General features: G+C 29.4%; 338 protein-coding genes, 15 tRNA genes, 2 other RNA genes, 2 pseudogenes and 2 riboswitches (1 of these 359 only partly in view). Of the genes and pseudogenes, 297 read left to right on the top strand and 60 right to left on the bottom strand.

The window, feature by feature from the left end; genetic code table 4:
- The first annotated feature begins 326 nt into the window (after window positions 1-326).
- From SERIO_RS06620 to SERIO_RS06185, 8 genes are all read left to right on the top strand, one after another.
- Entirely contained in the window at window positions 327-908 is a 582-nt protein-coding gene (locus SERIO_RS06620; protein WP_047791963.1) for a lipoprotein, read from the top strand.
- Window positions 909-911: 3 nt separating this feature from the next.
- Window positions 912-1,009: riboswitch (purine riboswitch) on the top strand.
- Between the two features lie 69 nt (window positions 1,010-1,078).
- Entirely contained in the window at window positions 1,079-2,524 is a 1,446-nt protein-coding gene (gene guaB, locus SERIO_RS06210) for an IMP dehydrogenase (RefSeq protein WP_079450813.1), read from the top strand.
- Between the two features lie 129 nt (window positions 2,525-2,653).
- Entirely contained in the window at window positions 2,654-2,824 is a 171-nt protein-coding gene (locus SERIO_RS06605) for a hypothetical protein (protein WP_158500498.1), read from the top strand.
- Window positions 2,825-2,836: 12 nt separating this feature from the next.
- Window positions 2,837-3,565 carry a hypothetical protein gene (locus SERIO_RS06205; protein ID WP_047791961.1) on the top strand — a complete coding sequence of 243 codons (729 nt, stop codon included), beginning with the start codon at window positions 2,837-2,839 and terminating at the stop codon, window positions 3,563-3,565.
- Between the two features lie 398 nt (window positions 3,566-3,963).
- Window positions 3,964-4,098, top strand: a complete 135-nt coding sequence (gene rpmH, locus SERIO_RS06200; protein ID WP_047791960.1) for a 50S ribosomal protein L34 — start codon at window positions 3,964-3,966, stop codon at window positions 4,096-4,098.
- Between the two features lie 37 nt (window positions 4,099-4,135).
- A complete protein-coding gene (gene rnpA, locus SERIO_RS06195) occupies window positions 4,136-4,453 on the top strand; it encodes a ribonuclease P protein component (RefSeq protein ID WP_047791959.1) in 318 nt (105 codons plus the stop codon).
- A 16-nt stretch (window positions 4,454-4,469) separates the two neighbouring features.
- Window positions 4,470-5,744: a membrane protein insertase YidC gene (gene yidC, locus SERIO_RS06190; RefSeq protein WP_047791958.1), complete on the top strand. Its 1,275-nt coding sequence runs from the start codon at window positions 4,470-4,472 to the stop codon at window positions 5,742-5,744.
- Between the two features lie 2 nt (window positions 5,745-5,746).
- Window positions 5,747-6,331, top strand: a complete 585-nt coding sequence (locus SERIO_RS06185; RefSeq protein ID WP_047791957.1) for a R3H domain-containing nucleic acid-binding protein — start codon at window positions 5,747-5,749, stop codon at window positions 6,329-6,331.
- Between the two features lie 29 nt (window positions 6,332-6,360).
- Here SERIO_RS06185 and SERIO_RS06180 read toward each other — a convergent pair whose 3' ends face one another.
- A complete protein-coding gene (locus SERIO_RS06180; protein WP_047791956.1) occupies window positions 6,361-6,699 on the bottom strand; it encodes a lipoprotein in 339 nt (112 codons plus the stop codon).
- A 143-nt stretch (window positions 6,700-6,842) separates the two neighbouring features.
- Between SERIO_RS06180 and mnmE the strand changes: the two genes are divergently transcribed.
- Window positions 6,843-8,189, top strand: coding sequence for a tRNA uridine-5-carboxymethylaminomethyl(34) synthesis GTPase MnmE (gene mnmE, locus SERIO_RS06175; protein WP_047791955.1), 1,347 nt, complete (start codon window positions 6,843-6,845; stop codon window positions 8,187-8,189).
- Window positions 8,190-8,201: 12 nt separating this feature from the next.
- Window positions 8,202-8,975, top strand: coding sequence for a TatD family hydrolase (locus SERIO_RS06170; protein WP_047791954.1), 774 nt, complete (start codon window positions 8,202-8,204; stop codon window positions 8,973-8,975).
- A 68-nt stretch (window positions 8,976-9,043) separates the two neighbouring features.
- Here the strand turns inward: SERIO_RS06170 and SERIO_RS06165 are convergent, their stop codons facing one another.
- The 6 genes from SERIO_RS06165 to SERIO_RS06140 all read right to left on the bottom strand — a co-directional run bounded on the left by SERIO_RS06165 (window position 9,044) and on the right by SERIO_RS06140 (window position 14,536).
- Complete coding sequence (locus SERIO_RS06165; protein WP_047791953.1) at window positions 9,044-10,096, bottom strand: rod shape-determining protein; 1,053 nt, start codon at window positions 10,094-10,096, stop codon at window positions 9,044-9,046.
- Window positions 10,097-10,190: 94 nt separating this feature from the next.
- A complete protein-coding gene (locus tag SERIO_RS06160) occupies window positions 10,191-11,240 on the bottom strand; it encodes a rod shape-determining protein (RefSeq protein ID WP_047792066.1) in 1,050 nt (349 codons plus the stop codon).
- Between the two features lie 319 nt (window positions 11,241-11,559).
- Window positions 11,560-12,294 (bottom strand): hypothetical protein, encoded by a 735-nt coding sequence (locus SERIO_RS06155; protein ID WP_047791952.1) that lies wholly within the window; start codon window positions 12,292-12,294, stop codon window positions 11,560-11,562.
- A gap of 76 nt (window positions 12,295-12,370) precedes the next feature.
- Complete coding sequence (locus tag SERIO_RS06150; protein ID WP_047791951.1) at window positions 12,371-13,429, bottom strand: rod shape-determining protein; 1,059 nt, start codon at window positions 13,427-13,429, stop codon at window positions 12,371-12,373.
- Between the two features lie 245 nt (window positions 13,430-13,674).
- Window positions 13,675-14,172: a methylated-DNA--[protein]-cysteine S-methyltransferase gene (locus SERIO_RS06145; protein WP_053040870.1), complete on the bottom strand. Its 498-nt coding sequence runs from the start codon at window positions 14,170-14,172 to the stop codon at window positions 13,675-13,677.
- Window positions 14,156-14,536: an Ada metal-binding domain-containing protein gene (locus tag SERIO_RS06140; RefSeq protein ID WP_053040869.1), complete on the bottom strand. Its 381-nt coding sequence runs from the start codon at window positions 14,534-14,536 to the stop codon at window positions 14,156-14,158. Before SERIO_RS06140 ends, SERIO_RS06145 begins: the two co-directional genes overlap by 17 nt.
- 119 nt (window positions 14,537-14,655) lie before the next feature.
- Between SERIO_RS06140 and SERIO_RS06135 the strand changes: the two genes are divergently transcribed.
- Window positions 14,656-15,543 (top strand): DNA-3-methyladenine glycosylase family protein, encoded by an 888-nt coding sequence (locus SERIO_RS06135; RefSeq protein ID WP_047791950.1) that lies wholly within the window; start codon window positions 14,656-14,658, stop codon window positions 15,541-15,543.
- 39 nt (window positions 15,544-15,582) lie between these two features.
- Here the strand turns inward: SERIO_RS06135 and SERIO_RS06130 are convergent, their stop codons facing one another.
- Window positions 15,583-16,629 carry a rod shape-determining protein gene (locus tag SERIO_RS06130; protein WP_047791949.1) on the bottom strand — a complete coding sequence of 349 codons (1,047 nt, stop codon included), beginning with the start codon at window positions 16,627-16,629 and terminating at the stop codon, window positions 15,583-15,585.
- A gap of 131 nt (window positions 16,630-16,760) precedes the next feature.
- Here SERIO_RS06130 and rnmV point away from each other — a divergent pair, with 131 nt between their 5' ends.
- From rnmV to SERIO_RS06105, 5 genes are all read left to right on the top strand, one after another.
- Window positions 16,761-17,306: a ribonuclease M5 gene (rnmV, locus tag SERIO_RS06125; protein WP_047791948.1), complete on the top strand. Its 546-nt coding sequence runs from the start codon at window positions 16,761-16,763 to the stop codon at window positions 17,304-17,306.
- Entirely contained in the window at window positions 17,287-18,135 is an 849-nt protein-coding gene (gene rsmA / locus SERIO_RS06120) for a 16S rRNA (adenine(1518)-N(6)/adenine(1519)-N(6))-dimethyltransferase RsmA (protein WP_236682146.1), read from the top strand. The genes rnmV and rsmA overlap by 20 nt, the downstream gene beginning before the upstream one ends.
- Before the next feature lie 3 nt (window positions 18,136-18,138).
- Complete coding sequence (locus SERIO_RS06115; RefSeq protein ID WP_047791946.1) at window positions 18,139-18,888, top strand: GHMP family kinase ATP-binding protein; 750 nt, start codon at window positions 18,139-18,141, stop codon at window positions 18,886-18,888.
- Window positions 18,889-18,943: 55 nt separating this feature from the next.
- Window positions 18,944-21,553: a DNA polymerase I gene (gene polA / locus SERIO_RS06110; RefSeq protein ID WP_047791945.1), complete on the top strand. Its 2,610-nt coding sequence runs from the start codon at window positions 18,944-18,946 to the stop codon at window positions 21,551-21,553.
- Between the two features lie 122 nt (window positions 21,554-21,675).
- Window positions 21,676-22,761: an SLAC1 family transporter gene (locus SERIO_RS06105; RefSeq protein WP_047791944.1), complete on the top strand. Its 1,086-nt coding sequence runs from the start codon at window positions 21,676-21,678 to the stop codon at window positions 22,759-22,761.
- 27 nt (window positions 22,762-22,788) lie between these two features.
- Here the strand turns inward: SERIO_RS06105 and SERIO_RS06100 are convergent, their stop codons facing one another.
- Window positions 22,789-23,637, bottom strand: coding sequence for a hypothetical protein (locus SERIO_RS06100; protein ID WP_047791943.1), 849 nt, complete (start codon window positions 23,635-23,637; stop codon window positions 22,789-22,791).
- A gap of 149 nt (window positions 23,638-23,786) precedes the next feature.
- Between SERIO_RS06100 and mutM the strand changes: the two genes are divergently transcribed.
- The 21 genes from mutM (at window position 23,787) to SERIO_RS05995 (ending at window position 58,154) form a co-directional block, all read left to right on the top strand.
- On the top strand, window positions 23,787-24,617 hold the full coding sequence (gene mutM / locus SERIO_RS06095; protein ID WP_047791942.1) for a DNA-formamidopyrimidine glycosylase: 831 nt from the start codon (window positions 23,787-23,789) through the stop codon (window positions 24,615-24,617).
- A gap of 184 nt (window positions 24,618-24,801) precedes the next feature.
- Window positions 24,802-25,212, top strand: coding sequence for a hypothetical protein (locus SERIO_RS06090; RefSeq protein WP_047791941.1), 411 nt, complete (start codon window positions 24,802-24,804; stop codon window positions 25,210-25,212).
- 112 nt (window positions 25,213-25,324) lie between these two features.
- Window positions 25,325-29,470: an ABC transporter permease gene (locus SERIO_RS06085; RefSeq protein WP_047791940.1), complete on the top strand. Its 4,146-nt coding sequence runs from the start codon at window positions 25,325-25,327 to the stop codon at window positions 29,468-29,470.
- Window positions 29,471-30,120: 650 nt separating this feature from the next.
- On the top strand, window positions 30,121-31,011 hold the full coding sequence (gene fba / locus SERIO_RS06080) for a class II fructose-1,6-bisphosphate aldolase (protein WP_047791939.1): 891 nt from the start codon (window positions 30,121-30,123) through the stop codon (window positions 31,009-31,011).
- Window positions 31,012-31,168: 157 nt separating this feature from the next.
- On the top strand, window positions 31,169-32,836 hold the full coding sequence (gene alsS / locus SERIO_RS06075; protein WP_047791938.1) for an acetolactate synthase AlsS: 1,668 nt from the start codon (window positions 31,169-31,171) through the stop codon (window positions 32,834-32,836).
- Complete coding sequence (gene budA / locus SERIO_RS06070) at window positions 32,836-33,561, top strand: acetolactate decarboxylase (RefSeq protein ID WP_047791937.1); 726 nt, start codon at window positions 32,836-32,838, stop codon at window positions 33,559-33,561. The genes alsS and budA overlap by 1 nt, the downstream gene beginning before the upstream one ends.
- A 101-nt stretch (window positions 33,562-33,662) precedes the next feature.
- Window positions 33,663-34,781: a DUF2130 domain-containing protein gene (locus SERIO_RS06065; RefSeq protein ID WP_047791936.1), complete on the top strand. Its 1,119-nt coding sequence runs from the start codon at window positions 33,663-33,665 to the stop codon at window positions 34,779-34,781.
- Between the two features lie 22 nt (window positions 34,782-34,803).
- Entirely contained in the window at window positions 34,804-37,461 is a 2,658-nt protein-coding gene (locus SERIO_RS06060) for a cation-translocating P-type ATPase (RefSeq protein ID WP_047791935.1), read from the top strand.
- Window positions 37,462-37,625: 164 nt separating this feature from the next.
- Window positions 37,626-38,492: a MurR/RpiR family transcriptional regulator gene (locus tag SERIO_RS06055; RefSeq protein ID WP_047791934.1), complete on the top strand. Its 867-nt coding sequence runs from the start codon at window positions 37,626-37,628 to the stop codon at window positions 38,490-38,492.
- A gap of 188 nt (window positions 38,493-38,680) precedes the next feature.
- Window positions 38,681-39,004: a hypothetical protein gene (locus tag SERIO_RS06050; RefSeq protein WP_236682145.1), complete on the top strand. Its 324-nt coding sequence runs from the start codon at window positions 38,681-38,683 to the stop codon at window positions 39,002-39,004.
- 60 nt (window positions 39,005-39,064) lie between these two features.
- Window positions 39,065-40,990 (top strand): PTS transporter subunit EIIC, encoded by a 1,926-nt coding sequence (locus tag SERIO_RS06045; protein ID WP_047791933.1) that lies wholly within the window; start codon window positions 39,065-39,067, stop codon window positions 40,988-40,990.
- Window positions 40,991-41,094: 104 nt separating this feature from the next.
- On the top strand, window positions 41,095-41,475 hold the full coding sequence (locus tag SERIO_RS06040) for a winged helix-turn-helix transcriptional regulator (protein ID WP_047791932.1): 381 nt from the start codon (window positions 41,095-41,097) through the stop codon (window positions 41,473-41,475).
- 131 nt (window positions 41,476-41,606) lie between these two features.
- Complete coding sequence (locus tag SERIO_RS06035; protein WP_047791931.1) at window positions 41,607-45,107, top strand: ABC transporter permease; 3,501 nt, start codon at window positions 41,607-41,609, stop codon at window positions 45,105-45,107.
- A gap of 184 nt (window positions 45,108-45,291) precedes the next feature.
- Window positions 45,292-45,843 (top strand): hypothetical protein, encoded by a 552-nt coding sequence (locus SERIO_RS06030; protein WP_047791930.1) that lies wholly within the window; start codon window positions 45,292-45,294, stop codon window positions 45,841-45,843.
- Window positions 45,844-45,964: 121 nt separating this feature from the next.
- Window positions 45,965-50,230 carry an ABC transporter permease gene (locus SERIO_RS06025; RefSeq protein ID WP_047791929.1) on the top strand — a complete coding sequence of 1,422 codons (4,266 nt, stop codon included), beginning with the start codon at window positions 45,965-45,967 and terminating at the stop codon, window positions 50,228-50,230.
- A 142-nt stretch (window positions 50,231-50,372) separates the two neighbouring features.
- Window positions 50,373-51,215, top strand: a complete 843-nt coding sequence (locus SERIO_RS06020; protein WP_047791928.1) for a hypothetical protein — start codon at window positions 50,373-50,375, stop codon at window positions 51,213-51,215.
- 89 nt (window positions 51,216-51,304) lie between these two features.
- Window positions 51,305-53,614, top strand: a complete 2,310-nt coding sequence (locus SERIO_RS06015; RefSeq protein WP_047791927.1) for a hypothetical protein — start codon at window positions 51,305-51,307, stop codon at window positions 53,612-53,614.
- Window positions 53,615-54,338: 724 nt separating this feature from the next.
- Window positions 54,339-55,334, top strand: a complete 996-nt coding sequence (locus SERIO_RS06010; RefSeq protein WP_047791926.1) for a hypothetical protein — start codon at window positions 54,339-54,341, stop codon at window positions 55,332-55,334.
- 280 nt (window positions 55,335-55,614) lie between these two features.
- Window positions 55,615-56,106, top strand: coding sequence for a 50S ribosomal protein L10 (rplJ, locus tag SERIO_RS06005; protein ID WP_025317883.1), 492 nt, complete (start codon window positions 55,615-55,617; stop codon window positions 56,104-56,106).
- 51 nt (window positions 56,107-56,157) lie between these two features.
- Window positions 56,158-56,526 carry a 50S ribosomal protein L7/L12 gene (gene rplL / locus SERIO_RS06000; RefSeq protein ID WP_047791925.1) on the top strand — a complete coding sequence of 123 codons (369 nt, stop codon included), beginning with the start codon at window positions 56,158-56,160 and terminating at the stop codon, window positions 56,524-56,526.
- 215 nt (window positions 56,527-56,741) lie between these two features.
- Window positions 56,742-58,154, top strand: a complete 1,413-nt coding sequence (locus SERIO_RS05995) for an MATE family efflux transporter (RefSeq protein ID WP_047791924.1) — start codon at window positions 56,742-56,744, stop codon at window positions 58,152-58,154.
- A 6-nt stretch (window positions 58,155-58,160) separates the two neighbouring features.
- Here the strand turns inward: SERIO_RS05995 and SERIO_RS05990 are convergent, their stop codons facing one another.
- On the bottom strand, window positions 58,161-58,808 hold the full coding sequence (locus SERIO_RS05990; protein WP_047791923.1) for an MBL fold metallo-hydrolase: 648 nt from the start codon (window positions 58,806-58,808) through the stop codon (window positions 58,161-58,163).
- 253 nt (window positions 58,809-59,061) lie between these two features.
- Here SERIO_RS05990 and SERIO_RS05985 point away from each other — a divergent pair, with 253 nt between their 5' ends.
- The 7 genes from SERIO_RS05985 (at window position 59,062) to trmB (ending at window position 66,535) form a co-directional block, all read left to right on the top strand.
- Window positions 59,062-59,934 carry a hypothetical protein gene (locus SERIO_RS05985; RefSeq protein ID WP_047791922.1) on the top strand — a complete coding sequence of 291 codons (873 nt, stop codon included), beginning with the start codon at window positions 59,062-59,064 and terminating at the stop codon, window positions 59,932-59,934.
- 6 nt (window positions 59,935-59,940) lie between these two features.
- The gene (locus SERIO_RS05980; RefSeq protein ID WP_148553487.1) at window positions 59,941-60,681 is read left to right on the top strand and encodes a hypothetical protein; all 741 of its coding nucleotides are present in this window, start codon (window positions 59,941-59,943) and stop codon (window positions 60,679-60,681) included.
- A gap of 100 nt (window positions 60,682-60,781) precedes the next feature.
- Window positions 60,782-61,663 carry a hypothetical protein gene (locus tag SERIO_RS05975; RefSeq protein ID WP_047791920.1) on the top strand — a complete coding sequence of 294 codons (882 nt, stop codon included), beginning with the start codon at window positions 60,782-60,784 and terminating at the stop codon, window positions 61,661-61,663.
- A 49-nt stretch (window positions 61,664-61,712) separates the two neighbouring features.
- On the top strand, window positions 61,713-63,266 hold the full coding sequence (locus SERIO_RS05970; RefSeq protein WP_047791919.1) for a hypothetical protein: 1,554 nt from the start codon (window positions 61,713-61,715) through the stop codon (window positions 63,264-63,266).
- 103 nt (window positions 63,267-63,369) lie between these two features.
- Window positions 63,370-63,792: a transfer-messenger RNA gene (ssrA, locus tag SERIO_RS06420) on the top strand.
- 78 nt (window positions 63,793-63,870) lie between these two features.
- A complete protein-coding gene (locus tag SERIO_RS05965) occupies window positions 63,871-65,892 on the top strand; it encodes an EAL domain-containing protein (protein WP_047791918.1) in 2,022 nt (673 codons plus the stop codon).
- On the top strand, window positions 65,876-66,535 hold the full coding sequence (gene trmB / locus SERIO_RS05960; protein ID WP_047791917.1) for a tRNA (guanosine(46)-N7)-methyltransferase TrmB: 660 nt from the start codon (window positions 65,876-65,878) through the stop codon (window positions 66,533-66,535). The genes SERIO_RS05965 and trmB overlap by 17 nt, the downstream gene beginning before the upstream one ends.
- On the opposite strand, the gene SERIO_RS05955 is transcribed toward trmB, so the two are convergent.
- The gene (locus tag SERIO_RS05955) at window positions 66,507-67,094 is read right to left on the bottom strand and encodes an IMPACT family protein (protein WP_047791916.1); all 588 of its coding nucleotides are present in this window, start codon (window positions 67,092-67,094) and stop codon (window positions 66,507-66,509) included. The two genes, trmB and SERIO_RS05955, sit on opposite strands and share 29 nt — an antisense overlap.
- A 75-nt stretch (window positions 67,095-67,169) precedes the next feature.
- Here SERIO_RS05955 and SERIO_RS05950 point away from each other — a divergent pair, with 75 nt between their 5' ends.
- The 21 genes from SERIO_RS05950 to SERIO_RS05850 all read left to right on the top strand — a co-directional run bounded on the left by SERIO_RS05950 (window position 67,170) and on the right by SERIO_RS05850 (window position 93,551).
- Window positions 67,170-67,832, top strand: a complete 663-nt coding sequence (locus SERIO_RS05950) for a uracil-DNA glycosylase (protein ID WP_047791915.1) — start codon at window positions 67,170-67,172, stop codon at window positions 67,830-67,832.
- Between the two features lie 71 nt (window positions 67,833-67,903).
- Complete coding sequence (locus SERIO_RS05945; protein WP_047791914.1) at window positions 67,904-68,887, top strand: hypothetical protein; 984 nt, start codon at window positions 67,904-67,906, stop codon at window positions 68,885-68,887.
- Between the two features lie 157 nt (window positions 68,888-69,044).
- On the top strand, window positions 69,045-71,183 hold the full coding sequence (locus tag SERIO_RS05940) for a PTS fructose transporter subunit IIABC (protein WP_047792062.1): 2,139 nt from the start codon (window positions 69,045-69,047) through the stop codon (window positions 71,181-71,183).
- A 63-nt stretch (window positions 71,184-71,246) separates the two neighbouring features.
- The gene (locus tag SERIO_RS05935) at window positions 71,247-71,588 is read left to right on the top strand and encodes a hypothetical protein (protein WP_047791913.1); all 342 of its coding nucleotides are present in this window, start codon (window positions 71,247-71,249) and stop codon (window positions 71,586-71,588) included.
- 4 nt (window positions 71,589-71,592) lie between these two features.
- Window positions 71,593-71,829, top strand: coding sequence for a hypothetical protein (locus tag SERIO_RS05930; RefSeq protein WP_047791912.1), 237 nt, complete (start codon window positions 71,593-71,595; stop codon window positions 71,827-71,829).
- A 99-nt stretch (window positions 71,830-71,928) separates the two neighbouring features.
- Window positions 71,929-73,245 carry an MATE family efflux transporter gene (locus tag SERIO_RS05925; RefSeq protein WP_047791911.1) on the top strand — a complete coding sequence of 439 codons (1,317 nt, stop codon included), beginning with the start codon at window positions 71,929-71,931 and terminating at the stop codon, window positions 73,243-73,245.
- A 335-nt stretch (window positions 73,246-73,580) separates the two neighbouring features.
- Window positions 73,581-74,528 (top strand): hypothetical protein, encoded by a 948-nt coding sequence (locus tag SERIO_RS05920; protein ID WP_047791910.1) that lies wholly within the window; start codon window positions 73,581-73,583, stop codon window positions 74,526-74,528.
- A gap of 65 nt (window positions 74,529-74,593) precedes the next feature.
- The gene (gene glyA / locus SERIO_RS05915) at window positions 74,594-75,835 is read left to right on the top strand and encodes a serine hydroxymethyltransferase (protein WP_047791909.1); all 1,242 of its coding nucleotides are present in this window, start codon (window positions 74,594-74,596) and stop codon (window positions 75,833-75,835) included.
- Between the two features lie 178 nt (window positions 75,836-76,013).
- Window positions 76,014-77,768: a hypothetical protein gene (locus SERIO_RS05910; protein ID WP_047791908.1), complete on the top strand. Its 1,755-nt coding sequence runs from the start codon at window positions 76,014-76,016 to the stop codon at window positions 77,766-77,768.
- Between the two features lie 111 nt (window positions 77,769-77,879).
- Window positions 77,880-78,320, top strand: a complete 441-nt coding sequence (gene rplM, locus SERIO_RS05905) for a 50S ribosomal protein L13 (protein WP_047791907.1) — start codon at window positions 77,880-77,882, stop codon at window positions 78,318-78,320.
- A gap of 11 nt (window positions 78,321-78,331) precedes the next feature.
- Entirely contained in the window at window positions 78,332-78,733 is a 402-nt protein-coding gene (gene rpsI / locus SERIO_RS05900; RefSeq protein WP_047791906.1) for a 30S ribosomal protein S9, read from the top strand.
- 118 nt (window positions 78,734-78,851) lie between these two features.
- Window positions 78,852-82,742: an AAA domain-containing protein gene (locus tag SERIO_RS05895; protein WP_047791905.1), complete on the top strand. Its 3,891-nt coding sequence runs from the start codon at window positions 78,852-78,854 to the stop codon at window positions 82,740-82,742.
- Window positions 82,743-82,758: 16 nt separating this feature from the next.
- A complete protein-coding gene (locus tag SERIO_RS05890; protein ID WP_047791904.1) occupies window positions 82,759-85,134 on the top strand; it encodes a hypothetical protein in 2,376 nt (791 codons plus the stop codon).
- On the top strand, window positions 85,134-86,237 hold the full coding sequence (locus SERIO_RS05885; protein WP_047791903.1) for a hypothetical protein: 1,104 nt from the start codon (window positions 85,134-85,136) through the stop codon (window positions 86,235-86,237). The genes SERIO_RS05890 and SERIO_RS05885 overlap by 1 nt, the downstream gene beginning before the upstream one ends.
- Window positions 86,238-86,362: 125 nt before the next feature.
- The gene (locus SERIO_RS05880; RefSeq protein WP_047791902.1) at window positions 86,363-87,115 is read left to right on the top strand and encodes a DeoR/GlpR family DNA-binding transcription regulator; all 753 of its coding nucleotides are present in this window, start codon (window positions 86,363-86,365) and stop codon (window positions 87,113-87,115) included.
- Between the two features lie 19 nt (window positions 87,116-87,134).
- Window positions 87,135-88,280 carry an N-acetylglucosamine-6-phosphate deacetylase gene (gene nagA / locus SERIO_RS05875; protein WP_047791901.1) on the top strand — a complete coding sequence of 382 codons (1,146 nt, stop codon included), beginning with the start codon at window positions 87,135-87,137 and terminating at the stop codon, window positions 88,278-88,280.
- Window positions 88,281-88,444: 164 nt separating this feature from the next.
- Window positions 88,445-89,566, top strand: coding sequence for a spiralin repeat-containing protein (locus SERIO_RS06790; protein WP_073797524.1), 1,122 nt, complete (start codon window positions 88,445-88,447; stop codon window positions 89,564-89,566).
- Between the two features lie 162 nt (window positions 89,567-89,728).
- Window positions 89,729-91,555 carry an AAA family ATPase gene (locus SERIO_RS05865; RefSeq protein WP_047791900.1) on the top strand — a complete coding sequence of 609 codons (1,827 nt, stop codon included), beginning with the start codon at window positions 89,729-89,731 and terminating at the stop codon, window positions 91,553-91,555.
- Window positions 91,555-92,145 carry a 4Fe-4S single cluster domain-containing protein gene (locus tag SERIO_RS06785; protein WP_257787433.1) on the top strand — a complete coding sequence of 197 codons (591 nt, stop codon included), beginning with the start codon at window positions 91,555-91,557 and terminating at the stop codon, window positions 92,143-92,145. The genes SERIO_RS05865 and SERIO_RS06785 overlap by 1 nt, the downstream gene beginning before the upstream one ends.
- Before the next feature lie 3 nt (window positions 92,146-92,148).
- Entirely contained in the window at window positions 92,149-92,649 is a 501-nt protein-coding gene (gene tpx / locus SERIO_RS06780) for a thiol peroxidase (RefSeq protein WP_047791898.1), read from the top strand.
- A gap of 410 nt (window positions 92,650-93,059) precedes the next feature.
- On the top strand, window positions 93,060-93,551 hold the full coding sequence (locus SERIO_RS05850; protein ID WP_047791897.1) for a hypothetical protein: 492 nt from the start codon (window positions 93,060-93,062) through the stop codon (window positions 93,549-93,551).
- A gap of 29 nt (window positions 93,552-93,580) precedes the next feature.
- Here SERIO_RS05850 and SERIO_RS05845 read toward each other — a convergent pair whose 3' ends face one another.
- The 3 genes from SERIO_RS05845 to SERIO_RS05835 form a co-directional block, all read right to left on the bottom strand.
- Window positions 93,581-93,994 (bottom strand): HIT family protein, encoded by a 414-nt coding sequence (locus tag SERIO_RS05845; RefSeq protein ID WP_047791896.1) that lies wholly within the window; start codon window positions 93,992-93,994, stop codon window positions 93,581-93,583.
- Between the two features lie 83 nt (window positions 93,995-94,077).
- Entirely contained in the window at window positions 94,078-95,793 is a 1,716-nt protein-coding gene (locus tag SERIO_RS05840) for a lipoprotein (protein WP_047791895.1), read from the bottom strand.
- A gap of 18 nt (window positions 95,794-95,811) precedes the next feature.
- Window positions 95,812-97,977 carry a Vmc-like lipoprotein signal peptide domain-containing protein gene (locus SERIO_RS05835; protein WP_053040868.1) on the bottom strand — a complete coding sequence of 722 codons (2,166 nt, stop codon included), beginning with the start codon at window positions 97,975-97,977 and terminating at the stop codon, window positions 95,812-95,814.
- A 186-nt stretch (window positions 97,978-98,163) separates the two neighbouring features.
- Here SERIO_RS05835 and sufC point away from each other — a divergent pair, with 186 nt between their 5' ends.
- The 7 genes from sufC (at window position 98,164) to SERIO_RS05800 (ending at window position 103,871) form a co-directional block, all read left to right on the top strand.
- Window positions 98,164-98,979 carry a Fe-S cluster assembly ATPase SufC gene (gene sufC, locus SERIO_RS05830; protein WP_047791894.1) on the top strand — a complete coding sequence of 272 codons (816 nt, stop codon included), beginning with the start codon at window positions 98,164-98,166 and terminating at the stop codon, window positions 98,977-98,979.
- A complete protein-coding gene (locus SERIO_RS05825) occupies window positions 98,979-99,812 on the top strand; it encodes a SufB/SufD family protein (RefSeq protein WP_047791893.1) in 834 nt (277 codons plus the stop codon). The genes sufC and SERIO_RS05825 overlap by 1 nt, the downstream gene beginning before the upstream one ends.
- A gap of 4 nt (window positions 99,813-99,816) precedes the next feature.
- Window positions 99,817-101,046 (top strand): aminotransferase class V-fold PLP-dependent enzyme, encoded by a 1,230-nt coding sequence (locus SERIO_RS05820; protein WP_047791892.1) that lies wholly within the window; start codon window positions 99,817-99,819, stop codon window positions 101,044-101,046.
- Entirely contained in the window at window positions 101,047-101,496 is a 450-nt protein-coding gene (locus SERIO_RS05815; protein WP_047791891.1) for an iron-sulfur cluster assembly scaffold protein, read from the top strand.
- A 14-nt stretch (window positions 101,497-101,510) separates the two neighbouring features.
- Complete coding sequence (gene sufB, locus SERIO_RS05810) at window positions 101,511-102,923, top strand: Fe-S cluster assembly protein SufB (protein WP_047791890.1); 1,413 nt, start codon at window positions 101,511-101,513, stop codon at window positions 102,921-102,923.
- Between the two features lie 3 nt (window positions 102,924-102,926).
- Window positions 102,927-103,472, top strand: coding sequence for a 5-formyltetrahydrofolate cyclo-ligase (locus tag SERIO_RS05805; protein ID WP_047791889.1), 546 nt, complete (start codon window positions 102,927-102,929; stop codon window positions 103,470-103,472).
- A 114-nt stretch (window positions 103,473-103,586) separates the two neighbouring features.
- Entirely contained in the window at window positions 103,587-103,871 is a 285-nt protein-coding gene (locus SERIO_RS05800; protein WP_047791888.1) for a hypothetical protein, read from the top strand.
- A gap of 44 nt (window positions 103,872-103,915) precedes the next feature.
- Here SERIO_RS05800 and SERIO_RS05795 read toward each other — a convergent pair whose 3' ends face one another.
- Window positions 103,916-104,353: a hypothetical protein gene (locus tag SERIO_RS05795; protein WP_047791887.1), complete on the bottom strand. Its 438-nt coding sequence runs from the start codon at window positions 104,351-104,353 to the stop codon at window positions 103,916-103,918.
- A gap of 26 nt (window positions 104,354-104,379) precedes the next feature.
- Complete coding sequence (locus SERIO_RS05790) at window positions 104,380-105,057, bottom strand: hypothetical protein (RefSeq protein ID WP_047791886.1); 678 nt, start codon at window positions 105,055-105,057, stop codon at window positions 104,380-104,382.
- A 360-nt stretch (window positions 105,058-105,417) separates the two neighbouring features.
- Between SERIO_RS05790 and mgtA (SERIO_RS06890) the strand changes: the two are divergent.
- Both mgtA (SERIO_RS06890) and SERIO_RS05780 read left to right on the top strand, forming a co-directional pair.
- Window positions 105,418-108,132 (top strand): annotated as a pseudogene (gene mgtA, locus SERIO_RS06890) (magnesium-translocating P-type ATPase).
- Window positions 108,133-108,215: 83 nt separating this feature from the next.
- Window positions 108,216-109,142, top strand: a complete 927-nt coding sequence (locus SERIO_RS05780; RefSeq protein ID WP_047791885.1) for an alpha/beta fold hydrolase — start codon at window positions 108,216-108,218, stop codon at window positions 109,140-109,142.
- A gap of 57 nt (window positions 109,143-109,199) precedes the next feature.
- Here the strand turns inward: SERIO_RS05780 and SERIO_RS05775 are convergent, their stop codons facing one another.
- Window positions 109,200-109,487, bottom strand: a complete 288-nt coding sequence (locus tag SERIO_RS05775) for a hypothetical protein (RefSeq protein ID WP_047791884.1) — start codon at window positions 109,485-109,487, stop codon at window positions 109,200-109,202.
- A gap of 202 nt (window positions 109,488-109,689) precedes the next feature.
- Between SERIO_RS05775 and SERIO_RS05770 the strand changes: the two genes are divergently transcribed.
- The 4 genes from SERIO_RS05770 to rplA all read left to right on the top strand — a co-directional run bounded on the left by SERIO_RS05770 (window position 109,690) and on the right by rplA (window position 112,791).
- Window positions 109,690-110,547 carry an ETX/MTX2 family pore-forming toxin gene (locus tag SERIO_RS05770; RefSeq protein ID WP_047791883.1) on the top strand — a complete coding sequence of 286 codons (858 nt, stop codon included), beginning with the start codon at window positions 109,690-109,692 and terminating at the stop codon, window positions 110,545-110,547.
- Window positions 110,548-110,565: 18 nt separating this feature from the next.
- A complete protein-coding gene (locus tag SERIO_RS05765) occupies window positions 110,566-111,444 on the top strand; it encodes an ETX/MTX2 family pore-forming toxin (protein ID WP_047791882.1) in 879 nt (292 codons plus the stop codon).
- 223 nt (window positions 111,445-111,667) lie between these two features.
- Complete coding sequence (gene rplK / locus SERIO_RS05760; protein WP_047791881.1) at window positions 111,668-112,105, top strand: 50S ribosomal protein L11; 438 nt, start codon at window positions 111,668-111,670, stop codon at window positions 112,103-112,105.
- On the top strand, window positions 112,105-112,791 hold the full coding sequence (rplA, locus tag SERIO_RS05755) for a 50S ribosomal protein L1 (RefSeq protein ID WP_047791880.1): 687 nt from the start codon (window positions 112,105-112,107) through the stop codon (window positions 112,789-112,791). Before rplK ends, rplA begins: the two co-directional genes overlap by 1 nt.
- Before the next feature lie 31 nt (window positions 112,792-112,822).
- Here rplA and aguA read toward each other — a convergent pair whose 3' ends face one another.
- The 4 genes from aguA to SERIO_RS05735 all read right to left on the bottom strand — a co-directional run bounded on the left by aguA (window position 112,823) and on the right by SERIO_RS05735 (window position 117,167).
- Window positions 112,823-113,920, bottom strand: a complete 1,098-nt coding sequence (gene aguA, locus SERIO_RS05750) for an agmatine deiminase (RefSeq protein ID WP_047791879.1) — start codon at window positions 113,918-113,920, stop codon at window positions 112,823-112,825.
- The gene (locus tag SERIO_RS05745) at window positions 113,892-115,346 is read right to left on the bottom strand and encodes an APC family permease (protein WP_047791878.1); all 1,455 of its coding nucleotides are present in this window, start codon (window positions 115,344-115,346) and stop codon (window positions 113,892-113,894) included. The genes aguA and SERIO_RS05745 overlap by 29 nt, the downstream gene beginning before the upstream one ends.
- Before the next feature lie 18 nt (window positions 115,347-115,364).
- The gene (gene ptcA / locus SERIO_RS05740) at window positions 115,365-116,456 is read right to left on the bottom strand and encodes a putrescine carbamoyltransferase (protein WP_047791877.1); all 1,092 of its coding nucleotides are present in this window, start codon (window positions 116,454-116,456) and stop codon (window positions 115,365-115,367) included.
- 231 nt (window positions 116,457-116,687) lie between these two features.
- Window positions 116,688-117,167: an Lrp/AsnC family transcriptional regulator gene (locus SERIO_RS05735; protein WP_047791876.1), complete on the bottom strand. Its 480-nt coding sequence runs from the start codon at window positions 117,165-117,167 to the stop codon at window positions 116,688-116,690.
- A gap of 214 nt (window positions 117,168-117,381) precedes the next feature.
- Between SERIO_RS05735 and SERIO_RS05730 the strand changes: the two genes are divergently transcribed.
- The 13 genes from SERIO_RS05730 (at window position 117,382) to SERIO_RS05670 (ending at window position 132,040) form a co-directional block, all read left to right on the top strand.
- Window positions 117,382-117,597, top strand: a complete 216-nt coding sequence (locus tag SERIO_RS05730; protein ID WP_047791875.1) for a cation transporter — start codon at window positions 117,382-117,384, stop codon at window positions 117,595-117,597.
- 21 nt (window positions 117,598-117,618) lie between these two features.
- Window positions 117,619-119,592: a heavy metal translocating P-type ATPase gene (locus SERIO_RS05725; protein WP_047791874.1), complete on the top strand. Its 1,974-nt coding sequence runs from the start codon at window positions 117,619-117,621 to the stop codon at window positions 119,590-119,592.
- A 167-nt stretch (window positions 119,593-119,759) separates the two neighbouring features.
- Window positions 119,760-120,962: an AEC family transporter gene (locus SERIO_RS05720; RefSeq protein ID WP_047791873.1), complete on the top strand. Its 1,203-nt coding sequence runs from the start codon at window positions 119,760-119,762 to the stop codon at window positions 120,960-120,962.
- 17 nt (window positions 120,963-120,979) lie between these two features.
- Window positions 120,980-121,987, top strand: a complete 1,008-nt coding sequence (locus tag SERIO_RS05715) for an NAD(P)-dependent oxidoreductase (RefSeq protein WP_047791872.1) — start codon at window positions 120,980-120,982, stop codon at window positions 121,985-121,987.
- Between the two features lie 1,184 nt (window positions 121,988-123,171).
- Entirely contained in the window at window positions 123,172-123,894 is a 723-nt protein-coding gene (locus tag SERIO_RS05710) for a lipoprotein (RefSeq protein ID WP_047791871.1), read from the top strand.
- The gene (locus SERIO_RS05705; protein WP_047791870.1) at window positions 123,864-124,154 is read left to right on the top strand and encodes a hypothetical protein; all 291 of its coding nucleotides are present in this window, start codon (window positions 123,864-123,866) and stop codon (window positions 124,152-124,154) included. Before SERIO_RS05710 ends, SERIO_RS05705 begins: the two co-directional genes overlap by 31 nt.
- 563 nt (window positions 124,155-124,717) lie before the next feature.
- Window positions 124,718-124,939, top strand: a complete 222-nt coding sequence (locus tag SERIO_RS05700) for a hypothetical protein (protein ID WP_047791869.1) — start codon at window positions 124,718-124,720, stop codon at window positions 124,937-124,939.
- Between the two features lie 92 nt (window positions 124,940-125,031).
- The gene (locus SERIO_RS05695; RefSeq protein ID WP_047791868.1) at window positions 125,032-126,720 is read left to right on the top strand and encodes an ABC transporter permease; all 1,689 of its coding nucleotides are present in this window, start codon (window positions 125,032-125,034) and stop codon (window positions 126,718-126,720) included.
- 77 nt (window positions 126,721-126,797) lie between these two features.
- The gene (locus SERIO_RS05690; RefSeq protein ID WP_047791867.1) at window positions 126,798-127,760 is read left to right on the top strand and encodes an ABC transporter ATP-binding protein; all 963 of its coding nucleotides are present in this window, start codon (window positions 126,798-126,800) and stop codon (window positions 127,758-127,760) included.
- 159 nt (window positions 127,761-127,919) lie between these two features.
- Entirely contained in the window at window positions 127,920-128,765 is an 846-nt protein-coding gene (locus SERIO_RS05685; RefSeq protein ID WP_047791866.1) for a P-type ATPase actuator domain-containing protein, read from the top strand.
- A gap of 202 nt (window positions 128,766-128,967) precedes the next feature.
- Complete coding sequence (locus tag SERIO_RS05680) at window positions 128,968-129,834, top strand: hypothetical protein (RefSeq protein WP_047791865.1); 867 nt, start codon at window positions 128,968-128,970, stop codon at window positions 129,832-129,834.
- A 96-nt stretch (window positions 129,835-129,930) separates the two neighbouring features.
- Entirely contained in the window at window positions 129,931-131,661 is a 1,731-nt protein-coding gene (gene ptsP / locus SERIO_RS05675; protein ID WP_047791864.1) for a phosphoenolpyruvate--protein phosphotransferase, read from the top strand.
- A 142-nt stretch (window positions 131,662-131,803) separates the two neighbouring features.
- Window positions 131,804-132,040 (top strand): hypothetical protein, encoded by a 237-nt coding sequence (locus tag SERIO_RS05670; RefSeq protein WP_047791863.1) that lies wholly within the window; start codon window positions 131,804-131,806, stop codon window positions 132,038-132,040.
- 225 nt (window positions 132,041-132,265) lie between these two features.
- On the opposite strand, the gene SERIO_RS05665 is transcribed toward SERIO_RS05670, so the two are convergent.
- The 9 genes from SERIO_RS05665 to SERIO_RS05620 all read right to left on the bottom strand — a co-directional run bounded on the left by SERIO_RS05665 (window position 132,266) and on the right by SERIO_RS05620 (window position 142,346).
- Entirely contained in the window at window positions 132,266-133,549 is a 1,284-nt protein-coding gene (locus SERIO_RS05665; protein ID WP_047791862.1) for a hypothetical protein, read from the bottom strand.
- 209 nt (window positions 133,550-133,758) lie between these two features.
- Window positions 133,759-133,941, bottom strand: a complete 183-nt coding sequence (locus SERIO_RS06600) for a hypothetical protein (RefSeq protein ID WP_047791861.1) — start codon at window positions 133,939-133,941, stop codon at window positions 133,759-133,761.
- Window positions 133,942-134,932: 991 nt separating this feature from the next.
- Window positions 134,933-135,214: a hypothetical protein gene (locus tag SERIO_RS05650; protein WP_047791859.1), complete on the bottom strand. Its 282-nt coding sequence runs from the start codon at window positions 135,212-135,214 to the stop codon at window positions 134,933-134,935.
- A 52-nt stretch (window positions 135,215-135,266) separates the two neighbouring features.
- On the bottom strand, window positions 135,267-137,279 hold the full coding sequence (locus SERIO_RS05645) for a hypothetical protein (protein ID WP_047791858.1): 2,013 nt from the start codon (window positions 137,277-137,279) through the stop codon (window positions 135,267-135,269).
- An 11-nt stretch (window positions 137,280-137,290) separates the two neighbouring features.
- On the bottom strand, window positions 137,291-138,475 hold the full coding sequence (locus tag SERIO_RS05640; RefSeq protein WP_047791857.1) for a phage portal protein: 1,185 nt from the start codon (window positions 138,473-138,475) through the stop codon (window positions 137,291-137,293).
- Window positions 138,433-139,905, bottom strand: coding sequence for a hypothetical protein (locus SERIO_RS05635; protein ID WP_047791856.1), 1,473 nt, complete (start codon window positions 139,903-139,905; stop codon window positions 138,433-138,435). The genes SERIO_RS05640 and SERIO_RS05635 overlap by 43 nt, the downstream gene beginning before the upstream one ends.
- A gap of 60 nt (window positions 139,906-139,965) precedes the next feature.
- Window positions 139,966-140,193: a hypothetical protein gene (locus SERIO_RS05630; RefSeq protein ID WP_047791855.1), complete on the bottom strand. Its 228-nt coding sequence runs from the start codon at window positions 140,191-140,193 to the stop codon at window positions 139,966-139,968.
- Window positions 140,194-140,418: 225 nt separating this feature from the next.
- Window positions 140,419-141,336: an endonuclease gene (locus SERIO_RS05625; RefSeq protein WP_053040867.1), complete on the bottom strand. Its 918-nt coding sequence runs from the start codon at window positions 141,334-141,336 to the stop codon at window positions 140,419-140,421.
- A gap of 212 nt (window positions 141,337-141,548) precedes the next feature.
- Window positions 141,549-142,346: a hypothetical protein gene (locus tag SERIO_RS05620; protein ID WP_148553483.1), complete on the bottom strand. Its 798-nt coding sequence runs from the start codon at window positions 142,344-142,346 to the stop codon at window positions 141,549-141,551.
- A 1,167-nt stretch (window positions 142,347-143,513) separates the two neighbouring features.
- Between SERIO_RS05620 and SERIO_RS05615 the strand changes: the two genes are divergently transcribed.
- The 8 genes from SERIO_RS05615 (at window position 143,514) to SERIO_RS05580 (ending at window position 153,581) form a co-directional block, all read left to right on the top strand.
- Entirely contained in the window at window positions 143,514-143,993 is a 480-nt protein-coding gene (locus SERIO_RS05615; protein WP_047791853.1) for a PTS sugar transporter subunit IIA, read from the top strand.
- 93 nt (window positions 143,994-144,086) lie between these two features.
- Window positions 144,087-145,721 (top strand): hypothetical protein, encoded by a 1,635-nt coding sequence (locus SERIO_RS05610; protein WP_047791852.1) that lies wholly within the window; start codon window positions 144,087-144,089, stop codon window positions 145,719-145,721.
- Between the two features lie 9 nt (window positions 145,722-145,730).
- On the top strand, window positions 145,731-147,728 hold the full coding sequence (ligA, locus tag SERIO_RS05605) for an NAD-dependent DNA ligase LigA (protein WP_047791851.1): 1,998 nt from the start codon (window positions 145,731-145,733) through the stop codon (window positions 147,726-147,728).
- A gap of 17 nt (window positions 147,729-147,745) precedes the next feature.
- Window positions 147,746-148,039: an Asp-tRNA(Asn)/Glu-tRNA(Gln) amidotransferase subunit GatC gene (gene gatC, locus SERIO_RS05600; RefSeq protein ID WP_047791850.1), complete on the top strand. Its 294-nt coding sequence runs from the start codon at window positions 147,746-147,748 to the stop codon at window positions 148,037-148,039.
- A 3-nt stretch (window positions 148,040-148,042) separates the two neighbouring features.
- Window positions 148,043-149,515, top strand: a complete 1,473-nt coding sequence (locus tag SERIO_RS05595) for an amidase family protein (protein ID WP_047791849.1) — start codon at window positions 148,043-148,045, stop codon at window positions 149,513-149,515.
- The gene (gatB, locus tag SERIO_RS05590; RefSeq protein ID WP_047791848.1) at window positions 149,515-150,957 is read left to right on the top strand and encodes an Asp-tRNA(Asn)/Glu-tRNA(Gln) amidotransferase subunit GatB; all 1,443 of its coding nucleotides are present in this window, start codon (window positions 149,515-149,517) and stop codon (window positions 150,955-150,957) included. The genes SERIO_RS05595 and gatB overlap by 1 nt, the downstream gene beginning before the upstream one ends.
- Window positions 150,958-151,261: 304 nt before the next feature.
- The gene (locus tag SERIO_RS05585) at window positions 151,262-152,710 is read left to right on the top strand and encodes a hypothetical protein (RefSeq protein ID WP_047791847.1); all 1,449 of its coding nucleotides are present in this window, start codon (window positions 151,262-151,264) and stop codon (window positions 152,708-152,710) included.
- A 196-nt stretch (window positions 152,711-152,906) separates the two neighbouring features.
- The gene (locus SERIO_RS05580) at window positions 152,907-153,581 is read left to right on the top strand and encodes a hypothetical protein (protein WP_047791846.1); all 675 of its coding nucleotides are present in this window, start codon (window positions 152,907-152,909) and stop codon (window positions 153,579-153,581) included.
- 287 nt (window positions 153,582-153,868) lie between these two features.
- Here SERIO_RS05580 and SERIO_RS05575 read toward each other — a convergent pair whose 3' ends face one another.
- Window positions 153,869-154,567, bottom strand: coding sequence for a potassium channel family protein (locus SERIO_RS05575; protein WP_047791845.1), 699 nt, complete (start codon window positions 154,565-154,567; stop codon window positions 153,869-153,871).
- 118 nt (window positions 154,568-154,685) lie between these two features.
- Between SERIO_RS05575 and SERIO_RS05570 the strand changes: the two genes are divergently transcribed.
- The 14 genes from SERIO_RS05570 (at window position 154,686) to SERIO_RS05505 (ending at window position 166,341) form a co-directional block, all read left to right on the top strand.
- Window positions 154,686-156,290, top strand: coding sequence for a TrkH family potassium uptake protein (locus SERIO_RS05570; protein ID WP_047791844.1), 1,605 nt, complete (start codon window positions 154,686-154,688; stop codon window positions 156,288-156,290).
- Between the two features lie 211 nt (window positions 156,291-156,501).
- Window positions 156,502-157,668, top strand: a complete 1,167-nt coding sequence (locus tag SERIO_RS06350; RefSeq protein ID WP_053040866.1) for an aminotransferase class I/II-fold pyridoxal phosphate-dependent enzyme — start codon at window positions 156,502-156,504, stop codon at window positions 157,666-157,668.
- Between the two features lie 297 nt (window positions 157,669-157,965).
- Window positions 157,966-159,237, top strand: a complete 1,272-nt coding sequence (locus SERIO_RS05560; protein WP_047791843.1) for a hypothetical protein — start codon at window positions 157,966-157,968, stop codon at window positions 159,235-159,237.
- Between the two features lie 95 nt (window positions 159,238-159,332).
- Window positions 159,333-159,423, top strand: a tRNA-Ser gene (locus SERIO_RS05555).
- Between the two features lie 93 nt (window positions 159,424-159,516).
- The gene (gene cls / locus SERIO_RS05550; protein ID WP_047791842.1) at window positions 159,517-161,055 is read left to right on the top strand and encodes a cardiolipin synthase; all 1,539 of its coding nucleotides are present in this window, start codon (window positions 159,517-159,519) and stop codon (window positions 161,053-161,055) included.
- A 61-nt stretch (window positions 161,056-161,116) separates the two neighbouring features.
- Window positions 161,117-161,809 (top strand): hypothetical protein, encoded by a 693-nt coding sequence (locus SERIO_RS05545; RefSeq protein ID WP_047791841.1) that lies wholly within the window; start codon window positions 161,117-161,119, stop codon window positions 161,807-161,809.
- A 3-nt stretch (window positions 161,810-161,812) separates the two neighbouring features.
- Window positions 161,813-163,237 (top strand): proline--tRNA ligase, encoded by a 1,425-nt coding sequence (proS, locus tag SERIO_RS05540; RefSeq protein ID WP_047791840.1) that lies wholly within the window; start codon window positions 161,813-161,815, stop codon window positions 163,235-163,237.
- A gap of 56 nt (window positions 163,238-163,293) precedes the next feature.
- The gene (locus SERIO_RS05535; RefSeq protein ID WP_047791839.1) at window positions 163,294-164,586 is read left to right on the top strand and encodes a hypothetical protein; all 1,293 of its coding nucleotides are present in this window, start codon (window positions 163,294-163,296) and stop codon (window positions 164,584-164,586) included.
- Window positions 164,587-164,617: 31 nt separating this feature from the next.
- On the top strand, window positions 164,618-165,091 hold the full coding sequence (locus SERIO_RS06345) for a hypothetical protein (protein ID WP_152023415.1): 474 nt from the start codon (window positions 164,618-164,620) through the stop codon (window positions 165,089-165,091).
- An 88-nt stretch (window positions 165,092-165,179) separates the two neighbouring features.
- Window positions 165,180-165,404 carry an acyl carrier protein gene (locus tag SERIO_RS05525; RefSeq protein ID WP_047791838.1) on the top strand — a complete coding sequence of 75 codons (225 nt, stop codon included), beginning with the start codon at window positions 165,180-165,182 and terminating at the stop codon, window positions 165,402-165,404.
- Window positions 165,405-165,413: 9 nt separating this feature from the next.
- On the top strand, window positions 165,414-165,890 hold the full coding sequence (locus tag SERIO_RS05520) for a Fur family transcriptional regulator (RefSeq protein WP_047791837.1): 477 nt from the start codon (window positions 165,414-165,416) through the stop codon (window positions 165,888-165,890).
- A 106-nt stretch (window positions 165,891-165,996) separates the two neighbouring features.
- A tRNA-Trp gene (locus tag SERIO_RS05515) sits at window positions 165,997-166,072 on the top strand.
- Window positions 166,073-166,155: 83 nt separating this feature from the next.
- Window positions 166,156-166,230, top strand: a tRNA-Trp gene (locus SERIO_RS05510).
- An 18-nt stretch (window positions 166,231-166,248) separates the two neighbouring features.
- Window positions 166,249-166,341, top strand: a tRNA-Ser gene (locus SERIO_RS05505).
- Between the two features lie 61 nt (window positions 166,342-166,402).
- Here SERIO_RS05505 and SERIO_RS05500 read toward each other — a convergent pair.
- Both SERIO_RS05500 and SERIO_RS05495 read right to left on the bottom strand, forming a co-directional pair.
- Window positions 166,403-167,263, bottom strand: a complete 861-nt coding sequence (locus SERIO_RS05500; RefSeq protein WP_047791836.1) for a DegV family protein — start codon at window positions 167,261-167,263, stop codon at window positions 166,403-166,405.
- A gap of 12 nt (window positions 167,264-167,275) precedes the next feature.
- Window positions 167,276-168,118 carry a DegV family protein gene (locus SERIO_RS05495; RefSeq protein WP_047791835.1) on the bottom strand — a complete coding sequence of 281 codons (843 nt, stop codon included), beginning with the start codon at window positions 168,116-168,118 and terminating at the stop codon, window positions 167,276-167,278.
- Window positions 168,119-168,225: 107 nt separating this feature from the next.
- On the opposite strand from SERIO_RS05495, the gene SERIO_RS05490 reads away from it, so the two are divergent.
- The 8 genes from SERIO_RS05490 (at window position 168,226) to tyrS (ending at window position 174,830) form a co-directional block, all read left to right on the top strand.
- On the top strand, window positions 168,226-169,332 hold the full coding sequence (locus SERIO_RS05490) for a M42 family metallopeptidase (protein ID WP_047791834.1): 1,107 nt from the start codon (window positions 168,226-168,228) through the stop codon (window positions 169,330-169,332).
- Window positions 169,322-169,948, top strand: coding sequence for a YtpR family tRNA-binding protein (gene ytpR / locus SERIO_RS05485; protein WP_047791833.1), 627 nt, complete (start codon window positions 169,322-169,324; stop codon window positions 169,946-169,948). The genes SERIO_RS05490 and ytpR overlap by 11 nt, the downstream gene beginning before the upstream one ends.
- A complete protein-coding gene (locus tag SERIO_RS05480) occupies window positions 169,941-170,963 on the top strand; it encodes a nicotinate phosphoribosyltransferase (protein ID WP_047791832.1) in 1,023 nt (340 codons plus the stop codon). The genes ytpR and SERIO_RS05480 overlap by 8 nt, the downstream gene beginning before the upstream one ends.
- Window positions 170,964-171,017: 54 nt before the next feature.
- Entirely contained in the window at window positions 171,018-172,034 is a 1,017-nt protein-coding gene (locus tag SERIO_RS06340; RefSeq protein ID WP_053040864.1) for a hypothetical protein, read from the top strand.
- Complete coding sequence (locus tag SERIO_RS05470) at window positions 172,021-172,599, top strand: hypothetical protein (protein WP_148553479.1); 579 nt, start codon at window positions 172,021-172,023, stop codon at window positions 172,597-172,599. Before SERIO_RS06340 ends, SERIO_RS05470 begins: the two co-directional genes overlap by 14 nt.
- Before the next feature lie 75 nt (window positions 172,600-172,674).
- A complete protein-coding gene (locus SERIO_RS05465) occupies window positions 172,675-173,028 on the top strand; it encodes a hypothetical protein (RefSeq protein WP_047791830.1) in 354 nt (117 codons plus the stop codon).
- A 2-nt stretch (window positions 173,029-173,030) separates the two neighbouring features.
- The gene (locus SERIO_RS05460; protein ID WP_047791829.1) at window positions 173,031-173,537 is read left to right on the top strand and encodes a YtxH domain-containing protein; all 507 of its coding nucleotides are present in this window, start codon (window positions 173,031-173,033) and stop codon (window positions 173,535-173,537) included.
- A gap of 54 nt (window positions 173,538-173,591) precedes the next feature.
- Window positions 173,592-174,830 carry a tyrosine--tRNA ligase gene (tyrS, locus tag SERIO_RS05455; protein WP_047791828.1) on the top strand — a complete coding sequence of 413 codons (1,239 nt, stop codon included), beginning with the start codon at window positions 173,592-173,594 and terminating at the stop codon, window positions 174,828-174,830.
- A 66-nt stretch (window positions 174,831-174,896) separates the two neighbouring features.
- Here tyrS and SERIO_RS05450 read toward each other — a convergent pair whose 3' ends face one another.
- Window positions 174,897-175,238 (bottom strand): hypothetical protein, encoded by a 342-nt coding sequence (locus SERIO_RS05450; protein WP_025317780.1) that lies wholly within the window; start codon window positions 175,236-175,238, stop codon window positions 174,897-174,899.
- Between the two features lie 191 nt (window positions 175,239-175,429).
- Here SERIO_RS05450 and SERIO_RS05445 point away from each other — a divergent pair, with 191 nt between their 5' ends.
- The 4 genes from SERIO_RS05445 to mgtA (SERIO_RS05430) all read left to right on the top strand — a co-directional run bounded on the left by SERIO_RS05445 (window position 175,430) and on the right by mgtA (SERIO_RS05430) (window position 181,066).
- Window positions 175,430-175,726, top strand: a complete 297-nt coding sequence (locus SERIO_RS05445) for a PTS sugar transporter subunit IIB (RefSeq protein WP_047791827.1) — start codon at window positions 175,430-175,432, stop codon at window positions 175,724-175,726.
- A gap of 143 nt (window positions 175,727-175,869) precedes the next feature.
- Complete coding sequence (locus tag SERIO_RS05440; RefSeq protein ID WP_047791826.1) at window positions 175,870-176,958, top strand: alkaline phosphatase family protein; 1,089 nt, start codon at window positions 175,870-175,872, stop codon at window positions 176,956-176,958.
- Window positions 176,942-178,120 carry a hypothetical protein gene (locus SERIO_RS05435; RefSeq protein ID WP_047791825.1) on the top strand — a complete coding sequence of 393 codons (1,179 nt, stop codon included), beginning with the start codon at window positions 176,942-176,944 and terminating at the stop codon, window positions 178,118-178,120. The genes SERIO_RS05440 and SERIO_RS05435 overlap by 17 nt, the downstream gene beginning before the upstream one ends.
- Before the next feature lie 246 nt (window positions 178,121-178,366).
- Window positions 178,367-181,066: a magnesium-translocating P-type ATPase gene (mgtA, locus tag SERIO_RS05430; protein ID WP_047791824.1), complete on the top strand. Its 2,700-nt coding sequence runs from the start codon at window positions 178,367-178,369 to the stop codon at window positions 181,064-181,066.
- Window positions 181,067-181,113: 47 nt separating this feature from the next.
- Here the strand turns inward: mgtA (SERIO_RS05430) and SERIO_RS05425 are convergent, their stop codons facing one another.
- Complete coding sequence (locus SERIO_RS05425; protein WP_236682186.1) at window positions 181,114-181,581, bottom strand: MurR/RpiR family transcriptional regulator; 468 nt, start codon at window positions 181,579-181,581, stop codon at window positions 181,114-181,116.
- A 20-nt stretch (window positions 181,582-181,601) separates the two neighbouring features.
- Window positions 181,602-181,949 (bottom strand): hypothetical protein, encoded by a 348-nt coding sequence (locus SERIO_RS06765; RefSeq protein ID WP_073797519.1) that lies wholly within the window; start codon window positions 181,947-181,949, stop codon window positions 181,602-181,604.
- Window positions 181,950-182,066: 117 nt separating this feature from the next.
- Between SERIO_RS06765 and SERIO_RS05420 the strand changes: the two genes are divergently transcribed.
- The 7 genes from SERIO_RS05420 (at window position 182,067) to SERIO_RS05390 (ending at window position 189,380) form a co-directional block, all read left to right on the top strand.
- On the top strand, window positions 182,067-182,768 hold the full coding sequence (locus tag SERIO_RS05420) for an N-acetylmannosamine-6-phosphate 2-epimerase (RefSeq protein ID WP_047791822.1): 702 nt from the start codon (window positions 182,067-182,069) through the stop codon (window positions 182,766-182,768).
- 2 nt (window positions 182,769-182,770) lie between these two features.
- Entirely contained in the window at window positions 182,771-184,534 is a 1,764-nt protein-coding gene (locus tag SERIO_RS06875) for a PTS transporter subunit EIIC (protein ID WP_047791821.1), read from the top strand.
- Window positions 184,535-184,690: 156 nt separating this feature from the next.
- Window positions 184,691-186,013, top strand: coding sequence for a hypothetical protein (locus SERIO_RS05410; protein WP_053040863.1), 1,323 nt, complete (start codon window positions 184,691-184,693; stop codon window positions 186,011-186,013).
- A 98-nt stretch (window positions 186,014-186,111) separates the two neighbouring features.
- Window positions 186,112-186,399, top strand: coding sequence for a hypothetical protein (locus tag SERIO_RS05405; protein ID WP_047791820.1), 288 nt, complete (start codon window positions 186,112-186,114; stop codon window positions 186,397-186,399).
- 75 nt (window positions 186,400-186,474) lie between these two features.
- Window positions 186,475-187,326, top strand: coding sequence for a hypothetical protein (locus SERIO_RS05400; RefSeq protein WP_047791819.1), 852 nt, complete (start codon window positions 186,475-186,477; stop codon window positions 187,324-187,326).
- Window positions 187,327-187,394: 68 nt separating this feature from the next.
- Window positions 187,395-187,826 (top strand): ribose 5-phosphate isomerase B, encoded by a 432-nt coding sequence (gene rpiB, locus SERIO_RS05395; protein WP_047791818.1) that lies wholly within the window; start codon window positions 187,395-187,397, stop codon window positions 187,824-187,826.
- A 63-nt stretch (window positions 187,827-187,889) separates the two neighbouring features.
- Complete coding sequence (locus SERIO_RS05390; protein WP_047791817.1) at window positions 187,890-189,380, top strand: MFS transporter; 1,491 nt, start codon at window positions 187,890-187,892, stop codon at window positions 189,378-189,380.
- A gap of 15 nt (window positions 189,381-189,395) precedes the next feature.
- On the opposite strand, the gene SERIO_RS05385 is transcribed toward SERIO_RS05390, so the two are convergent.
- A complete protein-coding gene (locus tag SERIO_RS05385) occupies window positions 189,396-189,626 on the bottom strand; it encodes a NifU family protein (RefSeq protein ID WP_236682142.1) in 231 nt (76 codons plus the stop codon).
- Window positions 189,627-189,765: 139 nt separating this feature from the next.
- On the opposite strand from SERIO_RS05385, the gene SERIO_RS05380 reads away from it, so the two are divergent.
- Complete coding sequence (locus SERIO_RS05380; RefSeq protein ID WP_047791815.1) at window positions 189,766-190,788, top strand: ribose-phosphate diphosphokinase; 1,023 nt, start codon at window positions 189,766-189,768, stop codon at window positions 190,786-190,788.
- 36 nt (window positions 190,789-190,824) lie between these two features.
- Here the strand turns inward: SERIO_RS05380 and SERIO_RS05375 are convergent, their stop codons facing one another.
- On the bottom strand, window positions 190,825-191,568 hold the full coding sequence (locus tag SERIO_RS05375) for a hypothetical protein (protein ID WP_047791814.1): 744 nt from the start codon (window positions 191,566-191,568) through the stop codon (window positions 190,825-190,827).
- Between the two features lie 336 nt (window positions 191,569-191,904).
- Here SERIO_RS05375 and SERIO_RS05370 point away from each other — a divergent pair, with 336 nt between their 5' ends.
- The 16 genes from SERIO_RS05370 (at window position 191,905) to whiA (ending at window position 213,041) form a co-directional block, all read left to right on the top strand.
- Window positions 191,905-192,717, top strand: a complete 813-nt coding sequence (locus SERIO_RS05370; RefSeq protein ID WP_047791813.1) for an SPE_1075/MLC_0560 family membrane protein — start codon at window positions 191,905-191,907, stop codon at window positions 192,715-192,717.
- A gap of 103 nt (window positions 192,718-192,820) precedes the next feature.
- Complete coding sequence (locus SERIO_RS05365; protein WP_047791812.1) at window positions 192,821-194,155, top strand: type 1 periplasmic-binding domain-containing protein; 1,335 nt, start codon at window positions 192,821-192,823, stop codon at window positions 194,153-194,155.
- A 177-nt stretch (window positions 194,156-194,332) separates the two neighbouring features.
- Window positions 194,333-194,920 carry a YhgE/Pip domain-containing protein gene (locus tag SERIO_RS06535; RefSeq protein WP_148553475.1) on the top strand — a complete coding sequence of 196 codons (588 nt, stop codon included), beginning with the start codon at window positions 194,333-194,335 and terminating at the stop codon, window positions 194,918-194,920.
- Between the two features lie 51 nt (window positions 194,921-194,971).
- Window positions 194,972-195,595: a hypothetical protein gene (locus tag SERIO_RS06530; RefSeq protein ID WP_148553473.1), complete on the top strand. Its 624-nt coding sequence runs from the start codon at window positions 194,972-194,974 to the stop codon at window positions 195,593-195,595.
- A complete protein-coding gene (locus SERIO_RS06525; RefSeq protein WP_148553471.1) occupies window positions 195,564-197,387 on the top strand; it encodes an ABC transporter permease in 1,824 nt (607 codons plus the stop codon). Before SERIO_RS06530 ends, SERIO_RS06525 begins: the two co-directional genes overlap by 32 nt.
- A gap of 20 nt (window positions 197,388-197,407) precedes the next feature.
- On the top strand, window positions 197,408-199,606 hold the full coding sequence (locus SERIO_RS05355; protein WP_047791811.1) for an ABC transporter permease: 2,199 nt from the start codon (window positions 197,408-197,410) through the stop codon (window positions 199,604-199,606).
- Window positions 199,607-199,619: 13 nt separating this feature from the next.
- Window positions 199,620-200,297, top strand: a complete 678-nt coding sequence (locus SERIO_RS05350; RefSeq protein ID WP_053040862.1) for a hypothetical protein — start codon at window positions 199,620-199,622, stop codon at window positions 200,295-200,297.
- A 99-nt stretch (window positions 200,298-200,396) separates the two neighbouring features.
- Entirely contained in the window at window positions 200,397-202,361 is a 1,965-nt protein-coding gene (gene uvrB, locus SERIO_RS05345; RefSeq protein WP_047791810.1) for an excinuclease ABC subunit UvrB, read from the top strand.
- Window positions 202,362-202,466: 105 nt separating this feature from the next.
- On the top strand, window positions 202,467-203,393 hold the full coding sequence (hprK, locus tag SERIO_RS05340; protein ID WP_047791809.1) for an HPr(Ser) kinase/phosphatase: 927 nt from the start codon (window positions 202,467-202,469) through the stop codon (window positions 203,391-203,393).
- Between the two features lie 20 nt (window positions 203,394-203,413).
- Window positions 203,414-204,625 carry a prolipoprotein diacylglyceryl transferase gene (locus tag SERIO_RS05335; protein ID WP_047791808.1) on the top strand — a complete coding sequence of 404 codons (1,212 nt, stop codon included), beginning with the start codon at window positions 203,414-203,416 and terminating at the stop codon, window positions 204,623-204,625.
- Entirely contained in the window at window positions 204,609-205,556 is a 948-nt protein-coding gene (gene trxB, locus SERIO_RS05330) for a thioredoxin-disulfide reductase (protein WP_047791807.1), read from the top strand. The genes SERIO_RS05335 and trxB overlap by 17 nt, the downstream gene beginning before the upstream one ends.
- Before the next feature lie 63 nt (window positions 205,557-205,619).
- A complete protein-coding gene (locus SERIO_RS05325; protein WP_047791806.1) occupies window positions 205,620-206,855 on the top strand; it encodes a phosphoglycerate kinase in 1,236 nt (411 codons plus the stop codon).
- A gap of 154 nt (window positions 206,856-207,009) precedes the next feature.
- Window positions 207,010-208,914 carry an ABC transporter ATP-binding protein gene (locus SERIO_RS05320; RefSeq protein WP_047791805.1) on the top strand — a complete coding sequence of 635 codons (1,905 nt, stop codon included), beginning with the start codon at window positions 207,010-207,012 and terminating at the stop codon, window positions 208,912-208,914.
- A 118-nt stretch (window positions 208,915-209,032) separates the two neighbouring features.
- Window positions 209,033-209,530: a hypothetical protein gene (locus SERIO_RS05315; protein WP_047791804.1), complete on the top strand. Its 498-nt coding sequence runs from the start codon at window positions 209,033-209,035 to the stop codon at window positions 209,528-209,530.
- A gap of 154 nt (window positions 209,531-209,684) precedes the next feature.
- Window positions 209,685-212,075 (top strand): preprotein translocase subunit SecA, encoded by a 2,391-nt coding sequence (gene secA / locus SERIO_RS05310; protein WP_047791803.1) that lies wholly within the window; start codon window positions 209,685-209,687, stop codon window positions 212,073-212,075.
- Window positions 212,076-212,105: 30 nt separating this feature from the next.
- A complete protein-coding gene (gene whiA / locus SERIO_RS05305; protein ID WP_047791802.1) occupies window positions 212,106-213,041 on the top strand; it encodes a DNA-binding protein WhiA in 936 nt (311 codons plus the stop codon).
- Here whiA and SERIO_RS05300 read toward each other — a convergent pair whose 3' ends face one another.
- Window positions 213,042-213,398, bottom strand: coding sequence for a rhodanese-like domain-containing protein (locus SERIO_RS05300; protein WP_047791801.1), 357 nt, complete (start codon window positions 213,396-213,398; stop codon window positions 213,042-213,044).
- Between the two features lie 148 nt (window positions 213,399-213,546).
- Between SERIO_RS05300 and tpiA the strand changes: the two genes are divergently transcribed.
- The 32 genes from tpiA (at window position 213,547) to SERIO_RS05140 (ending at window position 248,392) form a co-directional block, all read left to right on the top strand.
- Window positions 213,547-214,284: a triose-phosphate isomerase gene (gene tpiA, locus SERIO_RS05295; RefSeq protein ID WP_047791800.1), complete on the top strand. Its 738-nt coding sequence runs from the start codon at window positions 213,547-213,549 to the stop codon at window positions 214,282-214,284.
- Between the two features lie 90 nt (window positions 214,285-214,374).
- Complete coding sequence (locus SERIO_RS05290; protein ID WP_047791799.1) at window positions 214,375-215,028, top strand: hypothetical protein; 654 nt, start codon at window positions 214,375-214,377, stop codon at window positions 215,026-215,028.
- 54 nt (window positions 215,029-215,082) lie between these two features.
- Window positions 215,083-215,406 (top strand): hypothetical protein, encoded by a 324-nt coding sequence (locus SERIO_RS05285; RefSeq protein WP_025317745.1) that lies wholly within the window; start codon window positions 215,083-215,085, stop codon window positions 215,404-215,406.
- A gap of 134 nt (window positions 215,407-215,540) precedes the next feature.
- Entirely contained in the window at window positions 215,541-218,381 is a 2,841-nt protein-coding gene (gene uvrA, locus SERIO_RS05280) for an excinuclease ABC subunit UvrA (RefSeq protein WP_047791798.1), read from the top strand.
- 8 nt (window positions 218,382-218,389) lie between these two features.
- Window positions 218,390-219,520, top strand: coding sequence for a bifunctional folylpolyglutamate synthase/dihydrofolate synthase (locus SERIO_RS05275; protein WP_047791797.1), 1,131 nt, complete (start codon window positions 218,390-218,392; stop codon window positions 219,518-219,520).
- On the top strand, window positions 219,520-220,218 hold the full coding sequence (locus SERIO_RS05270) for a folate family ECF transporter S component (protein ID WP_047791796.1): 699 nt from the start codon (window positions 219,520-219,522) through the stop codon (window positions 220,216-220,218). The genes SERIO_RS05275 and SERIO_RS05270 overlap by 1 nt, the downstream gene beginning before the upstream one ends.
- A 224-nt stretch (window positions 220,219-220,442) precedes the next feature.
- Entirely contained in the window at window positions 220,443-221,702 is a 1,260-nt protein-coding gene (locus tag SERIO_RS05265) for a DnaD domain protein (protein ID WP_047791795.1), read from the top strand.
- Between the two features lie 18 nt (window positions 221,703-221,720).
- Entirely contained in the window at window positions 221,721-222,611 is an 891-nt protein-coding gene (locus SERIO_RS05260) for an ATP-binding protein (RefSeq protein ID WP_047791794.1), read from the top strand.
- Window positions 222,612-223,244 carry a hypothetical protein gene (locus SERIO_RS05255; protein WP_047791793.1) on the top strand — a complete coding sequence of 211 codons (633 nt, stop codon included), beginning with the start codon at window positions 222,612-222,614 and terminating at the stop codon, window positions 223,242-223,244. It abuts the gene before it with no gap.
- A gap of 432 nt (window positions 223,245-223,676) precedes the next feature.
- Entirely contained in the window at window positions 223,677-224,675 is a 999-nt protein-coding gene (gap, locus tag SERIO_RS05250; protein WP_047791792.1) for a type I glyceraldehyde-3-phosphate dehydrogenase, read from the top strand.
- Window positions 224,676-224,901: 226 nt separating this feature from the next.
- Window positions 224,902-225,360 (top strand): hypothetical protein, encoded by a 459-nt coding sequence (locus SERIO_RS06335; protein ID WP_053040861.1) that lies wholly within the window; start codon window positions 224,902-224,904, stop codon window positions 225,358-225,360.
- A 199-nt stretch (window positions 225,361-225,559) separates the two neighbouring features.
- Complete coding sequence (rpsP, locus tag SERIO_RS05240; protein WP_047791791.1) at window positions 225,560-225,862, top strand: 30S ribosomal protein S16; 303 nt, start codon at window positions 225,560-225,562, stop codon at window positions 225,860-225,862.
- A 16-nt stretch (window positions 225,863-225,878) separates the two neighbouring features.
- Entirely contained in the window at window positions 225,879-226,130 is a 252-nt protein-coding gene (locus SERIO_RS05235) for a KH domain-containing protein (RefSeq protein WP_047791790.1), read from the top strand.
- Window positions 226,131-226,132: 2 nt separating this feature from the next.
- Window positions 226,133-226,627, top strand: a complete 495-nt coding sequence (gene rimM, locus SERIO_RS05230; protein WP_047791789.1) for a ribosome maturation factor RimM — start codon at window positions 226,133-226,135, stop codon at window positions 226,625-226,627.
- Complete coding sequence (gene trmD, locus SERIO_RS05225) at window positions 226,628-227,359, top strand: tRNA (guanosine(37)-N1)-methyltransferase TrmD (protein ID WP_047791788.1); 732 nt, start codon at window positions 226,628-226,630, stop codon at window positions 227,357-227,359.
- A gap of 93 nt (window positions 227,360-227,452) precedes the next feature.
- Window positions 227,453-227,806: a 50S ribosomal protein L19 gene (gene rplS, locus SERIO_RS05220; protein ID WP_047791787.1), complete on the top strand. Its 354-nt coding sequence runs from the start codon at window positions 227,453-227,455 to the stop codon at window positions 227,804-227,806.
- Window positions 227,807-227,855: 49 nt separating this feature from the next.
- Window positions 227,856-228,731: a P-loop NTPase family protein gene (locus SERIO_RS05215; protein WP_047791786.1), complete on the top strand. Its 876-nt coding sequence runs from the start codon at window positions 227,856-227,858 to the stop codon at window positions 228,729-228,731.
- Window positions 228,732-228,810: 79 nt separating this feature from the next.
- Window positions 228,811-229,689 (top strand): ribosome biogenesis GTPase YlqF, encoded by an 879-nt coding sequence (gene ylqF / locus SERIO_RS05210; protein ID WP_047791785.1) that lies wholly within the window; start codon window positions 228,811-228,813, stop codon window positions 229,687-229,689.
- Between the two features lie 3 nt (window positions 229,690-229,692).
- Window positions 229,693-230,298, top strand: a complete 606-nt coding sequence (gene rnhB, locus SERIO_RS05205) for a ribonuclease HII (protein WP_047791784.1) — start codon at window positions 229,693-229,695, stop codon at window positions 230,296-230,298.
- Between the two features lie 87 nt (window positions 230,299-230,385).
- A complete protein-coding gene (locus SERIO_RS05200) occupies window positions 230,386-231,051 on the top strand; it encodes an MmcQ/YjbR family DNA-binding protein (RefSeq protein WP_047791783.1) in 666 nt (221 codons plus the stop codon).
- Between the two features lie 76 nt (window positions 231,052-231,127).
- Window positions 231,128-231,886 (top strand): DNA-processing protein DprA, encoded by a 759-nt coding sequence (locus SERIO_RS06330; protein ID WP_053040860.1) that lies wholly within the window; start codon window positions 231,128-231,130, stop codon window positions 231,884-231,886.
- 246 nt (window positions 231,887-232,132) lie between these two features.
- Window positions 232,133-233,236 (top strand): hypothetical protein, encoded by a 1,104-nt coding sequence (locus tag SERIO_RS05190; protein ID WP_047791782.1) that lies wholly within the window; start codon window positions 232,133-232,135, stop codon window positions 233,234-233,236.
- A gap of 120 nt (window positions 233,237-233,356) precedes the next feature.
- A riboswitch (purine riboswitch) is annotated at window positions 233,357-233,454 on the top strand.
- Between the two features lie 79 nt (window positions 233,455-233,533).
- Window positions 233,534-234,058, top strand: a complete 525-nt coding sequence (locus SERIO_RS05185) for a phosphoribosyltransferase (protein ID WP_047791781.1) — start codon at window positions 233,534-233,536, stop codon at window positions 234,056-234,058.
- A gap of 1 nt (window position 234,059) precedes the next feature.
- Complete coding sequence (guaA, locus tag SERIO_RS05180) at window positions 234,060-235,595, top strand: glutamine-hydrolyzing GMP synthase (protein WP_201773609.1); 1,536 nt, start codon at window positions 234,060-234,062, stop codon at window positions 235,593-235,595.
- A 126-nt stretch (window positions 235,596-235,721) separates the two neighbouring features.
- The gene (locus SERIO_RS05175) at window positions 235,722-238,676 is read left to right on the top strand and encodes a chromosome segregation protein SMC (protein WP_047791779.1); all 2,955 of its coding nucleotides are present in this window, start codon (window positions 235,722-235,724) and stop codon (window positions 238,674-238,676) included.
- A gap of 91 nt (window positions 238,677-238,767) precedes the next feature.
- On the top strand, window positions 238,768-240,063 hold the full coding sequence (ptsS, locus tag SERIO_RS05170) for a phosphate ABC transporter substrate-binding protein (RefSeq protein ID WP_047791778.1): 1,296 nt from the start codon (window positions 238,768-238,770) through the stop codon (window positions 240,061-240,063).
- Window positions 240,063-242,144 carry a phosphate ABC transporter permease PstA gene (gene pstA / locus SERIO_RS05165; RefSeq protein ID WP_047791777.1) on the top strand — a complete coding sequence of 694 codons (2,082 nt, stop codon included), beginning with the start codon at window positions 240,063-240,065 and terminating at the stop codon, window positions 242,142-242,144. Before ptsS ends, pstA begins: the two co-directional genes overlap by 1 nt.
- Before the next feature lie 3 nt (window positions 242,145-242,147).
- Window positions 242,148-242,957: a phosphate ABC transporter ATP-binding protein PstB gene (pstB, locus tag SERIO_RS05160; RefSeq protein ID WP_047791776.1), complete on the top strand. Its 810-nt coding sequence runs from the start codon at window positions 242,148-242,150 to the stop codon at window positions 242,955-242,957.
- 15 nt (window positions 242,958-242,972) lie between these two features.
- Window positions 242,973-243,632, top strand: coding sequence for a phosphate signaling complex protein PhoU (gene phoU, locus SERIO_RS05155; RefSeq protein ID WP_047791775.1), 660 nt, complete (start codon window positions 242,973-242,975; stop codon window positions 243,630-243,632).
- Window positions 243,633-243,769: 137 nt separating this feature from the next.
- Window positions 243,770-245,443 carry a phospho-sugar mutase gene (locus SERIO_RS05150; protein WP_047791774.1) on the top strand — a complete coding sequence of 558 codons (1,674 nt, stop codon included), beginning with the start codon at window positions 243,770-243,772 and terminating at the stop codon, window positions 245,441-245,443.
- A gap of 117 nt (window positions 245,444-245,560) precedes the next feature.
- A complete protein-coding gene (locus SERIO_RS05145; protein WP_047791773.1) occupies window positions 245,561-247,390 on the top strand; it encodes a 2-oxo acid dehydrogenase subunit E2 in 1,830 nt (609 codons plus the stop codon).
- Between the two features lie 57 nt (window positions 247,391-247,447).
- Window positions 247,448-248,392: a 3'-5' exoribonuclease YhaM family protein gene (locus SERIO_RS05140; protein ID WP_047791772.1), complete on the top strand. Its 945-nt coding sequence runs from the start codon at window positions 247,448-247,450 to the stop codon at window positions 248,390-248,392.
- A gap of 19 nt (window positions 248,393-248,411) precedes the next feature.
- Here SERIO_RS05140 and SERIO_RS06325 read toward each other — a convergent pair whose 3' ends face one another.
- On the bottom strand, window positions 248,412-248,846 hold the full coding sequence (locus SERIO_RS06325) for a protein-tyrosine phosphatase family protein (protein WP_158500497.1): 435 nt from the start codon (window positions 248,844-248,846) through the stop codon (window positions 248,412-248,414).
- A gap of 227 nt (window positions 248,847-249,073) precedes the next feature.
- Here SERIO_RS06325 and SERIO_RS05130 point away from each other — a divergent pair, with 227 nt between their 5' ends.
- From SERIO_RS05130 to SERIO_RS05095, 8 genes are all read left to right on the top strand, one after another.
- Complete coding sequence (locus SERIO_RS05130) at window positions 249,074-249,826, top strand: MIP/aquaporin family protein (RefSeq protein WP_047791771.1); 753 nt, start codon at window positions 249,074-249,076, stop codon at window positions 249,824-249,826.
- A gap of 132 nt (window positions 249,827-249,958) precedes the next feature.
- Window positions 249,959-250,705 carry a class I SAM-dependent methyltransferase gene (locus SERIO_RS05125; protein WP_047791770.1) on the top strand — a complete coding sequence of 249 codons (747 nt, stop codon included), beginning with the start codon at window positions 249,959-249,961 and terminating at the stop codon, window positions 250,703-250,705.
- Between the two features lie 364 nt (window positions 250,706-251,069).
- A complete protein-coding gene (gene rimP, locus SERIO_RS05120) occupies window positions 251,070-251,558 on the top strand; it encodes a ribosome maturation factor RimP (RefSeq protein WP_047791769.1) in 489 nt (162 codons plus the stop codon).
- Window positions 251,559-251,577: 19 nt separating this feature from the next.
- The gene (gene nusA / locus SERIO_RS05115; protein ID WP_047791768.1) at window positions 251,578-253,005 is read left to right on the top strand and encodes a transcription termination factor NusA; all 1,428 of its coding nucleotides are present in this window, start codon (window positions 251,578-251,580) and stop codon (window positions 253,003-253,005) included.
- A 23-nt stretch (window positions 253,006-253,028) separates the two neighbouring features.
- Window positions 253,029-253,304, top strand: a complete 276-nt coding sequence (gene rnpM / locus SERIO_RS05110) for an RNase P modulator RnpM (protein WP_047791767.1) — start codon at window positions 253,029-253,031, stop codon at window positions 253,302-253,304.
- Window positions 253,305-253,604, top strand: coding sequence for a L7Ae/L30e/S12e/Gadd45 family ribosomal protein (locus SERIO_RS05105; RefSeq protein ID WP_047791766.1), 300 nt, complete (start codon window positions 253,305-253,307; stop codon window positions 253,602-253,604).
- 21 nt (window positions 253,605-253,625) lie between these two features.
- Window positions 253,626-255,479, top strand: coding sequence for a translation initiation factor IF-2 (gene infB / locus SERIO_RS05100; protein WP_047791765.1), 1,854 nt, complete (start codon window positions 253,626-253,628; stop codon window positions 255,477-255,479).
- A 152-nt stretch (window positions 255,480-255,631) separates the two neighbouring features.
- Window positions 255,632-256,354 carry an ABC transporter ATP-binding protein gene (locus SERIO_RS05095; protein WP_047791764.1) on the top strand — a complete coding sequence of 241 codons (723 nt, stop codon included), beginning with the start codon at window positions 255,632-255,634 and terminating at the stop codon, window positions 256,352-256,354.
- A gap of 149 nt (window positions 256,355-256,503) precedes the next feature.
- On the opposite strand, the gene SERIO_RS05090 is transcribed toward SERIO_RS05095, so the two are convergent.
- Window positions 256,504-257,343, bottom strand: coding sequence for a MurR/RpiR family transcriptional regulator (locus tag SERIO_RS05090; protein WP_047791763.1), 840 nt, complete (start codon window positions 257,341-257,343; stop codon window positions 256,504-256,506).
- Between the two features lie 433 nt (window positions 257,344-257,776).
- On the opposite strand from SERIO_RS05090, the gene SERIO_RS06520 reads away from it, so the two are divergent.
- The 10 genes from SERIO_RS06520 to SERIO_RS05045 all read left to right on the top strand — a co-directional run bounded on the left by SERIO_RS06520 (window position 257,777) and on the right by SERIO_RS05045 (window position 268,987).
- Window positions 257,777-258,007: a hypothetical protein gene (locus SERIO_RS06520; RefSeq protein WP_079450807.1), complete on the top strand. Its 231-nt coding sequence runs from the start codon at window positions 257,777-257,779 to the stop codon at window positions 258,005-258,007.
- A 48-nt stretch (window positions 258,008-258,055) separates the two neighbouring features.
- Entirely contained in the window at window positions 258,056-260,155 is a 2,100-nt protein-coding gene (locus SERIO_RS05085; protein WP_047791762.1) for a PTS transporter subunit EIIC, read from the top strand.
- 154 nt (window positions 260,156-260,309) lie between these two features.
- A complete protein-coding gene (gene rlmN, locus SERIO_RS05080) occupies window positions 260,310-261,347 on the top strand; it encodes a dual-specificity RNA methyltransferase RlmN (RefSeq protein WP_047791761.1) in 1,038 nt (345 codons plus the stop codon).
- 5 nt (window positions 261,348-261,352) lie between these two features.
- On the top strand, window positions 261,353-262,111 hold the full coding sequence (locus SERIO_RS05075; RefSeq protein WP_047791760.1) for a PP2C family protein-serine/threonine phosphatase: 759 nt from the start codon (window positions 261,353-261,355) through the stop codon (window positions 262,109-262,111).
- 264 nt (window positions 262,112-262,375) lie between these two features.
- The gene (locus tag SERIO_RS05070) at window positions 262,376-262,963 is read left to right on the top strand and encodes a hypothetical protein (protein WP_047791759.1); all 588 of its coding nucleotides are present in this window, start codon (window positions 262,376-262,378) and stop codon (window positions 262,961-262,963) included.
- Between the two features lie 351 nt (window positions 262,964-263,314).
- A complete protein-coding gene (locus tag SERIO_RS05065) occupies window positions 263,315-265,690 on the top strand; it encodes a heavy metal translocating P-type ATPase (RefSeq protein WP_236682141.1) in 2,376 nt (791 codons plus the stop codon).
- 103 nt (window positions 265,691-265,793) lie between these two features.
- A complete protein-coding gene (locus SERIO_RS05060) occupies window positions 265,794-266,804 on the top strand; it encodes a serine/threonine-protein kinase (protein ID WP_047791758.1) in 1,011 nt (336 codons plus the stop codon).
- Window positions 266,805-266,809: 5 nt separating this feature from the next.
- Window positions 266,810-267,691, top strand: a complete 882-nt coding sequence (gene rsgA / locus SERIO_RS05055) for a ribosome small subunit-dependent GTPase A (RefSeq protein WP_047791757.1) — start codon at window positions 266,810-266,812, stop codon at window positions 267,689-267,691.
- 4 nt (window positions 267,692-267,695) lie between these two features.
- Window positions 267,696-268,367, top strand: a complete 672-nt coding sequence (rpe, locus tag SERIO_RS05050) for a ribulose-phosphate 3-epimerase (RefSeq protein ID WP_047791756.1) — start codon at window positions 267,696-267,698, stop codon at window positions 268,365-268,367.
- Entirely contained in the window at window positions 268,367-268,987 is a 621-nt protein-coding gene (locus SERIO_RS05045; RefSeq protein ID WP_047791755.1) for a thiamine diphosphokinase, read from the top strand. The genes rpe and SERIO_RS05045 overlap by 1 nt, the downstream gene beginning before the upstream one ends.
- 58 nt (window positions 268,988-269,045) lie before the next feature.
- Here SERIO_RS05045 and SERIO_RS05040 read toward each other — a convergent pair.
- The 3 genes from SERIO_RS05040 to SERIO_RS05030 form a co-directional block, all read right to left on the bottom strand.
- Window positions 269,046-269,130: transfer RNA gene (locus tag SERIO_RS05040), tRNA-Leu, on the bottom strand.
- 87 nt (window positions 269,131-269,217) lie between these two features.
- A complete protein-coding gene (gene rpmB, locus SERIO_RS05035) occupies window positions 269,218-269,415 on the bottom strand; it encodes a 50S ribosomal protein L28 (RefSeq protein WP_047791754.1) in 198 nt (65 codons plus the stop codon).
- Window positions 269,416-269,527: 112 nt separating this feature from the next.
- Window positions 269,528-270,280 (bottom strand): DeoR/GlpR family DNA-binding transcription regulator, encoded by a 753-nt coding sequence (locus SERIO_RS05030; RefSeq protein ID WP_047791753.1) that lies wholly within the window; start codon window positions 270,278-270,280, stop codon window positions 269,528-269,530.
- 213 nt (window positions 270,281-270,493) lie between these two features.
- On the opposite strand from SERIO_RS05030, the gene SERIO_RS05025 reads away from it, so the two are divergent.
- Entirely contained in the window at window positions 270,494-271,660 is a 1,167-nt protein-coding gene (locus tag SERIO_RS05025) for an SIS domain-containing protein (protein ID WP_047791752.1), read from the top strand.
- 22 nt (window positions 271,661-271,682) lie between these two features.
- Here SERIO_RS05025 and SERIO_RS05020 read toward each other — a convergent pair whose 3' ends face one another.
- Window positions 271,683-271,976, bottom strand: a complete 294-nt coding sequence (locus SERIO_RS05020; protein WP_047791751.1) for a hypothetical protein — start codon at window positions 271,974-271,976, stop codon at window positions 271,683-271,685.
- 296 nt (window positions 271,977-272,272) lie between these two features.
- Here SERIO_RS05020 and SERIO_RS06855 point away from each other — a divergent pair.
- The 19 genes and pseudogenes from SERIO_RS06855 to nagB form a co-directional block, all read left to right on the top strand.
- A pseudogene (locus SERIO_RS06855) lies at window positions 272,273-272,962 on the top strand (PTS transporter subunit EIIC); the annotation flags it as partial.
- Between the two features lie 59 nt (window positions 272,963-273,021).
- Complete coding sequence (locus SERIO_RS06850; RefSeq protein WP_250638037.1) at window positions 273,022-274,191, top strand: PTS transporter subunit EIIC; 1,170 nt, start codon at window positions 273,022-273,024, stop codon at window positions 274,189-274,191.
- A 26-nt stretch (window positions 274,192-274,217) separates the two neighbouring features.
- Entirely contained in the window at window positions 274,218-274,487 is a 270-nt protein-coding gene (locus SERIO_RS05010) for a hypothetical protein (RefSeq protein ID WP_047791750.1), read from the top strand.
- 18 nt (window positions 274,488-274,505) lie between these two features.
- A complete protein-coding gene (locus SERIO_RS05005; protein WP_047791749.1) occupies window positions 274,506-275,309 on the top strand; it encodes a lipoprotein in 804 nt (267 codons plus the stop codon).
- A 352-nt stretch (window positions 275,310-275,661) separates the two neighbouring features.
- Complete coding sequence (locus SERIO_RS05000; protein WP_047792049.1) at window positions 275,662-275,991, top strand: Asp23/Gls24 family envelope stress response protein; 330 nt, start codon at window positions 275,662-275,664, stop codon at window positions 275,989-275,991.
- 98 nt (window positions 275,992-276,089) lie between these two features.
- Window positions 276,090-277,709 carry a DAK2 domain-containing protein gene (locus tag SERIO_RS04995; RefSeq protein WP_047791748.1) on the top strand — a complete coding sequence of 540 codons (1,620 nt, stop codon included), beginning with the start codon at window positions 276,090-276,092 and terminating at the stop codon, window positions 277,707-277,709.
- Between the two features lie 120 nt (window positions 277,710-277,829).
- A tRNA-Cys gene (locus SERIO_RS04990) sits at window positions 277,830-277,905 on the top strand.
- Between the two features lie 71 nt (window positions 277,906-277,976).
- Window positions 277,977-278,053, top strand: a tRNA-Arg gene (locus SERIO_RS04985).
- A 28-nt stretch (window positions 278,054-278,081) separates the two neighbouring features.
- Window positions 278,082-278,158, top strand: a tRNA-Pro gene (locus SERIO_RS04980).
- A 15-nt stretch (window positions 278,159-278,173) separates the two neighbouring features.
- Window positions 278,174-278,249, top strand: a tRNA-Ala gene (locus SERIO_RS04975).
- 30 nt (window positions 278,250-278,279) lie between these two features.
- Window positions 278,280-278,356, top strand: a tRNA-Met gene (locus tag SERIO_RS04970).
- A gap of 1 nt (window position 278,357) precedes the next feature.
- A tRNA-Ile gene (locus SERIO_RS04965) sits at window positions 278,358-278,434 on the top strand.
- A 20-nt stretch (window positions 278,435-278,454) separates the two neighbouring features.
- Window positions 278,455-278,547, top strand: a tRNA-Ser gene (locus SERIO_RS04960).
- A 61-nt stretch (window positions 278,548-278,608) separates the two neighbouring features.
- Window positions 278,609-278,685, top strand: a tRNA-Met gene (locus SERIO_RS04955).
- Between the two features lie 3 nt (window positions 278,686-278,688).
- Window positions 278,689-278,764, top strand: a tRNA-Asp gene (locus SERIO_RS04950).
- A 7-nt stretch (window positions 278,765-278,771) separates the two neighbouring features.
- Window positions 278,772-278,847, top strand: a tRNA-Phe gene (locus tag SERIO_RS04945).
- 280 nt (window positions 278,848-279,127) lie between these two features.
- Complete coding sequence (locus SERIO_RS04940) at window positions 279,128-280,279, top strand: hypothetical protein (protein ID WP_047791747.1); 1,152 nt, start codon at window positions 279,128-279,130, stop codon at window positions 280,277-280,279.
- Between the two features lie 63 nt (window positions 280,280-280,342).
- The gene (locus tag SERIO_RS04935) at window positions 280,343-281,050 is read left to right on the top strand and encodes a hypothetical protein (RefSeq protein ID WP_047791746.1); all 708 of its coding nucleotides are present in this window, start codon (window positions 280,343-280,345) and stop codon (window positions 281,048-281,050) included.
- Window positions 281,051-281,131: 81 nt separating this feature from the next.
- On the top strand, window positions 281,132-281,887 hold the full coding sequence (gene nagB / locus SERIO_RS04930; RefSeq protein ID WP_047791745.1) for a glucosamine-6-phosphate deaminase: 756 nt from the start codon (window positions 281,132-281,134) through the stop codon (window positions 281,885-281,887).
- Window positions 281,888-281,927: 40 nt separating this feature from the next.
- Here the strand turns inward: nagB and rpsD are convergent, their stop codons facing one another.
- Window positions 281,928-282,542: a 30S ribosomal protein S4 gene (gene rpsD / locus SERIO_RS04925; protein ID WP_047791744.1), complete on the bottom strand. Its 615-nt coding sequence runs from the start codon at window positions 282,540-282,542 to the stop codon at window positions 281,928-281,930.
- Window positions 282,543-282,840: 298 nt separating this feature from the next.
- On the opposite strand from rpsD, the gene SERIO_RS04920 reads away from it, so the two are divergent.
- Genes SERIO_RS04920 through SERIO_RS04900 form a run of 5 tightly spaced genes read left to right on the top strand, consistent with a single transcriptional unit; the run spans window position 282,841 to window position 289,816 of the window.
- On the top strand, window positions 282,841-284,568 hold the full coding sequence (locus tag SERIO_RS04920; protein ID WP_047791743.1) for a septation ring formation regulator EzrA: 1,728 nt from the start codon (window positions 282,841-282,843) through the stop codon (window positions 284,566-284,568).
- Window positions 284,569-284,584: 16 nt separating this feature from the next.
- On the top strand, window positions 284,585-285,784 hold the full coding sequence (gene thiI, locus SERIO_RS04915; protein ID WP_047791742.1) for a tRNA uracil 4-sulfurtransferase ThiI: 1,200 nt from the start codon (window positions 284,585-284,587) through the stop codon (window positions 285,782-285,784).
- The gene (locus SERIO_RS04910) at window positions 285,771-286,127 is read left to right on the top strand and encodes a hypothetical protein (protein WP_047791741.1); all 357 of its coding nucleotides are present in this window, start codon (window positions 285,771-285,773) and stop codon (window positions 286,125-286,127) included. Before thiI ends, SERIO_RS04910 begins: the two co-directional genes overlap by 14 nt.
- Before the next feature lie 14 nt (window positions 286,128-286,141).
- The gene (locus SERIO_RS04905; RefSeq protein WP_047791740.1) at window positions 286,142-289,186 is read left to right on the top strand and encodes a DNA polymerase III subunit alpha; all 3,045 of its coding nucleotides are present in this window, start codon (window positions 286,142-286,144) and stop codon (window positions 289,184-289,186) included.
- A complete protein-coding gene (locus SERIO_RS04900) occupies window positions 289,187-289,816 on the top strand; it encodes a copper homeostasis protein CutC (RefSeq protein ID WP_047791739.1) in 630 nt (209 codons plus the stop codon). It begins immediately after the preceding gene.
- 40 nt (window positions 289,817-289,856) lie between these two features.
- Here the strand turns inward: SERIO_RS04900 and SERIO_RS04895 are convergent, their stop codons facing one another.
- Window positions 289,857-290,585 carry an SDR family oxidoreductase gene (locus SERIO_RS04895; RefSeq protein WP_047791738.1) on the bottom strand — a complete coding sequence of 243 codons (729 nt, stop codon included), beginning with the start codon at window positions 290,583-290,585 and terminating at the stop codon, window positions 289,857-289,859.
- A 130-nt stretch (window positions 290,586-290,715) separates the two neighbouring features.
- On the opposite strand from SERIO_RS04895, the gene pta reads away from it, so the two are divergent.
- The 4 genes from pta to SERIO_RS04875 all read left to right on the top strand — a co-directional run bounded on the left by pta (window position 290,716) and on the right by SERIO_RS04875 (window position 294,727).
- Window positions 290,716-291,687 (top strand): phosphate acetyltransferase, encoded by a 972-nt coding sequence (gene pta, locus SERIO_RS04890; RefSeq protein ID WP_047791737.1) that lies wholly within the window; start codon window positions 290,716-290,718, stop codon window positions 291,685-291,687.
- A gap of 18 nt (window positions 291,688-291,705) precedes the next feature.
- Entirely contained in the window at window positions 291,706-292,896 is a 1,191-nt protein-coding gene (locus SERIO_RS04885) for an acetate kinase (RefSeq protein ID WP_047791736.1), read from the top strand.
- A gap of 70 nt (window positions 292,897-292,966) precedes the next feature.
- A complete protein-coding gene (locus SERIO_RS04880; protein ID WP_047791735.1) occupies window positions 292,967-293,791 on the top strand; it encodes an aldo/keto reductase in 825 nt (274 codons plus the stop codon).
- A 57-nt stretch (window positions 293,792-293,848) separates the two neighbouring features.
- Window positions 293,849-294,727: a lipoprotein gene (locus tag SERIO_RS04875; RefSeq protein ID WP_047791734.1), complete on the top strand. Its 879-nt coding sequence runs from the start codon at window positions 293,849-293,851 to the stop codon at window positions 294,725-294,727.
- On the opposite strand, the gene SERIO_RS04870 is transcribed toward SERIO_RS04875, so the two are convergent.
- Window positions 294,728-295,570: a MurR/RpiR family transcriptional regulator gene (locus SERIO_RS04870; protein WP_047791733.1), complete on the bottom strand. Its 843-nt coding sequence runs from the start codon at window positions 295,568-295,570 to the stop codon at window positions 294,728-294,730.
- Between the two features lie 161 nt (window positions 295,571-295,731).
- On the opposite strand from SERIO_RS04870, the gene SERIO_RS04865 reads away from it, so the two are divergent.
- From SERIO_RS04865 to SERIO_RS04855, 3 genes are read left to right on the top strand one after another with little or no spacing between them, the layout of a single operon-like run.
- Complete coding sequence (locus tag SERIO_RS04865) at window positions 295,732-296,181, top strand: PTS sugar transporter subunit IIA (protein ID WP_236682140.1); 450 nt, start codon at window positions 295,732-295,734, stop codon at window positions 296,179-296,181.
- Between the two features lie 14 nt (window positions 296,182-296,195).
- Window positions 296,196-298,070, top strand: coding sequence for a PTS ascorbate transporter subunit IIC (ulaA, locus tag SERIO_RS04860; RefSeq protein WP_047791732.1), 1,875 nt, complete (start codon window positions 296,196-296,198; stop codon window positions 298,068-298,070).
- The gene (locus SERIO_RS04855; RefSeq protein ID WP_047791731.1) at window positions 298,060-298,722 is read left to right on the top strand and encodes a ribulose-phosphate 3-epimerase; all 663 of its coding nucleotides are present in this window, start codon (window positions 298,060-298,062) and stop codon (window positions 298,720-298,722) included. Before ulaA ends, SERIO_RS04855 begins: the two co-directional genes overlap by 11 nt.
- Before the next feature lie 47 nt (window positions 298,723-298,769).
- On the opposite strand, the gene trpS is transcribed toward SERIO_RS04855, so the two are convergent.
- Window positions 298,770-299,792, bottom strand: a complete 1,023-nt coding sequence (gene trpS / locus SERIO_RS04850) for a tryptophan--tRNA ligase (protein WP_047791730.1) — start codon at window positions 299,790-299,792, stop codon at window positions 298,770-298,772.
- A 202-nt stretch (window positions 299,793-299,994) separates the two neighbouring features.
- On the opposite strand from trpS, the gene SERIO_RS04845 reads away from it, so the two are divergent.
- Window positions 299,995-301,170, top strand: a complete 1,176-nt coding sequence (locus tag SERIO_RS04845; RefSeq protein ID WP_047791729.1) for a sodium:calcium antiporter — start codon at window positions 299,995-299,997, stop codon at window positions 301,168-301,170.
- 226 nt (window positions 301,171-301,396) lie between these two features.
- Window positions 301,397-301,684: an ATP synthase F0 subunit C gene (gene atpE, locus SERIO_RS04840; protein ID WP_047791728.1), complete on the top strand. Its 288-nt coding sequence runs from the start codon at window positions 301,397-301,399 to the stop codon at window positions 301,682-301,684.
- 34 nt (window positions 301,685-301,718) lie between these two features.
- Here atpE and SERIO_RS04835 read toward each other — a convergent pair whose 3' ends face one another.
- Window positions 301,719-303,743, bottom strand: coding sequence for a TcdA/TcdB catalytic glycosyltransferase domain-containing protein (locus tag SERIO_RS04835; RefSeq protein ID WP_047791727.1), 2,025 nt, complete (start codon window positions 303,741-303,743; stop codon window positions 301,719-301,721).
- 316 nt (window positions 303,744-304,059) lie between these two features.
- On the opposite strand from SERIO_RS04835, the gene eno reads away from it, so the two are divergent.
- From eno to SERIO_RS04765, 14 genes are all read left to right on the top strand, one after another.
- On the top strand, window positions 304,060-305,433 hold the full coding sequence (gene eno / locus SERIO_RS04830) for a phosphopyruvate hydratase (protein WP_047791726.1): 1,374 nt from the start codon (window positions 304,060-304,062) through the stop codon (window positions 305,431-305,433).
- A gap of 153 nt (window positions 305,434-305,586) precedes the next feature.
- Complete coding sequence (gene hpt, locus SERIO_RS04825; RefSeq protein WP_047791725.1) at window positions 305,587-306,162, top strand: hypoxanthine phosphoribosyltransferase; 576 nt, start codon at window positions 305,587-305,589, stop codon at window positions 306,160-306,162.
- A 22-nt stretch (window positions 306,163-306,184) separates the two neighbouring features.
- The gene (locus SERIO_RS04820) at window positions 306,185-306,835 is read left to right on the top strand and encodes a hypothetical protein (RefSeq protein ID WP_047791724.1); all 651 of its coding nucleotides are present in this window, start codon (window positions 306,185-306,187) and stop codon (window positions 306,833-306,835) included.
- Window positions 306,836-306,858: 23 nt separating this feature from the next.
- On the top strand, window positions 306,859-307,218 hold the full coding sequence (locus SERIO_RS04815; protein WP_053040857.1) for a hypothetical protein: 360 nt from the start codon (window positions 306,859-306,861) through the stop codon (window positions 307,216-307,218).
- Window positions 307,219-307,271: 53 nt separating this feature from the next.
- Entirely contained in the window at window positions 307,272-307,961 is a 690-nt protein-coding gene (locus SERIO_RS04810) for an SGNH/GDSL hydrolase family protein (protein ID WP_047791722.1), read from the top strand.
- Between the two features lie 56 nt (window positions 307,962-308,017).
- Window positions 308,018-308,593, top strand: a complete 576-nt coding sequence (gene coaE / locus SERIO_RS04805) for a dephospho-CoA kinase (RefSeq protein ID WP_047791721.1) — start codon at window positions 308,018-308,020, stop codon at window positions 308,591-308,593.
- Window positions 308,594-308,600: 7 nt separating this feature from the next.
- On the top strand, window positions 308,601-309,320 hold the full coding sequence (locus SERIO_RS04800; protein WP_047791720.1) for an RsmE family RNA methyltransferase: 720 nt from the start codon (window positions 308,601-308,603) through the stop codon (window positions 309,318-309,320).
- A gap of 14 nt (window positions 309,321-309,334) precedes the next feature.
- Complete coding sequence (locus SERIO_RS04795) at window positions 309,335-309,916, top strand: hypothetical protein (protein ID WP_047791719.1); 582 nt, start codon at window positions 309,335-309,337, stop codon at window positions 309,914-309,916.
- A gap of 61 nt (window positions 309,917-309,977) precedes the next feature.
- On the top strand, window positions 309,978-310,658 hold the full coding sequence (locus SERIO_RS04790) for a lipoprotein (protein WP_047791718.1): 681 nt from the start codon (window positions 309,978-309,980) through the stop codon (window positions 310,656-310,658).
- Window positions 310,659-310,783: 125 nt separating this feature from the next.
- Complete coding sequence (locus SERIO_RS04785; RefSeq protein ID WP_047791717.1) at window positions 310,784-311,746, top strand: Gfo/Idh/MocA family protein; 963 nt, start codon at window positions 310,784-310,786, stop codon at window positions 311,744-311,746.
- A 17-nt stretch (window positions 311,747-311,763) separates the two neighbouring features.
- The gene (gene deoC / locus SERIO_RS04780) at window positions 311,764-312,426 is read left to right on the top strand and encodes a deoxyribose-phosphate aldolase (RefSeq protein WP_047791716.1); all 663 of its coding nucleotides are present in this window, start codon (window positions 311,764-311,766) and stop codon (window positions 312,424-312,426) included.
- 71 nt (window positions 312,427-312,497) lie between these two features.
- Complete coding sequence (locus SERIO_RS04775) at window positions 312,498-313,337, top strand: aldose epimerase family protein (RefSeq protein ID WP_047791715.1); 840 nt, start codon at window positions 312,498-312,500, stop codon at window positions 313,335-313,337.
- A gap of 155 nt (window positions 313,338-313,492) precedes the next feature.
- Complete coding sequence (locus SERIO_RS04770; RefSeq protein WP_025317657.1) at window positions 313,493-313,765, top strand: HU family DNA-binding protein; 273 nt, start codon at window positions 313,493-313,495, stop codon at window positions 313,763-313,765.
- 25 nt (window positions 313,766-313,790) lie between these two features.
- Window positions 313,791-314,351 carry a DnaD family protein gene (locus SERIO_RS04765; protein WP_047791714.1) on the top strand — a complete coding sequence of 187 codons (561 nt, stop codon included), beginning with the start codon at window positions 313,791-313,793 and terminating at the stop codon, window positions 314,349-314,351.
- Here SERIO_RS04765 and SERIO_RS04760 read toward each other — a convergent pair.
- Window positions 314,326-314,835 (bottom strand): Holliday junction resolvase RecU, encoded by a 510-nt coding sequence (locus SERIO_RS04760; protein WP_047791713.1) that lies wholly within the window; start codon window positions 314,833-314,835, stop codon window positions 314,326-314,328. The genes SERIO_RS04765 and SERIO_RS04760 overlap by 26 nt on opposite strands.
- Before the next feature lie 71 nt (window positions 314,836-314,906).
- Here SERIO_RS04760 and SERIO_RS04755 point away from each other — a divergent pair, with 71 nt between their 5' ends.
- The 3 genes from SERIO_RS04755 (at window position 314,907) to SERIO_RS04745 (ending at window position 316,670) form a co-directional block, all read left to right on the top strand.
- Window positions 314,907-315,233: a DivIVA domain-containing protein gene (locus SERIO_RS04755; protein ID WP_047791712.1), complete on the top strand. Its 327-nt coding sequence runs from the start codon at window positions 314,907-314,909 to the stop codon at window positions 315,231-315,233.
- Between the two features lie 224 nt (window positions 315,234-315,457).
- The gene (locus tag SERIO_RS04750) at window positions 315,458-316,249 is read left to right on the top strand and encodes a hypothetical protein (RefSeq protein WP_047791711.1); all 792 of its coding nucleotides are present in this window, start codon (window positions 315,458-315,460) and stop codon (window positions 316,247-316,249) included.
- Between the two features lie 139 nt (window positions 316,250-316,388).
- Window positions 316,389-316,670, top strand: a complete 282-nt coding sequence (locus SERIO_RS04745) for a hypothetical protein (RefSeq protein ID WP_047791710.1) — start codon at window positions 316,389-316,391, stop codon at window positions 316,668-316,670.
- 22 nt (window positions 316,671-316,692) lie between these two features.
- On the opposite strand, the gene SERIO_RS04740 is transcribed toward SERIO_RS04745, so the two are convergent.
- Entirely contained in the window at window positions 316,693-317,199 is a 507-nt protein-coding gene (locus SERIO_RS04740; RefSeq protein WP_053040855.1) for a TIR domain-containing protein, read from the bottom strand.
- A 98-nt stretch (window positions 317,200-317,297) separates the two neighbouring features.
- On the opposite strand from SERIO_RS04740, the gene rnpB reads away from it, so the two are divergent.
- The 6 genes from rnpB (at window position 317,298) to SERIO_RS04715 (ending at window position 325,335) form a co-directional block, all read left to right on the top strand.
- Window positions 317,298-317,667, top strand: an RNA gene (rnpB, locus tag SERIO_RS06400) — RNase P RNA component class B.
- A 123-nt stretch (window positions 317,668-317,790) separates the two neighbouring features.
- On the top strand, window positions 317,791-318,603 hold the full coding sequence (locus tag SERIO_RS04735) for a hypothetical protein (protein WP_047791709.1): 813 nt from the start codon (window positions 317,791-317,793) through the stop codon (window positions 318,601-318,603).
- A 330-nt stretch (window positions 318,604-318,933) separates the two neighbouring features.
- Entirely contained in the window at window positions 318,934-319,719 is a 786-nt protein-coding gene (locus SERIO_RS04730; protein WP_047791708.1) for a TMEM164 family acyltransferase, read from the top strand.
- Window positions 319,688-320,860: a phosphatase PAP2 family protein gene (locus SERIO_RS04725; protein ID WP_047791707.1), complete on the top strand. Its 1,173-nt coding sequence runs from the start codon at window positions 319,688-319,690 to the stop codon at window positions 320,858-320,860. The genes SERIO_RS04730 and SERIO_RS04725 overlap by 32 nt, the downstream gene beginning before the upstream one ends.
- Before the next feature lie 155 nt (window positions 320,861-321,015).
- A complete protein-coding gene (locus SERIO_RS04720) occupies window positions 321,016-323,076 on the top strand; it encodes a ligand-binding sensor domain-containing protein (protein ID WP_047791706.1) in 2,061 nt (686 codons plus the stop codon).
- 159 nt (window positions 323,077-323,235) lie between these two features.
- Window positions 323,236-325,335: a PQQ-binding-like beta-propeller repeat protein gene (locus SERIO_RS04715; protein ID WP_047791705.1), complete on the top strand. Its 2,100-nt coding sequence runs from the start codon at window positions 323,236-323,238 to the stop codon at window positions 325,333-325,335.
- A 29-nt stretch (window positions 325,336-325,364) separates the two neighbouring features.
- Here the strand turns inward: SERIO_RS04715 and SERIO_RS04710 are convergent, their stop codons facing one another.
- On the bottom strand, window positions 325,365-326,168 hold the full coding sequence (locus tag SERIO_RS04710; RefSeq protein ID WP_047791704.1) for an SDR family NAD(P)-dependent oxidoreductase: 804 nt from the start codon (window positions 326,166-326,168) through the stop codon (window positions 325,365-325,367).
- Window positions 326,155-326,868, bottom strand: coding sequence for a CDP-diacylglycerol--glycerol-3-phosphate 3-phosphatidyltransferase (pgsA, locus tag SERIO_RS04705; RefSeq protein ID WP_047791703.1), 714 nt, complete (start codon window positions 326,866-326,868; stop codon window positions 326,155-326,157). The genes SERIO_RS04710 and pgsA overlap by 14 nt, the downstream gene beginning before the upstream one ends.
- 95 nt (window positions 326,869-326,963) lie before the next feature.
- On the opposite strand from pgsA, the gene SERIO_RS04700 reads away from it, so the two are divergent.
- The gene (locus tag SERIO_RS04700; RefSeq protein WP_047791702.1) at window positions 326,964-327,446 is read left to right on the top strand and encodes a CinA family protein; all 483 of its coding nucleotides are present in this window, start codon (window positions 326,964-326,966) and stop codon (window positions 327,444-327,446) included.
- Between the two features lie 38 nt (window positions 327,447-327,484).
- Window positions 327,485-328,516 (top strand): recombinase RecA, encoded by a 1,032-nt coding sequence (gene recA, locus SERIO_RS04695; RefSeq protein ID WP_047791701.1) that lies wholly within the window; start codon window positions 327,485-327,487, stop codon window positions 328,514-328,516.
- Window positions 328,517-328,622: 106 nt separating this feature from the next.
- Here the strand turns inward: recA and SERIO_RS04690 are convergent, their stop codons facing one another.
- Window positions 328,623-329,099, bottom strand: a complete 477-nt coding sequence (locus tag SERIO_RS04690; RefSeq protein ID WP_047791700.1) for a hypothetical protein — start codon at window positions 329,097-329,099, stop codon at window positions 328,623-328,625.
- Between the two features lie 327 nt (window positions 329,100-329,426).
- Between SERIO_RS04690 and SERIO_RS06595 the strand changes: the two genes are divergently transcribed.
- The 18 genes from SERIO_RS06595 (at window position 329,427) to gpmI (ending at window position 355,420) form a co-directional block, all read left to right on the top strand.
- On the top strand, window positions 329,427-329,594 hold the full coding sequence (locus SERIO_RS06595) for a lipoprotein (protein WP_158500496.1): 168 nt from the start codon (window positions 329,427-329,429) through the stop codon (window positions 329,592-329,594).
- Between the two features lie 63 nt (window positions 329,595-329,657).
- Window positions 329,658-331,508 carry a hypothetical protein gene (locus SERIO_RS04685; RefSeq protein ID WP_047791699.1) on the top strand — a complete coding sequence of 617 codons (1,851 nt, stop codon included), beginning with the start codon at window positions 329,658-329,660 and terminating at the stop codon, window positions 331,506-331,508.
- Between the two features lie 60 nt (window positions 331,509-331,568).
- A complete protein-coding gene (locus SERIO_RS04680; protein WP_047791698.1) occupies window positions 331,569-332,390 on the top strand; it encodes a hypothetical protein in 822 nt (273 codons plus the stop codon).
- A complete protein-coding gene (locus SERIO_RS04675) occupies window positions 332,380-335,928 on the top strand; it encodes an ABC transporter permease (protein ID WP_047791697.1) in 3,549 nt (1,182 codons plus the stop codon). Before SERIO_RS04680 ends, SERIO_RS04675 begins: the two co-directional genes overlap by 11 nt.
- Before the next feature lie 157 nt (window positions 335,929-336,085).
- Window positions 336,086-336,619: a hypothetical protein gene (locus tag SERIO_RS04670; RefSeq protein WP_047791696.1), complete on the top strand. Its 534-nt coding sequence runs from the start codon at window positions 336,086-336,088 to the stop codon at window positions 336,617-336,619.
- Window positions 336,620-336,777: 158 nt separating this feature from the next.
- Window positions 336,778-337,215, top strand: coding sequence for a hypothetical protein (locus SERIO_RS04665; RefSeq protein WP_047791695.1), 438 nt, complete (start codon window positions 336,778-336,780; stop codon window positions 337,213-337,215).
- Window positions 337,216-337,630: 415 nt separating this feature from the next.
- Window positions 337,631-340,024 carry a hypothetical protein gene (locus SERIO_RS04660; RefSeq protein ID WP_047791694.1) on the top strand — a complete coding sequence of 798 codons (2,394 nt, stop codon included), beginning with the start codon at window positions 337,631-337,633 and terminating at the stop codon, window positions 340,022-340,024.
- 29 nt (window positions 340,025-340,053) lie between these two features.
- Entirely contained in the window at window positions 340,054-341,865 is a 1,812-nt protein-coding gene (locus SERIO_RS04655; protein WP_047791693.1) for a TcdA/TcdB catalytic glycosyltransferase domain-containing protein, read from the top strand.
- Between the two features lie 30 nt (window positions 341,866-341,895).
- Window positions 341,896-344,646 carry a hypothetical protein gene (locus SERIO_RS04650; protein WP_047791692.1) on the top strand — a complete coding sequence of 917 codons (2,751 nt, stop codon included), beginning with the start codon at window positions 341,896-341,898 and terminating at the stop codon, window positions 344,644-344,646.
- Between the two features lie 226 nt (window positions 344,647-344,872).
- The gene (locus SERIO_RS04645; RefSeq protein ID WP_148553469.1) at window positions 344,873-345,877 is read left to right on the top strand and encodes a hypothetical protein; all 1,005 of its coding nucleotides are present in this window, start codon (window positions 344,873-344,875) and stop codon (window positions 345,875-345,877) included.
- Between the two features lie 14 nt (window positions 345,878-345,891).
- Window positions 345,892-346,236: a hypothetical protein gene (locus SERIO_RS04640; RefSeq protein ID WP_047791690.1), complete on the top strand. Its 345-nt coding sequence runs from the start codon at window positions 345,892-345,894 to the stop codon at window positions 346,234-346,236.
- Window positions 346,218-346,907: a hypothetical protein gene (locus SERIO_RS04635; protein WP_047791689.1), complete on the top strand. Its 690-nt coding sequence runs from the start codon at window positions 346,218-346,220 to the stop codon at window positions 346,905-346,907. The genes SERIO_RS04640 and SERIO_RS04635 overlap by 19 nt, the downstream gene beginning before the upstream one ends.
- A complete protein-coding gene (locus SERIO_RS04630) occupies window positions 346,891-349,452 on the top strand; it encodes a Z1 domain-containing protein (RefSeq protein ID WP_047791688.1) in 2,562 nt (853 codons plus the stop codon). Before SERIO_RS04635 ends, SERIO_RS04630 begins: the two co-directional genes overlap by 17 nt.
- Window positions 349,453-349,586: 134 nt before the next feature.
- The gene (locus SERIO_RS04625) at window positions 349,587-349,931 is read left to right on the top strand and encodes a nucleotide pyrophosphohydrolase (RefSeq protein WP_047791687.1); all 345 of its coding nucleotides are present in this window, start codon (window positions 349,587-349,589) and stop codon (window positions 349,929-349,931) included.
- Between the two features lie 2 nt (window positions 349,932-349,933).
- Window positions 349,934-351,814 carry a DUF2075 domain-containing protein gene (locus tag SERIO_RS04620; RefSeq protein ID WP_047791686.1) on the top strand — a complete coding sequence of 627 codons (1,881 nt, stop codon included), beginning with the start codon at window positions 349,934-349,936 and terminating at the stop codon, window positions 351,812-351,814.
- A 52-nt stretch (window positions 351,815-351,866) separates the two neighbouring features.
- Window positions 351,867-352,805, top strand: a complete 939-nt coding sequence (locus SERIO_RS04615; RefSeq protein WP_047791685.1) for a hypothetical protein — start codon at window positions 351,867-351,869, stop codon at window positions 352,803-352,805.
- 177 nt (window positions 352,806-352,982) lie between these two features.
- Window positions 352,983-353,789, top strand: coding sequence for a Cof-type HAD-IIB family hydrolase (locus tag SERIO_RS04610; RefSeq protein ID WP_047791684.1), 807 nt, complete (start codon window positions 352,983-352,985; stop codon window positions 353,787-353,789).
- A gap of 53 nt (window positions 353,790-353,842) precedes the next feature.
- Window positions 353,843-355,420 (top strand): 2,3-bisphosphoglycerate-independent phosphoglycerate mutase, encoded by a 1,578-nt coding sequence (gpmI, locus tag SERIO_RS04605; protein ID WP_047791683.1) that lies wholly within the window; start codon window positions 353,843-353,845, stop codon window positions 355,418-355,420.
- Between the two features lie 15 nt (window positions 355,421-355,435).
- Here gpmI and SERIO_RS04600 read toward each other — a convergent pair whose 3' ends face one another.
- A complete protein-coding gene (locus tag SERIO_RS04600; RefSeq protein ID WP_079450805.1) occupies window positions 355,436-356,008 on the bottom strand; it encodes a ribosome-inactivating family protein in 573 nt (190 codons plus the stop codon).
- Complete coding sequence (locus SERIO_RS04595) at window positions 355,983-356,177, bottom strand: hypothetical protein (RefSeq protein WP_047791681.1); 195 nt, start codon at window positions 356,175-356,177, stop codon at window positions 355,983-355,985. Before SERIO_RS04595 ends, SERIO_RS04600 begins: the two co-directional genes overlap by 26 nt.
- 196 nt (window positions 356,178-356,373) lie before the next feature.
- Here SERIO_RS04595 and SERIO_RS04590 point away from each other — a divergent pair, with 196 nt between their 5' ends.
- From SERIO_RS04590 to SERIO_RS04580, 3 genes are read left to right on the top strand one after another with little or no spacing between them, the layout of a single operon-like run.
- Window positions 356,374-357,351: a CPBP family intramembrane glutamic endopeptidase gene (locus SERIO_RS04590; RefSeq protein WP_047791680.1), complete on the top strand. Its 978-nt coding sequence runs from the start codon at window positions 356,374-356,376 to the stop codon at window positions 357,349-357,351.
- Window positions 357,352-357,353: 2 nt separating this feature from the next.
- On the top strand, window positions 357,354-358,289 hold the full coding sequence (locus SERIO_RS04585) for a pseudouridine synthase (protein ID WP_047791679.1): 936 nt from the start codon (window positions 357,354-357,356) through the stop codon (window positions 358,287-358,289).
- 25 nt (window positions 358,290-358,314) lie between these two features.
- Window positions 358,315-360,195: a transporter gene (locus SERIO_RS04580; RefSeq protein ID WP_079450804.1), complete on the top strand. Its 1,881-nt coding sequence runs from the start codon at window positions 358,315-358,317 to the stop codon at window positions 360,193-360,195.
- Window positions 360,196-360,219: 24 nt separating this feature from the next.
- Here SERIO_RS04580 and SERIO_RS04575 read toward each other — a convergent pair whose 3' ends face one another.
- Window positions 360,220-361,206 (bottom strand): NAD(P)/FAD-dependent oxidoreductase, encoded by a 987-nt coding sequence (locus tag SERIO_RS04575; protein WP_047791678.1) that lies wholly within the window; start codon window positions 361,204-361,206, stop codon window positions 360,220-360,222.
- Between the two features lie 114 nt (window positions 361,207-361,320).
- On the opposite strand from SERIO_RS04575, the gene tsaE reads away from it, so the two are divergent.
- From tsaE to SERIO_RS04560, 3 genes are read left to right on the top strand one after another with little or no spacing between them, the layout of a single operon-like run.
- Window positions 361,321-361,785, top strand: a complete 465-nt coding sequence (gene tsaE, locus SERIO_RS04570) for a tRNA (adenosine(37)-N6)-threonylcarbamoyltransferase complex ATPase subunit type 1 TsaE (RefSeq protein ID WP_047791677.1) — start codon at window positions 361,321-361,323, stop codon at window positions 361,783-361,785.
- A gap of 2 nt (window positions 361,786-361,787) precedes the next feature.
- Window positions 361,788-362,369 (top strand): tRNA (adenosine(37)-N6)-threonylcarbamoyltransferase complex dimerization subunit type 1 TsaB, encoded by a 582-nt coding sequence (gene tsaB, locus SERIO_RS04565; protein ID WP_047791676.1) that lies wholly within the window; start codon window positions 361,788-361,790, stop codon window positions 362,367-362,369.
- Window position 362,370: 1 nt separating this feature from the next.
- Window positions 362,371-362,799 carry a GNAT family N-acetyltransferase gene (locus SERIO_RS04560; RefSeq protein WP_047791675.1) on the top strand — a complete coding sequence of 143 codons (429 nt, stop codon included), beginning with the start codon at window positions 362,371-362,373 and terminating at the stop codon, window positions 362,797-362,799.
- Between the two features lie 38 nt (window positions 362,800-362,837).
- Here the strand turns inward: SERIO_RS04560 and SERIO_RS04555 are convergent, their stop codons facing one another.
- A complete protein-coding gene (locus SERIO_RS04555; RefSeq protein ID WP_047791674.1) occupies window positions 362,838-364,604 on the bottom strand; it encodes a ribonuclease J in 1,767 nt (588 codons plus the stop codon).
- Between the two features lie 2,003 nt (window positions 364,605-366,607).
- On the opposite strand from SERIO_RS04555, the gene SERIO_RS04540 reads away from it, so the two are divergent.
- Both SERIO_RS04540 and SERIO_RS04535 read left to right on the top strand, forming a co-directional pair.
- Window positions 366,608-367,747, top strand: a complete 1,140-nt coding sequence (locus SERIO_RS04540; protein WP_047791671.1) for a hypothetical protein — start codon at window positions 366,608-366,610, stop codon at window positions 367,745-367,747.
- Complete coding sequence (locus tag SERIO_RS04535; RefSeq protein ID WP_047791670.1) at window positions 367,675-368,289, top strand: hypothetical protein; 615 nt, start codon at window positions 367,675-367,677, stop codon at window positions 368,287-368,289. Before SERIO_RS04540 ends, SERIO_RS04535 begins: the two co-directional genes overlap by 73 nt.
- Window positions 368,290-368,454: 165 nt before the next feature.
- Here SERIO_RS04535 and def read toward each other — a convergent pair whose 3' ends face one another.
- Window positions 368,455-369,036: a peptide deformylase gene (gene def, locus SERIO_RS04530; protein ID WP_047791669.1), complete on the bottom strand. Its 582-nt coding sequence runs from the start codon at window positions 369,034-369,036 to the stop codon at window positions 368,455-368,457.
- Here def and rsmD point away from each other — a divergent pair.
- The 13 genes from rsmD to hemW form a co-directional block, all read left to right on the top strand.
- The gene (rsmD, locus tag SERIO_RS04525) at window positions 368,978-369,694 is read left to right on the top strand and encodes a 16S rRNA (guanine(966)-N(2))-methyltransferase RsmD (RefSeq protein WP_148553467.1); all 717 of its coding nucleotides are present in this window, start codon (window positions 368,978-368,980) and stop codon (window positions 369,692-369,694) included. The genes def and rsmD overlap by 59 nt on opposite strands.
- Complete coding sequence (gene gmk, locus SERIO_RS04520) at window positions 369,687-370,280, top strand: guanylate kinase (RefSeq protein ID WP_047791667.1); 594 nt, start codon at window positions 369,687-369,689, stop codon at window positions 370,278-370,280. The genes rsmD and gmk overlap by 8 nt, the downstream gene beginning before the upstream one ends.
- A gap of 2 nt (window positions 370,281-370,282) precedes the next feature.
- A complete protein-coding gene (rsmB, locus tag SERIO_RS04515) occupies window positions 370,283-371,551 on the top strand; it encodes a 16S rRNA (cytosine(967)-C(5))-methyltransferase RsmB (RefSeq protein ID WP_047791666.1) in 1,269 nt (422 codons plus the stop codon).
- Window positions 371,552-371,706: 155 nt separating this feature from the next.
- On the top strand, window positions 371,707-373,380 hold the full coding sequence (gene argS / locus SERIO_RS04510) for an arginine--tRNA ligase (protein ID WP_047791665.1): 1,674 nt from the start codon (window positions 371,707-371,709) through the stop codon (window positions 373,378-373,380).
- A gap of 117 nt (window positions 373,381-373,497) precedes the next feature.
- On the top strand, window positions 373,498-375,297 hold the full coding sequence (locus SERIO_RS04505; protein ID WP_053040854.1) for an ABC transporter permease: 1,800 nt from the start codon (window positions 373,498-373,500) through the stop codon (window positions 375,295-375,297).
- Window positions 375,298-375,313: 16 nt separating this feature from the next.
- The gene (locus tag SERIO_RS04500; protein WP_047791664.1) at window positions 375,314-376,246 is read left to right on the top strand and encodes an ABC transporter ATP-binding protein; all 933 of its coding nucleotides are present in this window, start codon (window positions 375,314-375,316) and stop codon (window positions 376,244-376,246) included.
- Window positions 376,247-376,390: 144 nt separating this feature from the next.
- Window positions 376,391-378,025, top strand: coding sequence for a hypothetical protein (locus SERIO_RS04495; protein WP_148553465.1), 1,635 nt, complete (start codon window positions 376,391-376,393; stop codon window positions 378,023-378,025).
- Window positions 378,026-378,027: 2 nt separating this feature from the next.
- A complete protein-coding gene (locus SERIO_RS04490) occupies window positions 378,028-379,815 on the top strand; it encodes an ABC transporter permease (RefSeq protein WP_047791662.1) in 1,788 nt (595 codons plus the stop codon).
- Between the two features lie 83 nt (window positions 379,816-379,898).
- The gene (locus SERIO_RS04485) at window positions 379,899-381,395 is read left to right on the top strand and encodes a hypothetical protein (RefSeq protein WP_047791661.1); all 1,497 of its coding nucleotides are present in this window, start codon (window positions 379,899-379,901) and stop codon (window positions 381,393-381,395) included.
- Window positions 381,396-381,631: 236 nt separating this feature from the next.
- Window positions 381,632-382,696, top strand: a complete 1,065-nt coding sequence (locus tag SERIO_RS04480) for an oxidoreductase (RefSeq protein ID WP_053040853.1) — start codon at window positions 381,632-381,634, stop codon at window positions 382,694-382,696.
- Window positions 382,697-382,820: 124 nt separating this feature from the next.
- Window positions 382,821-383,081, top strand: coding sequence for a hypothetical protein (locus tag SERIO_RS04475; protein ID WP_047791660.1), 261 nt, complete (start codon window positions 382,821-382,823; stop codon window positions 383,079-383,081).
- Window positions 383,082-383,140: 59 nt separating this feature from the next.
- Window positions 383,141-384,874, top strand: coding sequence for an MSC_0882 family membrane protein (locus tag SERIO_RS04470; RefSeq protein ID WP_047791659.1), 1,734 nt, complete (start codon window positions 383,141-383,143; stop codon window positions 384,872-384,874).
- 64 nt (window positions 384,875-384,938) lie between these two features.
- Window positions 384,939-385,299 carry the start of a radical SAM family heme chaperone HemW gene (gene hemW, locus SERIO_RS04465; protein WP_047791658.1) on the top strand. 734 nt of this gene lie beyond the right edge of the window, so only the first 361 of its 1,095 coding nucleotides appear in the window; its start codon is at window positions 384,939-384,941; its stop codon lies beyond the right edge, outside the window.

Raw genomic sequence — 385,299 nt, 5'->3', positions numbered from 1 at the left:
TGTTTCTAATTCACTCCAATTATTTATTCCAATATTTATTATAAATAAATATGTGGAAAAGTCATAGTCTTTTTTAATCATCGCTTTAATTTTTAAGTTTTCCACAGGTAATTAATAATTTAAAATTATGATAATTTTAATAATTATTGGCTATTTATATTCTTATTAACAATATTAACATATTTAAGATATGTTTATAACAATTGTGGAAAACTAAATTTATTTTTAATAAAGTTGCAATTTATTATTTTTTTCTTTACAATTATGCTTAAGAAAATAAGAAAGATATATATTTTTATTTTATAAAAACAAAAGGAGAAAAATCAATGAAAAAGCTTTTAGCAATTCTAGGAGCTGTTGGTTTAACAGCAACTGGTGCTTCATCAGTTGTTGCATGTAATGGGGAAAAGTCATCAGAAAAAAATCCATCAACTTTAGATGGTAAAACATTTCAAACAAGTTTAGCAGAATTAAAGAAAATTACAAAAGATAATTCAGCTAGCTGAGGTTCAGACAAAGATGTTTTAGGTTATTTAATTAGTACATTAGATTCAATTAATAACAAATCAGCAATTGCTGATGGGTATAATATTCAAAATACAAAAGTAGCTGAATATTTACACCAAGGTGAAAGTGTTAAATGAGAAATACCAGTTACTATCAAGGATAAAGAAGGTAAGGATGTAACTTTAGATAGTACTGATACTAATAAAACACCTTTACAAGAAGGATATTTAATTAAAATGACTTTAACAGTTTTAACTTATAAAAAAATGACCAAGGAAAAACTGTTGTTGATAAGACTTTTAACCCAATTATTACAATGACAATCACAGCGTAATTTGACTTTAAAATTAGTAATGCGAATTACTAATTTTTTATTTTATTTATTTTTTATTTTGTTATAATTTACCTAATTTAATATTGGATCCTATATAAGCTAGTAATATGGTCTAGTGTTTCTACAATTAACCGTAAATTAATTACTATGGTAAAATTATGTAATTTTTATTTTACATGTAATTTTTTAGTCTTATAATGGGTAGTTTTAAATAAAAAAAGAAAGGTGATGTGTAAAATGAAAATTAGAAAAACTTATACATTCGATGATTTACTTCTTGTCCCCCAAAAATCAGATGTCTTACCAAACCAAGTAAATTTAGCTACTAAATTAACAAAGAATATTATGTTAAATATTCCTTTTTTATCAGCAGCAATGGATACCGTGACCGAATCCAAAATGGCAATTGCCCTTGCTCGTGAAGGAGGGATTGGAATTATTCATAAAAATTTAACAATTCAACAACAAGTAGAAGAAGTTGAAAAAGTAAAACGCAATGAATCAGGCTTTATTATTGATCCCATTACGTTATCTCCAACAGCTAATATTAACGAAGCTGAAAAAATTATGGCCCAATACCGTATTTCTGGATTACCAGTTGTTGATGAAAATAAAAAATTATTAGGAATTATTACTAACCGTGATATTAGAGCTTGCCAAGATTTTAATGAACCCGTTGCTAATTATATGACTTCTCAAAATTTAGTAACAACCAAAGAAAATATTAGTTTAGAAGCAGCGAAAGAAATTTTGTTAAAAAACCGAATTGAAAAATTACCAATTATTAATGATGATAATGTTTTAACCGGGTTAATTACTATTAAGGATATTAATAATAAAGAAGAATATCCTTTTGCTTGTAAAGATGACCAAGGACGATTAAGAGTTGGCGCTGCGGTAGGGGTTGGCCCAGAAACTTTAGAACGTGTTGATGCCCTGGTTGCTAGTCATGTGGATGTTATTGTGGTAGACTCTGCACATGGGCATAGTAATGGTATTATTGCAATGGTTCAGAAAATTCGCACTAAGTATCCACAGTTAGATATTATTGCGGGAAATATTGTGACCAAACAAGCAGCCTTAGATTTAATTAATGTTGGTGCTAGTGCTCTAAAAGTGGGGGTTGGTCCCGGTAGTATTTGTACAACCCGGGTTGTAGCCGGCGTTGGGGTGCCCCAAATTAGTGCAATTAATGATGTTTATGAAGTTGCAAAAGAAAAAGGGATTCCTGTTATTGCGGATGGGGGTATTAAATATTCTGGTGATGTTGTTAAAGCTTTAGCAGCCGGTGCTAATGCGGTTATGATGGGTTCAATTTTTGCTTCAAGTGATGAAGCATCTGGTGAAGAGTTAATAATTGATGGGAAAAAGTACAAAATATATATGGGGATGGGATCACTAGCAGCAATGAAGCGTGGAAGTGCTGATCGCTATTTCCAAAACAAAGATAAAAAACTAGTTCCCGAAGGAGTCGAAGGACGCGTTCTTTTAAAAGGAAAAGTTAGTGATATTCTCTTCCAATTTGTTGGTGGTTTACGGAGTGGTTTTGGTTATTGTGGAGCCCAAGACATTCCTACTTTACAAGCAACTGCTGAATTTGTTGAAATTTCAAACAATGGTCTAAAAGAATCACATCCGCACGATATTACAATTGTTAAACAACTGCCAAATTATACAAAATAAAAATTTATGATTCATTTTTAAGTTAAACTAAAGATGAATTTTTTCTTTTTTTTGTAAAAAATATCTTAGTTTATTAATAAAAATTAGATTTATTTTAGGTGTATTATATAAGCAAAATAAGGAGTTTTTATGAAAAACTTATTTAAAATCTTAACTTCATTATGTTTAACTACAACTTTAATCTTACCTGTTATTAGTTGTCATTCACAAAGACCAAAGTTTGCTAACAATCAGGGTCCTTCTGAACAAGAAATCATTGCGGAAAAATATTATCAAGAAAAATCTTTGCAACTAGAATAAGACATTCAAGAAATGTCACAAATAGTATATTTCAATGATAAAGATATTTTTGATTCTTGGAATGGTAGTATTATAATTGATTTACCTTATAACCCAGATACTATTATTGATTATACATATAATAAATATACTTATGTTCCACTTTATTTTGAAAATCCAGTGGATGGTTATTTTGATAATGCTAATTTACGTTTAACATATTATTTTACCGACCAAATTTTAAATATTTTAGATAACAAAACAAAGGGTGCTTTTAGTAATTATCTTAATGATTTTGATCTTTATAAACAATATCCTGACTATATTAAATATCATCATTGAATGTGAAATTGAGCAGGCTGAGCCCAGTATGATGAAAATAAGCAAAGAGCTTACTGAGTATCTGATAAATTTGAAAACCAAAGAATTGGGTTTTGATATGAAATTGAATCTTTTGAGGGATGACCGGATAATACATATGTTGGAACATCTAATTTTTATACGGATGTTTTTGCAGCTCGCAGAGTTAGAACAGGAACTTATTTTTCGCCATGAGCAATTCGTGAAGGAATTATTGATGAAGGTTTAATTGAACCAAATCGATATATTTTAAAAAAAGGTACAAAATTAATGGAAGATGCAATTAAATTATTTACAAAGTATTTTCATAGTTCTAATTTTGTTAAGCGTTGAGCAGGGGAAATGATAATTCCATTATTTTATAATTTAATTCCTGACAAAACAATAAAATATGACTCATAAAATATTATGAGTCATATTTTATTGTTTTTATTTACATTAGAATACAATAGCAAGGTTATCGTCACTCACTATAATTATATATTTTATGGAAATTGTTATTTGAATTTCATCATACTACCAGAAACAATAATTTTGTGGAGGATTGTTTTTATATAATATTGTCAGTAGTGTCCTAATTATACTAATATGCAGGCATTTAACTTAATTTTTATTCTATAATACTGAGAATATTTTATAAAATCATTTTTTATAGAATATTTTTTAATAACAAAAAATAATTCAAACGTATCGTATTTTTTAAATAATTTTTAGACAAAACATAATATTTTCGTTGATATTTTTCAACAATTATTATATTATTTATATGATGTCTTAATGTATTAAGGAGGTGCTTATTTATGAAAAGAACATGACAACCAAGTAAAATTAAACATAAAAGAACTCATGGTTTTAGAGCTAGAATGCAATCAGAATCAGGAAGAAAAGTATTAAGTAGAAGAAGAGCAAAAGGAAGAAAAGTATTATCAGCCTAATGCTTTTTGGCTACTTTATTTTTGTGGTTTTACAATAGTGAAAAAAAAATTTACTGTTAAGAAAAATCATGAATTTCAAAATATTATTAATAAGGGTTCTCTTTTAAAAACAAACGGATATTTTATTTATTATAAAAAGAATAACTTAACTTATCATCGATTCGGAATCTCGGTTGGTAAAAAATTAGGTAATGCGGTTATAAGAAATAAAATAAAAAGGCAAATTCGCAGTATGTTAAATATAGATTATAGCACCTCTCATGGTTATGATTATATAATTATTGTTCGAAAGAATTATTTTAATAATAGTTATGAAGATAATAAGAACATACTTTTAAATAGTATTATTAAATAGAAAAGGAGGGGACTTTGTGAACTACCGAGATTATATCTTTGCTGGTGGGAAGAAAAACCGTAAGCCTTGATACTCAATCACTTGAAAGTGAACGAAGCTAATTTTATATTTATTTTTATTACTTTCAATGCTATGAGGTTGTGGACAGATGATGGTAAGTAAATTTAATGTGTGACAAATTACTGATGTTACTGGCCAGTCGGTTTATAAACCTGGGGTTTTCTTTGAAATCTTAGTGGGAACAGTTAATGTAGGGAAAGAACATTTCTTCCATATTGTTGATGGAAAAATCTATGAATATTCATATTTAGGAATTCAAACATGAGCTGAAGCCTTTACAAAGACCCAGTCTCCTTTCTATGGCTGTTTCGTATTCCCGGTTGCCTGGGTGATGGTTAAAATTATTGATGGTTTTGGTGGTTTATCAAACGGAGCTGGAATTATTGGGGCAATCTTTATTACCTCATTAATGGTACGGTTAATTACCCTAATGTTTAGTTGAAAAGCACAGAAAAACCAAGATAAAATGCAATTATTACAAATTAAACAAGCGGAAATTCAAGCAAAATATAAGGGTTCAAAAGATCCCGCGGCGAAACAAAAGCAACAAATGGAAATGATGCAACTTTATCGGAAGGAAGGGGTTTCCCCGTTATCAACAATCGGATCATCCTTCTTATCAATTCCATTCTTGATTGCGATGTATACCGTGGTTAAATCAGCACGGGACTTAAAAATGGCAACCATTGGTCAAGTTTCGTTAATTGAAAAACCGTGAGATATGATTACAAGTGGTCATTACATTTATTTAGTTATTTTATTTGTATATTTACCAATTCAGATTGTATCAATGTTATTACCAACCATTTTAAACCTAAAGAAAACCAAAGTTATTTCCAAAGAGCAAAAAAAAGCCCGCAAGAAACAATTTATTATGCAAGGGGTAATGATTATTGTCTTCTTCATTGTTACAATTAGTATTGCAGCCGGGGTTGCGATCTACTGGATTTTCTCAGCGTTTATTCAAATTTTACAAACCCTTGGGTTCCATTACCTACGGGTTCGTAAGCGTAAAAAAGGTAAAGATAAAAACATGGTTTTCCAAAAAATTAAAGGGTTGTTTAAAAAGAAAAATGTTTACCAAACTACAAGTGGGGAAACAATTCATGTTACTCCAACGAAAAAAACCAAAACGGGTGATCAGGTTTCTTATAATCCGATTGCTCCAAAAAATAAGAATAAAACAAAATTTTCTTTACATAATAAGAATAAAAAAAGAGACAAAAAATAACGATGATGATTAAAATATTTAAAAACTATGAAGAAATTAAAAAATATTTAAATACTTTATCTGATAAGCATTATTATAATGTTGAAAATACAGTTAAAAAATTTTTTGGTAAAAAAATTATCGTATTAATTTATCAGATGCAAGATGTCAGTGCCACTGTTCACCAATGGTTGCAAGACATTTTCCAAAACATTTTACTAATTAACAATAGTGAAATGTTTTTTTCCATTAAAAGCCGAACTATTAACATTCGGATTTTATTTTGTCAGCAGAATAATAGTTATGACAATCTAGTTGAAATTTTAACTAATTTAATGCATGTTTATATTAGTCGTAAATTTAAAAATAATTTTTATTTAAACATTCAATTGCAAAATATTGAAAATGAGTTTTTACTTTTAATTAATAAATGAGCTAATGAAGTGGTCCAAACTAAAAATGAACTAATTCTTCCTGCTTTGCCACTTGAAAAACGTAAAATAATTCACCAGGTGATCAGTCGTTTTCCCCAGTTAACTTCAAAGTCAATTAAGATTAATAATAGTGATAATAAAAAAATTATTATTAAATATAAAATAACTAAGTAAGCGATTTCGTTTGCAAAAGTGTTAGGATCCTAACCTTGTTGAAAAAGAACAATAATTTCATTTCCAGTTGCTAATTGGTGATAAATTTTTGAATTTCCTTTGACGTGTACTCGGGCAAACTCTTTGACACTTGAATCAAGGGATACAAAAATTTCAGTAATAACTACTTTTGGATTTTTCGCTTTAATATATATTAAAACAACATCGGGAGTTATGGTTGGGATTTTTCCTAAATCAGTTACTGTTAACACATCTTCTAAGTTTATTAAATTATTACTTGTCTCCGGGTTTTTACAAGATATTACATTTGTAGTTCCAGTTGTTATAAAAGTTATTGCTCCGATTAAACCTAAGATTTTTTTCATCATGTTAAATTTTCGCTTTCTATTCTATGAATAAATAATTTATTTGTATTTTTATTTTATCAATAAAATTAGGTTTTATTTAAATAATTGCACCGAATTTATTCTTTATTTTTGGTATAATTTGTTATGTTAAAAGGGTGATTAAGATGATTAATGATACAATTGTTGCACCAACAACAAGTATGATGAACCAAGCAATTTCAATAATCCGACTGTCGGGACCAGACGCTTTTCCGATTATTAATAAGATTTTTTCAAAAGTAGTTAAACCTCATAAAAATGAAATTCATTATGGTTTTATTAAGGATGGAGCAGAAACATTAGACCAAGTTTTATTAATGTGTTTTGAAAATCCTAATTCTTTTACCGGCGAAGATGTCATTGAAATAAATTGCCACGGGGGAGTCTATATTACTAATAAAATTTTAAAGTTATTACTAAAAAATGGTGCTCGTTTAGCTAATCGAGGGGAATTTTCCCAACGAGCTTTTTTAAATGGCAAAATTAACTTAATTCAAGCCGAGGCTATTAATGATCTGGTTCATGCCACAAATGACCAGAGTGCTAAAATTGCGATTAGTAATTTACAAAATAAAAATATTAGTGTTATTAATAATTTTCGCAATGATTTGCTAGATATTATCGCTAATATTGAGGTAAATATTGATTATCCGGAATATGATGGGGTTGGGAATTTAACTGTTGGTGAACTTCATGAAAAATTGAAGGTTTTATCAAATAGAATTGCGGAAATTATTGCTTTAAGTAAAATTGGTAAAGTAATAAATGACGGGGTTAATTTAGTAATCTTAGGACAACCTAATGTTGGTAAATCTTCGCTTTTAAATGCATTACTAAATGAAGATAAAGCAATCGTTTCTGATACTCCTGGAACAACCCGGGATATTGTTGAAGGTCGGGTAAATATTGGAAACTTAACTTTAAATCTTATTGATACAGCAGGAATTCGGACAACTGATAATGAAATTGAACGAATTGGGATTAATAAAGCGAAAGAACAAATTACTTTAGCTGATTTAGTATTACTAGTATTTGATAGTACCCGTTCTTTATCTGTTGAAGAACAAGAATTATTAGAGTTAACAAAAAATAAAAAACGAATTATTATTATTAATAAAATTGATTTAAATCCTCATCATCAATATCGCTTCTCAGCGGATCACCAAATTGAAATGGCGGCAATTAACCGGGATATTAAATCGTTAATTAATAAGATTAATGAATTATTTAGTACTGATCAGTTATTTAAGGATGATACTATTATTTTGAGTAATATAAAACAAATTTCTATCCTTGAGAATGTAGAAAAATCTTTGAAAAATGCATATAATAATAGTACAGATGGATTTCCTGTTGATATTGTTAATGTTGATTTACATGAATCATGAAATCTACTGGGAGAATTGTTAGGAGAAAGTTACGATGATAATTTGCTAGACACAATGTTTAGTAAATATTGTCTTGGAAAGTAAGAGGAAAAATATATGGCTGGGATCTTTGATACACATTGTCATTTAATGTCAGAAGAATATAATGTTGATGAAACATCAGAAACTATTGAAGAGGCAAGAATTAGTGGGGTTGTATTATTAAATAATGTTGGCTATGATATTGAATCAAGCGAAGCGGCAGTTCGCCAAGCTTTACAGTATGATAGTGTTTATGCAACGGTCGGGATTCATCCTACTGATGTTGCTCGTCATTCTTCAGCAGATATTCAACGGTTAAATGAATTAAGCAATGCCAGTAAAGTTATAGCAATTGGGGAAATTGGCTTAGATTATTACCATAAAAATGTTTCACCCGAGTTACAAAAAGAATGATTTCGTAAACAAATCAAAATTGCAAAAGCCCATGATTTACCAGTGGTAATTCATTGTCGTGATGCTTACGAAGATTGTTTTAAAATTTTATTAGAAGAAAAAGTAACTAAAGGTGAGATGCATTGTTATGGTGGGGATATTGTCATGGCCCAAAAATTCTTAGATTTAGGATTTTATATTTCATTTGCCGGAAATATTACTTTTAAAAATGCTGAAAATTTACGGGAAGTGGCCCGTTTAATTCCATTAAATAAATTATTAGTGGAAACTGATGCACCATATTTAACACCAGATCCTTATCGTGGTGAAAAAAATTACCCCCGTTTTATTACTTATACGGTTAAAAAATTAGCCGAATTAAAAAAAATTCCAGTTGAAGAAATGATTAGAGTTACTTCACGGAATGGGAAAAAAGTATTTGGCATCCAAGAATAACGGATTAAGAATTAATATTAAAAAAAACATTAGGTTAACCTAATGTTTTTTTTAATTTATCTTGTTAATTATTTTTTCTTCCCAATGCCAGCTAATAATCCTTTGTCATTGAAGTTATAGTAACCGTTTTCAATACGTTTTCTAATAACTTTTTCAAACGCTCTTGTTCCTTCAATAACACACATTAGCGGATCAGAAGCAGTTCTTGTTGGTAATTGGAAGATATCAAAGAAGTATTTATCAATATTTCTAATTAATGCTCCCCCACCACAAATTGTGATACCATTACGCATGATATCTCCTGCTAATTCCGGAGGTGTATTTTCCAGTAATTCAATTACTAAGTCAGTAATTTTAGAAAAGGCATTTAGTAAAACGTTTCTAATTTCATCAGAACTAATTTTAGCTTCTTTTGGTAATCCTGAAACAATGTCTCTTCCATAAATTTGCATTGCACGTTCATTATGGTATTTAACTAATGAACCGATGTATTTTTTAACATCTTCTGCAGTTTTTTGTCCAATTGCAATGTTATATTCTGAACGAATATATTTACGGATATCATCATCAAAGTGGTTTCCGGCAACTTTAATACTTCTCGCAACTACAATATCTCCTGATGAAATAATTGCTAAGTCAGTTGTTCCTCCTCCAATATCAATGATTAAGTTCCCTTGTGGTAAGTCAATGTTGATTCCTGCTCCAATTGCTGCCATTTTAGCTTCTTCTTCAATAATAACTAAGTCAGCTCCCATATCTTGGGCAACGTTTTTTAAAGCTTCTCTTTCTAATTCAGTAACTCCACTTGGACATGCTAGTAAAACTACCGCATTTTTTCAAATATTCATCATTTTCATTCTTGAGAAAACGTGTTTTAATAAATCTTGTGCAGCTTCCATATCTGCGATAACTCCATCAACTAGCGGAGTCACCATTCTAATTTGGTCGTGTGTCTTTCCAATCATATCATAAGCTTCTTTCCCTAAAGCAATTAATTTATTGGTTTTAGTATCGTAAGCCATTAATGATGGTTCATTATAGATAATCCCTTGACCAGAAACGTAAGCTAACACGTTAGCTGTTCCCAAGTCAAGTGAGATAAATGGTCTTTCTGGTTTCACGTTAATTTCCTCCTTAATATATTCTCTAAATATTATATCAAGAAAAAACCTCTATATTTTTAATTAAAGCGAATTTCTCTAAATATATTCTTTTTTAGTAATCTAATTCTTTAGTATGCATTTGTTCTTGACGTAAGATGTCATAGATATCAGATTCGAATTTTTTAGTACCATTAATAACCGCTAGTAATGGTTGTTCACCAACTTTTGATGGTAATTGTAATGTATCTGTGAAGTAACGATCAATTCCCTTAATTAATGCTCCTCCTCCATAAATTGTGATTCCATTTTTGAAGATATCTCCTGCCAATTCTGGTGGTGTTTCTTCTAATACTTGGACTGTTAAGTCGATAATTCTTGATACCGGTACTTTTAATACCTCTCTAACTTCTTCTGGTGTAACTTCGATTTCTCTTGGTAATCCTGAAACGACGTCACGTCCATAAACTTTCATTTTTCTTTCGTCTGGGTATTTTGCTAATGAACCAATTTCAATTTTAATTTGTTCAGCTGTTTTTGATCCTACTTCTAATCCATATTGTGAACGAATGAATTTTTGCATTTCATCGTTTAGATAGTTTCCAGCAACTTTTACTGATTTCGATAATACGATATCTCCTGAGGCAATAACAGCAATATCTGTTGTTCCCCCTCCCATATCAACAACTAAGTTACCAGTAGGTTTGTAGATATCTACTCCTCCACCTAAGGCAGCCATTTTAACTTCTTCTTCAACGAAAACTTTAGTTGCCCCTAAGTTCATCGCGATTTTTTTCAACGCTGCTTTTTCTAATTCAGTAATAACACTTGGACATGCTAATAACATGATTGAGTGTTTTAGTTGTTTTGAGATTCGTAATTTTCCGAAGATATATCTTAATTGAGCTTCAGTTGCTCTAATATCAGTAATAACTCCGTCAACCATTGGTCTTACAATACGAATTGATTTGTTACCTTTTCCGATCATTTTATAAGCTTCGATCCCTACAGCAATAATTCTATTTTCTTTTATTCTGTAAGCTACGATTGATGGTTCGTTATAAACTACTCCTGAACCTGAAACATACACTAGTGTGTTTGCAGTTCCTAAGTCCATTGAAACGAAAGTTGGTCTTTTACTTTTGCCGCTATTAAATCCTGCCATTGTAAAAATTCCTCCCTTTTTTCTTTTTCAATGTGTATAAACATAAACAATATCTAACATTAAAAAATTTTCCTATTAATGTCAGTAAAAAATGGATTGCAAGACTCTAATACATTGATATTAGAGTATACAATACTAAGTAATTATAACATAAATTTTAAGAAAAAGGAATCTTCTTCGCAAGAGAACTTCTAGAAGAATTTAATTTAAATTATTATAACAAAAATTATTTTAAAAGTGAGATGTTACTAGCATTTTAGTTGATAAAGAGTTTTATAGTTGAATAAAAAAATTAATGACTTCTTGAAATTAGCAATAGTTAAATTGGATTAATAGTAGTGTTAATATTTAACGCAATGTTAAAATTTGGGGATAATACTACTTCAACATGAATTAAGGAGTCTACTAACGTATTAATTGTTTGATTAGCTGTTGATAAATCTAAAATGTATGTTTTTAATACCGGATATAAATTTATTATTTGTTTATAATAATTTTCATAATCTGTTTTTATTTTACTTTTGTATGCTTCAATTGCGCTATTGGTTGAAATTTTATATTCAATTTTAATTGAACTATGTTCTTTTGAATAAGTATTAGTTAGTAATCCACCTTGTAAAATGATTGGATTATAAATGGTTAAATAAGTGTAAATTAATTTAAAATCATTCTTATTTAAGGGATCAGTTTCTCGTTCTAAACTATCAATTACTCTTGGATATCATGTTGGCGCAATATTATGAATACTAATTGTTCCAGGGTCTAAGGATTTTCAATCACCACTTAAAACTAGTTGGTACATTGTTTTATCAATTAAATTAAATTGGGAGGCAATTAATAGTTGTTGAATAAACCAATAGTAATAATAATACCAATTAGGATCTTTATTAATTCGAAAAACTGAACCATAAATTGGGGCATCAGTTTTGGCATTAAAAGTTCAACTAGTAAAAGCCTGTTTGATTCGATTATCTAAGGTTAAACAACTAGTAACATTACTTGCTAAGCTACTCGTCAGGGTTAAACTAGTTAAGAGTACTAAGATCTTTTTCATTTATTAATCATCCTTTATTGATAATTATTTTATATTAATTATTATATCGTGAAATAAAAAAATCACATGAAGTGATTTATTTATTTTTTTTATTTTCTTCAATTAAGCGATCTCTAATTTCTTTTTCATAAGCGATACATCCATCAATAACAGCAGTTTGTGGATTTTTAGCAATTTTAACTGGGATTTGGAAGTAACTTTCTAAAAATTCTTTTAATCCACTAATTTGTGCACATCCACCGCTGACTAGTAACCCGTTCATTACTGCATCACCGGCTAATTCAGCTGGTGTTGATTCTAAAATATCAGTAACTAATTGAGTAATTGAAGAAAAAATACTAATTAATAATTTTCTAATTTCAGAGTCTAAGATTTCGGTTTCTTTTGGCATTCCAGTAACTACATCACGACCAAAGATTACCATTTTTTTTGTTTCTTTGCCTTTGTATAAAGAACCAATTTGTTTTTTGATTTGTTCAGCAGTTACTACTCCAATTGAGATAGTATGTTTTGCCCGAATATATTTTAAAATTTCCTCGTCGATATAATTTCCTGCAATTTTAATTGATTTACTTACAACAATTCCCCCAGCAGAGATAATTCCCGCACTGGTTTTACCCCCACCAATGTCTAAAATAAAAGTTCCTTTTGGAGCGAAAATGTTGGCCCCAGCTCCTAACGCAGCCATTAGGGTATCTTCTTCAACTTGAACAAGATCAGCGCCTAAATGTTTACACATTTCAACCATTGCGCGACGTTCTAATTCGGTAACACTTTTTGGACATGCAATTAAGACAATTGAGCCTTTTCAAACATCTTGAACTTTGGCACGGTTTCCAATATGTTGAATAAATTCTTCGGCAATTCTTAAATCAGTAATTGCACCGTTTCTTAAGGGAGTATAAATTTCAATTTTATCATGTGTTTTTCCTATTAATTTACGAGCATCTTCTCCTAGGGCAACTAGTTTTTTAGTTCCTGTTTCATAAGCCATCACTGATGCTTCATTATAAATAATTCCTCTTCCTCCAATGTAAGCAATTGAATTTGTTGTCCCTAAGTCAATTGCAATAAATTTACGAGGTGGTTTAGGAGAAATATTAAATGTATTTTTTAATACGTCTGTTATAGTCATCTATGATTGTCTCCTTTCATATTGCCTCATTCTATTTTAAAAATAAAATTTCAATATAAATATCTTGTAACTTCTTATATATTCTCTTTATTCCTTAGATATCAAATAATATTTTTCTTACTATCAATACCAAGTAATTTTATTATACATATTATAATCTGTTTTACAAATACTTTTTTAAATAAAAACTTTTTTTTAAACATTTATTTCTATTTGGTAATTTTTGAAAATTAAAACAATAAGTTTTAGTTATTATTTTCAAAATTTAGAAGTTGCTTTTTAATTTCTCCGCCGGAACGAAATTTATAAAGGTTATTATTTTTACCAATAACCCGGTGGCAAGGAATTAATAATAAAATGGGGTTTTTTCCAACGGCGCTAGCGACCGCGCGGGCTGCTGTTGGGTGATTAATTTTTTGGGCAAGATCACTATAAGTAATTGTTTCGCCAGCTTTAATTTTAATTAATTCATTTCAAACTTTTTTTTGAAATTCACTGCCAGTTAAATAAAAATTATCTAAAGTTAGCTGTAATGGTTTTTTAGCAAAAAAATCATCTAGTAATTGAGTAATTTCACTTGGGAGTAGGCTAGGTTGGTGTTCTAAAATAAATTTATGATTATCAAACCATGTCGTAATTTCATCATTTTGTAAACCAAGATAGCAAATTTTGTCATTAAAAGTCCCAATTGTTAGAGTTAAACCATTTTTTTCTGTATTTCAATACTTAATTATTGATTTCATTTTTAAGATACTCCTTAAATTTAATCCCGTGTTGGGCAAGATTTCTTGATAAATAACTAGTATTATAACCTAGTGCTTTTGCACATTGCTCAAGAGTTATTTTTGTTTGACAATTTTTAAGATAGTTTTTAAACTTATCAATTATATTAGTGGGTTGAGGGTTTAGCGGTTCACAACGTTTACAAGGACGAAAATTAGCTAGATTTTTAGAATTTTTTGCAAAAATTAAAATATTATTAAGATTTGGGGCCTTTGATTTACAACTAAAACGACAAAATATTTTTGTGGTTTTAACTGCGTAATAGTAATCATCATTTTCTTGACAATTAATAATTGCTTGGTACTGGTTCATTGTTGGTTTCATTCTATTCGCCATCCTTTAGTTATATTTTACACAATAATAAATGCAAAAGAAGTTTTCTTGAATTAGAAGTAAAGTTTTTTCGGTTAATTTGAGATATAGTTAAAGAAGAGGTGATTTGAATGAAAACGAGAATTATGACTAACTATCATTATGATTGAGATAGCAACGAAAAAACTTTCTTTGTTTATCAAGATGATATTTGTTTTCATTATGATCAACAACACCAAACTTTAGTGCTAGCGCTCCCATTTAAAAATGAAATTTTTGTTTTAGAAATTTTTAGTTTAGATAATTTGGTAATTGATGTTTACCATTCCCTACCATTAGGACAAGACCAGAAGGATAATATTTTAAATTACGTTATTGAATTATTAGATTTAAATTATGACTTACCAGGTTTTTATTTATTTAGTGCCCAGGATCCGATTTTAAAGTTAATTTATCAAGATCATCTTGGCTTTCGTGCGTATAGTTATTTAAATTTATATGAAGCATTTATGTGAACAATTATTGGTCAACAAATTAATATGAAATTTGCTTATAGTATTAAAAGTGAGCTTGTTAAAAAATATGGGCGAGCAATTAAACACAAAGATTTAACATTATTTGTTTTTCCGACTCCCAAAGTATTAGAAACAGTAAGTTTTGAAGATTTTCAAAAATTAAGGTTATCTAAAAATAAAATTAATACTATTAAGTTAGTGACAACAATGTTTGTTAACCATGAAATTAGTCAGGAAGTATTTAATAGTTTTTCCACCGCCGCGGAAAAGATTAAATTTATTACTAGTATTAAAGGTTTAGGGATTTGGTCTGCAAACTATATTTTGATTCGATCATTAAAACAAAATGATGTTATCTTATTTAAAGATGTAGGATTAAATAATTGTTTAAAAACCTTACTCAATTTAGAAAAAATTGAAGATAGTTTTTTACTAGCCTTACAAGAACGTTATCAACAGTGGTGTCGTTATGCTGTTTTTTATTTATGAAGAGTGTTGTATTAATTTAAAATAAAAAAGGATTACTCATCCTTTAACTCTAATTTAAATTTTATATTCTTTTGCTTCTAATAATTCGATTCTTTCAATAACTGCGCCTAAATTTTTTTCATAAGTTTTTGCCCCATCAATCACACACATTAGGGGATCTTGAGCGGCTCTAACTTTTAATTGGAAAATTGATTCAAAATATTTAACAATTCCCCGAATTAAGGCACCACCTCCACAAATGGTGATTCCATTACGAATAACATCTCCTGCTAATTCTGGTGGTGTTTCTTCTAAAACTTCCACTAATAAATCAGTAATTCTTGAGAATGGTGCTAATAACACATTTTTAATTTCTTCTGGCTTGATCATAACTTCTCGTGGCAAACCAGTAATAATATCACGACCAAAAGCACGAATTGGTTTTTCATTAACAATTTTAACCAATGCTCCAATATCTTTTTTGATTTGTTCAGCGGTTCTGATTCCAATTAAAACATTGTATTCTGCCCGAATATATTTTTGGATTTCTTGATCAAAGTGTTTTCCTGCCACTTTTACTGATTTCGACTTAACAATATCCCCAGCTGATAAGATGGCAATATCTGTTGTTCCTCCCCCAATATCGATAACTAAATTACCTTGGGCAAGTCCAATATTAATACCGGCTCCTAATGCGGCTAGTTTAACTTCTTCTTCAACTAAAACATAACTAGCTCCCATATCCTTAGCAATTGCTTTTAAAGCACTGCGTTCTAATTCAGTAACACCACTAGGACAAGCTAGGATTACTAATGAATTTTTTCAGATACCAGTCATTTTTAATCTACCAAAAATATGTTTTAATAAGTCTTGTGCAGCATCCATGTCCGAAATAACTCCGTCCACTAAAGGAGTTACCATTTTAATATGATCATGAGTTTTCCCAATCATTTTATAAGCTTCTTCTCCTAATGCTACTAATGAATTACTTAAGGTGTCATATGCCATCATTGATGGTTCATTATAGACAATTCCTTGGCCAGCGACATACGCGACAGTATTTGCAGTTCCTAAATCTAATGCTAAAAATGAATATTCTTTTCCAAATTTATAATTAGCCATCTTTTCTTTGCCTCCTACTCTTATATATAAATAAAATATTTATTTTAATATAATAGTCTAATGTAATTATACTATAAAAATGGTATAAATAAAAAGAAAATATATTGCAACTAGTTTTAGTGAGGGAGAATATGTGAGATAATATTATAATTATTGTTGAAGGTAAAACAGATACCAATAAAATTCAGAGTATTTACCCAAATTTGACTTGTGTTGAAACAAATGGCAGTGCAATTGATGGGTCTATTTTACAACGCATCAAACAGTTAAGCTTAACTCATCAAATTATAATTTTTACTGACCCTGATTATCCTGGCCAAAAAATTCGACAAATAGTAAGTGACTATCTAGATAATAAATGTTCGCATGCTTTTATTGATAAGAATCTAGCAATTAAAAATAATAAGGTTGGGATTGCCCAAGCAGTTCCAGAAACAATTAAAAAAGCCCTGGCAAGTGTTGTTCATTTTAATTCTAACCAAGAACCGAGTCTTTCTTGGCACGATTATATTATATTAGTAGATAGCAAACCAAAACGCGATTATCTTAGTCAAAATTTACACTTTACAAAAGTTAATAATAAAACTTTGTATAAATGATTAAATTTAATGGGGGTTAATAAAACAAAAGTTCAAGAAATTTTAAAGGAGCAAATTAATGATGGCACAACAAAATAAAGAAATGATAACACATAATATTTATGCCAAAAAAAGATTTGGTCAAAATTTTTTGACTAATAAACATATTATTAATTTAATTATTGATAGTGTTCTTGGTGATTCTGACCAGGGAATTATTGAAATTGGTCCGGGAATGGGAGCTTTAACGGCGGAAATTATTTATAAAGCTGCCAAAACTGTTGCTATTGAAATTGATGATAATTTAATTGATTTTCTTATTAATAAATATCAAACCGTTAAAAATTTTAAGGTAATCCACCAAGATATTTTAAAAACAAATTTAGACCAGTTGGTGGCTGAAGAATTTTCTAATCTTCAAGAAGTTAATATTATTTCTAACATTCCATACTATATTACTTCACCAATTATTTTTAAATTATTAAAAATAACAAATCCAAAGGTAAAATCTTTTGTGTTGATGATGCAAAAAGAAGTGGGAGAACGAATTTTAGCTCAACCAAATACAAAGAGTTATAATAATTTATCGATTGTTTGCCAATTTTATTGTGACATTGAGAAGGTTACTTTAGTTGGCAAAAATAATTTTGTTCCGGTCCCAAAAGTTGATAGTATTGTTTTAAAATTTACTTTTAATAAAAAATACCATGATATAAAAAATGAAGGATCATTTCTAGAATTTATTCGTTCAATGTTTAGTACAAAACGAAAAACAATTTTAAATAATTTAGGTAATTATTTAAAAAATAAAAGACAAGCAGAAACTATTTTAACTAGTTTAAAATATAGTCATAATTTACGTTCTGAAAATTTAACTTTAAATGACTTCTATCTGTTATATAATAAAATTAATGAAGAGGAGTCTTAATAGATGGAAATCAAATCATATGGGAAAGTTAATTTAACTTTAAAAGTTTATAAAAATAATCGAAAACGAAACTTGCATAAAATTAATTCGATTATGTTTCCCTATCAAGAACTATTTGATATTATTATTGTTAAAAAAAATAGTACACAGCAATTTAAGTTTGAGTGTAATCTTTTGGAATTAAATAATAATGAAAATACAATTGTTAAAGCCTACCAAGCTTTTTTACGAGAGTTTCCTGAATTTAATGCAATTGGGATTGATATTTTTTTAGATAAAAAAACACCAGTTGGTTCTGGGCTAGGTTATTCAAGTAGTAACCAGGTCGCAACCATTAAATTGTTATGTCGGATTTTTAAAATTGATTTTAATAGTAAAAAAATTTTAAATTTAATTAAAAGTTTATCTTGTGATGCCTTATTTTTTTATTATCAAAAACCAGCTCGTATTTTGGGTTATGGTAATCAGATTCGGTTATTATCTAAACACCAAATTACAAAGTATCAGCTTCCAAATTGAAAGGTTATTATTAGTAACATTCCTTCAATCACAAAGGATGTTTATGCTGAATTTGATTTGGATTATTCATATTATAAAAAAAGAAATCGGGTTTTTCCCGAAAAATATTTCAACATGTTAGAAAAACCAGCGTTAAAGATTAACCAAAAATTAAAAGAATTCCATCATAATTTAACAAAACAATATAGCCATGTTTTATTAGCTGGCAGTGGTGGGTCATTTTTAGTTTGATAATCACAACTATTTTGAAAGATATCCGCTATAATTAATTTTAAAGGAGAGTGGCGAAGTGAATAAAGTTTTATTAATTGATGGGAACTCGTTAGTGTTCCGAGCTTTTTATGCAACGGCATATGGGGGAGAAATGTTGAAAAGTATGGATGGGACACCTACCAATGCTGTGTATGCTTTTGCCAATATGCTAAATAAAATCTTAAAAGAAAATAACTATTATTCAGTAGTTGTTGCGTTTGATAAAAATAAAAAGAATTTTCGCCATGATTTACTAGCTAATTATAAGGAGGGACGTAGTAAAACCCCTCAGGAATTAATAACCCAGTTCCCAATTGTTAAAGAATATCTGGATAATTATAATATTCCTTATTTAGAACAGGACGGTTATGAAGCGGATGATTTAATTGGGTGTTTATCAAAATTAGCCGAAACTGAGAATTATTATGTTGACATTTTATCCAGCGATAAGGACCTTTTCCAATTAATTTCTCCCAAAACTAATGTATTAGTAACTAAGCAGGGAATTTCTAATATTGAAATTATTGATGAAAAAGCTTTGCACGAAAAATGAGGAATTACTCCGAACCAAGTTCCCGATTTAAAAGGTTTGATGGGTGATCCTTCTGATAATTTAAAAGGAGTACCTGGTGTTGGTGAAAAAACCGCAATTAAATTAGTTAAAGAATATGGGAGCTTAGAAAATTTATATCAACATATTGATGAAATTAAGGGAAGTTTACATAATAATTTAGCTATGGCAAAAGATGATGCTTTATTATGTAAACAGGTAGCAACAATAGTTTGTGATGTTGCTTTAACTAATTTTAGTTTTGCACCTATTAATCCTGACCATAACAAATTAATTGATTTTTATTTAAAATATAATATGAATTCGTTTGTAAGTAAATTATTTAATGGTAAAGAAGAAAAGATTAATGATCAGCTTAAAGTTAACATTATTGAAGAATGAAAGAAAGAGTATCAAGCTAACCACAATGTTGTTTATTTAGAACTTTTTGATGAAAACTACCATTTATCTGAAATCATTGCCTTTGCAATTATTAATAGCCAGGGTATTTTTTACTATGATTTTAACATTGCTAAATTTGACCAAGCATTTTTAGAATTTTTAACCGATTCGCAATTCGAAAAATGAACATATAATGCAAAAAGTTTAATTGTTAGTTTACACCGTTCAAATATTAGTATTAATAACATTACTTATGACATGATGCTTGCTGGTTATGTTTATAATTCTAATATTAAGAATTCCTTTGATTCTTATATTAAGTTATTTTCTAATAAACAAATTTTAAGTGACGAGTTATTTTATGGGAAAGGGGTTAAAAAAGAAATTCCAAATGATTTAACGCGATTAAGTCATTTTATTTGTGAAAAAGCTAATTATATTTATACTCTGCATGACCAAATTATTAATTTATTAAAAACAAACGAACAATATGAGTTATATTATGATATTGAATTACCAACCGCTTTTGCATTGGCTCAAATGGAAATTAACGGGGTTAAAGTTGACCGTGAAGAATTACAACGCCAAACCTTACGAATTGAACAAATTGTTAATAATTTGAACGAAGAAATTAATACAATGAGTAATCGCGAAATTAACCCTAATTCGCCAAAACAGGTTTCTGAATTATTATTTAAAGATTTAGCTTTACCAGATTATAAAAAAGGATCAACTGCTCAAGAAGTTTTGGAAGGAATTAAGTTAGCCCATCCAATTGTGGCAAAAATATTAGATTATCGGAAATATCAAAAACTATATTCAACATACTTAAAAGGAATGGAAAAATACATTTTTAAAGATGGTAAAGTCCATACAATTTATAAACAAACATTAACAAACACCGGACGGTTATCTTCTGTTGAACCTAATATGCAAAATATTAGTATTCGTGATGAAGTTCAACGAGAAGTCCGCAAAATTTTTACTGTTTCTAACAATAATAATATTTTATTATCTTGTGATTATTCGCAAATTGAATTACGAATTCTAGCTCATATGTCAAAAGATGCTGATTTAATTGCTGCCTTTAACCGGGGTGAAGATATTCATACCAACACAGCGATGAAAATTTTTAATTTACCAAAAGAACAAATTACTCCAAATATTCGGCGTAGTGCTAAGGCCTTTAATTTTGGAATTATCTATGGTATTAGTGATTTTGGGTTAGCGAATGATTTAAATATCTCGGTGACTAAGGCAAAAGAAATTATTGCTAATTACTATAGTCAGTTTCCGACTATTAAGAAATTTATTGATGCCCAGGTTGAATTTTGTAAAAAAAATGGGTATGTCACAACAATTTTTAACCGGAAACGTTATGTTCCAGAGATTAATGACCATAATTATATGCAACGAGAATTCGGGAAACGTGTCGCAATGAACATGCCTATTCAAGGAAGCGCAGCAGATATTATTAAAATTGCTTTAAAAAATATTGATCAAAAATTTAAAGAATTACATTTGCAATCAAAAATAATTGCTCAAATTCACGATGAATTAATTTTTGAAGTTGTTAAAGATGAACTAACCCAAGTGCAAACTATTGTTAAAGAACTGATGGAAAATTCAACGAAACTAGATGTTAAACTAATCGTTGATATGAAAACTGGTTATAGTTGATATGAGTTAAAATAACAAGATTTATTAATTAGGATAGATAAATAATGAAAAATCTTGTTATTTTTTAACAAAAATAATTTAAAAATTATATAATTATTTTTGTTGTTATTTTATTATAAAGATAGAAAAGGAGATTTATGCAAACAAAAAAGAATATCGTTAGTCCAATTCCATTTGCAATTGTTGGTGTCGCACTAGGTTTAACTACCTTAGGAACTGGTTGAACATTATTTGCTAATCAGGGTGGGGGCTTTAGTTTTGAAGCAAATTGAGTACCCAAATTAACAATGACCCTTGCATGTTTATTTGTATTACTAGGAATTATTAAAATGCTGGGTGATCCAAAGTGAACATGAAATCATTTGTTGAAAGATGCCATTGCTTCTTCTCATTTTGCAGTTTTTCCAATGGTAATTATTTCAATTGGAGCATTTATTTTAGGATACCAAGATAAATCCGCAACTGGTACTTACTTACATTCTGGAGGAGTATATTACTTTGGATTAATTGTGTGGTACCTGGGGTTAATTATTCAGCTTTCACATTTTCTATTTTGATTTATTTTAAAATGTTGAACATTTAAATGAGCTGATGTTGATGCCTCATGGTATGTACCACCTGTCGGAATTGCGGCAGCCAATGTAATTCCTGCCCAACAATTAGGTGATCATTATACATTATTTTTACAAGTATTGTGATACATTGTTTTTGCAATGTATATTATTGCTACTCCGATTATTTGATACCGTTATTTATTTATTAAAGGACATGATAGTGAACTACCATCAATGGGAATTTTAACATCTGTGCATTCGCTAATGTTAGTATCTTATTTCTTCGATTTTAATGATACTCCCCAAGAACATCCGAGCTTTATGATTATTTTAGGATCATTCTCACTAGTTATGACTTTAATTATTTATATTACAATGTTTAAAACATTCCGCACCAAATGGTTTAATCCGGGATTATCGGGATACTCATTCCCATTAGCGGTGTCAGCTGTTGGTCGAATTATTTTTGGTGAGTATTTAGCAAAATTAGTAACAAATCCAACAATGCAAAACGAGTTATTAACTACTTTTAAATACTGAGCATTAATTGAATTAATTATTGCCACTGGGGTCTTTATTTATTTAATTGCCGGATTTAGTTATTTATTAGTAACTGATTATATGAATTATTTTAAAAACAACAAACAAGCAACAAAAGCAAAGGCTTAAAAAAAGTATCTATTGAATAGATACTTTTTATTTTAACAATTCTTTAATTTTTTCTTGGTTTAAATGTTGATCAAAAATCTTATCATAATCCACCCGATATTTGTGGGCAATCTGTTTAATTTTACTTTTTGCTTCATCATCAGTCATTGTATCCCCAATATTTGGGTATAAATCAATAATTCGATCAGCTAATTGCACAAAATCTTTTTCTAAGCTATTGAAAACAATTTCTTGAAAGCGGGTGCTAATCGCCGTTGTAATATTAATATAATATTTTTCAACATCCTTAGTTTTAATTAATTCTAAACAATTTTGGTAAATAATTGGTAGATAATAATCACAAATAAAGCGGATGGTATGTTCACGAAAACTTAGGACTCATTTTGCATAATATTCATCTGAAAGATCATTGGTAATTTCTCGTTCTTCATTTAGTTTTTCAAAATTAGGAATAATGAATTGGTTTGTAATTTGGGAAAAAATTGTTGTTAAAAGTAAGTTAAGATTAGTATCTAGTAAGTATTGGTATAATTCACGATATTTTTGATCACTATTTTGCACTAGTAAGTTAATAATATCTTGGTAGTCTGATTCTATAATATCAAGGTTAAAAACAACTTTACTATTTAATTCTTTAACTGGGTAAGTTAATGGCAATTTTTCAAAATATTTTTTATAAAATGGTCGATTAATTGCTTTTTCTAATAATAAATGTTGATGATTATCCGTTATTTTATCAACAGTTATTTTACGGTTTAGTGTTCTTTGACGTTTATATTTTTGATTCCGAATTCTTGTCATTAAGGGTTTGTATAGGGCAATTGTAAAAAGAATTAATGCGACAATTACCAACACTGCAATTCCTCAATCGGGCATAAGTTCACTTCCTAACTATAATTAATATATTAATTATATCTTAATATTTTTCAAACATTATAATTTCTCTTTTTTTCTTTTTGGACAAATAGATAGTTTAATATTTTTTTTACTATAATATAATTAAAGTAGAAAGTGAGTATTACATTATGCCAGAATTACCAGAAGTCGAGACAGTTAAACGAATTTTATTAAAAAATATTAAGGGGATGACAATTACTGATTGTTTAATTTTTACTAATAAAATTATTAAATACCCCACTGTTGACGAATTTAGTCAGCAAATTATTGGCCAAACTATTAACAATATTGAACGGAAAGGTAAGCATTTGCTTTTTATTTTAGATGATTATGTTTTAATTAGTCATTTAAGAATGGAAGGAAAATATTATTTTGTTGATAAAAATAGTGATGGGGATTGAAAACACATTATGGTGGCTTTTGAGTTAAATCACCAATACCAATTACGCTACCATGATACTCGTAAATTTGGAACAATGCATTTGTATCCTAAAAATATCTATTTAACTACCCCACCACTAAATAAACTAGGATTAGAACCATTTGACCCTAATCTAACAGTTGAATATTTACAATCTCGCTGAATGAAAAAAACGCAGCCTATTAAAACAACATTATTGGAACAAGATACAATTGTGGGAATCGGTAATATTTATGCGAATGAAATCTTATTTGAATCACGAATTCATCCAGGCGAAAAAACAAAAAATTTAACAACAACTGATTATCAAAATATTATTGATCATACCCGGAAAGTTTTAACAACGGCAATTAACGAAGGGGGCACAACTATTGCGACCTACCATCCTGAGCCGGGTGTTGATGGGAAGTTTTTACAACATTTAAAAGTTCATGGCCGTGCTAACCAACCGTGCTATGTTTGTCAAACTTTAATTACTAAAGATTTTATTAATGGGCGGGGAACATATTATTGCAGTACTTGCCAAAAGTTAAAATAAATTACTAAGAAAATTAAAAAAAATTATTAAATTTGATCTTTTTAAGGTAATATTTATGTGAGGTTTATTAAAATAACTATTATATTTAACAAGTCAATTACTATTTAGTAGGAAACAGATATTAATACTTTAGGTAATGGTTAGTAAACATAGTTTATTGGACATGCAAAGAAGGTAGAAATTTATGGGCGGTAATTTTGAATTATCATTTATTTGAGGTTATTATTTTTTATCAGCATTAAGAGTTAATGCTCTTTTTTCGCAGATCATTATTAATCGTAATTCTGATTTAAAATTAACAGAGTTTCGCCCGCAAACATTTTCAGAGTTTATTAACCAAGCTTTTTTATATAATTTTTTAGTTATTTTATTATTTTCAAATAATTGGGTAATGCTGTTTTGAGAAATGATTAATGATATTGCCGAAACAATTGAAAAATGTAATTTTAACGAGGGACCGTTGTTCTTTAGCAAGGATAATTATAAAGAAGAAAGCCAATTATATTGTCGCAAAATTACTAATTTTAATTTTTTAAATTTTATGCAATTTAAACTAATTAATGCCCAAGAGAATGATCTGGTGTTACTAATTTAATAATTGCTATTTTAAAATAAGTTACTATTATTTTATTTTTCATAATGTGAAAAATATCTTTTTAAGTATGTTTTTAAAATATTATAGTTATTAAACTAGGGGGAATATTACAATGAAGATTAATAAAAAAAGTCATCGGCCAAATTTCATGCGGGGAGTTAATTTATTATTTAAAAATGTTTTTAAAGATGTTTTTAAAAATTGAATCCAAGTTATTATTTTAACTTTTTTAATTATTATTAGTGCAGTGGGGTTTACTGTTTTACAAACAACAACAACCCGTATGAAAGGTGAATACAATATCGCGATAAAAGAAGGACGCTTACATAGTGCTATTTTTGAAGCCGAGTTTGCTAGCAAAACTTCTGATCCTAATAATCCATTAGGTCCTGATGTTTTTAATGATTACGGTGTCAAGGGAAATTATAACCAACGGGTAATGTATGAAATCCAAGAAAATTTTAATAGTTTATACCCAAGCGTTTATAATACTTTTGACTATATTCGCCGGGAAACACGATTATTTGATAAAAAAATTGCTAATGAAAACTATTTATTTAAAACAATTGCGTATGGAAACAAAAGTAACCTGACTCCCAATGGAAAAATTCCTTTTACTCCAACAGTTGATAATTTAATTATTACTGCAAGGGGAACCTATATGAATGGTCAACAATATGATGGCCACCTTTATGGGGGAATGAATATTGATAGTACTGGAGTGGCAACAAGAGCAGCAGAAGACGATGTTGTGGTTGACCCTATTTTTGCGAGACAAAATAACCTTGTCTTAGGAGACTATCTATGTCCCCAATTAGATGACGGAAAGCTAACTTGTGATCCTACTAAAATTGATCCTAAAACAACTGTTCCTCTGAGAATTGTTGCCTTTGGTTATACTCCTGATTTTACTTATCCAATGGTTGACCCAACTACTGTTTTACCAGATACGAAAAAAGATGCCTTAATTTATGTTAACCCACAAATGTTTGGATTAGTATGAAGTGATGCCGATCCAACCAATGATTATCCGATGGAATATTGAAAACAATATCCTACAAATGATATGATGGCGTTATCGTCAATTGCAGATAAAGAAACATATTATTCAATTAAAATAAATGATTCTCGCCTTACTCCGGAAGTTTTAAATAAGCAAATGGACTATTATATGACACTTGCTGCTGGAAATAAAGGAAAATATATTTACCGGATCTATGATCAAAATTATCGTTTTAGTCCCCGAACTTCAATGATGAATGATATGACAACGTTATATACAACAGCATTAACAATTGGGTTAGTTATTATTTTAATTATTGCCTTCTTTATTATTGTATTGCTAATTAGAAAACAAATTGCCTTTGCACGTCAACGAATTGCAACATTAAAATCATTAGGTTATGATAAACTAACAGTAATTGGGGCATATAGTGCTTATCCGTTAACTATTGGGATTATTGGCGGTTTAATTGGGTGGTTCATTGGAACAGCTATTCAAAATTTACCAGTAAATGCTTTTCAAAAATTCTTTGCGATGCCATTTGCTGGCTTCAATTGGAGCGGGGGGGCTTTTGCAATTTCTGCCATTCTAATTACTGCGGTGCTTGTTTTAATTACTTTCTTTACTGGATGATTTACAATTAGTGGTGATGTTTTAAAATTATATGCTGAACAAAAACAAACCAAATTAGTATCAACAATCCAACGAACATTAACAAAAATTAATCCGCGTCGTAATTTCCATGTCCGGTTCCAAATTGCAATTTTTACAAAATCACTGGGAAGAATGATGATAACCTTTATTGCCTTAATTATTGGGAGTGCGTTAATCACTGCCGCTATTTTTGCTCCCAAATCATTAACAACCATGATTGATAAAACTTATAAAAATAAGGATTACCAAGGGGTTTCCCATTATGAATTACCAATTTGAAACTCACCATTATCAACTTATCGAACATATGATTTATCAGTTGGGAACCATGATGACAATCCGTTTTTAGGACAAGATGCTATTAATGGAAAAATTGCTCCTTATAACTTATTACCAGTGCATATTGATCCGTATATTGTTAATAGCAATTTAGAATTGGCTAAAAAGAATGTGCTAATGTCAGTTATTGGGTCAGGACAATTGCAGAATTCAAATTGATTGCTTTATAATAAAGACTACATTCAATCAATGATTACTGCTGAAAATGCTGGATTATATAGTGACCCAAGTGTGGCACCATTTGCTTATATTACTTGTTCAATTGCTCTTCCCGATTATTCAAGTGTGATTGCAGGGACGATGTCAACTTATGAGTTTGCTTTAAAATATGCTCAGCCTGATCCGAATGAACCAGGGAAAATTATTTGGTACCAAATAGTTGATACTAATGGAATTCCCCAAAAAATTACCGACCGTGATGGGAAAGAAATCCCAATTCCTTCTGATGTTAACTTAAAACCAATGTCAGCAGGAGTATGTAGTTATGAAGGAGTTTTAACCCGATCGCCATGATTTGTGCGGGAAAGATTATCAAGTCCGGACTTAAACCTTCAATATGGAATTGGGTTTGGTGCTATTCCTTATAATCCTAATACTGATCAATCAGCGATTTATTTCAACCCTGTTATTAAAAAGATTAACAACCATAATAATATGGATGGAAACAAAGATAGTATTGATGGATATGGAATTAACCCTTATAACTATTATGTTGATAACAATGGTGATCCTCATTATCTAAATTTAACTAATTTATATGATGAACATGGTCATAATTTAATTAATAATTTAGAAAATTACGAAGTTGATTTAAGTAATCCTAGTGCTGTATTACCTGTGGTAATCAACCAAGCACTAGCTAAAAAACTAAATATAAAAAATGGTGATGTTTTAACAATTTCCCCAAATAATGATACTTTACAATATTACAATGGAACACGGGTTAGAAACTATGAGCCATTTAATGTCAACGGAACCAACACCTCTGATTTAGATTACACAAGTATTCAAAAAGGATTTGGTGGTAATTCAATGACCCAACAGTTACGAGATGCCTTTTGACCAAATCAAAGTACTGTTAAAGTTGGTAGTGATACTTTTGATTTAGCAATTCAACCATATATGGACAGTGTGCAATCATCAAAAGGTAGTGATTTAGCATATAAAGGTGAACACCGGCTATATTATTCAAATAATGCTCAGAACCAAACAACAATGGGTCATTTGATTTATGAAAATAAAGTGTTTACTAGTGCCGTTACCAAAGAACAACAAGTACAAGTGGTTGGCATTGATGAAGACTATGGTAATGGTAAAATGTATACTTTAAATGAACAAACCCGTTTTAAAAATTTAGAAAATATTAAAGATGGGAATGGTGATTTGATTGGTCCGAAATTATATGCTGAAAGAATTTTAAACTTTGATAAGTTACGTGATTATTTAGTTCCTATTTTTAACCTAAGTAATTTAAATGCGTCAACATTAAATTATACAGCAGGGTTATATAATAGCTATCTTTATGGCAAAGCATATGATGCCATCACCCAAACAATTGATTTTAAAATTGTTAATAGTTGATCTACTTCAGAAAAACTTGAATTTTATAATCATCTCCGTCTATTTGATTCCTTATATCCAGTTTGAAACGCCAAATTTACGACTTCTACAGCCCTTGATGATGTGCAAAGTAGTATTGGACTCCATCAAAATGAGGGAGACTATACAAGATTAACACTTGGTGGTGGACAAGAATTTGGACCTGGTGCGGATTTAACAACAATGTATCCGCAATATGGTTATGCGGGATTAACTTTTGATGCTTTATTATCACAACAATTACATGTTATTGAAAGTTTTGTTAATTTAATTACAATTGCGTTATATTTCTTTTTAGCAATCGCAATTGCAATCTGTTTTATCATTATTGTCTTTACTGCTAATATGATTATTACAGAAAATAAACGATTAATTTCAACAATGAAAGTGGTAGGTTATCGAAATCGTGAAATTACCAAAGCAATTTTAGGAATGTATTTCCCAGTTATTGTCGTTGGCTTAGGTTTAGGAATCTTAGCTGGTTGATTCATTTATGCGGCAGTCATCGGAGCGTTAGTTGGTTGATTTGTATTACCAATTATTAAAACATGGTTATTATTTGTAATTATTATTATAATTGTATTAATAACCTATATTATTTCATTACTTGGTGGTTATATTTCATTAAAACGTACTCGCGTCTTAGATGCTTTACAAGAATAAAATTAAAAACCCAACTTGAGATCAAGTTGGGTTTTTAATTATCTTTAATTATTATTGTTAAAAATAAAAATAACCTCAAGCGCTAACTTGAGGTCTAGAAAAAACTATGAAAAAACTATTTACGAACGGAAACTCATTATTTAACCAGGTAAAGGAGGCCCTTCCAAACCCTGGAACAAATTTCTATCCACTATATGTTACCATATAGCATTTTTATAATAGCATAGTAAATTCTAAAATAAATAGATTTCACAAATATGAAAAAAATTAATTTAATAAATTAAAAACTCTATATTTGTTGAATTTTTTAAGTTAGTAGATATTTAAAATCTTAAAAAACAAAACAAATTTGAAAAAACAAAAAACACAGTAATACTGTGTTTAGAAAAAATTATGAAAAACTATTTTGAACGGAAACATATTGTTTGGTTAAGATTTTATCTTAACCTGTCTTTATGATAACATATTTTGTAAAAGTGTGTAATTTTTCCCCAAAAAAGCAATAATTTTTTAATTTTATTTGGAAAGTTTTGAAAAATATGTGATATTTTTTAAAACTTTGTTAATTCTTATTTTTTCCCGAGATTTATTAGGCAAAAGGTTTATAATATTAATGTTAAAGTTAAATATATAGAAGGAGAAAAAACAATATGGCAAGAAAATATCATGCAAGATTAGTAAATGCTAAAGGAATGGTTGACAAAGCTCATCAAAATAAATATGCTGTTGGTCATTTTAACATTAATAATCTAGAATGAACAAAAGCATTATTAGAAGTGGCCCAAGCAACTAACACTCCAATTATTTTAGGGGTATCAGAAGGTGCAAACAAATATATGGGAGGATTTAAAGTTGTTGAAGCAATGGTAACTAATTTATTAGATTCTTTAAACATAACTGTTCCTGTTGCATTACACTTAGATCATGGTCAATCAGTCGAAAGCTGTAAAGCAGCGATTGACGCGGGATTTTCGTCAGTAATGTATGATGGAAGTCATCATCCATTTGAAGAAAACTATAAAAATACCCAAGAAGTTATTGCCTATGCGAATGCTCATGAAGTTTCAGTGGAAGCTGAAATTGGAACAATTGGCGGTGAAGAAGACGGGGTTATTGGAGCCGGTGAAATTGGTGATCCAGCCGAAGCTAAAAAAATGGTCGATTTAGGAGTTAGTTTTTTAGCCGCTGGAATTGGAAACATTCATGGACCTTATCCTAAAGGATGAAAAGGATTGAATTTTGATGCACTAGAAAAAATTCAAGCGGCAGCTCAAATTGGAATGGTATTACATGGGGGTAGTGGAATTCCCCAAGACCAAGTGATGAAAGCAATTTCATTAGGAATTAGTAAAGTCAATGTTAATACTGAATTACAAATTGCTTTTGCGGCAGCCACAAGAAAATATATTGAAGAAGGTAAAGATAAACCAGAAAATGGTAAAGGATTTGACCCTCGTAAATTATTACATCCCGGTGTTGAAGCAATTAAAGAAACTTTTAGTGAATTAACTGGTTGATTTGGTTGCAAAGGTAAAGCTTAGGAATTAAATTTTAGCGGAGGCATTTTTACTAAAATAATTTTGGTAAAAATGTTTTCTTTTCGTTAATTATTTTTATTTTAAAATTATAAACCATAAAGTTTAAAGTAAAAATAATTAAGACTATAATTAAAATTAAATTAGAAGAAGGAGGAATAATATGGAAAATAAAAAAATTACCGGTGCCGATATTGTTGTTGATACCTTAATTAACCAAAATGTTGAATATATTTTTGGTATCCCTGGTGCCAAAATTGATAAAGTTTTTGATGTCTTATTAGATCGGGGACCAAAATTAATCTTAACTCGTCATGAACAAAATGCTGCTTTTATTGCCGGCGGAATTGGAAGAATTACTGGGAAGCCAGGAGTTGTTTTGGTAACCAGTGGACCAGGTGCTTCTAATTTAGCAACTGGCTTAGTTACTGCGAATGCGGAAGGAGACCCAATCGTTGCGATTGCCGGGAATGTTTCCCGAGCTGATAGTTTAAAAAGAACCCATCAATCAATGGATAATGCGGCATTATTTGCCCCAATTACTAAATATAGTAAAGAAGTAGTGCACCCCGATAATATTTCAGAAGCCTTGGTTAACGCCTTTCGGGAAGCAACGTCACCACGGAAAGGAGCCACTTTTGTTTCTTTGCCCCAAGATATTGTTAATGCGACTGATTTAAAAGAAACCGCAATTCTGCCTTTTAATAAGCATGATTTAGGACCAGCTGAGGAATCAAAAATTGACCAGTTAATAGTAGAAATTAAAAAAGCAAAATTGCCAGTTTTATTGTTAGGAATGCGTTCGTCAAGTCGAGAAGTAACAACAGTAATTCGTAAATTATTAACAAAAACAAAAATTCCAGTTGTGGAAACTTTCCAAGCAGCCGGAGTAATTTCCCGAGAATTAGAAACTTGTTTTTATGGTCGTGTTGGTTTATTTAAAAACCAACCAGGAGATATTTTATTAGACCAATCAGATTTAGTAATTGCGGTTGGTTATGATCCGATTGAATATGATCCTGTTGTATGAAATCATGATAAAAAATCAAAAATTATTCATATTGATGAAGTAATTGCGGATATTGATAATTATTACCAACCAGAATTAGAGTTAATAGGAGATTTACCAGCTACTCTAAATAAATTTATTGATAAATTTGAAGGATTAACATTAAACCCAACAGAAGATAAAATATTAAATGATTTACACACTAGATTAATGGCTAGCCAAAATGTTAAGAGTACGAGTGATAGTAACTTAACTCATCCTTTACATATTATCAATACTCTCCGTGCTTTAATTGATGATAAGGTTACAGTAGCCGTTGACGTTGGTTCAATTTATATTTGAATGGCTCGTCACTTCCGTTCATATGAACCACGAAGATTGTTATTTAGTAATGGAATGCAAACATTAGGAGTAGCTTTACCATGAGGGATTGCTGCTTGTTTAGTTCGTCCGGGAGAAAAAGTAGTTTCAATGTCAGGAGATGGAGGATTCTTATTTTCGGCAATGGAGTTAGAAACTGCTGTGCGATTAAATTTACCACTAGTCCACTTAATTTGAAATGATGGTTATTTTGATATGGTGGCCTTCCAACAAAACATGAAATACAACCGTACTTCTGCAGTAGAACTGGGACCAGTTGATTTTGTTAAATATGCTGAAAGTTTCGGAGCTATCGGTTTGCGTGTTAATCACCCCAGTGAACTGCAAAGCGTGTTAGAACAAGCATTAGCTGCTAACAAACCAGTTATTGTTGATATTCCGGTTGATTATAAAGATAATATTTTACTAGCTAAAACATTACTTGATAAGGAAATTTACTAATGAAAAAAAATTATTCTCAATTATATCAATATTCAACAATTGCTAGTTTATTTGCGGGAAACTATGATGGTTCAATTACTTTCAAAGAATTATTAAAACATGGAGATTTTGGGTTAGGAACTTTTGACCATTTAGATGGGGAATTAATTGTTTTAGATGGAAAAGCCTATCAATTAAAAGCCGATGGTAGTGTGCATAATGTTAAACCTGATTGAACTTCATCTTTTGCTTCGTTAAGTTTTTTCAAAACGGATAAAACATTTACCTTGGAAAAAACAGTTACTCTAGAAGAGTTAGAAGCAATTATTAGTGAACATTTTCCTAGTAAAAACATCTTTTATGCTTTAAAAGTTAATGGTTATTTTGAAGAAATTTCAACAAGAACAGTGGCATATCAAGAAAAACCATATCCAACTTTAATTAATGCAACTAAAGATCAGGGAGTTGCTAAATTTGAAAACTTGCAGGGTACCTTAGCTGGTTTTTGAACTCCTGAATTTGCTAACACAATTGGGGTTCATAACTACCATTTACATTTTTTAGATGATAGTAAAACTAAAGGTGGACATGTTTTCAATTTTCAATTAGTAAATCCCACTGTTGAAATTTCTTATTTAACGACAACACTTTTAGTGTTACCAACCAATGAAGAATATTTATCTGCGGATTTAGAAAATGAAAATTTACAAGCAGAAATTCATGCTTCTGAACGGCACCGAGGATAAAAAAACAATGTTTTAGAACATTGTTTTTTTATTTATTTGTTATTAAGATATAATTTATATAATAGATGTGATGTGGGAGTTAGCAAAGGAGAATTAAAATTGTGGATTACAAAATAACTTGTCCTCATTGTGGAAAAACAATTGATTTACAAAAATTGGATTTAGCAAAAGATGAACATATTAAAGCTTTTATTAATCAAGAAGTAAAAGAAAAGTTAGAAGCTAGTCAATTAAAATTAAAAGCTGAATACAATGATTTATTAATTATTAAAGCTAAAGAACAAGAGGAAAACTTACGCTTAAAAATCACAAATGAATTTCATGAAAAAGAAAAAGAATTCCATAAACAGTTAAGTGCTTTAAGCCAACTTAATATTCATTTTCAAGAAACGCAAAAAACTCACCAGGCAGATTTAGCAAATGAGAGAAAGAATTATACCGAATTGATGCAAACATTTAATAACTTAAAAGATACTTTGACAGATTCCCTTCAAAAAAATTTTGACTACCGTTATGAACAAGCTACCAAAGAATATCACGATAAAGTTAATCAGTTGAATGAACAGATCCGGATTTTAACAAATGTCAAAAATAAAGGAAACCAATCAGAAAAAGATTTTGCAGATTTTTTAACTAATCAATTTGAGCAATATGGTGATGTTATTGAGCGTGTTAATCCGGGTAAAAACGGGGCGGATATTGTTCACCAAGTAAAAATTAGTAATCATAAATTTGAAGAAATTTATTATGAAATTAAGGATGTTGATACTTTCCAAACCAACTATATTACCAAGTTTATTCAGGATATCAACAATCGTAATTTACAATTTGGAGCTATTATTGCTCGTAATATTCCTGCGGAGTGAAGAAACAATGGTGAATATATCAAAGAAATTGATAACAATCCGGGATTATTTGTCTGTACTTTCGAAGCAGCACGTGTATTATTTATTCTCTTACGAAAACTAGTTTTAGAAACTGAAAAAATAAAAATTACTAATCAGCAAGAATATGATTTAAAAACTGAAATTTACCAAAAAATTAATTCCCCTGAATTTCGTGCACTTTTTAAAAAGATTAATGAATTACTAACGGATGCTAATAAAAAATTAACCACTTTAAATAATACTTTTATCAAAACTTATGGTGAATTATTGGCTATTAATAGTGATATTGAAAGTAATATTTTAAACTTAATTGCTAGTTTAAAACTAAATTAAAAGGAGAGGGGCGATATAAAAAATGTGATTTAACAAAACAGAAGAAGAATTAGAACAAGAGTTAGAAACAAGTATTGAACAGGGGCTAACAACCGAACAGGCCCAAGCAAAATTAAAGAAAAATGGTAAGAATGAATTAGTAAAGACTAAAAATCGCCATTGAAGTTTAATTTTTTTACTAGCGTTAATTGAACCATTATCATTAATTTTAATTGTTGCCGGAGTGATCTCAATTGTTGTTGAGCGCATTATTAATCAACACATTGATTTTATTGATTTTATTGTGATTATGGCAATTGTTATTATCAATGCTTTAATTCAAACAATTCAGCAAATGAAGGCGCGCAAATCTTTAGAAGCACTCCAGCAATTAACAATTCCCATGGCGGTTGTGAAACGGGATGGTGAAATTGTTGAAATCCTAGCTATTGAATTAGTAGTTGGGGATGTTGTTATTTTAGAGGCAGGTAAATACATCCCGGCTGATATCCGTCTTGTTGAAGCAAGTAATTTACAAATTGATGAATCAGCTTTAACCGGAGAGTCAGTTCCTGTTGAAAAAAATAGTAAAATTATTAATAAAGATAAATTAGTGTTAGCTGAGCAACATAACATTGCTTTTATGTCAACTTTTATTACCAATGGTCGAGCAATTGGGGTTGTGGTGGCTAATGCTGTTGATAGTGAAATTGGGAAAATTGCTAAAAGTGTTTCGGAAACAAAACAAAATAAAACACCACTGCAACTACGGTTAGCAAAATTAACAAAATGAGTTTCAGCGTTTGCTGTTATTTTAGCAATTGCGGTTTTCGTTTTCTTCTTTTTTATGGATGAAAATGATTGACCAGTTAACATGATGACTTCGGTTACTATTGCAATTGCAGTTATTCCTGAGTCGTTGATGGTGATTGTTTCTGTTATCTTGTCATTGTCAACTAAAAGAATGTCAAATGTTAATGTTATTGTTAAAAAATTAGATGCGGTGGAAACTTTGGGATCTGTCAATATTATTTGTTCGGATAAAACCGGAACGTTAACCCAAAATAAAATGACGGTGAAAGAAGTTATTATTGATAATAATATCTTAAAAGCAAATGCTTATAAACATCATAAAGAAAGCCCCCACCACCAGCATTTTATTAATTGTTTAACATTGTGTAACGATGCTATTAATGAGAAAAAAGAAAAAATTGGTGATCCCACTGAAATTGCCTTAGTTGACTTTACAAGAGCAATTACGATTCGTGAAACCGAATGAAGAAAAAAATATAAACGGGTGGATGAAATCCCCTTTGATTCTGACCGTAAATTAATGACAACTGTTAATAAAGTTAATAATAAAAAAATTGTTTACACCAAAGGGGCAATCGACCAACTATTAGAACGCTGTACAAAAATATATTTAGATGAAAAAATCATTCCGTTAACAGCAGAACTTAAAAAAATCGTTCATTCGGAAGCAATGAAATTATCCCATGAAGCGTTACGGGTATTAGCATTTGCGTTCAAAGAACAAGATGACTCTCCGCTGGAAAGTGATTTGATTTTCTTAGGTGCGGTTGGTATGATTGATCCACCCCGCCCCGAAGCAATTGTCGCAATTGAAAAAGCCCACCATGCGGGGATTAGAGTGGTAATGATTACTGGTGATCATAAAGTTACAGCCTTTGCAATTGCACAACAATTAAAAATTGTTGATTCCGAAGAAAATGTAATGAATGGTCATCAAATTGATAGTATTGATAATGATCAGTTAAAAGAAAAGTTAAAAACTGTAAATGTATTTGCTCGGGTTAACCCTGAACATAAAACCCGAATTGTCGAGTGCTTACAAGAACTAAATTATGTAGTTTCAATGACTGGTGATGGTGTTAATGATGCACCAAGTTTAAGTAAAGCTGATATTGGCGTTGCGATGGGAATTACTGGTACTGATGTGTCAAAAGAAGCGGCCAATATTATTTTACAAGATGATAACTTTTCAACTATTATTAAAGGGGTTGAAGAAGGCCGTAATGTTTATCAAAAAATTAAACGGGCAATCATTTTTGTTATTTCTGCTAATATTGCCCAGGTGCTAGCATTTTTATTGATTTCAATTATCACAACCATTAAACCTTTTGAATCAGTAAATATTCTATGGTTTAACTTAATTATTGAAACTTTATTAGCGATTCCAATTGGTCTTGACCATAATGATGGTAGTTTAATGCTCGATAAGCCGCGAAATAAAAAAGAATCATTCTTCTCCCATGAACTGCTAACATTATTCTTTATTAGTTTCATTACAGCAGCTAGTGTTATTGCAACCTTCTTTATTGGGCGCGAAGTGTTTGATAGTAATGCCGATGCCAAAATAGCAGCGGTGCTAGTAATGACTTGTGCTCCGGCGATTTATGTATATGCAATACGTTTACCAAATTACAAAATAAAATATCATCAAAAACATAAATTAAATTATTACTTACTAGGTTCAATATTTTTGACCTTAATTTTAAACTTTATGATTGTTTACATTCCTGGTTTAAATCAAATTTTCTTAAATGATCCAACTGGTGTGATTTATTCTACACCACCAACGTTGTCGTGACAGATGAGTTTAGTTTCCTTAGCGATGATGTGTGTTCCTTTAGTCGGAATTATCTTATATGGACAAATTCGTCATTTAATTAAAAAATAATTAATAATTAATCAAGTTTCCATTATTGGTAACTTGATTTTTAATTTGTTTTTAAGTTTATTAAATTTAATAGTAGGCGGGCAGATTGCTTTTTTTTTTTTTTTTAATTACAATAAAATAAGTAGTTAACCCTTAAACAAAGTTAGTAAAAAGGAAGAATCAAGATGGTAAACAATAACAATAAAATGAAGCAATTCAATATTTTAGAATTTGATCGAACTAAATTAACAAATGTTGAAAACGCAATTTTTAATTTTATTAATGAAAATCCTAATTACTTTACAACGCATACAATTAATGAAATTGCTATCAAAGCAAATGTTTCTGTATCTGGGATTACCCGTTTTGTTAAAAAAGTTGGTTATCATTCCTTAAAATTATTACAGCAATATATTTATGAACGTAATAATTTTATTAAATATAATTATTCTTTATCCTTAAATAATGAACTAGTTGGTGATATTAATAATAACCGGATTTATTATATTTATGCAATTAACCAGACAGTTGATTCACTTGACCATGAGCGAATTAATAAAGTTGTTGATGATATTATTAAAAGCCGGAAAGTTTTATTATTTGGGGTTGGTTCATCTTGAATTCCTTGCTTTGAATTAGCCTCAAACTTAAATAAAATTGGCATTCCGGCAATTTTAAGCCAGGATATTCATGTCCATATTGCAAATATGTCAGCCTTAACCAGAGAGGATCTTATTATTTTAATTTCAACATCTGGAACAACAAATGAAATTCGGGAAATTATTCGGGTAAGTTTAGCTAATTATTTACGGGTTATTTTAATTACTGCTAATGAGCATAGTGAATTTAAAAATATTATTGATAATATTATCCAGTTCAAAACTTATGATGGTGATTATAAATTTAACACAATGTCAGCAAAAGTTTCCGAATTACTAATTGTTGATATTATTTATTCACAATTATTAAAAAAATATCCTGGGGCTGAACGTGCAGTCGCCAGAGCTGGTGAAATGGTTAAACCTTGGCGGAAACTGGATAAAAAATCTTAAAAATAATTTTTTAAAATTCTAAAAAATTATAAAATTTTTGAAATTCATTTTCAAAGATACCTAAAAAAATATGGAATTATTTTCTATATGCGATTATTTTGAAATTTAATTTTACCGAAGTAGTTGTATCATATAGGTAGATTTCTTTAATGAAATATATTTTTTACAGTGAGGGGTAAGTAACAAAAGTGCAACGATTTATCAGTATTCTGTTTTTGTTAGCTGAAAATAACAGTAGTAATGATACATCCAATAATGTTGATCATCATACCCAAATGGTAATTTGAGGATGAGTTATTGGGGTTTCTTTTGTCATTGCTGTTATTTTGATATTGCTTCATTTTTTTTGGTGAAAAAATCACATCCGCTTTCAACGTGATCAAACCATGAAAATAGCAAGAGAACGAGGAATCCTTGCTGAAATTAAAGGTAATATTTTTTTAATCTTAGCATCGTTATTTGCCATTGCCTTTGTTGTAGGAATAGTTACTATTATTAAGTTAGCCACTTAATTTAGTCTTTTTTGATTAAAGAAATTATTTGTTAAAAGTTATGAAAGGAGAAAAGTAAAAATGCAATATTTGCAAAAATTAGGAAAAGCCTTGCAATTCCCAATTGTTGTATTGCCGATTGCTGCTTTAATGTTGCGGATTGGTGGAATTATGACTGACTCAAGTATTAATTCCGCATTGACCCAAAATGGTAACTTATCAGGGTTATGATACATTGGATCAATTCTATCCGCCATTGGGAATGCTGCAGTTGGTAATTTAGCACCCTTATTCGCAGTTGGGCTAGGATTTGGGATGTCAAAAGACTTCCGGGGTGAAGCAGCGTTAGTTGCTTTATTTGGTTGATTTGCGCTAACTGGCTTAATGGGCGTTATTCCCCAATGATACTATAACAATGTATTATTAGGAAATGCTCCAATTGGGAACTTTGGAAATGGTGAACAATGAGCAGTGCAACACTCACGGATTTTATATGTCTTTGACTTTAGTCAAAAACTACCTGGTGGTTATGGGGCTAAATATAACATTGACATGGGAGTCTTTGGTGGTATTTTATCAGGTTGTTGTGTAGCGTTAATTTATAACCGTTACCAAGATGTTAAATTACCAGCTGCTTTAGGGTTCTTTTCAGGAAGAAGATTTGTACCAATGGTAACAGCCTTATTCTTCTTAGGGGGATCATTTGTTGTAGCCGCAATTTGACCATGATTCCAATTAGTTCTTCAATATTTAGGATATGGTTTAGGAGCGATTCCACCTCTGGGAGCGTTCTTCTATGGAATTTTTAACCGTTTATTAATTCCATTTGGATTACACCAAGTTTTAAACACATACTTATGGTTCCAACAACCAATTTCAGGGCACTTAATGACTTTAGAAGGATTTGCCTTATGAAGAATTGTAGATGGAACATTGCAATGAGCACAATATACCTTAACACCTGATGGTCACTTAGCAGCAATTACTGGTTGAAATGACACAGGTATTACAACAACTATTAATGGGGATATTAATGCCTTTTTAGGAAAAATGTATGCTAACTCGGAATTTGGATTAGCGGGGGGAAGTGGTATCTTCCAAGCAGGATTCTTCCCAATGATGATGTTTGGTTTACCAGCAGCCTGTGCGGCAATGATTTTATCAATTGAAAATAAAACTAAACGTGCCGAAATTGCCGGAATTTTAGGTTCAGCGGCCGGAGTTTCATTCTTAACGGGGGTTACTGAACCAATTGAATTCTCATTTATTTTCTTAGCACCATTATTATTAGGAATTCACGCCTTTTTAACAGGGGCATTCGCAGCGTTAACAGTTGGAATGGGAATTCGTTCAGGATTTGGATTTAGTGCCGGATTTGTTGACTGAGCAATTTCAATTAAAACATCATGAGATATGTCAACAATTTCAGGAGCACTTCAAAACAGTGCCTATAAAGTAATTGGTAACCCATTAATGATTTTACCAATTGGAATTATCCAAGGGGCTGCTTACTTCTTTAGTTTCAAATACTTAATTAAAAAATTAAACTTAGTTACTCCAGGACGTGAAGACGAAGCGGCTGAAATTGCTAAAAAATTAGGCAAAGTTGTGAAAACACATGCTGAAAAAAAATTAGCAAAACAAGAAGCTAAAATGGCAACTGCGACAGTTGGCAGTCAAGCCGCATCAGTATCAGCCGGAACAGCGCCAGTTAATGCTAGCGGAGAAATTACTCGTATTGACTTAGCAAAAGATCCGCAAGGTTCTACAAAAATGGCCCAAATTATTTATGATGCAATTGGACATGATAATTTAGTTAAAGTGGATAACTGTATGACAAGATTACGTTTAACTGTTGAAGATAATACGAAAGTTGATGTTGATACAATTAAAAAAACCGGAGTTCCAGGGGTTGTTTTAACTGCTAAAAATAAAGGTCTCCATGTTATTGTGGGGGTTTATGTTGAATCAGTTTCAAAAGAACTATCAAGAATTTCAGGTAAATAATACTAAGTTATAATTAGGAATTACCAAGAGTAATTCCTTTTTATTTTAAAAACTTTTATGTTATAGTTAAGATGTAAACAATCTAGTAAAGTGGGGATGATAAAATGTTAGAGCGGTGTGAAATTAACACAAAAACTTGTTGTGCGCTAGTTTGTAATTGTGATTTTAATTGTTGTGATGAAGATATTACAACCATTAATAATTTTATCAATATTATTAAGCAAAAATGAGCCATTAAAATTATCAATGTTTTAAATAAACAACAAACAGGTTTTAATGAATTGCATAATATTTTAAAAGATTGTACAAAAAAAGTTTTGACCGAATCTTTAAATAATTTAATTGCTCAAAATGTTGTTGAAAAACGAGTGATTATTAAAAATAATGTCCATTATTCTGAGTATAATCTTACCCAAGCGGGATCAGAATTAGTTAATTTATTATTTGATATTAAAAAATTTAGTTGTGCTTATTTAAACAAATAATAGTTGTGGGGAAAATCTAGCAACTATTTTTGATTTTTGCGAGAAATTTATTATTTTGTTAAGATAAATGAGTATAATATATTTATAAAGATTAGGGAAAACAAAAGATAATTTAGAAAGATAGTTACCAAATGAAGAATTTATTTCGTGAAGCAACCCGGGGTTTTCTTAAAAAAATAACCCAGTTTATTGGTTTAATATTTTTTGTTATTGCAGCAATGTTAACCTTTACTGCATTATTTTCTTCTGTTTTTCAAGTTAAAAATGGGGTAAAAGATCTAGCTCGTTATAGTGGCACATACCAATATGAGGTAAAAGCGGATGGGTTATTTATTGATAATAATATTTTTTCAACGGGAGAATATAATAAACTCAACCGAAAATTTTTGAGTGAGTTTTATGATGAAAGTAAAATTGATGCTAATAAGTTAACATTTAATACAATTAAATCTGATTTAAGTAATTTACAATGTACCAATGATAATCAATTATGTACTTGAACAACTTCCCCACCATATTTAAACCCAACTACTGGAACAGCTTCTTTTACAAGTTTACATAAAAACTATAATGAGAACTTGCAAGCGGCCTTTCTAAACTATATTATTTTACATCCTCATGACAGTGGTTTAGATAAAATTATTAATAATCCTGATATTCAATTAGATATTAGCTACTCTTTAAATTATCTATTTACTTTTAAAAGTTTAATTAACAGTGAAGTTCAGTATTATAATATCTCGGCGGTCTATAAAAATCCTGCTCAGTTATTTTATGATGGGGATAGTTGGCGAAGTGATAATGTTTTTCGAGCACCCTTTAATACTGTTTATGATGCTGATAAAAATAAATTAATTCAAACAATTGACCAGGGCTCAATTTATATTTCCCGTCAATATGGTGATTATAATGGCATTCCAATCGGGGGTAATTTAAACTTATCTTCCCAAAATGCGGGTAGTGAAAATATGATTTACAAAGTCAACGGGTGAGCAACTAAATATAGTGATATTTATCCGGTTTTGGCTAATATGGCAACCCTTGTTCAAAGTAGCACTACAATTGATTTTAAAAACGGTGCATTATTATATGGGAATGCTAATGATTTTAAAAATATTGAAGCAGTTTTTCCAAACGGTTCGGAAACTTTAACTGCTTATATTAATATTAGTGGTGGGTTAACCGGAGCAAGTCGTATTAAGCTCTTGAGTGACGCTTTAAATAATTATTTTGTGTCCGCCGATGATACAATTACTAGTTTTTCGAATTCATTTCCTGGCCAAGTGGTAATGCTAACAGATGCTAGTTTCATTATTGATGGTTCAATTGCGATTGCTTGTTCAATTATTATTGCAATTATTATTGGTTTCTTTATCAAAAAAGATATTGAGAATCAAAAACGGCAAATTGGTGTTTTAAAAGCATTAGGATATCAGAAATATAAATTAGCTTTTATCTTTACTTGCAACATTGTTTTTACAATGATTATTGGTTGTGTGTTGGGATGAGCATTAAGTATTCCAATGCAAATGTACTTTACTAGTTCAAACATTTATTCAATTGGGTTACCATTAACAATGTTTTATTTTAACCCCTTAATTTTTACCAGCGCAATTATTTTTGCCCCCGTTGCTTTTATTATTTTGGCTTTTACAATTGCCTTTATTTTATTAAATCGCAGTGCACTTGATTTAATCTATGATTTAAAAAGTAATAATTTAAGTTTTAAAACTCGCAAAGTTAAAAAACAACATAAAAAAATTTGACATTTAGGATTATCTTTTAACATTCACTTATCGTTTACTTTTGCTCTAAAATCATTAGGAAAATGAATAATGGTAATGGTTGTTTTAACATTTGCTTCATTTTTATTAATGTTCCAGCTTGACGCAGGCGTAATGGCAAAGAATGTTGTTAAAAATTCTTTCCGCTATTTTAAAGATGATGTGAAATCATATTTAATAACAAGTTATGACCAAGAAGATGTTACTACTGAAACAAAAGGTGGGACGACTTATCAGTGGTTATCAACCCAAGATGAAGCAGTAAAATTTCATCCGGCAAAAATTTTAAATAATGGAACGACTTTTAATTTTCCTAATCCGCTGTTATGTTTTCCGGCCTTAGCTACCCCGGCTACTTATCCGATTGCTCCTTCAGTATGTGGGGACTTCTTAAATATTATTGGTGATCCAAATGATTCCACTCCAAAAAGTAAAATTAGTATTGAAAATGGTAAGTATCCATTATTAGATTCGGAAACTTTGAAAGCAATTGTTAATTATAAAGTGATTGCCAATGGGACCGAAGTTAATGGATGAGATTATTTACTAAATTTATTATCAAGTCCGTGAATCCAAGCTATTTTAGAAAAACAAGGGGTAACTCCTGACCAAATTAAAGAAATTAGTCAAATTTTAATTACAATCCGAAATCTAAGTAGTTTGACTGGAGGATTGTATCCAAAAGTATATTTTGGTCCTTACATGGTTTATAATCCGCAGTTTGATATGCCCTATACTTCAAAACCAGCACGGTGAGGACCTTATGATAATAAAAATGCTGATAACCCCGTTAGTGATTTGTTTGCAGTAGGATTACCATCCCAACAAGAATTCCGTGATAGTTACTTTAATTTTGAATCTCGGCATTTAAGTTTACAAGATGTGCAGAATAAGGTTTTTGGTTATACAATTTCTTCTACGCCTGTTGGTAATGATCCCCAAAAAGCAATTAACGAACCAATTCCGACTGTCCTCGCGAAACGGGTTTATGAATCATCGCATGTGAACCCCGGGGATGTAATTACCGTTAATGTTCGTGTAACTAATATGATTGGTTATGTGCCAGTTAATTTTAAAGTAATTGGTAGTGATGATGCTGATATTAGTTCTGGTAATTTATATACCAATGAGAATTCTTTACAAATTGTAATGAACCAGTGAATAAATTTATTGGGGAAAGGTGTTCCGTTTCCCACAATCCCTTATCATAATTCAATTGCGACAAAGATTGATAATAACGGAGGAACATTACAACCATATCGAATTTTATCGGCCTTTTCACTAAAAGATGATTATGATTTTACTTTATGAGATACTAGTGGGGGAACTCCTAAAATTGATATTGGGAAGGCCGCAGCATTAAGAGCAAATACCAAGTTAATTAATGGGTTCAATAAAATCTGACCATTTGACACCTTACGGGAAATTTTTGGGAAGGGAATGGAAACGGTTAATGATGTCTTAACAGTTTTGGAAAGCTTAACAGTTATTATTGTAGCCTTGATTCTGGCGGTGCTAATTAGTATGGTGTTAGATGAAAATAAACGGATTATTCTAACTTTAAAAGTTTTAGGATATAAAGTTCGTGAAATTGTCTTTATGGTGCTAGGATTTTATTTATTAGCAGTTATAATTGGTTATTTATTAAGTTATGTTGTTTCCGAACTAGCATGAGAAATTATTATTAATGTCTTGTTCCAAAGAAGTGGAATGCTCTTGGGCTTACCATTTGATTTATCTGTAGTTGGAATTACTATTGCCGTTATCTTAATTATTTTAGGTGTCGCAATAAGCTTAGGATTATGAAGAATTAAAAATAACCGGTTAACAAATATTACCATTGCGTAATTAAAAATTATTTGTTTCACACTAAAATTTTGTTTGAAATACAAATAATTTTTTTATTTTTTTAGGTTTTATCTATTGTTAATAAAACTAGATTTCGTTATTATATTGGTAAGAAAAACTATCAAAGAACTAGCAATAATGAAGGGTTAAGATTACTTAACTAAAATTACAAAGGAGACCTTAAATGAATAAGTTTAAAATTTCTGTTTTTTCTTTTACAATTATTTTTGTGTTTGTAACATTAATTTTTAGTATTATTACCTTTGCAACAACAAATAATGCAATTTTAAAAGATACTTCCTGAAATAATTCACAGTGAATTAAAAACTATTTTGATGATAATCATCATATCAACTGGTCACATTCCGAACCATTATTTTTATTGTTAACATTTTTATTTGGACTCTTAACTTTGCTTAGTTATCTTACTTATGGGATTATTAGTTACTTTAATAATGATTCATTAATAGAATATTTACCAATTGCCATTGGGGGGACAGTTTTAATGGCAATAGTATTTAGTTTAATTACGGTTAATTTTGCTGGTCTTTTTGAGTATAGTTCTTACTTAAAAGGAGCAGCATTAGGAGATAATAATCCTTGAAAATTTAATTATACCTTATCATCTTTTGTCGGAATTAAAGCCGGAGTTAACGAAGCAATTGCCATCACTTTTAGTGGTCTTAGCTTTACGGGCACAATAGGGTATGCAATTTTTAGTTATTTTTATTTTTAAATTATCAAGAAATAGCATATAATTAATTAGTATAATATTTAAACAAAACCAAAATGTTTAAGTTCGCACCCAGTAGGAATTATTTTCCTAATAACTATTGGTAAAGAAAAGGAGAAAATGTATGTTATTGTTTTGACAAACATTTAAGAATATGTTGAAGGAAAAAACTCAAATTTTAATATTTGTAATTTTAGTTATTCTTTCAACATTGTTATTATCTGTTTCTTGAATTGTCAATGAACGGTTAACAGATGCTTATCGTTTTATGGGGCAAGGAACTTTTAACTATGACTATCTTTTAAATTATAATAGTAAGAAAAAAAATACTCATAATGTTGAAACAATTACTCCTTGGTTTGCTTTTGATAATGAGTACCATATGATTACGGATAAGGCGGGCGAAACAAAAACCTTACCCTTTTTAGGTTTGGGAGACAACCACGCCTTGAAAAAAATTAATCCCGATAATATTAAAATTATTATTAGTGGTGGACAAGTTAGTAGTATTGAAATTAATGATCCCACTAACCCTTTAAAATTTACCAATAATGGTTTGTATAATTTTAATGTTGATAATGATAATTTTCGTAAATCATTAATTGGTAGTTTTTATAATCCTAATACAAAACAATTTTCTAATAGTGATGTTATTACTTATTTTATGGAAAATTTTGTCAAGAGTGATATTTCAAAAAATACTATTAATTTATTAGTGACTTATGCTAACCATGTGGGAATTACTAATGATGATAGTGCAAATCGTCAAAAAATTGCTGATTTTATTAATCCAACGACCGGAAATGTTTGGTTGAAAGATATTAATTATAGTAAAGGAACTCCCCCTCAAGATATTCCTAACCAAGCTGATATTTTAAATGAGATCTATGCTAAAGGTTTAGATGGTAATTTTAGTATGTTATATAAAACTGATAATTCGCAATTATTAAATTCAGTTAAAATGTATTATTCACCAACAATTACTAATAATTCAGAACCAGGTTTTAACTACAATATTAATAATGCTACTTTTACTGTTAATGATTTTTATAATTCAAAAAATACGAATGCTGATTTTAAAAATAATCTATGGAATGGAAAGGAATATGGACCTTATGCTTTTACAAGTAGTTATTATCAGTTAGTTGGAGATGCGACAAATTTTGCAATTCAAATGCGTGAGCAATATGAATATTGAGATTTAGCTTCAAATGTTAAATTTAAAGTTATTAATTGGCAACAATTATTAGATTATGGGCAATTAAAAATTATTAGTAAATATAGTAAATTTGATATTAATGATCCAACTAATTCAGTATATGTTATTATTACTCCTCAGTATGCTAAAAACCATAATTTAAGTTTAGGAGATCAGTTAACAATTGGACAAAATACTGGTTTTTTTGTGGGGGCCATCGGGGGAGATGTGGCCAATATTTATCCAACAATTTATAATACTGATGTTTTTCCTGATTCAGAAACAGATTCTGTGGTATATGTTTCACCACAAGTATTTCGTTTGCAAAATAATATTGCTCCTGATCTAGACATTGAAGAAGATAGTACAGCGTTTTTATCTTATCAAGGTCCAAACCAAAAATTAGCTGATTTAGAACGCTTTAAAACATATTTGGCAAGTGATTATTTATCATTAAACACCCCAACTAATAAAAATGCCCCTATTTTAAACCGTGATGATACAAAATTAATTTATGTTCGTTACTCATTACTAGGAACTTCAATTAAAATTTATCGTGCGGTAAGTATTACTTTAGTTGTTATTTTCTTACTAATTTTAATTTTTACGCTAGTTATTTTAATTAAAAAAATTATTAACCAGGAAAAAGTTGAGAATGGAATTTTAAAAGCCAATGGTTATACCGGAATGCATATTGCTGGTTCTTATTTAGTATATTCAATTTTTGTTACCCTAGTCGGAGTACCATTAGGATGATTAATTGGAGTCGCGTTACAGTATCCTATTATGGTAGTTTTTAATAAATATTTTGTCATCCCAAGTGTGTTTTCTTTTAATCCAATTCCATTAGCAATTTGCTTTGGCTTAATTTTAATCGTGACTGTCAGTGCAATTTTCTTTACTGCTGCTCGGCAATTATCAATTAGTCCGTTAGATTTATTAAATCCAAATAAGAACATTCATCCTAACAAATGAATTGAAAAAATTACTAGCCGCGTTCATTTTAAACATTTTAATAATAAATTCCGTTTTATTATTATGGCAATTTCCTTGAAAAAAATTGGGTGGTTCTTTTTAACTTTCTTTGTTGCTAGTTTATCACTAACTTTTGCGATTTTAATTCCGACTTCAATTAATAAGGTGAGTGATGATTATTATCGGAATTTAGCTTATGAAAATGAGTATGGTTATAATAATGTTGTTGGAAATATTCCGTTTTCTCGTTATCAATTATATGATTGGAATGGTCCACAAGCTTCACAAGATCCAATCTATCCATTGGAAAATAATTCATTAATTACAAAATACTTTTATAAAAGTGGTAATTGATTAACAACCAATGATGTGTTAGCTACTAATCCGGGAAAATATGCAATTGATATTAATAATATGATAGTATTTAACTTTATGGCCGGAAAGGGAGCTAGTTTATCAATTGGAGCCTTTTATGATCTATACCAGCGCTCAGGGCAAAACCGGGATATTGAAAATCAAATCAATACATTAGTATGTACGACCTTACCAATGGCTTTTGGGAAACAACCAATTACCCCAACTGATCCAAATGTCATTGACCGTTGAACTTATTGTGTGCAGCATGCTACTGATGGGATGCTACCTGGTAAAATTAAAAATATGTGATTAAAAAATGAATTAGCAAAAGAACAGTTTAATTTTACTTTTGGTACTTCAACTTATAATCACCAGGATGAAGATTTATATACTGGCTTCAATTCACAAATTAAAAATAATATTGATTTATTTACTTATGGAATTAATGCTAATAATAAAACTATTGTGTTTCCTAACCAGAGTTTAAAACGCCAATTAGCAGAAAGTGCTACATTAAATATTAATAAAAATAAGGATGCCTTAATTCCGATGGTAATTAATGAAGTTGTCCAAAAAAAATATGGTATTAAACCAGGTGATATTTTTCCCGCTAATGTCGAAAGTAATACGTTGCAATTTTGTTATACTCCTAATACATGTGTTCCAGTTAATCAATTAGCTTGGAGCTATGAGCCTCCGAGTGGTTTTAATAATAATCAAACTGATCCTTTTAAAATGAATTTAACAAAATTAACTGTTGGTTCTAGTTCAATTAACCGTTTTGGTTTTAGTGATCAGTCAGGAACTCCACAAGATTACTATAATTTAGCTAATTTTACTTTAAGATTACCAAAACCACCAACTGGTGTATTTATGGCTCCAAGTGTTAGTGAAACAACGGGTAAAAAATTGCCAGGTTTATTAGATACTAACCCCGATCCTGCAATTTACCCCGACCAAAAAGTTGTTGAAGATGATGGTGCTTATATTAAAATTCATCCGTTTGCCTCTCGTTATGACCGTGAAATTAATGGACTTGGTGATTTAACAACCGGTTTTCCGACAAATTGATATCGCGAAGCATTTAAACAGGGACTATTAAAAATTGGTGTTACTAAAAAACAAGTATTTTATAATGTTATTGGTTTACAAGAATCATATGATATTCCTCGGGCATATATTAATCAACAGGTAGCAAATCAAATTCTTGGTTATCCAACAACAACTGCTAATTTATATCCTCAAGATCAAAAAAATAATCCGTTATCATGATTTAATGGAAAATTTAGTAAATATCCCGATCAAGTTGACCAGACTGGACGATATAATTTATCATCTTCAAATAGTGCCTATTCAATGATTGATTTTATGAATGGTTCAATGGGAGCGGCAATTGGAAAAACAGATTATCTAATTATTAAAAATCAAGTTATTGAAAAATTAGCTGTTATTTCAACAATTCTTTCAGCCTTATTTGTGGTAATTACCATTATGGCAGCCATTATTATTATTTATATTATGACTGAATCATTTGTTAATAGTTTCTTGAAATTTATAGCGGTAATGAAGTCATTAGGATACTCTAACTGAGAAGTTAATAGTTTGACGCTAGGAATTTTCACACCATTTGTAGCGATTGCTTGGGGAGTCGGGGTTGGAATTATGTGATTAATTGTTAAGTTAGGAATGTATGGTTTTTCAATGACAAGTTCAGTTATTATTCCCCTAGGGTTCCCATGGTTAATTATTCCAATTACATTCTTCTTTATAGTTGCTATTTATGCTGTGACTTATTGAATTTCAACTTATAAAATTAAACATATGAGTATTCAAGAACAAATTAATGCTAACGAAATATAAATCTAAATAAATCTTATTTAGATTTTTTTAAACTAATTTACTTCGGAAAAAAGATTTTTAGATTTAAACTTCAATTTTAATCTAATTGCAAGTATTTTTGAAAAGTATATAATTAAATTACGAAGAAAAAGCAGGTGATTCAATGAATTTCTTTAATGAAAAAACTGTCTTTATTAATGAAGTGGTAAATACAATTTTTAAATCATCATTTTTTTGATTGCTTTTTATTTTTATTTTAGTGATGCACTCTTATACAATTTTTTATAATATTCGCTATAGTTTCAAAAAAACTAAGAAAAATAATTTAATGCAGTTTTTCTTATCCCTAGCCTTAGGGGGCATCATTATTTATTCCTTTAATTTATTATTAATTTATATATTAGCAATTTATCATCCTAGTCTAATGTTTTGAGTTAATTTAATTTTAGGTTTAATTTTTTTAACAACGGCAATTGTTGTTTATAAATACCATAATATTGGGGCCGAATTTTATAAATTATTTAGTATTATTTTTATGATTATTTTAAGTGTAACTTTATTTAAACTTTTTATTTACTTTACAAAAACAACAATGACTTTAAAAATAATTATGATAACTTGCGGAATTTTAATTGGAACAGGATTAATTTATTTATTAATGTTACGTGTTAATAATAATGCAATGCTAACTTTAGTAAAAAAATTTATGGGATGGTTTTTTGTTATTCGTTTTTTAACCTTATGTAATATTTATATTACAACTAGCGATCAAAATTTACAATTTAAAGATTTTCTCCAAGATTTCTTTTTAGAAAGTATTATTGAATTATTTGCAATTTTTACTTTCTTTATTTACCAGAAAAAACAAGAAACCAAAGAAAGCGAAGAAGTTTTAGATCAAGAATCATTGCTATTTAAAATTAAGCATAATAATTTAAAATATAATACTTGGTTAAAAAATACTGATACGTTTATTAATGGCTACCGCCAGGTGTTAATTAACTAGATTATCTTATTTTCATTAATTTAATTTATCAAACTTTATTTTAATAATTAATAACAATATTAGTTTACATATGATAGGAGATGAAAATAATGAAAAAATTAATTTCAATTTTAGGAGTATCAACTTTAGTAATGTCTTCCACATTAGCATTAACAGCTTGTCGTGGTAAAAATGGTGGGGGTGTTGATAATAGTTATTTTGATAGTGAACTAGACAAAGTTGATCCCACAATTCGTAACCAAGTTAAATACACAAGTAGCATTGCAAAAATTCTAATTGCCGCTCGTCATGAGAATATGAATACTTACGCGTTTCCTGCTTTACAATATTTCTTAAATAATGTGGGAACAAATTTAGACGGAACCTTTAAGACTAAATCAGGGCAAGAAGTTAAAATTAAAGATTATATTGATGGATACAAAAAATTAAATAATATGACATGAAATACAAGATCAGCTGGGGATAGTAATTATAATGGTGAAGTTAATAAATATGACATTATGAATACAATGGTTGAAATGAATAATTTCAACAAGTGAAATGTTGAAAGTGGTCGCCCCACTGATAATGACTTTGAAGTTAATCCCAATACTGCGTGAGCATTTTATGACACCGGAGCAATGGTTAATAGTATTTCACAAAAAGCTGATTCAGTGTTAGATTATGTTAATAAAACTTCAGGTTGATGGCCATACTACCAAAGCCAATCTGGACAACCAGGGGCATCTAATATTATTTATAATAATTTTATTGGAACTTCGCCAACAACTTCACAGTTGGGTTACACAACTAATGGTGGTAAGCAAACAATTAACTATGGGAGCAAAATTGCTAACCAGGCCTCTAATTTATTTAACCTATACGGAACTAAATACTTTAACTTAGCAATTAGTTCGTTAGCTAATTTTGGGCCAGGTATGGAAATGCCAACAATTCAAGCATTAACAAAAATTTTCCCAGTAGCAGCAACTGATGAAGCTGGTGAAGCAACCATGGGAGTTTTATTGGCAGCGCCAATGGCAATTATGGCAGTTCAAGCATACTCAGATTGGTTTGAGAGTAATAATACTATCAAAGATGGTACTCCCTTATTACAAATTTTTAGTAAAGATACTTTAAATAATTTAAAAGTAAAATTTAAAGATGATAAAGGGGATGCCCAAGATTTAAATCTTGGAGGAATTCTTCAAAAAATTAATCCCGAAATTATGTCATATTTAATTCAAGGAGCAAATGAAAAACAATATTTAGATTTAACAAACCCTGATCATAAAAACCGCTTTTTAAAATGGTATGCAATTTTAAGCGACTGGTTTAAAAAAGCAATCGCCAAAGAAGAAGCAGCGACTGGGCAAAAATTTGATACTGTTAAGTTTAACCAAGTGATGCCAACAGCAATTTATGAAGAAATAAAAAAATTACAAGATGTGCTTTTAAAATATGTTACGATGGCTACTGATGCTGCGGTATTGCTTCGAACAGTTACAGAGATGTTTTCTCAACCTGGCTTTGATTTATTTAATTTATTACAAGGAATTGGGGGATTAGCTAGTTGGTTCTACCAATGAGATTCAACCCAAGAGGACTTTGTTGTTAATACCACAAATGTAGAACATATTAGAAAGGTATATAATGATGGACCAAAAGCCAGTGGTTATAATGCAAATCTAACTAATGTTGATCCAAAAAGTGATTATGGACAAATGCTATTAAAAGAATTTGGTTTAGATAGTAGTAATAATACTTATACTAAAGGTTCATTATTTGACATGATTAATACTTGAGCCCATGGTAGTGATGGTTCAAACCCTGATAATGAGGCAATGCACCAATTTATTCTTAATGCCCTAGATTCAAAAAATGGTTACTTAGGAAAATTATTGAATAATGTTGATCAAGCAATGGCTAATGATTGATTTGATAATATTTTCTTAAATCGTAAATGATATATTAGTGCTGATGGAACCGGGGTTGATGGAAGCAAATTGGGAAAAGTAGTAAAAGATGGGCAAATTGTGGGAGTCCGCTACCAATTAGACTATTATGGACCAAAAGATGCTTCAACTAAATTAGAATATCATACTTCGCCATTAGGCTATACTGACCCAACCACTGGAAAAGTTCCGTCTTGAGCACCAGATCCAAATCCTAAGCCTGCTGATAAACACAATATTGCTCCTCAAAATGGAGGAACTTGAGATGACAGTGACTGAAAAGGATATGATGGTGATGGCAATACTTATTTAGCAAATAGTGAACAAGTTAAATATAGCTATGTTGTTGAATTTGATGATGAAGCTCGCCTAATTAATGCCTTCACTGGTCAAGGTGATTTAAATCAACAATCTTATAAATTATCAGATTTTGCTTGATATTATAACGGTAATCGCTACTATTAAAATTTAAAAAATATTTAAAAAACACATTTATTAAATGTGTTTTTTATTTTAATAATTTTAATTGAACTAGAATTTTTAAAAAAATAAAGTAACTTTTATATTTATTAGTTATGTTAAAATAGTGGTGAGAGTAAAACCACTTCCATAACTTCAAAAAGAAATGGGGGTGGTTACCGTGAGGAAACTTTTAGTTTTTCTCCAGGTAATAACCACCACATTGCAGTTCATAATTTTAGTTTTAAGCCTAATTAATTAGGCATTAAAAAAAGTCCTACTAACCTCAGAAATTTGTAGGACTAAATAAAACTACAATGGGAGTGGTTAACTCTCACTTTTTATAACCATTTTTATCTTAGCATAAAAACTATTATTTGTAAATGTTTTCTTTTTCTAAGGATTATATAGTGTGACTTTCAAATTAGTTATTGTTTTTTTGAAAAATTATTTATAATAACTATATGTAAATTGAGTACTAAAAGTACCTAAAAAATTATTTTTTAGGTACTTTTTTATTTTTTTAAGTATTCTTTTACATAAATTTAATGGTTTATTTTTTTGAAATTAATTTAATTTTCATTAAAATTCCAATATTAATTTAAAAAATTAATATGAATTTAAAAAGAAAAAAATTTGACATAACGTTTGAACATAAACTTTTATTCAAAAATTATGAACGCTATTTAAACAAATATATTTTTAATTTTTAAAGAAAGGATTTGATTGAATGTTTAATTGATGAAAAAAAAGAACGGAAGTAGAAATTTCTAAGCAAAAGCGGAGATTAAAATTTTATAAGAAAAAAAGTTATTTTCGATGATTCTTTTGTTTTTTATTTAATATAACTTTTAAAAAATATGAACAAGAATTTGAAAATGAAGAGCAACAATTAGCCCAAGCAAGTGCTAATGTGGCAAATCGGCAACCAGAAAATGCTAATGAGGAACCACTTAGTTTTGACCAACAGCAGCAACAAACAAGAGAGAAAATTGAAGAAGTAAAAGAACTTATGGCGGAAGCTAAAAATTTAATGCGGGAAAATAACCAAAAATTTCCCCAGGTAATTGCTTTAAAATTATTAATGCAAAATTTTATTAGTTTAAGTAATCACCCCCATTTATTAAATAAAGAGAAGGAACATAAAAATTATAAGAAAGAAAAATATGAAGAAATTTTTCAATGCAAACAAGAAACTCTCGCATATTTTAAAGAAATTGAAAAAAACTTAGATAATATCTCAAGAAAAGATATTAACCCGATATTTTTAGAATCAATTGCAAAAGTTAATAAATTTTATGATCTGTTTTTAAAAAAGGTAGAGTACAAAGCTACAACAATTTCAGGATCATTGGGTAAAAAAATAAATAGAGCTTCAGATCCTAAATATTATAATAAATTATTAGCCCAATTAAAAGAACTTCAAGCTCTTAATGCTAGTGAAATTCTTAGCATAATTGATGATAGTTCATATAATCATTTAGCAGCAAATTTAAATTTAACAGCAATTAGAAAATCAGATCCGATTGGTAGGTTACGAGAAATAGTTAATCCCTCGTTATCTTCATCGAAACCTGATCCCAAACCTAGTACTAGTTCATCAAAAACACGAACTCTAGCAAAAGTTGAATCATTAGTTAAGAAAAAGTTAAAAAATTTAGAAAAAGCAAAAGAAAATAAGAAAAAACAAAGGTCAACAAAATCAGATCAAATAACAAGAGATTAAAATCCCATTGTATTGCATAATTTTGCAATACAATTTTATTTAAATACTTAGAAACTCATTGACATGAACTCTTAAATATAATAATATATATCTTGGTATTGTACCAATAGTCATCTAAAATACCATAGACAGCAACGGATTATTTATATAATCTTAATAATGTTGCCGAGGCATTATGACATGTAATTAAATATTTATATGTTTATTTTTATAATGTTTCTGGCAATTAATAGTTATTATTAATTGCTTTTATTTTATTAATAGTTATAGGAGGCAAAGAATGAAGCCAGCATTACAAAAGAAAACAGCTGTTGTTAAAGAAATTGTTGATAATTTAAAAACTGCTAATTCAGCGGTTATTGTTGAATATCAAAAATTAACAGTAGCAGAGTTTACAGAGTTAAGAAGAACATTAACTGAAAAAAGTGTTAGCATTAAAGTTTATAAAAATAATTTAGTAAGCTTGGCGGCTAAAGAAGCAGGATTTGGAGAATTAGATCAATTCTTAACAGGTCCTAATGCATTTGCTTTTGGTACAGGTGAAGAGATGGCAGCAGCAAAAACTTTAGCAAAATTTGCAAAAAAACACCCAGCATTAAAATTAAAAGCGGGAATTTATGAAGGTAAAGTGTTGGATACTAAAGCAATTACTGAAATTGCATTACTACCAACCAAAGATGAATTACTTTCAATGTTTGCATCAAGTTTATTATACCCCTTACGAATGTTTGCAATTGCAGTTAAAGAAATTGCAAAAACTCGTAGCGAATAATTTAATTATTTAAAATTAAAAAATACCAAATTAACAGGAGGATTAGAAATTATGGCAATGTCAAAAGACGATATTATTAAAGCGCTAGAAGATATGAAACTAGCTGAATTAAATGAATTAGTAAAAGCAATCGAAGATCACTTTGGAGTAGTAGCAGCGGCAACCATCGCAGCCCCTGCTGCTGATGGTGGAGCGGCAACGGGAGCACCAACTGAAGTTGATGTTGTGTTAACTGACGCTGGACAAAGTAAAGTTGCAGTTATTAAATTAGTTGGGCAACTAACAGGAAAAGGATTAATGGATGCCAAAGCAGTTGTTGAAAAATTACCAGCTGTTATTAAAGCAAAAGTTAAACCTGAAGAAGGAGAAGAAATTAAAGGTCAATTAGTTGCGGCTGGAGCAACAATTGAGTTAAAATAATTTAATTATTATTCCATAACAAAAGCAATGGGGATTACCATTGCTTTTTCTTACTAAATCAATTTCAAACCAAGAAAAGTCAAAATTTTATGATAATATTAAGATACTAATAAATTTATTTATTTTAGAAATGATCGCGATATTTTAATCTAGGAACTTAATGGGCATTAAAATATTTTTTTATATGGAATAAAGAGTAAAGAAGAGGTGACAAAATGCAAAGCCAAAAAACGACAGAATCAATTTGAGTTTTTTACCGAAATGCCTGGTTATTTATGATTCCAATTTGTGTTCAAGCATTGGTTGAAACATTATTAGGATTAATGAATAATTTTATTGTTGGTCAATTTGGTGATACTGATACAGTCGCTGGAGTTGCTTCTTCTAGTAATATTTATGATTTAGTATGGTACATCTTTTTTGCTATTATTGCTGCTGGCAATATTTTTACTGCCCAATATTTAGGAAGTAAAGACGATCATAAGGTTCAAGAAACAACAAATATTAAATTATTTTATACTTTAATTTTTTCCGTGTTGTTTATCATTATTTTAGAATTATTTAGTAAAGAAATCTTAGGATTAATTTTAGGGACAACTGATCAACACCATCAAAAAGCGAGTGAAATTGGAACACATTATAGTCAACTAACGGCCTGGAATTATCCCTTATTAGGATTTGCTTATGTAATGTCATTAACAATGAATACTTGTGGTAATGTGAAAGTCCCATTTTTTACTGCCTTATCATCTTTATGCTTAAATACTTTTTTGGTGTGTATATTATCATTGCCATATCATAATTCGCCTAACCTAGGAATTGTTGGGATGGCAATTAGTTTAATTGTAGCCAGAATAGTTGAATGTTTAATTTTTTTAGGTTATTTAATTATTAAAAAACCAATTTATCGGCCAAATTTAAATATTTTTAAAATTAGTCGTGATATGCATAAGAAATATATTAAAGCATTTTTACCATTATGAATTAGTAACATGTTATTTGGTGCTTCTATCGTGGTTCAAACTTCGTTATATTCTTATTATGGTGATACCAGTGTAGTAGCAGCTGCCCAAATTACTGGTAGTGCAATTGCAATTTTTTATTCAACTTTCCGGGGTTATAATGCCTTAGTTAGTTTATATGTTGGGAAAAATTTGGGGGCTGGCGAATTGGATTTAGCCAAAGAGAATGCCGCAAAAATTTTAAAGTTAAGTTTTATTAACTCGTTAATTATTGTAAGTTGTGCCTTTTGAGTACCTAAAACACTATTCCCTAATTTAACTGCTGAAGCATTATACTTAACAACTTGGTTTATGGCCTTTAGTGCTTTTACTTATTTTTGTATTAATATGCTCCAACCTTTATTTAACTTCTTATATTCAGGGGGTTATACCTTAATTGTTAGTGTTTTTGACTTATTTTTGATCTGAATCGTTGATATTTTTGTAACCTTTGCCCTATTACGCTGAGCTCACATTGATATTAAATGAATTATGATGATTTCTTGTTTAAGTAAAATTATTGATTTTATCACTTCTTATCTTTTATATAAAATTGTACCCTGAAATAAAAAAATTGTTGGAGAATCTCATGAACAACATGGCGAGATTATTACCCAACAACCTTAGCATAATTTATTTAACTTGTAGAAACTCATTTAACTCATCATTATTTTTAATTGCTTCTTTCAAAGAAAAACTTTCATAGTGGCCAGGATAAACCAGAAGTTCATCATCTAGCATCATAATTTGGATTAATGAATTTTTAAAATATTCAATATCACAATATGGAATATCATGAAAGTCAATTTTGTCTTTAAAAATAGTATCACCAATAAAAATTGTTTGTAACTCTTTAATTAAAATATATTGACTGCCAGGGGTATGCCCCGGAATATGTTTTAATTGAATTTCATAACCAATTTCACAAATATTTTTCGAACCCTGAATGGGGATTAAATTATTAATTGGTTCAGTAACAGTAAAATTAATTTGGCGGTATTTCGATAAATTGTGCTCTGTTGAAGTTAAACAAATTTTATCTCATTCATTAATATAGACCTTAACATCCGGAAATTTTGTCAGCAAAGTGTTTATACCAATTAAATGATCCCAATGGCCATGAGTAATAATTAGTGCATGAAGATTAAGATTATTATCCAAAATATATTGAATCGCTTCTTCAACACTGGTAGAAGCATCAATCATAATCGCATTGTTATTGTTGGAAACTACATAAGTGTTTTGGCTATTTAAATTTTTATCAGTAAATTGTTTTATCATTAGTTTTTCTCCTTTTCTTAATAATTAATATATCACTTTTAAATAAAATAATTATTAAAAATATTAGAAAATTAAGAATAAATTAAAACTTAAGATTTAAACAAATTAAATGTTTAAAATAATTGCTTGCTTTTCATTTTTAATTTTCTTTTTTCTTATATAATTAAGTTAATAAATAATGATAGAGCATTTAAAATGCCATAAGAGTCTTTGATTTTTATGGCATTTTTTATTTAAAGAAAGGACCGTTTATATGAGTATCAACACCAAAGCCCCTGCCAGCTTATTTATCTTGGAAGAAATAAAACTTAAGTTAGAGGAAGAAACTAAGTTATTTTTAAATGAATTAATTTCGTTAGAAATTCTTGACCAACAGTCTTTCAAAACTTTTGCTGATTTTAAAATGGGACTTTTAAAAGAATTGTCACAAATTAGTACCATCAATGCGAATGAAATCGTACAGTTTTTTAACCAAAAAGAAAATTTAGTATTTATTGAAAAAAATGAGTATTTTAAATTTAAAGCAAGTATTTTTAACATGCTTGCCAATGCAACGCCTCAAGAAGTTAGCGATATTTCTTTAATATTTGAGTCTTTTGAGCATCAACGAAAAGAACATGTATCTCATAATTCATTTTTTATTGAATGAATGTTAATTCAAAAAAAAATATTGCAAGAGTTAAAAGGCAAATTTAATACCCTTGATTCAATAACACAGTCAGTTTTTCAAAATGATTCGCTAATAGAACCGACAAAAGATTTAATGGAAATTAAGAGCATTAGGAATATAATTAATTTGCTAAATGATGTTAAAAATGCTTTATATTCATATTACAATAATAAAATTGAAAATTATTCAAAATTTAAAAATACTGTTTTTCCTGTTTTTGATTTTGAAATTTTAAAAGAAGATATTAATAATGAAATGTTATTGGCAGAAATTCAGAGATTATTTAAAGATTATCACGAAAAGTTGCGGACTGAGCAAAAAGATCATGAACTAGATTTTTCAAAACAAATTTTACAAAATAGAAATGAAATTATATTATCAGCTATTGGGGTTTTTAATGAAAAAGTCAATTTAATTAAGAAAAATAAAAACAATATTGATAATAATACACGCTAGGTGAAGATGATGGAATCTGAAAAAATTTTGGATATTTTCCACTATAAAAAAATAACGGAATTAGATCTAAAACTGCACAAATTAAAAACACAAGAAATTAATTTAAATAAAAGTATTAATATTAAAAATAGCAAAGTTAATATTAATTTAAGATATGATTTAGATCAAATTAAAATGCAATATTATGTTTTTAAAAGTACTAAAAATAAGTTAGCAATATTATTAACAAATTCAAACATTTATAAAGCGATTCAAGCGACAAAGGATTGAAACTTAAAAATAGCGTTAGCGAATAAATATTGGCAAATTAAACAGGAATATCTTACTTTTAATTTAAAAAATTATTTTAAAGATACTTCAAATGTTCTTAAATTACAAATAAAATTAGATAAAAATCAACAATTAGTCAAAAATTTAAATTATAATCTTAATAATTTAGATCTTGAAATTAATAAATTAGAGTTATTAAATAATTCTCAAACAAGAGCAACAAATTCCCTAGATCATAATATTTCTTTGAATAAAACATATTTAATTATTTTACTAACCTTAAAAATAAAATTTCTTCATCAAAAACAAATTTTGTTAAATCAGTTAATTTTAATTATTCCAAAATTAAGAAATTTTATTAATAAATATCAAAAATTTTATAATGATATCATTAAAAAATTTATTGAAGAAATTAAAATTGCAATTAATAGTATTACTAATCTTTTCAAGCAAATCAATTATCCTTATGAAGGATAATTTTGTTAAAAAATTTTTATTATTTTTTTAATTTAACAGATATAATTAACTTATAAAATATGAAAAAACAAAATTCTAAAATAAGAGGGGTTTGAAAAAAATGGCTAATGGATTAGTTAATTTTAACTTATATGCTTTATTTTTCTTATTGTTAGTTAAAATTATTTTAATAAGTTATATTTTTGGTTATTTTCGTTTGTTATTTTCAATAATTTCAAAAAAACGCCATGGTGAAACAATTAGCGAAGATTTCTACTACCGTCCTTTTGTTTTTCATTTATTGCATTTTATAATTTTATTAATTTTATATCTACTAATTAATCATTTATCCTATTATGATACTATTTTAATTTTTAATTTGGAAGTTAATATTCAAGCATTTTTTGCAATTTCGGTTTTATATACAACAATGGTGTATTGATTTGTGCGGAATCACAAGGAACGTTATTTACTTTTATTCTGTTTTATTTTATTTGTTATTATTAATTTTATTTATAAATTAATAATTTATTTTATCCTACAGTTACCTGCTTCTTTTATGCGCGATGGAATGTTTTTAGGGATTATTTATTTAGTTATTGGCGGGTTAGTATTATTTAATTTTAATAATAAGATTAGATTATATTTTCAAGTGTCCATATTAAAATTAATAATGTGGCTAATTTCTTATCGACCACAAGGCCATTATTTAGTTATTCGCCAAAAAATACAGTTAATTTTTTTAACAGATGGGATTCAGATTCTTTTTCAGGTTTTATTTGATGTTAATAGTCTAAAATGAGAAATGCTATTAGAGCAATATCATCAAGAGTTTTTACAGAGATGAAAGATTACGGATGAGAACATCTGATTATTGATTTATGTTTTAATGCTTCTTAATAATGACAGTTGTTTAAAAAAAGAATCGCCAATTACAGCTGATAATCCTCTTAAATTAAAATGACTTTATAAAAAGGGCTGATTTCAGGTAATGTTAAATTAATTTTTCCTTATTTTTAAATAAAAGTTTAATTAATAAGGAGGAATATACAATGAAAAAACTTTTAGCCTGCTTAGGGGCATTAACTATTACAACTAGTAGTGCTTCAACAATTTTAGCATGTAACCCCGGTTCAACAAGCAACAAAACCAAAAAGGACCCGGTGGTTAATCCAATTATTGATAAAGATCGCAAAATTATTAAAAAATTTACAAAATGAACAGTTGACAGCCCGCTATTATTTAATTCGGCCAATTATCAAAGTTTAAAAGTAGAAGATCTTAAGCAAATAATTACTAACCAGTTACCGATGGATAAAAATTATGAGGTTGTTTTAGATAATGAAACTTACCAGCCAATTAATGTGAAGGGTACAGAAGTTAATAATGGTAGTATTGATGTTTCGATCTTACATAAGGGAATGGCAATTGCGGACCGTGAAACAAAGCAATCAGTTTTTACAGTTAATTTTTTAACTAAAGAAATTAATGATGCTAAAAACTTTTGAAGAGACCTTAATGAAAAAACCCCAGGTTCAGTTTCGCGATTAACAGATTTTAAATTAAATTTTAATGGGGCAAAAATGTCATTAAAAACAATTTTGGGATTAATTCCCAGCTTGGTTAGCCTTGGCAAATTACCTACAACAATCCCCAACTCATTTGCAAGTGAGGATCCTAATCAAAAACAATGAACAGAATTTACTAACCAATTAACTAGACTTCCTGCCATTGGCAATATTATGAAGATTACTTTTGATGAAACTTTTGAAGTTGCTTCCCGAGTAAAAATTAAAATTAGTGGAAATGTTGGGGATATTATTAATGCCCTGGCTCCTGATTTAATTCATTTCCATAATTTCTTACTATCTCAAAAATCTGAAAACCACAATAATCTTATTTTGTCACTAATGCAGTATCTATTTAAAAAACCAACTGATATTAATAATGATGGTTTTACTAAAATTAATTCCCAAGTAAAACACCCAATAACTACTAATCTTGATAGCATTATTCATAATTTATTTCAATCTTGACAGACAACAACTGGTGAAAGCTCAAAGATTACTGAACCATTTAAATTAGCTGCCATGATAAAAATACCAATATGAGGATGAGAAACCTATCAAATCAAGTGAGATCGTGGTGATATTGATTTAGGGAATAAAAATATTAATAAAATGGGAAAAGATCTTTTTAGCCAACTTCTCAACCATGATCTGACGAAAGATGTTTCTTTAAAGATTGATTTAGGAAGCATCATTCCTACAATTCCAGTCTCAATTCCGTTAACTAAATTAGTTAATTCATTAATACCAGAGCTATTAGTGCAACCAGACTTCAATAATGATGAAATTACTAATAATAATTTAACAATTTTATCAGGAAAAAGTGTTTTTGAAATTACTAAGGATGGTAAAAACTGAGAGGCTGCAAATAATATTGGTGATATTTTAAATGAAGCAGTTAAGGATGTGCGTCTTAAAATTGAAAATTTAAAATTAAAAGTAACATCGAAAAATGATTCAACAGTTTCTTTTGAAACAAATGATAATATGACAACAACAGTAATGTTAGATATTGATTTGAATAGTATCTTAAAATAATATTTGGAAAAGAATTTTTAACTTGTCAGTTAAAAATTCTTTTTATTTACGACCATCATAACCATCTTGAAAAATTAATTAATTTTAAGTATACTATAAGTACGGGGATGTCTTGGCTTCGACAGGAATGGTAGAATTTCATCGGCAGTAGTTTGGCAGACTATAATGCTTCTAGGTTTGAAGAAACGCAAACAAAAAAGAAAAACAAGACAAAATTGCAATGCCAGCATTTATGATGAACAATCAATTTGCTGGGGCAATGTTAGCCGCTTAGTACTCGCTGTTAGAGTTTTGGCTAATCGTTAGTGTTATTAATTGTAGATTATTAATGAGCTAATGTAGAAGAAGTTTAATCTAATCGGGATTATAATTGATAATGCTATAATCTTTAAAAAGAATTATCTAGTTATAAGGTTAGTTGTTTTATCCTATTATCTTATAATGAACCAAAACTGATAAAACTAAACTGTAGAAGATGATTGGAAACTGTTTGTGGACGCGGGTTCAATTCCCGCCATCTCCACCATTTTTTTATTTTGGACCCCTTTTTCAAAAAGATTCTTGATATAATAATAACGTTAGAAATAACTGAGGTGGTAATAAAATGGGTAATATACTAAATACAATATTTGTTTACTTATTTTTTATTGGAATTTTTTCTATTATCTATATGTTTACCTGAGGGTTGGTTCGAAATTATTTTACGCGGTTTGCTTTATATTATAAGTTAATTATTGGGGGATTGTTTGGAATTTTAGTTGTTCTTGCCCAAGGTTTAATTCCGTATTTTGTGAAAGATATTGATAAAAATATTGCAACGATTTATTTACCTGTTTTATTAGGGTGAATTATTAGTGTTTTTATTTCATGAATTTCAATTATTTTATATTTAACCATTATATTACTGGGAAATTTTGTTTTAATTCCGGCAACTAATATTGAATTTGTCCAATTATCAGGGACCGCTAGTATTTTAATTTATTTTGTGCTATTTATTATTGCCATTATTGTCACAATTATTGGATCATATTTAAAATGAACACAGTGAACAATGTGATCATTAATTACTTTAATCTCATTTATTCTAGTTTCAATTGTAACATTAACTATCCATCAAAGTGATTCTTTTACCAAGGGTTTAGTCGAAGAATTAAATGTTTTAATTTGAATTGCCTTTAGTTATCTTGGTTATGGGATTGAATGAATTATTGAAATAATTTATGAACATGCGATTAAATTACAAAATATTATTGAATATGATCGGACAACTTATATTCGTGAAGCATTAGCGCATGAGGCAATTTATGATTTAATTAACCGCCAAAAAATTCAACGGGGAGTGTACTTTACCTTTGAAATTAATAATTTTAATAAACTAGATAAAATTGTTAGTGGAAATATCAAAAATAAAATTATTGATGTTGTTGCACGGCAAGTTTTTAACCAGTGACAAAATGATGATGTTTTATTTTTTAAAGCTAGTTTAAATCATTTTGGGATTTTTTTACCTTTTGATAAGAATTTAAAAGTAGAAATTAATACTTTGCTAGAAAATAACCGGTTTAAACAGCGTCCTGCTGATGATGTTTTAAAAAAATTTGAAATCCTTTTACAAAAAGTTAACACAACTTTTGCTTTACATAATTATAAAATTAGTATTAAATTACAAGGTTATGCATCAATCTATGGAATTCAATCAAATAATTTGGAAAAGCTAAAAGAGTATAATATTACCACTGCCGATAATCGTAATAATATTGAATATGAAAACCAAGTAATTTTTGCGGATATTGCTGAAATTCGTGAGATTAAAACGCAAAAAAGAAATATTTTAGCTTTAAATGAATCAACTAATCTTGAAAAAATTATTAGTTTATTTTATCCCGTTATTAATGTTGAAGAAAACTACCAAGTTGAATTTAACTATACTAGCAATCTTGTGAATGGGTCAACATTGGAATCATTTTATGATAATGATTTAAAAAATGTTTTCTTAAAAACTGAGCAACATATTTTATCCCGTTTTAATGCTGCTTTAAATATTAAGAATTTTAAAAAATTAGATGATTATCTAGAGCGAAAAGTCTTTATATCTTATTCTGCAAACTTTATTGCCAGTGAAATGTTTAACTTAAAAAAATTTGCCACTAAATTAATTGAATTAAAAATTAAACCATCGAATTTAATCTTAACTTTTGATTTAAAAGAACCAAGTTTTAATACTAAATTATTTACTAAAAATTTGGCGCTAATCCGCAAGTTAGGAATTAGTATTGCGGTTAAAAATTTAGGAAGTGATAATACAGATGTTACTAGTTTATACTACTATCAACCAGAATTTGGGTTAATTGCACCCGAAGTCATCCGGGAAATGTTTATCCACTTACATAATCAAGAATTAATTAAAGACTTAATTTTATTAGCAAAGAAATTAGGAATTAATTTAGTTGCTTCCCAAGTAAATAGTTATTTAACTTATAAAAAACTTAATGAATTTGGGATTAATTATATGTTAGGAAACTTGTTTGGTTATTTTGAAGAACCACAGACCACAATTAATAATGAAGTCCGTTATTTATTATTAAAAAATCTTACGAAAGGAGACAAAAATGCGCTTAAGAAATAAACCATGAGCAAATGAATATCTTAATGAACATCCTGAATTTTGCATTCTGCACCCGGAACAATACCAGGGGCATTGAACTTCGGAAGTTTTTAAAAATAACAAACCCTTAAATATTGAAATTGGAACTGGTAAGGGTGATTTTATTATTAATTTAGCAAAGGCTAATCCTGATCAAAATTATGTGGGTATTGAAAAATATCCGTCTGTTTTAGTTATTGCCTTAAAAAAACTAGTAGCTGAAAATTTAGATAATTTAAAATTATTATCATATGATGCGATTAAATTAAAGGATATATTTGGTAAAAATGAGGTCCAAAAAATATATTTAAATTTCTCTGATCCGTGACCGAAAAAACGCCATCAAAATCGGCGTTTAACAAGTAAACCATTTTTAGCTTTATATCAAGATATTTTACAAAACAATGGTGAAATCCATTTTAAAACTGATAATGATCATCTGTTTGCCTTTTCATTAACTACCTTACAAGAGAATCACTGAAATATTATTGATTATACTAATGATTTATATAATAGTAAGTATTTAAATAATAATATTCCCACTGAATATGAAAAACGGTTTGTAGCAATGAATAAAAATATTAATTATTTATATGCTAAGAAAAGTGATAAGATAATTGGTTAAGATTTAAGGTTTTTGCTAGCTCATCCTTATTCTTTTCATCCACAATGCCGGTTAGTTCAACGTTATCAGAATGATAACTTTTTTTAATATTAGTAATTAAATAATTCCGACAAATTTCATCCACCAGTTTACTATTTGAAAGGTGAAAATTAATTGTTAAAGAAATTTGTTGGTAATATTCACCAATGGCTGCTTGTTTTAGAGTTTCACTAACACTATGAGCATAAGCTCTAATTAATCCGCCGGCTCCTAATTTAATTCCGCCAAAATAACGGATAGTTAAGCATACAATATTTGTTAAGTTATGATGATTTAATACTTCTAACATTGGTTTACTAGCGGTATTAGTTGGTTCACCATCATCATCTTTGCGGATGATATCCTTATTTTTACCAATAATATAAACATAACAGTTATGGGTTGCGCTAAGATCCTGATGGGCTGCTAAAAAATCACGGGCTTTAGCTTCTGTATCCACCGCTTTTAGTAAACAAATAAATTTTGATTTTTTAATAATTGTTTGGGATGTTAAGATATTAGGGTTTTTAATAATATTCATCGGAAACCTCATTATTTTTACTTTCTTTGATTATAATAATTATATAATAAAGGTAGACAGATAAGGAGAAATAAAATGTGACTTAAATATTTGTCAGAATGAAAACCATTCTTTGAACAAGAAAGTAAAAAACCTTATTTTATTAAATTAGTTAGTACAATTCAAAAAGAATACCAAACTAAAACGTGCTATCCAGCCCAAGAAAATATTTTAGCATTGTTTAATACGATTACTCCGAGCAAGATTAAAGTGGTAATCATTGGGCAAGATCCTTATCATAATAAAGGACAAGCAAATGGACTATCTTTTAGTGTTAATGATGGTGTTAAATTACCACCTAGTTTGGTTAATATTTTTAAAGAATTACAAAAAGATTTAAATATTGATCATTTTCAAAGTGGTAATTTAATTGGTTGGGTAAAACAAGGTGTTTTTTTATACAATACAATTTGTACGGTTGTTGAAAAATCACCGCTAAGTCACAAGGATATTGGTTGGTTAGAATTTAGTACTAATTTATTAATTTATTTAAATGAAATTCGTGATGACATTATTTATGTTTTATGAGGTAGTTATGCGCAAAGTTTTGCTCCATATATCAAAAATAAAGATAATATTATTAAGGGAGCTCATCCTTCACCATTTAGTTATCACTTATTTAAAGATCAACATTTTTTTCAACAAATTAATGAGCTATTAATAAAAAACAAAAAAAAGTCTATTGATTGAAAAATGTAAGGTATAATAATTACATGAATTATTCAGGATTATTATGCGATTGATAAAGAATAAAGGATTGAGAGGCGACTATGAGCTTATTAGCGAGTTTTAGTGACATATCAAAAATATTATATAGTAACAAGATGGCTTACTTTGCTAGTGCAGTAGTCGGAGTCCTTTTTTTAGTTTATTGTGTATATAATGGATTGTATTTTTTAATTAATCCGAAAAAATACCATGGGATTCGGTTTACAACTAAAAATATTGCTTATATCACAATGCTATCAGCAGTTTCAGCAACTGTCACAATTATAATTTCAGTAACCGTGCCAATTACGGTGTTTCCACCGATTAGGATTGCTTTTGAGGGATTAATGGTCAAGATTAGTGGTTTTATTTTTGGCCCAATTGTCGGATTATTATCGGGAGTAGTTACCGATATGATTGTGATGTTATTTGTCCCTTCTTATGTCCATGTAGCGTACATTATTGTAATTGCTTCGTTTGGGTTTATTTCTGGTTGTGTTTCTTCTTTAAACCGTGCAGTTGGACAACGGAAATGAATTTTGTTTTTATTAACTAATATTTTTATTATTGTTTTTGGAACTTTTGCTAGTTTAATGACATGATATTCACCGGTTGATACAATTGAATTATTTGCTGGTTTAAAAACTAATAAGGATGTCTTAGTTTATATTATTGCGATTGGAACGGGTGCCTCATTAGTAATTATTTGAATTATTATGTTTGTATACCGTTATTTTGATAAAAATAAACAACACTATTGAGACTTAGTAGCAGTTATTATGTTAGCTGTTATTAACGAATATTGAGTAACCACGCTAATCTCCGCCTGGGGAGATATTGCCTTCCTAACCGTGTCCCAGAATAAGAATTCGGGAACTGATGGTTATGGAGTAACAATGATCTCCCGTTTAGCGATGGCTCCAGTTAAAATTCTCTTTAACTCGGCAATTATTTATATTACATACCGGGCAATTTCACCGTTAATTCATAAGGATACTAATGAAGTTTTGCAAGATAAAGTTAAAGTAAAACCAATGTTAAAATAAGTTTTACTTTTTTATTTGCTTAAAAATAAGAAAAAAATTAGTAAATATTAAAATTTAAAAATAATATATTTTTTTCCAATTTAATATAATTAACCAAAAAAAGTATTGCAAAAAAAAAAAAAAAAGCGCATAATTCACTTGAAAGGAGAAATACAGAATGGAAATAGATCATAAATTATTTAATAAATCGCATAGTGTTTTAGAATCAAAGGTAAAAAGTCAACAAGAAGCTTTCCAAGAATTGGGAGAATTAGCTTTTAAATTAGGCTATGTTACTAGTGTTGAAGCTCTGATTGCTGGATTTACAAAACGGGAAAGTGAATCATCAACTGGGTTTGAAGATGGTTTTGCCATTCCACATGCTTTAATTCCGGAAGTTACAAAACCAGCAATTTTGTTCTTACGAATGACAAATGGAGTTTATTGAAAATCAATGGATGGTAAACCAACAAAAATTGCCATCGCAATTATTATTCCTGGTGATAAGGCAACAGAACTTCACTTAGATGTGTTAAGTTCAATTTCAGTTAAATTAGTGGATAAAAGTTTTCGGGATAATTTAAAACATGCCAAAACACCACAAGAAGTTTTAACATTAATGGGTAGTGATGTTAAACAAACCAAAAAAGTTGTCCCAACTGGTAAAACAATTGTGGGGGTCTCAGCTTGTACAACTGGGGTTGTTCATACATATATGTGTAAGGAACTACTAGAACAAGCTGGTGCAAAAATGGGATATAATATCCACATTGAATGTCAAGGGCAAAAAGGATTAGAATATGAAATTCCGAAAAAAATGCTTGATGAAGCAGAAGTTGTTATTTTGGCAAATGATGTGGGAATTGATATGGACCGTTTTATTGGGAAAAAAGTTTATCCCTGTGGAACTGCCCCCGTTGTTAAAGATGCCGAAAAAGTAATTAAGGATGCTTTAGCAAAAGGTTACATTTACGGAGAAAGCAATGATAATTCTGACTTTATTGCTAACTCTGGACGGGGGAAACCAGCCATCTTAAAACACTTATTAAGTGGGGTTTCTTACATGATTCCGTTTGTTGTGTTTTCGGGATTATGTTTTGCGATTATGTCAGGAATCGCGAAGGGAACTTATGGTGATGGCTTTGGCTTTGGCTCATCATGAAATATTGGTCAAACTGCGGCAGATGGTCACATCATTACTTTAGCAGATTGGGGAACAACAAAAAACTTTAATTTATTACAAATGGCGCATGTGTTAATGATTATTAACAATATTGCGAATATTGGTTTTGGTTTAATGATCCCAATTATGGGAGGTTATATTGCCTTCTCAATTGCGGGAAGACCAGGAATTGCCCCAGCAATGATTGTCACTTATATGTTAGTTAATCCTGGATCAGGATTATGGTGAGACTTTAACGGGGCGTTAAACTTGAATGGAGGAGTTATTGACGCTCATCAACCATTCCAAGGAAACGCTAATAACTCATGAACATTATTTGGGGCCATCTATGCTGGATTAATTTGTGGATACTTAGTAAAATATGTTAATTCATGAAAAGTGCCAAAATGATTAGCACCAATTATGCCAATTATTATTATTCCATTATTCTGTACTGCAATCGTGGCAATTCCAACAGCATTCTTATTAGCTGCTCCCTTTGGATATGTCATGGGTGGTTTAGATTATGGTTTAAGTTGAATGGGAATTCACCCTAACATTTGATTCTTAGTTGGTTTAATCTTAGGAGCCATGGTTGGTTTTGACATGGGAGGACCAATCAATAAAATTGCGGTGTTAGTAGCAACTTCAATGATGGTGCAAGACCATGGTCGTTTAATGGGGCCAGTTGCTGCCGCGATCCCAATCGCCCCATTAGGATGTGCATTAACATCAACTGTTTTGGGAAGAAAATTATTTACCGCACAAGAAAAATCATTAGGTTGAAATGCTTGACTATTAGGATTTATGGGAATTTCAGAATCAGCAATTCCGTTTGCAGCTCGTGATACATGACGAACAATTGTTGCAAATGTTGTTGGTTCAGCTGTTGCCGGAGCGTTAGCCTTTGCCTTCAATGTTGCTGAACACGTTGGAGCATGAGGTTCATTCATTATTGCCCTATTTGGCGGGGTAACTGATACTTCGGGTAACTATATTGGAATTCTTTGATACATTATTGCAATGTTAATCGGAACTGTAGTACAATCATTAATATATACTTCATTACTATTGCAAAAAGAAGGTTTATACAAAAAAACCGTACTTGCTATTTTTGGAAAATTACATAAAGAAAAAAATAGTATTCAAAAATAACAATAATTAAATAGCAAGTATTTAAAATACTTGCTATTTTTATTAAATAAAGGACTGGTTTAAATGAAAAAGTGACATTGATGATTTGAAAGTGAATATGGGAAAGCGTTTGTTAATATTGAAGATGATACCCTTGTTATTAAAAACCGGGGCGTTGTTACTTTTGGACTACATAAAAAACGGGATGTTAAAATTAAAATAAGTTATATTAAAGAAATTATTATTCAAAAACCAAAATTATTTCAAAGTGGTTATCTTTATTTTGTCCTAACAGATGAAATTCCAGAAACTGAACAAACTAAAATTGTATTATTAAATAATAGTGTTAATATTAAATGGAAAGACGAATTAGTGTATGCTGGTGAAATTAAAGCAGCAATTGAGGGGAAAAACCAAGGAGCGTAACTGCATGAAACTAGAAGTTTTGATATCGTTAATTATTTTAATTGTTTTTACAATTATTGGGGTAGTTTGTACAATTTTCCATATTTATTCTAAAAACAAACGGATTAATGCTGGTTTTGTTGCGGAAAGTAATTTAAGTTTAGCGAATCGCATTAAGCGTAATTTGTGATTATTTTTTGCTTGTTTATCAGCTGCGATTGCCTTAGCCGCGTTGATATATTTAATCCAATCAGTTACTTAATTTTTATTTTTTTTGTTGAAAATTAAGGTGATTTCCTATTAATTTTTTAGAAAAAAGATAAAATATTCTTAGTAATTATTAGAGTAGGATTTATAGATTGTGAATGCGTTTGAACAACAAGAACCAAAATTGTCAGGGAAAGACAAAAATCTTTTTTTTGCCAAATTAAAAATTAAAGATGCCAAACTTATTTGGAAGTTAACATTTCCAATCTTTTTGCAATTTACCCCCAGTTTAATTGCCTCGGGAACCTTAATTGTTTGTGGTAATTTAATTGGCCAGCAACGGGAAAATGAATTATCAGATGTAATTGTGTCAGGCTTGGTCGTTAACTTTTTAATTTGTACTTGTTTAGCATTTATTATGTTTATGATTGCTCCGTTTTTATTATCTGCTTTAAGTGCTCAGGATGCTAATATTCCGGGTACTAACATTAATGAGCTCCAATTTGCAATTCAGTATTATCGGTTTTTATTATTAAGAATGATCGTTATGAGTATTACTCAGGTTTTCATTAGTGGTCTACAAGCTTGTAAACATAATCGTCATGTCATGATTGGTGCGATTATTTCTAATATTATTGATATTATTATTGTTACTTTAATGTTATTTGTTTTTAAAATTAATATTTTATATACAGCATTTACTATTGTGATTGCTGGAGTTTTTCAATTATTTTATATGTTAGGTTTTAACTTAAAATATATTAATTATCATAATGGTCATCATTTTTTTCAAAAGATTAATTTAAAATTTATTAAAGAAACTGTTTTTTTAGGGGTTCCGATTGCCGCAGAAATGGGGATTTGAAATGTTGCTAATTTAATTAATCAAATGGCAATTGCTAAACTGGGGGATGAATTATTAAGTCTTAACCGAGCGGTGAGCACTGTTATTCAGTATGCCACTGTTTTTACCCAGGCGTTAGCAACAGTTTGTTCTGTTTTAGTTGCTAATAAAATTGGTGAAGATGATAAAGAAGGAGCTTATCAATACGGGATTCAATGTTGAAAATTTGCCACCTATGTTTCTTTTGTTGGCAGTTTAATTATTCTGGCTTTAACTTATCCTTTATTAAAAATTTTTAATATGCCAACAACCTTAATCAATAGTTGTGGGTATTATTTATTTTTAATTCTTGTTTTTAAAATGACTTGTGACACGGTTAATTTAACAATTTTACGAGCGCTCTGAGCCGCCAATGATGTGTGATTTCCCTTAATTGTTTCAATTTTTTCAATGTTTATTTGACAAGATGCCTTTGCTTTTATGATCATTAGTGGTTTTAAAGTAACTGGTACTTTAGGATTAATATTAATCTATTTAGGAACAACTGGTGATCCAATTACCCGCTCATTAATTTATGCACGACGATGAGTGAAACGAACTTGATATAAATATGCGAAAAAATTATAGGGTTTTCTTTAATTGCTTTTATATTTATCTTATGTTTTAATTAAAATAGTTTTATTTATAAAAGTGAGAGATTAAATAGAACTATATTGACAGTATTTTAAATTAATAAACTCAGAATAAAAATTAATGCCATAAAAACACAAGAGTACTTTAATAGAATTTATTGAATGCAAAAGTAAGCACGGTTAGGAAAAATTCAATTTTAAAATTAACATAGTTTGTTAACTATTATTTTAATGTCGAAATTATGAATTTTTTAAAATAAATTTTGTTAAAAGTATTATTTATTAAATAAATAATACTTTTTTGTTGTTTAGAAGAAAGGAAATAACTAAATGTTGAAACGGAGATTTAAATATTTTATTTTATCATGAACAATAATATTATTTTTAATAATTTTAGGATTAGGTTTAGGACTATCTGCTTATGGATTAGGGATGCAATCTCGTAATTTTGCTTATAGTATTAAAGACTATATTGATGAAATTTTACCAAAAGGTAAATATACTGTTGATACTGATATAATAAGTCAGTTTGCTCTAAAAAATAAAATTGGGATTAATCCGGCGACTGGGACATATTATGATGATCCCAATACGGTGGCGACAGATTTATTATTAGATGAAAGTTATTCTTCCCTAGATTTAGGACCATCTGCTTTTTATGAGAGTGGACTAGCTTGGTTGGGAGAGCACCAAGCAATTAGCAACTTATTAGCCCCTAATTATCAACAAACAGATTTTTATTTAGGGACTGGAAAATGAGATTTATCACAAAAGTTTCAGTGAATAACTCATTCAAATTTCTTTCCTTATAATGCTAAAGGAAGTCAAAAAGAATTAAAATGTGAAGAAGCGTTGGTAAAAAAGGGAACTTGTCGAGTGGTTGATGGCAAAATTCAACTTTGACAAGCTAGTGATTATCAGGGAATTGCATATTGGGATGCTGTTAAAGCTCAAGAAAAATCAGATACTTTTAACCAATATTTAGGTGAATTTGCAATAATTTTAGTTCACGCTAAAGTTGATACAAATGGGAAGTTAATTCCGAAACTAGATGACAAAGGCCATACAATTAAGTTAACTGCAGAAGAAAAAACCCGTTTGACATCAACAACTCCAGTTAACTTTTACCATTTAAACTATGCCAAAGCATTCTATCAAACCCGGATTGGAACTATCTTTTTAATAATTTTAACTCCTATTATTGGAATCCTTGGAATTACTGGCGTAGTTAGTATTTTCCGTTGTTTTCCAAATGGATTAAATAATTCTACAAAATAGTAAATAAATCTTTACTATTTTTTCTTTTTTAATTTACAATATTAGAAAAGAGAAAGAGGTGTGAAATGACTAAAATAATAAATCCCAAGATTAAAAACTTAATGAATTTAGAATTAAAACGTCAGCAAGATCATGTCGAATTAATTGCTTCCGAAAATTATGTTTCCGAGGCTGTTTTAGCAACAGTTGGCTCAGTGTTGACTAATAAATATTGTGAAGGTTATCCACATAAAAGATATTATGGGGGATGCGAATATATTGATGAAATTGAACAATTAGCAATTGACACAATTAAGAAAATTTTTGGGGCCGACCATGCGAATGTACAACCGCATTCTGGAAGCCAAGCTAACGCCGCCGCTTATTTCGCTTTATTAAACCCAGGTGATTCTGTATTAGCAATGGATTTATCAGCAGGTGGTCACTTAACACATGGTCACAAAGTTAATTTTTCGGGTAAATTATATAATTTTCATGGCTATGGAGTTAATCCAGAAACCGAAATGTTAGATTATGATGCAATTGAAAAACAAGCACTTGATTTAAAACCAAAATTAATAGTGGCGGGAGCAAGTGCTTATTCTCGTGAAATTAATTTTAAACGGTTTAAAGAAATTGCTGATAAAGTAGGAGCTTATTTTATGGTTGATATTGCCCACATTGCTGGTTTAATTGCTGCTGGATTACATCCTAGTCCTATTCCGTATGCGGATGTTGTTACTTCTACGACCCATAAAACTTTACGTGGACCACGAGGGGGATTAATTCTTTGCAAGGAACAATGAGCTAAAAAAATTAATAGTGCTGTTTTTCCTGGTAATCAAGGTGGACCACTAGAACATGTGATCGCGGGCAAGGCCCAATCTTTTTTAGAAGCCCTAGAACCTGATTTTAAAATCTACCAACAACAAATAATTAATAATGCCAAAACTTTAGCCCAAGTATTTATTGATAATAATTGCAAAGTAATTTCTAACGGAACTGATAATCATTTACTAATGATTGATGTTAGAACTAGTTTTAATTTAACTGGTGCCCAAGCCGAAGAAATTCTACAAAAAATTGGAATTATTTCTAATAAAAATATGATTCCCTTTGACCAAGAAACTCCAGTAGTTACTAGTGGCATTCGGTTAGGAACTCCCGCGATGACAACCAGAGGCTTTAAAGAGCAAGAATTCTTAGAACTAGGTAAAATTATTATTAGTGTATTAACAAATTATAGTGACCACAATCTAGTTCTTAACCAAACCAAAGTTCGTGATTTATTAGCAAGATTCCCAATTTATCAAGATATTAAATACTAAATGAATGCTTAATTAATTTTTTAAGAATGAAAAAAAGTTTATTATTTATTATTAGTAATATGAACATTATAGTTTAATAGCGGTTATAATTAAGACATAGTTAGTTGAGTACGGAAAGTGCCAAAAATATTTTTGGCACTTTTTATATTTTTTAATTAAAAATAAAAGGAAACAAATTATGGAAGAAATATTATACGATGATGAAAAATTACTAACATTATGAAATGATTTTAATCAAAAATACGATGAATTAATAAAAATAAATATTAAATTTGCTGATTTAAAAGATAAGATGAGTAAGTTTACAAGTCAATGATTAAAAAATAAAGAAACTCTATGACTTAATTTTAATCAACAAAATGAGCATTTTATAATTGTTCAGAAAAGAATGGCGGTTTGTTTAGATTATTTTTTTAAAAAAATGTCAGTTAAAGATATTTTAAGCATTTTAAATTTGACAGATATTAAAAAAATGTATAAAATTCGCAATAATTTGAGTAATTTATGGGATAGTATTACTAGTAAAGAAAATGAAGTTGGACAATTACGAGCCCTTGTGGTGGATTATCAAGATTCATATTTATTTTTTACAAACTATTATTCTAATTTAAAAAACCAATTTAATAAATTGATTGGTTTAAATGGTGAAAAGGAAATCAAAATTAAAACTACAATTGGTAAAATGCTAACAATTTCAGAGAAAAACATTCACATAATGAATGAAAATATTAAAAAGTATCATTATTCAATTAATAAACCTAGTAGTATTTTATCAGAAGTTAAAGAATTTTTAAGAAAATACTATGATGATAAAAATGATGATTTTATAGGATACCCTTTTGATAATCCATTAAATTTACCAACAGAAGAAATGATGTTTAAACAATTAAATTATATTTTTCAATGAGTAACAAAGCAAAAAAATAAAATATTACTTCATGAATTGGATATAAAAAATGATTTAGGTATAGTATTTAATTATTTAGAAAAAACATGAACAGAAATTCAAAAATTAGTGGATGATTTTGAAAAAAATGTTCTTAATTATCTAATGTTGCCATTTAATTTAGAATATATATGGCTAAGTTTACATGATTCAAACTTTCCTTGGTTTGATAGTAAAGATTATGTTAATTTGCCTCAGGAATTTCCTAATCAAGAAATAAGAAAAACTGTTAATATTTTACAACAAGATATCAATTTTTGTCTTAAAAAAATATTATTAATTGAAGAATTTCTAGATTATAACTTAAGTCCTGGATTATACCAAATAGAATCACCAAGCGTATCTGAATTTTCAGATTTCAAGAAAAAAATATTAAATATAAAGACAATTAAAGCTTTAACAATTAAAAAATTCAAAAAATGAAATAATAATTGAAACTTGAAAATTAAAAATGAACATTTACTATTAGGAGAAATTGATAAAATTTTAGAAGGGTATAAAATTTTAGATGAAAAATATCCAAAAGAGAAGTCTTCTAGTTGAATATCAGAAGATCCAACTTTTGGAGATAATAAATTCCTTAACCAATTAATTTATGATTCATCATATTTAAAATTTTTTCGAAATAATACCGAAGGAGCTTGATGGCTTCTTTATAGAATTAATGATTGTTTAAATAATTATTTTTATGTTGGTGACGTGGATTGGCAAGAAAAATTAATAAAATTAAAAGAAATGTACATAGAAGAATTAAGTCCAAAGATATGGGACAAATGATCAATATTACGTAAAGATAAAATTGAAAAATTTACCAATGATATTTATATTAATAAAAATCGGATTAAATATTATTCTGCGTTGGGCGTAAAAAACCAATTTATCGGTTTTCGTCAAGAGCAAATTACTTACAGACTTAAAGAAATTGAATGTCAAAAACAACTAATTAACGAAAAAGAACAAATCTCGGATAGTGAAAATAATAAATAAAAATATCAGATATTACCTAGAATTGATTGAATCACTGCTAGTTTTTATATATAATATATTTGCTTTATACATTAAACCCTGGTACGGAATGATGTAAGGAGGCAAGAGCCAATGAGACAAACAACTATCTTAAATTCAGCGAAAGTTGAAAAAAAATGATATGTTATTGATGCTCAAGGTCTAGTTTTAGGGAGATTAGCAAGTAAAGTTGCGATGATCTTAAAAGGAAAAAATAAACCAGCTTATACACCCCATGTTGATTGTGGAGATAATGTTATTATTATTAATGCTGATAAAATAGCATTAACAGGTAATAAATTAAAAGGTAAAATCTATTATCACCATTCACAACATCCTGGAGGGTTGAAAAAAACAGCTGCAAAAGATATGTTAGTTAAAAAACCAATTTATCCAGTTGAACATGCAATTAAAGGAATGTTACCAAAGAATAAATTAGGAGCTCAATTATTCCGTAATTTATTTGTGTATGCTGGTAATGACCATCCACATCAAGCACAACAACCAATAAAGTTAGAATTAACTACTAAATAAAGGAGTCGAATATGGCAAAAAAACAAGAAGTTATATATCGTGGAACTGGGCGTCGAAAATCATCAATCGCTCAAGTTGTTTTAACTCCTGGTAAAGGTAATGTGATTGTGAATGGAAAACCAGCTTTGGAATTCTTTCCATATGCTACTTTGGTACAAGACTTAGAACAACCTTTAGAAATTACAGGAGTAAAATCTGACTTTGATATTAATGTTAAAGTTTCTGGTGGAGGATTTACTGGACAAGCAGGAGCTACTAGACTAGGGATCGCAAGAGCCTTAATTGAAGCTTCACAAGATTATAAAACCCTTTTAAGACATGCTGGGATGCTAACTCGCGATGCTCGGATTAAAGAACGTAAAAAATATGGTTTACGAGGAGCTAGAAGAGCACCACAATACTCAAAAAGATAGATGCTTATGAGAAAAGTACACTTTGTGTACTTTTTATTTATTCTATTTTTTGCGATATTTTAATAATTTAGTATAATTAAAGAAGTATGAATTAGTGGGAGCATAAAGTAGGTGAAGTATGGTGGACAATGAGTTTTTAATTAAAGGTGATCGGTTTAACGGGAAAAATCTTTTATTAAATTGATACTTTCTTACCAACAGTAAAAGTAAGTTTAACGATGAGGATGTTAAAAACTTACATTTAAAAAATATTAATACTGTTAATGAACTATATAATTTTTTTAAAACGCATACTTGTATTGCTGATTTTTTTATTTGTTTAATTAATGATAAAGCTAAAATTAAAAAGGATAAAAAAGGCAGTGAAAAAGAACTCTTTGATATTTTAGTACGTTTTAAATCAATTACTTTTGTTGATGATTTATTAGATCCTAATTTATCGTTAACAATTTTAGGAGATATTAACCCGGAAATTGGAGTTATTAATGTAAAAAATATTTTTTTAACTGCGATGGAAAAAACTAAACAAGACTTTGAAACTCCCGGAGAAGGAGTTGTCTTAGAAATTGCTGATAATTTTAATCTTAACGAAGCAAAAACTCGTACCATTCTTGATTCAAATGTAATGGCTAATATGAAATTTTTAATTTCAACTTTTCAAGAAGAAAAAACTGAATGGTTGCAATATTTACAATTTCAGACCCAAGATTTAGAATATAAGCGAAGTAATTCTTGTCTATATCTTGATAGTAAATTAATGGAATATGTTAAGATTCCCAAAACAGTGCCTAATTTTGAAAAATACCATGATGCAAAGTTTAGTGCTAATAACTTTTGATATGTTCCAAAAAATATTTTTATAAAAAATAATATTAAATTAAACCCAAATAATTATGAAGAAATTATTATTGCAAATTTAACCTTGTTTGTCGCTGATCAAGAAAAATATCGTTGTTTAAAATCATTACAAAATTTAAGTGTCGCTCCGCTCAATTTAAACCGTTCTTATAAAAAAGACAACCCATTAACTTTGATGGAATTTAGTTATAATGATAGTTTTGCCCAAGATTCAAATGATATTATTGATTTAGGTTTTAATATCAATACAACGCAACATATTAATGATAGTTTAACTCCTGCACTTATTTTAGAAAAATTATGAAATATTTATCTTAATGAAAATAATATTGATAAACCAAATGGTGAACAGCAGGAAATTTCTCAATTATTAAAAACGCATTTAAAAGATTATCAGCCAATTAATGCATATTATGAATTACAAAACGAAGAAGAATTATCGCTCCCGGAACTCAATAACCAATTTCCCCAGTATGGTTATTTAACATATGTTGGGAAAGGTGACTCAACATTAATTCGCCGGAGTTCTGTAATTTTAGAAAAAATTAGTAAAAATGATGTGGCTAATCCTTATCTAATTAATTATATTTTTAATATTGAAGATGTTAAAATTAAAAATCAAAATCATTTATTAACAATTAATGATTTAACTTTTGCTTCGAATAATTTAAATGAAGAACAAAAATTAGCAATTGTTAAAACCCTAAATTCCCAAGATATCTTTTTATTACAAGGTCCACCGGGAACTGGAAAAACTGAATTTATTGCGGAATTAGTTTATCAATATGCAATGTTAGGAAAAAAAATATTAGTATCCTCACAAAACCATACTGCTATTGATAATGTTTTAATGCGATTGTATAAAACACCCCAAATTGCTCCGCTCCGGCTAACGGGAGAAGAAGTTCGTAAGAAAAATAAATTTACTGATTTTAATCCGGATAAATTAATTTTTAACCACTATCGTTTTATTTATACTCATTTATTACAAAAGTATCTAGCAAAATGAAATGCGCTTGATTATGATTATGAAAATCAAAAATTAGAATTACAAAAATTAAAAACAAATGCCAAAATGTTAACACAAGAAATTGCTGAAGCCGAGAAATTAAAAGTTAAGTTAGCAGAATTAACAAAATTAAGGGACGACATAATTAATAATGAATTAATTACAAAAAATAAAAATAAGAAACTTATTATTGAAATAAATAATATCAATAATATTTTTGAGATGTTAAATGATTATAACTGGTCAGGAGTTATTAATCCAAATTCAGAAGTTGGTGAATTATTTAAAAAACATTTTGGTGTAATTATCCAGGAGAAACTAGGAACGGAATTTGATTCTTCATTTTCAATTCAGAGCACATATCAAAAAATCATTCAAACTACAAATAGTAATAATAAATTAATTACAATTAAAGAGCAAGAACTTTTTGAGTTAAAAAATATTAACAAAGAAAATCGCGATGATGATTGACTAGTTAAATTTACGACAGTATACCAAGAACTAAATGATTTAAAGGCAGTTGATCATAAACAAGAAGTTGATATCACACAATATGAATATGCAATTAGTGCTTTTCAAAATGATTTAGAAATGCTAAAAGTAATTTATGAAAACCGCTTGCATAATTTACAAGAATCAAATAATGGTACTACAATTGCTCAATATGATCAGGAGATTTCTTATTTAGCTGATGAAGTTAAAGTATTAGACCAAAAAGTGGTAGGTTTAAAAATTGAAATTGAAAATCTAGTGCAAAGTATTAACAATATTTTTAATATGCAGTTAACTATTAAAGACATTGCAGCAACTATTAGTGACATTGACCAAGCAATTAATGAAATTGATCTTAACATTAAAAATATTGTTAATGAAAAAAATCAAAAAAATAATTTTGTGAATAATTTAATTAATTTTTTAGATAATAATTATCGAATTGGCGAGTTTTTAGATCAGGAAAATATTAACAGTAACAAATTTACTTCTTTTATGGAACGAGACACAGTTTCATATGCTAACCAATTTTTGCAAAATAATGTTAATGTGGTTGCAATGACAGCAACGGCTAACCAATCTTATGCCCAAAGTAAAAATAAAGTTTTACAAGATTATAATATTAGTGATATTGATATTAAAAAATTTGCATTTGATGTTGTAATTATTGATGAAGTAAGTAAGTTAACCCCGATGGAAGTTTTTATGCCCTTAGTGTATGGTAAGGCAGTTGTCTTAGTTGGCGACTATCGCCAGTTACCTCCAATTATGCCTTATCGTGAAGAAGACATTGCAAAAATAAATACTGTTTATCAAGAACATTATAGTTATCATGATTTTAATGAGTTATTAACTAATTCAATGTTTAAAAAATTAGTTGCTAAGTGTGATGATTCTGTAAAAGGAATTTTAACAAAACAATATCGTAGTCATGAGGATATTATGCGAGTGGTCAATGTCTTTTATGAAAATCAATTACAATTAGGTGACTCCGAAAATCAAAATAATTTAAAACAACATTATATTAAAGTTAACAATAAAAAAGGGTTAACTATTTTTGAACCGCGCAAAGCAGTGTATTGAATTGATTCAACAAAAGATGCAACTAATACTAACATAGTTTACGAACAAGGTGAATCAGGAAGTACTAGTTTATTCAATTGGTTAGAAATTGAACTAACCGTAAAAACTTTATTATTAATTGAAGAAGGCTATAATAACCAAGAAATAAAGTTAGCTAAAAAACCTAAAGTAGCTGTTATTAGTTTTTATGGTCTCCATGTTAAAAAATTACGTCGTGCAATTAGTAATTTAAAATTTAAAAATATTATTGTTGAGGTTTCAACAGTTGATGATTACCAAGGGCGCGAAACCGAAATTGTGATTGTTAATACTGTTCGTAATCCGAAAAACCAAGAAAAAGCGAATAAAGAATTTATTAAAAAATATGAGCGGTTAAATGTTGCTTTTTCGCGGGCAAAAAATATGTTAGTAATTATTGGAGCCATTAATTTCTTTGCTCATATTGAAGTGGAAATCCCAACCATTGCAAATCCTGAAATTACCAAAATGGTAAAAGCATACTATGAAATTATCAAAATCATTGATGAATATGGAACAGTTTTCAACGCGAATGACATCTTAGATTAACAGAAAGGGTGATTATATGAAATTAGGAACAATTAGCTTATATAAAAAATGACTTAAATTAAAAACTATTGTTGGTTATCAAACTCCTAAGAAACCATCATTCTTTCAGTATCTAATTTTAAATACAATTGCCACTTACCCTAATAAAAAGAAAACCTTAGCAGAAGTTTTACGCACAGAGCTAAAAATTAATGATTTAACAATTTATGCTGATTGTTTAAAAGATTTAATTGAACGCGAAAATATTATTACCATTGATACTAATAGTTCTCTTCAATATGTTAGTACTAGTTATAACAATGAATGAATTGATTGTGCCTTAGGTGTTTTTGCCATTTCACGAGAAGCGCTTGTTGCACTTGAGCGTGGAACTTTATTAAGTAAACATAACAACCGGGAAGCGTTGATTGATTTTGTTTTTGACCAGTTTACTGATATGTTATTAGTTAATAATAGTACTGTTAACTTGACAGATAAAATTACTGAGGATGATTTAGTTATTAATGCCCCCACTGCTGTTGATCTGACAGGGAGTGATCTTTTTAATTATTTAAATGAATATAAAAAAAATGAATTAAAAACTAACCAGTTTAATAAAGATACTACTTTTAGTTTTATTAAATCTAATAATACAAAAATTGAAATGACTTCTGACAAAATTACTAATTTATTTAATCCCACTTATGAACCAGTTCAAATTAATTTAGCGCTGACAACTTTCAAAGATATTAAGTTAAAAGTGGAGAATGATAAAAATTTACAAAATATTTTAGATAATAATGATGCTATTAAAGGAACAGTTGTTGATTACTTTTTAAATAAAATGACCAATGAATTAAAAGAATATTTTAATTTAAATTTTTCACGTTTAAATATTAATTTATTTGAAAGTGATTATTTACAAGATCCCCGTTATATTACCACAACATTAGCTAACCCGCGGATTTTAATTGTTAACAGTGCTTATGTAAATGAAAATGCAGTTATTAATAAAAAATATTATCAAAATAATAATTTAGAGTTAGTAATTTTTGTAAATGCTAGCCAAGATACTAATTTAGAGGATCTACGGACAGAGTTGCCATTTTTCCGAATTAGTAAAGACCTAGTAACATTTGACCATAATTTTATTACGTTATTTATAAATAATAAATTAGAAGCGGAGGCTTATGCCATTCAAGAAACTGAAATTATTAGTTTAGGGAAGAAAATTTTAGTGGCAAATAAATATAAGGATAACTACAGTAAAAATATTTTAAAAGAAATAATGCAATATTTAAATCAAAAATTAATAAAATACCAAGCTCAATTACGAGAACTAATTAGTAGTAAAAAAGAAACTAATTTATTTATCCATTTTTATTTGTTAGATTTAATAAATAATAATGATCATGCTTTCCAAACTTTTATGGAAAACCAAGCAACCGAACATTTTAATAATAAAACTGATTTATACTTACACTGAGAAGAAATTTGTGATTATTTAGTTTTAAAGCCTAACTATAAAAATACTATTCATAATACTTTAGTGGCAGATATTAAACAGTTAGCACATGAACAAAAAACAATTGTTCGAAGTTACAGTGTTTTATATAATGGTGAAATCCTTTCCAACAAAGATATTCTAAATACTTTGCAAGAATTATATGATGAGGATAACACCACAATGGGAGAATTATATGAATTAACGAAGATTGCTAGTCCAAGTATTGTTGAAAAAATTTGAAACCAAAATTTATTTAATATTGTAACTAAATTTATTAGGCTAATTAACCAAAATATTGCAAAAGAAATTATCGATCGCGATGATGATTTTGATGTTAACACTAAAAACACAGTCTTTTTAACTAACTTATATTCTTATGCAAAAGATTATGAAACATATCGTCAACAAATGGATTACCAATCAGAAACAAATGTTTTACAACGAAATTGAAAAATACTCTGGGAAAAAATAAATTTAATTAAAGCCCGCTTAACTAGTTTTCAAAATTCCTCGGAGTTAATTATTCAATTACTCCATTCTTTATCAGTTTTAGAATTAAAATTCCGTCAACTTAAACATGGGGAAGTATTTAATTCAGAAGTTAAGTTTAATGATTATATGAACTTATGCGAGTTTGGAAAAGCGAGTGTCTATGTTCTGAACAAGTGAGAAGGATATGTTGATGAAATATTAATTGTTGATGATTATGATGTTAATTATCTAAATGAAAAAATCTTTCTTTTAAAACCTAATTTTGAAAAAAGTAAATACAAAAAATTAAATGATTGATATAATGAATTAAAATTATATGTTTATTGTGAAGAATATCGTAATGAACAAAATGCTAATAAGAACCGTGAACAAATCAAAAAAATATTGGAAGGAATTGAAGAGGTGTTTGCATAATGAGTATGAGTGTTGAGCAGGTAATGTATAATTATCAAAAGAAAATTGAACAGTTAAAAATTAATATTAACTTTGTTCGTGAAAATTTAACAATTTTATTGCAGCAATTAAAAGCAATTGATGCTAGTGGTCTTAATTGCCAACAAACTGAAAAATATTTAAAAGAATTAGATGCAATTATTGCGGAGATTGAAAATAATGAATTAGTTAAAACTTTTTCAAAACAAGATCATGTTGAATTAGAACAAGCTAAGCAAGTAAATTTTTATTTAGAGCAAAAAAAATTACGGTTAGCAGAAATCCAACAAGAGGTAGAATTATTAAAAATACAAGTTATTGAAGATGAAACTAAGCAACGAGTTGCCAATTTAAAAAATCGTCTTAATTTAAACCATAATCAATTAGAACAAGAGTTATTGGCAATGTTTGATGATAAACAATCACAAGCAATTATTCTAAGTTTTTTTAAAGAAAATAAAAGTAAATTAGTTAATTTAAGTCCAACTGAAATTGCTGACATTGTTAAAGAAGAAATTAATAATTACCGAACAACAACTGACTTTGTTAAAAACCAATACCTTACTAGTTTTAAAGAACAAGTTAGTCGTGATAAGTTTGTACAAGCAGAGTTAGCAACTGATTTAGAACAATTTAGTAAGTTAGATCTAGAAAGTTCCCAAGAACTTAATAAAAAAGCATTAGCTTTACAAAACAAAATTATTACTAAGCAGTTAGATGAATCAGCTCGTAAACATGCTATTAGTTCAATTTTACAATCAATTCAAAAACGAGGGTTTATTGTGAATAATAATGACATTCGATTGGTAAAAGAAAATGAGGATAGTGTTGTTATTGTGTATGCTAAAAAAGTAACTGGTGAAGAAGCAATTTTTAAAGTTTATTTAGATGGTAGATTTACTTATAAATTTGAAGGATATGAAGGGCATGCACATGATACTGACGAACAGCCATTTATTAATGATCTATCTATGTATGATGTTTCCTTATCCAAAGAACAGAAAAAAACATATTTAAATCCTGACCGCTTAATGAATAAAGCAAAAATGAATGTTAATAATAATACAAATAAAAATAAAAAATAGTGTTAATCATAACACTATTTTTTTATAAAAAACCTTATAATCATTCTAATTTTTTGGTTTTCTAATTTTTCTTGATATATAATTAAAATGATGGAAGTAGTTTGAGAGAGGATAGAGGTAAAAAAATGCATAAGTTAGAAAGAAAAAATATGTTATTAGATTTTTTACAAGCAAAACCATTTCACAATATGGCGGAAATTAATGAGTATGTTGAATCATTAGGAATCGCATATGTTACTGTCCGTCGAGATTTAAAAGAATTGCAGAATGAAGGTTTAGTTAGTCTATCTTATGGTGGGGTTAAAACTAATGAAAAATCGGATAATAGTACAATTAAACATTTTAATCAATTAAATTTAAATCTTAAAGCTAAACAACAAATTGCTAAACTAGCTCAGAAATTAATTAACCAAGGTGATGTTCTTTATTTGGGAGCTGGAACAACCTGTGAGGAATTTGCTAAACAAATTAAAACTGAAGTTAAGGTGATAACTAATTCTTGATTTGTTTACCAAATTCTCTTAAAAAATTCTTATATTATTGAGCCAATTCTAGTTGGCGGCAAATATCGAGAACCTTCGGGGGTCTTTATTGGTTCGTTTGCAGAAAAAGCATTAGAAATTGAACCATTCTATAAAACATTTGTTTCAGTTACGAATATTGATTATGATGGTAATCTCTATAATAACAATGAGGGTGAGTCACACCTCGAAGCAATTATTTTAGCAAAAGCCAAATATAAATATATTCTTGCTGATAGTTCAAAATTCAATTCAATAGGTTATGAACATTTCTGTAATATTAAAGATATTGATGGAATTATAACTGATCGGGTTGTGGAAATTAACCCAGAGTATTTAGCAAAAATAATTAACTAGAGAAAGAAGGAGTTAAAACATGATTTTAAAAAACGCAAAAATAGTATTAATCAATGAAATTATTGAAAAAGGATGAATTGAAGTTGACGGTAACTTAATTAAATCAGTCAATAAAGGAGAAACTAACCAAGATGGCTATGACTTACAAGGACTAATTGTGATGCCTGGATTTATTGAATGTCATGTCCACGGTGGTTATGGTCATGATTTTGAAGAAGGCACAATTGCTGGATTTAATGAGTTTGCCAAAAAAATTGCACAAGAAGGAGTAACAAAGTTTTGCCAAGGAACAGTTACCGGGTCTGTTGAAAAAGTAACTAAGTTAATGGAAGTCTATGGTGAATATATGACTAAGCATAATAAAGGGGCAAAAGCATTGCAAATTGGTGCTCACCTGGAAGGTCCTTTTATTTCACATGAATTTAAGGGAGCACATGAAGAGGCACTATTAATTAAACCAGATATTAAAGTGATGCAACAATTTATTGATGCTTCAAAAAATAACATTCGGATTGTTACTTATGCTCCTGAATTACAAGATGGATCATTCACTACTTTCCTTCTGAAAAATAAAATTATTCCTTCAATGGGACATTCTGCTGCTAGTTTTGAGCAAGTAACAACCGAAGTTGGGCGGGGTGCTAACCATTTTACTCATCTTCATAATGGAATGAGTCGTTATGAACATCGTAAACCTGGAATGATAAATGCAGGTCTATTCTATGATGAAATTTTGTGTGAACTAATTACGGATGGAATTCATAATCATCCTGATACTATCCGGGAAGCTTACAAAATTAAGGGGGCTGATCACTTATGTATTATTACAGATGCGATGATTGCAAAGGGGTTAGCTGATGGCCCATATAAATTGGGTAATTTGGATGTTATTAAAAAAGGTCAAACTGTGACCTTATTAAATGGAACGTTAGCTGGTGCAGCGGCAACTTATGATTTTAGCGTTCGTAATATGTATAATTTTACTAAATGTTCACTAATTGATTTAATTAAAATGACAAGTATTAATGTCGCAAAGCAATTGGGGATTTATGACCAAACAGGATCAATTCAACCAAATAAATTGGCGGATCTTGTTGTGGTGGATAATGATTTAAATGTCAAAATGACCATTTCCGAAGGTGAAATTGCTTATAATAATCTTTAATAACTTCTTGGAAACTATCTATCAAAGATAGTTTTTAATTTGCAATTTTACTTTCTTCAGGGAATTAATATGTTAAAATTAAAAATAAGGGACAGAATATAATATAAAAATTATTAAAATTCATTAACTAAATTTACTTACCAAAGAAAGAAGGAAATTAAGTAATGAAAAAACTTTTAAGTATTTTAGGTGCCATTAGTTTAACAGCAACCGGTGCAAGTTCTGTTGTTGCTTGTCATAACAAAAGTGCTGAACCAAATGATAATACCAAAATTAATCTTAGTGAAATTAAAATTCCAAAGATGACCAATTCATTAGCAATTACAGTTAATGATGAAAAAAATGTTACATCAGATGAATTAAATGCTATTAATTTTAATGATACCTTATTAGAATATGTTACAACCCAAATTAATAATATTCTTAAAGATGGTAATAAAATAACAAAATCTGATTTTAATATTACTAATAATGCAAAAGCAGGTAATTATGAACAAGCCCAACCGATTAACATTACCATTAATGCCCAAGCTCAATCTAAAATTATTATGGGGAAAACAACTTTAACAATTCAAATTATTGCGATTGCCGGAAGAATTAATATTTCCGTGTTAACTTTTGAACCCAAAAATCCAGTATTAAATATTCAGGTTAAAAATCCTGCCAGTGTGACACAAGATGAATTAGATACTATTAATAAAAATTTAACATTCAAAGGTGAGATTTGAGGTTTTATTCGCACCCAGCTCCCAGAAGCAAAAAGAACAGGCTTTAAAGTTAATGACTTTATTTTAACCAATAATGCCACAACTGGTGATTATCAAACTGCTAAAGATATTACCGTAACAGTACAGGCTCAGCCTAATTCAAAAATTATTGAAGGTAGTTTTCAATTTAGTATTAAAATAATGGGAATTAAACAAGCAGTTGATATTAGTTCAATTAATAAAATCAGCGATAATCCTGTGGGAATTACGGCAATTCAAAGTGGTGGTAATTTTGGATTTATCTTTGAATCAGATATTCTAACAAGTTTAGATAGTCTTGTTTTAAAAGCTGTGCAAAATCTTGATGCAACCCTAACAAGTTATGATGTTAGTTATGCGATAACTAATTTTGAGACAGTTAAAGCCGGAAATACCTATTTTCACCATTCAGGATGATCAGATCTTCCATATGTTGACTTAACAAATGGGAAAACAGTTGTTTTAAATTTAACATTAACTGGACATAACGCTGCTGTGGGAACGGCCAAAGTTAGTGTCGCAATTAAAAGTGCTAACTAGAAATTTAAAAAATTAAATAAACTCTGTTAAGTAGAGTTTATTTTTTTATTTTTGGAAAAATATAATAATCAGAAAACTAAATCAGATTTAATAGTATTCTTCGCTAAAAACATTTATAATTAATAGTAATCATTAGTAACAAGCATATGAAGGGGGAACAATATGAGTGTTAAAAATAACTTAGATAAATTAAAAAACCAAATTGGAATTAAACGTTGTATTATTGTTGAAGGAAATATCAATGACATTTATGAAAATAATAATGGTTATGTTAGTTTAAAAGAACGGATTAAAACATTGCTAAAAGAAAAAGGCTTTCATGATATTTTTACTTGGGATCGCATTGATGGATTAGCCGGAGGAAATGTGAAAAGTCTAACATTAGTTGAAGATGAGAAAAAGGACCATTCGCAAGAAGGCGAAGCATATGAGTTTGGTAAAGAATTAATTAATAACCAAAATGAACAAACAAATCAACAAACAGGACAATTTACTTCTTTAGCGGAATTTTTTGCAATTGTGCGGAAAAATATGCTTGGGAATAGCCCTAAAAAAGTTGCTTTTATTGCTGATAGTTCAGATTATTTATTTTCAAATGAGCAAAGTTTAAGTGAAGATGAACGGGTTAACTTAATTTCCCTAAGCAAAGCTTTTAAAGATAAGAAGTTTGATCAGTCAGAAATCATTGATTTTGATACTTCGCTAATTTTTATTACAAATAATATTGGAAAACTACCAACATCGTTTTATCTTCATAATCCGGATGTTAGTACCATTACATTAGCAAAACCAAATCGCGAAGAGCGTGAAAAGTTTATTTTAACTAATAAAAATTTCTTTAAAATTAGTGAAGATTTAAACCAAGATATCTTAAAATTACAAGATATTTACGATACAATGGAAGGGTGAACTCTGAAAGAAGTTTACCAACTGATTAAATACTCAAATAATATCAATGAACGGTTGCCGTTTGAAAAGTTATTAAATTCTTATCAATATGGGGATAAAGTTTCACCGTGAGAAGAAATGAACTATCAAAAATTAGCAACAATTGAAGATGAACTACGGAAAAGAGTTATTGGTCAGGACCATGCGATTGAAAAAGTTAAAAAAGTTGTTTATAAAGCATTTACCGGTTTATCGGGTGTGCAATATTCAGCGAAACGAACTAAACCCAAGGGAACTTTATTCTTTGTCGGGCCAACAGGAGTTGGGAAAACAGAATTAGCAAAAGCGTTAGCAAAATTTCTCTTTGGGGATGAAAAAAATTGTATTCGCTTTGATATGTCAGAATATAACCAGGAAGCAAGTGACCAAAAATTAATTGGGGCCCCACCAGGTTATGTTGGTTATGAAGAAGGGGGACAATTAACAAATGCTATTAAAGAAAAGCCATTTAGTGTTCTTTTATTTGATGAAATTGAAAAAGCTCATCCCCGAATTTTAGATAAATTTTTACAAATTTTAGAAGATGGGCGGTTAACGGATAATAAAGGCCAAACTGTTAGTTTTTCTGATTCATTTATAATTTTTACTTCTAACATTGGGGCTAGTGAAGTTGATGACCACCAACCATTTGATCAGATTCAAAAAGAATTTATTCAAAAGGTTTCTGATCATTTTCGTACCGAATTGAAACGCCCAGAATTATTAGGAAGAATTGGTAATAACATTGTACCGTTTAACTTTATTAAAGACACTGCTTTCAAAGCAAAATTAATTGCCCATAAATTAAAACCAATTCAATTAGCTGTTAAAGAAAAATATAAAGTTAATTTAGAATTTGGAGAATTAGAAAAAATCTTAACCATTATCATGAGTGATGCTGATGATAAAAAAGGTGGTCGGGATTTATTAAACAGTATTGAAAAACATATTGTTGATGGCTTAAGTGAATTTATTTTTACTAACCAAGCGAATTTTCGAGTAAACCAAACAATTATTGCTGAGCCACAAGGATCAGTAATTAACTACACAATTAAAAATTAATGTCTAAAAATCTTATTAATTTTAATCGCTTTGTTTCATTCACTACCATTGAAGGTCCCGGCAATAGATTTGCTTTATGAATGCAAGGATGCATTCTTAATTGTAAGGGGTGTAGCAATCAAGAAATGATTCCCTTGATTAATAAAAATGTAATGGAAGTAAAGGAATTGTTTAAAGCAGTTCTTGATGCTAAAATTAGATTCAATATTGAAGGAATTACGATTCTTGGTGGTGAACCATTTATTCAACCCCGTGCCTTATTAGAATTAGTGCAATTGTGTAAAGCTCATAACTTAACAGTAATTATTTTTTCTGGTTATGTCTATGAAGTTTTACAAAAAAAATACCCGGCGATTTTGGAATTTGTGGATATTTTAATTGATGGACCATTTTTAATTAATAAACTAGATAAAAAAAGAAGATTAATTGGTTCAACTAACCAACGGGTGTTAAAATTATCGCCGGTTTATGCAGATGATAATTATTTTGAACAAAATATTATTGAAGCCGAATTCACTGTTCAGGAAAATAGTTTAATTATTAATGGTGATGGCGCGCACTTAGTAAATGATAATATAGAGGAGGAATAGCCAATGGGAGCATTCAAATTAGAAGGTAATGTGTTTGACCACATTAAACAAGATATTATTAAAGTTGATGACAAATTAGAATTCAAAGCAACAAATGGTGATATGACAGATTTTAATATTAACGATGTAAAAAGTGACTACAAAGTAATTTCTGTTATTCCAAGTATTGACACAAGTGTTTGTTATACGCAAACAGTAAAATTTAATAAGGATATCAAAGATTATCCCCACGCCCGATTAATTACAATTTCACGGGACTTACCATTTGCTCAAGAAAGAAGTTGTGAATCATTCCGTGATAAAGATCATTGTTTAGTATCAGATTACAATTATCGTGATTTTGGGAACAAAACAGGGTTAGTCTTTAATGCTACGCAAATCTTGCCCCGGGCAGTATTAATTTTAGACAAAGATAATATTGTTCAATACATTGAGGTTGTTAACCCGGTTGGTAACGAGCCAGACTATAACAAAGTATATGAATTCTTAAAAAACCATGCCTAAAAAGTATTATTATAAATAATACTTTTTATTTTTAACATTTTTTTTGTTTGTAATTGATAATTTAATTTGTGTTTTGACAATTGTAAGAATTTATAATTTTAGTAAAATATTATATGGAGAAGAGAATAAATTATTACCTTATTATAATATTAATAAAACGAAAAAACTATTATTAAATATTAACTATTACGAATTTCCACTAATGTTTACCCGTGAAAAATTATAAATATATTAAGTATTATAAAAATACACGCCAGTAAGTCAACACGAAATATTTTATATTTCTATTGAGGTGCATTTGTGTAATCTAAATTATTAAGTTGTTTATTTTTTAATAAATAATTTTTAATTTTGAGTTTTTATCAATTATCTAATTTTAAACCTAATAAGAATGGAGCGAATAAGAACTAGTGATACATCCAGATAACAATTTATTTTATCAAATAATAACTGAAATCAATCAAGCTATTGAAATTGAATCCGCTTATAATCATATTAACCCTTTAATGTCCTTAAAAATTGAATTGTATTCCCTAAAAAAAATAAAACCCACTAAAATTAAAAATACCCTTATTGATCGTTATTTAACTGTTCTTAACAAACGAGAAGAATCTTTAAATAATAGTATTATGACTTTGATTGATGAATATTGTTACTTATCTTTAAAACATTATCAACAAAAACGTTCTCCCCAAGCAGTTTGTGATGATTTAAATATTAAGATTTCAAAACAGTTTAATTTTATTAATAACAATATTAAATTATATTATCTTCATAATTTTTTAGGTAGTTTTCTAATGTGAAAACAATTAAAATTAGAGTTAGAAAATTTAAGAACTGGTATTAAAAAATATAAACTAAACTACTTGTATAATAATAAATTAATAGTTAATGAAAAATAAAAAAACAATTCGTCCCCTGAATTGTTTTTTTATTTGATGGCAATTTTATTTTTAATTTCATCTAAACTAGTTAAATCATCATTGGGATTAATATTGAAATTATATCCTTCCTGGCGATGATACTTGGGAATCACATGCATATGATAGTGGAAAACTTGTTGAAAAGCTTCTTCTTTTTCATTAATAATATAGTTAATTCCTTTTGGTTTTAAAGTATCATAAATGCGATTAGCAATTAATTTCGAAGCTTTGGCAACTTCTGCTAAATACAAATCTTCGGTGTCGCTAAAGTAATCCGAATGTGATTTAGGGATTACCAAAGTATGACCGTCGCTATTTGGAAAAATGTCTAAAAATGCATAAACATATTCATTTTCATAAACTTTACTACTAGGAACCTCCCCGTTAATAATTCGACAGAACAAACAATCTTTTTTTAACATTTTTATGTGCCTCCTTGTTTACTCCATAATTATATTATAACAAAAAAAGCAAAAAGCCATCTTTTCGGATGACTTTTTCTTTTTTAATCACGACTAATAATATATGTTCCAATTGCATCATATAAAGTTTGCGAATAGATGTTTTTAGGATCATTATTAAAGGCTAATGAATATAATCTTGTTTTTCCTGATTTTTGTAAATCAGTATTTTGGGCCATGGTATATTCAATTCATTTTAGAATATTACCTTTATAATTATCAACACTTGTTGGTGAACCATCAAGATTATATAAAGGAGCTCCGGTGTTATCATATGAACCTAGGTAACCATCACTATTATATAACCATTTAACTGATAATCCTTGGACTAACCAATTAGCATTTAAGTCGGTTGGTTGACCGCCAGAACCGTAAAATTTCATTTCTAATTTATTAGCATCAGTAATTGGTTTATCTTGATAATTTAAAGTCATATTATTCATTAAATCAATTGTATAAATTGGTAACACAAAGACTAATGAAGCATTCCGTTTGTTGGCATCAACAAATTCATAAGTTGAAACTTGGTCAGTTGGTCCGTTATTAGCTCGCATAATCCCAGCGGTTAGGACATTTCCTAAATTGTTTTTATATAAGTCAGCATTGTTAATAGTTGTAAAAATTGAATTATCACTTTTCTTGAATCCAACAAATCCTTTAAAGCCCGGAACATTAAAGATTGGGTCAATTCCGTCTTTAATTTGGTTCGTAGTATCAGGAGCGGCGGGATCAACTGCAAAATCTTTTTGCAATAAATCTAGAATTGCTTTCTTGTCACTACCATTTGCTGCGTTATTAATTTTTTCAATTTCTGAATAAGGGAATTTTTTCTCTAATTCAGTTTTTGACATTTTAACTTCTCACACCATTTTAATGTATGATTTTCATGTTGTGCGCGAAGAAGGATTATCTTCTCATGATTGGATATTATTGAATAGAGCCCCGTTTTTATTAATGTATAAATGTGAATCATTTCCGGCTCCGTATTTACGAATTTGATTTTGGTGTAAATAGGTAGTTGCTAAAATTTGGTCAACAACACTTGGAATTTCAACATGGTTATAATAGTCATTAAAACGAACTTGTAAAGCTACTTTTTTAGCGTCTTCACTTAATTTATTAAAATCATCATAACTAGACTGGTCTACTAATTTTTGATCAATTTTAAATTTATAACCAGGATTTTTTTCTAATTCAACTCGTGATTTAGCATAATAAGCAATTAGGAAATCAGCCCCCCCACTACCAGTTTTGTCGTAGAAGTATGATTTAACTCCTAAAACAAATCAATTGTCAGTTTGGTAATCAGGCGCATACCCTTGACTAGCCATTTTATATTCTAATGGTGAGTTATTACTAATTCCGGCTAAATATTCAGTATATAGTTTATCAAGCGCAACTTGTTTAACAAAGTTAACAATTTGACGGGCAATAATGTTATCTGGTTGCGAAGTGTCAATTGTAACTCCGGTATAACGTGCACGGGTTGCTTCTTCTGCTGAATAATAGAATTTTGAAATATTAGAATCTAATAAACGAATTGCTAATGTTTTTAAGTCAGCACTGTTAAAAATTTGGTTGAAAGAATATTGGACATAGTCAGCATTACCATTAATTTCGGCAATAATTCATTTTTTAATTTCATCGGCAATTGCAGGGGTATCAAAACGTTCAAACTTATCACTTTTACAAGCAACAACTGCGGAAGAGGTTGAAGCTAAAATTGAAATTGTTCCTAAGATACTTAATAATCGTTTCATTTATATTCGCCCTCCTTTTTAGTATTCAGCAATTGTCCAGAATTTACCATTTGTTGTTGTAATGTTAGCTAAAATAGCACTAACATCAAATGTTAAATCTGGTCAACCAACTGCATATCCTTGAATTGTGGTATTTTCAGTTTGCACGTTTGAAATAAAGGTTCCAATTGCTGATCCGGTTAAGTTACTTGCCGCTGAATTAATAACGTTTGTAAACCATGTGGTATCTGCTTCACTACCTGATTGTGTTTTAAAAGTTAAGAAACGTTTATACCAATCATCTGGGGTTGCAATCTTAACAATATTTTTTTCAACATTATTAAAGAAATCAAAGATTCAGAATCATCATAAATTACTTGTTGTTCCGTCAGTTGAAGAATCTAATTTGGCATATTTTTTAACTTCATCTAAGACATTAAATGTTGTACGACTTCCAGCAATAGTATTGGCATTACTTTGGTTAACTAAATATTGTAAATATTTAGCATTTTTAAATTGGGTGTTCATTTTACTATTAACACTTACATCATCTGTTTTGTTATGATCAGCTGCTTCAAAAGTATTGTGGGCATAACTTAATGAGTAAAATTGTCAATTATTAGTATAGTTATTGTAATCATCTGTTGTGGTTGGATCTAAGTATTGACCACCATCAATATGAACAATATGTAAACCATCAGTATCAATGAAGGCAATTACTGAATCATCTTTTAGCCCTGAACCATCACTAACTTGACCAATTTTTCAAACTTGGCTCATATGAGTTGCAGTATCACTAGAATTACGGCTTAATGTTTTAATTGCAGCATCAGCATCTGCTGGAAGAGTATCATATTTAGTATTACCAACATTTCCGTAAATATTTGCTTTTATAACATTTGATTTAAAAATATCATCACCATTATTTAGGGTTAATAAACTTTTTGAACTAGCAGCAGTCCCGTTATTATTACGGTAGAAAGTTTCTCAATCTTCAGGAGAACTTCCAGCTAATTTGCCAAGATCAGTAGTAATGTTTGCTAACACACCTTTATCAAAATCATCACTAGTAATGCCATCTTTAAACGCATTGGCGGCGTCTTTAAAAGCATAAGTAACTTGTGAAATTGCTAATGGTTTTTGATTAGTAAATCAACGTTCTAAAGAATATTTTTGGAATAATGATAATTGTCCAGCTTGGTAAATGTTTGAGTTTAACATTAAAGATCCTAACTTATCATTAGTTGTTCCATCAAAAATAGGGGCGTCTACCATTGGATGTTCTTGAAGATATTGTTCAGGTGATTTGGTTTCTAAATCGGTAGCAATTTTTTTTAAGGTTGCTGAAATATCAAAATCTGGGTAAGTAAAACTTCATACATTGGTTGTATAATTCCATTGGAATGCTACTGCTAAATCACGGCGGGCACTAATATTATCTTTATTTCAATCATCAGCTGATTTTTTTTGAACTACGGTAAAATCATAAAAATTATATAAATAATTAGTTAAGATTTGGTTACTACTTGTTTGGTAACTACGCATATTATTGTTTAATAATACGTTAGTTAACATTGTTGTAGCACTTGTACCGTTATCAGCCCCAGTTGCCATAATTGCCGCTTTATAATTGTTTTCTTCAATTTCATATTTCTTTGAACCAGAAGCACCAGTAATATCTGGATAGTTTTTATCTAACCATTTATGATATTCATCTTCTCATTTTTTTTGGTAGTCGTTTTTAAATGATTGTTTTTTATTTTCAACTTGTTGATTGGTGTTAGAAACTAATAATTTTCATTGTTGACTTAAAATTACTTGTAAATCTTGGTAGTCAGCAACAGCAGGCATTTTTTCACTCTGTCCACTATCAACTAACTTATTACTATTAGCTAAGATTGAAACACTTAGAATTTGCATTAATTGTACGGTCATTTTAATTCTAGTTGTTCCATCCCATTCATTAGGGTCATTACTTCATTTATCTCCCCCAATATTGGTAAACGGATCTTTTAGTTCATTTCAAACATCAGCGGAAGTTACATTTTTTCCTCCCCCAATTCCGGGCAATCATGCTCACACACTATTTCCGGCGCTGTTTTTATGCTGATCCTTTGTATTGTCTTTATTACTACATGCTGCTAACGTTCCAACTGGGGCCCCAGTGATTACGAAACTAGCTAGTAATGACAAAAGTTTCTTCATTAATATTCCATCCTTCCTTGAGTTATTAACTTGGCTGAACTTTTCCTTATTAAAATGTAAAGAATTACATTTAATTTTTATACAAAGTCTACTTTTATTGTACAATAAAAGTAGACTTTATTATAAAAAAATTGAGATATTTTTAATATAAAAAGCCTGATAATTATAGGAAAATGAGGTGGAAAAATGCAGCAAATTGAAATTAAAAATTTACATGTTTCAACTGATGGTGAGATGATTTTAAAAGGGTTGGATTTAGTTATTAAACAAAACGAAATTCATGCGCTAATGGGACCTAATGGTAATGGTAAATCAACTTTATTATCAACTATTATGGGTCATCCCAATTATAAGGTTGAACAAGGTGACATTTTATTTGATGGTGAATCTATTTTGGACAAAACAGTTGATGAAAGAAGTAAATTAGGCATCTTTTTTGCGATGCAATCACCAGTTGAAATCCCTGGTGTTTTAAACTTAGATTTTTTAAAAACAATTATTAATGCTCATCGCGAAACCCCAATTAAATTACCAGATTTATATAAAACAATTAATGAAAATACTAAGAATTTAAAAATTGAAGAATCAATGATTCAAAGATATTTAAATAGTGGTTTTTCAGGTGGAGAAAAAAAGAAAAACGAGATTTTACAGTTAAATGTTTTAACTCCTAGTTTTGCTTTAATTGATGAAATTGATTCGGGACTAGATGTGGATGCTTTAAATGTTGTTAGCGGAGAACTTAATAAAAGAATTGGGAAAGATTTTGCAGCTTTAATTGTTTCTCATTATGATCGTTTTTTCAACTTGGTAAAACCAACCCATGCCCATGTAATTATCAAGGGAAAAATTGTTAAAAGTGGTGATTATCAATTAGTAGAAAAAATTAACCAGGAGGGTTATGAATGATTGATGCGCGAATTAAAGATTGATAATGTTAAAAATGAAGATCAAAAGCGAATGAATACTGCGGTTGGTTGTGCCGCTAAAAATGCAAAATAATGAGTGTTTTATTAAATAACACGGTTGTTAATAATCAGTTTAATATTATTGATAATTCGCAGCATCAAACAGTAAAGATTGAGAATACTAAAGATGGGGAAAATTTTGAATTTAATATTACTGATAATATTAAAAACTTAACCTTATTAGTTTTTCTTCATCTAAATAATACTGTTAATCTTAAATTCAATATTGCTAATAATACTAATGTTAATATTGTTAATATTTACAAAAATAAAGATAACCACCAGAATATTAATTTAGAATATAATGTTTTGGCAAATAGTACTTTAAATTTATACCATTTAAATATTGTAGATAGTAATATCAACGAAAATGTTACTTTTAATTTATTAGAAAAAAGAAGTAAAGTAATTTATTATTTAGCAAGTTTATCAACTAGTGATAAACAAAAAAATGAAATTATTTATGCCCATCATCAAGCACCGCAAACGTTTAGTGAAATTAAAACTTATTCAATTGCAAAAGATGCTTCATTACAAACAGTTAAGTGTACTAGTCATATTGAAAAAACGATGGCTAAATCAGAAGCACATCAAGAATTACGCTTATTAGTCTTTGATAAAACTTCGCGGGCAATTTCAGATCCGATTTTACTAATTGATGAAAATGATATTAAAGCTAGCCATGCCAATGCATTAGGGATGCTAGACCCTGAACAAGTCTTTTATTTGCAAGCTCGAGGACTAACAGTCAACCAAGCACGTAAATTAATTTGTATGGGATATTTTAAACATGTAATTGAAGCAATTGATGATGAAAAAATTCAAACTGAAATTATTAATGAAATTGATCGGGAAATTGGAGAGTAAGAATATGGTTGATGAAAAGAATATTAAAAAGTTGTTTCCTTTTTTTACAAATAATCCCAATGAGATTTATTTTGATTCTGCGGCAACTACTTTAAAACCGCAAGTTGTAATTGATGGTATTATTGAATATTATAGTAAATATGGGACTAATCCCCATAATACTGATAGTGACTTAGCATATGAAACATACCAAAAATTCAACCAGGTGCGGACAAAAGTGCAGAAATTTATTAATGCAAAGGATAGTAACGAAATTGTTTTTACATCCGGAACAACTTTTGCATTAAATCAAATTGCTTTTGGTCTGGAAGATACTATTCAACCGGGAGATGAGATCCTAATTACTTACCAAGAACACGGGTCTAACATTTTACCATGATATCGTTTGGCAAAAAATAAAGCAGCAACTGTTAATTTTATTCCGTTAAAAAATCATACCCTTGATTTAGTGGCTTTAAGCAAAATGATTAGCGAGAAAACAAAGGTAATTAGCTTTGCGAACATTTCTAATATTTTAGGTTATGAAATTGATGTTGTTGCGGTAAGTCAAAAAATTCGGGCTTTAAATCCTAATATTATAATAGTAATTGATTGTGCCCAAGGAATTTTACATACTAAAACGGATGTCCAAAAATGGGATGTGGATTTTATTTGTTTTTCAGCACATAAGATGTTTGGACCAACTGGGGTTGGGGTTTTATGAGGTAAAATTAACCATTTAAAAGCATTGCCCCCCTTGATTGTTGGTGGAGATATGAATGCTCGCATTAGTAGCGATGAGTTGTCATATCTTTTAAAAGAAGTTCCCTTTTGTTTTGAAGGAGGAACCCAGAATATTGCTGGTATTTTGGGGTTTGCGAAAGCAATTGATTTTATTAACGAAATAGGTTTAGATGATATTATTGCTTATGAACAACAATTAAAACAATATGCTGTTGAACAATTTAATTTAAAATTAAAAGATAAGATAGTTGTTTATAATCCTGATGCCAAAACAGGGTTATTAGTATTTAATGTTAAAGATAAATTTGCCCAAGATGTTGCAACCCACTTAGGAACAATTAATCACATTACCGTTCGGAGCGGAGAACATTGTTCAAAATTAATTAACCAAGTTATTGGAGAAAGCAATACGGTGCGAGTTAGTTTTTCAATATATAATAATAAAGAAGAAATCGATAAGTTAGTGCTAGCATTAGTTAATGAACAAGATTTTTTAGGAAGGTTGGTGTAAATGAGAATGGAAAATAAAGATCCGATATTTTTACGGCAAATAATTATGGAACACTATGCAAACCCTACCCAAAAGGGTCTTTTAAAAAAACCAAATAGTCTCTATGTTCATCAAGCTTCGGATTCTTGTATTGATGATATGCACCTTGAACTGGAAATTGCTGATAATAAAATTACGAGTGCAAAATTTGATCGGATTGGGTGTGCAATTTCTACCGCTGCCACAGATATTATGGCTGGTGAAATTGTTGAGAAACCAGTTGCAATGGCAATTAAAATTATTGATAATTATTTAAATATGTTATTTGAAAGAACATACGATGAAACAATGTTAAATGAATTAATTGCTTTCATTAATGTTCCCAAACAACCCAACAGAATCAAATGCGCAAGTATTGGGGTTAATGGTTTCTTAAAGTTATTGCAAGAATATGAAAAAACACAAAAATAAAGGTGGTGAATTAAATGCCAAAGTTAAAACAAGAAAAAGAAATTAAAGATCTTTCAACATATAAATATGGTTTTAGTGATGGTGATATTTCTTATTTTCATACTGACCAGGGAATTAATGAAGAAGTAATTCGAAAAATTTCAAATTATAAAAATGAACCAGCATGAATGTTAGAGTATCGCTTAAAGTCATACCATAATTTTATGAAAATTAATAATCCTAAATGGGGCCCTGATTTATCTTTTATTAATTTTGATGAATATATTTATTATTCAAAATCAACTGATAAAATTGCCAAAACTTGGGATGATGTTCCTGAAAAAATCAAAAATACTTTTGACCGCTTAGGAATCCCCGAAGCTGAAAAAGAATTTTTAGCCGGAGTCAAAGCACAATATGATAGTGAACCAGTTTATGGTAGCATGTTAAAAGAAGTTGCCGAAAAGGATGTTATTTTTTTAGACTGTGATACCGCGTTAAAAGAACAACCAGAATTATTTAAAAAATATTTTGGTACTTTAGTTCCTAATAGTGATAATAAATATGCAGCACTAAACGGTGCAGTATGGTCTGGAGGTTCCTTCATTTATGTGCCAAAGGGTGTTAAATTAGATAAACCATTGCAAGCATATTTCCGGATTAATTATCAAAATAGTGGCCAATTTGAGCGAACTTTGATAATTGTTGATGATGATGCCGAACTCCATTATATTGAAGGATGTACGGCACCAATTTATTCCGAGGATTCATTACATGCGGCAGTGGTTGAAATTTTTGTTGGGAAAAATGCCAAAATGCGTTATACTACAATTCAAAATTGAAGTGATAATGTCTTAAATCTAGTAACTAAAAGAGCAATTGTTGAAGAAAATGGTCAAATGGAATGAATTGATGGAAATATTGGTTCAAAAATTAATATGAAATATCCTAGTTGTATTTTAAAAGGCCGAAATGCCAAGGGCCAATGTATCTCAATTGCGGTTGCCAAAGAAGGTGTTATTCAAGATGCTGGAGCAAAAATGATTCACTTAGGAAAAAATACTTCTTCTAAAATTATTTCAAAATCAATGACCTTTAATGGTGGTTCAGCAAATTACCGGGGTTTAGTGCAAATTGGCCCAAATGCTCAATATTCAAAAGCTCGGGTAGAATGTGATACTTTAATTTTAGATGGGAAGTCACATTCCGATACCATTCCTCAAAATAAAGTTTTTAATAATGAATCGCAAATTGAACACGAAGCAACCGTTAGCAAAGTTTCAGAAGAACAATTATTTTATTTAATGAGTCGGGGTTTAACTGAGCAGCAAGCATTAGAAATGATTGTAATGGGTTTTTTAGAACCATTTACCAAAGAAATTCCAATGGAGTATGCAATTGAATTAAACCAATTAATTAAAATGAATATGGAAGGTAGCGTTGGTTAAGCAATGGCGAAATCAAAAGATGAAATTCGTGCCGAAAAATTATTTTACCGGCAAAACCTTGATAAGAAATACTATCAAAAAAGTAACCGGATTATTCGGAAAAAACTATTAAAGTTGCCCGCTTTCCAATTGGCAAAAACAATCGGGATTTATTATTCAGTTAATAAAGAAGTTGACACGCTAAAAATTATTAAATATTTATTAAAACATAAATATAATGTTGTGTTACCACGAACAGTTGGTGCTGCTTTGCAATTTCACCAAATTAATAATTTACAAACTGATTTAAGATATAATGCAAAGTATAAACTATATGAACCAGATAATAAATTGCCAATTTATGCTCCCCAGCTGATTGATGTAATGATTATTCCCTTATTATCCTATGATCTTGACCATCATCGTTTAGGATATGGGAAAGGTTTTTATGACCGTTATTTAAAAGACTTCAGGGGAACTAAGATTGGTTTAGGTTATCACTTTCAATTTGTTGAAAAATTGCCTTGTGAACTCCACGATATTCCCCTTGATATAGTTGTTACTAATTAGTACTTTAATAAATTAGAAAAAAGTTTGCCGCTCGGTTCAGAGTTTCTCTTGATATAATCTTTTTAGTATTAAATTATTACATTAAGATTCAGTTAAAAGAAGAGGAGAATGCTAATGGCACAGCACGCAGCGATGGCAAAACATGCTCCTTCTTCAACACATAATAATTCATCTAATAAAAAAGGACTTCGTCAAGCAGGTTATATCTTTATGGTTATTAACACTGTCTTTTTAGCTTTTGCAATTATTCCAATGATCTGATGTATTCCAATGACAATGGCCGCTAAAAAGAAAATTAAGAATTTAAATGAATCTGCAATCTGCTTAGGTATTTTTGCCTTTTTATTTGTTAGTTTTATTGGGGGAATTTTATTATTGTGTGGAGGAAGTGCCGAATAAAATAGGGTTAACCTATTTTTTTATTGAAAAAAAATGTAGGTGACCTACATTTTCTTATTATTAATATTTTCTTGCACTGATTTTTGATAAGCTTGTTGACCTTTGATCATTAAACACAACGGAATAATTCCAATAAAGCCCATTAGCACAACAAAACCACAAGCAATATAATTAAAAATTATTTTTATTTTAAATCGCTGTGGATTTTTAGTTTGAATTGCTAATAACGCTGTAGTATTCTGAAATGAACTGTGCGAATGCTTCTTTTTTTCTTGGTAGTATTTGCAAAGAAAACTTACTTCAAAATATAATAGTGTTCCAAAAAAGATTAGCGGTATTATTTGAATGACAGGTGGGATTCACTGGCCATGAATTAACGAAATTATTGCTCTTGTAAAAATTGAAATTGTTAAGGCGGCATCTAAGATTGCAATAAAAATGATGCTACCAAAATAATAATTGATTTTTTTATCAATTGCCATTATGAAACTCCTTTCTAAATTTAATCTTATAAATTTAGAAAGATAACATTATTTTTAACCTCCAAAATTATTTTCAGTCTTTTTAAATATAGGGATTTTTTAAAATTAACAACATAATTAATAATTATCCGAATTTTTAGAAAAATTACAAACATTCTTTTTAACCAAGGATAATATATTTTATTTTTAATTAGTTGAAAATGAAAATATAAAAACTTAATAAGATTATTAATTCCCAATTTAGTAAGATGCTTAACCCGGTTAAAAATATATTTAACTTTAAATTTAAATCAAAAAACTAAGCAAGTAAAAACAATTAAAATAATTGCGCCAAAGCTAATTAAACTGGCAATTATTAATGAATAAGGAATTAATAGTATTCTATTATTTAAATTAAAGTTAGCATTTAAAACCACATTGATTCCTTGTCATAATAATAAGATTGGCAAAAGATTATAGAAGAGTGGTTGCAGTTCTGTAACATTGTTTTTATTTTTATATCATTTGTAAGTTTGTAAATTTTTAGAAATTTCAATAGTTCTTTTTAAAAATTTAACAATTCAAAAAACAGCAAACCAAGTAATAATAATTAGCATAGTGATATTACTTATTATAAAAAATGGTAAGGCAAAAGGAGAAAGCAAACCAAAGCTTAAAAACAAGAAAAATATTGATAATGGTCTTAATAGCAAAATTTTCTTCATCTGATGATCTCCTTATTTTTGAATAAATTATAACATATCTTACCAACACCCTTCAGTGACAAAATAAAAAGATAAAATCGGCAATAAAATATTTTATGTTAAAATATAAATGTATTATATTTAATGTTAAGAAAGGCGGTGGTTATCCATGGAATCCAGACTGGAATGTCCGATATCCGGCATTAAATTACATAATCTACAGGGTATTAGTTTTAAATTTAATACATTATTTTGTAATATTTCTAAACCACAAATGGATAACTGCAGCAATGATGATCAATAATAATAAATAATTTTTCATTTTTTTGGTTGCTTCTTATCTTATTTTGTTGTGTTTAGAAAAAGAAAGGAAGCCCAAAAATGTTCAGAAAATATAGAGAAAAATTAGCTCTTAAAAAGAAGCTAAATTTTAATGATAGAAAATTAAAACTTTGTGCATCTTTAGACCAACCGGAATTATTAAAAGAAATGAAACAAGACGAGTTTGGAATTAAAGATCACCAAGTGGAAGAATTACAAAAAGAACATGGTTATAATGCAGTTGATCCATCAAAATTTAATTGAGGGTTGAATTTCCTAAAATCTTTTTTTGGACCTTTCAACTTAGCTTTGCTGGCAATTTGTATTTATAACTTTTATAACTACTTTAGTACCGCTGTTAGTGATCGTAGTTTAGGAGATATTTTATCACCTTGTATCGTCGCTTTAATGATTCTAGCTAGTGGGACTGTGGTATATGTCCAAACTATTAAAGCACATTTTGTAACTAAAAAACTAATTGGCATTGTTAGTAATAAAGCAACGGTCATTCGTAATTTAGAAAATTATCAAACAATCAATCAAGATAATATGTTTGAATTAGTAAAAAAAGCACACGATCTTGATGTAAAGGAATTAGTTTCCGGTGATTTAATTTATTTATCAAGTGGGGATATGGTTCCGGCTGATGTTCGTGTTTTAGTTAGTAAAGACTTATTTATTAACCAAGCTGCCTTAACAGGTGAATCAGTGCCAGCTGAAAAACATGCGACAACTACTAATACTAATTTATTAGAATTAGAAAATATTTGTTTAGCTGGAACAAGTGTAATTTCAGGTAGTGCAATTTGCTTAGTTGTGCGGACTGGTAAACAAACATATTTCTCATCAATTTCAGATGTCTTAAAAGAACGCCGACCATTAACAAGTTTTCAAAGCGGAGTTAAACGTGTGACATTCTTATTAATTATGTTTATTTTAATTATGGCCCCAATTATTTACTTAATTTATTCAGGAACAAAAAGTGACTGGGTGGGAGGAGTTGCATGGTCAGCTGCTGCTGTTGTCGGAATTATTCCTGAAATGCTACCAATGATTGTTACTTCTAACCTAGCACGGGGAGCTTATAAATTAAGTAAGAATAAAGTGGTAATCAAAAATTTAGGTTCAATTCAAGATCTGGGAGCCATTGATGTTTTATGTACTGATAAAACGGGAACCCTAACCAATGATAAAATTGAACTAATTGATTTCTTAACCTTGGATAATAAAAAAGAACCAGAATTATTAAAATTATTATATTTGAATAGTTATTTTTAAACTGGAATTAAAAATCCGCTAGATAATGCAGTGCTTAGTTTTGTAAAAGAAAATGAATATCGTTTCAATATTAATAATTTTCATAAAGTTGATGAAATTCCCTTTGATTTTGAACGTCGCCGTTTAACAATAGTTGTCAATAATGATAATGGGACTAAATTAATTACTAAGGGAGCCATTGAAGAAGTTTTAAAAATTAGTACTAAAATTTACTACCAAGATAAAATTGTTGACTTAGATGATAATTTACGAAGACAAATTAAAGCGCAACTTGAACGCTTAAACAACCGTGGTTTTCGTGCGTTAGGACTAGCATATAAAAATGTTAGTGCTGATAAAAAAGCATTTAATATTGAAGATGAAAATGAACTAATCTTCTATGGTTATGCTAGTTTCTTAGATATTCCAAAACCTTCTGCTCATAAAATGGTTAAAATTTTAGCTTCACGGGGAGTAGAATTAAAAATTTTAACAGGAGATAATGAAGCTGTTACACGTTCAATTTGTGAACGAGTAGGAATGAATATTAAAGGAATTATCTCGGGGGAAGAATTAGATGGTCTAGCTGACTATGAATTAAAACGAGTAGTTGAAAAAAATAATGTTTTTGTAAAATTGAATCCCCTTGAAAAAGCACGGATCATTAATATTTTAAAATTAAATGATCATGTCGTTGGCTTTATGGGTGATGGAATCAATGATGCTCCCGTGTTACGCCAAAGTGACATTGCCATTTCAGTTGATAATGCCACTGATATTGCTAAAGAAGCTTCAGATATTATTTTGTTAGAAAAATCATTAGATGTTTTAGAAAGTGGAATTGAACAAGGAAGATTAACTTTTGGAAATATTCTAAAATATATTAAAATAACAATTGCTTCGCAATTTGGAAATGTTTTTACTTTACTTATTGTTGCTGCTTGAATCCCTTTTGAACCAATGATGCCCGTACAAATGTTATTACAAAATTTAATTTATGATTTCTCACAATTTGCAATCGCATTTGATCGTGTTGACCCCGACTTCTTATTAACCCCACAGCGCTGGAAAACCAAAGGGTTCTTACCATTTGCTCTAGTTAATGGTCCAATTAGTAGTGTCTTTGATGTAATTACTTTTGCCATCTTTGGTTATGGATTTGGTGTTTTAGCAGCATATCATGCTGACCCAACTTCAGCCAATGCTGCTCATCATGTGGCAATGTTCCAATCAGGATGATTTATTGAAGGATTAATTACCCAAACTGTTGTTATGCAAATGTTTCGTACTAAAAAAATTCCCTTCTTCCAATCATATGCAACATGACCTGTTAATATGACAACAACAATTGTGATCTGTTTAGGATTCTTAATTCCTTATGCCTTCAATAATGTGTTCAGTATGACACCACCACCAGTAATCTATATTCCAATTGCCCTTGCGGTAATTGCCGGCTACTGTTTGGTCGCCCAGTTTTCAAAAGTTGCTTATATTCGAGTTGCCAAAAATTGACTTTAATAACCAAAAACGTTTATTTAATTAAACGTTTTTTTATACTATAATATAAAGGTAGAGATAATTTATGGAGAGTGAGATTAACTATGGAAAAAGTAAAAGAGTTTGAATTAAAACTACGCGATGGTAAAGATTTACATATGTATGAATGACTAAACGTCGAAAACCCAAAAGGAGTTTTACAATTAGTACATGGGTCATGTGAGCATGCCTTACGTTACCAAGACTTTGCTAATTTTTTAAATAAAAATGGTTATTTAGTAATTGCTAATGATCATCGTGGGCATGGGAAAACTGTTAAAAATAAAGAAGATTTTGGTTATTTTGCCGATGAAAATGGATGGCAAATTTTAGTGGATGATTTATATGAAGTAAATAAATATATTCAAGAAAAGTATCCGCACTTACCGATTGTGATGTTTGGACATAGCATGGGTTCTTTTTTAGCTCGCCATTATGCAATTGAACATGGTGATACGTTAAAAGCTGTTGTTTTTTGTGGGACTGCTCATTATGGAACTTCAACTTTAAAATTTGCCCGTCGAGTTGCTGCTCGTCATCAAAAAAAATATGGGCCAAAAGTATTAGACAAGTTTATTCATAAACATTCTTATGCTCCCTTAAATAAAAAATTTAGAAAAGAGGGCAACACCGGTGCCGAATGAATTTCAAGTGATAAAGATGTCCAACAAGGATTTTTAAAAGATCCATTAACTTTTCCAGTATTTACAACAAGTGGTTATAAAGATTTATTTAGTGGGTTAATGTATATTGAAAACAAGGATAATATTCAAAAAACTCCAAAGCAGTTACCAATTTTATTTTTATCGGGTAAAAATGACCCAGTTGGAAAATTTGGAAAAATGGTTATTAAAACACATAAAAATTATTTAAAATATGGTTATCGAGCAGATATTAAATTATATAATGAAATGCGCCATGAAATTTTAAATGAAAAAAACAAAGGTGAAGTTTATCAGGACATTTTAGCGTTTTATAATAGTAATATTTAGTAGATTAAAAAATGTGAATTTTAAGTTGTTTAAAATTCACATTTTTTCTTTTCTATGTTAATCTTCGTAATTAATTTGCTTTTTATTTTTAAATAATGATCACATAAAGAAAAGAATACTTATTCCTCCCATAATTGGGGTTAGAATAACAGTAAAAATAATCCCCGTTTTTAACAAAGGCAATTCTGAGCTCTTTAAAATTTGACGAGGAGTCGTAAATTTTAAAAATTCAAAACCATTAACCTCATTTCCTAAGAAAACTATTTTTTGACTACTAATTAAAATTAAACCAAGAACCATAAAAATTAAGGTTATGATTATTAAAATTAAAGTTGTTTTTTTCATTAAACCTATCCTTTTTATCAATTATTTATATATTTTTATAATTCATGCTATTCCTTACGTTTATCTTAACGAAAAAAATAAAAAAGTAAATCTTTTTAAATAAAGATTAATAAAAGTAATATAATTTATTATGGATAAGATATACTAGAATATTTTACTTGTTTAGACATAATAAAATAATTTAATAGAAAGGACATGAAATATGAAAAAGTTAATTTCAATTTTTAATGTGGGGATTTTATCAACAACCCCTTGCTTCTCAATTTTGGGTTCCAGTGCTAATGATGTGCTACCTCCAAGTAATATTGAAAATCTCGCCACCGATGTTGACAATCTTGCGAGACAATATTACTCGGTTGATCATTTCATTAATAACAATTCAACTAGTACCAAATACATTGCTTCACTTTTGCAAAGCACAACAGGTTATGTGGAAGCTTACTACACAAAAGCATTAAATTCAAATGTTATTGAAACATTTGATGACACATATACTAACAATACAAATAATAATCAAAAAATAAAAACCCAATCATATTCAAAAACAATAACTAATACTACTTCATGAAGTATTACAGGGGGTACGAAAACTAAAATTACTGAAAAAGTTGATTTTATTTTATTTGAAGGAAAAATTAGTGCAGAAGTAGATATGTCAGGAGGCTATACTAATACAACAACAGAAACCGAAACAGTTGAGGCTCCCGAACAAGAATTTATTTTACCAGCTAATAAAACAGGGGTGGTTACTTATATTATTGAAGAGGGAACTTATCAAAGTGATGGGTGAATAAGATTTTTTGTTTCTCCTGATACTTTAATTTGAACATCAACATGAGAAAACTCAGATGGGGTGCAATATTCAGCGCCTTTTAATCTTCGATGATTAGTTGAATATTTTAAATCACTTGGTTATGGTAAATATTTTTTAAATAATTACCAAGGTGATTCTGTAATTACTGTCGATAATCTTGACAACCCTCAAAAAATTTCGTTAAATTTACCAATTTCATGAGTTTCAAAAGGTGAAAAAATTAGTGTAGAGTATAAGGTTAAATAATAGAAAGGAAAATTATTAATGAAAAAATTATTATCGTTATTTGCAAGTGGTATTATAATAGGTGCATCTTGCACTTCTTCTTTGTTAGAAACTAATAAATTTTTTAATCTTAAAAATAATGAAACAGTACCACCGACTACTTTAGAAAACTTAATGCAAGATATTAATGAAAAGTATTTACGATATAATCCTGGTGTTTATCCAACCGAATCGTTATCTGATGCTACAACCGATTTAGCTAATCGTTTTATTGCTAACAAAACAGGGATTGTTTCCGTTTATGATTTTCATCCAATTAATTCAAATGTTGTTGAAACTTTTAGCAGTAGTTTTTCTAATACTTCTGATTTGTCACAAACATTTAAAACCCAGTCCTATTCAAAATCTGTTACAAATACCATTTCATATTATATTGAAGTTGGAGTAAAAATTAGTGGTTCTTTTAATCTTTCAGTATTTTGAACAACCACTTCGGTAGATGTGGAAGTTGATTTATCAGGTAAATATAGCCATACCACAACCACAACCGAAAAAGTAACAGCACCTAGTCAAACGGTTACTGTTAATCCCCATTCTAATTTGGACGTTACTTATATTATTGAGCAGGGATCGTACGGAGCTAATGGTAGAATTAAATTCTACTTACCATTAGATACAACTTTTTATGGTTCATGAATGAGTGATGGATATGCCCATGGTTATAATATAAAAAATCTAGTCCACATATTAGCTTATGAAGATGGCTATGGTAAATATTTACAAGAAGATTACAATGGGGATTCTGCACTAACAGTTGATGACATTGCTAACCCTAAACATGTATCTTTAAACTTACCAATTTCATGAACATCACAAGGTGGGGCATTTACTATTTCATATAATGAAACAAGGATCTAATTTTAAGGTAATTTATTTAAAATAGCTAATTATTTAGCTATTTTTTAAAAGTTAAGATCAAATTGAGAATTCTATTGTTTTTTAAATAATTTATGCTATATTTATATAGGCACTTATTTTAGATAAGTAAAATTACTGAATAAAATGTGCTTAAATGTGGTAGAAATAAAATTATTTCGTTTGGACCACAGCGAGAATTAATATATATAAGGAGGAATTGCTCGTGGCAAAAATTACAAGAATTGCTAAATTAGAATTTCCAGCTGGACAAGCAAAACCAGGGCCAGAGTTAGCATCATTAGGGATTAATATGCCCCAATTTACTACACAATTTAATGAAGCAACCAAAGACCGAATGGGAGATATTGTCCCAGTTGTTATTACTGCTTTTGATGACAAGTCATTTAAATTTGAATTAAAAACAACACCGGCTGCTATTTTATTAAAAAAAGCGGCTAATATTCAAAAAGGTTCACCAAAAGCAAAAGAACAAAAAGTAGCGACAATTAGTGTCGATCAAGTTCGTAAAATTGCTGAATATAAATTACCAGATTTAAATGCTAATGATGTTGAAGCAGCAATGCGAATTATTGCCGGAACTGCTAAGAATATGGGAATCGTTATTGAAGGAATGGAATCTTCGAAGGAAGGTAAAAACTAATGGCTAAATTTGGAAAAAAATATAATAAAGTTGTCGAATTAGTTGATAAAAATAAATTTTACCCCATTTCAGAAGCAATTGAATTAGCCAAAAAAACTACAACCACAAAATTTGATTCAACAGTTGAAGTTGCTTTTAACTTAAATGTTGATCCTCGTCATGCTGACCAACAAATTAGAGGGGCAGTTGTTTTACCAAAAGGAACTGGAAAAACGCAAAAAATCTTAGTGTTAACTAATACCAAAGAAACTGAGGCCAAAGAAGCGGGTGCTGATTTTGTGGGCGGAAAAGATATGATTGAAAAAATCCAAAAAGAAAATTGATTTGGATTTGATGTTATTATTGCAACTCCTGATATTATGGCAGAATTAGGAAAAATTGGGAAGTTACTAGGACCAAAAGGTTTAATGCCAAACCCAAAAACAGGAACAGTAACTCCGGATGTAAAAAAAGCCGTTGAAGAAGTTAAAAAAGGAAAAGTTGAGTACCGTGTTGATAAAAATGGTAATATTCATGCAATCTTAGGAAAAGTATCATTTAAAGCCGAAGACTTAAAAGCTAATTATGATGTTATCTTTGACACAATTCGTAAAGCAAAACCATCCGCTGTTAAGGGAGCATATATTAAAAATATTGCTGTCACAACAACAATGGGTCCGGGAATTAAAGTTTTAATTGAATTATAAAATAAAAAGTTATCTTAATTAAGATAACTTTTTATTTACTACTAGTTGGTTGTTGTTGAGTAATACAATGAATATTACCCCCACCAAGGAGAATCTCACGGGCCATAATTGGTTCAATTTTATGGTTTGGGAAAACTGTTTGTAATGTTGTAATCGCCAAATCATCATATTTATCACCAAAAATTGGGAGAATAATTGCTTGATTAGCAATATAAAAGTTAGCATAACTAGCTGGCATTCGTAATCCTTCTGCTCTTGCCATTGTGTTGGAAAGGTCAATATCGTCAGCTTCAACTGGTTCAATAAATAATGGCCCTGGTTGGTGCAATTTTGTAACTTTAATTTCCCGCCCTTTAGCATCCAAAGTAGTTGTTAAAATTTGGTAAGCTGCTTGCGAACGTTCATACTGAGGATCATCTTTATCTTCGGTTCATGTTAATAAGACATGGCCCGGAGCAACGACATGTAACATGTTATCAACATGGCCATTAGTTTCATCATTATATACTCCAAAGGGCAACCAAATTACTTTATCAACCCCACAAAAAGATTTTAAATTTTCTTCAATTTGTTCTTTCGTAAGATGAGGATTGCGGTTTTTATTTAAGAGACATTCTTCTGTTGTGAATAATGTTCTCTCCCCATCAGTATGGATACTACCACCTTCAAGAACAAAATCAGGGCGGTAATAATCAATATTAAGAATCTCACAAGTTTTTTGGGCAATTGCATCATCTTTATCCCACGGAAAGTAAAGCCCGCCTAGTAATCCTCCTCAGGCGTTAAAAATTCAGTCAACTCCCCGAATTTGGCCATTCTTATTTTTGACAATTGTTGGACCGACATCTCGCATTCAAGCATCATCATTTGAACATTCAATCACCCGAACATTTTCACCCAGGAGGTTACGAGCATGTTCAAATTGTTGATAAGAAACGAGCATTGTTACTTTTTCATATTTAGCAATTGTATTAGCAAAAGTCGCATAAGCTCGTTGGGCTGGCTTTCCTCCTTGTCGTCAATTATCTGTTCGTTCTGGTCAAATCATTCAGCATTGGTCATGTGGTTCTCATTCTGCAGGCATTCAAAAACCATCGTTTTTAGGAGTTGATGTTAGTTGTTTGCTCATAATTGTTATCTCCTTTCATTAAATTAATTTTTTTAGTTTGATGATGTGCTCATCATATTAAAAGTTCACCAATAATAATACAAATCATAGTTCCGATTAAGGCAAAGGCAATAAACTGCCCACCATCATTTCATGCCCAAGTTTGTTGGTGGATAATAATTTTACCAAATAAGAATAAAATAATACTTAAACATAAAATGAGCATTGGAATAATAACCACAATTCATTGGAATCATTGTGGTCCGGGAATTTTAAATGGCCGTTTTAAATTTGGATACTTATAACGGATAATAAGAAAACTTGGAAAGATTAATAAATAGGGGAGTAAGAAAATAATTGACGAAAAGGCATATAGTTGTCAAAAAATATCCGAAATCTCTCCCGAAGGGGACATTACACCCGCAATAATTAATAAAATTGTACAGATAATTCCGGTAATAATGGTTGATCAAAAGGGTGAATTATTTTTTAGAACTGTGGCAAAGGTCTTTGGAAATTCTCCGTCACCGGCTGCTTCTTGAATTGCTTTATTAGCACCGGTACTTGAGGTAATCATATTTCCAAAAAAAGTAAATAATAAAAACACCCCTAAAATTTTTGTTAACCATTCCGGGAAAACTTTCCCGATTGTTTGAATAATTCCATTGGAGATATCTAGTGTTTTAATATCAGTCACAATATTAACAGCAATTGTTCCAATTAGATAACAAATTACGATTGTTACCCCTGCTAAAATAGTGGATAAGGGAATATCGCGTTTCGGGTTTTTCATACTACTAGTAGTATTTGACCCTAATTCAAAACCGGACAGATTATAAATAATCACCGGGAGAAAGACAATCCCTTGGGTTCAGGATGGAACAATTCCATACTGAGGGTCATTAACTTTTGTCGCAATTGGATTACCAGTTGCCAATCAAGTAATTGCTGCTGCGATTAACCCCACGGTTACAACTAATTTTGAAATAGTTGAAAAATTTGGCAACCATTTAATATAATTAAAATTAAGTAAACCAACTAGCACCGTTAGTCAAGTAATAGCAATTGCAATGCCAATTTGAACTCATAAGGATAAGGGGTGAGTTGGAAAAAATATTTTTGACAAACTTGATGAGAAGGCAATGTAAACTGATGACATTCATAAACCTACATTTAATCAATAAAATCAGTTTGTTCGGGCTGCTCACCGGTTACCACAGGCTTTTTTAACTCAGGTGTAAATTCCACCATCATCGCTATAAGCAGCTCCTAATTCAGCTGTTATTAAACCATATGGTAAAAAATAAAAGATTGATAAAATAATTCAATAGATAATTGATTGTCAACCAATTGCTGCTGCTGAAGCAAAGGAATCTAAGACAAATACAGCGCTAAAGGTAAAAGCAATAATATCAAATAACTTTAACCCTTTTTTTGCTTTAGCCATGGTTATTCTTGCGGAATGTTATTTTTTTGTTTCAGCATAATCATTATTATAGGTATAACGTTGTTTTCAAGAACGATCTTGGTGTTCCATAAAACTTTCAAGTTTACCTTGATAATAATCTTTAACAGCATTTGATGATTTATCAATTTGGGGATACATATAATACACTAACAAAGCCATTTGGGCTGTTAACCGATTTTCTGCTTGGTTGAAAACAATTGATTGGGAAGAATCAATTACCTCATCATATACTTCCACATTTCGCGAAGCAGGTAAACAATGCATAAAGAAGGCTTGGTCTCCTGCTTGTTTCATTAATTCTGGTGAAACTTGGTAATTTGGTTTAAAAGCCTGGACTCTTTCTGCTGCCTCATCTTCTTGGTCAACTCATCACCATAAATCAGTATAGATAATATTAGCATTTTTTACTTCTGCCAAATCATCGGTTATTAATACTGATCCACTTTTAACTTGGGCAATATTTTCTTGGGCAATAGTAACCCATTCCGGTGGGCTTTGATATTTTGTCGGAGAAATGTGGACAAAATTCATTCCTAATTTTGTCGTAATATGCATTAGTGATGAACAAACATTTGTACGATCACCAATAAAGACAACTTTAATTTCGTTAAAATTAATATTTTCATAATCAAGATTTTTGGTAGTTGGTAAATGTTCTAACATTGTAAAAACATCACAAATTGCTTGGGTAGGATGGTTATAATCTGTTAACCCATTAAAAACAGGAACATCCGCATATTTTGCTAAATTTAAAACTGTTTGATGTTTTAACGCACGACACATAATGCCATCACACATATGTGATAAGACTTTTGTTGTGTCATATAAACTTTCCCGAGCACCTAGATGAATTTCTCCGGGTTTTAAATATTGGGCATGTCCTCCTAATAAGGTCATTGCTGCTTCAAAAGAAACACGGGTTCTTGTTGAGGGTTCTTCAAAAATCATTGCTAAAGTTTTATTTTTTAATAGTTCAGGAACGGCACCATTGTAGCGTGCTTCCTTTAACATTTTCATCAGTTTAAATATCTCAAAAATTTCTTTTTGACTTAATTCTTGGATATCTATAAAATGTCTAACTTTATTCATATGTTATCTTCCTTTCTATAATTTGATTATAATTTTCTAAAATATTAATTCAAATCCGAAAATTTAATTTTAAATTACTAAAAAGGGTAATTAACATACTATTTATTTACTTGTAAAAACTAAATTAATTACTCAAAAGTTAAAAAACAAACAGATAATATTATATTTTACGATAGTAAACTTCTATTTTTGGAAGTTATTAGTTCATTTATTAACTACAATTTTTTTTAATTATTTATTACTAAAATCATTCTCACTGGGAATCCAAGAGTCATTATCAAAAAAAACTTTTGGAATGATACTATATTTAATTCTTTCAACATTTTCAAGAGCTCTAATTTCTTCTAAGAAAATTGTTAGTTCATTAAAGGTTTTAAATTTTGTTTGTAAACTAATCGTTTCATTTGACCAGTGTTTTGAAAAGTAAACCACATTGGAAGAATTAGTACAAAGTTCTTTGATTTCATCATTAATAACTTGTTTCTTCGTTCAAATAAAAACATCGACAATAATGTTGTAACCAAAGAATTCAGAGTTGACAATGGCCACGGGACGAATAACTTTATTTTTAATTAGTCAATCAACATGCGCTTTAATTGTTTTTTGGCTGACATTTAGTTCTTTTGCAATTTGGTTATTACTTGTTAAAGCATTTTTATTAAGATGTTTAATAATTTGATAGTCGATTTTGGTAAGAACTTTTTGTTTCATAAATTATCTCCTTTCATTTTTATATGCTATATAGTTAAATTTTATAGTTAAAAATAATAATTTTAATTTTTTTAAAGTTAAAATTTTATAATTTTAAGAAAAATATTATCATCAAAAAATTATAATTCAGTTAATATGGGTAGTTACATTAAAGTAACTTCTTTTTTTATTTTTAATTTGTTTTACAATGAAATTAAGAAAAGAGGTGTTTAAAATGGAAACCGTAAAATTATATTTTCCAGAATTAAGTTGTAGTAGTTGTTTAAGTTCAATTGAAAAAAAATTAAACACAATTAACGACATTAAATATCAAACAAATTTAGTGGGGAAATCAATTACAATTGATTATGATCCAACAAAAATTACTAAAAAAGAAATGCTAAAACAAATTAAGAAAGCTGGTTTTGAATACGACGAAGTTCCTGCTTAATTTGAAGTAAGGAGAGAGAAAATGCAAAGGAGTCAGCAACAGGTTAAGATTAACTTAGTAAAAACAAAATTAACAAAACGTGAAAAACGACAACTAGGAGAAATGATTATTGCAATAATTTTAACAATTCCCTTGCTATTATCAATGATCCCAGTTTTTCCTTTTACCTATTTAACAAACCCATGATTACAATTAGTTTTAGCTACTATTGTAATAGTTTACCCTGGGCGGGGATATTATAAAAATATGTATAACGAAATTTTTCGTTGACACCAATTAGAAATGAATACTCTGATTGGCTTGGGAACTTTATTAGCTTATGGTTATAGTATTTATTTAATTATTACTCCACAACATTATCATTTATTTTTTGAAACCGCAGCAACAATTATTACGATTTTACTAATTGGTAATTTTGTTAGTAACCGAATTCAAAAGAAGGTTAGCCAAGGAATTGAGCAAATTGTTACCTTAAAAGCAGATGAAGCAAATTTAGTTGATAAAAATAAAAATATTAAGGTAATTAACACCAATGATGTTCAAGTTAATGATCAGTTATTAGTTCGCAAGGGTGAAAAAATTCCAGTCGATGGAGTTATTATTGAAGGAATTGGTTATTTAAATGAGGCCATGCTAACTGGTGAAACAAAATTAATTGAAAAACAACTTGGTGATGAAATAATTGGTGGGACAGTTAATGCTGGAGAAGCATTTTATATGGAAGCGAAAAAAGTTGGTAGTGAAACAGTGCTGGCTAATATTTTAAAGAAAGTGCAGGAAATTCAAAGTCAAAAACCAAAATTACAACGGATTGCCGATCGGATTGCAAAATGATTTACCCCCTTTATTTTATTAGTAGCAGTTATTGCCTTTGTGGTTCAGTATTTTCATTTTTATCCAAATGATTTATCCCATGCTATTAATATTGCAATTGCTGTAATTGTGATCGCCTGTCCATGTGCATTAGGAATTGCAACACCCTTAGCAGTGGCGATTGGTACTAATAAAGCGGTTAAGGAGGGAGTTCTTTTTAACAATGCGGAAGTTTTTGAAAAAATTACTAAATTAGATGCCATTGCTTTTGATAAAACAGGAACTATTACCACTGGGGAATTAACCATTAAAAGAATTTTGGGCCCGGTTGATAATTATCCGTATATTTATAATTTAGAAAAATTATCTTCGCATCCAATTGCCAAAAGTATTATTCGTTATTTTAGCACACCCTTACCAGAAATTAAATTTAGTAATGTTTCTGAAACCGCTGGGTTAGGAATTAGTGGTCAGTATGATAACCAAGAGTATTTATTAACTTCTTATAAAAAAACCTTAACAACATATTATATTGATCCGTCATTAAAAGCTGAAGTTGAGCGGTTAGCAACCGATAGTCCAATCTTAATTGCCTTAGTTGTTAATAATACTATTAGCAATGTATTATTTTTAGCGGATACTATCCGCGAAGATGCTAAACAAACAATTGCTAATTTTAAAAAACATGGGATTGGTGTGTATATGATTAGTGGGGATAATTTAGCAACCACTGCCCGAATTGCTAAGGAAGTCGGAATTACTAATTACTATGCAAATGTTAGTCCGATTGATAAAGCCAATATTATTAAAGAAATTCAAAGTAATAATAAAACAGTTGGTTATGTGGGTGATGGTATTAATGACATTGTGGCGCTTGAACAATCAGATTTTGGAATTTCAATGGGCCAAGGTAGTGAGGTTGCGATCCAGGCTAGCGATATTACTATTATTAAACCAGATATTTTCAATATTTATAAAGCATTAGTAGCAACGAAATTAACCAGAAAAATTATTTGGTGAAATTTCTTTTGAGCCTTTGGTTATAATTTAGTAACGATTCCCTTAGCAATTGTTGGATTTATTCCGCCGATTGTCGGAGCGATTGTGATGGGAGTTAGTGATATTACTGTTTTAACAAATTCCTTAATTTTTTATCTTCGTAAAGTTAATTTTGATAAGTAAAATATCCTGCTGAGTGAGGATATTTTTTTATCAGAAATTATTATTTACAACTTATCTTTATAATAGTAATATTAATTAGTAAAACTAAAAAACTAGTATTAATTTAAGGGTGTTAATAAATTAATAAATTAACTTATTATTAGTTTTTTTGACAGAAAGGGGAAAAAATGAGTTTATATTTACAAGCAGATGTTGGCCAAGCAGTCGTTGCTACTTTAAAAGCTTGAAAGTTTTGAAGTGCCATCTTGGCAACAATCTTTGTAATCTTTTTGGGGTGGGCCTTAACTAAAAAAGGTACCTTTAAAAAAGATTGAGAAGGAGTTTTAATTAAAGTAGTGATGGTTGTTGGGTTACCATCATTAGCTTTTAATGGATTTATGGCTAATATTACGATTGATAACTTAAAAACACAGTTAGCAATTTTATTAGTTGGATTTTTATTCTATATTATTATGGGGATTGTGGCAAAGTACTTTTATATTAAGTATGAAAAAGATGTCCAAGATACCTTAGCAATGTGTACAGTTTTTGCATCAACTACTTTCTTTGGAATTCCAGTAGTTACCGCATTATATGATAATTCAACATTGCCAGCTAATATCTTTAACATCCCATATCGAATTTTCTTATACTCATTAGGGTTTATTGTGATGAGTAAACCAGTGACAACTTTAGCAACCGCCGAACAAACAGTGAGTGAAAAAGTTGTTGATATTAAAACCGATCCCAACGGTTATGCCCAAATTAAAACTGAGATGCGAGCTAAAAGAATGGCAACAATTAAGAAAAATTTAAAAACAATCTTTTTAAATCCAATCTTAATTGCCACAATTGTTGGGTTTATTTTCTGAGTAACCCAGTTAATTCCAGGAATTGAAGTTGTTCCCGATCAAATGAAAAATAACAGTGGGTTAAAATATTCACCACTCCGATTAGATAACACGTTCCCACCATTCTTTAAAGTTACTTCCACTTTAGCAGCGGTATGTACACCATTAGCGTGATTAGCAATTGGGATGACATTAGCCAAAGGAGACTTTAAAGCTGCTAGTCAAGACAAAAAAGTATGGTATGGAATGGTGATGAAAGTTGTTGCTGCGCCAATTGTCGGGTTGATTTTAGCTGTGATTTTTGCGGAAATTGGAAAAGCTTCAGGAGCATGAACACTTGACACAACTGGTTTAGGAGTAATTGTGATTATGTTAGCCGCCCCCCCCGCCTCAGTAATCGTTGCTTATTCAATTGGTTACAAAAAACAACCATTATTAACAAGTAACTTAACATTGGTGTCAACCTTGTTCTCAGTTATTTCATTACCATTCTGAGTAATTATTACAACGGCAATTGGGGCCACACCATTATTTAACTAAAAGTGAGGGAAAACAATATGAATTTACAAGATATTAAAATGGTTTGTTATGGGGTTCGGAAAACTGAACGAGTTTTCTTTGAAAACTTAAATAAAGATTATGGATATCAACTAACATTAATTGAAGAATATTTAACAAAGGACAACATTGATACTGTAAAAGGTCATAATGCTGTAATGGTTCGGGCAAATTGTGATTGTGGAGCCGAAAATTTATTAAAAATGAAAGAATATGGAGTGAAATACTTACTAACTAGAACAGTAGGTTATAATCATATTGATTTACCAAAAGCCCACGAGTTAGGTTTTGAAATGGCAAATGTGCCAAGTTATTCACCAAATGCTGTTAGTGAACTAGCAGTTAGCATGGGGAATGCCTTGCTAAGAAATTTATTTTATATGGCTGACCGTGAACGCCAAACTAACTTTAAAGTAGATGACTTTATGTTTGCCAAAGAAATTCGTAATTCAACAATTGGGATTGTGGGAACCGGACGGATTGGTTTTGAAGCAGCGAAGGCTTGAAAAGGAATGGGCGCTCGTGTCTTAGGATATGACTTATATCCAAATGATAAAGTTCGCGAAACCTTAGAATATGTTGATTTAGATACCTTAGTTAAGGAATCAGATTTAATTTCATTCCATTGTCCATATATTAAAGAACAAAATCATCATATGATCAACAAAGAATTTATTAGTAAAATGAAAAAAGGGGCCGTGTTAATTAATGCCGCGCGGGGACCATTAATGGATAGCGCGGCAGTTTATGAAGCTGTTAAAACAAACCATTTAAAAGGTGTTGGTCTGGATGTCTTAGAAAATGAAGGATCAGTTTTCTTTAAAGATTTTAATGGTGATAAAACTGGAGATGATATGACAAATAAATTATTAGAATTATATCCCCGTGTAATTATTACCCCCCATGTTGGTTCATATACTGATGAAGCGGTTAAAAATATGATTGAAACTACTTATGAAAATTTAAAAATCATTTTAACAGGACAAGAATTAAAAAACCGAATTTAAAAAAAGGTCACATTTGGCAAAAATTGCCAAATGTTTTTTTTACTTTGAAATTCCGTAGTTATTTTTATCTTGACTATTTGGCAATTTATGATAAATAATAATTATTATAAAAAAGGTGGTGATGTTATGTCCAAAACGATCTCCAATTCTCGAAAAAAACTATGTGAAAACTGAATATTGAACAACAATGGCTTTGACAAAACTATTCTTGGATATAACTTCCCAGTAAAATTTTTGGTGAGATAATATTCAAAATAATTTAATAAGCTTAAAAGTTATTTAACTAATAATAATTAATTTTTAGTGTGCGTATTTTAACCCCATAAATTAAAATGCCACATATTTAAGGTCCAATTCAGGCAGATCATTTCTTGAGAAGAGGAATTGATTTTGGCAAAGAAGAAAATAAGGAAAAATAAGAAAAACAAATTAACTAAGTTTTGTTTTATAATTCAACAAAATAATTTAGTGCATTTAATCTTATCCAAATTTATTATGTCTACGATCTTAGTTATATTTGTTAAGGAAAAAATCGGGTATGACAAAAAGTAACCCCATTCATTTAAGAATATTTAATATTTAACTTATGATATGGCTATAAATTTCCAAATCTAACTATCTTGTTTATCATAAGTTTACTTAAGTACCATCTTAATAATTGGCAGGATTACTAAAATTACTAATTGTAATTAGTTGTTATTAAAAAATTATAGATATTTGCATAAAAGGATGGCAATATTTTTAGTGTTTTAATAGCTGTTCATGTTACTAACTACCCCATATATACATTCTAATTTTTACTATAATTTACAATTTAATATTAACCATTTTAAACCTACTGAATTTATGGTGATTATCATATTTTGCTGTTCCTTATAAATTTAATAAATTTTAATAATTAATCTCTCTTATTTTATATTTCTAATAAATTCATAATATTAATCACCATCAAATTTGTGTTACGAATGTTTAAATGCTGATATTAAAGTACTTTTATTGCATAATCATATGGCTGTTGGAACACGGAATTTGCTATTCCTTTTTATGCAAATTAATAATTATTAAAATCACAAGTAATTTATTGTTAGATAACTTTCATTAGATTTATTTAAAAAAGTAATAAGTTTAATGTCATTTTTGTGTTATTGTGATTATTTATTAATATTTTTCAAAGGAGGTTAATAATGAAAAAATTATTAAGTATTTTAGGATCAGTTACGTTAATTGGTTCTTCAACCCCGGCGTTAGCTAGTTGTGCGGGTAATCATCATTCAAATATTCCCCCCGAGCCTGATACCATTGACCAAGTTATTAATGATGTTATTAAAAAAGTTCGTGGTGAATTTCTAATTGGAGGTCAAAATAAGTATTTAAACGCTGGTGATATTAAAGAGGGAGATAGTATTTTACAATTACTAGACCAAAATTATGGTAAAAAACAAGAAATTTTGTTAACAGACCAGAAAATTACTACTGCTTTTAATACTGTTGTTCAAAATGTTTTAAGAGCAATTAGCCAAAACTTATTAAAAGATAGTATTTTTAAATCATATTTTACAAGTATTCCCGTTGATAAAATTTTAGTTTTTAATCCCGCGAAAACAGTATACAAACAAGAACCTTTATTATGAAAACCGGGGGGAGATCAAACTTTTGGGATCCCCAAAGATCAGTATCAAAAAATTTTACAAGATTCTAATATTACAAGTTTAGACAAAATATGAACAAATGTTTCTTTTAGTTTGAATATTAAAGATTTACGAACTGGGAAAATTATTCAACATACAAGTGATACCAATACCAACTTTTTATTAGCAAATCAAGGGGCTGATATTGCAAACTTAATTTCTGAATCAGGTAAAAAATTGCTGGAGAATTGAAAAAAACCGATATTGTCGCTAGATTAAATAATTTTTCAGCCGATGATGTCCAACAGTTTGCCCAATTTAAAACATTAGCAAAATCTTATTTAGAAGATTATTTAAATAAAAAATTCCCTAGTTCAAAAATTCAAATTAATGAGTTTGAAAGTAATTCTAATCAAACAAATGACTTTGCTAGCTGAGGAATTAATGGCAGTCAGCAGAGTTTTCTAGATAAATATGAGTCAGGAAACGTAGTTACCTTTCAACCAAAATTTTCAACTGAGGAGATGAAAAAAATTTAACTGCTGACTATAAAAAAAGTGACCAAGAATTTAGTTCGGCATTAGATAAACAAATTGATTCTTGAGAAAAAGACGGCTGGACTTTTACTGATCCTAATAATCCGATTCCTGATCATAATAAGATTTTTAACTATGGTGCAATTACTTTAAGCAATTGAACAATCGATGGATTAAATTTAGCTCCAATTAGTGTACCATATTTTATTACCCATGATGGAACTCTAAACCGTCTTGATACTTATGTTGATCAAGTTACCCCAGTTATTGCTAATATTTTTTCAACTAGTTCAACACTCTTTAACGATAATATCGGAAATAACAAAATTTTAACTTTAAGAAATTTTAATTCTATCATTAAGTGTAATATCTTTGCAGTTGTTTATAAAAGTCAGGATGTTTTAAATCATTATTCAGGGGTACCTTTTACTGACACGTTTGATTTATTAACTAGTGATGCAATTGATCTTGCAAAAAAAGACAGTGCCGTTACTAAAGAAGCATTAAATAATATTATTGGATTTAAAACTAATAATAATCAGCAATATAGTTTCCGTGGTGATTCAATGACAAATTTCTTAAATTATTTTTTGTATGCTTATCAGTTATTAAAAACATTTGATAAAGGTGATTTTGAAAAATGGCCTGATTTAACCGGAGCATTTGCTAATTATTTACACCCTGCAGCAACTCCTTATTTTGAAATTCTAGGTACTAAAATTAGTTTTTGAAATACTAGCGAGGCTAGTCTTAGCTTCATTGCTGGAGCAACTCCACCGACTAGTTAGTAATTCATAATAGTTTAACTAACTATGTCGACAGGTAAGTTTATATCACAACTGCTTGACTGCATTAGTAATAAACAAAAGGAGGAAATGGTTTGAAAAGAGGGCTAATAATCTTAAAATTAAATAAGTATATTTTTGCCAAAATTTTTCGTTCCTATGCTATTGGAATTATATTTCTTTTATCATTATTGCTTAGTCTCCTTTTTTCGCTAATCTTATTCTTATATTTTAAGAATGATGGAACTGCTTTTGTTAAAAATTTTCAATTTTATGTTTTAATTTTCTATTGTATTTTATTATTTTTATATATTTTAATAATTATTGTTAAGTTGTTTAGTCAGCAAATCGAGGATAATTCACTATTGCTAATTATCACGAAACCAGTCAGTCGGATGCAAATTTTTATTTCCCAAACAATTGTTTCGTTTTTATCAATTATTATGTTTATTATTAGTAATATTTTAATTTTATTTATTGTAGAGATAGTGCTGAATTCTTTTAATGATTACCCATATTATCATTTTTATGTCCAGATGATTCTCAAGTTAATTATCTTTACTTTTATTTTTTCTTTTACCTTATTATCTGGGATCATATTTTTATCAATGTTTTTTAATTCCCATGTCATCTTTCTAATTTTTGCGGTGCTATGTAGTTTATTTATTTTGGGGGGCTTACCCAGTCAAATTTTAGATTTAGAACTTAATAATATTGCAATCAGTTTTGACAATGGTGGAGCACCAATTAATATGAGTGACATTAAGACCGATCTATTATTCAAAAAATATTTAAACCAGGGTTTACTTCGTTATCAAAACTTAACGACAACACTCTACCAATTTTTTGATAAATTTGATCAGAATGATTTAGTTAATTTTGGAACTAGTAACGATCCCACAATTGATACAACTTTAGCAAAAAGATATGACTTTTACGACCAGCTTCGTTTAGAAAATGATGGTCGGGTTGATACCTCAATGAAAATTAGAACCTGAGCTGATGATGAAAAAGGAATTTTTACGAACCAAGAAGTTATTATCTCAATTAATTTTTTGCATAATATTATTAGTTATGACCAATTGCAAGCCGATGTAGAAACAAAAGCGAATGATCAACAAACTTATTTGTTTAAAGTTGATTTATTAAATTTTATTAATGATTATATTAAAATATATGGTAGCAGGGATGCATTAATTAGTTATTGAGAAAATGACTTTCCCAATCTATTGTCTTTTGTGGAAGGAGACCCTAAGACAAATCCAGAAGCTTCTTATATTTTAGTCAAAAGTACTCAGCAAAAATATTCATTAACATCGAAAGATATTGTTGGTGCCTATAAAAATACAGAATCAACTTATAATTTTGATCCGGCTGATGCTTATACTAAAATCTTTAATAATCCGGTTTACTTTGCTTTACGAATTGTGGAAAATGAAATTGAAAATATTGTTTATCAAAATAAAGTAATTGCTAATGCAAAAGTAAATGATAGTCTCCAAAGTCCACAATGGGATAAGTATAATAATTTTGTTAATAAATATTGATGAATTAATAAATTTAATATCTTTGAACACTTTAATCAACTTTGAACGTCAATGCTTGGTAGTTATGGTAATTTTTGATTTAATCCATTTGTTACTTCTGAAATTAAACTAGATGGTGAACAAAATGAATTCTTTAGTTATCCAAATTTATTTTTACAATTAAATAATGATAATACTATTAATTTAAAAATAGTAAAAATATTCAAAATAGTCAGGATGTCCTGATTGGCTATCTAACTTTAGCAGTTGTCTTATTTATTAGTGCGGCTTTTGTTTGAAAAAATCGCAGAATTGCCCAGTAGGAGGATACTAAGATGGAAAATGTCATTATTGTTAATAAATTTGCAAAGAAACTCCAAAATTTTAAAATTGAAAAAATATCCTTTAAAGTTAAAAAGGGCAGTTTACATGCGTTGATTGGTGAGAGCGGGAGTGGTAAATCAGCAATGTTAAAATCAATTATTGGTGCGCTAACCCGCTATCGGGGCATAATTAAAGTCAATGGTTATGCGCCCAGAAAATACCAGTCAAAATTAAAAATGGGGTATGCCACTAATCTTGAAGAATTTCCGTTAGGAATAACTGGCTATAACTTCTTAAAATTAGTTGGTAATTTAACGCCCTTGAAGAAAAAGACCTTAGTTAATAATATTGATAATTTATTAAAAATGTTTAATTTATATCAACATAAAGATAAAGTAATTTCATCTTATTCGTCCGGGATGAAAAACCGCTTAATGTTAATCCATTCGTTAATGAATGATCCTGATTTAATTATCTTAGATGAACCGGGGGCGAACTTGGACTATCCTAGTCGGGTAAATTTCTATCGTATTTTAATGAAGTACAAAAAAGAGGGGAAAACAGTTTTATTAACAACCCACATGATTGATGAGATTGAACCATTAATCGATGATTGTACCATTTTATTAAATGGAAAGATGCTTTATAGTGGTAGTTATGCACCCTTTAAAGCAAAAATGAACTACCGGTTAAGATCAGACAATAATTTAAAAGTCATTGAATATTTAAAAATTCGAAACATTCCCTACCGGTTTGTACAAAAATTCAATGAGTTAATTATTACAATTTCTTTTCCGATTAATATGGACCAAATTTTTAAATATACACTACAAAATAATGTGCACATCTACTATTTTAAAGAAATGAAAAATGATATTTCGCAATTGCGGTTAAAATTAGGAGAGTTGCAGAAAACTAATGAACAATTAGTTCCTCAGAAAGGGGGTGAGAGTAATGGCACCAGAACCAAGTAGTTATTCCTCTAAACTTAAAAAACAAGATGAACAATTTAACATAATGTTTCTAACTAGTAAGGGTGTTATTACTTTCCCCCGAATTTTAATATCATAGCGGGAATTCTCTTTAATAACTTTCTTACTGTGTTAAGAAACCAACAAGAAAGGAAGGATATTATGACAAGAGTTTTTCGTCATGAAAGAATTAATATTTATTTAAAAGAAAAGTTTTTTAATGAAAATAAAACAAAGTTAATTGAATACGCGAAACTAGACCAACCAAACTTATTAAATAAACTAGAATTAGCTAGTTTTGGATTAACAAAAGAAGAATATCAGAAACGTAAAATTGAGTTTGGGGAAAATATTTTAACAAACAATAAAATGCACTGAGGATGAGAATTTTTAAATGCATTCTGTGGTCCTTTTAAACTAATTTTTTGAGCAATAATTATTGGTAATTTAGTTGTTTATTTTACCAATCGTACTCTTTCCCCATATTTTTTGGTAGGACCAATTTTATTTAGTATGATTTTAATTATTAGTGGAATGATCAGTTTTACCAAAGTAATTCGTAGAAATTTGATTACTAAAAAAATTGGTCAGCTTCCGCAAAGTACTGCCAAAGTAATTCGTAACGCCAACAATCAAATTTTGCAAATTAACGAAATTGACATTCCTGAATTAATCCAAAAAATGACAGTCATTAATTTAACTGATATTGTGCCAGGGGATTTAGTTTTCTTAGAAACAGGAGATTTTGTTCCCTCAGATTTACGAATTTTAATTAGTCACGACTTATATGTTAACCAAGCTAATATTACTGGTAATAACTGACCAGTTAAAAAAGAGTATTATAATAATGATAATATTGAGAGTAGTTTATTAAAAATACCCAACATTTGTTTAATGGGTTCAACGGTGGTATCAGGGTTTGCCATTGGAATTGTTACAGCAACCGGATGCAATACTTATTTAGCAGCAATTACTAATAGTATTATTGAAAAACATTCTTTTAATTAAAAAAACCCGTATAATTTTCAAGTAATTTTAAAATGAAAAAACTATATTGTTAGCAATATAGTTTTTTATTTAACAAAATTTAAATAAAAATATGTTATAATCCTATTGAAAAATAAAAAACGAGTACGAAAAGTACCTAAAAAATATTAAATTATTTTTTAGGTTTTTTTATTTTTAACTAACAACGAAAGGAAAAAACCATATGCCAGGACATATTTTTGGTCGCTTAGATTCAGCGACAACCGAAGAACAATTTAAAACAAAATATAATGATTTTTTTCAAGACTATTTTATTAGAAACCGAGAAAAAGTCGATGATTTTTCTCTTTACTTTTTAAATTTTTGTTTTAATTATTATATAAATAATTGCTTTTTAAATTTTAAGGAAGACATTGTTGAATTCACAAAATCTGATGGGGTGCCATTTTTATTCACATTTGAAACTAATGAACAATTGATGGGCCAAAACGAATCTGAACAACAATTTCAGGAATTATTAAGTGAAAATAGTTTTTTAGGTATTTTTGAATTAGAAGAGATTAAAAATTTAATTAAAATTAAAATCTTACCAGTCATTGGAACAAAATTAAATTTAATTCAGGGGCCAATTAAAAGAAAGTTTCTTGATTTTGCAAAAGCATTATCTAATAATAAACAGCTTAGTGACAATAGTTTAGTTGTAAAGTATAAAGAATTTTTTAATACTAGGTTTGCAACATTAAAAAATTATTTAAAAACTAATTTAGCAAATAACTTTTTGTCTTTTTCAACTTTGTTTGTTGAGTATGCAGCAATGTGTTTTGAAAAAAGAAATTTACTGCTAGCTAATTTAAGAATACACTTTGAAATAGTCGCTAATCACTATCTTGAAAATTTTAACCCGCAAGTAATTAATCGGAATATTGCGCAAGACCTTCTCCAAGTTATGGAAGAAATTAATAAATTAATTCAGCAATTCTGTGAAGAAAATAGTGAGTTTATTAATGAAAAAATGAAAATTTTTAAAGAAGATTTAGATTTAATAGATAAATCATTAAAATTTGAAGATGATGAAGAATATATTAGATAACTAATTATCTAATATTTTTTTGTTTTATCTTATCACAATATTTTAATTGGTATATAATTAAAATAGTTTGGATAGATAGAAAAAGGAGATATAAAGATGTCAAATAAAATTAAAGGAATTGGTTCTAGTAATGGAATTGCGATTGCAAAAGTTTTTAAATTAGAAGAACCACGATTGAATATTGAAAAGACAACAATTGACAATGTTGATGATGAAATCAAATTATTGGACCAAGCGATTATCAAAGCAAAAGGGGATATTGAAAAATTACAAAAAATTGCCTTAGAAAAATTAGGGGCTGAAAAAGCGGCAATTTTTGAAGCACATGGTCAAATCTTACAAGACCCAGTAATGTTAGATGAAGCCAAAGGAATAATTAATAATGAAAAATTAAATGCTGCTTATGCCATTGATAATGTGGCTAAAAAATATATTGCGATGTTTTCGGAAATGGATGATCCCTATTTTAAAGAAAGAGCTAGTGATATTAAAGATGTTACTGATCGGTTAGTTAAATATATTTTAGATGTGCCAGTGTTGGATTTAGCAACTATTAATGAAGAAGTTATTATAGTTGCTAATGACTTAACGCCATCACAAACAGCCCAATTGGATCCGCAATATGCGAAAGGATTTGCTTGTGATATGGGGGGGCGAACTAGTCACGCTGCGATTATGGCCCGTAGTTTAGAAATTCCGGCTGTATTAGGACTAAAAAATATTACAACCTTAGCTCACCATGGTGATGACATTATTATTGATGGAACAACTGGGGAAGTTATTCTAAAACCAGAACCTAATGAAATTAAAGAATGAACTGATAAAAAAGCTGCTTTCATTAAAAAACAACAAGAACTATTAACTTTTAAAGATAAACCAACAGTTTCTAAAGATGGTTTTAAAGGCTTTACCTTAGAAGGAAATATTGGTTCCCCAAAAGATGTTCAAGGAGTATTAGACAATGGTGGAGAAGGAGTAGGTTTATTCCGAAGTGAATTTTTATACATGGATAATGATCACTTCCCAACTGAAGATGAACAATTTGTTGCATATAAAGCAGCCTTAGAAGGGATGCAAGGACGCCCGGTTATTATTAGAACATTAGATATTGGGGGAGACAAAAAATTATCATATTTTGAATTCCCCGAAGAAATGAATCCGTTCTTAGGGTACCGTGCCATTCGTTTATGTTTAGATCGCGAAGATGTTTTCCGTACTCAGTTAAGAGCGTTATTAAGAGCAAGTGCCTTTGGAAAATTAGGAATTATGTTCCCAATGATTGCCACTATTGATGAATTTAAAAAGGCAAAAGCAATTACCTTAGAAGAAAAAGCTAATTTATTAAAAGAGGGACATAAAGTTGCCGATAATGTCGAAATTGGAATGATGATGGAAGTTCCTGCGGCCGCTGTTTTAGCAGACCAATTTGCTAAACATGCTGATTTCTTCTCAATTGGAACTAATGATTTAATTCAATATACCATGGCTGCTGATCGAATGAGTCAATTTGTTTCATATCTGTACCAACCATACAACCCATCAATTCTTCGTTTATTAAAAACTATTATTGATGGTGCTCATAAAGAAGGCAAATGAGTAGGAATGTGTGGGGAAATGGCCGGCGAACCATTAGCGATTCCAATTTTAATGGGAATGAAATTAGATTACTTCTCAATGTCGGCCACAAGTATTTTACGTGCACGTAGTATTATTAGTAAATTGGATACTAATGAAATGGCCAAATTAGCAGAAACAGTTTTAAGTTGTGAAACTAGTGAAGAAGTTATTAATTTAGTTGAAAAAGCAACCGGAGATGTTTTAAAATAATTGATTTTCATTTAAAATAACACTATTAAATAAAATAGTGTTATTTTTATTTTGCTGCTATTACGAAAGGTTGGTTTAATGATGATTAACTTCTTAACTAATATTGGGATCATCATAATATGTCCCAGTCGCCATTAGCCTAGTGGTTATTTTTGGTGTGTTAGCAATTGTTTTTGGAATCTTATACTGAAAGTTAGAATACCAATCCCGGAAAAAGCACCGTCAACATAATGCTTTTGAACAACAAACACATAAACCAACTGTCTGGGAAGCTTTTAAAAATAATAAATATTTTATTATATTTGCAATTGTAACAGTTTGTTTTATTGCCTCGTTGCTAGTATTGTTACATAATGTGGTTGAGAGCCCATTGTTGTAAGAAATAAAATTTATATATCTTAGAATAATATTAATTAATTTAGTTAAAAGTATATTAAAAATCTAAGTCATATAGTTAAATAGTATATATTAAATTTTATTTTTATAATTAGTTTTTGAATTTTTTGTTTCTGAATTATGTAATGTTATTCAACCATAGCTACTAAATAGCAGAAAATATAATGTTTCTAATAATAATTTCAGCTGATTATGGTATAGTAGTTACCTAAAAAGGAATATCGTTTCCTTTATATTTATATACAGATTTAATCTTAATTAAATCTCATTGTGAGTCTTCTATGTCAATTCTAAATACTTTATCAGAATCATCTCATTTAATACTTGCTTCATAACTTTTTGTTTGGAAAGGAAGGAACATTTTTAAAACTGATGAGGAATATATTGATGCTCAATTAAGTTTAGTTTTTATAAAATTTACATTAAAAATTCATTTAACATCTCAGTTTTCAAGACCTGTTGGGACAACAATAAATTTTAAATATATGGGAACTAAATCTTCAACTCATGGGATACCCACTTCATTTTTAACTTCTTCCCATAATTCATTATTAAATAATAGTCTATTTTCTAAATGTATTAAATTATTATTAATAACTTTTAAATTATTGGATAAATTAGTAACATTATTATTTAATAAGTTAATATCTTGCTCGCGATTTTTAGCTCATAAAGCAGAAATAGCATGTATCCCTCCACTTTCATCGGAAGTTTGTCCCTGTTGAACAATGTCACCATCAATGTGTCCTATTTCATTAAAGATGTCAAATACAGCTGTTTCTGTATTAAGATCATATCCAGTAGCGACAGGTCCCTTAATTACTAAATTTGTGATAGGTCCTTTGTAATTTTTTACTTCTGAATCTTCTGATGATATTACATCATTATAAAGTTTTAATTGTTTTTGTAAAATAGTTGTTGTTAATTTTTCTTCATTTTCTTTTCTTTCGTTTTTTTCTAAACTTATTAATTGATCTGTTTCACTCTTAGTGTAATAAAATTCTAAATCAATTTGTGATAAATCAATTTCGTTTGGGTTTTCATTATATGTTTCAAATAACTTTTTCAGCGAAGTTAATTCTCCATAAATTTTCATGCGACTAGGATGTAATCCTTGTAAGTTTAGAATATTATTTGAACTAGCTTCAAAATTATTCCCATTTTTAGATCTATTGTTAGCAGTAACAATAAATTCAATGGGAATTCTGTTAAAACACCAATGTTCAATCATAATGTAAATCATTTTTCGAATAATTTCTTTAATTCTTTGGTCTCTAAAAGTATGATAGGGGAATTTATAAAAAATAAAATTTAAATAAGCATTGATATCATCTTGTGCTTGGATCGCAAAAGTGGTAAATCATTCTTCAACATTTGAATATAATTTATTGTATTTTAATGGTACTTCCTTGATTGGACCAGTTAAACGATAAGATTCATTATATTCTTGTAAACTTACTCCTTCTCATAATTCAGGTTTAATTATTGACATGTAGTTTCATCTCCTTTTTAAAATAAATTGTCCGGATTTATTTAAAAAATGTTAATATATAACAAGATTTTGTTCATATGTGAACACTTTAATTTTAAAATAGCAATATTTTAAATGATTAGGATAAAAATTTAAAATAAAAAAATGATGTAAATAATCTTACATCATTTAGGAAAAGAAATTAAATAACAATTAAGACCAATGATAATTTAAACAAATGAATCATTTATTATACCATCATCTAAGAGATCACCAGCTGTTTTAATTTTTGCTTGTAATTTATTAATTTGTTTAATTAATAAATTAACTATTTTTGGTAATCCTATCATAATGATATTTAAAAAATAATAAAGCAGTTTTAAAGTTAATAATTTTAACTTAGTTTTATTCATTGTTACCTTTAGGATGGGTCAAATTATCAATAAGAAATTCTATCTTATTATTTAGTTTATATAATTGTTTTTTAATTTTTTTAATTTCTTTAGGAATTATTAAGGTTTTACTATCCTTCTTTTTATTAACTATTTTTGCACTACCATAACCACTACTAATACCTAATAAAATATTTAATATTATAATAAGTATTTCTGCTCATCAAGGCATAGCCATCGATTAAAAATGGTAGTTTTATAAGAAATATTCTGCAAGTTGTTGGTTATTTACTTGCAGAATCCTCTTGTTCCATAATAGCCGCTTAAAAATAGTAGTCATTTTTTTATCTCCTTAATTTTAAAAATAAAAATGTCCGTATTTATTTTAATCATGGGGGACCCTTACTTGAATACTAATTTTTTACTCATATGTGAACACTTTAATTTTAACGGATATTAATAAAAAATGATTATAATTATTAGATTTTTTATAGAATTTTAACTAAATAAAAAAATTAATATAATTATATAAATTATATTAATTAATAAATAATGTTTTTAAACATCAAAATAACCCTCTGGATATTTTCCATTTCATTTAACATCCCCTGATTATGGGTTATTTCTACAACTTAGAGACATATGAGAATCAGAATAATAAGCTCAGATTGTTGAACCACAAAATATTACTTTCCCATCTCTTTCCATATATGTCTGATAATTAGCAACTCCGGATTTATTAATTTTTGAAAGTGAAATTCCTCCAATAATAATTGCTACTAAACTAAGAATACCAATAAAAATTCCGAATCAAAGATACTTTTTATTCCTAATAATTTCCTTCCTATTTTCAAGGCCATTATAACAAAATAATATAAAAATTTATCTATACATAAAGAAATTAATTTAATATTCTTAATAAATGCTTTTATATTTTCTAACTTAACTTAAATTATATTTTTAAATTTTTAGGAATTTGGTAGTTATATTATATTAATTTATTTTTTAATAATTAGTCAAAATATTTATCAGGGTAAACTCCATCTCATAAAACATCACTAGCATCAGTTTTATCTACACTACAATATAATGAAACTCCACTAGGAGTTGAACTTCCTGTATGTTTTCATATGTTAGCATTGCAAAAGACAACGGAATGATCTCAGTTTTCAAAAGTTTTATAGTCACTAATTTTAGATTTATTTATTTTTGATAATGAAATTCCTCCAATTATTATTGCTACTAAACTAAGAATAGCAATAAAAATTCCGAATCAAAGATATTTTTTATTCATAATAATTTCCTTCCTATTTTCAACAACATTATAACAAAATAAATTTTTATTTTTATAAATTTATATTAATTAATGATAATAATTCATTATTACTAGTAAATAAATCAATTTCTTTAATAATAATTGAACTATTTTTTGTTTTTAATTCAATATCGTATTTCCCACTACCATCAATGGATGATATATTAATTAAATTTAACTTAGTAATATTTTTTTGTAATGTAAATTCTATTATTTCATTAGTTCCTAAATTTGATATTTTATTTATTCAACTTATTTTATTATATAAATTATTTTCACTACCATATAGTTTTAGGGCCTCATTTAACTTATTTTTGGGGATAATTAAATTTGTAAAATATTTTCCATATTCTCCGGAAGCCAATGTTATATCGCGTGGAATTAAAGAAGGAATGTCATTTGTTTCTAAAAAATTAGAAATAGAAATTCAACTAAATTCATTATTAGTTAATTTAAAAATTTTATTAGTAGATAAATTATTAACTTTAAATTTAATATTTTCAGGATCAGTAAAATCAAAATACTCACTTTTTAAAATTACTATACAATCTTTAAATTCATAATAATTATCATCTTTTTTTTCAGGCTTTGATACAAGTTCAAAATAATACGGACTTAATAATTTAACATCATCATTTAGTCCCTTATTAATTGATTCGTTTGAATAGATATAATTTGAAAGTAACAAAATAATTTGCTGTAAAATTAGTATTTCTTTAATATTAATATAATTAGGGTTTTCTAGTTTTCAGTGTTCTAAAATATTGGAGATAACATTTTCTGGTTTTTGTCCTTCAAATTTTGCTTTCAATTTTGCAATAGCATTTTGGGGACTTCCATTTTGATAATCTGCGCCGTCAAAATTTTTTTTATAATTATATGTATAAGTTAACATGTCAAGCAAAACTTGCTGCAAAGATGTAATAACAGGGGCATCTTTTAATTCTAACTCTACGCCATCATAAGTATCTGGACTAGTATATTCAGAATTCATTCTACATTCTCCATGGTCTAAGGAAGTTGTATTTAAACCTATGATATTTTTTGTTTCATTATGAGGATTTAAAGTCTGACATCCTCAACGATCACCTTTCCAATATTGACCTGAATAATTAATTCTAACATTCGCTTTTGTAATGCGAGTTTTATCTAAAAATAATTTAGTAGTTTTTTCTGTTTGTTTACCTAAGTTAATTAAGCTTAAACATGATTTTTCTACTAAAAATTCTTTAGCTAATTCTCAAGGCAAAATTTGGTGGGAAAGTCATTGTTGCAAAATTTTTAATTTAGGTTCAGTTTCAATTGGCATTGATAATAACGGGAAGGGGATTTTATCTTTAATAGCAAGCTCGGGATAACCATATTCTCCGTCTACATTCCCTCAACATTTAATATTTCCTCATTTAATTGCTTTGGGTGCTTTAATTTTAATTCCAGTGATTTCCGTATCAGGGGGTAATGGTTTTTGAATTTTAACAATAACTGCATTTCCATCAATTGTTTTAAAGTCTTTTAACAAGGTTAAATTAGCTAATTTGGTAATTGTTGCTCCGTTACTTCATGGCTGGTTATATTGGTCAATAATGTATAATTTGTCAAGATTGTTGTTATTAACCGGTTCATCAATGGAAACTACTCGAATGTCATAAGTACTAATTGTAGCGGGGTTTTGGAAGACCATTACTTTAGTATCAATTTCACTATATTTAGTTGCTTGTTTTTGGGGATTATTAATGGGGATTTCTTTTAAATCAATTTGAAAGTCATTAATTTCATAAGCATCAGTAATAATAACATCATCGGGGTTAATAAATCTAATTTGAACAATGTTAGGACCAAATTCTAAACTTGGTTTTTCACTATTATCAAATAGACGTTTTAAAGAATAAATATATAATTTATTTTTCCGGTCTGGACCATAAATTAATGATAAGTCAGCATCACTTTTACTTTCTGCGAGATTAGCAAAGTCTAATGGGGTTTGGTCGATATAAAAATCTTTTCCGAGTGGTTCTTTATTATTTTTATCGTTAATATTTTTCATTGTGGTAGTTATTAAGATAATGGTGATGAACCAACCGAATTAATTTTTAGTTGCACCAAGATTTTTAGACTATCAGTATTATCTTTCAGAGCAAATGTTTTTGCTTTTAGAATATCTTTATCAAAAGTTAATAACAAACTAATGAAGGCCGCTAATCCTTGTGCACGTAATGCTAATTTAGTTTGGTTAGTTAAATTTACTAAACCATTATGATTAGTAATTGTGATGGTATGATCTTTAATTATTTTTTCTTCGGGTAATTCTAAATTAAAATTTGTTAATAATTGGTTTTGTGTTTTTAAATATAAATTAGTCAATGGTTTTGGATTAAAAGTTCCCATAATAGCACTAATTGGATCAGGATTATGATCAGGGTCATTTTCCATTACTAAGATATTATTTTTAATAAATTTATGAATCATATTATTTACTTGTTCTTGGGTATTTCCAATAATACCATTAGTGTTTAAGAAGAACTTGGTACTGTTTAAAATTGTTCCTAAAATAATTTGTTCATAAATTAAATCTAATGTTTTAATTTTTTCAATTTGGTATTCGCAATCTTTTGCTCCATTAGGAGTATTTTTAAAAATAATAATTGGTAAATAATTAATTTTTAAAGTTTCAGTTTTCCCAAAACTTTGGTCAAAGTTATGTTGATCATAATCTAATGGGGTTGATGATAAACTTCCTTCTTCATCAAGTTGATAAATTTTTCTAGTAACTTCGACATGGTCAGTTACTAATTGATAAGTGGCATGCATTATTAGTGTAGTGTTATTTTCATCTTGCCATTGGTGAAATAAAATTGTACAGGTAGTTAATTGGTTAATGATATTTTCAGTACTATTAATAACTTTGACAGTTTTAAAATGTAAACTATCATTATGTTGATATACTAAGTAAGCAGCACGGCCACATTGCGACAGTCTTTTTTCATTTAACCAATTTTGTTGATAAAAATTATTTGTTGTTAAATAATTTTTAATTTTAGTAACTAATTCATCTTGAGAATCAATTGTTAAATTTAAGTCCGTAGAATTAAATTTATTAGCTTGTTGATCACTAACATAGTTAGTTAGCATTTGAAGATGATCAAAATTATTAATATCATAATTTTGTAAAATAGTTTTGGATGTGGTTAATTTATTTTTTAAAAGGTTTTGCTTTTGGGTATTCGAAAGAAATTTTGCCATTGTTTCTCATCCTTTCTTTGTAAAGTGTAATATTCTTGGCAAGCATAATATTTATTTAATTTTCAAAGAATTAGTTGGTAATTACTAATAATCTTTTTAATTTCTTGCTGTGACTTTAAATCATAAGTCTTAATTAATTTTTGTAATTGTTGTTTTAATTGGTAAGGTTTTGTAATCTTATTAACATTATTAATTGGTAAATTAGGAATTTGCTGAATAAGGGGGAAATTATTAAAATATTTTAATGAAGATAAATTAATTTCAGTAGTTTTTTGTAAATTAAGAATCTTTTTGAATTTAATAGGTTTAACTAAAGAATGAACTTCTTGATTTATTAAAGTTAAATCACCACTATTTTTATTTAAAAAACTATTAATTAAAGTTAATAACTTAGTTTGATCAGTTTTTAATTCTCATCCTAATTGATCAATTATTAAACTTAATTTTTCAGTTTCATCATTTAATTCCGCAAACAGGTTTTTAATTCCAGCTGAATTATTTAATAGCCTTTTTGAAAAGTTAAATTTACTAGTTAACCCTAATGTTAATTTTTCCTGGGTTAGATAACGTGTTCTTAGTAAACTAATGTTGGCAATATCTTGTGGTTTAACATTTTTTTGAATTAATTCATTGATTATTGTTAACCAGGATGCAAAATCGAGGACAATAATTTGTGACCAAGTCTTGTTAAGAGGATTTAAAATATTATTAACATAATTAATATCATCCATCCTAATTTTAAAATTATTAGGAACTTGTTTTCATTGTTGATTAGTAATTAAGTTAGTAACTTTTCTTTTAATTAAAGTAATTTGTTGATAATTAAAGTAATCTAATTGACTAAGTTGTTTTGTTTGATAACCTAATTTTTGGTTAATATTTTTTTGTAAATTAATAGGATTAGTAAAATGATAAGGGATGGGATTATTTTGCTTAGCATGTTGGTTTAAATAATCCTTAATCATTTTTGTTAAATCATAACTAAGTTTTCCTTCGGTAATAATTTTTGATCATAACTGGCGTTTCTTAATGGTTGTTTTAGAAAGACCTTTTCAAAGACCATTTTTTTTGATTGCTTTGGCAACTTTACTTTCACCCAAGGGTAATAATAAATTTAGTAATGAATTACTAGCACTAACATCATTATTAATCACATCATATAATTCATTGATTAAAAAATCAGTTCCAACTTCTCCAATTATAGTTAACACTTCGGTAGTTGTTGTTGATAATGCTAAACTAGTTCCGAGTGCGCCAAAAATCGCGCCACCGATCGGAACTAGGATAATTCCTAAAATAGTAGTAATAATTGTACCAAAGATTAGGCCAAACAAATCATTACTTTTTTGTTTTTCTTCCCGGGGTAATCTTGTAACGGGTAGATGTTTAACATCAAAAAGTAAAGCAGTATTACGGGTTCCAATTGGCATTGTTAGCACTTCCTTTGTCAGGGTAATTTATTAAAAATGTTCACATATGAATAATGGATGTTATTTTTTATATTTATATATTTTTCATTTATAATGACTAGTTTGGTTGTAGAGGTTATTATGACGAAAGATATAGTTAAAAATTACTTGGCAGTTATTTTTGAACTTGGGATGTTCTTTTGTAATGCCAAATTGTTCAGCAATTAAATCTTCCACACTTTCATAAACATTAACAAATTCATCATTGACAGTATAAATAGCATAAAAGAAGTTTGATTTTCTTGCCATGTTCTATCACCTCAATTATATTTTGATACAGATAAATCATAGAATTCATGTAAGAGATATCAAAGGAATTAAATAAATACGGACAGATTCATTCTAATTGACATAGTTTTAAAATGATTAGAATAGTAAAAATTATTTTAATTATTTTCAATTTTTTTTCTATAAGTTTTCTTATTAAAAATTTAAAAATCTTCAAATCATTATTTGAAGATTTTATTAATTAACTTAGTTTTTAGTTCTTTTTTCAATTAAATGGAGCTGCTCATTTTGAAACGCGGGATCTCAAATTAAACTTGTTAAAATTGGTAAATCAACGAAGGGATTTCGATTATGTTGGTATTTACTAATAATATTATTGCTATAAATTTCAAATTCTTGAGGATGATAATTATTAGCTCAATTTAAATAAGTGGTTAAATAATGTTCATTAATGAAAGGGTAACTATGTTTGATTCATCCTCAATTATTAGGAATTTGATTATAGTAACGGATTGCAAAGTATAAATATGAACGAGCTACTATTCCTTTAAAGTCATTTGTGGGTTCAAAAACAGTTTCACCATTTGCATTTGTTCCATATTTACTGCCATTTTTACTTCGGAAAGTAGCAGTTACTACAACATCATGGGGATAATCTGCTCGCTTATTATTTACAAAAGCATCACTAGGGAGGATATGGTAGGCATCAGCCACCATAGGCATTCGTTTTTTAAAAAGGGACTGGGGGATAATATGTTCCCGGTTATAACAAGTTCCTTCGCCACTAACAGGTTGACCATGGCATTGATCTTTTTGTGGTTGGTATGTGTAAGGGGATTCACCATGAAAAACTGTGGAGTAGACATCAATAATTGAGTTATCCTTTTTATAAAATTTGTCTTGATAAGCTGCATTAAAGACAGTTCAAACTTCTTTATATGTTATTGGGTGTTGGGTTGTAGTAATTAAATTTGCTAAAGTTTTAATTAATGATGAACCACCCAAATTATTAATGGGGGTATAATATTGATACAAATATGGGTCCAATTCCACATTAATAGTACTCTTATCATCGTGGTTAATTGTTGGATAGCAACTAATAATATTTAGTGGAATTGGGGTTGCTATTGTGAAAGAAAATAATAATTTTAAAATACTTTTCATAATAAAATTCCTTTTTCATTAATTTTTTAATATAATTAATTTTATCAATTCTTATTGGCTATAAAATTGTGATTATTAAATTTAAATTTTGTTTAATTTTTTCAATAATTTTACATATTTTAATTAATTTTGTGAAAATAAAAATAATGATTAATATTTACTAGTTAAATAGTTATTGAAAAGGTAGTTATGAAACTAACTAAGTTAATATTTTAGCGAGAAAAACTGTATGGGATATTTTTATCAGAATTAATCATAGTATCTATTGATTTCATTTTATTTTTTTGTTCCACTTTTTTAATTAGTATTTTTTTAAGTTTATTTAAATTTTTTAATTCTGGATGTTGTTCACTTATTTGCTCTAAAATTTTGGTTTCTAGAAATTTATAAATTATAATTTTTTCAAATCTTTCTACACCAGTATTATTAGGATGATAACCAAAAATTTCTTTTAAATCCCTTAACATATTAAATTCATCTGGACAGTAGATTTTTAAATTATTTCTTATTTTTACACTCGCTAAACAACTTTGTAAATTTTTTCAATTTCATTTTTCTAATTGAGGTTTTGAAGAAACATTAATTAATTCATTAATATCAATCCTAATTGAAGAGTACGTACTTAAAAAATTGACTGTATTTATCAATGTTGTTCTCATATCTTTTTTATTAGCACATTTTCAAAGGAATAATTTTTCTTGTTCCAGAGGAATTAATTCTTTTCCTGTAAGAAAATATGGGCAGATTTCATCATAATCTAATTCCCTAAATTTAATATAATTATTAATAATATTTTTTCACTCCTTAAATAATTCTAATATTTTTTCACTAATATTGTTGTTAAAAATATTAAAGTTATTTAGGAGCGATTGGTGGTCTACTGCTAATAATCCTTGAATTTCCCTTCATTCATTATTTAATATTAGATTTTCAATTTCGTTGTGTTCATTAAAAGTTGCTAAAATTTTTTTATAAAAATTCCAAAATATGCCGCTAATAAACTTCAACATTATGAAATCAGGATTTTGTGAATAATTTAAATTCTTAAAATAAATTATAAATTGTGATTGAATATTTAAGAGCAAATTATTTTTTTCTTCTATTGTATAGTTGCTTTTTATAATGGAATGAATATTATCAGATAAATACTCATTAAAACTACAAAGCTCTTCAAAAACTATGAATAAATTTTTAAAATTTTCAAAAATTAGTTCTTGGAGATTATCTATCTCATTTGTCACAAAGTTATGTGAGGATTTTATTCCCACAAAATAAGTATCTGTTAAAATATTTAGAGAATTTTTATTTAAATAAAAATTATTTAAAATTTCTTGATAATGACTATTATCTCATTCATCACCTTTCGGTATGTCAACAGTATTGTAGTCCTTAATTTTTTGGAAGAAAAGATCTAAGTTGTTAAGACATTCATTGTAAGTAAATAATAAATTCGATAAACTACTTCTGTTATTATCATCAATTATTGAAGTAATATAAACACCTAAATTAAACGTATAATATTTTAAAATTTCATTTAAATATTATTTAAAAAAATAAAATAAAGTTTCTTTTTTAGATTTTAATTTTTGTTTTGTTTTTATCTTCTTTCCAAATTTTTTATTTCTATATTTAAAAAAATTGTCAATTTGCTCAATATTCATAAGTTATCCGCTCCTTTATAACGATAGTTTTTCAAAATAAAAACCTGATTATTATTAACTATAAATGGATAGTTAAGGGTAAAATCAGGCATTATATATACTCTATTGAAATATTTAGTTATGTTATGAATAATTTTCTTATTCATTTTAATTATAGTTATTTAAATAAATTTAAAATAAAAAAATAAATTTATTTTTGGACATTTAATTAGTTTATAATCATTAATTAAAATTATACTAAAAATTAAAATAGTTCATATTTTTAATGATTTAAATTTATTGATGAAAATAAAAAAGATCAATATCTAAAAAAAATAATTTATTAAACATGATTTAATTAAACATTTTCACGAAATTAATTTAAGATATTTAATTTTAAAAAATATTAATTTTCCAAAAATAACATAAAATGTACAATTTTGACATTTTTAGTGGGAAAGTCTAGCATTTTTCTTTTATTTGGTAGTATACTTAATGTAGTTATATATTCAAAGTACATTAGAGGAGGGAATTTTTATGGGATTATTCGGACATAAAAATAAAGAAATTCAAATTATCGCACCCGTTGATGGTGAAGTTATTGCAATTGAAGAAGTAACAGATGAAATTTTTTCACAAAAAATGTTAGGAGATGGTTTAGGAATTAAACCAGCGAAAGGAAATTTTGTGGCTCCAATGGAAGGTAAATTAATGACAGTTTTCCCGACTGGCCATGCTTATGGAATTAAGCATAAATCAGGAGTTGAAATGTTATTGCATGTTGGGATGGACACTGTTTCTTTAAATGGTGAAGGGTTTGATATTAAAGTTAAACAAGATCAAGCAGTTAGTCAAGGTGATTTATTATGTAATGTTGACTTAGATAAAATTAAAGACAAAGTACCTAGTTTAGATACTCCAATGGTTTTCACTCCTGATTCAATGAATGGGAAAACAATTGAAGTTGTTAAAAAAGGAAAAGTTAGCCAAGGAGATGTAATTGCGATTATTAAATAAGACTTGTCAAAGATAATTTAATGCCAATTCACAAGAATGATAAAAATTATCATTCTTTTTTTTGTTATAATCTAAGAGAAAGGTGAGAAATTAATGACAAAGCTAATTTTAATTGCAATTGTATTTTTCTTATATTATTATTGAGTTTTCTCTTCGACGGGAACAATTTTGGCTGACTTGTTAAAAATTAGAACTCGTAATATTTATTTAAGTATGATTATGGGTTTTTTCTTTTATTTTGCCACAATTGCTTTTTTATTAATTCCCTTGGAGTTTATTGGTAATTTAAAATATATTGTTTTAGTTTATTATTTATTAGCAATTAATATTTTATACGCAGTTATTTTATTGTTATTTGTGCGCTTTTGATTTAATTATCGCTTATTAGACTGGAACCACTTATTATTTGTGTTGGTTTTTACAATGTTTATCTTTTTATACTACTTAAAAAATTTATTTATTACTCCTTCTGGACAAAATTTGAGTAATAGTTTTGTATTAACCTTCTATAATTTTAATTTTGATAACGGAAGGGTTATTTTTAATTTAAATTCAGAGGTTACTTTAAGTGCGAATTCTACCTTATCAGCCGTACCATGGTTTACGAATGTTTCAATGTGATTTGCAATGACAAAATTAAATCCAATTGATATTACTACTAATTTATTGGATATTTTTGATGCCTTATTATTTGCTTCTATTTTTATTACCTTACTAAATAATTTTTCAAAAAAAAATAGTAATAAAATTATTATTGGTTCATTATCCCTGGTTACTTTATTAGCTTCGAAACTATTAATTTATTATTTTGGTTATGATGCTTGACACCCCGAAAATATGTTAACTAATTTATTTTTTGTGTTATTTATCCTTATTAGTATTTACACCAACCGGGAATATCGCAGCCGTAATATGCCTTGAATTATTGGATTTATTTTTGCGAGTTACATAACTTTTGACTGAGATGCTAGTTATATTATTTTATTTACTATTTATGTAACAACTTGAATTAGTATTTTACGATTTCGGACAAATTTCTTAAAAGATTTTGTAAAATTTAGTGCTGTATCAAGTATTTGTTTTATTGTTTATAATGCCCGATTAAAAAACTTGTTATTAATCTTTATTTTTTTAGCATTACTATTATTAATGCTATTCATCGCCTTTTTATTGTACCGAAATTACACAAGAATTCGCGAAATTGAGTTTGCAATTTATGAACGTCGGAGAGGATTTATTTTTGTCATTCCCACTATTTTTACCATTATTTCGGTGGTGATTGTTTTAGCGACAAATCAGATTAATTTGGATTTTTGAACCCTTGAAAAAATTGCCCAGCCGTTATTTGTGCAGTTAGAATTAGGAAGATGACGCGAAATTACGGATACTGTTTTTATTTCAATTTCTTTCTTCTTTTTAGGTTTTGCTTTAATTTGGATTTTATTTATGGAGAGAATTCCCAACTTTGTCGCTAAAACCCAAATTACGATGCTATCAATATTAACAGTTTCTTTTTTCAACCCTTTAGTGGGACGATTCTTAATTTGGATTTTCAATAGTCAAGCGTTATTAAATAATGCAACAGTTTTCATTGTCGCCTTGTTAGTTGCCATTAATACAACAGTTTATGCAATTAAAACAAAACCGTTTAATTTTAAGCTAAGCCGATTTTTTCCACCCCCTAAGAAACTAACTTTTAAGCATAAAGCAAAGACAACTAGAAAATAGGAGGACTCTATGAATTTTAATGAAGCACAAAAACGAGTGGAATTTTTAAAAGAACAAATCAACAAATGAAATTATGAATATTATGTTTTAGATAATCCAAGTGTTAGTGACCAGGAATACGACCGGGCTATGCAAGAATTAATGGCGTTAGAAACTGAACATCGTGAATTAATTACTTTTGATTCACCGACCCAACGAGTATCAGGAGAAGTAAGCGATAAATTTAATAAATATGAGCACCAAAGCCCAATGCTAAGTTTGGCTAATGCTTTTAACTTGGAGGATCTCCACCATTTTGATGACCAAATTAAGGAACTAACAGGATTAAGTGAAATTGAATACACTTGTGAGTTAAAGATTGATGGGTTATCAATATCATTAATTTATGAAAATCATTTATTAAAAATTGGAGCGACCCGCGGGGATGGTACAACGGGAGAAGATGTAACTGTTAATATTAAAAAGATTAGATCAGTTCCGTTAAAAATTGACCAGGAAAATTTAACTGTCCGTGGCGAAGTTTATTTATCAAAAAATGATTTTGAAAAAATTAATAAAGAACGCGAAGCAAATGAAGAGCCATTATTTGCTAATCCTCGCAATGCTGCTGCCGGAACATTACGTCAGTTAGATTCAAGTATTATTGCAAAACGAAATTTAAGTGCTTTTTTATATTACTATGTTAATGCTACTAATGATGGGATTAAAACCCAAAGTGAAGCTTTACAACGCTTAGCTGCTTTAAAGTTTAAAATTAATAAGGAGTTTCGTGTTTGTAAAAATATTGATGAAGTATGAGACTATGTTCAAACATACCAGGCAAAACGTGAAGATTTAGAATATGAAATTGATGGAATTGTTATTAAAGTCAATGATTTAAGTTTATATAACCGAATTGGGTATACAGCTAAAAACCCTAAATGAGCAATTGCCTATAAATTCCCAGCCGAAATTGTCATTACCAAAATTCTAAATATCTTTCCATCTGTTGGAAGAACTGGGCGGATCACTTATAATGCGCAGTTAGAACCTGTGCGGATTGCCGGAACCATTGTTAAAGCTGCAACATTACATAATGCTTCTTTTATTATTGATAAAGATATTCGTATTGGTGATGATGTCAAAGTTAAAAAAGCGGGTGATATTATTCCAGAAGTAATCAGTTATTTACCAGAAAAAAGAAGTAAAAATGCTAAAAAGTGACAAGAAGCCACCCATTGCCCGGTATGTCATTCATTATTAGAACGGACAGCAGGAGAAGTTGATCAGTACTGTATTAATTCTTTATGTAGTAAAAAAATCACCAGATCATTAGAACATTTTTGCTCACGCAATGCGATGAATATTGAGGGAATTAGTGAAAAAATTATTGAAAAATTATTTAATTTAAATTATTTAAAAAGTTTTAGTAACTTGTATGAATTAGAAAAATACCACCAAGAAATAGTGGAGTTAGAGAACTTTGGTGAAAAATCATATCAAAATATGATTAATTCAATTAATAATTCAAAAACTAATTCCTTGGAGAAATTATTATTTGGGTTAGGGATTCGTCATGTGGGGCAAAAAACCGCCAAATTAATTGCGCGAAAATTTTTAACAATGGAAATGATTGCATCAGCTACTTTTGAAGAGTTGGCAACTATTAATGATGTTGGTCCGATTGTGGCAACTAGTGTTGTTGATTATTTCAAAATTGCAGAAAATATTAACGAAGTAAAAAAACTAGCGCAGTTAGGAATTAATATGACATATCAACCAAGTACTAATAATAATTCTAATAAATTTGAAAATTATCGTTTTGTAATTACTGGTACTTTATCAAAACCCCGTGAATATTTCAAAGATTTGATTGAAAGTATGGGAGGGGCAACTTCAGATAGTGTAAGTAGTAAAACAACTTTTGTGTTAGCAGGAACTGATCCAGGAAGTAAAATTACCAAAGCAGCGAAATTAAATGTTAAAATAATAAGTGAAGAGGATTTTAATAAATTATTAAATTCATAGCAGAAAGGAAATTTAAAATGGCAAGAATTGATAAAGAAAAGTTGCGCCAGTTAGCGCATAATATTATGCTTGATTTATCAGAACAAGAATTAGAAAAGTTAAGTAATGAATTTGATGTTATTTTGAAACAAATGGATTTAGTGCAAAAAATTGATACAACAAATGTTCATTCAATGCACTTTCCTTTTGAAATTACAGTAACAGGTTTACGCGATGATGAGGAAATTGAACAAGTTCCCCAAGCAGAATTATTAGCAAATGCCCCAGTTGTTGAAGATGATTATATTGTGATTAATAAGGTGGTTAAGTAAAAAATGAATTATTATACAATTAAAGAATTACATGAATTATTATTGCAAGGAAAAATAACTCCCACCGAAATTATCACAACTGCTTTTCAAGCGTTAGAAAGTCATCAGAATTTAAATGCAACAGTAACAATTCTAAAAACTGAGGCTTTAAAAGTTGCCAAAGAATTAGAAGCACTAGAAATTAAAGCAGATGATTATCTTTTTGCAATTCCATATTTTGCCAAAGATAATTTTGCAACAAAAAATATCCGTACCACAGCTAGTTCCCACATTTTAGATAATTTCATCCCTCCTTATGATGCTGAAGTTGTTAAAATTTTGGCTGATAACAATGCCATCTTGTTAGGAAAGACAGCTCTTGATGAATTAGGAATGGGAGGCCATGGGTTATATGCTCATACTGGGGAAGTTTTAAACCCTTGGGATAAAACTAGAATTACAGGGGGATCTTCTTCGGGGTCTGCTGCATTAGTTGCCGCGGGGGTTGTTCCCTTTACCCTTGGTTCTGATACTGGTGATTCAATTCGAAAACCAGCTAGTTATACAGGAATTGTTGGTTTAAAACCAACTTATGGGATTTTATCGCGCTTTGGTTTATTTCCTTATGCACCATCGCTAGATACGGTTGGGTATTTTACCAGAACAGTTGAAGACTGTGCAATTGTTTTAGATTATTTAGCAAAACAAGATGATAAGGATGCGACTTCATTACCAAGTGATCAGCAAAATTATTATCAAAACTTAACAAGTGATATTAAGCACTATCAATTTGCATATATTAAACAAATTCATCAGCAGTTACCTGCACCGATTAAAGCAATTTATGAAGATTTATATCAGAAGTTAACTGCTCATAATATTAGTTTAACAGCAATTGATTTTCCTGAAGATCTCTTGAAAGCATTATTACCAGTTTATATGATTATTTCCTTTGCTGAAGCAGTAAGTAGTCATTCAAATTTAGATGGAATTAATTTTGGAGTCCGCCAAGAAGGTAATAGTTATGAAGAAGTAATGATGAATTCGCGGGGAAAAGGTTTTGGCGATGTTGTCAAAAGAAGAGATGTTATTGGTTCATATGCTTTAACTCGAAAAAACCAAACATTATTATTTTTGAAAGCAAAAAGAGTTCGCCGGTTAATAGTTAGCGAACTCGAAAAAATCTTTCGTCAGTATGACATTTTATTGTTGCCTTCGGCTAGTGACGTTGCCCCTAAAATTGCTGATATTAAACAACAAGTTTTAAAAGAGGAAGATGTTGAGCATTATATTGATGATGTTTTAGTATTAGCTAACTTTATGGGAAACCCATCTTTAACAATTCCACTAGCTTTAATTAATGAGTTGCCAATTGGGATTAATATTAATGCCAAACCATTTAATGACCAAGCAGTTTTAAATGCAGGTTATTTATTAGAAGATATTATTGGTTTAAAAAATCTTGTGGTGCCAAGCAAGAAAGGGGGCATTAAATAATGCATAATTTTGAAGTTGTTATTGGTATTGAAAACCATGTGGAATTAAAAACCAAAACAAAAATGTTTTCAAAAGGGCCAGTTAGTTATGATGCTCCTGCTAACACGATGGTAAATATCATGGATATGGGTTATCCAGGGGCGATGCCAACGGTTAATAAGCAAGGGGTAGCTTTAGCCTTATTAGCTTGTCAAGCGTTAAATTTAGAAATTGATCCAATTGTTCAGTTTGACCGTAAGAACTATTACTATCCGGATTTAGCCAAGGGTTTTCAAATTACCCAACAATATTTTCCAATTGGGAAAAATGGTTTTTTAACTATAATAAATGAAAATAATCAACCCTCAAATATAGAAATTGAACGTTTACATATTGAAGAAGATACGGCAAAACAATTACATTTAGCTGATAAAACATTATTAGACTATAACCGGGCAGGAATTGGATTGATTGAGATTGTAACTCGCCCAGTTTTACGCAGTGCTTATCAAGCAAAAAAATATGTTGAAGCCTTACGCGAAATTCTATTATATTTAAATGTTAGTGATGCCAAAATGAATGAAGGTTCTTTGCGTTGTGATGTTAATATTTCCTTACGCCCATCGGGAAGCAATCAATTAGGGAACAAAGTAGAAATTAAAAACTTAAATTCAATTAATAATGTTGAAAAAGCAATTGAATTTGAAATTAAACGCCAAACCCAAATTATTCTGAGTGGTGGGGTTGTGGAACAAGAAACACGCCGATTCGATGAAAAAACTAAAGAAACAGTTTTAATGCGAAAAAAAACAGATGCCACCGATTATAAATATTTTTCTGAACCTAATATTTTTCCGATCAAACTAGATGAAACATGAATTACCAAAATTTTGGCCTCGGCCCCAGAATTACCTAATCAAAAACGTCAACGCTATCGAGAAGAATACCATTTAAAAGAGAGCGACATTGAAGTGCTCTTACAGGATTATGATTTAATGAACTTTTTTGAAGCAAGTGTAAAAAATAATTCTAATTATGAAATGGTCGCCAATTATTTAATTGGTGATATTTCGGCCTATTTAAATGCCAAAAATATTACTATTAAGGAAACAAAATTAACACCTGCTAATTTAAGTGAAATGATTGATTTAATTGTTAAAAATATCATTTCGACTAAACAAGCAAAAACCGTGTTAACCCATATTTTAACGACGGATGTTAAACCAGAAATTTTAGTTGCTAAATTAGGATTAAAACAAATTACTGATCCCCAAGAAATTATTAATATTATTACTCCAGTAATTGAAAACAACCTAGCAATTTTAACACAATATGATGAACGTCCTGAACGGGTGATTAAATTTTTTATGGGTGAGTTAATGAAATTAACCAAAGGACAAGTAGCACCTGAAATTGGTCAACAAGTTGTTCTTGAGTTAATTACGAAGAAAAAAAACACATAGCTAATTTAATGATAACTACAAGGAAAGAATTGAATCATTTTTAAGAAAGATTCAATTTTTTAATTCTGAACATAATCTTAATTAATGATTGTAAACTAATTAAATGTCCAAAAATAAATTTATTTTTTTATTTTAAATTTATTTAAATAACTATAATTAAAATGAATAATAAAATTATTCACTATTTAATTAAATATCTCAATAGAGTATACATAATGCCTGATTTAATTCTTAACTATCCATTTATAGTTAATAATAATCAGGTTTTTTTGAAAAACTATCGTTATAAAGGAGCGGATAACTTATGAATATTGAGCAAATTGACAATTTTTTTAAATATAGAAATAAAAAATTTGGAAAGAAGATAAAAACAGAACAAGAATTAAAATCTAAAAAAGAAACTTTATTTTATTTTTTTAAAGAATATTTAAATGAAATTTTAAAATATTATACGTTTAATTTAGGTGTTTATATTACTTCAATAATTGATGATAATAACAGAAGTAGTTTATCGAATTTATTATTTACTTACAATGAATGTCTTAACAACTTAGATCTTTTCTTCCAAAAAATTAAGGACTACAATACTGTTGACATACCGAAAGGTGATGAATGAGATAATAGTCATTATCAAGAAATTTTAAATAATTTTTATTTAAATAAAAATTCTCTAAATATTTTAACAGATACTTATTTTGTGGGAATAAAATCCTCACATAACTTTGTGACAAATGAGATAGATAATCTCCAAGAACTAATTTTTGAAAATTTTAAAAATTTATTCATAGTTTTTGAAGAGCTTTGTAGTTTTAATGAGTATTTATCTGATAATATTCATTCCATTATAAAAAGCAACTATACAATAGAAGAAAAAAATAATTTGCTCTTAAATATTCAATCACAATTTATAATTTATTTTAAGAATTTAAATTATTCACAAAATCCTGATTTCATAATGTTGAAGTTTATTAGCGGCATATTTTGGAATTTTTATAAAAAAATTTTAGCAACTTTTAATGAACACAACGAAATTGAAAATCTAATATTAAATAATGAATGAAGGGAAATTCAAGGATTATTAGCAGTAGACCACCAATCGCTCCTAAATAACTTTAATATTTTTAACAACAATATTAGTGAAAAAATATTAGAATTATTTAAGGAGTGAAAAAATATTATTAATAATTATATTAAATTTAGGGAATTAGATTATGATGAAATCTGCCCATATTTTCTTACAGGAAAAGAATTAATTCCTCTGGAACAAGAAAAATTATTCCTTTGAAAATGTGCTAATAAAAAAGATATGAGAACAACATTGATAAATACAGTAAATTTTTTAAGTACGTACTCTTCAATTAGGATTGATATTAATGAATTAATTAATGTTTCTTCAAAACCTCAATTAGAAAAATGAAATTGAAAAAATTTACAAAGTTGTTTAGCGAGTGTAAAAATAAGAAATAATTTAAAAATCTACTGTCCAGATGAATTTAATATGTTAAGGGATTTAAAAGAAATTTTTGGTTATCATCCTAATAATACTGGTGTAGAAAGATTTGAAAAAATTATAATTTATAAATTTCTAGAAACCAAAATTTTAGAGCAAATAAGTGAACAACATCCAGAATTAAAAAATTTAAATAAACTTAAAAAAATACTAATTAAAAAAGTGGAACAAAAAAATAAAATGAAATCAATAGATACTACAATTAATCTTAATCAAAATCTTCCTGGCAGTTCTTCTCGCTAAAATATTAACTTAGTTAGTTTTATAACTATTACCTCAATAGTTGTTTAACTAATGAATATTGATTTCCCTTTTTATTTTCACGAAATTAATTAAAAATATGATTTTTATTAAAATCTTATTCTAATCGCTGATATAAAGTGCTATATTTAATATGTAAAAATACTGAAAAATAGAAAGACCATAGGAAACTTTAGAAATGAGAAGTGAGACATATTATAAAAAAGTAATCTGCGCAATTATTTTCTTTGCGTTATTTTCAATTAGTACTTTTGCTGTTTTTGCGGCGGCGATTGGTTACATTATTGACAATACAATGATTAATCCAAACTTACCAGCAGAAGAAAAAGACAAATTATTTGTACTCTTATATCAACCAGTGCAAGCAAAAGTTGCTTTTATTTTTATCATTCCTGCTATTTTAGGATTAATCATAATTTTCCGGAGTTTTAAATTATGGGCAAAATTAAACCAGAATGGTGAACCAAGTCCCAATGATTTGAAATGACTATTTAGTTTTACGATTGTGTTAGGTTTTTATTCATTCTTTATTTTATTCACAAGTTTAATTAACCATCAAACAGACATGGCGGGGGCAACTGCAATTATTCCCTCGGGTGCTAGTAATTCTGAAATTTTGGCTAAACCAGGCTTTAATTTTTTAGAATGAACAACAAAATTAGAAGTTTATGATATTTTATTGTGGATTTGTTTGGGAACATATTTAATTTTACTAGTACCTATTAGTATAGAACTAGCAACCTTAAAAAAACTACCAAATGTTCCGAAAGAACCAACATTAGCAACGCCAGAAGAAGTTAATCTTGCTAGTGATAATTCCCATCAACCCACAAAATTTCAGACCAGGAATTAGATCTCTTAGAGCGGATTTATAATACTTTAAATTCAGTTAAACATACAGCATGAGTAGGCAAATCTAACAAGTATTTATATATTGATTTTGCTGAAAACGCCGGGGGTGTCCAAGATATTATTAAGGGTTTAATTATTAAATATGGGGCGCAAACTGCGGTTGATGATGAAAATCCCCATTTATTAATTGTGGAAAATAAGTCTAAAATGCTTCGTGATGCTTTAGTCCATTATAAAAAAATTAACCACCAGTAAGATAACTTATTGGTGGTTATTTTTTTAAGATAATTATTTATCTGCTTCGGTTGGTTCTTCAACAGCTTGTAATTTGGTTGTTAAATCATTAATTGCATTAATTTTAGCAATAAATAATAATTCATCCCCAAGTTTTAAACTGTCAACATCCCCCGGCAAGATAACTTTTCCTTTTCTTTTAATATGGACAATGTTGTAATCTTTGTTATTAATTAACCGTAAGTCTAACAATGAACTACCATCAATTGATGGTTCGGTTACTTTAATCACAACTGAAGCATAGTTTTCATCAACTGTTTGCATTTCAATTGCAACATCAAACATTGCTTTGGCGGCAATAATGTTTCCGGCAATAAGATCAGGTTGGACAATATTAGTAATTCCTAAGGCTTTTAAAATTCGGGCATGACGCGAATCTTTTGACTTCGCAATGATGTTATTAACCCCAATGTCTTGTAAACTAATAATTGTTAAAACACTAGCTTCAATATTGGTAGCCATTGTTACAATAACAGTATCGTATTGGTCTACGCCTTGTTCAATTAAATTGGCTTTAATGGTTGAGTCTAAGGCTACCCCATCAATTTGTTCATAACTGGCAATCATGTTATTAACTTTTGCTTGGTCAGCGTCAAACACCATGACATGTTGTTTTTTAGCAACTAAGGTATCAATAACCGCTTTTCCGAAGTTACTTAATCCAATTATTGCAAAACTTTTTTTACGAGCCATCCTATCACTCTCCTTATCACGCTTAATTATACTATTTTTAAAATTATAAGCAATCTTTGGTACTTTATAGAGAATGTTGGTATAATATTAATATTATATTTGAATAGAGGTATAGTCTATGAGAGTTTATCAGCCTTTTTTTAAAAATATCTTTAAAAAAAGAAAAGAACTTTTAAATCAACGCAATGAAGACGATATCGCTGCACCAATTAAAAAAAGGAGAATTCATTTTATTCCCTTTTCAAAAGTAGCAGGGAAACTATTTTTAATTTATGTTTTAGTAGTTTTAATTTCCGGATTCTTATTATGTATTCCGGGGGTTGTCTATAATGGTGCCCGGGACATTACCGATGGGAGTGGAACTCCCCTAGGGCAATATGATTTTCGCTGAAATTTCTTAATTGGATTGTTTACTGCCTCGAGTGCTTTTTCTGACACTGGACTAACAATTCCAGTTACTGCTGCTGATTATACCTTTTTTGGCCAATTAATTATTATTATTTTAATTCAGTTTGGTGGTTTTGGGGTTTTAACCTTTAAAATTATGATCTTAGTTTTATTAGGTCGTAAAATTTCAATTAAAGACCGGATGTTAGTACAAGGTGAGCGGGGAAATAATAGTTTTGGTCACACCTTAGATTTAATTAAAAGTAGTTTTTACTTTCTAATTATTGTTGAAGTAATTGCGGCCATTTTACTGTTTTTTAACTTTTACTTTTCACCCGGAAGTACGGCGGGAAAATTTATGATTGATAATGTCACATACCACCGGTTTTGAGCCAGTTTATGAAGTGGTGTTTTCCATTCAATTTCGGCCATTAACAATGCGGGGTTTGATATTGTTGGAAATTCTTCTTTAATGCCTTATAATACTAATTACTTTTTACAATTTATTTTTATGATTGAATTTGTAATGGGAGGAATTGGTTTTCCAACCTTTTATGATATTAAAAGAAAAATTGCGGCTTGAAAACGAAAAGAAAAAGTAAAATTTAGTTTATTCACCAAAATTAACTTTATATCTTATTCGTTAGTATCCATTGTCGGAGTATTCTTAGTTTGGTTAGTGGAATATGTTAATTTAAATATGACAACAATGGATGCTTTTGGAAATACTGTTTATATTGAAACAATTTTACGGGATGCACCAACTAAATGGAACGGGTTTATGAATATTTTATTCAATACCATGTCAACACGGAATGCTGGTTTTTCAACAATTGATTGTACTAAATTATTACCAGGGTCACGAGCAATTATGTCAATTATGATGTTTATTGGATCAGCGCCTTCTTCAACAGCTGGGGGAATTCGGACAACTACCTTTGCAATTGTCCTAATTACCATTTGGTCCATTATGCGGAATAATAATAGTGTCAATGCGTTCAAACGGAAAATTCCGAATGAAACTGTTAAGCGAGCCTTAGTAGTAACCATTATTTCCGTAATGCTGGTCGGTGGAACAGTTTTAGGAATTAGTATTGAAAACCCAACCTTAGATTATTTAAATATTTTATTTGTGGTATGTAGTGCTTTTGGGACAACGGGTCTAAATACCTTTAATTTTTTACAAACCTATGGCTTGGGCGCCTTTAGTTTATTATTATTAATTGCCAACATGTTTATTGGACAGTTGGGAATTTCTTCAACCTTATTAGTTTCAATTAAAGGAACAGGGGACAAAGAATACAGTTATGTTGAAGAAGATGTTACAATTGGATAACCCTGCGGGGATAATAATTTTTAAAAATAAGTGTTGAACATTTTAATTATATAAAGGATATTCAACAGAAATTTATCAACAGAAGCGCTTTTAGCGCTTCTTTTTTGTTTTAAGATGCCAGTCTAAAATTAGATATTTTTTTATATTAACACAATAAAGTTGTAATAATTTTACAGAAAAATTAAAATTAAGGCGGGAGGTTTATTTATAAATGAAAGAAATAAATAGAAAAAATTCAAATGACCGGCGATGGAACTTAAAATATTTAAAAGAAAAATATGGAAGTGATGAAAGTTTTATTGCCAGTCAACTTACTGATTTAGATTTTCCAACACCGAATTTTATCTTTAGCCAAATCATTAGACGATGCCGGTTTAAGTCACTTAGTTATATTGTTCTAGATGATGAATATTACCAGAGTATTATTAAATGATATAAAATTCGAAAAAATGTGGAATTAAAACAAGAGTGGATTAATTATTGTTATGGTGAATTGTTGGGGATTGTAGCTATTATTCGCCAGATTAGTCATGTGGGAGCTAAGTTTGTAATTACAAGTCCAGTGCGCTCAGCACTGCCAAAAATTTGTACTTTTAATTATCGAGAAGTTATTTTTAATGAATTACAAATTAAAAATAATAAATTTGAATTTGATTTTAATGCTTTGAATGAACAGTTGCGTGATCCGATGGTAAAAGCATTTTTGCTTTGTAACCCGATGAATCCCGGGGGAAAGTTATGGACAGTTGAGGAGTTAACAAAAATTGCTAATATCTGTTATCAAAATAATGTTATTTTAATATCTGATGAAAGTGGGGGAGATTTATTAACTAATGCCCAAGGTTTTAATTCAGTTCTTAATCTTAGTGATCAAAAATTATTTAATAATGTAATTGTATGTACCACTCCCAGCAAGGGTTTTAACATCGGGGGGTTAGCAACTGGCTATTTTATTTGCCCTAACCAAGAACTACGGCAAAAAATTTATCAGTATTATCAAAAAAATTGGTTATACGAAGGTGATATTTTTGGAACCGAAGTTACAAAAGCTGTTTATTCAGCAAAAGGGGCAAAATGAATTGATAAATTACATTTAATCTTTCAAGAAAACTATAAAATTATTGAATGTTTTATTCGGGAAAACCATTTACCACTAACAATAATGGCAATGCCAAGCAGTTTTGCCACTGTTATTTTAATTAATGATGATAAAAAAACATTAGCATTTTATAAAAAACGCTTTTTTCAAGAGAAACTTTTAGTAAAATTTAATGATGATTTTTATGATTTAAAAAATAAATGGTTTCGGTTAGTTCTGAGTTGTTCAAATAAAACAATTAATGAATTTTTAATTCGATTAAAACGAATCTTTAAATAAAAATCTATTTTTTAAAATTTATTTAATAAGAATTTATTTTATTAAATAATTATTGTTTTCTGTTTTTATAGTGATAAAATGATAACGTACTTTTCTAAAACGAAAAGTTAATAATTATCAATTTTAACGAGTGTCAAGAACACCTAATAAAGTTTATTTTATTAGGTGTTTTTTGTTTAAAATTATTTTTTATTATTTTTTAGTGATGCAACTAAAATATTTTTAATATCTAATTTTAAGTTTGAAAGCTTAAAATGCTTTTTTATACTTAATTTATTATATGAAAGGAAAACAACTATGCCAAAATCACACAATAATTCAATTGAAAATTTATCAACCCCTAATGATCTGTCTAAAAATGATTCTGATTTAGATAGCAAAACTTTTTCAGCATCGAATGAAATTTCTGAAGCAGACGAAGTTATTATCCCCGAGTTCCTTTTCCGTGAGGAATCTCCTTTACCACCAGTCTCAGACCCATCTGAACTAATAAATTCTTCAGAAAGAAATGAACCCACAGAAAGTAACCCACCAGAGTCACCTATTTCCTCAGCAGGAAGTAGCACTATCTTAGAAGTTGGTGTTGAACCTAATCATTCATTAAATGCGGAAACTGCTGATTTTATTGTCGAAATTGATGAAATTCTTAACGAGCACATTTCTGAACCAGATGTTCGATCATTTTTTATGCATGTCAAAGCAATTGCTCAAAACGGGTTTAAAAAAGAAGAACTTTTAGATACCTTTCTAAATTTTTTAGAATCGACAAGTATTTGTGTGGCAAAATACACAATGCCTAATTTTAATTTATGAAAACCAGAGGGATTATATTTTTATTACTATGATATTGTTTATTTATCAATGAAACCATTAGTTGAAAAATATCTTGATAATGAAAAGCACAACTTGACTAAATATGCCCAAAAAGTTCTGGCCACTAGTATTTACTTATCAGTGGGTTGCAATATTTTAATGCAATTAGTTCACACTTATGAAACTACTTATGAAACTTATGAACATGATGGTGGTTTTGAACTATTTAAAGAAATTTATTTCAAGGGAACTAACTTCTGATCAACAATGGCCCAGGGAATGGAAATGGTCAACTTGATTGCCACAATTTGTGCAGAAAAAGAAAGTTTGGGGGTGCAAGTTATTAATAACATTACTGGAGTCCTATCACCAGGTTTAAATTTAATGACTTATGGTGTTTTAACAAGAAATTTGATTACGAACCAAGGATTAACAAATTCTTTGAAAACAATTCTAGAAGCTGTATTACCAGCAGCATTTTCTTCAATTGTTGATAGCACCCGCGGTGCTTTTAGTATTGTTAAAAAAATTACCAATTTAATAACCGCGTATTGAAATCGCCCCCAAGAAATTAATGAAAATACTCCACTTTTAAATAATGACTCCGTATCATCCAACAACCAACAAAGACTACTTGCTAATCATCGTAAGCAAAATCTTCAAAGACAGCAACAAAACCTTGCCCAACAAGCCCAATTATCACCAGATAATACTTCAGTTAATGATGATTTAGTAGAAGTTCATAGTATAAAATAAAACGAATTTTAAATTCGTTTTTTAAATTAATTATTAAAAATACTTGTTATATTAAGGTGATTTTGTATATAATATAGGAGTGGAAAATACCAATTGGAACAGTACTCAAGTTGGTGAAGAGGGCACCCTGCTAAGGTGTTAGGTCGGGCAACCGGCGCGAGAGTTCGAGTCTCTCCTGTTCCGCCATTAATTTAAAAGAAAAACTTAGTTATATGTAGTAATATAACTTTTTTTATTGGTAAAATAATATTATAGTTAAAACAACGAAAGGGAAAATTAATGAAAAATTGATTAAAAATAATTTTATCAATGATGTTTTTATTCGGGCTAGCAGTAGCAGCAGTCGTAGTTGTGGCAATCATTTTTAATATTGCTTTTATTTGAATTTTTGTTTCAATCTTGATTATTGACTTTTTAATGGCATTTTGAATATTTTTTTCAAAAAGAAGATACGAGGTTAAGCTATCATGAATAATTTTTGTTATTTTTATTCCCTTTATTGGTCTTTGCTCATACATTTTTTTTGGTCGAAAATATCATTTTTCCAATAAAAGAACAATTTACTACGAAGCAATTAATAAAAATGAATACCAACAGTTTCAAGAAGATAATCTTGCAAACTTAACAAAGATTAATACATTAAGTCCTCATTTTACAAGAACTTTTGAACTCCTTAATCATAAAGCAGAAAAACCAGTCTATGGTAATAGTGCTGTTGAAATTTTGCCAAACGGGACAATTGCTTTTTATCGGATTCTTTCTGATTTACAAAAAGCCAAAAAATATATTCTCTTAACTTATTTTATTATTGCGGATGGTGAGTTATTTGAGGCATTTGCCGAAATTATTAAAGAACTTTTGAAAGCTGGGGTGAAAGTTTATTTAATTTATGATCACGTGGGAAGTTATTTTAAAATTAGTGAAAAGAGTCTGCGCAAACTAAAAAAAATTGGGGTTAAAATGTATAAATTTTTACCAATTATTACACCATTTTTAAATGGGAATGCTAATTATCGTAACCATCGTAAAGATGTTGTTATTGATGGGAAAATTGGCTATACCGGCGGAATTAATTTATCTGATTTATATGTTAACCAATCGCCAAAATTTGGTCTTTTTCATGATGTCCAATTACGAATTGAAGGTGATGGGGTTCGCGCCTTAGAAGTTATTTTTGCTGATGATTGATATTTTGCTAGCAAACAACGTGAGCGAATTAGTGAATTAGAAAATGATATCTTTACCAAAAAAGATCATCACCAAACAAATAATACATTAGTGCAAATTTTTAATGACTATCCTAGTTTTTCAGAGTCGTTAAATCGGGATGCTTATATTTCATTAATTAATAATGCAAAAAAAAGAATTTGGTTATCAACACCTTATTTCATAGCCCCTGGGGAATTAATTTTAGCACTTAAAACAGCAGCGCAAGCGGGGATTGATGTGCGATTAACGATTCCCGGATTAACTGATAAAATTTTTGTATTAGATATTACTAAAACTTATTGTAAAGAATTACTAGCGGTTGGTGTTAAGATTTATGAAATGAATAATGTCTTTTGTCATAATAAAATAGCTATTTTTGATGATGAAATTGCGATTGTTGGCACATGTAATTTAGATTATCGCAGTTTTTTTTCAGATCATCAAACAACTGCCATTATTTATGATAAGGAAGTTGTAAAAACATTTTTAACCCGCTGAGAATGAGATTATAACCATGCAATTTTATGACGTGAATGACCAATTAAATATAAACCGTTAAAATACCGGGTGGGACTTCAATGCCTAAAATTAGTTAGTCCAATTTTATAATATCTTTTAAAAATCAAGTATAATAATGGTATATTTAAGTGGTAAAAGATGAGGTGAAGGAATGTTATTTAATAAATTAAAAAATAAAACTCCGGAAGAAGAAGATAAAAAACAAAAACCAGGCAAACATAATTTATTACAAGATGAAAAAAAAGCAAAACCACAGGATTCAGAACCGAGTAATTTTTTTGATGACGAAGAAGACAGCAAAGATATTAAAACTGGTTTTAGTTTTAAAAGACGAAAAACCCATAAAATTATTAAGAATTTAAATGCTCAAAAAATTCGTACGCTATTATTTTATACAGATGTAAGCAATGTTCTACGTCAGTTAGAGTTTGGAATCCAACCCATTAAAAATATTCACCTCGTTAAAGATAGTGAATATATTGTATGAACATACCTAGAAAAACCTGATCACATTGAATTTGAATTAGATAATTCAACCCGCCACTATTTTTGAAGTTGGATTGCTGAGCAAAAAGTTGATCCTAATCAAATTGCTGTGATTGCAATTGATATTAAAAAATTATTTGAAAATACAAAAACTGATTGGTATTATGAAGAAACGACCCGTCGTGTTCACTTATTTGAAGATGTAAAACCAGAGTGTATTAAATGAATTTTAATGAAAAATAATGAATATTTAAACCGGATTCAGAATTATGTTAAAAGCACTAATTTAAAAATTAAAGTTTTTCAAGGTGAAAAAGGAAATATTGAAGAAGTTGCTAATAAAAATAGAAAGAAGTAAGTTATGAGTAGAAAATTAGAGAAGATTACTCCTCGTGATGAGGATTTTGCCCAATGATATACCGATATTGTTGTTAATGCTGATTTAATTAGTTATGGACCAGTGAAGGGAACAATGATTTTCAAACCGTATGGTTATGCGATTTGAGAAAATATTCAAAAATATTTAGACCAAAAATTTAAGGAATTAAAAGTAACTAATGTTTACTTTCCCTTATTAATTCCTAAATCATTATTTGATAAAGAAAAAGAACATATTGAAGGATTTTCGCCCGAAATTGCAACGGTCACTAAAGTTGGGGACAAAAAATTAGAAGAAGAATTATATATTCGCCCCACTTCGGAAGTATTATTCGGAACTTTTTTTGCGAAAGAAATTCAAGGTTATCGCGACTTACCATTGTTATATAACCAATGGGTAAATGTTTTGCGATGAGAAAAAACAACCCGTCCATTTTTACGTACTAGTGAATTTTTATGACAAGAAGGGCACACTATTCATGCAAATGCCCAAGAAGCAAAAGATTTTACCTTAAAAATTCTGGATGTGTATAGTAAATTTGCCGAAGAAGCTTTATTATTACCAGTTATTCGTGGACAAAAAACAGAACGCGAAAAATTTGCGGGAGCATTAGAAACATATACCATTGAATCTTTAATGTATGATGGGCAAGCTCTACAATGCGGAACAAGCCATTATTTTGGTCAAAACTTTGCAAAACCATTTGATATTAAATTTTCAAACCAAGATAACCAGTTAGAATATGCCTACTCAACTTCGTGAGGTGTATCAACTCGTACAATTGGGGCAATTATTATGACCCATGGTGATGATCACGGGTTAGTATTACCACCAATGATTGCTCCAACGCAAATAATGATTGTTCCTGTTAAAAATGATGAGACATTATTAACAGTTGCTGAACAAATTAAAAAACAGTTAGGAGATTTCCGAGTGGCTATTGATGAATCGGAGAAATCATTTGGCTATAAATTAGCAAATGCGGAAATTAAAGGGATCCCTGTCCGTATTGAAATTGGTCCGCGGGATTTAGAGCAAGAAAGTGTAACAATCACTCGCCGTGATACTTTTGAAAAAGTTCAAGTCAAAATTCCGGAAGTTTTGCCAACAATTAATAAATTATTTACGGAAATTAGTGCTAATCTTTTCAACCGAGCACTTGTAAATCGTCAACAACGAACTATTAAAGTTAATACTTATGAAGAATATAAAGAAATTTTAAAACAAAAAAATGCATTATTTTTAGTGCCATTTTGTGGGGCGATTGCTTGTGAGAATATTATTAAAGAAGAAACCCAAACCGTTTCTCGTTGTATCCCGTTTGATATTTTTCAAGATGTCTCGGGACAGTGTTTCCGTTGTGATAATCCTGCCCAGTATTTAGTATATTTTGCCCGCGCTTATTAAAAAATAAAGGAAACCTTCCTTTAATTAGGTAAATCTTAATTGAAGGAGGTTTTTTTATGTTGAGCACTAATTTATTTACAGATTCATTATATGTTGAAAATTCCCGTGAATTTTTAGCAACTAATAAAATTAATTTAGCCCTTGATTTTGCAAGTTCTGTTTATCCTTTTGCTAACGGGGATAATAAATTTGCCATTCCGTTTTATTTTCGTCCTAACATTGGTAACTTAGCAGCTTGGTTTGATGATAATGGCAATCCCACAAGTAAGTATTATAGTATTCATAATCACCGTTCGCATTTTGAGTATGATTGGTTATTTGATGAGTATCCTAATTTAAATTTTAATTTTAATCATATGAGAGTAAGTTTTAATTTTAATAACAAAAAAGGATGCTTGTTGAATAGTGACTTATTAGCAACTAATTCTGAAACTTTATTAGCTACCAAAAATCACCAATTAAGTTATGGTAATTGAGCAAAAGAGGTTATTCCAACCACTTGCTTAAATAATGATAATTGAAACCAAATTGCAGTTGTGGTTAGTCTAGATTATAATGATAATAATGCATTAGTTGCCAAAAATTCATACCAAGAAATTTATTGAAATCTTACCCCTCAGCTAGTTGATACTCCTAATTTGGTCATTAATGCTCTTTTTAAATATAAGAATTTTAACGAAAATAATCAGCAATTTGACTATCAAAAAAGTTTACTAAAAGATGAGCTAACGTTTACTTATTATAATAAAATTACTGATCCCAGTATTCCCAGTCTCTTTTACTTTGATAATAATTTTAACTATAATTTAGAAGATTGCAAAAAATACCCTAATGATATTATTACAAAGATTGATAAACTCCGTACCAAATTACCAAACCCAAATTTAACTTTATCAGTTACAACTTATATTTTAAGTAGTACCACTAAATATAATTTTAACAAAATAACCGGTTATTTAAAATATTATAATCAGCATTTTTACCACTATTTTAGTAATAATACCATCTATAACTCTCAAAAACAGCGAGTTGAAATTACGGAAAATATGGTAACTAACAATAGTTTATTAATAGACCCCTTTCTAGCCCATGAGGAATTACTTTTACAAACGGTTATTCCCACATTAGGAATTATTATTAACCAAAAAATAGTTTTTGATAATCATAATTTTCATAACTTGGTTACTATTAGCGTTCCGTTTCAGAAAAAATCTTTTTTTAATAATTTTATCAACCCTCCGGCAACTATATTTTTAATTAATAATGATCGACTTGCTTATTATTATAACCAACCTTTTGATGATAACCAATATGCTAACTTTGTTCAAGATTTTTATTTCCAAAATTAAATCTTTTTTGAAACCAAAAGATAATAAGCAAATGGAAGTTACTTATGACAAGAAAAGCGTTACCAAGTTTAAACAATGAAAATTTAAGCGTCAGATTATTATCGGTTTTTTTATTGCTGTTATTTTAGTTTTTCTAACTTGTCTTGGAGTTTTAATTTACCAAAATGTTATTATTAAGCAACACCAACCATCACCCCAAGTTATTAACAACTCTCCGCCTTCGCCCCAACCCTCAAGAAATGATGATTCTTATGAACTAACTTTAGCTAGCTATCAATTCAATGATACTATTGTCTTTCAACATAATGACTATTTTTTCTTAAATTTAAGCGTTAAAAAAATCTTTTTAGCGCAGTGAATTAATGTTTTTCCAACTATTAATAATGAAGATAGTTATTTAGTTTTTGATTGTAGTAATGAACATTATGGGTTATCAAAAATAATCACAATTGTTCATTATACCTTAGCTAATATAATAATTAATTCTTGGCGTATTAAAATTTAAGATTGCATTTAAAAAATGGAAAAGATTTATTTTTAATTTTATTTGTTATAATTATAAATATAGTAATAAATAGAGGTGAAATTGCATTATGAATATTATGGAAGAACTAAAGAAAGTTTTAAAACAACGGGGGATTAGTAAAACAGTTGATTTGAATACTAATTTTAAAGATCTTGGTCTTGATTCATTAGATTTAATGGATTTGGTTATTTTAGCTGAAGAAAAATTGTCAATTCGAATTCCAGATGATAAGTTAACAGAAATTAAAACAGTAAATGACTTAGTTAAAATTATTGATGATTTAAAGAAATAAGGAATTTTTATGGCTTTATCGTACGATAAGATTGTTCAGATTTTAAAAGATAAAAATTATCGGTTAACAGATATTCGCTTATCAATTATTAAAATTTTAACTGATGAAAAACACTTAACTTTGTCCGCAATTGTTGAAGATTTAGAAAAAGAATACCAAAATGTCAATTTAATGTCTGTATATAACACTATTGATATGCTCTTAAAAGAACATATCCTTTTTAGCAATACTTTTGATGGTAAGCAAATTTGATATGATCTCGCTGAAAACCCTTCGTTTCATGCCATTTGTGATTCATGTAAGAAAGTTCTTCATATTAAAGATGAAGCAATTTTAAAAGCAATTGATATTGTTAGTTTAGGAAAAGTTTTAGAAAAAATTCACTGAAAACCAATTCATTTTAAAATTGAAGGACATGGTTTGTGTGAAGAATGTCAACGATTAAACCGCACGGAGCATACCCATTTTGATGATGACTTAGATTAGTTTAAGATTTTTTGTGTTTTAAAAAATATAAATTTAAGATTTAATTATTTAATTTTAAGAATTTATTTGTTAAAATAAATAAGTGTTAATTTAGCACAATAAAATTAGGGGTGTAGTTCAAGTGGTAGAACATCGGACTTCAAATCCGAGTGTTGTGGGTTCAAGTCCTGTCACCCCTGCCATATTTTAAAAGTAGTATTTTGAAAAATACTTTTTTATTTTTACCCAAGATTTTATTTTTTTATGTTATTATTTTAAAGAAACTAGGGGTGTAGTTCAATGGTAGAACAACGGTCTCCAAAACCGTATGCTGTGGGTTCAAGTCCTGTCACCCCTGCCATAACAAAATAAAAAATAAGGAAGTATACCCAAGTCTGGTTGAAGGGGGCGGTCTCGAAAACCGTTAGGTGATGAAAGTCACGCAAGAGTTCGAATCTCTTTACTTCCGCCATATTTTTTTAAGTTTTACATCAAAAAAAGAAAATCCATTTTATTAAGAATGGATTTTTATTTTATTTATTAAGTTCTGGAATTGTTACAAAAGCAACTGTATCTAATCCCGCATGAGCAACAAATACATTTGGTAATTTTTCAACATGATAATTAATTTTATGTTCATTTAGAACACCGACAATTGCATCTCAAACTTTTGCTGAACATTCTGAAGTTTTTAAAACAAATAACTCATATTTTAACTTAACTTTCTTAGTGAAGTTTTTTAATAGATCAATAAAACTTTCGACTAATGAGTTTATTGTTCGTGACGAGGCAACTTTTTTGGGATTTTCTCCCCATTGTAATAAGATTTTAATTTTTAATAAATTAATTAAGGAAAGTAAAACTTTTTTAACTCTTCCCCCGCTTGATAAACGATCAAGGCTCCCAGGAATCATAGCCATTAGGGTTGAATTTTCAAATTTTGTTGTTTCAGCAATGATATCTTTGCTATCCATCCCTTTATCTGCCAAATCCTTTGCTAAAATTACTAGTTGTTTTAAAGAATAAGCCGCTGTATGATTTCGAACAACATTAACTTTTTCTTTAAATTCATCATCTTGAGCAATCATATAAGCTGTTGAATATTGACTAGATAATTTTTCAGCAATTGGATAATGAATTATTTCATCATGGGTTTTTAGTAATTCTTGATACATATTAATAACTTCTCCGGTTGATGCTTGACTAGTTTTGGTAATTCCAGTTCTAACAACTTCATAGAAATTATTAGCTGCAACTTCTTGTTCATTATCTAAAATATCTGTTTCACCATTTAAAATAATGTGTAGTGGCAAAACATGAATTTGATATTTTTTAATTTCTTCCTCTGTAAATCCTGCTGATGAATCAGTTAAGATTGCAATTTTTTTGCTCATTTTTTTCACCTCTTATTTTTCTCAACATACTAGAACAACAGTATTAGGTCCGGTATGGGCTGCTATGACATTGGCTAAAATTACTGTTTTTTTAATTTCACAACCATAGTCAGTAATGATTTTTTTAACATCATTTAATGTTTCTTCATCTGTTTTCGAATGAATTAAAATAATTTCTTTTCAATTTTTACGCTCTTTTTTAATTTGATGTAATGTTAATTCAATTGCTTTTTTAAAAGTTCTTGTTTTTTCAAATTTATCAATTTTTCCATCATATCTTAAAATCGGTGTGATCTTCAAAAGCGAAGCAAGAGCGGCTGCAGCGGGGGTAATCCTTCCGCCCCGTTTTAAAGTTTCTAAACTTTTTGGAATAATAAAAGCAGAGAATTGTTTTTTTAATTCATCAACTTTTGCTTGGATTTCTTCCGGGACTACTCCTTCGTTTAATCACTGATAAATATGGTCAATCATATGTTTTAATACTTCGCTAACACCATCAGTATCGATAACAAAAACACGATCTTTATATTCATCTTGCTGTGAAAGCATATAAATATTTTCATGTTGACCAGATAAACCTTTTGATAAACCAACGAAAACAATTTTTTCGTAAGTTTTTAACAGTTCATCTCACTTGTTAATCATTTTTCCCATTGGGATTTGGCTTGTCTTAACAACTTTCTGCGCCAAAATATCATAAAATTCATTGAATGAAATAATATCATCATCGTCATCAACTTCACTACCATCGGGGAAAGTTAATAGTAATGGCATTCAATACATGTCATCATATTTTTCTAAGTCTTTTCTTTTGATTCCTGATGAGGAGTCAACTATTATTGCTACTTTTTTCATATTTATCCCTCGTTTAATTCTACAAATTTAATAAAATTGTTAATTTGTTAACAATAAATTAATTATAAACTTTGATATAATATTTTCAAGAACGAGTAGGTGTTATTATGAAAATTAATCCAGAAAAATTTAAAATCTATGAATCAATTTTGCAAGAGTTTGGACCAAGTGGTTGTGAATTTCGGGTTATTGATCTGATGAAGAAATATTATCAGCAATATACTAATGAAATTATTCAAGATAATTTAGGTAGTTGCTTTGCTGTTATTAGAAATAAAAAAAATATTGCTAACCCTCAAAAAGTAATGTTGATGGCTCATGGTGATGAAGTTGGTTTTATGGTCCGTCAAATCAATCCGAAGGGTTTGGTTAAAATAAATCCCCTGGGTGGAATTTGAGAACAAACTTTATTAGCGAACCGGGTAAAACTTTTAAAAGATGATGGAACTTTTATTAAAGGAACAATTTCAGCGATTTCACCACACTTATTATCACCAGAAGCTCGTAATAAACCAACCCAAATTGATACAATGCTAGTTGATTTTGGCTTTACTTCTGAAGCAGATGCCTATGCTAATGGGATTCGCCCGGGTAATTTTTTAGTTTGCGAGGGAGAAACGGTCTTATTAAATGAAAGACGCCTATTATCAAAAGCAATTGATAACCGAATGGGAGTTATTTTAGGATTGGAAGTTTTAGAAAATATTAAAGATTTAGCATTGGACTTTGATTTATATATTGGTTTTAGTGTTCAAGAAGAAGTTGGAACCCGAGGGGCTGTTACAGCAACTAATTTAATTAAACCTGATTTTGCGATTGTTACCGATGTTTCTCCGGGCCAAGATTATTATTCAAATAGTGAATTTGGTCAGCTTGGGAATGGTGTTATGTTAAGAGGAATGGACCGTGAATATATTACAAGATATGATTTAATTCAATATCAAATTGCATTAATGAAAAAATATAACATTAAAAATCAGTTTTATATTTCACCAGGGGGAACAGATGCCGGCGCTGTTCATTTACATGATTATGGGGTACCTACCATTCAGGCTTGTTTGATTGCTCGAAATCTCCACACAACCAGTGGGGTGATTGATTTAGATGATTTCAATGAAACTATTAAACTAGTGACGACGATCATCAAGGATTTAAATGATGAAAAAATCCGCCAGTTTAATTTTATTAATAAGGAGAATAAGAATGAAAAATAATACAATGGGCTTATTTTATAATGAAAATTTTGATACATTATTTGGTTATTTACAAGTTATTAATAATCCCACACGGATAATTCACGATAACTTAGTTTTCTTCCATGATGATAAGCGACAGTTAGTTGGTTTTAATATTTTAAATGCTAAAACGATGCTTAAAAATAAGTTAACTAGCGGCATTAATAGTGATAATAAAGATTTAATTGCGGAAATAATCATTTTATTCCACCAGTATGGTTATGATTTGACCGATATTAATTCAACAATCCAATTTATAGTCGGAGAAGTCGTAACTGTTCAAAAACATCCAAATTCAGATAAGTTAAACATTTGTGAAGTTAATCTTGGTGATGAACAGCGACAAATAATTTGTGGGGCCACAAATGTTGACTATCACCAACGAGTTGTTGTTGCTAATATAGGTGCTTGGATGCCCAACTTATTACAAATTATTCCCTCAGAATTACGGGGTGAAAAATCGGATGGGATGATTTGTTCTGAACGTGAGTTGGGTTTACCAATTACTCAAGCGGGCAAAGTAATTATGGTGTTAACGGATAATAAATATCAAATTGGAGATAGCTTTTGAAAGGACTACTATAAAGATGAATAAAATAAAAGAAGGTTACTATAGTGCGATTTATTTCTTAAAAACAGCCACCATTTTAAAAAATGAACGGCCAGATGATGTTATTACTATTCAATTTTTTCAAAGAGAAAATAATGTCAAATTAGCAGGGGTTAATGAATGTGTTGAATTAATTAAAGCGGAAGCAATTGATGCGGCAAGTTTGGAAATTTATGCCTTAACAGATGGTGATCTTATTAATGCTTTTGAACCAGTTCTAAAAATTACTGGTCATTATTACCAATTTGGTTATTTAGAAGGTATTATTGATGGAATTCTTGCTCGTCAAACAAGCATTGCAACTAATTGTTATCGTTTAATCCAAGTTGCTAATAATAAGCCCATTATTTATATGAATGATCGTAATGATTATTATTATACCCAGGAAAATGATGGTTATGCTGCTAGTGTGGGGAGGATTAGTAATTTTGTAACACAAGCACAGTTATCAAAGGTTAACCCTAATGCGGATCCAATTGGAACTGTTCCCCATGCGCTAATTCAAGCATTTAATGGTGATTTAATTGCGGCGTTACATGCTTACGAAAAACATTTTCCAACGGAAAAATTAGTTGCTCTAGTCGATTATAATAATGATGTTATTAATGATACTTTAAAAGTTGCTAAGGAATTTCCTGATTTATTTGCTGTTCGCATTGACACTTCAAAAGCTTTAGTTGATAAATATTTTATTGGAAAAGAAGAAAAGTTTAAAGGCGAAGACATCCATGGGGTTAATAAACATTTAATCAAAGCCTTACGGCAAGAACTAGATCGCCATCATTTTACTAATGTTAAGATTATTGTTTCTTCTGGTTTTACAGCAAAAATTATTGAAGATTTTGAAAAAGAAAATATTCCCGTTGATTTTTATGGGGTTGGTCAAAGTTTAGCAAAGTTAACAATTGGTTTTACCGGGGATGCGGTTTTAATCAACGGCCAACCACAGGCCAAGTATGGACGCCATAACATCGAGTCAACCCGATTACAAAAAAAATAAGTTAACAACAAATAATTTAGGTATAATTAAGATATATTTGGAGGAGAATTAGTTATGGATAGCAAAGATAATCAAAAAATTCCGTCTTATTATAATCACCAAGGCACTTTTTTTGAAAATAATAATTCAAAACAAAATACTTCTGAAAAAAATGAACCAGTTGCTGCTGGTGCACCAACAAGTTCTGAGAAACAAGTTGTAAAATTAACAGAAGTAATCTCGCCATTATTTGGAAAAGATCTTAATTCTGCCCATTCTCAAACAACAATTAATTATACTAGTGATGATACTTCTCCAATTGCTGAAATAGTTGAAGCAGAAATTAAACAAAAGATTGGGGATAATGGGGGTGAAGAAAAAATAGCACCAACACCAGAAACTTATCAGCCAATTTATAAAAAATATAATTCGCAACAAGATGAGCAAATGATTAAATCAATGGTTAAAAAACCAGTGAAATTATCTGAACAAGCTGAAAAAACCCAAGCTTTTTTATTCAAACCCCGCAAAAATGGTGAGAATATTTTTGGTGATCGTACCGAAGAATTAACAGTCGAGTTAGAACAATTAAAAGAAAAAATTAAAAAAACTGATCCGCGTAAAAACTTATATGATATTTATGAACAAACAACAATGTTTGAAGGAATTGAAGAACAAAAAGAAGTTAATAGTAAATTTCGGAATATTATTCGTAAGACTTATCAAATCAATACAGATTTTCCAACTGATATGTCGTTACTTGATCGGAAAAAACAAATTATGCATAATTCAATTGCCGCCGGTTCAACACGTTATAAAATCGCTCGCGAATTAAAAGAAAATAATCTTGATCGTCAATTTCTTCGTAGACCAAAACCAATTATTCAAGGTTCCTCGGAACATCAACAAATGATGGAAAATTTAAAAAATGCCAACGATGATCCGGCCAAAAAGCAAGTTGTTGATTTTTACACGAGTCGAAATCCTTATTGTATGCGGAAATTAAATCTTGAAGAAGAAAATCTTAAAGAAGCAGATGAAAATCGCCGTGAACGAATTAAAAATGAATTAAATAATAATGAAGAAAAATAAGATGCCAGGTTCGTTTATCAAAGATGATATTTTTGCTTTAGAAGATAATTTATTTATAAGGTTGTCAGCAAGCCATCCGTCATTGACAAAATTAACTTCTACAATTAATTTTTGTAATCAACAATTATTCCTAACCCATTTTTTAGCGACGGCAACGAACCCTCCAACTGTTGAACGTTATGATCTTAGTTTTGATGAGTTAGTACTAAGTTTTTCGGACTTCCAAGCAATAATTATGGTTGGTTTCCATGAAAACTGCTCTTTTGCTAATTTAATCAATAATTTTAAAACCCATTCTTTAAAAGAACAGTTTAGTTCAACCGAAGTTACGATTAAAAATGACTTTTTTAGTGAAAAAGGTAAATTATTAACATTAAAATTTAGGAAAAAATATTATAATAAAATAGAATCTTATCAAATTAAATATCAAAAATATTTAATTTCAGCCCAAAAATTAATTAGTTATTTATTAGTTTTTGTTAGTTTACTAAGATATCAAGGGATGAAAAAATTACTACCAGTTAATTTTTACCAATATTTTATAAAAGATCTTTTAAATATCTAAAATATCATTAATATATTTAAGAGATAAGTTATAATATGAGAGTAGTATAAAAAATTGAGTTAAGTGGGTGAAAAAATGAATTTATACTTATTAGCTAGTGACAATAATCTTTTAATCTCAGAAACAATTTTAATTATTATTTTATTATGTTTAGCAATTATTTTTTGTTCATATGGAATTATTGCGGCGCGAAAAGTTGCGATTGCGGCAAAAAAATTTGATTATTTTATTGAAGACTTAACATATAAATCAGAAATGCTAAACTCAACAGTTGATACAGTGGTAAAAATATCAAACTATGTTGATGTTTTTGAAGCATTTACAAAACGAAATGTTAAAGCTTGAATTAAAGTGATTTCAAGAAACAAGGATGTTGCTTATCGATTAGTTGATAAACTAAAAGATTTTGCTAATTCTGAGGATGATTAATTATGGCTTTTAAATTATTAAAAACAGTAGCAATTATGGTTGCTGGAATGTTAATTGCCCCCAAAAAAGGTTCTGAATTACGCGCTGATTTTGTTAAAATGGTTAAAAAATATAACCCGCAGTTAAAAGAAATGGTTAATAAAATTGAAATTGTTTGGGAGAAATCACAAGGAATTGAGTCTGATGAAATTGCTGCTGATATTGAAGTCAAAATTAAAAATGTTAAGGGAGCAGTTGATATTTTAGATTCTGCTTCAACCAAAGAAATGGCTTATAAAGCCTTGAAAAAACTTGACCAAGGTGCTGTTAAACTAATCAAAGCAGCGGCAAAATCTCCAAATGTTCGGGCAGTGGCTAAAGATTTAGCAAAAATTACTGTTTCTGCTATTGATGCTGGAATTAAGGTTAGTGATGATTTGAAAAAAACCTCTGCCTCAATTTCAGAAAAAATCATTGAAGAAGGGCACTCCACACCCACTAAAAAAATCTCACACCAAAATAAAAAATAAACTCTATTTACTTAGAGTTTTTTCAATAATATGATTAATAGAAAGGAAGTTACAATGAATATTATTAAAGAATTGAGTTGAAGAGGACTATTAAAACAGGTAACAAACGAAGAAAAACTATTAAAATCACAAGAATTACAAAAAGGAGTATATTGTGGTTTTGACCCGACAGGAGATTCTTTACATGTTGGTCATTTAATTCAAATTATTTTGCTAGAACGTTTTGCCAAATGTGGTTTTAAACCAATTGCAATTATTGGGGGCGGAACCGGAATGATTGGTGATCCTAGTGGGAAGAAAGCAGAACGGATATTGTTAAATAATGCAATAGTATTACATAATGTTGAAAGGATCAAACAACAAGTCGAAAAACTAATTCCGAATGTCCAAATTGTTAATAATGGTGAATGACTAAATAAGATTTCATTAATTGATTTTTTACGCGATGTGGGAAAAGATTTTAATATTAGTTATTTACTAAATAAAGAAAATATCGCTTCGCGAATTGAAAGCGGGCTATCATATACTGAGTTTTCATATACTTTATTACAAGCTTATGATTTTTACCGGTTATATGAAAAATATGATTGTACAGTTCAAACCGGGGGTAGTGATCAATGAGGAAACATTACTTCAGGAACAGATTATATTCGTAAGCAACTGGGCGAAGATAATTTAGCTTGTGGGTTAACCATGAATTTATTAACTAAGGCTGATGGGACCAAATTCGGAAAAACTGAATCGGGAGCTGTCTGGTTAGATCCTGAGAAAACTTCCCCATATGAGTTTTATCAATTCTTTTATAATCAAGAAGACATTGAAACTTTTAAACTATTAAAATTCTTAACTTTTTTATCGGAAGCAGAAATTAAGCAATTAGAACAAGATCATTTAAAAGAACCATTTAAAAGACTAGGACAAAAAAAATTAGCTGCAGAATTAACATTATTTGTTCATGGGAAAGATGAGTTAGCCCGCGCAATTAAAATTTCGGGTGCTTTATTCAATGGCAATTTACATGAATTATCATTATCAGAATTGGAAAGTATTCAACATAGTCTTCCCCACTATCAATTAGAGTCACTAAATCTTAATTTGCTAGATTTATTAGTTGCGAGTGAAGTTGTTAGTTCAAAGCGTGAGGGTCGTGAATTTTTAAGCCAAAATGCGATTACAATTAATGGTCAAGTTGTTAATGACGAAACTAAAGTTTTAGCATCGGCGGACTTTTTACACAACAAATTTTTAATTATTCGCCGCGGTAAGCGAAAATACCATATTATTTACTTATAATATAATAAAAGAAAAAAGGGTTTGAATAATATTATTTAAACCCTTTTCATCTATACTTGGCCTTATTTAATTGATATTTGATTTTTTATTTTGTTCATACTCAGCTTTTGCTTTTTCGTATACTTCCACAATTGCCTTATGTCTTAAGTATTCTTCTTCGGAGATGTTTTGAATTACGCGTTCTTTGATTTCATCTTCAATGAATAATGAAATTTTCTTATTAATCGTATTAATTGCGTGTTCAATTTCATCATCTTGTGCTACATAGTCATTTATTAACTCAAATTTTTCTTCTCATGATAATGTATTAATAAATTCTAGAATAAATCTGGGATTTTCTTTAATATATTCTGACAATGGTTTGTCAACATGGTCCTCAATAAAAGAATCAATTTTTTCTGGTAACATGCTTATCCTCCTAAATTCAAGTTATATGTAATTTGTTGAACTATCTTAAAAATAATTGAACAAATTCTTTTATAATTATATCATTTATTGCAAAATTATGCTAAAATAATCCTGCGAAATTATTGCGTTATTACTATTTTATTAGTATAATTTATACCTACATATTTCGATATGACCAATGGAGGGAAAAAATGAAAAAAATTTGTTTAGTATGTTCTGCAGGAATTAGCGCAAAAACAATCGTTGAAAAAATTAATAATGTTTTGGCCCAAGACAACAAAGAATGAAAATTTGAAGCTGTAACAGTAAATAATTTAAATACCAATGATTATGATATTGTGTTATTAACACCACAAGTTGAATACTTAAAAAATAAAATTATTGGCATGCTACCAGAAAATAAAGATATTAAAGTGGAAGTACTGCCATCAGACTTGTATGTTAAAAATGATGCGAATGCAATCATTGATTTTACCACAAATATTTAATTAATTAATAAAGGCAACAAATAATTAATTGAAAAATTTTAAAAATTTATCTATTTTTAGATAAATTTTTTTGACTTTTAGTACTTTTTAACATACACTATAATTTGTAAGTAAACTTAGAAGAAAGAAAATGAGGGTCTAAGATGCGAAAATTACATGCTAGTTTTTTATTAACCGGAGCAGTTTCGATCGCTGTTTTGGAACTTGCAGCAATTGCAGGATACCAATCGTATCAACAAAAATACATTGAATATGTTTCTTATGAAAATAAACTTACTCATCATCCCAAACATGTGGTTATGTTAGCAATTGATGGGTTAGCAGCTTATGCGTTACAAAAAGCCACTATTCCAAATATTCGCTATATGATGGAGCATGGGGCTTATAAATTAGATGTCCGTAGTGAATTGCCAAATTCTTCTGCTGGAAATTGGGCAACGATTTTATTGGGAACCGGTCCGGAAAACCATGGGATTGTTGATCAACCATTAACTAATATTCACCATTCTGTTTATATTGATGAGGCAAAGTTAGCGAAGCAAACTTCAATTTTTGGTTTAATTCACCAAAGTAATCTTGACGCAGGATGATTAGCAACGCACGAAAAAATTCAAACAGCGTTTGTTTCCTTATTAGGTGTCCAATCAACTGCTTTAAGTCCTGATTTTAAAGCATATGGCCAGAATTTTATTGATTATTACTATCAAACAAATACCAAAGAAGATTCAATTGAACGCTATTTAGATGTGTTAGAACACCAAATTGATCCTGCCAAACCTAGTTTCTCATGGATGTATTTTTTAGATCCTGATGATACTGGGCATTCTCGTGAATATAATTCCGAAGAATATTACCAAGCTTTAACAAAAACTGATCAGCAAATTGGGATGATTATTAATAAGCTAAAAGCTAAACAAATGTATGATGACACGTTATTTATTATTAATAGTGACCATGGAGGTTTATCACAATATCATGGGCGACCAAACATCCCGGAAATGACGGTTCCCTGAATTGTTTATAGTAAAAAAGATATTTTGCAATCGGGTGTTATTCCGGATGGAATTAAAGTATATGATAGTGCGCCAACAATTGCTTATTTAATGGATCTTAAAGATTATTGAGCACGCACGACAAGTGGTGATAAAAAATGACAAGGTAAACCAATCGTATCACCATTTTTCCCAAAACCAGAGAAAGAAGGTTATCCAATTGATGGTAAAAATATCTAAGGATCAAATTAATAAAAATTTTAAGTGATTATTAATTATTAGTGTTATTTTATTGTCATTTTATAACACCCAAATTTTTACTTTAATTAATACCCCAATTTTCAATGAAATTATTAGTTATTTATGCAGTCCACTTCCGTTTGTGGTGGCAATTTGCTTAGGTTATTTAGCCATTAGCGAACAATACAATTGGAAGTTCTTAGGGAAGTTTATTTTATATTTAATTCCATTATTCTTTTTATCTGGATTATTTGCCGTTGATTTCTTTAATGTTAAAGAATATGGTTTTGATATTAAATTATTAATTACTGATTTTATTAAGTCGTTCTTTTGGTATGAAGGACGATGAATTATTACCACCACAATTGTACTAATTGTTCTTTATAAATGCTTATTATATTGACCATGGTTTCAACAAGAAAAAAACCAGTTAATTATTTGAATAGTTCTTACCGCATTGTTTTTTAGTTTTGTCTTTGCTGTAACAATTGCTTTTAATGTTTTATTAAATAAGCAAGATTATGTTAATTTTAATTATGCTCTGATCTCCGTAACCTTTCGGGTTCCCAATTTTTCGAAAGCTATCCTGGCAATTTTAGCATTCTTATTAGGAGTTAGTTTTAATTATGATTGACTAGTTAGTAAAATTAACAATTTATTAGTATGATTAGCAATGGCAGTCATTGGTTATTTTAGTTTAACAATACTACGATTATTTACCCATTTATCAATGTTTCATTGAGATATTCTAGTTATCATTAGTGCCTTTTTATTCTGCGTACCATTTGTAACAATGCACATTAAATTTAATGATAAATGGTTAAAATGATATTATGCAAGTTTAGTGCTATTAATTTTCCATAATTCGTTTAATAAACTCTATGGAGTTGAATTTATTTTGGGAATGTTCCTCCGTCTAATCTTTGGTTGATGAACAAACGGGGTAACAACATATTGAAATATTCTAAACTTTGTAACAGCAAACATTTGAGTTGCGTTAGTTTATTCACTTCTTAAATATCTTGCAATTTACTTTACTTGTTTTGGAATTGCAGTTGGTTATAATAAATTATGGAAAAAACAATTTAAGCTAATGCTGAATTTACCAACAGTTGATCCCCAAGTTCTTACTGAACCAGTAGTAAAACCGGTTAATAACTAAAAGTTATTAACTTTTTTTTGTTATGCTTGTGTTAGCGCTTGTTATACGATATTATTTAAATAAATGAGATTAATTAAAAAATAAAAGGAGTGGTTAAAGTGTCCGAGCAGATGTGCCAACTGAACAATCTAGTTAACAGAATGAATATTTTAGCCAGCAATTTTAGTTAAAAATTAATTTTAATAGTGTTTGCCTGGTTTCAAAATTTTGTTCTTAATTAATATTAAATTAAGAGGAGGCTAATGAATGCAGGTAAAAAAAAGAAAAGGTAAAAAAGAAATTGGGTTTGCTAAAACTGATGAAATTAAAAGAATTGCTCAACTTGGACAGGTGGGGATTTTAGATCATTTTCATCTTCCAAAATTTGGGTTAGATTTTGACCAAGCAAAAGAAATTGCCAAAGAATATGGTGATAATACTTTAAAAGAAGTTAAGTTTCATTGATTTTTAGAATTATTAAAAGTATTTTTAAATCCATTTAACATTGTGCTGGGGTGTATTGCCCTATATAATCTTTTAAGTTATTTTTTTATGAACGGTGATAGTTTTGAACTAGTCGGAACAGTTATTGTTTTAGTAATGATTTTTATTAGCACAACGGTGTCTTATATTCAAGAAGTCCGTAGCTATTTAGTAACGAAAAAATTAACTAATTTAGTTAGCAACACTATTACGGTGATTCGACTAACAGAGGATGAAAAAGTTGATGAAGTTGTCGCAAGTAATAATACTGAATTAATAAAAGAAGCCAAAGAATTAGAAATTCATGAATTAGTGCAGGGCGATTTAATTTATTTATCAAGTGGGGATATGGTTCCCGCTGATGTTCGCATTCTCTGAAGCAATGATTTATTTATTAATCAGTCTTCATTAACGGGAGAGTCATTGCCCGTTGAAAAACATGCTAGTTATAATAAAGAAAAATCAAATTTATTAGAATTACAAAATATTTGTTATACTGGGACAAGCGTGGTGTCAGGTAGTGCAATTGCGATTGTAATTGGGGTTGGAGAGAATACTTATTATGCAACAATTTCAAAAACAATTACTGAAAAAAGACCACAAAATAGTTTTAACAAGGGAATTAAAAGAACAACTTGGTTATTATTATGTTTTATGTTTGTAATGGTGCCAATTGTTTTTGTTATTAATGGTGTTACCAAAAATGATTGGATTGGGGCGCTCTTATTTGCAATTTCAGTAGCGGTTGGACTAACACCCGAAATGTTGCCAATGATTGTTACTTCTAATTTAGCGCGCGGGGCTAGCAAAATGAGCAAGGCCAAAGTTGTTGTTAAAAAATTAGAAGCAATTCAAAATTTAGGAGCGATTGATGTGTTATGTACGGATAAGACCGGGACACTAACAAATGATAATATTGAGTTAATTGACTATACATTATTAAATAATAAGCAAGATGAAAAATTATTAAATTATGTTTATTTAAATAGCCTTTATCAGACTGGTTTAAAAAATCCGATGGATAAGGCAATTATTAAATATGTTGAACAACATAACTTAAAATTAATGGCAAATGATTATGTAAAAATTGATGAAATTCCGTTTGACTTTAACCGCCGGAAATTAACAGTTGTTGTCAAAGGTGAAGATAACCACCATACTTTAATTTGCAAAGGGGCAATTGAAGAAATTGTTAAAAATTGTAACCGCATTGAATATGATGGGAAAGTAGTTCCCCTTGGTGATGATCATCTAAGAATGATTAATGCAACAACTAATCGTTTAAATACTGAAGGATTGCGTGTAATTGGTGTGGCTTACTCACGTGGACATGAAAAAAATGATTATTATACAACAAGTGATGAAAATGATTTAATTTTTTTAGGGTTTATTTCCTTTTTAGATAAGCCCAAACCATCTGCTGCGAAAATGATTAAGTTATTAAAACAAAATGGGGTTGAATTAAAAATTTTAACTGGGGATAATGAGCAAGTAACTAGAGCAATTTGTAATCGGGTAAACCTCAATGTTAAGGGATTAGTAAGTGGCGAAGATTTAGAAAAATTAAGTGAGTATGAATTACGGGATGTGGTGGAACGAAATAATATCTTTGTAAAATTAAACCCGTTACAAAAAGCCAAAATTATTGATGCATTAAAAGCTAATGATCATGCGGTTGGTTTTATGGGCGATGGAATCAATGATGCGCCGGTGTTACGCCAAAGTGATGTCGCAATTTCAGTTGATAATGCAACTGATATTGCCAAAGAAGCTTCTGATATTATTTTATTAGAAAAGTCCTTATTAGTTTTAGAAAAAGGAATTATTCAGGGGCGCAATATTTTTGGGAATATTTTAAAATATATTAAAATTACAATTTCATCAAATTTTGGAAATGTTTTAAGTGTTTTAATTGCCTCGGCATGGCTACCTTTTGTCCCGTTAGCGCCGATTCAATTATTATTTCAAAATTTATTATATGACATGTCGCAATTTGCTGTGGCTTTTGATAAAGTAGACGCTGATTTTTTAGCAAAACCGCAAACTTGGACAACTAAAGATATTATTCCGTTTGTTTTTATTAACGGACCAGTCTCCTCAATTTTTGATAGTATTACCTTTGCAATAATGGGTTATTATTTTGGGGTGTTATCACAAGGAAACCCAACCCCTGAACAAATCAGTTTATTCCATACGGGTTGATTTGTTGAAGGATTGCTAACCCAAACCTTAGTGGTACAAATGTACCGTACTCGTCGGATTCCATTTATCCAATCACGTGCTGCTTGGCAACTAAATGTTGCTACCTTAGCAGTTAGTACCATTGGAATTGTAATTCCCTTTACGATTATTGGGACCGAATTGGGTATGCGTCCGTTACCAGGAATTTATTTTGCATTCTTGGTGATGATTATTATATCCTATTGCTTGCTGAGTCAGCTGACAAAGTTTATTTACATCAAAATTTATCACCGGTGACTATAAAAATAATAAAACTCAGATTATTAGAATCTGAGTTTTATTATTTTTAATTATTTAGTATTATTTCAAGTTTTGACAATTTTAGTTCCATTTATAATGTAATTTTTATAATTACTATTTTTTTCAATAATCTGATTAAAAACAATATCTACAAATAATAACTGGATAATTTTCGAAGAAACAGCAGAATAGCGTGAGATTTGTTTAAGCGTTCGGAAGAGAATTTTATTATGTAAATATTTTTCATATTCACAATTTACATTTGAAGTAATTAAAGTAACTGGAATTTTATAGTTAAAAGCTATTTTAAGAATTTCTAAGATTTCTCTAGTGCGCCCAGATTTTGAAAATAAAATAATTTGGTCATTAGCTGTTAAACCAGGGATTGTTAGTAATTGGGTATGAAAATCTTTATTACAAGCTATATTAACTCCAATTTTTTGCAAATTATTTGCTAATTCCTCACAAGCAATTCAGGATGAACCAACACCAAAAATGAGAATGCGGTTTGCTTGCATAATATCATTCACAAGAACTGCTAATTGTTGGTGTTGAATATTTTGGACTGTTTCATTAATTGCATAGATATTATATGTAGTAATGTTATTAATGCTGTCTTGGAGTTGGGTTCCGGTTGATAATTGATAATGTTTTTTTGCCATTCGTTTTTTTCATAGACATACTGTTGAAGTTTTCGAAAGGTTTGAAATCCATTTTTATTAGCAAAACGACTAATTGAAGCTGTTGAAACATAGCATTTTTGGGCAATCTTCTGGATATTATTATTAATAAAATACTCTGTTTCAGCATTAATAAAATCAATGATTGTTAAATCACTATGAGTATTTTGCGGATTATCAATTTCTAAAATTTTAAATTGTCCCATCTTGTCACCTCTTGCAAATTATTATAACTCTTTTTATGTAAAAAATTTTCATAATTATAAAATTTATTTGTAAAAAAGTAAAGATTACAATATATTTATCAAAGGGGAGGAGATAATATTAGTTTTACAAGTAAAATTAGGAAAAAACTTATAGTATCATGTCAAGCAGTTGATGATGAAATTTTAAATGATAGTTATGTGTTGCAAAAAATTGCTTTAGCATGTGTCCAAGGCGGGGCGGAAGTGCTTCGGTTAAGCCAAGTTGAACATATCAAAGCAATTAAAGAAGTAGTTAAGGTTCCAATTATTGGACTAATTAAAAAACATTATGAAAATAGTGAAGTATTTATTACCCCGACTTTAGCAGAAGTCAAACAATTAGTTGCGTTACAAGTGGATGTTATCGCTTTAGATGCCACTTTTCGTAATCGTCCCTGCGAAAGTTTAGAAGAAATTGTCGAATATTTACGAGCAAATCATCTCCACCAGTTAATTATGGCTGATTGTTCGGAAATTAGTGATATTGAAAATGCTGAACGATTAGGATTTGATTTTATTGGAACAACTTTACGCGGTTATACTTCCCAAACAGTAGGATTAGGAAATTTAGATAATAATTATCAATTTGTTAAAGAATTAAAGCCAGTTATTAATAAAAGCCATCTAATTATTGAAGGTGGTATTTGATATCCAGAACAAGTTAAAGATTTATTAGATTTTGATCATGTTTGAGCAGTAGTCGTGGGAAGCGCGATTACGCGTCCGCAAGTAATTACCGAACATTTTATGAAAATATTACCAAAGAATGAAGGTGAATAATATTGAACAAAGAGTATCAAGCAGATAATAAAGATAGTTTTTCCTTTGTAAAAGAATGATGGAAACAACGTAGAAATAAATGATCAGCTAATTTGCAAAAATTTGCCCGTGGTTTAATGTTGCCGATTTCCGTATTACCCTTTGCCGGATTACTATTAGGAATTGGTGGGGCAATCGGGGCTAATGATCATAGTACGAGTGGAGTTATTGCCGCAAACATTTTTAAAGGAATGAGTGAAATTATTTTTGCTAACTTTGCTATTATGTTTTGTGTGGCTGTGGCAATTACTTTTACTAGTGAGTCAGGTGCCGCTGCTTTTATTGCAATAATATCTTATTTAGTTTTTTCTTCTTCCCAAATTCCATTCATTCATTTTGAAGGAAATACTTTAAAAGACATTATGTGGTTTCATAGCGGTGAGGGCTTAAATAGCTTAATTACGAATAATTTAGGAATTAGGTCCTTACAAACATCTATTTTTGGTGGGATTATTATTGGAGCGGTTACTGCCTATGTTTATAATCGTTTACACCTCTTAAAATTACCATCAGCAATTAGTTTTTTTAGTGGCGTACGGTTCTTACCGTTTGTAATGATTCCGTTAAGCTTTATAATTGCCATTATCTTCTTAGTTTTTTGACCATGGGTTGGGCAAGCAATTAATATTATTGGCGAAAATATTGCCAAAGCACCCGCTGGGGTTGATGGTTTAGCATATGGAATTTTTACCAGAGCATTAATGCCATTTGGTTTACACCAAATTGTGATTGCGGTCGCATTTACTACTCCATTTGGTGGGGTATTGTCAACTGAGATCTTTATGAATGCCATTCAACAAGCGAATGTTGATGCTACAAATGAACAAATTAAGCATATTTTAGACCTTTTAAAAGATAATCCAATTAATGGTGACCAATCAATTTGAAACTTCATTAATGGATTGCCTTATAATAGTCTGCCAATTAATAGTGGTGGGGGCTCAGTTCCAATTTTTGAATGATTTACAAAGTATGCGCATATTCATGCGGGAAGATTTACCCAAGACTATCCAACTTATTTAGGTGTGTGTATGGGAATTGGAATTGCCTTTATTTTAACCGCTAATAAATCAAATCGCCGTAATACTATTTCAGTAATTGGTTCAGCAATGGTAGTTGCTTTTCTAACCGGGATTACTGAACCATTAGAATTTACCTTCTTATTTATAGCCCCCTATTTATATTATTTAATTTATGTACCGTTATCAGGTTTTTCATATATGTTTATGCAATTAGTAGGTGCTCATGTTGGGGTTGGGTTTGCCCGTGGTTTTATTGATTTAATGATCTATGGGGCCTTACCAGTGATGAAGGGAACTAAGTTCTATTATGCCTTTCCTTTTGCCATCGGGGAGGGTATCATCGCTTTTTGTGCCTTCTACTTTGCAATTAAACATTGAGATTTACCAACTCCTGGCCGTGGAAACAATGAAGTGAGATTACTAAGTAAAAAAGATTTTAGCTTAAAAAAAACATCTCTTGCAACTAATGATGCGGACCAACGAATTCTTAATATTATTAAAGGATTTGGTGGCAAAGAAAATATTATTTCTGTCACATCTTGTGCAACCAGACTCCGAGTAACAGTCAAAGACGCAACAAAAATAGATCCTCAAGTATTTCGGAACGAAGGAGCAGCTGGTTCAATTATCAAAGGTGATAATATTCAAGTTGTCTTTGGCGGAGAAGTTGTTGTTTTAAGCGCACAAATTAATAAATTATTATAAAAATATTAACTAAGGGATTCAGAATAAAATGGAACATGTTTAGTGATTAAAAATAACCTAAACATGTTTTTTCTTCTCATTTTTTAGGATACAATAAAATTAAGAAATGAATAAACTATGCTGTGGAAAATTAGTTAGAAAGTTGGCAGGTGAATAATGCGTTTAATTACAAGAAATTTAGTTACATTAGTTTTTATTGTGTTAGCTTATTTTGCCTATTCAAGTTGGGTAAATTGATTAACTGATAACCAAGGGAACAGTAACTTAGTACAAATTTTAAGTCCGTTTAAGTTAATTATTTTAGGGATGTTATTTGCAATGATTATTCCGACTTTTAAATCAATTTTTATGTCGACAATCATTGGAATGCGTCAGTATAAAAAAACAAAATCAGATTTTTTATTGTATAATTATGATAAATTACACACTATTTTAGAAAATATGAAAATTAACATTTTAAAAAATAACATGTCAGGAATTAAAAAGGATTTATTATTATATGAAAAATCTCCGGTTAAACCAGAATTTGTTAATACCCTAGTGCGAGATTTACGAAAAACTGCATTGATCGAAGGTGATTTTACCCGTTATAAAGAAGTTATTGATAAGGTTCTTGGTGCTTTAACAGAAATTTACCAAAAAGAGCGCCAGGTTATTTTAACTGCTAATAAAAAAGAGGCATTCTTTGATTTTAAAAGAGGTTATGAAATGGCTTCGCAAGGTTCAAAATATAATGTGGATTATTACCAAACTTTATATAATAATGTAAAAAACCGCGTAGCCTTAGGGTGAAAAATCTTTTCTTTAAGTATGTTTCGCTTTTACTTTTATTTATTAGGATATGGTTTAGGAATTACAACTATTTTGGCAATTGTTGTTTTTTCTCTTCTTAACATTTACAGTAATATCAATTTAGAAAAATGGGGCGCTATTATTTTTGTTATTTGTTGTGTGACAATTGCGTTAATTGTTCATTTAATAAAGACCTTACAAAATAAAAACCTTAATAATAAGAATTACTTAATTATTCCCGCTCTGGTTTACTATTCGTTAATTGCCTTAATTACCTTAAACATTTGTTTGACAATTAGTATTATGCCAAGTATCACTGATCCGGTTCCAAATGTTGGGGAAAGTATTTTAGCAATTGGTCCTTTACCATATTTACTATCGCTAGCTTATTTAGTCTTATCAACAGCTTTATTACTATATGTAATTGCTACTTTAATGGATAGTTTTAAAGCCGATGGGTTATCGTTAGAGTTAATTATAGAAGGGTTAGTGGTTCCGTTTGCATTGTGACTAGGGGTAACAATTGCGAAGTTTACAACGAATAGTTTAAGTAATCACCATCAGATTAGTGCCCAATTAAATAATACAATTACCGGTTATATTGCGATTATCTTGTTTATTTACTGAATTATTAACTGGATTACTGGTAGTTTTATGTCTGTCGTAGTTAAAAAGCAAAAAAAATAGTGATAATAACCAAAAAAATTCTAAAAAAGATAAAAATTATTTTTTTATTTGTTAATATATAATTACAATGGATATAAAGAGTAAGTGAGGTTTTTAACATGGGCTATTATTATCAACATAACTTTAATTTTTCATATCATGGTTTGCAACGAATTAAAGAACGCATTGCTGATTTTAAAGCAATGGATGAATGAATTATTAAGGAAAAGATTATTAAAATGATTGATAATTCGACTGATCGAATTGAAACCACACGAAATTTTTATATTAAATTAGATGACTTTAAAAATAATCTATATGTAGTTATTAATAAGTATAATAATTTAATTGTAACTGTAACACCAATGAGTCCTCAAAAATTACTAGAGATATTAAATGAAAAATAATATTTTTTATTTCTAAGAATAATATAAATGAGAAATTTATGAAAATAAGATAGATATTTTAATGGAGTTAAGAAAATGGAAAAGAAAAAAATTATTGATTCAATTTTAGCAATGACAAAAAATTGAAAGCCAATTGTGATCAAAATTAAGCACACTTATAAAACTTTTATTCGCAAAAATATTATTGATCGGTTTTTAGAAGAGATTCACCAATATCCGGAATTATCAAAATATATGAAATTATTTAGAATTTTAACAGTTCCCAAGGTAAAGGGTAGCTTATATTCGGATGCCTGAATTATTAATAAGCAAATGAAATATTTTGACTTTGATTTTGCGTTGCAAATTAGTTGTAATAATGACGTTTATCGTGATGATCGAACTTTATTAAATTTTGCCAAGGTTTTAAGGCAATTAATTATTAACAAGTTAAAACATTATTTAACAATTATTTTACATAATACCCACCGGTGAGTGTTACCAAAATCAATTGATGATGATATCTTAATTAATAATATTAAAACTTATTTGCAATTTGTGGAAAAAACAGAAATCCCCATTGAATTTATTAATTTACAAGATCAAGAAGTTATTAAAACGATTTTTAACCAATATATTGGCAATCCGATTATTGCGGAATTTAATTTGAAAACGCAAGATAAAAAGAATGTTTATGATCGTTTAATTTCATATATGTATGATGCCCAAAAAAACCGGGCGCTAAGTAATTTAAAACTAATTGTGAAGTTTAATTTTATTATTCAATGTTTAAAATTATGATATATTAAAAATGAACAATATATTCATTTTAAAATGAGTGAACACCAAATTTATAATCAGTGTGCGGATTTATTATTACAGTATGCTGATCAAAAACTAACTCGTGTTGAATATGCTACAATTATTTTAAATAATTTTTGTGATTAATTAAGGTTAGGTTTTTAATTTTAAAAAGAAAGTATGTTATAGTTAAAACATAAGGAAGGTGAAGAAACATGAAAATTGCCATTGGAAATGACCATACTGGGGTGGAGATGAAAAATGTAATTGTTGAATATTTAGAAGATAATGGTTATGAAGTAATTAACATTGGAACTGATACTTCTGAGTCAGTTGACTATCCAGATTATGGTTTCAAAGTTGGGGAATTAGTAGTTAATAAAGCTGCGGATTTGGGAATTGTTATTTGTGGAACGGGAGTTGGAATTTCAATTGCTGCTAATAAAGTTAAAGGAATTCGAGCAGCATTGTGTAATGAAACAACTGTTGCGAAACTAGTTCGGGAACATAATAATGCGAATGTGCTAGCCTTAGGAGCTCGTTTACTTGCAAACCATAAGGCAATATGAATTGTCCAAGAGTTCCTTGATGCCCAATTTGATGCTGGCCGTCATGCCAAACGAGTTGCCAAATTAGATAATTATTAAAATCTCGGATAATTTTGGAATAATTATCATATAATTATTAAAGAATTATAAAGTGGGGTAATTATGCAAGATTGAGATAGTTTGATTTTATATCCATTGTTAACTATTGTTGTAATTGTTTTATATGTGCTCTTATTAGTCAAAAGACATTTTAAAACTAAAAAACAATGGTTTTTTATTATTCAACATTTCTTTTTTTGATTAACATTATCTGCAATTTTAAATTTAAATTATAATTTCATTTTATTTACTGCTAATATTAATTGAAAAAACTTAGGAATTTTAGTCGGAGTTAGTGCAAGTTTCTATGCAACAATCTTTTTTATTCCTGCTTCGTGGATTACTGGTTTATTAACTCGACGTTTTTGGTTTTGACTATCATATTTCACAATTATCCTCGGCATTATTTTAGCGCTTGCCATTCCCCACAACCAAACTATTTTTATTATTTGTGCGTTATGTTTTGGGATTGGCATTGCTTCAAATTCAATTTGATACTTATGTTTTAATGAAGTTTATTTATACCGGACTAATTCATTTTTAACAGTCGCATTATTATTTCCGGTGGTAATTATTGCTAATTTTACTGGGTTAAATATTTTGAACTTTTTAAAGAGTGTTAACAAAAATTATGAAGTGGATTATTATATTTTGTTTGGTTTAATTTTAGGGTTTATTCTAATTTCTTTTGTTTGTTGTTTTAAACTAAAGGAACGGAAAGAATATATTGGAGCATTTAATAGCCAACAATTAAAATTAGCTAGTAAGTTTTCCTGGTGAAAAGTTAGTGGTATTTTGGTAATTTTATTTTTTGTGGGGGTAATGCGAGAATTTGCCCAGGGTGATTTTTACAATTTCTTATTAGCTCAACAAACTTGAGAAATTTATCAGAATCTTACCTATATAAATAAATATTTACATTTAACCCAGGAATTCTGGTGAATTCCCCAAATTATCGCCGGGATCCTCCTTTATCCAGTTATTGTTAAAAAATGAGGGATTCGTAATACAATTTTCGGAGCTTTTACTATTTGAATAATATATTTTTTAGTAGTTGCTTTTACGAAGATTCCTGAATTATGAATTACTTGCCAATTATTAAGTGTCTTGGCGTTTGGTATTATTTTTGTAATTTTATTTTCATTATCAATGGTTTGAAACTACCGGGTTAGTCGCCGTCCGGTAACCGGTTGTTTTTCAGCTTTAAATGCATTAACTACATTTGGGGCACAATTTGTGCAACGGGCAATTAGTAATGCCCAAGTAGGACCGTTTAAAAATATCACTCTTAATTGAAATTTACCAGTGGTAACAAATGATTCTTATGATCTTAGTCACCTCCATAATTTAGTGATGATTATTTTTGCTGTTTGCGCCGGAGTATGTTTATTATTAATGGTTTTTGTATTCTTTACCATTAAACATATTAGTGGGGAATATTTTAGTCGGCAAAATTATAATTTTGCTCGGCAAATCTTAGCAGCAAACTTAACCGAGCAAGAATATGATCAGGATGTTAGTTTAACTGAATGATTAAGAAAAGATGCTACTTAGCAAAATAAAAAGAAGTTACATAATAACTTCTACGGCTTCAATTTCTTTGAGTTCTTCTTTGACAATTTGTTCAACTCCATCTTTAATGGTACTGTCAATTAAACCACAGCCAATACATGCGCCAGCTAGGCGAACATAGACAATATTATTCTTCACTTCAACAAATTCAATATCCCCGCCATCTTGATTAATATAAGGACGAAGATTTTGAATTATTTCTTTTGCTTTTTCATTTAGATCCATCATACCACCCCATTTTTTTAATTATAACATTATTTAAGTATTTAAAAAACATTGTTTACTATTTAGGAATATTATTTATAATATAATTATAAAACACATTATGTTAGATGGATATAATAAGGAATAGAAAGAAGAAATGATAATGGAAGAAAAAAACTATAGTATTTATGGATTAACAGCCGGGGATAAACTAGCCGATGAAATTTGTAAGTTATTAGGTATTAAAAAAGAAGAAATGGAAATTAACCGCTTTGCGGACGGGGAAATTTTAACAAGGGCTGTTAACTCAGTACGGGGGAAAGATGTTTATATCATTCAGTCAACATCCAATCCGGTTAATGAAAATTTGATGGAATTATTAATTGCCATTGATGCGTTAAAAAGAGGAAGTGCCCAAACTATTAATGTTATTATTCCATATTTTGGTTATGCGCGTCAAGATCGGAAAGCCCGTGGTCGCCAACCAATCACTTGTAAATTAGTAGCTAACTTAATTACAACAGCCGGTGCCAACCGAGTAATGACTGTTGATTTACATTCTCCCCAATCAATGGGGTTCTTTGATGTCCCAGTTGATGATTTACGTACGACCCAAGAAATGGCGCGTACCATTATTCGTAAAATTCAAGAAGATAATATTAAAGAAGAAATTACAATTGTGTCACCAGACCACGGGGGATTAGTACGTGCCCGTGAAATTGCTGATCGTCTTGGTAATTTGGCAACCAATATTGCGGTTATTGACAAGCGAAGACCAAAACCTAATGTTAGTGAAGTGCAGTTTGTCTTAGGGGATGTTAAAGATAAGGTTTGTTTTATTGTTGATGATATGATCGACACAGCGGGCACAATTTGCAATGCTGCGAAAGCACTAAAACAACATGGGGCAAAAGATGTCTATTTATTAGCTTGCCATGGGGTTTTTTCAAACCCTGCGCGAGATCGCTTAACTGAATTAATTAAAGAAGGATATGCGAAAAAAGTTATTGTAACTAATACTATTGATATTCCTGAAGAGCACCGTTTTGAGGGCTTAGAAATTATTACAATTGCCGAATTAATTTCATGAATGATTGGGGCAATGGTGGCTAAAAAAAGTTTATCGGATGTTTACCAAGCTTTTAACGAAAAAATTAAAACTTTAATTAAAAAAATTAGTAAATAATATTAATAAAAAGTCAATTAATAATAAATTGACTTTTTATTTTATTTTATTTCATGTTTTATAATTAGTTTTAACAAATCAGTTTAAACTAAAGCGATTTTCTTTCGTAAAAGAAGGTAAGAAACTAGCAGAGTTAATTAAAGTATCATTTTTGTTAACAACCGCAATTGTGTCTTGGTTATAATTTTTAATTTCTCGCAATTTTAAATTAAGTTCATTGTCATCTAAATGATAGATATTAATTGTTTTATGAGTTACTGTGGAAGTTTTAATTTTAAGAATTTTTGTCTCCGAATTATTTGGTTCTACTTTTAGTTTATCTCACCGGCTGGGAGCTACTTTCTGATTAGTATTAGTGGTTTTTGGTTTTTTAGTTAAAGGGATTGTTTGCTTTGTAATATTTTCTGTTTTAACGATTGGTTCTGGGTTTTGCTTGCTTACCGGTGTTTTTTGTTGAAAAGTAGGTTTTGGATTATCCTTGCGCACTGGTTTTTTGGCCGATGGTTTTATTAACTCTTTTTTTGTTGGTACACTTTCCTGTTCTGCAAGAATTAGCGGTAATTCTTTTGTTGGGGAATTACTGTATTCTTTAGTAATATGTAAGATTAATTTTTTTTGTTCCCATGATAAGCCCTTTTTAAATCTTAATAACCGTTCAATTGTCGCAAAGTTTAATTTTAGGGTAATCAATTCATTAAGAATTTTTTTGGTTTTTTCATCTGTGATATTTTTAGATAAACTTACTAATTTTTCATTACTTCATTCTTCGATTTTTGTCATATAGTTTATCCTTTTACTCAATATTTAATATTCTTTATATAGTTTTATCATATTTTTAATTATTTTTTTAAAATTGTTGATATAATATAATGATTAGATTTAGAAAGCAGGGAGAAAATGACCATTATCGTGAGTAAAGAGCATAGAAATATTATGCATTATTTCCATTTTATTTTTCTTTTTGCGACTGTTGCAATTTCTTATTTTTCACAATTATTAAAATAATTATTTAGTTTTACTTTTTGATATTTTTTAGCAAATATTTAATATTTGTCTTTTTTGTTTTTGAATCAAAAGGTTAGCTATTTTCTAAAAACAATGGAAAGGTGAGATATTATGTTAGTCAATTTAAAACAACAAATAAGTTGAAAAAAAATTAGTATTAAAATTTTCCTATTCCTGATTGGATTATATCTTTTTACAATTGGGTTAAGTTTATATTTACCAACAGCGGTTGGGGTAATGCACCTTGACTTTACCATTTATTCAGTTTTAATGGTTTGAAAAGGAATTTACACGGATGGAACCTTGGATACGACAGTTTCTAATGGAACAGTCCATTGAATTGTGTTAGGATGTTATTTTTTTATCCTAATGTTGTTTTCAATTGGATTTGCTAGTGTTAGTGCTTATCGTAAATATCAAGTTACTAAAAATAAACATGAATTTAATATTTTGTGGTGGGTATTAATGATGGATCTTGTTATTGTCTTGTTAGAACCATTTATGTTACAAATGCATGAATTATATATCACTCCAGCGCTTGCTAATAAAATTAAAAATAGTGATTATACAATTCGAATGTGAATTTTCTTTGGGGGATTTTTATTAAATGCTCTTGGGGATGCCATTTGATTAAAATCAAATATTTTTTTAGGTCCTTATAATTCAATTTGTTCTAACTTTCAAAAAATGAGTAAGTGAAAATATATTAATGCGCGAATTTTCTTAGACTTTTGTATTTTAATTCCAGGGGTTATCATTACCTTGGTAACAACAACTATTAGTTGGGATTTAAAAGGAAAGTTCTTTTTGAACTATATTAACTTAGGAACAATGGCGTTCATTTTTGCCTTTGGTCCGATTGTTCATTTACTAGGGACTTCTTTAGATAAATTAGGACTAAAATTTCAAAAATGGTTAAAATAAAGGATAATAATGGAGCTATTTTTTTGTTAATGAGAAACTTAAAAATGTGGTATAATTTTTTGGACTGTATTAAAAATTAATTTGAACAAGGTGGAACATATAGATGAGGAAATTAATTAGTTTTTTTTGTGTACTAAATTTAGCAAGTTTACCAATTGCAACAACTATTGCTTGTGATAACAGCAACCAAAAAACTTCAAAAGTTTGGGTCGTAACTGACGGAGGAACGGTGAATGATCATTCATTTAATCAATCGGCATTAGAAGGTGCGGATGATTTTGCAAGAAATGCCTTTAATCGTAAAGCATCTTTTATTGAAACAAAAAATACGAGTGGAGGAGTTGACCCTTTAACGGATGACTTTAAACAAGCATATCAAGTAGCTTTAAGTTCGGGTGCTGAATATATTGCCATTGCTGGATTTAAACATGCCGCAACGGCCGGATGGTTAAATCATCAGGCCCAAAATTATTCAAATTTTAAAGGAATTGTTTTCTTAGATAGTGCCGCAGAAGCAGTTAAGAATGAAGATGGCGGTTATAGTAAAATTGCAGGGACAACTTTTGATAGTCAAAACTCAGGATTTTATGCTGGCTTAGCAGTCGGGATTTATTTGAATGCTTTTAAAAAACAAGGTGATGTTAATGGCGATGGAAAATTATCGGCGGCTACTTTTGGTGGTTTTGATTTTGCTGGTTCAGTTACTAATTATATGTGAGGATTTTTAGCAGGGTTGAAAACTTTTAATAAAATTGTGGACCCGGCTAATAAAGACTTACAACTAGTAAAACCATCGCTATATAATATTGAGAATTATATGAAAATTATCACGGGACAAGATCAAAAATTAGAAAAAATTGAATTTGCCCAAACAACACCACCTGCAGTCGGAACGAATGGTAAAGATGATAGTGCATGATTTACAAGTAGTTTTAGTAAGGGCGATGGGGTTACCTTAGCAAAAAGTTTAGCTAGTAAAGCGGATGTTATTTTCCCGGTGGCAGGACCCCAAACATTGGATGTTTTAGAAAATACCAATGCTTATGTGGTGGGAGTTGATGTTGACCAAGCAAAATTATATGAAAAGTATCACCAGCGTTTTATTACGAGTGCTCTAAAAACTATTCGTAAGGCAGCCTTTGAAATTTTAAACATGATTCGTAATAATCCGACTTATGCATTAGGAAAAACATGGGGGACATCTGATGATACACCCTATCATAAAGACTGAGCAGGGATTAGCATTATTAATGGAACACCGTTAAATTTTGCAGCTCGCTTAATGGAAGATTTTAAAAAAAAAAAAAAAACTGAAATTCAGACTCAATATCGCGGATTATTAAAACAAAATGGTGCAGCTACCAAATTTGCTATTAGTTACGCCGGACTAGAAGATGTTGTTGACAAGTTATTAGGAATTAAGTCATCAAAATCATAGTGAATACTATGATTTTTTTATTATCTTTTTTACAATATTATGGCAAAAATTTAGGATTTTTTAAAAAAATAATTTTAATTTTGTTGCTTTTTATATTTTTTAATGTAGAATATTTAATCTAAATTTTATATATGATATACTTTAAAAGTAGCATTTTTGATGGGAGTTAATTAAAATATGGACAACAAAAATAAAGATGACTTTAGTGTGCCCAATGAGGATAAGGCAGCTAGCACTGAAGTTCAAAAATATACCCGACTAACCTTCGGGACTGTTTTAAAGACGGAATTATTTAATTCGATTGCTAAAAGTAAAAAACACTTACTAAGATTTTTCTTAATTTGTTTTATGTCTTTTATTTATGGAATTATTTGTATTACGGGAGTATGAGATCCAATTTCCCGAATTGACCAAGTACCAGTGGCAATTGTTAATCGTGATGCCCCTAGTTGTTTTGCGTATATTAGTACTATTAAGGGTGGAAATGAGTTTATTGATGATGCAAAAGAAGTATCATATTTTGATAATGCCAAAAATTCTTCGGAATGTGGTGGTTTAGCTAAGCAATGGTTTGAAACAGGAGGTTTTGATAAAACCGTTTATGAATTAAATTATCGTTATGCTTCTTTAGTTGATGATATTATGACCAATGGTTCTGCTTATAATCCAGCAACTAAACAAATTACTAAAAGTGTTGGGGATATTAGTACTAATATCAATTATTTAAGTGGTAATGATGCTTATTTTTCACCACAATCAAAATAATGAGTACAATTAAACATTCCGCAAAACTATACGTTAAATACTTATAAATTAATGCGTGGTTTAAGTTTAATTGGAACTTCAATTTTTGCTGCTAATGAAGAGGATAATCTTTATAAGGCAATGGATTTCTTTAAGGATAATAAGATAAATTTATGAGCTACTTATGAACATAGTTTTATGATTGGAAATATTATGAACATGTTAAAAAGTACGTTTGGGGGAATTGCAACGAGTGTGTTAACCACAATTTCACCCGAAGCATTATTTTGATTAAGTGCCCGCCAAGATCAGGGTCAACACTTTGGAGAGTATTATATTATTCCTTATAATATTCAAAACTTTATTATGAATATAGTTAATGGTATTAATAGTTATGATTGTGATGGTACTAATAATACGACAGTTTGTCAAGATGCTAGTGGTCAACCAATTTCAACAAACTTATACAATGCTTTGCAAAAGTTAAAAAAAGATAATGAAGAATTATATAACTCAGTAGTGTTAATGTTCCATCATATTAAATACGATGAATTTGTTAAATTTGAGTCCGTAGGAATCAACAAAAGTATGACTTTTGTTGAATTATTACCAAAGGCTTTTGAAATTATGTTGCCTAATTTAGGACCAATTCCGGACAAAAAAGATGTTGAAAAAAGTTTATTGATCAGATTATAAATCTAAACTATTGTCAGTAACTAATTATTTTATTTCGGATGCCCAAGCTTCCCAGAAAATTAATACTCATATTCAAGGAAAAGAATTTGGAACTTATGGATATGGATTAGGTTTATATTTTATTTCAATTTCTTTATGAGTTGGAGCAATGTTACAAACATTTATTTATAGTAAAAAAAGTTACACTAAGAATGCAAAATGACATCAATATTATTTAGCAAAATGAGTAACTATGATTATGACTTCTTATGCCCAGGTCTTGTTGTTATTTATTGGTTTATTAGCAGTTGGTTATGGTAATTTAGGTTCACCAATTCTTTACATGCTAATGTGGATGGTTATTACCGCCACGGTGCTAACAACCATCACCCAGGCACTCTGGTATTGTTTACCAGATGTTAATAGTGGGCGGTTCTTGTGTATTATGTATACTGTTTTCAATTTAGCAGCCGGGGGGGGAAGTTTCCCAGCTATCTTACAGAATAAATTCTTTGAAGGAATTAGTTATATCGTACCGTTTACTTACACAATTCGAGGGTTAAGTAACATTGTGTATGGGGTGGCTTCTAACGAGGGAATTATAAGTAATTATAATGACCAAATTCTTTCATCATTTGGAATTATTTGTTTATTCTTTGCCTTTTTCTTAGCACTAGGATTAGCAACATCATATGTTTATCGTCGGATTGACATTTATGGAACCTTTAAGTTAAAAGAAATTTATTTAGCAATGAACAATATTAACGAAACAGAAAACTTTGCCCAAAGTCGTCGTGTTATTAATAACTTAGATATTAAATATACAACCTTAATTAAAGAGTATATTGATAAAATTAACCGGAACAAGAAAATTAAATTATTAGAAGATAAGATTAGTAATTTATATAAAGATCCCGCGGTTGTTCGAATTAAGAAGTTAGAATCAAATTTAGTGACTCTCCGTGATCGTTTTGAAATTATTAACCAACGCTATAATATTTTAAGCCAAAAAGTAGAGATTACTAATTCGGCCCATGATCAGAAAAAAGTAACAAAATTAAAACGAAAAATTAATAAGTTAGTGGAGAAAATTAAAAAAGACCGCCAAGAAATTATGGAATTAAAAGCAAATCCCAATATTGAAAGAATTCGTAGTTTAACTGCTAAATATAATACGATGAAAACAGAGTATGATACTTTAGCAAGTGGGAATACAAGTGACTGAAAAGTTAAGGTAAAAGGGATTAAGTTAAAACAAGAATTGATCTATACGAAAAAGAAAATTGCTGATTTAACTGCTTCAACAACAAAAACTTTATTTGATAGTCCAAATGAAGTAAAAATCAATAAGTTAATTATTGAATATAATATTATTAAAGAACAATTAAATGATTTGCAAAGAAATAATAAAGCAACTGAACATCTTACTAAAAAATATGAAAATAAATTATTAAAAATAAAAGACCAAGTAACTGCGTTAAAAGAATCAAGTTTAATTATTAACCGTTTTATTGAAGAAAAAATCATTAAATTAAATAAACAATTAGAAACAATCAATATTGAGAAAGCAAAAAATCAAAAATTAGCTTCATTAATGAAAGATGATAACTATAACATTAAAGTTAAAAAAGCAAACCATAAAATTAGCGAAATTGTAAATGAAATTCAAGTTTTAGAAGAAGAACTAAAATCAATTGTTGAGCATCAAAAAGACCGTATTAAAAATAAATATAAATACAATAAGTATTTAATGAATTTAACACGGATTAAAAGTAATTATGTTTATGATGATGCCCGCGAAGGGATAGCATAGAAAGGAAGGAGAACTTAATTATGAAAAATGAAGAATATAAAACTAAATTACGAAATGAAGGAAAACCTAAATTTCGAACAATTTTAAAAGATGAACTCCGTGCCTTTTTTGTGGAAAAACCGTTTAACCGGGTGATAGCTATCATTGGGTGTTTCATTACCTTTATTTATGGGTTCTTCTATATTTGAGCCTTCTTTGATCCATATTCAAATTTACAACGAATTCCGATGGCAATTATCAACCAAGATGATAATGTTTGTATGATTTATAAAAATGATAATGATCCAAATGGCAGCGGGCCCCACACAACATCGTTGTTAAATGCCCAAAGTATTGACTACGATTATACTGCCTATACTCAAGAAGACTGTCGTGCATCAGCCCAAATGGTTGGGAAAAATGGTTATTATACTAGTGTCACAGATGAGGCAATTACAAAGTTAAACTTTTATAATCCAAATACTAATCGTTTTAAATATGATTTAAAAGTTGGCCAAGTTGAAGGTGACTATGTCCGTTATCGCGGGAATCCCGAAGAATTAGATAACAAATATTGAGTACAGATTAGAATTCCCCGCGGATTTACTCAGCACTTAACATCATTGTTAATTAATATGAATAAAGCAAATTTTACTTGTTTTGATGGTTTTGATAGTAGTGGCATTTGTAACGATAAAAATCCTGAACATACGTTAGATCCCAAGTTACTATCGGGAAAAATTATTCAAGAACTAAAATGATATAAAACTAATAAAATTAGTTTATGGGGAACTTTTCGTCATAACTTTGCGAGTGGAATGATTACGGATTTTTATCAGAACATTTCTTCAACCTTAGCAGCGACAATTGCACCCCAACTTTTATCAACAACTTTATTTACTTTATTTAGTTATTATGAACAAAATTTTGATGGTAGCTGAACTAGAACTGTTGAAGAATCTGATATTAACCGTTTCTTTTTAGAATTTTTAGACTCGAGGTTAATTCCTCCGGTCACTTATAAAGGTGTTATTGTTCAACTACAAACAGTTTTTCCTCGTGCTGAAGCTTTAAAAAGAATTTTAGATTTAACAGTATCAGATGGATTGATTAGTCCAACTATTTCTGATGAAATTTACCGTTTATTTACCGGGATTTTACCAATTTCTATTCCGCCAATTATTAACAATTTATTTCATTCAAATAGTTTATCAGGGACAAAAATACCGCCTCCATATGTATGAAAAATTAACCCGGTTACACAAAAAATAACAAGCATAGATTATACTACTGCGATAATGAACTATAATGATTTTGTTAATGCAATGGGTAATTTTATTGATAATGGAAAAACCCTTGGTGGTATCTTTGATATGCCATTCGAACTAGTTGGAAAACAATATAGTGAGTATGGAATCGGACTTGGACAAGCATTCATTTTAATTGCTACTTATATTGGTATTTTTGCTTCCACTGTTATTTATAATCGTCGATCGCGTACGCCAAATACAAGGTTTTACCAATATTATTTATCAAAATTATTAATATTCCAAGTTAACACTTTTATTCAAATAACAATTCTAATGTTGATGTTGTTAGCAATTGGTTTCACCACTTTAGGCTCTTCATTTTGATTATTATACCTATTTGTAATCTTTATGGGATTTATCTTAACCTTTATTGTCACGGGAATTTGATTTGCCATTCCTGATGAGGTTGGCTCGCGGGTTGCAAACTTAGTCTTCTTAATGCTTAACTTTGCTTGTGGATGAATCTTATTCCCAGCCTTTATGGCTAATGATTTCTATAATGGGTTATCAAATATTATGCCATTTACTTACGGAATGCATAGTATGGGTGAAATTATTTATGGAATTGGGGCTGGAGTTGGACAAATCCATTACTACCAGGTCGATATTATTATTAATTGTTTAATTTTATTAGCAATTGCTACTTTCTTTATTATTTTAGCCCTTACCGTGCTACATGTACGATTCTTGCATGCCCGTTATGGAACTCGAAGAATTGGGATTATCTTTGATGCGATGGGCCAAGTGGAATCAACGCAAGAATATGCTCGCAAACGAAGTGTTCTTCTGATTTTAAAAGAAGAGCAAAAACAACAAATTAAAGCTAAAGTAAAAGAAATTTTAAATAAAACCCATAACGAAAAATATTCATATACAAAATTATCAAAACGACAACTACGAAAATTAGAGCGGAATGCAATTGAGGATTAGAGGAGGAGTGTCAATGAAAAGAATTTTATTATCATTAATGAGTTTAAGTATTGTTGCTACTAGTGCAACTAGTTTAGTTGCTTGTAAACAGACAGAACAATTTAATTTTCCTGGTAATAATCAATTTGTGAAAACTGCTTCTCCCGTTGTCATTGCGAAAGTAAATAATTTTTTACAATATAGTTTTGTATATACCGAAAAAGATGGGAAGTTTATCTTTGAATATAATTATCAAGATAATCCAACCGACCCGGATCAACCAAAACCAAACCAATGACCAAAGTATGATTCAATGGAAAAACTAAATCCATGGGGAAACGATGACTTTGGAACGACCGCGGCTAATACAATTGCCGTAGCAGTATATGCTGCAACAACAATTGGTAATACTAAACATGAAGAGGCCGGAGTTCAGGGATGCTTCGCCCGAATTATGCCTAACCCGGAGGGTGAGCTATTGCAGTTAAAACAAGCAAGTTTACCAACTAATGAATTTATGAACGAAAGTATGATTGCCAAAGCCAAAGCAAATGCCGATATGAAAAAGATTTTACAAGGTTATTACTTAGTGACAAGTAAAGTCCCAATTTTAGTCAAAGGTGGCGATAAAGCAAACCCTGATGACTATGCTAATTTCTTTTGGTCAGCAGCAATTTTACCGATTAGTAATATTAATTCGAATATTTTATAAGTTTAAAGATGTTTTCATAAGCATCTTTTTTATCTTTTTAAAGGAAGAGATAATTTTTTATAATTGGTATAAAATAATATTAAGAAACAGGTGAGAAAAATGTTTAAATTAGTATCAGATTATAAACCATCTGGTGACCAACCAGTTGCAATTAAGGAAATTACTGCAGGAGTGCTTACGAATAAACGCCATCAAGTTTTATTAGGAGCAACGGGAACGGGAAAAACTTTTACGATGGCTAATGTTATTAATCAAGTTAATAAACCAACTTTAGTAATGGCCCATAATAAAACGTTAGCAATGCAATTATATGTCGAACTAAAAGAGTTGTTTCCCGATAACCGCGTGGAGTATTTTGTTAGTAATTTTGATTTTTACCAGCCAGAAGCTTATGTTCCTAGTAAGGATTTGTATATCGATAAAGATGCTAAACAAAATATGGAATTAGATATGATGCGCTTAAGCGCCTTAAATGCCCTTTCAACAACGAAAGATGTTATTGTGGTTGCTTCAGTCGCGGCAATTTATGGGGCCCAAGATCCTCGTGAGTATCGTAAATCATTCTTTGAATTAAAACGGAACCAAGTTTTAAGTAAAAAAGAATTAGCAGCTTATTTAGTCGGTTCTGGATATACACGAAATGATATTGAATTAATTCCCGGAACGTTTAGTGCTAAAGGAGATGTTATTAAGATTGTGCCGGGATGAAATATGAAAAATTTTATTCGGTTAGATTTGTTTGGTGATGAAATTGATGATATTTCAGTTGTTGATGGGTTAACTGGAGATGTTATTCAAAAATTGACAAACTTAACAATTTTTCCCGCGCAAGATTATATTACTAGTCCCGAACGGATGAAAATTGCTATTGAAAATATTGAAAAAGAACTTCAAGAACGATTAGCAGAGTTACGGAGCGAGGGAAAAATATTGGAAGCCACTAGACTAGAACAACGTACGGAATATGATTTAGATGCTTTACGTGAAACCGGAATTTGTTCAGGAATTGAAAACTATTCACGTCATTTAGATTTACGTCAACCAGGTGAACCACCATATACTTTAATTGATTATTTTGGTCCTGACTTTTTAACAATCATTGATGAATCCCACATGACCCTTCCACAAATTAGAGCGATGTATAATACTGATCGTAGTCGGAAAGAAACCTTAGTTAATTATGGTTTTCGTCTACCAAGTGCTTTGGATAATCGCCCGTTAAACTTTGATGAGTTTAACCAAAAGTTAAAAAATATTGTATATATTTCGGCAACCCCGGGTGATTATGAATTAGAATTAGTAAATAACCAAGTAACCCAACAAATTATTCGCCCAACGGGTTTATTAGACCCCACTGTCGAAGTTAAACCAACTGCCGGGCAAATTGATGATATTATTGCCCAAATTAAGTTACGAAGAGAAAAAAATGAGCGGGTATTTATTACAACTTTAACAATTCGGATGTCAGAGGATTTAACAAGTTATTTACAAGAACAAAATATTAAAGTAGCTTATCTGCACAGTGAATTAAAAACATTAGAACGCAGTCAAATTTTACTAGAACTTCGTAAGGGAGTTTATGATTGTATTGTTGGAGTTAACTTAATTCGGGAAGGGATTGATATTCCAGAAGTTTCGTTAATTTGTATTTTAGACGCGGATAAACAAGGATTTTTAAGAAATGAACGAAGTTTAATTCAAACAATTGGGCGGGCTGCACGGAATGCTAATGGGCATGTTATTTTATATGCCGATCGGATTTCGGATGCGATGGAAAAAGCAATGAAAGAAACTCTTCGTCGTCGTAGCATTCAAAATGACTACAATATTATGAATGAAATTAAACCGCAAACTATTATTAAACCAATTCGTGACTATACTAGCATCAAAATTCGTGATAATAAATTACATAAAATTAAAAATAAAAATTCCAAAGAATACAAAACAGCGAAAGAAGCCTTATTGAATGATTTACGAAAAGAAATGTACCAGGCTAGTGAAAAATTAGATTTTGAAAAAGCAGCTGAGTTGCGTGATATTATTATTGAAATTGAAGCCCAATAAAATAAGTTTGATAACTTATTTTTTTCTTTAAAACTATTTTTAAAAAGCGAAATTATTAATATTGAATATGTTATTATTAATTAAAGGACATCGGAGGAATTAAAAATGCGTAAATTAGTGGTTAAAGATATTATTAAGAATTTTAATTATCAAGTTTTAGCTGGTGAAAATAGTTTAGAACGTGAGATTAAAGTGTATGGAATTAACCGGGCTGGCTTAGAACTTTCTGGGTTTGACCCTGAAAAGGATAATACTAATCGCCGAGTAATTTTATTATCGCATAAAGAATATTTATATATTTCCACATTAGACCAGCCAACAAGAATTCAACGTTATGAGTTTATTTTAAATGAGCATATCCCAATGATTATTTTAACTGATAAGTTTAATGATGATTTATTAATTAAAATTGCCAATGAACATCAATGTCCTGTGGTAAGGGCTCCGAACATGCCAACTAGTCGGATTTATCAATTATTATTAGAATTTTTTGATGAATATTTTGCCCCCGTTACCGAAGAACATGCTTCTTTAGTAAATGTTTTTGGGAAAGGTGTCTTACTAAAAGGAAAGTCGGGAATTGGTAAATCAGAGATGACCTTAGAACTTGTTAAAAAAAACCACTTATTTGTTGGTGATGATCGCATTCTGTTGATGCAAAAAAATAATAAGATTTATGGCCGTTCCCATGAAATATTAAAAAATTTAATTGAAGTGCGGGGATTGGGGATCATTGATTTAAGTAAAATTTATGGACTCCAAGTTTTATTAGAAGAAACCAGAATTGACCTAATTGTTGAACTAATCCATCTTGATGATGAAGAATATAAATCAATTGATCGATTAGGTTCTGAATATCAATTTATTAAAATCTTTGATAGTTTAGTGCCAACCATCACCATCCCCGTTACTTATGGACGGAATGTTAGTGAACTTGTTGAAACAGCCGTTGCGAAGTTAAAATTAGAAGAAGCGGGGATTTCTTCGACCAAAATCCTGCAGAATCGTTTACACGATAATCTAACAAAATAAATTTAAGGAGGAGTTAGCTTTTGAATTTAAGCACATGAATTGCTCGCGATACATATGCTAATTGATTTCGACCATATTGATTTTTAATATTCTGTGGTTTTGTAATTGTAATTTTAATAACATGGTGAAAATTTCACCAACGGAAAATCCCAACCCAGGGGTTATATATTGGAATTTTTATTTTAGTCCCCTTATCCTTATTTGGAGCTAGTATTTTTGGAAAATTAGATCCGGATCATCCAGTGCCGTTTTATGAGTTATTAGAATTTTGATTGCCCGGAATGAGCATTCATGGGGGATTATTATTTGGTCTCTTTGCTGGTTGAGGTTGGTTTTATTATGAGTCACGACGCACAAATATCTCAATTTGAGTCTATGCTGACTTAATTATTCCCCATATTTTATTAGCACAATCCTTAGGAAGATGAGGGAATTTTTTTAACCACGAAGTAATGGGCGCTCCAACTTCGCGCGAAAGTTTAATGTGGTTACCAGCCTTTATTCGTGATAATATGTTTAAGTGGTATGTTCCAAACCCAATTCCAGATCCGTTTTATCCAACGAAAGCTGTTGGGATTCCAGGTTTTGACTTGGGAGTAGACCCAACCGATTTTGCCCACGTGCAATATTTTCAACCAATTTTCTTATATGAATCATTTGCTAATGTTATTTTATGATTAATTATTGTAGTGGCGGCACCGTTAATTTTTAAATATAGTTATTATCAAAAATTTAAAAAAGAAGAACCAGCATTTACAACATTATCATATAAGGGTGTTTGGGATAAATGATATTATGATCTTAAGATTGACCCAATGGTTGTTAAAAATTTAGGTAACGAAGTTAACTTAAAAAAAATTTATTTTAAAAATAAAAGTCGAATGACAAAAAAAGAACTTGTCATTAATTATTTTAAATATAAGTGAGCACGATTGCAGCAAATTATTAAAGCTGACCATCGGGAGTTAGAAAAAGTTGAAAACCCGCACCGGTTAATTATTTTACGGTGTGGTGTCCAGGCTGGTTTATATGTTGCGGGTTATAATTTAATTCGGATTATTCTTGAAACCCAGCGAACTGGTGATGATCTCTTTCTAACTAATATGCCAGTGTTAGATTTTATTGTAATTGGATTTTTTATTCTATTTGGAATTTTATTAATTATTTTTGCTCAATATATTTCTGTTTATAAATGACGACAAGGAGGATGATTGTATGAAAAACAATACTAATGATATTTATGATATTCTAATTATAGGTGCTGGACCGGGAGGAATGACAGCTGCCATTTATGGAGCCCGCGCAATGGCTAAAATTGCCATGATTGAAAAAGGGGCCCCCGGGGGAAAAATGACCAAAACAAGTGAAATTGAAAATTATCCTGGGTTTGATAGTATACAAGGACCGGAGTTATCAATGAAAATGTTTATGCAAACCCAAAACTTAAATATTCCTTATCTTGGGGACCGGGTTGTAAATATAACTAAACAAATTGATTCTAATTTATTTGAATTAAAATTATTTTCAGGCAAAATTTTATTAAGTAAGGTTGTAATTATTGCCACTGGAACAGTTGAAAGAAAAATTGGTGTTCCTGGTGAGTTAGAATTATATGGGCGTGGTGTATCTTACTGTGCTGTTTGTGATGGGGCTTTATTTAAAAATAAAGATATTCTCGTTGTTGGTGGGGGCTATGCTGCTTTAGAAGAAGCTCTATACTTAACTAAATTTGTTAATAAAGTTTATTTAGTTCATCGTCGCCAAGAGTTTCGTGCGGATGATAATTTACTAGCCAAAGCGAAGAAAAATCCGAAGATAGAATTTATCTTAGATAGTGTCGTTACCAAAATTAATGATCCAAAAGCAAACAAAGTAACAAGTGTTATGATCAAAAATGTCAAAGATAATACTGAACAAGAATTAGTAGTCAGTGCTGTCTTCCCATATATTGGATCAATTCCCATCACTGATTTTGTAAAAGATTTAAATGTGCTAGATGAGAATGGTTATGTTATTACCAATAGTCGTTGTGAAACAAAAGTACCAGGATTATTTGCCGCGGGTGATGTAACAAATACTACCCTTCGCCAAATTGCAACAGCAGTTAGTGATGGGGCAAAAGCAGCCCAGTTTGCAATTGAATATATTGATAATTTAAAATAAAATTATTGATTTTGTTGTAAAATATATATGTTGATATAACATTAGAAAGAAGAGGAAAACTTTATGGCAAAAAAAGAATTAAAAGATGTTGAAGTTGGCTCAAAAAAGGTTTTAGTTAGAGTTGATTTTAATGTGCCAATGAAAGATGGTGTAATTACTGATGATAATAGAATAGTTGCTGCATTACCAACAATTAAATATTTAATTGATCATAATGCAAAAGTTATTTTATTTTCACATTTAGGAAAAGTAAAAACAGAGGCAGATCTAAAAAAACGAGACATTGCTCCAGTGGCAAAGGCGCTTAGCGATAAATTAGGAATGCCCGTTAAATTTGTTAATGCTTTTGAGGGACCAGAATTAGAGGCAGCTATCGCTGGAATGAAGGATAAAGATATTATCTTATTCCAAAATACTCGTTTTGCTGATATTTTGGATGCCAACGGAAAACTAAAAGTTGATGAAAATGGCAACGCCAAGGCAAAACGCGAAAGTAAAAATGATCCGGCCCTAGGAAAATACTGAGCTAGTCTTGGTGATGTTTTTGTTAATGATGCGTTTGGAACTGCACACCGTGCCCATGCTTCAAATGTTGGAATTGCTTCAAACATTGGCGTATCATGTTTAGGGTTCTTAGTGGAAAAAGAAGTTAAAATGTTAGCGCAGGGGGTTGATAATCCAGTGAAACCTTTTGTGGCAATTATTGGGGGTGCAAAAGTTTCTGATAAAATTGGAGTTATTGATCACTTATTAACTAAAGCTGACAAAATTATTATCGGAGGTGGAATGGCATATACATTCTTTGCCGCCCAAGGTCATAAAATTGGAAACTCATTATTAGAAGAAGATAAAATTGGAATTGCTAAAGAATTCTTGGCAAAAGCAAACGGTAAAATTATCTTACCTGTTGATGCTTTAGAAGCACCGGAGTTTGCAGATGTTCCTGCCAAAGTAACCGATGGTGTTGACATTGATGAAGGTTATATGGGATTAGACATCGGACCAAAAACAATTGAATTGTTTAAAAAAGAATTAGCTGGTGCGAAAACTGTCGCATGAAATGGACCAATGGGAGTTTTTGAATTTAGTCATTATAGCAACGGAACCAAAGCAGTGTGTGAAGCAATTGCTCAATTACCAGATGCCTTTACTTTAATTGGTGGTGGTGATTCAGCCGCTGCTGCTATTCAATTAGGATATAAAGATAAATTTACCCACATTTCAACTGGCGGAGGTGCTAGTTTAGAATATATGGAAGGTAAAACTTTACCCGGAATTGAAGCAGTCCAAGATAAATAACCTGATAAAAAACCACGCAAGTGGTTTTTTTATTATTTGATTGTAATTAATAATCCTAAGCAAGAAATTAAAACATAAATTTTTTCGTGTTGTTATTTAGTTTTTATTGATATAATGAAAGAGAGAAAAACATGAGGAAACAAGGAGGCTATTTATGAATAAAAAAAATGAAATAATTGATATTAATGCTTTAGAACATAAATTGTCTGCGGATGCCAACGAGCCCAAACGAGTAAAACCAAAATACCAAACCCCGTTAGAAATGATGAAGGGAATTAAAAAACCAGAGATTGGCTTTTTTAAATTAGTAGCGATTTATTATAAAAGATATTTACTACGATCATTCACAATTATATTAGCCTTGGTAATTTCAGCTGTGGCAATAGTAGCGATTACCTACTTAATTGGTAAACTAATGGATGAAATTTTATTTTATTTTGGTAACGATCCAAACTTACAGAGCACGGGGATTAGTTGATGAGTATGACTAATTATTATAGTAGATTTAATTGTTGCCTTAATTTCAACTAATGTTCGTGAGCGAGTTGGCGGAATGTTGGGACGAACTATTGAAATTGATATTCGAAATGCAGTTTTAAATAACTTAGTCAATTTAAATATCGGTTACTATTCTGATAAAAAAATTGGTGAAACAATTACCAAGTTAATTAATGATACCCAAACAATTGGTGATGAGTCCCAGTTAACACCAGCCAATTTAATTAGCATTCCGATTATTTTCTTTGGAAGTGCAATTTCATTGTTAAACATTGATTGAAAATTAGCATTAATTTGTTTGGGATCAACTTTAGTATTTATGACTGCTATTGCGGTAACTTTCCGTTCACAAGCAGTTGAATCAGAAAATGTTAAAGCAACCATTACAGATGTTAATGGGGATGTTACTGACCGAATTGGGGCGGTGGCCTTAATTAAAGCAACGGGAACCGAAGAATATGAACGAGTTCGTTTTGAAACAATTCATAAGGAATATTACCGCGTTAATAAAAAATTAAACCGGATTCAAGCGCGGATGACCACAATTATTATTATTTGTGCCTTAGCTTTAACTGTTATTGTTTTGGTTGCTAGTATTGGATTATATGGAGGAAAAGGAAAAGAAAGTACTGACCATATGATTCGTATTTTACCTTCGTTTATTACTGGTGTTAATACTTTGGCCTTTCCCATTTGAACATTAGTAGGGCTAGTACCCGGGTTAGCACGAGCAACAGCATCAACAAAACGGGTAATGCGGTTAATTCGAGTTTCTTCAACAATTAATCCTAACTTAGATGCTCCTAAAATAGAAAGTATTGAAGGAGATATTGTTTTAAAAGATATCACCTTTGAATATCCTGAAAAACCAGGAGTTACCATTTTACCCAAAACAAATCTTGTTTTTGAAGCTGGTAAAAGTTATGCCTTTGTGGGGGAGACCGGTAGTGGGAAGTCAACAATTTCAAAATTATTATTACGTTTTTATGACCCAACGACTGGAGAAGTCCTAGTTAATAATACTGATTTAAAAACTTTGAATTTACCAAGTTATTTAACACATATTGGCTATGTTGAACAAGAACCAAAAATTTTATACGGTGATGTTATTTATAATGTTAAATATGGAAAATTTGATGCCACTGAAGAAGAAGTTATTGCTGCATGTAAAAAAGCGGAGTTACATGATTTAGTAATGGGATGAAGAGATGGTTATCAAACAATTTTAGGAGAACGGGGATTTATGCTTTCTGGTGGTCAAAAACAACGGTTAGTAATTGCCCGGATGATTTTAAAAAATCCGCAAGTTTTAATTCTTGATGAGGCAACCAGTGCATTAGATAATATTGTTGAAAAAGAAATTCAAGCCGAGTTAGAAAAATTAATGGTTGGTAAAACAACAATTTCAATTGCTCACCGATTAAGTACTATTAAAAATGCAGATCAAATTTTTGTGTTAGGAAAAGGAACTGGAATTATTCAACAAGGAACCTTTAAAGAATTAATTAGTAAAGAAGAACCATTTTTACAATTATACAAAGCTGGTAATCAAACCGAATAACTGTCGCAATTTTATCAAAAATTACCAAATTTTATTTTAGAAATTTTATAAATAAAATGAGAGCATTGTTTCTTTTCTGAATAATTATTAAAATTTTAATTAGATAAGGAGGAAATTTATGAAAAAAATGCTTTCATTTTTTGCGTTAGCAAGTATTATTACCGGACCAAGTGGACTGCTCGTGAGTTGTCATAACCCCCAACCACTAAGCAAGATTACTAATGAAATTGTTGCTATTAATGATGGTTTTCGTGAATTGCGTTATGATCCAGCGAACCAAATTTTTGTTTCATTAAACTTTAGTGAAATAATTCCTTTACATGACAATGATAAGATGTTAGATTTTATAACAGGTAGGTTAGGAATTAATGTGCAAGAAGATAAAATTGATGATATCATTCCGTTTCCCACCCAAAAAGATTTGTATGTGACAACAAATCCCCAAGAATTATTTTTCCCTGAACATCCATTAATTCAAGATGTTTTTAAAGGTTTAAAAAAACAAATTACAGTTAAAAATATTGCTTTTAATGTTAGCCACTTTACAATTAAAACAATTGATAATAACCAAATAACTTTCTTTTGAAATTATTTATATTTAAATGCTACAAGATAGTTATTATTTAGCAAAGAAATTATTCTTTGCTTTTTATTTGTCAATAATGTTTCCTTGATTTCTCACCGATAAGTATATTAATTCTAATGGTCTGGAAAAATTATGATAGAATAAATATGAATGTTTTATTTAAAAAGGAAAAAGGAGAAATACAATGGCGGCAAGTGATAAAAGAATTGTCAAAAAACATGGTAAAAAAGCTGATCGGATTATGGCAATGGATAGTGCCATGCAAGCATTGCCAGATGAACAATTAAAAGCTAAAACAACAGAGTTTAAAAAAAGATTATCAGAAGGTGAAACATTAGATGATTTATTAATTGAAGCTTTTGCAGTTGCTCGGGAAGCAGCGCGCCGAATCTTAGGTTTACACGCGTATCGAGTGCAATTAATCGGAGGAATTGTTCTCCACGAGGGTGATGTTGGTGAGATGAAAACCGGGGAAGGGAAAACTTTAACGGCTTTAATGCCAACCTATTTAAATGCGTTAGATGGTAAAGGAGTCCATGTTATTACTGTTAATGAGTACTTATCAAAACGGGACTCGGAAATTAATGGCCAAGTTTTAAATTTCTTAGGTTTAACCGTTGGATTAAACTTACGTAGTGGTAATAAGAATGAAAAACGTGCTGCTTATAGTTGTGATGTTACTTATACAACTAATGCTGAATTAGGATTTGATTATTTACGTGATAATATGGTAAAAGAATACGGCGATAAAGTTCAACGAGGCCTAAATTTTGCAATTATTGATGAAGCTGACTCTATTTTAATTGATGAATCCCGAACACCATTGATTATTTCAGGGGGAAGAAAAAACCGTACTCCCCAGTATATGGCCGCTGATCAATTTGCTAAATCATTAAAAAAAGATGACGATGTGGAAATTGATTTAGAAACTAAACAAGTTTATTTGACACCTGAGGGAATTACAAAAGCTGAAAAAATGTTTTCTATTAATTCATTATTTGATATTCAAAATACTGAATTATATCACTTAATTTTAAATGCGTTAAAAGCTAATTTTGTCTTTAAAAATGGGGTAGAATATGTTGTTCAAAATGGTGAAATTGTGTTAGTTGATCAATTTACGGGACGGTTAATGCCTGGAAGAGCATATAGTGATGGGTTACACCAAGCTATTCAAGCAAAAGAAAATGTTAATATTGAACAAGAAACTGTGACAATGGCAACCATTACTTACCAAAATTTTTTCCGATTATATAATAAATTGAGTGGGATGACAGGGACTGCGAAAACAGAAGAAGAAGAATTTATTAAAATCTATAATATGCGAGTTGTTCAGATTCCAACTAATAAACCAGTAATTCGGAAAGATGAACCAGATTATATGTTTGCTAACCGTGATGCTAAAATGAAAGCGTTAATGGCAGAAATTTTGGCGTTGCATGAAAAGGGGCAACCAATTTTAATTGGGACAACTTCTGTAGAATCTTCTGAAATTGTTTCCCACTATTTAAAAAATGCTAATTTAAAATTTGAAATGTTAAATGCTAAAAATCATGAGCGTGAAGCAGACATTATTGCTAAGGCTGGTGCCAAAGGGGCAATTACCTTAGCTACCAATATGGCCGGACGGGGAACTGATATTAAACTTGGCGATGGTGTTGTAGAGTTAGGCGGATTAGCTGTTTTTGGTGTTGAACGAAATGAAGCTCGAAGAATTGATAACCAGTTACGGGGACGTTCAGGTCGGCAAGGAGATCCTGGTTTTTCAAGATTTTATGTTGCGATGGATGATGAATTGATGTTACGTTTTGGCGGCGAACGGCTAAGAAAAATTTTTGGGCGTTTAGGTAGTGATTTCATTCAATCACGGATGTTAACAAGAGCAATTTCAAATGCCCAAAAAAAAGTAGAAGGAATGAACTTTGATCAACGAAAGAATATTTTAGATTATGATAATGTTTTAGCCCAACACCGCGAAGCTATGTATGCACGAAGAGACCAAATTTTAACTGCTAGTGATTTAAAACCAATCATCAAAAAAATGCAATATTCTGCTGCGTATGATTTAACCAGAATGTTTGGGAATGAATCACATGGTGAGTGGTTTATCCGTTATGATGATTTAATTAAAGGAATTAATGGGAAGGTTGTTGTTGAAAATTCAATTACCAAAGCAGATTTAGAAAAATTAAACCGTCAAGAAATTGCTAAGTTAATTAGTGAAAAAATGTATGAGTTTTATTTAAAAAGAACAGAAGATGTACCTGCTGATGTAATGACCCAAATTGAACGGGGAGCAATTATTATGGCTTTTGATGAATATTGAACCCAACATATTGACCAAGCTTCAAAATTACGAAGCGGAATTTATTTACGTAGTTATGCCCAAACTAACCCATTACATGCTTATGTTGAAGAAGCAGCTAAATTATTTGAACATATGCAATTAACAATTGCCCATGATGTTGTTATTAAGTTAGCAAATGTTGTTATTCGCAGAGTTGAAAATCAAGCGCAAGTAGAACCGTTAAATGATTCAGAACAAGAAGTGCGCGAATTTAAACAAAAAGGTTAAAATCAAGATTATTGTAAAGGGGTGGTGAAAATGAGTTTTGCTCTAAGTGTTAAAGAGGAAGTTGTTAAAAAATCATTTGCGCCTTGCTGTCAGAAAGCTTTTCTGGGAGGTTTCACTAAATATAATATGAAATTAAATATTAGTGACCATTATTTTAATTTTGAAGTTAGTTCAATTAGCAATCCCGTTATTCGAGCAATATATACTTTTTTTCGTCACTCTTTTGATGCGGAAATTGAAACAATTATAGTTCAATCTAATAAATTAAAAAAACATAAAACATTTATTTTAAAAATTAAAAAAAATGCACGTTATATTTTAGAAGCATTACATGTTTATGACTTAGCTCACCACCAAAAAATTATTGAAATTCCTGATGAATGAGAAGAACATTGCCAACGGGCTTATATCGCCGGAATCTTTGTTGCTTGTGGGAGTGTTAATTCACCGGACACTAGTAACTACCATTTAGAAGTTCAGTTCAGTGAAGAACCATCGGCGTTATATTTTAAAAAGTTATTAAGTAAATACCGTTTTTTATTTAAAATTACTAAACGTTATGATAAATATGTCTGCTATATTAAGAAATCTTTTCTGGTTTCTGATTTTTTAAAGTTAATTGATGCAATTAATAGTGTGCTAGCATTTGAAGACACTAGAATTTCGCGTGATATGACTAATAGTATTAATCGCCTAAATAATATTGAAATTTCTAATCAGCAAAAATCAACGAAGGCAGGAATTGAACAAGTGATGATGATTAATTATTTAGTTGACCATAATCTTTTTGATGAACTTAACGAAAATACCAAAAAATTAGCGTATCAACGGCTTGCTAATCCAGAATCATCTTTGCAAGAATTATCTGATCTTTTATATGATAAATATAATTTAGAATTATCAAAATCAGGAGTAAACCATTTATCCCGCGAAATTAAAAAAATATATTATGAAAATTTAAAATAATTAGTCAATGGGAGAATAAGTAAGATATTCATCATACTCAGGAGTTTCGTGTAATTTTTTTCAGCCTCCATCAAGAATATAAACTTTAAAATTATGTTTTCGTAACAATTTATATAAATCTAAGTGACTACGCCCCCCTTGTGAAATAAACAAGATTTTTTTATTTTTATCAATTTTTTTATGATAAAGTAATTTAAATAAATGATGAGGGACATTGATGCTGTTAATAACGTGGCTTTCTTTTCAATCTTCTTTTGGCCGCACATCAACTACTAGTCATTTTGGGGAAGTAATAATTTTGGGCAATTTTTTTAATTGTTTAGTATTATATTTCATCTGAAAAGAACTAAAAAACATCAAGGTGTCCTCCATTTCTAATTAATATTATTATAGCATTTAGAATTAATAAAAAAGGGAATAATAAATTTAGTTATTTACTTTAATAATATTATAAGTATATAATTAAAATGTTATTTAAAAATAATATAGAAAGAGATGGTAAACAATGAGAAAACCAATTATTATTGGAAATTGAAAAATGCATAAAACAGTGGGAGAAACTGCTGATTTTATTCAAGCAGTTGATAAAGAAGTTGCCGAAATTGCGGTGGAAGCCGGGGTGGGAGTACCCTTTACTAGTTTAGCGGTTGCTAAGGAAAACGCAAAAAATTTAATTATTGCTGCGCAAAACTGTCATTTTGAAAGTCAAGGAGCCTTTACCGGGGAAATTTCAGTGGAAATGCTACAAGATTTAAACATTACGCATGTTATTATTGGTCACTCTGAACGTCGTGAAATGTTTAACGAGACTGATGAAACTGTTAATAAAAAAGCAAAAAAACTATTAGCCAAGGGAATGGTACCAATTATTTGTTGTGGGGAAACCATAGCACAGTATGAAAAAAAACAAACAAATGAAGTTGTTACTCGTCAAATTGAAAAAGCCTTAGCAGGTATTAATGAAGAAGATGTTAAAACAATTGTTATTGCTTATGAGCCAATTTGAGCAATTGGAACTGGAAAAACTGCCACCGCGCAAATTGCCCAAGATGTTTGTCGTGTAATTCGTGATAAAATAGCTAGCTTATATGATGATGTCGTTGCTAATGATGTTCGGATTCAATATGGGGGTAGTGTTAAACCAGATAATATTAAAGAATTATTAAGTCAAACTGATATTGATGGTGCTTTAGTTGGTGGTGCTAGTTTAGAACCAAGTTCGTTTTTAAGTTTAGTAAAATAATAAGTCAACTAATAAAATTGCTATTGAAAAATAGCAATTTTATTTTGTTTAAAATATGATAAAATTAAACTAATATAGGTGGTCACAGTAATGGAAACTATTAAAGTATCATTTTTAATTGATGAATTAACTAATATTTATAATACGTATAAAATCCCGAGTTTACAAAATAATATTATGATTTGTTTGGATATTTTAAAGTATTATGATTTTAATGATGATAATAACCGCAAATTTGCAGGTTATGTTTTAAGAATGATGTATGTTCTGAAAGCAAAATTAGAAGATAATATTGATTTAACAACAGATTTATCTAACCTAGTGGGGAAAGGCTATGCCAGTGGGGATAAAAGAAGTGTTTTTCATCGCCGTGAAGAAAAAGACCCCATAGAATTTGAAAGTGAACTTGAAGAATTTATTACCCGGAATTATTTTGATGAAGAATATGAACGTTTAAACCGTACAATTATTAAAAATAAAACAAAATTAGTTGGTTCAGAAAATAATTCAGTTGTTGGTTATAACTATCAAAAGTTATTAATTCATACCATTACGCTGCTTGATTCTACCGAATTGGTTTTACGGTTACAATTAATTGTTTTACAATTGATCAAAACATTAAACACGAACAAAGAAGTTTACCAGGATAAAATTATGGTACTCAATAATCAGGTTGAAACTACAATTACCAGTCGTGATAACTATTTAGAAAGATATAATCAATTAAACAAGACAAATTTCTAAAAGTATAGTAAAATTAAATATATATCATATTTAGAAAATACGGAGGGATATATAATGAAACCAGAATTAATCCAATTATTACAAGAAATTAAGTTAAAAATGAACGATGAGAAATTGTTTGATTCATTTTTAGGTGAAATTCTTAATGAAGCAAATTATAATAACTATTATGAACAATCAGTTGCTAATGAAGAAATTGCCGAGCAACTAGTAGAAATTTATTTTATTGAAATTTATAAAGATGATGAAGAATTGACTGATTTAGAAGATAAAATCATGAAAATTCTATTTTACTTAGAAGGTGATGAAAAACTGGTAAGTAGTTATAGTCAATACATTGATACCAAAGTATCAGAAATGAAAAAAGAATTAAAATAAAATAACAAAAAAGAGTGTTCAGTTGATAACTCTTTTTTCTTTTCAGATTTTTATTTTTAAAAAATATTTATTAAATTAACTTTCTATATTACAATATTAAATAGAATGAGTTTACAAGAGGAGAACTATCAAAAATGAGCAAAGATAAAATAATTGTTAAAGGGGCCCGGGAAAATAATTTAAAAAACATTAATGTTGAGATTCCCAAAAATAAATTAGTTGTTTTTACTGGATTATCAGGAAGTGGGAAATCTTCCTTAGCATTTAATACAATTTATGCAGAAGGACGACGAAGATATATTGAAAGCTTATCTAGTTATGCCCGCCAGTTTTTGGGAGGCAATGAAAAACCAGATGTTGATGCAATTGAGGGCCTATCACCCGCCATTTCGATTGACCAAAAAACGACTAGTCATAATCCCCGTAGTACCGTGGGGACTGTGACAGAAATTTATGATTACTTAAGATTATTATATGCCCGGGTAGGAACCCCTTATTGTATTAATGGTCACGGAGTTATTAAATCAGTGACAATCAAAGAAATTATTAATAATTTAAAACAACAAGTAAAAGTAGAAGATAAATTAATGATTTTATCCCCCATTGTCCGTGACAAAAAGGGAAGTTTTAAAGATCTTTTTTTACGATTAAAACAAGAAAGCTTTTTACGGGTAAAGGTTAATGATGAAATTAAATCCTTAGATGATGAAATTGAACTAGATAAAAATAAACGTCAAAATATTGACATTGTCATTGATCGGATTGTTTTTCGTGATAATGAAGATATGATTAGCCGGATTCATGATGCAATTGAAATTGCTTTAAAATATGGTGATTCGTTAGTTAAAATTGATTTGCTTGATCATAACAAAGAATTATTATTTTCAACAAATTATTCATGCAGTATTTGTGGTTTTGTAATTCCTGAGCTAGAACCGCGATTATTTTCATTTAACTCCCCAACGGGTGCTTGTTATGAATGTAAAGGATTAGGAGTTAAATTAGAAGTCGATGAAGAGTTATTAATTCCTAATCGTCGCTTAACAATTTTACAAGGAGGAATTGTTTATTTAAAAAATATTGTTAATACAACTAATATTGAATGACAAAAATTTAAAGTATTAGCTAATCACTATCATATTCCTTTAGACCAGCCAATTGAAGATTTACCCCGCGAACAATTACAATATTTAATTCGTGGTAGTGATGAACCAATTGAATATAACATTCGCACTGCTAGTGGAAATACAATGCGGGGATATGATTATATTGAAGGTATTGGTCAGTTAATTGAACGCCGTTATACCGAAACAACTAGTGAATCAGCCCGAGAATATTATAAACAATTTATGGCGGACAAAAAATGTACTACTTGTCAAGGCAAACGATTAAATGAATTGCCCCTAGCGGTTAAAATCAATAATTTAAATATTGCTGATTTTACTGATTTATCAGTTGAAGATGAGCTACAATTTGTTTTAAACCTAAGTTTAACCGAAACACAACAAGAAATTGCCCGGCTAATTATTAATGAATTAGTTAACCGTCTTGATTTCTTGAACCGTGTTGGACTTAGCTATTTAACATTATCAAGAAATGCCCAAACTTTATCGGGAGGAGAAGCCCAACGAATTCGTTTAGCAACCCAAATTGGAAGTCAACTAACGGGAGTTTTATATGTATTGGATGAGCCTTCAATTGGTTTACACCAACGTGATAATGATATGCTAATTGATACTTTAAAAAGTCTACGTGATTTAGGAAATACATTAATTGTCGTTGAACATGATGAAGATACTATCATGGCTAGTGACTATATTGTTGATATTGGTCCCGCGGCCGGAATTAATGGTGGGGAAGTAGTTGCTATTGGAACCGTCGATGATATTATGGCTAATCCTCAATCAATTACTGGGAAATATTTAAAAGGGGAAGAAACCATTGAAGTTCCGAAAACCCGTCGTGGGGGGAATGGCTTAACTTTGGAAATTAAAGGAGCCCGGGAAAATAATTTAAAAAATATTAATGTGATAATTCCTTTAAATAAATTTATTTGTTTAACTGGTGTCTCGGGAAGCGGGAAATCAACCTTAATGAATGAAATTTTATGAAAAGGAATTAAAAAGAACCTTGGTAATTTAACTGAACGCCCAGGTGCCCATGATAAAATTGTAGGAATTGATAATATTGATAAAGTTATTAATATTTCGCAAGATCCAATTGGGAAAACCCCCCGTAGTAACCCGGCCACTTATACTTCTGTTTTTGATGATATTCGGGATTTATTTGCCGGGACACCGGAAGCCAAAGCCCGTGGTTATTTAAAAGGACGATTTTCATTTAATGTTCCCGGTGGTCGTTGTGAAAATTGCCAAGGGGATGGTATTATTAAAATTTCAATGCATTTTTTACCGACAGTTTTTGTTCAATGTGAAGTTTGTGAAGGAAAACGTTACAATGATGAAACTTTAATGGTAAAATACAAAGAAAAAAATATTTATGATGTGTTGGAAATGACCGTTGACCAAGCATGTGTCTTTTTTGAAAAGCAACCAAAAATTAAACAAAAATTAACCACAATGCAAGAAGTTGGTTTAGGGTATATTAAATTAGGTCAATCAGCAACAGAATTATCCGGAGGGGAAGCCCAGCGGGTAAAATTATCAACCTTTTTATTAAAAAGAGCAACTGGAAAAACATTATTTCTATTAGATGAACCAACTACTGGTTTACATATTGATGATGTTAAAAGATTATTAAAAGTTTTAAACCGAATTGTCGATAATGGTGATACGGTTATTACGATTGAACATAATTTAGATGTTATTAAAGTTGCTGATTATATTATTGATTTAGGACCAAACGGCGGGGTCGGGGGTGGCCAAATTGTGGCCACTGGAACACCCGAACAATTTGCCAAAAAAACTGATGTTAGTTATACCGCGAAGTATTTGAAAAAAATGTTGGAGAAGTAAGAGAGAAAATGAAAGTACAGAAGAAAATTGTTAAAGCGCAACCGTTTCAAGATGAATACCAGCTCAGTAAGTTACTATCTGAAAAATATGATAATATTCAAAATAAAATTAAGGTAATTAATGTAGTTGGAACCAATGGAAAGGGTTCTACTTCGAATTATTTACAAAAGCAACTAATTCCTCATTATGAACAAGTGGGTCTTTTCACATCCCCTGCGTTTTTAAATCATAATGAGCGAATTAAAGTTAATAATGATTATATTAGTGATGATGATTTAAAAAGATTACTAAAAAAGATTCACCCCGATGTTCAAGCATACCACTTAACTTTTTTTGAAATTTGAACATTATTGGCAATTCTTTATTTTATTGAAAAAGATGTTAAAATTGCGATTATTGAAGCAGGCATTGGTGGGGTCCGTGATGCTACAAATGTGTTTGCGAACCAATTATTAGTGGCGTTAACATCAATTGGTTTTGACCATACCGAAGTATTAGGAACCACGCTTGAAGAAATTATTACTAATAAAGTTAAAATTGTTAAAAATAATAACCCCTTAATTATTTCTAATAGTTGTAAAAAATATTTAAAAACTATTAGTAAATATGTTAATAAGGAACAAATTATTATTAGTGATAAATATTTGAAAGCAATTAATTACTATCAACAATATAATGTTGGGCTAGTCATTAAAATTATGGAGTTTCTAAAATTAACAATTAATTATGAAATTTTTAAAATTATTCCGTTATTAGGACGGTTTACAATCTTAAATAAAAATCCTTATTTTATTATTGATGGTGCACATAATCCGGAGGGAATTAACGCCTTAATTCAAACATTTGATATTTTAGATATTGATAATGATAAAGAAACGCTTGTTTTATTTGCTTCTTCTAGTAAAAAAAATTATCTTGAAAATTTAAAATTACTAAAAAACCACTTTAATAGTAAACTATATATTACAACATTTAAGCATCCGTTGGCCTGAAATCTTAAAGATGTTAATTTTAATAATAAAGTTTATAATTGAAAAAAATTTATTATTCAAAATCAGGATAAAAATATTTTGGTTTGTGGATCATTATATTTTATTCCGCTTGTTTATAGTTTTTATTTAGAAAGGACGTGAAAATAATGTTTTATATTTTAACAAGTTTTGGGTCGGGAGTTTTGATTGCTACTTTTTTAGGCCTTGCTAGTTGATTAGATCGTAAAAATATTCGGAAAATTAATATTTTAATAATTACCGTAAGTAGTATGCTAGTAGCGTTATCAACAGTATTAACTAATTTTATTGGGTATAATATTTCAATTGCCGGAGTGGGGGTTATTAAATTAGCACTTGGTAACTTTTTAATTTTTGTAATTGGAATGTTATTTGGTCCTTTTATGGGGGTTTTATCAGGAATTGCTGCCGATTTAATTGGATCATTAATTAATATTGCGGGAAGTTTTCATTTAGGATTTACTTTTAATGTTGTTTTATATGGCTTTATGGGTAGTTTAGTGTTTATTTTCCGTAGTAATAAAGCATGATATTGAAAAGCAGTTATTTTATATATTTTAACTTTTAGTTTAATTTCATTTGGATTAAATACCTTATGATTATATGCAATTGGTTGAACTCAAATTATTTCCTGACCAATTTTCCAAGCGAAATTAATTAAAATGCCAATTGAAATGGTAATTTACTTACCAATTACCTTATCATCATTTGTGGTAATGTACAAACTAATTATGCTTCGTCATAACTTAGATTTATGGGTGATTCGGACAGGAGAACTTAATTTAAACTACTTTAATTTCCGAAAACAAAAGTTAAATCAACAATAGTTAAAAATTGTTGATATGTGTAAAACTTAAAAATATCTCATAAATACTCATAATATTCTTTTTTTAGATGTGGATAAGTCACAAATAAAATAAAATTGTTAATTTAATGTTTACACTTTTTTAATTAATTTGTAAGATTAGAATGGATTGTGAATTAATTTATAAAATGTGTCATTAAAATATTAAATAAGTGAAATTAACAGAATAGTGGAGAATTTAAGAGTATGAAGATAGAATCAGAAGTTACGTATTTAGTAAAACGAGACTATGACTTAACAAATTATGATCGTTTAATTGTATTATATTTGTATCGTCCAATTATTGGGCACCAGGCTCATGCCCTGTATTTAATGTTAGTATATGATGACATTGAATTAGATATCAACACTAAGTATGGCTCAGAACATTTCTTAGCAATCTTACAAATGACATATGATGAATTAATTAAAGCAAAACATCAATTGGAAACAATTGGCTTATTGAAAGTTTTAAAGCGGGAAAAGGGAACCCATTATATTTTAAAACCCCAGCTTCCGATTACCCCTGATGCTTTCTTTTCAAATCCGGTATTATGTAGTTATTTATCGGATAAATTAGGACATCAGAATTTCTTATTAATTAAGGATAAGTTTTTAAAAAATGATAAATATATTGATATTACTAGTGAATCAACAGTCTTGCAAAATCCTAATCTTTTGTTAAACATTGATTTTATTTATATTGATAAGTATTTAGCTGGTAAAAACGCCAATAGTAAATTATATTTGCCTTACAAAGACAAGATTGTCCAATTAGTAAATTATTATCATATTTTAACAAAAGATATTGCTAATTTTATTTATCAAGCAATCAGTGTTGAAAATAAAACAAGAATTTTTAGTTATCATAAATTCCAAATGTTATTATCAGATTTTTATCAAAAAGAAACTTTGAAAAAACAAGTTAACGGCGAACAGTTAAACTTAATTATTGATGAAGAAAATGTTGTTAGCCCATCAAGTATGAAAGAAGCTAAAATCAAGGAAATGGCCACAATTGATCCAATTGAATATTTAACATTATTACGAGATAATGTTCGACCAACACCGATTGAAATTGATATTATTCGGGATTTAATTTTGAATTATCAATTAAAAAATGGTGTTGTTAATTGCTTAATTGAATATGTCTGATTTAAGAATAATAAACGAATTGAACGAAGTTATTGTGAAAAAATTGCAAATACCTTTAACCAGTTAAAAATTACAACGGTTAAAAAAGCAATGGATCATTTGAAAGAAGCATATGTTAAAAGTCAACGGGCAAAAACAACCAAAAATGCGATTAAAACAAATAGTCAAGTAACCCGTAGTTTTAACCAAGATTTAAAGGCAAGTGAGATCAAAAATTTAGAATATGTACAATTATATGAACAATCAAAACCAGATTTTTCAGGGGAAAAAATTGATGATAAGCAATTAATTGAGGAATTAAAAAATTTATAGGAATTAGGTTAGGGAATCATGGGACAAGCAGGATTATTAGCAAAAATTAGAGCAAATGCAGAGTTAATTCAAAATTTAAAAGATATTAACTTTGACCAAAAACACTGACAACAGTTTCAAGAACTTTTTATTGAATATCTTGATAACTACCACCTTTGTGAATATAATCCCAATTTAGCACTTTGCCCTCAGTCCTTTCAAGGTTATAAATATTATTTTATTTATGAAAATAATATGCTAGTTTTAACCCGGGTTGAATGTAACCACCGGATTGCTTATAATGAACTCCACCGGGTAAAAAATAACTATCTAGTTTATGACTTTAGTGATGAATTATTTAAATTACGATTGAACGATGTTGACCAGGATCTTAATTTTAAAAATCTAAAAAAAATTGTTGAGCAAATGATTAAATTTGTAAAAGGAACCCGTAAAAAGGGATTATATATTTATGGTAATCCAGGGGTTGGTAAAACTTATTTGGCAATTCGTTTGGCAAATACGCTTGCTAATAATGGTAAAAAAATTGCTTTTATTTCAGTTATTAATTTAATTAATAAAGTCAAAGCATCCTTTAATTTATCTGTCAATGATTCTTCTCTAGTCGAGAAGTTGTTAAGCTCTGATGTTTTATTTTTAGATGACATTGGTGGTGAAAGTGTCTCAGCTTGAGTGCGTGATGATTTATTATTTCGGATTTTAAATGATCGGATTAGTCAGAATAAACCGGTGTTTTTTACATCAAACTTTAATTTAACAAAATTAATATTATTATATGGTAATATTAAAAATGATTTACATGATAGTGCCACGAACCAAATTAAAGCTTTACGGATTGTTGATCGAATTCGGGGCTTAGCTAGTGAAATTGAATTATTGGGAAATAGTAGAAGAGGAATGGAAGAATAAATGCTAACTTATGATTTTAATAAATATCAAGTAAAATGTTTTAATCAAAATAACCAGTTTTGTGAAATTAAATACTTAGATATTCTAAAATATTGGTATCAAAAAGGTCAGGGAATTAAGTTTACTGCTCGTGACCATCAAGAATATTTAATTAAAAATTATTGATTCGATTATGATAAACCAGATCCCGATGATAAGTTTAAATTTGAATGTTTTGAACGAGATTTACACCGGATCTTGTTTTTAAATGAATGAACAACTGATAAGGATGCGTTTATTCAAAAACACTATATTTCCGAAGAAAAATTTCAGGAAATTAAACAACAAAAACAAGATGTATTAGATGAGTTTTTAAAAGCAAATGGTCCCGGGGCAAAAAATAGTTTAGAATATCGTAGTTTATTATCATCGTTTAGTTTATTACAACATAAATCATTGCCAGTGTTAACTAACGAACTGAATGAAATGGCCCAGGAATATTTGGCGGAAATGCCCTTGTTTGATAAACTGACTCAAGCCCAGTCATTAATAAGTTTTGAAACAATTGCCTTAGATTTATATGGGGATCCCATTATGTATGAAGAGAGTATTCCCGTTGACCAAGACACTTTTATAAATGTTGATAACGATTAACCATGTCAATCTTGCTATTAATTCGTAGAGCCTTATGAATTAAGAACAAGATTTTTTATAATTAATTTTAATGTCCAGATAATTAATTTGACAAAGGGAACTTTTTGAAATCAAAGATTAATTAGCTAACAATTAGCCCTACAAAAGAATAACATTATTTCAATTATGTTAAGGTGCTACCTATTTTATTTTAGTTAGTTATTGTTTATTTATACTTAATTTATCAATAGGTAGTAGCAAAAATTTAAACTAAAAAAATGATTAAGATTATTAATTATTTTGAAATATTTATTGTAAAATAGTAAGGGTGGTGTAAAATAAATTTAAGGATGTATTCAGAATTTAGCGTTATTTTATAGTGCAAGAATAAAGGATGAATAACAGACTAGATATTATTTATTACTAGGAAATAGAATAGAGGAGAGACAAATTATGACAAAAATCGCAATTAATGGATTTGGACGTATTGGACGTTTGGCTTTTAGAAAATTATTTGAAGAAAAAAATGTTGAAATTGTAGCTATTAATGACTTAACAAATGCTAAAACATTAGCAACATTATTAGAATTTGACTCAGCACATGGTAAATGAATGAGTGGAAAAATCTCAGCTGAAGAAGGAGCCATCATTGTTGATGGTAAAAAAATCATTGTATGTGTTGAAAAAGACCCTAAAGCATTACCATGAGGAAAATTAGGTGTTGATGTTGTTATTGAATCAACAGGAAGATTTGCTGATAAAGCAGGTGCTTCATTACACTTAGAAGCCGGAGCAAAAAAAGTTATGATTTCAGCCCCAGCTAAAGGTGAAGGAATTAAAACAATCGTTTATAATGTAAACCACAAAGATTTAACTAAAGATGACACAATTATTTCAGGAGCAAGTTGTACAACTAACTGTTTAGCACCTGTGGCTAAAGTTTTAGATGAAAAATTTGGAATTGAAAAAGGATACATGACAACAGTGCATGCAGTTACAAATGATCAAAGATTATTAGACTTAGCTCATGATGATGTTCGTAGAGCTCGTGCTGCTTTTGCTAACATTGTGCCAACTAAAACAGGAGCTGCTGCTGCTGTGGCCTTAGTTTTACCACAATTAAAAGGTAAATTAGATGGAATGGCATTACGTGTGCCAACAATTACAGGGTCAATCGTTGACTTAGCTGTTGAATTGAAAAAAAATGTAACAATTGATGAAATTAATAATGCTATGAAAGCTGCTGCTTCAGAAACATTAGGATACAACACACAACCAATTGTTTCAACAGATATTATTGGAGAATCACATGGTTCAATCTTTGATGCAACATTAACAAAAATTGTTGAAGTTGATGGAAAACAATTAGTAAAAGTATACTCATGATATGATAATGAAATGTCATATGTATCACAAATGGTAAGAACAGTAGTTTACTTTGGATCATTATAATTCTTAAATTAAGAAAATACTAAGGATAACCTTAGTATTTTTTATTTGTTGGTTTTTATTATTAAGGGTTTATCTTTTTTAAATCTTTTTTATATCCAAACAATGGTAAAAATTATCTATAATAAGAAAATATTACGCAAAAAAATACTTTGTTAATAAATAAAATGTATTATAATTAAACTATGATAATTTATAGCAATTTTCGTAGAAAGTAGGTAGCAATCATATGAAAACAATGAGCATTGATTTGCACTATAATAAAATCAAAAATCAGTTGGAAACAGTAGTCCAAACTGAAAAAATTATTGATAGTACCAATCCCATTTATATGTTATTAACAGATTTAAAAATAATTCGGAATAGCCCCGTTGTGTTATCAGAAGATGGATTCTTGGAACGACTAAATCTTCTGTTAGCTGATATGTATAAAATTTTAGTTTTAAGATGTGAAACGTTATGAGCAGAATATCGTGAAGAATATTATCATCATTTTCGAAAAAATTTAAATCTAAAACAAGAAAAAGAAAAGTTTTTAATTGCAGCTGAACGTCAGCTCGTTGAAAATTATGGCAATAGATTAGCAGACATTGATTTTATTTATATTCAATATTTAATTTATAAATTATTAACCAATGAAATTCAAGAAATTTCGCGTCGTAAAATCCAAGCAATTAACTTTAGTTAGTTTTCATAAAAACCCTTTTTACAAAGGGTTTTTATTAATTTTATCAAAAAGGGTTTGCTAAATAATAAAATTAATAAATTAATTTAAATCAACGCCGGTGTTAAGTTATTTTACTTGACATATTTTTATAATGGTATATGATATTTAAGGTGTTAAGTTATATTGTTTAACAACTAGAAAAATAGAAAGGAATATAAGAATGGTTAAATTACGTTTAAAACGAACAGGAAGAAAAAAAGCAGCATTTTATCGAATTGTCGCAACTGATGCCAGAGTCAAACGTGATGGTGAATACATTGAATTAATTGGAACTTATAATCCAATTAATGGGGAAGTAAACATTGATAATGAAATTGCTTATAAATGATTACAAACAGGAGCACAACCAACTGATACTGTTCGTGACATCTTAAGTAAAGAAGGATTAATGACTAGATTACACAATGACAAACAAACTGCTAAAAAAGCTAATGCTAAACCTCCCAAAAGTCCTAAAAAATAGGGAAGATTAAAGTGCAATGTATATTGATGAGTTAACAAAACTAATTGAGCCGTTAATTAATAAGGAAGATAGCATTTTATTTTATGAAATTCGTCAACTTCCTTCGTTAGAACAAGACATTGTTAATTTACTAGTAATGTGCCACCACGAAATCTTTGGCCATGTGGTTGGTAAAAACGGACAAGTTGCTAATAGCTTACGAAAATTAATTAATTTACGTTCTGCAATTGATCATAAAAAAGTTAATTTAACATTTGAATTATTATAATTATGAATGAGTTAATTAAAGTTTTTAAAATTAATAAACCGCATGCTATTAAAGGTGAAGTTAAGGCAACAATGTTAATTCTTTTAGGAGATTTGGAAATGTTAGTTAATAAGGTATTCTTTTTTGAGCAGCAAGGTGTTTATCAACCATTAACAATTAAGAATTTGAAAAAAACTAATAGTCAATATATTATTAAATTTAAAGAATTTAGTAGTATTAACGAAGTTATTCAACTCCGAGGAACAGTGCTTTACTTACCAGAAAAAGAATTACCAACCGGGTTATTAACAATTATTGAAGATCTTGTTGATTATAAGGTGATGCATAATGACCACGAAATCGGAATTCTCAAAAATACTTTTACCACCAAAGCTCATACAATTTTTGAAGTTTTTTTACATCATAATAACCAAATTATGTTAATTCCCTATGTTGATGAATATGTAAAAAAAATTGATCAAAAAAATAAAATAATCATATTAGATAAGGTGATTTAAATGCAAAAAAATTTTACTATTTTAACTTTATTTCCTGATATGTTTAATGATTTTATGGGGACATCAATTATTAAAAGAGCCCTTGAGAAAAAGATTATTACAATTAAAATTGTGGATATTAGAGCTTATAGTGAATTAAAACATCACCAAGTTGATGATTATCAATATGGTGGCGGGGAAGGAATGGTCCTAATGGCCCCACCCGTGATTAAAGCAATTCAAGCAAATAAAACGGCGGGGATGACCGTGATTTTATTAACTCCGCAAGGTCAAACCTTAAAACAATCACTATCTCAATCTTTAGCAAGTAATAACAATGATTTAATGTTAATTTGCGGGCATTATGAGGGATTTGATGAACGAATTCGTGACTATGTTGATTTAGAACTATCAATCGGAGATTATGTCTTAACTGGTGGTGAATTAGCTAGTATGGTTATTATTGATAGTGTAACAAGACTTTGTACGGATGTTATTAATGAAAATTCTCATCAAAATGATTCGTTTTCTAACCAACTGTTAGATTACCCTGTGTATACAAAACCACTTAGTTTTGATGGAAAAAAAGTTCCTGATGTTTTATTAAGCGGGCATCATCAAAACATTACCGATTGGAGAAGATACCAAGCTTTGAAAAGAACTTATCTTCGTCGTCCCGACTTGTTAGAAAATTTAGTTTTAACAAAGCAAGAGGAAGATTGGTTAGCAGAAATTAAAAAAAATGACAAATAACATGGTTCCGCTAGGCTACTTCGTTAGTTGCTATGAACCATTGTCCAACCCAACAACATAGATTAATTATTTAATAGAAAGGATAACAATAACATGAACATGCGTTTAGTAGAAGAAGTTGTCGAAAATCAACTTCGTAATGATCACCCTGAATTCTCATCAGGAGATACAATTAAAGTCCATGCTAAAATTCAAGAAGGGAACAAATCACGGATCCAAATTTTTGAAGGTGTCGTAATTAAACTACAAGGTAGTGGTATTAGCCAGTCAGTGACAATTAGAAAAGTTAGCAATGGAGCTGGGGTAGAAAGAAACTTCCCGTTACATTCACCTTTAATTGATAAAATTGAAGTTGTTAAATACGGAAAAGTGCGTCGAGCAAGAATTTATTATATGCGAGATCGTCATGGTAAAGCAGCTCGTATTAAAGAAGTTATTAAAAAGTAAATCAGTTAGATAGTCTTTTAATATCTTATCAATAGGAGGTGTGTAGACTATGCAAGATGAGAGAGAAGAAATTATTGTTTCGGTTCCTCCTGAATTTGTTAAAGCAAACCAAAATGTTTTTGATTTAGCAAAAGATGCTGATTTAATTATTGAGGTAACTGATGCGCGGATTCCGGCGTCAGGAACTAATTTATTAAATTATGAGGATCCCGAATTAAAAGACAAACAGCGAATGATTATTCTTACTCATTGTTTACAAGCAGATGAAAGCAAAACTGTTGAATGAACATCTTATTTTGAAAGTAAAGGAATCATCTGTCTTTTAATGGCATTAACTCTTGAAGAAGCAAATGATCAACAAAATCTTAGCTTCTGAGAAAAATGCGATGCTTATCTAAAGAACTTTGAAGGTAAAAAAATTATTGTAATTGGGATGCCAAAATCAGGGAAAACTGCTTTTGTGGACCGGTTATTCTTTGGTGCCACGGAGGGTACTAAAAAAGGCGGCACCGGATTATTTGGCCGCCAGCGAGTATCAAAATATAATAACAATATTGAAATTATTGATACTCCCGCAATTACTGGTGTTAATTTTACCAATTTAAAAGTATATTGACATACCCAAATGCTAGGAATTTTTGATATTAAAGATAATGTGGAAATTGTTGCAATTAAAGCATTTAAACTTTTATTAAAAAAATATAAAGATAAACTTGAAGAAAAATATAGTCTTAAACTAACTGTTAATATGACTGTTGATGATATTATTAGTCAATTTTTAAAAATTATGGCGGTCAAGGGTTTGCTAAATCCTGATGAAGAAGTGCCCGATTTAACTTTAGCGTGTGAAACATTTTTAGATGATATTAAAAATGATAAGATCACCAATATTACTTTAGAATGAGTTGAGGACTATAATTTATAAAATTAAAACAATCTTTATTAATACAATAAAGATTGTTTTTCTTATATAATAATGAAAGAGAGAAACAGGAGGAACAAACATGACAACCAATATTAATTGATTTCCTGGGCATATGGCCAAAGCAATTCGGCAAATTGATGAAAAAATTAAATTAATTGATTTAGTTATTGAAGTTGTTGATTGTCGGATTCCGTTTTCCTCAGCTAATCCAGTTGTCGCAAAACTAAGCCACAATAAACCGCGTTTAATAATTTTGAATAAAAAAGATCTAGCTGATCCAAAAATTACGGAAATGTGAATTAATTATTATCAAAATCACCAAATCCCAGTTATTATGGTTGATAGTAAACACTTTAAAATTTCTAAAATTATTGTTCCGAAAATTTTAGAAACTTTAAAAGATAAGTTAGATCGGGACTATAAAAAAGGCATTAAAAATCCCCAGTTAAAAGTCATGATTTTGGGAATTCCGAATGTTGGAAAATCAACTATTATTAATTCATTAATCAATAAAAGTTCAGCAAAAGTTGGCAATAAACCAGGGGTTACCAAGGGTCAACAATGATTGAAACTTAATGATCAGATTGCATTGCTAGACACCCCTGGAATTTTATGGCCAAAAATTGAAAATCCGCAAGTTGCTCTGCGTCTTGTTTTTACACGGTCAATTAAAGAAGATATTTTACCAAAAGAAGAAATATGCTTAGCAGCAATTAAATGAATTTATGAGCATTATTTCAATGTGTTAGTGAGTAACTACCAAATCCCTAGTGATTATAAAATCACAACTGATACCCCTAGTGCCTGGTTTGATTTATTATTATTAATGCAAAAAAATCGTTTTCAAATTGTTAATGTCGATAATGTTGATAATATTGTCCAAGATTTTTTAAATAAATTATGAAATAATGAATTTGGTTTGCTTTCGTTTGAAACTCCTGGGGAGGAAACAAGATAAGTTATGAATCAGTTTGAACAAGATTTATTAAAACAATATCCTCAAGTTAAAATCTTTTCTGGTAGTGATGAAGCAGGGCGGGGGTGTTTAGCTGGACCATTGGTTGCTGCAACCGTTGTTTTACCATCGGATTATTTTAATCCGGCGATTAAAGATAGTAAAAAACTAACAACTTACCAACGCGAGCAATTATTTGTTGAAATTACTAAAGTGGCCCTTGATTATGCAATTTACACGGTTTCGGTTGAACAAGTTGAAGAAATGAATCCTAAACAGGCAAGTATTTTTGGAATGGAACAAACAATTCAAATGCTAAAAATAAAACCTGATTTAAATTTAACTGACGCGGAAAAATTATCATCATATTTTAATTATCAAAATATTATTGATGGTGATAATTTATCCCAATCAATTGGGGCCGCTTCAATTCTTGCCAAAGTAACAAGGGATTTAATGATGGTTGATTATCATAAACGTTATCCGGTTTATAATTTCAAAAATAATAAAGGTTATGGAACAAAAGAGCATTTAATGGCGTTACAAAAGTATGGCTTGTGTCCGTTACACCGAAAAACTTATGCTCCGGTCAAAAAACTTCTTAAAAAATAAATTATGATGATGTTATTAAACATCATTTTTTAGTTTGCAAGAATAATCGTAATTATATATATGTATAATTAAAAGAGAGGTGATTAAATGGAATTAACATTATCAAATCTGTACCCTAGTCAGGAAAGACTTTCCCAATATGGGTTTAACAATAATCAAAATGGTTTAATTTTAGTCGAGGCATTAGGAAATAACTTAAATGTTATAATAAAAATTGATAAGGATTTTACAAAAATTAAGGTAGATGTTTTAGATTCAGAAACAGTAGAACTGTACCAACCCTTTTATACAAAAATGGTTACTAATTATTCAACCCACATTAAAACGAAAGTTAATGATTTAGTCAATGAAATATTAGAAACATGTTTTATTAAAATTAATCTCCAAGAAACATTACTTAAATATTGTCAGGAAGCATTTCCAACAGTTATCGAAAAACCGTGGGAAAAATGGCCAGAATATCAAACGGTTAAAGCAACTTACAATAACAAATGATATGCTTTATTTATGAAAGTTCCATATCATAAATGACAGCCAAATAGTGCCAATACTAGTCTGGTTGAAATCTTAAATCTAAAACTAGATCCCAAAGTCATCACAAACCTTATTGATAATGAAATTTATTTTAAAGGGTACCATATGAATCACAAAACTTGAATAAGTATTTTATTAAATAAGCAAACCGATTTAAACAAAGTTAAAGAATTAATTAATGAAAGTTATCATCATGTAACTAAGCAAAAAATAAATTAATGCCTCCTAAGCATTAATTTTTATTATTTTTATGCGTTAATGATATATTAAAAATATTAGAAAGGAGGAAAATTTAATGAATAAAGTTTTATTATATTTTGCATTAAAATATGATGGTGACTGGGACCAGATCTATCAAGCTTTAGAACATAAAGAAAAAATTTCTTTTGAAGTCTTAGATACTTTCGTAGCCAAGATTAAGTGTCAATACATTACTATTTTAGATCCCCAATATCCTCCATCTTTAAAATCAATTTACAAACCACCATTTGTATTATTTTATTATGGTGATTTTAACTTGCTAAAAAATTATGATCAGAATTTATTGCTATTTATTAGTCCTAAACCAAGTCAGTATGGTTTTCAACAGACACTAAAATTTATTAAAGAGTTAATTAACCATCAAAAAAGAATTTTAATGTTTTATGATGAACCAATAACAGCAAAAATATTAGCAGCATTGCCACCAACCGTTGTCGGCAAGATTGTCTTCTTTTTACATAAAAATACAATTAGTGATTTCTATCTAAATAACCCTAATCTAAAATTTAACCAGTGTTTAGTAATTTCAGAAAGTTATAATCAAAAACCAATTAATCTCAAAAATCATATTCGAAGAATTGTTATTGCTCTTGCATTTCGAATTTTATTTATTCAAACTAATAAATATGATGATAGTGAAAAATTATTTAATTATATAATTGATTATCAAAAGAAACTTTTTTGTTTGCCTGATCAAATCACTAAAGATAATAAAAATAATCGATATCTTAAGTTAGGAGCAATGCTGGTTGAAAATGTTGGAGACATTATCCAATGTTGAGCAAAAGACTAAACTTGGAGTAAAAGTTTTTCATTTTTTTCTTAAAAAATAAGATATGCAAACAAAATAAAAGTATTAAAATTTAATAATTTAATTTTTAAATATTTAAATTATCCAAAACTACTAATTGCTATTTTATTTTTTTTGCAAGAAAATATAATTATCAAATTAAAAATGATTATAAATAATTTCTGTAATAAAATTAATTTTTTTAATTAAAGGTTAATATTTATAAATCACTTGAAAGGAAATAAAAAAATGAATATTGAAGAATTGCCAAAATTTTTAGAACCTCTAGTGCTTGATGCTATTGAATATAAAAATAAATTAGAAGAAATATTAGTCTTTCAAAACAAAGTTAGAAATGAAGTTAAGATCCTTGAAAACTGATCTCATAAATTAATGGGGAAAATACCGGCTAAAATTACCGAGGCAAACATTCTAGAGTATGCAAACAAGATTAATAATTTAACTGACTTACAAAAAGAATTAGACCATTATATTGAAGTTGAATGGTATTTGTATGAACCATTGATAAATAAAATACAAAATATTAGTAAAGATAATTTTAATTGTGATGATGTTTTTAAAGAACCTCAGTATAATGAATTTTTAAAAAATACCAATTTTTATAAAGTTTTTTGTATTGAGTGCCAAGAATTAGTTAATAAATTAAAAATGACTCAAATTTCAGGTGAAATTGCTGATTTAACTTCCAGTTTTTCTTCATTAGAAAATCTGATGGAAGATAGAAAACAACTAATGACACGAATTATTAGTTTAGATCAAGAATTTCAGGAACTATATTTTAAGTTGTATGTGGTGATAAAACGAACTGGAAATGATGTAGAAAACTTATTGTGTTACAGGAAGGATACGAATAAATGTACTGAAATTATACAAGAAATTAAGGAACTTCAAAGACAGCAAAGACTTCACCACAAAATATTTGAAGTTTTACATTCTGCTAAGTTAAAGGAAGATCCTTCACATCCACCAATATTTTTTGAAAATAAGCAACAAGTTAATTTACTAGAAGAATCTATTAAAACTAAAAAAGAAAAGAACTTTAACAGTATTAAAAAACTTTTGGCAGAGTCCCACTCGACTAATAAAAAGCCTATGAGTTTAGATTCCCTTATTTTTAATGCTCGCAATTCTAAAAAAAATGTTGCAAAAGTTAAGATTAATGATATTCTAAATGTGAAAAAAGAATCAGGTAAAAATTGGGCCCAAGAAATTGCTGAATTAGAAAAAAGAAATAAAAAATTATTAGAACAAAAAGATGAACATCGTCAAAAAGAAGAGGCACTTGCAAAATTAAAAAAACCTAAATTAACCCAGTTAGATGAAGGAAGGTAAAAAAATATAATTTTTTAGATTTTATTGTAAGGAAAAATCCTATTATACTAGGATTTTATTTTGTTTTTAAATTTATTGTTGCAAAACAAACAATATTAAGATATATTCTATATGTAGATAAATATAAAAAATATTAAGACTTATATATGCTAGTAATATGGGCTAGCGTTTCTACGTCTTTCCGTAAAAGAGACACTATGAGTTGATGATTATTTTATTGTAATTCATTAAATTTCATCAGCATAAACTTTTGCAAGTTTATGTTTTTATATTTTAGATTTAATAGGAGAATAAGGGATGAATACTGATAAATTAGAATTATACATTTCAGAAGCAGAAATTCAGGAAAAAATTAAAGAATACGCCCAAAAATTAAATGCTATTTACCAAGGAAAAACATTACATTGTGTTGGCATTATGAACGGGGCCTTGTTTTTTATGAGTGATTTATTAAGAAACTTAGATACTTTTATTGTGTTGGATACTATTAGCGTTTCTAGTTATTTAGATGGTAAGTCAACCGATGAAATTGTTTTTAACAAACACATTGCCAAGACAATTACTGGACAAGATGTTTTATTAATTGAAGATATTATTGATACAGGAAAAACATTGGATGTGGTAGTTGAAGAATTAAAAAAAATGAAACCAGCTAGTTTGCGTATTGTTTGTTTAGCTGATAAACCAGATTGTCATCCAAAACCCCGTTTTGAATATGACTATTTATTTGCCCTTAAAAATGAGTTTGTGGTGGGTTATGGTTTTGATTATAATGACAAGTATCGCCAATTAAAAAGCATTTACATATATAAAGGAGAATAACATCGTGAATAATAAAATTATTATTTTAGATTTTGGTTCGCAATATACCCAGCTAATTGCCCGCCGGATTCGTGAGTTGGAAGTATACTGTGAAGTTTGACCATTTAACACGGATTATGAAAAAATTAAGCAAGCCAATTGTAAGGGGATTATTTTATCTGGGGGACCAGCATCTGTTTATGCGAATGATGCTCCACAGATTAACCGAGCCTTATTTGATTTAAATATTCCTGTGTTAGGAATTTGCTATGGAATGCAATTAATTTGTGATTTATTTGGGGGAACAGTAAGCAAAGCTGAGCGTCAGGAATTTGGTTTTGCGGAATTAATTATTGATGTTTTCCAAGATTTGTTTGTAAATATTCCTAATAATTCCCAAGTTTGAATGAGCCATGCTGATCATATTGAAAAAATGCCACCAAATTTTATTCAATTAGCTCATAGTGTAAATTCAATTAGTGCAATTAAACATCATAATTTACCAATTTATGGTTTACAGTTTCATCCCGAGGTAACCCATACTTTAATTGGAATGCAATTATTAACTAACTTTATTTTTAATATTTGTCATTGTCAAAAAGAATGAAAAATAAGTAATTTTATTGACCAATCGATTCTTCATATTAAAAACCAAATTGGAACTGACCATGTTGTGTTAGCAATGTCGGGTGGTGTTGATTCTAGTGTTTGTGCGGTTTTATTAAATAAAGCAATTGGTCACCAATTGACTTGTATTTTTGTTGACACGGGATTATTACGTCAGGACAGTGGTTGAGAAGAATTACAACAATTTCAAAAAAAATTTAGGTTAAATATTATTCGGGTTAATGCCCAAGAACGTTTTTTTACTGCTCTTGCGAATGTTACAAGTCCCGAGGAAAAGCGAAAAATCATTGGAAGGTTATTCATTGAAATTTTTAATGAAGAAGCAAAAAAAATTCCTAATGTTAAATGATTAGGACAAGGGACAATTTATCCAGATGTTATTGAATCAGTTTCGGTAAAAGGCCCTTCCGCAACAATTAAATCACACCATAATGTTGGAGGGTTACCAACTAATTTACCATTTAAATTAATTGAACCATTACGTGAACTTTTCAAAGATGAAGTACGTAAAACTGGCGAGTTGTTAGGGATTCCACATGATTTTGTTTATAAACATCCATTTCCAGGACCAGGACTAGCAGTACGGATTGTTGGTGAAATTACAAAGGAGAAAGTTATGTTGTTACAGGCGGCGGATAAAATTTTTATTGACGAATTATCCGCTAGTGGTTGGTATCATAAAGTATCACAGTCCTTTGCCGTATTATTACCTGTCCAATCAGTTGGTGTTATGGGAGATGTTCGTACCTATGGTTATACTTTAGTGTTGCGTAGTGTTAACACTACTGATTTTATGACCGCCGAATGAAGTCAACTTCCGTATGAATTATTAGCAAAAGTTTCTTTAAAAATTGTTAGTGAAGTAACCGGCATTAATCGAGTAGTTTACGACATTACTTCAAAACCGCCAGCTACAATCGAATGAGAATAACAGTTAAAAACTAAAAAGTTTGCTTTTTATCTTGCAAATATTAGGAATTTATAGAATAATTATTAAGAATTATTATTAAATTAATAAAAACTAATTATTGATTTATTGTCAAGGACGTGTTTAGCAGTGTTATTTTTAAAAAAATTAGAAGCATTTGGTTTTAAATCGTTTGCTGAACCATTAAGTATTAATTTTGAGCATGAAATGATTGGAATTGTTGGACCCAATGGAAGTGGAAAATCAAATATTAATGATGCCATCCGTTGATGTTTAGGGGAACAATCAATGAAATCACTACGGGGTAATAGTGTTGAAGATGTTATTTTTAACGGTTCAGGTTCAAAACCACCATTAAATATGGCAGAAGTAAAAGTTACCTTTGACAATTCCCACCGTTTTTTTGACCTTGATTATGATGAAATTGAAGTAACCCGTCGAACTTTTCGGGGAAGCGGTGAAAATGAGTATTTTATTAATAAACAGCGAGTTCGTCTAAAAGATGTTCAGGATTTTGCGATGGATAGTGGAATTACAAAATCATCCTTAGCTATTATTTCACAAGGAAATGTTAATTCCTTTGCGGAAGCAAAACCATTAGAACGCCGGGCATTATTTGAAGAAGCAGCCGGAGTTGCAAAATATAAAAAACGAAAATTGGAATCACTAAAAAAATTAGAACGGTCAAACGAAAATTTAGCGCGAATTAAAGACATTATTAATGAAATTGAACGAAAATTGCCAAGTTTAAAACGACAAAGTGAAAAAGCCTTAAAATATAAAGCTAAAAAAGATAAGTTAAATGAAATTGAGCTTGCGATCTTAGTTAAAGATGTTACTTTCTTTAACCAAAAGTTAAGTGAACTAAAAGAACAACAAAAAGTAATTACCTTTGAAAAACAGGAGGCCGAACGAGAAATTACTTTAAAAGAAAATGAGTATAATAGTTTAAGTAAAGAAAATTATAGTTTGGATAATAAAATTACTTCTTTATCAAAACAATTTCAAGTATTAGTTAATGAAATTAGTGATTTAAAAGTTCAAAAGATTGAATTGGATAATAAAGAAAATGCTTTAAAAATGTCAAATAGTGATATTACTGTTAGTAATATGCTTCATGATTTTAATGAACTAAAAATTGCTTTGGATAATGAACAAGAAAAGTTAGCACTTTTAAATAATCAACAAACCGAAAATAAAGCAATTCGAAATAACTATTTAAAAGAGCAGACTAAATATAGTGAAGAACTAGGAGCTCTTAATAAAACTATCTTTCGGTTAGAAAATGATCTTGACCGTTTACAACGAAGTTTTGAAAATAATGATAACTTACACGAAGGGGTCCGCAATATTATTAATAATAAGAATGTTTTACCCGGAATTATTGGACTGGTTCAAGAGTTAATTACGGTTGACACTCAGTATGAACAAGCAATTGGAATTGCCTTGAGTGGACGCTTACAAGATATTGTGGTAAAAAATGTTGATAGTGCCAAAAAAGCAATTGGTTATTTAAAACAAAATAAGGCTGGTCATGCCACTTTTATTCCGTTGGATATTATTACTCCCCGGTATCTGCGCGATGATGAAGAATTTATTATTCAATCAGTGAAAGGCTATTTAGGAATTGCTCATAAATTAGTAAAAACTAGCAAAGAATACCAACCAGCAATTGACTATTTATTAAGTCGTTATCTTGTTTCTCAAAATTTTGATAGCGCCCAAGAAGTAGCAAAATTAATTTCTTATAAATATAATGTTTTGACTTTAGAGGGAGAACTAATTCGTCCCCAGGGGGCTATTTCGGGGGGGAATCGGAAAACTAAACAAATTCTAATTAATCCCGAAAAAGAAGTTGAAACTTTAAAACACCAAATTAATGAAAAATTAAAAAAATATGATGAGCTAAATCAAACCTTGAACCAATTAAATAATAAGTTAGATGAAATTAATGAAATTATTAATGAAAATCAAAGTTCAATTGGTGCAAGCAAACGCCAAATCGAAATTCTTGATCAGGATAAAAGTAAATTAAAAAATGAATATCAGTTATTAACTTCAAAAAATATTGATGAAAATGAAGTTGTGGAGAGTAAAAATGTTGTTGGAATTCTTGACCAAATAAACCACAAAGAAATTCTTAAAACCGAAGTTGAACAACAATTAAATGTTGCACGGAGTTTAAAAGAAAAACAACTAACTCATTTGAATGAGTTAAACAATGTAATTTCGGAAAAAAGACATTACACGGCAGTTTTATTAGAAAAAGTTGGAAAATTAAATACCGATATTACAATGTTAAATTCAAAAATCCAACAAGATTTAAGTCGTTTAACTGAGGAATATCATATGACATACGATCATGCTAAAACATTAGAATTAAAATCAATTGAAAATGAAGATGAAATTCGTGAAGAAATTAAAGAATTACGAAGTGAATTAGCAACGATTGGAAATGTTAATCTTGATGCCATTCAAGAGTATCAAGAAGAGTATGAACGTTATAGTTTTATGAAAAACGAGTATGATGATATTAATAATGCTGTTAAAAATCTTTTAACTTCAATTGATGAAATGGATAGTTTAATGGAAGATCAATTTGATAAAACAATCAAAGAAGTTAACCAGGCGTTACCTTCAACTTTTGAAGTATTATTTGGTGGGGGGACTGCAAAAATTATTTATACTGAACCGGATAATATTTTAGAAACGGGAATTGATATCAAAATATCTCCCCCCGGAAAAAATATTAATAATTTAAACTTATTATCCGGCGGCGAAAAATCCTTAGTCGCATTGTCAGTTTTATTTGCGATTCTAAAAGTACGCCCGATTCCATTAGTTATTTTAGATGAAGCAGAGGCTCCGTTAGACCCCGCAAATGTTGAAAGATTTGCAAAATATATTCGAACTTTTGTTAATACGACGCAGTTTATTATTGTAACCCACCGGTTAGGAACTATGGAACACTGTGATGTCTTATATGGAGCAACTATGCAGCAAAAAGGGGTTACGAAAATTGTCGGAATTAAATTAAAACAAGCAGAAGAGATGATCGCTCAAATAAAAAATAAAAAAACATAAAACTATATGTTTTTTTATTTTTTTTGATACAATTAAGGCAAACATTTATATTGTATTGAGACCATCGGATATAAGGAGACTAATAGACGGGATGTCAAAAAAAGGCGCGCACGATAAAAGTACCAAAAAGTGTGAAATATGAAAAAAACTATGGGAAGAAATTACTAACCATCGAATGATGACAATTATTGTTTTTATTTTAATTCTAGTTGTTGCGATTGTAATTTGAACTGTATCAACAGCAAGTAATGTTATTGTGGCGGGTGGAAGTACCTCAGTGACTCCTATTATGAATGATATTACAGAACAATATAAAAAAAATCGTGGTGAGGATATTGTTTATAATGCCCTAGGAAGTGCGGCTGCCTTGGTAGGGGTCCAAAATGGAAGTTACGCTTTTGGGTTTTTATCAAAGGATGTTAATTCAACACCAAAAGCGGGTGATAACGGAGCGAACGCCCAGAATTTATGAAATAATAAGCATGTTTTACGTTTTGTATTTGCGCGAGATTACATTTTGCTAACCTATCATTTGCCAAATGGGTGTAGTTTAAAAACAGATCCCCTAACAAATAAACCAATCCCGCTTAATTTTTCGGCATTTTTTGGTGGAGATGGAACCAAGTTAATTCAAAAAATTTATGACCATAATATTACCTGAGGAGCAGCTTTTAAAGATCAGTTAGTTTGTTCACCAGCCGGTGGGAATAGTGGCTTTTATACATTAACTAGAGAAGCTGGAAGTGGAACACGAGATTTCTTTGAAAGTAGTGTTATTAAAACAAAAAGTTATAGTACTGACCAAGTTGCTTCTTCTAACGGAGCGATGTACCAAACCTTAGCAACAACGCCGGGTTCAATTGGTTATTTATCATTTTCTTTTATTGAACGAGTGGCAAGTGATCCGGAATTAGGAATCCAAGCAGTTGCTAGTGTTACGGGAGTGAGTGATCCCAAATCAGAACTACCATATGTCTATGAAGATAGTACCAAAACATATGATTTTAATCCGGATTACTCATTGGTCCGCCCCTTCACCGGAATAGTCAATACGGACGGAAAACATTTTAACAAAGCGCTAGAATTTATTGCTTGAATGCTAGATCCCAAACCATATGATGATTTTAAAAAACGTGGCATCCCGCTAACACCAAATGCTGCTGCCTACTGGTATATCCATGAAGGGGACCAACCCTTAACCCATGATGATATTTACTTTTTAAAGTATAATAATAATACTAACTTTGCAATTAATGGGAATGGAACACTTCCCGGTTGAGGAATGAACAAAAAATATTTAAGTATTTGGGATTATATTATTCGTCAAAATCCCCATTATGATCATAATTATCCAGTTTATAAGGGAACAGATGAGGTAAGTAACTAATGAAAAATAACGAAGTAGCAAATAAAAGGAATTTTAAAACTTGATTGAGTGACTTAAAATATAAGTTTTTAAATAACTTTAAAGGTCGCAAGCAATTAACTGATTTTGGTTCAAAATTGTTAATTTACTTTTTTGGAATTTTAACAGTTATTATTTTATTAGTTTTAGTGGGGTTCATTATTTATAAATCAGTTTATTTCTTTCAAAATTATGCTGGTGGTTTTTGAGGATTTTTAAGTGGTGGCTCATGAATTGCAAATAATAATGACTTTGGAATTTGAAAAATTATTATCTCAACCTTCTTTGTTTTATTATTTTCTTTAGCAATTGCAATTCCATTAACCATTTTTTCTTCCCTATTTATTTGTGAATATTTATCCCCAAAATGGAAACGTCGTGTAATTGGAATTGTCCAGTTATTAGCTGGAATACCATCAGTTGTGTTTGGACTATTTGCTTTATCAATCTTAGGGCCATTATTTATGCTATTAGGAGCTCCTGCCGAAGCTAATTTATTAGTTACTTCAATTACGCTAGCTTTTATGAGTTTACCAATCATGATTTCATTGAGTATCAATGCTATTGATAATGTTCCGGAGGCTTATCGTTTTGGTTCTTTAGCATTAGGGTTAAGTAAAACAAATACTACTTATCGAATTGTTTTTCGCTCGGCATATTTCAAAATTATTACAGCCGTAATGATGGGAATGGCCCGTATTATTGGGGAAACAATGGCCGTGATGATGATTTGTGGAAATGCCCCTGATGGGTTAAAATTAAATAGTGGCTTCTTAAACTTTATTTTTTCTTCAATTGCTACCTTAGCTTCTACAATTGGATTAGAAATGTTAGAAAACTCCGGACCAATGCATGAATCTGCTTTATATGCGATTGGGTTAATTTTATTTATGATTGTTTGTGTAATTAACATTATTGTTGTATCTTCGCAAGCATCACGCAAACGTAAAATGACTCGTCACACAAAACGACCAGGCAAACCACTAGTCTTAAGTAAAGCGTACAGTCCGGAAAAAATTAATGGTATCTTTTATGAAAAAATTGAAAAAAAACGTCGGTGGTCAAAAGTTGGTGATGGAATTGGAATATTCTTTATGATCTCATCAACTGTTATTGTGGTTGCCTTTACTTTAACAATTATTATTAGTATTATTGTAAAGGGACTCTTTGGAATGGTCTGACATGATTTAATTTCGACATCAACTTATAATGAAGGGGCCGGAATTTTAGCAACATTTCTGGTAACATTGTTGTTAGTTATTTGTTCAATGATTTTTGCAATTCCCTTGAGTATGTTTGTGGCAATCTATCTAAATGAATATGCCCAACCCACAAGTTTTTTAACAAAAGCAGTCCGGTTTGCAATTGATGTTTTAGCATCAACGCCAAGTATTATTTACGGAACCTTTGGGTTAGCATTCTTTATTGGGGTTTGTCATTTACCCTTGTCAATTTTAGCAGCCGGCTTAACCTTAACAATTGTAATTCTTCCAATTATGATTAGGAGTATTGAAGATTCACTATCCGGAGTTGATAATGCTCTTCGCCAAGCGTCCTTAGCATTAGGAGCTTCTAAAACAGCGACAACCGTTAAAGTTGTTATTCCGAATGCGCTACCAGGAATTATGACCGCGATTATTTTAGCAATGGGAAGAATTATTGGTGAATCGGCCCCAGTTTATTTAACATTAGGAACAGCAGTACGCTTACCAATTGCCGGATTTATGTCACCAGGAGCTAGTATGACAACCGAAATTTTAATGTTATGAAAAGAAGGAGCAACCGCTGATGCAATGCGGGTAATGTATGAACTAGCCTTTGTTATTATGGTATTAATCTTAATTATTAATGGCTGTGCTAGTTTAATTTCTAAAAAATTTGCGCCAGGTTATCATCGAATTCCCTTGAAAGAAAAATGGAAACTACGAATTAAATTGATTAAAAACTTTAATTATAAAGAATATTGTTTGAAAAAGATTGATAATTTAAATTATTATTGAAAAAAAATCACCGCTAAATTTAGCAGAAGAAAAAATAAAAAAGACCAAGATCGGGGGGAATAAATTATGGATCCAAATATTATTATTAATAAACCAACCTTTGATTCATCAGATAGTAATCCTGATTTAATCCAAGTTGTTAATGTTGATTTCTTTTATAAAACAAATAAACAAGCATTATATAACATTTCGATGAACATTAAAGAGCATGCGGTAACGGCTTTAATTGGTCCATCGGGATGTGGTAAATCAACTTTATTACGTTTGTTTAACCGGATGAATGATTTAATTCCAAAAACTGTTTTTAAAGGTCAAATTTTAGTAAATGGAAAAAACATTTACGGACCCGAAACAGATATTGTTAAATTAAGAACAGATATTGGAATGGTGTTTCAAAAACCAGCACCTTTTCCAATGTCAATTTATGATAATGTGGCTTATGGACCCCGCAGTCAGGGCATTAAAGATAAAAAAATCCTAAATAGTTTAGTTGTTGATAGTTTAAAAAAGGCTGCGTTGTGAGATGAAGTTAAAGATAATTTAAAAGATTCGGCGTTAGCCTTATCCGGGGGACAACAACAACGGTTAAGTATTGCGAGAGCAATCGCTATGAAACCAAAAATTTTATTAATGGATGAACCAACAAGCGCACTTGATCCAATTTCCACTTCAAAAATTGAGGAATTAATCCAAGAATTAAAAAAAGATTTCACAATTATTTTAGTTACGCACCAGATGCAACAAGCAGCGCGGGTTGCTGATTATACGGCATTTTTCTTAAAAGGAGAATTAATAGAGTATAATAAATCAAAAATTATTTTTTCGCATCCAAAAGATAAACGAACTGAAAATTATATTACTGGTAGATTTGAATAGAAGGAGGTAGTCTTTATGGGAGTAAGAATTGAAAACGATTTAGCCCAAACAAAACAAATGGTGATTGACATGATTTCAATGACCCGTAATCAGTATGATGATATGTTTCAATGTCTAAAAAATGATGATCCAGAAATGGCAAAGCAAGTAATTGAAAATGACCAGTCAATTAATAAAATGCAAGAAGCTTTTGTTGAAGTTTCGCTTTGAAAAATTGCTAAACAACAAATGGTAGCGGGTGATTTGCGCCGTGCTGTTGGTTTTATTTCTATTGTCCATGATGTTGAACGAATTGCTGACTATGCCAAAAATATTTGTCGCTATTATTTAAAATACAAACCATCCAATAAATTAGTTGGTTATTTGCAAAAATTGCTTGAAAAAGTAATTGAAATGTTAACTGAAATATCAAAAATTTTTGAAGAAGAAAAAATTTCATTAGCTTATAATATGCCGAAATATGATGTTGATTTGGACAAAATTTATCGTTCTGAAAATGATGAATTAATTGAAAAAATTAGAGAAGCAAAAACTAAAGATGAAATTAAATTAATTACTTCAACAATGCAACAATTAAAATATATTGAAAGAGCTGGAGACCATGTTATTAATATTGCGGAATCGTTAATTTATATTATTGAAGGACGTACTTATGATTTTGACAAACCAGTTTAAAATAATTATTTCTAAGTGCTTTTAATAAGCATTTTTATTTTGGTAATTTCTTAATATTTTATTGCTTATTATTTACTCAATTTCGAGAATGGTATAAAATAGGAGTGTTGTTATCGAAAAATTAAGGAGTGGAAGAAATGTCTTACCAAGATAATTTAAACTTATGAAAAAATGCTCATAATTTAGATTCTAAATTAAAAGCAGAATTTGAAAAAATGAATGAAACTGAACTACAAGAAGCTTTTGCGAATGATCTTGAATTTGGAACCGCTGGATTACGTGGAATTATTGGGGCCGGAACTGGTAGAATGAACCTTTATACAATTCGTCGTGCGACTTTAGCATTTATGCAATTTTTACAAACACAACATTCATCAATTGATTTAAAAACAAAAGGAGTGGTAATTGGCCATGACAATCGCCATTTTTCAACTGAGTTTGCCCAAGAAGTTGCTAATATTTTAGCAACTAATAATATTAAAGCGATTTTATTTGATAAAAATGAATTACGCCCAACCCCAGTGGTTTCCTATTCAATTCGTAAAATTAAGGCCTTAGCTGGAATTATTATTACTGCTAGTCATAATTCTCGTGAATACAATGGTTATAAAATTTATGATGAATTTGGTTGTCAATTTTTACCTGTTGCAACTGATGTGATTGGGGAATACTATTTAAATATTAAAAATGAGGTTTTTGATTTAGCATTAAACCCAGATCCTAATTTAATTGCATATGTTCCGCACCAAATTGAACAAAATTATATTGACGATGTAAAAGCAATGCAATTTTATCCAAACCAACCACGAAACATTAAAATTGTTTTTTCTAATTTGCACGGAACAAGTAAAGATTGGACCCCAAAAATTTTACGTGAATGTGGGTATGAAGTTATTATTGTTGAAGAACAATATCCAAATGACCCTGATTTTACTTATGCGCCTAATCCAAATCCTGAATTGCCAGAATGTTATGATTTAGCAATTAAATATGCGAAAAAACATGATGCGGATATTATTATTTTAAATGACCCGGATGCTGACCGTCTTGGAATTGCAGTGAAAACAGCAACTAATGATTACTATTTAATGACAGGAAATGAAACTGCCCCGGTTCTTATTGAATATCTATTTTCACACTACAAAAAAAATAATACCTTACCATCCAATGGGGTAATGTACAATACTTTTGTAACTGGTAATTTATCCGATAAGGTGGCAGAAAGTTATGGAGTTAAAGTTATTAAAACATTAACCGGATTTAAATGAATTGGTGCTCAAATGCGCTTAGAACCTGAACGCAATTTAAAATTCTTATTTGGATTTGAAGAGGCATATGGTTATGTTTTAAAAGATATTACCCGTGATAAAGATGGGATTCAATCATCAATGGTTATTGCCGAAGCTTGTTGATACTATCACCAACAAGGGAAAAGTCTTTATGACGTTTTAAATGATATTTACCAACAATTTGGTTACTATTATTGCTACACTGTAAACTTAGTTAAAAAAGGTGTTGAGGGTAAACAGATTATAAAAAATATGTTAAAAACATTGCGAAATGAAGAAATTAAACAATTAAATAACATTAAATGTGTTAATAAAGAAGACTACTTAAATGGTTTGTATAATATGCCCGGCCAAGATTTATTAAAATTTTATTTTGAAGATGGTAGTTGGTTTGCAGTACGAGCAAGTGGAACCGAGCCTAAAATTAAATTCTATTTTGTTTGTGTTGATAACTCAACACCAAAGGCTAAAGCAAAAATGGAAGCCATGTTTAAAGATCTAGAAGCTAATTATTTAAGTTAGGTTTAAAAATAAGAATTTTATTTTAAATAAAATTCTTATTTAATATTTTTAGGTTAGTTTAAATCAAATGTAAAATATGTTATGATTGATGCGTATAGTAGGAAGGATTTTTTCAAGATGGGAAAAATTATATTTGAAGCAGATGATAATCGTAAAGGGATTATTGATAAACTTTTTGTTAATAATGATCAAGAAGTGAAGGCAAATGATAAATTAGCAAGTGTGGTTACGCAAAGCAAGATTTATGAAATTAAAGCACCAAGCGCCGGAATTGTTAAGAATATTTTAGTGTATGAAAATAAGGTTATTAATAGTGGCGATGTTTTATTAGAAATCCAGGACGCAGATAGTTCCCACGTGTCAAATAATGAAACAGCACCTGCCCAGGGAACTTATGGAGGTTATAATCAACCTAGTGCCAATAATCGTTATAATAATGAACATAACCCATATCAACAAAATGATAATAAAAAATCCGAAACAGAGCTATTCCGGGAAGAATTAATTGAAACATTATTGTCTCGTGAAGTTGCTAGTGATAAGAGTGCGGATGAATGGGGAACAACAGTTGAGTTAAGCAATGAAAATTTAAACCAAAATGAAATGACAAAAATGACATTTGAAAATTCTGACCGCCCAGTCCCAAGTCAAGATTTAACTTCTGAGTTATTGACTGATATTATTGATAACGAAGAGTTGGCCGCGGAATTAGAATCATTTGAGTTTAATTTAGATAATGTTAAAAATAGTTTATCAAATGTTGAAAATGAACTTAATAATAAAGTTAGCCAACAAGAAATTATTACTGATATTGCTAACCTAGCACCAGAACCATCTGTTGAAAAAAACTATCCATTGAACGACCAAATTTCTGATACAACTATTCATCGTGTTTACGAAATCATTCAAAATGAATTGAATAAGGAAAGTAATGAACAAGAAATTATTGGTGATACTTCTCCCGATGAAAATCTTCATGTGGACCAAACAATCTATTTTGATGAAGAATTAGCTGCCCAAGACCCAACCGTTAATTTTGAACCCCAAGAGTTGGCAGATGATTTATCCCCAACTAATCATTCCGAAGGTTCAAACAAGGCTGAAATTAGCCAAGACAATAATGACGTTATAACATCAACTGCTAATTTAAATGACGATACAGATTCTGATCAGGGGAATCAAATTTTAGCAGATGTTACTGAAAATGTGGCTCCGGAGTTACCAACTTCACCTCATGGGGAAGAGGAAAATTCCCAAATTAATGCAGTAAAATTAACAGATGAATCTATTAATAAACAACAACAAATTATGAACAGTAAACGGAACATTGCGCATGGTTTTATTGATGTGGAAGTTGATGTTAGTGAACTTGTTAATTTATTAGCAATTATGCGAGAACCATATTTACAACAAAACATTGATTTAACTTTAATGCCATTTTATGTGAAAGCTGTTCATGATGGGTTAAAAAAATTCCCATTATTTAATGCTCGCTACGATCGTGAAACCAATGCGGTAGTCTTTAAATGATTTTATAACATTGCGGTTAGTGTTGATAATAGCAACACGATGAAAATGCCGATTTTACATAATATTACTGATGAATCGGTAAAAGAAATTGCTATTAAATTATCTGATTTAATTGACCGAACAGTTAATGAAAACACTAGTGGCAATGAATACCAGGATTCAACTTTTTCAATTGTCAACTTTGGTGAATATGGAATTACTCGCGGGACAGTTACCATTCCGGAAAGTCAAATTGCCAGCATTGGGATGGGAATAATTTTTAAAAAACCAGTAGTTGTTGAAAAGAATGACATTGCAATCCGCGATATTATGATGATTACTTTAGGTTATGATGAATCAGTGATCGATATTACTGAGGCAAGCAAATTTATTCATTATGTTGCTTATTTATTATCAAATCCAGGGTTATTATTATAAAATAAAAGGGTGATAATGTTTCACCACTTTTTCTTTTTAGAAAGGACCAACTTAAATATGAACATAAAAGACTTAACAACAGAAGCTAATAATATTACTTTAATTGCCATTGCGGATAAGGTCTCACAAGCTGTGGCGAGTAATGGTAATACTTATTTAACAATTTTACTAAAAGATAAAACTGGAACAATTGAAGCACGATTATGAGACGCTAAACCCCATGATTTGGAAAATTGAGTTAAAGGGAATTTTTATAAAGTAAATATTAATGTGATTGAATACCGTAAGGTTTTACAAGCAAAAATTAATAGTTATGATGTTGTTGATAATGAAACAGTTAACTTAGAAGATTTCATTCCCATTGCTCCTCTTGATAAAGAACTTATGTACCATGAAATTTTAGAGACAATAAATAATTTAGCCAATAGCGATTATCAAAACATTATGCGGTTAATTTTAGAAAAATATGGCGAACGTTTCAAAATTTGACCAGCCGCAATTCGTAATCACCATGAAATTCAGTCGGGACTACTATGGCATAGTTTAACAATGCTCCAAATGGCAAAGGCTGTTGGGAATGTTTACCATGATCGTTTAATTAATTTAGATTTATTATATTGTGGAATTATTCTACATGATTTAGGAAAAGTAGTTGAAATTACCACCGGGACAAGTAGTGACTTTTCATTAGAAGGTAAGTTATTAGGGCATATTTCAATTATGGCTAATGAGTTACATACAATTGCTAAAAAACATAATTTATATAATGATAATATTATTTTATTAGAACATATGATTTTAGCTAGCCATGGGCGGCTAGAGTATGGTTCCCCAGTTGAACCCCATATTTTAGAAGCTGAGATTTTATCATTTTTAGATAATTTAGATGCCAGAATTTATCGAATTGATAAAGAACTAGAAAAAGTTGAATTAAATGGGCAGACCCCACGGTTATTGCCAGTCGAAAACCGTTGATTTATTAAACATTTTAATAAAAAATAAAAATTTGGTAAGTTAATCATTAACTTACCAAATTTTTGTATGGAAAATGTTTTTTTAGAAATAATTCTCATCCGGGGGTTGGTTCAATTTCAGGATAAATTGTTTTGAATGCATTAAATGCTGTTTCAAAGTTATTATTATCAACAATATTATTGATGACACAAAACATAAAAGCAACACTAGCACTGCGATTAATTCCCTGAACACAGTGCAAATAAACATTTTCATCTTTAAGGTTAATGTAATAATCAAGGAGTTTTAAAATTTCCTTAATTTGTTGGATATTTATTTTTTGATCAGTAAAGATAAAATCCGGAAAGGGAAAACTAAAATATTGGACATTTTCTTCAGTTTTAATAGGATTCATAAATAGTTTTTGTTGGCTAAGTTCACTGCTTTGATCTAATTCTTCAGCAGCATTAATATCAATCAATGAATCACTATTTCTTGACATATAATCTCCTAAATAAAGATTTTTAGTAATTTTTCGATACATAGTTTTTCACCCATTTATATTATTACTTATTTTTAGAAAAATTCAATTCCTCTTTTTAAATATTTTATTCATATTTAATAATTATTTTAAAAATTTTGATAAAGTAAGTATTTTTTAGTGGTTTTTTATCAATACTTTATAGTACAATTTATGGGTAGACAAGACTAGTTGGGAAGGGAATAGCTATGAATGATGTTCAATTATTTTTTACGCATTTTGCTCTTGAATTATTTGGCACCGCTATTTTAATTGTGATTGGTAATGGTGCTGTTGCTAATATGGTTTTAAAAAATACGAAAGGTACTGGTGGCGGTTATATGGCAATTGCCGCCGGCTGAGGATGTGGAGTTCTTCTAGGCGCAATGATTTCAACTGCTCTACATGGAGTTGCCCATTTAAATCCAGCCATTACGTTGTCTTTTATTATTCAAAAAACATGGTTTAATTTACATGGATGATTTTTAGTTCCTGCGCTCTTACTTGGCCAAATTCTCGGGGCACTTATTGGTCAAATTTTTGTTGATATTATTTATTGAAAACACCTTTATCAAACAATCAACACAGAACCTAATAATTTAGTGTTATCAATGCACGCTACTACTCCCCAAAATCGAACTTTATTTCTCAATATTTTTGCTGAATTTATTGGAACATTTGTTTTAGTTGCAAGTGTATTAGCAATTAATCGTTTTAGTAATTCTAATTTAGCAATTATAAATCCATTTTTTATGGGGTTAGTAGTTTTTGGGATTGGTCTGGGATTAGGAGGAACAACTGGTTATGCAATTAATCCTGTGCGAGATTTAATACCGCGGCTAGTTTATTTTTGCTTACCAATTAAGAACAAACCGTCAGCTGATTGAAAATATTCCTTAGTCCCAAGTTTAACCCCACTCGTTAGTGCAAGTGTTTGCTCAGCAATTTTCTTAGTTATTTAAAAGAATAATAATTTTATTATTCAAAACTTGATAAGATAGTTGTTTTAAAAATATTATTTTAATCATTTTAGATCAATAATATTTTAATTTTAGTGATAAAATATCACAGGAACATAACTATGAGGTGAAAAAATGAAACAAAATAAATATGATAATCCTGAATTTTTTAATAAATATCAAGAGATGGAACGATCACAATTAGGATTAGTTGGAGCTGGGGAATGACATGAATTTGAAAAAATGATGCCCAACTTTAAGGATAAAACAGTTTTAGATTTAGGTTGTGGTTTTGGATGACATTGTTTATACGCCGCTGAACATGGGGCAAAAAGTGTGATTGGGGTTGATATTTCGGAAAAAATGTTAGCGGAAGCTAATAAGAAAAATAACTATCCAAATATTATTAAATATATTAACTCTCCAATTGAAGATATTGAATTTCCTCAAGAATCTTTTGATGTGGTGTTAAGTTCATTAACTTTTCATTATTTAAATTCATTTTCTGATATTTGTGCAAAAGTAAATAATTACTTAACAAAAAATGGGGAGTTTATTTTTTCTGTTGAACACCCAGTTTTTACGGCCGAGGGTTCAGAAAATTGATTTTATAATGACCAAGGTCAAATTTTACACTGACCAGTGGACAATTATTTTAGTGAAGGTGTTCGAGAAACAAATTTTTTAGGTGAAAAAGTTTTTAAATATCATCGAACATTAACAACATATATTAGTGAATTGATTAACCATGGCTTTGAAATTACCAATCTTGTTGAACCAAAACCAGATAGTAAATTATTAGCAACAGTTTCAGGAATGGAAGATGAATTACGAAGACCAATGATGCTATTAATTGCTGCTAAAAAAGTAAACCACAAATAAATAATTAATAAGGCTCTTTTACTAAAAGAGTTTTTATTTTGCTATATTTTAATATTCAAAATATTGAATATTAAAATATAAGTGCTACTCAAAAGGGATTGTTTAGTTGTTAATAAAGATAATCATAAAATTCAAAGGCTGGATAAATTGCTGAGGAAGTTATTAGGGGAAAAGGATTCTTTTTATTAAAAGAAAAATTTAAATTTTATTAATTATTAGTAAACTTTTTACTACTTTTACTTGTAATTTATAATTTTTTGTATTATTATTTAAATGTAATTGAATGCATTGAAGGAGAGAGCACAATAGTGCTCTTTCTTTAATGCGGATCAAATTATATATTTATAAATGAGGTTGGGTGTTAATGAAAAATTGAGAACAAATTAAATTGACAATTATTGAACAATTAAAATCTTATTTAGAAGAACAAAACTTAGAATTATTCGATATTGAATATTTAAAAGAATTTAATAGTAATGTTTTACGAATTTTAATTGAGCGAAAAGATGGAAAAATAATTGATTTGGATTATTTAGTTGAGATTAGTGAAGGAATTAACCCACTAATTGATAAGCTTGATTTGATATTAGAAGAATACTTATTGGAAATCTCAACCCCAGGAGCTGAAAAACCACTCCGGAATTTTGCCGAACTTGCCCGTCAGCTTAACCAGTACCTTTATCTGGAACTAAAACAACCAGTAAATGGTTTAACTGAAATTACCGGAACCTTACAAGCAGTTGACAACAACACTCAAAATATCACCTTCCAATATTTTATTAAAGGTGTTAAAAAACAATTAGAAACAAATTATCAAAATATAAATTTTGCTAGATGTGCAGTTAAATTTTAAGAAAGGAAATTTTATAACCATGATTGATAGAGCAAAGTTACTAAGTACAATTGATGAAATTGTAAAAGAAAAACAAATTAACCGAACAATAATTTTAGAATCAATTAAAGAAGGAATCAAAAAAGCTTATGAAAAGCATTTTGATCCCGAAGCAACAATTATTGTTAATATTGATAACCAAACCGGACAAATTACTGTTCAAAAAGAATTAAAAGTTGTTAAAAAAGTTGAAGATGATTTATTAGAAATTGGTCTTAATGAAGCAAAAAAAGAATATGGTGAAAATGTTACAATTGGTGATACTGTTTATGAACCAATTAATTCTGAAGAATTCTCACGGTTAGCAATTATTCAAGTTGGACAAATTATTAAACAACAAATTAAAGAAGCAGAAAAAGATTCAATTTTTGATGAATATATTAATGAAAAGGGAAACTTAATGAGCGGGGTTGTGATTGCTGCTGAAGAACGCTATTTATTAATTGAAGTTGACCGAACATTTGCTTATATGCCGCGTAAAAATTTAATTTTTTCTGACCATTATGATGTTGGTGATCAAATTTTGTTTTTAGCGGAAGATGTTAATAAATCAAAAAATGCTGGTCAAATTACTGCGTCTCGAACAAGCAATGATTTTTTAGCAAAATTAATGGAACGAGAAGTCCCAGAAATCTTTGAAAAAGTTATTGAAATTAAAGCCATTGCTCGAGATCCGGGCCGTCGTAGTAAGATTGCTGTTTTTAGTCACAATGAAAACATTGATCCGATTGGGGCTTGTGTCGGAACAAAAGGAAGCCGTATTAATAAGGTGACTGAAGAGTTAAATGATGAAAAAATTGATATTTGTATTTATAGTCCAAATAATAAAGAATTTATTATTAACTCATTATCACCAGTTAAAGTAATTTCAATTGTAACTAATGATAAAAATAAGGAAGCGGATGTTGTGGTTCCTGATGAACAATTATCATTAGCAATTGGGAAGGGTGGGAGCGCTGCCAAATTAGTTGCTAAATTAACAAAATGAAAATTAAATATTATTAACTATTCAGAAGCCTTGGCTAATAAAACTAATATTTTATGAAATGGGAATATTAATGAAGAAGAATTAGCGGAGTTAAAAATTAAGTTAAAAGATAAGGTTAAAGAAAAACAAACTAAATTTGAAGAAAAACAACGTGTCGCCCCTCCAGAATTACCAGAAGTTGAAACTTTTGAAATTATTGAGGAACACTTAGTTGAAGATAACAATGGTTATTTAGATAATGAAGAAAATTACCACGTGGAAAGTTTAGTTGAAGAAAATGATGTTGATATTCAACAAGAATTACAAAAAGAAATTGCTACAATAGAAGATACGTTATCTTTCTTTGAGGAAAATAATCCTGATAAAGATGATGAAGAAATTAATTATGATGAATATGATGATTATTACGCAGATAAATAGTTAAATAAAATGAGGTGAATAAAATGCAAACTAAAAAGAAAATTCCCCTTCGCAAGTGTGTTGTTTCTAACCAAATGTTCCCGAAAAAAGAACTAATTCGGGTTGTTAAAACAACAAATGATGAAGTTTTAATTGATCCCACGGGCAAATTAAATGGAAGAGGAGCATATCTTCGCCCCACATTAGCTATTTGAGAACAGGCCAAAAAAAATCGTGCTCTGGAACGTGCTTTGCATTTAAAACTATCCGATGAGTTTTATGAAGAACTAAAAAAAGAAATTATTGAAGGATGAGATTAAGTGGAAAGCCAAATTTATAGTTTGCTTGGGCTCAGTCAAAAAGCCCGCAAAATAATCACTGGGCAATTGTTAATAACCGCCATTAAGGCCCAAAAAGTTTTTCTGGTCATCACCACAGTGCAAATCGGAACTAGCCAAGAAAAAATGTTTAATCAGAAATGTTATTATTATAAAATTCCGTATTTTAACCGTTTAGATACTGAAACATTATCAACCGCCATTGGAAAACAAAATTGTAAAGCAATTGGGATATCTGATCAACAATTAGCAACAAGAATTATTGAGTTATTGACTAATTAAGAAAGAAAAGGAGGATGCTGTATGGAAAATCGTAAAAATAAACCAATGAAAAAAACATTGGCTAAAAACCAAAGAAATCGAATTCAATCGCAATTAAAAACAGTGGAAGCACATGTCGAAAAAGGGGTTTTTGTTTATTCCGAAGCAATTTCAATTGCCGAATTTGCTAATAAAATCAATAAACCAGTCAGCGAAGTGATTAAATATTTCTTTATGAAAGGAATTATGTTAAACCAAAATACTATTTTAACTGAAGAGCAATTGGGAGAGTTAAGTTTAGAATTTGGATTAGATTTTAAAAAAGAGCGTTCAGTTACACATGAAAATTTATTAGAAAATTTTGAGGTTAATGATAATCCTGACACGTTAGAACAACGTCCCCCAATTGTTACAATTATGGGTCATGTTGACCATGGGAAAACAACCTTATTAGATACAATCCGCAATTCAAATATTGTTGGTGGTGAATATGGGGGAATTACCCAACATATTGGAGCCTATCAAATTTTAACAAAATCAAATCAAAAAATTACTTTTGTTGATACTCCAGGGCATGAAGCCTTTACCCAAATGCGTGCGCGTGGTAGTGCCGTAACTGACATTGTTGTTTTAGTTGTCGCTGCTGATGATGGGGTGATGCCCCAAACTAAAGAGGCGATTGACCATGCCAAAGCGGCCCAAGTACCAATTATTGTTTTTGTTAATAAAATGGATAAACCGGAAGCCAATATTGACAATGTTATGATGCAATTATCCCAAGAAGACTTAACAAGTGAAGAATGGGGTGGCCAAACACCATTTGTAAAAGGGAGTGCGAAATCACGTGTTGGAATTGATGAATTATTAGAAACAATTTTATTAATTGCAGAATTAAATGAATTAAGAACAAATCCAAACCGGTTTGCCATTGGAACTGTCATTGAATCGCATTTAGATAAGGGAGTCGGTCCCGTTGCCACTTTATTAGTTCAGTCAGGAACATTAAAACTAAAAGATGCCCTGGTAGCGGGTTATACTTTTGGTTATGTTCGTGATTTAACTGATGAAACCGGCAAAAAAATTAAGCAGGCTGGTCCCTCAACCCCAGTTATTATGCATGGATTAAATGAAGTTCCTAATGCCGGTGATAAATTTATGGTGTTCCGGGATGAAAAATTAGCACGGGAAGTTGCCTTAAAACGAAAAACTAAGGATATTATTAAAAAACGACATAAATCACAAGCCTTTTCATTAGAAGCGCTATCCGATCAAATTAAAGATGGACAGTTAAAACAAATTAATTTAATTTTAAAAGCTGACACCCAGGGAACAGTTGAAGCTTTGCAAGCAAGTTTACAAAAGATTAAAATTCCCGGGGTTAAAGTTAATATTATTCGTGCAACAGTGGGGGGGATTTCCAATAGTGATGTAACCTTGGGGCTAGCTAGTCAGGCCTTAATTATTGGTTTCAATGTACGGCCAACTGCCCAAGTGCGAAAAAAAGCTGATGAAGATGGGGTTGAAATTCGCTTATACAATGTTATTTATAAAGTTACCGAAGATATTGAAGCGGCGGCCAAAGGAATGCTTGACCCAGTAATTGAAGAAGTAGTAACCGGACAAGCTGAAGTTCGTCAATTATTTAAACACTCAGCAGTGGGGACAATTGCCGGTTGTCATGTTATTGATGGGGTTATTCCCCGCAAATCAAAAGTTCGGATTTTAAGAGATGGTGTTGTTGTTTACCAAGGTGAATTGTCTTCGCTAAAGCACTTAAAAGATGATATTAAAGAAGCAAAAGAAGGCAGTGATTGTGGTTTAACTATCAAAAACTATAATGATCTTAAAGAAGGCGATATTGTGGAAGCTTATGAAGAGAAAATTGTTAAAAACTAATTAATACCTAAGATTAATCTTGGGTTTTTCTTTTGCTCCATTTATTTATTACCATTTTTGCAAAGAGTTTCCTTTTTAAACTTTTCAGTTTTCAAGAAGTTAAAAAATAGGTATACTTATTACAAGGAATAAACAAGGAGAATTGAGTGTTAATGTCAGCAGAAATTGTCAAAGTTCATAATTTAACAAAGAAATACCAAGCCAAGGCCGCCATTAAAGATCTTTCTTTTGTAATCCATGCTGGAGAACGAATTGGAATTATTGGGGCCAATGGGAGTGGAAAATCAACCCTGAGTGAAATTATTGCGGGAATCCGCACTCCAACACGTGGGGAAATAATTAAAAGCCCAAATTTACGAATTGGTATTCAGTTCCAAGATTCTAAATACCCAATGGGAATTACCGTGATGGATATGGTTCGTTATTATTGTGATACTTTTAAGATTAAATACCACAAGGATGAACTACTGAATTTACTAGCAACTTATCAATTAACTAATTTAGCGAAAAAAAACATTAATAGTTTATCAGGTGGTCAACAACAACGCTTAAATATTTTATTAGCAGTAATTCACCAACCAGATTTAGTTATTTTAGATGAAGTTTCATCTGGGCTAGATATTGAAGTGAAAGAAATTATTTTTACTTTTTTAGAAACCAATATTATTGCCAATAACCGCGCCATGTTATTGGTATCCCATAATATGGAAGAAATTGAACGCTTTTGTGAGCGGATTTTATATTTACATGCCGGAGAACTTAAAGCCGATACGACTGTAAAAGCTGTTGTTAAGGAGTATGGTAGTGTTTTTAATTATACCAAAGCAATGTTTGATTATTATAAAAAGCACGAGTCCGCTGATATTCAAAACTAGCTAGCCCAAATTAAAAGAACATCTTAAACGCTAATAATAGTGTGGTTAAGATGTTCAAGTTAATAAGTAATTAATGATTAATATAAGATCACATTTGATCTGTTGTATTGATAATTGTTTATAATTAATAATTGTTCATCCCATTTTACTTAAAAATTTTCATCATTTCAATTTTTAGTTAAGTTATTAGCCCGAATAATTTTATCTTCTAAATCAGGTTGTTTAATTTTAATTAACGCACGAAAAATAATATCGGCAATTAAAATTTGAACAACCTTCGCCGATAAGGATGGAAACCCTTCGTTTTCTTGGGAATGTAATTCAAATAATAATAAATGTTTTATTTGATACAATTTATTAAGTTCTTTGTTATTGGTAATTAACGCAACCTCAATATTAAACTTATTAGCTAAATTGATGATTGAAACAATTTCTTTTGTTACACCAGATTTGCTGAAGATAATTAATAAATCTTCTGGTCTCATATTTTGCATCATAACTATTAAACTATGAACATCTTCGGTGGCAAAACAATTATGACCAATCATATTCAGATTACTACTTAAGACACGACAGGGTAAGAAACTAGTCCCTATCCCAAACGTAAAAATTCTTTTTTTAATAACTAAATCATTAATTAAACCATCTAAGACTGGTAAATCTAAGTTGTCAATTGTTTCGTGAATACTATAAGAATAATATACTCGAATATTATTAACAATGTCTTCTAAGGCCAATGTGTCATTAATATAATAATTTTTTGATAAGAAATTTAAACGCTCATAAACATGCATTTGGAGTCTTTTAATATTTTCATAACCTAAATGTTTCGCCATTCTGGTGATTGTTGACTCGGAAACATAGTAATTTTTGGCTAATTCGGTAATTGTTTTATTAGTAAAAAACTTTGGATCTTCAATGATTTTTTCAATAATTGAAATTTCTGTATCAGTCAAATTTGCTTTATCATACTCAAGTACTTTTAACATAACCTTGTATACCCTCTTCTATTGTGAAAATAATTTGCTGAATCCCTGTAATAATTTTACATTAAACTTTTATAAAATTTCAAATGAAAATGTCGAATAATTCTTGGAAATTATATAATTTTTTATTTTATTTTAAATTTATTTCTGAAAAATTTAACAATAAAAGGTAAAATTCATTTTTTTTTTTTTTTTTATAGTAAAATATCAGTAGAATAACAAGAAAATTTCTTATTGTTCTACGGTTCAGGAAAATTCCTAAAAGTGCTAACTTTTTTCATATTTCTAAAAAGTTTAAAAATTTTTAGGAATTATCCTTGCACTATTTAAGTTTAGGGGTTATAAATATTTTAGTGTAAATAAAATTAATTAGAAATAAATTTTAATAGATAGGTTTGGTAAATTAATAATGCAAATAGAATCCAGTTAAATCAAAATGACTAGTCAAAATATTACTTATTTATCAATTTTTATTGTCGGATTAGTAGTTGGCTGTTTTTTCTTGTGGCTATGATTTTTCATTCGCCACCGGTTAGCAAAAACCGAAGATTACTATAGTAAGCGGAATTTAAATTTATGAGATTATTTTAAGCGCAATATCTCATTATTTGCCGCGATGTTTTTCTTTGTTATTGCCTTATCAGCCCTGTTTATTTGAATAACATAATAATTAATTTATTTATATGTATTAATTAGCAGAAAGGAAAACTTGACGATGAGTGAAGTCAAACAAAAAAAGTTAAAACCATTTGTGTCGCGTGCTTGGTGAAAACAATCAAACCAGCGGACAATGGGGACCCTAAGTAAATTAAGTAAAGCCTTTTTACTACCGATTGCGCTCTTGCCAATTGCCGGGATTTTTCTTGGTGTTGGGGCAACCATTACTTCGAAAGTTGATGCCAATAGTGGTGCATGATATTTTGGTAACTTTTTAAACCAAATGGGTAACATTGCTTTTGGTAACTTACCAGTCTTATTTGCGATTTCAGTAGCGATGGCCTATACTGAAGACGCCGGAGTTGCCGCCTTGACAGCGGTGATTGGATTTTTAGTTTTTAATGCTATTCAATTTGCTTTCTTGCACAATGAATATTCCCATTATCAATATACTGTTGATATCATTGGGGCTGACGGTAAAGCAATCTTCTCGGGATTGATTGTTAATACCGATTCCTTACGTAATCCATCCTTAATGGATCCTACCCAGTTATTAGACTGGATGCGCAACAGTTCTTCTTATGATCAATTAGTTAAAAATGCTGATCATTTAGTTATTCATGCAAGTAGTACTCAAGTTGATTCATACGGATTATTATTCTATTATGGTTCAACTTGAGCGGTTCAAAATAAATTAACAACCGCTAATTTAGGGATTAATTCATTAAACACTGGGGTGTTTGGAGGAATTTTTGTGGGGGCGGTTGCTGCTTGAGCATATAATCATTTCCACAAAACCCAATTACCTTCCGCTTTAAGTTTCTTTAGTGGATCAAAATTAGTTCCAATTATTACTTTTATGGCGGTTATCCCGCTGGCCTTTATTTTTATGTTTATCTGGCCGTTAATTGGAACCGCCTTAGCTTGATTTGGTAACAACTCTGGAAAATTACCAGTGAGGTTAGACTCATTAATTTTTGAGATTTTTGAACGTTCATTAGTACCTTTTGGACTACACCACGTGTTCTATTCACCATTATGGTGAACCCAAGCTGGTGGTTCAATGCCGGATTTAATTAATAATGTTATGAATAATCCATTGGATTATAAAGAATTCTTAGCCCAAATCAATGGGTTAACAGTGGGGGGGGTACAACTTCCTAAATTTGATATGAGTACTATTACAAATGATCAAGCCCACATTTTAGTTGCCGCCTGAGTATCACATTTAAATCCAAATACGATTGCGGCAGTTGGAGATCAAACAATTATGTATAAAATTATTGCTGATCCCTGGGTAACCTTTACCCAAATTCAAGATTTAGGATTAAACCTTGGTCGTTTCCAATCTGGTAAATTCCCATTCATGATGTTTGGATTACCTGCTGCTGCTGCTGCAATGTGGTTTGCCGTTCCGAAAGAAAACCGGAAAAAAGTGATGGGGATTTATTTCTCAGCGGCCTTTACGTGTTTCTTAACCGGAATTACTGAACCAATTGAATTTACCTTCTTATTTGTTGCACCATGGTTATTCTATGGTGTCCACATGCCATTATGTGCCATCTCATTTATGCTAATGGGATTACTACATGTCCACACCTCAATGACGGTGTCAGGAGGATTCATTGACTTTATTGTCTTTGGAATTATTCCATTTATTAGTGGAAAAGGAACTAACTTCTACCATATATTATGAGTGGGAGCGATCTTTATCCCAGTTTACTTCTTTGCCTTCTACTTTGCAATTAAATATGGAAAAATTGCCTTGCCAGGTCGCGAAGGAGCAGTTGATAAATTATATACCAAAGCAGACTTTAAAGCAAAACAAGCCGGAAAAGATAAAGATGCTCAAGTTGTGTTAGCTGCTGCCGGAAAAGGTGATGATGCTAAACGCGAAAAAGCTCGTAAAATTATTGAATTTTTAGGGGGAGAAGCTAATATCACCGGTGTTGATTCATGTGCTTCGCGTTTACGATTAACAGTTGTTGATAATACAAAAGTTGATCCCAAAGGAATCGAAGCATTAGGTGGTTGTGCCGGAGTTTTAATTCGTGGAACTTCAGTTCAATGTGTATATGGGGGGGAACAAGAAGTTATTAAACCATATATGCAAGAATTATTAAAAGAAATGCGCGAACAAAAACCACAACCTAAATAATTTCTGTAAATAACAGTAAATATTCATTCTGTCTTGGCAGAATGAATATTTTTTTGTTAAAATAAAAGAGTTGAAAAACTATTTGCATAACCTTCGCATTAAATAATAGATTAAAATATGATAAAATAAAAGATAGATAATTGGAGTGGCATTGATGGAATCAATTTTTAATTTTACAGAGCAACAGTTACAAGATGATTTAGTTGAAAAGGGTTTTAAAAAATATTTAGCTCGGCAGTTATATGATTGAATATATGGAAAAAACATTTATTCTTTTGACGAAATGACAAATATTTCAAAAAGTGACCGGGATAAATTAAAAACAATTTATCAAATTAATTTTTTTGAAATTGTAACCCAACAAGTTTCAAAAGACGGAACAGTGAAGTTTTTATTTAAATTACCCGATGGTTTTAAAATCGAAACGGTTTTAATGCGCCAAAGTTATGGAAATTCAGTTTGTGTCACAACCCAAGTTGGATGTAATATGGGGTGTGGTTTTTGTGCTTCGGGTTTATTGAAAAAAACTCGTAATTTAACTACCGCGGAAATTGTGACCCAAGTGGTGATGGTTAATAATTATTTACAAGCTTCGCATGAACGGGTAAGCCACTTAGTAGTAATGGGAATCGGTGAACCCTTTGATAATTTTGAAAATGTTATTAATTTTGTTAATATTGTGAATGAACCAAAAGGTTATCAAATTGGAGCTCGTCATATTACAATTTCTACCTGTGGGTTAGTTCCTAAAATTATGGCGTTTGCGAATTTACAAACCCAAGTTAACTTAGCAATTTCGTTACATGCTCCAAATGATGAAATCCGTAATCAATTAATGCCAATTAATAAGGCCTTTCCAATTGCCAAATTGATGGAAGCTGTTAAATATTATTTAGCAAAAACTAACCGCCGGGTTACTTTTGAATATATTTTAATAAATGATGTTAATGACAGTGTTGAAAATGCTAAAGAGTTAGCTAATTTAATCAAGGGAATGAACGCCTATGTTAATTTAATTCCTTATAATAAAGTAGAAGAAAACCCTTATGAACGTAGTACTCATATTAATGAATTTTTTGATACTTTACAAAAACAGAAAATTAATTGTATTGTTCGGCGAGAATTTGGCCATGATATTGATGCCGCTTGTGGGCAATTACGAGCTAAAAACGAAGGGATTATAAGACGGTAATTATTATGAATATTAGATTTGGTTATAAAACAGATGTTGGTTCTTATCGAAGCAACAACCAGGATTATTTTGAGTTTGTCACAAATAATTATAATAATTATTTAGCAGTGGTATGTGATGGGATGGGTGGTCACTTGCATGGTGAAGTTGCCAGCCAACTTGTTGTTAATAGCTTAGTTAATCATTTCCAAAATGTTAATTTTTCTGGATGAGATGACGAAGAAGTTAACCAGTGGTTACGAAAAACTGTGATTAGTATTCAAGAAGAAATGGTTAACTATGCTAAAATTAATCCGGATACTAGTGATATGGGGACTACTTTAGTAGCCGCCTTAATTGCCAACCAAAAAGTCTATGTGGTTAATGTTGGTGATTCACGTTTATACAAATTACACCATAATAAAATTTATCAAATTACAACCGACCAAAACATGTGGAATTCAACTGAATTAAAAGATAAACAAGAATTAGAATTTCAAGGTCAATATAAAAAGCAATATAATACTAATACTTTTTGAAAGGTTTTAACGAGTGCCTTAGGTCCAACCAAAACTTTAAAAATTGATACATATGTTATTGAAGATATTATGGGAACTTATATCTTAACAACCGATGGCATCCATGACTATGTTGATGAATATGATTTTATTGATGCGTTAACTTCAAATAATAAATTAAATGATAAAGTTAAAATTTTAATTGATCGCGCCTTAGAAAATTTGTCAACCGATAATTTAACGGGGTTGATTTTTGAAATTAGTTAGATTTATTCTAAAATAGGTTTTATAGGAATAATTGTAAATAAATCTTAGTTTTTTACTTACTATTTTAAATTAATTTAAATTAATTTTATATTTTTAAATGGAAAAATTTTTAAAAATTTTAAATTTTTTTATTTATTTAGTGTAAAATGAAATTGGATAGTTTTTAAATTACATTTAAAAACTATTAATTATACGGGAACATTTATATTTATTTTATTGTGTTAAGGGTTTTTACGGTGGGAAGCAGAAACGAGAGGAAAACTTATGAAAATTTTATTAAGTATTTTAGGAGCAGTAGGCTTTGGAGCAACCCCAGCTGCAGTATCAACAAATTTATTGAGTCATCAAGAAAATATTAATAATACTAACTTAGAAGTATCTGCTCAGGGTAATTTGCATTCAATCGCAAAAATGAAAGCTTTCGGGGTGCCTGTAGATACCAAATCAAGCCTATCAGAAGTATTTACAATTTCTTGAGATAGATTAGGAATGAGTTATGATTACTTTATTAATCATTATTCAACTGTAAAATTAGATTTTGGTCTATGTTATTTGTATTATAAATATGGATCTGATGACTCATCATTTAAAAACGATAGTGTTAAATCATTCAGTTTAGATTCAAAATCAGCATTTAAATCATCAAGTGAATGAACTAAAAATTATATCTTAGCACGTGATTATGGTAAAACAAGTTTTGGACAAGTAGCGGCTGAAGATTTAATATATACAAAAGCATCTTTTGATGGTCTTAGTTTTCAAACTGAAGCTTGAGTTGAAGCTGGGGGAGTATCATATAGTGGCGCATATGTTTTAGCTGAAATTAATATTTATACTATTACAATTATGTAATATATATTAATTAAGAATAGTTAATTCAAAATATGAGATATACTAAAAATAATTACAAAATATAACCTTATATGACTAAAAAAAACATACAATGGAATATTTTATATAACTTTGTATGTTTTTTTTTTTTTTTTGCATATAATAACAAGGTCCGCAATTTAAATCATTTTTTGATTACTATTTAGGTAGTATAATTAAAATTATAAAATATTTAAAGTTAATTTTTATATATTACAAATAACCGCCAAATGTTATATTGCGAAACTTTCTTATTTCTCATATAATAAAAATATATGTTTTTTATTAAAAATTTAAAATATTTTTAATAAGAATTAGTAAAAGGAGATTAATATGAAAAACAAAAAAGAGCAAACTAACCATCATTCTAAAGAAGGACATTCTCCTTTAAATCATGAAAAGACGATGAATAAGTTGAATGATGATCCTTTAATGGTAAATGACCATCGTCATCATCATTCACCAACAGGAGAGCATCAGCATCTTCATAATAGTTCAGAAGAACATCACCACAATAGGGTTCACCAACATGATAACCCGATGGTTGATTCTCATTCAGAGCATATGATGATGGATAAAACAGAACCAAACCAGCATCATCAACATGAAGAACACCGTGGGCATAATCATCACCATGATGATGCAATGTCTGGTTTGCATTCAGGACATATGATGATGGCCAATTCTGATGGTGAACATCAACACCATGACCACCATGAACATCATAACCATTTAATGCATATGCAAGATTTTTATATTCCTGCGAAAGTTAAAGATTGAAATAAAAGATCAGTCGCTAATTTAATTAAATTGTTAGTTGGCTGTGTAATTACCTGTGCTTTAATGCTAGGAATGATCAATGTTTATCCGTTAACTTATTTAAGTAATAAATGGTTTCAATGAGTAGGCACAACAGTGGTGCTAGTTTATCCAGGTTTTTATTATTATAAAAGTATGTTTAATGAGTTATTTCGCTGAAGAACAATTGGAATGTATACTTTAATTGGAATTGGTTCATTAATTGCTTATGCTTATAGTATTTATTTAGTTTTTGATAATCCAAATCATTATCACTTGTTTTTTGAAACCGCCGCGGCCATTATTACAATTTTATTAATTGGTGATACCATTAATGCTTCGGTTCAACATAAAGTAACATCGGGAATGAAAGATATTTTGTCATTACAAGTAATGACAGCCAATTTAGTAACTAATAATTATCAAACTGTTAAAGAAGTTAATATTAAAGATATTAATATTGGTGATCTTCTTCTTGTTAAAAAAGGGGACAAGATTCCTGTTGACGGGAAGGTTAATCAAGGAGTTGCTTATATTAATGAAGTTATGTTAACTGGAGAAAGCAATATTATTGAAAAAACGGTGAATGATCCTGTAATTGGGGGAACTATTAATGAAGGAAATCCCTTTTACATGGAAGCATTAAAAGTAGGAAATGATACTGTGTTAGCTAATATTTTAGATAAAGTAGCAGCGATTCAAGCCCAAAAACCCCGGGTACAAAAAATTGCAGATAAAATTTCGCAATGGTTTACCCCTTCAGTTTTTATTTTAGCAGTCATTGCCTTCTTAATTCAGTATTTTTATGTGGATGTTAATAATGTTTCGCATGCGATTAATATTGCCATTGCGGTAATTATTATTGCTTGTCCGTGTGCGTTAGGAATTGCTACCCCCTTAGCAACGGCAATCGGAACTAGTAAAGCAGTAAAAGAGGGGATTATCTTTAATAATGCCCAGGTATTTGAAAAAATTACAAAAATTGATGCCATTGCATTTGATAAAACTGGGACAATTACCACTGGTGAATTAACAGTAAGTAAGATTTTAGGGGATAGTAAAAATTATTCCTATATTTATAATTTAGAATTATTATCAAACCACCCAATTGCCAAAAGTATTATTAAAGTAATTTCAGATCAACAGCCAAATTTAAAATTGACTAATTTTTCAGAACAACCAGGAAAAGGAGTTAGTGCTATTTTTGAAAATAAAGAATTAACTTTAATTTCTTATCAAAAAGCAATTCAAAAATTTAAGATTGCTGATGAATTAAAAAATGAACTAACAGCGTATCCACATGAATCAGCAACATTAATTGCCTTAGTGATTAATAATACCATTGAAAATATTATTATTTTAACTGACACAATTCGTTTAAATGCTAAATCAACAATTGCGAAGTTTAAAAAAATGAACATTGCTGTTTATATGATTAGTGGGGATGACATTGTGGCAACCAAAAGAATTGCTGATGAAGTGGGAATTGAAAATTACCATGCCAATGTTAGTCCGCTTGACAAAGCAAAAATTATTGAAGAAATTCAACACCAAAATAAAGTGGTTGCTTATGTGGGGGATGGAATTAATGATGTTGTTGCGTTAAAACAATCGGATTTTGCCATTTCAATGAGTCAGGGTAGTGAAGTAGCAATTCAGGCTAGTGACATTACCATTATTAAACCAGATATTTTAAATATTTATAAAGCATTTACTAGTACCAAAGTAACGCGTAAAATAATTTGGTCAAACTTTGCTTGAGCGTTTGGTTATAATATTATTATGTTGCCCTTAGCAATGGCGGGAATTATTCCCCCAATGATTAGTGCAATTACAATGGGAGCAAGTAACCTAACTGTGCTTTTAAATTCATTAGTATTTAATCTTGTGAAAATTGATTATGCTAAATAAAAATAAAGTTTTAATTAGTTGTTAATTAAAACTTTATTTTTCTTATTTTTATTATATGTTATGATATTTATGAGTTTAAATTATTAATTTAAAGGGTGAGGTAATGGAACAAATTACAAGTGGAACAATTTTACATAATCGTTATGAAATTATTGGCAAGATTGCCGATGGGGGAATGGCCGAAGTTTTTGAAGCGTATGATAATATTTTAAAACGCAACGTGGCAATTAAAATAATGTCGGTTAGTTTGTCAAAAAATAAAGAAGCTGTTTATCGCTTTAACAAAGAATATAATTCAATTGCCCAATTTTCCCACAATAATGTTGTGAAGGTTTATGGAACATTTGAAGTTTATGATCGTCAGTGTATTGTTTTAGAGTTAGTCAAGGGTTACACTTTAAAAGATCGTTTATTAACCTTAGGACCTTGTACTTTCCACGAATTAATCTATTTTTTTCAGGATATTAATTTAGCAATCATCGAAGCCCACCGCAATGATATTATTCACCGCGATATTAAGCCAGAAAATATTTTAATTTCTTATGATGGTAAGATTAAAGTTGCTGATTTTGGGGTTGCCATCTTAGACAATAATAGTGAAGATTTAGAAAATAATAAAATTATTGGAACCTCAAAATATATGGCTCCGGAAATTGTGCAGTCCAAACCAGCCACCAAAAAAAGTGATATTTATGCGCTAGGGATTATGTTATATGAACTAGCAATTGGAACCGCTCCGTTTGTGGGGAAAAGTCCAACTTTAGTAGCAGTTAAACATGTCAAAGAACTACCGTTACCACCGCGATTAATTGATCCACAAATACCCCAAAGTTTAGAAAATGTTATTTTAAAAGCCATTGCCAAAGATCCCCATGAGCGCTACCAAACAGTTGAGCAGTTTAACCTTGACCTAACTGCGATTTTGACTCCTGCCCACCAAGCAGATAAACCATTACATTTTCGAAATGTTATTGAAATTAAAGGAAAACGAGTTAAGGTTCGCGACCGCTATCTAGCGATTCCAAAAGTTTTAAATACCAACTTAATTATTACTTTTGCGATTATTGGGTTATTATTGCTAATTATTGGTTTATTACTATCATTTCTTTTATAGTTACAATGCAAAAACAAGGTATTATTGTTAAATTAATTAGTGAATTTTGTTATGTAAAGGTTAAAAATGATAGTGTAATTTATGAGTGCAAAGCTAAGGGCATTTTTCGTCACCAAAAGTTAGTTCCGATTGTTGGTGATAAGGTTAAAATTGAAATTCAACCAAATGAAAAGGGAGTTATTACTGAAATTATTGACCGGAAAAATGAATTGTACCGGCCAAAAATTGCTAATATTGACCAGGTTATTATTATTTGTTCGATTAAAGAACCTGACTTTAATTCTTATTTACTAGATAAATATTTAGCCTTAATTGAATATAAGGACTTAACCCCAATTATTGTTTTTACCAAAAAAGATTTGGTATCATTAACTGATCCCATTTATGAATCATACCTTAATTGGTATGCCAAATTAGGTTACCAAACTTGTTTTATTAGTAATAAAGTTGTTGACCCCGTTGCATGAGCTGGCTTTGAAAAGTTACTTACTAATAAAATTTCGGTTTTTACTGGTCAAACCGGAAGTGGTAAATCTTCCACTTTAAATAGTTTGTTTAATGAGGATGTTATCAAGACCCAATTAATTTCAAAAGCTTTAGGTCGGGGGAAACATACCACTACCACAACGGAATTATATGATGTGTTAGGAGGAATGATTGCTGATAGTCCCGGATTTTCTTCGTTTGATATTAAAGGTTTTACCAAAAAAGATTTAGCAATTTCCTATCAAAACTTTGCTAAGTATAGTAGTGAATGTAAATTTCGGGGGTGCTTACATAATCAAGAACCTGGTTGTAAAATTAAAGAACTAGTTGAAAACTACTACATTCCAATGTTTTTTTACCAAGATTATTTAAAAATTTTAGGAGAATTAGAAAGAGGTTAAAAGAATGCCAAAAGAATACATTATTGCACCAAGCGTTTTGAGCGCTAATTATCTAGATTTAAAAAGTGATTTAACCGCGATTGCTAGGGCGGGAGCAAAATGAATCCATTTTGATGTAATGGATGGTGATTTTGTGCCCAATTTAACATTTGGACCCAAAATTTTAAGTGATATTACTAGTTATAGTGATTTATTTATTGATTGTCATTTAATGGTTAAGATTAAAAATTCATCTGTGGAAGAATATTTACTACCATTCATCAAAGCAAAAGCTAATTCGATAACATTACATTATGAAGCATTAACTGCTGAACAATTAGCCGAATTTTTAAGTTTAAAAAATAAATATCCCATTAAAATAGGGTTAGCCATTAAACCAGGCACTCCAAGTGCTGAAATTTTAAAATTTTTACCCGACCTTGATGTTATTTTAGTAATGACAGTTGAACCCGGGTTTGGTGGGCAATCATTTATGGTGGATAGTGCTTATAAAATTAAGGAATTACGCGATTATCTTGATGCTCATCACTTGCCAACTTTAATTGAAGTTGATGGGGGAATTAATGAACAAACCGCAAAAATTTGTAAAGATTATGGGGTTGATGTGCTAGTAGCAGGTAGTTATTTATTTGGCCATTCTGATTTACAAACAAGATTACAAGGACTATTAAAATAATGAGTGACCAGCAAGTTAAAGTTCTAATTGTTTGTTCACAAACCAACCTTGATTTAACCCAGTATGTTGATTATTACCACATTGGGGTAGAACGGGGTTGCTTGGCCCTTTTAAATCATAAGTTAAGCATTGATTTAGCCTGTGGGGATTTTGATTCATTGTCCCCGGCAGAATACCAAACAGTTATAAAAAATACTAATAAATTAGTCAAAGTGTCAGCTATTAAGAATGAAATTGATGCTGAATTAGCAATTACTGAGGCCTTAGCATTACAACCAACAGAAATTATTTTAATTACCCAGGGACCTCGCGTTGATATGCAATTAGCATCTTTTGGTTTTATTGCTCAATATAATGTTAAATGGTTAAACGATGATAATTATTGTTATTTATTAAAACCGCACCAAGTAAATGTGGTTGCACCCCAACTGGGGTATCGCTACTTATCCCTAATTAGTTTAACCCCCGCGAAAGTTAACATTACTAAGATGAAATATAATGTCCAAGACTTTGAACTAACAACATTATCCGCCAATGCTATTAGTAATGAATTTATTTATGATCAACCAGGAGAAATTGAAGTATTATCAGGAACGGTAATTGTTATTTATACTAAATAAAAAGGTTATTTATTGAAATAATAAATAACCTTTTTTTGTTAACAAATTAAATTTTTAATGGTACCCATGATCGGGGTCGAACCGATACGAATTTCTTCGGTAGATTTTGAGTCTACTGCGTCTGCCAATTCCGCCACATGGGCAAGTTACCATAGTTATTTTACCTTATTTTTAAAATAAAAAAAATAATTAACACAAAAAAACTCTTAATTTAATTAAGAGAATTATAATTATTGTGCAATTTGCCCTTTACGTTTTAATGTTTTTAAAGTTCTTGCTGAGACACGTAATGTTTTTAATTCTCCATCAACAACAATTCTTACTTTTTGTAAGTTTACATTTCATTTACGACGAGAAGCATTCATTGCGTGTGATCTTTTATTTCCTGATAATGCTCTTGTTCCTGAGATATCACATTTTCTTGACATTTTATCACCTCTTCATACTATAAAATAATAAACAAAAATGAAAATAAAAGCAAGTATATTTTAGGAACTTTTAAGTGATTTAACTGGTTTGCTCACATTTCTTTTGTTAAATTTAAATAATAAACTTACTTTTAAATTCCGCACTAATTTCGGGGAGTTTTTCACAAACAAAATAATCAATATCTTTTGCATGATAAAAATCAAAAAATCCAATTGAATTAAATTTACTACTATCTGAAATAATATAAGAAATACTAGCCATATCTAATACTTTTGTTTCTAAACTAGCTTCAGTTTCGTTATTATTATATAATTTTCCCTCCATATCAACATTTGTTACCGAAATGAAGGCTTTATAAAAAGTTTCAATTTCTAAGGCTTTTTCGGTGAAAGTTCCAATAAAAGCACCTGATCGTTCACGCAAACGACCACCTAATAAAACGGCATCAGCAATGTTCTTATTTTTAAGGGCTTCTTCATAAACAAATTTAGAATTAGTAATAATTTTAACATATTTAGTAATTTGACGAACAAACTCTTCACAAGTAGTGCCGGCACCAACAAAAATAACATCTTTATCATCAATTAATTGTTGGGCAGTTTTGGCAATTATTTTCTTTGCCTCGTAATTAATATTTAATTTTTCCAAGCGGGAAGTATCTTCAATGGTAACTTTATTGTTTCATTTTACAACTCCATAAGATAATGTAATATAATTCTTGGCTGCCAATTCTTGTAAATCTCGTCGCAATAAAACATATTTAATATGGTAAGGTTTTACAAATTCCATAATTTCATTCATATTAAACATCTCTTTTGTTTGTAAAAAATTTAATAATAACTTTTGACGCTCAACTTTATACATTGTAATCCCTCTTTTTTTCTTCTAATGTCATTATATAATATATCAAATTAAGATCTATTGTTAATCTTGATATTTTATAAATTATTAATCGGTGATATTATTCATAATTTATTACCTTATAATTTTAATATAAATTATTATAAATTATAAAAAAATATACAAAAATATATATTTTGATATATAATATTTATTAGTTATAAAGGAGGGATTATTATGTTAGGTTTTACAAGGGATGAAATTAATAATTTAAAAGCAGAATTTACTATTAATGAAATTGCTCAACAACCAAAAATGTGACGCGAAGTTTTAAAATTATATAATGGTTTATCTGCTCAAATTAAAACTTTTCAAGCCCAATTGCAAAATAAGCCATATAAGTATATTTTAGTGGGTGCTGGAACAAGTGAATTTGTTGGTAATGTTTTATTTGAATATTTAAAAACACAGGGTCTTAATGTGGTCAGCATTTCAACTACCGATATTGTTTCAAACCCAGGGTTATATTTTCAAAGCGACCAGCCAACAGTATTAATTTCATTTGCACGATCTGGTAACTCACCAGAATCCCAAGCAACCGTTGAATATGCTAAACAATTAATCAATGATTTAGTTCAAATTATTATTATATGTAACAAAGAAGGCCAATTGGCAGTTAAAAATCATGATGATCACAAAGCTTTGGTGTTATTATTACCCGATGCGACAAATGATAAATCGTTTGCGATGACTTCAAGTTTTACTTCGATGTTATTATATTGTTTAGTAGCCTTAACTAAGGAGGAAAATCACAGCCAACTTGAGCAAGAAATTAATAATATCATTAACATTGTAGACAATATTATTAATAATGATTATCAAGCAATTAAAAAAATTGCCCATGAAGATCATCGTCGAATTATCTTTTTAGGGTCAAATATTTTAAAAGGATATGCCCAAGAAGCCCATTTAAAAGTTTTAGAGTTATCAGCTGGGGAAGTAACAACCTTTTTTAATTCAAGTCTTGGTTTTCGCCATGGTCCTAAATCAGTGGTTAATAACAAGAGTTTAATTGTCTTTTTTTTAAGTCAAAATGCTTATACTCGCCAATATGACTTAGATTTATTGAAAGAGATTGCACATGACCAGGTTGCTAAAACAATTGTGGTGATTGATCATTTAAATGATAAGAATGTTGCTAAATATTGCCATCACTATTTAACAAATGATAGTTCATCAGAAACTAATGATATTGTTGCGGGTTTAAGCTATATTGTACGGGCCCAAATTTATGCCGTTTATAAGGCGATTTGGTTAAACAAAACCCCTGATAATCCGTGCCCAACTGGTGAGGTTAACCGGGTTGTTAAAGGAGTCACCATCTATCCATATCAAAATAAATAATAGCGAAAAAATATTTTCGCTATTATTTTTTATCATCATCTTTTTTATGGTTTTGCTTTTTTTCTTTTCATTTGGCCAAATCTTTTTGGTAAGGTTCAATTAAGCCAGTGTAGAGTTCTTTTTTCAAATCATTTTTCTTAATTTTTAAGAATAAATAAGTTAAATAAAAGACAAAATATAGCGAACTTAACCCCACAAAGAGCGCAAAAATATCAACGCGTTCTCGACCGCACACTAAATAAACCACAACGCCACTAATAAACATTGCGATAAAAAATGTTAGGAAGCTATATTCAATGATTTTTTTCTTTTTCATTTTAAAAACCTCATTTTATTATCTTAAGATTATTATCGCATATTCTAGAAAAAATATATTAAAATATATTAAATATATATAAAATTATACTTTTATATAGATAATTATATAAAAAAGTAGTATAAATAAGGTGAGATTATAAAATCTCACCAACAGAAGTTTAATGAGAAGTTTTCCATTCTTGTTTAAGCAAATAGGTTAATTAGCAAGATTAAGTATCTTAATGTTAAGGGTATATAAGTTTATTTATATGTAAGATTATTTGCCACTAAACTAATGGGAAGGAGGGTAGTAAAATGCCTTCGATACTTTGAAAACAAGGATCTGGACAAGTCACGAAGTCGAAAAATGGTTTCAAGACAAGGTTCAATTCTAAAATTAAACAATCAGGAGTGGCATTGCAACGACTAGGAAAATCTTTAATGTTTCCGATTGCTGTATTGCCGATTGCTGCATTGATGAATCGGATTGGAACGTTATTATCTGATCCAACAATTGGAATCGTTAAAGATTCCTGAATTTGATGAATTGGTCAATTCATCATGGCACCCGGAGCGGCTGTTTTTAACAATATTGCTATTATTTTTGGAATTGGGGTTGCATTTGGCCTTGCCAAAGATTACCGGGGTGAAGCCGCGTTATGTGGGGGGATTTCTTATTTTATCTTAGTCATGATGACTGGGGAAAATATGATTCCGTCCTTATTTTACCAAAATGTGTTAACATTTCATGGGTTTGCCAGCCCAACGGCTGATCCCAATGCCTTGGTACCCCATAATTTTAGCCAGTTATTATATATTCCATCGCCCTTTCAAGATCCCCGTTCTTCAAATCCTGGTGATTTGGTTAACAGTGGAAGCTATGTTCTTGATACGGGAGTTGTGGGAGGAATTACCTGTGGAGCATTAGCTGCTTTTTGATATAATCGCTTTAAAGATATTCAATTGCCTCAAGCGTTAGCATTCTTTGGGGGTCGAAGATTTGTACCGATGGTAGCGGTCGTGTCTTCATTCTTTTTAGCATTTATTTTTGCGGCAGTTTGGCCATGAATCCAATATGTCTTAATTATTATTGGGAAAGCAATTTCCTCAGGAAATGCGGCTTCCGCGGGGGGGCATTTGTTTATGCTTTTATTAACCGGTTATTACAACCATTTGGTGGCCATCATATTATTAACACTTTCCTATGGTTCCAATTACCAATTGAAGGTCCATTATTGCCGGGAATTAATCCCGATAATATTGCCAATATTATTAATTTAGGTAATGGCAATTATATTGTCTTTGGTGATATTAATGCTTATAGTGCTGGAATTGAAACATCGGGAATTTTCCAATCAGGATTCTTTCCGGTATTCTTTGGAGGAATTCCCGCCACTGGGTTAGCAATGATTATGACTGCGCATAAATCACGTCGCCGGGAAGTTGCTACCTTTATTGGTGGTGTTGCGCTTGTTTCGTTCTTAACAGGAATTGATGAACCACTAGTGTTTATCTGGATCTTTTTATCACCATTATTATTAGTAATTCATGCGGTTTTAACAGCTATTTTTGCCGCGGTGGTGGTTGGAATGGGAATTCGATTAGGATTTGGTTTTAGTGCTGGGCTAATTGATTACTTAATTTCAGTTCCCAAATCATGAATTATGTCGTTGCAACATGATAGTGTAGGAGCACGAATTGCGGCCAACCCGTTATGGGTCTTTCCAATTTCAATGGTAATGGGAGTTATTTATTATTTTATTTGATATTGATTAATTAAAAAAATGAATATTCCTACTCCTGGTCGAGATTTGAACGACAATAGAACTGGTCAACCAGCTGGAACTAGTGGTGGTGACATGAATGTTAGCCAAGCAACGACAATCCAAGCTGAAAACCAAGCTGATTTACAAATGATTGCCCAAACCCAAGTTCAAGTTGGAGCTAAATTAAAAGGAAAAGCTAAACGAACTGAACTGGCTAATAAATATCAACAAATGGCCCAAACAATTGTTGATGTTGTTGGTAAAGATAATTTTAAAATCATTGAAAACTGTGCGACAAGATTGCGGTTAATTGTGAAGGATAATAAAACTAATATTGATGATGCAAAATTAAAAGCATCGGGAATTTTTGGGATTATTCGAATTGGGAATGAAGGTTTACAACTAGTTATTGGAACTGATGTGGAACATGTTGCTAATCGGGTTCGGGATTTAGTCGGACCATTATAGAATAAAATTTAGAGAGGAACGAGACAATGATTCAGAACCTATTATTATTTAGTGAAACTAATTTAACAAACCAAGTTTTAGAATATTCTTATATTGGAATTGGTGTTTTTGGCGTGATGTTAATGCTTTTTGTGGGGTTACATATTTGGTGAAATCGTAAACAAAAGAAAAAATTAGAATACGTTGGTCATGAATCAATTTTTCGCTTTCTAAAAATAAATGTTTTTGCGATTTTTGCAACAATTTGAGCATGTGATCTTTTTAGTGCCATCATCGCTTTAATTAAAATGCATTAGTAGGAAGGAAGATTCATAATGAAACGACTTTTAGCTTTATTTAGTGCGTTAACTTTAACAGCAACCACAACTAGTAGCATTATTGCTTGTAATGAAAAAAGTAGTGCCGTTGATTTAACGTCGTACACCCAAGCAATGTTTGAACAAAAAATTAACTCGCAACACCCAACCGATAAGTTTAGCGTAGTTTCATTTAATAACTTAGTGGATTTTTTATGAAATGTAATTTCCAATAATAAATTAAATAAAAAAATTCGCGATGAAAAATGAGTGGAAACTTTATTTTATAGTAGTAATAAAGGAACTACGGATTATGAAAACTTACTTGATAAACCGTCTATTTTAAAAAATATTGATAATGGCATAAGTTTTTATACAAAATTACGTGTCAATAGTGATAAAGCCCATTTATTATCCGATTTAGTAACGGGTGAAACACCTTTTTTACAAATTACACCAAGTGTCAAAGCAATTGACTTGGCTAACACCACAGTTTCTTTAAGTGATACTTTATTTTATGGGCAAGTCTATGATGATACTAAAATTGCTAGTTTAGTTACTAGTGTCCAACAACAATTAGTTCCGATGATTAATGAATTAGGTCAAACCTATCCACCAGAATTTACTATTAAATTGTACCGTGATCAAGAACATCACCACGAATTAACCGCGCAGGATTTAACCCTTGCGGCAAAACAACTAGGGGATAATACAACCATCTATGTTAGTGCTAGTTATACTGGAACCAACCAAAAATATTTAAAAACATCAACTGGTAATTTTGAACTCAAATTAACAACAGTTGCACCAACTGTTAACTAATTTAAAAATAATTAAAAATTCTTTTTATGCTAATTAACTTATTAAACTTTCAATTAATTACTTCCAATTTTTAAAACCATTAATAAACTAAATTTAATTATAAAAGGCTATATTTTATAGTCTTTTATTTTTATGATATACTTTTACTAGTACCAAATAATGTACTATGAAATTACATTTTAAAAAAGTTAAGATTTTAATATAAAACTAATGAATTATTTGATAAAATAGTAGCAAGATTTTTGGGCAGATATATTGCAGCCCTTGTCGAAACATATTAATTTAGATATTGCTTTAATATTTTTTAGCGATATAATTAATAATGTTGATTAATTTTGTAGGTTATTTAATTATGGGAAAAGTTAGTATTGAACAAATTGCAGATATTGCTTACGCATCAGTTATTACAGTACCAGGAGTTGCTGGTTTTGCAAAAATTGATGATTTTAGTAGTGAAAAAGAAAATGTCACAATGTTAACAAAAAATTACTCAGAGTCAATCACGTTAAAACAAGATGGTAAAAATTATGTTATTGAAATTTACTTAATTTTATTAGAAGAAGTTAATATTCGTGATGTTAGTCAAGAAGTTCAAATTCGCATTAAGTATGAATTAGAAAAATTAGATATTTTTCCGGGTAACTTTACTGTCAATGTCAATGTGTTAGATTTATTAATCTAAAAATGTATTAAAGCAAAAGAGATATTTAAAAAACTAGATTGCAAATTATTATACTTAAGATAAGCGGTTATAAATAAGTTTGTAAGGTGATGAAAAAAATGGAATTTAACGCAAAGTCTTTTAAAGAGGCATTAATTAGTGGATATAATAATTTATATAATTTTTATCCTGAAATTGATAAATTAAATGTGTTCCCAGTCCCTGATGGGGATACCGGAACCAATATGAATCTAACAATGACCAATGCGGTCAAAGAAATTAATGAAGTTGATTCAACTTCAATTAGTAAAATTGCCGATGTATTTGCTAGAGGATTAATTATGGGGGCTCGTGGGAATTCCGGAGTTATTCTTTCGCAAATTTTTAGAGGATTTGCTAATGGTTTAAAAGGTGTTGATTTATTAACATCCGATGCTATTAAAGCCGCAATGATGCAAGCTAAAGAAGTTGCTTATAAAGCAGTGATGAAACCCGTTGAAGGGACAATTTTAACCGTTATACGGGAAACTGCTGAAAATATTAATTCAGTATCAGATGATATGAATGTCCCTAATGTTTTTGGAAAAATTGTTGAGTTTTCAACAGCTTCCTTAAATAATACCCCAGAATTATTGCCAGTTTTAAAAGAAGTTGGGGTAGTTGATTCTGGTGGTTTTGGTTTGGTAAAAATCTTTGAAGGAATGACCGAATATTTTTCAACTGGAAAAGTAGTTCCCCAGTTTAAAAAGAAACATGATAAATCAGAAAACAATATTATTATGGATAATTTAGAAGAAGAATTTGGTTATTGTACCGAAACTATTGTAATGTTAAATGATAGTTATATTAATAAAATTGATGTTACCAAAATTCGTCAAACATTAGCGGAACAAGGTGGAAAGTCAATTGTAGCGGTTGTTGATCAAGATATTTTAAAAACCCATGTCCATACTTTAATGCCTGGGACTGTTATTACTTTTCTGCAACAATTTGGGGAATTTCGTAATATTAAAGTTGATAACATGACTTTACAAGCCAAAAAACATGTTAAAACAATTAAAGTTGAACGTAAATTAAAAAATAAAGAAGCAATTATTGTTGTTTCTCCGGCAAGTGGAATTTCTAAATTTTTTAAAAATGAATTAAATGTTCAAGCGGTTGTTAATGGGGGGCAGTCAATGAACCCTTCGACAGATGATTATTTAAAAGCAATTGATGCTGTTGATGCTGTTGATGTCTTTATTTTACCAAATAATAGTAATGCTATTTTAGCAGCACAACAAGCAGCTAAGTTAGAAAAAAAATCAAATGTTTATGTTGTTCCGACAACTTCAGTTCAGGAGGGAATGGTTGCTGCGTTATCATTTGAACATGGTGAACATGCCAAAAAGAACTTTTCAACTTTAAGAAATGCTATTAAAAATGTTACTAGTTTATCAATTTCCCAATCCGCAAAAAATACTTCAATTAATGGGGTTAAAATTAATAAAAATGATTATATGGGAATTGTTAATAAAAAAATTATGTTTTCGAAGCCAAACATTGGCGAAGTTATTAAAAACTTGTTTGATAAGACAATTACCAAATCAACCGAAATTATCACAATTTTTATTGGTGAAAATGCTGAAGCTAAAGACATTAATATGATTAAGAAATACTTAGATGAAAACTTTGATGTTGAATATGAAATTGTAAATGGTGAGCAACAGTTATATCCATATTTAATTGCTGTTGAATAACTTGCCCGGGCGGGATTTTAAAGAATTTAATAATAAATTATTTAAAATCCTATTTTTTCTTCATAATTTCTTGAAAACATTTAATAATATGATAATATAAAAAAGGTTTAAATAATACACGGCACTATAGCCAAGTTGGCCAAGGCATGGGACTGCAACTCCCCGACCGTCGGTTCGAGTCCGACTAGTGCCTCCATTTTAACCACAAAATTATAAGAAAATATTGTTAATAATAAAATATTATTATATAATAAATATGTTTGACATGCGCCCATAGATCAATTGGATAGATCGTTTGACTACGGATCAAAAGGTTGTGGGTTCGAATCCTACTGGGCGTGCCATTTTTTTTAAATTAAATAACTTAATTATCGGAAAGTAGCTTAGCTTGGTAGAGCACTCGGTTTGGGACCGAGGGGTCGCAGGTTCGAATCCTGTCTTTCCGACCATTTATTGTCAAAATTGGGCCCGTAGCTCAGCTGGGAGAGCACCTGCCTTGCACGCAGGGGGTCGACGGTTCGATCCCGTTCGGGTCCACCAAAAATAAATAACATAACAACAAATCCATGTGGCGGGATAGCTCAGCTGGTTAGAGCGCTCGGCTCATACCCGGGAGGTCAAGAGTTCAAGTCTCTTTCCCGCTACCATGGACCCTTAGCTCAGTTGGTTAGAGCATCCGGCTCATAACCGGATGGTCACTGGTTCAAGTCCAGTAGGGTCCACCATCTGTTTATTAAAAATATGTGGAGAATTACCCAAGTCTGGTTGAAGGGAGCGGTCTTGAAAACCGCCAGGTGGTGAAAGCCACGCGGGGGTTCGAATCCCTCATTCTCCGCCATTTTAAAAATTACTTGAAATTAGCCTCCAAATTATGATAGTATTATTCTTGGAGAATTTATCGCGGGGTGGAGCAGTCTGGTAGCTCGTCGGGCTCATAACCCGAAGGTCGTAGGTTCAAATCCTGCCCCCGCAACCAAATGGTCTTGTAGTGAAGTGGTTATCATGCCTCTCTGTCACAGAGGAGATCGCGGGTTCGAGTCCCGTCAAGACCGCCATTTTAACGGTTCGGTAGCTCAGTTGGTAGAGCATTTGACTGAAGCTCAAAGTGTCGGCGGTTCAATTCCGTCCCGAACCACCATTAACAAATTCAATCTTATCTTAATATTACGAGGGAAAATACTAAGAGAGGGTTGAATTTTTATTAACATTTTTTTTGTTTAAAAATCACAAGATAATTTTGATAAAACCCACTAGTTATTTGCTATTATTTAGGTGGTATAAAATAACTAAATGAATTAGAAAAACGCTATTTTGAGTGTAGATAACACCAGCAATATTGATTAATATTGGTGGTGTTTTTATATTTATTAAGGTTTTATACTATTTGAAACGAAAACATAAAAGGAGAACACACAATTATGCCAATTGACCAAAAAGATTTGCAAGCAGCATATATAGATTTTAGATATGGTCTTACTTTAAAATGAATTTTAGATTTTGACTTAAAAAACTTACAATATTATGAAATAAATCGTGATGTGAAACCTTTTTACACAACACGAAATGCTATAATAAAAAAAGATATTAATGACTATTTATTTAAGTGCTATGAAACTTTTATAAAAGAAAACTTTACCCCTGATTTTCCCTTTCAACTAGAAAATTCATTTGAAAATTTAAAAGAAACAGTTATTAATAATATAACAAATAAAATTGATGAAGAATCAGACGATAAGACAATATTATCAGAACGCGAATATATTGAAGATCAGTTAATTTGGTTAATGGATGAATCTATTAGTCGAATTGAAGAACAGTTTTGTAAAATATACAATAATGAAAGTTATGAAGCCAAAGGTAAAGAAGCTCTTGAAGTAGCAAAGGAAGCTATTAAAAGAAAAATAAATAGAATTTATTCAGAATATTATGCTGGATTTGATTCAGTAGAATTTGCAGCAGCTACCGAAAAATTTTTAATGGCTAAACAACAAAAATATAATCACGTTGAAAGTATTGCAGAAGTATTGCAAAAGGTAGCAGCACAGAATTTGTTAGCTTTTAAATATGCATCAGTAGAAGAATATGGGATAATGCGAAAATCAATTAAAGCATTGGAACAAAAAGAGTTGGATGAACTTGATCAAGAAATTAAAAAAATGAACGAAAAGATAGAAAATTCAATTTTAATTAACAAAAATGATAAATGAACTAAAGAATTAACTAGTGATGAAATTGATCTTGTAAAAAAGGGCAAATATGAGGCAGAACTTAGAGTGATAAAAAATAAATTAACAGCTGATATTAAACGTTTTTATAGGGCTGCTGAAAGAAAATTAAAACAATTTGAAAACAAAAAACATTCAATTTTTTCTGTAGAAAATCTCTTTAGTTCATTTTATGAAAATAAAACTTTCTTAAAATTATATAGTAATTCTTTCTCTGCAATGAACAACAAGAATAGGGAGAGATCTTTAAAAAATAATGCCAAAAAAACTGACATTCTTAAAAAAATAAGAGGACTTGTAAATAAACATTCAGATGAAAATTCAGGGCCTTCACGTGGTAATTAAATTAAAAAAAATAGTAAGTTAGCTTACTATTTTTTCATTATATAATTATTTTAAGGTGATTATATGTTTACAAGATTTACAAAAGATTTATTATTTTATTATAAACGTGAAGAATGAAAATATGTTTTAAATGAAGATAATTTAAAATATAAGCCAAAGTTTTTAATTTATCGCTATGAAAAATTAATGGGGAAAAATAATTTTATTAATTTTAAATACTGAATTTTTAAGCGTTGAATTTTAAAAAATTTTGCTTATACTCAAGATTTTATCCATAAATTTTACAAATATGTTAAGAAATTGGATCTTGAATTAAATAGTAAAGAACAAGAATTCATTTATAATGTTGAAGAAGTTAATTTCACCTTATGAAGGCCATTAAAAATCTTACCAATATATTTTGATTTAGAGCCAAAGGAAAAATGCCATTTTAAAAATAATGATGTTAATTTACATAAACTAGGTAAGGATAATAAAATTAGTTTTGTTTGTAAGGGCGTTTTACTAATTACTAATAAACGAGTAATTTTAGATGGAATTATTGATAATCAAGAAACACCAAAAACCTTTTCTTTTCCCTTAGCAGATATTAAAAAAGTTGAGTATGTCGATGTGGGAGTTAAAATTACTGTTAAAAACACAGATTATTTAATTCGTGAACAAAATAATATGGTAATTTTAGCCTTATTATATCGGGCATTGGGTAAGAAAAAAGTTGTCTTTGATATTTATAAACTTCCAGAAAATATTAGTTTTTTTAATTTTAAATAAACTAACAAGATTGAAAATTTTGTTTTATTATTGTCAGAAAAGTTTTATAATTATTAAGTTAAGAGATGTGGGAGGATGAATATGAAACTAATTGTTGTAGAAAATAAAAATGAAATTGGAAAAGTAGTCGGAAAAATGTTTGTGAATGCAGTTCAAGCAAACCCCAAGATTGTGTTAGGGTTTGCAACTGGTAGTTCACCAGAAACAACTTATCAATATCTGATTAATGATTATCAACAAAATCATACCGATTGAAGTAATGTTGTTTCTTTTAACTTAGATGAATATATTGGGTTAGAACCAACCCATCCCCAAAGTTACCGTTATTTTATGAATGAAAAATTATTTAATCATATTAATATTAAAAAAGAAAACACCCATGTTCCCCAAGGAACTGGTGATTATGTTGCTTTTGCCAAACAATATGATGAGATGATTAAAAAAGCCGGGGGGATTGATATTCAACTATTAGGAGTTGGAACTAATGGCCATGTCGGTTTTAATGAACCACCAGCTGATTTTAATTCGCTAACGGGAGTTGTTGACTTAGTTAAATCAACAATTGAGGCAAATGCTCGCTTTTTTGACTCAATTGACCAGGTCCCTAAACAAGCAGTCTCAATGGGAATTAAATCAATTTTAAATGCTAAAAAAATTATTTTAATTGCTGATGGCCCTGGTAAAGCCCAAGCAATTAAACAATTAATTGAAGGTGAAATTTCAAACGAATGACCATGTACCAGTTTACAAATGCATAATGATGTCACGGTAGTTGTTGATAAAGCGGCTGCGGGACTTTTACGAACAAGTGGAATTACTCTTAATGAAAATAAATAAAAAAAATATCAACATAATGTTGATATTTTTTTTGTTGAAATTATACCAAACGGTTATATCATTCAACAATTAACGCATCATTAATATTAGCATTTAATTCTTCACGTTCAGGGAAACGAACATAAGTTCCAGAAAATTTTGCTTTATCAAATTTAACAAATTCTAAAGTATTAATTTGTGCTTGTAAACTTTCTAATACTTTTGAATTTTTTTGCATTGATTCTTTTAAGCTAATTACATCTCCCGGTTTACAAATATATGATGGGATGTCAACTTTTTTACCATTTACTAAAATATGAGCATGGTTCACTAATTGACGGGCTCCATTTCTAGTTTGGGCTAAGCCCATGCGGAAAACTAAGTTATCTAGGCGTGATTCTAACATAATTAAGAAGTTAGTCCCAGTAATCCCTTTCATTTTTTTCGCTTTTGTATAAGTATTACGGAATTGACGTTCAGTTAAACCATACATGTATCTAACTTTTTGTTTTTCTTGTAATTGCACTCCGTAGTTTGATAATTTTGTTCTTCGTTGACCATGTTGGCCAGGAGCATATGCTCTTTTTTTCCCTTTTGAAAACTCTTTATCGTTTTCTAGAATACTAAATCCATATCGACGTGATTTTTTAAACTTGCTACCAGTGTAACGTGACATTAAAAAAACCTCCTATATATCAAAGTTTGACATACAAAAAGATCATTAATAAACTCTATTTAAGATAGTATATATAAACTTCGCCTTAACAGCTAAGGTTACTTTATTATATTAATAAAATAATTACGTTCACTAATATAGACTATTGATTAAACATGTTTATTTGCTGTTTCTAAATGTTGTCTAAGATATTGTATAATATTCTTAACCTTTATTCAAGAATTTAATCTTTTTTATGTATTATTTTTTTTGAATGCTATAATTCAAGTGTAAGGTTATTTTTAAGGGAGCGAAACGGATGGTTAGTTTATCATTGATCCAAACAATTATTCATAACTCAGTAGAATTAACATTTTTTATTATTTTTATTTTATGTTTTTTAATTTTTTGTTATTTTTTAGGGGTGTGGATTAGTAAACAACGTTTTAAAAAAATTGAAATTAAAATTCTAACTAAGTTTGATGTTTTGAAACGGTTACCCTTAAAACATAAAATTTTTCGTGTTTCGGAAATTGCTCAACATAGCAATAAATTTGCGAAAGACTTAGTGGTGTGACGAACAAAGTATGAAATAATTTATGAAAAAAAGTTAATTAGTTGTTTTGAAGTTTTTAGAAAGTTATATGCCCTGAAAAATCGTAAACAATTATCATCCGCGAAAATGAAACCTTTATATAATGAACTAGTAATATTAGAACAAGAGGCTCGAAAATTATTAACTGAAATTAATGAACAGTTGCAGATTGAACTTTTACAACGTGATTATATTCTCTCTCATAAGGTAATGTTTAATGCTTTAATTGCCGAAGTTGAAAAATTAAAAATGAATGTGGCAATCGATGAGAAAAAAATTAATGATTTTGAAAAATCAATTGAGTTAATGTTTGATGAATTTGAAGAATATTTAACCAGTGGGGACTTTGAAAAAACGAGCCAAATATTGAGCAACATTACAACATCGTTGACTATTTTTGTTGAAATTTTAGATAATATTCCCCAAATTATTACCTTACTAACTAAGGTCGTACCTAACCGGTTATCAGTGCTAAAAGATAAATATTTATTTTTTAATAAGGATGAAAATAATCGCGATTTATTAAAATTTACTTTTGATGAATTAGCAACAAATGTTGATAATGATAAGTCGTTAGTTTTTCGGTATATTGATAATTTACAATACAAAAAAGCAACCAAGAAAACAATTGAAATTATTAATATGATTAGTGAATTTGATAGAACAATTGAACAACAGAAAAAGATTATTTCTTGTTTTAAAAAATATTATAAAATTGTGATGGATTATATTAATAAAATTGAACGAAGTTTTACCATTATTTCTAAACAGATTGAAGCATTACGTTCTTCTTCGGTTTTAACTGAGCAAGAAGAAAGTATTCATCGTGATGCGATGGGGAAAGTTAAGCAATTATCCCATGATACTAATAAATTATTATTAGAAATTAATAAGAATAGTCGGGACTATGTTTTTTTCAATAATGAATTAATCAGGTTATTGGAGAATGCTGTGGAAACCCAAAATGCCTTAGAAGAAGTTGTCAAAATTATTGAAAAAAGAAATTTTGTTGAAACCGAAATTCGTCGAACAATCCATTTGCTAGAAGTTGTTTTGTTGCAAGCGGAAGTTCGTTTAAATCAGTTACAATATAAAAATTTACTAAATAAATACCAAAAAATTATTAGTGAATACCGTGCTAGCTTAGAACGGATTAAAAAAATTCCGTTTGATATTAACAAAGAATTTGAAGTAAAATATGTTAGTGTTAAATTAAATAAATTAAAAAAAGATGTTTTAAAATTATTTGAGAAAATCAAAAATGATATTTTATTAGATCTCTTAGCACAAGAGGCCCTTGTTTATTCACAAAAACTAGTTTTAACAAACCAGAGTGCCGAAGAACAAATTAAAAATGCCCAGTTAGCATATAAAAACCATGATTATGAATCAACTTTATACTTAACAATTAAATTATTATTTGATGTTAAAAATAACAAAAAAAATAAATAGGGGAAAAAACAATCATATGAATTTTGATGTCATATTAATCCGTTATGGAGAATTAACAACTAAAGGAAAAAACCGTACCAATTTTACTAATTTATTAGTAAATAATGTAAAGAAAAAACTACACCAATTTAAAGAAGACTTTTTAATTAAAAAAGAATTTGATCGTTTATTTATTGAACTATTAAATCCCAGTTCTAGTGGCGCCATTGTTGCTATTTTACAAAAAATTTTTGGTTTTTCTTCAATGTCATTAGCCAAAAAAGTAAGTCGTCAACCAATTGATATGGCTGAACAAGCAATTGCTTTTATTAATTATTACCAACCACAAACGTTTAAATTAGAAGTTCGTCGGAATGATAAAACTTATCAAGTAACTTCAACTGAATTAAAACAAATGTTAGCACCAATGATTTTGAAAAATACGGTAGTTAAAGTGGATGTCCACCATCCCGAAATGCAAATTGATATTGAAGTCCGTAAATATTTTAGTTATGTCTTTATTAATCGAATTACAGCGCTCGGGGGCTTACCAGTTGGAATTTCTGGGAAAGGTCTAGTAATGCTTTCAGGAGGAATTGATTCTCCTGTCGCGGCTTTTTTAACAATGAAACGGGGAATGAGTGTTGAGTATTTACATTTTGCAACTCCACCCCATACTTCCGAAGAAGCTCTTGTAAAAGTAAAAACTCTTGTTCAAAAATTAACGCCCTACGCCAATAATCAAACCCAACGCTTGCATGTTGTTAATTTTTCAATGTTACAACATGAGTTAATGCATATTCCGGAACCTAGTTACCGCATTACGATTATGCGCCGCATGTTTTATCGAATCGCTAATATTTTAGCACGCCAATATCATTGCCAAGCAATTATTACTGGTGAATCATTAGGACAAGTTGCTTCGCAAACAATTGAAAGTATTAATACCATCAACGCTGTTTCAGACTTATCTGTTTTACGGCCAGTAATTTGCTTTGATAAAAATGAAATTATTAAGATCGCCAAAGATATTGATACTTATGAAACCTCAATTTTGCCTTTTGAAGATTGTTGTAGTTTGTTTGTACCAAAAAACCCTATTACCAAGCCAAAATTAACTATTGCTGAAGAGCAAGAAAAAGATTTAATGTGAGAAGACATTCTTAATGTTATAATAGAGAAAAGTATTGTTACATACACAATTGGTAGTGATGGTGAAAATTATGAAAAAAGTTAAATTTCCAAAAAAAGAACAAAAAAATAAGGAGCGGACAGCTAATTTAAAATTATTAGCTCGTAATAAAAATAAAATTCCCGACGAAACAAAAACTAATTTATTAGAAGAAACAATGATGATTGATGAAGAATTTTCAATTATTAAAGACTTAAAAGATGAAGATATTAAAGTTGTTGATATGGGAAAAACAAATTTTTATGATGATAATGTCATTGATCTTGAAGAGGAGTTATTAAAATCAGTTAATACCAAAAAGAAACCTCAAATTTTTAAATATTTAATGTTTGCAATTTTAGCAATTTTAGTTGTGATTATGATTATCATTATTGTAATTAAATTGTAGAAAGGAAAATCATCATGGGTAAAATGCATTTAAATGTTCGGACAAATTATAGTTTATTATCATCGTTAATTGCTATTGATAATTATCTAGCCTACGGACAGACAAATGGTTTATCAGTTTTAGCAATTTGTGATAATAATATGTATGGTGTTTATGAGTTTCATGAAAAATGCCGTACGCGCAACATTACGCCCGTGCTTGGTTTAAACTTTTATACTTATTTTAATAATCAAAAATATAATTTAAACTTGTTTGCGATTAACCAAACGGGCTATTTTAACCTTGTTAAAATTTCATCCTGAATTATGACCACTAATGAAAAAGAAAATGTTATTGATTTTTCAGCTTTGATAACACTTATTAATGATAATTTAAAAATTATTATTAATTTTGAAGAAGCTAATTATGATGTTGTTTTTTACCAAAAACTATTAACATCGCTTAATAACTCCGATAATTTATATTTAGGTCTTAATAATAACAATTTAATGTTATTATCTTTTTTTAAAGAATTAGTTCCGGTTAATAAAATTATTTGAAATAACAAAGTTCTTTATTTTGATAAAACAGATTTTAATGCTTATAAAATTATTAATGCAATTAAAAAACAAATTTTATTTAAAGAAAGCACAGTTAAAGATACCTTTGCTTTTGATAATTATAGTCCGGAATATGAACAATATTTAGATAATATTAATGCTTTTATTAGTAATATTCAATTTTATGATTTAAAACATCAAAATATTCATGATAATTTATTAAAGTATCCAACTCCGGAGAATGTTGCTAGTCGTGATTTCTTACGGGGAATTTGTAAAAAGGGAATGGAATATAAATTAGGAACCCAAGTTGAAAATAAATATTTAGTTCGTTTAAAATATGAATTAGATATTATTGACCAAATGGATTTTAATGATTATTTTTTAATTGTGTGGGACTATGTTAATTTTGCAAAAAAGAATAATATTTATGTTGGCCCTGGGCGGGGAAGCGCGGCTGGAAGTTTAGTTAGTTATTTGTTGGATATTACCACAATTGATCCGGTGCAAGAAAATTTAATTTTTGAGCGTTTTTTAAACCCCGAGCGCCAAGGAATGCCCGATATTGATATTGACTTTCAAGATGATAAACGTGAAGCAGTGGTGGAGTATTTATTTGAAAAATATGGTCAGGAACATATTGCCCATATTGTCACCTTTCAAACAATTGGGATGAAAATGGCCTTACGGGATGTTTGCCGGGTGTTTGGTATTAGTTTAGAAGAAGCCGATAAAATGAGTAAGGCTGTTCGCTTAGAGGATAATTATAATTTTACGAATGCTTTTACCAATAACAATGTGTTAGATTTTTATAGTAAAAAATATCCCCAGATCTTTTTATATCTCCCGAAAATTGTGGGCTTACCTCGTCAAACTGGAACTCACGCCGCTGGAGTAGTACTATCGCAAAAGCCATTAGCAACTGTGGTGCCTATTCGGGAAGGCTATAATGGCATTTATCAAACCCAATACTCAATGAATTATTTAGAAGAATTAGGGTTATTAAAAATGGACTTATTAGGATTGCGGAATTTAACCATTTTGCATAATGTTATTGATAATATTTATCAAGAAATAAAGGTAAAAATTAACCTGCAGAAAATTCCCTTGAATGATACCAAAACTTTTAAATTATTATCCTCGGGAGATACCAAGGGAATTTTTCAGTTAGAGTCACCCGGGATGACCAAGGTTTTAATTGAAATGCAACCAGATAAGTTAGAAGATATTGTCGCCACCTCTTCGTTATATCGTCCTGGACCCCAAGACAATATTCCCTTGTATATTCAACGTAAAAATTACCATGTAAAATTTTCTTATCTTGATGAACGATTAAAAGATATCTTAGCTCCGACATATGGGATTATTGTTTACCAAGAGCAAGTAATGTTAATTGCCCAAAAAGTTGCTAATTTCTCACTAGCCAAAGCGGATATTTTACGCCGCGCCATGGGAAAAAAAGAATCAAGTTATATGAATGAATTAAAAACAGAGTTTCTTAATAATGCGGTAAAAAATCATTATACTCCCGAAATTGCCAATGATATTTGAAATTTAATTTATAAATTTGCGGCTTATGGTTTTAACCGTAGTCACGCGGTTGCTTATTCACTCTTGGGCTATCAGATGGCTTATTTAAAAGCCAATTATCCATCCCAATTTTTAGCTAGTTTATTAACAAATGTGATTGGGGATGAAAATAAAACAGCCGATTATATCCAATTAGCAAGAAAAAATAATTTAGGGATTCTACCTCCTTCAATTAATTTACCCCTAAGTACATATGTGACCAGAGATAATCAAATTTGTTTACCATTATTAGTAATTAAACAAATTGGCTATGCATTTTATAATAAAATTGCCCAAGAATACCACGCACATGGGGAGTTTCAAGATTTATATGATATTTTTATTCGGTTATATAAAAAAGGGTTAAATAAAAAAACCTATGAAGCATTATGTTATGCCGGAGCATTAGATAATCTTAATTTTAACCGTACGACATTATTTAATAATTATAATTTACTGGCCAATTATGTTGAAGTTATTAAAGTTTCAGAAAATAATGAGCAATTAATAGTTGATCTTCATCTTGCTGAAAAACCAGAAATTGTTATTTTTGAAGATGATATTATTAATAATATTAAAAAAGAATATGAGTTTTTAGGTTTTTACTTATCTAATCACCCGCTAAAATATATTCGGACTTTAGAAGGATATGAACAAAAAACTACTTTGATTAGTGATTTAAAATTATCACAAGGAACAACCAATATTTTAGTAATTATTAAGCGGGTAAAAGAGATTTTTGATAAGAATAATAAAAAAATGGCCTTTGTTGATTGTTATGATGAAAGCGGAGCAATTAGTATTACTGTTTTTGCTAATCAATACCAACAATATGCCACTTTGCTTAAACCTAATAATGTAATTTTGTTAAATATTAAGTTAGGTAGTTACCAAGATAAAATCAACGGAATTATGAACCGGATTAAATTAATTACCACGGAGGATAAATAAATGTTTTTAGAAGTTATTGCAACGAGTGTTGAAGATGTTAAAGTTATTAACCAAGCACAAAATGTGAGTCGAATTGAATTATGTACAGATTTAGAACATGGGGGCTATACTCCCAATTATGATGTTATTAAAGAAAGCTGCGCGATAAGTACAATTCCGATTCGCGTAATTACACGCCACCAGGATGTTGATTTTTACTACCATCCTGAAGAATTTGAACAAATTAAAAAAGATATTGAATATATTAAAACGACAAAAGCTGATGGAATTGTGGTCGGAATTATTACTCCGAATAAAGAAGTGGATATACCCCGCTTGCAAGAATTAGTTGCACTAGCAAAACCGCTAAAAGTAACTTTTCACCGGGCTTTTGACGAAATTATTGATAAGCAAAAAGCAATTCACGAATTACACCAGTTAAATATTAGCACTGTTTTAACCCAGGGGGGATTGACAAAAATTATGGATAACTTAGCAGTTTTTGATCAAATCCGTCATCATGGGGTAGAAATTCAAGGGGGGAGTGGTGTTAATTTGGATAATTATCAGACTATTAATAAACATTGTGATGCCATTCATATTGGAAGTGCTGTTCGTGTTGACCATTCCTGGACAAAAAAATTGATTTAAATAAGTTACTACAAATTAAGTAGAACTTATTTAAATCTTTTTATATTTTTTGGTCAGTATGGGAAACTAAAATTTCTTTTAAACAAATATGTTGGGGCAAGTTATAAGCATAAGCAATTAAATCGGCAGTTTCGGCACTCGTTAGTCCTTGGTTAATAGTATCTTTAACTTTTTGATATTCTTCAAGAATTGAGGGGTTTTTAACTGATTTTAATAATTCAGTATTAACAATTCCGGGTGCAAAGATAATAATCCGCACATTATGCCCAGCAGTTTCTTTCCGTAAACTTTCACTTAAAGCATGTACTCCAAACTTTGTAGCATTGTAAACGCTTCTTGTTTCCGATGTGTAGCGGCCAGCTACCGAAGAAACATTAATAATTGTTCCATGTTTTCTTGTTAGCATTTCTTTTAACACGGCATGGATTACGTTTAAAACTCCTTTGAGATTAATATCAACCATTTGGTGTTGGGTTAATAAATCTAAGCTCACTAATTTATCAAGGGGCATAATCCCGGCATTATTAATTAATAAGTCCACTGGTCCATATTTCTTTTCTGCGAGTTCAATTGCTTCCTTAATTTCTTCGTAGTTACAAACATCAACTTTGGCACAAATTGTATTTGTTAATTTTAATTCTTCTAATAATTCAACTCTGCGTGCCATTAATAATAACGGAAAGCCTAATTTATTAAATAACTGGGCACAAGCTTTTCCAATCCCAGCTGATGCCCCTGTAATCGCAATTAATGGTTTGTTTTGTGACATTTTTATTACCTCTTTTCTAAAATTATCATAGCACCAAATATAATTTTTTAAAAATGTTAATAAATTTAACGGAATATATTCATTTAGTAATATAATTATTATTGTAAAAATACAGAAAAGAGGTAGAGAAATGAATGTGCTAGAGTTAATAATGCAGAACATTGAAAAATATGAAAAAAATGTTCGAATTATTTTTCCTGAAGGAGCTTCCGAGCGGATTCAGGAAGTAGTACCAAAGTTCCAAAATACAAAAATTACACCGGTTCTTGTCTTTCAAAGACGCGATGAAGTTCCACAAAACTTAATGAACAAGGGTGCTGAAATTCTTGTAATTGAAGAACAAAATACTGATGAGTTAGCAAACTTCTTAGTAGAAATTAGAAAAGGGAAAACTTCAATTGCGGAAGCAACTAGATTAGTAAAACAACGCAATTATTTTGCAACAATTTGAGTAAAAATGGGGAAAGCTGACGGAATGGTTGGTGGGATTTCTTATGATACAAAAGATATTATTCGTCCGGCTTTACAAATTATTCGGCCAAAGGCAAATGTGAGTTTAGTTTCTTCATTTTTTTTAATGGTTCGTAATGCAGAACGTTATATTTTTACGGATTGTGCTTTAAATATTAATCCAAGTGCCGAAGAATTAGCCGACATTGCGCATTTAGGATATGAAGCATCCCAAATTTTTGATTTTAAAGATCCTAAAATGGCCTTATTATCTTATTCAACCAAAGGATCAGGAGCTGGTGATTCAGTTGATAAAGTGCTAACTGCTTATGAAATTATTCGAAGTCGTAACATTGACTGCTTAGTTGATGGTGAATTTCAATTTGATGCGGCGTGGGATGATGAAATTAGAAAGAAAAAAGCACCAACTTCACCAATTAAATCACGAACTGATATTTTTGTGTTTCCTAACTTAGATGCTGGAAACATTGGCTATAAAATTGCTCAACGAATGGGGAGCTTTAAAGCAGTTGGACCAATTATTATTGGGTTGGATAAACCAGTGAATGATTTGTCACGGGGAGCAACTGCGGATGATATTTATAACACTGTGTTAGTGACTGCTTATTCATATGTGTGCAGTCAAAAATAAGAAAGGAAAAAGAAAAAAATGATATTAGTGATCAATGCTGGAAGTAGTTCAATGAAATTTCAATTATATAAAGTAAATGGGGAGAATAATTACGAAGTTGTTTGTAAAGGTTTGGCCGAACGAATTTATTTAGATGGGGTTTTTACAATTAAATTTAATGGTCAAGAATTTGAAACCAAAGAAGATTTAAAAGACCATGAAGCAACAGCGAAAGTATTAATTAATAAATTAGAAGAACACGGAATTATTAAGGATTTTTCTGATATCACTGGAATTGGGCACCGAATTGTGCATGGAGGTGAAAAATTTACGCAGTCAACGGTTATTACAGATGAAGTTTTTGCGGAAATTAAAAAAATGGTTATTTTAGCACCATTGCATAATCCACCTGCAATTTCGGCAATTGAAGCCTTCCGAAAAATTACTAGTGTTCCAAATGTGGCAGTGTTTGATACTTCATTCCATACCACGATGCCGGTTGAAAATTATTTATATTCAGGACCATATGAATGATATACTAACCACCAAGTTCGTCGCTATGGGTTCCATGGAATCTCATATCGTTACATTACAAAAAGACTAGAAACAATTTTAAATAAACCAAGTGATAAAGTAAATGCCATTATTTGTCACTTAGGAAATGGGGCAAGTATTTGTGCTGTTAAAAATGGGCAAAGTTATAATACTTCAATGGGAATTACCCCATTAGAAGGACTAATTATGGGAACCCGTAGTGGTGATATTGACCCGTCAATTCCAAGTTATATTGCAAGCCAAACTGGCGAAGATATTGTTGCAATTACCAATACTTTAAATAAAAAATCAGGATTATTAGGAATTTCTGGTGTTTCTTCTGATCTACGTGATGTGGTCGGGAGTGCTGAGAGCAACCCTCGTAGTAAACTAGCTTTAAAAATGAGCGCTAAAAGAATTGCCAAGTATATTGTGGGATATTTAAATGAATTAGGTGGTAATGCTGATGCAATTGTGTTTACAGCGGGAATTGGCGAAAACTCAGCTGTTATGCGAAGTTTAGTTGCCAATGAAGTTAAATTAATTAACTTTGATTTAGTTAAAGAACACAATGAACAAGGCTATGACTCGGAAAACTTAATTTCTGGTCCAAATGCCACAGTTCCTGTTTATGCAATCCGCACGAACGAAGAAATTATGATTTGTGAAGATACTTACCATTTAACACAAAAATAATCACTTTTAAAAGTGATTATTTTTTATTTTAAGTTAAAATATAAATGGATAAGAAAGTGAGGTATTCTCCATGCCAAAAGTATTAGAACAAAAATTAAAATTAAATAATGGAACCCAAATTCCTATTATTGGATTGGGAACATACAAATTAACTGATGAACAAGAAACCTACCATGCAGTATTAACTGCTTTAAAAAATGGTTATCGTCACTTAGATACTGCCCAATATTATGGAAACGAAGTTATCATTGGCAAAGCAATTAAAGATAGTGGGATTCCCCGCGCGGAGATTTTTATCACTAGCAAAATTTGAAATAGTGACCATGATTATGAAAAGGCATTAAAACAAGTTGATGAAATGTTAGAACGCTTACAACTTGATTATTTAGATCTTTGCTTAATTCATTGACCAACGCCAAAACGCTTAGAATGTTACCGAGCATTAGAAGAACAATATCAAGCTGGTAAATTAAAAGCAATTGGGGTAAGTAACTTTGAAGTTAGTCATTTAGAAGAACTATTACAACATTGCAAAGTAAAACCAATGGTTAACCAGATTGAACTTCACCCGGGACTAAATAATAGTGAAGTGTTAGCATATTGTCGTAGTCACCAAATTGTGGTGGAATCATGAAGTACAATGATGCAAGGAAAAGCTAGTGAAGTTCCGGTTATTGTTGAAATTGCTAAAAAACATAATAAAAATGTTGGACAAGTATGTTTAAAATGAGCAATTCAACAAGAAATTGTGGTATTACCAAAATCAAGCCATGAAGAACGGATTATCTCTAATGTTCAATTAGATGATTTTTGGTTAGATGATAGTGATATGTATAGTTTATTTACTATCCCAGAACAACGCTTAGGACCTGATCCTAATAATTTTGATTTTTAAGTTATTTCCGAGATTATTAATTAATCTCACCATCAACAAAAGGACTGATTATTTAGAATGAAAAAAATTTTAGCAGTAATTACTGCCATTTCATTAGTAGCAACGCCTAGTTTTTATTTAGTTAGTTGTCACCCGGGAACACAAAGCTTTTTACCAAGTGAAGATAATAGTTTAACCCCGGATATTAACCAGTTTTTAACCGGTTATCATTTAACTGAAATTGCGGAAGGTGACTATCTAGCGCACCATACTACCGGGGATGATTCAATTTTTTCAATGTTTAATGGCACAAATGAATTTCATACCTTATCTCCAACAATTAATTTCCAATATGATAATTCTAGTAAAGTCGATAGTTTTGATATTAATAGTAATGTTTTATTTAAGATCTATTTAGCACCAACTAAAGATAAACTACCTTCTTTGCAATCAATTGCTAGTTTTATGCAACTGTTTCCTATGCTAAAAAATAGTACCAATTATACTTATAGTAGTGGACAGGTTACAATTCCACAAATTAATCTTGCCGGAGAAACATCAACCATTACTTTGTATTACACGACGATTAATTTAAACAGTGATGATTTTTGAAATTGAGAAATTAACAAGGATTTAAATAATTATTTTGTTAATATTTTAGAAACCCAAAAGTACTTAAAGATTAAGCAAAATAGTACAAATGATGATGTTTTAAAGACATGACTAAGTGATGTTTATAATAACCCTGGGGCATTAGAACCAGTTCATTTAAGTAATATTAAAACAATTAAGAATATTGATGATTTTTTTCAGTATTTAGTCCGCGGAAAATTGACCCTTACTTTTAGTAATTTATTCACATCGATTCCTAGTTATAGTGATGTTATGGAAACTGTATTTACTAATAAAATTGGGGAATTTAAATGAACCCTTCGTGCAAAATATTTAATTGTTTAATTAAAAAATAGAACCGGTCTGGTTTCAATTAACAATTAAATGTTTACCATTTTCAATTTCCTGTTGTTTATCGGGTAGTTTTTCAATTAACATACTAACAAGGATATCACTAATAATTAATTGCGATATTTTACTAGAAATAATCGGAAAATAAGCTGATTCATCATAATGCACATAATAATATAGCACAAAGTTTGGTTGAAGTGTCTTGCCTAAATCTTGGCGTGCTGTAATTAATAAAGTTTGACAGTTGTTATGTTGGGCAATTTTAATGAGTTCAATAATTTCCCGGGTCAACCCCGAGGTTGAAAATAAGATAAATAATTCATTTTCTTTAAAAGAATTTAAAAATAAGATTTGGCCATGAAAATCCTGCGAAGTATGAGAATTTAATCCGAGCCTTCGCAGATTATTGTTCATTTCACTAGCCACCATTCCCCCCGAACCAACCCCATAAATAAAGATTCGTTTTGATTTAAGAATGCAATGAATTACACTATTGAGTTCATTGGGATCAAGATTATTAATTGTTTCAAAAATTGAATACATATTAAAATTCTTAATTTTTTGAATTAACTTTGGTAATTTTCCCCCGTTTTCAATACTAAAGTTATTTTTAATTTGCTTATTTTTTTCATAAATAAATAACTTAAATTCCTTAAAAGTTTTGTAACCCAGTTTTTTTGCTAACCGTGAAATGGTTGATGTAGCTACTCCCAGTTCTTGACTAATGGTTGTAATTGAATTTTTAATAAAATAATTTGGATTTTTGTTAATTTCTTTTGCAATATGTTCTTCCGAATAAGTCAGGTCATAAGAACTTAATATTATAATCGGAATCATTGTCCTCTCCCCCTCTAATATAAGAGTTTACTATAAAATTTACATAAAATTTACATTAGTCGGTAAAATTTACAAATTATCCTCCTAAAATTGAAACAATTTTTTATCAAACTACAATTAAGGTAGCATATTGAACAATATAGATTAGAAAGGCGAGATAGATGATGAAATTATTTGATAAAAAATTAATTAATTATACTGACCAGCTGGTTAGTGATTGGCAAACAGGAGTCCATTTGGGCTCACAATTATTAATCAACCATGGTTATGTTACTCCAGACTTTCCAGAGAAAGTTATTAAAATTACTAATGAACTTGGACCGTATTATGTAATTGCTCCGCAGTTAGCACTACTGCATATTAATGTTGATCCGGCCATATTAAAGACCGGAATTAGTTTTACTTATTTTAAAAACCCCATAATTTTTAAAGATGAACCAAAATACTATGTTAATTTTTGTTTAGCTTTAGCAGCTGTTGATGGTGATAGTCATATGGGATTGTTACAAGCAGTTGCCACGCTTTTTACTAATCAACAATTTTTACAAGATTTGAAAAATTGTTCTTCCCAAAAAGAACTGGTCAAAATTATTAAGAAATATGATAAATAGAGGAGGAAACAAAAATGGAATTATTGTTAACCCAGACGACTGGGGAATTTGTGTTAAACTTTTTTAAACAATTTATTGGTACTCCCGCAATTTTAATTGGTTTGTTTGCCTTAGTGGGTTGTTTATTGCAACGCAAAAAATTTACCGAAACAATTTCGGCAACCATTAAAACGACCATTGGGTTTTTAATTATTGGCGGCGGGGCCGGTATTTTAGCTGGTGCGGTTGGAAAATTAGGAAATGCCTTTAATTTATTATTTGGAATTAATGGGGCAATTTCTAACAATGATGTAATGCCTGGAATTTTTTTAAGTCAGATTCCCCATATTGTATTAGCCGGATCATTAATTATGATTTGTGCAATGGCATTAAATATTTTATTAGCAAGAATTACTGCTTATAAATACATTTATTTAACTGGACATGTTTTATTTTATATGTCAGTTATGTGAGCGGGAGTTTTAAATATTGCTGGTTTAAATCTTAATGAAGATTTACCAATTATCGTGGTAACTGGAGCGTTATTAATGTCATTATGGATGATTATTTCGCCAGCACTTTTAAATTCCCATGTTGTTAAAATTACGAAATCTAATACCCTAGCTGTTGGTCATACGGGATCATTATCATATTTATTTGCTGCTTGGATTGGAATAGTTGTCGCTAAACTGAGTCGGAAAAAAATTAAATCAACCGAAGATATTAATTTTCCCAAAGGACTAAGTTTTTTAAGAAATACGAATATTGCTATTGCAATTACAATGTTTGTTTTATACTTAGTAATTTATTTCACCGCGTGAGGTGTGAAAGGCTATGACGCGTTAGTTACTAAAAATATTATTAGTAGTGGGGATGATGTCTTTGTGCAAGGAATGCTGCAAGCCTTTACCTTTGCGGCAGGAGTAGAAGTATTATTAATTGGGGTTCGTATGTTTATCGCGGAAATTGTCCCTTCTTTCAAAGGGATTTCGGATAAAGTTGTCCCAAATGCTAAACCAGCATTAGATTGTCCTACGGTCTTTCCCTATGCTCCTAATGCTGTTCTAATTGGTTTCATTTCTTCGTTTGTGGGTGGAATTATTGGAATGGTCATTACCATTGCAATTGTCCATAGTATTGGTGGCCAAGATCCTAGCAAAATTGGCTGGGCGATTATCATTCCTAGTATTGTGCCACATTTCTTTGTGGGAGCCACTGCTGGTGTCTTTGGAAATGCGCGCGGAGGAATTATTGGGGCAATTTTAGGATCATTTCTAAATGGATTGTTAATTACCTTTATTCCGTTCTTATTCTTTGGGTTAAGTTATATGCATACCTTACATAATAGTGATGGTAGTTTAAATATGCTAACTTGAGGAGATAGTGATTTCTTATGGGGCTTACCATTTGCAGCAATTGGTCAAGCTGTTAGTCATTCAACTGCCCAGTGACTACTACCAGTGATTGCTTGTGTTGGATGACTAGTGTTCCCAATTATTAATGAGGCTAAAAAAATTATTAATAAAAATCCGCAATTAGAAACTTTAGAACTAAAAGAACCACAGAATAATAAAGAACAAACTAATTTTGAACTACCTGTTAGTCCTAATTTAATTGCGGGAACAAAAAATAAATTAATTGCTGTTTGTGGGCAAGGATTAGGATCTTCCTTATTAATTGAAATGAATATCAAGTCCGTCGTTGATGAATTAAAAATTAAAAATATTGAAGTTAGTCATACCAATGTTAACTCCTTTGATGCAAATGATAACAAAATTTTAGCGGTTGTTTGTGGCAATGATTTAAAAGATTCAATTAAATTTGGTAATAAATTGGTGCTAGATAATTTATTAGACAAAAATGAATTAAAAGGGAAACTCCAGGAGTTCTTCCAAGATAATGAAACATAATTATCAGATTACACCATCAATTTATTGCGCTAATACCGCTGATTTAAAAACAGAGATTAAAAAATTAATGGCGGCGGGGATTACTTGAATTCATTTTGATGTAATGGATGGGCATTTTGTCCAAAATTATGCCTTAGGACCAAAAGAACTCATCGATATTAAAACAATGTTTCCAACTTTAACAATTGATGTTCATGTGATGGCCAATGATTTATTAAATAAAGTCAAATTATTTACCACAGGCGATTATTTAACTTTTCATTTGCAAAGTGTTAAATCATCAGCAGAAATGGTGACCTTAATTAAGGAAATTAAAAGTTATAATTTAAAGGTAGGAATTGCTCTTGACTTAGCAGATGAGATCAATGATATAAAACCGTTTTTAAAGGATATTGATTTAATTACCTTTATGAGTATTAAACCAGGTTTTACGGGGCAATCTTTTGATGATTCAGTATGAGCAAAGTTAGCCCATATTAAAACTTTCCATGTCCAATATCCACATCTTTCTTTTCAAATTGATGGTGGTGTTCGCTGAGAAAATCTTGCGCGCTTAATTAGAACCGGAATTGATTTGATTGTCGTTGGCTCGTTATTATTTAGTAGTGATGATTATCAAGCAGTAATGCAAAAAATTGCATTACTTAATTAAGAAAAGTACTAACATTTTGTTAGTACTTTTTATAAATTATGTTATTTTTATTTTCGTTTATAGTTTAACCCCACGCTGTTTTTTACTTTTGTTAATTTTTTAGCAGCAATTGCACGTGCTTTATTAGCTCCCGTAGTAATTAATTCATCAATTTGATCACTGTTCATAATGGTATGGTATTTTTCTTGGATTGGCTGTAAAGTTTTAATAATTTCGCTAGCAACTGCTTCTTTGAATGTTCCGTAGTCTAAATTTTGTAGTTCACTAACTGCTTGTTCAATTGTGATGTTTTTTAAAGCTGCGTAGATCGTTAGTAAATTACTAACCCCGGGTTTATTTTCAACATCATAACGGATAACACCTTCAGAGTCGGTAACTGCACTTTTAATTTTTTTTCTAATTTCTTCGGGAGTATCAAGCATTCCAATGTATGATTTTGGATTATTACTTGATTTACTCATTTTTTTGCTTGGTTCTTGTAAGTCCATGATTTTGCTACCTACTTCGGGAATAAAATCATCGGGAATTTTAAATAAGTTAGGGTTATATTTATTATTCATTCGTTCCGCAATGTTTCTGGTTAATTCAATGTGTTGTTTTTGGTCTTTTCCTACTGGGACTAAATCAGCGTCGTATAATAGAATATCAGCAGCCATTAATGCTGGATAAGTCAATAAACCAGTTGGAATGTATTCAGTACCGTTTTCCGCTTTCATTTTTACTGATTTATCCTTAAACTGGGTCATTCGTGAAAGCTCACCAATTGTGGTGTTGCATAATAAAATGTGTCCTAACTGGGTATGTTCTAAAACATCTGATTGGATAAAAATAATTGATTTCTCTGGGTCTAATCCACAAGCATAGTATAAAGCAACCATTGTTTTTGTATTGGCACGCAATTCTTCTTGGTCAATCGGAATTGTGATTGCATGTAAATTAGCCACAAAAATAATTAAGTTATTATCTTTTTGGAGTTCAATAAAATTTTTTATTGCCCCAATATAATTTCCTAAGGTTAATTTTCCAGTGGTGGTGATTCCCGATAAAATTGTTGGTTTTTCATTATTCATAATGTGTCCTCCTTTATTTTTTTATTTGTTATTTAATCATATCATTAAATAATTATCAATTATAACTCAAACATTGATTTTTTTTCTTTATTTTTGGGATTTTTTCTCAGTTAATATTTTTATTTTAGATAAAGATTTCTTTTTTTGTTTAATCTATATTATAATTAATATTAATTAGAAAAAATAGAAAGTATTTAGAACTATGGGAAAATTGCTTACTTGAAATATTGACATATTTAAAGCGATGCATTTATACGAGGGTAAAATAGCCCAAGCAGTGCTCTGAATTCCGTTTTTAGTTTTTGCTGTGGGGGTTATTTTTGCTTCCAAATATATGTCTGAATATTTAGTGGCTTGAACAGCACGAAAAAAAATTAAACAATCAGTGGCAGGCGCCTTAATTTTAGCAACCGTTACTTCCTTACCAGAAACAACAATTGCATTGACAATGGGGGCGTCAGGATTTCCCCAGCAATCTTTTGCGAATACAATTGGGGGAAATTCATATTATTTATTTTTATTTGCTCTTATTAGTTTGATTTTTATTCGTCGTCAATCGTTTATTCGGGTAAACAAATGAAATCGTATTTTATTAATGATTGGGTTAAGTTTTTCTTGCATATTATTTTTAACTTTTATTCCGCAACATTTTACGGTGGAAAGTTTAAATGCCCTTCGTTTTTTAGCATATACCATTCCGGGAATTAATATCTCATGAGTTTTATTATTATTTGCGGTGTCTTATATTTTAACAATCTTTTTCTTTTTACGGCAAAATAAAAAAGAACCAGTAACCTATGATAAAAACTTAGTTGCTCAGTATGATGAAGAAGATGAAACCACCGAAAAAGAGTTAAAAAATCATTTAACAATGAAACAATTATTAGTTTTTTTTATTGTTGCAATTGTTGTGTTAGTTAGTTTTTCATTTTGTTTATCATTAATTATGGGTGTAGTTCCCCATGCTTATCATATTCCCGAAACCTCAGCAGGAGGATTGTTATTATCATTTGTAACGAACATGCCAGAAACAATTTCAACTTTTACACTTCTGAAGATGGGAAAAAATAACATTGCTTTTGGGGGACTAGTTGGCTCAATTTTATATAATAATGTTATTAACTTTTTTGGTGATATTGCTTTTCAAGGGGATGGTGTGTTAAACCATATTATTTTACATGATCAAGATTATTTACAGTACTTTATGTTAACTTTAATGCAGTTTGTCTTAGTTGTTTTAACTCGCTTAACAATTCAACGCCAGGTTGTCCGCCGTCGAAAAGTATACATCTTTTTAAATTTGGTTATTATTTTAATTTTTATTAGCATTTGGACTGTCAACCTAACGGTAATCGCGGCAATTACACCTTTACCATAATGCCATTAATTACTAAATTCCTTAAAAAATTTAAGGTTTTTTATAAAATTTTTATTAACTTATTATTTTTTTAATGTTATAATACCCGTAAATGTAGAAATTATTACTACATTTAGAAGCATTAAAATAAAAATAATTAATTTTTTTGATTGTTAAAGGAAGATAAGAATTGTTGTTTATTTTTAACAATTAAAAACTTTAATTGTAGAAGTGAGAGGTTATTATTGTGTTAGAACTAGTAAGTAATTGCTTAGCGGTGTTTTGAGCAACAGGTGTTAATGTTGAAATCAAAGGTAACTTAAGTTATATTGGAGCCGGAATGGCTGCAATTGGTTGTGCAGGGGCCGGAATTGGACAAGGTTATACTGGGGGGAAAGCAGTTGAAGGTATTGCCCGGAACCCAGAAGCTGGGGACCAAGTTAGAACCTTATTCATTATTGGGAATGCCATTACTGAATCAGGAGCTATTTATGCTTTAGTTATTGCGATTATCTTAGCGTTTGTTGTTGCCTAATAAAAAAGATAGATTATGAAAAATCTATCTTTTTTTAACGGTCAAAATCATCTTCACGATTAGCACTTGGATGTTGTTTTTGTTGTTCATAAGCCATCTTTCTTTTAGCAAAATATTCTTTGCGTTGCTCATAATTTCACACGCGAATTATTTTATGAAAATTGCTAATATCATAAGGACGACTATTTAAAATTTGATGGTGTTCACTTTTAAGGTTAGTTTCATATAAACTTGCTTGTAATTCCTCCATGGTTAATTCTTCAATTTCTGAAGTTTCAGTTAAAATTTTGAGAACTTTTGTAGTGGTTAAATTTTTTTGTTGTAATTTTTTTAATTTGGTTGTTAAATTTTTTCGTGAATCATTAGCAATTTTATCAGTATGTCATGCTAAACTTAGCTGGGGAATCGTACAAGTTGTTGCTAGGTTAGTCTGAAAAATCTTTTTCCGAAGCATCATCATTTGTGAGCCATAACATATTCAAAAATTGTCTCATATGACTTTGATTAAAGAACCTTCTTGTTTATCTGTAATTTCTTCTTCATTCAAAGCAAATAATAATCTATGAATGCTATTATGAATTGCATTATTAACACCTTGTCCTACATAAATTCGTGTTAAAGTAGAAATTTCATAGAATAAAGTATCAAATCTTCAATTTGCTAACAACTCGTCTTCTTCCCATATTTTTTGGTATTTTTTAACTAAATTTTTTTCATCAATATCAATGAAATCTGCCCCTAAATCTTCAATTTTCCGGTCAATTAGCAAGACCGAATTGATCATTTCTAAACTAACTGGATTATTTTGCTTGGCAACTAAAAATCCATCTTGTTGTCCTTGAATGTTTGAAAGTTGAAATCCAAAGGGACTATTAAAAGAATAATTATTAAGTGGTAGAAGTAAGTTTTCTCATCCGCTTGCTTGGATTTCATTAATAATTTTCTGACATTCAATTCTAATTATATTTTCTCCCAAGGTAAAATTGAATTTTTTTTGGTGATATAAAAAGTTCAAAAATTCATTTAAAATAATGTGCGTGATAAGATAGGGAACATTTTTAATATCAAATCTTTTTAAAACAGTATCTTGTGCACTTGCTATTTCGGCAGCTTTAATTTTTTTCTTTTCTAACATTGAACGGGACATTTTTGAACCAATATAAAATTTAATTTGAATAATAATTGCCTCTTTATATTTTTCAAATTCTTCATCAAAAGTTTGTTGTTCTAATTTCTCAATAATTAAAGATCAATTAATTTTTGGCATTGTATCAATGTCAACATAAAAGCCGCCAAATTCTTTGAGAATGTTATATCGTAACCGGTCAGAAAGAACAGAGGGCAATTGCCGCAGATACATATCTTTAAAAAAGCCTTGTAAAGTTTCAACATCCATAAAAATTAAACCTGAAGTACTAATGTCTCTAATATATTCTTCTTTTTGGGAATGAATTAGATTAAGTTCACTTACTAAGAGCGATAATTCTTTTTCATTATTAGCGATTATTTCGTTTAATGCGGTGGGATTGTCAATTATTTTTTTGTCTAATAAAAATTGTATTGCTAATTGATTAAATGATTTTTCCAGATTCCTTAAATAATAGTTATTATAAAATTCATTTTGGAGTAAAATTATTTTAATGGGGTTATTATTTGCGAATTCTATTAAATGCTTTTTAAAAACATTTAGTAAACAACTATTGGGAGCGGTTCATAATATAATGTTATAGTCAGGATTTATATAAGTCCAAATTTTTATGTAGCTTGTTTGTTCAGCGGTAAGAGGACCAAGTCAGATAAAATGAATATTTTTTTCTGATAGAGTTAGTGATACTCTTTCTTCACTTAATTTTTCAAGTTCTGTAAAAAGCAGGTGTGTTTTTGGTTGCGGACTACCAGCAATGATAACTAAGAATTGTAAAATTTTTATATAGTCAAGATGATCAACTTTTGACATGTTTGCATTAAAAAAATTTTGAAACAAGGGACTAAATTCAGCTAGATTAGGATCGTTCATAAAATAGTTTTTAATTTTTTCAAGGTCTTTATTATTTAACATAAAGTATTCTCCTTTTTAAATTAAAAAATATTTTAGTAATATAAAATTTAATTATTAAGTTATTTTTGTGAAAATATGATGATAAATTTTATATTTAATAATTAGTTTTGACATTTTAAATGTTCACAAATAATAATATAACATATTAATTAAGTCAAAATTTTGTGAATTTTTAAATATTATCTTTGTTTAATTTATTTAAAAATTGATAAAATCTACATTTTTTTGCCCTCGTAGGTTTACATTTTAAGTTCAAGTAATATAATAAAGTAGTAAATATTTATAATTATATGGTTAGGAAAAAGGAGATATACAAATGTCAAAAATTGAAAAAATTTACGCTCGTGAAGTATTAGACTCACGGGGAAATCCAACAGTTCAAGTTGAAGTATGAACTGAGTTTGGTGGTTATGGATCAGCGATGGTTCCTTCAGGAGCATCAACAGGTAGCCGTGAAGCCTTAGAATTACGTGATGGGGACAAATCACGTTACCAAGGGAAAGGTGTTTTAGCCGCCGTTAATAATGTTAACACTAAAATTGCCGATGCAATTGTTGGGTTAGAAGTTACTGACCAAGTTGCAATTGATAATATTATGATTACTTTAGATGGAACTGATTTCAAAAAAAACTTAGGAGCTAACGCAATGTTAGGAGTTTCAATGGCCGTTGCCAAAGCAGCAGCTAGTGAATTAGAAATCCCATTATACCGTTATTTAGGTGGGGTTAATGCTAAAAAATTACCAGTTCCAATGTTAAATATTATTAACGGAGGAGAACATGCCGATAGTGCTATTGACTTCCAAGAATTTATGATTATGCCAGTTGGAGCGCCAACTTTACGTGAAGCATTAAGATGATCAGCAGAAATCTTCCACACTTTGAAAAAAATCTTACATGATAAAGGTGACATTACCGCAGTTGGTGATGAAGGGGGATTTGCTCCGCACTTTAACTGAGCTTATGAAAACCAAAATTTAGATACTTTTAAAGCGCATACTCCTGCCGAAGTAGCGTTAGATTTAATTGTAGAAGCTATCCAACAAGCAGGATACAAACCAGGTGAAAACGGGGTAATGATTGCTATGGACTGTGCTTCATCAGAATTATACTTTGATGACAAAAAATACCACTTTAAAAAAATTGAAAAAGTGACTGGGCAAGAATGAGCAATGACTACTGAAGAAATGGTTGCTTATTTAGATAAACTAGTTGATAAATATCCAATTATTTCAATTGAGGATGGATTAGCTGAAGCCGACTGGGATGGTTTCCAATTACAAGTTAAAACAATGGGTCACAAAATCCAAATTGTGGGAGATGACTTATTTGTAACTAATCCAAAAATTACCGCTGAAGGAATCGCTAAAAATGCAGCTAATTCAGTATTAATTAAATTAAACCAAATTGGAACGGTTACTGAAACTATTGATACTATCCAATTAGCGCAAAAAGCTGGGTGAACAGCAGTTGTTTCACACCGTTCAGGTGAAACAGAAGATACCACAATTGCTGACTTAGCAGTTGCTTTAAATACTGGTCAAATCAAAACTGGAAGTATGTCAAGAAGTGATCGTATTGCAAAATACAACCGTTTATTAGTAATTGAAGATGAGTTAGGACAAGCAGCCGAATATGATGGGATTAAAACTTTTTACAATTTAAAAAAACATGTTGAAAGTTTTAAATAATATTTAATTTTAAACATCTAAGAGTTTTCTTAGATGTTTTTATTATTTTTTTCTCAAATATTTTAATTTCTTTGGTTACTTTATCTTTTAAAGTCTTTGTTTTTTATATATAATTGGAATATTCGAAAAAAGAAAAGGCAGGTTTAAAAATCCATGATGACTCATCCCTTGGTAAAAGAAATTTTAATATCAGAAGCACAGATTGATCAACGTTGTGCAGAATTAGGAGCTGAAATTAGTGCTTACTATTCGCAACCAGAACATAAGTTAAAAGATAATACAATTTTATGTTTAGGATTATTAAAAGGGTGCATTCCTTTTATGGCAAAATTTATTCGCCATTTAACAATTGAATGTGAAACCGAATATATGGTGGTATCCTCATATTTTGGTGGGGTTAAAGGTAATGGTGCGCCCAAAATTGTTCTTGATTTACCAATTCCAATTGACCAACGTGATATTTTATTAGTTGAGGATATTATTGATAGTGGGAAAACTATTAAAATGATTAAAGATTATTTAATCTTAAAAGGAGCCAAATCGGTTAAAGTTGTTACTTTATTAGATAAAAAAGCGGGGCGGGAAGTAGACTTGGTACCCGATTGATTTGGTTTTGATGTTCCCCATGCGTTTTTAATTGGGTTTGGCCTAGATTATGAAGAACGCTTACGTAATTTACCCTATGTAGCAATTGCTGATACTGACAAAATTAAAACTTGAAAGTGGTAAAATAATGTAGGAGATTAAATTAATGAAAAAGATCACAACAAGAATGATTACAATTAATGGTATTATTATTTCCATTTTTTTGTTGTTTTGTCTTGTTCCTTCCCTTGGTTATATTAATGTCGGGGTTGTTAAATTGACTTTAATGCATATTTTATTTATTATTGGAACATATGCCTTATATTTAACGGTTAATGTTAATTTAATTGTTGCAGGAGTTATTTATGGGTTAGTTTTTGGACTAACTTCGTTAGTGCAAGAACTATTATACCCTGGCCCAACCGCCTTCATTTTTATTAATCCCTTGTTTTCAATTGTTCCGCGGGTTTTAATGGGCTTATGTGTGGGAACAATTGCCTATGGTTTTAATAAAGTTAGTGATTGTGTGGAAGCAAAAATTTATCATAATGATGATATTCATTTAACATGGTTTCAGAAACACTATTTAAAAACTTTTCATTTAATAATTGCCATTAGTACTTCGTCATTCAATACCTTGTTTGTGTTAATTTTTATGTATTTTATTGGTCCTTTGGTATATCCTGAACCTGAGCACACTGCTTTTTTTAAAGCATTTACCTGAATTATTTTAGCAACTAATTATTTACCAGAAACAATTTTAGTAATTTTAATCTTTCCCCCAGTAGCATATGCGCTACGAAAGTTGTATAGTTAAAAATATAGTAGGAGATGATTTGTTTGAATACAACCAACCAACAAAATGATACTTTAGCTAAAACGGTGATTTTTATTTTATTAATTCCCTTATCATACTTATGGTTTATTATTACGTGACCACTTGGATATTTATTAGCGCGTTTTCGTAGTCCTGAAGAGTTAAATAATGAATTAAAAAGAAACTATTGAGAATGAGCAGTGATTATCTTAATTATTCTCTTATGAATTTTTGCTTCACTCTTTATTGCATTATTCTTTTTAATTTATTCGGGAGTTAAGTTTTTTATCAATGGTCAAAATGCGGTGATTTCCCTAGCTAGTTTTTTTGGATTGGTATGAGTAATTGAGTTTTTCCAAAAAATGTTACGCGTAAAACCCTAAATAAGTAAAAATAAGATAAAATATTAATTATGATAAAGAAAGAAGGAAACCGTATGACAAAAAAAATTACAATTCTTGGTGACTCGTTAACTTATGGGTATTTACCAATGGGGGAAGGGAAAATGGCAGTTGGCGATAACTGACCAAGTAAATTAGCTGATTTATTAGCTCAAGAATATCAACCAGTTAATATTGAAATTAGAACTGATTCGCAACCGGGACGAACAATTGTAAAACCCCTAGTTGATTTTGGCTTTCCCCAGGATAATGCAATGGATAATTTACGCGCTTTATATGCCAAAACCTCACCCTTTGATTTATTTATTATTTTTTTAGGGACAAATGATTATTTTGGCTATGATGCGTATGCTAAATATAATAATTTAAGTGATTTTAATATTGAAGAAAAAATTGTTACTAGTTTACATGATATTATCAAGGGAATGAAAAATTTATATGTTGATAATTATGAAGAACCAGATTACAAAGTATTAGTAATTTGTCCTCCGAAAGCAATTACTTTAAATGATGGCGAGTTATTAACTACTTTACCAGGTGCTTATGAAAACTATTTTAGTAAATATAACATTCCGGTTTTAAATATGCAAGAATTTGCTAACCCGGGTGCGGAAGACCAGGTGAAATATGATGGGGTGCATTATACTCCCACGGAAACGAGTGCTGTTGCGCAGGCCATTTTTGATATTATTACTAACCAAGATTTATTAAGATTAAATAAATAACTAATATCAACTTTATTAACAAGCATTATCACTTTAAAAGAAATGAGGTTATGTTAATGATAATAGGAATTTATGGTTATATTGGTAGTGGCAAAACAACTGCTAGTCAATATTTAGTAGAAAAGTATCAATTTCAATATATTAATGCTGATCTTTTTGCGAAAGAATGTATGCAAAATCCAGTTGTAATAAACTATTTACGTAAAAAATATGATAATGTTGTTAATGAAAATAACCAAATTAATAAAGAAATATTACGGGATATTATTTTTAACAATCAGTTAGATAATCATGATTTAAATGCGGTGGTATGACCATTAGTTGAAAATCAAACCATGCAATTATTAAAGCAATACCATAATAGTAATGTTATTATTGAAGCAGTAACCCTAAATACTTTTAAAATTAAGTTTGATTATAAAATTTTTATTACTGCTCCCAAAAAAGTTTTATACACCCGTGTTTTTGAGCGTGATGGGAAAAGTAAAAACCAAACAAAAAATATTATTAAAATTCAAAAACAATTATTTGGGAAAAATCCCCATAAGATTACAATTCATACCACGAAAGAAAAAGAAATATTGTATAATAAACTAGATAAGGTCATGACTAAAATTTTAAAGGAGTCTTAAGATAACAATGCATCGGTTTTTTGCAACAAGGTTAGTTGATAATCAATTTTATTTGGAAAATGCTGATTTACATCAAATTAAAAATGTCTTACGGTTAAAAAATAAGGCTCAAATTATTTGTATTTATCAACAGCATCATTATTTAGCAACAATTACCTATCTTAATAATCAACAACTAGTAATTACTAAAATTAGTGAATTAACTCAAAACCATGATCCACAAGTTAAAATTACCTTAATTGCTGGGTTAATTCGGAGCCATAAGTGGGATTTAATGTTGCAAAAAGTAACCGAATTAGGAGTTAGTCAAATTGTTCCTTTTGAATTTAAACGGTGTGTTGTGCGCCTTGCCAACGAAAATAATGATAGTAAAATTAAACGGTGAGAAAAAATTTGTAAAGAAGCAAGTGAGCAGTCTTATCGGAATTCAATTCCCAAAATTACTAATATTAGTAATGATCTCACAACTTTACAGTCTTATTTAAGTGATGTAAATATTGTTTGTTATGAAAATGAAAACTTTGCAAATTCTTTGTCAACGATTTTAAAGCAAGATTATCATTCAATTACTGTCATTGTTGGTCCAGAGGGTGGTTTTGAACCTGTCGAAATTAAAGAACTTCAATTAATGGGGTACCATAGTGTTTCGTTAGGACCACGAATTTTACGAGCAGAAACTGCACCAATCTTTTTATTATCTGCTATTATATATGAGAAAGAACTTTAAAATAGGGGGAAAAAATGAAAGCAATTACCATTAAATCATTAGTTAGTATTGCTAATATAGTATTATATTCAGCATTATTGGTTATTTTTTTAATTTTAGGAATGCAAAAGTGAGAGGTCAGTGCCAATACGGGGTATAAAATTGCGTATGTGTTAATTGGTTTTGCGATTGCAATTTTTGTTCTATACCATGTGGTGCGCGCGCATGAAATTAAAAAAACAGCCTTTCAATTTACTAGAAAACATACTTTGTTTATGTATATTTTCTATATTACCCAATATTTTATTTTTGGGTTTACATTATTTTATACAATTTTAGGAAACACCCATGTTTTAACTCCAAATGGAATTTGTATTTTTTGGTATGTGTGGTTCCCAATTGTTTTTGTGGCAACCATTGCCGTGTCTGTATTGGAATCAATTGTGCGGGTTGAAGAAAAAATCTTCTTAGTTAAAGAAAAATGAAAAGCTTCGGAAGAATGAGAAAAAGAACAGTTAGAATTAAAAAACCAAAAAAATTCTCCCCTTGTTGAAAAGGACTCTTCTTCGGATACCAAACCAATTAATCCTTTTTTGGAGGATGACAAACCAGAATAATAGGTTATAATTATTAATATATGAAGCATTAAAGTGCCACATCTTGAGAAGGAGTTTCGATATGAAGAAAATATTAGCAATGTTAGGAGCTATTTCAATTGCGACAATTAGTGCAACCTCAGTTGTTGCTTGTGTACCACCGGGAGGTGGGGGTTCAAGCCCAATTGCCTCAGGAATTGATTTAAGTAGACTAACGTATGAACAAGTAACAAAAGATGGAAAACTTAATTTAACTTATAATGGTGTTTATGGTCAAGATGCTGATCCTAATTTTACGCGGGGATTAGAAACTGCAATTCAAGCAATTTATACTAACTATTTTGACTGATCACAAGTTGAGGTTAACATATCAGCCCCTGTTCTTGTTGACAAAATCCTTAATTTATCAGATGCGACAGTTAACTTTAAAGCAAAACCAAATGTGAGTGGTTTTACCGGCCAAGTTGAATGAAAGGATGTTAATTTACAGCCTTATTTAGAAGATTGGTTACCTGCTAGTCGGCAAGTGATTGAAGTTGCTGAAGCGGATAAGGGAAATTTAGCTAAATTAAAAGCAGCTGCTACTAAACAACTTTTTGGACCCAATGCTCCTGATAGTTACTTTGATACCGCTAGTTTAACTGGTGCGCTTGATTCTACTGATGCTACTAAATATATCGTGAAAATCAGCGGAACATCACAATTCTTTAATGCTAAAAGTATTAATGATAAGATTACTTTTAGGATTAAAACTACCGCTTAATTATTAATAATTAAAGCATAAAAACATTTTAATAAAATGTTTTTTTCTTTTTCCGAATGAAATTTAAAATACTTTTTTGTGATTTTAACAAATATAGCATAAAATAATAGATAAGAGGTGAAATTATGTTAAGATTTGGGATTATAGGTACTGGTAATATTGCTACTGAGTTTATTGATGCTGCTCGGCAAATCAAAGATATTGAATTGAGTTGTCTTTATTCACGCAGTATGGAAAAAGCCAAGATTTTCTCTTTAAAAAATAGCTTGCAAGTACGGATGACAACTACTTTTGAAGATATGTTAGATCATATCGATGCAATTTATATTGCATCTCCCAACGGATTACATTACCAACAAGCTAAATATTTTTTGCAACAACAAAAACATGTTTTTTTAGAAAAACCATTAGCATTTAGTGCCCATGAAGCACGGGATTTAGAACAGGTTGCCCTGGTGAATAATGTTATTTTAATGGAAGCCTTTAAACCAATTCACTTGCCTGAATATGAAGTATTAAGTGAAAACGTTAATAAAATTAAGCCCTTTATTGCAAGTTTTCATTGAAACAAATATTCAAGTCGTATGAAAGAAGTTTTAATAGATGAGTATCATTCGGTTTTTGATGAAAATCTTGGAAAGGGTTCTTTATATGATGCTTTAATTTACCCTGTGGAGTTAGCAATTGCATTATTTGGAAAAGTAAAAGAAGTTAAAGCAATGAGTCATAAGTTAAAAAACAATGTTGATATTAATAACGTTGTGATTATACGCCATGAAAATGATATTATTACTAATATTGTCTGTTCCAAAGCAGCTACTGGAATTAGCAAAAGTGAAATTTTAAGTTATGACTATACAATTACATTTGATCATTTAACAATGCTAAGTAATTTAGCAATCTATGATCGTTTTCAAAATGAAACAACGCAGTTATTTACCGAAGAGGGAAATAAAAACAAAATAGTCTATGAATTAAAGAAATTTATCAATATAATTAAAGTAAATGATATTAACGAAATGCGACGATTATTAGATTTAACAATTGAAGCAATTAGAGTTTTAGAATTAGTTAATATTAACGAATAACATAAGGAGGAAATGTGATGGAGTTAAATAAATATATTGACCATACTTTGTTAAAACCAGAAGCGACAATGGAGGATATTATTAAACTATGTACCGAAGCAAAAGAATATGATTTTGCCTCGGTATGTGTTAACCCCACAAATGTTAGTTTAGCAACGAGCTTATTACAAGATAGTGATGTGAAGGTTTGCACAGTAGTTGGATTTCCGCTAGGAGCAAATACTACCGCGGTTAAAACATTTGAAATTAATGATGCTATTAATAACGGGGCAGATGAAATTGATATGGTAATGAACATTGGGGCTTTTAAATCAAAAGACTATGCCCTAGTTTTAAATGATATTACTGCTTGTAAAAAAACAGCCGGAGATCGAATTTTAAAAGTTATCATTGAAATCAGCTTATTATCTGATGAAGAAATTGTCAAAGCTTGCCAATTAGCAATGGAAGCGAAAGCTGATTTTGTTAAAACTTCAACTGGATTTAATAAAAGTGGAGCTACTGTTGAAGCGGTTCGCTTAATGAAAAAAACAGTTGGCGATAACTACCAAGTTAAAGCAGCCGGAGGAGTACGCACAAAAGAAGACGCTATCAATATGATTGAAGCTGGAGCAACTAGAATCGGAACTAGTGGTGGGGTTGCAATTGTTAGAGGTGAAAGCCACCAAAGTGGGTATTAATTTAATGAAAAAAAAGCCGCTTTGGCTTTTTTTGTATTATAATGGTAAAGAAAATAGAGAGAAGGGGAAAAATGTATATTCTAGATAATGGTGAATTAACCGCCCAAATTAGCAAAGATCCATTTGAACTAGTATCATTAAAAAAAGGCAATAAAGAATATGTTTATCAAAAAGATAATGTATGAAAAAAATCATGACCAATTTGTTTTCCAATTACCGGTAAATTAATTAATAATCAATATCGTTATAATGGCCAAACTTACTCAATGAATGGTCATGGTTTTTTTCGTAATATTATTAATTGAGAAGTCGTTGAGTATTCATCAACAATTTTAACAGTGCGATATGAAAGTACTGATGAGTTTCAAGACCAGTATCCATTTAAATTTATTATATATGTTACGTATGAGTTAGTAGGCAATAAGTTACTTAATAAAGTTAATATTGTTAATAATGGTAGTGAAAAATTGCCCTATAATTTTGGATGACATCCCGCCTTTATTTGTGATGATCATTTAGGAAAAGTAATTTTTGACCGGCCACAAACTTTGACCCATGTTCCACTGGATAATTTTTTAACTGATAATTTACCAACGGAAAACATTAATGAAATCTTTTTGGATAAATATGATTTTTCAAAATCGCAATGCTATGCATTATTTGACCAGTCAACTGACCATATTTTAGTAGTTGACCCAAACCGGGTTATTAAAATTCGTACCACTGGTTATCCAAATGTTATTATTTGGAAATGCAATGATGATGCAAAATTTATTTGTGTGGAACCGTGAGATGGTCACCAGGATGTTGTTAATTATGAAAATACACCATTGGATGAAAAGCCATGGATTAATCTCTTGCGCAAAAACGATAACCAAGAGTACTTACTAGAAGTTGAAATTGCAAAATAACCAGGTTTTTCCTAGTTATTTTTAATTTTTGAACAGAAAAATTATTTTTTAAAAAATGTCTTTTTTTCTATATTTTATATACATTTTATAAAAAATAATGTAAAATAACATAAACCTACGAAATATAAGGTTTAAATTAGAAGAGGTGGAAAATTATGTCAAAAAAAGAATTAGCAGAATTACTAGCTGGAGAATTTAATACATCAAAAGCCGATGGTGAAAGAATGGTTAATTTCATTTTTGAAAAAATTTCAAATACTTTAACTAAAGGACAAGAAGTATCAATCGCTGGATTTGGAAAATTTTCAATTTCTGAAAGAGCAGCTAGAGATGGAAGAAACCCAGCAACTGGGCAAACTATCAAAATTCCTGCATCTAAAGCAGCTAAATTTAAAGCAGCTAAACAATTAAAAGATGCATTAAACTAATTTAATTTGAATATAATTACAAACAATGTTAAATAGTTTATTTAACAAAGGTAGTATCAATAAGTGAAGATTCTTACTGAATCATTACAAGTTAATAAATTTATCAGAAGAACAGTTAGTGTTAATCATGTTGATTATGAACTGTTCTTCTTCTGATAAAAGATTTATTACCCCCTTGGAAATAGCTACGCATTCAAATTTTACAGAAGAAAAAGCGAAAACAATGTTAGATCAATTAAAACAACAAGGTTTTATTAATATTAAAATGAAAAAAAGTGGTTTAGAAATGGATTTGTCACCAATTTTTGATAAAATTATTATTATCATTGAAAACAATCAAATGAATGTGGAACGGAAGTTCTTATATCAACAAATTAATAATATTTTAGCCAAACCATTAACAGATGATAATAAAAAAACCTTAAATAAATATTTAGACCGCGAAATTTCTGATTTTCAACTGACATTAATTATTAATAATCATCAAAATAATAAAATTACTTTTCATGAGTTAGTAAAATACATTGATGCTTATATTAATAATAAGCCAAAATCATTAACTAAATATAACTGATTAACTGATTAAGAATATGGATAAAATCTAACAACGATGGATAAGATATTGATAATTCATAGCCCTTATCTTCAAAATATTGCAGTGGAATCTGTTTGGTAGTGTTCATTACTATTCAATTGTTTAAGGCGTGATATGGCAATAAAAAATAACGGTCATAATAGCGAAAATAAACAATAATAAAACTTATACCTTTGTGCAAGTTAACAAGTTCTAGTTGTTTAAATTGATGTTGCTTTAAAGAATTTAAATTAAATTTTGTTTGATTAGTTTCTTTTGTTTCAAATTCTAAATACGTACCTTGATATAAACCATAATAGTCACATGTTGATTTTTCTTTAAAATAAGCCTTACTAATGTGGTTGCCATTTTTCACAACCGGAATAATCTCTACGGGTCGTTTATAGATGATGGCGAGGTTACGCTTGCGATAATCATTAATGGTATAATTAATGAGTTCTTCCAAAAACATCCCCCGGTTATTTGGTAAAATCATGACACCAGTCCTTTCTTCAATTGATATTTAACATTTAAAACAGATGTTTCCTTTAAAAGAGGTGATAAAAAATGAAAAGTATAAAATTAAAAGCCGTTGATATTGTTAATAAGGAGTTTCAAGTTGACTACCAGGGTTATGACCCCCAAGAAGTTGATTTATTTCTAGATATGATCGCCACGGATTATCGAGTTTTTGAAAACATGGCTGAAGAGTATAATAAAGAAATTAAATATTTACGACAACAACTAACTGATTTACAAGAGAAAAATGAAGTTCTCAAAGCTAAATTAGATGTTACAAAAGCCCAAAAAGCAAAATTAGAAGAAGAAGGATTTAGTAAAGCAGATTTAATTAAAAGAATTCATAATTTAGAAGGAAAAATTAATAACGATTAGTTATTAATTTTTATTTTTTTCTGCGTTTATCCCATTTTTTCTTTAAAAATTAGTATAATTAAATAGATAGAAAAAATATGTGGTAGGTTATGAAAACCGTGTGGAAGTTATTGATAATAATGTGTGGTTATCAAACAAGAACGAGGTTATTATCTTTAGAAAATTCAATTTTTTATTAAAAAAATTAAAATGTAACTTATCAATTATCACCAAGGAGGTCACAGATGAAAAAACTTCGTATTAAGAAAAATAATAATTTATTAATTAATTTTAATTGTAAAGATTACTCTAATTCGGCCGTTGCTAATGATGACTGTGAAATCAACCAGAATTTAATTGATAATTTTGCCAATTACCAAGATATTATGAAAGTAATTGTTAACATTACGGATTGATTTTTTCACCACATTATTTTTAAAACGAAAATTCACCACCAGAAATTTTTGAAATTATGACTAATTGGTCAAAAGTATTTAACAACAAACTTAATGAGTAGTTTTTTGACTCATCCTTATTTAGTCAATTTTAAAGAATTAAAATGGTTAAAATATGATGTAATCCAGTATATTTATCATCACAAACTAGTTGAAATTGCTGATGAGTATTTAGCTAATAATTTTAAGGTTCCTACTAAATTTAAACTTGAAACAATCAATAACAAAGAAATTAAGTTTATATACCACCATTTTGTTGAAATTTTAGATTATGAACAACGCAAAAATAAGTTAATAAAATTATATCGGAGTAGTTTAAAATCAATTGTGGAACAGCAAACAATTAATGCCAACCAACGCCTAACCAATGCTGATTATGAACATTTTAGTTGGCCAATTATGTTAACCCCAACCCCAGATGTCAATTCTTTCTATAGTAATGATAATAAAACTTATTTTCAAATTATTCGTTCTTTTGCTTACCAAGTGCAAGAGTTAATGTTATTATCAATTGATTTTGATACGTTTAATAAACTCCATCATGAGTTATTAATGATTCAAAACCATAACAAAAAGCATTAATTATTCTAAAACATTTTCTTTGTATTAAAAAAGGTGGTGGGTTCTTAATTATTTAGGAATTATTCTATGATATTATTAAAGTAATCAAATAAATAGTCAAGAGAGTATTTAAAATGCCGACTTAATAAGAATTCTTATTATGTTGGCATTTTTATATAGTAGTAAGGAACCAAAAATTATGTGCGCACAAGAAATTAACGAACAATTAACCCTTAGCGAACTTATTAACTTAAAGATTAAAATAACATATTTTTTATGTAATTATTTTGAAAAGAAAGGCCTTTTAGTTGGTGTTCACTTTTATGAGGACCAAATTAATACTTTAATTATTGAACATTTTGAAGAAATCAACCCCCTGCTTGAACAACAGTTTGGGGTTCAATATTTAATCTATTGCAAAATGGAAAATTTACCAAAATAAAAATAGTGCTAAGATCACTATTTTATCGATTTTGCCGTAATAATGCTAAATTATTATGGGCAGTTTGGGTTGCTTGTTCTTCAGCAGCGCTAATCCATTCGAATGGTTTCATACTAATGGGGTTTCAATTATATAATTGGAGATATCCTTTTTTATAATTTTCAAATAACCGGGCGGGGATTGTTTTTTCATCAATCAATTTTTTGGTAAAACCATAGTTATTGTTAGTTGGCAAGAAAATCCCCAGAATTAAAGATTTTGGTTTTTGTAAACTAGCAGCAATTTCTCAATCCACATTTTTTCGTTTTCAAGTTTCACTCCCAATTAACACAATTGTCACATTTGTGGCTTGTAAAACTTCTTGTTTAATTTTGTTGATAAGATCCTGGTCACTAAACAAGCGATCATTAACTTCCTCAGGATAATAACTTTCATTTGTAATATTAATTTTTTCTTGAAATTTTTCAAGAAACTGGTTCTTGTATTCATCATCTTTTCCAAGATGGTATGCTATGAAAACTTTCTTCATTTTTTACCTCACTTATTGTTATTATTATATCTTTTCTTTACAAAAAATAAAATCAATGGTGCGAATTCTTAATCTTTGATATAATTATAAAAGAGTTATGGTCGAACTAGTTGCTATTAATTAAAGTTAATAGAGGAAACTCCACGCTCGCACAATCTGCGAAGATTGTAGTGTTTGTGCTAACCGAAACCATAAGGTTAGGCATAGGTGAACCTATGACGGCTGGTAGCTAGCGCTAAGTTAATGTGTTAATATGCGCCGTACCTATAAAAGTGCCACAGTGACGATGTTCTAAAGAAATTTAGAAAGTGGAACGGGTAAACCCCACAAGCGAGAAACCTAAATTTTGGTAAGGGAATCTGTTCTTTTTAAAAAGGAAGAAAGAACGGAATTTAAATAGAAATTATTTAAATAGATAAATAACTAGTGATTTATAGCAATATAAATAACAGAACGTGGGTTATGAGATCATAACTTTTTTATTTTGGTTAAATATTTGTTAGGTGAAAATATTTTAAAAAAAATTTAAAAATAGTTGACTTTTATTTTTTACTATTTATAATTTTTATAAATAGTAAAAAGGAGTAAAAAATGAAAGAAAAAAATACCACTGTTAGTTTAAATGTTAAAAATGATAGTATTTTAACAAGAATTAAAAAATCATTATTTGATAAAGAATTATATAACCACCGCTCAATTGTTTTTAAAATCACTGCTACTGCTGTTTTTTTAGGAATTGCAATTGGATTAAGTTTAATTGAAATTTTTGATGTTACCATGCCTTGGGGAGCAACTTTTGGGGTACGGTTCTTTGATACACTAGTCTTAATTTATTCGATCTCAATTGTTGGGTTAGGGTTTAGTTTATTAGAAGGGATTGCCTTACCATGAATACATAATTTAATTGATGGCCACCATACCTGAATTGAAATGTTCTTCTTTATGGTCTCAAATATATTAGTTGTTTTCATTACCTGATTTATCTATTACATTGTCTTTAATGCTTATTATAAATCACGAGTTCCCGAAAATATTGAAGACCATGATATTCATGAATATCATGTTGTTAAAAAACCCCATGATCACCACCACCGAATTGGTACAATTGGATTAACAAAGAAAATTACCGCTTTTAGTATAATTGTTCCCATTTGTGCTTTAATTGAAGCTTGTGCGGTATTATTAGTTGCTAAAATTTTATTATCAACTGGTCACCAAAGTTTTGATGTTGATGAAGGGGAAAGCGGACTAGATGGGATCTTCAGTAGTTGGCAACATACTTTAACATTCTTAGCTATCTTCTTTGGGATTTTTCTGGCAAAATATATTTTAAATACCACATTGTTTATTTTGTTAGAACGTCGTACCAGAAGTTTAATTGACCGGTATGGAATTTATGCTTAATAATAAGTTAATAATATTATTAAAATTTAACACCCATTGGGTGTTTTTTTTAATTCTAAGGGAGATAAAATTCACCAGAGGATTTTAGAAATTTTTTGTTATTTTTTGAAAATAAAGTAAGGTTTCCAAGAATTTTTTTTTTTTTTTAAAAAAACTTATTTAAAAAATAGTATAATTATTTATAGAAATTGAAATGATATGAAGAAACAATACTATCAAAATCAATTTGTTAAAACAATGGGATAATTTTTAAATACTTTTTTATTTTAAAATCATTTTTAAGAAATAGTATTTAAGAATTTGAAATTAACTATTTAAAGGGGTAAAAAAATGGTGATATTTTCTTGAGTTTTGCCAATTATTATTGCAATTTTATTAGTTGGAAGCTTATGAGTTTTTCCTAATTTTTATTTTAAAACAACAAAAACTTGGTATTTACGCTTTGCAATTGTTGCTTGATTATTAATTACGGAAGCTACCCAATTTTGAGAAATGTTAAGCAACCAGGGATGGCAACATTTTGCCAATTATTTTACCTTATATGCTTGTACAATTTCAGCATGAGTAGCTATTATTATGCTTTTATATCCAAAAAGAATTTTTCTAGATTGTTTTTTCCCGCTAGGAGTAATGGGGCCAATTTTAACGTTAATTTTTCCAAGTAAACAACCAACTATTTTTGAATGAACCTATTATGTTTTCTTTTTAGGCCATATCTTAACGTTGTTTGGTTTTATGTATATCTACTTATTTAATTTCACAGATTATAAGTTTTCAAAACGAGCATTTCAATTTGCAATTATTACGGGAATTATTGTGTTAGCCTTAGTTGAGTTATTTAATGTCTATTTTGGCACAAATTACATTGTGGGAGACATTACATGAGCCCTAGGCTTAAAAGAATTACCACGCCCTTGGCAATTTGTGGTTGCTTTCTTTAGCGGTCTTGGTATTATTTTAATTGGTTTAGCAATTCCATACTTTTTCAAACCAATTTACCAATATCAAACTAATACTAAATTACATGAAACTTGATGAGAAATTTTGTTCGGAAAAATTAAAACTAAAATAAAACAGTCAAATAATGAAGTCAACGAATCCAACGAGGTCAGTTAAGGCTAATTTTTTCACGAACAAAAATTCCCATTGATATTTTTTTGCGATCCCTCTGTTAATAATTTTTGTTATTAATTTAGGATTATTAATTGCAAGCGCGTGATATGGTGTTGATTATCAAATTGCGGCGGTACTAGCGGGTGGATTAAATAATGAATTTGGCAAATACTGAGCTCTTTTTTATAATCAATTAGGTAATACTGAATTATTTGTTGTCTTATTGATTTATTTAGCAATTTTGTTAGAAACGTTATTTTTAGTTAAAATTAAACGGAATAAAATAAAATTTAAAAATAATTATTGAATAGTAAATAGTTATTATATCATCGTAGGACTAGGATGAGTTATTGGCAACTCTCTTACGATTGCGTTTATTCCCACAACGGATGAAGGTTTTGGGTTTGGGATTGATTATATTTTACTTGATAGTATGAAATATCGATTGACTGGTTCAATTTTAGCTTTTATTTACCAAACAGTTTTATTAGGATTAGGTTTATACTATGTTCGTTTTAAATTAGTTAAAACAAACCGAATTTTAACTGAGCAAGCATGAATTAAAGCCGTGAAAGGGGTTTCTTTCTTAATTATTACTTATTTAGTAGTAGCTATTTTAAAGGGATCAACTCAACGAACATATTATTATAATGCTATTTTTGGAGATTTAATAAGAGCTCACCCGGATTTACTAAGCCATTACCTCCAACAATCTGAATTTAAATATGGCTATAATTTAGGGAGCGGTTATGTTGATAATATTCCGTGAGAATACCAATACCCTTGGTGGAAACCAACTAGTTTAATTGATAATCCTAATATGCCAGTTTTTAATCTCCCATGAGAGTATGCTTTTCCAAGTGGTCATATTAATGCGACCTTTTGTTCCGGGGCGTTAATTATTTTATTTTTAAAAAATAGTGATAATAAAGAAGTAAACTGAAAAGTAAAAGGATTATTTGTAATTTGATTAATTCACATTATTTCAATAAATTTTGCCTTAATTGTTGAACGTATGCACTGAATTTCCGATACTGCTTTTACCTTTGTCTTTTCAATATTAATGATTTTGGCTGTTCATTTTGGAGTTAATAAAATTTTTAAAAACCATTTAAATAGAGAACCGGCATTATTATTGACTTAATTAACTTATTAAGTCAATTTTTAATAATAAAATTTAATAATCGGATATAATATTATGAATAATGCACTTAATTGGTTTTTTTTTTTTTTTTTGGTAAAATAATTTTAAGTTAATTTTGCAAAAATATTAATTTTGAATGGGAGTATATATTAAAGATGAGAAACGCGGATATTAATTTTTTGTGTCGTTCGTGTACACAAGAGTTGAAAAATAAGCTAAAAATTATCAGAGAAATAAGAACAGAGTTTTTAAAAAATTTAATTTTTTTAGAAATTAAAGATAAGAGTTTAGTAGAGTTAAAAGAAGAGTATGATATTAAAATTGTGTTGTATTTACGGTGTGCCAATCGCCATTTTGGGTTATTTGTGAAAAGCACCTTATTTGATAAAAAAGGTACTTATAAAAATATCGTTTTGGAAAATGTTATTAATAATGAGCAACCAGTAATTTCTAGAAATGATTCTTATCTAACATTGCCAGATGAGAACTTTAACGAATCTGGTATTGTTGCTATTTCATCAGATAGTTTAACATCTCCTAGTTTGAATGAGGCGAACATGAATTTTATTAAGAATATGGATCATAAGATTAACCAGTTAGGGGTGATGCATCTTCATAATATGAAGCATATGTCTAAAATGCGTCGTAATTTTCTAATTGTATTGTTAGTTTTAATTGTGTTAGCTGCTGCTGGTTTAGCAGGGGGATTAGGGTTTTATTTTACTATTTCAAAAGAAGTTACAAGTGCCGTTAGTCAGCAAAATTTTAACCGGGTTGATTTAAGCGAAGATGTTAAGAATTTAGAATTAGGATCAATTGTTGATAATAAAGATACAACAATTTTAGCTAAAGTTAAAGCTCTTAATGATAAAATAATCATTGATGATATTTTGCTAAAAGATATTTCAAAAACAAGAGCAACTTTAGTCGCCAAATCTTCTAGTAGTCATTATAATTATAATTCAACAGTTAGTGTGGAATATTTAGCTAATAAAATAACTTTAAAAACTGATATCCATAATCAAGTTATTACTAACGAAGTTAATGAACCAACAAAAGAGCAGGATATTTTAGCTGGCATTAAAAAAGAAAATCCACAAGTAATAATTCAAGATTTAGCAGTTGATCTGGGATCAAGTACGGCGACTCAAACTGATATTTTTGTTAAAAATAGTACAATATATTTACCAAACGATAGAATAACTGTTTATTTTAATAGTAGTGGGAAGAAAATGCTTTCTAATGATTTAACAGAAACTAACATTGGTGATCTGCATGATAACAAACCAGAGACAATCTTAGCGACTGTAAAAAATAAAAATCCCAAAGTAGATATTAATCAATTAGAAATTATTAATGATTCAATTACTAATAATGGAGTCCTTTTAACTCCTAAAAAAGATAGTCAATCATACATATCAGGACAACAAGTACAAGTTTATTTTCGAATATATAATCCTCATATTGGTACTGTTAAACGCAAGATTAATGAGGTATTTGATTCATTCGCCTTTATCCAAACAACAGATGGTAGAATACTTGCTTCTAGTGCAGAGTTTATTTATGAATTAAATTTAGATGGGACAGTAAAACATAAATTAAGTTCCCATGTTGACGAAAGCATTGCGGATATGATCCAATTATTGGATGGTAGAATATGAATTCTTGATATAAGAGGAGAAATATTTGAATTAGACCTAGTCAATGACACCATTAAAAAACTAGGATTTAATATTACTGAAACTCCAGAAGCGATAATTCAATTACAAAATGGGATGATTCTTCTAGGAGGAGCAAAGGGAAATATTTATGAATTAAATTCTGATGGAACAATCAAAAATAAAATAGTCAAATTACCAAATGAATATGGGATAAATGGTTTAGTAAAATTAAAGAATGGGATTATTTTAGTAGTGAATGGTCACCAAATTTATCAAGTTAATTTAAATGGAACATTTAAATTAGTGGTAGATCAGGTAGATAATTTTAGTTTTTTTCACACTATAGTTGAACTTAAAGATGGAACTATTTTAGCTGCTGGTTATTGAAACAAAGGAAATGGTGGTAAAATTTACCAATTAAATGATGATGGTTCAATTAAAACGGAAGTTGGTCAAAATGTCTTAGTTGCGATTCCCGTATCAATATTTCAAACTAACACGGGCACTATTTTGATGGGAACAAGTAATGGAATATATGAATTGAATAATGAATAGGATCTAGATAAAAAGTATTTTACCAAGGAATAATAAACTTTTTATTATATTTAAAAAGCAAAGTTAATGTATTATCTTGCTTTTTTTTTTTTTTTTGTAAAATAACTTTAGATTAATTTTATTGCAATATTAATTTTTGAATGGGAGAACATATTAATTATGAAGAATGCGGATGTTAATTTTTTGTGTCGCTCATGTGCACAGGAGTTAAAAGATAAGTTAAAAATTGTTAAGGAAACAAGACCAGATTTTTTGAAAAATTTAATCTTTTTAGAAATTAAAGATAAGAGTTTAGTAGAATTAAAAGAAGAGTATGACATTAAAATAGTCCTGTATTTGCGCTGTGCTAATCGTCATTTTGGGTTATTTGTGAAAAGTACCTTATTTGATAAACGGGGAATTTACAAAGACATTGTTTTAGAAAATGTTATTAATAATAGTCAATCCTCAATTTCTAATCAAGACTCTTTTACATTAGTCCATGATAATAATAATTTTGATGATCCTGGAATTATTATTCCGCCCACAAATGATTTAACAACTCCAAATTTAAATGAAGCTAATATGAATTTTATGAAGAATATGAATCATAAGATTAACCAGTTAGGAGTGATGCATCTTCATAATATGAAGCATATGACAAAGATGCGTCGTAACTTTTTAATCGTCTTGTTAGTTTTAATTGTGTTGGCAGCGGCTGGTTTAGCAGGAGGATTAGGATTTTATTTTACTATTTCAAAAGAAGTTGCAAGTGCGATTAGCCAGCAAAATTTCAAACGAATTGATTTAAGTACGGATGTTAAAAATTTAGAATTAGGTGAATTATCTGATAATAAAAGTACTACAATTTTGCAAGCAGTCAAAGAAAAAAATCCAGATGTTGTGATCAATGATGTTTTACTAAAAAACATTTCGCAAACCCAAGCTGTTATTTTTACGAAAGCTGGTAGTACCCATTACAAAAATGATTCAAAGTTAACAGTCGAATTTTTAGCAGATAAAATAACTTTAAAAACTCATTTGCAAAAACAAATTATAAGTAGTGCAATTAATACAACAAGTTCAGCGATTGATATTTTGAATGCGGTTAAAATTGATAATCCCCAGTTAGTAATTAGTGAGTTAAATGTAACAAAGTCCGGAACATCTTTACACCAAGCTATTATTAGTGTTAATCCAAAAAGAAGTATGGTTTACATTACTGCTGACCAGGCCACAGTTTATTTAAATGTTCAAAATAAAAAATTACTTACTGATGATTTAACCGATTCTAATTTGGGTGATATTCTGGATAATACTCAAGATACTATTCGCCATGCTTTGCAAGCTAAAAATCCTTATCTAAAAATGTCGGATGTTATTGTTAGTGAGATTATTAGTACCGAAGCAAATGTTTCAGCTATTGATAAGAGCAATTTTTATATTAGTGATACTACAATAAGAATTTATTATCGAGTTTACAATCCTCATGTGGGGACTATTAAAAAATTAGTTGAAACTAATTTCAAGAGTTATGTTGCTGCTATAAGAGAATTAAAAAATGGGCAAATTTTGGCAATAGGTTCTTACAGTTTATATCAGTTAAATTCTGATGGCACTATTCATCAAAAATTGGCTACTTATAAAGAACCACTTACTGATATTTTTCAATTATCACCAGATACATTATTAATTCCTAATAATTATGGGACTATTTATGTGACAGACTTAAAAGGAACCATTAAAAAAACTATTGTTGATGAAAAGGCTAAAGGAAAAAATTTGAGAAAAATAAGCAAATTAAACGATGGCAGAATTTTATTGTCTGGCTTTGATCGTAATATTTTTGAATTAAATCCTGACGGGAGTATTAAACAGCAATTGTGGTCATTTCCTACTGTCAAGGGAGAAAATACTACAAATGACTCTGATGGTTTCTTAATACAATTAAAAAATGGAAATATTCTAGGACTTATTTCTAATAGTATTTTTCAAGTTGGGTTAGATGGTACTTTTAAACTAATTACCCAATTTCCCTTGCCTGGAGTCGCTCGCTTTACTGCGGGAATTCAACTTCAAGATGGTACTATTCTTGTTGTTGACGTCAAGGGTGATGCCATACAGTTAAATGAAGATGGCTCAGTTAAAATGGTAATTTCTCCACCCCAAAGTATTGACAAAATATTTTTTAGTGAGGCTCTTTGTCAGCTTCATGATGGTACTATTTTAGTTGGAACATATGGTGATAATGCAAAAATATATGAATTAAATCATAAATAAAAATGAAGATGTTATTATAACATCTTCATTTATTTTCTTTTCCGCTGATAATTATAAACAGAAGTTAGCACTCAATTTTGGGGTATTCATTTTGTTAATTTTTTAACGAATTTATTAGTTGTCCCTGTAATGATATAGTTTTTTCGTTTAGTTGATAAAGCTTTACGTAATGATTTTTTGGCATATTTATCGGTAGGCATTACTTTTACTGTGGAATGGTATTTGGCATTTTGTTGGTTACTACTACGATTTCAAAAGTCAGTTTTTAACGGACCGGGACAAACTGTGATAACCCGAACCGGAGATTTTGTTTTTTTTAATTCAGTATTAACAGCGACACCTAAACTATAAACATATGCTTTTGAAGCATAGTAACTAGCAAATACCGGACCTGGGGTGAAGGCAGCTAAACTGCCAACATTAATAACTCGTCCAATTTGTTGGTCACTAAATCTTTGCACAAATAATTTTGTTAAAATATGTAACGCATTAATGTTTAAATTAAGCATATTTAATTCTTGGCTAAGATCAGAATCTTTAAAGTAACCCCAGACCCCATAACCAGCATTATTAATTAAAACGCTAACAAAATATTTTTTAGTTTGTTCAAATAATTGATAACAATTATCAAGAATACTTAAATCAAGGTTTAATAATACTACTTTTTGAGCTGGATATTTTTTTACTAATTCATTAACACTACTAGTATTTCGAGCGACCGCAATAATATGATAACCTTTTTTTAATAATTCTTCACAATAGTAATAACCAAGGCCTTTACTAGCCCCGGTAATAATTGCTCATTGTTCGGGGGAAAAGTTATTTTTTTTCATTTGGCGAAGTTTCACCTTTCATTGTTGTTAATTTTGGTTTATTAATAACTGCCATATCAAATAATGCGGTGCGGTTTAAATAGATATAATTAACAGCAGAAGTAATTGATAAAAGAGTTGCTAAGTACATTGGAATCATAATAATTTGGTTAACCCAACCATATTCATTAAATTCACCAGTTGTCTGAGGTTGACCATTAAACATGCGATATCCAACAAAGAATAAAATAAAGATTCCTAGCATTTCACAGGCTGCTCTGATTTTTCCTAGCCAGTTAGCGGCCATAACAACTGTTTTAGCAGCTAAGATTTGGCGAACAACATCAATTAAAAAATCACGTAAGATTAAAATTAAACACATTCACACTGGAATGATATTAGCACAGGCAAAGACAATAACGACTCCATTTGTTAATAGTTTATCAGCAATTGAATCAAAGAATTTACCAAAGGTAGTCACTTGTCCATATTTTCGGGCAATATAACCATCTAAGGCATCACTTAAACTAGCAATGGCAAACAAAACACCAGCTATTAAATAACTAATTGGTAAGGTATAAGTAACATGTTCACTCTTGGCAACAATGGTATCAGTTCAACCATGATATAATAATTCCCCAAATGGATAAATTAATAATAAGACTAAAATAATCGGTAATAAGATTATCCGAACTAGGGTAATGCGATTAGCTCAATTCATTTTGACATCCTCATTTCTTTTTCATTTTCTTTCTCTAATTATATTATAATAATTAAAAAGAAAAATATAATATAAAAAAGTTTTGGAGGGCAAAGATGTTTAAAGAATTAGTAGAAAGTTTAATTAAACAAAAGTTAACAATTGCGACTTATGAATCATTAACTGGGGGGTTATTTACCTCATTATTAACTGATGTTCCCCATGCTAGTTTAACAGTAAAAGGTTCGTTAGTAACTTATACTAATGCCATAAAAGTTCAGGTCGGACATGTAAATGCTGAAACTATTGATCAATACGGAGTTGTTTCTGCTGAAACTGCCTTCGCAATGGCCCAGGCATGTCAAAAACTATTTGCTAGTGATATTAGTGTTAGTTTTACTGGCAATGCTGGGCCAGGGGTGTTAGATAATTTACCAGTTGGTGTTGTTTATTGTTGTATATGTTATAATGATAAAACTTATCCGTTAGCATTTAATTTTAATCCCACTTTAACTCGCGGGGAAATTAAGTTAGCAGTTTGCCAAGCAGTTTGTAAGGAATTATTAAAAATTGTTGAAAAAATTAAAGGAAAAAGCTAGTGAATTAGGTAAATCTAAAATAGAAGGAGGCATTGAAGATGAATGATGATAAAGTTTTAACTGAACCAACCAAAGTAACTAATAGTGATCCCGATAATATTTTAAAAAATGTTATGAAGGAAATTGAGCGTACTTATGGGAAGGGTGCGGTAATGAAATTAGGGGATAAATCACATTTAACGATTGAAGCAGTGTCAACGGGTAGCTTAGTGTTAGATAATGCGATTGGCATTGGTGGTTATCCGAAAGGGCGGATTATTGAAATTTTTGGTCCGGAATCGTCGGGGAAAACAACCTTATCTTTGCATGCAATTGCTGAGGTCCAAAAATTAAATGGGAAAGCAGCTTTTATTGATGTTGAGCATGCCTTAGATCCTAGTTATGCGAAACGGTTAGGGGTTAATATTGATGAATTAATTATTGCCCAACCCGATTCTGGTGAACAAGCCTTAGATATTTTGGAAACCTTAGTTAAATCAACGGTAATTGACATTGTGGTTATTGACTCAGTAGCGGCATTAGTTCCCAAAGTGGAGTTAGAAGGAGAAATGAGTGATGTAACAGTCGGCGCCCAAGCGCGACTAATGAGTAAAGCCTTACGAAAATTAAACGGCGTTATTTCAAAAACTAATTGTATTGTTATTTTTATTAACCAAATTCGTGAAAAAGTCGGGGTAATGTTTGGTAATCCCGAAACAACGGCAGGGGGCCGCGCATTACGCTTTTATTCTTCGGTGCGGTTAGAGGTTCGTCGGGCTGAAACTTTAACTAATTCAGGAGTAGCCATTGCCAATAAAGTTAAGATTAAAGTTGTTAAAAATAAAGTGGCCCCGCCTTTTAAAGTAGCAAGTATTGATATCAATTATAACGAAGGAATTGATAAGTATACAGAACTAATTGATTTAGCTGTTAATTATAATATTATTGATAAGGCCGGAGTTTGGTATTCTTACCAACAAAATAAACTGGGTCAGGGTCGTGAAAAAGTTAAAGAGTATTTTATCAATAACCCCAATGTTTATGAGGAAATTAAATTCGCTGTTTTAAATAAAATTAAAGATGAACGCTAAAAAGAATTACTAATATAGTAATTCTTTTTTAAACTAAAGTAGCATCGCATTTAGTTTCGAGATAAAATTTTACTCAAATTACATTTAAAAATAGATTATTAAAATATTATAAACTTCCTCAAAAATGAGCATATGAACCAGATCAATCAGTTTTTGAATTTAAAGCATGATATCTAATATTATATTTACCATCATATCCTTTGTGGTAATCCATTGTAATAAACATTCTTACTTCGGCTAAACCAATGAACACATCGCGTGAGAAAAGATAAACAGTTTTATATTGTTCTCATTGTTCTGAAACGGGCGCATTTGTCATATCAACTGTGGTATAGTCTAAACCACCATGGTATGTTTTACTTCCTCACTGATAGTTGATGTTAGCATTATTGTCATTAAAAGTACTACTATCTTGTCAATGCCAACCAAAAATATAGTCATCTCTGCCACTTACATCAAAAGAGTATAATCCGTTAGTTACATTATTTGTTGTAATATTATTTTCATGAATTTGGACAGTACCACTAGCAACACTTGTTGCCCCAATGATACTGCTCCCTAGGAATGTTAATAGAGTTTTCATAGTTATTATCCTTCTTTCACAAATTAAAAAATTATTTATTATTGTTTATTTTTAAAATAATCAAGTAAAATCTTATCCTAATTTCATTATATAGCGGGAAAGAATTTTTGCAATTATTTTTAGAGAAAATATTTAAAAAATCGTAATTTATTTTCTAATTTTGAGATAATTTTACTTTTTTGCTCGCCCATTGAAAGTTAAATAATAAGCACTTTTATGAATTTTCTAAATGTCAATATTTGTTAAAATTGCTTTTTTTTTTTTTTTTGTTTTAATTATTTTATCTTTGGAAAGAAAGATATAACAATGAGGGAGATTTAAAAAAATATGCGAAAATTATTAGGTATTTTAGGAGTAGTGACATTAGTTGGTTCATCAACTGTTAGTGTTGTTGCTTGTCATAAAACAAACAATGGGAAAACAAATGTTTCATATTTTGACCATGAACTTGACCAAATTGCTAATAAAACAAATGAAGAGCTAGTTAAAAATTAATTAGCAATTTCAAAATTATTAATTTCTTCTCGCCATGAGAATTTAAATGTTTATGCCCAGGATATGCTAAACTGATTTGTTAATTCAACAAAAGATAAATTTACCACTAAAACAGGGGCTGTGGTTGACTTAACCCAAGCCAAAGCTAATTTTCATCGTAAAAACCGTGCGTATACGGTAGATAATTTAGTTAATATCGTAGCACCAAACAATCCAGTTAGTTGAGCTTATTCAGATACGGGAGCTTTTTCAAATTACTTGTTCCATGCTGATTTAAAAGACCAAATACCGGGGGGATATGCTAGTGCAGGAGCCAATGACAATGTGATTGATTCTTCACGTTTATACCAGTTACTATTATTAAATGATAAAGTTAAGGGTAATGGTTATATTACTGATGATGGAACTGCTTTTGGGAATGCCAATAACTTTAATGTTTATAATGTAACAAAAAATGCTACAAATATGTATGCACTAAATACTGTTAATTTCTTAGGGCAAGGGTTTAGTATGATGAGTCAAACAAATGCAATTACGGGATTAGCAAGTATTTCAAAAGTCCTACCATTTGTCCGTCAAGATACTTTTTTAGGTGGCCAAGATGATAAATTACGAAAATTTATTTTTCAACATTTAAACACGGCAGTAACTGCCTTGTTTGGAACGAAAACGGATAATGATGTGTTTGGGCAATTAGCGGATAGTTCATTATTAGGAGAAAACTATACAAAAGTATTAGATCCTACGATTGGAAAATCACTATTTGAAGTTCTGCAAGAATTTGATGCGCTACCAAATAAAATTGCCAATGCAGGGTTATTTGCGCCAATTTCAATGGATAAGTTAGCTAGTTTAAGCGGGGGAATTAATGTCTATGCTAAGTTTGTGGAGTTATATGATACTTTCAATTTAGCAATCAAAGCCTCACCAAATGTTGACCAACAAAAATTAAATGAAGTTTTATCAACAGCGGCTTATAAAAACTTGATGGCCAAAATTGACCAATTACGTAATGCCCAAGTACAAGGGAGTTTATGAGATATTTTAATTATGATGGTTAATGCTTTTAAATATAATCAAATTCCAGTCCTTACTTTCTTAGGTGCTTTTGCTGATTTTGGAGCAATGTTTGGTTCATCAGCAAATGATGGAACTGAACAATCAGCTGAACAAAAAGCAAATGTTGCAGCACTAAAAGCGATTGCGGGATTTAGTGATGAAGTAAATTATAATTTACATGATTTTACTGACCCTAAAAATGGTACAGTCAAGGCGGTTGATGATGGAACTGGAAAGATAATTTCTTACCATGATTGAGTATTAATGAAACTGGGGATGACAAAAGATGCGACGGGTGCTTATCAAGTTGCACCTGGGTCAATGATGTCATATATGGCTAAATGAAATACGAGTGGGGGAATGTATGAATTCTTAAAAGCAATGTTTAAAAGTTCAGATAGTTTATTTACAAAATGAACTAACCAAGCAACAAGTGATTTAACAAATAATTATTTTGATTATTTATACCGAGATGATATCTGAGATATTGTTCCGAATTCGGTGCAACGCGTTGATACTGGTGGAGGTTGGTCAACCTTAACTTATACGATGACTTATAATGGTCTGGGAGATAGTATGGTTAATAACCAACAAAATTTAGATAAATACCATTCAACCCCATTAAATATTCAATTAACTTCTGATAATTCTGGTAACTTAAAAGGGGTGGCGCCAACGGGTGACGCTAATAATCCTAATTACTCATTAGAAGATTGAAAAAATCATGATGGGTTAGGAACTACTTTTAATTCTGTTAAAAATACTTATACTGTTTCTTTTGACATTACTCCGGAGGGAGCAGTTGCCAAAATGGGAAACTTTATCTGAACAATTAATAATAAGCGTTACTATTAAAATTTTAAAGAACTTACTAGTTAGCAATAACTAATAAGTTTTTTGTTGTTAAGGTACAAGATGTTGTTATTAATTAAGCAGGCATTAAAAAGTAGTTTAAAAGATAAAATTCAACTCGTAATATTAATTATTTTAGTGGCCTTGTCTTCAATTTTATTTGTTTCTTCCAATACCATTAATCAACGGTTAAACTCAGCATATAACTATATGGGCAATGGTGAATTTAATTATGATTATTCTTTTCGTTATAATTCACTACTTAATTATCAAAATACCCAGAGTATTACGCCCTGGACTTCTTTTACGGATGAAAAAATTGAAGTGTATAAAAAGAATCCGGACCAAAGTTATCGCTTAGAATACAGTTTGCCAACAATTTCAATTGGTGCGCAACCAGATGATGTGCTCCAAGCTTTAAAAGCTGAATATTTTACAATTAGTACTGATGGTAATTATATAGTGTCTTTTGCGCCTGGTTATTCAATGGCTAATATTTATAGTTTGAATAATATTAACCTAACAAGTAAACACTTTCAGAATTCGTTAGTTGGCAAATTAGTTAATAAAATTAGCATAACGACTAATGATAATTTAAAACAAAAATATCAAAAGGATTTAGATAATTATTTTAAAGTCTTACAACAAGCTCCCACTTCTTTTAATATTTTACAGTTGATGCAGATTTATGCCAAAACTAACAATACTACTGATCTTAACCAAATTGTTAATTACCTAAATGATGATAACGTAACTAAATGAAGTCAGCAAATTTATTTAGATAAAACCGATAATCAAATTCCGAGCAATCAGCAGGGCGATCCTAATTATTTATTTACTAATAAAATGGGCGGGATGTTAGGATTGCTGGTGTATGATAATTAACCGTACTAATAATAATCAAACATATAGTTATCTTTTTGAATCTGAGTTTGGAACTAGCTTGGATAGCTTAAGTGATCCCCGTAATTTTGCTAGTTACCAAGTGGGAAATTTATATGCTTATGATTCGTCAGCAAAATTCTTTCGGATTATTGATTTATTTAATACCTATAGCCAAATTTTAGGGGATGTAAATAACTTTAAAATTTTTAATCGCCACGAATATTACGCGTGGGATTACCAAAAGAATTTAAAATATAAAATTATTAATTGGGAAGATCTATTTGCCAATGATCAAATGCGATTATTTGAAACCTATCAACGCGATCCCACTTGAAACCAGCCAGGTAATAATGTTTATGTTGTTGTTTCACCAAGTTATCAACGACTTTATAATGTCAAAGTGGGGGATGCTATTAGTCTTGGGGATGATCAAACTCGTTCACTGTATGTTGGTGCTATTGGTGGTGATGTTGGCAATATTTATCCAACCATTTATGATACTGACACCATCCCTAATCAACAAACCGAAGCAATTATTTATTTAAATCCCGTTGCTTATAGTCAAACTTTAACCAAATATTTTATTGGGGATAGTATTAAAGAAAACTCAACTGCTTTTTTACAATCGTATGGGGTTGATAAACAAACTGATTTAAAAAATTTTAAATATTATTTAAATGATGATTTTTTACATTTAAACCAAAATAATTATGCCCAAATCAAAAGTAATCAAGAAACAGCAGCCATTACTAATCGGAACACGATGTTGGGGACGGTCATCAATATTTACCAGTTAATAAATTATGGATTAATGATTTTCTTTTATGCAATTTTAGTGTTATCGTTGGTTTTTATTATGAAAAAGATTATTAACAAAAGGAGAGTTGAAAACGGAATTTTAAAAGCAAACGGGTTTAGTATCTATCAAATTGCCGCATCTTATCTTTCATATGGAATAATAATTTCTCTGATTGGCGGTCTGGCGGGATGAGGATTAGGACTAGTAATGCAAATCCCAATTATGAATGTTTTTAATAAGTTCTTTATTTTACCAGTTAATTTTACTATTAGTGGGTGATCATTTTTATACAATATTATTATTGCGCTGGGATTAACAATTTTTATTATTTTGTTGATGGGAATTATCCAGTTAAAAGATAACCCATTAAAATTAATCCAGCCAAATAGTAATTTAAGTTCTGAGAATAAGTTAACTCATTTACTAAAACGAATTCATTTTAAAAAATTTACTAGTCGGTTTAAAGTAATCTTATTAAGTGTTTCGTTAAAAAATATTGGGTTATTATTTATTGTTCTATTACTAGCAACGGTTGGGTTAACCGGGGCCATTATTATTCCGACTTCTTTAAAACAAGTAAGTCAGGATTATTATAAAAATCTTGGTTATAATAATGAAACTAATTACAACGGAATTATTGGAAATAACCCCCTAACGGGCTACCAATTATATAATTGAACAGGTCCTGATAGTGCCAATCCAACTTACCCGATTCGGAATAATAATGTTTTTCCTAACTATATTAAAGAATATTTATATGACAAAGATGGGAATACATTAGATGAAAATGGTAATATTGTTCCGATTGGGAGTGCTAAAAAATATTGATTAGATATTTGAAACTTACCACCAGCGGCCATTAAATACTATGAAGATGATTTACGAAATGCAGTTTTATATAATTTTGCCACAGCCCGGGGAACTGCTCTATCATTAGGAATTTTTAAAGCATTATCAGACCATTATTTAGATGATGATTTAAATTACACGATTTCAACGTTATTATGTACAGTTGTCCCAACTGCTTTCGGGAAAGAACCAATTCCCTTTGATAATACAAAACCATATGAAAGTTGGCGCTATTGTTTTTCGGTGGCAACCGAAAGTATTTTGCCCCCGGATATTAAACAAATTTGAAGTGGGAATGAACAACGTCAACGTGAATTTGCCTTTACCTTTGGGACCCAGGCTTATCAAGCAACCCAAGATGATTTATTTACAAGATACCGTTCGCAGTTTAATGACTTTAGTGTTGATACTTATGGTATTAGCGCAGATAATAATACAATTGTAATGAAAAACAAATTGCGCAATGATTTATTTAACAATGATCGTAATAGTTTACCTTCAACAATTCCAGTGGCAGTCAATAGTATTGCCCAGAAAAAATATGGTTGACAACCAAATGATCAAATTACAACAACTGTTGAAGTTCCAACATTACAATTTTATAATTCCCGCACAAAAAATTATCAAACCATTGGCAGCGAAAATAATAGTAGTAGCTCATATTGATTCTATAATGCGAGTGGGGATTTTCATAATACAAGTAATCTAATCGATTTAGAAAAAGAAAATCTTGATTTATCAAAATTAACTATTAATAATGATAATAATTCCTTCCCAGTTCAATTTGGTTATCAAGCAGATAACAAAATTAGACCGTATTATCAATTATCCAATATTGAATTATTAATTCCCACTTCTGAAGTAGATGCTAGTGACTGGGATATGAATTTAATTAGTGATACAACTGGTGTTAGTTTACCAAAATTATTTGAAACCAATCCGCCAAATCCTCAACAAAAGGTGGTGGATAAAGTAAATTATGATGATGGTAACGGTTTAAAAGAGTATTATGTGATTAAACCATATAATACTGATTATGATTATATTATTAATGACCCGTTATCATCTTTCCAAACTTTCCCTAATAATTGGTACCATGTGGCAATGAGTAGCGATATTTTACATACCACAAACCCATTTTTAAAAGTTAATAATGTGCGTAAAGAAGTCCATTACCAAGTTGTGGGAGTTCAAGAATCATATGATCGCCCCCGCATCTTCTTAGACCAAACCTATGCCAACCAAATTATGGGCTATAATTTAGTGAATGACCAGCAAACTAATACTAAAGCATGGTTTAATGGGCAGTATAGTAAAGATTATGAACCATATACTCAAACAACAGTTTATAATGTTGTGAGTCCAAATGGTGATTTCTTATTAAGCAATTTCTTTGCTGGAAAATTTACTAACGCGGTTAATAGTAACCTTAGTGATTATATTGGAATCAAAAAAGACATTATTATTAAATTAGCTAATATTTCCATTATTTTATCAACCTTATTTGTCTGCTTAATGATTATTGCCGCAGTTATTGTTGTCTTCATCATTACTGAAGCATTTTTAACAACCTATTTAAAATTTATTGCCGTATTAAAAACAATGGGTTATCGCAAACGAGAAATTAATAGTATGACCTTAGGAATCTTTACCCCATTTGTGTTCATAGCTTGAGTAATTGGGGTTTTTGGAACCTGGTTTATTATTAAAGCAATTGTAATGACTAGTTTAAATGCGGCAAACATTGTAATTCCGTTAAACTTACCTTGAATCTTAATTCCGATTACCTTTGTATTAATTGGTATCATCTATGGTATTGCCTATGGGATTTTAATTCAAAAAATTAATCATAGTAGTATTCAAGAACAAATTAATCTAATTGAAAGTTAATTAATTAATAACATTCCTAATAAAAGTTATCCTGATTATCATTATTTATATCTAAATTAAAATAAATTGATTATAATTAAAAGGATAACTTTTTAAGTTGAAAAACTATTTTTGATAATAATTTAATTAACATTATTGATAGAAAGGACTTGTTAACATGCGTATTATTCCTCATGAACTATATCAATATGCTCCTGATCTTTCACTTACTGCCTTAAGAAAAGAATTTGGGATGCATGATTATTGTTTGAATGTAAACCCCCATAATAAAGCAATGCAACCATTTTTAGATTTAAAGAGAAACTATTTTAATTTATTAATACATAACTGAGTTATTGAAATGCATAACCGAGGTCATTATGTTAACACGTTCCATTCTTTTTATGCCCAAAATAATAGTTTTGAAGTAGTTCAAACAGATTTCTTTTTAATCTTAGAATGTTGTGTTCAATGAGATTTAAAAGAGTTTCTACCATATAATACAGATTTAACTTGATATGACATAAGTTTAAAATTCTTAAAAGAATCAGAGTCCAATATTCAAAATTTTACTAAGGAAAAATATCAACATTTATTAGAATGATATAAAGACAAGTTTATGGATTTTAATCAAAGTGGCAAGTTAAAACCAAAACAATTAAATATGTCAGAAGTAATTAAATATTTTAACGAATATTTAATAAATAAATAATTTTAATTAGTTTTTAAACAAACACATAATTTATTCGAACATATGAAACTTTAAAAATTTTTAATTTGCAACTTTATAGCCTTTATTTTATAATTAAGATAGTTCATTAATTGAACTATTGGTCATTTATTAATATTAGAAAGTTGAGTAACAAATATATGAAAAAACTAATTCAATTAATTTTTAGTTCGATTATTTTAGCAGCTGGAATTATCTCAATAATTTTATTTGCTCAGTTATATATTAAAAATGATATTGTTCCACCAATTGGAAACTATAACTTTGATAATGTAACAGATGCCTACACCGGAGTTGCTGTTCTAATGGGGATTGCTGCTGGTTGTGGAATCTTAATGTTAATTACTAATTTAATTTTCTTAAAAGGAAATATGTGAGTTGGAATTAATGCCTTAGGAGCATTAGCAATTGGTGCAGTAGTAATGGGTCTATCAGCTTATTATGTATCATGAACAAAAAACCCAGACTTAAGTGTTTCAGGAACAACATTACGATCAGTAATGATCTTACCAATGCTATTTTCAGGAATTATTGTTGTTCCTAGTTGTATTGGATATGTCTTAGCATTTAAAGATTAATTTAAGAAGATTATAAAACAACAATGATTTCTTTATTTAATTCTATAAGATAAAGAAATTCTTTTTTTTTTTTTTTTGCAATTAATACTAGTAGTTGTAAGACCAGTTATTTTATTGATAGGTTTTTTAAAATATTAATATTAGAAATTAAGGTTTTTATTAGAGATATAAGAAAATTTATGAAAGTTTTACCAAGCTTTTTACAATATCAGTGTTAAAAAATATCTAAAGTAATTTTTAAGAAATAAAATAAATAAATTTAAACAATTAAAAAATCTAATAATTATTTTTAATTTTTTAATTTTGCACATTAAAATAAAATTAGAGTTTTTAAAAAACCAAAAGAAATTATTTATCTTTTGGTTTTTTTGCTCTATGTTAAAAATAATAATTAACTATATAAGGAGAAAAAATTATGAATAACAACAACGAAACTCTTAAACAATTAGAGGAATTTTCAAAGATACAAACAGAGGCTGTTATTAAATTTTTAGACGAACAATTAGCATTAAAAGTTAAATCAGAAATGCTTTTTTATAAAACTCATGTTGGAAAACCACTTCAAGTATTGTTGGAAGATAACAATTTAACCCAAGAAGAAGATGATAATTCATCCCAAGAAGAAGATAATAATTTAACCGAAGATGAAGTTAGATTAACAATAAACCAAGTTATCTCAGTGAAACTTAATGATGATTTAACATTTAGGAATAATAATGAAGGAATTTATGATACATTACTTCAATATTATGCTGATAATGATGATATTTTAAACTTTAAAAACCAATACGAATGTAAATTAAGAACTGATCCCGCTAATACAAAAATTCTTCTTTTTCCGTTAGCAGAAATGGTAATTGAAGAATTTAAAAATAAAGACCAAACTGGGAATACCACCGAGTTTATTAAAGCCAAAAATATTTTGCCCCAAATGGTAGATGCGAAATTTACTTTAAATCAAATTTATAAACAACAGAATCAAAAATCAGACCTAGCACAACAGTTAGGAGCTCTAGAAGAAAAAGTAGAAAAAGCCATAGAATTATTAAAAGATAATAAACCAGATTTGCCAAAAGTAAAACTTAATGATAAAGAAGTTAATGATATTTTAAGTAAATTAACATCAGATGTTGCAGGACAACCAGGAACTTCGAAATTATTAGGAAAAGTATCACCTAATGTTAATAACAAAACTAGTGGGGATAATAATAGTGTCCCAAATAAAGAAAATTTAATCCAAGGGCCAAAATATTTGGCAATTGAACCAATTGATTCAAACTTTCAAAGTATTTTTAAACCGGAAGATATTAATTCCGCCAACCAAAATAGTATGGAACTTTTTAAAATAAACATGAAAGAATTAGCAAAAGAATTCCGACAATATATGGATGATTATAATTTTGCTAAATTTTTTGTTGATGGAAAAATTGATGGTGACTTAAATGAGATTGGCCAACAGCAAATGAAAGAAGTTCGTAAAATAATTATTAAAGATCCGAGCGATTTTTTACCAAAATTATCAAAAGACGAGGAATTAGAGTTTTTAACTTGATTAAAAAATAGCCAAACTTTTTCGAGTTCTAATGCTGAAGAGAGTACTAAAAAACAAAAATTTTATTTATTATTACATAGTGAAATTGTAGGTCATAATATAAAACTCCCAGAAAATACTCAGTTTTCAAGTTCAACTAGCACAACTAAAAATGGTGATCCACAAAGTCGTAATAACATTTCAGAGTCTAAAAGTTCTAGTCATTCTTATATTCCAAAAGGAGAAAAATATGTTTTAGATAACCTAAAAGAGCCGTTAAAAAAATTATATGAAAAAAGAGCACAAATAGCTTTTGGTAATAATTTATATTTAGAAACTTATAAAGCTTTGCTAATTGACAGATGAAAAGAAAAATTGCCACCAGAAACTGTTAGACATGGAGTTGTGAAAATAATTGAACAATTAGAAAATAAATTAACTAATGAAAAAGGCAAAAGTTTGACTGATTCTATGAAAGTTGATTTTAAAAAAATGGATTTAGAAACAAAAGAATTATTTTTTAAAGTTAATAAAATAGCGGAAACTTTAAATAAATCCCATATTTTTTTGGCAGTATTAAATAATTTTAATATTATAAGTGACCCTAACCGCATTAAAAACGTGGACAAATTCGATATTAACACCCGTTTTTTGAAAGATAAAATATGTATTGAAGCAATCATTAACTATTCATGTTCTACAATAAAAGATTTTAAAAAGTCCTATAAAAAAGATTTTGCAGCAATAGTTAATAATTATGTTTCTAATAAAGAAAACCACCTAGACAAGAAACAAGCTGGAAAAGTTCAAGAACAAGCCCAAAAATACTTTAATAGCTTAGTGGGTGCTTTAAAAAACAAATGTAATATTGAAAAAATTAAAGATAAATTTTTAATGCCAGAATGACAAAATAAAGATATTCGGAATATGTTTTTTGAAATAACAGATGAAGATAAAAAAATTGATGAATATTTTGAAAACCAAATTAAAAATAATGAGAGACATAAATTAGAACAAAATTATAATAATAGTTCTGGTGGCAAAAAGCCTACTAGTGTTATAATTAATGACAATAATGATATACAAAAAAATGAGTCCCAACGATCTTTAGAAAAAGAACCATATAAAGAACCAAGTAATAGAGAAAAATTAGAAGCCCAACGATTACAAAACACCTTAAAAGAAGCTGAAATTGAAGAACGTCTTCTAAAATTAAAACAATCTTCAACAAAAGAAATGAAACATAATGAAGATGAATCTCTTGCTTCTACTTGTTAATAAAATTATTAAAATTTAAGGAGAAAATTATGAAAAAAGAAAAAATTATAAATTTAATTAATAAATTAGATTTATTTAAAGAACGAGATTATAATAATTTTTTGGTAAAATTTAATCAAAATGTTGATTTATTAGAATCGGAAAAACAATTATTAGCTTTAAAAACCATTGTTCATTTAAATGTAGAAGAAAATAATGTTGATAAATTAAAACTTTTAAAATTAATTGATAAAGAGTTAAAAAAAATAGCACAGCCACTTCCAAAAAATGAACAAATTTTTCATGCGTATGTTGATTGAAATAATTGAGACCCGACTTACATAAAAAATTATCAATGCTGAAGTAAACTCTATCCTAATTATAAGTTAAACTTATGAACAAATAAGGATGGTTATATTGTCAAAAAATTACAAGAAATTATTCCACCATTGCAAAATAATACTGTTTTAGACTACTTATTAAAAGAATGCCATATGCAAAAAGAAAGCAATTATGCAAAAATAAAACAAATATTTATTGACCAAAATATTTTAACTGTGGAAACTGCTGACAATTTTTTCAGTCAGCATGAAAAAGAATGATCAGAGATGATAATTAAGTTAAAAACATTAAATATTAATTTATTAGATGTGAAAGAAAATTTTGTCAATTTATCTAATAGTTGCCAAGGTGATATTATTTACTTTTTTGATAATTATCTTAATGAATTATTCAATGGCAATTTAAAAATGGCAACTAATTATATTTCGCAATTATTAATTAAAGCTTATGGGGGAGCATATCTTAACTTAGATTATCTACCAGAAGTTAATTTTAATTATCTTACAAAAGAACTTCAAAAGTTAATTAATTTAAATCAAATTCCTCGTGAAAATGGAGAACAATTAATTAATTCATTAACAATACCCGACCTCACAATAAATGACCAAAATTTTACTCCTCTCAACCAGACTGACCCGTGATTAAACCAAGAAATAAGCAATAAGCTAAATGGAAACCTTACTATTTTACCCACTGATGATGAAATAAAAAAACATGTTAAGCAAATGCTAATGACGGTTCCGATGGAAAAATTTTTAAAAGATGATTTAACTGTTCTCCGTTCGCAAGGTTATAAAATGGTGAATTTTAATAACTTGATGGTAGGTAATAAAAATAATAAAATTACTAACTATATCATTAGTGAAATTAATCGGATGACATTTAAGGACATTAATCTTAACCCGTCACTTTATCAGAAGATTCATGAAGAGGCTGTGATGGTAAATAATTATCTAAATATTAAAAAATATGAAGATAACAATTTTGATATTGGAAAAATCAATCCTAAATTATTTGCTAATTCTAAATTAACAACCGGACAGTCTAACTTACAGTCGGTATTAAATAACAAGAAATTTTCTTTTGCCAATTATTTATATAGACATTTGCAATCTGGTGGATATGCTACAAGTAAAGTTTCGCTTTCAGAAAGTCTAGTAGATTTAGATAAAAAATTAATGAAATTGTTTTTGAATTGAATTACAAAACCACTTGAAATCACAAATAACCCGAAAACCCACCGCAAAGCACCATTAACTATTGAAAGTTTAATTTCTAATTATCGGAAACCAGCTCCTCATAAACCTACAATTAATGATCTACTAGAAAACAATGTAAAAAAAACCAAAAATTTTTCGCATTCTCAGAAAACTACACTATCAGAAAAGGTTATGTTAAAACAACAGGAAAATATAGAGAAAGATCGCGAAATTACCCGTCGTTTAGAAAACCTTAAAAAATCCGACAAAAAGTCTAAAGTTGTTCCTCTGCAACAGTTGTCAGAAGCTAAAATAAAATAACCAGTATTTTAATAAAAGGAGATAAAAATTATGAAAGTAATACCTATTAATCCAATACTATTTATAAGTGAACTTAGTGCTGATAATCAAGAAGCAGTGCTCAAACATATTGAAAAATTTATGAATATGAAAGCATATTATATGAACGAAGAAGAAAAAAGGACGATTAAAGATATGCCTTTAGTTGCTGATAAATTCTATTCCTTACCAACATTGCTGTCTAATCATGGCAATATAAGCAGAGAAATTTCATTCTCTGACGAGAAAAAAGGCCGTCATACTATTCAAAAGCCGCTTTATCATGCTTTTATTGAAGAATTTCCCAAAGAACCGCTAGCCAAACTTGCCCTATATGAAATATCAGCATTATTAATGAAAGAAGCTGCTTTGAAAAAAGGAATTGAACCATTTATAGACCAACCCACTAGTGAAGAAGTTACTAAAAGGATAAAGGAATGGTCAGATAATTATAAAAAAAATATTATAGAACCAAAAATTGCTGAAAAAGCAGCCACTTTTTCGGAAAATAGTTTAGAGCACAAAATTTTTTGTGAAATTAAAAATAATGATTTTGTCCAAAAATGGAATTATACTTATAATTTTGGTAATGAAGTTATTAACCGTGGAAAACTTTTCACAAATAATGAACTTGACTTTTATTTTTATCCTTTTGCGGTTTATAAAACACTATATGGTGACGGCGAATCTTCGCCACAATTATTTACTGAACAATTAACCGCAGAAATTGATAAAATAATTGATAATTATAAATTTTCATCGGGATTTAAAGGGAGTGATAATCTTCAATGTCAAAAAATTAAAAAATTTTTTTTAGATCTTCAACGAGAGTATTATAGACAAGGTGGTAAAGAAGATATTAAGATTAATAAGTCAATTATTCCATATAGTAATTTCTTTATTGATATTCAAAAGTATAAAACAAATATTAATAAACACCGAATTGACAAACTTCCGATGATTCATTTTTTTACTTGTTGAGAAAAACAAAAAGCATATGAGCAATATGGAGATTATTTTGAATTAAGATTTAATATTGTTAAAACTACCCATAACTTAAGACAAAAATATGGAGAAGAAATATTTAAAAAATGTTTGCTTTTTAGACATGCTGCTGATTTTGCTAAGGAAGCAAATAAACATATTTTACAGGAATTAGTAATTATTAATATAAAAGATTCTGATCAGCAATGAAATGAATATCAAGAATTAAAAAGTAAGGCCACAGAAATTGAAAATAATTTAATGGTTAAGATTGCAGATTATGAAAAATTATGTAATATTCTAGCACAAAAAGGCAATAATAATTTAGGTAATATTATTCCTGATAAGATTGCCCAAGATGACTATGATCAGCTACTGAGTACAATAAAAAAATTTATTCAAAATATTAAAGTTCCCATTGAAGAAAAAAACACAATTTCTATTGTTAACTTTAATTTTAATCAAAAAGCTTTTGAAGAAAAATATAATGATGAAGATGGTGCTTTTAGAAAACAAATTGATGATACTCGATTAGTATTATGAGAAAATTTATTAAAGAATAAAAAACTTATTGAAGAAGAAAGGATGGTTGAAATTGCCAAGAAAACTGAACGTTCAGAATATCAACCACTTGTTTCACAACCTGAAACTATAGAAACATTCCCCCGTTTTTCTTCTGCTACTAAAAAACAAAGTCAGAAAAAAATACATATTGGTAGTATTATTACCCAAAACAAACAATCATCATCACCGTCAAAATTAAAATCTCATGACAAAACAAAGCATAAAGATTCCAGAACTTCATTAAAATTTACAATAAATCTTGGTCCTGCAAAAGATCGTAATAATTTACCACCAGAACGTAGTTTGGAGCAACAAAGAGATATTGAAAGAGAACGTCACAAATATGATCATCCTTCTTTTATTAAAAAACCACCTTTATCTTCTGAGAAGACAAAAAATACCATCAATAAAATCGATGATTTTATCAAACCTGAAGATGAACTTTTAGAAAAAGGTGTTAAAGTGGCTTTCAAAAAGTTAACCCTAGAAGAAGAACCTTCTAAACAAGATAATCCACCACTGTCTAATTATTTTAGAATTGTAACTTTACGGAGAGAAAATAAAAAAGATATTAATGGTCAATGTATAGATAAAGAAGGAAGGCCTGCAATTCTTTTAGATGAGTGGGGAGAACAATCATTAATTTGAGCGGGTACTTCTAAAGATAAAGAATATTTTGATGCTGTCACTAAACAAATGTCTACTAAATTTGAAACTTATTTTTATTTTTGGAACATAGAGATTGTGGAAAACAAATTTATTCAACCACAATATAAGGCTGACAGGAATCCTCAAATAATAGATATTAGTGAAATTAAAATGTTGAAAAAATTACTTGAAACAAATTCTGAAAAAGATAATATTCTTACCAAAGCATATGAAATAATTACTCAAAAATTAGATACTTATTCGGAGGATAAAGATTTAAAAATTACTGAATCTACTGATTCTCAAGATGGTATGAATGCTTATTTAGAGGAATATAATAATCAATCTTCTTATGCTAAATCAGAAAAACCAACTCCTAAAAGTAAGTCCCGTTTTAGTATTGAGCAAGTATTAAAAGTTTCAAATGCAGAAAAAAAATCTAGTAATATCGACAAAACCAACGAAATTCAGCAACGATTAGAACAACTAAAAAAAGAAGCAAAAGAAATCGAAGCCAAGGCAACTGGCACAAAAGCTAAAAAAATAGAGAAAGAACTAGCCCGCTAAGTAAAAAAATATAAGTAATTTGGGTATCAATATCTGGGGAAATATTTATAATTTTTGAAAAAAATATAAAAAACAAGGTGTTCTTTATTTGGAAGCAAATAAAGAACACCTTTTAATTTTGATAATAAATACTATTCAATCTAATATCTTGTTATTTTATTAATAAAACTACTTTAAATTAATAAAAATTATGTAATAATATATTTGAATAGGTAAAATTTTTTTAATGTTAGGAAAAAATATTATGAATGGGGAATATCAATGAGATTTAAGCTTAGTTAATGATAGGGCAAAAATGAATGTTATTCATGGCGCTATTAAAACAAAAGCTAATTTATTAAAAATATTAAATAATACCAACCATGGTTTTGGATTGGAACATGATTTTTTGGTCAAGTGAAAGCACTTATTTTTTGATTTTCAAATAATTAACTGTCGAAACCAAGAATTAAATGATGATGGGTTGTATAACTATTTTGATGTGGCATTATACAATAAACAAAAGGATAAGTATAAGATTATAACCATCCTCGTTGAACCAGATGTAATAAATTATCCGCTTGATAACATTAATTTTGAAGCAAACCTCCGCAACGATGATATTTATTATTTAGAGTGCCGGATCTTCTTTGATAAAATCTTATTAAATATTAAAGACTTTAATAATAAATTAACTTTAGGATTATTAGATTCTTTTTCAAATATTTTGGCAAAAGCATGAGTTAAAAATAATTTAATTAGTGAAAATAATATAAAGCAATCCCAACAATTTTATGATAAGTTTTTAAAAATTTTAAGTTCTAGTTGAATCAAAAGAATTAACAAAAATCCAAATATTAAAGAGACTAAGATTACTAAGTTAATTTATAAGAAAATAAGATATCAAAAAAAAACTCTCAAGCAATTTATTACTTATAAAATTAAAAATAATCAAGATGATCGTTACACATTTCAACAGTTAGGAGAATTTATTACTTCCAAGTGAGAAAAGATTAATTCTAAAAATAATGTTTATAAATATGCTAAATATAATTACGAAGAAATTTTTGAAGAATTTATTGATCTATGTGAACAATATTATGATTATGATATTTGTGAATATTATTTTTATGGCCCAGAAATTAATGAACATAATAGTTTAGAGTCTGAATTGTTTTATAAAGATTCGGAAATTAGAGAAACAATTCAACTGTTAGAAGAATATTTCTTAATATTACGAAGGTTTTTGTAGAAAAGGGGTTTAGTATGAACATTACTATTTTAAAAGGAGAAGTTGTAGAAATTTCTGAAATGGCAAGAGATAAATATGGTCGGTTATATTTAAGAGGATATATGTGAACAAATAATATTTCATGGGATAACAGAGAAGAAAATGCTAGAGTAGATTTTTATGTATGGGATCATCCACACATAAATTTAGTTAAATTTAAGGAAAATTTCTTAAATCAAAAAGCTTATTTAATAGGTTATGAAAAGCATGTCCACAATGGTAATTTACTTATTATTGAAAAAGCCATTTTGTTAAGTGAATTAGAAAATAAAAATGAAACTGAAGAAATAAGCAATTTATTATGGAAAGTATTTGGATAAATATGGAACCTTTTAAAAGCAATGAAGAGGTTTCAGAATATATTTTAAACAGATGAATAGATAAGGAAAGGATTAATTTACAAGAATTTATTAATTTCCTAGGCTGTATTTCTCTAAATAATTCAAGAATTAATCGAAGATTACTTATAGATTCTTTAGTTGATATAAATATGATTAGTTTTTTAAATGAGAATGAAATTACCTTTAATTTTCAGAGTTTTATAAATAAAAATGATCTAATTCAAATTGAAAAAAATATTCATAGTTATCTTGATGAATTAGAAGAATATAAGAATTATCCTTTAATTTTTATATGTAAAAAAACTTTTGCTAGTACATATAATTTTTTAGAACTTAACAAATTTGAAAACACATATACAAATATTCATTCGTTATATTCTGCATTAAGATTTATTGATACTCTTCATTTACTACCTTTGGAATCAATATGAAATAATAATTTTGCTTTTATAATATTAAGAAACCAACAAAATTTTAAAAATAAAATTGAAATGTACGAATATTTAGTGAACTCTTTTTTTAAAACCGGAGCAACAACATCTGAAAAAATTTTAGAAGAAATAAACCGATTAATACCAATAAGTAAAGATCAAATATTAATAAAAAAAATTATAGAGGGGATCATAGAACAGAATGAAAATGACAGATAAAAATAAAGAGAAATTATTTGCACTATTAAAGACAGAAGATGATGATAGCACAGGAAGAACATCCGCAATTAAACAGTTTATAATGCTATATCCAGAATTTTCTTATGAAGAAGTTGAACAATTTATAAATGAAAATGTTGGAACAAAAGTAAAAATTAATGATGGAGAAGGTACCAACATTTTAAAAAATATTGATGAAAATCGAAAACATACCCTTTTTGATAGATATATTGATAAATTAAAAACCAAACAAACAATGACTAATTATGATATTGAAAAATTAGCTTATGATATTAAAAGAATTATGCATGAGATTGATGTAGTTGAGGAAGTACCTGAGTTTTTGATCAAGGGTTTGGTTATTGGTGACATTCAATCTGGAAAAACAGCAAATTTTTCTGGTTTAATGTCTTTAGCTTATGACTATGGTTATCATTCTGTTATTGTTTTATCCGGAATGGTAAATGATTTACGAGATCAGACATCTAACCGGTTAAATGATGATTTTGGTATTTTACCAGATGATATAGATCAAGATTTAATGGGAGAATTCCTTTTATGAGATACTGCTATTAATAATTTAACAAATGGTAAAGATTTTTCAAAAAATGAATGGGCAAATTATCGTTCCCACATAGTAAAACCACATTTTTTTGTTGTGAAGAAAAATGCTAGCATTTTAGCCAATGTAATTAACTTTTTTAAAACTGAATTGCAAAAGACACCGCGGTTAAATACTAAAAAATTTTTAATTATAGATGATGAAGCTGATCAAGCGTCATTAGATAATTCTCCAAAAAATAATGCTCATGTCTCAAAGATTAATGCCTTAATTTGTGAATTATTATCTTTATTTAAAAAAGTGTCTTATGTGGGCTACACAGCAACTCCCTTTGGAAATATCTTAGCGGATCGCAAGATTAATAGTTCAAATTTAAATTTATTTCCTAATGATTTTGTTTATTTATTAAAAACTAGTAAAAATTATACGGGTTATGATTCATTTATTTCAGAATATTCTGATTTAAGTTCTCAAATTATTAGGTATATTCCGTATTATGAAATTGATATATTAGATGAGTTATTAAAAGGAAATGTTGATTTAGATATCATTGAAACAGAATTAAATTCTTTTTATTGAGCTATTAATTCTTTTATAGTTTCTTCTGCAATTATAGAAGTTCAAGAAGAAAGAGGAAATATTGTAAATAAGTTAACTGAAAAATCAATGTTAATTAACATATCAGCTAAGACTTTTGCCCAAAGTACAATGTCAAAATTAATTGAAAATTATTTATTGAAGCTTAAAAAATGAAACGAAAATGAAATTCATAATGAAATGAAAAAATGTTTTGATTTTGAGTTTGACTGTGAAGAGTTATCATATGAAGATATTAGACCCAAAATAATAAATATTTTACATCAAATTCAATGTTATGAATTAAATACATCTGATAAAGGAAAACGAATTAATTTAATAACAGAATTAGTGAGAGATCAAATTAAAAAGAATGATTATGCTTATTCTATCTATATTGGTGGTCATAAACTTTCTCGAGGCCTAACAATAAGTGGTTTATTAGTTAGTTATTTTTACCGTAATTCTTCATTTTATGATGCGGCAATGCAAATGTGTCGTTGATTTGGTTATCGTGGTGAGTATATTCAATATACTAAATTATTTACAACAGATGAAATTATTAATAATTTCATTAATTATTTTGATTCTTTTGAATTATTTAAACATTTTTTATCTCAAAACTTAGAAATGGGATTGTCAGCCCAAGAAATTATTTATCAAATTCAATATCATGAGAAAACTAAACCAACTTCTCGTAATAAAATGAAAGGTGCCGAAATTGCTAAGAGTTATTTTGACAATAGAAGTCAAATTTATGACTACTTTTATGATCATAAAATAAACTATAAAAATTATACATTGGTTGATAACTTTTTAAAAAAATATAAACCAGATTTTGTATCTAGATATTTTACTTTATATAAAAATATATCTTCTAGTGAAATAATTAAATTTTGTAAAGAACTACAACTTCCAAATTTATCAAAGAAAAAAATAGATTATATTACTTCTAAGTTGGAATTAATTAATGAAGAAAATTTTAAAAATTGAAAAATAGTAATTCCTAACATTACTAAGAAAACGGCAGGTCAAGTAACTCTAGGAAATTATGATTATAATTTATCTACAAAAAAATATGAGAGAATTTTATATAATGAACAAACTAAGGAAAAATATTATAAATTAAAAGTAATTTTAAATTCTAATATTGAACATTTTGAAGAAATTAAAGAATTAGTTTTAAATAATGAGCCTGTCACAACATATTTAAAAGGAAAACAACTTGTAAAAGGTGATAACCCAGTTTTATTTATTTTTAATGCTGTTTTAGGAACAAAAAATGATGATAAAAATATGAGCAAGCCATTAAATTTATATGCCTTTATGCTTCCACAACTTGGTCATAATTCAAAAGAGTCAATAGATTTTGAACCTTATTGAGTTAATACTAGTATTTTAGAATAAAAAAATATTAATTTTAAATTAAATGTATTTGGATATCTATAAAAAATAAACAAAAAATTTAATTTTTAATATTATAATGAGATTAGTATGCAATAAATATAATATATATTTTCAATTAATGAAAGGAATAACAAATGAATGACTTAATTAACAAAATATTAAAATTTAGAAATGAAAGAAATTGAAAGCAATTTCATACATTAGAAACATTATCAAAATCAATAATTATTGAAGCAGCTGAATTATTAGAAAATTTTCAATGATCTTCAAATCCTAAAAACTTAGATAATGTTAAAGAAGAAATTGCTGATATTTTTATATACGTTATAGAATTATTAGATTTAATTGATATAAGTAATGAGGATGAAATAGTAAAATTGGTGGTTAATAAATTAGAAATAAATGCAAGAAAATACCCCATAGAATTAGCAAAAGATAATTCTTTAAAATACAATGAATTGCAGAAGGATAAAAAATAACGATGATTATATACAAAGCAACAAAAGATAAATTTTTAGAAGAAATTAAAAATCAAAGTATTACAAATATTATTTATACTCATTTTTTAGATAAAAAAGTTCATGTTAACCATAAAGAATTAATATCATGGTCTAATTCCCTTTATCAAGTTGCTGAAGTTTTAATAATGTCTGATATTCCTGGGAATACTGGTATTGCAATTGAATATATGGTTCCTTATACCGATAAAAGAGTTGATTTTATTATTTCGGGCTATAATGATAAGGAACAATCAGTTGGAATAATTATGGAATTAAAACAATGGGAGTATCTTGAACAGGTAAATAATAAAGATGGAATTGTTAAAACATATTTAGCTGGTAAACTAAGAGAAACTGTTCATCCATCATATCAAGCATGATCTTATGTAGATATAATGAATTCTTTTTGTTCAGCAGTTGAAGAAAGAAATATAACTTTAAAACCAATTTCTTTTTTACATAATTATGAATTAAAAGATGTTTATGATCCAGTTTTAGATGTAATTTATAAATGATATTTAGAATATGCACCAGTATTTACAAAACATGATAAAGACAAATTAGCAAATTTTATCAAGGAAAATATTAAATATGGTGATGAGGGAGATATTATTTGGCAAATTGAAAATGGTAAAATTAAACCTTCCAAGTTTTTGCAAGAAAGTTTAAAATCAATGATTGAAAATAATCCCGAGTTTACGCTAATTGGAAATCAAAAAGTAGTTTTTGAACAAGCAAAATTAATGTTTAATGAAACAATGAAAGATAATAAAAAAAGAATATTAATTGTGAAAGGTGGACCAGGTACAGGAAAATCAGTCTTAGCCATTATGTTTTTAAATTATGTGATTCAAAAAGGCAAACTTGGAAAATATATTTCAAAAAATTCAGCACCCCGAGAAGTTTATAAATTTAAACTTAAGGGTGACCATACAATAAAAAATATTGATGGTTTATTTAGTGGTTCAAGTTCTTTACATACTTTTACAACAAATTACTTTGATACATTAATTATTGATGAGGCTCATCGTTTACAAGAAAAATCAGGGTTGTATGCTAACAAGGGTGAAAATCAAACTAAAGAGGCTATTAATGCTAGTTTATTCACAATATTCTTCATTGATGAAAAACAAAAAATTAGTTTAACAGATAATGGCCAAATTTTAGAGATTGAAGAATTTGCAAATATTTATAATGCTGAAATTAAAAAAATGACCTTAACCTCTCAATTTAGATGTAACGGTTCTGATGGTTATTTAAATTGAATTGATAAAGTTCTTTATAATAAAGAAATGAAAGATGAAGATGATAATTATTCTTTTGCATCAGATTATGATTTTCAAATAATTGATTCACCAAGTGAATTGATGAAAATAATTAAAGAAAAAAATAAAAGCAATAATAAATCTCGAATAGTGGCAGGATATTGTTGAGATTGAAATTCGCAAAATGATCCAAGCGCATATGATATTAAAATTGGTGATTTTATTGCCCAATGAAATTTTAAATCATCTGAACCTTGAGCAATTGGTCAAAATTCAGTAAATCAAATTGGTTCAATTCATACTTCTCAAGGTTTAGAATTTGAGTATGTTGGTGTTATTATTGGTGATGACTTAAAATATAAAAATAACCAGTTAATCGTTGATTTTAAAAAACGTGCTAAAAATGATAAAACAGTTAGAGGATTAAAAAAAATAGAAAAAGAAGATCCCCATTTAGCTTATGAAAAAGCAAAAGAAATTATTTTAAATACATATCGGACTTTTTTAACCAGAGGACAAAAGGGCTGCTATGTTTATTGCACAAATTTAGATTTATCTAACTATTTAAAAGCAGAATTAAATAAAATAAAAAGTTAGATAATAATTTTAGATAATTAAATTTAGGATATTAATTAAGAAGAAACAGTTTATGAATAAAATGAGTTTATTATTAATTGGAAATGGAATAAATATATCTTTAAATAAAGAATTTAGTTTAAATAAATTTATAGATATATTAAAAAATTATTATAGTATTAAGCAACTATATCAGCAATTATATTTTTTTGGAAATGATCAATATACAGAAGAGGAAATAGACATTTTCTTTAAGGCAATTGAAAGATCTGAAAAATTATTAAATGAAGTTTTGACTAATTCAGAAGAAAAAGGTGTTGAAGATGCAATAATAAAATATACTAAGCAAGTTAATAAGTGATTAATATTAAGTGAAGATAAAATTAGAGATAAATTTATAGAATTTTTTAAATCTTTATTTGTTGGTTATATTTATAATTTAGAATCTACAAGTCAATTTATTTTTAATCCTTATTTTTTATTTGATAAATACAAAGAGAAAATTAAAAAATATGATAAGATTTTTACTTTAAATTATGATAGTATTCTTGAGGAGCAAATGCAAATAAATCAATCATTAATCATTCATCTTCATGGACGAATGATATATGATAGAACAAATCAGAAGTTAGATTTTTCAAATTGTTTACTTTCTACATATAATTTTCCTAAATATAAATCTAATATTCCTCAATTATTACTTATTAAAGAAAGAAATAATTATATTGGTGAGTACGACTTAGACATATTTGGATTAAATCCTATTAATGATTATGATATTTTTGCCTTGTTTATAATTTCAAAAGTTCTTAATAACATCAATTTTTATTATCATACTTCAAACGATTTAGAAAATTTTATAAATATGTTACACAAAATTTCATATTGAAAATTAATTGATTTAAAGACAGGCTATAATTTGCAAAAAGAACCTAAAGATAAAGGAAAATTAATAGAATCAATAGAAAATTCTACTTTTTATATTAATAAAAAATTAAGCGATGAGTTATAATTAATATTTTATCAAAATGAATTAGATACATCCCCTAATTCTAAAGTTGAACATAAGATTAAAGTAAAATTAATTCCTTCATCAAAATTTATAATTTCAAAGTAGTTTTTCTATATATTTTTATGAACAATTTAAATAAGATTAGGTTTTTTAAATAATTAGAAAGTGGGAAAAATAATGTCAAATATTAAATTAATAGCGTTAGATATGGATGGTACAGCTTGTGTATTTCAAAAGGGAATTGTTGAAGGTAATATCCAACCAATTATTAGTGCTCAAGAAAAAGGAGTTAGAGTAATTTTTGCAACTGGCCGACCAGTTATTATTTCGTTACCAGAAGCATATAAAGTTAAAATGGACCAATATAATGAATATTTTATTGGTTTTAATGGGGCTTGTATTTATGATATTGCTAACCAAAAAATTGTGCATACCCAAACTATTAATAATGAACATTTACAACTATTATTTAAATTAGCTGATAAATATGATGTTGATTTATGATGTTATACTGATAATTTAGATGAAGTAATTGTTAATTTTGATGCCCTTGGAACTCATAATTTAGAATGTAATTTTTTTACTGGGAAATATTATCAATATCGTGAATTACCAAAAATAACCCAGGAATCATATAAATGTTTAGCAATGAATGTTAAAGAAACTGATCAGTTTGTTAAAGAAGTAAGATTACATGGAATTGAAGTAGCAATTGATGCAGCAGGAACTGCGGAAATTAATGCGCCCGGAATTAGTAAGTATGTTGCGTTAGAATGAGTTGCTAAGAAATTAGACATTGATAATAGTGAAATTATGGCAATTGGTGATAGTATGAATGACTATACGATGATCAAAAATGTTGGGTTAGGAATTGCGATGGGTGATGCCCAACAACCCTTAAAAGATGTGGCCAAAGATATTACTGATATTGCCGCCAATGCTGGGGTAGCAAAAATGATTAATAAATATGTTCTAAATTCATAAAATACATTATATAATGGTGAAGTAGTAATTATATAAATAAAGGAGAAAAAATAATGAAAGTTAAACAACCGATTTTATTAGCAATTTTGGATGGGTGAGGAATTGCTAAAGATAGTAAAGGCAATGCTGTCACCCAAGCACATATGACTAATGTTGAAGCTTGAAAACAAAAATATCCATGGGTTGAAGCCCATGCATCCGGAGAATGAGTTGGTTTACCAAAAGGACAAATGGGTAACTCCGAAGTTGGTCATATTCACCTTGGTGCCGGGAGAATTAAATATGAATCATTAACTTTAATTAATAAAGCCATTGAAAACGGAACATTTAATCAAAATCCAGAAATCTTAGCAGCCATTAATTATGCGAAAAAAAATAACGGAGCATTCCATATTATGGGATTATTCTCAGATGGGGGAGTTCACTCGCATATTAACCACATGTTTGCTGCTTATCGCTTAGCAGCCAAAGAAGGTTTAACTGAGATCTACTTCCACTTGTTTGGAGATGGTCGCGATACGAAACCTGAATGTATTAAACTTTATCTTGACCAATTTTTTGCTATTCAAAAAGAATTAAAAGTTGGGGAAATCGCCACAATTGGGGGTCGCTACTATGGAATGGATCGTGACAAAAAATATGATCGTGTCCAAGTTGCCTATGATGTCTTAGTATCACGCAAAGGGGTCGAATTTTCTGATCCTTACCAATTTATTGACCAGGAATACCAAGCAGGACGAAGCGATGAATTTTTAACCCCAGCTTATAATGTTAATACTCCCAATGGTTATCTCAAAGCTGGTGATGGGGTGCTATTTGCTAACTTCCGTCCGGACCGGGCAATTGCAATTGCCTCAGCATTGACAAACCCTAATTTCCCGGTTGACCATGCGAGCGAATTCTTTAATCCTAAATTAGCCGATATTTATTTTGTTTCAATGATGGAATATTCAGCAACAGTGGCCTCACCGCACATTGCGTTTCGGCCAATTGAAGTTGTGAATGGTTTAGGAGAATGGTTAAGTAAAAAAGGTTATCGACAATTAAGAATTGCTGAAACCGAAAAAATTGCCCATGTAACATTCTTCTTTGATGGGGGGAAAGACTATTTTAAAAATGGTTTAGCAACCCAAGAAGAAATTACGTTACCAGGAGCCAGTGCCGATTTAATTCCATCGCCAAAAGTAGCAACTTATGATTTAAAACCAGAAATGTCGGCGTATGAAATTACTGATAAATTAATTGCCGAAATTAACCGCAATGAATTTGATGTTATTATCTTAAACTTTGCCAACCCGGATATGGTTGGTCACACTGGGGTGTTACCAGCTGCGATTAAAGCCGTTAAAGCAGTTGATGAATGCTTAGGTAAAATCTATGATGCGATGCAAAAAGTTAATGGGATTATGATTATTACTGCTGACCATGGAAATGCTGAAATTATGATTGATGAAACTAACGGACCAAACAAAAAACATACTTCACAGCCCGTTCCCATCATTATTACTAAAGAAGGGTTAAAATTACGGCAAAAAGATGCGGCGATTGCGGATATTGCCCCAACTATTTTAGACTTAATAGGAGAAGAAATTCCGCCCGAAATGACGCAACCTTCATTAATTGAAAAATAACAAAAAAACTAACTATTAATAGTTAGTTTTTTTATTATCCGGATGGATTAAATCTCGTCTTAATAAGATGGTAATGTTAGCTTTGGCATTTTTATCATCTTCGCTATTTCAATATTGTTTACTATATGTATCTCAATTAGTAACAATTTGTTTGAAATCCGCAGTTCAGTGTTTAGTTTCTTCTGCGTTCAAAATTTTATTAATTGCATTCCGCACCGAGAAGAACCGTAAACTTTCAGTCGATATTAAAGACGCAATGGCTAGGGATTTTTTAACTTCTTGTTCAAACATTGTATTTAAGGTAACTTTCTGCAGTTTGGCAATAGCATCACTAATAGTATAATTAGATATTTCAAAATTATCACTCCCAACCAAATAATTATAGTTAGAAGCATATCCTAAGTTAGTAGCAATTGCTTTGAAACTAGGTGGTAAACTAGTAATCCGCGCATCATTAAAGTAGTAATATCTTTTAACATCAGTTGTAGTAATAAAACCATTAATATATAAATCCACGGGGTCAACAATTAATTCTAACTTGTTATTTAGAAAAGCCGGGACTTTAATTACTATAATAATCATCTTCATAGTATTTAATGGCCGCTGTTTTTGTTTTTAAAATTTCTCCATTATCATTAATATTATTATTTTCTAAATTAATAATATTTTCCTGGGCTAATAGGGTTTTAATTGTTTGGTTAACTGAACTAAGATAATTGGCGGTTAAATAAATTTTAACTTTCAGGATTTTTTTCATCGTTAATTCTCATTTCTAAATCTTTTTTTCATTGTTTTTAATTATTATAATTTTAACCCAAGAACAAAGATAAGTTAATAAAAAATAGCGATAAATTTTAAACAATAAAATGATTTTTAAAATAAAAACTAACTTTTAAAAAATAATAGTTATATTATATAATTATTAGGACATTTAGAAAAGTAAGGAGAAGCATATGGATACTGTTAATACTAATAACAATAATGATTGGACAAATCCTAAACAAAGCTGAGATGAAAAAATCCAGTTAAAAAAAACAATGCTTGATCGCGTTGATCCGTTTGATTTTAAACTAGTTAATTTAAATAACACTGGTTATATTTTTGTGGGAACGGCGATTTTAGCCCCATTTTTTATTAGTATTTTAATCACTTATTTATTTGCCAAAAATCCTAACGCCGTGTTAGTAATGAACATTGTTAACTGAATTGTAGTTGGGGTTGGTTGTTATTTTGTACTATCTCGCGTCCAAGATAAATTATTACGAACAGGAGCAATTGCTTTTTATTACTTTTATTTTATTCCGAATATTATTAGTTTAATTGCTGGGGTTATCCTGGGGATTTTAAAAGTGCAAACCGATACGACTGCTAATTTAGTAGTATCGTGAATTGCGGATGTAATTTGTATTGTGATTTTAGCGAAAACTTCCCCTTATATTTTTGTGAAAATTAAATTAACATTTAAACAAAACTATAAATTATTAATTCCCACCGTTATTATTGCCTTACTTGTAACCTTTGGGTTTAACTATATCTTTGGCTTAGCCCAAGCCCAAATTACGCCAGGAACTTCTGTTAACCAAGCTAATTTAGTGGCCGGGTTAAATAAATGGTGAAATGTTGTTATTTTAGCAGTTTATACCATTTTTACCGCCCCAATTATCGAAGAATTAGCTTGTCGACACGGAATCTTCAGTTTGACAGGAAATAAATGGGTGAGTTATTTTGCCTCAATTATTTATTTTGCCGGAATGCACGTTTCTCAAACTGGGGACTGGGAACACTTTGTTGGTTATTTAGGAGCTTCGATTGCATTAGCATCATTATTTATTATTGCCCGGGGGAATGTAACTTATACTATTATGACCCATGGGTTATTAAACACGGTTACTTTTATCCTAATTTTAACGGTTCCGGCAATTGCTGGTTAATCATGAATAATAATATTATTAAATTAACTGTTAATAAAAATGATGCGCACCAAACAATCTTTAATTTTATTAAAAAAATGTTTAAAACAACTAGTTTATCAGTTATTTATAAATTATTTCGAAATAAAAAAATTAAAGTTAATAATAAGGTAGTTAAAGATCGTAGTTATCTCTTACAAGAAAATGATGTTATTTTAATTTTTGATAAAGCATTAGTCGTAAATAGTCGAAGTAGTGTACAAACAAGTCAATTACCGGGATGAGAGTTACCAATTGTTTATGAAGATGATAATATTTTAATTGTTGATAAACCCCACGGGGTTGAAATGCATTCTAATCTCCACGAAAGTTTAGATGGCATGGTGCGCAATTATTTAATTAATACTAATCAGTATCACCAAGATCATGAACAATCATTTGTAATTTCTCATCTGCACCGTTTAGATAAGTTTACCCGCGGGTTAGTAGTTTATGCAAAAAATAAATTAACTCTTGATTTACTCTTAGCCAACATAAATAATAAAAATGTGGTCCGTAAAACTTATTTGGCAAAATGTGAAGGTAATTATCAAGTTGATAATTTAGTTGTCGAAGGTTATTTAACTAAGAATGAAAACTTAAAAAAAATGGTTTTTACACCCCACTTAGTAAATAATACTAGTAAAGCTTGTGCAACCCAGTTTAAAACTCTTCAAATAATTGCTAACACAACATGGTTAACTGTCACTTTACTAACAGGACGAAAACACCAAATTCGAGCAACCTTAAGTTATCTTCATCATCCTGTTGTTAATGATGTTAAATATGGGGCAAAAAAAATTACCTCAGATTATATGATTTATTTATATGCTTACCAGTTATCTTTTGCAAATTTAACTGGTCATCTGGCATATTTAAACGAAAAGGTTTTTAAAATCCCAGAAAATATTATAAAATAAAACATAGGAAAGGTCGGTGAAATTGATGTCAACCAGAAGAGGAATCATTAGTATTTTTATTGGTGCTTTTACTTCCTTAATTGGGACAGCTTTTCAGTTTACCTTAATGTATTTATTAATTCAGAGTTATGGAACCCAGTTTAACGGGTTTATTAAGAATAGTATTGCCATTGTTTCATTTTTAGGTGGCGTAGAAGGGGGGATTGGGGTCTTAACCGTAATTTTCTTGATGAAGCCATTAATGCAAAAGGACTGGCGCAAAGCTAATGAAATTATTAATACTGCTAAACACCAATACAAAATTGGAGGAATTGTTGGATTAGTATTATTAGCAATTATTGCGCTCGTTTATAGTGGTTATACTTTTATTGTTGAAAAAGACTTTGGTGTTGCTTGAAATAATGGAACCAAAGATAGTTATCCTTATTGAAAAATGTTAATTATTATGTTAACAATTGGCTCAAAAAACTTATTAGCCTTATTTTGAACGGGTTGTTATGAAAATTTAATGCAAGCTGATCAAAATAATTATATGCGCCGGTTAATCCTAATGATTTGTGATTTAATTGTCTATGCCATTATTTTCTATTTAATTTCAATTACGGTGGATCCAGTTTTTGCGTTCTTAATTTTCTTAGGATATTCAGGGATGAAGTCCAGTTTGATTATCCTCTTTGTTAAATTACATTACCCCTGGATCCGAATTTACAAACAAAAAGATAATATGCAACTAGTGAAAGCAAGTAATATTGTCGCGTTAAAAAATATTGGTGAAACATTATTTTTAAATGCCGATGTAATTATTGTAGCTTTATTATTAGGTTTGAACATTTCGTCTACCTTATCACTATATATGACAATTGCGGTAGGAGTTCGCAGTATTATGCTAATTTTAATTAATTCTTTTAAAGAATTTTTTGCTTCGTGAACAACAAAAAATGGGCGAATTAATTGGAGCAGTTATGTTAAATTTGAAACATATGCTTTTATGATTGGTGGTTTCTTGTTTGTTAACCAGTTTATTTTATCACCATATTTTGTTAATGCTTTATATGCTCCGCAAATTATTTCAGGATTAAAAGAATGAACAAACCAAGAATACCAAGTTTTTCGGGAAATCTTTTATAAACCAACCTTTTCGTTATTAGTTGCTTTATCATCAGTTTTTATTGTAATTTCGGAGCCGGCCAATGTTTTAGTATATGCTAAAGCAAATTATAAACAAACGGCCAAACCAATCTTTTATTTTGGTATTATCAATGTTATTTTATCAGTCTTTTTTGCGGTAATTTTCCGCTTTGTCGCCAATAATTATGTTTTAGCATTATACTCAATCTTAGTGATTACCTGTGTAATTTCATGTGCCCGTTTTGGATACCTCTGGTTCTATAACTGAATCTTCTTAACCTATAATAGTAGTTTTAAAGGGGTATTTCGCAATTGGATGATTTTAATTATCCCAATCATTGTTGCGATTTTGGTTAACTATTTATATATGACCAAAGAATATAACCCAATTAATATCTTTGATTTTCGAGATTGAAATAACATTCCTGCCCAAATTAGTGTGGTGTGGGGATGAGGTAAATTATTGACAATTTTCTTTGGGATATTAGGAAGTTCAATTGTCTTAATATGTATTAACTCATTGTTATGAGCACCAACATCGGTACGGGGGATTTTCTTGCGTTTACCAATTGTTTATCGAATTTGAACAAAACGGCAAGCTAAATTAAGAACTCGTCGGAAAGAAAAATATGTTGATGAATTAATTCAACTCCAAGAACCCGAAAACCCCTATGAAAAAATTTGAGAACGGGAGGAAAAACTAGATGCTTCCCGGAAAAAACTTGACCAAGCCCAAGACTTGGAACCAAAACAAGAAATATATAAACTACGGGGTTAAAAAAATAATAAGAGCAAGCTCTTATTATTTTTTATGTTGTCCTAAGTATCCGGGGTGGTATTTTTCTCCATATAATACTTTCGTAATATTAACTAAACTATTAATACATTCACCAAAGCCAGTCATCATATTATAGTACTTACCTTCATAACTAGCAATGTTACCTGCCGCAAAAATTCGGGGGTTACTTGTTTTTCCATTGGCTTGGATTTTAATCTTGTGCAGTTTATCAAATTCTAAGTCAAAACTAGAAATAATACTTGGACTCATTTTTGAACCATACTGAACTAGAAATAAATCAGCACTAATATGGTGTTCACTTTGGTCATTTGCATTAGTTACGACTAATTTTTTCACTGTGTTATTTTCCACCATAATATCTTTAATAACATATGGTTTGAGTTCTTGAATATGATTTGCTTTTAATTTTTGGACGCTTGCTTCTTTGGCACGGTAGAGGTCTCGACGGTGGATAATTGTAACATCTTTTGTAATATTATGTTCAACTAGGTGGTTTGCTCAGTCTAAAGCACTATCACCCCCGCCCAGAATAACAACTTTTTTATTTTGATAGTTATTAACATTTTCCATCCGATAACTGAGGTTTTGATAAATAAGATTTGGATCTAACTGTTCTAAACGAATAGGATTAAAAACACCATTTCCCGTGGTAATTAAAATTGTTTTAACATTAATTATTTGGTTATTGGTTAACTCAACGCTAAAGCCTTCTGGTATGGCGATTAATTTTTTAATGTTAGTTTCTAACATTAATTCAATGTTATTGCCATTTTTAAGTGCTTGTTGATGTAATAAATCAACAAAATTATTGGCTCTAATATTTAAAAAGCCAGGAATATCATAGATTTCTTTTTCATTATATAACTCAATTGGTTGGCCACCAACATACATGTTTCCTTCAATAATATAACCATTTAAGCCCAGCATTCCAGCACAACTTCACCCGTATAAACCAACAGGACCAGCCCCAATAATTAAAATATCTCTCATTAATATAAGTCCTTTCTAATCCGATACTTTCCTTATTAATTATTACATAAATTTCAAGAATATTGTATGATTAATGCATTTTCAAGATATAATAATTTAAAAGAAGGGGAAAGAATGGAAGTCGTAATACAAAATCTTAATGGAACAGACCACTTAGCAAAAATTTTTAGTCAATATGTAAAGCCAAACCAGTGTCTTTTATTAACTGGTGAATTAGCCGCAGGGAAAACTACGTTTACCAAACAACTTTTGAAGTATTTAGATGTCCAAGAACCAGTTACTTCACCAACTTTTGTGATTTTAAACCAGTATCTTGGTCGCAACGGGTTAAAAATTAACCACATGGATAGTTATCGCTTATTGGGGCTAGATTCTACCGAAGAGTGAGAACAATATTTAGATGAGTTTGTAGATAGTTTAAATATTATTGAATGACCAGATATTATTAAAAAATATTTAGATGCCAAGTATGAACTGATCCACCTGACTATTACTTTTCGTGATCAGGGAACACGTCTTTTTACTATTGAAACTAATAATCAAGCATTATTAGAAGCAATTAGAAAGGAATTTTTATAACAATGTTAAATTTATTTATTGATACCTCTAGTAAATATCTTACTTTAATTCTTGAACAAGATGATAAACTAATTGATCATCTCCATATTATTGGGGAGCGTAAACATACCGAACAAACATTACCAGCCATTAACGCTTTATTAGCTAAACACCATTACAAACTAAAAAATGTCAATAATTTTTATTTAACCAAGGGACCAGGTAGTTATACAGGGGTGCGGGTAGGAGTTACTATTGCCAAAACAATTAAAACAATTAACCCGCTTGTTAAAGTTTACTTAATCACAAGTCTTCTTTACCAAGCTGGGCGAATTGATGCGGTGTCACTCCTTGACGCCAAAGGGGGAAAGTTTTATTTTGCTGTTGTCAGCAAGGGAAATGAGGTTATTCCTAGCCAAGTTCTTGATGAACCAACTATTTTAGAAATTGCTAAAAAATATCCGGAGTTTCCGATTATCAAAGATCAGTTAGATGAACCCCAGTTTGATTATTTAAATAATTATTTTAACTTAAAAAATAAGTTTGAATTAATTAAAGATATTAATGAAATTAAACCATTATATTTAAAGAAAGCAGTCGGTTAAAATGCTAATTATTAAACCAGTTAATAATATTGATGCCTTGTATTTATTTCAACTTGAAAAAGAGAATTATCCCCAGCATTATTATAAATATCGTAATTTAATTCAAATGATTAATAATCCCCAGTACTATTTTTATAAAATAACCCGTGGAGACAATATTATTTTAGGATATTTTATTTTATTAAAAAGTGGGGATGATTTAGAAATTATTAAATTAACCGTGGCTAAAAAATACCACCATCAGGGTTATGACACCAAAATGTTAAACTATATAATTAATAATTTTCAATACAATAATATATTCTTAGAAGTTCGCGTTGATAACCAAAATGCTTTAAAATTATACTATCAACAAGGATTTGTTAAAATTCGTGAAATCCCAAATTATTATGATAATGTTGCTGCAGATGTTTTACAATATCATCAGTAATAAGTATAGAAATAAAAAAATAAATGTTAAATTAACATTTATTTTTTATTTAAGATGACCGGAATAATTAGCGGATTACGTTTTTTATAACGGTAAATAAAAGGGGATAATGACTGTTTAATTGCATTTTTTAAAGCTCCAAAGGTCGGTTTTTGGTTTTGTAAAACATCATTAACAGCTTCTTGGGTAATACGAATTGATTCATTAATAATATTTCCTGAATCTTTAACATAGAAACTACCACGTGAAATAATTCGGGGCGGAGCTAATAGTTTATTAGTTTGGGAATCAATTGAAATTACCACCGCAATTAACCCATCTTTTGATAGTACTTCCCGGTCACGAACAACTGCTGTTGTTTGTCCCGATAAGTCTTTCCCATCGACATAAATTGCATCAGCATCTACTCGTTTACCAATTCAAGCACTGCCATTTAAAATATTAATTTGATCACCATTTGCACATAAAAAGACATTTTCTTTTTCAACATTAACACTAACGGCAGTTTCGCCATGTTGTTTTAACATACGATAATCACCATGCATTGGCATAAAGAATTTTGGTTTTAATAACGTAAATAATAGTTTTTGTTCTTCTTGGGAAGCATGCCCTGAGGCATGTAATTGGTTAACTGGACTATTTTCTAAAATAATTGCCCCATTGCGTGCTAGTTTATTAATTACTCTTTCAACATCAGCACGGTTCCCGGGAATTGGTGATGAAGAAAAAATAACAGTATCACCAGGAATAATTGAAATGTGGGGGTGTTGATTATTAGCAATTCGTGATAACGCTGCCATTGGTTCACCCTGACTACCAGTACAAATAATTAAAATTTCGTGATCTTTATAATTTTTAGCATCACTAGCTTTAATAAATGCTTTATCAGAAATTTTTAAATGTCCCATTTGCCGAATAATTTTAATAATTCGATCCAAACTACGACCAAATACTAAAATTTTACGGTTACATTTATTAGCAATTTCAACAATATGCTGAATTCGATGGACATTTGAAGCAAAGGTTGAAATTAAAATCCGACCTTTTGATTTTACAAAGATTTCTGCAATATTTTTAATAATTTTAGATTCTGTTGGGGTGTATCCTTCAACTTCAGCATTCGTACTATCAGCCATTAATAAGGTCACACCTTCTTGACCCATCATTACCATTCGTTCAATATCCGTTTTATGACCTAATGGTGTTCAGTCAAACTTATAATCTCCTGTTGAGACAATTTTTCCGTTTGGTGTTTGCACTGCTACCCCAAATGCATCGGGAATACTGTGGTTTACTGCAAAGTAATTAACTTTAAAGTTTTTTGTTTTAATAACACTCATATTATCAATTTCTTTGACAATCGTAGTTGCTTCTAACTTATGTTCTTTTAAACGGTCCCGAATTAAAGCAGCTGCTAACCGTGGTGCATAAATAATTGGCACACTAACTTCTCTTAATAAATAAGGAATTCCGCCAATGTGATCTTCATGACCATGGGTAATAAAAAGGGCCTTTAATTTTTTTTGATTTTCTTTTAAATAAGTATAGTCGGGAATGACAGCATCAACTCCCAACATTGTTGAACTCGGAAATTTTACTCCCGCATCAATCATAATTAATTCTTCATCATATTCGATACAATATGTATTTTTACCAACTTCTTCTAAACCACCCAACGCAAAAACTTTCGTTGGAATTTTATTTTTTTCATGATTTAAATTGCCACTAGCTTCATTTTGCTTATTTTTACTTGTAACGACTTGCTGTTTATTTTCATTTACGACTTTATTCTTAACATTCTCCATATATATTTCCACCTCATTATCTAAAAACTACCTAACTTTATAAGTTAGCTAATATTAATTTGTTAATAATTATTGTTATTAAAATTGTCTGATAAGAAAGAAAAAGTTGTTTTGCTAGTATCTAAAAAATTATAACATAAAATAAAAAAAACAATGAAAAAATAATAAAATTATGAAAAAAAAATAATTATTTTTTTGTAATTAGTCATTAAAAAAGACTTAAGAAACTAAGTGTTTTATCACTAATTTAAGTATTATCACGCAATAAAATTAAGGGTCCATTTTTCTATCCTTTGAATTTTTTTAATTTTTTGTTCTTTAATCTCATCATCTAAGGCAAAATACTTTAAATGGTATAACACAGTAATTAATCAAATTGTAGTTAAAATGGTGGCAACAATTCCAAAGCAAATAATGAAAATGTATCAGAGAGAATAATAATGTACTAAACTGATTCCTACTCCAATTAGAAATAATGATCCAATAATATAGACAATATTATGAACAATAATGATCAATGGGGTTATATTTTTTCTCCTTATTTTATTCTCTTTTTTCTTTTGATTAGTCAACTCCTCAACCAAAGGCAGGAGTAGTAGTTCAAAAGCCTATTCAAATGCCATTACCTTGATCTAAAGTTTAAAATGAAAGAATAGGCAGCTAGAAGTCCCGCTAAAACTGCGGATAACCACCCAAAGCCTGCAGCAGTCATTGCTTCTTTTATTGCTGCAATTCCGACAGAACCTAGTTTAAGTAGTTCATATCATATTTCACATTCAACGTGTCCAATATGCAATTTCCAATATCCAAATCAATACCATTTTGACTCTGTCCATACTCCACTATATGAAATTTGGAGTTTTTGATTAAAGCTAACTTTATTATTTATATCAAATGAAATTAAGTTAAGTTTTAGTTGTAATTCCAAACTACTAATGTATTGTGAACTAGATATAATATTATAAATATTTTTATCTCATATTTTTTTATTAAGGAGTTCCAAATTAATTTTTATTCTTCTGTTTATTAATGTGATAGATTCAATTAAATTTTCTTTTAATTTATTTTCTGATATTGTTTTGTGTCAATTAAAATCAAAATCATTTTTTGTATTATTTTTTAAATTTAGATTTGTAGCATTATTAATAATATTAGTTGATGTTATGATTGGTGTTATTCCAATAACTATTGTTTCTAAGTATGCCTAATAAATTTTTCATAATATTCTTTTCTCCTTTATATAATTACTTTTATTATGTAGGAATTAAGAAAATATAATAAATACAACATTATTAAAATTATTAGTAGCTAATATTTTATTATTATATTTTAATGTCTTGATTATCTTTTAATAGTATGAATTTATATAGAATATTTTTAATTATTAAAATTAATAGGTCCTTAAATTTTATAAGAGATTTTTAAAAAGAATTATTAATATTATTAGTTTTTTTATTAGTTATTGGATAAATAATGAGCCGTTATCTTTATTATATTATTTATCATATAAAAATTAAATTTAATTTATAATTTTATGTTTAACAAATTATTTTTTGTTCAGATAATGATGCTTTTTTAAATAGTATAAGTAGATAATTTCCATAAAAATAAAATTTTTTATATTTATTTTGTTTAAATTTATTAATTGCTTTTTTTTTTTTTTTTTAGGAAAATAAAAATATAAAATTAAAAATTGAGTGTATATAACACCTAAGCAAAAAAATAGTTTTGTTGGGTGTTTTTTAATTTTATAAATATTATGAGAAAGGAAAAAACGATAATGAAAGTAAAAAATTAAGCAGTATTTTTAGTCTAATATAAATATTAATTTTAGATCAAAAAGGATTATTTAAATTACATTTATAAATATCTTTTTGGTTGATAAATTGCAAAATAATTACAAGTAATATTAAAAAAATATAGTATATGTTACCATTAATCATTTTAAAAAATGAAAAACTTATAAATAATTATATTTTAAATTAAAGAAGGGAAACAAAATTATGGAAAAAAACCTTAGTGGTACAATAGTAAGTTTAAAACAAAATATTATGGAAACCTCATTAAAATTATTTAATAAATCCATTAAAAATTTTTTAGATGAAATTGATGAAAATGCTCCAGAAGATATAAAAGATTCTTTACATTTAACTAAAATTAATGAATTAACAAATAAGGTTGAGATTACATATTCTCAATTTACTAAAGAATTTGCTGATAAAAAAGATAAGTTATTACAAGAAATTAAAAAATTTGATTTAGATAAAAATTCATTAGAAAAAGCTAATAATTTATTAATAAAATTAGTCGATGAATACCGATACTTAAATTTAATTATTGGTAACCAAAAATCATTAACTAAAAAGAAAAGATTTTTATTTTTTTTCACTACAGAAAAAACATCAAAAACAGGGCTTTTATTAAAGGAACAAAGTGAATGTATTGATAGAATTAATATATTAAGTGAACAAATTAACCAATTAAAAATATCCAGCAAAGATAATTATCATTTAAGCACATTAGTGTATGATATTAATTCTAATAAATTAAGTAATTTTAATTTAAAAATTAATAATTTATTGACATATATAAATATTGAAAGAAAAGACATTAATGCTACAATTAGGACGATTAAAAAAGAAATTAATGAATTGGATATTCAATTAAGTGATGCAATTTTTAAAGCAGAAATAGAAAACCGATTACGATTAATTGATGAATATTATGAAAAATTAAAAAATAAAACAATTGAAAGTATAAAAATTAATAAAGAAAAACAAAAAAATATGGAAAAATCTAAAAATTCCCCCTACTATAATTTTCTTTTTATTATTTTTATGGAAAAAAATAACTTTGATAAAAAAATAGAATCTTTATTTAATGCCAAACATTACCAAAAATGATATGATAAAAACCAAGAATATTTTTTTGAGCATTTTTCAAAATATAAAAATGATAAATTAATTGAAGAAATGTTAAATGAATGAAAAAATTTTCGTAGTCATTATTCTGCTATTTCAATTAGTTTTCTTAAAGAGATATACATTGAACTTGCAAAAGACCAAAAACAATGTCAATTAAAAAAAATAAAGATTTATATAGTCTCATTGCTGATGATAAAATTCGAAATGCTGATATTTTAGAATTTCTTAAAAAAGATGCTGAGTTTAATACTTATCATGCAAAAATGATTTTAGAAAAAAGAGAAATAATAAATTCACATATTAGAAAACTTGAGGAATTTATTAATGAATATTATTATAATAAAGAAAATAATATATATTTTGTCTACTTATTATCAAAACATGATTCTAATAACTTTATTAATATAATTACTAAAAATGCTTTAACTAAAAAAGCACTCACTAGATGAAAAAATGATCATAAAGAAATTGCTAAAAAAATTGAAAAGAAAAATAAAACCGAAATTATTGGCAGTGCAAATTATAATTTTAATTTGCACTATGATCAAATTAAAGAGTCAATTGCAGATTTATTTGAGATGGTAGCAAAATACCAGAGCCCTAATCTTTCTACATTTTATGTACCCTTGGCAAATCTGGAACAAAAAAATAATGCAATTGAAGAAAAAAAAGAAGCAAACGCATATAAAGCAAGTAAACTTCAAGGTGAGTTAAAGTCATTGGAAGATCTAGCATCAAAAGAAAAAGAAGTCCAAAGATAAAAATATTTGTTCTCCTTACTCCTGGTGACTATTAATGTAATTTTTAAAAAGATGATTTTTATAATTTTTTATCATCTTTTTTATTTATTGAATAAAAAGTAGGCCATTATCTTTATTATATTATCATCATATAAAAATTAAGGCAAAAATAAAAACCAGATAAATTTATAGTAAAATTCATTCTGGTTTTTTTAGCCATGGATTTTTATCATCAATTAAATCATAATATAACTTTCCCTCTAAATGGGCTTGTTCATGTTGGAAAACAATTGCTTCATAACCGCGGATTGTTATTTTAATTTTTTCTTGTTTTAAATAATCGTAACCTTCAACTAAAATCCGAAAGCTGCGCGGAACATAACCCTCATGATCATTTGCAACACTTAAGCAACCTTCGCCTTCCTCTAAACAAGCAAGTTGGGAACTATACCCAATAATTTTGGGATTAACCAAGGCATGTTCAATAATAGTTCGTTGTTTCGTTTCATCATCAGTAGTATCAATTCGAATATAGTACATATTAACATTGGCACCAATTTGGGGGGCCGCTAGGCCAACGGCCGGACGAATTGCATGATCTTTATTTTCAGTGGGATCTTGTGAATAACGAACAAAGTCAATTAGTTTGTGCATAATTAATTCATCATTAGCGGAAAGTGGTAGGTTGACATCTACTGATGGTTCCCGAATGGATGTGCTATCATCAAACACTAATCAACTTTTATTGGGTACTTTACTTTGTAGCACTAAAATCACCTCAATAAAAATTATAACATATGAAATTATTAACAATAAATTATGTATAATAAATTTAAAAGAGAGGTTAACAATGCGAGTAATTAGTGGAAAATATAAAGGACGTGCCCTCCAAACTTTAGAAGGAATGAACACTAGGCCAATGACAGCCCGGGTTAAAGAAGATCTGTTTAATATTTTAGATAATTATTTTATTTATGAAAATAAAGTAGGGTTAGATATTTTTTCAGGGAGTGGTCAGTTAGGGATTGAAGGACTCTCACGCGGGTTACGACAATGTTATTTAAATGATTACCATCCAGGAGCATTAAAAATTATTCAAAATAATGTCCGCAATCTTCAAATTGAAAATGCAATTATTTTAAATGTTGACTACCAGGTCTTGTTAACTAATTTTATTAATAATAATATTAAAATAGATATTTTATTTTTAGACCCCCCATTTAAACAAATTGATTATTATTATGATATTATTACTTGTATATTAGAGAATAATCTTCTCAATAATTACGGTATTATTGTTTGTGAAGCCAACCAAGCCTTAAGTTTTGATAATTACAACTTGGTTATTTTAAAAACAAAAAATTATAAGAACAAGTATTTATATATATTACGGATAGAAAAGGAAGATGATACTAACAATGAATAATCACACTGGCTTTTTAATAATTTTTTCAGGACCATCCGGAGTTGGAAAGGGGACCATCGGCAAAGAACTTTTTAAATATGATGATTTACATTTAGCATACTCAGTGTCAATGACAACGAGAGAAAAACGTGAGGGTGAAGTTGACGGAATTAATTACTTTTTTGTAACCAAAGAAGAATTTCAAAAAGCAATTGCGAATGATGAGTTATTAGAGTATGCCCAATTTGTTGGGAACTACTATGGAACTCCCAAAGCATATTGTGATAAACAATTAGCAATGGGGAAAAATGTCTTGCTAGAAATTGAAGTTCAAGGCGCAACCCAGGTTTTACAAAAAGTTCCTGATGCTTTATCAATCTTCTTAGTTCCTCCTAGTTTAGAAGTTTTAGAAGCACGAATTCGGGGACGAGGAACTGAACCAGAGGAAGTTTTAAGGCAAAGGATGCAAAAAGCCCGCGAAGAATTGCCCTTGCAAGATAATTATGATTATGTAATTGTAAATGATACTGTGGAAAGAGCAACCAATGAAATTGTTAATATCATTCGCCAAGAAATTAAAAAGAGAAGTACCCCCTCAAGAGGATAAAAATGAAAACTCGTCAGTTATGTTTTGATATTTTATATCAAATTATTGTTAAAAAAGAATTTAGTAATAATTTATTAAACCAGATGTTAATTAAATACCCGGATCTTAGTAACCAGGATAAAACCTTAATTTTTAAAATTGTCTATGGAACCTTAAAAAATAAAATTTATTTAGAATATGTTACTAATAAGTTTATTGATCCCCACAAAACAAACCAAAAATTACAAATTTTATTATGACTCAGTGTTTATCAATTTTATTTTTTAGATAAAATTCCGAATTATGCTATTGTTAACGAAGCAGTTGAAATTGCCAAAACTATTAATCCTAAAGTTAGTGGTTTTATTAATGCAACTTTAAAAAGGATTTTGACTGCTGATGCTAGTGTTTTTGATATTATCAATAAAAATGAAATTGAAACTTTATCTATTCGTTATAGTTTTCCAAGGGGTTTATTATTAATTTTAAAAACTCAGTTTGGAGATGAACATGCTTTAAATATTATTAAAGATTCAATTAACATTCCCAAAATATCACTCCGGGTAAATACTTTAAAAATTTCTCGCGAAGAATTAATTGCCAAATATCCCCAGTATAATTTACAACCAAGTTTAATAACTTCCGCTGGTGTTATTTCATCATATCCAGTGATGAATAGTGAAATGTTTAAAAACGGAGAAATTATTATGCAAGATGAAATGAGTATTAAAGTTGTGGAAGCATTAGCACCCCAACCAGGTGAGTTAGTCCTAGATATGTGTGCGGCACCCGGCGGTAAAACAACTTACTTAGGACAGCTCATGAATAACCAGGGTCACGTTGATGCTTATGAAATTGCGAACTATAAAATTCCGTTAATTATGGAAAATATTGACCGTTTAGGGCTCACTAATATTGAAGTTCATAATTTGGATGCTAATTTAATTTCTCCTAATCAGTTATATGATCGGATCTTACTGGATGCTCCTTGTAGTGGATTCGGGGTTATTAAACGCAAACCGGAAATTAAATATAAAACATGAACAAGTGAAGACTTATTTGATCTTGTTAGCATTCAAGCCCAATTATTAGATAAAGCCTACCAATTATTAAAACCACAGGGTGTTCTTGTTTATTCAACTTGTACTTTTGAAATTTATGAAAACCAAGAGCAAATTAAAAACTTTGTCCAAAAATATCCGGATATGAAAATTGAGCAAGAAGAACAAGTGTTTGGTTATGAACATAATAGTGACGGATTTTACTACTGTCGCTTAGTTAAAACAAAATAAAAAAAACACTTTTAAAAGTGTTATGACTGGTTGACGATATGTTCTCCCAATCGGCTCATCGCTTTTAAATAATAACATATAAATTCAGAAAAAGATAGCAAATAAACCATAATTTGCGATAAAATGATATTGCATACAGAAAGGGAACTGAAAAGATGAATAATAATATTAAGATTGTTGAAGATTTACTAGCGAGCTATTTAGCAAGCAAAAATTTAGAGAAAGAAATAATTATTGAAAAACCTCGTCAAGAAGGGTTTGGGCACTTATCAACGAACCTAGCCTTATTATTAGCGAAAGATTTAAAAGCCAATCCGCGCGAAATTGCGAATGAAATTATTAGCTATATTAAGGAAAAGGACCAACAAAGTTTTAAAGAAATTAGTTTAGCGGGACCAGGTTTTATCAATTTTACAATTGCCAATGCGCAATTACATAAAATAATGACTGATGTATTAACTTTAAAAACAAACTATGGAAAATCTCAACCCAAAAATTATACTTATAATTTAGAAATTGTTTCGGCAAACCCCACTGGTTTTTTACACATTGGGCATGCGCGGAACGGAGCCATTGGGGATAGTGTGGCCCGAATTTTACGATTTGCTGGTTTTAATGTCCAAACTGAATACTATGTAAACGATGCGGGAAACCAGATTAATATTTTAGCAATTACTGTTTTTACTTGCTATCAAACTTTACTGGGCAAAGAAGTTACCCCTCCCGAAGAGGCATATAAGGGTGATATGTATCTTGATGTTGCCCAAAAATTTGTTGATAAATATCAAGATAAATATGTTGACTTAACTTATGGTGAAGATTACAAGTTAAGTGATCCTGTTGCCCACGAACTTTTCCGAAATGAATCAGTAGCATTATTCTTAGACATTATTAAAGAACAATTAAAACTATTCCGTGTTGATATTGAATATTATTCATCCGAAAAAGCAATTTATGCGGGGGGAAAAATTGATGCCGTTCTAGAGCAGTATGATAAATTAGGGAAAACCTATCATAAAGATGGGGCACTCTGGTTAAAAACAACTGACTTTGGTGATGAAAAAGACCGGGTATTAGTCAAAAATAATGGTGATTATACATACATTACTCCGGACTTAGCTGTTCATAATGAACGTTTACAACGTAGTAAAGCCGACCACTTAGTTAACTTTTGAGGAGGAGACCACCATGGTTATATTATTCGGATGTTAGCTGGTTTAGCGTTACTAGGTTATCCCAAAGATATCTTAGAAATTGATATGATTCAAATGGTACGGTTATTAAAAGATGGTCAAGAATATAAAATGAGTAAACGAAAAGGGACAGCAGTTTGGTTAATTGATTTAATTGAAGAAATTGGGGTGGATCCAATTCGTTATATGTTATCAAGTAAAACACCGCAAAGTCATATGGACTTAGATGTTGGTTTACTAAAAGAACATTCTTCAAAAAATCCGGTTTACTACGCCCAATATGCCACTGCCCGTTGTAATAGTGTGTTAAAGCAGGCCGCTGCTAATAATATTAGTTTTGATGATGTTAGTTCATTTGAATTATTAACAACGGATAAAGAATTAAACTTGTTAAATGATATTGATTTATTTAACCGTTATGTTGAATCCAGTGCGAAAATGCGCCAGCCCCATTTAATCTGTGATTATATTCAAAATATTACTCGTCAGTTCCATTCTTATTACAATGAATTTAAAGTTATTAATTTAGAAAACTTAGCATTAACAAAACAACGTTTATGTTTTATTCAAGTTGTTTACCAAGTTTTAAGTAATGCTTTTAACCTAATTGGTGTTGATGTTATGGAAAAAATGTAATATAATAATCTTGTAAATTAAATAGTTAACAGAGTACAAATAGTACCTAACACCCATAAGTTAGTGCTATTTGTTTTTTTATTTAATTTATCTTTTTCAATAAGTAAAGGAATAACGATGAAAAATAATGTGTCTCATAATCCCCACCCTCAACGCTCCCAGTCCCAATTACCACCTCGTCAACGGGCTTTTTGGGCGATCATTTCGTTTGCAATTTTTAAAGTAACAAAAAGCATCACCATCTGAGTATTAATGCTGTTAGCAGTTTTATTATTTAATGCTTTTTTAGTTACATTATTAATAATTTCGCCAACATATAGTAATTTTATTGTTAATTTTCAATATGAAGTTATTATCTTTAGTAATATTTTTTTACTTATTTTTATTTTATTAGGCGCCATTAAATTTTATGGTCGTGAATTAGAAGATGGCACCTACTTGTTATTAATTTCAAAACCATATCATCGGTTAACCATTTTTTTCTTAAAGCTATTAGCATTATGAATTTGCCTTGCTTTTTTCATTGGTTTAATATTATTAACTGGCTATCTTATTAGTTTAGTAGTTTATCATGTTAGTTTAAAACCAATATTTTATCTCCAGATATTAAAATTGCTGGTTAATTTATTAAAATATACGATGATGTTATCATTTTTAGCTGTCAATGGAATTATCTGTGCTCTCTCAATTTTTTCTTCGCAAATTGTAATTTTAATTGTCACAATTTTTTGTAGTTTATTTTTATTAGGGGGTCTTCCTTATTCATTAATTAGTACCTTGAGTAATAATATTGAAATAACTTTTACGGATGGTGGGGGCACTTATCCTGTCAGTCGCCTTCGTGAAACAATCTTGTTTGTGGAAGATTTACAAGATAATAAGATTGCTAATCCGGTGTTAACAAAAAAAATTTATGATTTTTATGCCCAGGATAGTCCTAGTGATTTGCAAGCAATTATTAATGGTACAGATAGTAATCTTCTTAAAAAGAACCGGTTGTTATTTTACCAATCACTAGGATTAACAAAAAAAATTACCGTTACTTTTCATGCCAACAAAATTACATCATGGCTAGGAACCTATAAAAATCAAAATATTAATGATATTATTAGTGCTGATCAAAAAGCATCACCATCCCGTGATACTACTCTTGATTTAACCTTAGGCAGTGATTATGGTTTTAAAACTTCCCAAGAACTTAACTCCCATAATGTTATTGACCAGGAATTACTAAATTTAATTGCGAGCACTAAAGCCCAAACCCCTAATTGAGATTATTATTACCATTATTATTTAAATAATACTAATTCATTAATGCTTTTTAATGATAACACTTATTTTACCATTGATAATTTATCATACCAGGAAAAAAATATTAATCCCGCTAATATTTTTAAAGCGATCTTTAGCAGTAATTATGAACATGTTAGTTCGCAATATTTAGCTAGTCCTGATTTTATTCAGAGTTTGGACCATTATTTTAAAAACCCCGTCTTTTATGTTGTAAAAACATTAGAGGATAATATCCTACAAAAAGTTTATGATTATAAAATTTTGCAACTAGCTACGGTAAAGATTAATCAAGACTGAAAAAAATATCAAAATTTAACAACAGTGTACCAATTAATTACAAAATTTAATTTACTTGAACATTGAAACCAAATATGAACGACCATGATTAGTTATGAACCATATCAATTTCAGCCATTTGCTAATAGTTTTATTGATTTTGATAGTCAAAAAAACAAACTAATGAGCTATCAAGACTTTCCCTTAGTATTAGATGCTCAACATAAGATTATTTTGCAAACCAAAAATTATTTAAAAATTAAAACCTTAATTTATCTTTACTTAGCTATTAGTATTTGTTGTTTGCTATTAGCAATAATAATTATTGCTCGAAAAAGTATTACCTAACAAGGAGGAAATTATAATGCCAAATAAACTAATGTTAATTCCCACCATTCAAGTCACTAATTTTCAAAAGAAATTTAAAAAAAATATCGTGGGACCGTTTAATTTTATTGTCCATTCTGGTAAAATGCATGCCATTCTAGGAGCATCGGGAAGTGGGAAAACAGTATTAATTAAATCATTAATTGGTGGATTAAAAGGATTCAAGGGAAATATTACCATCAATGGCTACAAAAATAATGCCATTAAAATTAAGAAAAGAATTGGTTATGTTCCGGAGTTTTTAACATTTCCAGAAAAAATCTCAGCGTATAATTTTCTCAAATATTTAGGAAGAACCAATGGTTTGCGTGGTAGCTACTTAAAAAATCGAATTAAAACATTGATGATGTCATTAGATTTATGAGAATTTCGTGATCGCGATGTTAATTCATTTTCCAGCGGGATGAAAAAACGGATTATGATTATCCAGGGAATTATTCATGATCCGGATATTATTATTTTAGATGAACCAGAATCCGGATTAGATATTGATAATCGTAAAAAAATTATTCAATATTTAAAAAGATTAACCTTACAAGGGAAAACTGTCTTTTTTTCTTCCCACTTATTAGATGAGATAAAAAATTATATTGATGAATTTACAATGATTATGATGGGTAAACAATATTATACGGGTTCCATTAAAAAATTTAATTTACAAAATACTTATGCGTTAACAAGTAACAACCAACTAGCAATCCAAAAATATTTTCAATATTACCGAATTCCTAGTTGGTATGAAGCTGAAAATAGACAATTAAATTTTGTTATTCGCAGCCCTCTGGATTTATATTATATTACCCAGTATGCTTTACAATATCAAATTAAAATTTATAAAATCAAAGAAGTAGAGTTTTCATTTAATTTTTTATTTAAAAAACTCAATATTAAATTTGATTACCATAGTTAGACAAGAAAAAAGTTTTAAGAAGGGAAAAAAGTTATTATTTAGATAATGATAAACTTATATTATATAAGAGTGTTTAAAACACCAGTGATATTAGTTTTTAATATGATTGGTGTTTTTTATTTAATTAAAGGAGATGAACAAAAGATGAAAAAACTTTTAACTTATTTAGGAATTATTTTATTAACAACCGCCCCTGGTGTTAGTTTAGTTGGATGTAAACCAATAAATAATAATGCTGACTCCGGTGGGGGTGATAATGATATCAATAATGATTTAAAAACCTTATCCAAAATTGAAGAAGAATCATTATCTGATTTAAATGACTATAGTGCTCAACAAAATAATATCATTGATATTACATTAGGAGGAGTGCAACCGGCATTTAGTGCCATTGCCAAATTAGTCTCTAAAGAAAAACCAGATGTTAATTTGAATTACGAGGACGCTAATTATGGTTCCGCGCTCCAATATTTATATTATAATTTTAAACAGTATTTTAATAATTCAATTAATGCTAAAATTAAACATCAATATGCTGCTTATTATTTAACGAGCGATCCCTTGGTGTTAGCAGCTACGCCCGTTAAAATTAGTGCAACTTATATTGACCTTGATACGTTAGCTAGTTTGATTAATGATCCTTCAATTAAAACAGCAACCGCGGTAACAATTAATATTGCTTTACGCTATACTGTCCAATATAAAACTTATAGTTCAAATATTGATTATAATATTAAATTTATTGCTACTGACCGGGTGGATGCTATTAAAAATACGATTGGTAAAATTATTGGAATTATTTCCGATGCGACAATTGGTTATTTTAATAACTTACAAAATGTTACCATTGATGATCCACAGTCTAAATTCTATAATATTTTCCAAAAATTCCAGATTAATTTTGATGATAATAAAAATGGCCCAGTAGTTAATAATCTTGTTCTAAATGGTTTTCAAGCGATGATTAAAACCCTGCCGGCTTTACAAAATTATTTAAGCTATATTAAATATGATAATAGTCAAAGTTTTATTACCTTATTAAGTCAGTGGGTTAATAATACGACCAACGGAGTTGAGCCAGTGACTGCTGCTAGCGCTCCCTGAAATTGAACGGGAAATGGTTATGATCCTAGTAAAATTACCATTGCTAATTTTGAACAGTTCTTTTTAAAAATTTCGTCAATTTTTAGTAGTGGGGATGTTTTTGACTTAGCTAATTTTAAGATTAACCTTAATATTATTACCATCGCGGGATTACCATTATCAGGGGTGGTAACCAAAGGGGGAACAGCCCTAGCTTTAGATTTAAAAGCTTCTAAACAGGGTATGCAACAAAAATTAGATAACTTTGCAAACATTGTCGTGAAGTTTTTTAATTATTTCCATTTCACTTCTAATCAACAGCTACCCCAAGTTGCGATTACCATTAATCAGGATCTAAGTAATAAATTAAAAGATCCCAATAATAGTCATTTAAATAATTTTTTACCGCTATTAATCAGTGATTTTAAAACCCAAAAAGATGTGCAGACATTACCAGATATTGATTTGTTTAATGGTTTAAATGATCGGATTTATTATGATAGTGGGAATGACCCTTGTTTACAAAAACAAAATGATTCTCAATGATTAGTTCCTTATCATAATCCAGCAAATCAAGGTGTTACGGGATGAAATTTTATTTTATCATTTGGGGCCATTGGTCAATGAATGACAACCGGTTATAAAATTGCTGATTCAACATATTTACCGTTGCTTATTAATCTTAGCGCTGAATAGTGATGAAAACTAATCTTAATTCTAACCATGCTGCTTTAAATTATTCCCATAAAAAAAGTTCTTGCTGGTCAATAATCTTGTTTGCTCTTTTTAAAATTTGAAAATCAATGTCGATTTTATTACTGACAGGATTAGCATTAGTTTTAATGGGAGGATTAACCTTATATTTAATCTTAGCAACTAATGATTTAAATAAACTAATTATTAATTTTCAATATGGTGTCTTAATCTTAACCAATTTATTAGTTTTATTATTTATTCTCTTTATTGCAATTAAAATTTTTGCTCGGGAATTTCAAGATGGCACATATTTGTTATTAATATCAAAACCGTACCACAAATCAATGTTATTTTTATTAAAATTAATTGCGTTGTGGATTTCAATTTTGTTATTTCTAATCATTGGACTTGGAATTCCGTTAATAATAAATCTTATTTTTACGGCGCTTAGTTTTAATCCTGCAAATTGCAATCTCCTAACAACAATGCTAATTAAGTTAATTATTTATTTATTATTCTTTAGTTTTTTAGCCGCGAGCGGAATTTTATTTGCAATTTCTTTTTTACACTTTCAAGTTGTTTTACTAATTGTAATTATTTTTTGTAGTTTATTTTTAATTGGGGGCATTCCCTATACCTTAATTTTTGCAATGAGTGATAATATTTCGCTAAAATATGGAGATAATAAATACCATGTTAGTGATATTAAAACAACATTATTATTTCCACAAATGTTGAAAAATAATCTGATTAGTTATCCCCACTTAACTACAGCATTGTATGATTTTTATGCAAAGAAAACTATTAACCAATTAACCCAGATTTTAGTTAACCAAGATGATGAAAGTTTACGGTTAAACCGTTTGATGTTTATTAACCACCAGTTGGGGTTAACTGCCGAAAAACATCTTAAATTAACTGCGCATAATGTTAGTGCCTGAAAGGGAACATATAATGGGACTGATATCAATAGTATTATTAATACTGATTTAGGGGCTGGAACAACAACGACAATTACCTTAAATATTAGTTCCCAGTATTTTTTTAAATCTTATGATGATTTAAATGACCACAATATTTATCAGCATGAGTTAAAAACCTTAGTTGATAACTACCAAAAAATTGTTGATTGGAATACTTTTTATAATCTAAAATTATCAACTACTAGTTCGCTATATGTCTTTGATCCTAATAATAACTGGCTAACAGTTGATCAAAATAGTTATCATGAGCAGAATTATGATCCAGTTGATATTTTTCAAAATTTATTCCTAGCTAATTTTGTCGGGCAAAAATCTAATTATGTGGCAAATGATAGTCAGTTTTCGTTAGCAATTATGAAGTTATTTGAAAACAATGTTTTTTATGTTTTTAAAGAGTTGGAAGATAATATAATTAAAAAAGTCCTAGATTATAAGATTATCACCACGCAGTTTTTAACAGTTGATAGTAATTGGCAACATTATGTTAAGTTAATGCATCTTTATCGGGAATTATCCATCATTAATGTTTTAGAACATTGAAATCAGTTATGAACAATGTTTTTACCCGTTAATAAATATTGGTTTGTTCCCCTAAGTAATAGTGTGATTGATTTTACAAATCAGCGGAATTATTTAATGAGTTACCAAGATTTTCCCCTGGAACTTGGGAATGGCAAAATTACTAGTAATTACCAATTTTTTTTAAATGCAAAACCAATAATTATCAGTTATCTTACTTTTAGTGTGGTTTTATTATTTCTTAGCTATTTTATTATTATTATTATTATTAAACGCAATATTTTATAGTTGCAAAATAAATTAATATAGTGTTTAATAGGGTTAATGAAATTATATTGTGCTATAATTACTTTTAAGCAAGTGAGGTAAGCATGCAAACAAATTGAGACATCTTTATTTTTAATCCAATTGTATTAGTATTAATTATGGTGTTCTATATTTTGATGCTAATTAAAAATCATGTTTTTCGCTCCAATAGTCAAAAGATCTTTTTTGCGCAAACTTTCTGTTTTTGATTTGCCTTATCTTTAATTCTATCCAATAATTATGATTTTAATTTTACGTTAAAAGCGTTAAACATTGATAAACTAAGTGGGTTGGGAGCCTTGTTTGTAATGTCAACGTTATTTTATGCGTTAGTAGCAATGATTCCAATTAATTTAATTGTCTTGTTCCGTAAGAAAAAAGTTTGGGAAGTTTACCGGTTATCAGTTTATATTGCTATTATTTTGGGAGTTTTATTATTAGTAATTTATCCATCTTTTGAGACCCAAATTACTGCTTGTGTTTTGTTAGGATTGGGAATCACTAATTTAAGTAGTTTTTATTTAACCTATAATGAAATTTTTGCGAAAAAGTTTTTTCCGTTTAAAACAGTTAGTTTGGTAGCTCCCATTATGACGTTCGCTATTTTAGCTGGAATTGACTTCCATAATATTTTTACCTATAGTTTAGTTAATAAAATTAGTAACCATGGAATTATCGGAATTATTGGTTCGTTATCATTGTTATCAATTTGTGTGGCCTTATTCTTTTATCTTTTTTATTCACGGAGAGGGGAGTTTACATCGTTACCTTTTACCGCTGAACAACGCGAAATTTTAGAGCCTTTTAAATGAAAAAAAGTTATTATTATTTTTGCGTTATTATTTTTTATCATTGGGATGAAAGAGATTTCCCAATCTAACATTTATATTTGATTATTAGGACAGCGGACTTGAGAGAAATATCATAGCGGGGCGATGGTCGACCAGTTTATTCGGTTAAATAACCAGTTATTTTTAATTCCCCAAGTTTTTGGTTCTTATTTAGCATGTAACTGATTATATAATAAATTAGGAGCAAAATATTTTTTTGGGATTGGGTTATTATTATGGTTTGCTTTCTTTACAATTTCTGCTTTTAACCATTCACCCGATGCCTACTTAGCCTTACAAGTTATTAATGGGTTAGCTTATTCAATGTGTTACTATATTTTATTTGCGATGACTTGTGAATGAAAATACCGTTCGCCAACGGGGGACCCAATTGTTGGTTATTTCCAAATTCTGCTGTTTGGGACAGAATTCTTAGTGCGCTGTGTTGATGATATTTTATCGTGAGATCAAATTGGTATTTTTGCCTTCAAAAACCCAACCGCTAATTTTGTGGCCCTGGGTGATTTTGCAAATGTCATTGATGATATTACAACAATTGTTTTCACTTCGTGTGCTTCGTTAGTATTAGTGTTATTATTAATCTTTTACTTTGCCGCTGATTTTATTTTGGCCGAATATCGTAACCACCTGGTGCTATTGGTCCCTAAAATTAATATTCTATTAAGAAGTAGTTTTAAAAATAAACTAAAATCTAAAATTATCCGTGAATAAATTTTTGCCGAGACGGAATAAAATATTAAGATGAATATTTTTAAAAAAAAGAGATAAAATTATTGAGAAAGTTAAGTATTTAAAATAAAAACAATTATTTGTTTTATAGCAATAACTACAAATGAATTGGAAATTTAATAAAGTACCAATGACTATTTTGAAACACTATAGTTTAAAATTAATAAAATTAAGGTTAAATTATGAAGATATAACTAATTTAGAAAGCAGGAAATACAATGAACTTTACTGATAGATTTGAATTTATAAAAGATAAACCAGCCAGAAATCGAGCAGTTATGGCTCCGATGGATACCTTAATGGCTACTAATGGTTTTGCAAATGACTTTCATATTCAACACTATGGGGCTCGTGCTTATGGGGGAGTAGGGACTATAATTGTTGAATCAACCGCTGTTGCTGAAAATGGTAGAATTAGAGAAAAAGACTTGGGGATTTGAAGTGATAGCCATATTGAAGGGTTACAACGTATTGTAAATATTTCAAAACAAGCAAATGCCATTATTGGGATTCAGTTAAATCATGCAGGCGCAAAAGCGGAAGTTGCGATGCCTATTATTGGCGCAACTAAATTTTATGACTATTTAAACCAAGAGCAATTGAAAATTGCTTCGCATGATGATCTGCAAATTATTAAACAACAATTTGTTGATGCTGCCAAACGCGCCAAATTAGCTGGCTTTGATTTTGTAGAATTACATGCTGCTCATGGTTATTTTTTATCAGAACTAATTCACAGTAAATTAAACGATGTTATCAAAAGTCCTGATATTATAACAAGATCACAACTTCTCATTGAGATTGTTAATGACATCTATGATGTTGTGCAAATCCCGGTGGGAATTAGAGTTTCATTTACTGATCATGCGGAAGGCGGAATGGAGTTAGCAGAATATCAACCATTAGTAGAATTATTAGATGAAAAAGTTTCTTATTGACATGTTTCAAGTGGCGAAACTATTGCTCGGGTAAGAATGGCTGATGTAATTGCTGATTTAGGGACCAAATTATTTAGATTGCCAATTGCTGTTACAGTTAAAAAATGAACCACAAAACCAGTTGTAGTTGTCGGAAATTTTGATTCAATTGCCGATGTTAATGAAGCACTAGTAAACAATATTGATGCCATTGCGTTTGGGCGCCCCTTATTATATAATCCAAATTTTGTAATTACTAATTTATTAAAAGTGGATGAAATTAAGCAAACTGATTATCATTGAAATCAAAATTTATGATTTGATTATCATGATTATAAAAATTTAATTACAAATATTATTAAATAGTTATTTTTAAATAATGATTTAAAATTAAAATAACACTCTAAGCAAGAAAAATACAGAAAAATAAAAATAATTACCATATTTTTAAAAAATTTGGTATAATTGCATTAGATAGTGTGGTGTTTATATGGGCATAAACTTAACTATAAATATTAAAATCTTAGATTTAACAATTCCAACACCAGGGTTAATTGGAGTGTTACTAGGATTTGCAGCGCTATTACTAATTGTTTATTTTGTAATTACTTTTTCATTATTTCGTTCAAAAAACAAAAATGATGTGCAATCAAGTATTATTAAATTAAAACAAGAAGTCAGTTTTAAAGAAAATGTTGAATATTTTGAACAAGAAATTATGTTAGCCAAAAAATACGGGTGTAAAGACTAACTTAATTATTGCTTAATTTTAAACATTTTATTCACTTTGATAGGGAAGGTGGACAAAGTATGGGATTATTTAACTCGATTAAATCTTTTGTTATTGATAACAAGAATAAACTACAGAATAACAACCAACAACCAGCTAATAATGCTAGTGGTTTTAATGCGCAAAATAACAATGTTAATGATACTACTAATCAAGTTAGTCCAAATCCTAATGGCTATATTGTGCCCAACCAAGATTACCGTCAACACCAAGTCAATAATACCGCAGCGCTTTATCAAAATAATAATATTATTCGTCCTGCCCGAATGAATGTTCAAGGTCAACAAGACTATTACTTAAATGGGGAATCCTTTGAAAACCAGGCTCAAAATTTTAATTCCCATCCGGATTTAGTAGCCCCAAAACCAGCTGGTTATGTGGAACCATACTATAACCATGATTTTAGTGATGAATTTGTTAATTCCCAACCACCCCAACGCATTTTACCTCGCCGGATGCAACAAACTGCTTATCAAGAACCACTGGCTGACTATCAACCAACTTATTATGATCAATATTTACAACCACCACAAGGTAGTTATTCCCAACAAGATGGAACTCCGGATGGATATTTTACCGACGACCATTCTTATGTAAATCAGTATCGTCGTCCTTACCAACGTCGGATTACTAATCCACATGGTCAAATGAATTTAAATGAAATGATGTATGAACAGCCTTATCACCAACCAAGTGTTCCAACATATCAACAATATAATTCAGCACCAAGTTTAGCAAATAATAATTATAGTAATTATTCGCATTCTGCTAAACCACAGCCATATCAAGATTATAATATGGTAAATGAAAAGATGGCATTAACGCCAGTCAACGCTAAAACGCCGGTTGTTAATGATTATTATGATGAAGATGACAATTTGGATGGGACAAAGAAAAATAAACGATATGCTTATCAAGTTCAATTACGAGCAAAAGATAACACTAATCGTTTAAGTCGCGAACATGCTAATAAATTGATGCCATTAGAAATTGCTCGTGAAATTAAATCAGAAAAAATTAGAACATTAATTATGATTTTAGTTGGTTTTGCGGGAACAGTTGCAACAAGTATCTTTATTGCCCTATATTTTATTAGTCATAAGCAAGGATTAGAAGAAATTTTAGGAATTAAAGCGCAATATATTCCGCATCCATTTTTAACAATTACATTATTATTAGTATCATTAGGATCATTATTTGCAGGAATCTTTGATTTATCACGAGTAAAAATTGAAGCCAATAATTATTTAGCTAATCTAAACCGTGGTAACCACACTATTCCCCATTTCTTAATTGATAATTATAAAAAAATGACGGTCCGCAGCATCGTCTTAAACTGAATTGCATTTCCAACATATTTTTTTGGGGGAATTATCTTAGGAATTTTATATGGCTTTCAACAACATACTGGTGAGCATTTTATGTTTGGTTTTTGAAGTTGAGGAATTGTGGAGGACTTAACGGCTGCAATTACAATTACAATTATTATTTTAATTGCCATGTTAGGAATTCATATTGCGAATATTGTCTTAACTAAAAAACGAAAATCAAATATTATTGGTTATTATGGCTATGAAATTGTCAAACCAGAAGAACTAGCTGCTTTAAAGAAAAAAACAAATCGTATTTGTTTAATTATCTTTATTATCTTCTTAATTATTCTAACCTTAGCAATTTCAATTCCGTGATTAATTGCTCGTCGTAAACGTCACGGGAAAGGGATTCCATTCTTCTCCCGTTTTAGTAATAAATAGATAGTTAACTTAACTATCTATTTTTATTTATGATAAGATTATCAACAAGTAAGGAGTTATTAAGATGGCAATTAAACACCTCTATGTTCATATTCCCTTTTGTGACCATATTTGTTTTTACTGTGATTTTTTTAAAATTAAAAAATCACAAGATCTGATGGTTGATGAATATTTAACATCTTTAGCAAGTGAATTTGCGCGAATTAAACCACAACTAACAGCAGTGACGACAATTTACTTAGGGGGTGGGACTCCCAATAGTTTAAATAATACCCAACTAACAAGATTGCTAGAAATTCTTAGTGGGATTAACCATGATTATTTACAGGAATACACAATTGAATTAAACCCCGAACGGATTACCAAAGAACAACTTTTAATTTTACAAAAATATCATGTTAATCGCTTATCAATTGGAATTCAAA

Origin of the sequence: Spiroplasma eriocheiris (assembly GCF_001029265.1) — a bacterium.
Taxonomy (GTDB): Bacteria; Bacillota_I; Bacilli_A; order Mycoplasmatales; family Mycoplasmataceae; genus Spiroplasma; species Spiroplasma eriocheiris.
The sequence above is the reverse complement of the archived record's forward strand: the minus strand, read 5'-3'. Positions and strand labels throughout refer to the sequence as shown.